Genomic DNA, 387,873 nt, shown 5'->3' on the forward strand with positions numbered 1-387,873 from the left:
CCGCTGCGCACACCACCCTTAATAACGATGAAACCCACGACGGTCAGTCGTATCGGGTGCAGTACTCAAAAGATTTTCAGGCCACCGATACCAGCTTCACCCTGGCGGCGTACCGCTATTCCACGGAAGGGTTCTATACCTTCCAGGAAGCAAACGACTTACGCTCGGACAGCGATGATGGCTGGCGGCTGACATACAACAAGCGGCAGAAACTCCAGCTCGATCTCACCCAGAGTATCGGCAGCTACGGTTCGTTCTTTGTTTCCGGCTATCAGCAGGATTACTGGCATGAGGATGGTTACGAGCGCACCCTCAGCACCGGCTGGAACGGCAATATCAACGGTATCAGCTACAGCGTTTCCTACAGCTACAGCGATTACCCGGACAGCACCCAACCTGCCGACCAGCAGCTGGCGTTCAGCATCCAGGTTCCTCTCAGCCGCTTTATGCCGAACGCGTGGGCCAGCTACAGCGTCAACACCGCGAAGCACGGCGACACCCGCCAGCAGGTGGGCCTCAATGGGACGGCGCTTGCCGATAACAACCTCAGCTACAGCCTCCAGCAGAGCTACACCAACCATGGTGTGGGCGGCTCCGGCAATATCAACGCCGACTACAAAGGCGGGCAGGGGGAAATCATCGGCGGCTACAACTATGACGACGACACGCAGCAGGTGAACTATGGCCTGAAAGGGGGGATTGTCGTCCATCCGCATGGCGTCACCCTTTCCCAGCCGCTTGGTGACTCACTTGCCATCGTGAAAGCGCCCGGCGCGGATGACGCGAAGGTGCAGAATAATACCGGGGTCTATACCGACTGGCGCGGCTATGCGGTCGTGCCGTACGTCAACGCTTACCGGAAAAACCGCATCGCACTGGACACCAGCACGCTCGGCGATGGAGTCGATATCGACACCGCCGTGCAGACGGTGACGCCAACGCAGGGTGCAGTGGTAATGGCAGACTTCAACACCCGCGTCGGACGGCGCGTACTGATGACGCTGCTTTACCGTGGGTTGCCGGTGCCGTTCGGCGCTCAGGCGAAAATGAAGGAAGGCGGCAGCGGCATCGTTGGCGATGATGGACAGGTATACCTGACGGGCGTCCCGGATGAAGGTGATATCACGGTGAACTGGAACGGAAAACAGCAGTGCGTGGTGCATTATCGGCTACCGGAGAGTGCCGCAAACGCGCCGGTAACGGAAACTGAGCAGGAGTGTCGGGAATGAAACTTATTCGCTACATTGTGGCCCTTACGAGTGTCATCATGTTTTCTCTGCCAGTGATGGTCTGGGCGTCATGCGCCTTTACGGGCGGTGTAACCTCAGAAATTAGCGGCTATGTCACATTTGGCAATGTGTCTGTTCAACGCGATGCGCCGATAGGCAGCGTGCTAGCTACGGCGACAACCGGGACTTATAACGGTGGGCAGGCGATTGCCGGATGTTCTGAATCCTGGACTTATCGCTGGGAACTGAGCAAATGGAGCTCGTTGAGTTCCCAGGGCAACAAAGTCTATAACACCAATATTGCAGGAGTGGGGCTTCGGCTAACAAACACTGCATCCGGAAAGTTGCTCCCTTATGACCAGAGTATGGGAACGGGCAGCGTCATTATTAATGCTGATGGTATTAAAGCTGAATTAATCAAAACGGGCGATATTACGGGCGGAACCCTGGATACCGGTATGCTGGCGCGGGCCTCGGTGGCAAACCAGTTTTATTTTGCCAATGTCACTTTGAATGGCACAAATACCATTACCTCTGAATCCTGCTCCGTTACCACTAATCCGGTTAATGTCCCGCTGGGCGACCATGACAAAAGTGAGTTCAGCGGTCCGGGTACTGCAACAGCCTGGCAGACATTCAATATCAATCTGAGTTGTGTTCAGGGCGCGCGAATTAATGTGCGTATTGACGCCACAGCAGATAGCGACGCAGGCGTACCCGGCGTCATTAAACTCGACAGCGATCCCGTTAATGCCAGCGGTGTCGGCGTTCAGCTCTGGTATCGCTATGAAGACAGCCCGGTACAGTTCGGTCAGGAGCGGTATTACTATACCTCGCCATCAGGGGGTAACGAATATGTTCAGCTTCAGGCGCGCTATTACCAGACAACGCAGAGCATCACGGCCGGGAAAGCGAACGCCACAGCGACATTCACGCTGAGCTACAAGTAAATCACCGGAGCAATGACATGAGAAAAGTTATATGTTTCATGCTGTTGATGCTGGTGGTTTCACCGATCGCCCGAGCCAGTTGTTCATTTTACAGCGGCGTGTCCGGAGAAGTGCCGGGTTATCTGAACTTCGGCAATGTGGTTGTTCAGCGTGATGCGCCGATAGACAGTGTACTCGCCACAGCGGTAACAGGCGCTTATAACAATGGCAATGCCATTGCAGGATGCACCAGGGAGGCCTGGACCGCTCGTTGGGAGTTGACACAATGGGGAACGCTGAGTGGCTATGGCAACGGCGTCTACAATACCAACCTCGTTGGTGTCGGTTTACGTCTGAGTGCAGCACAAACGGGCAAAGTACTGCCCTATGAAGGCAGTTACCCCTACAACGCCGGAGGCTCATGGGCATCTATTCCTGGCGATGGCATCAAAGGGGAGCTTATCAAAACGGGAGATATCACCAGCGGCACGTTAACCGACGGTATGCTGGCGCGCGCCTCGGTAGTGAACCAGTTTTATTTTGCTAACGTCACGCTTAACGGCACCAACACTGTCACTGCAGCCTCCTGCTCGGTGACCTCGGTGGATGAGCCGGTCCAGCTTGGCGATCACAACAGGCAGGAGTTCAGCGGAGTCGGCTACACCACGGAGTGGAAGGCGTTTAATATCGTGCTGGACTGCAATAAAAGCGCGCATATTTATGTGCAAATTGATGCCACAAAAGATGCGTCGAATGCGCCAGGCGTGATGGCCATTGATTCCGAAAGCGGCAGTACCGCGGCGACGGGCGTTGGGGTTCAGCTTTACTTCGCACCGGACAACAGCGCGGCGCAGTTCGGGCAGGTAAAGGATTATTATACTTCGCCAAATGGCGGGATGGAGACCGTGCAGCTCAAGGCGCGTTATTACCAGACGGCCTCAGCGGTGACGGCAGGGCCCGCCAATGCCACGGCGACATTTACGCTGACGTATAAATAGCTACCTGAACAATTTTAAAGGTTTTAGACTAACCCTCTGTTTATCAGGGAAGATGATAATGTCCCAATATTGGTGGAAAGATCTTTTTGATCGCAATAATAACTGGCAGGGTCTGGAGTTGACACTCAAGAGCAGCCAGAGGACCGACGTGGCAATGGAAATGCTAAGTGGTCGTTATGGGCGGATGGCGCTACAGGTCTCCGGGAAGACATTATTCTGGGCATCGATGTTGAAAGATCATTCTGGTGTCTGGTTGGTGTTTAATGCCGATCATTCCGCTTGCCAGACATTATTACCGGCTGTCACATCTGAAGATATTGAGGGTATTAATAACAAAGGCGAACGTGCCTGGACAGGTGAATGGTGTCGCTATTTTTCCCGGCAATTAATGAATGCGTCAGTGCCTCTTCTGTCTCCTCGCCGATGGCTGATAAGGCCGATGGAAGCCAAATATTCATTACCAAAATTATCCGGACAGCGTGTTCCTGTAAATAGCTGGCGTTTTGATGCCCCAGAAAGCAGCGGGGATATCGGCTGTAGCTGGACGCTCTACGGCGAAGATTTTCCTTATTTGGTTAATCCTGACAAAGTCCGATTAGTGGATTGGTGGTGGGGAGGTAGCTTACTACTCGGACGTTATCCGATACAACCTGATGCCGGAAGGTTGAAATGGTGGCGTAAAAAATGCCGTGAGGGTGCGCTGCCTCCAGTACTTGTCTGGTATATAGCAGGACTGGGATCATTTGTTATTCTTGATGGTCATTATCGTTTACAGGCAGCGATTGCAGAAGAAATTCCACCTTCATTTCTGGTGCTCAGCGAATTGCAGGAACGGGATTTTGCTACCGATCAAGACCATCGTGCCCGCATTGTCCGGGCTTTAGAACAGCAGCTAAAAAATCCTAAGTGCAAAATCGATGGTGTAAATCAGACGCTGATTAATCTTTATGATACACGCTATCTTTATGGCTCAACCCATAGCCGCGCGACGCTCGGCGAAGGAACGCGCTGGGCACAGGAGTTAGAAAGCTATCTACAACGGCATCAGTTGGAAGACTATCGGGACAGAGTACTTAATGGCGTTAACGATGAATGCTGAATTAAGGATAACAAATGGCGGCATTCTTTAGGGAATACAGAATAAACGGGCTTGCGGATACCAGCATCCCTGCTGCCCGACTATTTTAATGACACTGGTTTTTGACTTTCGAGACTCTGGTGTACCGCCTCACAAATACGGCTGACCGCCAGTCCGTCCACAGCGGTGACCGGGTAAGGCGCTTTATGTATGATCGCCCGCACAAAGTCATTGATCGGGTCGATACCGAAACCACTGGCGACGCCGTTGCGGTAGTTGATGAAATAGCTGTTAGGCGTGAGCGTCATGCCCGGCGTGGTGATTTCCAGCCCGCGATGCTGTGAAGTGCTGCGGATATAGGTTGCCTCGCAGAGAATATCGATACGCCCGTCGTTGTCCTTCGGAAAGCCCTCCGGCAGCACCCACGAGTTTTCCACCACCCACGAACTGCCGTCGGCCATCGTCAGCAGGCTCTGTACGCTGTCGAAGGTGTCGAGGCCGCATTCAGCCATCAGCCGCTTCTGCCCGACGGCGTACACCGACACCACCTCCTGTCCGGAAAGATGGCGCACCAGGTCAAAGCAGTGTGAGCCGAGAAACCACACCGGGGAGCTTGCGCCCGCCCAGTCCAGCCACTCCGTCGGCACACTTATCACGTCGTCCATGCTGATATGCCCGCGCAGGATCCGCCCGGCTTCCGGTTTCTCCAGTTCGGCCTTAATGCGCATCACCGCCGGGTCCCAGCGCTTGTGGAAATCGACGCCGACCAGCAGGTCCCGCTGCTGCGCCATCTCCACGATAAGCTCGCATTCGCGTACCGAGGTGGCGAGCGGTTTCTCCGCCAGCACATGTTTGCCGTAGCGCAGGGCGGTGAGGATGGATTCGGTGTGGTACGGATCAGGTGTTGCCACCGAGACCACGTCGATGGCTTCCTCCTGCAGCAGGACATCCAGCCGGGTATAGCCCATCACGCCGTATGCCATGGCAAGGTCATCGCAGCGCGCTGTATCGGTGTCGCAGATGGCGACCAGCACCGTGTCCGGGTTGTGGCGGTACGCGTTCATATGGTGTCTGCCGTAGATACCCGCGCCCACCACGGCGGCTTTGATTTTGTTCATCGTTGAGTCCTCAGAATAAGCCCAGGGAAAACAGCCAGCCGACTATTACCGCAAGCGGTCCGGTCAGTTGTCTCGACAGCAGAAAGGCAGGGACGCCCTTCGCAATGGTCTCCGGTTTCGCCTCCTGCATGGAGAGTCCCACCGGCACGAAGTCGCAGCCGACCTGCACATTGATGGCAAACAGGGCGGGCAGGGCGAAAGCCGGAGATATCGCCCCTGCGCCAATCTGTGTACCTATCATCACGCCAATCACCTGCGAGATGGCCGCGCCCGGCCCGAGCACCGGGGAGAGGAACGGAATGCCACAGATGAGCGACAGCAGCACCAGTCCCCACAGCGAGTTCGCCAGCGGCGTCAGGGCGTGGGCAATCAGGCTGCCGAGTGCGGTCTCCTGCACCAGGGCTATCAGCAGCGAGACAAAAGCCATAAACGGGATGACGTTGCGCAGCGACACATCCACCGCCTCACGGCTGGCGGCGAACAGCAGGGCGATAACGTGGCCGGTGGCGGTACCGGTCTGCTCGACCATGCGCACCAGCTTCTCCGCGCCGCGCGGTGGTGGTGGAGTGGTGGTAACCCGAGGTGCAGGCTCCGGTTTTGTCTCAGGCTCGCTGTCTGGTGCTTCGGCGGTATCGACCAGAACCAGTTGCTCCGGGGTGACGCCGGAAACGTAGTTCTCTTCGGTAATAAACTGCGCCAACGGCCCGGCGCGCCAGGTTGGGAGTACGTTGATGGTCGGGATGCCTTTCTGTGGGTACAGGCCGCATCTCAGGGACCCGGCGCAGTTAATCACCACGCACAGCAGTTCCTCATCCGAGGGAATACTGGCAAAGCCATTGATGATTTCCGACTCGGTGAGTGCGCCGATTTCTATCGCCACCGGATGAATCTCGCGTCCGGTGAGCGACAGCACCTTCTTGCCACTGGCGACGGGCAGCCACAGCCCCTTGCCATAGCCGCCGGGGCCGGGAGGAATAAGCACCGTGTTCATGGGCGTCCCTCCGCAATCACCAGTTCCCCGTGCAGGGACGCAAGCGCAGGCAACGGACCGGAGAGGTGGACCACGCCGGGATGGAAGGCATTCAGCCCGCCGTCAAACTTCATGGTCAGGTGACCGAGTTCAAACAGCGCCTGCTGCGCCCCTTTGCCCACGGCGGTAATGAGATAGCTGTATCCGGCCAGTAATAGCGTGTCGCCGGGCAGAATGAACAGGCTCTCTTCCCGCAATAAGGTCTCCAGCGACAGCGAGTAATCGAGGCAGTCCTTCGGCCCGTTGCTGTCGAAGGTGATGAGCATTTTGTCGGTCAGACCGTCGGCAACAAATACCCCGACGGCGACGATATGTGCACGGTAGGTCATCGTGGCACGCTCCCCCGTTTGCTTAAACGCAGGAACAGATACTCGGTGATAATCCCGCGTATCAGTCCAGTCACCATGGCGGCCGCGATATAGCGCAGCGCCAGTGAGGTGACCGGGAGACCGAGCGCCTGGATCCCGGCAGCGACGCCGAGCCAGACGAACAGCTCCGACGGCACGACATGGGGAAACAGGCTGGTGAGCGGATGGGCGGTGGTGCCGAGCGCATCTTCATAACCGGGCTTGCTCTTCTCAGGTAAGAGCTTGCCGAGAGTCAGCGCACCGGGGCTGCTCATAAAGAACCAGCCGAGTACCGGCAGCACGCCGTAGGTGAGAATGCGCGAGCGGCCGAGCAGGGTGGCAACTTTCTCCATTCGCACGGTGCCGACCAGCTTCATCAGGAAATTGATGGCCAGCAGCAGGCAGATGAGCATCGGGATAAGCCCGGTCATCATGTCGAGGAAGATTTTGCCTGCGGCCTGGAACAGGTGGATAAAGCCTTCAGCCAGGGAGACCAGAAACATGGCGGCCTCCTGTACTCAGTGCGATGGTGCATGGTTGTGGTTCGGTGTGCATAAACAACTCTCCTGTCAGGTGTCGTTGGTTAATGCGTCCTGCCACTCACAGCGCGGGTCGTTATGTCCCGGAGTTGTCGGTTGTTGTCATGGGGTGAAGCGGTTTTTTGGGTTGGCGTTTATTTCCAGCATTGAGGTAACGGCCCGGCCAGATCTCGGACGGATGAAGCTCCAGCGAGATGGCAATCAGCCACTCGCCTTTCGGCCACGGACGCGTCAGGGTATTCGACAGCGTTGACGAGGCCAGTCCCGCTTCCCGCGAGAGTTTCGCCAGACTGGTACCACGCTTGTGTAAGGCGGCAACGATGTCGGCGGGGTGCCAGTCTTTTTTAGCCATTTCGTTTACCTTCTTGTGTTACAAATTTGATGAAATATCCCATTTTGGGATATTTTTGTAAATGGCTGATATTCGATTTTGGGATATTAATCGGGTTTTATGAATGTCATCTATTTATTCTGACGAATATCAGTTAGTTATAAAGTTACTGCGCTCTGCAAGGATTGATCGTAGGATTACTCAATCTCAACTGGCGGAATCGCTCGGCAAACCCCAGTCATTTGTTGCTAAGGTGGAAAATGGTGAGCGCCGTCTGGACGTGATTGAATTTGCTACTATTGCCCGCCTGCTTTCGCTTGATCCCGCAGAAATACTGAACGCAGTTATGAAGTAATTTGCTTGGGTCATTATCCTGTTTTGGGATAATGACAAGGCCACCGGATAGTCAGTCTTAATATAGAGTTGAGGCTGCCGGGATGACTTCTATCTACTCAAATGACTACCAGATGGTGATTAAAGCTCTCCGGGAAGCTCGGATTGCTTGTGGCATTACTCAGCAGGAGGTTGCCAGTGTTTTCGGAAGGCCGCAGTCATTTATAGCAAAGGTAGAGAGTGGAGAAAGGCGTCTTGATGTTGTCGAGTTTGTTCGTTTCTGTCGTGCGGTGAGTGTTGATCCAGTTAGTATTTTAGAAAAGTTATTGTGTGATAGCTGATTTCTTTCATCCTCAATAACGGAGGTTTTGTAGTAATGTCCAAATAAAAATATTTTTAAGTGCTCAGTTTTATTTTTTAATAATAGAGGTTTGTGACCTAATTAACGTAAAAGTGTAGTGTTAGTTTTTATTTTATGACCCGGCATCCTAACGATATTTAAAAAAATCATATCATCCTTGATTGTTCTTATTTTAACGGAGTGCCTTTATTTTATATTAAGGCACTCTATTTGCATTTCAAAAAGCACTAGCGTGAATTGAGTATAGGGCCAAGCAACTGCATAAGAGGAGCTATTCCACTCGAATAATGGTGATCTATGTATTTACGATACAAAAACCGACGAACTGTATTTTCGTCAGTACCACAATGTGTGCGAATATATCCTACAATTGAATCTAATTTTTGTTTAGCTACTTTACGAGGGGAGTCGCCAGTTATATTTTGATATTCTGGTAACATAATGTGGTTAGTAATATTTACGTTTGAACCATAGAGATTAATATTTAATTCAGTCGTGTTTGTGTTGTTGTAAAAATTTTGGAGCATATTTGTCACACCAATTTCAGGGGTGCAAGGTAGAAATGATACTTTATTCTGAATCCGATCATATAAATCTGTTATCGGACGTGATCTACGTCTTCTTGCCTCGGGAAGAGCCTCTGTTCTAACATCATCATCTAAAAAAATATGACGTTTCACGTGCTGAGGAATAATTAACGCTGATCTCTCTAGCATTTGCATAACTTGATAGTATCCACCAACTGGAACAACTTTAAACATAGGTTTATGAGCTGTTCTATTCTCTTCGAATTTTCCACAAAGTTGCTCTAATAGTAATTTTGCTTCTTCATCTTCTACGAAGAAAATAAAATCACTCTTAACTTCTTCATCAAAAGCTATTTCTCCGAGAACATGTGCAGGAAATACATCTCTTATAGTTGTACATACTCCATTTTCATCTTTTGAAATGAAAATTATTTTCTTTTTATCTGTATTTTTGATTAGAGTTGATGAGTGAGTTGAAAAAATTATTGTCAAATTTTTATCACTAGCTATCTCATTCAACTTATTGATCAGACGAACTTGTGCTTGTGGGTGTAAGGCCATCTCAACTTCATCTATTAGAATCAATGAGCCGTTTTCTACATCAACTATTTTTTGCGCAAGTTTCAGGATGCATAGTTCTCCGAGACTGAAGTTTTTTTCTGAATAGTAATGAGTTTCTCTTCCAGCCCTATAGGGAAGAAGGAATGCTTGGTTTCCAGTGCCTCGTCTGGTATTAACAAATTTTAAGGAATTCCAGTTATTATTATGAAGTACATAAGATAAGAAGCTACAGACTCCTGAGCTTACATCCTTTATTCTTCTAGTCGTTATTTCATCAGCATAAGGCTCCACTCTGTTACCGTTAGCTTGAATAAAATGGATGCTTGCGTAAGGAAAATTAGATAAAATATTAGCGTTTGCTCTTGGCGTTGGTGGCCATCTTTTCCCTCCATAGGAATACGTAACCTCACTTCCATTTATCTTATATGTAATTCTTGCATTTTTGAAAGTATCTAATTTTTCTTGTGTCGCTGTAGTCTTGTAATGATCTTGAAAAGCTCGACTATGTCTTATTCGATACAAAGCGGCTAATAGGCTAGTTTTGCCTGAGCCATTTAGACCAGTAAGGAGCCATAACCCTTGGCCAGGGATGTCGAAATTAAGCTCGGAAATACCTTTTAAGTTTTTTATTTCGATTCTCATTTCTTTTCCATATACATGAACGCATGTTAGTTTTTATAACTTAAATTATCTTGGTGACTTATCAATTTCGCACTGATATTTATCAAATAATCTCATGTTTAATGCAAATGTCAGATAATATTTTAAACGTCACAGCATTAACATTACGATATTTTCTATTGTTATTCAAGCGACAGTAATCAAAATGGCAGATTTTAAACACGATAAGAACTAGGGGGGTATATCATTGAGAGCACAAATTTTGTATGTAACGATATAGAGGGTCGTATAAATGTGATACGGAATAAGTTAATAATTATGGACATGTGCTTCCGCTAACATTATTGCCGCTTCCACCTCACTACATCCCGTCTCCCGTATAATTCGCATTCGCTCAGCCTTTTCATGTTTCTCGGTCATCGCCAGCGCCAGATAGAGCGCTGGGGGCACCACCCGAAACAGCGCCTCAACTCGTGGGGAGAGCACCACGCCCTCGGTATATTGCCCAGGTGATTTCACCGCCGAGCGCAGCAGTTGCCGCTGTTCTTCCGTCAGCGCCTTAAACCGGCACACCTGATCGATCTCCTCGGGAGGCATCACCAGCAACTCCCACCACTCGATCATATTGAGCAGCTTCTTCGCCTCGTCGGGAAAATCCGCCAGGTTCTGGGTCGCCAGCCACAGCCAGATGCCGAGCTTGCGCCACATCTTTGAGCCCTTTGTGAGGAACCGCGCCAGTAGCGGGTTAACGGTAATGATATGCGCCTCATCGGTGATGTTGACGATAGGGCGGGCCAGATGCTGGTCGCGCTCGCCGAGGTTGTTGATGTGGTTTATCAGCGAGATATAGCTGATGGCAAGCTGTGCTTCGTAGCCTTCGCGGGCAAAGGTGGCGAGATCCACCAGAGTGATATCCGCCTCCGGCCAAATCTGGCCCTCGCGGTTAAACAACTCACCTTCAAACCCCGCGCAGAACAGGTTGATGGATTCCGCCATTTCATATGCCCGCTGGCGGCGGGATTCCGGCAGGCTGCTGTCGCGGGAAAGGGTGAATAGTGCATCGCGGATATCTTGCGTCAGCGTCTGGCGTTTTTCCTCGTAGCAGGTATGCGCGGCAGCGATAATCGCCTGGCGGATCATCGCCCGATCCGGCCGGGTGAGTCGCGCATCCTCCTTTGCTTCGCCGCCGGTGATCATCAGCCGGGCGGTGATCTCCATTTCGCCGAGTACGTCTCGCTGGTCGTCGCCCTCGCTCTCTTCGTCCTCCGGCGGTTCGGCGTCGGTAACCGCCTGTTCCACCAGTCGCCAGGCATCGGCGAACAGGGGCAGGGTAACGCCGGAGCCGGGACGCAGGCTGATTTTGTTCACCGTCAGGCCGTGGGCGGCGGCGTAGTCGGCCATCAGGCCAAATGAGTTTCCGGCCTCAATGATAAACAGGCGCGGGCGATGGAGCGCCATCAGTTGCGCGATTTTGGCGTTGAGGGTGGCGGATTTGCCCGCTCCGGTTGGCCCAAGAAGTAAAAGGTGGCCGTTCTGGGCACGATCCAGCTTATTCAGCGGATCGAAGCATAGCGGCGCGCCGCCACGGTTGAAGTAGCAAATCCCCGGATGCCCGGTGCCGGTTTCCCGTCCGTACACCGGCAGCAGCCCGGCGATATGCTGCACAAAGTTGAGCCGGGTATACAGCCCGCGCGGATCGCGCAGGGGATCGAAACACATTGGCAGCCAGCGTAGCCAGTGGCTGAGTGGGGAGACTTCGTGCTGCTCCTGCACTGGCACCAGCCCGGCGTTGAGTAACAGGCTGTGCAACTGTCGCTGCTGGCGAAACAGGGTATCGGTGTCGGGCGCATGCAGGTAAAACGCCAGCGTACTGCGGTAAAGCTTATGCCCGTCCTTCAGGTAGCTGCGCACATCGCGGCACTCGCGGCGGGTGTATTCCGAATCGGTATTGTCGCCAATCGCCCGGTCGGAAAGGTGGCTGATGTGCTGCTCCAGTTTGTCCTGCGGATACACCACCACCGTCAGGTTCATGATAGTGCCTGCTGGTAACAGGTCGAACAGGGCGTTGATACCGTCGCCACGCGTGGTTTCTCCGGTCAGCATGCCGGGTGGCGGCGCTTTGCGCAGGCGGTCGACCACCACCACTTTATGTGGGCGGTTATCCAGCCACCAGACACCGTTCTCCGCATCTGAGCGCGGCTCGCTTGTCAGCAGTCGTTCGGCGAAATCGGTGATGACGGGCTGGGATTCTGCTTCCGGTAAATCCAGTTGTCGCCAGAAGGCTTTTTTATCTTCCACTGGAGGCGCAGGGTTAAACCAGCGCACCAGCCAGCGGTGAATGGCCTGCTCATTCTGACGGACTGCGCTGATGCCTGCCGCCTTCAGCCCGGCGGTGAGCCGTTCGCAGATATTATTCAGCGTCTCTTCCGGTGACGGTTCATCCGGCGAGAGGCCGGGCAGCAAGCGGTAGATCACCATCCGCGTGCGCCGCCACGTCGCCCGCCAGCGGGTACGGGTGACGGTGTTATCGAAAAACAGCCCCTCGTCGCGGGTGAGGTTCACCATATGGTTTGTCATCTGCGTGAGCCATTCGCGGGTAAAGGCGGAGTCGCGGATTTCCGGTGCGGCGTAAGAGGCAAGTGATGCCAGCCACGCTTCACTGTCGTCCTCGTCCTGACAGAAAAACTGTACTACCCATGGCGCACGTTCGTGCTCATCAAAGGCATCCTGCAATGCGTCAGTGACGGTATCGCGGACCTGCTCCAGAAACGCCATCGAGCGGCCTTCGGTGCCAACAGGCGTCAGTTCGAACACTGCACCCACCGAACGGCCATCCTCCAGCAGTAGCGTCTGTGAATCCGGCAAAAACTCCACCCACGGCAGCCAGTCGACAAATGACGGGCCTTTACAATAGCTGGCGTCCAGTGCCTGTTCGGTCAGGCCGCGCCGTTCACTCATGGCGGCGTCAGGCGCTCGCCCGGCAGCGCATACTGCGGGCGGGTGTAGAAGGGGAAGACGGTGCTGTAGCCGGGTACCGGTGTATTGCCGTTAAGGTGCGGGAAAACGTACAACACAAGATCCGGATTGGGTAGGCGCGGGAACTGGCTGCGGATGGTGTCCGCTTCGGGTTGTGTCACCGGACCATCTGGCGGGCGGCGCAACTGGGCGCGGGCATCCAGCAGGGCCGCGCTGCCACCGCTTTGCTGCTGCCACAGTGAGAGCATGCTGGCATCGGGGTCGACTGGCATCAGCTCTTCCTGAGAGGTGCTGCATCCAGCCAGTAAAAACAGCAATGTTAATATGACACGTATCATTCCAGTCCCCCCGGTGTGTTGGCCTGCTGGTATTTCACTTTGCGACCCTCCAGCTCGTAGTCGATGGCCAGCGGTTCGGTGAGATGCACCGCTACCTTGTGGCCCGGTGGCACATATACCGCATCAAACATCTGGCCGTAGTGCTGTTTCATCCAGTCGGCGGTATCTTTTAATCCGCCGCCGATGGCCTGGCCGAGCACGTACTGACCGTTGTTGCCCGTCACTGCGCTGGTGATGCTGCCGTCCTCCACCACGGTGGTGCTTTCACCATTGGCGAAGGCCTGCGCCGCCGCGCCGGAACCCGCCAGCAGGAACTGCGAGGTCAGGTACTCCTTCGCGTTGCTTTTGCGCTCGCCGGGAATACACGGCAGTCCCTGGTTATCCGAAAGCCAGCCGATCTCCTGCTGTTTGTTGCCGGATTTGCCGCCATGCGGGACGGTGCGGATGGTGCCGTCGTGGAACACAAAGGTCATGGAGGTAATTTGCCCGCGCACGCAGGAGAGTGTCCAGTCGCCGGAAGCGATGCCGGAGACCACCGCGCCCGCCACGTCCGGGAGTTCGATGCCGTTGGCGGTGAGGTTGTCCTCGCCAATCAGCAATTTGAACGGATAGGGATCGCTGACGGTGCCGTTAAGCGGCACGCGGCCAATCAGCGCCGTCATGGCGACCGAGCCGGTCAGCGTGGTGTTCTGCGGCAGGGTGTAAACCTTCACGTCAGGTTTTGGCAGTGGTTTGTCCGCCGCTTTCAGAGGGGCGTGCAGCAGCTTTTCATCCACAGGCGGGGGGGCATCCAGCGGCTCCAGCCAGCGGATATCTGGCTGTACGTCGGCAGGTAGTTCGCCGGGCGTCAGCCCCAGACCGGGCGGGATATCGTCCGGGCGCTTGGCCATCAGATGGTCGAGCTTATCCAGCAATCCCCGCTGGCTTTTTAGTAGTTCATCGCGCATCTGGTCCTGCTGCCTGCGCATATCCCCGCGTAACTCTGATACCAGCGTCGCCTGCTGTGCTTTCAGTCGCTTTTCGCGCGCCTGCTGGCTTTCATTATCGCTCTGGATAGCCTGAAGCTCGCGGCGGTACTGCTTCATCTGGCCGACCAGCGTGGCGACGGTATCGGCAGGCGTGTCGCCATCGATGCCCAGATCGCGCAGTTCCTGCGGCGTTAATGCTGCCACGCTGCGGGACGGGGATTTCTCAGTGGTGTTTTTGCTGGCGGGATGCAGCAGCAGCCATACCGTTACCAGCACAATCACGGGCAGCAGGATTTTCAGCAGGAGACTCTGGCGCGGCATCATGGTTTCGGCTCCGGCAGCAGGGCGCGGGAAACCGGGCCTTCCGTCACCAAGTACACCACGGTGGTATCTTCTGCCAGACCACACGGGCCGAGCCAGTCATGCTGGAACGCGGCGGCGGTGAACTGCCCCTGAAGCTCGCGCGGATCGAGCGTGATGCGCTGTCCGCTCTGGTTTTGCAGGCGGATGGCGGTGACGGTGGTGGCGTTGACCTGCCATGCTGCCAGTGGAGTCGCCGTAACAGGCTGCTGAGGCAGCAAGGTGGTGATGAGTTTTGCCAGCCGGACGGGCGCGGGCGTGACGCCGGGCAGAGCTTCAACGGTGCGCAGCGGGGCATACAGGTTCTGCGCGGCATAGCGTACCAGCAGAATGGGCAGGGGCTCGGTTGATGCTGTCACCGGGACGGACGTTTTTGCTGTGGCAGGCGTCTGCGGCGCATAGCTAATTTTCACGGGTTCAGGTGGCGAAGTGCCCTGGGTGGCCTGAATATCCAGCAGGATCAGCTCGCCGCTGCCGGTATCACGTAGCTGGATTCGGGTGGACGGGAACGCCGTATTCGCCAGCAGGAAGACCTTGCCGCCCGCGCTTTGCAGACGCACTTTGCCTTCCAGCGTGGCGGGATAACCGATGCGCACTGCTTTACCCACGTCGACAATACGCTCCTGCCCGACATGTAGCGCGATGGGTAGCGGGATGTTTTCCCACTGTACCACTTCCGTGGCGAAGGCCGGGAGACTGAATAACAAAGCAAAGAAGAGGTATTTCATTGTTTCTCCTCCGCTACCAGACGCTGCGGAGCGGCATCGGTACAGTCGATCGCCAGTCCCCACGGGTTTTTCTCCGCATCAATGGCGTAGCGCACCACCTGCAACGGGTAGCGCACCAGCGCTTTTTTCACCGGCTCGTTCTGGTAATACTCCTCAACCGCTACATCAAGTGTCACCCGCCAGGCATCCCGGCTTAAGGTCTCGACGCGGGTGAAGGGGCGTTTATCGCCGTCATGCACCAGGCTGCTGTAGCCGTGACCTGGAAGCTCATACACGCCGCGTGTGCGTTCGCGCAATTCACCGCCGTTGCGCCGCACCTGAAAATCGTGCTCCAGCCGGGTGTAACAGGCGGGCGTCAGGTAGGCGCGCAGTGAGCGGAGGTTGCGGGGATAGTCCTCCTCGCCGTTATCCGGCCAGCGGTTAAGCTGCTGGAAAATATAAAAAGTGAAGGCGTAAACGCTGGCGGGCGGCACTTCCCACCACGGACGAGTGCTGCCGCTGCGCAAGTCCGGTGGAAACCAGAGGGTGAGCTTTTGCGGTGCGCGGTACCAGCCGTAGCCGACGCCTGCCAGACACAGGCACAATAGAATAATCACCGCCCTCAGCGTCAGAATATGGTTATCGCGCTCGGCCAGCGCATGGCGAAAGCGGCTCATCGCGGACTCCTGCGCACCACCCAGACAGCGCTGTGCTGGATCAGTTGCGTACCCCGAAGATGATGGCGTTCCAGCCTGGCAAGGATTGCCTGTGGTAGCCAGGTGTCTGGCTTGCCGCGTTTGGTGCGGGCCAGGATGCGTCCGCCGCCCTGAATCAGTAATGCCGCACCTGCCAGCGCTGAACCGGGGATCAACGGCCAGTAGTGGGTTATCAGGGCCAGCAGAATGCCGAATACGCAGCCGACGCCAAGACCGAGAGCCAGCGCCAGAAACAGTTCACTGGTGGTCAGGCCGCGCCAGACCACGGGCTCGCGGTTGAGGCGGTCGGGGAGAAAGGGGATGGTCGCCATATTACAGGACGTCCGAAGCCTGGTTGAGCAGCCAGATGATGACCACCAGAAGAATGCTGCCAACGCCCGCCATCGAGCCCAAATCTTTCCACTGTTTGCGCCCGCTCTGGATCTCGGAGTAAGTGGCAATGCAGTTGTTCGCCACCACCAGAAAACCGACGGCGCAGATGGCCAGCGCCAGCAGCACCACGATGTCAAACCCGTAGTTTTGCAATGTCTCCATAATGCCCTGACCCTGGCCGCGCGAGGGATCTTCCATCGTCGGCAGGTCGGCGAGGGCGTTAAATGTGGCGAACAGCAGTAACAGAAGCCAGCGCATGATGCCTCCTCAGCTCAGTACCAGCCAGAAGCTGACCAGCACCAGTAATAATGAACGGGCCGCCACCGCGCCAAAACTCTGCCAGCTCAGACGTTGGCGGCAGACGCCCTGCCAGGCGACCAGCAGCGTCCAGGCGCACCACAGCAGCAGGACGCTGGTAAACAGGCCGACTATGAGCAGGCTGACGGTTTCCGGTTTGCTCAGGCTGGCGGCCTGGAAGGCGGCGAGTTGGGAGTCAGTCATCAGAGTTCTCCCGCTGGTAGCTGGTGCTCAGGGGCTGGACGGCGCGTGGCTGCGCTCTCGCCGGGCTAAGGTAGCGGCGGATGCCCTGTTCAACGGCATAGATGTCCTGCTGCGCCTGTAAGTAGTCGAAGAAATAGCGTGACTGCGAGTCTGTGCTGGCGCTGCTCCGGGCGCGTTCCAGCGAGGTTTTCACGCCGTCGAGTTGCTTGAGTGCGAGGGCGAGTTGGGTGGATTCCGGGGAGGCGTAGGCCTGCGATACTGTGAGTAAAGCCAGTAACAGAAATAATGAGCAACTGCGCATGATAACTTTCTCCGGAAGTCTGTTCAGGTCAGAGTAGATGAGAAATTAATGAAGGATCAGCTAATAACTGTTTGTATTTGATAAAAGATTCAGTTGGATTGGGGAATTTAGCACTGAAAGAAGTAAAAACGGTTGTGTAATATGACATATAGGTAACTATCCCCTCATTTTGAGAGTACGACGGTAAGAACTCAGCCATTCAATGTTTGAACACATCATGTGGACGAACTCAGCATAAGGCTGTGAATTGATATCACATTCTTACTGTTCTTTTTTATTTTAAGCAGTAATAGGTCTTTACACTGAGTTTACTGGTGATTAAGATATTACGGATAAAAATAAATGAATTACTCGTTACGTAATTATTTTTTTATGGGAAGTTTAGAGGTAAGATATGTATCTTTTTAAATATTATAGACCTGACTTTTTCTTTGATAAAGCCATTAGGTATAATGAGCTATATTTTTCAGCACCTGCACAACTAAATGATCCAAATGACTTGAACCTAGATTATCGCTTTGATAATAGATTGAATCTTTGGAGTTATCTGCTGCATTCGAAATGTGAGTACTCTTACGAGGATTTAAGTCATATATTAGATTTGAGTCAGTTAAAAATCGTGCAAGGATTGAATAAAATTTTCAAAGGTAAAAGAATTAAGGGTAATCTTGAATCACTCGACAACCTTTTTGATGAGCATCTTGATGATATACGGAAAGTTATACGTGAAGGGATGTTGCCAATAAATAGAATTAACCCCATTATTTATGATAATTCGCCTGAACCTGAGCAAAAGTTAGTAACTATATGTGAAAATGGTATTAAAGAGAGATTATATAGGAAAATAATTCCGGCAGTTTTTAGTGTGTCTTTTTCCAGCAACGCGTTAGATCGTATGATGTGGGCACATTATGCAGGTGGTTTTAGTGGATGTGTAGTGATATATGAAACTCAACAACGTGTTGATAATACTTTATCTTTTATGAAGTTAAGGGATAATGTATTTTCGTCAAACACTTTTACTTTTCCAATTAAACCTATCAAGTATAGCAATCAAGCTAAAGAAGTATCATTACTGGAGCCTGGTGTTGATATTACAGAATTATTTTGTGTTAAAAATAGGTTTTGGAAGTATGAATCTGAATACAGGATGTTTGTCCCTGAAGCAAACGTAGGGATTGGAAATGAACGTGATGTTAAAGATATTATTAATCGTAATGTAGGCCATATTTTTCATCATGATGTTAGTGCTATACAAGGAGTTATATTTGGACCCAGAATGAGTACGCTGAAGAAAGAAGAAATATGGCAAACCATAAAATCCAATATGGAAAATTCAACAAATCCAAAACCCTGTTATTTTTTTGACTCTGAATTATCCCCGACAGGGAAGATTGCTATCTCAATGGGGCAGCAAGCAATACCAATGCAGGGTTATGCGCTTATCAAAACAACCATGAACTCAACTCAATTATCGGAGATTCTTAAAGATATTGGTATCGCTAAATAATAATCTTTTTACCTCACTCTTTGTGAACTACATTTTATCATGTGATGATATTATGATAGTCGCAAATGAAGAATATTAATGTGGCGTTAAAGTGAGTAAAGTAATCCCAAGGTACAACCTGTGTGAGTTACAACCAACGTTTAAAGCTTCCTGCAGCTATCCATACCGTTATTCCAAACCATATGGTGGCTGGTAATAAAACTAACCTCGTAGGCAGAAACAGCGGCTGTGCCAGATAAAACACCCACAGCGTCGTGGCGACTGAACTGCAAGACCTGATAACATAACGGTGGAGAAAAACGGATTCCAGCCCGGAGCCAAACCGCCTTAAATCCCGCCGCACCAGACCTTCTGTCAGCCCGATTAATACACACAGACAGACCAGGGGGAGCATGGAGGCGAGCCATACCAGGCGCAGCATAAAACTCACCAGCGTATAGGCCAGGGCGATGAACGGTTTCTGCAGGAACATGTTGGCCATATGCACGTGCGTTGCCCCTTTTTCCAGCAGCACCAGAATTTCATTCCCCAGCGGATGCGGTTGTAACGCAGTAACCAATTCCGCCTGCTCATGCTTCATCACCATAAAAACATGCCTGCTCCCCTCCTGCGGCCACCAGAAATAGAGCCCCGCCAGTTCCAGTACTACCCGCAGCACCAGCGCACCAATAATCAACCCGATGAGCTGCCCGGTCAGCGACAGCAGCCAGCCAATCGGTCCCTGTGGTGGGCGTGACGGAGGCGTTCGCTGCTCACTCATTCCACCTGCCCCTGCTGGCGCGCCTGCATCCACGCCGCCAGTTGTGCGACGGACTCCGGCAGAGGGCAGTGCTTATCCGCTACGGGCAGCGGCAGACGGATCTTCCATAGCTGGCCGCCTTCAAGCAGGGCAAAGGCCTGGCCTTTGGGGAGTTGGATCAGGGCGGCGGTATCAAGTAGCGGCACATTACTGGTGATCACCTGTTCGCGGGTGTTGCTGGTAAAGCTGTTGATGCCGCCCGGCGTGTCGGTGACGCCGGAGCTAACCTGACGGCTGCGCACTTCGACCTGTGGCAGTTGCTTCGTCAGCAGTTCGGCGGTGACGGTTTCGCGTACCCGCAGCATGATCAGGTTGTTAAAGTTGCCGACCACCTGACCTGCCTTGGGGGCGCTGCCGATACGGGCCTGAATATCACTCAGCGTCTGGGTGTAGGCGGTGACCTGAATGCCCGCGCCGCCGCCCTTGTTGACCAGCGGAATAAACTCCTCGCCCATCAGTTCATTAAACTCATCGCAGTGCAGGTTGATGGGCGACGGTTTTTCGCTATTGCCGGGCAGTCCATCATTGAGGCCAAATTTATACAGATGCCCGGCGACGCTCACCAGGTCGGCAAACATAGAGTTACCCACGGCGGCAGCAACCACTGCATCGGAGAGTGCGTCCAGCCCGACATACACCACCGCCTTCTGGCGGAACGCCTGCTGCCAGTCGAGGATCGGGCGCGCATCATCCAGATCGTGATAGTCCGGGGCGAGCAGGGCGGCGAGCGTGCCGGTGGTCAGCTTTTCCAGCAGCGGCAAAAGTGAGGCGACAATCTTGTCGAAGTAGGTTTTGTCATAGCGCACCGCTGAGAGCAGGCCGTCGAGGATCGGATCGTATAATTTCTCCACGTTGAGGTACTGCTCCAGCGCCACCACGTGAGGATCGCGGCCCAGCATATGGCGCGGCGTGTTTTTGTCGTTAACGCGCTCCGCCAGTTGCGCCACCACTTCCCACGCCCGCGCGTTGTGACGTGGCAGCACGATGCGGGCATAGTCGATAAACAGGGCGTCGATATTGACGACATGGCGGGAAATTAACTGATAGTCGGGACGCTGGCCGAGCGCCACCAGGGCGCGGGCGATGATATTGACAAAGCGCCAGGCGAACTCGCGAAAGGCCGCCGAGTTGCCTTCGCCGGAAAGCTGTCCGGTGAGGCGCGATGCTACTTCCGAGATGCGGCCAAAGCGCCCGATGGCGTTATAGCGGGCGGAGATCTCCGGATACGCCAGGTGGAACAGGATAAAGCGGTCGCCGCGTCCGGCGTGCTGCGCCTCTGTCCACAGACGCTTCAGCAGATCCGCGTCGCCTTTCGGATCGAAAACGATCACCACCTCGCCACGGCGGATGTCCTGAGTGGCAAGCAGTTCCGCCAGCCGGGTTTTGCCGACGCGGGTGGTGCCGAGCACCAGTGTGTGGCCGGGGCGTTCACTGAGCGGCAGGGTGACGTCGCACTCTTTCAGCTCCACGCCGTGCAGCCACGGATTGCCGCCGACGGAGGGCAGCGGGCGCACCGGGTTCAGCCAGCGATCGGCGCTGAGCAGACGGGTAAGACGGGGAAGGGTATGTTCGCTGCGTTTTTCGATGTGTCTTGCCAGGCGGTAACACCATCCCGGACGCAGCCAGCGTGCGGCTTCCGGTTGCAGGCAGTCGTACAGACGCTGGGTGTGGATGGGCAGCCAGCGAAAGCCTTTACCGAGAAACAGCCTCTGGCGGCTGACCGGGATTTTCCGGCTGGTGAGCGCGTAGCGCGGCAGGCGCAGGAGGTTACGCTGGTAGCGCACGATTTGCCAGCCCTGCCAGCCGCGTCGCAGGGCCAGCAGTATCAGGGCGCAGGCCATCAGGCGGGCTTGCCACGGCGTCAGCATCAGCAGTGGGGCCTGCGTCAGGCAGATTAATGCGCCACAGCCAGCTGTGACGGTGCTGTAAAACTCCACGGGTGGGCGCAGCAGCGCCTCCAGCGCGTAGCGGCTCATGGTGATGTGGCCTGTTGCAGATGGCGACTGACAAGCTTGCGGTAGCGTGTGGCAGGCGCGCCGCCAGCAGGACGGTGATAGCGGGCGGCGGCATTGAGCCAGCTTCCGGGATGTTCATCGTAGCGCTGACGCAGCAGTTGCGCGGTGAGTGACAGGTTTTGCAGGGGATGCAGGGCGTCGCAGGGAGAAGCAAAATACGCCCGGTGCCAGCCGATATTGATTTGCCCGAGCCCCACATCAATGCGCTTCGGGCTGGTGCGGCGGATGGCGGCCAGCAGCGCCTGGCAGGCCTGCTCCCGGCTGGCGTAGCGGTAGCCGATACCTTTGATATTGAGCGTCCACGGCCAAGGGAGATGCCTGCCGCTCAGGTTCGCCCCGCTTTCGGTTTGTGTGACGGCCCACAGTAGTTCCGGCGGCACGCGGTAATTTTTTGCGGCGCGCATATAAGCCTCTGGAAGAGGCTGCGCCAGCGCCAGACAGGGCAGCAGCAGAATCAGGGCAGGACCTCGCGCCATTGCTCCCCCTTACGTTCCAGCGCCACCGGGATTTTGCTTTGGCCCAGCAGCAGCCAGCGGCCCGCGTCGTGGTTAAGCGTGATGCTGTGTTCACCCACCAGCTTTGTGTCAATACCGTGCGCCATCGCCCAGCGGCGCACCCGGTTATCATCGCCTTCGCTGTTGACCAGCCAGATATCCAGTGGGCGCTGTTGCGCCAGCAGGGTACGCAGCAGGCTGTCGCAGGTCGGGCAGTCTTCCTGGACAAACAGAGAAACGCGGGAAGTGCTGGCAGAGGTGGTTTTCAGCGGCGTCAGGCCCGGATAAAGGCGCTGCCAGGCGGCATCATAGGCACGCTGGAAGGCGAGTTCTTTCTCCAGCCTCTGGTACTCCTGCCTGACCAGCAGTTCTGCGAAGCGCTGACGTTCGTGGTCTGTGTCGGCTTCGACGCCCAGCGTGGTCAGCGGATCGAGCCCCGGCGACCAGACGCCGCGCGCCTGCTGTTTCAGCGTGAGATAGCGCTGCCACTCCTCTGGCGTGATGCCCCAGACGGTGGCCTGTTGCTGAGTGGTCAGCGGTCTGAGAGCAGATTCCGCGTTCTGGCTGGTCTGAACCTGAAGCGGTTGCGCCCACGCGCTGGCGGTGAATAGTAACAGAAGAACCAGGCGTTTCATCGCTTACTCCGGCATCTTCAGCGTCAGCTGGCGTTTGCCGTGACGGAACACGGCCCGGCGCTCATCAAACCGCTCCAGCCGCCAGCCATACCACTGTTCTCCCTTGCGTAGCCACACCACCTGATGGAGGTAAACGGCCTTGGGCGGCACAATTACGGCCAGTCGGATATCGCCACGCTGTATGGTCCCGGCGAGAAAAAATGGGGCCGTTAACGGCCCCAAAGGGCGGAGGGACACGGGATGACGGTAAGCCACCGTCGGGGGAAGGGAACTGTCACTGGCAAAACAAATCTCGCGACGATTTTCGTCAGCGCTCATCCGCCACACCGGGCCCGCCAGCAGTTGCAGGACGGCCTTCAGGCGCAGGGGGCCAATGTTGTACTGACTCAGCGGTAACGGGAGCCCATAAAGCTGCGCCCGGCGCGCATTGGCAAGACACAGAGACCAGCCGCTATCGCGCAGCAGGTACTGCAGCGCTTCCCCTACCGTCGGGTGAAAACCGGGCGGAACGGACAGGGCGGTAAGCTGTTCGAGTGGCGGCTGTTGCGGTGACGTGCTGACCAGCAGATAGCGGTCGTAGCGCACTACGAAAGGCGTAGCTCTGGATGCAGTAGAAGTGTTGTTGACTGCTATCAATATAAACGCCAACATTGTGAATAGCAGCAGTTTCATAGTGTACTCCAGTGTGGTCTTGTCTGGAGAATGCTGGTGATGTTGAATGGTTTCCATCAACAATTATTTTTTTGCAGTGAAAAGTTATTGCATGAGAATTAGCTAATTTACAGTGGCTGGAGTGCCGCTATCATTTTAAATACCGTCAGGAGAATGTAATGGATGTGGCATTGGTTTCCAGTATGATTAGTGGTTTGGTTGCTATCGTAGCGGTTGTCATTCCCGCCTTTAATCAGAATCGAATAAACAAAATAAATCAGATGCAAGAGTCAAGTAAAAAACATAAGTTTTATCTTGAGCCATTAATAAAATCTTCAGCAGATCTACAAAGTAGAATATATAATATAACCGAAGGTGGATTTCTTGATGGTTATTATCATGGTGGTAACCAGAGACAACGGGACTATGTCATACTGCACACAACGTATTTATTTTCACAGTTTTTTGCTTGGTCAGAGGCAACCCGTCAGGATGTTCAGTTTCTCAATCTTGAAAATGATGAAAGAACACGAAGGTTGTCAGAATTACAAGATGTAATATATTCACTTATTCAGACCGACCGCTTGGGTAAGTATTTTGTTATTTTTTCTGGAGAGCAGCGTGCAATTGGTGAACGTATGCTTGTTAAATCAGTCAATGGTTATGGTTGTATTGGTTATGGTGAGTTTATAAAAATGGACTTGGTTAATCATGAACCTTTTTTAAATCAGTTGAAACAAGAAGTGGTTCATATGGCTGATGATTTTATTCATTATCAATCCAAATTTATAAAATTACAGCATGCGCTTATAGATCTGATTGATTACCTTGATCCGAAATATATCAGAGTTACTGAGAATAAGCGTAGAAAAATACTACTATAAAGAATTTAGTGCTCACCTACCTTTAAATGAAAAATAGCGCCCGGTCCCGGGCGCAAAATCAGATCAGTAAGGGAATCTTTCCCCCATCAGCCCCAGAGTGGCGGCGATGGGGATGCCTTGCTCAGAAAAATGAACGCGTAATGTCAGCCTGACGGTTTGCTGCTGCGTGCTGCCGTTGGTTTTCTGCGCCAACACCGAGCGGTAATCGATACGGATCGTGCGTTGTGGCGGCATTCGGGCGATAAACGCCACTATCACCGCCATTTCAACGCCTTTCAGTAACTCCTTTCTGGCGTTTTCATCCCGGCCTTCCAGACAGTGCTTGTGGGCCGGAAGGGTAATGGCCAGATCCGTCGGCAAGCCGGCGTCCAGCGCTTCGTCATCAAGGTTAATCAGTTTGCCCCGGTTAAGGGCTTCTTCACGTGAATTCAATGCGGTATTCATCATGCGTTTCTCCGGTAAAAGACCAGGGAAACGCCCCGACGGGGAATTTCCCCGGCAGGGTGAATGCTGTGCGTCAGAACTGCGGTACAGGCTCTGCTGGCGGTGCGGCTGGCGCTGGCTGGGATTCTGCTTCGCGCTCTGCCCGGTAAACCTCTTCACCGTCAATTTTGATAAGCCCGATGTGCAGCAGATGGGCTTTCAGGCTGACGCCGGTTTCGCCTTTACGGCCGCCTTTGCTGTAGACAAAGGTGTCGGCATACAGATCGCCGAGGCGGAACTGGATCAGCACCTTGCGTCTCTGCTCGCAGGCGTCAATACAGCGGTGCACCAGTTTCTGCGCTTCCTTACCGCTGACGCGGCAGTCGAACCAGGTGTGCTCCGCGTTGCTGGCTTCGCCCCGTAGTGCGGCAATGTCGCAGCACAGGAACGGTTCGCCTTTTTTCGGGGTCACTTCCCGGATCCGGTTGAGGTAGCCCAGACCGCTGGTGTACAGGTTGAAGTAGTGGGTATCGTTCATGGTGGTGTCTCCGTTTGGAAGGTGTGGAGCGCTCCATGCGCGGGAACACCCCGCTTCGGGTTTGGCTCATTGGCTGGAAGGTCTCAGAGTTACTGGCAGTACGGGCATTCCGCGCTGTGCGCCTCCGCGTTTCAGGAATGCATGGCGGATTTTGGGTTGACCCGTTTAGTTGAATCTTTGGTTGGGGGAAGCGAAAGGGGGAATTGTTTCTAAGGCGTGAAAGTTGGTAGTACAGAATGCAAAAAGGCCTTAATAACTAAGGCCCTGAAAGGTAGCTAAATATTATTTCCGGCGGTCATCGACTTCTTTGGCGACACCTTTAAAGGGAGTGCCGTCCTGCTTCTGGTCGATAAAGCGACCTGTCGTTGTATCGCGTTTGGTGTAGTTGCCATTCTGCGGATTCTGAACCTGTGTGCGGTCTGTAACAGAGCCCTTGCGATAACCGTCTCCGGTATTCTTGGCCATCTTAACACTCCGAAAAATGAGGAGTATTCCTCAGAGAGGATCATCAGACTGCCAATTTGAACGAGCAATCAGGGAAAAGTAAAAGTGTGATGTAGGAAACAGGTTATTTACTCATTCCGTAACGACTTAATCAGCTCAGTGACGTTCTGCTGCTGCTGCGTCAGAAACGCCTCCAGCCCCATTTTCCCCGTCGCGATGTCATCCAGCATCTGCTCCCACAGCGCAGTGGTGCCCGGATCTTTCAGCGCTTCCGGCAGGGCGTCAATCAGCGCGCTAGCGGTATCCGTTACCAGCAGAAAGCGACGTTGCTTAATCAGATAACCGCGCTTAAGGAGCGTCTGGATAATCCCGGCGCGGGTGGCTTCGGTGCCAATACCGGCGTTCTCTTTCAGCCGCTGCTTCAGGCGCTCATCGCTGACAAAACGGGCGGCGTTTTTCATGGCGGCAACCAGCGTCCCTTCGGTGTAGTGCTCTGGTGGTTGAGTCTGGCGGGCGCGAACGTCCACCTGTTCCACCTGGCAGGTTTGTCCCTGTTGCAGGGCGGGAAGTGCCTGCGTTTCTTCCGGTGATTGCGTTGCCATCTCGCGCAAAAACAGTTGTCGCCAGCCGCTGACAATCACCACTGAGCCACGGGCAGTCAGCGTTTCCCCGGCGCAGTTCAGGCGCAGGTCCGTTTTATCCACTTCGTGGTCTGGCAGAAACTGCGCCAGAAAATGGCTGCGCACCAGACCGTAGACCTTGCGCTCGCTGTCGTTCAGCTGCGTCAGATCTACCGTTTTACGGGTCGGGATGATGCCGTGGTGGGCGGTGATTTTGCTGTCGTCCCACAGCCGGGAGCGCTGCTGTAAATTTAGCTGCGTGGCGAGGGGTTGGAGAGAGGCGTCGCTGGCAACCAGCGCGGCCAGCACCTGCGGCGCTTCAGCGTGCATGGAAAGCGGCAGCCAGCCACAATCGGTACGCGGATAGGTGGTGGCCTTATGGGTTTCATACAGGCGCTGAGCGATATCCAGCACCTCCTGCACGCCCATGCCCCACTGTTTCGAGCAGACCTGCTGCAGGGCGCTGAGGGTGAAGGCCAGCGGTGGCGGCGTTTTCTCCCGCCGGGTTGTCACGACCATTACCAGCGCGGTTCCGGCCTGTTGCAGGTGCGCGGTGGCCTCGCGGGCGGCGGACTCGCGGATACAGCGCCCTTCGTCGTCGCAGTACGCACTATCCGGCTGCCACTGCGCCAGAAACGAAGCTCCCTCTGCATGCAGTCGGGCGTCCACCCGCCACCAGGGGCGGGGCGTGAAACGGGTGATCTCCCGGTCGCGTTCCACCACCAGACGCAGGGTCGGTGTCTGCACCCGACCCACGGAGAGCACGCCTTTGTGCCGCCGGTTCATCAGCGTGCAGGCGCGGGTCATGTTGATGCCGACCAGCCAGTCGGCGCGGGCGCGCGCCAGTCCAGCCTGGTACAGCGGAAACGTACTGTCACCGGGTCGCATCGCAGCAAGCGCCTTGTGGATACTGGCGTCATCCAGCGCCGACAGCCACAGCCGCTGGACCGGACCGCGCCAGCGGCATTGTTCCAGAATTTCGCGGGCGATGGTTTCGCCTTCGCGGTCGGCGTCGGTGGCAATCACCACTACATCCGCCTGTTTCAGTAGCTTTTCGATGATACGGAACTGCTTACGCACCTCCGGGCGGATCACCAGCCGCCATGCCGGGGGAATAAACGGCAGATGCTCTGCCCGCCAGTGTTTCAGCGCCGGATCGTAATCCTCCGGCGCGGCCATGCTCAGCAGATGGCCGAAGCACCAGGTGATGGTCACGGTGGCGTTATGCAGGTAGCCGTCGCTGTGGTTACGGGCGTCAAGAACGCGGGCGATATCACGCGCCTGAGAGGGTTTTTCGCACAGATAAAGTTGCATGGGCTGTCTCCGGTGAAAGGGAGTTCAGCATGGTGTGCCGGAGGGATGAGGCGACAGGGGAAACTGGAGGGCGAAGGTAAAAATTGCACCTTAAAACGTGCATTAAGCGGATAGTGCCTGTTTTTAGGTGCATGAGGTGAGTTTAAAATAATCGCTAACGTGACACTCAGGGTTTAACTTTGCGCAAAATTTTAAACCCGCATGGTTAAGGGCTGTATCCGCCGCAGCATAAACATCACCACTGAAAGCTGTGTATTCAGTACCTGCCGCCGCCATTCGAGCGCCATCAGCGCGTCGCGCAGTTCATCGCTCGTGTCCGGCTGTTGAATGGCCTCCTGCAACGCCACGCCTCCCGAACGGTTGTTGTCCAGATTACGCCAGCGCAGATAGCTGACGCCGGAGCGCGCCGGGTTGCTGCACAGGATCAATGGTACGTTGCGTCCCGGCAGTTCATACACCGCCTGTTTCAGCATCGGCTGGCGTTGTTGCAGTTGCGCGCGCAGCGCCTGTAATTCCCGCACCAGCGCTCGCAGCTCTCCCTTACCCTTAAAGGCCTTTAAAAGGCCCTTTAGCGAGCTTTTGCGGGCGGCGCTTTCTTCGTCGTCTTCACCGATCATCACGCAGGATCTCCGCAAGCATCTTTTTGGGTAAATTCCCGAGCTTATGCGCCATCGACTGCGCCAGCGGACTGTTCGCCCTCACGTCGGCGCGGGTCACGCCAGTGGTGCGAAAGCGGTTCACGAAGCTGAACACCTGGAGCATCAGGCGTGGGATGGTGGCAATGAAATCGCGCTTCTCCGCCTGGGTGATGAGGCCGAGGTGCCAGGCAAGCAGGGTTCGGCGGACCAGTAGATCGTAATCAATTAACTGTTGCAGCAGGCGTAAACCGGGCGGTGAGAACTGCGCCAGTGGCAGGATGAATTCGGTCGGGGACGGGTTACTGACCTGCGTGGTGTGGATAGCGCCCGGCAGGCTGGCGAAGGCATGGTCCAGCCGCCGGTTTTTTTGCTTCAGCAGATGCGCGATCAGGTTCAGGCGGATGCGCAGTTGCTTCAGCCAGTGGGCGGCCCACGGATCGTCGGCCTCTTCGGCGCGCAGCAGACGCCTGAGTAGCGCCAGACAGAGCAGCATGCCGGTAGGATGCGCCACCCAAAGCCGGGCGGCGACGCGGGTGTGCAGGGTGATGCGGATATCGCTGAACAGGGTTGTGCCAGGCATCGGAAATTCTCCATGGATTCAGATGCCCGCAGTGTCGGTCCGCGCAATCAGTCAGGCGACGGGAAACCCATCTGGTTCGCAGAAAGTTAATTTCGCCGATGAATGAGGTTTGATTGATAGCTGGTACACAGGCTTTATGCGGTGCGCATAAAATCCGGGCTATCTGCGCCTGCGCCGAAGCTGATTGAACTCGCCCCGCCTGGCTTTCTCCAGCGTTGCCAGCAGATAGGCGAGGGGGCGGTGGATATCGTGGGCGGCGATCCGCCACAGACAGTCGTCCAGCACCTGTTGGCAGAGAGCGGGATCCAGATTGCGCATCGCGCGTTCGACGGTGCGGCGCTCGCTGGCGCTGAAGGGATTATCCACAGGCCAGTGCAGCAGTTGCGTACGCTTTTGATGTTTATTGTTTAAATCTGTACCAGTATGTACGCAATGCGGTTCCGGCTGCCCGTCAGCCCCCGCCACATCACTGAGTCTTAATTGAAGACTCGGGCATTTTTTACTGAGTCTTCGATTAAGACCAGGGGCGGTCTTCAATGGAGACTCAGTGCAGGTTCGTCCACTGTCCACAGGTTGTTGCAGGGTGAGCAGTAACCCGATGGCAATGGTGCGGATACGCCGGTTGCGGTGGCGGGAACAGGCCGTAAGCAGCGCCAGATATTCGCTGTCCATCCGGCAGGCATCAGCATGAGTCAGTGGCGCATCATGCAAGGCGTAGAGGTTGCCGGTGATCCTGCCGCTTTGCTCGTCGCGCAGTCGCTGGCACAGGCTCAGCCAGCGGGTGATCCGCAACATCATCAGCGCGTTGCTGACGGTACTGCGCGAGGCCTTCTCGCCCTCAGGCTGGTCAGAGAGCCAGCCCTGCAGGTCGTTGTAGGAGGGAAAGACGCCGCTGCCGTCGTCGCGGGCGTGCAGGCGCAGCAGTTGCCACGTGAACTTGTCGCGCGGGGAGAGGTTGCGCGCCAGCAGCAGGCGCTTTGGCACGCTCTGCTGCGGATTGCCGAGAAACAGCAGCCGATCGTCACTCTTCATGCAGCAGCTTCTCCTGAGTCCACTGGCGCAGCAGGTTCCAGATAACCGTCAGCGACAGATCGTGTTCGCGGGCCATTGCCATCATGGCGGTCAGCGCTTCGGGTGAGTCGAGCTTGTTCACGCCCGTCTTCTGCCACTCATTCCATACCAGCGTTTCCACCTGCTCATCCGGAGCATTGTTGCGCCCTTGCCGGACAAACAGGCCAATCAGCCGCCGCCTGGCGCAGACTTCCGGCGTGGAAAGACCAAAGTAGTGGTTGATGAACTCGATGGACGCGCCCAGCGACAGGGCTTCCTCCAGACGCTGCTGGAACAGCCGCTCCTGCTCCATCCTCGCCAGCATCCGGCCCAGCATCTCGTGGTCAATGTGGGTGGTGATGAACTGCACCGCGCTGTTGCTGAGAAACAGGATGTCGTCGGCGGTAAGACGCGTCAGTTCGCACAGCTCCTGCGGGCTGAAGCCGAGCGATTCGCAGTAGCGGATCTGCCCCTCCTTCAGCGCCTGGACGATGTGGGTGAGCACCGCCTGGTTAACTGAAGGCGTCATGGTGAACCTCCCGCAGCCGCCGCTGGCGGCACAGGCTGATAAGCTGCATCAGTTGCTGGATCTGAGCGTTGTCGTAGTCCGGCGACAGCAACAATTCAAGGGCGGGCATCGGCGTACTGGTGTCGCCATTCAGGGCTGCCAGCACCTGATAGCAGCGCTGTGCCGCCGGATGGGGAAATTCGTCGCAGGGCGCGAGGGTGAAACCGGCCGGAGTGCTGTCGTCCGGCTGGATACAGGCATCCAGCCCCCAACTGGCACACAGCGACCGTGCCGTCTGCACCAGCGGCGAGGGCTTTGGCTCGACGGGCGCAGCGGGTTCAGTCGGTGGCTCAGGCTCTGGTAGTGGTGTTTTTTCCATTTCCGGCGGTGGCGGCCAGAGGACCTTTTCGGCCGGAGGCCCCAGCAGCGCCTGCCGCTTACACTGGCCGTCAGTCAGTTCCGCCAGCAGCGTATTCCAGCTCATGCCGCTGCGACAGCTCATTTCGCCGAGCAGTTCGTCCTGCACCAGTTGCGGTACCACGGCTTCCGGCTCGCCGTTGGAGGTGGCGAGGGCGGTGCTGAACAGGTCGGCAAATTCGGGCTGGTGTTCCAGCGGCATCAGCTTTGCCCACACCTGTTCCGCCGCGCTGCGTAGTGCCAGCAGGCGATCGATAATCTTTCGGGTCAGGCCGCCGTATAGCGCATTGGGGATGCAGGGCAGCAGCCAGTCTACGGTCTGTAACATCCGGCTGATTTGCGACTGGCTGACGGGATAGCCGTCGCGGGTCAGTTGTTCCGCCAGCGCCAGCTGCGTCGGGCATTCAATGCCTGCCTCGTGGTAAAGATCGCGCAGGTGCAGGATCCCTTCCGCCCGTTCGATAAACATCAATCCGTTATGCAGATCGCTTTCGGCAAGATGACCTATCAGGCACTGGACTTCGCCTTGCTGCGATGACAGCGTTTCCGGCCACGGTCTGAACGGCCAGCAGACGCGGTGGTAACGCTCATCCTGCGTCTCCTGCCACAGTTCATTGAGAATGGCGAGGCGCGTATTCCCCCCGCTGGCGAGCATATATTTTTCATCACCGGGGCGACGGGTCAACACCGGCGGGTTATCCAGCCCGCGGGCAAGAATTGACGCTTTCAGTACGTCATAGCCGGGGTTGCGGGTGACGCGGGGATTGAGGGAGAACGGCTGGATTTGCTCCAGACTGACCTGGACCATCTCCTGTTCTCCGGTAGTGCTGGCACCGTGAAGCCAGCGGTTGAGCAGGTGTGAAGCGCACATAATCTTCCTCCGGCATTCAGACATCGCGGGTGAGGCGGATGCGCTGGTGGATCCACGCGTCCACCTCGCTTTCCAGCCAGGCGACGTGGCGGCTGTTGAGTCGGATGGACGACGGAAACTGTTGCAGCTGGATTTGCCGATAAATCCACGATTTACCGAAGCCGATTTTGTCTTCCACCTGGCGTAAGCGTAAAAATCTGTTGCTATTCATAACCATTCCTCCTGTGTCCAGAGTCGTTCACATCAGCACGATGGGCGTGGTTATCAAAGCAGCAGCGTCCCTGCCAGGCAGTAAAAATCCTTATCTGGGTTAGTGAGAGTTGTTAGTTGAAAGGGGTAGTTGATCGCGTTACGGCGGTGCGCCGCGCTGGAGGGCGGTTTTCAACGTCTCGGGGCTCAGCGGCAGGTGCATACCTTCCTCACGCGCCCAGCATTCGAAAATGTTCAGCAGTTTGTAGGGATGCTCCAGCATTTCATCGTCCAGTTGCGGGTTGTGCTTGCAGGCCAGCCACAGCAAACGCGAAAGCGCGGAGGTGATCCGCTCCTTTGATTCCGGCTGATGACGGGTCAGGAAGACCTCGAGATGAGTGCGACGGATGACGAACAGTGCGTCAGGAGGCAGCGTGTCCTGCAGGTAGCAGACGGACAGATTGAGCCGGGATTTCAGGTCGTTGCGGCCATTGCCATACAACTGGCCAATCAGCAGATGCAGCTCCTCCTGGAGGTTGTTTTGCGTGGCGAGCAGTTCCAGTAAAAGCTCCCGCAAAGATTTGCGGCAACAGAGTTGGTAGTAGCTGTCGTTCTCATCGCAGACCACAATGCCAATCTGGTTGCAGCAGTGGGTATCTTTGGGGCAAGGGCGATTCAACGTTTTCGCCAGTTGCTGGTGGAGCAGCAGGCGCTCAAGGCCGATTAACGGCAAATTCCATAAATGACTGGTTGTTAGTTGTAGAGTTGGGTCGCGTCTGCACGGCGGCGAGTTCGCCATCACTTTGCGGTTGCCGGGTTTGTTGCACTGTGAAGGCGGGAAGGGTGTGTTGCTGGAACGGCAGGCAAAGCGGCAAGGGGGATTGAGTGGTCTCAGAAGGACGGGCGAAGGGAAGTAGACCGAGAGTGGCAGATCGCCGTGCAGGGCATGACGGATCAGGTCTGCAGGCAGCAACGTGATGTTGTGCTGCCGGATGACTTCTGCGGCCTCATCCAGCGTCAGCCACTCCTGGCGGATTTTGTGTGGGGGCATGGCGTGTTCCTTTTTGTGTTGTTGGTTGCGTGTAGTGCTTGTTGATGGTGAAAACCGGTGTGAGATGTTTTTGCTAAAACAACTAACCTGATCAGTTTAGTTAACGATCTTTTCAGACATTATTTGGTGATGAATTACGCTGGAAAAACAGTGCATATCACGAAGATACGGTATATCAGAGGGAGGAAAGGCTTAATTGGTTTTGTCATGATGGTGGATTTCAGGGCATGCGTTTCTAAAACGTGGACTGAACCCACGCCCGTAGACATATTCTGTCTGCATGACGAGGTCTGTCGAAAGGGCACCAGGATAAGGTCGTACCGCAGCGTAACAGGCTGGTTGGAAATTCACTGACGAGATGATGGGAGCTAGACAGAATTTTTGACAGGTTTTGTTTAACTACTTAGCAATACTGCTAAAATAAATATCTACCTAGCTCTGCAAACAGAAACTATTACTAGAAGATGAACTCTCAATCATTTAAGCAACTAATCAAACAGATTCAAATAGGAAAACAACTCCCTGATGCGGTTTATTTGCATAGAGACGCCATGCATGAGCTTCCATCTGAATTGCAAAAATTTATACCAGCTGTGGCCCGGGCGGTGAACTTACCGGATGAACAATGGAACCTAATCAAGTTGTTTAAGAACGAATTTCGCTTATCATTACTCAACTACCCCAACTTTTATAGCGACTCGTACCCAGTCTTGGAACAAAGTCTCAACGTAGATTTGAGCAAACTCAGTCATAAAGTAACTTGCTACCGTTCTTCTGATAACCCACCTATTTTACACCGAAAGGAAACCATGATTTTGCCGGGGAGTGACTACTATGAACACTTCACTACATTGACAGAAGAAGGGGAGAAGGCCGGGTTGTACGAAAACACCCGTACTATAGGATTCAAACGTTCTTGGCTAAATTTGATTCACAAAAAAGGTTACCAGCTAGTTGAAGGGCGGTTACTCAGAGCAGATAGCGTACCTCCGAGTATTGGCGCTTCGGAACCTGGCATCGATCGCTACAAGACTGCTATTGTCCGCTATGAGTTATCCGGGCCGATGAAAACGTTAGCTAAGCAAGGCTATCTAGATGGCCGTTTTTCTATTTTTGACTATGGGTGCGGTCGAGGAGATGACCTAAGGGAGCTTGAGGCAAATGGTCTTGATGCTTTAGGTTGGGACCCTGTATTTTCTCCTGATAACGACAAAGTAAAGTCTGATATTGTGAACTTAGGTTTTGTTCTAAATGTTATCGAAGATCAAGATGAACGCCTCGAAGCTCTCTTGAGTGCTTGGGATCTAGCGGACAAAATACTTGTCGTATCAGTAATGTTAGCTAACGAGGCGTATATCGAGCAGTTTCAGCCTTATAAAGATGGCGTAATTACTTCTCGAAATACCTTCCAAAAGTATTATGCGCAATCGGAGTTCAAAGAGTACTTAGAACGTTCCTTGCAAGATGATGCTATTGCAGTCGCGCCTGGTATTTTTTACTTGTTCAAAGATAAGTTAGAAGAACAACGTTATCTTCAGAGTAAGTATCAAAGACGTTATAATTGGCAACAACTCACTTCTCCTCAACCCATTGAGAGTAAAGATCGAGCAAAACTTGTTATTACCCAAAATAGGGAGATCTTTGATAATTTTTGGAATGTTTGTCTAGAGCTTGGTCGTATACCGGCAAACGATGAGTTCAAGAGTTCTGAAGAGGTGAGAAACTTGATTGGATCTCACAAAAAAGTCTTTGGCCTGCTTCAGGAAATGTTTGGTGCTCATGAATTTGCTAATGCACAAAAATCCCATAAGGAAGATCTACTAGTATATTTTGCTATGGGGTTATTTGAGAAAAGGAAACCATATACTCATCACCCTGAAAATCTAAAACGTGACATCAAAGCTTTATTTGGTGATTACCGAACGGCGAATAATCTTGCGAAAGAATTACTTTTTGCGATTGCAGATACGCATTTAATTGAAGAAGAATGCATAAAAGCACACAAGCAATTGCCTGCAAGCATTCTTAATAATGGACACTCTTTGATTCTCCATAAAGACTATATTGAGGCACTGCCACTCTTATTGCGTGTTTATGTCGGTGCTGCATTGCAACTTTACGGAGAACTAGACGACACCGTTGAATTAGTTAAAATACATATTAACTCTGGTAAACTCACGTTGACACGCTACGATGATTTCAGCAAATCTGTTCCTTATTTGATAGAGAGAACCAAAATAAAAATGGTTAATCAAAATATAGATTTCTTTGACTATCTAGATGAAAGTCGCCGCCCACCACTGCTCAATAAGCATTTGCTACTAAGTAATAAACACGAACAATATGAAAAACAAAAGAACTTTGATGAACGATTGTCAAAGCTCTTGGGAACAACAGCCACGGGCGAGGTTATCTTGAACAGGCAGATATTTGAGGAACGGTTAGCGCTTACCGGAAAGCACGTGGCTGGCTTTAGGCTAATTTGTCACTAATCTTATACGGCGGAAGACTAATGCGGTAAGTGCGACGCGCTACTTGTTCCGACATCCCCATTGCGGTTAAAACATGGGAAGCTACATTTGAAAGAGCATTGCACGCTGAACCTTGAGATATGAACCATGGACAATCATTCGTAAAACGTTTTACCTCCTCGTCGGAGGGAAAGGTTACACTCCAGATTGTCGGTACCACTGCCTCGCTACCGTTTCTTATGAAATCATATTGCACCATAAGATCTAGAAACTGCTTTTCGATTGGGCTTGCTTGAGTAGGGTAGCACTCTACTGCAGCTGCAAGCCCTACTATCAAGGGAGTAGGCGATGTGCCGCCACGTAACCCAGCCTCTTGTCCCCCGCCATGAATAAGGGGAACTAATTCTGCATTTCTAGCATTACGCACATAAAGTGCACCAATCCCTTTAGGTCCATAAATTTTATGGCCAGACAGTGAAAGCATATCGATATCCATATCATCGACATTAATATCGCATTTGCAGAAGCTCTGTGCTGCATCAGTGTGAAAAGGAATGTTGTGCTCAAAAGCTATTGCACCAAAGTCTTTAATGGGCTGAATTGTCCCTAGTTCATTATTTACATGATGGATTGAAATGAGGATAGTATTTTCTCTTATCTCCGCAGCGAGTGAGGATGGCGATATGCAGCCTCTCCTGTCAGGGGGGAGATAAGTCACTTCGAAGCCAATCGACTCCAGAAATGCACAAGTATTGAGAATACATTTGTGCTCTATAGCTGAGGTAATAATGTGGCCTTTGGTATTAAGATGTTTGAAAGCTACTCCTTTTAAAGCCAAGTTGTTAGCTTCACTAGCGCCACTGGTAAAAATAATCTCACTAGGAAGTGAACCTATTTTATCTGCAATTAGCTCTCTTGCTTGTTGGATTGCTTGAGAGCTCAGCCTTCCTGCTTGATGCGCAGAAGAAGCATTCGCAAAATTTTCGGTCCCCCAAGGACTCATCGCCTCTAGAACTCGCGGAGAAACTGGTGTAGATGCAGCATAGTCGTAGTAATTATTCATTTTCAACTAAGTACTCTAATGTTTGATTAAATATAATATTAGTCACTAGTGGCTCACCAATATTATTCATTATCCAACTATCAATGATTTTGAGACCACTATTGCAATATCCCTCAAAAATATCAATTGCTTGTCTTAAATTTTCATCTTTGAGAATGTCTAGAGATGACGCTTTTGTTAACGCAAGAAGATAGATATAAGCATCATGTCCTGTTGTTGCATAAGTATCCAACAGGATCGGCGTGGTTTTAATCTTAGGTTCAAGTGGTTGATATTCATCTAGTTGATATCCCACTAACGCAGCAAAAACCATTAGTTCTTTGACTGTACTAAACATCCGGGAGTCATTGTTAGCTCCTTTTGTCGAGCAAAATCGTTCTTCTAAAGATTCGAAACGAGAATCCCGGTGAACCTGTAACTTACGCCAGTCTAAAATTTCAGCCATAGGTAGGAATCTCCTCGATAGTTACTTTGTCAAAATCACTACCAAAACGAACAACTTCGTAATTAACGCCATTCACCGTAAGTTGCGTCGGATACTGGCCTTTAAATTCTTCCTTGGTAAGCACTGTATGTTGAACAAGATTATACTCCTTACCTATTTTATGCCGTATTCCTTTGTCGGTATGTGTTTCAGTCCACTGAGCTTGAGAAAACAAAAAGATTGACTGCTCAACTTTCTCCGCGATGTAACGAACAAGCTCTCGACCGTTATCTGGACCGATAAAGGCAAGAATAGAGTCTGCAATAAATGGGGCAATAGTACCAGGGGTAAGAAGATGCTGCTTGTTATATGCGCGAACCTTCGAGAACTCAATTAATGCGACGATAAAAGATATAGCAAGCATAGCTTGATATCCGTTACCAGCGGCTGCACGTTTGCCTTTATTATCAACAATTGCCCATGTAAAGCTCCCTGATTTTCCGTTGGTGTCCTTTTGAACCGTGTAGCCATTAAAAGCAACTTGACTAAACAATGATTGCATCTTTTTCAATAATAATTGCTCAACTCCATTTTGCGAGGAATTCATAGCTTCCTCATATAACTCGATTATCTTGTCTGTCGCTAGAATCAGGTTGCGGACTTTCTGGGCCTTGGGCTGAGTCGATGACAAACTGCTCACTCGGCGATCAATTTCTTTAATATCGATATCTTTTTTACGGATATTCTGCTCTAACTGAGGAATCTGTCCTTTAAGTTGGTCACACTGAGATTTAGCCAAATCTTTGGCACGTTCGATAATCTTAATATCATCAATGTCAGACTCGACAATCGTAAAACTTAACTCTTTTATACTGTGTTCAAGTTCCTGCATACCAACTTCGTAGTCATCAATATCAGCTAATAATTTTTCCATACTAGCTTTTGGTAGTTGCTGGCTGCTAATTCTTTGTTGTAGCTTGGTCGCTCTCACCCAACGGTGCTTAAGATCAGGGTCAACGGCATGTTTACCGAGTTCATCTAAAAGCCGTGCCGCTGAGCTGTCTTTTTCAATATGAGTGCCGCAAATACATTCGTTATTGTGTACAATCTCACGTAACAATTGCCTGTCTACAGTATAACGTAATGACTTATTGAGCTCTTCAGTATTAATTGCTGAAACATCGAACGAAGCAAGCTTTTGGCTAAATGTCGTCAATGCCCAGTCAGGTGTTTTTGAGATTTTTTCAGACAGGAACTGCTTATGCTGCCGTGCGTAGTCACTAAGTAACTCTGTTTTCTGTTTGCGAAGCTTAAGTTGTTCATCAATTGTTGTCTTATCAAAACGAGCAAGTTTACCTACTTGAGTTTCATATTCTTTTTCCGCAATCTCTAGCTCACGTTGCTTTTTTTCCAGTAGCATCTTGTCACGTTCTAAACTTGAAACTAAAGTATCTTTGTTTGTCAATAAAATATCAATTTCATTGTTTGTATCATATTGCTTGAGATCTTTTTGATAATTTATCTTAACGGCAGACAAGTGTCTTAGTGTTGTTTTAGCAACCGTTAGGCCTAAAACTTTTTCGATAGCATCTTTGATGTGAGAGAAATCATTTTGACTACTTAAAGTACCGGTTCCTTCACCTTGATAGAAAAAGTACTGAGACATTTCTTTTGGTAAAAAAGTATTGATTAACGTATTCGGGTTTTCTTCAGCTTTTTCTGCATAGCAACCATCAATAATTTCATAAACATGTAAGTTACTGCTACCACTATTCTTATCTTGAATCCTTCGAACGTCAAGTAGGCGATTCTCATGTTCTAGTTGAACAGAAACACTGAAAGTATTCTTACCTTGAGATTCTGCATGCTTATTGAGAAGATTTTTAGGGTCGAGTAAGTTTTCAGTGGTTTCCTCATAAAGGCACCAACGAAGCGCATTAAGCAACGCTGTTTTGCCACCATTATTCTCACCATGAATTAGTGTAACTCCGTGATCAGGATCTACAGCGAAATCTATAGACTGCTTTCCATAAAATTGACGGAAATTATTTATCTCAAGTCTTATTAGTTTCATTTATGATATCTTCCACATTAGCCTCAATAATATCTTTGATCTTCTGAAGATGACGACTTTGCACTAAATCTCCATAGTAAAGCTCTTTCTCAAATTGCATAACCTGCAGTGCTGCTTTATGCACAGCAGATTTCTTTGAGTAATCCAGATGAGCGATCTGGGTATCTTTATCGACTTGCTTTAACAAAGCTTTAAAGGCATCAAGGTCCATTAATAGAGTCCTAATTCGATGGTTTTTTTATCAATCTCTTCGGGGTTTATAGCGGTTAACTTGAAGTCATCTATTCTTTTCAACTCCGCACGTCGTAAATTTTGACTAATATTATTCACTACTCCCGGTAATGGAAGAACAACAAAATCCACAATTAAGGCTTCATTTTTATCCAAAGATTTTCGAAGAACACGACCTCTTCTCTGGATATATTGTCTGGGATTACGGGTGCTTGCCAAAATAAAAGCACTTCGACATACCGGCACATCAATCCCTTCATCCAATACCTTCATAGCCACTAAAGAATCAATGCGTTGTTCTTTGAAACTTTCCATAATCATACGTCGCTCCGACGATGTCTCTTGGGAAGTAAATTTTGAAACTTTATAGCCATGTTCATGTAGGCAATTAGTGACCTTAGTTATATATGGTATACTTTCCCCCGGTGCAAAACCTTCTCCGACATAGATTAACGAGTGTGTTAACGACAAAGTCGGATGATCTTTTAAATAATAGAGTAATGCCGGTAATTTTCCTGAACTAGTGGCCAGTAGCCTTGATCTTGCACCACACAAATTGGTCAACATTGACTGCTCATCAGTTGATAATTTCGTTGATTGAGCTCTTAAAATTAGCTTCTGAATCTTTGCAGAATAGTCTTCATAGGCCTCTTGCTCTTGCATATCAAGATAAACTGGAACAAGATCATACCGATAAGGAGAAAGTATTCCATCTTTAATAGCATCACTCAGTGAGTATTCACTTATAATGCCTTTAAAGTATGAAAGCAAATTCTGTCTGATTTTATCAGGGAATGGTGCGCCCTCAACCTCATCATCATCGGTGCGAAAAGGCGTAGCGGATAATCCTATTCGATAACGAGCTGGGGGCAGCGTATCGAAATAACCTTGGCTACCAAGGTGGTGACATTCATCGCCGATTAACAACATATCCTCAAATGGTATTTTGGCTATCTTTGATTGAAATAACTCTGATGACAGGGTCTTGTTAACAGCAATGACACAGATAAAATCTAAAGTGCCGCTTCGAAAGCGTAATATTTTCTTATCTAATGCAGCAGCCCAATTATTAGAGCTATCGTAACATTGAATAGGGATGACATTAAAAGGGGCTAGCTCTTTTACCCATTGATTAGCCAATTCGATATAAGGGACACTAATAATAACAAAGGTTGCGTTACCATTCTTATGACGTTCTTCATACAATTCAACCATCGCAGAGATGGACGTGAATGTCTTACCTGAACCTGTAGCTAATTTAAATAGACCGTTATAATCTGCCTTTCGCCAGCTTTCTATCGCTTTGACTTGATGTGGAAACAACTCAAACGCTCTATCTTTCACTATCAATGGCTTACGAGGTATTTTCACTTCAATATTTAGTTTTGTTAACTCTTGTTCTGATTTAGGGAAGCTATACGAGAAGAAAGGTTTGGTCTTATTGGGATGAGGGGATGCCGGAAATAATTCTTTACTTAACACGTCCAGATCAACACCAGCTCGGATTTTTTGGTAAGCATCTGAATCAATTGCAACAACTTTCACTCGCTTCTTGTTATTATTCCAAAGAGCATTGAAATTGTCTACTTCGACTTGGCCATAATCAGCAAAAGATTCACGCCAGCTGAAAAATAGAGAAATTTCCTCAGAATTATACTTCGATAACCCAGCTATAGTTTCATTCGCGGAGCCGCTGAAAACAACGGTTTCATTTTGTTGATAAAAGATCCCAATTTTTTTGTGGAACATACCTTGGTGCGTGAAAGCGAACTTAATCTCAAGTAGCCCTTTAGCCACTAAATACGTTAGCAGCTTTAGGTTTCGTTCTGTGCTTTCAAGCAACAAATCTGCTAGTTGAAGTGATAGAGCTCTAACAGGATTTGATACCCCTTCCATCACCGCCTCAAACTCATCGTCAGATAGTGGATCTCCAATGATAAGGCGCATTTTGCCTTCTGAATGGATAAACTTATCCAGACCTTGCGCTGCAGAAACCAATACATCTGACGAAAAGTATCCCACGGCCCTATCATAGCGATCTGCGCGAGCAAGCAAGGGGATATGTACACATTCAAGTATACTTTCTTCATCTGAGTCATACTTAGCTTTGAGTTCAAGGTCTGAGAACCGCATTTTTACTCCCAATCAAGCCATTTAGTAAGATTGCGCCATGCGTTACTCAGGAGTAATGAACTGCGTTCATCAATCTGCTGCTTTCCCCATTTATCGGCGAACGTTATATCACCAAATTTTTTCTCTAGCATCAAGACTGAAGCATGACTTTTAGCATGCTCAGAAATATGGCACTCTGATGATAAGATATCTTCAATATCGTTAATTGAATCGTTAGCTAAGGCCTGAAGTAAATGTTGCTTTAGATTATACCAAGACGGTGAATTGGAGCTGGAAACTCCGTCTCTGACATCAATTAATACGTTACCAATCTTGTTATAAATTTCTGGGTTTGCAATCTCCTCATCCCCCCAGCCTTCTGTAGAACCACCATTGAAGACCTTCTTAATAGCGTTCTTTCGAGAAATTAATTCCCACATCGTGGTTGTTAGGAAGTCAGTACTCAATTTATTTGAGATCTGGTGATCAACGCCTTCAAGTTCAACACCATGCAAACCAGCTAAGAGCAACATCTTGATACTCTTCGGTTTGGTTAGAATTTGCTGTTTCGAACAGATATCAAGCCATTTTTCATCTACTGTATCTTTTGGAGAACCTTTTGTAATAATTTTATTTACAAGTTCTTCTCTGAAAAACTGATTAATAATATCTGGATTAAACCGATCCGACGTCAGAGAGCCGTGACCTAATGTGAACCCTTTTTGATCTGCATTCACACCGCGTTCATGTAATTTTTTGTAAACCGCATCAATACCATCAGCTCCGCCACTCATTGCTCGCCAAAGTACACTAAACGCTGTTACAGACTTAAGCACTTTTGCGAAGTCAGAATGTTCTGTCCCTGTTGCTTCAAATTTCTCATCAATTAATACAAATTGTATCAATAGACTTTGAACAATATCATGCTTCATATCCACAAGGTATCGAAGACATAAATTAGAAATATCTAAAACGCTAGAGTCAACTAATTTCCCAACATTTGGTACTACTACTTGCCAATGATCGAACAAAAAGTTGGCAGATGTTGCCAGCTGGCTTAAGTAAACGCCTTTGAGATCATAGTCGCAATTTTCATAACTCTTAAGCATTGCATCTCGCTGATCTCTTAAACTCGTAACTTTTACTTTTCCTTCAAAAGCTCGTACAAATGCCAGTATTAACGCTTTAGTTTTAAGGTTTTTTTCTTTACTATCGATGATATTTTCAAAACGCTCAGTTATGGAATTGAGAACATCCATTGCTGCTTCCAGTTCTTCTTCTGGAGCCCCCTCTTTACGCTTTTTACCTATGAATTCAATAGCTTTTGGTACAAATGTTTCAATCGCTGTGAGTGGTTCGCCCGTAGTATTCAAAGCTTCAAACATATCGAATGCATACGATTCATTGTTAACTTCAACGTATGTAAGGCAAACGCGATGAAGCAAAAATTTCGCAAATACGGCGATGTAAATAACTTCTGCAACTTTAGGATACGATTCAGCAACCAATGCTAAATTTTTATCAACAGGGAAATCTAAACACACATCCAATGTTTCAACATCGACTAAGTCACTAATATTAATTTTTTCTTCAGTTTCGCTATCAGGAAATTGAAATTGAAAGCCTTTTTGTACGCAGTCAAGCTGTTTTCTAATTTCTTTAACGTTATTAACGACACGTTTTGCAGAAGTACTCATCAATGATAAGTCTAAAGGCTTAAACACTGAATTATCACGTTGCTCCATAATGTGACGCTGATACACATACAACAATTCAGCTATTGGACTGTCATATAGAGCGTTTTTCTCACTTCTACCCCAACAATCGACCTGTGAACGAATAATTTTAGGGAGATATTTGTATACTTCATGTTCTGCAGTTGTCTCTACAACCGTATTCGAAGTGTCGATCTCTAGCTGGGAAACTACTTGGCGTAATTCATCAAGGACGTCTTTTATTTCTTCATCTTGTTCTGAGTTAATTGCTTTTTTCAAACTCGGTAAAAGTATTCTTAATCTTTCGTTAATACAGAGTATTATCAACATCAAAGTCGAAAGGCGCTGTTGTCCATCGATGATAAGTTTGATTTCTTCCGGTTTATCCCTTTTTACTAAAGGGTAAATGGTTAGGGCAATACTATCGTCCACACTGAGTATGGAACCGAGGAAAATAATCGCATCATGAGAATCAAGAAGATTTCTAAATACGTTTTCACAATCAGAAAACAAATCTCTAATATGACTTTCTTCCCATGAATATGGTCTCTGATAAGCAGGCATATAAAAGCCTGTTGTTTTACGTTTGCAGATGACATCAAATACTGATTGAGGTTCTGCTTTAAATATATCCAGAGACTTTTGCATCGATGTTTTCCTAGGTTACTGATATGCTTCGAAAATACCCTATTTATATCATTAAATCTAAGGATATTCTATGATCTTGACCGGGCATTTAAGTATAGTGAGCCTGGCGTTTCACTGGCCGCTGAGATTCCAGTCACAAAAGGCAGCTAGTTGAGTGGTTCGATGAGCTGAACATTATCCTGAAAGCCACAATATGCTAGGCAAAGCACATGAAATCAAGGACATTTTTAGAGACAAGCATCACGCTGGATTGAACATCAAGCTTTGCACCGGGCATAGTTTTCATTTCCCATGAAACAAGCACGGCACAACAACTTTACGATTAATGTTGTCAGTAGCTGGGCAGGGCAATGATGCACTATCATTGATGCCTTTAGTTTATGCCATTTATATGATGTGTTTTGATTTTATGTTTTTTTAGTGATATATTCTTATGTTATTGATTTTCATGGTGTAATGAACTTCTGAATACAATGAACTTCTAGATGCAATGGCCTTCTGATACAATGTTGTTTCCGTTTGGATAAAATCTCCAATTCAGCAGTAAGGTAACTACATTGAGCATCGAATCTACGATACTAAAATTCTCCGGACATCAAACTTTTCCTATCCGTTACGGCTGGATTTATAAAATAATTCAAGAAATTGTAAAAGGTGAGTCCATCTCGAGTAAGTTGAATATAGAGAAGCAGATGCAGTCAATGGGGATGGGAAAGAACATGGTACTTTCTGTCCGGCACTGGATTCGTGCACTGAATTTGGTGATATGCGTTGATAACAAAGAACAAATTTATCAACTGACACCGCTTGCTGAACAGTTATTTACTCATAAAAACGGTAGAGCAGCGTATGATGAATACCTTGATAAGATCGGGACGATCTGGTTACTACATTGGCTATTGCAATCCATTGATACAAGAAATGCTGAATTAAATGCGTCTCGTTTTTTATTCAATTATTTCAATGGGATAAAAGTAAAGAAAGAGTTTTTAGCAAATGAAATCAAAGATGCACTAACTAATCACGAGAAAGAGCTTACTGAAGAAACTCTAAACAAAGATATCGACTGTCTGTTGCAGATGTATGCACATAAGTCATTGCAATCCAAAAAAATTAATGAGGACAGCTTTGCTTCACCTTTCACAGAGCTAGGTTTGTTGAAGCAAGAAGATGCCAGGAGCTACCTGGCAGAACTTTCACGGCGTCCTTCACTGCCCGTAGAGGTCTTTACCTATGCCCTCATTGACTATATGCAGAGAAAACACCAAGAGAGTAAGGTAAACACGTTGTCTTTTGAAGCATTACTGAATGACGTAGGCTCTCCTGGTCGAGTATTTCGTTTATCTGCTGCCGGGCTTAGTGACAAACTTGATCAAGTTGAAACATTAACCGAAGGCAAAATAGCCTGGACAGATACCCAAGGTTTAAGGCAAGTACAGCACTGTTTCGAAGATATCAATAATATTAAAGCTGATCAGTACCTCAAGCATTACTATCAACCAGAAGGAAAATAAGAGTGACTCTTAGTAAACTTTACTCTATCGCTACACGCCATCAACGTTCTACCCGTATCGATAGTGATTTGAGCGCCGATTTCTTTCCTGGTTTGGTTTACCATGGAACTGCACAATCTTCCTTAGAAACGCTCTTCCGGCAGTACAAACAAACCGGACAGAGCGCCTATACACTTACTGGTGCTTATGGTTCGGGTAAGTCGACGGTTGCGTTGCTTGTAGCTGGTTTACTGCATGCTGATATTAATATTCGTAGTGAAGCACTCATTACTATAAATGATGAGTCTAAAATTCTATTAGAAGAAAGTGTCCCTTACCAGGAAGGGTGGTTACAAATACGCTCCGTAGGTGGAGTGAGAGGTCCTATAGAATCATTTTGGAATGCAACTCTTAGAGCACTCGAAGAACATCCAAAGACATGCAAATCCAGCATACTCAATAAGTATAGTAAAGTGAGCGTAGAGAGTGACAGTGAGCTCCTTAACTCATGGAAAACCCTGTTTGAAGACATTGCTCCATACGTTGATGGTGTACTTATCATCGCAGATGAAATGGGCAAAAGCCTAGAGTACATTAACCGAAATGGTGGTGATTTACATTTATTTCAGGATATCGCGGAAGAGCTATCTAGGATTAACACTCCAGTTATTTTTTTAGGATTGTTACATCAGGCATTTAGTGAATATGCTAAAGAACGTGGCACCAAGTTACAGGATGAATGGGGTAAGATTCAAGGACGCTATAGCGATATTCTTTATAACGTATCAACTGATGAAACGGTTGCATTAATTAGTAGCTCGATAAAAACAATATTACCGAAAAACGATGGTGATCAGCTCGTTAAACGTGTACTTGCAGCCCTTGAAGATAAGCGACAGCGTAAAGAGCTGCTACTTACACGATTGGAGCAATGTATTCCACTTCATCCATTAACCGCATTGCTATTAGGGCCTATTGCCAAGCGAAGATTTAGTCAAAACGAACGCAGTACGTTTAGTTTTTTGAATTCTCATGAACAGTTCAGTTTTCAACTTTTCTTACAGCAAACAAGTGACCAAAACGCTCGATATGATCTTAGTCATCTTTGGGATTATTTAGAAGCCAATATGGAACATGCTATTTTGGGATCCCCTGATGGCCATGGTTGGGCGACAGCAGCTGATGCAATAAGAAAAGCCTTGAAACAAGACTTTTCACCGCAATGCATCAAGCTGCTTAAAAGCATAGCTTTGATTACCCTGTTTGGTAAATCTGCCAACCTCACCGGCACTGAGAAGATACTGCTTACCGCAACCGAGATTACACAGCAAGAACAGCTTAATGCGTGTCTACAACAACTAAAAGACGCTTCCTGTATTGTATTTAGAAAATATTTATCCTCTTGGGTGGTGTTTGAGGGGTCTGATCTCGATATTGCTGGTTTAGTTGAAGAAAAACTTGACCAACTTCATAATAGTCATGAAGCGATTGAACGTATTAATTTTAGCTCCCAAGTTATTGCGAAAGGCCATTATCATGAATTTGGTACATTACGATGGGCTGCTCAATCGGTAGCAATGCAACTTAGTAGTATCGAAATTGGTTCGTTACTTACATCTCGAAATGGTGAATTCGCGAATTTCTTACTATTACTAAAAGAAGAATCGAAAGCGCGATTGAAGGAGTTGACACGAAACAACAAGTCACTAATGCTTGCTTGTGCACCAAATGCTAATGAAATTATTAACCTTGCGAATGAAAAATACGCGTTAGATCTTATCCAGAGTGATAAAATAACTGGAGCTGCGCTTACTCATGACAAAGTAGCTCGCGAAGAACACAATGCTCGTACTTTTAATGCACAATCAGCCCTTGAAACCGCTTTAACCTATGCATTCAACAACGCGGTTTGGTTTCACAACGGAGTTGCTTATGACAAAGAGACCATTAGTGAAATAGCAACCTTCGCTGCCGACAACATATTTTTCCAAACACCTAAAATCCTCAACGAGCTTGTTAATCGTAATAAGTTGTCTGGTACCGCAGTTTCTGCTTTAAAAAAGCTTCTTGAAGCCATGCTTGATAAAGAAGACTGTGAAGATTTAGGTATTGAGGGGTTTCCTCCAGAGAAATCCATGTATATAAGCTGCTTAAAAAATACATCTATTCACTCGGCCGAAGGTGAAAAAGGGCAGCATTGGTTCAGAGATTATTTGGATACAAATCTCAGTGCCGTGTTTGCCGCAGCTGAACAACTATTGAAAGATCGCAAAGGTAGTGAAGTTGGTTTGTCTGAAATCGCCGAATTATGGGGTAGTGCACCCTTTGGTTTAACGAGAGGCGTTATTCCGATTTTCATACTCGCTTTTTTGAAATCAATGGGTGAACAAATCGCATATTATGAAAAAGATATGTCTGGCGAATTTGCCTTTATCGCAGAGCCAGACAGTGACTATGTTCATAAACTGATCAAGAACCCAGGCGATCTTGCCGCGAAATATATCGTATTAGCAACTGACGAAAAAGAGTGGTTGCAAAACCTTGCGATTTTCGCTGCAGCGGAAACCAACCGTAATATTTCAAATAATATATTATCAGTTGCGACACCATTAGTTACCACAATACATAATCTACCGCAGTGGGTAAAAAATGCACACCATATTGTGCCAGATAATGATGCACGTAATAAAACCTATTTGAGAGTGCGAGATCTTTTTTTGCAAGCAAATGATCCACATACTCTACTTATTAAGAAGTTACGGAAAGAGCTGGTAGATTTTGGTGCTAATGATTTTACGAGTCAAATTGATCTCTTGGAAGACTGTTTTAAAACTCTCAGGCAAAAGCACGAGCAAATGTTAGTTTCGATCAAGACCAGAGTAAAAAATATTTTTCCAGAAAATGGTGAAGAATTAGCTCAAATGTGCCGGTACGTTGAGACAAATTCAGGTGACTTGCGCTTAAAAGCTTTTGCTAGAGAGCTCGCCAAAAGTGATACTGGATTATTACAGTGGCTAGAGAGCATAATTCAAATTGTCACTGGGCGCGGAAAACAAAACTGGAACGAAGGAATTCTTCAAACAGCATCAAACAAAATCAGTGACTACGCACAAGATTTTTTGAGTGTGGTAAAGTCGCAGCATAATGACGAAGCTAACTCTAGCTCTGGTAAAACAAAATTGGTCTCCTTAGTATTAGAAGGCGATGATGGTAAGCTAACCTCATTTAAGCGAGAAATTAGAGTTGTTGAAATGGATGAATTGCAAAACACAATGAATACTATTGAAGGTCATCTTTCTGAGCTTGATGAATTCCATAAAATCAATGTGTTGCAGCAATTGCTGAGAAAGTCCCTTGAAGCAAAAAGTTAAATAAACAGGTATTACTCATGAGTGATGAACGCAAGGTGAAACATGTTCTTGGCCTATCAGGAGGTAAGGACAGTGCTGCTCTCTCGGTGTATATGGCTAGGAACTATCCTGAGCTCGACATCGAGTATTTCTTTACTGATACGGGCAAAGAATTACCTGAAGTTTATGAATACTTGGAGCAACTAGAAATTGTTCTAGGTAAACCTATTCTGCACATAAACGACAAAAAAGGATTTGATTATTGGTTAGAGCAACACAATAATTTTCTCCCTGCAGGACAACAACGGTGGTGTACCATCCGTATGAAACTCGAGCCATTTGAGAAATGGATTCGCCCTTTCCTCAACGATGGCTATGAAGTTATTTCTTATGTGGGTATTCGCGCTGATGAACCTTGGCGCGATGGTTATCGTCCCAATGAGAACCAAAAATATCTCACAATCAAAATGCCGTTTGCTGAGGACGGCATTAAAAAGCAGGGTGTACTCGATATATTAGATAGTGCAGGGCTTGGTTTACCGAAATACTACGAATGGCGTTCTCGTTCTGGTTGTACCTTCTGCTTCTTCCAGAGAAAAATTGAATGGGTACGGCTACGTGAAGAGCATCCTGAGGCTTTTGAAGAAGCTAAGTCTTATGAAAAAAGAGCTGAGACTAGTGAGAATGGCGAAACTTTTTTCTGGATGGGGCCAAATGAACCATTAGAAACACTGGAGGACCCAGAGCGTGTCAAGCAGATTAAGGAAAACCACGAGAAGGTAAAAGCTCGTTTCGAGAAGAAAAAACAGCGCGAGAGAAAACGTCGATTAGGTATGCATGCAATGGTGGATGAAAGCATGATTATTGACACGTTAGATATGGACGCGATGTATGATCTTGAAGAGGGTGGCGGCGCTTGTATTACATGTTATAAGTAGCACTGTTGTGTATGATGCATAAACATCAGTTTACTATAAATGGTAGAAGCACTCCGAAGAGAGTGCTAACTGGAGCTGATTATTTTGCGGGCTTGCCTGTCAGTATTTCTGTGTATATGCCCACTTTTTAAGGCAATCGCTTAGATGGCTATGGCTACCGGACCTGACAATAAAATAACTAATTGTCAATTGTAACTCCCAAAAGGTAATTTTTCAGGCTTGATCCGAACAATGCTATGTGATCGTCGGTTGCTGCTCTAGAGGCCTGTGCAATTGTAAGTGCCTGCGTAAAATCGCCTAGAGGCCTTCCATCCATAATGTTTATGTCATCTGAGGAGATCTCTAAGCGTAACATCCAATTCATCGAGCACCAGATTGACGCCGTTATGAACCCTGTCGAAGCTGGATATAGTGATAGATCATGAGTTCGTCAGCTATCTGACGACGCAGTTTACGATAAGAATACGGCAATCATACAAGATATTATCGCTGAGTAGGGCAGTATTTTGTTATCAACCGGATACGCAACGTGATGAACGAGTTAATCAGATGGCCACAAGCTGGAGCTGCATGTGGGAGATTTATCATCTCGATTGGCGCAATGCCGTGAGAAGCCTTACTCTGGAATGCGTTTCGGAGCTGGAAAATAATCACGCAACTTTGTGATCTTCCACGCAGTATTCAATTTTATGTCCCATTTTGGGGGCAAATCCCCAAAATAAATTCTCACAACCCATTAATTTTCAATAAATTAAACGAAAAGGCGAGTCCGGCCTTCGCACTCACCCTCTAAACACCTCCTTCCTGCGCCACTCCACAAACCCTTCTTTTGGATAATTCTCGCGTATCATCGGTAGAGCAATCTCCTTCCCGGAAAAATCCCAGAATAGTCTGCCTACTATGCCGCTGCCATTTACTGCGGGTGACACCTGAACCCGCATACTCTCATCCAGCCCAATCGAACCTTTATCAAAGGCTTTATGGTGGATTGCGCACAGCGCAAGGCCGTTTGAAATCTCGCACGGGCCGCCGTGCTGTTTCCATTTGATATGGGCGGCTTCAAGCGCAACCGAAGTGCTGTCGTGGCGCATATTGAAGCCACAAATGGCGCATTCATAGTTATAGGCACGCAGAACCTGCTGGCGGAACAATGGGTCCCGCTGTTTGCGCTTTTGCAGGATATCAAACCCCAGTTCATTCGCGATCTCTTCCTGAATGCTTTCGGTGAAGTGCGCCTCGAGGATGTGCTGGGCCAGTGCGTTGATGAGGTTGTTACTCTTTTTCAGCAGGGCAAAATGTTGTTCATCAAATCCTCCGGCAACGTTATACGTCACCAGTTCTCCGGCTGGGGGCTGTTTGCTGCTGCCGGATGTTGAACAATGCTCGGCGTTTTGTAGCTCCCAGAACCCATCTCCCTGTAAGCGCCAGAAGGGCATATCGGGGCGGTACTGCGCGCGCTGTGGCCCAAATCGCTCCAGCAGGCTATGCAACGGGTCGCGAACTTCCGTACCGTAGTTAAACAGGCGACCGTGACCCTGCTGATAACCCGCCAGCACATGAAGCAGCAGCAGGGGCTTGTGCGGCGCGCGCTGCTCGCCTTTACGCCAGATGGTGATGTCGGCAATTACCTGTTGCAGGGTTTTACTGGAAGTCATTGATTTCATTATCAGGTAAATAATTGCGATGATGCTCGCAAAATATCACCTGATCAAGAGGAGTGAGGCCGATACACTATCGATGTCACTTTATCGCTTGCCGTTATTTCAGAAAGCCTTTAGTTAAAGGAACCTGCCCAATGAATGAATTACCTGACACGCTGCCGCGCGAGTACATCATCAAGGCCATTCACGCCTATGACTCGGGCTTCTCGCATCGTTTCAAAGAGGCACGACTTTATGAGCTGGAATTTCAGGGGCGACGCTATCCATCAAAAGCTATTGCCGGAATTGCGGCGACGCTTTTGACGGGCAAAGCGTTTACCCCTCAGGATTTCTCCGGCGGTATCAGTTCGAAATGCGTTAGATTATTGACTGAGCAAGGTTTTCATATTGTTCAGGATAAAAATCGTGCTGCGGTGGTGAGCGACACGATCTTCCCTGAAGAACTCGAGGCGCAAACTGAATATATCGAGGGGGCAGCGACTCAGGTGACCGTGAATCGCTATGAGCGCGACCGCAACGCCCGACAGGCAGCGCTTCACCACCACGGCTATCAGTGCAAAGTGTGTGGCATGGATATGTCAAAGGTCTACGGTAAGATTGCTGAAGGGTTTATCCATGTACATCACCTGGTACCCTTATCGGTAATAAAAGAAGACTACCGCCTTGATCCCATCAATGACCTGATCCCTGTGTGTCCAAATTGTCATGCTATGCTGCACCGGCGCATGCCGCCGTATACCCCAGAAGAACTGAAAAATATGCTGTGCTAAACGCTCAAAAAGGCGCCCGCAGGCGCCTCAATGACAATTACACTCTCACCCCTTCAACCCTTTCCCCGCAATCACCCCGATAAACTCCAGCACCTGCTTTTGCTTGCGCGCGGAGAGCTTTTCCACGGCGCGCAGGGATTGCATCAGTTCTGACTCTTCGGGTTCAGCGGCGCGGGCGGTGAGTACGATGCAGCCTTGCATTACGCGTACATCAACGCGGGTGCCGGTGTCGAATCCGGCGGCTTTCAGCCACTGGCCCTTCATCACGATGGACGGAAACTGGATGTACTTCACCGGCAGACGGCTGTAATCAGGATAGCGGCTCGCATAACCCACCTTCAGGCGACGGTTATCTACGGTGTGCACTTCTGGATCAAATGAAACTGCAATACAATGCGTATCAGTCATGGCGACTATTCTCACTTAATAGTTACTGTGATTAGCGATGCGCAGGTGTTGGCGCACCTTCGCATCGCGCTAATAAAACCCCTGTAAATTACCCCAGTATCTTGGGCTAAGTCCAGATGTAAATAAGATGAAATAAGCGCGAATAGCACGCTTTCGGAATAAATAGAAAACTCCCTCATCCCAATAAATCCGGTATTATTCACTGTATAAATTCATTGCCTTTTGCACGCCTGAATATCCCCTCGTTCCAGAAAACAGTGCCTGTCGGCATCTGGATAAAAATGTGATCTAACTCACTGAAGCAAATAGTAAACTCTGAAACAAGACTGTTTTGTACACTTTGCTTTACACTTTTAGTGATGTGAATCACAAATATAAACCCGCGAAGTGATCTGACTCTCACAAAATGGGGTGTACTCATTGAGCAATACATTATGAGCACAGCCTGGAAAGTTAAGTTTTCAGTATTTCCCCCCTCTGTGGGCGCACTACCGCAAACGGCAAATCAACCCGCAAAAAAAAACTCGTTGAATATGAACGGGTAAAAAAATGACGTGTGATTTGCATCACTCACATTTACAGCTTTTTAAATTATTGCCAGTGATTAATGTTGACCGGGCTATTTCCATAATCAATTAAATCTTGCATAGTGCCTCCACATTATTTCTCCCCCTGAATCAGGAGGCGAATAGTTATATTTCATCAGACTTTATTGATGAACTCGATATGCTTTACTTCACATTAATACGTACATGACCACTGTTACTGGAGAAACAAAATGAATTATCCGGCAGAACCCTTCCGTATTAAAAGCGTTGAAACTGTATCTATGATCCCGCGTGACGAACGCCTTAAGAAAATGCAGGAAGCGGGTTACAATACTTTCCTGTTAAATTCGAAAGATATTTATATTGACCTGCTGACCGACAGTGGCACTAACGCAATGAGCGATAAGCAGTGGGCCGGAATGATGATGGGTGATGAAGCGTACGCGGGCAGCGAAAACTTCTATCATCTGGAAAGAACCGTGCAGGAACTGTTCGGTTTTAAACATATTGTTCCGACTCACCAGGGACGCGGCGCAGAAAACCTGTTATCGCAGCTAGCAATTAAACCGGGGCAATATGTTGCCGGGAATATGTATTTCACCACTACCCGTTATCACCAGGAAAAAAATGGTGCGGTATTTGTCGATATCGTTCGTGACGAAGCGCACGATGCCGGTCTGAATATTGCGTTTAAAGGTGATATTGATCTTAACAAATTACAAAAGCTGATTGACGAAAAAGGTGCCGAGAATATTGCCTATATCTGCCTGGCGGTGACGGTTAACCTCGCGGGCGGACAGCCGGTCTCGATGGCAAACATGCGTGCGGTACGTGAACTGACAGCAGCACACGGCATTAAAGTGTTCTACGACGCCACCCGCTGCGTAGAAAACGCCTACTTTATCAAAGAGCAAGAGCAGGGCTTTGAGAACAAGAGCATCGCCGAGATCGTGCATGAGATGTTCAGCTACGCCGACGGTTGTACCATGAGTGGTAAAAAAGACTGTCTGGTGAACATCGGCGGCTTCCTGTGCATGAATGATGACGAAATGTTCTCTTCTGCCAAAGAGTTAGTCGTGGTCTACGAAGGGATGCCATCCTACGGCGGCCTGGCCGGACGCGACATGGAAGCTATGGCGATTGGCCTGCGCGAAGCCATGCAGTATGAGTACATTGAGCACCGCGTGAAGCAGGTTCGCTACCTGGGTGACAAGCTGAAAGCCGCTGGCGTACCGATTGTTGAACCGGTGGGTGGTCACGCGGTATTCCTCGATGCGCGTCGCTTCTGCGAGCATCTGACGCAGGACGAGTTCCCGGCGCAAAGCCTGGCTGCCAGCATCTATGTGGAAACGGGCGTACGTAGTATGGAACGCGGAATAATCTCTGCGGGCCGTAATAACGTGACCGGTGAACACCACAGACCGAAACTGGAAACCGTGCGTCTGACTATTCCGCGCCGCGTTTATACCTACGCGCATATGGATGTCGTGGCTGACGGTATTATTAAACTTTACCAGCACAAAGAAGATATTCGCGGGCTGAAGTTTATTTATGAGCCGAAGCAGTTGCGTTTCTTTACTGCACGCTTTGACTATATCTAAATAATAATTATGGCCCCATCTCATGATGGGGCTTTTTTGTCTTTCTTTTCCATGAACAGGAAGCCTTTGCGGTGCCCGTTACCGTGACATAACTAAAAAAAGTAAACCCTGACTCCGACATTTTTATTATCCGCATGATGTACAAATGACAGCTGTAATTATAACGAATAGTCTACAGGAACATTTATCATGGATATTAATGCCATTGAGCGACAGAGTAGTACCCCCGGACTGATTAGCGGAACCATGTTGGTTATCGCGACCGTAGTGGGTGGCGGGATGTTTTCCCTGCCGATAGCGATGGCCGGCGTATGGTTTCCCGGTGCGTCAGTTATTCTTCTCTTTATCGCCATCATGATGTTATTAACCGGTCTGATGCTGGTTGAAGTAAACCTGCATTATGGCGCTGGTGCCAGTTTTAATACCTTTACTCAGGATTTATTAGGCCGTAAGTGGAATATCGTTGTCGGTATCGCTTTCGGCTTTGTGCTGTATATTCTGACCTATGCCTATATCTCCGGTTCGTCGGCGGTGATGGCGCAAACCGTGTTCAAATACAGCGGCGTGCGCTTTCCGGCGAATATCTCGGTGGTGATTGTCAGTATGCTGGTCGGGGCGATTGCCTGGTACAGCTCCCTGCTGGTTGGACGTATTACTACCGTGTTGATTATCGGTAAGTTTATCGCGTTCTTTGCCACCTTCTCCGGGCTGGTTGGCCATATTGAAGTGGCAAAGTTGGTCGATAGCGTGGCGGTGGCGCTGCCCGATTCGCAGTACCTGCCGTATATCCTGATGACGTTGCCGTTCTGCATTATTTCGTTTGGTTTTCACGGTAACGTGCCGAGCCTGGTTAAGCTGTATGGTACGAGCGGGGTCCCGAATATTACGCGTTCGATTATCATCGGCACACTGTTTGCCCTGCTGCTGTATATCTTCTGGTTGGGCGTGACGATGGGCAACATTAGTCGTTCCTCGTTCCCGCCAATTATTGCCAAAGGCGGCAATATCGACGTGTTTGTCGAGGCCATTAGCGGGCTGTTCACCAGCCGTTATATGGATCTGATCCTGACCTTCTTCGGCAACTTCGCGGTAGCCAGTTCACTGCTGGCGGCGACGCTTGGCCTGTTCGATTATATCGCCGATCTGTTTCACTTTCCGGATGACGGCATGGGCCGCCTGAAAACCGCGCTGGTGACCTACTTCCCGCCAGCCGCCGTGTGCTTCTTCTTCCCGAACGGTTTTGTTCACGCGATTGGTTACGCCGGTCTGGCCTTTACCATCTGGAGCGTGATCCTGCCGCCGTTCCTGGTGAAAGCGGCACGGAAACGTTTTCCGACCGCCAGCTATACCGCGCCGTGTAATAACACCGTGCTCAACCTGGTGATTGTCTGTGGGGCGGTTGTTTATCTGACGGTTGTTCTGGACGTATTTGGTCTGCTGCCAACGTTTCGTTAGACGGAGTTAAAATGAAAAACGTGTTGTCTGTTCAGTCGTCAGTCGTTTATGGCTATGCCGGAAATAAAGCCGCCGTGTTGCCGATGCAGCTTTCGGGGATCGATGTCTGGCCGTTTTACACCGTACAGTTTTCTAACCACACCCAGTACGGGATGTGGCAGGGCATGGCGATGCCGCACGGTGAGTTGAGCGCCATCATCAGCGGGCTGGATGACCTGCAAAAGCTGACGCAATGCGATGCCGTATTGTCCGGGTATCTTGGAGATAAACGCCATTGTGAAGAGGTGAAACACGCGGTCACCACCATTCGTCAGCGTAATCCGCAGGCACTCTATTTTTGCGATCCGGTAATGGGCGACCCGCAAAAAGGCTGTATTGTCGCGCAGGGCGTGGAGTCCTTTTTTGTCGATGACGCCATTCAACTGGCCGACATAATGGGACCGAATCTCTATGAGCTGGGCGTGCTGACGGGCAGACAACTGCGTAGTTTTGACGAGGTAGTGGAAGCGGCGCGGCAACTGGTGTCGTGGGGCGTAAAGAAGGTGCTGGTGAAGCATCTCGGCGACTGCTCGCGTGACAAACAGGCGTTTGAAATGCTGCTGGTGACGGCGGAACAGACGTTACACATCGCCCGGCCGCTGTATAGCTTTGCCAAAATGCCGGTGGGCGTAGGGGATTTGATTTGCAGCGTGATGCTGGCCTCACTGCTCAATGGTTATGAGGACAAGCTGGCGCTGGAGCGGACCACCAGTGTTGTTGACGCGGTGATGCGACTAACGAAAGAGCGCGACTCGTATGAACTGCGGCTGATAGACGCGCGTCACCAGATAATGGAGCCGCAGATTCGCTATCAGGCAACGGTACTGTAGCGCCGCAAGGAGGCTGTATGTTTCTGACATTGCTGCGGCTTCAACATCCGCTGTTCTACCGTTTTGCGTGGCTGCGTATTTGGGTCAGGGTGTTAAGAGCGTGTGGACTGCGTAAGAGAAAGGGGTGAGCATTTGCTGCTGTCGCTGCCGGATGCGGCTCGCGCCTTATCCGGCCTACAAATGAGCGTGAAACGCAGGCCTACAAATGAGTGTGAAACGTAGGCCTGATAAGCGAAGCGCCATCAGGCATAAGTGCCTGGTATTACACGCGGAAGTAGCGTGGTGGGATCAACGCGGAAAAGGCGTCGAACTTCTTCACCATCTTTTTCCAGAACAACATAACAGCAATCCTCGATTTGAAACATCGGCGCTATTTTAGTCAGCGCCGACAAATCGTAAAGTCTGTCACCCCGTTCCGTTCCCGGGGCGGTGTAAACCTTTTTGGTCACCGCGTCGTCAAATACGGTTGCCGCGAATTTGACGGGGTTGACAAGGGTTTACGCCATAAACCAGTAATAAAACAGACCGACTTTCAGGCCGAGGATCACAATGTAGGCGCAGCAGTATTTCATGGTGCCAGACATTATCTGGTTGGCCTGGCCGTCCATTTTTGTGGCCGAAACCGCAATAGCGATGCTCTGCGGCGAAATCATTTTTCCGCCCGTTGCGCCAGAGGTGTTGGCCGCCGCCAGCCAGTTGGGATCGATATGCAGTTTACTGGCGGCAATGGTTTGCAGCTTGCCGAACAGAATGTTCGAGTTGGTATCGCTGCCGGTAACGAACGTGCCCAGCGCGCCAATCACCGGGGCGAGGAAGACGTATGAGCTGCCGGTCAAATCAACAATCGACTGGGCCAGCGTGGAGATAATCCCGCTGAGATCCATCACCGTGGCCAGCGCGACGATCGCCATAATCGCAACAATGGAATTTTTAAGCTGGAAAATGGTTTTGATAAACACTTCCAGCATTCCGCGCGCGGACGCTCCCTGAATGAAACCGCCGATAATGGTCGCAAAGATTATCAGCATCCCCGGCGTGGTCACCCATTCAACTTTCAGCGCCATCGTTTTGCCGTCAGCCAACGTGAAATGCAGCACCGAGGCCAGTTGAGACGCTGCGCCTTTTATTGTCGGGAAAAGTGGCGAACACAGCAGGATAAACACAAAAATAAACAGATAGATAGAGCCAACGCGGAACAACACTTTTGCCGAGCGCGGCGTGGTTTCGCGGGTATGGCTGACCTCAATGCGCCATTCAGGATCGGTTTTCCCTTTGCGCAGGCGGCTGACCATCGCCACGGCAAGCAGGCTGACCAGGCTCCCGGCAAAGGCGGGCAATTCCGCGCCAAGATGGATAGCGACAAAATATTGCGGAACCAGCGTGGTGATGCCACACATCAGCGTGATCAGAAATACGCCGCGAATGGCTTTCAGGCCACCGCCAATTATGCAGACAATGACAAACGGCAGCAGGATATTAAACAGCGCCAGCTGCAAAATAATGGTTCCGCCTAAGGTATAAACCGGCAGGTTAACCTGTTCCGCCAGAATAGAAACCGGGATCCCGACCGCGCCGAATGCAGTGGGAACGGTATTTGCCACCAGAGAGGCAATCGCCGCCTTCAGCGGGTTGAATCCCAGCGCAATAAGAATGCCGATCGGAATGGCGACCGCCGTACCATAACCCGCCGCGGCTTCAAGAAATCCACCAAAGCACCATGAAATCAGCAGCACCTGAATACGCTTATCTTCGCTAATGCTGGCGAGAATATCGCGCAGAATATCCAGCGCTTTGGTCGCCTGCATGACGTTATAACTGAAGATAGCGCCGAGGATCACAATCACAATCGGCCATAACCCCTTCAGTGCGCCATAGCCTATCGCGACTTTCAGATTCTGTACGGGCATCTCCCAGAATATGGCCGACAGCGCGGCGGTGAATACTAAAGAGATCAGCACGGAATAATGGATGGGCATTTTCAATTTCAATATTAAAAATACCATCAGTAGTAACGGAGAGAGTGCCAGGGCAAACATAAAATATTCGTTCATTGCTATTCCCGATTGGTTCATTAAACCTGATTTATATTTATGGCGGGGAGGCTACATTGCTGTTGTAATAAAGTATGTAAACTGAATCGCTTCAGTGAATAAAGTAATTATGATTTGTAGTTTTGTAACTATTGTAATCTTTTAATTAAAATTTAATGCCGGATAAATATACTTAAATGTCGGTTAAATACCTATAAGTAGTTATTTCATAACCTTTTTAATAATGGTAGTGACAACAGTGGTAATCACCTGAAACTGTTTTCTAAGGTGTTAATAACGCTGTGGTTTACTATATAAAAATGTGAGCGAGGCCGAAATAAATAAACCAGGGTATTGCATGTGTGAGTCGATTAGGGGATTATTTGGTTTTGTCATACAAATGAAAATACAGACATTTGCGACTGTCCTGATATAAGAAGAGGAGAGTCGTCATCAAAGGAAAACGATCAGAGCATCACCATGAACCCAGGCGTTGGTAGAACCAAAAAACAGAAAACTGGGCGTGAATTACGGCTGAACCTTTGCTTGATATAGCGATATCAAGCGCAACAAACAGAAATGAAGCAATGGAGTAGTTATTGTGAATGTAAATTTCTTTGTTACCTGCATTGGTGACGCACTGAAATCACGGATGGCACGAGACTCCGTTTTGCTGCTGGAAAAACTGGGTTGTCGCGTGAATTTCCCTGAGAAGCAAGGGTGTTGCGGTCAGCCAGCTATCAACAGCGGTTACATCAAAGAGGCGATCCCCGGGATGAAAAACCTGATCGCCGCGCTGGAAGACAACGACTACCCAATTATCTCTCCGGCGGGCTCCTGTACCTACGCAGTAAAAAGCTACCCGACGTATCTTGCCGATGAACCGGAATGGGCGCTGCGTGCTGAGAACGTTGCCGCCCGTATGCAGGATCTCACCTCCTTTATCGTCAACAAACTTGGCGTGGTGGACGTGGGCGCCAGCCTGCAGGGCCGCGCCGTGTATCACCCCTCCTGTAGCCTGACCCGCAAGCTGGGGGTGAAGGAAGAGCCGCTCACGCTGCTGAAAAATGTGCGCGGGCTGGAGCTGCTGACATTTGCCGATCAGGACACCTGTTGCGGCTTTGGCGGGACGTTCTCGGTCAAGATGGCCGAGATATCCGGCGAGATGGTGAAAGAGAAAGTCTTACATCTGATGGATGCGAAGCCGGAATATTTGATTGGCGCGGACGTTAGCTGCCTGCTGAATATTGGCGGTCGACTGCAACGAGAAGGCCAGCCGGTCAAAGTGATGCATATTGCTGAAGTGCTGATGAGCCGCTGAGGAGAAAGAGATGTCGATAAAAACCAGCGATGTAGAATTTAAACTGCGCATCCGTCAGCAGATAGAAGATCCGATCATGCGTAAAGCCGTGGCCAATGCGCAGGAGCGTATCGGCGCGAATCGACAAAAAATGGTCGATGAGTTAGGCCACTGGGAAGACTGGCGCGATCGTGCCTGCCAGATCCGCGATCACGTTCTGAGCAACCTCGACGCTTACCTGTATCAACTCTCCGAGAAAGTGACGGAAAACGGCGGGCACGTCTATTTCGCCAAAACCAAAGAAGACGCCACCCGCTATATTCTGCAGGTTGCGCAGAGTAAAAATGCGAAGAAGGTGGTGAAGTCCAAGTCGATGGTGACCGAAGAGATCGGCGTCAACCATGTGCTGCAGGATGCCGGAATTCAGGTGATCGAAACCGATCTCGGCGAGTACATCCTGCAACTGGATCAGGATCCGCCTTCGCACGTCGTGGTCCCGGCTATTCATAAAGATCGCTACCAGATCCGCCGGGTGCTGAACGAACGTCTGGGCTACGACGGCCCGGAAACGCCGGAAGCCATGACCTTATTCATTCGCCAGAAAATCCGTGAGGATTTCCTCAGTGCCGAAATCGGCATTACCGGCTGTAACTTTGCCGTGGCGGAAACCGGCTCGGTGTGCCTGGTGACCAACGAAGGCAACGCGCGCATGTGCACCACGCTGCCGAAAACGCACATTGCGGTGATGGGCATGGAGCGTATCGCACCGACTTTTGCCGAGGTGGATGTGCTGATCACCATGCTGGCGCGCAGCGCCGTGGGCGCACGTTTGACGGGCTACAACACCTGGCTGACCGGCCCGCGTGAGGCGGATAACGTTGACGGACCGGAAGAGTTCCATCTGGTGATTGTCGATAACGGCCGCTCGCAGGTGCTGGACTCAGAGTTTCGCGATGTGCTGCGCTGCATTCGCTGCGGAGCCTGTATGAACACCTGTCCGGCATACCGCCACATCGGCGGACACGGCTATGGCTCTATCTATCCCGGCCCTATCGGCGCGGTGATTTCTCCGCTACTCGGCGGCTATAAAGATTTTAAAGACCTGCCGTACGCCTGTTCTTTATGCACGGCCTGTGACAGCGTCTGCCCGGTGCGTATTCCGCTATCAAAACTGATCCTGCGTCATCGCCGGGTGATGGCCGAGGAGGGCATTACGCCGAAAGCCGAGCGGCGGGCGATCAAAATGTTCGCCTATGCCAATAGCCATCCGGGGCTGTGGAAAGTCGGGATGATGGCGGGCGCGCATGCGGCGAGCTGGTTTATCAATGGCGGCAAAACGCCGCTCAAGGTTGGCGCGATTGGTGACTGGATGGAGGCGCGCGATCTGCCTGATGCTGACGGCGAGAGCTTCCGCAGCTGGTTTAAGAAACATCAGGCGCAGGAGAAAAAGAATGGATAACCGTACCGCGTTTTTAAACACCATCGCCCAGGCGCTGGGTCGCCCGCTGCGTTTCGAGCCGCAAGCGGATGCCGCACCGGTTAACAACTTTGCCAACGAGCGCCTGACCGAGCTTAGCCCCGAGCAGCGCTGCTCTGCGTTTATCCAGTTTGCCAGCGAAGTGATGCTGGCCCGCTGCGAACTGACCCGCGAGGACCAGGCCGCAGATGCGGCGCTGCGCCTGTGCGAAGAATTGGGTCAGCAGCCGGTGGTGCTGAGCGGCGACAGCCGGCTGGTGGAGCTGGGCATCACCGAACGCTTGCAGCAGGAATGCAACGCCGTGGTCTGGGATCCGGCGCGTGGTAGCGAAAATATTACCCAGGCCGAGCAGGCGAAAGTCGGCGTAGTGTTTGCCGAATATGGCCTGACCGAGTCCGGCGGCGTGGTGCTGTTTTCCGCACCGGAGCGCGGGCGCTCCCTCAGCCTGTTGCCGGAGTCCTCGATTTTCGTGCTGCGTAAAAGCACCATCCTGCCGCGCGTGGCGCAGCTGGCAGAAAAACTGCATCAGAAGGCGCAGGCCGGTGAGCGTATGCCATCGTGTATTAACATCATCAGTGGACCCAGCTCGACGGCAGATATTGAGCTTATCAAGGTGGTTGGGGTGCATGGCCCGGTGAAGGCGGTGTATCTGATTATTGAGGATTGTTGAGGCAGGATGGAAAACCGCTCTGGCGCTATAAGCCAGAGCGGTATCGATGTTATGCAATCATGCTGATGATCAACACGATTATCAACCCAACCACGGAGTTCACCAGCTCCAGCAGACCCCAGGTTTTCAACGTATCCTTCACCGACAGGTCAAAGTAGCCTTTGAACAGCCAGAACGAGGCATCGTTGATATGGGTCAGGGTGTTGGAGCCTGCCGCTGTCGCCAGCACCAGTAACGCCGGGTCGACGCCGACCAGTTGACCGGTAGCCGGGTCGAGTATGGCGGCGCTGATAATCCCCGCCGCCGTCATGGCGGAGACCACGCCCTGACCGGTTGCCAGACGAATAAGCACGGTTATCAACCACGCCATGATGTACGGAGAGATATTGCCGTGCGACATCAGCATGCCGATGGTATCGCCAATACCGGTATCGATAATGGTCTGCTTCAGAACGCCGCCCGCGCCGATGATCAGGATCACCATGGCGATGCTTTTCACCGCGTTTTCAAAGGCGTTCATCACCCACTGCATGTCGTGACCACGCGCGGTACCAAACAGCACGAAGGCGACAACCATGGCAATGAACATTGCGATTGGGGAAGAGCCTAAGAAGTTGACCACTTCCCACGCCTGCGTCCCTTTCACCAGCCAGATGTTGGCGATGGTGGTGGAGATCATGATGATCGCTGGGATCAGCGGCACCAGAATAGACACACCGAATGACGGCAGATTGTTCTGGTCAACCGGTACGTCGGCCTTCATGAATGACGGCGTTGGACGATCGAGGTTGCCGAGGAATTTCGGCAGGATAAGCCCGGCGCAGATCACGCTCGGAATGGTCACCAGAATACCATAGATGTAGACCATGCCCATGTCAGCGCCGTAGGCGTTAACCAGCGCGACCGGACCCGGCTGTGGCGGGAACAGCGAGTGGGCGGTGGTAGCGGCGGCAACGGCCGGAATGGCCAGCTTGAGGAACGGGATCTTCGCTTCCGCGGCAATGACGATCACCAGCGGCGCCAGCATAATAAATGCCACTTCATAGAACATCGCCAGGCCAAAGATCAGACCAATAATGATCACTGACAGCTGCACATAGCGCAGGCCGAGTCGCGCCAGTAGCGTATGAGCAATCTGATGCGCCGCGCCGGAATCAACCATCAGCTTACCGATGACCGCCCCGAATACTACGATAATCGCCAGTTCACCCAGCGTGCTGCCAAAGCCGGATTTCATGGTGTGCAGCAGTTCCATTAAATCCATCCCCGCCAGCATGCCGACCGAGAGCGCCGCCAGCAGCAGGGCGACCATTGAGTTTATTTTGAATCTTAGATTGAGCACCAGCATCAGACCGATGCCGAATACGACCCACAGAATATTGAGAACGTGCATATAACGTCTACCTTAATTTGGTTGAACTATTATGATTTTGGTTGAGATGTTACATATATTGGTTAACCATTGATGCGATGAATGTCACATTGCGTTACATGTTTACATTGAAACGGGTCTGGCTGACCGTAATCTGGCGATCTAATCAGCAGATATCGTGATTTGGTTAACCAATTTCTCGCTTCAGGTTGACATGTAATACCAAAAGGAGGAATTTATGTGCCATATCGTCAAGTCCATAACGTAAACGAGGAATAAAACATGGAACAGACATGGCGCTGGTATGGTCCTAACGATCCGGTCACCTTAGCGGATGTACGTCAGGCGGGTGCAACTGGCGTTGTCACCGCCTTGCACCATATCCCGAACGGGGAAGTGTGGACGGTTGATGAGATCCTCAAACGCAAAGCGATTATTGAGCAGGCGGGCCTGGTCTGGTCGGTCGTTGAAAGCGTGCCGATCCACGAAGACATTAAAACCCGTTCCGGCAACTATCAGCAGTGGATCGCCAACTACCAGCAAAGCCTGCGTAACCTGGCCCAGTGCGGCATTCGTACCGTGTGCTACAACTTTATGCCGGTTCTCGACTGGACCCGCACCGACCTGGAATACGTCCTGCCGGACGGCTCCAAAGCGCTGCGTTTCGATCAAATTGAATTTGCCGCCTTTGAGCTACATATCCTCAAACGCCCTGGCGCGGAAGCGGACTACACCGCCGAAGAGATCGCGCAGGCGAATGAACGTTTCGCCACCATGAGCGATGAAGACAAAACGCGTCTGACCCGTAATATCATCGCCGGGCTGCCTGGCGCGGAAGAGGGCTACACGCTCGACCAGTTCCGCCAGCATCTGGCTCGTTATAAAGATATCGATAAAGCCGCGCTGCGCGAGAATTTTGCCGTCTTCCTGAAGGCGATTATTCCGGTGGCGGAAGAAGCAGGCGTACGTATGGCGGTACACCCGGACGATCCGCCGCGCCCGATCCTCGGCCTGCCGCGCATTGTTTCCACCGTGGAAGATATGCAGTGGATGGTTGATACGGTCAACAGCATGGCGAACGGTTTCACCATGTGTACCGGTTCCTATGGCGTGCGGGCGGACAACGACCTGGTCGACATGATCAAACAGTTTGGCCCACGCATTTACTTCACCCATCTGCGCTCCACGCTGCGTGAAGATAACCCGAAAACTTTCCATGAAGCGGCGCATCTTAACGGCGACGTCGACATGTACGAAGTGGTGAAAGCGATCGTTGAGGAAGAGCAGCGCCGTAAAGCCGAGGGCAAAGAGGACCTGATCCCTATGCGTCCGGACCACGGTCACCAGATGCTTGACGATCTGAAAAAGAAAACCAACCCAGGCTACTCCGCGATTGGTCGCCTGAAAGGGCTGGCGGAAGTGCGCGGCGTTGAGATGGCTATCCAGCGCGCTTTCTTTAGCCGCTAAAGCGAGTTGCCGGTCACCTGTCTGACCGGCGTTTTTCTTTTCTCTTCCGTTGGTCTTTCAACGGGTTCTGGAGTTCACGATGACAACGACAATTGCCAATAGCAACCTGCCGGTTGCGCAACCAGCATGGGACAGCTCGCGCCTGCAATCCCGCATTGTTCACCTCGGATGCGGCGCTTTTCACCGCGCGCATCAGGCGCTGTACACCCACCATCTGCTGGAAACCACCGACAGCGACTGGGGTATCTGTGAAGTTAACCTGATGCCGGGTAATGACTGCGTACTGATTGAAAACCTGCGCAAGCAACAACTGCTGTATACCGTGGCGGAAAAAGGCGCGGACAACACCGTGCTGAAAGTGATCGGCTCGATGAAAGAAGCGCTGCACCCGGATCTTGACGGCTGTGACGGTATTTTACAGGCTATGGCACGCCCGCAGACGGCAATTGTCTCGCTGACGGTCACGGAAAAAGGCTACTGCACCGATGCCGCCAGCGGTCAGTTAGATCTCAATAACCCACTGATTAAACACGATCTGGCAAATCCGACCGCGCCGAAGTCGGCGATTGGTTACATCGTACAGGCGCTGCATCTGCGCCGTGAGCAAGGGCTGGCGGCCTTTACCGTGATGTCCTGCGATAACGTACGTGAAAATGGTCATGTGGCGAAAGTCGCGGTGCTGGGCCTGGCGCAGGCGCGCGACCCGCAGCTGGCGCAGTGGATTGAAGCAAATGCCACTTTCCCGTGCACTATGGTCGACCGCATTGTTCCGGCGGCGACGCCAGAAACGTTGCAAGAGATTGCCGACCAGTTGGGCGTTTACGACCCGTGCGCTATCGCCTGCGAGCCGTTCCGCCAGTGGGTGATTGAAGACAACTTTGTTAACGGTCGTCCTGACTGGGACAAAGTTGGCGCACAGTTCGTTGCCGACGTGGTGCCGTTTGAAATGATGAAACTGCGCATGCTAAACGGCAGCCACTCATTCCTCGCGTATCTGGGCTATCTCGGCGGCTATGAAACTATCGCTGATACCATGACCAACCCGGCGTACCGCAAAGCGGCGTTCGCGCTGATGATGCAGGAGCAAGCGCCGACGCTGTCGATGCCGGAAGGCACCGATCTCAATGCCTATGCGACGCTGCTGATCGAACGTTTCAGCAACCCCTCTCTACGCCACCGCACATGGCAGATTGCGATGGACGGCAGCCAGAAATTGCCGCAGCGTCTGCTGGATCCTGTGCGTCTGCACCTGCAAAACGCCAGCGGCTGGCGTCACCTGGCGCTGGGCGTGGCGGGTTGGATGCGCTACACCCATGGCGTGGATGAACAGGGACAGGTTATTGATGTTGTTGACCCCATGCTGGCTGAATTCCAGCGTATAAACCAACAGTATCAGGGGGCCGAACGCGTGACGGCGCTACTGGGGCTGAGCGGCATCTTTGGTCACGATCTGGCGGAAAACGCCGACTTTGTTGAGACGATTATCGCCATGTATCAACAACTGTGCGAGCTGGGCGCGCGTGAGTGTGTTGTCGCGTTAAGCGCTGACGCTTAATTCCCCGAACTATGACGGGTCAATCAAAATACTGATTTGGTTGACCCGTTTTCTGTTTTTGACTTGCCGCAAATGCTATAGTTCGATACCTATTCACCGTATCTGATTACACGCTTCTGACGGACATAACACGATGAAATCGAACACTTCTCAACAAAGACCCTACCAGGAAGTGGGTGCCATGATCCGCGATCTGATTGTCCAGACACCGTACCAGCCCGGTGAGCGTTTGCCACCGGAACGTGAGATTGCCGAGATGCTCAACGTCACTCGCACGGTGGTTCGCGAAGCGTTAATCATGCTGGAAATTAAGGGGCTGGTGGATGTACGCCGCGGCGCCGGGATTTACGTACTCGACAATGCGGATGCGCAGGCTATCGACAGTACGGATGTCAATCATTGCAATGATGCGGGCCCGTTTGAGCTTCTGCAGGCGCGACAGTTGCTGGAAAGCAATATCGCCGAATTTGCCGCGCTGCAGGCTACCCGTGAAGATATCGTCAAAATGCGCCAGGCGTTACAGCTGGAAGAGCGTGAGCTGGCGTCCAGCGAGCCTAACGGCTCTGAAAGCGGTGACATGCAGTTCCATCTCGCCATCGCTGAAGCTACGCATAACAGCATGCTGGTGGAGCTGTTTCGCCAGTCATGGCAGTGGCGCGAGAACAACCCGATGTGGATCCAGCTTCATAGTCACCTCGACGATACTCACTATCGTAAAGAGTGGATGGGCGACCACAAGCAGATCCTGGCGGCATTAATCAAAAAAGATGCACGGGCGGCCAAGCTGGCAATGTGGCAGCATCTGGAAAACGTCAAACAACGCCTGCTGGAGTTTTCCAATGTTGATGACATTGATTTTGATGGCTATCTGTTCGAGTCCTGGCCGCTGGATAAAGTTAACGCCTGATTTTCCTTCCTCTTCCACGCGGGCTGTAGCGGCCCGCGCGACGCTTTTCCGCACAAGAATGTAGCGCGTAACAAACATTCTTTTCACGTCATGAACGTCACGTAAAAAATTGTTTCCATTGCCTCAGATGATGATTTTTCCTGCGCCTCTGTACGATACAAATTGATTTACATCAATTAAAAATAACTTATTTTTGCATGCGAAAAAATGCGTTATTTACCTTATTTTTACCTTTACGTGCTTATTTTTAGACAAAATGCGCCAGTGTTAAGTGAGAATCAAACTAATTTCCGCAGCTTTCAGGACGAGACAGTCGGGCATTACAGTGCGTAAAAACAAACGCTTCACGCAAATGTAGACATTAATAACGGTGCGTAACTTATTGGCTGCAATGATGTTTTGATTTGTAATCATGGTTTTTGTCAATGGCTCAAGCTTTTTTAATCAAATGAATAAAAACGAATATTTGTAAAGTAATAATTACACATTATTCTATAAACAAGTTATCTTTCATTTGAAATAGCGTTCCATTTACCTGCGTTTTATTAACAGTTTCATTACTATTGTGACTGTATTTTGCCGTTGACTTGTTTTTACACTGACTGCATATTTCATCGCCATAAGCGTGTTTGCGTTCAGGAGATGACAATGCCCTCTCGAGATTACCCTGATATTAGAAAAGCCAGGGGAACCCGATCAAAAGATATGGTTCTTTTAAGTGCCCGTGTCGATACCTCTCTGTGGGAATATGTTCGAACGCTGGCATTTGAAACCCGTAAAAGTAAACAAGATATTATTGCCGAAGCATTAATGTTGTATCGCTCTGTTAATGAGAGCGTAAACGAAGAATCCAAGTAATTACTCTCTGTTCGGGTTTTATTTAAAACCCTAAATGATATGTGTCTTGCCACTTTATTATTGCCTTCATTGGTGTGTTAGAGGCTTTCCCCTTTTCCATAGGGGACTTTTTTATGCGGGTATTCTGCCTTCATAACAAAGTTGATAGCAAAATTCACAATTAAAAGTGAGTAATAACATGAAAAAGTCAGTAGTGGCATTAGCTGTAATGGCATTAGGGGTAACCTCCGTTCATGCAGCGGAAATTTATAATAAAGATGGCAACAAACTGGATCTGTACGGCAAAGTAAAAGCGGTCCATTCCTGGACTGACGGCACCGATGCCGATGGTACCTACGCGCGTCTGGGTTTTCGCGGTGAGACACAAATCAACGATCAACTGACCGGTTATGGCCAATTTGAAAGTCAGTTTGATGCCTCTAAAGCAGAAGGTTCTCAGAATGGCGTCAATACACGTCTGGCGTTTGCTGGCCTGGATTATGGCCATGACGTTAGCTTTGACTACGGTCGTAACTACGGTATCGCTTACGACGTGGGAGCTTACACTGACACTCTTTCAGAGTTCGGCGGTGACTCCTATGAAGATACTGACCGCTTCCTTACTACACGCACTTCTGGCGTTGCAACACTCCGCACCAAAAATCTGTTTGGTGCCGTTGATGGTCTGAGCGTCGGCGCGCAATATCAGGGTCAGGATGACTCTAACGCTAACCCAGCAAAACAGCACGGTAATGGCTACGGCTTCTCGCTGGGCTATGACAACATCGCGGATTCCGGCGTATCTGCCATTGCGGCTTACACCACCAACGCGGTGACGGCTCAGCAGAAACGAAGCGGCTGGGAAGGTGAAAACGCAGAGTTCTGGGGCGCGGGTCTGAAATATGATGCTAACGCTATCTACGTCGCGACCATGTACGGCGAGTCCCACAACCTGATTCAGGATGCGGACAAAGCTGAGCACTTTGAAGCGATGGCTGCGTATGTGTTTGATTTTGGTCTGCGTCCGAACGTGGCTTACGTCCACGCGCGTGATAACAACAATAATGACCTGACCGAATACGTAGCGCTGGGTACAGACTACTACTTCAACAAAAACATCGTGGCTGATGTGGGTTACAAAATTAACCTGCTCGATGGCGCTGATGGCGACAACCAGGTTGTTGCGGGTCTGACCTATCAGTTCTAAGTTTTTGTTCTGATCTGCAAAAAGGCGTCTTAGTTAAGACGCCTTTTTTACCTCTGTCGGCGTTTAAACCGGCTGACTCTCTTCCTGCTGTACACCGCTAAACAGCCATTGCCAGATGCCCACTTTTACCCATGCGACCACGCAGAGGATCAGATAAAAAAGCGGATTATGCGTAATAGTTACGCGCATGACTTCCATTAAATCCACATGCAAATTTCCGGCAATGGCCATATTGATAACAAAAATAGAGGCTACCGCGCTGGCCAGTAAAATAAATACGGCCTGTAATCTGGTTATCTCCGGTAGCCTGCCAGAAGCCCATTGCCATAAGAAAGTCGTTGTTAACAGGAAGATAATAAACAATCCTAGTGCGCCAAACAGGCCAAAGTCTTTATAATCCTTTAGCGTGCCAATTAAACCAGCCAAAATAATTAACCCCAGCAGTATTTTTTTAAACCACGACATGTACTTTTCCCGACGATGGTGTTGATGTTGAATTAATATGTCCATTTTTACGCATTTTAAATTGAGTTTATAAATGAACAGCCGGGAATTATAAATTGTCTGGCGGGTAATTACCGATTATTTGCGGTTTATTAAATGTTGACATTTAATTGCGGATTAATCCGAATATATTTGTTTATAGGCTATTGATTATACCCTTTTGGGGGAAGCGAAACGCTGTTTATATAATTGCGTCAGGCTGATAAGCGCCGCAATGAACAACGCGACGGCGCCGCACAGCGTGGCGTTAACGATCGCCTGTGCACCGCTTCCCAGCAGGCTGGTTAATAGCGGCCCGAGTATTTGTCCAATGCCGTAAGTCAGAGTGACCAGGCCCAGCAGATTAATATTACGCGGGACGCTAAGTTGACGGGCGAGCGGCATCACCAGTGAAGTGGTCCCCATAAACGTTGCGCCAAACCCCACGCTGCTTATCACCAGCAGCAGCAAGGAGTCGCTGGCGAGCGTCATCACCACGCAGGCGCTTTGAATCAGCAAATTCGCCGTCAGGCATTGCAAAACTCCCCAGCGTCGGGCGGCCCACAGCCAGGCGAAACAACCTGGAATTATCGATATGCCGACCAGCGACCAGAGATGGGCAGTCAGCAGCGGCGAACCGGCGCTTTTCGCCATTAGCGGTAGATAGGTGGCGACAATGATGTAGCCAAATCCGGCCAACCCGTACAGCAGCGCCAGCAGCCACCAGGACATCGGCTGATGTTCCGTTTTTACCGGCGCCGCGGCGGGGAGGGCATGATCGCGAGATGGCAGGAGTATAACCAGTAGGACAAAGAACAGAGCTGACGCTGCCGCTGCGCCCAGCCAGAGGGTGTGCGATGACAGCGCAAAATGCAGACCGCTAATGACATATTCATTGCCCAGCAAAATGCCTGCGCCAACGCCGGAGAACAACGCCGCGATCACGAAGGGATGCCGGGTATGATGCAGAACGATCATTGAGCCAAAGATCATCATACCTGCACTGGCGACGCCCGCCAGAAAACGGATCAACATCACCAGCGCGGGCTGCGTAAAGCTTGCCATCGCCAGAATCAACCCCGCGGTAGCGAGCGCGGACGTTAGCAACATCGGGCGTAAGCGTGAGGGAAGATGAAAGAGCCCGAAGGAGAAGAGCAGGCTTCCTGCCAGATACCCAGCGTAGTTGGCGCTGGCAATCCAGGAAAGCTGGTCAAATGTGAACTGACCTTCCGACAGCAGCACCGGGAGCATTGGCGTATACAGAAAGCGCCCAATTCCCATACCCAGCGTTAAGACCAGCATGCCAAACAGCGCGACGCTGATAGCATGACGATTTGAATCTGGGCTTTCCTGGGACATACGGGCTCTCATTTCACGCTGCTATCTGATAATTGTTATATTACATGCGTAAATGATAATGAAAAGTAAAATAAAACGCAGTGCCCTCGCGCGTTCAGGAAGGAGGGAAAGTGGCAATGCAGCGCCAGTCTCCGTTTTCAAGGCGGTAGATAGATTCGGTATGACCCGCAATTACCCACTCATTCTCCTCGCCAGCAATGCAGTCGATGTAAATACACAGCCCGCAGCCACCGCGTAGCTCGCGGGGAATATCGGCCACCCGAAAGCAAATACCTGCAGCCTGTAGCGCTTTACGCGTTTTGATGACGCCGAGAGTAGTGTGAAACAAGAACAGGGCTTCCTTCACTCACGTTTCCCCTGACGTTGACCAATTAACGCGGCCCCAATTGCCCCGGCAAACTGCGCGTCGGGATGCGTGTGCACGGGAATACCCACGTGGCCTTCGAGCATACGAGCAAAGGCGCGGCTGTGGCTTACCCCGCCGGTAAATAACAGTGGAGCCTGTGCAGAAAGCCGCCCGATGAAGTTTGCGCTGCGTCTGGCCATCGCGTTGATTACGCCAGCTAAAATTGCCTCCGGCGCGACACCCGCAGAGCGCAGGCTGATGACCTCAGATTCGGCAAAAACCGTACACATGCTGGTGATGGCATGCGGTTCGACGCCAGCGGTGATCGCATCCAACTGATCTACGCTGGCGCCGAGCGTACGTGAGATGACTTCCAGAAATCGCCCGGTCCCTGCCGCACATTTGTCGTTCATCAAAAAATCGCTGAGGTTGCCATCATCATCTAACTGGATGACTTTACTGTCCTGACCGCCGATATCAATCACTGTGCGGGTACCGGGAGCCAGCAAGCGTGCCCCCAGCCCGTGGCAGGAAATTTCAGTGACCTGTTTGTCGGCATAATCCACGAGCTGCCGTCCGTAGCCTGTGAGGGTTAAAAATGGTTTATCGTCCAGCCCGGCCTGCAGCGTTTCCCATGCCTGCGCGATCGCTTCGGCAGGGCGAAAAGGCGTTGGGCAGAGGAAGCGACGTTTGATGACGTTCCTTTCCAGCAAAATACCTTTCGTCGCCGTGGAGCCGGAATCGATCCCTATTGAGAATCTCATTCCTGTTCCTCACAACATTTCAATGAACGCGGCGACACGGGTGCTAAGCTGGCCGATATCCGCGCTGGAGTAATCGGTTTCAATAGCGATGTAGGGAATGTTGTGCTGCTGGCGGACGTGGCGTTTAATGGCCAGTGATTCAACGGCGTAAGTGTGGCAAGCCTGTAAAATGACATCGACGACGCCGTCAGCCTGGTACTCTTCAACCATTTGGCTAAGCATTTTCAGGCGTTGATCGTTAGGGGAAATACAGGAGCAACCGATGGCGAGGTATTTATCGGTCAGTGCGTCGTAGACGTCGCCAGTTTCCGCCACGCACTGCTCAGTGGCTTTCGCGCCGGTGCAGTTTTCATAACCCACTACCCAACCGCCGTTTTCTTCAATGGCACGCACCACTTTTTCTGCCGCGCCGCCAATGGGGCAACCGGTTATCAGTATGCGTGGACGTGATGCCAGGCGTTTCCCGGCCTGCCATTCCTGATGTACCCGTTCGGCCATGCTATTAAGCTCGTCGATCAACGCTTCTTTATCAAAGCGGAAGGTTGCGCCGTAAACAACTTTCAGAATGTCACTGCCGCTGAGTGCGGGTGGATTGAGTTGGCCAACGCGGTAAAAATTCGCCAGTGCGCGACGCTCCTGATTTTTTAGAATGATGGCTTCACGTAGCGCAGCTTCGGTAATCGGGGTGCCAAAACGGGCTTCGACAGCCTGCTGCAGACGTAGGATCTCGGCTTTCCATAGCGCACGCGAAGCCGCATCGTTGGCGCTGTTGGGCAGTTGCATCACATGTACCGCTTTAAATTCAGCCATGTACTCGTACATCTTCTTTTTACCATCGCAGGTCGTTTCGCCCACCACGAGGTCAGAGAAGTAGAAGTACGGGCATTTATCAGTTTTACCAAACCCGTAGCTGCTTTTGATCAGCGGACACAGATTACGTGGTAGATCTTTTTCGGCTTCTTCTATGGTTTCATCAGAGGTTGAGCATAGTGAAACGACTACCGCGCCCGCCGCCATCGCTATCTCCTGCGGCATAAAGGTGCAATAGGTTCCAACGAGCGGGATACCCTGCTCTTTAAGATCCATTACGGTGAGAAAACCTTTCTGACGGGCGTCGGAGAACTGGTTGAAAATGGCGGGTAAATCGGTGATTAGCGACATGATTTTCCTTCCCCGTAACACGGGAGAGAGTAAAAGACGTCGCATTATAACCCTGTAATTTATCTGGCTTTATTGATGTACAACAATTGTACGCTTACAGGTTACGACTGTAGACCCGCGAGACTTCCCCCCACGGGTGATAGCCTGGCCCGTCAAAGTAAAATCCCGCTTTCTCGTATAACCCTTCCAGGTCGGTACATAAATGGAGCTGCATAAAGCCCAGTTGTCTGGCCTGACTGGCAATATGTTCAATCAGGCGAAATGCCAGACCGCGTCCACGGTAGTGAGGATCGATATAGAGCGCACATAGCCACGGCCACAGTTCGCCGCGACTGATAAAATCATTGGTGATCAATCCGGCGCAGCCAATAATGCTGTCGCCGTCCTGCAGCCAGTACCACTGCGGTAGCGGGTTCTTTGCGCCAATACAACGGTGCAGCGCATCCTCGTAAACCTTCATGGAGTCTTCTGAGGCCCATTGTTGTTGAAAGTAAGCGGTGACCTCGTGCAGCTTTTCCGGCGTCTCGCGCAGGGAAAAAATGCGGATGTTGATTGTCATTGAATTTTTCTCCTTAAAAATTCACCAGCGTCAGCAGGGAAGGTATTTGCGACAACAGATATAAAACCAGCCCAATAGAACCGCCGACCAGCGTGCCGTTGACGCGGATAAACTGCAAATCTTTACCGATGTTCAGCTCAATTTGCTGCGACATATCGCGCGCATCCCAACTTTTCACCGTGTCGCTGATATGGCGCGTCAGGAAAGTGGCGAACTCCGGCGCCACTTTATGCGCGGCCTGCTCCAGATGCCCATTCAGTGAGGCGCGCAGAGCGCTGTCGGCAACCAGCGTTTCGCCGAACCACTGCCCGGCGCTGGCAATGCGCTGCTTCACGCGGGAATCATCGGCGTTTATGTCGGTTTTCACCCACTGGCGCAGGTCTGCCCACAGTTCGCCAAGATAACGGTTGAAGGCTTCGTCTTCCTTCAGATAGCTTTTCATGCTTTCGGCCCGCACGGCCATCTCCGGATCGTGTTTGAGCTTATCGATGAGCTTAAACGTAGCGCGATCGAAGGCGTGGCGGATCTGATGCGCACGATCGTGGCTGATGTCATCCAGCAAGGAGTTAACGGCATCAGACACCAGTTCGGCGCTGTGCTCGCCCAGCCATTCGGTCGGCAGGATCTTCGCTTTCAGCGGATGTTCGGTTTCCAGCCAGTGCACGACCTGTCTGGCGATAAACGCCCGCGAGCTGTCGCGCTGGAGCAGGGCGATCAGTTGGGCGATCAGCGTGTCGAGCAGCACCTGATGGCGATTGTTTTTAGTCATGCTTTCCAGCATCAGCGCGCTGGTACCGGAGAGATCGACCTTGTCGATGGCCTTGTGTACCGCCCGCTTGATCAGCCTCTGAATGCGCGAGTCGTCGGTCAGTTCGAGAAAACCGCTCATAATTTGCAGCAGATGCTGGCCGATGCGCTGGGCGTTTTCCGGCTGGCTGAACCAGTTGCCGATCAACAGCGCCGGTTCATGGCGGCGGATCAACGCGACCAGCGACTGGGTGTCGAGAAATTTTTCCTGCACAAATTGCCCGAGATTTTCGCCGATCCTGTCCTTATTACGCGGGATAATAGCCGTATGTTGCGAGATAAATGGGATCGGCACCCGACGAAAAAGCGCCACCACGGCAAACCAGTCCGCCAGCGCGCCGACCATCGCCGCTTCGGCGATCGCTTTGATCCCCAGCACCCAGAAGTTAGGCGGCAGAAACAGCGTGATGACGAAGGTCGCGGCGGCAATCAGCAGCAATGAAAGCGCCAGCCGCTTGGCGCGTTTGAGTTCAGCAATTTTATTCATAGGCTTAAGGATAGAGCCAGACGGGGGGATCGCGCAAAAAATGTGGAGCGCCTCCCATTTTCAGATGGGTAAAGCTTACTCCGGGATCCAGTTGTCCCAGGCGGGCAAGGGGCCGAGTTCCGCCACCAGAAAATCGATAAACGATCGCACCTTCGGATTGCTGTACTTGCTGGGAAAGTACAGCGCATACAGGGCGTGAGTTTCACAGGTGATGGTGCCGTCGAGCATCAGCGGCGTTATCTCTTCTTTTTGAATATGATCGCCAATCAGATAGGTGGGCAAATACGCCACTCCCTGATCTTCTAACACCGACTTCAGTAATACCAGGCTGCTGTTGGCCTGGATTGGCATATGCAGTTTTAACTGGTGCAGGCGATCCTGTTCATCCGCCACCTTCAGCACCGGCGTGAGGCCTGGGTAAACCAGACAATCATGGTTGACCAGGTCGCTTCGGCGCTGGGGCATGCCTTTTTTGGCAAGGTAGCCGGGTGAAGCGCAGTACGCCCAACGGACTGGCACCAGCTTGCGCATCGCATAGTTCTGCGGCGGTGCGGTGGAGATGCGCAGGGCGATGTCGAAATCCGTTTCGTTCAGATTCACGAAGTTATCGTTGAGATCGATATACAGATTCACATCCGGAAACTGGGAGCGATATTTATCCACCAGGTTCACCAGTCGGGAATAACCAAACGCAATTGAGCAGGTTATGCGTAATTCACCCTGCGGGCTGTGGTAATAACCGGAAGTGGTATTCAGCGTTTCATCGAATTCTTTCAAAAGCTTATTAGCGCGGTTGAAGAGATATTGCCCGGCGTCGGTCAGGGTAATACTGCGGGTCGTGCGTTTAATTAATGTCGTGCCCAGCGTGTCTTCCATCGCGGCCAGGCTTTTGCTGACCGCAGACGGCGATACATTGAGCTGCGCCGCGGCTTCTGACAATCCTCCGCAGTCGACGATTTTAGTAAAAAATTCCAGATGCTTGAGTGAAATCGGCGTACTCATAGTTTCCTTTAATTCACAAGTGATTTGCAAAAACGGTACGAATAGGCCGTTACATTCGCCTTTTAAACATGCAACTATTGAATCACAGGAAACAACTTGCTGGCAAAATGAAAAAATAACAACTTAGGTGAGTTACGTCACAAAATAAAAGGAGGCGAAACGGAAACTCATCACATTGTGAATTTAATCTCATTAATTATTATTCTAAAGGTACCGATTATGTGGTCACGACTCGAACCCTACAGATCGTCGATTATTTTATTAGTTGCTCTGGTGATTGGCGGCTTATTAGGTATTTATGCCCCATCGTTTGCAAGTAAACTCCAGCCAATAGGTCAGATATTCTTAAACCTGTTATTTATGATTATTGTGCCGCTGGTGGGGATCAGCGTCATGTCTTCGATCGCCAGTATGACCGACCTGAAAAGGTTAGGGCGCATTATGGCGATAATCTTTATTGTTTCGATCGCCATGGCCTTTATTCCGGCCGCCGGGATCGTCGCGCTGGCGCTATGGTATAACCCGGCGCAGGGCGTCACTATCGATCTCTCGCAGTCTGTGCAGGCGGGCAGCGGCAAGATGGATTTTGTCAGTATGATCACCACCAGCGACTTTATCGGACTGTTTTCTAAGTCCAATATTCTGGCGCTGATCGTGATGGCAATCATCGCCGGTGTGGCGATTGGCCAGTCGGATCAGGCCGGTAAACGCATTGCGTCGCTGCTGGAAGATGCCAATACCGTGATCATGAAGATCGTGTCGATCATCATGAAGGTTGCGCCAATTGGTCTGGGCTGCTACTTCGCCGCCACCATGGCCAGTCAGGACTCGGCGCTGCTGTTAACCTTTGCCCGTGCTATCGGCCTGTTTATGGTCGCCACGCTGGTCTATTTTGTTTTTGGCTCAATTCTTTATTCGTATATTGGCGGCGGTATTCCGGCGGTCAGAGCCTTCTGGCGTAATGCGATTGAGCCGTCTGCCACTGCGCTGGGGACCTGCTCTTCGCTGGGGACGCTGCCGGTAACGCTGCGTGCCGGTAAGGCGATGGGGATTAACCCGGAAATCGTTGATGTCTCCATTCCGCTGCTGGTGAACCTGAATAAAGGCGGCGTGGCGATGATTGCCGCGCTAAAAATTGTCTTTATCTATTCCGTGCTGGGCATGGAGTTCACCACCGAGACCTTCTTCCTGACGATGCTGATCGCGGTGCTCTCCGCCATTATTGTCGGCGGCGTACCGGGCGGGGCATTCCTCGGTGAAATCTTTATCGTCACCACGCTCGGCCTGCCGATGGAAGCGATCCCGATGCTGGTGGTGCTGGGCACGATTACCGATGCGCCGGCCACACTGATCAACGTTATCCATGATTTGAATGCGGCGCAGATTGTCGAACGGTTCGCTGGAAAAAAGCAGACCAACACTGAAATAAACTCTACTGCTGCGGTGGTATAGGTTTCACACGGATTAAGAACAGGAGATGTTATGAAAGACGCAATGAAGCTTGAAACGCACCTGGTTGTTGCTGGTCGTGACAAACGCTACACCCAGGGAGCGGTGAATCCGGTTATCCAACGCGCCTCTTCACTGGTATTTGATACCGTGAAGGACAAGAAATTTGCCACCGCCAATCGCGCGAACGGCGAGCTGTTTTACGGTCGTCGCGGAACCTACACCCACTTTGCCTTTCAGAAGGCAATGAGCGAGCTGGAAGGCGGCGTTGGCTGCGCGCTGTACCCGTGCGGCGCTGCGGCGGTGACCAACGCGATTCTGGCGTTTGTTCAGGGTGGCGATCATATTCTGATGACGGGCGCGGCCTACGAGCCAACTCAGGATTTTTGCAATAAGATCTTGAGTAAATTCAACGTGGAAACCACGTATTACGATCCGCTGATTGGCGCTGGGATCGTCGATCTTCTGCGTCCGGAAACGAAGGTTGTATTCCTCGAGTCGCCGAGTTCGGTCACTATGGAAGTTCAGGATGTGCCGGGGATGGTGAAGGCTATCCGCGCGGTGAATCCAGAGATTGTCATTATGATCGATAACACCTGGGCGGCAGGCGTGCTGTTTAAAGCACTGGATTATGGCGTGGATATTTCCATTCAGGCGGGAACGAAGTACACCATCGGTCATTCGGACGGCATGCTGGGCACGGCGGTGTCGAACGCCCGGTGTTGGGATCGCCTGCGCGAAAACTCCTATTTGATGGGGCAAACGCTGGACGCCGATACGGCCTACAACGGCAGCCGCGGATTGCGCACCCTGGCGGTACGTCTTAAGCAGCATCAGGAGAGCAGCATCCATATTGCCCGCTGGCTGTCGGCAAGGCCGGAAGTGGCGCGGGTGAATCATCCGGCATTACCGGAATGTCCGGGCCATGAGTATTTTCAGCGTGACTTTACCGGAAGCTCAGGCCTGTTCTCGTTTGTGCTGAAAAAGAGACTGACCGACGAACAGATGGCGAATTTCCTCGATAACTTCTCGCTGTTCCATATGGCCTATTCGTGGGGCGGATTTGAGTCGCTCATTCTGGCTAATCAGCCGGAAGAGCTAAACAGCATTCGCCCGGCAGGAGAGGTGGATTTCAGCGGTACGCTGGTCAGGGTGCATATTGGCCTCGAGGATATCGACGACCTGATTGCCGATCTGGACGCGGGATTTGCCCGCATTGCGTAAGGTGACGTGATCGTAGCCGGATGCGGCGCAAGCGCCTTATCCGGCCTACTACAACTCTGCAGGCCGGATAAGCGGGCAGGTTAGTTTTCAGTGGCTAACGTGGTTACCTCATGCTGGCGAACCCGTTTGAGCAAACCTGCCAGCGTGAACACGACAGCAATCCCCGCCACAACCGCCAGCAGATGAAATGAAATCCTGCCGCCGTTAAACCACAGCCAGCGTCCGATTTCGACAGAAACCGCCATTACCGTCAGGATCACCATATTCAACGACGCCGAAACCGTACCCTTCGGTAAGTTGTTGGAAAACAGCGTAAAGCGGAACAGCGTGGGGAAAATCATTCCAATGCCAAAGGCATACAGGCTGGTTCCCAGCACCGACCACAGCCAGACGTGCGGCCACAATAAATTGCCGGCAATCAGCACCGCCAGCCCGCTCAGTTGAATGGGGACCGCTCGCCAGATAAAGTGTGGCCGGGTCGGATCCTTCACAAAACGAACAACCACCATATTGGCGACGATCACCGCGCCAAATACCGGCGCCTGGGCCCAGGCAAACTCCGTTGTGCTCATACCGCCTGCGTCGATCAGAATAACCGGCGAGACCGCCACCCAGCTCATCATCGGGATATAGCTTAACGACAGCGTGGCTGCGCCAGACAGGAACACCCGATTACGGAAAACGTCACGGAAATCACGCAGTACGCCGCGCGCACTGAACGGCACTGCGCCGCGCTGGACGGTTTCCGGCATGGCTAACGCTAATCCAATCAAGGCGATAAGCCCCATGGCGGCAATGATGGCAAACAGGATCTTCCAGTGTACAAAGTGCATCAGCGCAGCCCCGGAGAGCGGGCCAATGACCGGCGCCACCAGCACTATGGAAGTGATTATCGCCATCAACTTAATGGCCTTCGTTTGCCCAAACGCCTCCTGTACCGTGACGTAGCCAACGGTCGCGATAAAGCAGATGCTGGTGCCCTGCACAAATCGGGCGACCAGAAATTGCGTCATTGAGGTGGTGAACAGTGTGGCAGCGCAGGCGAGCGTAAAGATTAACGCCCCCGCAATCAGCACCGGTCGACGGCCAATCCGGTCGGAAAGCGGCCCCAGCAGCCATTGCAGCGCCATGCCGCCCGCCAGATAAAGGCTCACTGCAGCGGGCGCCAGGCTGACGTCGGCGTTGAAATCACGCACCACATTGATGATGCCGGGCTGGATCAGGTCCGTGGACAGATAGGCGGCGAAGTCATATAAAATCAACGCGACAGGAAAAAATAGCGTTGTGGCGCGTTGGGAGAAAAACGCGAGAATCCGTTGCATAAAACAGCTCCTTGTCGGGAGAAAACCCTCAACGGGAATAGCGAAATTCAATACCGTCTTTGAGACATCAGACCGATGACAGAATAAAGCAGACTGCAAATGTACTGAATTTCATGTAATCAAAAACGCTGCCTGCGCGAAGCGCAAACAGAAGATACGTTCACTGACGCGGGGTCAGAAAACGTAACGATTACAGGTAACAATCAGCACATCGCACCTCAGGAAGAGTAAGTTGAACGGGTAATAACCATCCGCAGTGTAATGCGGATTGGATATTAATTAAACGAGTTTATCCGGTTTATTTGCAGAAAATCGCCGCGCAAATCAGACTACGATGCTCTGCAAAAACCGCAGCGCGATGGCACAACCGAAGATAATCAATACCCCCCCAGCGATACGCTCTACCCACAATATCCCTCTGGTTAACCGTCGCTGGATCTGCGGCAAACCGATGAACATCACGATCAGCAGATCCCAAAACAGGACCACGCTGGTCATCCAGATCCCGCTCATGGTTTGTTGCAGCAGCGTCACCGACGGGCCGAGCAGGGCGGTCATCAGCGCCAGATAAAACAGTGCATTTTTTGGATTGAGCAGTGATGAACCCAATCCCAGCAGCAGTTGTTTGCCAAATCCCGGACAGGTAGACCGGGCGTCCGCTCCGGTCAGCGTTTGCGGGCGGCTGCGTATCAGCAGGCTGCCAATCCACAACAAATAGAGCGCGCCCAGCAGTTCAATAACCGTAAACAACAGGGGAAGCTGGCGCAGGATCCCCCAACCGATAATCGCCAGCAGGATATACAGCCCGTTGCCGAAAGCGATCCCCACGCACAGCCCGGCGCTGCCGCGCATCCGGTAACGTACGGCATAACCGACCAGTAAAAAGAAGTCCGGTCCGGGGCTGAGCAATGCGACAAAATGCCCCAGCGCCAGCGCGGGGAAAGCAGAAGGAAAAAGTTCAGTAAGCAACGACATAGCGACCTCAGAGAATGAATCTGAGATCACCGTACGTCTGGCGCAGCGCTAATTATTGTCTGATATTGATCGTCCCAACGCGTACTGGCGCGGTGTGGCGGCGGTGTAGCGAACAAAAGTGCGATGGAAATGGCTCTGGTCGGCAAACCCGCTCTGGTAGCCGACATCGGCAATCTCGTCTCCAGCCCGCAGACGCTGGCGGGCATAGTCAATTCGCAGGATGTTCAGATAACTTCCCGGCGTCAGCCCAGTGTCCTGCTTAAAAGTACGGATCAGCGTCTCTTTACGCATGTGACACTCATGTGCCAGCTCATCGAGTGAGGGCGGAGTGAGCAGGCTGGACTGCAAGCGCTCGCGCAGATACTGGCTGGTGGCGCTTAGGTTATCTGGTGTTACCGACTGCAACGGCAGCGAGTGCAGCAATCTTCGCGCGGCATCTGTTATTAGCGTCGTTTGCCGTTGCGGCACGAGTGCTACAAGGTGCATATAACGCTGGAATATTTGCGCATCGCGGATAACGGGAGCACGCGTGCAAAGCAGTTGACTGTTGTTCTGCACAGCCAGATTAGCCAGACACCACCGGGCATCAAGGTAAAGCATGTGGTAGCTGCGAAACTGCCCGTTGACGGGATTACAGCTGTGAGGCACCAGCGGCGGGATCACAATCAGATCGCCCACCTGCAGATGGTATTCTTCGCCATCGCACAGACAGCACGTTTCCCCCTCGAGAATTGCCCCAATCGAGAGCTGAGAGTGGTGATGACGCTTATAGGCCTGCTGGCTTTGCCAGGTGCTGCGCAGCTCCAGCCACGGCAACTGCTCATCACGCCAGAACGATTGTGGAATATCCCGGGTATGCATCACACCGTGTCCTCCATGAAAGTGATGATTTGTTATAGCACAGGCCGAGTGGTGAAAAAGTGGGAATGTGCATTGGCGTTGCGATTCTGCGGGACGCGTTCCAGACAAATGCAGATTTTACATAAGGACGTATTTATCCCGGAAATCGCCTCGCAAAGAGATAAAGTTGCAGATGAGGATGTGGTTTTCTTATGGGATTGGTTGAACAAATTGTTTCCCTGCTACTTACTGGACTGACTAATGACAGCCAGATAAAGACGCTGTTTAATTATATTTTACGAACTGGCGATGCACCTCGATTCAGTGAGTTTATTCGTGGGGTTGCCGAACGTTCACCGCAACATAAGGAGCATTTGATGACGATTGCGGACAGATTGCATGAGGCCGGATTTCAAAAAGGATGGCTTGAAGGCAAGCAGGAAGGTAAACAGGAAGGCAAACAAGAAGGGCTGATAAAGGGGCGACATGATGAGGCGCTGCGTATTGCCCGCACCATGCTGGCAGATGGCATTGATATCAGCACGGTACAAAAAATTACCCGGCTATCCGCTGAAGATATTCAGGGCTTAAGCCATTAGATATGACTTAAACCGCCTAATCGCCTGCCCGGAAGCACCGGGCGCTTCGGTTTACTCTATCGCCGTTTTTACCGCCTCGCCGAGCTTTTGCATCACTTCCCGATGCTTCTCGTTTGGCGGCAATGCACAATTGATGCGCACGCAGTTGCGATACTTTCCGGATGCGGAGAACAGCGAACCCGGCGCGACCTGGATTTTCAGGCGACAGAGCTGCTTAGCGACGCAGACCATATCGACCTGGAGCGGCAGTTCGACCCACAGCATAAAGCCGCCTTTCGGGCGGGTGACGCAGATCCCGCAGGGGAAGTATTCCCGTACCCAGCAGGTATAGATTTCCATATTGCGCTGATAAATCTGGCGCATACGCCGGATATGCCGATGATAATGACCTTCGCGCACAAAGGAAGCCGCTGCCAGTTGCGTGGCAGGAACGTTAGTGCCAATGACGGCGTACTTCATGTGCAGCAGCTTGTTGTAATAGCGACCGGGCACCACCCAACCCACGCGCAGTCCGGGGGCGACGGATTTGGTAAACGAACTGCAGAGTATTACCCGACCGTCGCTGTCCCAGGAGTGGATCGTGCGCGGGCGTGGGTACTCCGTTGCCAGCTCGCCATACACATCGTCTTCAAAAATAACGATGTCGTGGCGCTGGGCGAGGGCGAGCACTGCCCGCTTACGCGCATCCGGCATAATGAATCCGAGAGGGTTGTTGCAGTTGGGAACCAGCAGCACACCTTTGATCGGCCACTGATCCAGCGCCAGCTCCAGCGCTTCAATGCTGATCCCGGTATCCGGATCGGTTGGGATCTCAATCACCTTGATCCCAAGGCCACGCAGCAGCTGCATCGTGCCGTAATAGGCAGGCGATTCAACGGCGACAATGTCTCCGGGCTGGCAGACCGTCAGCAGCGCCAGCGACATTCCGCTCTGACTGCCGCTGGTGATCACAATATCATCTGCATTGACCACCGAACCGCCATCCAGCATCAGTCGCGCAATCTGCTGACGTAGTTCACGGCATCCGGAGATTTCATCGTAGCCCAGTATCGCGCGCAGGTTGTGCTGCGCCACGCGGCTGAGTTCACGCCACAGCGGCTTCAGGCTGGGTTGATCAATGTCGGGCACGCCGCTGCTAAACGGGATTATCGATTTGTCCGCGTTGCCCTTTAGCATATCCAGCACCTGATCCCATTGCGTTATTTCGACCGGACGCTGCACCGGGCGCGACATCGGCGGCACGGGCGGCTGCGCTTTTTGTGGCGCGACAAAATAACCGGAACGCGGCTGCGGTGTGATCAGCTGGCGCTGTTCCAGCGTCTGATACGCCTGCTGGACGGTGCTGATGCTCACCCCGTGCTCCTGGCTCAGGCTGCGAACCGAGGGCAGTTTTTCGCCATGGCGATACAGCCCGTGCTCAATGCGTTCGGCCAGCAAATTGGCCAGATGTTGGTAACGCGTCATGCTGTATCCCTCATGGGTACCATACAGATTAAAAAACCAGTACAGATTAGCGTGTAAAAAGCGATGCAGAACTCTTTTTAACCAATCTGTATGTTAAATAAAAGTACTTTGTGAGTCTGTATTGTTTTGGGCTAAATCCGTGAAGATAAAGCCTCTGGCAAGGCGGGGAGGCAAGGTATGGAATTTCACGAGAATAAAGCAAAACAGCCGTTTATTGGGTTGGTATTGATCTGGCGGGCATACAAGGCGTGGCGGCTGCGGGCGCAAACGCGGCGCGTATTGCAACAGATGAGTGATGAGCGGCTGCGGGATGTCGGGCTACGACGCGATCAGGTGGAGTGATTTTCTTTTATCGACAGAGGCTGGGGGTTATCTCCCGGCCTTTTCATATTCACCGTATTTATCAATTCATGCTTCTGGATAGCCTGTTCCTTGATACTTATCCTGATAAGTATTATTTTCTTTTCAGCGATGAGGGGAAAGTAAGATGACTGAAGATGAACTGTTTGCCCGCCGACCAATGGGAATGCGCATGGCAATGGTGGTGCGCCAGTGGCGGGCCATTATTGATGCTGCCATCACCGATACTGGCCTGACGCAGTCCAGCTGGACGGTACTGATGCAGCTGTATCAACTGGGAGACAACGTCTCGGTCAGCGAACTGGCACAAATGCAGGGCATTGAATTGCCTCCGCTGATGCGCACCCTCTCACAGCTGGAAAAGCAGGGGTATCTGCTGCGTTCCACATCGCCTTATGACAAACGCATCCGCCTGCTAACGCTAACCGCGCAAGGCCGCTTAAGGCTTGAAGAACTTAACCGGGTGATTGAGACATACCAACATCGCGTCACCTGCACCATTCCTGAAGCGGAGCTTGCCTCCTTCAGCGCAACCTTAAATCAACTCGCCTGCAATTTGCGGACAATCCGCGAAGAAGACAATCAACACTAAAAAACTATGATGACCCCAGAACAAAAATTTGCCCGTTGGGTAAGGGTGAGTATTGCCGCTTTCCTGGTAATATTCGCCTGGTTTATCGTTGCCGATATCTGGATCCCGCTGACGCCGGACTCCACGGTGATGCGCGTGGTAACGCCTGTTTCCTCACGCGTTTCCGGCTACGTCTCGCAGGTGCATGTACACAATAATAGCCAGGTGAAGAAGGGCGATTTGCTGTACGAACTGGATCCGACGCCGTTTATCAATAAGGTCGAGGCTGCGCAAATCGCCCTTGAGCAGGCGAAGCTGAGCAACCAACAGCTGGATGCGCAGATAGCTTCCGCGCGCGCCAACCTGCGCACCGCGCAATTCAACGCCCATAACGATAAGACCACCCTTGATCGCTATCAGCGCCTGGGTGCCATGCAGAACGTGTCGCAATCCGATCTCGACAAGGTGCGTACCGCCTGGCAGACCAGCGAGCAGTCGGTGGCGGCGCTCAATGCCAGTATTCAGAACCTGCTGATCCAGCGCGGCGAGCGCGATGACAAGCGTAACGTGACGCTGCAAAAATACCGTAACGCGCTGGAAGAGGCGCAGTTGAACCTCGGCTGGAGCAAAGTGTATGCCCAGACAGACGGTACGGTGAGCAATCTCCAGCTTAGCCCCGGACTTTACGCCACCGCCGCCACGCCGCTACTGGCGCTGGTCAGCCACCAGACCGATATCGTGGCCGACTTTCGCGAGAAAAGCCTGCGCCACACTCGGGTAAATACCGATGCCGCCGTGGTGTTCGACGCCATGCCGGGCAAGGTTTTCTCTGCCCGCGTTACCAGCAGCGATGCCGGTATTCTGGCGGGCCAGGAGCAGGTGAACGGCCAGTTGTCGCAACCGGAACAGTCTACCCGCTGGGTGCGCGATGCCCAGCGTATGCGCATTCACGTCGCGCTGAACGAACCGCTCGACACGCCGTTACCGACCGGGGCGCGCGCCACGGTACAGCTGTATAACAGCGAGGGGATGTTCGCCCGCACCTTTGCCGGGGCGCAGATCCACCTCGTCAGTTGGCTGCATTATGTCTATTAACACGCTGGCCCACGTCTTTACGCCGCACGGGAATATTGTCTATACCGCCAATGATTTTCGCCAGACCCTGCGTATCTCCGTGGCCGGGACAATCGCGCTGAGTATCTCGACCTTCTACAACGTGCAGTACGGCGTATTTTTTGTGGTTTATCCGCTGATGCTGCTGTCGCTGGTGCCGGTATTCAACCGCCATGTGGCAACACAGTTTGTGTTCAGCGCGGCGGTAAACTGCGTTGAAATGGTGCTAATCGTTGGTTATCTCTCACAGTGGCCGCTGATGATGACGCTGGTGGTGTTCGGTCTGTACGTGATGCGCTTTCGTTTTATGAGCAAAGGCCCGCTGTTTCTGCTCGGTTCGATGGGCGTGGTATGCCAGAGCACGATGCTCAACTTTATGAGCTATCCCACCACCAATTGGCATACGCTGATGTTCTCTAATATGGAAGCCTGCGTCATGGCAGTGGCGCTGAGCGCGCTGCTGCATTATCTGATCCCGGATGTGGAACCCCGCCAGCCGCCTCCGCGCATTGAAAAAGATGCCGCCCGGGTTCGCCACGAGTCGCTGCTTTCCGGTACGGTGGCGACGATGATTTTTGTGGTCTTCCAGATCTGCGATTTGAGTGATTCGCTGTCGGCGCTGATGGCGGGCATTTTGATCCTGTTTCCGATGCACTACCGCGGCGCGGTGATCAGCTCGATCTGGCGCGTGGTCGGCGTGGTGCTGGCCTGTCTGTATATTCTGCTGGTGCAGTTGCTTATCTATGATTTCAGCAACCATATGTTGCTGATGATGCCGCTGATTGGCCTCGGGCTGGCATTCAGCGCCCGCCTGCACGTAATGGAAAAAGTCGGCGCAGGCGTGGGGTTTGCCAGTATCACCACCATCGGCATTATGTTTGGCCAGAACCTGCACCCGGATCAGGACCTGGTGTTCAGCGATCTGTACCGCATCACCTCCGTCACCGTCGCACTGGTGGCAACGCTGACCATGGTATTTCTGGTGCATCGGGTGTTGAACTGCTTTGCCGCGACGCGGTTTGTGATTATCGAGTGAGTGGGGAGTCAGTGCCGAATGGCGGCTAAGCCTTATCCGGCCTTCAAAATTCAATTCCTGGTCGTCAAATTGTGAGGCTATTTCCAACAATCCAGGTATAATCGTAAGATAATTGTATATACGTTTTTGTATATACAATTAGGGATAAAATACATGCCAATGGAGTTTGAATGGGATGCAAACAAGGCGCAAAGTAACTACCGTAAACATGGTGTTCGCTTTGAGGACGCAGTATTGGTTTTCGACGATCCCCGGCATTTGTCCAGACAGGATCGTTATGAGAACGGTGAGTATCGGTGGCAGACCATAGGGATGATGTATGGTGTGGTGGTCATTCTGGTTGCCCATAGCGTTAGGTTTGAAAGTGGCGTTGAAGTCATTCGTATCATCAGTGCCAGAAAGGCAGACAGTAAAGAGAGGAATCGTTATGAGCATGGTTAAACATAAACGCGGCAGCGTATCCGCGCTGAGTGCTCAGCATGAGGCTGAACTGAAGGCGCTGGCGAATAAACCGGATGATGATATTGATTACAGCGACATTCCCGTGACCGAAGATAAGCAGTGGTCAGAGGCTAATCGCGGTAAGTTTTTCCGTCCGTTGAAAACGCAGGCATCGGTGCGCATTGATGCTGACGTGATGGAGTGGCTAAAGCGCCCCGGGAAGGGTTACCAGACGCGGCTGAATGCTATTTTGCGCGCGGCTATGTTGAGAGAGCAAAACAAGAAATAGTCTTATCCCGGGGCAGTAAGTACCGGATGGCGGCTGCGCCTTATCCGGCCTATGGGAAGGTGGAATTTCCAGGCCCGGTAAGCGTAGCGCCACCGGGCAATTCAGCAGGAGATTACTTCTTCAATCCCGCAAACGCTGCTCTAATCTCATCTTCCGGCAGGTTAATACCGATAAACACCAGCAGGCTGTGTGGTTGTTCGTCGCCCCACGGGCGGTCCCAGTCGGCGCTGTACAGGCGCTGGACGCCCTGGAACAGCAGTCGGTTCGGCTCGCCTTCAATCCACAGCATGCCTTTGTAGCGCAGTAGCTTCTCGGCGGATTCCAGCAGCAGGTTTTCCATCACTCGCGACACGTCGCTGATGTTGACCGGGTAATCCAGCTCGACGACGATCGAGGAGATATCGTTTTGCTTGTCGGCAATAAAGTGGAAGCGCGGTTTGGCGCTGACCACGTTCTCTTCCAGCATAAAACCGTTGGTGTCGAACAGCAGGGAGAGGTCGATGTCGCCATGCGTGACGGTATACACCGGGGCGCGGGCATTGATGCGCGCCAGGCGCTCACGCAGTTTCTCGCTAACACCTGCGACGTCGGTTTTGGTCAGCAGGATGCGGTCAGCATAGCCGACCTGCGACTGGGCGATGGTGAACTGGTTCATCTGTTCATCAGCATGTACCGCGTCAACCAGCGCAATTACGCCGTCCAGCAGGTAGCGTTCGCAAATCACTTCATGGGAGAAAAAGGTCTGAATAATCGGGCCGGGGTCGGCCATGCCGGTGCACTCGATCACCAGACGGTCGAAATTGATGGTGCCTTTGTCGAGGTTGTCGAGCAGATCTAACAGTGCGTCTTCCAGCTCACTGGAACGGGTACAGCAAATGCAGCCGTTGGTCAGGGTTTTGATCTGCGTGGCGCGATCGCCAATCAGTTGATCGTCCACCGAGACTTCGCCGAATTCGTTTTCGATAACGGCAATCTTGTAACCGTGCTGCTCGTTGAGAATATGGCGCAGCAGGGTGGTTTTACCCGCGCCAAGAAAACCGGTGAGTAGGGTAACTGCAATCGGGGTCATTCACTTCTCCTTCTAACAGCAACTGCTTCCGCCGCTACCGTAGCGGGCTTCCTGGCGCTCGCGGAAGAATTCTTCGTAGGTCATGTACGGCTTATCGGGATGGTTGGTCTTCATGTGCTCGACGTAGTTGTCGTAGTCCGGAATACCAATCAGCATCTTCGCCGCCTGACCGAGATACTTTTTTGCCTGACCTAAAGTACCAAACATTCTATCGTCCTGTTAATGAATAAAGCCGGATGGCGGCTTGCGCCTGATCCGGCCTACGTTAACTGCGGCACTAAGTGATCCTGGCCGGGTAAGCGCTCGCCACCCGGCTTCAGGTTAGTGGTGTGAAGAGGTCTTCACGCCGCCTTCCGGCACCGGTACATACGGTGTCTCTTTATCAGAGCGACCGTTGATGGCGCGGGCTTTCTGCCAGGTACGGAACCCGTAGAAAATGATGCTGTACACCACCACCAGGAACAGAATACTCAGACCTGCGTTGGTGTAGTTGTTGATGACGATGTGGTTCATGTTGGCAATCTGCTGCGCGGTCAGTTCGCCGCCGTTAGCAATCTTCTCTTTGTACTGACTCGCCATGAAGAAGAAGCCTTCCATCTGCGGGTTGGTGCTGAACAGTTTCAGACCCAGCGCCCAGGTGGTGCAGATAAGCAGCCATACTGCCGGAACCACGGTAACCCAGATGTATTTGGTGCGCTGCATTTTAACCAGCACCACGGTGCCGAGAACCAGCGCCACGGCAGCCAGCATCTGGTTAGAGATGCCGAACAGCGGCCACAGGCTCTTAACGCCGCCCAGCGGGTCAACAACGCCTTGATACAGCAGATAACCCCACAGGCCGACGCAGCCCGCAGTACCGATGATGCCCGCAACCAGAGAATCGGTTTTCTTCAGGAACGGCACGAAGTTACCCAGTAAATCCTGCAGCATAAAGCGGCCAGAACGGGTACCGGCATCCAGTGCGGTCAGGATGAACAGCGCTTCAAACAGAATACCGAAGTGATACCAGAAGCCCATATCAGCCATCGGCAGCACTTTGTGGAACACGTGAGCGATACCCACGGCCAGCGTCGGTGCGCCACCTGCGCGGTTCAGAACGGACGGTTCACCGATGTCTTTCGCGGTCTGCAGGATCTGCTCAGGCGAAATCACGAAGCCCCAGGAGCTGACGGTCGCTGCCGCATGTGCGGTAACATCTTTCAGCTGCGCCATAATCAGCGGGGCGTTTTCGCCGCTCATTTCATGCAGGTTCGGCATGGTGATGCCAAGGCCCGCAGGCGGGGTGTTCATCGCGAAGTACAGACCCGGTTCGATGATAGACGCAGCAACCAGCGCCATAATCGCCACGAAGGATTCCATCAGCATCGCACCATAACCGATAAAGCGCGCATCGGTTTCACAGGCCAGCAGCTTCGGCGTGGTACCGGAAGCAATCAGCGCGTGGAAGCCAGATACCGCACCACAGGCGATGGTGATGAACAGGAACGGGAACAGAGCGCCTTTCCACAGTGGGCCAGTACCATCAACGTACTGCGTCATTGCCGGCATTTTCAGTTCCGGGTTGAGGATAACAATCCCCACCGCCAGACCGACGATAACGCCGATTTTCAGGAAAGTAGCCAGATAGTCGCGCGGGGCGAGGATCAGCCATACCGGCAGCAGCGCAGAGATAAACGCGTAACCGATCAGGGTAAAGGTGATGGTGGTGTCTTTAAAGGTCAGCGCCGGGCCCCAGTACGGGTCGTGCGCAATCACGCCGCCGAAGTAGATTGAGGCTACCAACAGCACAATACCAATCACCGACACTTCACCCACACGCCCCGGACGCAGGAATCGCATGTAGATCCCCATGAACAGTGCGATAGGTACGGTTGAGCAGACGGTGAACACACCCCACGGGCTTTCCGCCAGCGCTTTTACCACGATCAGCGCCAGTACCGCGAGGATGATGATCATGATTAAGAAGCAGCCGAACAGCGCAATGGTTCCTGGGATCGGGCCCATCTCTTCTTTGATCATCTCACCCAGAGATGCGCCGTTACGGCGGGAAGAGATAAACAGCACCATGAAGTCCTGTACCGCACCGGCCAGCACGACGCCTGCCAGCAGCCACAGCGTACCGGGCAGGTAGCCCATCTGCGCAGCCAGTACCGGCCCAACCAGCGGACCCGCACCTGCGATAGCGGCAAAGTGGTGACCAAACAATACGTTACGGTTGGTTGGAACGTAGTTCAGACCGTCATTGTTGATGACCGCCGGCGTGGCACGCGTCGGGTCAAGTTTCATCACCTTTTGGGCGATATAAAGGCTGTAGTAACGATAGGCCACCAAATAAACAGAAACTGAGGCGACCACGATCCACAGGGCGCTGATGTGTTCACCCCGACGTAATGCCACTACCGAGAGGCAGAATGCACCGATGATTCCGAGAATCACCCAGGGTATGTGCTTGAATAACTTTTTCGTATCCATAGTAAAACCTGGTTTTTTACCCGTCATACTTCAAGTTGTATGTGCGTTGACTTCATTCGCTCACCTCAGTCACTTACTTTTGTAAGCTCCTGAGGATTCCCTCATTTGCCGCCTTCTTACAACTCGAATTATCTAGGGTACCTATTAATAATTGGCCGAAGCCGCGTGGGTTTGATCTTGTGTTTGAGGAGGTTATTTGACTGCTATGTTGGGGGGATCTTGCCAGAGAATTACGCGCGTAAAGTAAGGTAAATAAGTGAACGGTTGTATGTCAGCTTAAGCGGTCCCAAATGTCAGTGAGCGGTAAGTAGTGGGGATGAGCGGGGAAATTTATGTGATTGAGATCACTAATAAACCTATTTAGATCTTTGGCTGGCGGTGGGGATCGACGAATCGTCGATGCTGAGATCGATTCAACTAGCACGAATTTCATAAAGTTTTCCCTTTCCAGGCCGAAAATTCTGACATCTGTCTAGCGGAAAGAGAAAACATGTTAAAACGAATGAAGATTGTTACCAGCTTACTGCTGGTATTGGCGCTGTTTGGCCTTTTACAGCTCGCCTCGGGCGGCTTGTTTTTTAACTCACTTAAGAATGACAAAGAGAACTTTACCGTTCTGCAAACCATTCGCCAGCAACAGTCTGCGCTGAACGCCACCTGGGTTGAGCTGCTGCAAACGCGTAATACCCTGAACCGGGCGGGCATTCGCTACATGATGGATCAGAGCAATATCGGCAGCGGCGCGACCGTTGCCGAACTGATGCAGGTAGCCAGCACGGCGCTGAAGCTGACGGAAAAAAACTGGGCGATTTACGAGTCGCTCCCGCGCGATCCGCGCCAAAGCGAAGCCGCGTTCCAGGAGATTAATCGCACCTATGACATCTACCACGGCGCGCTGGCGGAGCTGATCCAGTTATTGGGTGACGGGAAGATCAACGCGTTCTTTGATCAACCGACGCAGAGCTATCAGGATGGCTTTGAGAAGCAGTACATGAGTTACATGCAGCAGAACGATCGCCTGTATGACATCGCGGTGGAAGATAACAACAGCTCTTACAGCCAGGCGATGTGGGTGCTGATCTGCGTGCTGATTACCGTACTGGCGGCGATTATTGCGGTGTGGTTTGGTATCAAACTGACCCTTATCTCCCCAATGAACCGTCTGATCGACAGCATTCGTCATATCGCCAGCGGCGATTTGGTGAAGCGTATTGAGGTGGAAGGTTCCAACGAGATTGGACAACTGGCGGAAAGCCTGCGTCACATGCAGGGTGAGCTGATGAATACCGTGGGTGACGTACGTAACGGTGCCAACGCGATTTACAGCGGGGCCAGCGAGATTGCGATGGGGAATAACGATCTCTCCTCGCGTACCGAACAGCAGGCCGCATCTCTGGAAGAAACTGCGGCCAGCATGGAACAACTGACGGCGACCGTGAAGCAGAACGCCGAAAACGCGCGTCAGGCCAGCCATCTGGCGCTGAGCGCTTCTGAAACCGCGCAGAAAGGCGGCAAAGTGGTGGATAATGTTGTGCAAACCATGCGCGACATCGCTTCCAGTTCGCAGAAAATCGCCGACATTATCAGCGTTATCGACGGCATTGCCTTCCAGACTAATATTCTGGCACTCAACGCCGCGGTAGAAGCTGCACGTGCGGGCGAGCAGGGCCGTGGATTTGCGGTGGTTGCGGGTGAAGTTCGTAACCTGGCCCAGCGTAGTGCGCAGGCCGCGCGCGAGATTAAGAGCCTGATTGAAGACTCGGTCAGCCGTGTGGATGTGGGTTCAACGCTGGTTGAAAGCGCCGGTGAAACCATGGATGAGATCGTCAATGCGGTAACCCGCGTGACCGATATCATGGGTGAAATCGCCTCTGCTTCTGATGAACAGAGCCGCGGTATCGACCAGGTCGGTCTGGCTGTCGCTGAGATGGATCGCGTGACGCAGCAGAACGCCTCGTTGGTGGAAGAATCCGCCGCCGCCGCTGCGGCGCTGGAAGAGCAGGCCAGCCGTCTGACCCAGGCCGTTGCCGTGTTCCGTATTCAGCATGACCAACAGCGCGCGCGTGACGTTGCCGCCGCTAAACCGGTTTCAACGGCCCAGCCGCGTAAAGCTGCGGTAACGGATGCCGGGGATAACTGGGAAACGTTCTAGACCTGTGATGCCGGATAAGGCGTAGCCGCCACCGGGCAATCAACGCAACATCAGGCGCATGGCGCAGCGTAGTTCGTACGTCTGCCCGTGCGCCGCTTCTTCAGCTCTTTTTTCGCGCAATTCCGGCGAAAGCGTCTCGTCAGCCAGCATTTCAAATCCCAGTCGCGCGTACAATGGCGCATTCCACGGCACACCGCGGAAGGTGGTTAGCGTGAGCGACGTATATCCTTTCTCACGCGCCTGTTTGGCAACATAGTCAAGCAATCTGCGGCCAATTCCTTTTCCCTGCCACTCCAGATGCAGTGAAAGTTCAGCAATAAACAGCGATGACCCCAGCGCTTCGGCAACCAAAAAACCGACCGGACGCGCATCGACCAGCGCCAGCCAGCTCATGCCTGCGGCGGCAAATGCCCGATGCTGAGCAGCCGATATAATCTGGTCGTCAGCAATCCACGCCAGTTCGGGGATAAGTAAAAAACGTTGCCCCGCAGATCGTTCGATGGCGGGAAGAGCGGCAGTGTCTGCCAGAATAGTCGCGCGCAAGGTGATGTTCATACGAGGAGCATAACATGCCCGATAAGCGCGGTGTTATCGGGCATCTGAAGGATTAATCTTTACGCGGATCGCTGATGGGTTGGCGAACCAGGAAGATGTAGGCGAGGGCGCCCACCATGGTGACGCAGCCGCAGATGATCAGCGCCAGACGGAAAGAGTTGGTGGTATCAACAATAAATCCGGTGACGATCGGCGCAAACGACGCGCAGATAAAACTGGCAAAGTTCTGGATACTGCCCACGGAAGCGGTCATGCGTGAGGCGACGGCGACGTGGATCAGGCCCCAGCACGAGGTGCCGGCGAAGTGGATACAGAACAGCGCCATACCGATCAGTAACACGGCGGCCATCGACGTTGTGGCCTGCGGCACGACGAAGGTGAAGGCTGCAGAGCAGAACATCCCGGCGATAATACAAATCTTGCGGCTCTTAATCGGCGCCATACCGCCTTTTACCAGCCAGTCGGTGACAAAACCGTTAATCAGCATGCCGGCTGCGCCAAACAAGAACGGGATCGCCGCCATTAAGCCGGTGCTTTTTAAATCCAGGTTATAGGAGGTCTGCAGGTAGCCCGGCAGCCAGGCCAGGTATAGCCATGCGGTATAGTTGATGCCGCTAAAGCCCAGCATCATGCCCCACATAGTACGGTTGCGAAACAGGCTGCGCCATTCGGCAAAGCTCAGCGGATCGCGGCGGGCATTGACGCTGCCGGCGTTCAGGTACGCTTGTTCCGTGGCGCTCAACTCAATTTGCTCGCGGTTGCGATACAGCATGTACCAGCCGATGGCGAGAAAAATACCCAGTACGCCGATAGTAATAAACATCCAGCGCCAGCCCATTACCAGCATCATGGCGGCCAGAATCGGCGGGCTAATGGCAACCCCGATGGTCGAGGCGGCGTTAAACAACCCCATCGGGCGACCACGCTCTTTGATGTTAAACCAGTCGTTGATCACCTTTACGCCGCACGGGTTCATCGGCGCTTCGCCAATCCCCATCCCGATACGCACCAGCACAAACTGTGTGAAGCTGTGCACCATGCCGGACATCGCCTGAAACAGCGACCAGAAGAACATCCCCAGTCCCAGCATAATGCGCGGCCCCTTGCGATCCAGCAGCGGGCCGCAGGGCAGTTGCGCAATACCGTAAGCGAGAGAGAATACCGACAGCAGCACGCCGATTTGCGTGGCGCTCAGCCCCAGTTCTTCCCGAATTGTTAAGTTGGCGACCGATAATGAACTGCGGTCTAGGTAATTAATCACCGCAGCAAAAAATAATAAAATCATTGCTGTGGTCTGAATACGTTTTATTCGGCTACTGCGTTGCACCATGCCCTCAGGCGGAACATTAATATCCGCAGATGACGACGTGCCAAACGAAGAACTCGGGTCGAGGGTAATATTATTTTTTTCCACGCCGGACTCCTGAACCTCAATAATTTATTTTTCACACAGCCGGGGCTGTGCAGTATTGAAAAAAATACCAGTGATGAATCAATTCGCTCATCACCGCTCACAAAAGTTTTTAATGCAGTCGACTTAGCGTGAGCATAGGCAAGAGGTATTTTTCAGGCGTTTTTATTTTTATAAAATCGTGCTCCCGGTAATGGTTTGCTGTTTTTTATCGGTACTTAATGGGCGGCGCTATGACTCTGGTTGATGGAGCGAATCATCGATTGTTTGGCTGAATTCAAATGGTTACAGAGCGCCAGGGTGGCATCCAGGTCGCTGCGACAGATCAGCGCGCTGAGGATGGTCATATGTTCATCGATGGCAATGATGTTGCGTTGTTTGAGGTCGCTCTCATCCCACTGATAGTGGAAGTGGAAAATCACGGAGATGATTTCAAGTGATTGATTGAAAAATATATTATCGGCAGCAGAGAGCAGCAATGCATGAAACTCACGGTCTAGCTGCGAGAACATACGAAAGCTGCTGCCGATGCTGTCGCGCAGGATCCGGTGGCGTTCCAGCAGCGTTTTAGCCTGCAGCCAGCGCGGGTCATCATCGGGCAGATTGAGGAAATGCTGCAGGGAATGGGTTTCCAGCATTTCTCTGAGTTCAAACAGCTGCTCCGCATAGGCCTGATCGAACTGCTTCATGCTCCACTGACCGCGTTTTTCGTTTTTGATCAGGTTGTAACGTTCGAATTTTAAAAGATATTCTCGTACGACTACCGGACTGACGCCCGCGGCTCTGGCAAGCTGCAGTTCGGAGAAGCTCTCGCCTGCACGCAGCTGGCGCTGGTTGATCATGGTGAAAAACGCCTGCTCAAAAATCCGGTTTTGCTCGGTCATGGAGGCGGTGGTGCAGGCAAAACCGTCGTCATGGTCGGGTTTACGCACGATGACATAGTGGCTGCCGACCTGGGTCAGCACGCCGCACTCGCCTAAGTGGCTCAGCATATGGCGCACTGTGGTGCGGCTGATGTTGTACATCTCCGCCAATGCGCTTTGCGACGGGAGAGGGGAAGGGATATGACCACGCGCCATATCATCGATAATCTGGTTAATCACATTGTGACGTAAGTTCTGCGAACGGCTCATGGTTTCTCCTTTTTGCCTATTAAAACCCGATTTAAAACATTTTTATGCGTTGGAATTCACAGATTGTGTTTCTGCTTTCTCCGGCCTTTTTATTTTCGTTGATATCTGAGGCAACAAAAAAACAGGAGAGCAGAATCATGTCTACGATGAATACGTTGATTTGCCAGGAACCTAAAAAATTAGTCTGGAAAGAACGCGAAATACCTATTCCGGGTGAGGGCGAAGCATTAATAAAAATTAAATCGGTAGGGATTTGTGGTACCGATATTCATGCCTGGGGCGGCAATCAGCCTTTTTTCAGCTACCCACGTGTATTAGGTCATGAAATATGTGGGGAAATTGTCGGGCTGGGAAAAAATATACAGAATCTGAAAAATGGTCAGCAGGTGGCGGTTATTCCTTACGTGGCCTGCCAGCAGTGTCCGGCATGCCTGAGCGGACGTACCAACTGCTGCGAGAAGATTTCGGTGATTGGCGTACATCAGGATGGTGGTTTCAGTGAATATCTGTCCGTTCCGGTGACCAACTTACTGGACGCGCAGGGGATTGACCCGCAGGCGGCGGCGCTGATTGAGCCTTACGCCATCAGCGCGCATGCGGTACGTCGGGCGGCGGTGGCGCCAGGTGAGCAGGTGCTGGTGGTCGGTGCTGGTCCGATTGGTCTGGGCGCAGCGGCGATTGCCAAAGCCGATGGCGCACAGGTGGTGGTCGCCGATACCAGTCCCGCGCGTCGGGAGCACGTGTCTTCCCGGTTGGGACTCCCGGTTATCGACCCATCCGCTGAAGATTTTGATGCGCAGCTGCGCGCTCAGTTTGGCGGTTCGCTGGCGCAAAAGGTCATTGATGCCACGGGAAACCAGCATGCGATGAACAACACGGTGAATTTGATTCGCCATGGCGGCAGCATCGTTTTTGTTGGGCTGTTCAAAGGTGATTTGCAGTTCTCTGACCCTGAGTTCCACAAGAAAGAGACCACCATGATGGGCAGTCGCAACGCCACGCCGGAAGATTTCGCCAAAGTGGGCCGTCTGATGTCGGAAGGCAAACTGACCGCCGACATGATGCTCACGCACCGTTACGCGTTTGCCACACTGGCAGAAATCTACGAGCGGGATGTTATTAACAACCGTGAGCTGATTAAAGGCGTGATCACGTTCTGAGAGGGTAATTGCGATGAACACATTGAATCGACGTGATTTTCCGGGGGCCAGCTACCCAACGCGCGTGATCCAGTTTGGTGAAGGAAACTTCCTGCGGGCGTTTATCGACTGGCAACTGGATATCCTCAACGAGCACACCACTCTGAATGCTGGCGTGACCATCGTTCGCCCGATCAATACTGATTTTCCGCCGTCGCTGAATACCCAGGACGGGCTGTATACCACGCTGATACGCGGGCTTAACGAGCAGGGCGAAGCGGTGAGCGAAGCGCGGCTTATCCGTTCGGTGAATAACGAAATCAATCCGTACCAGGATTTCGCGGCGTATCTGGCGCTGGCGCACAATGCGGACATCCGATTTGTGTTTTCGAATACCACTGAAGCCGGAATTAGCTATCACGCGGCAGACTGCGTGGATGATGCCCCGCCGGTGAGTTTTCCGGCCAAACTGACGCGACTGCTGCTGGAGCGCTTTAACCATTTTGCGGGGGCGGTGGATAAGGGCTGGGTGATTATCCCCTGCGAACTGATCGACTATAACGGTGAGGCGCTCAAAACGCTGGTGCTGCGATATGCGCAGGAGTGGCAGCTTCCTCCGTCGTTTGCTGATTGGGTGGAAACGGCGAACACCTTCTGTTCGACGCTGGTCGACCGCATTGTTACTGGCTACCCGCGTGAAGAAGCTGCCGCGCTGGAAGCGACGCTTGGCTATCACGATGCGTTTCTCGATACCGCGGAGCATTTTTACCTGTTTGTGATCCAGGGGCCGCAGTGGCTGGCAGAGGAGCTGAAGCTGGTGCAGTGTCCGCTGAACATCCGGGTGGTGAGCGATATCAAACCGTACAAAGAGCGCAAGGTCGCCATTCTCAATGGCGCGCATACGGCGCTGGTGCCGGTGGCGTGGCTGTGCGGACTGGAGACCGTCGGTGAGGCGATGCAGGATGCCGATGTGCACCGCTTTGTCGAGCGGGCGATTGGCGAGGAAATTATACCGGTATTGGATCTTCCGGCGGATGAACTGCGAGAATTTGCCGACGCGGTAAGCGGGCGTTTTCAGAACCCTTACATTCGTCACCAGTTGCTTTCCATTGCGCTAAACGGCATGACTAAATTCCGTACCCGAATTTTGCCGCAGCTGCTGGCGGGTCAGCGAAATGGGCGCTGGCCCGTGCGGTTAACGTTTGCCCTCGCTGCGCTGCTGGCGTTTTATCGTGCAGAGCGCGACGGGGAACGCTATCCGATACAGGATGATGAACAGTGGGTAAGCCTGTATGCCAGCCTGTGGCCGCGAGTAGGCAATGATTTAACGCTGGGTGAACTGGTGGATGCCGTGCTCGGCGATACGGCGCACTGGGGTGAAGATTTAACGTTGCTGCCAGGGCTTGCCGGACAGGTGACGGCTAACCTCGAGATGATTCTGGTGCAGGGTATGCGCCAGGCGGTGAACGGTCTGGAATAAGGTTGCCATGCAGCGCCCGGTGTGGTGTTGGGCGCTGTTTTTTTTCAGGCAATAAATGGGGTTAACGATAGGCCTGATAAGCGAAGCGCTATCAGGCCTATCATGTTAAGAGCCCTGAGCTACTACTTTGATTTCAACCATCCCGATCCCCAGCTTACGCGGCGAGTGGCCGAGAATATTGCCCTCGTTGGTGGCGACCGGATCGGGTGGGACAATTACCAGCGTATTGGCATCCGCCGGGTTATCAAAATGCAAGGTGGTGGTGCTGACGTCATGGCCTAACACCAGCGTCTGTTCCTCGTTGCCAACGCGCACGGGGATCGGACGATTGGCGTTGTCACCGAAGGCTTTCGCGGTGATGACCAGATCGAATTTCTTCGGCAGTGGGGCCTTGTATTCGATGGTCACTTCTTCACTGAGCTGCGCATTGGACCAGCGTCCCCAGGATTCGGGGCGTGATATGCCGCTAAACTGTTTGACCTCTTCAGGTGCGCCCGCCACGTTGAAGACGAAGCTATCGGCTTTGTAGCGAATGTCGTTATCGACAATTTTCAGCGTATCGACGTTACCTTTGTAGCGCTCCATGTCGATCACCGTGTCTTTAAAGACGGTTTTGCTTTTCCATTTGGCTTTGTCAACGTGCTGCACGATTTGTTGCCCGCCTAACTGACCCTGCGATACGCACCAGTCGGTAGAGAGCGCCAGCTCCGGCGCCCATAGCTGCGCCATTTTGTAGCAGCGATCGACCCAGACGAAGTTATCGCGTGGGGCGAAATCCGCCAACTGGAAGCGCAGCGGGGCCGAGTATTCGCTTTCCGGCAGCGGTTCGACGCGTTTGTCCGACACGCGCAGCAGCAGCGGCAGGCGGAAATGGCTACCAGAGAAAGAGATCATGTTTTTGTCCTGGTCGACGGTGAACTCTTTCATCTCTTTCGGGAAATTCCACAGACGGATAATATCGGGCTTCCACGCCAGCATTTTTTCTTTGATGTTCAGGAACACTTCCGACACGGATTCGCTCGACAAGCTGCTGCGACCAAGTCCGATAAAGTTATCGCCGCCGAGAATATCCAGTACCGTTGCGCCGTTATCCATCGTGTTACGCTTCACCGCCAGCGTGTCCTGCTGCGGCTGGTCGCCGCGCAGCACGAAGAACAGGTTGTTGCGATCCTGCTTGTTCAGATACTTCCATGCGGTGTTGTTCATCGCCAGATGATCGGAAGAAACTACGATTACGGTATCTTTAAACCATGGCGATGCTTTGATTTTATTGATAAATTCGGCAATATTTTCCTGACTGCAGCTGACCGCGCTGAACGACTGGTTGGCCTTCCCGTCGATGTCATAACGTTTACGGTTGCAGCTACGTGAGATAAATCCATCCGGATGATGGGTATCCACAGTCAGCGTAAACAGTGAAAAACGCTGGCCCGAGCGCGAAAGCTCTTCGAATTTTTTCCACGCTTCGTCCAGTACGGTATCGTCGTAGAAGCCCCAGTCGTTGCGATAGGCCGGGTCTGCCACCACGCTTTTTAACTCTTCTGCGCCGTACAGATGGTCAAAGCCGTGAGATTTCAGGAACACGTCTTTGCCGGCAAAGCGCAGATTGGCCCCCTGCACAAAGTAGTTCTGATAGCCGGAGTTTTTCAGGATATCGCCCAGACAGATATTGTTGGGGAAAAAGCTTGAGACCGACGCCGAGGCGTTGCCTTCAAATGGCGCAAACAGCGGAATACCGCACTGGGAGGCGACCATGCCAGCGATGGTGTAATCGGTGCCCGGAAGCTGCATGGTGTTGCTGAAATCCAGACCTTCATTTTTCAACGCGCCGAGTTCTGGGGTCAGTTCCGGGAACGCGTCATTGTTAAAATAGGTGCGTTCGAGGCTTTCGCCGTAGATATAAACCAGGTTCAGCTTGGGGTTGGGAATGGTTTTCGATGGCTCTTTATAATACGTTGGGAAATCCGGATCGCCATCGCGCGACTGCGACTTCACCAGTTCGGTTATCTGGTGAAACGCCGGGCTGGCGTCAACGGAGGCCAGCGCCAGCAGCAGGGCCAGCAGACTGTAACCCACATGATGCGGATGATGGCGACGGCGGCGTAGGATCCAGCCGAGAGCGACAAAAACCGTCGTCAGCGCCAGCGCGATGCCGACCCCCGGCAAAATATATTTTCCAATCCCCGCGCCGGTCAGGCTGTTGGTCAGCGTGTAGAGTACCGCGTCATTGATCCCATCGCCGGTGAAATAGTCACTGGCGTACAGCGTGATATTCAAGACAATAAAAATCCCCAGCACCGTTAACGTGGCGGCAAACCACCAGGTGTTGCGACCCGCTTTCCAGGCGTAAATCAGCACTGAAGCGAGAAACAGAGTGATGGAGATTAATTCTGACAACGGTCGATCCTCAATAAACCGGGCACATGCCTGGCAGGCTAATCATTAGGGGAAAGCACAATGTAATAGCGATGTTATATTGCTGCAATTGTAGTGACATTAAATTACGTTGTTATTCAGAATTGGTTTAGATATGCGTGTTTTTTGCAGGGGATTTACTGGTTATTTGACGTGTGAATGTAATGGGGTAAAAAACTGATGCCGCGCAGGTAATACGCGGCATGTCGTGCATCAGGAAATGAAGTTCATACCCTGTTTTAACACCAGATCGCAGGCCTTGGTTTTTACCTGCTTCGCCAGCGAGCTATTGCCAATCGTGTTCAGGTCCAGTTGTTGACCATCTTTGGCGTTGAGCAGGCCCTGAATACCGTCCATATAGTTGGTATCTTGCTTCTGCTCAGGAGCACTGAGCCCCAGTTTATCCAGCACCTGGTTTTTGACGTTTTGCGTGTCGGTGACCGAGGCCAGCTTCTGTTTCGCGCAATATTCCAGGATCCCAGCGGCGTTATTCATACTGCTGGAAGTCAGCGACTGATTGCTGCCATTCAGCAGGCTGGTCAGGGAAGAGAGCGACGAACTGCCCTGCGAGCCGGAGCTTTGTTTGCTCAGTTCGCTGGCCGCGCTGGAGAGTGAATCCTGCCAGGAGGCAGCAAAAACGCTGGTGGAGATGAGCGTGCTGGCGGCAAGCGCACAGCACAGCAGACGTTGGGGTGTTTTCATCATTATATGCAACTCGTGTTATGCCTTTTCAGCGCAGTATAGCGCTGGCAGTCTTAGGAGTGGTCCTAATACGTTAATACTCTTTACCGGTTACCCGACTACGGTAGCTTTCCCAGTTAAAGATTACCCACAGGCTGTTGCCAAGCCGCATGCGGTCCATTACCCGCTCGCCCAGCAGTTTGTTCATTTCATCCATATTACTGTTGGTTAACATGCCTGTTGGTCGTTTTGAAGACGAGCGGCGATCGACGATCTGATTGATGATCACTTTTTCGTAGCGCGATTCGGTTTGCATGCCGATCTCGTCGATCACCAGCAGATCCACGTTACTCAGATCGTTGAGTAGCTGTTCTTCGCTGGTTTCACGATTACTGAAGGTTTCTTTCATCGCCGACATAATATCAGCCACGGTAATGATCAGCACCGACTTGCCGCGCAGCAGCAGTTCGTTGCAGATGGCGGCGGCCAGATGGTTTTTACCGGTGCCGGGCTTGCCGGAGAAGATAAAGCTGGCGATATTGCCGTCAAACTCTTCAACGTACTGACGGGCTTTGCTCAGGGCGTTCATCTGGCCCTCGCATTCCACCCGATAGTTATCGAACGAACAGTTCTGATGCAGCGGACGGATCCCGGAACGGTTGAAAGTGCGCTGCATTTTCATGGCCCGGTTTTCGCGGGCCAGGGCTGCGGCACGAATTTCACCTTGCTCTTTTTGCCATGCCAGCAGCTCCTCGCCCGTTTTAAAGGCAGGCTCGACATTAGCCGGCATCATTTTTTGCAGACGTTTCATCAGGTCGCCAACGTTTTTCATCGTTATCCTCTAAAACCCGGTGGTATATGGTTGTCAGGCTCGCTGACGCTGTTCACATCGCGCTTCGGCATTCCGCCATTGCTGGCCCGGCCAATCTGGATACTGCGCGCCAGTTTTTGCTGCCACTGAATATGGTGAAAAACTTTGCCTTCGGCCTGCCAGTAGGCGACAAATGAGGCCAGTTCTTCAGCGGTGACCGGTTCTCTTAACGCCACGCCCCACAGGGCGGCCTGGCGCTGAAAGTCGGCATCGGGCTGCCAGTCAGCGTACATCGCAAATTTCCCCATTGGTATGGCAACGGGGGCGGCTTGCGGCTCTTCATAAAATTGTGCATCCAGCGTCACATCGCTTCCCGGGCGTGACAGCTTCTCTTCAAGCGCCAACAACTCGGCCAGTCGCGCAGGCGTCACCGCGTAAAACGCTGGCGCGTTATTGGCGAAAACGGCTACGGCACCGCCTGCAGACCTGGCCAGCACCGCGTGGTGATCGTGTAGTAAGGCGTCAATGCTAGTGACGTCCGGCGTCAAAATTTTGCTGGGCATAATGTTTCTCAATACTGAACAACAACCGAGAAGGGGACTGCTTTTATAGTAACACAGAGAAGAAGGAGAGCAGCAGATGAGGGGGTGATTCCCCTCTCTGCGAGGTGCTAAAAAAGCGTGCCGCTACACGCGCGGGCGTTTGCGATACAGCCATAATCCCGGAACGGACAGCCCGATGGAGAGCGCGCCGACAATTGATGAGGCTTTGAGAAAATTGGTCAACAGGGTGATCATCAGCGCTTCGCTGTAGCCAAAATGGCCGATCTTTACCGCCGAGATCATGGCTGTGTAGGCGGAGATCCCAGGGAACATAGGGATCACCGCCGCAACCGTGAAGACTTTCGGATGTGCCAGATACCAGCGTGACCACTGGATCCCAATGCAGCCGACCAGCAATGACGCCATAAAGGTCGACCATTCGATATTAAACCCTGTGCTCATCATCACCGTTCGCGAACCGTGCCCAAGCGCGCCGAGTAACGCGCACCAGGGGAGCGCCCGATGCGGTACGTTAAATACCATGGCAAAGCCGAGCGCCGGGATCGCAGACAGGATCATGTCCTGCATCAGCACCAAAATGAAATCGATCACGCCCATCCGCGCAGCCCCCATAAGGTCATCGACATGACGACGCCAATGCAGGTCGCCAGCGTCAGCAGGCTGGCAATCGCCCAGCGGGCGAGTCCGGTATTAATGTGTCCCTTAAACATATCCGCGACGGAGTTGATCAGCGGAAAGCCCGGAACCAGCAGCAGTACGCTGGCGGCCATGGCGATGGTTGGAGTGTGGTTAAACGTCGGCAACGTCAGGAGCAGGCCTGAAATCGTGGTCGCCACAAACGCGGTGATGCAAAAGTTGATTTGCGGGTGCAAATGCCGGGACGCCAGAATCTGGCGGATATACATCGCCACCATGCTGGCGAAAAAGGTGATCACCGCGCCATCCCATCCGCCGTTATTGAGTTTACAAAAGCAGGCGCAGGACAAGCCGACCATCAAGGCGACCAGCCATCTTGGATAGCGCAGCGGTTTAATCTGGCTAAAGCGTTTCTCAACGCCTTTAATATCCAGCAGTTTGTGTTCCGCGAGAATAACGATGTGCTGCACCTCCGTCACGACGTGCATGTTAATCCCGCGATCCTGATTTTTTCGCGTTGAGGTCAGGCACTGCCCATCTTTAATGGTGGTCAGGACGATAGCGTTAGAGGAGATAGCGCTTTCTACGCTGTCCATGCCAAGCGCCAGCCCGAGGCGGGTGGATAGCTCGTCAACCAGCGCGCTTTCTGCCCCATGCTGAAGTAAAAAAAGACCGCATTGAATACATAACCGTGTAACCGTTCGCTGTGACGACTGCTCTGTTTGCATGGCTCGCTCTGACTGATAAGGATCTCTTTGCATGAAGAATGCCTTCTTTTTATCATGAAGCATGATCCTGTTGGCTCTGGCTAAGATCAATCTTTGCGTCGAAAAAAGACGCAGGTCTTACGCGCCTGGACGCCTTACCTGCTTATCAATAAAGACAACGCTTATGAAAATGTAGTGTTATTTATCAGGATGGCAAATACGTAAGCAACGCTAATGTTCTATTGTAGTTCTTTTAATTGTACATAGAATGTATTTATGCGTAATTTTGTAATAATGGTTCAATAGTTTGACGCTATTGGGATTGTAGCGCCATTACTTTATATTTGAATAAAAGCCAAGGATAAACAATTCACCTCGTCTATTGTTTAGAGGTTTTCTGTTAATTAATATTTTTAATTTATCAGGAAATTTTTAATAAGTGCGAATACGGACTGGTGAGTGTGGAGGAGATATGTTGCCAGGACGCCGCAAAAACGCAATTATTATTAGTAAATTACCAATCGTACAAACCGGACTTAAAGGTGTAATGCAGGGGCAGTTCGCTGATTACGAACTTACCTACTGTCGTTCCGTTGAAGAACTGACATTGTTGCAGCTGCGGTGCGCTGATTTGGTGGTTGCTGATTTATCCGGAGACTGTAATCATCCACGTTCAGTCTGCGAACAATATTACTCTTTATTATCTCAATACCGTGATATTCACTGGGTATTTCTCGTTTCCCGTATTTTTTATCCTCTGGCCATTGAGCTGCTGATGTGTCCTGTCAGTTCGCTGTTATCTGATGCCGAGCCGATTGAAAGTTTAGTGAATGTTATTCACGCAGGAAATACTCGTGCTGAGAGAATTAGCAAGTCGCTGCTCTCTCCGCCCGTGATGCCAGAGTTAGCAGACCATAGCGCCCGCTCAATTGTACTTACGCTCTCGGAGAGAAAAGTGCTGAGACTGCTGGGAAAAGGTTGGGGAATTAATCAGATTGCGACATTGCTGAAGAAAAGCAATAAAACAATCAGTGCCCAAAAGAACAGCGCTATGCGTCGCTTATCAATACACAGCAATGCAGAAATGTACGCATGGATAAACAGTTCTCAAGGATCGCGAGAACTGAATTTACCTTCAGTTTATGGAGAGACCACGGAATGGAAAACAGAAGCATCAAAAGAAACGTCGCACTGGTAGAAAAGTGCGCGATGAGTAGTGTGGGTATTAAGAGTTTATTTAATACCATGCCGGATGACCGATATAAACTTCATCTTTTTTCTAATCAGCCTGCCTTTAGTCAGGCGATGTTAAAAACGCCATTTTCGGCAGTTATTTTCTCTCTCTCTGCAATCAGAACCGATCGCAGAGCTGGACTTGCCTATCTGACTGAGCTGGCGATTAATTTTCCGCGCATCAAGCGTGTGGTCATTGCCGATGATGATGCGGAGGCGCGCTTAATTGGCTCTCTGTCACCCTTGCCGCTAGATGGTGTTGTGAGTAAATCTTCCTCGTTAACGGTACTTCAGGACGCGCTATTTACGGCACTGAATTGCTCCAGCCGAGGAACCGAAGGTTCGAAAAACCATTGGTATATCAATCAAAGCCGGATGCTCAGCCCGACAGAACGCGAAATACTGCGCTTTATGTCGAATGGCTATTCAATGCCGCAGATTGCTGTGCAGCTTGAGCGGAATATTAAAACTATTCGGGCACATAAATTTAATGTGATGTCGAAACTTGGCGTGAGCTCAGATGCCGGACTGCTGGATGCGGCAGATATTCTGTTGTATCTGCGTGCAGGTGAACCGGTGCCTTTCCTGCAGGCTGCTTCTTAAGGGGTCATGTCAGATCGCCCCGTGCCGGGTTTTGCTACTGGCACGGGGCATGAAGCCTCACTGACACACATCCACCCAGGTGGCGGAAGTCAGCTCAGCCATCCTTTCCGGCGTGATTCGAACAGCGCTGTGGATGGCGCCTGCGGCGGGAAGCACTTCAGCGTAATGCTTTAACGAGACGTCGCAGTACACCGCAATCGGCGTTTCCAGTCCGAAAGGGCAAACGCCGCCAACGGGATGACCCGTCGCGTTCACCACCTCATCGCTACTCAACATACGGGCCTTGGCGCCGAACGTACTCTTTAGCTTTTTGTTATCCAGTCGGGCATCACCTTTGGCGACGACCAGAATAATGTCGTTCCTGACCTTCAACGAAAGCGTTTTCGCGATCTGACCGGGTTCGACGTTATGGGCTTTTGCTGCCAGATCGACGGTAGCGGTACTCTGATCTAATTCGATGATCTCAATATCTGGTGCATGTTGCGCTAAAAATTGGCGCACTGATTGCAAACTCATTCTTCTCTCCAAATCGCCTACAGGCAGCTGCGTACAGCAGAAAACCGCATGGCGTAATTTGTCATAGGGGCAAGCTCGCTGTAAATATTTTAATGTAACAACATGGCAACATTGGCAGTTTTTCGATCCTCTTCACAATCAAAGAAACCGGTTACAGTAACCGGTTGCAGAATGCTGAAATGACGATTAATACTGAAGTTGTCACTTCCTCTGTATCACATAATAAGAGCCAACTATGAAACTTAACTCAAAATGCAGTAGCGCTGGCGTTCCTCCCGGCACGGTTGCGAAAAGTAGTAATGGGCTTTACGTGGTGGTGTTAATGCCAGCACGGTTGCAGGGTTTTGCACAACGGGAGAACGGCTATGTCTACTAATCATGCTGTGTTTAATGTAATTTTCCGCTTTGTTGAAAACTATGTCAGTCCTGTTGCCGGACGCATTTCTTCACAACGTCATGTGATGGCCATCCGCGATGGGTTTATTTCGGCGATGCCCTTTATGATCGTAGGCTCGTTTTTGCTGGTTTTTGCCTACCCGCCTTTTTCTCCTGATACGACCTGGGGGTTTGCCCGCGCGTGGCTGGATATGGCGAAACAGTTTGAAGGCCAAATCCTTACACCGTTTGATATGACGATGGGGATTATGTCGGTCTACATCTGTGCGGCTATTGCGTATAACCTGGGCAAGCACTATGTGAAGTCACATCAGTTAGATCCATTCATGTGCGCGATGCTATCGATCATGGCTTTTTTACTGATTGCTGCACCGAAAACCAAAGGCACGATGCCGGTTGATAGCCTGGGCGGTACGGGGATTTTCACCGCTATCCTGGTGGCCATTTACTGTGTTGAAATGATGCGCTTCCTGAAGGCGCACAACATCGGCATTCGTTTACCCGATCAAGTGCCGCCGATGATCAAAAACTCCTTCGATCTGCTGATCCCGGTGCTGGTGGTGGTGCTGACGCTGTACCCGTTGAGCCTGGTGATTCAGTCGCAGTTTGACATGCTGATCCCGCAGGCCATCATGGCCATCTTTAAACCACTGGTGTCGGCGGCAGATTCTCTCCCGGCGATACTTTTGGCAGTACTGATCGGCCATCTGCTGTGGTTTGCCGGCATTCATGGCGCGGCAATTGTGTCGGGAATGCTGCAAATGTTCTGGCTCACCAATCTCGGGATGAACCAGTCGGCGCTGGCGCAGGGGGCGCCTTTACCGCATATCTTTATGGAAGCATTCTGGACGTTCTTCATTGTGGTTGGTGGTTCCGGCGCGACGATGGGGTTGGTGATTTGCTATCTGCGGAGTCGCTCGGCCCATCTACGCTCGATCGGACGTTTGAGCGTGGTCCCCAGCATTTTTAACATTAACGAACCGGTGATTTTCGGTACGCCGATAGTCATGAACCCTGTGTTCTTTATCCCTTTCTTGCTGGCCCCGATGGTGAATGCGGTACTGGCGTGGGCGGCGATGAAACTGGATTTAATTGGGCGAGTGATTTCAGTCGTTCCCTGGACGGCCCCGGCACCGGTTGGCGCGGCATGGGCGTTAGGCTGGGATTATCGTGCGGCCATTCTGGTTGTTCTACTGGCGCTGGTGTCTGCTGTTATCTACTTTCCATTCTTTAAGGTTTACGAAAAGCAGCTATTAGCGCAGGAAAAAGAAGAAGCGCAGCGTATAGAAGAGGAAAGTCAGCAGGTTGCATAAAGTGTTGGCGGGGGGCTACGGCTCCTCGCTTACTTCAGCGTGCAGTCACCGCACTGTTGAACATCGGGCAGGCGATAGCGCTGGCAGCAGGTTCTGCGCACCAGTAGTCCCTCGCGTGGAACAACGGTACGCCACAGGGGGTTATCCTGGCCGCAGGAGAGTTGTTTCTCAAAAAAGCAGGTCTGGCGCAACGTGTTCAACAGTTCTTCACCTAACAACGGCTTCATTTCCGTTAAGTACCAGTGAATTAAGTATCCCGTATTACTCCAGATAAGCTTCGCGTTGATCTCGCCTGTCGCTTCCAGCGCCTGCACAACCGGCGTCAGCGCTGTGAGAATCAGCGTTTCCATACGTTGTTGAGGAGACAGGACCGTGGCCTGGTGATCCTGATGCACATCGATCCAGAAACAGGCTGCACGGCCCGTTTCGTGGAATTCTACGTGCATGTGTTCAGGAGAGACATCGATAGCCTCTTTTTGCGTCAGCAGAGCTACCATGAGCGGAGGCATCATCAGGCCGATATACCACTGGGCCCAGAGAGAAATCAGCGGCTTATTTTCGCGTGTCAGCGTGGGCTGATTGCGATAAATATGGTCTGAATAAACCGCCAGCAATGAACTTAACGTCGTGGGTTGCGTCCATTCATGCAGCGTCATCGCACCTGGTACAGGTGTTTCGTCCAGACGAATGAAGTCCAGCAGGTGCTCACGGGTTTTGGCTATCGTTGCGCGTACGGCAGCAGCCAGCGAGGGGATCTTTGCCGGGAGATGGCTACGCCAGATGACATCTTCAACGATCGGTGCGGAACGATAAGCCATGTCGATATAAGGATGTTAATCTTAATGATAATGATTGCTAATCCTATAATTGGCGTTGAGCGATGGCAAGATCTTTGTCGCCATCTCGGGCGACACCGCACAGATAGCTCAGGCAGAAGGGCAGTTTACCCGCAGTTCATCGCTGACCAGCGTGCTGTTGCGCCCAAGGTTCTTGGCCTCATAAAGGGCTTTATCCGCTCGGGCAATAGCGGCCTCAATATCCTGCTCAACAAGAGGCGCAATGCCGATACTAACGGTTACGTTAGTTGCCACGCTCTCATTAAACATGTGGGGAATTTTAAGGTCGTACACTTTCTGGCGAATGCGCTCGGCGGCTGCCTGGGCCTGTTGGGGATCGACTGCGGTCAGCAGAACCATAAACTCTTCGCCGCCAAAGCGCGCCACCACGTCCCGGGAACGCACGGAGTCACGAATCGCGGCAGAAACCCGGATCAGTGCCTGGTCGCCCATCATATGCCCGTAGTGATCGTTATAGGCTTTGAAATGGTCGATATCCAGCAGCAGGACGTAGTGCTTCGAATTACTCAGGGCCAGCAGCGTATCAAGTCTGTGTTGCAGCCCCCGGCGATTGTACAAACCGGTCAGCGGGTCGAGCATGCTGAGTCCGTTCAGGGTTTCCCGTTCTTCCAGCAGTTTATACATCAGCTGTTGGGCGAAGCCATCGTAGCGCTTTTGTATTGCATGCTGGATGGCAATCCCGGCCATGGGCAGCGCCATAAAATAGAAAATTCGCAAACCATGCTCGCTGCCGTTCAGCCATAAACAGACGGCGACGGATGGCAATGAGTGAAGCGTAAACGCGATGATATTATTGGCAAAAGCGATAGATCCAATAAACAGCACGCTGAGAAGGGCGATCAATAGAAAATAATAATCATTATGACCTAGCGCGTTATATTTCAGGAAAATATGTAACGCCCATAGCAAGCCAAAAACGATTGAAATAAAAGGGAGATTAATTCTTTTGTCCGCATATTTCCCATGCCATGCCAGCAACAATGTACTCATTACGAGCATCAGCAGTGCCGGTACAGACAGAGCTTTCACCGCAAACAGTGGGAAAAAAAGCGTAAACAGTGCAGAGATTGCATTGAGCAGCAGAAACAGTCGTAAAGAGAGTTGGTATTTTTTGGTACGCAGAGTTCGCCAGGATTGTACTGTCATAGGTAAATATTGTTAGTTATCTGCAATGTACGAAGGTGTGTTGGTAAATAAAACAAATAACGAACGGGGTAACATTCGCTGAGGTTTTTATTGTTTTTAGTTGAAAAGCTAACCGGCGAGCAATTTATCACCTTAAATTATTTATGTCATCAATCGTTAAGTAAAACTCATATAATTGATAGTGCCCCATAGCTGACAAATGAGAAAATTTATCATATGATATTGGTTATCATTATCAATTTCATAGGTGATACCATGTTGCAACGTACGCTGGGCAGTGGATGGGGGGTTCTGCTGCCGGGAATACTTATTGCCGGGATGGCATTTAGTGACCTGTCGGTCTACGTATGGAAGGCGATGATTGTATTAGGATTACTTCTGACTTCGCTCATGTTGTACCACAAGCGTTTACGGCACTTTGTGTTGTTGCCTTCTTGCGCGGCGCTGATCGGCGGCATTGTTCTGATAATGATGAACTGGAATCAGGGATGAACAAAACAGGGAAGAAAACCGAGAGGGGAATAAGATAATTGGTGCGAGGGGGGGGACTCGAACCCCCACATCCTAAGGACACTAACACCTGAAGCTAGCGCGTCTACCAATTCCGCCACCTTCGCACAGTCATCTTATTTTTTTGATATCGCCTCGTTGGTGCGAGGGGGGGGACTCGAACCCCCACATCCTAAGGACACTAACACCTGAAGCTAGCGCGTCTACCAATTCCGCCACCTTCGCCCAGTGCGAGCAATATCAACGTGGATTATGGTGCGAGGGGGGGGACTTGAACCCCCACGTCCGAAAGGACACTAACACCTGAAGCTAGCGCGTCTACCAATTCCGCCACCTTCGCATACCATCGACACTCAAAAAGTATCGTTACCACGGGGGCGAATTCTAGAGATTTTATGCAGGGCGTCAACAGTTAATTATCGAACTTAACGTGATTGCCGAAAAAAAAGGCGTTTCTTCGGGGTTTGGCGTTTTATCCAGGCCGGATAAGCGCTAGCGCTATCCGGCGTTGATCGGTGTCACGTCGGATGGCGGTGTAAACGCCTTATCCGGCCTGGATCGGTCAGGCTTTTTTCGCCTGGCGCGTCATAACGGTGCGATAGACCTTAAAGCGCCCGGTCTGCGCGATAACTTCGTGGAAGCCAAACACTTCATCCAGTACCTTCGGATAAGGCAGGAAGGCGTTCGCCACGATACGCAGCTCACCGCCGCTGTTGAGGTGGCGCACTGCGCCGCGAATCAGCGTCTGCGCGGCATCGAGGCTGGTCTGCATCCCATCGTGGAACGGTGGGTTGGAGATGATCATATCAAAGCGACCCGTCACGTCAGAAAAGACGTTACTGGCGATGACGTCACCTTCAATCCCGTTGGCGGCAAGCGTTGCGCGGCTGGCTTCAACCGCGACGGCGCTAACATCGCACAGGGTTAAGCGCACTTTTGGCGAGTGGCTGGCTAACGCGACGGAGAGTACGCCCGCGCCACAGCCGACATCCAGAACTTTGCCTTTGGTGTGTGGCGTCAGCGTGGAGAGCAGCAGTTGGCTGCCAACATCCAGGCCGTCGCGGCTGAATACGCCCGGCAGCGTTTTGATGGTCAGATTTTCGGTCTGGTATTCATCCCAGTATTTTTCGGCATCAAAGACCGGCTGTTTTTCCAGACGACCATGGTACAGGCCACAGCGACGCGCGCTGTCGACTTTGTTCAGCGGCGCGTATTCGGCCAGCATTTGCTCTGCGCTACGTACGCCGCTGCGGTTCTCACCCACCATAAAAATATCAGTACCTACCGGTAACAGCGAAAGAAGGTTCATCAACTGGAACTGGGCTTCCGGCTTATTCTTCGGCCAGTAGTAGATTAACGTATCGCTATCGCCGACGTCATCGGCCTGCGCGACGAGGCTGAAGCGAACGTTGTCGCCCATCTGGCGGTTAAGCACCTGCCAGTGGTGAAGCTGCTGAGTGTGCGCACGGCTGGCGGCGCTTTCAAAATGGGCAGGCAGGTCATCCTGCAAATCACCGGCAAACAGAATACGGCTTTGTTCGAAATCATCACTGTGGCGCAGCAAGACTTCACTTGCCGGGGTAAAAGCAGACATGGAGTGCTCCTTAAATTGTACAGCGGGGGATTATAGTTGTTTGATGGCGCGGATTCGACAAATTTGCTATATTTGCGCCCCTGATTACAGGAGTGTTTCGCTATGACATCCCGACGAGACTGGCAGTTACAGCAACTGGGCATTACGCAGTGGTCGTTGCGTCGTCCTGGCGCACTGCAGGGCGAGATCGCGATTTCAATTCCTGCGCATGTCCGTTTGGTGATGGTTGCTGCACAGTTACCCGCGCTAACCGAACCGTTGATGAGCGATATTTTACGCGCATTAACCGTCAGCCCGGATCAGGTTTTACAACTGACGCCTGACCGTGTCGCCATGCTGCCGCAGGGCAGCCGCTGTAATAGCTGGCGGCTGGGAACCGATGAGCCGCTGCTGCTGGAGGGCGCTCAGGTCGCGAGTCCTGCGTTTAATGAATTACGGGAAAACCCAGCGGCCCGCGCCGCGTTATGGCAACAAATCTGCGCATATGAACACGATTTCTTCCCTCGAGCCGACTGATTTACCTGCAGCATTTCAGATTGAAAAACGCGCCCACGCTTTTCCGTGGAGTGAAAAAACATTTGCCAGCAACCAGGGCGATCGCTACCTCAATTTTCAGTTGAGGGTTGGCGACGTGATGGCCGCCTTTGCGATTACGCAGGTCGTGCTGGATGAAGCTACGCTGTTCAATATCGCCGTTGATCCTGACTTTCAGCGCCGGGGCCTGGGGCGTGAGCTGCTGGAGCACCTGATCGATGAGCTGGAAAAGCGTGGCATTTTGACCCTGTGGCTTGAGGTGCGCGCCTCAAATGCTGCCGCTATCGCGCTATATGAAAGCCTGGGCTTTAATGAGGCAACGATCCGGCGCAATTACTATCCGACGGCCGATGGTCATGAAGATGCCATTATCATGGCATTACCAATCAGCATGTAAGACAAGGTGTAATGATGAAGAAGTGGGACTGGATTTTCTTTGATGCCGACGAAACGCTGTTTACGTTTGACTCGTTTACCGGCTTACAGCGGATGTTTCTCGACTATAGCATTACTTTTACCGCTGAAGATTTTCAGGACTACCAGGCTGTAAATAAACCGCTGTGGGTGGATTATCAAAACGGCGCGATTACCTCATTACAACTGCAGCATGCCCGTTTCCAGAGCTGGGCTGAACGCCTGAAGGTCGAGCCAGGCCAGCTTAACGACGCATTCATCAATGCGATGGCGGAAATCTGCTCGCCGTTGCCAGGGGCGGTTTCTCTGCTCAATGCGATTCGTGGTAAAGCGAAAATCGGCATCATTACTAACGGCTTTACGGCGTTGCAACAAATCCGCCTTGAGCGGACGGGGCTGCGCGACTATTTCGACCTGCTGGTGATTTCTGAGCAGGTTGGCGTGGCAAAACCCGATCCCCGTATTTTTGACCATGCGCTGGAGCAGGCGGGCAATCCTGACCGTTCCCGTGTGCTGATGGTGGGTGACACCGCAGAGTCCGATATTCTTGGCGGCATTAACGCTGGGCTATCCACCTGCTGGCTAAATACGCACCACCGCGAGCAGCCAGCGGGCATTCAGCCCACCTGGACCGTAGCGTCATTAAGCGAACTGGAGCAACTCCTGTGTAAACACTGATTGCCTCCCCCCCGTTGATGGGTAAAATAGCCGCAATTTTTCGTATTCAACTTGCACGGCCCGTTGCCGTGCTTACCTAAGAAGATTTGACTATGACGTTGTCTCCTTATTTGCAAGAGGTGGCCAAACGCCGCACTTTTGCCATTATTTCTCACCCGGATGCCGGTAAAACGACAATTACTGAAAAGGTACTGTTATTCGGACAGGCGATTCAGACCGCCGGTACGGTAAAAGGCCGTGGCTCCAGCCAGCATGCCAAATCTGACTGGATGGAAATGGAAAAGCAGCGTGGTATCTCGATTACCACCTCCGTAATGCAGTTCCCGTACCATGACTGCCTGGTCAACCTGCTGGATACCCCGGGGCACGAAGACTTCTCCGAAGATACTTACCGTACCCTGACGGCGGTGGACTGCTGCCTGATGGTTATTGACGCCGCAAAAGGCGTTGAGGACAGGACCCGTAAGCTGATGGAAGTTACCCGTCTGCGCGATACGCCAATCCTGACCTTTATGAACAAACTCGACCGTGACATCCGCGATCCGATGGAGCTGCTGGATGAAGTCGAGAACGAACTGAAAATCGGCTGTGCGCCGATCACCTGGCCGATTGGCTGCGGTAAGTTGTTCAAAGGCGTCTATCACTTATATAAAGACGAAACTTACCTGTACCAGACGGGTAAAGGCCATACCATTCAGGAAGTCCGCATTGTTAAAGGTCTGAACAACCCGGAACTTGATGCTGCCGTGGGCGAAGACCTGGCGCAGCAGTTGCGTGACGAACTGGAGCTGGTGCAGGGCGCGTCTAACGAATTCGACCATGAGCTGTTCCTCGCAGGCGAAATCACCCCGGTCTTCTTCGGTACCGCGCTGGGTAACTTCGGCGTTGACCATATGCTGGACGGTTTAGTGGAGTGGGCACCTGCGCCGATGCCGCGTAAAACCGACACCCGCGTCGTTGAGGCTTCCGAAGAGAAGTTCACCGGCTTCGTGTTTAAAATTCAGGCCAACATGGACCCGAAACACCGTGACCGCGTGGCGTTCATGCGCGTGGTGTCCGGTAAGTACGAAAAAGGCATGAAAATGCGCCAGGTGCGCATTGGTAAAGACGTGGTTATCTCCGATGCGCTGACCTTTATGGCTGGTGACCGTTCTCACGTGGAAGAAGCGTATCCGGGCGATATTCTTGGTCTGCACAACCACGGCACTATCCAGATTGGTGATACCTTCACCCAGGGCGAAATGATGAAGTTCACCGGTATTCCGAACTTCGCGCCGGAGCTGTTCCGTCGTATTCGCCTGAAGGATCCGCTGAAGCAGAAACAGCTGCTGAAAGGGCTGGTTCAGCTGTCAGAAGAGGGTGCAGTGCAGGTCTTCCGTCCGATCGCCAATAACGATTTGATCGTGGGCGCTGTCGGTGTGCTGCAGTTCGACGTGGTGGTTTCACGCCTGAAGAGCGAATACAACGTTGAAGCGATTTATGAGTCGGTCAACGTGGCGACTGCCCGCTGGGTAGAGTGTTCTGACGTGAAGAAATTCGAAGAATTCAAGCGTAAAAACGAAATTCAGTTGGCGCTGGATGGCGGTGATAACCTGACCTATATTGCGCCGACCATGGTTAACCTGAATCTCACCCAGGAACGTTACCCAGACGTTCAGTTCCGTAAAACGCGCGAACACTAATCGACCTTCCAGGGCACGGTATCCGCCGTGCCCTGCAACTTTCCCTGTCTTTTAAATCCCTTGCGGAATGTTCTTAAAACCTCTCATTTTTCTTTTGTTTGCCTGTTTTTTAGTCAATCTGGACTGCGATCACGAAATCCTGAACTATATTTAACAATGTGATGACATAAATGTCGGCGTTAAATGCTTTTTAGGCTGCCTGTTGCAGCTTCTATTGCTGATATTTATTCCACTTACAAGATTAGTTGCTGGCTCAAGCCCTATAACGGCAGAGCATAGCTTTTAGCAAACATACAGGAATACATCGATGACAATGACAGGACTTAAGATTTCTAAAACGCTGCTGGCCGTGATGCTGACTTCCGCTGTTGCAACGGGTTCTGCTTTTGCAGAAAACTCCACGACGGATAAAGCGCAATCCGGCGTCGAAAGTGCGGGGCAGAAAGTCGATAGCTCTATGAACAAAGTCGGTAATTTCATGGATGACAGCACCATCACCGCGAAAGTGAAAGCCGCGCTGGTGGACCACGATAGCATTAAGAGCACCGATATTTCCGTCAAAACCGATCAGAAGGTGGTGACGCTAAGCGGGTTTGTTGAAAGCCAGGCACAAGCCGAAGAGGCGGTGAAAGTGGCGAAAGGCGTAGAGGGTGTGACCTCCGTCAGCGACAAATTACACGTGCGTGATAGCAAAGATACTTCTGTAAAAGGCTATGCGGGCGATACGGCAATCACCAGTGAGGTAAAAGCCAAACTGCTGGCCGATGATATTGTCCCTTCCCGCAAAGTGAAGGTTGAAACCACCGATGGCGTGGTACAGCTTTCAGGAACCGTTGAATCACAGGCTCAAAGCGATCGCGCTGAAAGCATCGCCAAAGCAATTGATGGCGTGAAAAGCGTCAAAAACGATCTTAAAACTCACTAATTAGACTTAATTCGTCCTCCTGACGTTTGTCGGGAGGCGTGTTGTGCACCACACTGAAAATATCGCCGATGGGCAGCCTGAGTGCTCATATCAAGCGGTGACATTAACTATGGTAAAGGAGAAGCACATGTTTCGATGGGGCATCATATTTCTGGTTATCGCGTTAATTGCCGCTGCACTGGGTTTTGGTGGACTGGCGGGTACCGCTGCAGGCGCAGCGAAAATTGTTTTTGTGGTGGGGATCATTCTGTTTCTGGTCAGCCTGTTTACCGGGCGTAAACGACCCTAGTAAGTAAACCGTAAAGATATCTTGCTACTCAGCCAGTCCAGCGGACTGGCTTTTACGGTTTTAGCGGCAGGCATTTTGCGTTACTTTGTTCTCCTATTACAAAAACAACAGGAAGGCAGAGGTGGGGCAGAGAATACCCGTCACGCTCGGTAATATCGCGCCGTTATCGTTACGTCCGTTTCAACCAGGCAGTATGGCGCTGGTGTGCGAAGGCGGGGGACAAAGAGGCATTTTCACCGCTGGCGTACTGGATGAATTCATGCGGGCGCAGTTCAATCCCTTTGATCTCTTCTACGGGACGTCCGCTGGCGCGCAAAACCTTTCAGCTTATCTCTGTAACCAGCCTGGTTACGGTCGTAAAGTCATCATGCGTTACACTACCCGACGTGAGTTTTTTGATCCGGTGCGCTTTGTGCGCGGGGGAAACTTAATCGATCTCGACTGGCTGGTGGATTCGACCGCCTCCCAGATGCCGCTGGCAATGGATAACGCCGAGCGCCTGTTTGCCGCAGGGAAAGCGTTTTATATGTGCGCCTGTCGGGGCGATGACTACACGCCGGGCTATTTTTCGCCGAATCGGCAAAATTGGCTCGATCTTATCCGTGCTTCCAGCGCGATTCCCGGATTCTACCGCACAGGAGTTGCGCTCGATGGCGTGAACTATCTTGATGGTGGCGTCAGCGACGCCATACCGGTGCAAGAGGCGGCGAAGCACGGAGCAAAAACGCTGGTGGTTATCCGCACAGTACCCTCGCAAATGTACTATACGCCACAGTGGTTCAAACGTATGGAACGCTGGCTGGGCGAAAGCAGTCTGCAACCGTTATTGAATCTGGTCCAGCACCATGAAGACAGCTATCGCGCGATCCAAAGTTTTATTGAGAAACCGCCGGGTAAACTGCGCATCTTTGAGATCTATCCACCCAAGCCGCTCCATAGTATGGCGTTGGGAAGCCGTATTCCGGCGCTGCGGGAAGATTACAAGACAGGACGCCTGTGTGGTCGTTACTTCCTGGCGACAGTCGGTAAACTGCTGGCGAAAAATGCGCCGCTGCCTCGTCAGACGCCGAAGATTGTGGTGCCGGGGCCGGTGGTGGTTCCTCCCGCGCCGGTGGCCAACGACGCCCACGCGCCTGTGGTAGCCAATGCGCCTCAGGCGAACGACACGACGTTTGATAATGAGGATTTGGCGTGAGTTATCGTTTTATCGATACGCATTGTCATTTTGATTTCCCACCGTTTACCGGCGATGAATCTGCCAGCATTCAGCGCGCGGCTGACGTCGGCGTGCAAAGCATTATCGTTCCGGCCACCCAGGCGGCGAATTTTCCCCGCGTACTGGCGTTAGCGGAACATTATCCTTCATTGTTTGCTGCCCTGGGGCTGCACCCGATTGTCATTGAACAGCATGGTGATGATTGCCTGGAACAGTTGCAGCAGGCGCTGGATAAGCGTCCCAAAAAGCTGGTGGCAGTAGGCGAAATTGGGCTGGATCTGTATCGGGACGATCCGCAATTCGACAAGCAAGAGCGACTGCTGGAAGCGCAGCTTAAGCTGGCGAAGCGTTACGAATTGCCGGTGATCCTGCATTCGCGGCGCACTCATGACAAGCTGGCGATGCACCTTAAACGCCATGCTTTGCCACGAACTGGCGTGGTGCATGGGTTTTCCGGAAGCGTGCAGCAGGCCGAACGCTTTGTGCAACTGGGGTACAAAATTGGCGTGGGCGGCACCATTACTTATCCGCGCGCCAGTAAAACCCGCGAGGTAATGGCGCAACTGCCGCTGGACTCGCTGCTGCTGGAAACCGACGCGCCGGATATGCCGCTCAACGGCTTTCAGGGACTGCCCAACCGCCCTGAGCAGGTAGTCAGAGTGTTTGACGTCTTATGCGAGCTGCGCCCGGAACCTGCAGATGTGATCGCTGACGCGCTGTATCGCAATACGACCGCGTTGTTTACTGTGTGATTGTTGCGTGCCGGATGCGACGCAAAAGCGTCTTATCCGGCCTACGGACTGACCTCATGTGTAGGCCGGATAAGGCATAGCCGCCATCCGGCATTTCACAGGTACAGCGCTGGGAAGATCATATTATTCACACCGCGTTCGCGTAGCCCTTGCGCCAGTTGCTCGACATCCTCCGGCGTTGCACTCGGCCAGTCTTTCGCTTCGCCATACACCCCGTGCGCATGAAAGGCATTCAGCCGTACCGGTACATCACCTGAACGCTTGATAAACGCCGCCAGCGCATCGATATGCTGCAGATAATCCACCTGACCAGGAATCACCAGCAGGCGCAGCTCCGCCAGTTTTCCCTGCCCGGACAAAAAGGTAATGCTCTGTTTAATCAGCGTGTTATCGCGGCCAGTTAGCTGTCGATGACACACGCTGTCCCAGGCTTTTAAATCAAGCATCACGCCGTCACACACCGGCAACAATTTTTGCCAGCCGGTTTCGCTTAGCATGCCGTTGCTGTCTACCATGCAGGTCAGGTGTTGCAACTGTGGATCGGTTTTGATCGCGCTAAACAGCGCCACGATAAACGGTAGCTGGGTGGTTGCTTCGCCGCCGCTGACCGTAATTCCTTCAATAAACAGCACTGCCTTGCGAATATGCTCCAGCACCTCATCAACGCTCATGTTCTGCGCCATCGGCGTGGCCTGCTGGGGGCACAGGTGCAGGCAGGTATCGCACTGCTGACACACGTCGGACTGCCACCATACTTTCCCCGCGCTCAGGCTCAGCGCTTCATGCGGGCAATGCAGTACACACTCCCCGCAGTCGTTGCAGCGCCCCATCGTCCACGGGTTGTGGCAATTTTTACAGCGCAGATTACATCCTTGCAGAAACAGAGCCAGGCGACTGCCCGGCCCGTCGACGCAGGAGAAAGGAATCAGCCTACTTACTGAAGCGCATCTGCTGTTCATGGCTAATCACGCGAGGTTGTCGTTCCAGAATGCGCGTATTGCGCGCGGCTTCTTCACCAAGCCAGGTGGTGTTGGTGCGTGAACCTGCGGCACGATATTTTTCCAGATCCGACAGGCGGACCATATAGCCGGTGACGCGGACCAGATCGTTGCCGCTCACGTTGGCGGTAAACTCGCGCATTCCGGCTTTAAACGCCCCGAGGCACAGTTGCACCAGCGCCTGAGGATTACGTTTGATGGTTTCATCCAGCGTGAGAATGTCGCTGATCCCGGCGTGATAAAACGCGTGATGCGGCGCGACGGTTTGCAGATGGGTGATCGGGTCCGGCTCATCGCCGTAGGGCAGACGCGCGCCCGGCGTGGTGCCGATGTCAGAACTGATCCCTGACTGCGCATGCAGCATCGCACGCTGATTCCAGCCATATTTCACCGGGGTGCTTTCGACAAACTCCGCCAGTTGGGCGCTGATACGATAGCCGAGCTGATTGGCGAACGCATCTTTGCCGTAGCGCGCGTTCTCCCCCGCCTTATCGCACAGCAGGTTCACCGCCTCCGCCAGGCCATACATGCCGAACATAGGCACAAAACGTTCGGGATCAATCAACCCTTCCTGCACGAGGAAGCTATTCTCAAAGAAATGTGATTTTTCATAAAGGAATTCACATCGTGAATCAATGATGGCGATTTGCTGTTGGCAATAGTGCGGTAGGGTGCGCGTAAAGAAGTCATCGACAGAGGTACTGCGCTCTGCAATGGCTTTCAGATTAAGCCTGACCAGCGTGCTTCCGCCTCCGGCGAGCGGCAACGAGTTGTAACAGCTGACGACGCCATACTGACCTTTTGTGAAAATTTTATCATTTTCAGGGCCGTTGGAAATGTGCGGCTTACTGCACTCGCAGATATTTTGCGCCACGTTGAGCAGCAGATCGTCAGGGGTAATTTGCGGATCATAAATAAATGTCAGATTAGGTGAAACCTGCTTTAGCTCTGCATCTGCACGTAAAATCGCTCGGGTGACTGGCGTATCGGCGGGGCCGATGTTGGCATGCATAAACGCGTCTGGCAGGGTTCTGTCGAGATAACGCCAGAAACGTTTTATTCGAATATCGATCTCTTCTTGTGTTAGAATTCTAACATATGGTTGCAACAGGGCGTCGAGCTGACCGAGATAGACCGGCATTGAGGTCACTGACGGAACGTGGTGGTACAGGATGGTGAGCAAGGACAACGCATCATCAAGATCGCTGGCACCTTCCAGCTCCAGCCACGATGAACCGTTGGCCAGAAAACGCGCATAGTCGGGTAAGACATAGCGCGGTTTGAACGGGGCGTGACCTTCGTACATATCGCAGATCACCCCGTCATCCAGCGCCTGGCGTGCCTCAGCAGGCAGTTGCGGATAAGGCAGCGCGTTTTCAGCCTCCAGCGCCAGAAAATGGCGTTTCTGCTCAGGGCTGAGCACCGGACTGGTCACGATTTGTTGGCAACGCTGTTGCAGCGCGAGTTCGCTTGAAGTGGGCATCGTTGATTCCTTTTTATCCCGAAGGTGTAACGCCATTGTAGAAAGCAACGCCACCACAACCTTTGATCCGGATGCGCCTGATGCCACCGCATCCCCTCAGGAAAGGTTATTTATTTGAAGTAGATCTCATTAGAGTAATGCAAATCTGTATGTGGTTTTCATTAACTGTGATGTATATCGAAGTGTAATAGCGAGCGGATGTTAGAATACTAACAAACTCGCAAGGTGAAATTTTATACGGCGATGCCGTTGGAGAATGTTATGACCGATTTAACAGCAAGCAGCCTGCGTGCACTGAAACTGATGGACCTGACCACCCTGAATGATGACGACACCAATGAAAAAGTGATCGCGCTGTGTCATCAGGCGAAGACCCCGGTTGGCAACACGGCAGCAATTTGCATCTATCCACGTTTCATTCCTGTTGCGCGTAAGACTCTGAAAGAGCAGGGCACGCCGGACATCCGTATTGCCACCGTCACCAACTTCCCGCACGGCAACGACGACATCGAGATTGCGCTGGCTGAAACCCGCGCGGCGATAGCCTACGGTGCAGATGAAGTTGACGTGGTGTTCCCGTATCGTGCGCTGATCGCGGGTAACGAGCAGGTTGGTTTTGATCTGGTTAAAGCCTGTAAAGACGCGTGCGCGGCGGCAAACGTGCTGCTGAAAGTGATCATCGAAACCGGTGAACTGAAAGAAGAAGCCCTGATTCGCAAAGCGTCTGAAATCTCCATCAAAGCCGGTGCTGATTTCATCAAAACCTCTACCGGTAAAGTGCCGGTCAATGCGACCCCTGAAAGCGCTCGCATCATGATGGAAGTGATCCGCGACATGGGTGTTTCTAAAACCGTAGGTTTCAAACCGGCTGGCGGCGTGCGTACTGCAGAAGATGCACAGCAGTTCCTGGCGATTGCCGACGAACTGTTTGGCGCTGACTGGGCTGATTCTCGTCACTATCGTTTTGGCGCATCCAGCCTGCTGGCGAGCCTGCTGAAAGCGCTGGGTCATGGCGACGGTAAGAGCGCAAGCAGCTACTAAGTTTGAATTGCCCATCGTAGGCCGGATAAGGCGCAGCCGCCATCCGGCATCAGTACGACTGCCGGGTGCGCGTTGCTTACCCGGCCTACAACGGCTTGGATTATTAAGAGTAATCATTCATTGCAGTGGGTTTTCCGCAGCATTTAACCTGATTAATCGGGGGTTACCGTGTTTCTCGCACAAGAAATTATTCGTAAAAAACGTGATGGTCACGCGCTGAGCGATGAAGAAATTCGTTTCTTTATCAATGGTATTCGCGACAACACCATCTCTGAAGGACAAATCGCCGCCCTGGCGATGACCATTTTCTTCCACGATATGACAATGCCTGAGCGAGTTTCGCTGACCATGGCAATGCGTGATTCAGGAACCGTGCTGGACTGGAAAAGCCTGCAGCTTAACGGCCCGATTGTGGATAAACACTCTACCGGCGGCGTAGGTGACGTAACGTCACTGATGTTAGGCCCGATGGTTGCTGCCTGTGGCGGCTATATTCCGATGATCTCCGGGCGTGGCCTGGGGCACACCGGCGGTACGCTCGATAAACTGGAAGCGATTCCTGGGTTTGATATCTTCCCGGACGACGCGCGTTTCCGTGAAATTATTAAAGACGTGGGTGTGGCGATTATTGGGCAAACCAGCTCGCTCGCACCGGCGGATAAACGTTTTTATGCCACCCGCGATATTACCGCGACCGTGGATTCCATCCCGCTGATTACCGGCTCCATCCTGGCGAAAAAGCTGGCGGAAGGGCTGGATGCGTTGGTGATGGATGTGAAAGTAGGCAGCGGCGCCTTTATGCCGACCTACGAGCTTTCTGAAGCCCTTGCCGAAGCGATTGTCGGCGTGGCGAACGGGGCGGGTGTACGTACCACCGCGCTGTTAACCGATATGAACCAGGTACTGGCCTCGAGCGCTGGTAACGCGGTAGAAGTCCGCGAAGCGGTGCAGTTCCTGACCGGTGAATACCGCAATCCACGTCTGTTAGACGTCACCATGGCGCTGTGCGTGGAAATGCTGATCTCCGGCAAACTGGCGAAAGATGACGCCGAAGCCCGTGCGAAATTGCAGGCGGTGTTGGATAACGGTAAAGCGGCAGAGATTTTTGGTCGCATGGTTGCGGCGCAGAAAGGACCGACCGATTTCGTCGAAAATTATGCGAAGTACCTGCCGACGGCAATGCTCAGCAAAGCGGTATATGCTGATACCGAAGGCTTTGTTAGCGCCATGGATACTCGTGCGCTGGGAATGGCGGTCGTTTCCATGGGCGGCGGTCGTCGTCAGGCTTCGGACACCATTGATTACAGCGTTGGCTTTAGCGACATGGCGCGTTTGGGCGACAGCGTAGATGGACAGCGTCCGCTGGCGGTGATCCACGCGAAAGATGAAGCCAGCTGGCAGGAAGCGGCGAAAGCGGTCAAAGCGGCAATCAGCCTTGACGATAAAGCGCCAGAAATTACACCGACAGTCTATCGTCGTATAACCGAATAATTGTATACTGATCTGATCGCTTTTTTGCGGCGCAAAAGGTACGGAGATTAATATGAAACGTGCATTTATTATGGTGCTGGACTCCTTTGGTATTGGTGCGACTGAAGATGCGGATCGCTTTGGCGACGTAGGCTCAGACACTATGGGACACATTGCAGAAGCCTGTGCGAAAGGTGAAGCTGACAATGGTCGCAAAGGCCCACTGACTCTGCCTAACCTGACCCGTCTGGGCCTGGTGAAAGCTCACGAAGGTTCTACCGGTAAAATTGCTGCTGGCATGGACGGTAACGCGGAAGTCATTGGCGCCTATGCATGGGCGCATGAACTCTCTTCCGGGAAAGATACACCGTCTGGTCACTGGGAAATCGCCGGTGTTCCGGTTCTGTTTGACTGGGGTTATTTCTCCGATCATGAAAACAGCTTCCCGCAGGAACTGCTGGATAAGCTGGTAAAACGTGCCAACCTGCCGGGCTACCTCGGCAACTGCCACTCTTCCGGTACCGTGATCCTGGATCAACTGGGTGAAGAGCATATGAAAACCGGCAAGCCGATTTTCTATACCTCCGCTGACTCCGTGTTCCAGATTGCCTGCCACGAAGAGACTTTTGGCCTGGATAAACTCTACGAGCTGTGCGAAATCGCTCGTGAGGAACTGACCGAAGGTGGTTACAACATCGGTCGTGTTATCGCACGTCCGTTTATCGGTGATAAAGCCGGTAACTTCCAGCGTACCGGTAACCGTCACGATCTGGCCGTTGAGCCGCCAGCACCGACCGTGCTGCAGAAACTGGTCGATGAGAAAGACGGTCACGTGGTTTCCGTCGGTAAAATCGCGGATATCTACGCTAACTGCGGCATCACTAAAAAAGTGAAAGCCACCGGTCTGGACGCGCTGTTCGACGCCACCATCAAAGAGATGAAAGAAGCCGGTGATAAGACCATCGTCTTCACCAACTTCGTTGATTTCGACTCTTCCTGGGGACATCGTCGCGATATCGCCGGTTACGCCGCGGGTCTGGAACTGTTTGACCGCCGTCTGCCAGAGCTGATGGAGCTGGTAGGTGAAGATGACATTCTGATCCTGACCGCCGACCACGGCTGCGACCCGAGCTGGACCGGCACTGACCACACCCGTGAGCACATTCCGGTACTGGTCTACGGCCCGAAAGTTAAACCTGGCTCTTTAGGTCACCGTGAAACCTTCGCGGATATCGGTCAGACGCTGGCGAGCTACTTTGGTACGTCGCCGATGGACTACGGTAAAAACATGCTGTAATACCCGTTGTCTTTCGCGCTGTAGATGCGTTGACTTCATTCGCTCACCCCGGTCACATAGTGAATCTATGCTCCTGGGGATACACGAATTCGTCGCCTTCCTACAACGCGAAATCCTTAGGGTATTTGGATACGTTTTGTAGGCCTGATAAGGCGTAGTCGCCATCAGGCAATAACAACGAAATAAGGATAAAAAATGGCAACTCCACATATTAATGCAGAAATGGGTGATTTCGCTGACGTCGTATTGATGCCGGGCGACCCGCTGCGTGCAAAGCATATTGCTGAAACTTTCCTCGAAGATGTTCGTGAAGTGAACAACGTGCGCGGCATGTTAGGTTTCACCGGTACTTATAAAGGCCGTAAGATCTCCGTAATGGGTCACGGTATGGGTATCCCGTCCTGCTCCATTTACACCAAAGAGTTGATCACCGATTTCGGCGTGAAGAAAATCATTCGCGTAGGTTCCTGTGGCGCTGTGCGTATGGACGTTAAACTGCGTGACGTGGTTATCGGTATGGGCGCTTGCACCGACTCCAAAGTTAACCGTATCCGTTTTAAAGATCATGACTTCGCCGCTATCGCTGATTTCGACATGGTGCGTAACGCGGTTGATGCGGCAAAAGCGCTGGGCGTAGACGCGCGCGTGGGCAACCTGTTCTCCGCTGACCTGTTCTACTCTCCGGACGGCGAAATGTTCGACGTGATGGAAAAATACGGCGTGCTGGGCGTGGAAATGGAAGCAGCGGGCATCTATGGCGTCGCGGCTGAGTTTGGTGCGAAAGCGCTGACTATCTGCACCGTATCCGACCATATCCGTACTCACGAGCAAACCACTGCGGCTGAACGTCAGACGACCTTCAACGACATGATCAAAATCGCACTGGAATCCGTTCTGCTGGGCGATAAAGAGTAAGCGTTGTTTGCCCGGTGGCTCTGAGCTGACCGGGCTTACCATTCTTCTCGTAGGCCGGATAAGGCGTCGCCGCCATCCGGCATTTTCAGGCCAGTGCTTAACGCACCGCTCCGGCAATCCATGCCGACAGCTCGCGTAACTCTTTTTCTTGCTCCGGGAAATCAACCAGCAGCGCCTCACACTCCTGTTGCAGCATATCCGCACGGTACAAGCATCCTTGCAGACGACCCGCCAGCGCTTCTAACGGCGCGGGATTGAGGCTGTCGGTAAACACCTGCGTACGTGTGATATGACCTTTCTCCACGTCGAAATGCAGCTCAACGCCGCCCCAGGTGAAACGCTCGTCAAGCAGGTGCGAGAATGCAGGTGCCTGACCAAAATTCCACTCCCAACTGCTCTGGCGGGCAAAGGTGTCGGCAAAGTTCGGCAGATCCGGCGTTTTATCCGGCGAGATAATTTCCGCTTCGACACGTTCGCCGTAGTGAGTAAAAAAGGCTTCCGTAATGGCCTGACAGACCTGTTGATGGGTAATGCCCGGCAACAGCTCCGTTAAATTCGCCACCCGCGAGCGAACCGAGGTGATGCCTTTGGCGGCAAGTTTCTTTTTATCGGGATTGAGATAGTTTGCCAGGCGGCTTAAATCCGCGTTCAACAGCAGCGTGCCGTGGTGGAATCCGCGATCTTTCGTTTCCCGATAAGCAGAGCCGGAAACCTTGCGATCGCCGTCCGGCGTTTTGACCACCAGATCGTTACGCCCGGAGGCGTCGGCCTCTACGCCCAATGCGTTCAGAGCATTGAGGACAATCGCGGTGGAGATGGTTTTGTCGTACTCTGGCTTACCGGCCATAAAGGTAAAGCAGGTATTGCCTAAGTCATGGAATACCGCGCCGCCGCCGCTACTGCGACGGGCGAGCCGCACGTTGTCTTCCTCCATACGCCGGGTATTACACTCTTTCCACGGGTTTTGCGCCCGGCCAATCACCACCGTATCGGCGTTACGCCATAAGAACAAGACGCGCTGCGTGGCGGGCATCTGGCGAAAAATGCACTCTTCGACCGCGAGGTTAAACCACGGATCGTAAGAGTCTGAGATAAGCAGGCGTAGTGTGGTCATGGTTGATTTCCCTTTATTTTACTGTTTTTACTCTTTTTTCTCGTTATCTTCTTCCTGCACCGGTTTGTTGGCGGTCAGCAGGAAAGGGGATTGCTGCCAGCGGGTACGCTTACCTTGCAATAAGGTACGGGTCAGCACCACGCCGATTGCCAGCGACAGAAGCAGCATCAGGCGTAAGATGTTGGTGGTGTTATCCACCTGCTTGGCTTCGGTCGCGAGCGTGTGGGTATCCAGCGTCAGGCGTAGATAGCCCAGCGGACCATTTTTCCCCTGGATGGGTTCGACAATCTGCTGGTTAAAATATCCCCCGGCTTTTTTGCCGTCGAGCGCCAGCCGGTCACGAACATTGACGCTCTCACCGGTGCGCGTAATCAGGTCTCCCTGTTCGTCGTACACGCCAGCGTCCAGAATACGGCTACTCTCCGTCAGTTGCGTGAGCACCGCCTTAATGCGCTTTTCATCCGGCGTTTCGGTACGCATCAATGGGGCGACGTTTAACGCGACCTGGCGAGCCAGCGTGCGCGCCAGCTCTTCGAGCTGAGGATTACGCTGCTGCTGGTGGCTTTGACTAAACCAGGAAGCCCCCTGCATCAGAGCGACGAGCAGCGCAAGGCAGGACAATACTATCACTGCACGATGAAGTCGGAATTTCAGTTTTGTGCGAGCCATATTCCACCTGCTGAAAATTTGAGACTTAATGTTGCCAGAAGCGCTGGTTACAGGGTAGCCTCATGCGTTATTTTCCCCTGATGATTCCGACCCGAACGATTTTACAGGAGCTTTAATGCCTAACATTACCTGGTGCGATCTACCTGAAGATGTCTCTCTGTGGCCAGGTCTGCCCCTCTCTTTAAGCGGTGATGAAGTGATGCCGCTGGATTACCACGCGGGCCGCAGTGGCTGGCTGCTGTACGGTCGTGGGCTGGATAAGCAACGGTTAACGCAATACCAGAGTAAACTGGGCGCAGCGATGGTGATCGTGGCGGCGTGGTGCGTTGAAGATTATCAGGTGATTCGTCTGGCGGGCTCATTAACGCCACGCGCGGCAAAACTGGCGCATGACGCCAGACTGGATGTTGCACCGCTGGGTAAAATTCCACATCTGCGCACGCCGGGTTTACTGGTGATGGACATGGACTCGACGGCGATCCAGATCGAGTGTATTGATGAAATTGCTAAACTGGCCGGAACCGGCGAAATGGTTGCCGAAGTCACCGAACGCGCGATGCGTGGCGAACTGGACTTTACCGCCAGCCTGCGCAGCCGCGTGGCGACGCTGAAGGGCGCTGATGCCAATATTTTGCACCAAGTGCGCGAAACACTTCCGCTGATGCCTGGCCTGACTCAACTGGTGTTAAAACTGGAAACGCTCGGTTGGAAAGTGGCAATCGCCTCCGGCGGCTTTACCTTCTTTGCCGATTATCTGCGTAACAAACTGCGTCTGACGGCGGCTGTGGCAAACGAGCTGGAGATCATGGACGGTAAATTCACCGGCAATGTGATCGGTGATATCGTCGATGCGCAGTACAAAGCCAATACATTGACCCGACTGGCGCAGGAGTATGAGATCCCGATCGCGCAGACGGTAGCGATCGGCGACGGCGCCAACGACCTGCCGATGATCAAAACGGCCGGATTGGGTATTGCGTATCATGCCAAACCGAAAGTGAATGAAAAGACGGAAATTACTATCCGTCATGCTGACCTGATGGGCGTGTTCTGCATTCTCTCCGGCAGCATGAACCAGAAATAACGAGGTAAAACGTGGCAAAAGCTCCAAAACGCGCCTTTGTTTGTAATGAATGCGGGGCCGATTACCCGCGCTGGCAGGGGCAATGCAGCGCCTGCCAGGCCTGGAACACCATTACCGAGGTACGCCTTGCCGCGTCGCCGACGGTGGCGCGTAACGAGCGGCTCAGTGGCTATGCCGGGAATGCGGGCGTCGCAAAAGTGCAGAAGCTGTCTGACATCAGCCTTGAGGAACTGCCGCGTTTTTCCACCGGATTTAAAGAGTTTGACCGCGTGCTGGGCGGCGGGGTGGTACCCGGCAGCGCCATTCTGATTGGCGGTAACCCCGGCGCGGGGAAATCAACGCTGCTGCTGCAAACGCTGTGCAAGCTTGCTGAGCAGATGAAAACCCTGTACGTCACCGGCGAAGAGTCGCTGCAACAGGTAGCGATGCGCGCGCACCGGCTTGGCCTGCCGACGGCGAATCTGAACATGCTGTCAGAAACCAGTATCGAACAAATTTGCCTGATTGCCGAAGAAGAACAACCGAAACTGATGGTGATCGACTCCATTCAGGTGATGCACATGGCGGATATTCAGTCTTCGCCGGGCAGCGTGGCGCAGGTGCGCGAAACGGCGGCCTACCTGACGCGTTTTGCCAAAACGCGCGGCGTGGCGATTGTGATGGTTGGTCATGTCACCAAAGACGGATCGCTGGCCGGGCCGAAGGTGCTGGAGCACTGTATCGACTGCTCGGTGCTGCTCGACGGTGATGCCGATTCCCGCTTCCGTACACTGCGTAGCCATAAAAACCGCTTTGGCGCGGTGAATGAGCTGGGCGTCTTCGCCATGACGGAACAGGGGCTGCGTGAAGTCAGTAACCCTTCCGCTATCTTCTTAAGCCGTGGCGATGAAGTCACCTCCGGCAGTTCAGTGATGGTGGTCTGGGAAGGCACGCGTCCGCTGCTGGTAGAGATTCAGGCATTGGTCGATCACTCAATGATGGCGAACCCACGTCGCGTGGCGGTCGGTCTGGAACAGAACCGCCTGGCGATTCTGCTGGCGGTGCTGCATCGTCACGGCGGCTTGCAGATGGCGGATCAGGACGTGTTCGTCAACGTGGTCGGCGGCGTAAAAGTCACCGAAACCAGCGCCGACCTGGCGCTGTTGCTGGCAATGGTTTCCAGCCTGCGCGACAGGCCGTTGCCGCAGGACTTAGTGGTCTTTGGCGAAGTAGGACTGGCAGGCGAAATCCGTCCGGTACCCAGCGGCCAGGAGCGTATTTCGGAAGCGGCGAAGCACGGCTTTCGTCGGGCGATAGTTCCCGCCGCCAACGTGCCGAAAAAAGTACCGGAAGGGATGCAGGTCTTTGGCGTTAAAAAGCTTGCGGATGCGTTAGGCGTGTTTGACGACCTATAATCCTCTGTATGCAGTGATGTTGTATAATTTGCCGGATGGCGACGCAATGCGTCTTATCCGGCCTACGGATTGATGTTGTAGGCCTGATAAGCGAAGCGCCATCAGGCAGTGTTACGCGATTTTTCCAGCAGGAGGCTCTTGTGTCATCGTTCGATTATCTCAAAACCGCCATAAAGCAAAAAGGCTGTACCCTGCAACAGGTGGCGGATGCCAGTGGCATGACCAAGGGATACCTAAGCCAACTGCTGAATGCCAAAATCAAAAGCCCCAGTGCGCAAAAGCTGGAGGCATTGCACCGCTTTCTTGGGCTGGAGTTTCCACGCCAGCAGAAAAATATTGGTGTGGTATTCGGTAAGTTTTATCCGCTGCACACCGGTCATATCTATCTTATCCAGCGTGCATGTAGTCAGGTTGATGAACTGCATATCATCATGGGCTATGACGACACGCGCGATCGCAGCCTGTTTGAAGACAGCGCCATGTCGCAACAGCCTACGGTACCCGATCGTCTACGTTGGCTGCTGCAAACCTTTAAGTATCAGAAAAATATCCGTATTCATGCCTTCAACGAAGAGGGCATGGAGCCGTATCCGCACGGTTGGGACGTGTGGAGCAACGGGATCAAAACGTTTATGCAGGAGAAAGGGATCCAGCCAAACTGGATCTACACTTCTGAAGAATCAGATGCCCCGCAGTATCTGGAACATCTGGGGATCGAAACGGTGCTGGTGGATCCGAAACGAACGTTTATGAACATCAGTGGCGGGCAAATTCGCGAAAACCCGTTTCGCTATTGGGAGTATATTCCCACCGAAGTGAAGCCGTTTTTCGTGCGCACCGTGGCGATCCTCGGCGGGGAGTCGAGCGGAAAATCCACGCTGGTGAACAAGCTCGCCAATATCTTTAACACCACCAGTGCGTGGGAATACGGGCGTGATTACGTCTTCTCCCATTTGGGCGGCGATGAGATGGCGTTGCAGTATTCCGACTACGATAAGATCGCCCTGGGACAAGCGCAATACATTGATTTTGCAGTTAAGTATGCCAATAAAGTGGCGTTCATCGACACCGATTTCGTGACCACTCAGGCTTTCTGTAAAAAGTACGAAGGGCGTGAACACCCGTTTGTGCAGGCGCTGATTGACGAGTATCGCTTTGATCTGGTGATCCTACTGGAAAACAACACCCCGTGGGTGGCGGATGGTTTGCGCAGCCTTGGTAGTTCGGTTGACAGAAAAGCGTTTCAGACGCTGCTGGTTGAGATGCTGCAGGAAAACAATATCAATTTTGTGCACGTTCAGGAGCCTGACTACGACGGTCGCTTCCTGCGCTGCGTGGAGTTGGTGAAAGAGCTCATGGGCGAGCAGAGATAGTTTAAATGCCGGATGGCGGTGCTTATTCGGCCTACAAGTCGCACTAACCTCGTAGGGCGGATAAGGCGTAACGCCGCCATCCGGCGCTTAACGGTAATTACTTAGAAATACGCTTGTACTTAATACGCTTCGGCTCCAGCGCATCTGCGCCAAGCGTGCGTTTCTTGTACTCTTCGTATTCGGTAAAGTTACCTTCGAAGAACTCAACCTTACCTTCATCCTGGTAATCCAGAATGTGAGTCGCGATACGGTCAAGGAACCAACGGTCGTGCGAGATAACCATCGCGCAGCCCGGGAATTCCAGCAGGGCGTTTTCCAGCGCACGCAGGGTTTCAATATCCAGGTCGTTGGTTGGTTCATCGAGCAGCAGCATGTTGCCGCCAACCTGCAGCAGCTTCGCCAGATGCAGACGACCACGCTCACCGCCGGACAGCTCGCCGACGCGTTTGCCCTGATCCACACCTTTGAAGTTGAAGCGGCCCACGTAGGCGCGGCTTGGCATTTCGGTATTGCCGATACGCATGATATCCAGCCCGCCGGAAACTTCTTCCCATACGGTTTTGCTGTTGTCCATCGCATCACGGAACTGGTCAACGGAGGCCAGTTTGACGGTTTCACCCAGCGTGATGGTGCCGCTGTCAGGCTGTTCCTGACCGGACATCATACGGAACAGGGTTGATTTACCCGCGCCGTTCGGACCGATGATGCCGACAATGGCGCCTTTCGGTACCGAGAAGCTCAGGTCGTCAATCAGCACACGATCGCCGTAGGATTTACGCAGATTGGTGACTTCAACGACTTTATCGCCCAGACGAGCTCCAGGTGGGATAAACAGTTCGTTGGTTTCGTTACGCTTCTGATATTCGGTGTTGTTCAGCTCTTCAAAGCGCGCCAGACGGGCTTTGCCCTTAGACTGACGGCCTTTAGCGCCCTGACGTACCCACTCCAGCTCTTTCTCAATGGATTTACGGCGAGCCGCTTCCTGAGAGGCTTCCTGGGCCAGACGCTGATCTTTCTGCTCCAGCCAGGAGGAGTAGTTGCCTTCCCACGGAATACCTTCACCACGGTCAAGCTCCAGAATCCAACCCGCTACGTTGTCGAGGAAGTAACGGTCGTGGGTGATCGCCACTACGGTGCCTTCGAAATCGTGCAGGAAGCGTTCCAGCCATGCCACGGATTCCGCATCCAGGTGGTTGGTCGGTTCGTCGAGCAGCAGCATGTCTGGTTTTTCCAGCAGCAGGCGGCACAGCGCGACGCGGCGGCGTTCACCACCGGAGAGATTCTCAATTTTAGCGTCCCAGTCCGGCAGACGCAGGGCGTCGGCGGCACGCTCAAGCTGCACGTTCAGGTTATGACCGTCATGGGCCTGAATAATCTCTTCAAACTTGCCCTGTTGCGCGGCCAGTTTGTCGAAGTCAGCGTCCGGCTCGGCGTACTTCGCGTACACTTCATCCAGGCCTTTCAGCGCGTTAACCACTTCTGCAACCGCTTCTTCAACGGATTCGCGAACGGTATGTTCCGGGTTCAGTTTCGGCTCCTGCGGCAGGTAACCGATTTTAATGCCAGGCTGTGGGCGAGCTTCACCTTCGATATCGGTATCAATGCCGGCCATGATGCGCAGCAGGGTAGATTTACCCGCACCGTTCAGACCGAGTACACCGATTTTGGCGCCAGGGAAGAAGCTCAGTGAGATGTTTTTAAGAATATGACGTTTCGGCGGAACGACTTTGCCGACACGATGCATGGTATAAACGAATTGAGCCACGTGGACTTCGCCTCTTTTATAGTGATGAATAGAGTTTTCAAAGGCGAAGTGTAGCCTTTTTCATTGCTCAATCCCAGCCAGCAGATCTCACTCGCAACAAAAGTAAAAAAGTGTCCGTGACGTGGCGCATTCTGCAATGTCTGGTTAGCATGAATGAATTAAGCGGCATGATGCTGCACAGACGTAACATGAGAAGAGGAAGAGCTTGTGGACAAAGCCAATCAATTTACCTGGCGCCTGCTGGCGGCCAGCGTATGTCTGCTGACGGTCAGTCAAGTGGCGCGAGCCGATTCCCTGGATGAGCAGCGCAATCGCTATGCGCAAATTAAGCAGGCCTGGGATAACCGACAGATGGATGTCGTCGAGCAGATGATGCCCGGCCTGAAGAACTATCCTCTGTATCCTTATCTGGAATATCGTCAGATTACGGACGATCTGATGAATCAGCCGACCATTACCGTCACCAATTTTGTGCGCGCCAATCCGACGCTGCCCCCAGCGCGTACTCTGCAATCACGTTTCGTGAATGAACTGGCGCGACGGGAAGACTGGCGTGGACTGCTGGCATTCAGTCCGGAAAAACCGGGTACCACGGAAGCGCAATGTAACTATTACTTTGCGAAATGGAGCACCGGGCAAACCGAAGAAGCCTGGCAGGGCGCGAAAGAACTGTGGTTGACCGGGAAAAGCCAGCCGAACGCTTGTGACAAATTATTCGGCGTATGGCGCGCCTCAGGCACCCAGGATCCGCTGGCGTATCTGGAACGTATTCGTCTGGCGATGAAAGCCGGGAATACCGGACTGGTCACCGCGTTGGCCGGACAGATGCCCGCGCAATATCAAACTATCGCTTCGGCGATCATTGCGCTGGCCAACGATCCAAATTCGGTGATGACCTTTGCTCGCACTACTGGCGCCACGGATTTCACCCGACAGATGGCAGCGGTGGCCTTTGCCAGCGTGGCGCGTCAGGATGTGGAGAATGCCCGCCTGATGATCCCGTCTCTGACACAAGCGCAGCAGTTGAATGACGAGCAAACTCAGGAGCTGCGCGACATTGTTGCCTGGCGTTTGATGGGCAACGACGTCACCGACGAGCAGGCCAAATGGCGCGATGACGCCATTATGCGTTCGAATTCCACCTCACTTGTGGAGCGCCGCGTGCGCATGGCGCTGGGAACTGGCGATCGTCGTGGCCTGAATACCTGGCTGGCGCGTCTGCCAATGGAAGCAAAAGAAAAAGATGAGTGGCGCTACTGGCAGGCGGATCTGCTGCTGGAGCGCGGACGCGAAGCGGAAGCCAAAGAGATCCTGCATCAGCTCATGCAGCAGCGCGGATTCTATCCGATGGTGGCGGCACAGCGTCTGGGCGAAGAGTATGAGTTGAAAGTGGATAAAGCCCCAGCCAACGTTGACTCTGCGTTAACTCAGGGCCCGGAAATGGCGCGCGTACGCGAGCTGATGTACTGGAACATGGACAATACCGCACGCAGTGAATGGGCGAATCTGGTCACCAGCCGCACCAAGTCTGAGCAGGCTCAACTGGCGCGTTACGCGTTCAATAATCACTGGTGGGATCTGAGCGTGCAGGCGACGATCGCCGGTAAGCTGTGGGATCATCTGGAAGAGCGCTTCCCGCTGGCCTACAAGGATCTGTTTACCCGCTACACCAGCGGCAAGGATATTCCGCCGAGCTATGCGATGGCGATAGCGCGTCAGGAAAGCGCCTGGAACCCGAAAGTGAAATCGCCGGTCGGCGCCAGCGGGCTGATGCAGATTATGCCGGGCACGGCGACGCATACGGTGAAAATGTTCTCGATTCCGGGTTACAGCAGCCCGAGCCAGCTACTGGATCCTGATACCAACATCAACATTGGTACCAGCTATTTGCAGTATGTTTACCAGCAATTCGGTAATAACCGCATTTTTGCGTCGGCGGCCTATAACGCCGGACCGGGGCGCGTTCGCACCTGGCTTGGCAATAGCGCGGGCCGGATTGATGCCGTCGCGTTTGTCGAGAGCATTCCATTCTCAGAGACGCGTGGTTACGTGAAGAACGTGTTGGCTTACGATGCGTACTACCGCTATTTCCTCGGTGATAAACCGGAGTTGATGAGCGACGCAGAATGGCAACGTCGTTACTGATCGCGTCGGTTGTGTTATGCTATCGTACTCGTTAAAGAGTACAAAAGGGGGAAGCAAGCACGCTTCCCCCGCAACGATGGCGATATCTTATGACTCAGCAATCACCCTATTCAGCAGAGATGGCAGAACAGCGTCACCAGGAGTGGTTACGTTTTGTCGATCTGCTTAAACACGCCTATGAACAAGATTTACACCTGCCCCTGCTCAATTTGATGTTAACGCCGGATGAGCGCGAAGCGTTGGGCACGCGTGTGCGTATCATTGAAGAGCTGCTGCGTGGCGAGATGAGCCAGCGCGAGCTTAAAAACGAGCTTGGAGCGGGGATCGCCACCATTACGCGGGGGTCGAACAGCCTCAAATCCGCACCGGTGGATCTGCGTCACTGGCTGGAGCAGGTACTGCTCGGGAAAAATTGATCCGCCGGATGCGGCTTTGCCTTATCCGGCCTACGATTGAACATCCGGCACAATGCTATAAATACACCGCGTTATGAAATGGGCTGAGCGCCAGAATCACTGCCTGGTGGTAGACGCTCGAGCGCGTCAGCTTACCCGCGGTAAAGACGCCGATTGCGCCCTCTTTACGGCCAATCTCATCAATACCCGTATAGTCCGACATCACCGGGCCGAGCGCTTCACCCTGGCGGACTCTGTCGAGAATGACAGCTGGCAATGGCAGTGTGGCTGAACGGGCTTCTCCACGCTGGATGCCGTTATCAATCACCACCCAACTGAAGGTGGCGTCATCGTCAATACCCGCTTCAATAGCGACCCAGAAATCAGCCTGCGGGTGCAGGCGGCGCGCGTTATCAACGCGATTTCGTGCGCCAGTGCGCGTTTCCTGGCTTCCGAAAGGTTGTTCCGGCACGCCACTCTCGACGGCGACGGGTTCAATATGGCAGGATCCTTCCCCGAAAATCTCTTCAAATGCCCGCAGAATTGCCTGAATTTTGGCAGGATTGGTGGTTGCAGAGATAACCTTGTGCATAATTAAGCTCAGTTTGAAAATTCATCGCAGAGTCTACTCAAAGTATGACGAGTATATAACGGAAAAAAAGCATGTTACAGGTATACCTTGTTCGCCATGGCGAAACGCAGTGGAACGCCGAGCGACGTATTCAAGGCCAGTCAGACAGCCCACTGACCGCTAAAGGTGAACAGCAAGCCATGCAGGTGGGAGAACGCGCCCGCTCGTTTGGAATTACGCATGTCATCAGTAGCGATTTAGGTCGTACACGACGCACCGCAGAAATCATCGCCCAGGCCTGTGGCTGTGATATCACCTATGACTCCCGTCTGCGTGAGCTGAATATGGGCGTGCTGGAGCAACGTCATATTGATACGCTGACGCCGGAGGAAGAGGGCTGGCGTCGCCAGTTGGTGAACGGTACGGTGGATGGTCGTATTCCGGAAGGGGAATCGATGCAGGAGTTGAGCGATCGCGTCAACGCGGCGCTGGCATCCTGTCTGGAGCTGCCGCCGGGAAGTCGTCCACTGCTGGTCAGCCACGGTATCGCGCTGGGTTGCCTGGTGAGTACGATTTTGGGGTTACCGGCCTGGGCTGAACGTCGCCTGCGTCTGCGCAACTGTTCTATTTCTCGCGTCGATTACCAGGAAAGCTTATGGCTGGCGCCGGGATGGGTGGTTGAAACGGCAGGGGACATTTCTCATCTGGATGCCCCTGCGTTGGATGAACTGCAGCGCTAGCGGCGAATCGGAATCAGGAATTCGCAGCGCAGGTTGATCGGGCGATCTCCTGCTTTGGCATCTTCTGCCGGGTAGTATCGCTCGATATCTTGCCCTTTACGGCGCGTCAGGTTCAGCATCGGCATGCATGTGCCGTAGACTGTCAGGATAAACTCCTGCACGCCGGTACCCAGCCCTTCATAGGTAAACATCACGTACTCGCCGCCCTGTAACAGGATAGGCTGCGCCGACGGCACATAGCCATTGGCTTGTTCCGGCGTCAGTGCCGTGGTGTAAAACACTTCCTGCTCGTCATCTTTTTCAATGCTCGGACGCGTTTCGTTCAGCCCGTACAGCACCGGCGGGATTGAAGGAGCATGAGCAAGGAAGTCGCGCCAGAACTGAATACGCATTTCATGCCGGAAATCTGAAATCTGTTCCAGCGAGCAGGAATAGCTTTGCGTGGTGCCAAGCAGTTGCGTATCTTCCAGCGTAACGAACTCGTGCGCAGGCATCGTAAATTCACCCAGTCGCATTGGCGGGCGAATACCGAACGCGCTCCATTCCGGGGAGCGGCGATACAGCGCAGGCGTCTGGGAAAACTGTTTCTTGAACGCGCGGGTAAAGGTTTGTTGAGAGTCAAAGCGATATTGCAGCGCAATATCCAAAATTGGGCGCGCAGTCAGGCGCAGCGCCACTGCAGATTTCGATAAACGACGGGCGCGGATGTAGGCGCCAATAGCATGGCCCGTCACGTCCTTAAACATTCTCTGCAGGTGCCACTTGGAATAGCCTGCTTTTGCCGCCACATTGTCAAGCGACAAAGGCTGATCCAGATGACCTTCCAGCCAGATTAATAGGTCGCGAATAATGCCAGCCTGATCCATAAAATATCCTCATCCTTTCAACAACGAGTACCTGACGTCAGGTATGTGGATAATAGCATTTTTTGCTGTTTTAGCATTCAGTGTTTTTTTTGCTCATAAATGCTTTTTTCGGACATACGAAAGCGTGATTATTGTAATCCTGTGATCTGTATACGTTTTATCTTAAAATGTCGAATAATTACACAGAGTAACTTTTAAGAATGGTAACAATATGAAATATAAGAGCTTAATCATTTCCTCAATTCTGCTGATGTTGGCGCAGGTCGCCCACGCGGAGCAGATTGGATCTGTCGATACGGTTTTCAAAATGTTTGGGCCGGATCATAAAATTGTGGTCGAAGCGTTTGACGATCCGGATGTGACCAACGTGACGTGCTACGTGAGCCGGGCGAAGACCGGCGGCATCAAAGGTGGACTGGGGCTGGCGGAAGATACCTCCGATGCCGCCATCTCCTGCCAGCAGGTAGGGCCGGTAGAACTGAGCGACAGAATCAAGAACGGCAAAGCGCAGGGCGAAGTGGTGTTTAAAAAACGTACCTCGCTGGTGTTTAAATCCTTACAGGTCGTGCGTTTTTACGACGCGAAACGTAATGCGCTGGCCTATCTGGCCTATTCAGATAAAGTGGTCGATGGATCGCCCAAAAATGCCATCAGCGCGGTGCCCATCATGCCGTGGCGGCAATAACAAGGAAGCAAAATGCAACAGCCGTTGATCTGGTTAGTTGAGGATGAGCAGGGCATCGCCGATACGCTTATCTACATGCTGTCGCAGGAAGGTTTTAGCGTGGAAGCGTTTGAGCGCGGGTTACCGGTGCTGGAAAAATCTCGCCAGCGCTGTCCTGATGCGATCGTTCTGGATGTCGGTCTACCCGATATCAGCGGCTTTGAACTATGCCGACGTCTGCTGGAGCGTCATCCGGCGTTGCCGATCCTGTTTTTGACCGCGCGCAGCGATGAGGTGGATCGCCTGCTGGGGCTGGAAATCGGCGCGGATGACTATGTTGCCAAGCCTTTCTCTCCACGCGAGGTGTGCGCCCGCGTGCGTACGCTCCTGCGGCGGGTGCAGAAATTCTCCGCTCCTTCATCAATGACGCGCTGTGGGGAGTTTGAGCTTAATGAACTGGCCGCGCAGATAACCTGGTTTGGCAGACCGTTAAACCTGACGCGCTATGAGTTTCTGTTGCTGAAAACGCTGCTGATGTCGCCGGGGCGTATTTACTCTCGCCAGCAGTTGATGGATTTAGTCTGGGCCGATGCGCAGGATACCTTCGACAGAACGGTCGATACCCACATCAAAACGCTGCGCGCCAAGCTGCGGGCTATCAACCCCGAGTTTTCCCCTATCAATACGCATCGCGGTATGGGATACAGCCTGAGGAGCGTCTGATGCGCATTGGCATGCGTTTGCTGCTCGGCTATTTTCTGATTGTTGCCGTCGCCGCCTGGTTCGTTTTGTCGATCTTTGTGCAGGAAATTAAGCCAGGTGTTCGCCGGGCTACCGAAGGCACCTTGATTGATACCGCCACGCTGCTGGCCGCGCTGGCGCGCGATGACTTGCTCTCTGACTCTCCCGCCAACGGCAAGCTGGCGCAGGCATTTTCGCAACTGCATAACCGTCCATTCAGTGCCAATATCAGCGGCATTAACAAAGTTCGTAACGAATACCATGTCTACATGACCGACGCGCAGGGCAAGGTATTGTTTGATTCCGCCAACCAGGCCGTCGGTCAGGACTATTCCCGCTGGAACGACGTGTGGTTAACCCTGCGTGGGCAATATGGCGCCCGCAGTACGCCGCAAAACCCGAACGATCCGGAAAGTTCGGTGATGTACGTTGCCGCGCCGATCGTTGACGGCGGGCGTATTATCGGCGTGCTTAGCGTCGGTAAACCGAATGCGGCGATGGCGCCGGTGATTAAACGCAGTGAACGGCGGATGCTGTGGGCCAGCGCCGTATTACTGGGCATTGCCTTAGTGATCGGCGTCGGGATGGTATGGTGGATAAACCGCTCTATTGCCCGGCTGGCGCGCTATGCCGACTCCGTTACTGAGAATCGCCCCGTCCCACTGCCTGATTTAGGCAGCAGCGAGCTACGTAAACTGGCGCAGGCGCTGGAAAGTATGCGTCTGAAGCTTGAGGGCAAAAACTACATTGAGCAATATGTCTACGCGTTAACGCACGAGCTGAAAAGTCCGCTGGCGGCCATCCGTGGCGCAGCTGAAATTTTGCGCGAAGGCCCGCCGCCGAACGTGGTTGCGCGCTTTACCGATAATATTCTGACGCAAAATGCGCGCATGCAGGCGTTGGTCGAAACTCTGCTACGTCAGGCGCGACTGGAGAATCGACAGGACATAACGTTGATGTCGGTGGCAGTAGACGCGCTGTTTGCTCAGCTTAAAGAGGCTCGCAGCGTGCAACTGGCGGCAAAAAACATCACGCTGACCATTATACCTTCATCGCTTAGCGTCGCCGCCGACCCTGCGTTACTGGAGCAGGCATTGGGGAATTTGCTCGACAACGCGATCGACTTCACGCCGCAGGACGGGACGATTACGCTGAGTTCGCATCAGCAGGAGGAGCGGGTCACGTTGCAGGTCATCGACAGTGGCAGCGGGATCCCCGACTTTGCGTTACCGCGTATTTTTGAGCGCTTTTACTCGCTGCCCCGTGAGAATGGGCATAAGAGCAGCGGTTTGGGGCTGGCGTTTGTCAGCGAAGTTGCGCGACTTCACGCAGGTACGGTGACATTGTCTAACCGACCGGAAGGGGGCGTACAGGCTCTGTTTACGCTTCACCGTCACTTCACATAACTTCAAATTCTCCGCACATAGCTGTTCTACCTTGCTGATATTGCAAAGGAGAACGCTATGTTTAAATCCCCCCTGTTTTGGAAAATCGTCACCTTAGGTGGCGCAATACTGCTGCTGTTAATTCCGCTGACGATGGTCAGGCAGATAATCGTTGAGCGATCGGATTATCGTGATGACGTCGAAGATGCTATCCGTCAGAGCACCAGCGGGCCGCAAAAGATGGTAGGGCCGCTGATTGCCGTTCCGGTGACAGAACTTTATACCTCGCTGGAGGAGGGCAAAGAGGTCCAGCGTAAACGCAGCTATATCCATTTCTGGCTGCCGGAGTCGTTGGTCGTTGAGGGGAATCAGAACGTAGAAGCGCGTAAAATCGGTATTTATGAAGGCCAGGTCTGGCACAACGATGTTTCGGTGAAGGCCGAGTTTAACGCCGAGCGCTTGAGCGATTTAAACCATCCCAACGTCAGCGTCGGCAAACCGTTTATTGTAGTTGGTGTGGGTGATGCGCGCGGGATTGGCGTGGTAAAAGCGCCACAGGTCAATGGCACGTCGCTGGTCGTTGAGCCGGGGACGGGGTTGGATGGACGTGCGCAGGGAATTCACATTCCGCTACCTGACGCGGGCTGGGCGGAGCAAAATCTGAGCCTGGTGTTGTCGCTCAATTTGAGCGGTACCGGCGATTTCTCCGTCGTACCGGTTGGGCGTAACAGTGAAATGACCTTAACCAGCAACTGGCCGCATCCCAACTTTCTTGGGGACTTTCTTCCGGCTAAGCGCGAAATCAGTGAATCAGGATTCAAGGCCCAGTGGCAAAGCAGCTGGTTTGCCAATAACCTCGGCGAGCGCTTTGATGGCGAAAAAATTGGCTGGGAGGGCATGCCTGCGTTTAGCGTCGCCGTCGCCACGCCAGCAGATCAGTATCAGTTAACGGACAGGGCAACAAAATATGCCATCCTGCTGATTGTGCTGACCTTTATGTCTTTCTTCGTGCTTGAATGCATGACCAGTCTGCGTCTGCACCCGATGCAGTATCTGCTGGTGGGGTTATCGCTGGTGATGTTTTATCTGCTTCTGCTGGCGCTGTCAGAACACATTGGTTTTACGGCGGCGTGGATAACGGCAAGCCTGGTTGGCGCGTTAATGAACGGGGTGTATCTGCAGGCGATATTGCAGGGCTGGCGGAACAGTATTTTGTTCACCGTGGCGCTGCTGGCGCTGCTGGCGCTGGATGGCGTGATGTGGGTGCTGCTGCGTTCACAGGACAGCTCTTTACTGCTGGGTACCGGCGTGCTGTTGTTTGCGCTGTGTGGGGTGATGTTCCTGACGCGTCATCTTGACTGGCACTCGCTGGCGCAGCCAAAACCAAAACCGTCAGAACTTCCGGCATCTCAGCCTGAGCAGAGTGACGCGTTTCGCTTATGGAAATAGACCCGTAGAGAAATGAAAAACGGCGCATAAAGCGCCGTTTTTTTTACCCATCAGAATTGAATTAATCCTGCAGGTCGCCGCAGAAACGGTAGCCTTCACCGTGAATGGTGGCGATGATTTCTGGCGTATCCGGCGTTGATTCGAAATGTTTACGAATGCGGCGGATCGTCACGTCAACGGTACGGTCATGCGGCTTCAGTTCGCGACCGGTCATTTTTTTCAGCAGTTCTGCGCGAGACTGGATTTTGCCCGGATTCTCACAGAAGTGAAGCATGGCACGGAATTCGCTGCGCGGCAGTTTATACTGCTCGCCGTCAGGACCAATCAGAGAGCGGCTGTTGATGTCCAGCTCCCAGCCATTGAACTTGTAGCTTTCGACGCTACGACGCTCTTCGCTGACAGTACCAAGGTTCATGGTACGGGACAGCAGGTTACGAGCACGGATAGTCAGTTCGCGTGGGTTAAACGGCTTGGTGATGTAATCGTCTGCGCCGATTTCGAGGCCGAGAATTTTATCGACTTCGTTATCACGGCCCGTCAGGAACATCAGCGCAACGTTAGCTTGTTCGCGGAGTTCGCGCGCTAACAGCAGGCCATTTTTCCCAGGCAGATTGATATCCATAATCACAAGGTTGATGTCATATTCAGAGAGAATCTGATGCATTTCCGCGCCATCTGTCGCTTCGAATACATCATAGCCTTCTGCTTCGAAAATGCTTTTCAACGTGTTGCGTGTTACTAACTCGTCTTCAACGATAAGAATGTGCGGGGTCTGCATGTTTGCTACCTAAATTGCCAACTAAATCGAAACAGGAAGTACAAAAGTCCCTGACCTGCCTGATGCATGCCGTAAATTAACATGATCGGCGTAACATGACTAAAGTACGTAATTGCGTTCTTGATGCACTTTCCATCAACGTCAACAACATCATTAGCTTGGTCGTGGGTAGTTTCCCTCTGGACCCGACAGTGTCAAAAACGGCTGTCATCCTAACCATTTTAACAGCAACATAACAGGCTAAGACATGCCGGACACCCAATAAAACTACGCTTCGTTGACATATATCAAGTTCAATTGTAGCACGTTAACAGTTTGATGAAATCAACGTATCCAAATGTTTGCTTTCATCACAAAATTGCAATATTACAACTAGTTGCACGAGCAAATTAATAAATGTAATGAATCCAACCAGTGCGATCCATTTTAAATTAAATTATCATGGATAAACAGAGGGATATGCAACTTTTGTTAACATAAAAAGCAATAGTACAGCCTGGAAATAGTTTAGCATTTTTTAACGTATGCGAAATGCTTTTTCAGTGATTTCTGTTAAAAATATGTAAATTCGCGCAGCGTAATATGTTGACCTACGTCACATAATCCCTTGCAGACTGGCCAAAAAGAGTATCGAAATGCGTTTAACAATTATTCTGGTTGCCCCCGCCAGAGCGGAAAATATCGGCGCGGCTGCCCGCGCTATGAAGACTATGGGGTTCACCCAATTACGGATCGTTGACAGCGAAGCCCACCTGGAACCCGCTACGCGATGGGTTGCGCATGGTTCGGGCGATGTTATTGATAATATTAACGTTTTTCCAACGTTAGCGGAGGCGCTCCACGACGTGGATTTTACCGTCGCGACCACCGCGCGCAGCCGGGCGAAGTTTCATTATTACGCCACGCCGGTCGAACTGGTTCCCCTGTTGCAGGAAAAATCAACGTGGATGGAACACGCCGCACTGGTTTTTGGTCGCGAGGATTCGGGGCTGACCAACGAAGAATTGGCTCTGGCGGATGTGCTCACCGGTGTACCTATGGTGGCTGACTATCCCTCACTCAATTTGGGACAGGCGGTGATGGTGTATTGCTATCAATTAGCAGGTTTAATACAACAACCGGCTAAAAATAGTGAGGTGACGGATGAGCTTCAGCTACAGGCATTGCGTGCGCGCGTTTTACGTTTATTAGCCACGCTGAACGTTTCTGACGACATCAAGCTGACGGACTGGCTGCAACAGCGAATGGGTCTATTAGGGCAGCGAGACACGGCAATGTTGCACCGTTTTTTACATGATATAGAAAAAAACATCGCAAAATAAAATTTCGAGCAGTTTTTGTTACGTGGTTTTTTATTCTGGCTTCAAGTGGGGAAAACATGCTGTTTTGGTTGAAAGTAAAAGGGCAAGCAGTCGCTCGTGAACAAGTTTCGGAATGTGATCAATTTAAAAATTTATTGACTTAGGTCAGCAGATACTTTAACCCTAAAAGAATACAGCACAGACAGATAATAATTACAGAGCACACAACATCATGAAACGCATCAGCATCACTATTACCACAACCATCACCATTACCACAGGTAACGGTGCGGGCTGACGCGTACAGGAAACACAAGAAAAAGCCCGCACCTAAACAGTGCGGGCTTTTTTTTCGACCAAAGGCAATGAGGTAAACCATGCGAGTGTTGAAGTTCGGCGGTACATCAGTGGCAAATGCAGAGCGCTTTCTGCGGGTTGCCGATATTTTGGAAAGCAATGCCAGACAGGGGCAGGTCGCGACCGTACTCTCTGCCCCCGCAAAAATTACCAACCATCTGGTGGCGATGATTGAAAAGACCATCGGTGGTCAGGATGCTTTAGCCAACATCAGCGACGCCGAACGCATTTTCTCTGAACTGCTGGTGGGTCTGGCCGCCGCACAGCCGGGTTTCCCCCTGGCTCCGCTCAAAGCCTTTGTTGAACAAGAATTTGCCCAGATTAAGCACGTCCTGCACGGTATCAGCCTGCTGGGACAGTGCCCGGACAGTATCAATGCCGCGCTTATCTGCCGTGGTGAAAAAATGTCGATCGCCATCATGGCAGGCCTGCTGGAAGCGCGCGGGCACAACGTGACGGTCATTGACCCGGTGGAGAAATTGCTGGCAGTAGGCCATTACCTCGAATCTACCGTTGATATCGCCGAATCCACGCGCCGTATTGCCGCCAGCCGTATTCCTGCTGACCATATGATTCTGATGGCCGGATTTACTGCGGGGAATGAGAAAGGTGAATTAGTGGTGCTGGGGCGTAATGGCTCTGACTACTCTGCCGCCGTACTGGCCGCCTGTTTGCGCGCTGATTGTTGTGAGATCTGGACCGATGTTGACGGCGTATATACCTGTGATCCGCGTCAGGTACCCGACGCCCGGCTGCTGAAGTCGATGTCTTATCAGGAAGCGATGGAGCTTTCTTACTTCGGCGCCAAAGTTCTGCACCCGCGCACCATTACCCCTATTGCTCAGTTCCAGATCCCGTGCCTGATTAAAAATACCGGTAATCCGCAAGCGCCCGGTACGTTGATCGGTGCCAGCAGTGATGACGACGATTTGCCGGTAAAAGGCATTTCTAACCTCAATAATATGGCGATGTTTAGCGTCTCCGGCCCTGGGATGAAAGGCATGGTGGGTATGGCGGCGCGCGTTTTCGCCGCGATGTCGCGTGCGGGCATCTCGGTAGTGCTGATCACCCAATCCTCTTCTGAATACAGCATCAGTTTCTGCGTCCCACAGGGCGACTGCGCGCGTGCGCAGCGCGCCATGCAGGATGAATTCTATCTCGAACTGAAAGAAGGCCTGCTGGAGCCGCTGGCGGTGACTGAGCGACTGGCTATCATCTCCGTCGTTGGCGATGGTATGCGCACGCTGCGCGGCATCTCGGCGAAATTCTTTGCCGCGCTGGCTCGTGCGAACATCAACATCGTGGCGATCGCCCAGGGGTCGTCCGAGCGTTCTATTTCGGTAGTAGTGAACAACGATGACGCGACCACCGGCGTACGCGTTACCCATCAGATGCTGTTCAACACCGACCAGGTGATTGAAGTGTTTGTGATTGGCGTAGGCGGAGTGGGCGGTGCGCTGCTGGAACAGCTTAAACGTCAGCAGACCTGGCTCAAAAAGAAGCATATCGATCTGCGTGTGTGCGGGGTGGCGAACTCGAAGGCTCTGCTGACCAACGTCCACGGTTTGAATCTGGAAAACTGGCAGACGGAGCTGGAAAGCGCGAAAGAGCCATTCAACCTTGGGCGCCTCATTCGTCTGGTGAAAGAATATCATCTGCTCAACCCGGTGATTGTCGACTGTACCTCAAGCCAGGCGGTGGCGGATCAGTATGCTGACTTCCTGCGCGAAGGCTTCCATGTGGTCACGCCGAACAAAAAGGCCAACACGTCGTCGATGGATTACTACCATCAGTTGCGTTTTGCCGCGGCGAAGTCGCGTCGTAAATTCCTGTACGACACCAACGTGGGCGCGGGCTTGCCGGTTATTGAAAACTTGCAAAATCTGCTCAGCGCGGGCGATGAACTGCAACGATTCTCAGGCATTCTTTCCGGTTCGCTGTCGTTTATTTTCGGCAAGCTGGATGAAGGCATGAGCTTCTCCCAGGCCACCACAATGGCGCGTGAACTGGGCTATACCGAACCCGATCCGCGTGACGATCTTTCCGGTACGGACGTGGCGCGTAAGCTGCTGATCCTGGCCCGTGAAACCGGTCGTGAGCTGGAGCTTTCTGACATTGTTATTGAGCCGGTCCTGCCAAAAGAGTTTGATGATTCCGGTGATGTTTCCGCGTTTATGGCGAAATTGTCGCAACTGGACGACGCCTTTGCCGCGCGCGTGGCGAAAGCCCGTGATGAGGGAAAAGTATTGCGCTATGTTGGCAATATTGAAGAGGACGGCGTTTGTCGCGTGAAAATTGATGCAGTGGACGGCAACGATCCGCTGTTCAAAGTGAAAAACGGTGAAAACGCGCTGGCATTCTATAGCCACTACTATCAGCCGTTACCGTTGGTTCTGCGCGGATACGGCGCGGGTAACGATGTGACGGCGGCGGGCGTCTTTGCCGACCTGCTACGCACCCTTTCATGGAAGTTAGGAGTCTGACATGGTGAGAGTTTATGCCCCGGCTTCCAGTGCCAATATGAGCGTCGGGTTTGATGTGCTCGGCGCGGCGGTAACCCCGGTGGACGGTTCGCTGTTGGGAGATGTGGTGTCCGTTGAAGCGGCCGACCATTTCAGCCTGAACAACCTCGGGCGCTTTGCCAACAAACTGCCGCCTGAGCCGCGAGAAAATATTGTCTACCAGTGCTGGGAGCGATTCTGTCAGGAGCTGGGTAAAAGCGTTCCGGTGGCGATGACGCTGGAAAAAAATATGCCGATTGGCTCCGGGTTAGGCTCCAGCGCCTGTTCAGTCGTGGCGGCGTTAGTCGCTATGAACGAACACTGCGGTAAGCCGCTCAACGATACGCGCTTGTTAGCGATAATGGGCGAGCTGGAAGGGCGTATCTCCGGCAGTATTCATTACGATAACGTCGCCCCGTGCTTTTTGGGCGGCATGCAGTTAATGATCGAAGAAAACGGCATTATCAGCCAGCAGGTGCCAGGCTTTGATGAGTGGCTGTGGGTACTGGCGTATCCGGGGATTAAAGTGTCAACGGCAGAAGCACGGGCGATTTTACCTGCGCAGTATCGCCGTCAGGACTGTATCGCCCACGGGCGACATCTGGCTGGATTTATTCATGCCTGCTATTCCCGTCAGCCTGGGCTTGCTGCGAAGCTGATGAAAGATGTCATTGCTGAGCCGTACCGTACCCGCTTGCTGCCAGGCTTTAGCCAGGCGCGTCAGGCGGTAGCGGAAATCGGCGCGCTGGCCAGCGGTATCTCCGGGTCGGGGCCGACGCTGTTTGCCTTGTGCGATAAGCCGGATACAGCGCAGCGCGTAGCAGATTGGCTGGGGAAAAATTATCTGCAAAATCAGGAAGGCTTTGTTCATATTTGCCGGTTGGACACGGCGGGCGCACGGGTACTGGGATAATCAATGAAACTGTATAATCTGAAAGATCACAACGAACAGGTCAGCTTTGCGCAGGCCGTCACGCAAGGACTTGGCAAGAATCAGGGATTGTTTTTTCCGCACGATTTGCCGGAATTCAATCTGACAGAAGTTGATGAGATGCTGGACCTGGATTTCGTTAGCCGCAGCGCGAAGATCCTTTCCGCATTTATCGGTGATGAAATCCCACAGGAGATCCTGGAACAGCGCGTGCGCGCGGCATTTGCCTTCCCGGCGCCGGTGGCCCAGGTTGCTGCGGATGTCGGCTGTCTGGAACTGTTCCACGGCCCAACGCTTGCATTTAAAGACTTTGGCGGTCGCTTTATGGCGCAGATGCTGACGCATATCAGCGGCGACAAACCGGTCACCATTCTGACGGCGACCTCCGGAGACACCGGGGCGGCGGTCGCACATGCCTTTTATGGCCTGAAAAATGTGCGCGTGGTAATCCTCTACCCCAACGGCAAGATCAGCCCATTACAGGAAAAACTGTTCTGTACGCTGGGCGGCAATATTGAAACCGTAGCAATTGATGGCGATTTTGATGCCTGCCAGGCGCTGGTGAAGCAGGCGTTTGATGACGAAGAACTGAAGACGGCTCTGGGGCTGAACTCGGCTAACTCGATCAACATCAGCCGTCTGCTGGCGCAAATCTGTTATTACTTTGAGGCCGTGGCCCAACTGCCGCAAGAGGCGCGTAATCAACTGGTAATCTCCGTTCCCAGCGGTAACTTTGGCGATTTAACCGCCGGGCTGTTGGCGAAATCGCTGGGCTTGCCGGTGAAACGTTTTATTGCGGCGACCAACGTCAACGATACGGTTCCGCGTTTCCTTGCACAAGGTGAGTGGGCGCCGAAAGCGACTCAGGCGACGTTGTCGAATGCGATGGATGTCAGCCAGCCGAACAACTGGCCGCGCGTGGAAGAACTGTTCCGCCGTAAAATCTGGCGCCTGAATGAGCTGGGTTATGCCGCCGTTGACGATGCTACGACGCAGGATACGATGCGTGAGCTGCATGAGATGGGGTACACCTCAGAACCGCATGCGGCGGTGGCGTACCGTGCGCTGCGCGACCAGTTGAACCCTGGCGAGTACGGCCTGTTCCTCGGTACTGCGCATCCGGCGAAGTTTAAAGAAAGCGTTGAAGAGATTCTTGACCTGAAGCTGGCTCTGCCAAAAGAGCTGGCGGAACGCGCGGACCTGCCGCTGCTTTCTCATCACCTGCCTGCTGATTTTGCTGCGCTGCGTAAGCTGATGATGACTCGCGGTTAACGGTGGTGCCCGCTGGCGCTTTGCTTAGCGGGCCTACAAAACCTGCCGCCATCCGGCATGTACGCTACTGCTCGTGGCGTTTAAACACCAGTTCGCCATTCCCTGACGCTTCTTCATCAAAGAAATAGCCTTCGCTGTTAAAAGCGGTCAGTTGTTCTGGCTGCGTTAAGCGATTCTCAATAATGTAGCGACTCATCAGGCCGCGCGCTTTTTTGGCATAGAAGCTGATGACTTTGAACTTGCCGTTCTTCTCATCAAGGAAGACCGGTTTGATAAGCTCTGCGTTGAGCTTTTTCGGCTTCACGGATTTAAAATACTCATCCGAGGCGAGGTTAATCACCACGCTGTCGCCTTGCGCTTCAAGTGCTTCATTAAGTTTATCGGTGATGATATCTCCCCAGAACTGGTAGAGATCTTTACCCTTCGCATTGGCCAGACGAATGCCCATTTCCAGACGGTAAGGCTGCATCAAATCCAGCGGACGCAAAACGCCGTAAAGCCCGGACAACATCCGTAAATGCTGCTGAGCGAAGTCGAAATCCGCCTCGCTGAAGGTTTCAGCCTGCAGCCCGGTATACACGTCGCCTTTAAACGCCAGAATGGCCTGGCGCGCGTTTTCCGGTGTGAAGTCAGGCTGCCAGTCATGGAAACGCGTGGCATTCAGATCCGCCAGCTTGTCGCTAATCCCCATCAGCTTGCCAATCTGCGGGGCAGAGAGCTGGCGCGCCACGTGAATAAGCTGCTGGGAGTGATCCAGCAGTTCGGGCAACGTATGACGTGTCGTTGCCAGCGGACTTTGGTAGTCGAGCGTTTTTGCAGGTGAAATCAGAATCAGCATATCCAGTCCTTGCAGGAAATTTACTGCGACTTTAGCAAAAAAAACGACTGAATTGATCGATGGTTGCGATTGCCGCGCTATTCGCGCGGCGTTTCATCCCAGCTTTCGGGCGCAAGCTGTTGTCTGATATCAGGATAACGGCGCGGATCGAATTGCGGGCGCACCCCGAGTTTACGCTGGCGCAGATAGTCGCTGGCGATGGTATGTACAACTGGAGAAAGCAGCAAAATCGCCGTCAGGTTAGTGATGGCCATACAGGCCATAATGATGTCGGCCAATTGCCAGACCAGCGGGACACTGATTAACGTTCCGCCGACCACGGTGCTAACGGTGGCGATCCGTAATAGCCAGATGACGCGCATGTTGTCCATCTTCAGAAAAACCAGGTTATTTTCCGCGTAGATGTAGTTGGCGACGATAGAGCTAAAGGCAAACAGAATCACAATGAAAGCCACAAATCCGGCTCCCCATTCCCCCGTGAGCGTTACCATCGCTTTCTGAAGCAGTTGGATGCCTTCCATTGGCACATAGCTGGTGCCATTGCCTGCCAACAGAACGATCATCGCGCTGGCGGTACAGAGAATCAGCGTATCAACTAATACTCCGATCATTTGCACAATGCCTTGTGCCGCCGGATGCGGGGGCCAGGACGCTGCCGAGGCGGCGGCATTCGGGGTTGATCCCATTCCGGCCTCATTAGAAAACATACCGCGTTGAAAGCCGCTGGCAATGGCCTGGCTTAGCGTATACCCGGCGGCACCGGCCGCGGCCTCCTGCCAGCCGAAAGCGCTTTTTACAATGGTCATGATAATGCCGGGAAGCTGCCCGAAATGCCAAAGGCAGATGATGATACTGCAACCGACCCACAGCAGAGCCATCATCGGAACGAACCATTGCATCAGGCGGGCAACGCCTTTAATGCCGCCGACGATTGCCAGCAATGACACGATTGCCAGGGTGATTCCGGAGAAGAGGGGAGGGATATCAAACGCAAAGGTTAGCGCACGAGAAACTGAATTTGCCTGAACGCTATTAAAAATCAGCCCGTAGGCAATGAGTAAAAAGATGGCAAAAAGCACGCCCATCCAGCGCATGCCCAGCCCACGCGCCATATACCACGCAGGACCGCCGCGAAACTGTCCCTTGTTGTCGCGTTCTTTGTACAGTTGGGCAAGCGAGCACTCGGCAAATGACGTTGCCATGCCAATAACCGCCGAAACCCACATCCAGAAAACGGCTCCCGCGCCGCCGGCGGCAATCGCCAACGCCACGCCTGCCAGATTGCCGCTACCGATTCGTGCGGCAAGACTGGTGCATAAAGCCTGAAAGGAAGTTAAACCGCCCGGCTGCGGGCTGATGCTATTTTTAAGACTTTTGCCAAACTGGCGAATGTAGCGAAACTGAACGAACCCTGTACGCCAGGTGAACCAACATCCTGCGCCAAGCAGGAGGTAGATCATCACCGATCCCCAGAGTATTTCATTAATAAATGAGAAAAAATCAGGCATTAACATCCCTCTTGTTGATGCCGGTTAGCGCGAGGATTTCCGTGTAAGCGCTACCAATAATCGACCAGTATATACCTTGAAAGGTGATTGATTGCGGGAGTTTATCATAACAATCGTTATATCCTTAATTGCGCATCTCGGGCTTTGAGATGCGTAATCAGGGCTGAGCGGCTGGTCGGACAATCCAGGCGGTTGCGCTGAGAGTGCGTCGTGCTATCATCAGGGAAGATCGGTTACATCCCCCTAACAAGCTGTTTAAAGAGAATCGCTATCATGACGGACAAATTGACCTCCCTTCGTCAGTTCACCACAGTAGTGGCCGACACCGGAGACATCGCGGCAATGAAGCTGTATCAGCCTCAGGATGCCACAACTAACCCTTCTCTCATTCTTAACGCAGCGCAGATCCCGGAATACCGCAAGCTGATTGATGACGCTGTAGCCTGGGCTAAGCAGCAGAGCAACGACCGTGCGCAGCAGGTCGTCGACGCGACCGACAAACTGGCAGTAAATATCGGTCTGGAGATCCTGAAACTGGTCCCAGGTCGTATCTCCACTGAAGTTGACGCTCGTCTGTCCTACGACACCGACGCGTCTATCGCAAAAGCAAAACGCCTGATCAAAATGTACAACGATGCTGGCATCAGCAACGATCGCATTCTGATCAAACTGGCTTCAACCTGGCAGGGCATCCGTGCCGCTGAGCAGTTGGAAAAAGAAGGCATCAACTGTAACCTGACTCTGCTGTTCTCTTTCGCGCAGGCGCGTGCATGTGCAGAAGCTGGCGTATACCTGATTTCTCCGTTCGTTGGCCGTATTCTTGACTGGTACAAAGCCAACACCGACAAAAAAGAGTATGCACCGGCAGAAGATCCGGGTGTGGTTTCCGTAACGGAAATCTACGAGTACTACAAACAACACGGTTACGAAACTGTGGTGATGGGTGCGAGCTTCCGTAACATTGGCGAAATCATTGAGCTGGCAGGCTGCGATCGTCTGACGATTGCACCGGCACTGCTGAAAGAGCTGGCGGAAAGCGAAGGCGCTATCGAACGTAAACTGTCCTTCTCCGGCGAAGTGAAAGCGCGCCCTGCACGCATCACTGAAGCTGAGTTCCTGTGGCAGCACAACCAGGATCCGATGGCTGTAGACAAACTGGCGGACGGTATCCGTAAGTTTGCTGTAGACCAGGGTAAACTGGAAAAAATGATCGGCGATCTGCTGTAATCATTAGCGCGTGGCCCTGATATGGGTCACGCTACCTCTTCTGAAACCTGTCTGTCCTTCCCTTCGCAGTGTATCATTCTGTTTAACGAGACTGTTTAAACGGAATAATCATGAATACTTTACGCATTGGCCTGGTTTCCATTTCTGACCGTGCTTCCAGCGGCGTTTACCAGGATAAAGGTATCCCGGCCCTTGAAGAGTGGCTGGCGTCTGCCCTTACCACCCCTTTTGAGCTGCAAACGCGGTTGATCCCGGATGAACAGGCGATCATCGAACAGACCTTATGCGAGCTGGTGGATGAAATGAGCTGTCATCTGGTGCTGACTACCGGCGGAACGGGTCCGGCCCGTCGCGACGTGACGCCTGATGCCACGCTGGCCGTAGCCGACCGCCAGATGCCGGGCTTTGGCGAGCAGATGCGCCAGATAAGCCTGCATTTTGTGCCAACGGCTATTCTCTCCCGCCAGGTTGGCGTGATTCGCAAGCAGGCGCTGATCCTGAATCTGCCTGGACAGCCGAAGTCGATCAAAGAAACGCTGGAAGGTGTGAAAGATGCCGACGGTAAAGTTATCGTACCGGGTATTTTTGCAAGTGTACCGTATTGTATACAGTTGTTGGATGGGCCGTATGTGGAAACCGCACCGGCTGTTGTAGCATCTTTTCGCCCTAAAAGCGCAATTCGCGATACAAACCCCTGAAAGTAGCGCGATCGTGACATAAGTGCCAATGACAGTGGAGTATTGAATTGTTTACGATATAGTAATTTTTGCTTTACATATATCGACAGACAGATTCAATTACTCCACTGACTCATGGTTTGCTATGTCACAACACACTCGACCGCTGAATCGCCAGGATTATAAAACCCTTACGCTTGCTGCCCTCGGCGGTGCGCTTGAGTTTTATGATTTCATTATCTTCGTCTTCTTTGCCGCTGTTGTTGGCGAACTCTTCTTTCCGGCAGACATTCCTGAATGGCTACGTCAGGTGCAAACCTTCGGCATTTTTGCCGCCGGATATCTGGCGCGTCCGCTGGGTGGCATTATTATGGCGCACTTTGGCGATCTGGTCGGGCGCAAGAAAATGTTTACCCTGAGCATTTTGCTGATGGCGATACCAACGCTGGCGATTGGGCTATTGCCTACTTACGCCTCAATGGGGATCCTCGCGCCGCTGCTGTTACTGCTGATGCGCATTTTGCAAGGCGCTGCCATCGGCGGAGAAGTGCCGGGCGCGTGGGTGTTCGTGGCGGAGCACGTACCGGAGCGCCGCATCGGCATTGCCTGTGGCACGCTAACCGCCGGGCTGACGGTGGGAATTCTGCTGGGGTCGGTAGTTGCGACGCTGGTGAACACCAGCCTGACGCAGCAGGCGGTGCATGACTACGGCTGGCGTATTCCATTCCTGCTGGGGGGCGTATTTGGGTTGGTGGCAATGTACCTGCGCCGCTGGCTGCAGGAGACGCCTATATTCCTCGAAATGCAGCAACGTAAAGCGCTGGCGCAAGAGCTACCGGTGAAGTCGGTGGTGAGCAAACATAAAAAAGCGGTGGTCATTTCCATGCTGCTGACCTGGTTGTTGTCGGCCGGGATTGTGGTGGTGATCCTGATGTCGCCAGTGTGGTTGCAGAAACAGTATGGCTTTGCGCCAGCGTTGACGTTACAAGCCAACAGTGTCGCGACTATTATGCTGTGCGTGGGTTGTCTGCTGGCTGGGTTTATTGTCGACCGGGTCGGCGCCAGCAAAACCTTTATTGTCGGCAGCCTGCTGTTGGCCTGTTCAAGCTGGTTTTTCTATCACCTGACCGGCAGCCATCCTCAGCACTTGTTCCTGTTGTACGGGCTGGTGGGGTTGTGCGTTGGCGTGGTGGGGGCTGTGCCTTATGTCATGGTTCGAGCGTTTCCGGCGGAAGTCCGCTTTACCGGAATATCCTTCTCTTACAACGTGTCGTACGCCATTTTTGGTGGTCTGACGCCAATCGCCGTGACGATGTTAATGAGCGTGTCGCCAATGGCTCCGGCCTGGTATGTGCTGGCGCTATCGCTGGTGGGGTTAGGTCTGGGAATTTGGCTGCGACAGGATATTTATCATCGCGATTCGAACGTGCAGGCAGAGTTACAGCGCTTGTAAGGAATATCCCCCCGTCAGGGGGGATAACGTCAGATTAGTGCGCTTCACCAATCGGCAGGATGGTACGGCCAAACTGTTCGTTCAGCACTTCACCCATCGCCAGGTAAATGGCGCTTGCGCCACACACTAAGCCAACCCAGCCAGCAACGTGAATGATCGCTTCGTTACCTGCAATGTTGCCAACGGCCAGCAGCGCGAACAGCACCGTCAGGCTCAGGAAGACAAACTGCAACGCACGAGCCGCTTTCAGCGTGCCGAAGAACATGAACAGAGTGAAGACGCCCCACAGACCCAGATACACGCCCAGGAACTGACCATTGGTTGCATCCGCCAGGCCCATTTTCGGCATGATCAGGATCGCAACCAGCGTCAGCCAGAACGAACCGTAGGAGGTAAAGGCGGTTAAACCGAAGGTGTTGCCTTTTTTATATTCCAGCAGACCGGCAAAAATTTGCGCGATACCGCCGTAGAAAATGCCCATCGCCAGAATAATAACGTCAAAGGCGAAGAAACCCGCGTTGTGCAGGTTAAGCAGAATGGTGGTCATGCCAAAGCCCATCAGGCCCAGCGGTGCCGGATTAGCCAACTTAGTGTTGCCCATAATTCCTCAAAATCATCATTGATTGAATGGTGAAATAGTTTCCCCGAATAACGATCGCAGTCCTCGGGGCGCGGCATGATAATCAGGGGAGAGGGCACTGTCTATGATCTAACGAAGGGAAAATGAATTATTTTCCCTGTGATGGGCATCACGCTTGCGCGTGGGCGATCATTCTGCGCAGGCAGGCGATTTGAAGTACCGCCGGAATCGTCACGCGATAGGCGCTGCCGCTCACCGCTTTAACTCCGTTTAATGCGGCGCCGACCGGGCCGCCAAGTCCGGCTCCACGCAGTAATCCGTGTCCGATGACGCTGACGGCGGCGTGTGTTCTTAGGATCTTGCTAAGCTGGCTGGAGAGCAGGTGAGATACACCTGTCGCCAGATGGCGGTCCTTCATTAATAGTGGCAAAAGTTCTTCCAGTTCAGAGACTTTTGCATCAACGGCCTGTAAAAAGGTCCGCTTGTGTTCCGCATCCATTTTTTGCCAGGCATTACGTAAAAAGTGTTCCAGCAGATATTGTTCAATTTCGAATGTGGACATCTCTTTGTCGGTTTTCAGCTTCAGACGCTTCGAAACATCCAGCAAAATCGCCCGATACAGTTTTCCATGGCCGCGGAGTTTATTGGCAATGCTGTCGCCGCCATAATGCTGAAGCTCGCCGGCAATCAGCTGCCAGTTGCGGCGATGTTGTTCCGGGTGTCCTTCCATCGATTTAAATAAATCGTTGTGGTTTAGTACGCTCGACAGACGGGCTTTCCCTTTTTCATTATGCGTGAGCAGGCGGGTAATATTGGCGAGTTGCTCCTCACTACAATGCTGAAGAAAGTCGAGGTCGTCGTCATTCAAATACGTGACATTCATGTTTTCTATGGCTTCTGAATAAAAGTGTGCGGAATTAGTCGTCGCCGATGATTTTCAGCGTTGCCATATCAGAGGAGTTCACCGTATGGCCGGAGAAGGTGATTTTTTTGACGCAGCGCTTATTGTCGTTGTCACTATTAATGTTGATCCAGTTGGTCGTTTGCCCTTCTTTGATGGAGGAAGGCACATTCAGACTTTGGCTGGACATGCGGGCAGCCTTGAAATAAACAGATGCGCCACTGAGCTGTAAATCACCATGATCGGCCGTGAGTTGAATGCGTTTCACCACGCGACAAACGGGAAGTTTTAGGGTCAGATCGTTGGTTTCGTTACGGGGCATGGCAATCATACCCAAAACTTTATGATCGTTAGCGTGCGCGGCGCTGCTCAGCAGCAGGCCCATAAACAGGCTGGCGGAAAGGGTTAACGAGGATTTCATGGGATTTCTCTTTGACGGCTGCAAAAGTGTGTGACTTCAGAGCATCTTACCGCCGTCGGAAAAATGATTCATTCTCGTAATCTTTTCTTTTTATTACAATTTTTATGTGAATGGCTTTATTTATTTAATTGCTGGTGTGAATTAATTCTGGTTGGCAACTATTCATTTTTTATCTTTTAGCCTTTTTTCTGTGATTTTATTGCCACAAGGCTAAAAAAAATTTTCATTCCCCCCTTGATGAAGTGGGTTACGACCCCATCTTGTAGACAACCGCAGTGGTGAGTCTGAAAAAAAACGATTCAGGGTAGTTGAAACCGCACGTTTCGCCCTTATTACAGATTCACAACCACATGATGACCGAATTTTTAGTGGAGACGTTTAGATGGGTAAAATTATTGGTATCGACCTGGGTACTACCAACTCTTGTGTAGCGATTATGGATGGCACTACTGCACGTGTGCTGGAGAACGCCGAGGGCGATCGCACCACGCCTTCTATCATTGCTTATACCCAGGATGGTGAAACTCTGGTTGGTCAGCCGGCTAAACGTCAGGCAGTGACAAACCCGCAAAACACCCTGTTTGCGATTAAACGCCTGATTGGCCGCCGCTTCCAGGACGAAGAAGTACAGCGTGATGAAGCCATCATGCCGTACAAAATCATCGGTGCTGACAACGGTGATGCATGGATTGACGTAAAAGGTCAGAAAATGGCACCGCCGCAGATTTCTGCTGAAGTGCTGAAAAAAATGAAGAAAACGGCTGAAGATTACCTGGGTGAACCGGTAACTGAAGCGGTTATCACCGTACCTGCATACTTTAACGATGCTCAGCGTCAGGCAACCAAAGACGCCGGTCGTATCGCAGGTCTGGAAGTCAAACGTATCATCAACGAACCGACCGCAGCCGCGCTGGCTTACGGTCTGGATAAAGAAGTCGGCAACCGTACTATCGCGGTTTATGACCTCGGTGGTGGTACTTTCGATATCTCTATTATCGAAATCGACGAAGTTGACGGCGAAAAAACCTTCGAAGTTCTGGCAACCAACGGTGATACCCACCTGGGCGGTGAAGACTTCGACAGCCGTATGATCAACTACCTGGTTGACGAATTTAAGAAAGATCAGGGTATCGACCTGCGTAACGACCCGCTGGCGATGCAGCGTCTGAAAGAAGCCGCTGAGAAAGCGAAGATCGAACTGTCTTCCGCTCAGCAGACCGACGTGAACCTGCCGTACATCACTGCAGACGCGACCGGTCCGAAACACATGAACATCAAAGTGACCCGTGCGAAACTGGAAAGCCTGGTTGAAGACCTGGTTAACCGTTCTATCGAGCCGCTGAAAGTCGCTCTGCAGGACGCTGGTCTGTCTGTTTCCGACGTTCAGGACGTTATCCTGGTCGGTGGTCAGACTCGTATGCCGATGGTACAGAAGAAAGTTGCTGAATTCTTCGGTAAAGAGCCGCGTAAAGACGTTAACCCGGACGAAGCAGTGGCAATCGGTGCTGCCGTTCAGGGTGGTGTATTGACCGGTGATGTGAAAGACGTGCTGCTGCTGGACGTTACCCCGCTGTCTCTGGGTATCGAAACCATGGGTGGCGTAATGACTCCACTGATCGCGAAAAACACCACTATCCCGACCAAGCACAGCCAGGTGTTCTCTACCGCTGAAGACAACCAGTCTGCGGTAACCATCCACGTGCTGCAGGGTGAACGTAAACGTGCCGCTGATAACAAAGATCTGGGTCAATTTAACCTGGATGGTATCAGCCCGGCTCCGCGCGGTATGCCGCAGATCGAAGTGACTTTTGACATCGATGCCGACGGTATCCTGCACGTTTCCGCGAAAGACAAAAACAGCGGTAAAGAGCAGAAGATCACCATCAAGGCTTCTTCTGGTCTGAACGAAGAAGAAATTCAGAAAATGGTTCGCGAAGCAGAAGCGAACGCAGAATCTGACCGTAAGTTTGAAGAGCTGGTTCAGACCCGTAACCAGGGTGACCATCTGCTGCACAGCACTCGCAAGCAGGTTGAAGAAGCAGGCGACAAACTGCCGGCTGATGACAAAACTGCCATCGAGTCTGCACTGACCGCGCTGGAAACTTCTCTGAAAGGCGAAGACAAAGCAGATATCGAAGCGAAAATGCAGGCGCTGGCACAGGTTTCCCAGAAACTGATGGAAATCGCTCAGCAGCAGCACGCACAGCAGCAGGCTGGCGCAGCAGGCGCTGATGCTTCTGCAAACAACGCGAAAGATGACGACGTTGTCGACGCCGAGTTTGAAGAAGTGAAAGATAAAAAATAATCGCCCTTTGAACGGGTAATTACTGGCACGGGCGAAGAGGTTTCCTCTCCGCCCGTGCACGCATGTTAGGGGCAGATAAAAAGAGATGGCTAAGCAAGACTATTACGAGATTTTAGGCGTTTCCAAATCAGCGGAAGAGCGTGAAATCAAAAAGGCCTACAAGCGCCTGGCCATGAAATATCACCCGGACCGCAACCAGGGTGATAAAGAGGCCGAAGCCAAGTTTAAAGAGATCAAAGAAGCGTACGAGATCCTGACCGATGCGCAAAAACGTGCGGCTTACGATCAGTACGGCCATGCAGCGTTTGAGCAAGGCGGCATGGGCGGCGGCGGCGGTTTTGGCGGCGGGGCTGACTTCAGCGATATCTTTGGTGACGTGTTTGGCGATATCTTTGGCGGCGGTCGTGGTCGTCAGCGCGCCTCACGTGGTGCTGATTTACGTTACAACATGGATCTCACTCTGGAAGAAGCCGTGCGTGGCGTCACCAAAGAGATCCGTATTCCGACGCTGGAAGAGTGTGATGTCTGCCACGGCAGCGGTGCGAAGGCAGGGACTCAGCCGCAGACCTGTCCAACCTGTCACGGTTCCGGTCAGGTACAGATGCGTCAGGGCTTTTTTGCCGTACAGCAGACCTGTCCACACTGTCAGGGTCGCGGTACGTTGATTAAAGATCCGTGCAACAAATGCCACGGTCATGGTCGCGTTGAGAAAAGCAAAACGCTGTCCGTTAAGATCCCGGCAGGGGTTGATACCGGCGACCGTATTCGTTTAGCGGGTGAAGGTGAAGCCGGTGAACATGGCGCGCCAGCGGGTGATTTGTACGTTCAGGTGCAGGTAAAACAGCACCCAATTTTCGAACGTGAAGGCAATAACCTGTACTGCGAAGTACCGATTAACTTTGCGATGGCAGCGCTGGGCGGCGAAATTGAAGTCCCGACGCTGGACGGTCGCGTGAAGTTAAAAATTCCGGGCGAAACGCAAACTGGCAAACTTTTCCGCATGCGTGGAAAGGGCGTCAAGTCTGTACGCGGTGGCGCTCAGGGCGATCTGCTGTGCCGCGTGGTGGTTGAAACCCCAGTGGGCCTGAACGACAAGCAGAAGCAACTGCTCAAAGATCTGCAGGACAGCTTTGGCGGCCCGACCGGCGAGCAAAACAGTCCGCGCTCTAAAAGCTTCTTCGATGGTGTGAAGAAGTTCTTCGACGATCTGACGCGCTAAGCTTCAGCGTTGAACTCCTCTGAACCTGGGCAAATAGCCCAGGTTTTTTTATCCTCAACGTAATGCCTAATACGCTATCGATTTTCATGCCTTAATGCCGTGCATGAGAAATATCATTTCTCTTCTTTGATACGCAGTGCTGACAGATGATGCACTGTGATTTTTCTCATCTTATTAATGCGCATAAACTCCAGCTGTAAACACTATTTCGCTAAAAACTGGAGTGTTAATCATGGCTATTTCAAATCATTTAGCTACGTCTGAAGTTGTGCTGTTGGAACTGGAAGTGTTAATGACGGTAATTGCAATTGGCGCCTGGGGAGGTGTAGTCAGCTTTCTGCTGAGAAAAGAAAATAGAGAAAAACGAAGTATTTTCGATAAAATCAGGTATTGCTTAACACAGATGGTTATTTCGTGTTTTACCAGCTTCCTGTTGAGTGCTCTGGCGATTGAAAAAGAGCTCAGCTTTAATATGGTGTTATTGGCCGCTGGCCTTGGTGGTGTCTTTGCTGGACCCATTCTGAAGGTTCTTGGAGATAAGATAAAACGTATGCTTGATAATGCGAAAGCTTAAATATTCTTTTATTCTTTAAGCAGGCTCCTCCATGAGCCGGGGGATAACATAATTCAGTATGTTATGAGACTCGATTTTTCATCCAGCCATAAATAAATTCTTCATTTTGTTGGTTTTTCTCGGCGAGACTCAGATACCAGGCCCCCTGGCTACAATTTAGCGCTTTCACCAATACCTCCTCACCTTCTTTGCCACGTACGGTCAGGTAATATTGCAGCGTTGCCATGGTGTATGTGCCGATTTTTCCGTCCACGACAATATCCTGATAGCTTCTCTCTTCTCGGTTGAGAACATTTAACCAGCGCTGTAACCATAAAACAGGATGATGTTGTCCAATGTTGACTGCCGCATCACATAGCTCAAATGCAATAGATTCGGATAGGTTTGCAACATCTTTAAACCCTGGTTTAATCCAGTAATCCTCTTCGAGGATAGCGTAGGCTTCGCTGCGAGTTAAATCTCGCATATCATTCAAGAACCCATGTTTACGGGCGGTTGCCTCAGTAATTCCCCAGTTGGTTGCACCACCTTTGTCTTTCGGGTTATCAACATAACCCCCTTCCAGTATCAAAATGTTCTCCAGAGTCTTATTCATGATGCGTTTTCCCCAATTGGCCTACATATATCTGACAAGTGCGAATGAAATTGTGAGCAATAAAGTGATTAGAAATATTGCCTGTAATGTTTTATTTTTTATTGCTGGTGAGGTATAGCTGGTTGGGGTATCATTGAAAGTGATATTAATATCATCATTAATTTTTAATCCTTGGCGTGGCAATGTTGTGAACAATTCGTCCAAACCAATTTGTTTTAAATCACGACGTAACAGATAAAGCAGTTGGGTCAGGCTGGCGTCACTGATAAATTTCCCTTTTTGCCCCCAGACGGCTTCTGTGACCATCTCGCGCGTAATCAGATCTCGCTTTGCATTGCGAAGCAAAAAGCTCAAGCATTGTGCCCGCATATGCGTCATTTTTATTATCGTTTTATCTTGTAATGATGTGATTTCTCGTAATGACTCATTATAAATAATCGTATCGTTGATTTTATACTGTTTCATTAATTTATTGCGCCTCACTAACATAATAAGAAAATACAGGTTATCAGTATTTAATATGCCGCCTGTAAATCCACTCGTTGGTTAATATCAGACTGTAGGCTAGATTAAGTCCTGAGTGTTGAGAAATCATTTATTGTTAATTTAGATAAACAACAATTGTGATAATGTTTTTATCTTTTTTTATTACGGTTGATGTGCGTTTTTTGTACATGCATTTACGCTATGAATCTTGATGGCGAATCTGATACTTATAAAGTAGGTAATTACAATAGTATTGTTTATTTATAACTTGTTATCTGGTAATTTTATTGTAATAAATTATCCCCGAAGGTAATCTGTTGCCGCGATAAAATTTTCATATTGATACAGGGATACGTGAATGGTTGTTGGAAAGAAACATTACCAAAATCTTGATTTCAACCTGATTAAAGTATTTGATGCTGTTATCACGGAGGGAAATGCAACCCGGGCAGCCCAAAAATTGGAGGTGACGCCAGCTGCGGTTTCTCATGCTCTTGTCAGGCTGCACACCATCTATGAAGAAGATCTCTTTATCAGAACCCGAGATGGTCTGGTGCCAACTGTAGCAGGAAAAGATTTGCACCAGGTGTTTCGGCAAGTTATTTCTGCTATCGATGCAACCCTCAATAGCCAACATCACGCCAAAGAAGATAATGAGATCATTATTTTAGGGGGTGATATTATTGAGAGTTACTACTTTTCTGTATTTAATGATTGCGATTTATTCAGTAATTATATTATTAACCACTACTCAGCCAGGAAAAATGAAAAAAACGCGTTAAGTACGATGCTGATAAAGGGACGGATCGATATTTCTTTTGGTCTCACAGCCATTGAACATCATTTGGTAGATGTTCATCTTATTGATTATATTGAAGACTATGTGTGCATATGTGGTAGTCATAATTTACTGTATGAGTTAGATGCACTGTCGCTGCATAATTTCTATGCCAGTAAGCATGCAATGTATCATACGGGTATCTTTACCCCTGCAGCGGCGGACGTGGTTGATTTATATGAGAACACAGTTTTTTGCAAAGGACGCAGGAATGCGGGTTATCATAGTGATTCATTAGTTGGGGTTTTTAATGTTGTGGAACGAAGCGATATGATTGCGCTGGTACCTTTAAATTATGCTTTGTATTTTCGTGATGTCAGAAATTACAAAGTGAAAATTATGCGACCACCCAGTGAGTTTTCATTTAAAAAATTGCCTGTCTATGCCTGCATATCTGTTAAAAGTGAGCGTTATCAAGTAGCAAAAGATTTTATTCTATTACTGCAATCTATTCTTGATAAAAATAAAATGTCATGACATATCCCTATGTCCATTATGAGATGCCTGTTATAGGTTCTAATGATTAACCCAGTGATTAATGAGTGAATATGAATGCCAGAACGGAGGAAATAATTAACACAGTAATAAATAGTATGTTTTTACCCAACCGCTGATGAAGCCATAATTTTTTCACCGGTTTATTGATAATGATGTCAGCATTAACTTTTACACCTTGCCTCGGGATGGTAGAGAAAAAATCATGCAGGCCACATTCTCTGAGATCTCTACGCAATAAATATAGTAGCTGAGTCAGGTTTGCGTCGTTCACAAACTGGCAGCGTTCTCCCCATAGAGCCTGCGCAAGCTGTTTCTTGTGAATAACTTCCTCGTGTGAATTTTGGATCATATATCTTAGACATCTTACCCTCATACTTGTCATTATTAATCTATCTGAGCTTTTCAGATTTTTGATTTCATGAGTTTTATCATCATAAGTACATTGATTGTTGATTGTATATATGGTCATGATTCTATTTACCATTGGTTTCCTGTGGGTTCTGCATCGTAGGCGGAGATTTTGTATTCTTCAATAGATGAGAATTGTCTGCACTATGAATTATTTTAATATAGAGCGTTTAATCACGGTTTATGGCGGGAGTTGAGCGTAGCTAATATTCTGTTTTTAGTGGAAGTTGTAATAAAAAGCAATTGCTGTGCTTTTAGTTGTCGTTATTGATTGTGCCAACTTGCCTATACTCTCTATGGCAAATGACCGATATTAAATATTTTTAATAAATAGTCGATATCAAGAATAGGTTGATGTTCTGTTGAAACGACGCAGAGCTTCACAAACTCATGGCCAAGGCCAGGTGAGATTTGAAGCATGATCTCGCGCATTGTCCTGCCAGGCACGTTGCCTGAGCAATGAAGATATCATCGTAAAAACCGATCTATTCATCATGAATAATCTAATTTTAACGAGCTTTTTGAGGGTGTAAGATAGTATTTACGAAGTATTCACCCAATAGAGAGAATAAAAGTGAAACATCTGCATCGTTTTTTTAGTAGTGACGCCTCGGGGGGCATCATTCTGATCATCGCTGCCGTGGTCGCTATGCTGATGGCAAATATCGGGGTGACCAGCGGATGGTACCACGCCTTTCTGGAAACGCCCGTTCAACTAAGGGTTGGCGCGCTTGAGATCAACAAAAATATGCTGCTGTGGATCAACGACGCGTTGATGGCAGTGTTTTTCCTGTTGATTGGTCTGGAAGTGAAGCGCGAGTTGATGCAAGGTTCACTGGCCAGCCTGCGTCAGGCGGCGTTTCCGATCATTGCCGCGATCGGGGGCATGATTGTCCCGGCGCTGCTGTATCTGGCATTCAACTATGCCGACCCTATCACCCGTGAGGGGTGGGCTATCCCGGCGGCAACGGATATCGCTTTTGCATTAGGCGTGCTGGCGCTGTTGGGCAGTCGTGTTCCAGTGGCGTTGAAAATTTTCCTGATGGCGCTGGCGATTATCGATGACCTCGGCGCTATCGTCATCATCGCGCTGTTCTATACCAGCGATCTCTCGCTGCTGTCGCTGGGCGTTGCCGCGTGCGCGATCCTCGTTCTGGCGGCATTGAATCTGTGCGGTGTAAGACGCACTGGTATTTATATTCTGGTTGGCGTAGTGCTGTGGACGGCCGTACTGAAGTCAGGCGTGCATGCGACGCTGGCGGGCGTGATCGTCGGCTTCTTCATTCCGTTGAAGGAAAAACACGGGCGTTCACCGGCGAAGCGACTGGAGCATGTTCTGCACCCGTGGGTGGCATACCTGATCCTGCCGCTGTTTGCCTTCGCTAACGCGGGCGTTTCACTGCAGGGCGTTACTGTTGATGGACTGACCTCGGTGTTACCGCTGGGGATCATTGCCGGCCTGTTGATCGGCAAACCGCTGGGTATCAGCCTGTTTTGCTGGCTGGCGTTACGCCTTAAGGTGGCGCAATTGCCGGAGGGAACGAACTTCCAGCAAATTATGGCGGTCGGCATTCTGTGCGGCATTGGCTTTACGATGTCAATTTTCATCGCCAGCCTGGCGTTTGGGAACGTCGATCCTGAGCTGATTAACTGGGCGAAACTGGGGATCCTGATCGGTTCCTTGCTGTCGGCGGTAATAGGTTTCTGCTGGTTACGCACCCGGTTGAACGCGTCAGCCTGACGGGATAACCCTTTTGTGACAATTTTCAGGGAGTGAGTATGTCTCATATAAACTACAACCACCTGTACTACTTTTGGCATGTCTATAAAGAAGGTTCGGTGGTTGGCGCTGCAGAAGCACTTTATCTGACGCCGCAAACCATTACCGGACAGATTAAAGCGCTTGAGGAACGTTTGCAGGGAAAGCTGTTCAAGCGCAAGGGGCGTGGGCTGGAGCCAAGCGAGTTAGGCGAATTAGTTTTTCGGTATGCGGATAAGATGTTCACGTTAAGCCAGGAAATGCTGGATATCGTGAACTACCGCAAAGAGTCGAATTTACTGTTCGATGTCGGTGTGGCAGATGCGTTGTCCAAACAGCTGGTCAGCAGCGTGCTGGATGCCGCAGTTGTTGAAGATGAACAAATCCATTTGCGCTGTTTTGAATCAACGCACGAGATGCTGCTTGATCAGCTCAGCCAACATAAGCTGGATATGATCATCTCCGACTGCCCGATCGATTCAACGCAGCAGGAAGGGTTATTCTCTGTGCGGATTGGCGAATGCAGCGTGAGTTTTTGGTGCACCCAGCCGCTGCCTGAGAAACCATTCCCGGCTTGTCTGGAAGAGCGTCGATTGTTAATCCCCGGGCGTCGTTCGATGCTCGGGCGTAAGCTGCTGAACTGGATTAACTCACAAGGACTGAACGTTGAAATCCTCGGCGAGTTTGACGACGCCGCGCTGATGAAAGCGTTTGGCGCAACGCACAACGCTATATTTGTTGCGCCTACGCTCTATTCGCACAATTTCTATGCCGATGATTCTATTGTTGAAATTGGACGCGTAGAGAATGTGATGGAGGAGTATCACGCCATATTTGCGGAAAGAATGATCCAGCATCCGGCGGTGCAGCGTATTTGCAATGCGGACTACTCGGCATTATTTAAGCTGCAGTAAGCCAGAACGTCATAATGATTCCGGCTGCGGTGGTTGCCCGCAGCCGGAATCATTCTACAGCCTTAACAAACCCCGGTACTGACCATCTTCGCGGACAAATACCGGTATTCTGTTCAGTGGTGCGGCATAGCGCAGCGTTTGCCCTCCAGAATAACTCTCGCCGGTCGCAAGATCCGTCCATGTTTCCCCTTCTGGTAGCCAAACGTCACGCTCGCGCATACCTTCATGCATGACCGGCGCAATCAGCAGGTCGGGGCCAAAACAGTATTGATCGGTAATCTCCCAACTTGTTGTCTGTTCTGGGAATTCAAAAAACAGGGTGCGCATTACCGGCGCATTGCGTTCGTGCGTTTCCGCCATTACCGCTTTGATGTACGGCTTTAACTTTTCACGCAACGTCAGACAGCCGGTCAACACTTCGCACACCTCTTCACCATAGCTCCACACTTCGTTCGCCGCACCGGTCGGACACTGGGCAATACCATCACGGTAAGGATGTTCTGGTAAAATCTGCGGATCGCGGTTGCCGTGCAGGCGCATCACCGGGCTAAAGACGCCCCACTGGAACCAGCGAATCAGCAACTCATGGAATTTGGGGTCGTGAATATTACCGCCATGAAAACCACCGATATCCGTTGTCCACCACGGTATTCCCGCGATCCCCATATTGAGTCCGGCGGCAAACTGATTGCGTAGCGATTGAAACGAAGAGTGAATATCACCGGACCAGACCAGCGCGCCATATTTCTGGCTGCCGGCCCAGGCGCAGCGCAGCAGGTTGATAACCTGGTCTTCGCCATCGGCTTTCATACCATCAAAAAAAGTTTTGGCGTACATTCGTGGGTAGATATTACCCACTTCCAGTACCGGCCCGGCGTGATAGCGATAGTTGTCGTAATCGTAAACGCTGAATTCAGGTTCGGCTTCATCTAGCCAGAAGAGCGTTACGCCTTTATCGTAATAGTTGCGCTTAGCTTTACCCCAGACGTAATCGCGCGCACCAGGATGGGTGGCGTCAAAAAACGTCGTGTTGCCGAGGAAATCCATATTGATCGGCAATCCGCGTTCCGTTTGCACCAGCCAGCCGTTTTCGCGCATCTCCCGATAGCTCTCGGTGCGATTATCCACCGTCGGCCAGACGGAGACCATCAGCTCAATACCCAGTGATTTTAGTTCGGCGATCATGGCGTCGGGATCGGGCCAGTCGCGCGGGTCAAACATCCAGTCACCCTGGTTAGGCCAGTGGAAGAAATCAATAACGATAACCGAGATGGGCAGGTTGCGTTGTTTATATTCGCGGGCGACCGCCAGCAGCTCTTCCTGGGTTCGATAGCGGAGTTTACACTGCCAGAAACCCATGGCGTAATCCGGCATCATCGGCGGTGTGCCGGTAGCAAGCGCGTAAGCCTGGCTGATTTCCGCGGGGGTATCGCCAGCGGTGATCCAGTAGTCCAGTTGTTCGCTGACCTGAGCTTCCCATTCGGTTACGTTGTGAGCGAACGTTACGCGACCCACTGCCGGGTTGTTCCATAAAAATCCGTAGCCCAGGCTTGAGAGCATAAACGGTACAGAGGCCTGGGAGTTACGCTGTGCCAGTTCCAGAACGCATCCTTTGAGATCCAGATTGGCCTGCTGATACTGGCCCATGCCATAGATTTTTTCCCCTTCGGCGGCTTCGAAGCGGGCTTTAATCGAATATTTTCCTCCCGGAATAGGGCGGAACTCGCGCCCCTCCAGGTTTAGCGCGCTGACGTACTGCCCGTGTGAAGACTCGTCCTCGCCGATTTCACCCCGCAGACGCCAGAACTCCTGTAACAGAGGCTTATGCGGATGGCGGTAAAAGGAGACCTGCCCTTTTTGATTGACGATAGCGGTGATTTTACCGTTGGTCAGCGTAGCCTGGTGGTGCTCATAAACTATGTGGCAGAGGCTTTCTGCGACGGGCTCATTCAATGCCCAGTCTTCATTTCTCATTACCGCGAGATGCCGACCGCTGCGTACGCGCAGGCTGTTCTCGCCCCAGGGTTCAATCCACAAATAGCGATCGTTTTGCTGCCAGACCAGACGACGCGGATCATGTTGCACAAATGGCATGGTGGTGCCTCCCGTATTTCGAGGGTGAAGGTAAGTTACTGGTTGATAGTTTCCAGATCGTGGCGAATCTTCTCTTCCATCGCTTCGTATTTACGGAAGAAAAGCAGCGGGATCGCCGCGAGAGCGAAGAGCAGGGCGGGCGCCCAGATAAAGGCCCAGGTAATTCCCTCCAGACCTGCAGCATTCTGGGCGTGGTTCGGAACATAGCCAAAACTGTTCATGATCCAGGCGGCGAATGCAGTACCCAAACCACTGCCCATCTTGATGCAAAAAGTACTGCCGAAGGCGATAAGAATGCCGGTAGCCTTGATACCCGTCTTCCATGCGCCGAAGTCGACGGCGAAGCCCAGCATGGCAAACGGCATTGAACAGGCGATACCGCTGCCTATATTGCCAAGAACCCAGGCGGCGATGAGGAAAGGAATGTTGTCCGCAGCCAGCCACATCATGACGCCGCCAAGCGTGGCGACCAGCAGACCACCTACCCATATCCAGGTTTTAGCGAGGTATTTGCTAATGAAAGGAATGGCGATGATAAACAGGATCTGAATTGTCGCCAGGCTGTTAATCAGTGGAACCAGATCTTTGCGGTCGAGGTTGTAGGTCAGATAGTAGACAATGGTCGTGGAGCGCTGTTGTAGGGCAATCCAGAAGATCAAATTTGCCAGCACCATTAAGATCCATGGCCAGTTACCTTTCATCGCCGCGAAGCTTTTTTTCATCGGCAATCTGGGTTCTTGCTGAATTTTATCCGCATCCATTTCGCGGATATTTTTAAAGGCGAAAAGCGTTAACGAACAGGATATGACGGCAAACAAAATTGCCGTATAAATAAAACCTGCATGGTTGTTTCCATTACCTAAAAATGCAACCAGGGGCAACGCAGTGGCATTCATTAATAACACCCCAATTTGCCCGCCGGCCATTCTCCAGGAATTTAATACCAGACGCTCCTTAGGGGACAGGGTCATCAAGGGTAATATTGCGCTGAGAGGTGTATTAAGTCCGGTAAATAGAATACTGGCGATCATGTAGGATATTGCTGCATAGATGGCTTTTCCTGTCATACTGATATCAGGAGACCAAAATGACAGCGCGCTAAATACACAAAAAGGCAGCGGTAACCATAAAAACCAGGGGCGGCATTTACCGTAACGCGAACGCGTTTTATCGATGATGATCCCCCAGATGGGGGCGTCTATGCCGTCTACAATACGCGCCAGCAGTAGGATAACCCCGGCTACGGCGAGGCTGATACCCGCAACATCGGTGTAGAAATATAAGATGTAGGTTGAACCGAAACAGTACAGCAGATTACCCGCCACATCCAAAGAGCCGTAGCTAATACGCTGCAGTAAAGATAATGATGCTGACCCGCAAGACTGGGTATCCTCAATAACAGAACTCATAATGATAACTCCGATATTGGTGCGATACGCCCAGAAAAACAGCTTTTACTTTCTAAGCAGTAGGGTGTTTTTTATTTTTTTGTTGCCAGAAAACGTTCACCTTTGGATTGAAATAGTGGTTAATTGGTTTTGTGAAAAATAGTTAACCCAGGTGTCACGATCAATTATCAAATCTTACTTCAGGATTGCGTTTATTCGTTTTTGGCTAAGTTATTATGTCATTTGTTATGGTGGTCACAATTTCCCCTACAATGAAATTAAAAAAGTTAAACAGTGAAAGAAAATAACTTTCATGTCTCTGGTGGGACGGCTGGCTGACAGGAGAAACGGGCAGGAGTGGGATGAACAAGTTCAGCAAATGAGGGGGGCTGTCGAAGCGGGCTGCAAACGACAGACATAAAAAAACCCGCTTGCGCGGGTTTTTTCACAAAGCGACAACAAGCAGGCGATTAAGCCAGTTTGTTGATCTGTGCAGTCAGGTTTGCTTTATGACGTGCAGCTTTGTTTTTGTGGATCAGACCTTTAGCAGCCTGACGGTCCACGATTGGTTGCATTTCGTTAAATGCTTTCAGTGCAGTAGCTTTGTCGCCAGCTTCGATAGCTGCGTATACTTTCTTGATGAAAGTACGCATCATAGAGCGACGGCTAGCGTTGTGCTTGCGGGCCTTTTCAGACTGAACGGCGCGCTTCTTAGCTGATTTGATATTAGCCAAGGTCCAACTCCCAAATGTGTTCTATATGGACAATTCAAAGGCCGAGGAATATGCCCTTTTAGCCTTCTTTTGTCAATGGATTTGTGCAAATAAGCGCCGTTTAAATTGCAGCACTCGTTGCGTAGTGATGGCGCAGGATTCTACCAGCTTGCGTGGCGTGAATACAGCTTTTCCACGAGAAAAATTGCATTAGCGTGCCGCAGAAGGTCTGCAATTTGTTTCATAACAATGAAAACAATCCTCTTTCTGTTTCGTAGAAACAATCGCCGGTTAACGTTGACCGCGGTACAGGGTATACTTTCACGATTTTCACTGTTTTGAGCCAGACATGAAGCTGATACGAGGCATACATAATCTCAGTCAGGCCCCGCATGGGTGTGTGCTGACTATTGGTAATTTCGACGGCGTGCACCGTGGCCACCGCGCGTTGCTGCAGGGCTTACGGGAAGAAGGACGCAAACGCAATTTACCGGTGATGGTGATGATTTTCGAGCCGCAGCCGCTTGAGCTGTTTGCGACGGACAAGTCACCTGCGCGCCTCACCCGCCTGCGGGAAAAACTGCGTTATCTGGCAGAGTGCGGCGTTGATTACGTGCTGTGCGTGCGTTTTGACAGGCGTTTCGCGGCATTAACGGCGCAGACCTTCATCAGCGATCTGCTGGTTAAGCGCCTTGGTGTACAATTTCTTGCCGTTGGCGATGATTTCCGCTTTGGCGCTAGCCGTGAGGGCGATTTCTTGTTATTACAGGAAGCGGGCGCTGAGTATGGTTTTGATATCACCAGCACCCAAACCTTCTGTGAAGGCGGTGTGCGCATTAGCAGCACCGCGGTACGTCAGGCGCTGGCAGAAGATAACCTGCAACTGGCCGAAAGCCTGCTTGGGCATCCTTTTACTATCTCAGGACGCGTCGTTCACGGTGATGAGTTAGGGCGCACCATCGGTTTTCCGACAGCAAATTTACCGCTTCGTCGCCAGGTTTCTCCGGTGAAAGGGGTTTATGCGGTTGAAGTGATGGGACTGGGTGACAAACCGTTGCCCGGCGTCGCCAATATTGGCACCCGCCCGACGGTAGCAGGGGTACGCCAACAGTTGGAAGTGCATCTATTGGACGTTGTAATGGACCTGTATGGTCGCCATATAGATGTAGTGCTGCGTAAAAAAATACGCAGCGAACAGCGATTTGCCTCGCTGGATGAACTAAAAGCGCAGATTGCGCGTGATGAGTTGACTGCCCGCGAATTTTTTGGGCTTACAAAACCGGCTTAATGCCTATACGAGTTTTAAATACGGAACCGAGAATCTGATGAGTGACTATAAATCAACCCTGAATTTGCCGGAAACAGGGTTCCCGATGCGCGGCGATCTCGCCAAGCGTGAACCGGGAATGCTGGCGCGTTGGACTGATGATGACCTGTACGGCATCATTCGTGCGGCCAAAAAAGGCAAAAAAACCTTCATTCTGCATGATGGCCCTCCTTATGCGAATGGCAGCATTCATATTGGTCACTCGGTTAACAAGATTCTGAAAGACATTATCGTGAAGTCCAAAGGACTCACGGGCTATGACTCGCCCTACGTTCCGGGCTGGGACTGCCACGGTCTGCCAATCGAGCTGAAAGTAGAGCAGGAATACGGCAAGCCGGGCGAGAAGTTCACCGCCGCGGAGTTCCGCGCCAAATGCCGTGAATACGCTGCTACGCAGGTTGACGGTCAGCGTAAAGACTTTATCCGTCTTGGCGTGCTGGGCGACTGGTCACATCCGTACCTGACCATGGACTTCAAAACTGAAGCCAACATCATTCGCGCGCTGGGTAAAATCATCGGCAACGGTCACCTGCACAAAGGTGCGAAGCCGGTGCACTGGTGCGTTGACTGCCGTTCCGCGCTGGCGGAAGCGGAAGTTGAGTATTATGACAAAACCTCCCCGTCCATCGACGTGGCGTTCCACGCTGCCGATCAGGACGCGGTGAAAGCGAAATTTGGTGTTTCTGACGTCAACGGCCCGATCTCACTGGTTATCTGGACCACCACCCCGTGGACGTTACCCGCGAACCGCGCAATTTCTCTGGCACCTGATTTTGACTATGCGCTGGTGCAGATTGACGGGCAGGCCGTGATTCTGGCGAAGGATCTGGTTGAAAGCGTCATGCAGCGTATTGGCGCGGCTGAATACACTGTTCTTGGCACGGTGAAAGGCGCTGAGCTGGAACTGCTGCGCTTTACCCATCCGTTTATGGGCTTTGACGTGCCGGCAATTCTTGGCGATCACGTTACGCTGGATGCAGGTACCGGTGCGGTCCATACCGCTGGCGGTCACGGTCCGGATGACTACGTCATCAGCCAGAAATACGGTCTGGAAATCGCTAACCCGGTTGGCCCGGACGGCGCATACCTGGCGGGTACCTATCCGGAACTGGACGGTGTGAACGTCTTTAAAGCTAACGACAAAATTGTTGCGCTGCTGAGTGAAAAAGGCGCGCTACTGCACGTTGAGAAGATGCAGCATAGCTATCCGTGCTGCTGGCGCCACAAGTCGCCGATCATCTTCCGCGCGACGCCGCAGTGGTTCGTCAGCATGGATCAGAAAGGTCTGCGTGCGCAGTCGCTGAAAGAGATCAAAGGCGTGCAGTGGATCCCTGACTGGGGTCAGGCGCGTATTGAATCGATGGTTGCCAACCGTCCTGACTGGTGTATCTCCCGTCAGCGTACGTGGGGTGTGCCGATGTCTCTGTTTGTTCACAAAGACACTGAAGAGCTGCATCCGCGCGCTGTCGAACTGATGGAAGAAGTCGCCAAACGCGTTGAAGTTGACGGCATTCAAGCGTGGTGGGATCTCGATCCGAAAGATATCCTCGGCGACGAAGCTGACCAGTATGTCAAAGTCCCGGATACGCTGGACGTGTGGTTCGACTCTGGTTCAACCCACTCATCCGTCGTGGATGTGCGCCCTGAGTTTGCAGGCCATGCGGCCGATATGTATCTGGAAGGCTCTGACCAGCACCGCGGCTGGTTCATGTCCTCTCTGATGATCTCCACCGCCATGAAAGGCAAAGCACCTTATCGCCAGGTACTGACCCACGGTTTCACCGTTGATGGTCAGGGCCGTAAGATGTCCAAGTCTATCGGTAACACCGTTTCTCCGCAGGATGTGATGAACAAACTGGGCGCGGATATTTTGCGTCTGTGGGTCGCTTCAACCGACTATACCGGTGAAATGGCCGTTTCTGACGAAATCCTGAAACGTGCTGCCGACAGCTATCGTCGTATCCGTAACACCGCGCGCTTCCTGCTGGCGAACCTGAACGGGTTCGATCCGGTAAAAGATATGGTGAAACCGGAAGAGATGGTGGTACTGGACAGGTGGGCGGTAGGCTGTGCGCAAGCGGCGCAGGAAGAGATCCTGAAAGCTTACGAAGCCTATGACTTCCACGAAGTGGTACAGCGTCTGATGCGCTTCTGCTCTGTAGAAATGGGTTCGTTCTACCTCGACATCATCAAAGACCGTCAGTACACCGCGAAAGCGGACAGTGTGGCGCGTCGTAGCTGCCAGACTGCGCTGTTCCATATTGCAGAAGCGCTGGTTCGCTGGATGGCGCCGATCATGTCCTTCACCGCCGATGAAATCTGGGGCTACCTGCCGGGCGATCGTGAGAAGTACGTCTTTACCGGGGAATGGTACGAAGGTCTGTTTGGTTTAGGCGAAACCGAAGCGATGAATGACGCCTACTGGGACGAGCTGCTGAAAGTGCGCGGCGAAGTGAACAAGGTCATCGAGCAGGCGCGTGCGGATAAGAAAGTCGGTGGTTCTCTGGAGGCGGCAGTGACCCTGTACGCTGAACCAGAACTGGCGGCGAAACTGACCGCGCTGGGCGAAGAGTTGCGTTTTGTTCTGCTGACCTCCGGTGCGACGGTTGCGGATTATGCAGCGGCTCCTGCTGATGCTCAGCAGAGCGAACTGCTCAAAGGTCTGAAAATCGTTCTCGGCAAAGCCGAAGGTGAGAAATGCCCGCGCTGCTGGCATTACACTACCGACGTCGGCCAGGTGGCGGAACACGCAGAAATCTGCGGACGCTGTGTCAGCAACATCGCCGGTGATGGCGAACAACGTAAGTTTGCCTGATGAGTAAGCCTCTTTGTTCAACAGGACTACGCTGGCTGTGGCTGGTGGTAGTCGTGCTGATTATCGATTTAGGCAGCAAATACCTGATCCTCCAGAACTTTGCTCTGGGGGATACGGTGTCGCTGTTTCCGTCGCTTAATCTGCACTACGCGCGTAACTATGGTGCGGCGTTTAGCTTCTTAGCTGACAGCGGCGGCTGGCAACGTTGGTTCTTTGCCGGTATCGCTATTGGTATCTGCGTTATCCTGATGGTGATGATGTATCGCTCGAAGGCAACGCAGAAGCTAAACAACATCGCGTATGCATTAATCATTGGCGGTGCGCTGGGCAACCTGTTCGACCGCCTGTGGCACGGCTTCGTGGTTGATATGATTGACTTTTACGTCGGCGACTGGCATTTCGCGACATTCAATCTGGCCGATACAGCTATCTGTATCGGGGCGGCATTGATTGTTCTCGAAGGCTTCCTGCCGTCGAAAGAGAAAAAAGCCGCATAAAAAAATGCCGGATGGCGCTATGCTAATCCGGCTTACAATATACTGCGATCCTTGTAGGCCCGGTAAGCGTAGCGCCACCGGGCAAACAGGCGGCAGCAATTTTAAAGAGCAACCTGCATGTCTAAATCAGTACAGAGTAACAGTGCGGTGCTGGTGCACTTCACCCTTAAGCTCGACGATGGCTCCACCGCAGAGTCAACCCGCAATAACGGCAAGCCTGCGCTGTTTCGCCTGGGCGACGGTTCTCTGTCTGAAGGACTGGAACAACACCTGCTGGGGTTAAAAGAAGGTGATAAAACCACTTTTGCTCTGGAACCGGATGCCGCCTTTGGCGTGTCAAGCCCGGACTTAATTCAGTATTTCTCGCGTCGGGAATTTATGGACGCGGGTGAGCCAGAAATTGGCGCTATCATGCTCTTTACCGCAATGGACGGCAGTGAGATGCCTGGCGTGATCCGCGAAATTAACGGTGACTCGATCACGGTTGATTTCAACCATCCGCTGGCCGGGCATACCGTTCATTTTGATATTGAAGTGCTGGAAGTCGAACCGGCACTGGAGGCGTAAAATGCAGATCCTGTTGGCCAACCCGCGCGGTTTTTGCGCTGGTGTAGACCGCGCTATCAGCATTGTGGAAAACGCGCTAGCTATTTACGGCGCGCCGATTTATGTCCGTCACGAAGTGGTGCATAACCGCTATGTGGTGGATAGCCTGCGCGAGCGCGGCGCTATTTTTATCGAGCAAATCAGCGAAGTGCCGGATGGCGCGATCCTGATTTTCTCAGCTCATGGCGTATCTCAGGCGGTACGTAACGAGGCCAAAGGCCGTGACCTCACGGTTTTTGATGCGACCTGCCCGCTGGTAACGAAAGTGCATATGGAAGTTGCCCGCGCCAGCCGTCGCGGTGAAGAGTCGATTCTTATCGGCCACGCTGGTCACCCGGAAGTCGAAGGCACAATGGGCCAGTACAGCAACCCGCAAGGGGGAATGTATCTGGTTGAATCACCGGAAGATGTGCTGAAACTGGACGTCAAAAATGAAGGCAAATTATCCTTCATGACGCAGACCACGCTCTCCGTCGACGACACCTCTGACGTCATTGACGCGCTGCGCCAACGCTTCCCGAAAATTGTCGGGCCGCGCAAAGACGATATCTGTTATGCCACCACCAACCGTCAGGAAGCGGTTCGCGCGCTGGCGGAACAGGCTGATGTTGTGCTGGTGGTCGGCTCGAAAAACTCCTCTAACTCCAACCGTCTGGCTGAACTGGCCCAGCGAATGGGGAAAGCAGCGTATTTGATTGACGATGCGACCGACATCCAGGAAGCGTGGGTGAAAGAAGCTACGTGCGTAGGCGTGACGGCCGGAGCCTCGGCGCCGGATATCCTGGTGCAAAACGTGATTGCTCGTCTGCAAGAGCTTGGCGGTGGAGAAGCTATTCCGCTGGAAGGCCGTGAAGAAAACATTGTTTTCGAAGTACCGAAAGAGCTGCGTGTGGATGTTCGTGAAGTAGAGTAAGTCTTTCCGGTTACGATTATGAGAAGATGCCAGACTTAACGTCTGGCATTTTTTTATGGAGAAACCATGCGCTTACCGATCATTCTTGATACCGATCCCGGCATTGATGATGCCGCCGCTATTGCCGCCGCGCTGTTTGCCCCTGAGCTGGATCTGCAACTAATGACCACGGTAGCAGGCAATGTGTCGGTGGAAAAAACCACCCGTAATGCGTTGCAACTGCTGCACTTCTGGAATGCGGATGTTCCGCTGGCGCAGGGAGCATCGATGCCGCTGGTGCGACCGCTGCGTGATGCCGCTTCCGTACACGGCGAGTCCGGTATGGAAGGGTATGAGTTTGTCGAGCACGATCGCCAGGTGATGGCAAAACCCGCCTTCCAGGCGATTCGCGATGCACTGATGCATGCCCCGCAGCCCGTGACGCTGGTGGCGATTGGCCCGCTGACCAACATTGCGCTGCTGCTGACCCATTATCCTGAATGCGTATTCAACATTCAGCGTCTGGTGATTATGGGGGGGTCAGCCGGGCGCGGGAACTTCACGCCAAACGCCGAGTTTAATATTGCTATCGATCCCGAGGCTGCCGCGAAAGTTTTCCAGAGCGGGCTGGAGATTGTGATGTGTGGGTTGGATGTCACTAATCAGGCCATGCTCGCCCCAGACTATCTGGCGACGTTGCCTCAGCTTAACCAGACGGGAAAAATGCTGCACGCGCTGTTTAGCCATTACCGTAGCGGCAGCATGAATACGGGGCTGCGAATGCACGACCTGTGCGCTATTGCCTGGCTGGTGCGCCCAGAACTGTTTACCCTGCAGCCGTGCTTCGTGGCGGTTGAAACCCAGGGCGAATATACCTCGGGTACGACGGTGGTGGATATTGAAGGGCGTTTGGGTCATTCGGCAAATGCCCAGGTCGCGCTGGGCCTTGACGTTGAGGGGTTCCAGCAGTGGGTGGCAGAGGTGCTGGCGCTGGCGCCATGAGGCTGTGATCCGGCCCGCAATATGCAAACAGAATTAGCAGGTTAATCGATTAATCTGCTAATCTTACCCTGTTGTTCTCCTCGGGCCGGAGACACATATGAACCTTTCTTTTATCCAGCCACCGCAGGTGGCGTGGGCAAGCGGCGCTTTGGCCGATGGCCCGTTATTGCGCAAATCCACCCGTATTCAGGATCTTACTCACGTTTTTGCCGATGAAAGCGCCCGTCAGCAACTGGCTGGCGAGCAGGTCGTGTATGACGTTGAGATGCTGGATACATCTCCCGCAGATGGTGAACTCTACACCGGCGTTACTCATCTTTATCCTGGCCGGGTCGGCTGCGAATATTTTATGACCCGCGGGCATTTCCATGCGCGCCGCGAACAGGGGGAAGTCTATTTTGGCTTGCGTGGCACCGGTTTGCTGCTGTTGCAAACCGAACAGGGCGACGCGAGGCTGGAAAAGGTATTCGCCGGATCCGTCCATATTATCCCTGGCTTTACCGCACATCGGTTAATCAACACCGGGGAGGAGGTGCTGTCGGCGCTCGCCGTATGGCCGGGGATTGCGGGACATGATTATGCGGCGCTTGCCAGGGGCTTCAGAATAAGAGTCTTTGAAGAAAATAAGAGGGTTCAGGCGAAGGAGGTACAGAATGGCTGACTTAGCGCATTCTTACGGCCTCGATATGACGGTTCATCATTGCCCGCTTGGTTTTAGCTATGGGGATGAGGTTACCGGGCCGATGCCGGAAATTCGTCAACTCGATGACATCCGCGCCTCGCTGCGCGATCCATACTGTGAAGGGCCGCAAGAGGTGTATGCCATTGCGATGGATGTGGCGCGAATGCAGGATCGCGAAGAGTTGAAAAAGCGGATGCTGTTGTTTGGCGTGGTGACCTATGCGGCGGGACGGCTGGGGGAGGAGCCGGTGCGTAGTCAGGGACATATTCATCGTATCAGTCAGCACAGCGGCTGGTCCCCGCCGGAGCTTTACGAAATCTGGCAGGGAAAAGCGATAATCTATATGCAGGAGTATGTTGAGGACGACCCGGGCCGCTGTTTCGCTGTGATCGCTGAACCCGGTGAGAAAGTGCTGGTACCACCCGGTTGGGGACATGCGACCATATCCGCAGACCCGAATGTACCGTTAACTTTTGGCGCGTGGTGCGATCGTGAATATGGTTTTGAGTACGAGGCCGTTCGTGCGCATAAAGGGTTGGCGTGGTATCCGTTACTGCAGGGAAACAACGTTATCTGGCAGCATAATCCGCGTTACACTCCTGGACGACTGCAGGCCGTAACGCCCCGACAATATACCGAGCTTTCGATTACTTCCGCACCTGTTTACCAGCAATTCATCGAGGACCCGGCGCGTTTTCAATTTATCTCGCGCCCGGATAAGCACCCTGAGTTGTGGCAAAACTTTCATCCATAAAGAGCCGGGGCATAGCCCCGGTACTGATATTGCCGGATAAGCGGATGCGCCATCCGGCAAATGACAGGCACATGTGAGAGGCTACCCTGCAAACAGGCCCGTAGCGACGCCGATGGCGGCCAGTATCAACAGTAAAATCATCGCCTTCACTGGCGACACACCACGTTTGGCCATCAGATACCAGGTGCCAAGCACCACAATCAGCGGCAGTAACTGTGGGAAGATACCGTCCAGCATTTGTTGAACGTGGATATTCACTCCATCTTTGGTAATAAATTCCAGCCCGGTACCCAGCTTAACGTAGCTTGCCGCCACGCCTCCCATAACAAACACGCCCAGCAGCGATAACGCTTCACGCAGACGGGCAGACTTGCTGCTCACCAGCATTTCCACCGAGCCGGAACCCATCTTGTAGCCTTTCAGGAACAGGAACCACGAACCGGGAATGATGATAGCCAGCCAGGCAACGGTATAAAACAGCGGCCCCAGAATGTTACCGCCGGCCGCCAGGGCCATACCGATGCTGAGCAAGATAGGGATCAACATGCCAGGGATCATTGAATCGCCGATCCCGGCAATAGGGCCCATCAGACCAACCTTCAGGGTATTGATGGTCTCCCCATCGATCGGCTCACCGTTCGCTTTTTTCTCTTCCAGCCCCAGCACCATGCCATTTACGATCGCGCCTATCTGGGGTTCCGTATTATAGAACGAGGCGTGGCGGCGCAGCATCTCAGTACGCTGGGCTGCGTCGGGATAGAGCTTTTTCGCCACCGGGAGCATACTCAGGCAAAAGCCAAAAGATTCCAGACGTTCAAAGCTCATCGATGACAAGTTGTGCATCATCCATGCGCGCCAGCAGCGGCGAAGATCTTTACGTGTAAGTGTGCGTTCTTCCATCAGAATTCATCCTCATCATCATCGGCTACCGACTTTGCATTCGCGGCCTGCGGCGGTTCCGGTTTGTAGTTGTAATGGATCAACGCCAGCAGCGAACCGATGATCACCAGCGCGACCATGTTGAGTTTTAAAAAGACGATGCAGACAAAACCGACGAGGAAGTAGATCAGCATGGTGTAGTTTTTGATGATCTGCTTGAGCAAAATCGCGATCCCGACGGCGGGTAAAATGCCGCCCAGTACGTTCATCGTCGACAGAACAATTTTCGGTAAACTGTCCATAAAACCGCTGATGTATTGTGCCCCGAAGTAGACTGCAATAAAGGTCGGTACAAAGCGCAGGACAAAGTTTGTCACCTGTGGCCAGATGGCGCTGTTCAGGTAAATGCCGCGTTCGTCGCCCCGTTCCAGCGCCACATCTGCCCGGTGATTCCAGAAGGAGTTCAGTACCATCATCGCGTTAAACAAAATGGTTCCGGCGATACCGATGGTGGCTGCCAGCGCAACCACGACCTCGGGGCCTTTTCCGGAAAGGATCCCTAAAGCAATTGCCGGATAAGCCACAAAGTTGAGGTCGGCGGGCATCGAACCGCCGGGTGTAACCATCGCGATATACACCGCCTGAACCGCAACGCCAATCATGATCCCGGTTTTAATGTCGCCGAGGATAATCCCGACCAGCATTCCGGAAATCAGCGGGCGGGTGATCAGGTACCAGCCGCCGGTCAGTCCCAGCAGCCAGGGGCTGCTGAGGGCGCCGAGATAGCAAAGTATGCCAATCAACGTAGCTTCGATAATCATCGTGCGCTCCTTATTTCAGCTTCTGACGTGCGTCCTGCCAGCTGTAGCAACTGGCATCAGGAACCAGGCGAAACTCAACCAGGTGCCCATGCTGCGTCAGCCAGTCAAAGGCGGCAATTTCATCCCCGTTGACCGACTGATTCGGGCCGATGGTGGTGGTATCAGCACGGGCACTCATTGGACCCACATTAATCTTGCCGTTGGCATTTTTCAGGCTGATACCGGCTTCTTCAATGCGTTTGAGCGTCACGGGGGATTTGCCAATGACGAAATAACGCTTCTCGCTGGCAATGACTTTCGGCAGTTTTTCAATCGCGGTGGCCGTATCAAACAACCAGACTTTAGTGTCCTGCACGGCGCCTTTCATCACCGAAGAGAGCAGAGGGTCGGCCGCGACGGCGTCGTCTATCGCGACAATTCCGTCACAGGGCAGCTCTTTGGCCCAACGTGTCACGAGCTGCCCATGGATTACGCGGTCATCGATACGTACAAAAGAAATACTCATAGTGGTTTCCTTTAAAAATCGTCGGACTGAACGGATAAAACCGGGGCGGCTTTAATCAGCGTGGGTACCGTCAACGCCAACAGCTCGACGGCTGCGGCGTGAACGTCCGTTAAATGGCGGATCTCCTCGCTTTGTAACAGCATCGGGAAATTAACTCCCGCTACCACGGCAACGGGAGGAACCGTTTGTGCAGAAAACGCATGATGGCAGGCGACATTCCACGGCGTACCGCTTTGCATGTCACACAGCACCAGAACGCCGTCAGCGTCTTTCCCGGCACTTGCGAGAACCTGAGAGAACGTCTGTTTAAACCCTTCGATACCTGCCTGTTCACTCAGCGTGACGGGATAAACATGCGGTAATTCTCCGTAAACCATACGACCGCTGGCGAGAAGCGCGTCCGCCAGGGGACCATGGGTGGCAACAATAACGTTAATCATGCGCTTATCCTCTGACCCAGGCCTTAATCGTGGCGAGCTGTTGTCCTATGCCTTTGCCAAACGGCGAAATGCGATACTCTCCAACGGCGGCTGGGATGATAAAGGTCTCTGCATAGTTGACGACAAACGGGGCAAACGCGCCGCTCGGGCTTTCGACAACGGCCTGCGCGCCTTCGACCAGGTTCAGGACGTTTACGCCGCCATGGGTATGGTGAGTGACCGGTGCCGTAAACCAGTGGCGGCGCGTTTCGATAAATTCGCGTTCGTGCATTCCGGTTCTTTCTTCTCGCCAACCTTCTCCTTCAGCGAGGGGTTCAATACGGTTGACCAGGTTGTCGTGTACCCATTGCGTGTCACGCTGCCAGTCAATAACCTGCTGACCGTGATCCAGATGTACCGGGCGCGGTAAGCCGTCTAACCCTAAGCGACCCCAGTCCCACAGTTTGAAAGTGAAAATATACGGCGTTGCGCTGATCTCCAGCACCATGGTGCCTGCTCCCGAACAGTGAACGGTTCCGGCGGGGATCAGGAAGTGATCGTGTTTATGCGCAGGGATCTGATTCACGAATCGTTCATCATCAAACGTTTTTTCACCACGACCCGCGGCACGCAGATCGTCGAGCATATCCTGCGGCGCGATCCCGGTTTTGGTGCCGAGATACACCACGGCGTCCGGCTCGGCTTCGAGAATGTAATAGCTCTCATCCTGGGTATAGTGCATGCCAAACTGCTGCTGAATGTATTCGGTGAGCGGATGAACCTGAAAGCTCAAATTCTGACCGCCAATGGTGTCAAGAAAGTCAAAACGGATCGGGAATTCCGCGCCAAAGCGCGCATGGACTTTTTCGCCTAACAGGGGGCGGGGACAGGTCAGCACCAGATCCTGAGAGGGGATCTCGATCCGCACGTTGCCAAAACGCAGTAACAGGCTGTTTTCCTCGGGCACACAATCAAAACACCACGCGTAATTGGGGGCTGAGGGATCGAGATCGAAGCGTTGTTTCATCCATTGCCCGCCCCAGACGCCGGGGTCAAAGAAAGGGGCAACGCGAAACGGTTGTTGGGTGGTTTGTTGCAGACCGGCGCGTAGCGCGTCGCCGCTGACCATCGCAGGACTATTTTCTACCGTGGTATCGAGCAAATAATCGGCGCGTTTGAGTAACGGCGTTTTGTGTTTGTCGAAGACCCGCCATTCAATGAAAAAAGCACGTTTGTAACGACGAAGAATATCTTCATCCTGGTTTTCTGCCCCCCAGTTACCCAGCCCGTTATGGCGCATGCGTTGCTGAATTTCCCAGCGCGGAAGGTCAGCATAAACCAGCACGTCACCCGGGTGCGCCAATGCAGCGCCAGAGCCGTATACCACGACCAGTCCTTCACTAACGGCATCAATCTGTTGGCGGAGCTGGCTGAGTTTGTCGCTATCAAAAAATTCATCCAGGTGATGACAGGAAAGCACGCCGAATACGCGATCGTCGGTCAGGTTACGTGCCAGTAAATCATGCAGGGCCTGCTCATCGCGACGAGCGGATTCAATATTCAGTACCAGAGCGGTATCAAACGTCCTGATAAGCTGTTGCTCCAGCTCGTCAAGCCGCACGCCCGGATAGCAATCCACGATCAATACGGTTTTGGCTGCGCCAGAAACCCTGGTGTTAAGCACAGAATGGATTGACGACCAACCCTGCCAGGCGTGGTTGTCATAGCCCTGAACGTTAACCTCAGGGTATTTATTATAGGTTGTACGCATTTTCTTTCTCCGTGTTGGCTTATTTAAGATTAATCGATTAACCTTGTTTTCATAGTGTGGTTAACGCGATTAACCCGCCATAATCAGAATCCAGTGCGGTGAAATACGCGTTAGCGTGATGTGAATCACAGGTAAAAAGACAAGATTTCGGTTATTCGATTAACCTTCGTAATAAATCAGGAGAAGTCATGACAACAGTCACGTTGGCGCAGGTAGCTGAACGCGCGGGAGTCTCCACGGCAACCGTTTCAATGGTGTTGCGTAACCGGGGGCGCATTTCTCAGGCCACGCGTGACCGGGTGCTCAAAGCGCTGGATGATGCTGGGTACGTTTATAACCAAACTGCCGCCAACCTGCGTAACCGGAGCAGTAATCAGGTCGGATTGTTGTTACACGATATCACTAACCCTTTTTACGGTGAGATGACGGCAGGGCTAAGCCACGAGATGGAACGGCATGACCTGCTGTTGTTTCTGGCAAACAGCGAAGAGTCAGGAGAGCGGCAGCAAAAATTTGTTGATTCGTTGATGCGCAATAATGCCTGCGGCATGGTGCTCTGCGCGGCGCGCGAAACGCCGACATCCTTCTTTGAAGCGCTGAAAAGGCGCAATATTCCCGCCATCATGGTGGTCCGTCCCCTTAGCGATCCTGATTTTGATTTTGTGGGCACCGATAACTTTCTCGGTACGCAAATGGCGACCACCCATTTAGTCAAAATGGGGCACAAGAATATTGCGTTTATTGGCGGGAGCCCAAGTTCCGGCAGCCGGGCGCAGCGTATCGGCGGATTCACCAGCACATTGCTGGAGCATGGAATATCGCCGAATCCGCAATGGATAGTGGCGACGCAGGCCAGCCAAATTGACGGCGCAAAAGTGGCGGAGTCTCTTCTTCTGCGTTTCCCTCAAATTACCGCCGCCGTTTGCTATCAGGATATCGTGGCGCTTGGGGTCATGCAGGCATTGCGTAAGATGGGGCGTGAACCAGGACGCGATTTTGCGCTGGTGGGGTTCGATGACATCACCGAAGCGGCGCTGGTACAACCTGCGCTCACCACCGTGTCGGTGGCGGCAAAAGAGATAGGTCGCAAGGCTGGAGAGCTACTTTACAGTCGCATTCAGGGAAATGACGAACCACCGAAACGTATTATTCTGCCGCCTGCGCTGGTGGTCAGAGAATCATGTGGTTTTAGCTGATCGTCATGCCTTTTACTGATATCTCTGCCTGTTTATCATTAAATTCTAATTATCGACGTTTTCGGCTGGCGGCGCAGCGTTGCGCTGGTTAATCTGAAAACGATTTACGTAAAATTAACAAAAGAGAATAGCTATGCATGATGCACAAATCCGCGTTGCCATCGCGGGAGCCGGAGGACGCATGGGGCGTCAGTTGATTCAGGCCACTCTCGGCATGGATGGCGTACAGCTCGGCGCGGCGCTGGAGCGCGAAGGATCTTCCTTACTGGGAAGCGATGCTGGAGAGTTAGCGGGAGCCGGGAAAACGGGCGTTACCGTACAAAGTAGCCTTGAAGCAGTGAAAGATAATTTCGATGTTTTCATCGATTTTACCCGCCCGGAAGGCACGCTGGCGCATCTGGCGTTTTGCCGCCAGCACGGTAAAGGGATGGTGATTGGCACCACCGGCTTTGATGACGCAGGTAAACAAGCTATTCACGATGCCGCGCAGGAGATTGCTATCGTTTTCGCCGCGAACTTTAGCGTTGGCGTCAATGTCATGCTTAAGCTGCTGGAGAAGGCGGCGAAAGTGATGGGTGATTACACCGATATTGAGATTATTGAAGCCCACCACCGCCATAAAGTGGATGCGCCGTCAGGCACTGCGCTGGCGATGGGCGAGGCGATTGCCGGGGCGCTGGATAAAGATTTAAAAGAGTGCGCGGTCTATTCGCGTGAAGGTTACACCGGTGAGCGCGTACCGGGCACGATCGGTTTTGCCACGGTGCGGGCGGGGGATATCGTCGGTGAGCATACCGCGATGTTTGCCGATATTGGCGAGCGTATAGAGATCACGCATAAAGCGTCCAGCCGTATGACCTTTGCCAATGGCGCAGTGCGATCGGCGATTTGGCTGAAATCAAAGTCAAATGGTCTTTTTGATATGAAAGATGTGCTTGATTTACGCAATTTATAGCTTTTATTACCCTTCGTGATGTGGTTATTGTAATCATAATTACTTGATTACATAGGGCAATATTTTATTGCCCTTTTATTTTTTGCTTTTGAGTGTGTTTTTTCTTTTAATCTAGCATTTGTCTGTATTTTGTTGGGTGATTCTGTTATCTCAATGTAAATTTTGACCAAATGGTCCACTTTTTTCTATCATACTTCATGTTTTTACACTCTTTGCCTGCCGCAAGCGTTTTCCACCCCGAGTTAGCTGATCTTTTTGCCTGTTAAATCGTGTGATTTATCCCAGTGGCGTAAAATAATAATAAAAAATGCCCTTTTGGGTAGACTTTTACGTGGGCTATCTCTAGAATGCCGCCGTTTGCCAGAAATCCATAGGTAAGCAAATTTGCATTGATTCATGAGGTGTTAATGAATTAATATGCAAATAAAGTGAGTGAATATTCTCTGGAGGGTGTTTTGATTAAGTCAGCGCTATTGGTTCTGGAAGACGGAACCCAGTTTCACGGTCGGGCCATAGGGGCAACAGGTTCGGCGGTTGGGGAAGTCGTTTTCAATACTTCAATGACCGGTTATCAAGAAATCCTCACTGATCCTTCCTATTCCCGCCAAATCGTCACTCTTACTTATCCTCATATCGGTAATGTCGGCACCAACGAAGCCGATGCAGAATCTTCTCAGGTACATGCGCAAGGCCTGGTCATCCGCGACCTGCCGCTGATTGCCAGCAACTTTCGCGATACTGAAGACCTCTCTTCTTACCTCAAACGCCATAACATTGTGGCGATTGCCGATATCGATACCCGTAAGCTGACGCGTTTGCTGCGTGAAAAGGGCGCACAAAACGGCTGCATCATCGCGGGCGATAACCCGGATGCGGCGCTGGCACTGGAAAAAGCGAAAGCCTTCCCGGGTCTGAACGGTATGGATCTGGCGAAAGAAGTGACCACCGCGGAGCCTTATAGCTGGACGCAGGGGAGCTGGACGCTGGCCGGTGACCTGCCGGAAGCTAAATCCGCCGATGAACTGCCGTTCCACGTTGTGGCTTACGATTTCGGCGCCAAACGTAACATTCTGCGTATGTTAGCGGACCGCGGCTGCCGCCTGACGGTGGTTCCGGCGAAGACCTCCGCAGAAGACGTGCTGGCGATGAATCCAGACGGCATTTTCCTGTCCAACGGCCCTGGCGACCCGGCGCCGTGCGACTACGCGATTACCGCGATTCAGAAATTCCTCGAAACCGATATTCCGGTATTTGGCATCTGCCTCGGCCATCAGCTGCTGGCGCTGGCGAGCGGTGCGAAGACCATTAAGATGAAGTTTGGCCACCACGGCGGCAACCATCCGGTAAAAGATATTGATAACAACACCGTGATGATCACCGCGCAGAACCACGGTTTTGCGGTCGATGAGGCTTCCATGCCTGCCAACCTGCGCGTGACCCACAAGTCACTGTTCGACGGCACCCTGCAGGGGATTCATCGTACCGACAAACCGGCGTTCAGCTTCCAGGGTCACCCTGAAGCGAGCCCTGGCCCGCACGATGCCGCACCGCTGTTCGATCACTTCATCGAACTTGTAGAGCAATACCGTAAGACCGCTAAATAATCAGGAGCTGAGAAGACAATGCCAAAACGTACAGACATAAAAAGCATCCTGATCCTCGGCGCGGGTCCGATTGTTATCGGTCAGGCGTGTGAGTTTGACTACTCCGGCGCGCAGGCGTGTAAAGCGCTGCGTGAAGAGGGTTACCGCGTTATTCTGGTGAACTCCAACCCGGCAACCATCATGACCGACCCGGAAATGGCCGATGCCACCTACATCGAGCCGATTCACTGGGAAGTGGTGCGTAAAATCATCGAAAAAGAGCGCCCGGACGCGGTGCTGCCAACTATGGGCGGTCAGACGGCGCTTAACTGCGCGCTGGAACTGGAACGTCAGGGCGTACTGGCTGAGTTCGGCGTGACCATGATTGGCGCGACGGCGGATGCCATTGATAAAGCGGAAGACCGTCGTCGCTTCGACATCGCGATGAAAAAAATTGGTCTTGATACCGCGCGTTCAGGCATCGCCCACACCATGGAAGAAGCGCTGGCGGTTGCCGCTGACGTTGGCTTCCCGTGCATTATCCGCCCTAGCTTCACCATGGGCGGCACCGGCGGCGGTATCGCCTACAACCGCGAAGAGTTCGAAGAAATCTGCGAACGTGGTCTGGATCTTTCCCCAACCAACGAGCTGCTGATTGATGAATCGCTGATTGGCTGGAAAGAGTACGAGATGGAAGTGGTGCGTGATAAAAACGACAACTGCATCATCGTCTGCTCCATCGAAAACTTTGACGCAATGGGTATCCATACCGGTGACTCCATCACCGTAGCACCTGCCCAGACGCTGACCGACAAAGAATATCAAATCATGCGTAACGCCTCGATGGCGGTACTGCGTGAAATCGGCGTGGAAACCGGCGGTTCTAACGTCCAGTTTGCGGTAAACCCGAAAAACGGTCGCCTGATTGTCATCGAGATGAACCCGCGTGTATCCCGTTCTTCTGCGCTGGCATCTAAAGCCACCGGTTTCCCGATTGCGAAAGTCGCCGCCAAGCTGGCGGTGGGCTATACCCTCGACGAACTGATGAACGACATCACCGGCGGCCGTACTCCGGCTTCATTTGAGCCGTCCATCGACTACGTTGTGACCAAAATTCCACGCTTCAACTTCGAGAAATTCGTTGGCGCTAACGACCGTCTGACCACGCAGATGAAATCTGTCGGTGAAGTGATGGCGATTGGCCGCACCCAGCAGGAATCGCTGCAGAAAGCGCTGCGCGGTCTGGAAGTGGGCGCGACCGGCTTCGACCCGAAAGTAAGCCTCGACGATCCGGAAGCATTGACCAAAATCCGCCGCGAGCTGAAAGACGCGGGCGCTGAGCGTATCTGGTACATCGCCGATGCCTTCCGTGCGGGCCTGTCCATCGATGGCGTGTTCAACCTGACCAACATCGACCGCTGGTTCCTGGTGCAGATTGAAGAGCTGGTGCGTCTGGAAGAAAAAGTCACCGACCTTGGCATTAACGGCCTCGACGCTGACTTCCTGCGCGTACTGAAGCGTAAAGGCTTCGCTGATGCGCGTCTGGCGAAACTGGCCGGCGTACGCGAAGCGGAAATCCGCAAGCTGCGTGACCAATTTAATCTGCACCCGGTCTACAAGCGTGTGGATACCTGTGCGGCAGAATTTGCCACCGATACCGCCTACATGTACTCCACTTATGAAGATGAGTGTGAAGCGAATCCGTCCGTCGACCGCGACAAGATTATGGTGCTGGGCGGCGGTCCAAACCGTATCGGCCAGGGTATTGAGTTTGACTACTGCTGCGTACACGCCTCGCTGGCGCTGCGTGAAGACGGTTACGAGACCATTATGGTCAACTGTAACCCGGAAACGGTTTCTACCGACTACGACACTTCTGACCGCCTGTACTTCGAGCCGGTCACACTTGAAGACGTACTGGAAATCGTGCGCATCGAGAAGCCAAAAGGCGTCATCGTGCAATACGGCGGCCAGACCCCGCTGAAGCTGGCGCGCGCGCTGGAAGCGGCAGGCGTACCGGTTATCGGCACCAGTCCGGATGCTATCGACCGTGCGGAAGACCGCGAGCGTTTCCAGCAGGCGGTTGACCGTCTGAAGCTGAAACAACCGGCTAACGCTACCGTAACCGCCATTGAGATGGCCGTTGAGAAGGCGAAAGAGATTGGTTACCCGCTGGTGGTGCGCCCGTCCTACGTACTTGGCGGCCGCGCGATGGAAATCGTCTATGACGAAGCCGACCTGCGTCGCTACTTCCAGACTGCGGTCAGCGTTTCTAACGATGCGCCAGTGCTGCTGGACCGTTTCCTTGATGATGCAGTTGAAGTGGACGTGGATGCTATCTGCGACGGCGAAATGGTGCTGATTGGCGGCATCATGGAGCACATCGAACAGGCGGGCGTGCACTCTGGCGACTCCGCATGTTCTCTGCCAGCGTACACCCTGAGCCAGGAAATTCAGGATGTGATGCGCCAGCAGGTGCAGAAACTGGCCTTCGAGCTGCAGGTTCGCGGTCTGATGAACGTCCAGTTTGCCGTGAAGAATAACGAAGTTTATCTGATTGAAGTGAACCCGCGTGCGGCGCGTACCGTTCCGTTCGTCTCCAAGGCAACTGGCGTACCGCTGGCAAAAGTCGCGGCGCGCGTGATGGCCGGGAAAACGCTGGCACAGCAGGGCGTAACTAAAGAAGTTATCCCGCCTTACTACTCGGTGAAAGAAGTGGTGCTGCCGTTCAACAAATTCCCAGGCGTTGACCCGCTGTTAGGGCCAGAAATGCGCTCTACCGGGGAAGTGATGGGCGTGGGCCGCACCTTCGCGGAAGCGTTCGCCAAGGCACAACTGGGCAGTAGCTCCACCATGAAAAAGCAGGGTCGTGCGCTGCTCTCGGTTCGCGAAGGCGATAAAGAGCGCGTGGTTGACCTGGCGGCGAAGCTGCTGAAGTTTGGCTTCGAGCTTGATGCGACGCACGGGACCGCGATTGTGTTGGGCGAAGCGGGTATCAATCCACGTCTGGTGAACAAGGTGCATGAAGGCCGTCCGCACATTCAGGACCGTATCAAGAATGGCGAATATACTTACATCATCAACACCACCGAAGGTCGTCAGGCGATTGAAGACTCCAAGCTGATTCGCCGTAGCGCACTGCAGTATAAGGTGCATTATGACACTACCCTGAACGGTGGTTTCGCGACGGCGATGGCGCTAAATGCTGACGCTACCGAGAAGGTGACCTCGGTTCAGGAAATGCACGCGCAGATCAAAAAGGCATAAAAAAAGGGTCCGGTGATAATTGCGTTAACCGGACCAGCAATATAATTTTGAAAGGGTTTCTGTAAAGAAACCCTTTTTTATCTCGTGTAAGGTCATTCCTGGCCAAATGCGCTTTCATAACCACATTTTCAATGTAATAAGCACGATGTTGCTCACACTAATCAACATTCAAGTCGCATACTATCTTTTATATCCACAATTTTAATATGGCTTAGTTTTTATTAATTTGGACAGGCCGTAGCCAGATTTTTAATTTGTGAAATGGTGTGCTTATGTGTGAAAAATATGTTGAAAGACCGCTTTATTTGTTAATCGCTGACTGGATGATGGCTGAGGATCGTTGGATCACCGCAAAGGAAATTTCCCGCCATTTTGATATTGAACACTGCAAAGCAATTAATACGCTCTCTTATATTCTGTCGGAAGTGGGAGAAATTGTTTGTGAAGTTAAGATGATCCCTAATCAGATTGCGGGCCGTGGTTGCCAGTGCCAGCGTCTGGTGAAAGTCATCAGTATTGATTCTCACCTCTACAGACGATTGAATCACAATTTGCAGGAAAAAAAGGTGAGCATGGCGAAAACGCCGCGCCTGTCAGCGGTTCCTCCAACAGAGCTCAACCGTGAGCAGAAATGGCAGATGATGCTCTCCAAGAGTATGCGTCGCTAATTGTCAGTTTGCCTGATGGCGGCATAAACGGTGATTGACTCACAGGCCGGATAAGCGTGAGCGCATCCGGCATCAATTACTGTGCTGATTTTGGTTTCACGTCTGTCGTGCCTTTCAGGCGCGGCCGGTTTTCTTCGACCCGCGTTAAAGGCTGCGTTTCGTGTAGGCCTGTCTGGCAGCGGATAGCAAGGTCCTGATACTCTTTCGTGTTCAGCCGTTTCCAGTGAAGTTCCTGGTCCGTTACTTCGCGTAGAACGCGAACCGGTGAGCCAACCAGCATCTGCCTTGCCTCCCCCTGAAATCCGGCTTTGACAAAGCTCATGGCGGCGACAATGCTCTCTTCGCCAATCACCGCGCCGTCCATAATGACGCTGTTCATACCGATCAGCGCATCTCTGCCCACCACGCAACCGTGCAGGATCGCGCCATGGCCGATGTGTCCATTTTCATGCACGACGGTATCTGTGTCGCAGTAGCCATGCATGATGCAGCCATCCTGCAGATTAGCGCCTGCCTCCAGGATCAAGCGTCCATAGTCTCCGCGCAATGACGCGTGCGGACCAATATAAACTCCAGCCCCCACAATGACATCGCCAATCAGCACGGCGCTGGGATGGACAAAAGCATCCGGATGTACCACCGGAATCAAACCCTCAAAGGCGTAGTAGCTCATCGTTTTATCTCGGTTTTATGGCCGGATAAGCGAAGCGCTATCCGGCATTGGCACATTAACGACCTTTCCATACCGGATCGCGTTTTTCGGCAAACGCCTGCGGTCCTTCGAGCGCATCTTCCGAGTGCAGCACCGACGGATAGTGCTTTAGCACGCCGCTGCGGATGTAACGGTAGCCTTCTTCCACCGGCATTTCGCTGGTCGCACGGTAAATCTCTTTCAGTGCGGCAATAGCGAGCGGGGCGCTATTTACCAGCTGCTGCGCCAGTTCGCGTGCGCTATCCATCAGTTCGCTCTGGCTGACAACGCGGTTGACGATACCCCAGCGCAGCGCTTCTTCGGCGCTCATTCGCCTGCCGGTCATCACCATTTCGTTGACAATAGCCGGTGGCAACAGTTTAGGCAGACGCAGTACGCCGCCGCTGTCAGGCACGATCCCGAGCTTGGCTTCCGGCAGCGCGAAGCTGGCATTTTCCGCGCAGACGATAAAATCCGCCGCCAGCGCCAGCTCAAAACCACCGCCAAACGCATAACCGTTTACCGCGGCGATGACTGGTTTATCGAGGTCGAAAATTTCGGTTAAACCGGCGAAGCCGCCTGGGCCAAAATCGGCATCCGGCGCTTCACCTTCAGCCGCCGCTTTTAAATCCCAGCCCGCAGAAAAGAATTTCTCACCACCGCCGGTGATAATCGCTACGCGTAATTCCGGGTCGTCACGAAAATTAAGAAAAGCTTCCCCCATGGCAAAGCTGGTTTTCGCGTCGATGGCATTGGCTTTAGGCCGGTCGAGGGTAATTTCCAGGATCGAGCCGTTACGGGTCAGATGTAATGATTCACTCATAGTTCATCTCCAGATAAATAGGTTTCCCGGCAGGAGGAATTCCGGCCGGAAGGCTTATTTCAGATTTTTTTTGATTATTTTTCCTGAACAATTACGCGGCAGGTCGGCTCTTATCTCCATAAAAGAGGGAACCTTGAATTTCGCCATATTGTTTTCACAGAAGCTGAAGAACTCGGCTTCGCTTAATGTTTCACCTTCATTAAGGACGATAAACGCTTTGATGGCTTCATCACGGATCGAGTCTTTAATACCAACCACCACAATGTCCTGAATTTTCGGATGCGCAGAAATAATATTTTCCAGTTCGACGCAGGAGACATTTTCCCCGCCGCGTTTAATCATGTTGCAGCGCCTGTCGACGAAATAAAAAAAGCCGTCTGCATCCTGGTAACCTGAATCTCCGGTATGTAACCAGCCCTCAGGTTCCAGCGCTTTGGCGGTAGCCTCCGGCTGGGCGTAGTACTCTTTGAAGATTGTTTTGCCCGGCACGCCTTTAATGCAGATTTCGCCAATTTCTCCGGCGGGCAGGGGACGGTTGTGATCGTCACGGATTTCGGCTTCATAGCTAAAACCTACGCGACCAATAGAGGGCCAGCGCCGCTTGTCTCCGGGACGGTCGCCAATAATACCGACGATGGTTTCAGTCATGCCGTAGGAGGTCAGCAGCCTGACGCCAAAGCGTTCGGTAAAGGCGTCTTTTTCCTGCGCAGATAAATTGAGATAGAACATGACTTCGCGCAGGTGATGCTGTCTGTCGGTTGGTGCGGCAGGTTGTACCATCAGCGTTCTGATCATCATCGGAATGCATTCGGTGACCGTCGCCTGATATCTACGCACCTGATCCCAGAACGCTCTGGCGCTGTACTTCTCCAACAGCACAAAGGTGCTGCCTGCGGAGAATGCCGCCATAGCCGCCGTACACTGGCAGTCGATATGAAAAGCGGGCATCACCGTCATATAGACGTCATCATCGCGCAGAGCGATTTGCCAGGAAGTGTAGTAGCCTGCAAAACGCAGGTTGTAGTGGGTAATCACCACCCCTTTAGGCCGCGAGGTGGTGCCTGAGGTAAACAGAATTTCCGCCGTATCGTCAGTGGATAACGCGGGCGTATAGCACAGCGTGGTCGACTGGCTGGCCTGCAGTTGGGTAAAGTGGCTCACGCCGTCGTCAACCGGAAGCTGCTCGCCAATCAGACAGATATGATTCAGCGGAGTGGTATTTTCCAGCCGTATCTGGCGGTACATAGGATAAAACTGGGCGCTGGTGACCAGCATGCTCACCTGGCTGTTTTGCAGGATCCAGGCGCTTTCTTCGCCCAGTAAGCGGGCATTAATCGGCACCATAATGGCGCCAATTTTTGCCAGCCCAAACCAGCAAAAGATGAATTCCGGACAGTTATCCAGATGCAATGCGACCTTATCGCCCTTGCGGATCCCTAAGGAATGGAAAAGGTTTGCCGTGCGGTTAATCTCTTCATTGAGCGAGGCATAGCTAAACTGCCGAACGATTCCTTCGCAGGATTCGAAAATTAACGCCGTTTTATTTCCGTACACCCCGGCCAGGTCGTCCCACATCTGACGTAAGTTTTGTCCGCCAACGATATCCATATTGCTTTATCCACTGAAATCAGGCGTGAGCGCCAACCAACGAGCGGGTCAGCGCGTCGCGTTTATTCCTCAACTCTGGCCAGGCCTTTGCCGACCAGCTCATTTATGTCTGCTTCGCTATAACCGATGTTTTTCAGAATGGCGGCGGTATCCATGCCGTGTGATGGCATGCCACGCCAAATTTTCCCCGGGTTGTTTTTAAATTTCGGCATGATGTTCGGCCCTTTGCAGGTGCGACCGTCCATCGTCTGCCACTGAGTAATGGATTCACGGGCAACGTACTGCGGGTTGCCTTCCAGTTCCGGAATGGTCAGCACTTTCGCGCAGGCGATGTTCAGCTCAGCAAAGCGCGCCTGGACTTCGGCGATGGTGTGCGCTGCCAGCCAGACGTCCAGTTTCTCTTCCACGAGCGGGCCGTATGGGCATTCCACACGATGAATAAGCTGGGTGCCTTCCGGGACTTCCGGTGTGCCAAGAATGTGGGCGAGGCCAATATCCTTGAAGCACTCGTTGATTTGCGTGATGCCGACCAGTTCCATGACGATATAGCCATCGGCGCATTTATACAGGCCGCAGCCAGCGTAATACGGGTCTTTGCCTTTGGTCATGCGTGGGCAAATTTCGCCGCCGTTGAAGTAGTCCATCATGAAGTATTGCCCCATGCGCAGCATTACTTCGTACATGGCGATATCAATGCTTTCGCCTTTACCCGTTTCGCGTACTTTGTGCAGGGCCGCCAGCGCAGCCGTCGTTGCGGTCATCCCGGAGAAGTAATCGGCGGTGTACGGGAAGGCGGGCATTGGCTGATCAACGTCGCCGTTTTGAATCAGATAGCCGCTAAACGCCTGCGCGATGGTGTTATACGCCGGAAGATTGGTGTACTCCTCGGTACCGTACTGGCCAAAGCCGGAAAGGTGGGCGATAACCAGCTTCGGGTTATGTTCCCACAGCACTTCATCGGTAATACCGCGGCGGGCAAAGGCTGGGCCTTTACTGGCTTCAATGAAAATATCGGTGGTTTCCATGAGCTTAAGAAACGCTTCCCGGCCTTCATCTTTGAAAATATTCAGCGACAGGGCGTGCAGGTTACGGCGTGAGAGCTGCGGATAGTTAGGCTGTACGCGGATAGTGTCCGCCCATGCGACGTTTTCAATCCAGATAACCTCCGCGCCCCATTCGGCGAACATTTGTCCGGCGAACGGACCGGCAATTTCGATCCCTGAAAAAACGACGCGTACCCCGGCAAGTGGGCCAAAGGCTGGCATGGGTAAATGATGCATAATTTTTCTCCTGGCATTTATGGGTGTCCATGTAGGCCGGATAAGGCGCTCGCGCCGCCATCCGGCATTGATTGCCTGATGGCGACGCTAAAGCGTCTTATCAGGCCTACAGGTTGCGTCGTTCTAGCGGTATTGCTTGAGTACCGCACGACCCAACGTCAGGATCTGCATTTCGTCAGAACCACCAGAAACACGGTCAACGCGCAGGTCGCGCCAGAAGCGCGTGATGCGATGGTTGCCCGCGATACCTACTCCGCCCAACACCTGCATGGCGGTATCGACCACTTCAAACGCGGCATTGGCGCAGAAGTATTTGCACATTGCCGCGTCGCCTGAAGTAATGGTGCCGTTATCCGCTTTCCATGCGGCTTCCAGCAGCATGTTTTTCATGGAATTCAGTTTGATCGCCATGTGCGCGAACTTCTCCTGAATCAGCTGGAAACGGCCGATAGTTTCGCCAAACTGTACGCGCTGATTGGCGTAGCGTGCCGCATCTTCAAAAGCGCACATTGCCGTACCGTAGTTGGTCAGCGCGACGAGGAAGCGTTCATGGTCAAACTCTTCTTTCACGCGGTTGAAGCCATTACCTTCCCGACCGAACATGTCTTTCTCGTCCAGTTCAACGTCGTCAAAGGTGATTTCACAGCAGCTGTCCATGCGCAGACCGAGTTTCTCCAGCTTGTTGACCTTGATACCCGCTTTGCTCATGTCAACGAACCACTCGGTGTAAACAGGTTTATCCGGCGATGCGCCATCCCTCGCCATCACCACGATGTACGGGGTATAGGCGCTGCTGGTGATAAAGCACTTACTGCCATTAAGATAAACCTTACCATTTTTGCGTGTATAAGTGGTTTTCAGGCTACCAACATCCGATCCCGCTCCCGGTTCGGTGATGGCAGAGTTCCACATCTGCTTACCCGTTCCCTGGAACGCCATGATTTTATCGATTTGCTCCTGAGTCCCTTCACGCAGGAACGTGTTAAAACCGCCCGGCAACTGGTACAGCACATAGGTTGGCGCGCCCAGGCGTCCGAGCTCCATCCAGACGGCGGCGACGGTGACAAAACCCGCTTCCAGTCCACCGTGTTCTTCCGGAATCAACAGGCTATCAATGCCCATATCCGCCAGCGCTTTTACAAAACGCTCAGGGTAGACGCTGTCGCGATCGCACTCGGCAAAATAAGCTTCCCAGTTCTCACTGGCCATCAGTTCACGAATACCAGCGACAAACAGTTCCTGCTCGTCATTTAAGTTGAAATCCATCTTTCAGCCTCTTGATCAATTGGGTTAATAAGAATTACTTGTCTTTCCAGTGCACTTTGGCGTCTTTAATAAAGGACAGCGTCACCATGATGTTGACGAAGAACAGCGGACATCCTCCGGCGATAATCGCGGTCTGTATCGGCTTCAGCCCGCCCAGCGCCAACAGAACGATACCGATGATGCCGACCAGAATGGACCAGCCGATACGCACTAACAGCGGCGGTTCTTCGCCGTCGCGAACTTCGCGACAGGTGGACATCGCCAGGGTGTAAGAGCAGGCGTTAATCAGCGTTACGGTGGCAATGAAGCAGAGGATGAAGAAGCCCCACATGGTGGCGGTGCTAAGCGGTAAAGCTGCCCAGGTTTCGATAATGGCGCGCGCCACGCCGTGTTGTTCAATCAGCTGCGGGATGTTGAGAATGTTTTTATCCATCAGCAGCAGCGTGTTGCTGCCAAGGACAGTCCACAGGATCCAGGTCGAAGCAGTCAGGCCCAGTACCATCCCGAAGCACAGTTCACGTACGGTACGACCGCGAGAAATACGCGCCAGGAAGATACTCATCTGGATGGCGTAGATGACCCACCACGCCCAGTAGAAGACGGTCCAGCCCTGCGGGAAGCCGCCTTTGCCGATGGCATCGGTGTAGAACAGCATGCGCGGCAGATACATCAGCAGCATGCCGACCGAGTCGGTGAAGTAGTTCATGATGAAGCTGGCGCCGCTGACGATAAACACCCAGCCCAGCATCAGGAAGCTCAGGTAGCTACGCACGTCGCTGGCGATTTTGACTCCCTTTTGCAGCCCACAGGCCACGCAAATAGCGTTCAATATGATCCAGCAGGTAATGATGATGGCGTCGAGTTGCAGCGTATGCGGAATACCGAACAGCCATTGCATACACTCGGTGACCAGCGGCGTCGCCAGACCGAGGCTGGTACCCATCGCAAAGATCAGCGCCACCAGGTAGAAGTTATCGACGATCGTACCGAACAGCCCTTTCGCATGCTTTTCGCCCACCAGCGGCACCAGCGTGGAGCTGGGGCGGATGACGTCCATCTTGCGCACAAAGAAGAAGTAGGCGAAGGCTACGGAGAGGAAGCTATAGGTTGCCCACGGCAGAGGTCCCCAGTGGAACAGGCTGTACGCCAGGCCCAGTTCCTTTGCGCCCGTGGAGTTAGGGGCGAGGGCAAACGGCGGGGTGGAGATGTAGTAGTAGATCTCGATGGAACCCCAGAACAGCACCGCGGCGGATGTACAGGAAGCGAACATCATAAAAATCCAGCTGGCGGTACTAAACTCGGGTTTTTCGTCGCCTAATTTCTTTTTCGAATACGGGCCAAAGACCAACCAGAACCAGCCGAAGAGCATGACGACCATATACCATTCAAATGCCCAACCCCAGACGTTGGTGACATAACTGAATACCGCATTAATAACGACGTTAGCCGCGTCCAGATCTCTTACTGTTAGCCAACAAAGTATTCCGACTATTATTAATGGCGGAAAAAAAACCTTCGGTTCAATTCCCGATTTTCTCTTTTCATTTTTCATAAGTGAATTCCAGTGTGAAAACGAAATTTATTTAGCGTACCCGTGCATGATCGTTTGTTTATTTATTATTAATGATTTGTTGATAACTTTTTAACCTCTGGGAGCGCCTCAGTGAGTAACTCATAATGGGTATTCATTTCCGGCTATTCCGTTATCGCGGTCACACTTTTTTATGCTGGCTATTTTGTTGGTGTTTTCTTGTTTTTTCTTTATTAATTATATAGTTAGTGTTGATTTTTTGACTTTTTTAAGTGACTGGCGTTCAATATTGTTGAACCAGTAAACAATATTGAAAATTTTCGTGTTTGACATGATTCTTTCAATATTGGTGAGGCATGTAACACTATTGAAAGTTACGAATTTCAATGTGTGACATTTTCAATATTGGTGATTAATGTTTTATTTCCGAATTAAAGAGCGTGATATCTGTATTTAACACCGCCGATATAAATACGTTTCCTTCATGATTTCTGGAGATGCAATGAAGATAATTACTTGCTACAAATGCGTACCTGATGAACAGGATATTGCGATTAATAATGCTGATGGTTCTCTCGATTTCAGCAAAGCAGATGGCAAAATCAGCCAATACGATCTGAATGCGATCGAAACGGCCTGTCAGTTGAAACAACAGGCAGGAGAGGCCCAGGTTGTCGCCATGAGCGTTGGCGGCAAAGCGCTGACTAATGCAAAAGGGCGCAAAGATGTGCTCTCCCGTGGCCCGGATGAACTGATTGTTGTTATCGACGATCAATTCGAGCAGGCGCTGCCGCAACAAACGGCCAGCGCGCTGGCTGCCGCGGCGCAAAAGTCAGGTTTCGATCTGCTTATTTGCGGTGACGGTTCTTCCGATCTTTATGCTCAGCAGGTTGGTCTGCTGGTGGGCGAAGCGCTGAACGTTCCGGCGATTAACGGCGTGAGTAAAATCCTCTCGCTTACCGACAGCACGTTGACGGTAGAGCGTGAACTGGAAGATGAAGTTGAAACGCTAAGCATCCCGCTCCCGGCGGTGATCGCAGTTTCTACGGATATCAACACCCCACAAATCCCTTCTATGAAAGCCATCCTTGGCGCAGCGAAAAAACCGGTTCAGGTCTGGTCGCCTGCAGACATTGGGTTGAACAGCGCGCAGGCGTATTCCGAACAACAGGTTGCTGCGCCGAAGCAGCGCGAGCGTCAGCGCGTTGTCATTGAAGGCGACGGTGAAGAACAGATTGCCGCGTTTGTCGAGAATCTTCGCAAAATCATTTAATTATCAGGGGATGTTATGAACAAATTTTCCAGTATCTGGGTATTCAGCGATACCCCTTCTCGTCTGCCGGAACTGATGAATGGTGCGCAGGCTTTAGGTGAAAAAGTTAACACGTTTGTGCTCAGCGATGAGGACGGCGCGACGGCATGCCATTTAGGCGCGGAACATGTCTGGCTGCTCAGCGGCAAACCCGAAGACCGTATGGTTGAAGACTACGCCGATGTGATGGCCGAGACCATTCGTCAGCACAGCGAGGACGGCGCGGTGCTGCTGCCGAATACGCGTCGGGGCAAGCTGCTAGCGGCAAAGCTGGGCTTTCGCTTGTCGGCTGCGGTCTCAAATGACGCCAGCGCAGTTGCAGTGCAGGACGGAAAAGCGGCGGTCAAACATATGGTCTACGGCGGCCTGGCGATGGGAGCAGAAACAATCGCCTCACCGTTTGCCGTGATCACGCTCAGCAGCGGAACATTTGATGCGCAGCAACCGGATACCGCCCGCAGCGGCGAGGTGCACACCGTGCAGTGGCAGGCTCCGGCCATTGCCGTGACGCGTACAGCCACTCAGGCGCGTCAGAGCAACAGCGTCGATCTCGACAAAGCCCGTCTGGTGGTCAGCGTGGGGCGCGGTATCGGCAGTAAAGAAAATATCTCGCTGGCAGAAGCGCTGTGCCAGACGATTGGCGCTGAGCTGGCCTGTTCCCGTCCGGTGGCGGAAAACGAGAAGTGGATGGAGCATGAACGCTACGTCGGCATCTCCAACCTGATGCTTAAGCCTGAACTGTATCTGGCCGTGGGGATCTCCGGGCAGATCCAACATATGGTCGGCGCCAACGGCGCACAGACGATTTTCGCCATCAACAAAGACAAAAATGCGCCGATTTTCCAGTATGCAGATTATGGCATCGTTGGCGATGCGCTGAAGATCCTGCCTGCGCTGACGGCTGCCTTAGCGCGTTAAACCATTCGGGCAGGATGCGAAGGTATCCTGCCGCTGACAGGAGTACGTATGTCCGAAGATATCTTTGATGCCATCATCGTGGGTGCAGGTCTGGCGGGTTCGGTCGCGGCGCTGGTGCTGGCTCGGGAAGGTGCACAGGTGCTGGTTATCGAGCGCGGCAATTCTGCTGGCGCGAAGAATGTCACCGGTGGGCGCATGTATGCGCATAGCCTGGAGCGCATCATTCCCGGTTTTGCTGAGCAGGCTCCCATTGAACGCATCATCACCCACGAAAAACTCGCCTTTATGACCGACAAAGGGGCGATGACCATCGATTACTGCAATGGTGAAGAGGTCGCATCGTCGCAGGTTTCTTATTCCGTCTTACGCAGTAAATTTGACGCCTGGCTGATGGAGCAGGCCGAAGAGGCGGGCGCTCAGCTCATCACCGGTATTCGCGTGGATAACGTTGTGCAGCGCGAGGGTAAAGTCGTGGGCGTGGAAGCCGACGGCGATATTCTGGAAGCTAAAGTGGTGATCCTCGCCGACGGGGTGAATTCTCTGCTGGCTGAAAAGCTGGGTATGGCAAAGCGCGTGGAGGCATCGCATGTTGCCGTCGGCGTAAAAGAGCTGATCGAACTGCCAAAATCGGTAATTGAAGATCGTTTCCAGTTACAGGGGAACGAAGGCGCAGCCTGCCTGTTTGCCGGTTCGCCAACCGATGGATTGATGGGCGGTGGCTTTCTTTATACGAATGAAACGACCCTTTCTCTGGGACTGGTCTGCGGCCTTCATCATCTGAAAGACGCGAAAAAATCGGTCCCGCAAATGCTGGAAGATTTCAAACAGCATCCGGCAGTAGCCCCGCTGATCGCCGGTGGCAAGCTGGTGGAATATGCCGCGCATGTTGTTCCGGAAGCCGGTATCAATATGCAGCCAGAACTGGTGGGTGACGGCGTCCTGATTGCCGGTGATGCTGCCGGAATGTGTATGAACCTCGGCTTTACCATCCGCGGTATGGATCTCGCCATATCCGCAGGCGAAGCGGCGGCGAAAACGGTGCTCTCCGCAATGAAGCGCGATGATTTTAGCAAGCAGTCGTTGGGCGAATATCGTCAGCATCTCGACGAGGGTCCGATGCGCGATATGCGCATGTATCAGAAGCTTCCCGCTTTCCTTGATAACCCACGCATGTTTACCGCCTATCCTGAAATGGCGGTCAGTATCGCGCGCGACCTGTTCACCGTGGATGGTTCCGCTCCGGTGCCAATGCGCAAAAAAATCCTGCGCCATGCGAAGAAAGTGGGCTTCATCAACCTGATGAAAGATGGCCTGAAAGGAGTGACCGTATTATGACATCTCCCGTCAATGTGGACGTCAAACTGGGCGTCAATAAGTTCAATGTGGATGAAGACAGCCCGCATATCATTCTCAAAACCGAACCTGATAAACAGGCGCTGGAAGTGCTGATTAAGGCCTGTCCGGCTGGACTGTATAAAAAGCAGGACGACGGCAGTGTGCGTTTTGATTACGCCGGGTGCCTGGAGTGCGGAACGTGCCGCATTCTCGGACTTGATACCGCGCTGGAAAAGTGGGAATACCCGCGCGGAACCTTTGGCGTGGAATTTCGCTACGGCTAATAAGTACGAGGTTGTGCCCCCGTAGGCCGGATAAGATGCGGTAGCATCGTCATCCGGCAATCATGTGGCGCCAATGCCGGATGGCGGCGTAAACGCCTTATCCGGCCTACAGATGACGCTTTGCCCGTGTTGAAACAGGAAGTCGCTATGCAGCAGCCCAGGAACTTTGATGACATCAAATTTACCACTATTCACCGCCGGATAATGCTGTGGGGAAGCGGTGGGCCGTTTCTGGATGGTTATGTGCTGGTGATGATTGGCGTGGCGCTGGAACAGCTCACGCCAGCATTGAAACTGGACGCACAGTGGATTGGTCTGCTGGGCGCTGGCACGCTCGCTGGTCTGTTTGTGGGGACGTCGCTGTTTGGCTACATTTCCGATAAGGTCGGGCGGCGCAAAATGTTCATCATCGATATTATCGCCATTGGCGTGATATCGGCGGCAACCATGTTTGTCTCCTCGCCCGTTGAGCTGTTGGTGATGCGCGTGCTAATCGGCATTGTGATTGGTGCTGATTACCCGATCGCTACCTCGATGATTACCGAGTTCTCCAATACCCGCCAGCGCGCTTTTTCCATCGGTTTTATCGCTGCGATGTGGTATGTCGGCGCCACCTGTGCCGACCTGGTCGGTTACTGTTTGTATGATGTTGAGGGTGGATGGCGCTGGATGTTGGGCAGCGCGGTGATCCCTTGCATTTTGATCCTGATTGGACGTTTCGATCTTCCTGAATCCCCGCGCTGGCTGCTGCGTAAAGGGCGGGTGAAAGAGTGCGAGGAGATGATGATCAAACTGTTCGGCGAACCGGTGGTGTTCGACGAAGAAGCGCCGCAGGAGACGCGCTTCTTACAGCTGTTTAATCGCCGTCATTTCCCGTTTGTCCTGTTTGTCGCCGTTATCTGGACCTGTCAGGTGATCCCGATGTTCGCCATCTATACCTTCGGTCCGCAGATTGTTGGGCTGCTGGGGCTTGGTGCCGGGAAAAGCGCCGCGTTGGGCAATGTGGTGATAAGCCTGTGCTTTATGTTGGGGTGCATTCCTCCCATGTTCTGGCTCAATAGCGCGGGCCGCCGACCGCTGTTGATTGGCAGCTTTATTATGATGACGCTGGCGCTGGCCGTGCTGGGGTTAATCCCTGATATGGGGGCGTGGCTGGTAGTGCTGGCGTTTGCCGTATACGCGTTTTTCTCGGGGGGACCAGGAAACCTGCAGTGGCTATACCCGAACGAACTGTTTCCTACCGATATTCGCGCGTCTGCCGTCGGGGTGATAATGTCGTTAAGCCGCATTGGTACTATTGTTTCAACCTGGGCCCTGCCGGTATTCATTAGCAAATACGGCATCAGTAATGTCATGCTGATGGGGGCGGGAATTTCGCTGATTGGCCTGCTGGTGTCGATTGCTTTCGCGCCGGAAACGCGGGGGCTGACGCTGGCGCAAACCAGTCAAATGACGATTCGCAGTAAGCCCGTGACCAGGACAGGCTATTAGGAGTGTTCTGTATTTTTCCTGCAACTCAGTCAGTTAGCCTACAGTTAATTGGGTATTTTACTGAAAACAACTGAAAAGCAGGGAGAACACCATGCAAAAACATATCCTGATCACGTCTATTTTTACCGCAGCAGCACTGTTTACCGTAGCCGGTTGTTCCTCAAACCAGGCGGTTAAAACCACCGATGGCAAAACAATCGTCACTGACGGCAAACCGCAAGTCGATGATGATACCGGCCTGGTATCGTACAAAAATGCGCAAACGGGTAAGACGGAACAGATTAACCGCGATCAGGTTAAAGATATGAGCGAGCTGGACAACTAACTCAGATTTTTCCATTTATCTACTCAATAATATTGACTGTTAGCCTGTGGATTAACTGACTAAACTCACTGTTATTACAATAATGCAGTGAAACAGGCTAATCATGATCCTCATCATTTATGCGCATCCCTATCCGCAGCACTCGCATGCGAATAAGCGGATGCTTGAACAGGCAAGGACGCTGGAGGGCGTGGAGATCCGCTCGCTCTACCAGCTCTACCCCGACTTCAATATCGATATTGCCGCTGAACAGGATGCGCTGTCGCGCGCTGATTTGATCATCTGGCAGCATCCGATGCAATGGTATAGCACACCTCCGTTACTCAAGCTGTGGATGGATAAGGTCCTTTCGCACGGTTGGGCGTACGGTCACGGTGGAACTGCGCTCCACGGCAAGCATTTGCTATGGGCAGTGACCACCGGCGGCGGTGAAAACCACTTTGATATTGGCTCCCATCCTGGATTTGATGTGCTCTCCCAGCCCTTACAGGCAACGGCGCTTTATTGTGGCCTCAAATGGCTGCCGCCGTTTGCGATGCACTGTACGTTTATCTGCGATGATGAAACCCTGCAGGCGCAGGCGCGTCATTACAAACAACGTCTGCTGGAGTGGCAGGAGGTTCATCATGGATAGCCATACGCTGATACAGGCGCTGATTTATCTCGGCTCGGCGGCACTGATTGTCCCCATCGCCGTGCGGCTGGGGCTGGGGTCGGTGCTGGGGTATCTTATCGCCGGATGTATTATCGGACCCTGGGGTCTGAGGCTGGTGACGGACGCCGAATCAATCCTGCATTTTGCGGAAATTGGCGTGGTGCTGATGCTGTTTGTTATCGGCCTGGAGCTGGATCCGCAACGTTTGTGGAAACTGAGAGCCTCGGTGTTCGGCGGCGGCGCGCTACAGATGGTGGTTTGCGGCGGTCTGATTGGTTTGTTCTGTATGTTCCTTGGCCTGCGCTGGCAGGTAGCGGAACTGATCGGCATGACGCTGGCGCTTTCCTCCACGGCCATCGCTATGCAGGCGATGAATGAACGTAACCTGATGGTGTCGCAACTAGGGCGTAGCGCATTTGCCGTGCTGCTGTTCCAGGATATCGCCGCTATTCCACTGGTCGCGATGATCCCATTACTGGCGGCGAGCGGCGCATCAACAACGCTTGGGGCGTTTGCATTGTCTGCCCTTAAGGTGGCGGGCGCGCTGGTATTGGTGGTGGTGTTGGGGCGTTATGTGACACGTCCGGCCTTACGTTTTGTCGCCCGCTCGGGCCTGCGGGAAGTGTTCAGTGCCGTTGCGCTGTTCCTCGTGTTTGGCTTCGGTCTGCTGTTGGAAGAGGTTGGACTGTCGATGGCGATGGGGGCATTCCTGGCCGGTGTGCTGCTGGCGAGCTCTGAGTATCGCCACGCGCTGGAAAGCGATATTGAGCCGTTTAAAGGGTTGTTGCTGGGACTGTTCTTTATCGGCGTGGGGATGTCTATCGACTTTGGTACGCTGATTGATAATCCCTTGCGTATTATCATCCTGCTGGTCGGTTTCCTGGTTATCAAAACCGTCATGCTGTGGCTGATAGCGAAACCCTTACAGGTACCGAACAAGCAGCGCAGATGGTTTGCCGTTTTATTAGGGCAGGGCAGTGAGTTTGCTTTCGTGGTGTTTGGCGCGGCGCAAATGGCAAACGTGCTTGACCCTGACTGGGCGAAATCTCTCACGCTGGCGGTGGCGCTGTCGATGGCGGCCACGCCGATTTTACTGGTGATTTTGACGCGTCTGGAAAAATCGGCGACCGGTGAAGAGCGGGAGGCCGATGAAATTGACGAGGAACAGCCGCGGGTGATCATCGCCGGGTTCGGGCGTTTTGGCCAGATAACCGGTCGTCTGTTGCTGTCGAGTGGGGTCAAAATGGTGGTTCTTGATCATGACCCGGACCATATCGAAACGCTGCGTAAATTCGGCATGAAGGTATTCTATGGCGATGCGACCCGGATGGATCTGCTCGAGTCTGCCGGGGCGGTTAAAGCCGAAGTCATTATTAACGCTATTGACGATCCGCAAACCAGCCTGCAACTGACCGAAATGGTGAAGGAGCATTTCCCGCATCTGCAAATTATTGCCCGTGCGCGCGACGTGGATCATTACATCCGGCTGCGCCAGGCGGGCGTGGATATGCCGGAACGTGAAACCTTTGAAGGTGCACTGAAGACCGGACGTCTGGCGCTGGAAGGTCTCGGGCTAGGGCGCTATGAGGCACGTGAGCGGGCTGACGTATTCCGCCGATTCAATACCATGATGGTAGAGGAGATGGTGAAAGGGGAAAATGACGCGACTTCCCGCGCGGCCGTTTATAAACGCACCAGCGCAATGCTGAGTGAAATTATTGCGGAAGATCGTCAGCACTTATCGTTGATTCAACGCCATGGCTGGCAAGGCACGGATGAAGGTAAGCATACGGGCGACGTCGCCGATGAGCCGGAAGTGAAACCGTCAGCATAGGGTAAAAAATGTGATGTTCTGCAAACTTTACTGCTAATTGGCTGTTTTTGAACTACTGTAATGCTGGCGTACCACCTTAAATAGGTCGGTTCGCCAGCAGAACGGAAAATTTTCATGCTCATCCTCTTTCCGCCAGTCGACGAAAGATTGCGCTTTCCGTATAGTGGCGACAATTTTTTTGTATCCGGGAAACATTCAATGATCAGTCTGATTGCGGCGTTAGCGGTAGATCGCGTCATCGGTATGGAAAACGCCATGCCGTGGAACCTACCTGCCGATCTCGCCTGGTTTAAACGTAATACCTTAAATAAGCCGGTTGTCATGGGACGCCACACCTGGGAATCCATCGGGCGACCGTTGCCTGGGCGTAAAAATATCGTCATCAGCAGCAAGCCAGGCACCGACGATCGCGTGCAGTGGGTGAAGTCTGTTGATGAAGCGATTGCGGCCTGCGGCGATGAACCTGAAATTATGGTGATTGGCGGTGGACGTGTGTATGAGCAGTTCCTGCCGAAAGCGCAGAAACTGTATCTGACGCACATCGATGCGGAAGTTGAAGGGGATACGCATTTCCCGGACTACGAACCGGATGACTGGGAATCGGTGTTCAGTGAATTCCACGATGCCGACGCGCAAAACTCCCACAGCTATTGCTTCGAGATTCTGGAGCGTCGTTAATTTGGGTGCCTGATGGCAGATTCGTAGGCCGGATAAGGTGCGAGCACCGCATCCGGCAGACGACTATCAGGCGTTGACCGCCTCGCCGGGATCCAGATTCAAATGGCGATTTGATGGCTGCACGAAGTACTGTTTGTCTTCCCAACGCAGACAGGTGAGATCGCCTCCCCAGCAACACCCCGTATCCAGCGCGTAAATACCTTCTGGCGTGCCTTTGCCCTCCAGCGATGCCCAGTGCCCGAAAGCAATGCTATAGGCTTCACTGACAGGGCCTGGAATGGCAAACCACGGCTTCAGCGGGGCTGGCGCATCTTCTGGCGACTCTTTGCTGTACATATCCAACTGACCATTGGGAAAGCAGTAACGCATGCGGGTAAACGCATTGGTAATAAAACGCAGGCGGGCCAGACCGGTCAGTTCCGGGGTCCAGTTGTTTGGCATGTCGCCATACATCGCATCCAGGAAGAAGGGATACGAATCGCTCGACAATACGGCTTCAACATCGCGAGCACAGTCCTTCGCCGTCTGCAGGTCCCACTGTGGGGTAATCCCTGCGTGCGCCATCACCAGTTTCTTCTCTTCATCTACCTGCAACAGCGGCTGGCGGCGGAGCCAGTTAAGCAATGCATCAGCATCCGGTGCTTCAAGCAGCGGCGTAAGCCGATCTTTTGGTTTATTCCGACTGATGCCGGCAAACACGGCCAGCAGGTGTAAATCGTGATTGCCGAGGACTAACCGTACGCTGTCGCCCAGCGATTTAACGTAGCGTAAAACGTCTAACGACCCTGGCCCACGGGCGACCAGATCGCCGGTGAGCCATAAGGTGTCTTGTTCTGGATTAAAGTCTACCTGGTGCAGCAAGGCTACCAGTTCATCGTAACAACCGTGAACGTCGCCAATGAGGTATGTTGCCATAGCTATTGTTTTAATGAATGAGTGTAGGAACGGCGAGTCGGAACACGGGAATGTCGATGGTAAAGGCGATTCCTTGCTCATCAATCATTTCGTAATGACCCTGCATGGTGCCCAGCGGCGTTTCAATCACTGCACCGCTGGTGTACTGGTACTCTTCGCCAGGTTCGATGTGGGGCTGAACGCCAACCACACCTTCGCCCTGAACTTCGGTTTCGCGACCATGACCATTGGTGATCAGCCAATAACGCCCCAACAGCTGCACAGGCGCTCGCCCCAAATTGCGGATAGTCACGGTATAAGCAAAAACGTAACGTTCATCATCAGGTGAGGATTGCGCCTCAATGTAGACGCTTTGTACCTGAATGCACACTCGGGGCGAATTGATCATGTTTAACTCTCCTTCGATGGCGCGTTTTCTGACAGATAGTTAGCCATCCGGCAGTATTGCGCGACAGAGATATTTTCCGCTCGCATCGCCGGATCAATGCCCAGCTCTGTCAGTACTTCAACGCTAAACAGGTTACCGAGGCTGTTACGCACCGTTTTACGGCGCTGATTAAACGCTTCGGTGGTAATACGGCTCAGCACACGGACATCTTTAACCGGGTACGGCATTGTCGCGTGAGGGACCAGACGCACTACGGCGGAATCGACTTTAGGCGCAGGCGTAAATGCAGATGGCGGCACTTCAAGTACCGGGATCACATTGCAGTAATACTGCGCCATGACGCTTAATCGACCATACGCTTTACTGTTTGGCCCTGCAACCAGACGATTGACCACCTCTTTTTGCAACATGAAATGCATGTCGGCAATGGCATCAGTATAGGTAAAAAGATGGAACATCAGCGGCGTGGAGATGTTGTACGGCAGGTTGCCGAATACGCGCAGCGGCTGACCCATCGTTTGTGCCAGTTCGCCAAAGTTCATAGTCATGGCATCTTGCTGATAAATCGTCAGCTTTGGCCCTAAAAACGGGTGTGTTTGCAGGCGCGCGGCGAGATCGCGGTCCAGCTCAATGACCGTGAGCTTGTCCAGGCGTTCGCCAACGGGTTCGGTCAATGCTGCCAGGCCCGGGCCGATTTCGACCATAGCCTGACCTTTCTGCGGGTTGATAGCAGAGACAATACTTTCGATCACAAATTGATCGTTGAGGAAGTTTTGCCCGAAACGTTTACGGGCTAAGTGGCCCTGATGGACTCGATTATTCATTAGTATTAACAATCATTTTGATGGCGAGATTAAGCGCCGTAATAAAACTGCCGACATCTGCTTGCCCACGACCCGCAAGTTCAAGTGCGGTGCCGTGATCGACGGATGTGCGAATAAAGGGCAGGCCCAGCGTGATATTCACACCGCGACCAAATCCCTGGTATTTTAGCACGGGGAGACCCTGATCGTGGTACATTGCCAGCACGGCATCCGCGTGGTCGAGATATTTGGGCTGAAACAGCGTATCTGCGGGCAGCGGACCGTTTAATTTCATCCCTTGCGCACGCAGTTCATCGAGTACCGGAATGAGGGTGTCTATCTCTTCCGTTCCCATATGACCGCCTTCACCAGCATGCGGGTTTAAACCGCACACCAGGATATGCGGATCGGCAATGCCGAACTTGGTGCGCAAATCATGATGCAAAATGCCGATCACTTCCTGAAGCAGGCCGGGCGTAATAGCATCGGCAACGGCTCTGAGCGGCAAATGCGTGGTTGCCAGGGCAACGCGCAGCTCTTCCGTCGCCAGCATCATGACGACTTTCTTTGCCTGTGAGCGCTCTTCAAAAAACTCGGTATGCCCGGTAAACGGGACGCCTGCGTCATTGATTACACCCTTGTGAACCGGACCGGTGATCAGCGCCGCAAACTCACCTTGCAGACAACCATCGCAGGCGCGAGCCAGCGTATCCACTACATATTGCCCGTTCTCTACCGCCAACTGACCCGCGACAACAGGTGCCCGCAGCGCAATCGGTAACAGCGTCAATGTGCCTGCTGATTGCGGTTTGGCTGGGATATCTGGAGAGTATGGGAGGAGTGAAAGCGGTAAACCGAGCATCGCTGCCCGGTCACTGAGGAGTGCTGCATCCGCACAGACAACGAGTTCTACAGGCCACTTGCGCTGGGCGAGCTGAACCACCAGGTCCGGGCCAATCCCGGCGGGTTCGCCGGGAGTGATAACAACGCGTTGAGTACGAGTCATTAGTTGCTCAGAACTTTAACGTAGGCGCTGGCGCGCTGTTCCTGCATCCAGGTTGCTGCTTCTTCCGAGAATTTACGGTTCATCAGCATACGGTAAGCTCTGTCTTTCTGCGCCGCGTCAGTTTTATCAACGTTACGCGTGTCCAGCAGTTCGATCAAATGCCAACCGAAAGAGGAGTGCACCGGGGCGCTCATCTGGCCTTTATTAAGTTTGGTCAGCGCATCGCGGAAAGCAGGGTCAAAAATATCCGCTGCAGCCCAGCCCAGATCGCCGCCCTGGTTAGCAGAACCGGGATCCTGAGAAAACTCTTTAGCCGCTGCCGCGAAGGTAGTTTTACCGCTCTTAATATCTGCCGCGATTTGTTCCAGCTTCAGACGCGCCTGTTGATCGGTCATGATCGGCGACGGCTTAAGCAGAATGTGGCGGGCGTGAACTTCAGTCACGGAGATGCTCTGGCTTTGGCCACGCATGTCGTTCACTTTCAGGATGTGGAAGCCGACACCTGAACGAATTGGGCCGATGATATCGCCTTTTTTCGCGGTACTTAACGCCTGGGCGAAGATACCCGGCAGCTCCTGAATACGTCCCCAACCCATCTGGCCGCCTTTCAGCGCCTGTTGGTCGGCTGAATAAGTGATGGCCAGTTTGCCGAAATCGCTACCGTTACGCGCTTCATCAACAACCGAGCGCGCCTGGCTTTCAGCCGCGTTGACCTGGTCGGAAGTTGGGTTTTCCGGTAATGGGATCAGAATGTGGCTCAGGTTCAGCTCGGTGCTGGCATCGTTCTGGTTGCCGACCTGCTGTGCCAGGGCATCCACTTCCTGAGGCAGGATAGTGACGCGACGGCGAACTTCGTTGTTACGCACTTCAGAGATGGTCATCTCTTTGCGGATCTGGCTACGATAGGTCGAATAACTTAAGCCATCCTGTGCCAGACGGCTGCGCATCTGATCCAGCGTCATGTTGTTCTGCTTGGCGATATTGGCGATAGCCTGATCCAACTGCTCGTCAGAGATTTTCACACCCATCTTCTGACCCATCTGCAGGAGGATTTGATCCATGATCAAACGTTCCAGGATCTGATGACGCAGCGTGGCATCGTCCGGTAACTGCTGACCAGCCTGACCTGCATTAAGTTTTACTGACTGCATTAAGCCATCGACGTCGCTTTCCAGAACGACGCCGTTATTGACGACGGCTGCGACTTTATCGACTACCTGTGGGGCAGCGAAACTGGTATTCGCGATCATGGCGATACCGAGAAGCAGCGTTTTCCAGTTCTTCATACTTTTTCCATTTCAATTAACCGCAATGCGGATTACGTTGTAAATCAATCAGATCATAAAGAGCTTTGATACGGCAAAATGTTCGAACGCAACATTTGGTTGGTGCCGAGACCGTAGTTGGAGCTCAGGCCGCGCAGTTCGATATTAAAGCCGATCGTGTTGTCATAAACTGCATGTTTCTGAGTGTCATCCCAACCGTTCAGCTTACGTTCGTAGCCGAAGCGAATGGCGTAACAGCAGGAGTTGTACTGTAGGCCCAGCATGGAGTCCGCTTCTTTGTTCACGTTGGTGTCGAAGTAGTAAGCTCCGACAATCGACCAGCGATCGGCGATCGGGAAGCTTGCCACTGCGCCCACCTGCGAAATCCCGTTTTTATACTGCTCTGCCGTGGAGTAGTAAGACGGCAGAGTGGCCTGGATATACTCCGAACTGGCGTAACGGTAGTTCAGCTGCAGCATACGGTTTTCGTCGCGACGGTATTCGATACTGCTGCTGCTGGTTGCGACGCTGTCCAGACGCGTGTCGTACTGGATCCCACTGCGTAAACCCCAACGATCGGAGATGCGCCAGTAGGTGTCGCCCGCCCATACCAGTGAACCTGTTTTGTCGTCATTCTCCCATTTAATGTTGTCATCGCCGGTGCGAGACTCGGTGAAATAGTAGATTTGACCCACAGAAATATTAAAACGTTCAACGGCTGCGTCATCATAAACGCGAGATGTGACCCCGGTCGTCACCTGGTTGGCGGAAGCGATACGGTCCAGGCCGCCATAGGTACGGTCACGGAACAGGCCGCTATAGTCAGCTTGCAGCAGGGACGAGTCATAGTTATAGATATGACTTTGGTCGCGATACGGGACGTACAGGTACTGAGCGCGTGGCTCCAGCGTCTGGGTATAACCCGGCGCCAGCATTTGCATGTCACGCTCGAACACCATCTTGCCATCAACTTTAAACTGCGGCATGACGCGGTTGGCTGAATCATCGAGCTTGTTAACGTTACTCGGGTTATTGTTGTACCAATCCAGGTTGGTCTGCTGATAGTGCGTTGCCAGCAGTTTCGCTTCGGTATTGATACTTCCCCAGTTATTCGATAACGGCAGGTTGATAGTCGGTTCCAGGTGAACACGTGTGGCTTCCGGCATGTCGTCATTGGTGTTAACGAAATGCACCGCCTGGCCATAAATGCGGGTATCAAACGGACCAACGTCATTTTGGTAGAAGTTGACATCTAACTGCGGCTCAGCGGAATAACTACTTGTATTCTGATCGTCAAAGACCTGGAACTGCTTGGTCGAAACCGTGGCGTCAAAGTTCTGTACCGCGTAGCCAACGCTGAATTTTTGCGTGGCGTAGCCGTCGGTACTGGAACCGTATTTGTTATCGAAATCATTAAAGTAGCTGGAGTCGCTGACTTTGGTGTAGTCGACGTTGAAACGCCACACCTGGTCCATTACACCGGCGTGTTGCCAGTAAAACAGCCAGCGACGTGAATTGTCATCTTTCGGATGTTCATCCTCGTACACTTTATCGGAGTTCAGATAATCGAACTCCATCAGGCCCGCACCAGCCTGAGTGAGGTAGCGGAATTCGTTCTCCCACATGATCCCGCCACGACGGTGCATATAATGCGGCGTGATAGTGGCGTCCATATTGGGCGCAATGTTCCAGTAGTACGGCAGGTAGAACTCAAAATAGTTCTTGGTAGAATATTTTGCGTTCGGGATCAGGAAACCGGAACGGCGCTTATCACCAACGGGCAACTGTAAATAAGGACTGTAAAAGATCGGAACCGGACCCAGTTTAAAGCGGGCGTTCCAGATCTCCGCGACCTGTTCTTCACGGTCATGAATGACTTCGCTACCGACAACGCTCCAGGTATCGGAACCTGGCAGACAGGAGGTGAAGCTACCGTTTTCCAGAATGGTATAGCGGTTTTCCCCACGCTGCTTCATCAGGTCGGCTTTTCCGCGCCCCTGACGGCCTACCATCTGGTAATCACCTTCCCAGATGTTGGTATCTTTGGTATTCAGGTTAGACCAACCCTTCGGCCCCTTCAGAATAACCTGATTATCATCATAATGGACATTGCCCAGCGCATCGACGGTACGTACTGGCTCCGGCTGGCCATCGGCTTGCTTCTGGTGAAGCTGCACTTCGTCTGCCTGCAGGCGGCTATTACCCTGTGCGATGTCCACGTTGCCGGTAAACACCGCGTCATCCGGGTAATTCCCTTTGGCGTTGTCGGCATTGATGGTGACGGGTAATTCATTGGTCTCGCCCTGTACCAGAGGACGGTCATAGCTTGGCACGCCCAGCATACACTGTGAGGCGAGATCGGCTGCCAGGCCCTGATGGCTATAGAGGGCGCTGGCAATCATGGTGGCCAGAAGAGTGGGAATACGTTTTTTCATACGTTGTATTTATTGTTCCATCATCAGTAGCGTCGCGCGTGACAAACGGTCACAGCCTAACTTATCTCATCTTCACTTCGCTAGTATTAATCCTGCCCATTTTATACCCGCCACCTTTCAAGCTGCATCGTCGTTGTCTTCCTCGTTCACCCCAGTCACTTACATGAGTAAGCTACAGGGGACTCACTACGTTGCCGCCTTGCTGCAACTCGAAATCCAACGGGTATAGCGTTTGTGGTGTTAGGCACGGCATTGAATGACAGGTATGATAATGCAAATTATAGGCGATGTCCCACAATTGACCGCAGCCGCAAATCGGTAAAAGCACCTTATATTGTGGGACATAGCCTGGCTGAGAGCATAAAGGTTTGGGGAGTCTATGCAGTATTGGGGAAAGATAATTGGTGTAGCCGTGGCCTTAATGATGGGCGGCGGCTTCTGGGGTGTGGTTCTGGGCCTGTTAGTTGGCCACATGTTCGACAAAGCCCGCATGCGCAAAATGGCGTGGTTTGCCAACCAACGTGAACGCCAGGCGCTGTTTTTTGCCACCACCTTTGAGGTGATGGGGCATCTGACCAAATCCAAAGGTCGCGTCACGGAAGCCGATATTCATATCGCCAGCCAATTGATGGATCGGATGAATTTGCACGGAGATTCGCGCACCGCCGCGCAACACGCCTTCCGGGTGGGAAAATCAGACAATTACCCATTACGTGAAAAGATGCGTCAGTTTCGCAGCGTCTGTTTTGGTCGATTCGATCTGATCCGCATGTTTCTGGAGATTCAGATCCAGGCGGCATTTGCCGATGGGTCGTTGCATCCTAACGAGCGTGAAGTGCTGTATGTGATTGCTGAAGAGTTGGGGATCTCACGTACCCAATTTGATCAGTTCCTGCGCATGATGCAGGGCGGCGCGCAGTTTGGCGGCGGGTATCAACAGCAGTCCGGTGGCGGCGGTTGGCAGCAAGCGCAACGCGGCCCGACGCTGGAAGATGCCTGTAATGTACTGGGAGTGAAAGCGACCGATGATGTGACCACCATTAAGCGCGCATACCGTAAGCTGATGAGCGAGCACCATCCGGACAAACTGGTTGCGAAAGGCCTGCCGCCAGAAATGATGGAAATGGCGAAGCAAAAAGCGCAGGAAATTCAGAAGGCGTACGAGCTGATTAAGGATCAAAAAGGATTCAAGTGATTGAATTGCCGGATGCGGCTAGCGCCTTATCCGACCTACGTTAATGAATGTAGGCCGGGCAAGCGAAGCGCCCCCGGCATAAATTGGCTCAGAATTTAAAAATCCGCCGGGACTTTAAACGTCATACTGTTGCCGTATTCGGGATGCGTGATGGTTAACATCTCTGCGTGCAGCAGCAGGCGCGGTGCTAACGCCAGGGCTTGTGGCGGGGCGTAGAAGCGGTCGCCCAGGATCGGATGCCCTAATGCCAGCATATGCACACGCAGCTGGTGGGAGCGTCCGGTAATGGGTTTGAGCACAACCCGGGCGGTATTATCCGCCGCGAACTCCACCACCTCATACTCGGTCTGCGCCGATTTTCCGGTCTCATAACACACTTTCTGCTTTGGCCGGTTCGGCCAGTCGCAAATCAGCGGTAAATCAACCAGTCCCTCGGCAGGAGCGGGATGCCCCCACACGCGCGCAACATACTGTTTCTTCGGCTCACGTTCGCGAAACTGGCGCTTTAGTTCGCGCTCTGCCGCTTTCGTTAGCGCCACTACAATCACGCCGCTGGTGGCCATATCCAGACGATGTACGGATTCAGCCTGCGGATAATCGCGCTGAATGCGCGTCATCACGCTGTCTTTGTGCTCATCCAGACGGCCCGGCACGGACAACAAGCCGCTCGGCTTGTTGACCACCATAATGTGCTCATCCTGATACAGGATAACCAGCCAGGGTTCCTGCGGCGGATTATAGTTTTCCATCCCCATGTATGGCTCCGTTACTGATGCGTCACGACGATCAGGCGCAGGGCATCCAGACGCCAGCCTGCCTGATCCAGGCTTTCCATCACCTGTTGACGGTTGCTTTCAATTGCGCTGAGTTCGTCATCACGGATATTCGGGTTAACGGCGCGCAGCGCTTCCAGACGGGAGAGTTCTGCCGTCAGCTTCTCGTCCGCTTCTTTACGCGCCGCGTCGATCAACGCGCGGGCCGATTTTTCCACCTGCGCTTCGCCGAGCTGCAGAATGGCATGAACATCCTGCTGGACGGCGTTGACCAGTTTGCTACCGGTATGGCGGTTAACGGCGCTGAGCTGACGGTTAAAGGTTTCGAATTCAACCTGCGCGGCAAGGTTATTGCCGTTTTTGTCCAGCAGCATACGTACCGGCGTTGGCGGCAGGAAACGGTTTAACTGCAGCTGTTTCGGCGCTTGCGCTTCCACAACGTAGACCAGTTCAACCAGCAGAGTACCGACCGGTAACGCTTTGTTTTTCAACAACGAAATTGTGCTGCTTCCGGTGTCGCCGGAGAGGATCAGATCCAGACCATTGCGGATCAGCGGATGCTCCCAGGTAATAAACTGCGCGTCTTCACGCGACAGAGCGACATCGCGCTCAAACGTAATGGTGCAGCCATCTTCCGGCAGTCCAGGGAAATCTGGCACCAGCATATGATCGGACGGTGTCAGCACGATCAAATTGTCGCCACGGTCATCCTGATTAATACCAACGATATCAAACAGGTTCATCGCGAAGGCGATCAGACTGGTATCGTCGTCCTGCTCTTCAATACTTTCAGCAAGCCGCTGAGCTTTTTCGCCGCCGTTCGAATGGATCTCCAGCAGGCGATCGCGCCCTTGCTCCAGCTGTGCTTTCAGCGCGTCATGCTGTTCGCGGCAGGTCTTGATCAGATCGTCAAAGCCATCGGTGTTTTCTGGCTCAGCCAGGTAGCCGATCAGATTGTTATAGACTGTGTCATAGATGGTGCGTCCGGTCGGACAGGTGTGTTCGAACGCATCCAGACCTTCGTGGTACCAGCGCACCAGCACGGATTGCGCGGTTTTTTCCAGGTATGGAACGTGGATCTGGATATCATGCGCCTGACCAATACGGTCCAGACGACCAATACGCTGTTCCAGCAGGTCCGGGTTGAACGGCAGATCAAACATCACCAGATTGCTGGCGAACTGGAAGTTACGCCCCTCGGAGCCGATTTCAGAGCACAGCATCACCTGGGCGCCACTATCTTCTTCGCTAAACCAGGCCGCCGCGCGGTCACGTTCAATGATCGACATCCCTTCATGGAACACGGCGGCGCGGATACCTTCACGCTCGCGCAGTACCTGCTCCAGTTGAAGCGCGGTGGTGGCTTTCGCGCAGATGACCAGTACTTTTTGCGAGCGGTGGCTGGTCAGGTAGCCCATCAGCCATTCCACGCGTGGGTCAAAGTTCCACCAGGTGCCGGTGTCGCCTTCGAACTCCTGATAAATCTGTTCCGGGTAGAGCATGTCGCGCGCCCGGTCTTCCGCACTCTTACGCGCGCCCATAATGCCGGAGACTTTAATCGCCGTCTGGTATTGGGTTGGCAACGGTAATTTGATGGTATGCAGTTCGCGTTTCGGAAAGCCTTTCACACCGTTACGGGTATTACGGAACAGCACGCGGCTGGTGCCGTGGCGGTCCATCAGCATCGAAACCAGCTCCTGACGTGCGCTCTGGGCGTCTTCGCTGTCGCTGTTTGCCGCCTGCAATAACGGCTCAATATCCTGTTCGCCAATCATGTCGCCTAACATGTTCAGCTCATTGTTGCTCAGCTTGTTGCCAGCCAGCAGCATGGCGACGGCGTCGGCGACCGGACGGTAGTTTTTCTGTTCTTCAACAAACTGGGCGAAATCGTGGAAACGGTTTGGATCCAGCAGGCGCAGGCGCGCAAAGTGGCTTTCCAGGCCCAGCTGTTCAGGCGTTGCGGTCAGCAACAGGATACCCGGCACGCGCTCTGCCAGTTGTTCAACGGCCATATATTCACGGCTGGGCGCGTCTTCGCTCCACACCAGGTGGTGGGCTTCATCGACGATCAGCAGATCCCATTCGGCGTCACACAGGTGCTCCAGACGCTGTTTACTGCGACGGGCAAAGTCCAGCGAACAGATAACCAACTGTTCGGTTTCAAACGGGTTGTAGGCGTCGTGCTGCGCCTCTGCATAACGCTCATCATCGAACAGCGCAAAGCGCAGGTTGAAACGGCGCAGCATTTCGACCAGCCACTGGTGCTGTAGCGTCTCCGGGACGATGATTAGCACGCGTTCTGCAGCGCCGGAAAGTAGCTGTTGATGCAATATCATCCCGGCTTCAATGGTTTTACCTAAACCAACTTCATCAGCCAGCAGAACGCGAGGAGCATGGCGGCGGCCAACATCATGGGCAATGTTGAGCTGGTGGGGGATAAGGCTGGTACGTTGACCACGCAAACCACTCCATGGCATACGGTACTGCTCGCTCTGAAATTTACGCGCGCGATAGCGCAGCGCAAAGCGGTCCATACGGTCAATCTGACCGGCAAACAGGCGATCCTGCGGTTTGCTGAATACCAGTTTGCTGTCGAGCAGCACTTCACGCAGCGTTACACCGGTTTCTTCTGTATCAAGGCGGGTTCCGATATAGGCAAGCAGGCCGTTTTCTTCTTTTACTTCATCGACATGCAGTTGCCAGCCTTCATGGCTCGTTATCGTATCACCAGGATTGAACATCACGCGGGTCACGGGGGAATCACTGCGCGCATACAGACGGTTTTCGCCCGTCGATGAGAAAAGTAAAGTGACGGTTCGCGCATCCATGGCGACAACAGTACCAAGTCCCAATTCGCTTTCTGTATCGCTGATCCAGCGTTGACCAAGTGTAAAAGGCATATATGTTCGGCTCTATATCTTTAATTGCAGGCAATACTCGTCATTTTCCGGGCTAATCCCCGTTATTGAGAGCATACGACCCCGCTACCAGGCTAATAAATCAGTGGTAGTGGTGTTAAATGGGTCCAGGAATGGAAAGGGCGCTATGGTACTGGATGGCGGCGGTTTCGTCACGCGTCAAAATAACCCCAGTTGTCCTGTGAGTAGTGTAGCAAAATTATCGTCAATAAAGGGAAGAATTCCCTCGGCGACCGGCTGGATCTGACGGGTCAGATAATGCTCATAATCGAGAGCAGACTGCTGATAATCAACAGGTTCTGGACCATTAATCGTCCAGACATATTTAATCGTACCGCGATTCTGATACTGCGGTGGACGCCCCAGTTTGACATTCTGCTCATCGGCTAGCCGCGCAGCGCGCACGTGTGGCGGAACATTGCGCTGGTATTCGCTCAACGGGCGGCGCAGACGCTTACGGTACACCAGTTGTTCATCCAGTTCACCCGCCATCAGACGGTCGATAGTCTCGCGAACGAACTCCTGATAGGGCTGGTTACGAAAAATTCGCAGGTACAACTCCTGCTGAAACTGCTGGGCCAGCGGTGTCCAGTCGGTTCGTACCGTTTCCAGCCCCTTAAACACCATGCGCTGCTCAGCGCCCGCCTGAATCATCCCGGCGTAGCGTTTTTTGCTGCCGGTATCTGCACCGCGAATGGTTGGCATCAGAAAGCGACAAAAGTGGGTTTCAAATTCCAGTTCCAGCGCGCTGGTCAGGTTTTGTTGCTTTAGCGACTGCGCCCACCAGTCGTTGACATAGCTCACCAGCTCACGGCCAATCCGGGCGGCATCCTCTTCTGAGTGCGCCTTTTTAAGCCAGACAAAGGTCGAGTCGGTATCGCCATAGATAACGTCGTAACCCTGAGCTTCAATCAGCGCTTTGGTCTGACGCATGATCGCGTGACCGCGCATGGTGATAGACGAAGCCAGCCTCGGGTCGAAAAAACGGCAGGCGGTGGTGCCAAGCACGCCGTAAAATGCGTTCATGATGATTTTCAGCGCCTGCGAGAGCGGTTTATTGCCATGGCGTTTGGCTTCATCGCGCCCATGCCAGATCTGGGTAACGATTTCCGGCAGGCAATGTTTTTCGCGTGAGAACCAGGCGTCAAGGAATCCTTCGGTGCTGTGCTCCGGATCCGGATGCGCCATCCCTTCAATAAGTCCCACCGGATCGATCAAAAATGTACGGATAATTGACGGATACAGACTTTTGTAATCCAGCACCAGTACGGAGTCGTACAAACCCGGGCGTGAGTCCATTACGTAGCCGCCGGGGCTGGCGTGCGCGGGAACCTCCCCCAGATTTGGTGCCACGTAACCCGCCCGATGCATTCGCGGCAGGTAGAGATGGCCGAAGGCGGCAACGGAGCCGCCGTGCCGGTCGACCGGCAGGCCATTGACCGTCGATCGTTCCAGTAGGAATGGCATGATCTCGGTTTTATGAAAAATACGCGTGACCAGTTCACAGTCTTTGAGATTATAGGTGGCGAGCGCGGGCTTATCCTGGGCAAACCGGCGATCGATTTCGTCCATCCTGTCCCAGGGATTATCAATTGACTTCCCTTCGCCCAGCAGCTCCTGCGATACCGTCTCCAGCGAAAATGACGAGAAATTCCAGAATGCGGATTTGAGCGCCTCGATGCCGTCGATAATCAGGCGGCCTTTAGCCTGTGCGAAAAACACGCCGTTTTTGAAGCCATGCTCGCGCCACTCCAGCTCGCTATGATCACGACCAAAACGCAGAGGAATACGGTAACGTTCGGCATGCTTTTGCAGGACGCGTAAATCGAATTGCACGACGTTCCAGCCGATTATCACATCGGGATCGTGACGGGCAATCCAGTCGTTAAGTTTTTCCAGCAACAGCGGGCGGCTTGCGACGTACTCGAGTTCAAAATCCAGCGCTGAGGCGTCGCCGTTTTCCGGGCCGAGCATGTAGACAATACGCTGCCCACAGCCTTCAAGACCGATACAGTAGAGTTCGCCGTGGCGCGTGGTTTCGATATCCAGCGATACCCATTTCAGCGGCGGTCGATAATCCGGGTTCGGCTTCAGCCGGGCATTAACCAGCGTGCCATTATGTCTGTCGCCTTCAACCCAAACAGGGGACGTGATAAAGCGCTCCATCAGATACCGCTCCGGCGGGCGCACGTCAGCCTCATAGACAGTAACCGCGTTTTCGCGCAGCAGTTTTTCCAGGCGCATAAGCTGGCGATGTGAGCGGCAATACAGGCCGGAAACGGACTGGCGGTGGAAGTCTTGCAACTGAAGCGGCGTCAGGCGATAGCCGTTTTCAGTGCGTAATAATGATGTTACGCGAGGAACCTGACTGCCAGGAATAAACGCCACCGACTCCTGAGGCGCGAGCGTGACTTGCAGTGGCCCGTCGTCTGTAGCCAGCCAGAATGAGACCTCAGTTCCCTGCGGGGTGTCCCGCCAGTGCCGGGTTAAAATAAAGCCTGCCTGCTCCACGCTGCGTATCCATTAAAAAACCAGGCATTATTATAGCCTGGTTTACATGATTGCACTGTTATTTTGTACAGTTAAAAATGAACGTTGCAGGAAGTTGCCGCAACAGTAAAGGCAAAACTCCCTCTGCAGTAAAGTGTTACAGGGTCGGGTTTGGTATTGAATAAATGAATGCCGCTCTTGAATATTTTCCTTTGAATTATTTTATTGGCCTGTCATGGCTATTTGTATTTACTATTTCTTTGTGGTTATGTATTTTTCATAAGTTGGAAGTCCGTATCAGGATTTTTGTGTCATTTTCGGAATTGTGCTCATCCGGTTTTGTTACTTATCCCTCGGTTCAGAGAAAATTGTCCCTATTTTTATTTGTTTTTATTCATGGTTAGTGTAACTATTTTAATCGAAACATTCGGGTTGTCAGGTTGAGTATAATATATTTATATGGCTTGCTATTGTCTGGATAAAAACGGATTTTCAGTTCGATTTCGTCGGGAATATCTCTCTGTATAATTTGATTTTTATCGCTTAATATAATTTTATTCATCTGATAGCTCGAGTGTTTTATATCAATAGCTTGGGTGTGTTGTATGATGGAGAGGTATTATGAATGTTTATACTCAGGCGTTACAGGTAGGATATGATCACTATCTCTTCGTGAATACTCAGTTATCTAATCCTACAATTAAGTCGGTAAGTCGATACATTGAGTATAGAACGTGGTCAGGGCAAATCTGGCGTACTGAGGTTATTGAACGAGGGAATGCTTTTTTTCACTGGCAAGGACATGACAGAATAAATGGGCATCGTGATACGGTTATTAATTACTTATTGAACGGACAACGCTGGCAATCAACAATTGCAGATTATATTTTCTTTCATTCACTGGATGGGGAGGATACTCTGGGACATTATGATAACGTGATTAAATACGTTTGTGCTAATAATTGTATGTATCGCAGTTCGTTTGCAGAATATATAACGGAATAAAAAGAAAGCGCGCCACTCTTTCCGGGCGCGCTTGTATTAATTTCACTGCCCATAGTAGGCTTTTGCGCCGTGTTTGCGCAGGTAGTGTTTATCCAGCAGGGTTTGTTGCATATCCGGCAACTGTGGCGCGAGTTGACGGCAGAAGATCCCCATATAGGCGACTTCTTCCAGCACAATGGCGTTATGCACCGCATCCTCGGCATTTTTTCCCCAGGCAAACGGACCGTGAGAATGCACCAGCACGCCAGGCATCTGCGAAGCGTCAATGCCTTGTTTCTCAAAGGTTTCAACGATCACGTTACCGGTTTCCCACTCATATTCGCCGTTGATTTCGTCCTCGGTCATTTTCCGCGTGCAGGGAATAGAACCGTAGAAATAATCTGCATGGGTGGTACCCGTGGCCGGAATCGACTGACCGGCCTGCGCCCAGATGGTTGCATGGCGTGAATGAGTATGAACAATACCGCCAATGGTTGGGAATGCCTGATACAGCAGACGGTGCGTCGGGGTATCGGAAGAGGGTTTCTTCGTACCTTCTACAACTTCACCGGTAGCGATACTGACGACGACCATATCTTCTGCGGTCATTACGCTGTAATCGACCCCGGAAGGTTTGATCACAAACACGCCGCGATCGCGATCGACAGCGCTGACGTTCCCCCAGGTCAGGGTGACCAGATTGTGCTTAGGTAACGCCAGATTGGCTTCCAGTACCTGACGTTTGAGATCTTCTAACATGATGCTCTCCGATGAATCTTGCCGGATGGCGCTACGCTTATCCGGCCTACAAATCGCACATCCTGTAGGCCGGATAAGGTGTCTACGCCGCCAACCGGCAGTTGTTAACGTTTGAAGCCGTAATACACTTCGTTCCAGCGCAGTGCGTCCTTAAAGGCCGGCAGACGGGTATCGTTGTCGATCACTGCGATCTCGATATCGTGCATTTCAGCGAACTGGCGCATATCGTTCAGATCCAGCGCGTGGCTGAACACGGTGTGGTGCGCGCCACCGGCGAGGATCCAGGCTTCAGATGCGGTTGGCAGATCCGGCTGTGCCTTCCACAGCGCGTTAGCCACCGGCAGTTTCGGCAGGGAGTGCGGCGTTTGCACCGTGTCGATGCAGTTAACCAGCAGGCGATAACGATCGCCGAGATCGATCAGGCTGGCAACCACTGCCGGACCGGTTTTAGTGTTGAAGATCAGACGGGCAGGATCGTCTTTACCACCAATGCCGAGATGCTGTACGTCGAGGATCGGTTTCTCTTCCACCGCGATGGTCGGGCACACTTCCAGCATGTGCGAGCCGAGCACCAGATCGTTGCCTTTCTCGAAGTGGTAGGTGTAATCCTCCATAAATGAGGTGCCGCCCTGCAGACCGGTTGACATCACCTTCATGATGCGAAGCAGAGCGGCGGTTTTCCAGTCGCCTTCGCCCGCAAAGCCGTAGCCTTGTTGCATCAGACGCTGTACGGCCAGACCCGGGAGTTGTTTCAGGCCGTGCAAATCTTCAAATGTGGTGGTGAAGGCGTGGAATCCGCCCTGTTCCAGGAAGCGCTTCATCCCCAGCTCAATACGGGCCGCTTCCAGTACGTTTTGACGCTTTTCACCATGGACTTGCGTCGCCGCCGTCATGGTGTAGGTGCTTTCGTACTCGTCGATCAGCGCGTTGATTTCACCGTCACTAATTGCGTTCACTACCTGCACCAGATCGCCCACGGCCCAGGTGTTTACCGAGAAGCCGAATTTGATCTGTGCGGCAACTTTATCGCCATCAGTGACCGCTACTTCGCGCATGTTGTCGCCAAAACGGCAGACTTTCAGATGGCGGGTATCCTGTTTGGACACGGCCTGGCGCATCCAGGAGCCAATACGCTCGTGCGCTTGCTTATCCTGCCAATGACCGGTGACCACGGCGTGCTGCTGACGCATACGCGCACCGATGAAGCCGAACTCGCGACCGCCGTGTGCGGTCTGGTTCAGGTTCATAAAGTCCATATCAATGCTGTCCCACGGCAGGGCGGCGTTGAACTGGGTGTGGAACTGCATCAGCGGTTTGTTGAGGATAGTCAGACCGTTAATCCACATTTTGGCCGGGGAGAAGGTATGCAGCCAGACCACCAGGCCTGCGCAGCGATCGTCATAGTTGGCATCACGACAGATAGCGGTAATTTCGTCAGGTGAAGTACCCAGCGGTTTTAATACCAGTTTGCAGGGCAGTTTAGCTTCAGTATTCAGTGCGTTAACAACGTGCTCGGCATGTTGGGTTACCTGACGCAGTGTTTCCGGGCCATACAGATGCTGGCTACCAATCACAAACCACACTTCATAGTTATCAAAAATTGTCATTGTCGTGTCCTTAATGAGTCAGGGTTGCCAGGTCTACCGGGGCTTGCTGCGCCGGTGCGGCAGTCGGAAGGTACTGTTGTTCAGCGCTTACCGCCCACAGCTGGTAGCGGCGGTAAAGCTGTTCAAAGCGTTGAGCCTGTTCTGGACGAGGTTGCATCGTCTTTTCTACTGCACTTGCCATGTGCTGCTGGGCGGCTGGAATATCTGCATGGACCTGCGCGGCAACAGCGGCGAAGATAGCCGCACCGAGCGCACAGCACTGGTCTGAAGCGACAATCTGCAGCGGACGGTTTAGCACGTCACAGCAGGCCTGCATGATGACCGGGTTTTTACGCGCGATACCGCCAAGCGCCATGACGTTGTTAACCGCAATGCCTTGTTCGGTGAAGCATTCCATGATGGCGCGTGCGCCAAAGGCTGTGGCGGCAATCAGACCACCGAACAGCGCCGGCGCGTCGGTTGCCAGATTCAGATCGGTAATTACGCCTTTCAGACGCTGATTGGCATTGGGCGTACGGCGACCGTTGAACCAGTCGAGCACTACCGGCAGATGATCAAGCGATGGATTTTTCGCCCAGGCCTCGGTTAGCGCTGGCAGCAGCTGTTTTTGGCTGGCTTTAATCTGTGTTTTCAGCTCCGGGTGCTGCGCGGCAAGCTGTTCCAGCGGCCAGCTCAGCACGCGGCTAAACCAGGCATAAATATCGCCGAATGCAGACTGACCCGCCTCGAGGCCAATAAAATGTGGCACCACGCTGCCATCAACCTGGCCGCAAATGCCTTTCACCGCGCGTTCGCCAACGCTGTGTTTGTCGGCAATCAGAATGTCGCAGGTCGACGTGCCGATGACTTTCACCAGCGTATTGGGCTGTGCGCCCGCGCCGACCGCCCCCATATGGCAGTCAAAAGCGCCGCCGGCAATCACCACGCTTTCCGCTAACCCCAGACGCTGTGCCCACTCGGCGCACAGGGTGCCAACCGGCAGGTCGGCCGTGAAGGTATCGGTAAACATTGGGTATTGCAGATGGCGGTTGAGGATGGGGTCAAGTTCGTCAAAGAAGCTGGCTGGCGGCAGACCGCCCCAGCTTTCATGCCACAGGGATTTATGCCCGGCGCTGCAGCGACCGCGGCGAATATCCTGCGGGCGTACGGTGTTGGAGAGCAGGGCCGGAACCCAGTCGCATAGCTCAATCCACGAGACCGCAGCTTCGGCAACCGCGTGGTCCTGGCGAGTCACATGCAGGATTTTGGCCCAGAACCATTCGCTGGAATAAATACCGCCGATATAGCGGGAGTAATCGCTCTTGCCAGGCGTGTGGCAGAGGCGGGTGATTTCTTCAGCTTCTTCTACTGAGGTGTGATCTTTCCACAGAACAAACATTGCATTTGGGTTTTCCGCGAACTCCGGACGCAGCGCCAGTACGTTGCCGTCGGCATCGATGGGGGCCGGGGTTGAACCGGTACTGTCAACGCCAATGCCGACCACTTCCGCGCGTTGTTCCGCGCTCAGTTCGGCCAGTACGGTTTTCAGCGCCGCTTCCATAGATTCAATGTAGTCGCGCGGATGATGGCGAAACTGGTTGTTCGGGCCGTCGCAATACTGCCCTTGCTGCCAACGTGGGTACCACTCTACGCTGGTGGCGATTTCTTCACCGGTGGCACATTCCACTGCCAATGCGCGTACTGAATCACTGCCAAAATCGAGGCCAATTGCAATCGCCATCGTCTTACTCCATCCAAAAATACGGGTATGGATAAACAGTAGTGAGTGGGGATAAAAACCGTCAGGCAGGATCCGCTAATCTTATGGACTAAAATGCTGTGGGATCACAAAGTGTGACGCTGTGCAAATAATCAATGTGGACATTTCTGCCGTAGTTATAGACACTTTTGTTAGCTGATTTTGACGTTGGCCCAGTACATGTTTTTTACAAATTGCTTTTCACAAGCGGGGTTGATGGTCCATTACCGCAAACACTGCGGCACGCAGGGGCGACGCCGATGATGTCTGGCGTTATATGGACAAATTGTTTCTTAGCAGAATATAGGGAGTATTGAAATTATGGCTGAAACGCAAAACGATCCCTTGCTGCCAGGCTATTCGTTTAACGCGCATTTGGTGGCCGGATTAACCCCCATTGAGGCAAACGGGTACCTGGATTTTTTTATCGACAGACCGCTGGGGATGAAGGGTTATATCCTCAATCTCACCATCCGTGGCGAAGGGGTTATTAATAATCAGGGCAAGCAGTTTGTCTGCCGGCCTGGTGATATTTTGCTGTTTCCACCTGGAGAAATTCACCATTATGGACGTCATCCTGACGCCAGCGAATGGTATCACCAGTGGGTTTACTTTCGCCCGCGCGCTTACTGGCAGGAGTGGCTGGCCTGGCCGGCCATTTTTGCCCAGACCGGTTTCTTTCGTCCGGATGAAGCGCATCAGCCGCATTTTAATGAACTGTTTGGGCAGATAATCAACGCCGGACAGGGAGAAGGCCGCTATTCCGAACTGTTAGCGATTAATTTACTGGAGCAGTTATTGCTGCGACGGATGGAAGCTATTAACGAATCGCTGCACCCGCCCATGGACAACCGCGTACGCGATGCCTGCCAGTACATCAGCGATCACCTGGCGGACAGTAATTTTGACATCGCCAGCGTCGCGCAGCATGTCTGCCTGTCGCCTTCCCGCTTGTCGCATCTCTTCCGCCAACAGCTTGGAATTAGCGTATTAAGCTGGCGTGAGGATCAGCGCATCAGCCAGGCGAAGCTATTGCTGAGTACCACACGTATGCCGATCGCCACCGTCGGGCGCAATGTTGGCTTTGACGATCAGCTCTATTTTTCTCGTGTTTTCAAAAAATGTACCGGCGCCAGCCCGAGCGAGTTTCGCGCTGGATGTGAATAAAAAGTGAATGATGTGTCCTGAAAGTTGTCATAACTCGCAATCTATTCAGACAATTGATGGCTTGACGAAGTTGAGAAGGGTTATCAAAATCCCTGATTCGTAAATCTGACGGACACATTATGCAAGCATTGCTTGAACACTTTATTCTCCAGTCCGCCCTGTACTCTCTGATCGCCGTACTTCTGGTGGCCTTTTTGGAGTCGCTGGCGCTGGTTGGCCTGATTCTGCCCGGGACCGTGATGATGGCGGGGCTGGGGGCGCTGATTGGCAGCGGCGAACTGAACTTCTGGCATGCCTGGCTTGCGGGCATCATTGGTTGCCTGTTGGGGGACTGGATCTCCTTCTGGTTGGGTTGGCGCTTTAAAAAGCCGCTGCACCGTTGGTCGTTTATGAAAAAGAACAAGGCGTTGCTGGATAAAACCGAGCACGCGCTGCATCAGCACAGCATGTTTACTATTTTGGTGGGCCGTTTTGTCGGGCCGACGCGTCCGCTGGTGCCAATGGTGGCGGGCATGCTGGATCTGCCTGTCGCTAAATTTATCGTCCCGAACATTATTGGCTGCATCCTGTGGCCGCCGTTCTACTTCTTGCCGGGGATCCTGGCGGGGGCGGCAATCGATATTCCTTCTGATATGCAGAGCGGAGATTTCAAATGGTTGCTGCTGGGGACGGCGCTGCTGCTATGGGTGGGCGGTTGGCTGTGCTGGCGGCTGTGGCGCAGTGGCAAAGCGGCTGTCGATCGCCTAACCGCGTATTTCCCCCGCAGCCGTTTGCTGTATCTGGCGCCGTTGACGCTCGGGATCGGCGTGGTCGCGCTGGTGGCGTTACTGCGTCATCCGCTGATGCCGGTGTATATCGATATTCTGCGCAAAGTTGTGGGTTACTAGCGATTCCTTTGCCGGATGGCGGCTTCGCCTTATCCGGCAACGCACTATGCTTTAATGCCCAGCAGCGCCGAGGCGCTGACCTGACCGCGTAATAACTCATCCGTTTCGCCCTGCCAGGCGATGCGCCCGTCGGCGACGACGATTGACCGGGGCGCAATTCGCGCCGCATCTTCTACGCTGTGAGAAACCATCAGCAATGTAAGCTGTTTCTCGCGACAGACCTCGGCGACCAGCGTTAACATCTCCTGGCGCAGCGCAGGATCGAGCGCAGAGAACGGTTCATCAAGCAGCAAAATGGGTTGTTCTCGCACCAGGCAACGCGCCAACGCCACGCGTTGTCGCTGTCCGCCGGAAAGCTCACCGGGGAGGCGCACCAGCAAAGAGTCGATCCCCATTTGCTGGGCGATGTGGCGCATTTTCTCCCGCTGAAGCGCGTTCAGCTTCAATCCCGGATTAAGGCCCAGGCCAATGTTTTGCTGCACGCTCAGATGGCTGAACAGGTTATTTTCCTGAAACAGCATGGAAACGGGGCGGCGTGAGGGCGGCGTGGCGGTGTGATCTTCACCTTCAATCATCATCGTGCCGCTGGCTGGCGTGAGAAAGCCGGCAATCAGATTCAGCAACGTACTTTTCCCGGCGCCGCTGGGCCCGAGCACCGCTACCTGCTCGCCGCGCGTGACCGACAGCGTAAAGCGCATGGGCAAATGGTGATAAAGCCATGTGATATCAATCAGTTTTAACATTTCGACCCGGCAATTTTTCAATAACGGTAAACAGCGTGAAGCACAGGATCAGCAGTAATAACGCCGTAACCGCGCCATCCTGACTGCGATAAGAGCCAATCTGCTGATATAAATAAAACGGCAGGGTGCGGAAATCCTCATTACCAAATAACGCCACCACGCCAAAATCGCCAATCGACAGCACGCAGGCAAAAGCCATCGCCTGCGCCAGCGGGCGCTTCAGGGCGCGCAGTTCAACCACTTTCAGGCGCGACCATCCCTCTATTCCCAACGACTGGCACAACATACTGTAGCGCGCAGTGACGTCACGCATTGGGTTTTCCAGCACTTTCAGCGCGTAAGGGATCGCCATCAGCGCATTGGTAAAAATGACAATGCCGTCGGCAGATTCGGGGAGCCCAATAGTATTATTGAGCAGCAGAAAGAAGCCGGTAGCTAGCACGATACCCGGCATGGCGAGGATCATCATGCCGCTCAGCTCCAGCATTTGACCTGCCAGCACCTGCTGTCGGGCACGTAGTTCACGGCTGCTCCATAACAGCATCATGGTGAGTACAATGCACAACGCTCCTGCCGCCAGCGCAATGCGCAGCGAGGTTCCCAGCGCCTGCCACAGTACAGGTTGCCTAAGAACATCCAGCATATGGCGGTTAAAGCCATCGACAATCACCGCCAGCAGCGGCGGCAGCAACAGCAGCAGGGCCAGAATAATCAGCAGAGCGTCTGTCAGGCGGCTGTGCAAACGATCGTCGGGATCGCGCCAGCCCTGAACCAGCGTAGTGCCGGGAGCAATAGCGCGGCTCAGACGTTGGCTGAGCAGTACCAGCGCTAAACAACAAACCATCTGGATCAACGCCAGCATGGCTGCACGACCGGGATCGTAATCAAAGTTAAGCGCCTGATAAATCGCCAGCTCGATGGTGGTGGCCTGCGGCCCGCCGCCCAGCGACAAAACGGTGGCGAAGCTGGCGAAACAGAGCATAAAGATGAGCGCCGCAACGGGAAGGATCTGACGGCGTAGCCATGGCCATTCAACAAAGCGGAAGAAATGCCAGCCGCGCATACCCAACTGAGCGGCTAACTGTCGTTGTTCGCCGGGAATATTTTCCAGTGATTGCAACAGCAGACGACTGGCCATCGGCAGATTGAAAAAGACGTGCGCCAGCAGAATGCCCTGTAAACCGTATGGCGAAAAGGTCCATTCCAGCCCCAATGTATGCCAGAGCGAGGCCAGCCAGCCCTGACGACCATAGACGCTAAGAATACCGAAGACCGCCACCAGCACTGGCAGGATTAACGTCATCGCGCACAGGCGCAGCAGCGCCAGACGTCCAGGAAAACGACGACGATAGAGCGCTCTGGCCAGGAAAATCGCCGGGATGACCGACAGCACTGCGGATAAAAAAGCCTGCCAGAAAGAAAAGCGCACCACGTGCCACAGGTAGTCGTCCTGCCACAGCGAGAGCCATTCTCCCTGCGGGGCGTTAAACCACAGTGCCAGAAACGCGGCCAGGGCAACGGCCACCATCAGCGTGGCGGCGGTAAGCCCTGGAACCAGCCAGCCGGGAATTAACGGCTGACGGCGCGTTGCCATTCGCTAATCCATACCTGGCGTTGAGCTGCAACCTGCTGCGGCGTAAATTCCAGCGCGGTGGCTGGTTTATTCAGTTGCTCGAATCCTGGCGGCAGGGCGACCTGCGTTACCGGATACATCCAGTTGCCGGTCGGAATCGCATTCTGAAATGCCGGAGACACCATAAACTTCAGGAATTTCTCGGCCAGTTCCGGCTGCTTGCTGGCCGCGGTACGAGCGGCGACTTCCACCTGCAAATAATGGCCCTCGCTAAAGTCGGCTGCGGCGTAGTTGTCTTTTTTCTCGGCGATGATGTGATAGGCCGGAGAGGTGGTATAACTGAGCACCAGATCGCTTTCACCTTTCAGGAACAGGCCGTAGGCTTCGCTCCAGCCCTTGGTGACGGTGACGGTTTTGGCTGCCAGTTTCTGCCACGCCTCTGGCGCTTTATCGCCATAGACTTTCTGCATCCATAGCAGCAGACCCAGACCAGGCGTGCTGGTGCGCGGATCCTGATAAATGACGCGCCATTTCTGGTCGCTTTCTACCAGTTCTTTCAGACTTTTGGGCGGATTCTTCAGCTTGTTCTTATCGTAAACGAAGGCGAAATAGCCGTAGTCAAACGGAACGAAGGTATCGTTTTTCCAGCCGCCGGGCACGTTAACGGCGTCACTTGGTACTCCGCTTTTGGCGAACAATTTGGTTTGCGTTGCGGCTTCCAGAAGGTTGTTATCCAGACCCAGCACGACGTCGGCTTTGCTGTTTTTTCCTTCCATGCGCAGGCGGTTAAGCAGTGAGACGCCATCTTCCAGCGCGACCAGTTTCAGCTCGCAGTTGCAGTCAGCTTCAAAGGCTTTTTTAATTGTCGGGCCTGGGCCCCAGTCAGCTGCGAACGAGTCGTAGGTGTAGACGGTCAGTACAGGTTTAGCGAAGGCAGGCGCTGCGCACAGCAGTAAAAGCGGAAGACATTTTTTAAACACTTTGCACCTCAAGAGTTGGGTGGCAAAGGACTTGAGGAACTGACTCAAATCCCTTCGCCGGCATTATCCGGATCAGGTTCGACGGGTATCTCTCAGCCCATACGCAGATCGAATGATTTTGTGTATGTTTTTTATTTAGCACCCCGTTGAGAACGGCGTTAGTGTAATGATTTTGTTGCTCAGCAGCAATTAAGGATCCGGCGGTGCAAACCACGCCGATTTAAAATCAAACCAGCCTAGAGTATTCATGCGTAGCCCGCGCATACTGCGCTGGCCCTGAATGATCAGCCAGTGGTGGATCAACGGCACAATGGCCTTTGTCGCGAGCATCTGTTGGCACCATGCCGCCAGGCTCATTTCGCCCGTTCGCCAGCGGGCGGCATCGTTTTCCCAGTCCCGCGAGATACAGTTTTGCAGTAATGGGACTTCGCAGAGATGCGCGAACAACGAGAAGTCCAGCGGTAGGGTAAAGTTGGCGCTGTTGAGCCAGATATCGCTAACTATTTCACCCGCATGCCATTGATCGTAGTCGATCTCCTGAATATTCAACTGTACCTGATGTTCCGCCAGCAGCGTTTTCATGATCTGCGCGATAATCCGGTGTTCGATGTGATCGCGATAGTAAGTGAGAGTCAGCGTTTCCAGTCCGGCTGGTTTTTCACCATGGCCGGGTCTGGCATGGTGCCAGCGGGGAAGCAAACCGTAGGCGGGGAACCACAGTCGCTGGTACTGTTCGTCGGCGTGGCAGATTAAATGGGTTGGCGAGAGAACGCGGCTAGCCCACTCGCGGACCTCCTGATTAGCGCCACGGTGGGTGCGCGTATCAAACAGCAGGTAGTAGCAGCCTTCTTCGAGCCGGCTCTCGATCGCCTTTTCATCCTCCGTGGGGCCTTTTAGCGTCAACCCGCCGCCAGGCTCTTCGCCGATGTCGGGTAGCACCCAAACGTTAACTTCGTCGATCAGCGCCCGGTAGCCAAAGTAATCATCAAATGCGTGAATCTTCAGTTGGTTATTGGTATTGCGAATCACCGCATATGGGCCAGTGCCAATCGGGTGACTGGAGAAGTTATTTAACGTTTCCCATTCTCGCGGCAGGATCATGGCGGGGACTTGCCCCAATAACCAGGGAAGCCAGCGGTCAGGCTGGGACAGATGGATATCCAACGTCCAGGCCGTGGGCGAGACGATTTGCGTGATGTGTGAGTACAGCGGCAGAGCGTTAATGCGCGTCAGCGAGGCGATGACATCTTCCATTTCCAGTTCGCGGCCATGATGGAAATGGATCCCCGGGCGCAGGAAAAATCGCCAGTGTAAAGGTGAAATCTGCTGCCAGTGATGGGCGATGTCCGCTTCCAGTTCCCCATTTTCCTCATTTACCCGTATTAGGGCGCTGAAGATTTGCCGGGCGATATGGGTTTCGGAGCGGCGCAATGCCGTACCCGGAAGCAGGTTGTGCATGGGACGATAATAGAGAACGCGCATGATGTGTCGACCCTGGCGAAAACTGCGGCCGAGGTGGGAAACCAGCATCTGCCGTACGGCCGTTTTGTCACCGACCAGTTGCACCAGTTGATCGATGCGATCCTGTTCCAGCAGGTCTTCTGCCCGCTGTTGCTGGAGCGCCAACCCGGTATAGAGGAATGTCAGGCGCGAGCGTTTACCTCGTCCAACTTCGGCTTCCCACGTTAACCAGCCGCGTTCCTGCATGGTATTAAGCAGCGTACGCATATGGCGGCGCGAGCAGCTCAGAAGCTCCGCCAGCTCGTTAAGCGTCGTGTCTTGCGTTTTGCCGTCGCAGCATTGCCACAGACGGATGAACTGTTGTTGCAAACGACCAGAAGACATAAAAGGGGAACTCCTGCGGAAAACTCAGCAATTTTATAATCCCTATATTAAGCCAATAATAGATTCCGATGAAGCGATGAGACAACGAAGGGGTCATCTATGCGTCAGTTCTGGTTGGAGTACTTTACCGCGACGGAAAAATCGTCCTGGTTGGCTTGCCTGAGCGCACCGCAGCGCTTAAAGATGCTCGAAGAGCTGATGCAGTGGGAGGTGACAGCCTGACTCCTGAATTGGGAATTGCAGACATCATGTGTGACTGAGTATTGGTGTAAAATCACCCGCCAGCAGATTTTTTCTGCTGGCTTTTTTCGTTTCAGCTGCGCTTAAAAGGAAAGATATGCTCTGGATTATGACCATGGGACGGCGCCTCAACGGCGTTTACGCGGCATTTATGCTGGTCGCTTTTATGATGGGCGTGGCGGGGGCATTACAGGCCCCCACGCTGAGCCTGTTCCTGAGCCGTGAAGTCGGGGCGCAGCCATTTTGGGTCGGGCTGTTTTACACCGTCAATGCGATTGTCGGGATCGTTGTCAGCCTGGGTCTCGCGAAACGATCCGACAGCCAGGGCGATCGGCGCAAGCTGATCATGTTCTGTTGCCTGATGGCAATTGGCAACGCGCTGCTGTTTGCGTTTAATCGCCACTATCTTACGCTGATCACCTGCGGTGTGCTGCTGGCCTCGCTGGCGAATACCGCGATGCCGCAGCTGTTTGCGCTGGCGCGAGAATATGCTGATAACTCCGCGCGTGAAGTGGTGATGTTTAGCTCGGTGATGCGTGCGCAGCTTTCACTGGCATGGGTGATTGGACCGCCGCTGGCCTTCATGCTGGCGCTGAATTACGGCTTTACGGCGATGTTTTCCATTGCCGCAGGGATTTTTGCCATTAGCCTGGTGCTGATTGCGCTGATACTGCCGTCCGTCGCGCGGGTGGAGCAGCCTGTAGATGTGCCGCTCGAACACACTGGCGGTTGGCAGGACAAAAATGTGCGCATGCTGTTTATTGCCTCCACGCTGATGTGGACCTGCAATACCATGTACATCATCGATATGCCGCTGTGGATAAGCCTTGAGCTGGGCTTGCCGGACAAGCTGGCCGGGATCCTGATGGGAACGGCGGCTGGGCTGGAAATTCCGGCGATGATTCTGGCGGGCTATTACGTGAAGCGCTTTGGTAAACGGCGAATGATGATCGCGGCAGTTGCGGCGGGCGTGCTGTTTTATCTGGGTTTAATCTTCTTTCACAGCCGTACGGCGCTGCTGGTGCTGCAACTGTTTAACGCGGTATTTATCGGTATTATCGCCGGGATAGGCATGCTGTGGTTTCAGGATTTGATGCCCGGACGAGCGGGGTCAGCGACCACACTATTTACCAACAGTATTTCAACGGGAGTCATCCTGGCGGGAGTGATTCAGGGAGCTGTTGCGCAAAGCTACGGCCACTTTGCCGTCTATTGGGTGATTGCGGCAATTTCTGTCGTTACGCTGGTGATGACCGGGCGGGTGAAGGACGTCTAATCATGTTGCCGGATGCGCTGCGCTTATCCGGCCTACAGTTGGAGTGCGTTTGTAGGCCGGATAAGCGCAGCGCATCCGGCAGTCGCAATGACTAGCGCATAAACGCTGGCTGCTTGTCTTCATACTCGGTGATGGCCGCTTCATGCTGCAGCGTCAGCCCGATGCTGTCCAGACCATTCAGCATGCAGTGGCGGCGGAAGTCGTCGATTTTAAAGCTGTAGGACTTATCGCCTGCTTTCACCACCTGCGCCTGGAGATCCACTTCAAATTTAATCCCCGGGTTGGCTAATACCAGCGCGAACAATTCATCTACCTGCGCGTCGCTCAGGGTCACCGGCAACAGTTGGTTATTGAAACTGTTGCCGTAGAAGATGTCGGCGAAGCTTGGCGCGATCACCACTTTAAAGCCGTAATCGGTCAGCGCCCATGGCGCATGTTCGCGTGAAGAACCGCAGCCAAAGTTTTCCCGTGCCAGCAGAATTGAGGCGCCTTTATATTCCGGGAAGTTCAGCACAAACTCTGGATTAGGCTGTTGCCCCTTTTCGTCCAGGAAACGCCAGTCGTTAAACAGATGAGCGCCAAAGCCGGTGCGCGTAACCTTCTGCAAAAACTGTTTAGGAATAATTGCGTCGGTATCAACGTTGGCGGCATCCAGTGGGACAACCAGGCCGGTATGCTGGGTAAATTTCTCTGCCATGGTAGTTTCCTTATTTGATGCTGCGAATGTCGGCAAAATGACCGGTGACGGCGGCAGCGGCAGCCATGGCCGGACTGACTAAGTGCGTACGACCACCGCGGCCCTGACGACCTTCAAAGTTACGGTTGCTGGTGGATGCGCAACGCTCGCCAGGGTTCAGGCGGTCATTGTTCATGGCCAGGCACATGGAACAGCCAGGCAAACGCCATTCAAATCCTGCTTCGATGAAGATCTTGTCCAGACCTTCCGCTTCCGCCTGCGCTTTCACCGGACCAGAGCCCGGCACTACCAGCGCCTGAACGCCAGGCGCGACTTTACGTCCTTTGGCGATTTCCGCCGCGGCACGTAAATCTTCAATACGCGAGTTGGTGCAGGAACCGATGAACACTTTATCGATAGCCACTTCAGTTAACGGAATGCCCGGTTTCAGCCCCATATACGCCAGCGCTTTTTCAGCCGATGCGCGCTCAACGGGATCGGCAAATGAAGCCGGATCGGGAATATTATCGTTCACCGAGATAACCTGACCCGGGTTCGTACCCCAGGTGACCTGCGGCGCGATCTCTTCTGCCTGCAGAGTAACGACGGTATCAAACGTTGCGTTGTCGTCGGTTTTCAGCGTTTTCCAGTACTCTACCGCGTGGGCGAAATCCTCGCCTTTCGGTGCGTGTAAACGACCCTGCACATAGTTAAAGGTCGTTTCATCCGGTGCGACCAGACCCGCTTTGGCGCCCATTTCAATGGCCATGTTGCACAGGGTCATGCGGCCTTCCATGCTCAGCGCGCGGATGGCTTCGCCGCAAAACTCAACTACGTGTCCGGTACCGCCTGCGCTACCGGTTTTACCGATAATCGCCAGTACGATATCTTTAGCGGTAATGCCAGGTGCTGCTTGACCGTTGACTTCAATCTTCATGGTTTTGGCGCGCCCCTGTTTCAGGGTCTGCGTTGCCAGAACGTGTTCAACCTCAGAGGTGCCAATACCAAAGGCCAGTGCGCCAAATGCGCCGTGTGTGGCGGTGTGGGAATCGCCGCAGACGATGGTCATACCCGGCAACGTTACGCCTTGCTCAGGTCCCATCACGTGGACGATACCCTGATACGGGTGGTTCAGGTCATACAGTTCGACGCCAAATTCATTGCAGTTTTTGATCAATTCCTGCATCTGAATACGCGCCATTTCGCCGGAGGCGTTAATGTCTTTGGTCTGCGTGGAGACGTTGTGGTCCATGGTGGCGAAGGTTTTACCGGGCTGGCGCACCTGACGTCCATGCGCACGCAGGCCATCAAACGCCTGCGGAGAGGTCACTTCATGCACCAGATGCCTGTCGATATACAACAGTGGTGTTTCGTTTTGCGCTTCAAAGACAACGTGCGCATCAAACAATTTTTCGTATAACGTTTTAGCCATGATTACACCCCTTCTGCGACGTAACGGGCAATGATGTCACCCATTTCATCAGTACCGACTGCGGCAGCGCCACGGGCTAAGTCACCGGTGCGAATGCCTTCTTCTAATGCGCGATTGATGGCGCTCTCAATAGCGGTGGCCGCATCATTGGCATCCAGGCTGTAGCGCAACAGCAGCGCCAGCGACAGGATTTGGGCGATAGGGTTGGCAATGTTTTTCCCGGCGATATCCGGGGCGGAACCGCCTGCGGGTTCGTACAGACCAAAGCCCTGCTCATTCAGGCTGGCGGACGGTAACATACCCATTGATCCGGTGATCATGGCGCATTCGTCAGACAGGATGTCGCCAAAGAGGTTGGAGCACAACAGCACGTCGAACTGGGACGGATCTTTAATCAACTGCATTGTCGCGTTGTCGATGTACATATGTGCCAGTTCAACGTCTGGATATTCATTCGCAATTTCATTGACGATTTGGCGCCAAAGAATCGATGTTTGCAGTACGTTGGCTTTATCAATCGACGTGACTTTGCGGCGGCGCTGGCGAGCGGATTCAAACGCGATACGCGCAATACGCTCGATCTCAAAACGGTGATAAACCTCGGTATCAAATGCTTTTTCATGTTGACCGCTGCCTTCGCGGCCTTTTGGCTGACCGAAGTAGATCCCGCCGGTCAGTTCGCGCACGCACAGGATGTCGAAACCGTTCGCGGCGATATCTGCCCGCAGAGGGCAAAATGCTTCCAGACCCTGGTACAGCTTAGCCGGGCGCAGGTTGCTGAATAATTTGAAATGCTTACGTAATGGCAGCAGCGCGCCGCGTTCAGGCTGCTGGTTTGGCGGCAGATTTTCCCATTTCGGGCCGCCAACGGAGCCAAACAGAATGGCGTCAGCTTGCTCACAGCCTTCAACCGTTGCAGGCGGGAGCGGCTGACCGTGGTTATCAATAGCGGCACCACCCACGTCGTAGTGGCTGGTGGTAATACGCATGTTAAAACGGTTGCGGATTGCGTCCAGTACCTTCAGGGCTTGCGCCATCACTTCCGGGCCAATACCGTCACCCGGCAAAACAGCAATATGATAATTCTTCGACATCACACGGTTTCCTTGTTGTTCTCGTTGTTCTGAGCTTTGCGTTGCAATTCTTTTTCGACTTCTTCGGCGCGCCAGATGTTATTCAGCACATGAACCATCGCTTTAGCAGAAGATTCGACGATATCCGTAGCCAGACCGACGCCGTGGAAACGACGACCGTTATAGTTGGCCACGATATCTACCTGACCCAGCGCATCTTTACCGTGCCCTTTGGCGGTCAGGCTGTATTTCACCAGTTCGATGTTGTATTCAGTCACACGGTTGATGGCCTGATAAATGGCATCGACCGGACCGTTACCGTTCGCCGCTTCGGCTTTGACTTCTTCACCGCAGGCCAGCTTGACGGAGGCGGTGGCAATGTCATTTGAGCCGGACTGTACGCTGAAGTAATCCAGACGGAAATGCTCCGGCTCTTCCTGCTGTTTATTAATAAAGGCCAGTGCTTCCAGGTCGTAATCAAATACCTGACCTTTTTTATCCGCCAGCTTCAGGAACGCGTCGTACAGGTTGTCCAGGCTGTATTCATTCTCTTTATATCCCATCTCGTCCATACGGTGTTTCACCGCGGCGCGTCCGGAACGGGAAGTCAGGTTCAGCTGCACCTGGTTCAGGCCGATGGATTCAGGCGTCATGATTTCGTAGTTTTCACGATTTTTCAGCACGCCGTCCTGATGGATGCCGGAGGAGTGGGCAAACGCCCCACTACCGACAATGGCTTTGTTGGCCGGAATAGGCATGTTGCAGATTTGGCTGACTAACTGGCTGGTGCGCCAGATTTCCTGGTGATTAATACGAGTCTGTACGTTCAGGATATCTTTGCGCACTTTGATCGCCATGATCACTTCTTCCAGTGAGCAGTTACCGGCGCGTTCGCCGATGCCGTTCATCGCACCTTCCACCTGGCGAGCACCGGCGTGGACGGCTGCCAGCGCGTTGCCGACGCCCAGGCCTAAGTCATCATGGGTATGTACGGAGATGATGGCTTTATCGATATTCGGTACGCGTTCATACAGACCAGAAATGATTGCCCCAAATTCGAAAGGCATAGTGTAGCCAACGGTATCGGGGATATTAATGGTTTTGGCACCCGCATTAATCGCCGCTTCAACCACGCGGGCCAGGTCGGCGATAGGGGTTCGACCAGCATCTTCGCATGAGAACTCCACGTCATCCGTATAATTACGCGCACGCTTAACCATGTAGACAGCGCGCTCGATTACTTCATCCAACGTGCTGCGTAATTTCGTCGCGATATGCATCGGCGAAGTGGCGATAAACGTATGAATGCGAAAAGCCTCGGCGACTTTCAGAGATTCTGCGGCAACGTCGATATCTTTTTCTACGCAGCGTGCTAAGGCACAAACGCGGCTGTTCTTAACCTGACGAGCGATGGTTTGTACGGACTCAAAGTCACCCGGTGAAGAGACCGGGAAACCGACTTCCATCACGTCAACGCCCATTCGTTCGAGGGCCAGCGCAATCTGCAGTTTTTCTTTCACACTCAGGCTCGCCTGTAACGCCTGTTCACCGTCGCGTAAGGTGGTATCGAAAATAATGACTTGCTGGCTCATGGTTTAGGTCCTTGGTCTTTAGGGCGCCTTGCTTCGAGCATAAAAAAACCCGCGCAACGGCGCGGGTTTTTTGTCTTAACTGGAGCTGACTTAATGCTGAATGTCGTCCACCAGTCTACCGCGCAACGAAGGTGCGTTTAGTAGTAGTAGACCGTTGAAACGAGCAATGTAAGTCATCAATCAAGCTCCAGGCGAATGCGATATGCTTTTAGTGGTACTGGATATGAAGACTGATGTCAACCCCATCCCTCGGGAAGGCTCTGATTAAGGGATGAAATTTCTGCAAAACTTAAGCGAATTGTGCTGAATTTTTCGGGGTATATAAAATTAATCCGCTGATGGCTGAACATACTTTTCATGGTTTGACATATTTGAGCATATTTATTTGCATTTATTGTAACGATGAATCGAAGAAAACTACTCTATTGAGATTTTATATCTTTATGATTTGCCTGTTCTTATAGCAACTCTGAATGTGTTAAGCCAGCCTGACGCCACATAATTGATAAATTAATGTTAACTTTTAATGTATTAATAATATAAACATTTAATTAAAACTTAAATACATATTCACGGTACGTATGATTGTGTATTCGTCGTGCTTATGGTTATATTGTTTTTGAAATTTAAACATATGAATCATCGTGCAGTGACCTCTGCCACACTGCGCTCGCATTGGTCTTTTGTTCATTTAGGTTTGTGCCTTTATGTTTTCCTAATTTTAATGTTTTTTCTTTTTCTCATTTTATATGCATGGTAAATCATATTAACGGAGATTATTTCTTCACTCCGTCTGGGAAAAGGGAGTTTAGAGTGACAGTGGAGTTAAATATGCCAGAAGTAAAAATAATAGATAAAACGAATCTTATAGAGATGGGTAAGCCACAGCTTCGTATGGTTGATCTCAATCTATTAACCGTTTTCGATGCGGTGATGCAGGAACAAAATATTACCCGTGCCGCGCATACGTTGGGGATGTCGCAACCCGCTGTCAGTAATGCGGTCGCGCGCCTGAAGGTCATGTTTAACGATGAGCTTTTTGTTCGATATGGACGCGGGATACAGCCTACAGCAAGAGCTTTTCAGTTGTTTGGCTCTGTTCGCCAGGCATTGCAATTAGTGCAGAATGAACTGCCTGGTTCCGGCTTTGAACCTGCCAGCAGTGAGCGTGTTTTCAATCTCTGTGTATGTAGCCCGTTGGATAATATTCTTACTTCATTGATTTATAATCGAGTTGAGCAAGTCGCACCGAATATTAATGTCGTTTTTAAATCTTCACTCAATCAAAATACTGAGCATCAATTACGTTATCAGGAAACTGAGTTTGTTATTAGCTATGAAGAGTTCCGTCGTCCAGAATTCTCCAGTATTCCATTATTCAATGACGAAATGGTGTTAGTGGCGAGTAAAAAGCATCCGCGTATTAGTGGCCCATTGCTGGAAAGCGATCTCTATAATGAACAGCATGCCGTGGTTTCCCTCGATCGCTTCGCATCATTCAGCCAGCCGTGGTATGACACACCGGATAAACAATCCTGCGTGGCTTATCAGGGAATGGCATTAATTAGCGTGCTTAATATTGTGTCGCAAACGCATCTGGTTTCTATTGCGCCGCGTTGGTTGGCAGAAGAGTTCGCCGATTCTTTAGAACTGCAAATATTGCCTTTACCTTTAAAATTGAATAGCCGCACATGTTATCTTTCATGGCATGAGGCTGCGGGTCGCGATAAAGGACATCAATGGATGGAAGAGCTGTTGGTCTCCGTCTGCAAGCAGTAGCAGTTGGCAGAATAAATCGGGGGATACATCTGGTTTATTCTGCTTTTTTCTTTATGTCTGAAATTTTATGCTGAACTCTACTTTTTATATATACCCTGACCTGTAAAAAAATAGAGTAATTGCTGTAAGTCTCCCTTTTTAAGCGATTATTTATCATATCAATTGCTTATGATGGTTTAATTCTCCATTTATTCGATTCTTTCCTCCGTTTTATTCTAATTTACTCCAGTGCCACCCCTTCGGAGTCAATTGCCATGCGTCATCGTCAGCGGTTAATGTGTTGTTAAACCGTAATTCATTATAAGAGTGAGGCAAGCCATGGAGATGTTGTCTGGAGCCGAGATGGTCGTCCGATCGCTCATCGATCAGGGTGTGAAGCAGGTATTCGGTTATCCCGGGGGGGCCGTCCTCGATATTTATGATGCGCTACATACGGTCGGCGGTGTTGATCATGTGCTGGTCCGTCATGAACAGGCCGCGGTACATATGGCTGATGGCCTGGCGCGCGCCACGGGGGAAGTCGGCGTTGTTTTGGTCACTTCCGGACCGGGGGCAACCAATGCAATCACCGGGATTGCAACGGCATATATGGATTCCATTCCACTGGTGATCCTCTCCGGACAGGTTGCCACCTCCCTGATTGGCTACGATGCCTTTCAGGAGTGCGACATGGTGGGCATATCCCGCCCGGTGGTAAAACACAGCTTCCTGGTTAAACAAACGGAAGACATCCCGCAGGTGCTGAAAAAAGCCTTCTGGCTGGCGGCAAGCGGTCGTCCGGGACCGGTGGTAGTGGATTTGCCGAAAGATATTCTGAATCCGGCGAAAAAACTGCCTTACAGCTGGCCGGAGTCTGTAAGTATGCGTTCATATAATCCGACAACGACCGGACATAAAGGTCAGATAAAACGTGCTCTGCAAACGCTGGTAGCGGCGAAGAAACCGGTGGTCTATGTGGGCGGTGGCGCGGTGAATGCCGCCTGCCACCAACAGCTGGGGCAGATTGCCGAAGCACTGAATCTGCCGGTTGTTTCCTCGCTGATGGGGTTAGGCGCGTTTCCGGCCACGCATCGCCAGGCGCTGGGTATGTTGGGCATGCACGGTACTTACGAAGCCAATATGACCATGCATCATTCCGATGTGATCTTTGCCGTCGGCGTTCGCTTCGACGATCGAACGACCAATAACCTGGCCAAATATTGCCCGAATGCGACCGTACTGCATATCGACATCGATCCGACCTCCATTTCAAAAACCGTCACGGCGGATATTCCGATTGTGGGCGATGCTCGCCTGGTGCTGGATCAGATGCTTGAGTTGCTGGAGCAGGAAAAATCACAGCAGCCGCTGGATGATAACCGTGACTGGTGGCAACAGATTGAACAATGGCGCGCCCGTCAGTGCCTGAAATACGACACGCAAAGCGAAAGTATTAAACCACAGGCGGTAATAGAAACCATCTGGCGTCTGACGAAAGGGGAGGCATATGTGACCTCTGATGTTGGTCAGCATCAGATGTTTGCCGCACTTTACTATCCGTTCGATAAACCACGCCGCTGGATTAACTCAGGCGGCCTCGGCACCATGGGATTCGGTTTACCCGCGGCGTTGGGGGTGAAAATGGCGCTGCCCGATGAAACGGTGGTGTGCGTGACCGGAGATGGCAGCATTCAGATGAATATCCAGGAGCTGTCGACGGCGCTGCAATATGAACTGCCGGTGCTGGTGCTCAACCTTAACAACCGCTATCTCGGCATGGTCAAACAATGGCAGGACATGATCTACTCCGGGCGCCACTCCCAGTCTTACATGCAGTCGCTGCCCGATTTTGTACGCCTTGCCGAGGCTTATGGGCATATTGGTATCCAGATTAATCATCCAGATGAACTGGAGAACAAGCTAGGCGAAGCGCTGGAACATGTGCGTAACCATCGTCTGGTGTTTGTCGATGTCACCGTCGATGGCAGTGAGCATGTCTACCCGATGCAGATTCGTGGGGGCGGGATGGATGAAATGTGGTTAAGCAAAACGGAGAGGACCTGATTATGCGCCGGATATTATCAGTATTGCTGGAAAACGAGTCGGGTGCATTGTCGCGTGTGATTGGCCTCTTCGCCCAGCGTGGATACAACATTGAAAGCCTGACCGTCGCGCCGACTGACGATCCGACCTTATCGCGGATGACGATTCAGACGGTTGGGGATGAGAAAGTCCTGGAGCAGATCGAAAAGCAGCTTCACAAGCTGGTGGATGTTCTGCGCGTCAGCGAACTGGGGCAGGGCGCGCACGTTGAACGAGAAATCATGCTGGTGAAAATCCAGGCCAGCGGTTATGGCCGGGAAGAGGTGAAACGTAACACGGAGATTTTCCGCGGGCAAATCATCGACGTTACGCCGTCGATCTACACCGTACAACTGGCGGGCACCAGCGATAAGCTGGATGCGTTTCTGGCAACCCTGCGTGAAGTCGCCAAAATTGTGGAGGTTGCCCGTTCCGGCGTGGTGGGACTTTCTCGCGGCGATAAAATTATGCGCTAACGTGCAGGGATAACGTAGGCCTGATGAGGCGCGCTAGCGTCGGCATCAGGCAATAATACCTTGCCGGATGGTGCTAATGCTTATCCGGCCTGGGCGAGAAGCATTGGCTATCGGTTGCTTTTTTTTGCGAAATCAGCAGTAACCAGAGACAAAAGCGGTTGCCGCAGTCATTATTCTGCGCTTAGATGTTAAGAAGTTTAACCCATGCCATCTAAAAGGTTATGGTTTGTACATTTTACGCAAGGGGCAATTGTGAAACTGGATGAAATCGCTCGGTTGGCCGGCGTTTCGCGAACGACTGCAAGCTACGTTATTAACGGCAAAGCAAAGCAATATCGCGTAAGCGACAAAACGGTCGAAAAAGTCATGGCGGTGGTGCGTGAGCATAATTACCACCCGAACGCCGTGGCGGCCGGGCTACGTGCTGGACGCACACGTTCTATTGGGCTTGTGATCCCGGATCTCGAGAACACGAGCTATACTCGGATCGCAAACTATCTGGAGCGCCAGGCGCGTCAGCGCGGGTATCAACTGTTGATTGCCTGCTCTGAAGATCAGCCGGATAACGAAATGCGTTGTATTGAGCATCTTTTACAACGCCAGGTTGATGCCATTATTGTGTCGACCTCCTTGCCGCCTGAACACCCGTTCTATCAGCGCTGGGCGAACAGTTCATTCCCGATTGTGGCGCTGGACCGCGCGCTGGATCGCGAACATTTCACCAGCGTGGTGGGCGCAGACCAGGATGATGCCCAAATGCTGGCGGAGGAGTTACGTAAATTCCCTGCTGAAACCGTGCTCTATCTGGGGGCGCTCCCTGAATTATCCGTCAGTTTCTTGCGCGAACAGGGTTTCCGTACCGCATGGAAAGACGATCCGCGTGAAGTGCATTTCCTCTATGCCAACAGCTATGAACGTGAAGCGGCCGCGCAGTTGTTTGATAAATGGCTGGAAACGCATCCAATGCCTCAGGCGCTGTTTACCACGTCGTTTGCTCTGCTGCAGGGAGTGATGGATGTGACCCTGCGTCGCGACGGGCAGTTACCGTCTGATTTGGCGATTGCGACGTTTGGCGACCACGAACTGCTCGACTTCCTGCAGTGCCCGGTACTGGCGGTAGCGCAGCGTCATCGCGATGTTGCTGAGCGCGTGCTGGAGATTGTGCTGGCAAGCCTGGATGAGCCGCGAAAACCAAAACCAGGATTAACGCGTATACGGCGTAATCTGTACCGTCGCGGTATACTTAGCCGTAACTAAGAGCCTCAATTGATGATGTCGGCGGGATAAGCCTCTGACGTCATCAATTATTCCATTCTCAGAAATAACCGCATTATAATTAAGAATATTCTTTAGAATTATCTGAAATTGATTCTTAAATTATGCCGAATTAAAAATGCAACTCTCCATTTTGGGGTTATTGAGAAGTAACGACGCGTTACGGTTGTATTATTTTGTTACATGCTTGTAGGGATTTGCCGAATTAACAAACACTTTGCTGCTGCGTTGTGGCAATCTCACCTTCACCTCGCTCCTGTGCGGCGTACAGACTGATTAACTGGTACTGTTATCTCGCTGCATATTGTCCTAAAATGCCGCTCGCGTCGCAAACTGACACTTTATATTTTCTTTTGATGATATTCAGTTGTTTTAAACAATCATGAGTTGTTGGATTTTTTTCTTACAAATATTCATGACGTTAATTTGCTTCGTTTGCTGTACGGAATTTGTTCAACGCTGATATTAGCCGTAAACAATGTGTTTTTTGCTCCGCTAAGCGCCGTGACTTGCTTGACAAGGTTTTCCTCCGCTCCGTAAACTCCTTTAAGTGGGAATTTGTGGGATAAAGTGGTAATCGGGGGTGAGGCTGGCATGTTCCGGGGAGCAACGTTAGTTAATCTCGACAGTAAAGGGCGCTTATCCGTGCCTACCCGTTATCGGGATCAACTGCTCGAGAGCGCTACCGGTCAAATGGTTTGCACCATTGACATCCATCACCCGTGCCTGCTGCTGTATCCCCTGCCTGAATGGGAAATCATCGAACAGAAGTTATCGCGTCTGTCTAGCATGAATCCAGTTGAGCGTCGCGTACAGCGCCTGTTGTTGGGTCATGCCAGCGAATGTCAGATGGATAGCGCTGGTCGCTTATTGATAGCGCCCATTCTGCGGCAACACGCAGGGTTAACGAAAGAAGTGATGCTGGTTGGGCAGTTCAATAAGTTTGAGCTGTGGGATGAAACGACCTGGTATCAACAGGTCAAGGAAGATATCGACGCTGAGCAGTCTGTTACCGGCGCGCTGTCGGAACGATTGCAGGATTTGTCTCTATAAAATGATGGAAAATTATAAACATACAACGGTGTTGCTGGATGAAGCCGTAAACGGCCTGAATATTCGTCCAGACGGCATCTACATTGACGGGACATTTGGTCGCGGTGGTCACTCACGTCTGATCCTCTCCCAGCTTGGCGAAGAGGGACGTTTACTGGCCATCGATCGCGATCCGCAGGCTATTGCCGTTGCACAGACGATTACCGATCCCCGTTTTTCCATCGTCCATGGACCTTTTTCTGCGCTGGCTGACTACGTCGCCGAGCGCGGACTGACCGGTAAGATCGACGGGATTCTTCTCGATCTTGGGGTTTCTTCTCCGCAGCTTGACGATGCTGAGCGCGGATTCTCATTTATGCGTGACGGTCCGTTAGATATGCGAATGGACCCGACACGCGGTCAGTCAGCGGCCGAATGGCTGCAAACCGCCGATGAAGCAGACATTGCCTGGGTGATCAAAACCTTTGGCGAAGAGCGCTTCGGCAAACGCATTGCTCGCGCCATCGTGGAGCGCAACCGCATCGAACCAATGACCCGCACTAAAGAGCTGGCAGAGGTGATTGCGGCGGCAATGCCGGTGAAAGACAAATTCAAACATCCCGCGACCCGTACCTTCCAGGCGGTGCGCATTTGGGTGAACAGTGAACTGGAGGAGATAGAGCAGGCGCTAAAAAGCTCGCTCAGCGTGCTGGCACCAGGTGGTCGCCTTTCGATAATCAGTTTCCATTCGCTTGAAGATCGCATTGTGAAACGCTTTATGCGCGAACAAAGTCGTGGTCCTCAGGTTCCGGCTGGAATACCGATGACCGAAGCGCAGATCAAAAAACTGGGCGGCCGTGAGTTAAGAGCACTAGGCAAGATGATGCCGGGTGAAGAAGAGGTAGCTGAAAATCCTCGTGCCCGTAGTTCAGTTCTGCGTATTGCAGAGAGGACGAACGCATGATCAGCAGAGTGACAGAAGCCCTCAGCAAAGTTAAAGGATCGATAGGAAGCAACGAGCGCCATGCCTTGCCTGGCGTGATCGGTGACGATCTTTTGCGGTATGGGAAGCTGCCACTCTGCCTGTTCATTTGCATTATTTTGACGGCGGTTACCGTCGTGACAACAGCACACCATACGCGGTTACTGACCGCGCAGCGTGAGCAGCTGGTTCTGGAGCGAGATGCGCTGGATATCGAATGGCGTAACTTGATCCTTGAGGAGAACGCGCTCGGCGACCATAGCCGTGTTGAACGGATCGCAACGGAAAAGCTGCAAATGCAGCATGTTGATCCCTCACAAGAAAATATCGTAGTACAAAAATAAGGATAAACGCGACGCATGAAAGCAGCGGCAAAAACGCACAAACCAAAACGCCAGGAAGAACAAGCCAACTTTATCAGTTGGCGTTTTGCGTTACTGTGCGGCTGTATTTTGCTGGCACTGGGTTTTCTGCTCGGGCGCGTTGCCTGGCTGCAAATCATCGCGCCGGACATGTTGGTGCGTCAGGGCGACATGCGTTCTCTGCGCGTCCAGGAAGTGTCTACGTCACGCGGGATGATTACCGACCGCTCGGGTCGTCCGCTGGCGGTGAGCGTTCCGGTTAAGGCGATTTGGGCCGACCCGAAAGAGGTGCATGATGCAGGCGGCGTGAGCGTTGGTGAACGCTGGCGGGCGTTGTCGACTGCCCTGAACCTCCCGCTCGATCAACTGGCTTCCCGCATTAACGCCAACCCGAAAGGGCGCTTTATCTATCTGGCGCGTCAGGTAAACCCTGATATGGCTGACTACATCAAGAAACTGAAGCTGCCAGGTATTCATCTGCGCGAAGAATCCCGCCGTTACTATCCTTCCGGAGAAGTGACCGCTCACCTCATCGGCTTTACTAACGTCGACAGTCAGGGGATTGAAGGCGTTGAGAAGAGCTTCGACAAGTGGCTCACCGGGCAACCGGGCGAACGTATTGTACGTAAAGACCGTTATGGCCGCGTCATTGAGGATATTTCCTCTACCGACAGTCAGGCGGCGCATAACCTTGCGCTAAGCATTGATGAGCGTTTACAGGCGCTGGTTTACCGTGAACTGAATAACGCGGTGGCGTTTAACAAGGCGGAGTCAGGCAGTGCGGTACTGGTGGATGTGAACACCGGTGAAGTGCTGGCAATGGCCAACAGTCCGTCTTACAACCCGAATAATCTCACCGGTACGCCGAAAGATGCGATGCGTAACCGTACCATTACCGACGTGTTTGAGCCGGGTTCTACCGTCAAACCGATGGTGGTGATGACGGCGCTGCAGCGTGGCGTGGTACGTGAAAATACCGTACTTAACACCATCCCTTACCGAATTAATGGTCACGAAATCAAAGACGTGGCGCGTTATAGCGAATTGACCCTCACCGGGGTTTTGCAGAAGTCGAGTAACGTCGGTGTTTCCAAGCTGGCGTTAGCGATGCCGTCCTCAGCGTTAGTAGACACTTACTCACGTTTTGGGCTGGGAAAAGCGACCAATTTGGGGTTGGTCGGAGAACGCAGTGGCTTATATCCTCAAAAACAACGGTGGTCTGACATAGAGAGGGCCACCTTCTCTTTCGGCTATGGGCTAATGGTAACGCCGTTACAGTTAGCGCGAGTCTATGCAACGATCGGCAGCTATGGCGTATATCGTCCGCTGTCGATCACCAAAGTTGACCCTCCGGTTCCTGGCGAGCGTATCTTCCCGGAATCAACCGTGCGTACCGTGGTGCACATGATGGAAAGCGTGGCGCTGCCCGGCGGCGGCGGCGTGAAGGCGGCGATTAAAGGCTATCGTATCGCCATTAAAACCGGTACGGCGAAAAAAGTAGGCCCGGATGGCCGCTACATCAACAAATACATTGCTTATACCGCAGGCGTTGCGCCTGCGAGTCAGCCGCGCTTCGCGCTGGTTGTTGTTATCAACGATCCGCAGGCGGGTAAATACTACGGTGGCGCCGTTTCCGCGCCGGTCTTTGGTGCCATCATGGGCGGCGTACTGCGCACCATGAACATCGAGCCGGATGCGCTGACAACGGGCGATAAAAATGAATTTGTGAATAATCAAGGCGAGGCAACAGGTGGCAGATCGTAATTTGCGCGACCTTCTTGCTCCATGGGTGCCGGGTGCACCGGAGCGAGCACTGCGGGAGATGACGCTTGACAGCCGTGTGGCTGCATCGGGCGATCTCTTTGTCGCAGTATTGGGTCATCAGGCGGACGGGCGTCGGTATATCCCGCAGGCGATAGCGCAAGGTGTGGCTGCCATTATTGCAGAAGCAAAAGATGAAGCTACTGACGGTGAAATCCGTGAAATGCACGGCGTGCCGGTTATCTATCTCAGCCAGCTTAACGAACGTTTATCTGCACTGGCAGGCCGTTTTTACCACGAGCCTTCTGAAAAAATGCGTCTGGTCGGCGTGACCGGGACCAACGGTAAAACCACCACTACCCAATTGCTGGCGCAGTGGAGCCAACTGCTTGGCGAAACCAGCGCGGTAATGGGAACAGTAGGCAATGGCCTGCTGGGCAAAGTGATCCCGACGGAAAATACTACCGGCTCAGCCGTTGATGTCCAGCATGTGCTGGCGGGGCTGGTTGCGCAGGGCGCAACGGTTGGCGCGATGGAAGTGTCTTCACACGGTCTGGTTCAGCATCGCGTGGCGGCGCTGAAGTTTGCCGCATCAGTATTTACTAACTTAAGCCGTGATCATCTTGACTACCACGGCGATATGGAACATTACGAAGCCGCGAAATGGCTGCTGTATTCCACGCACCAATGCGGTCAGGCCATCGTCAACGCGGATGATGAAGTCGGTCGTCGCTGGCTGGCCAAACTCCCGGATGCGGTTGCCGTTTCGATGGAAGACCACATCAATCCGAACTGTCACGGTCGTTGGTTAAAAGCGGTTGACGTGAATTATCACGACAGCGGGGCAACGATTCGTTTTACCTCCTCATGGGGTGACGGCGAAATTGAAAGCCACCTGATGGGCGCGTTTAACGTCAGCAATCTGCTGTTGGCGCTGGCGACGCTGCTGGCGCTGGGATATCCGTTAGCTGATTTACTGAAAACGGCGACACAATTGCAGCCGGTTTGCGGGCGTATGGAAGTGTTCAGCGCGCCGGGTAAAACCACCGTTGTGGTTGATTATGCCCATACGCCAGATGCGCTGGAAAAAGCGCTGCAGGCGGCACGTCTGCACTGTGCTGGCAAACTGTGGTGCGTCTTTGGTTGCGGCGGCGATCGCGACAAAGGTAAACGCCCGTTGATGGGCGCGATTGCTGAAGAGTTTGCTGATGTTGTCGTGGTGACCGATGACAACCCGCGTACTGAAGAGCCGCGCGCCATTATTAACGACATTCTGGCGGGGATGCTGGATGCCGGACAGGCGAAGGTAATGGAAGGTCGCGCAGAAGCGGTGACAAACGCCATTATGCAGGCGAAAGAAAATGACGTGGTGCTGGTGGCCGGTAAAGGTCATGAAGACTACCAGATCGTTGGTTCACAGCGCCTCGACTATTCTGACCGCGTCACGGCAGCGCGTCTGCTGGGGGTAATCGCATGATTAGCGTAACGCTCAGCCAACTGGCGGAGATCCTCCGTGGCGAATTAAAAGGGGCCGATCTGACCCTTGATGCGGTGACAACCGATACGCGTAAAGTGACGCCGGGCTGCCTGTTTGTGGCGCTGAAAGGCGAACGCTTTGACGCCCACGATTTTGCCGACAAAGCGCAAGAGAGCGGGGCGGGTGCGCTGCTGGTCAGCCGTCCGTTGGACACCGATCTGCCGCAGCTGATTGTTAAAGATACGCGTCTGGCGTTTGGTGAACTGGCCGCGTGGGTTCGCGCCCAGGTTCCGGCGCGCGTTGTTGCGCTGACCGGCTCTTCCGGGAAAACATCCGTCAAAGAGATGACGGCGTCCATTCTGAGTCAATGCGGCAACACCCTATATACCGCGGGCAACCTGAACAACGACATCGGCGTACCGATGACGCTGCTGCGCTTAAACAACGATTACGACTATGCCGTAATTGAACTCGGCGCCAATCATCAGGGTGAAATCGCCTGGACCGTTGGTCTGACACGTCCGGAAGCGGCGCTGGTGAACAACCTGGCCGCCGCGCATCTGGAAGGCTTCGGCTCTCTGGCCGGTGTTGCAAAGGCAAAAGGTGAGATTTTTACCGGCCTGTCAGCGAACGGTATCGCCATTATGAATGCCGACAACAACGACTGGCTGAACTGGCAAAGCATCATCGGCGATCGCAAAGTCTGGCGCTTCTCGCCGAATGCGGCTAACAGCGACTTTTCGGCGGATAACGTTCATGTGACCTCACACGGCACAGAGTTTTCGCTGCAAACGCCAACCGGAAGCATTGATGTTCTGCTGCCGCTGCCGGGTCGTCACAACATTGCTAACGCCCTTGCGGCGGCTGCGCTCTCTATGGCGGTAGGCGCGACGCCAGAGGCGATCAAAGCGGGCCTGAAGGATCTGCAAGCGGTGCCGGGGCGTCTGTTCCCGGTTCAACTGGCAGAAAATCAGCTGCTGCTGGACGACTCCTACAACGCTAACGTCGGCTCAATGACCGCAGCGGTACAGGTGCTGTCCGAAATGCCCGGCTACCGCGTGCTGGTGGTTGGCGATATGGCAGAGCTTGGCGCGGAAAGCGAAGCCTGCCACGTACAGGTAGGTGAGGCTGCAAAGGCTGCAGGTATCGACCGTGTGCTGAGTACAGGGAAACTGAGTCAGGCAATTAGCCATGCCAGCGGCGTTGGTGAGCATTTTGCGGATAAAACCGCGCTGACCGCGCATCTTAAGGCGCTGATTGCAGAACATCAGATCATGACGATTTTAGTGAAGGGTTCACGTAGTGCCGCCATGGAAGAGGTAGTACGCGCATTACAGGAGAATGGAACATGTTAGTTTGGCTGGCCGAACATTTGGTCAAATATTATTCCGGCTTTAACGTCTTTTCCTATCTGACGTTTCGCGCCATCGTCAGCCTGCTGACCGCGCTGTTCATCTCTTTGTGGATGGGCCCGCGCATGATCGCCCGCTTGCAAAAAATGTCCTTTGGACAGGTCGTACGTAACGACGGTCCGGAATCACACTTCAGTAAACGCGGTACGCCGACCATGGGCGGGATTATGATCCTCACCGCGATTGTTATCTCCGTACTGCTGTGGGCATACCCGTCGAATCCATATGTATGGTGTGTGCTGGTGGTATTGGTCGGTTACGGCATTATCGGTTTTGTCGATGACTACCGTAAAGTGGTACGCAAAGACACCAAAGGCCTGATCGCGCGCTGGAAATACTTCTGGATGTCGGTGATTGCGCTGGGCGTGGCTTTTGCGCTGTATCTGGCCGGTAAAGATACCCCCGCCACCGAGCTGGTGGTGCCATTCTTTAAAGACGTGATGCCGCAACTGGGACTGTTCTACGTCCTGCTGGCGTACTTTGTGATTGTGGGGACTGGTAACGCGGTTAACCTCACCGACGGCCTTGATGGTCTGGCGATTATGCCGACCGTGTTTGTGGCCGCGGGTTTTGCGCTGGTGGCCTGGGCGACCGGTAACATGAACTTCGCCAACTATCTGCACATTCCATATTTACGTCATGCCGGCGAACTGGTGATCGTCTGTACGGCGATTGTCGGCGCGGGCTTAGGCTTCCTGTGGTTTAACACCTATCCGGCGCAGGTCTTTATGGGCGACGTCGGATCGCTGGCGCTGGGCGGCGCGCTGGGCATTATTGCCGTGCTGCTGCGTCAGGAATTCCTGCTGGTGATCATGGGCGGCGTATTTGTCGTAGAAACCCTGTCAGTCATTCTGCAGGTTGGTTCCTTTAAGCTGCGCGGACAGCGCATCTTCCGTATGGCGCCGATTCACCATCACTATGAACTGAAAGGCTGGCCGGAACCGCGCGTAATTGTGCGCTTCTGGATTATTTCGCTGATGCTGGTGCTGATTGGCCTGGCAACGCTGAAGGTACGTTAATCATGGCTGATTACCAGGGTAAAAAAGTCGTCATTATCGGTCTGGGTTTGACCGGGCTGTCCTGCGTGGATTTCTTCCTGGCGCGTGGCGTGACGCCGCGCGTAATGGATACCCGCGCGACGCCACCTGGTCTGGACAAATTACCGGAAGCGGTTGAGCGTCATGTTGGCAGCCTGAATGATGACTGGCTGCTGGCCGCCGATCTCATCGTCGCCAGCCCTGGTATCGCCCTGGCGCATCCTTCACTGAGCGCCGCCGCCGATGCGGGAATTGAAATTGTTGGCGACATTGAGCTGTTCTGTCGCGAAGCGCAGGCGCCGATCGTTGCGATCACCGGTTCCAACGGGAAAAGTACTGTTACTACGTTGGTAGGCGAGATGGCGAAAGCGGCCGGTGTGAACGTGGGTGTTGGCGGTAATATCGGCCTGCCCGCGCTGATGCTGCTGGACGACGAACGTGAGCTGTATGTTCTGGAACTGTCGAGCTTCCAGCTGGAAACAACCTCCAGCTTACACGCCGTAGCCGCCACCATTTTGAACGTCACCGAAGATCATATGGACAGATATCCGTTTGGCTTGCAGCAGTACCGTGCGGCCAAACTGCGCGTCTATGAAAACGCGAAAGTCTGCGTGGTCAACGCTGATGATGCGCTGACCATGCCGATTCGCGGGGCGGATCAGCGTTGCGTGAGCTTTGGCGTCAACATGGGTGACTACCACCTGAACCGTCAGCAGGGCGAAACCTGGCTGCGGGTGAAGGGGGAAAAAGTCCTCAACGTGAAAGAGATGACGCTTTCCGGCCAGCATAACTATACCAATGCCCTGGCCGCGTTGGCGCTGGCGGATGCTGCGGGTCTGCCGCGGGCGTCAAGTCTGAAAGCGCTGACCACGTTTACCGGTCTGGCGCACCGTTTTCAGACCGTGCTTGAGCACAACGGCGTGCGCTGGATTAACGATTCTAAAGCCACCAACGTGGGCAGCACTGAGGCCGCGCTGAATGGCCTGCATGTTGATGGTACTTTGCACCTGCTGCTGGGCGGCGACGGGAAATCCGCTGACTTTATGCCGCTGCAACGTTACCTGACCGGCGACAACATTCGTCTGTACTGCTTTGGTCGTGATGGCGCGCAGCTTGCCGCTCTGCGACCTGACGTTACGGAACAAACTGAAACCATGGAGCAGGCAATGCGCCTGCTCGCACCGCGCGTGAAACCGGGTGATATGGTGTTGCTGTCGCCCGCCTGCGCCAGCCTCGACCAGTTCAAGAACTTTGAGCAACGCGGTGACGTCTTTACCCGCCTGGCGAAGGAGTTGGGTTGATGCGCTTATCTCTCCCTCGTCTGAGAATGCCGCGCTTACCGGGACTGGGTGTCCTGGCGTGGATCTTCGCGGCACTTAAAGGCTGGGTGATGGCTTCGCGTGATAAAGACGCGGACAGCCTGATCATGTATGACCGCATGCTGCTGTGGCTGACCTTTGGTCTGGCAGCGATCGGCTTTGTGATGGTGACATCGGCATCGATGCCCGTAGGGCAACGTCTGGCGGGCGATCCTTTCCTGTTTGCCAAGCGTGACGCGCTGTACATCTTCCTCGCGTTCTGTCTGGCGATGGTGACGCTGCGTCTGCCAATGGAGTTCTGGCAAAAATACAGTACGACGATGCTGATAGCCTCGATCATCATGCTGTTGATCGTGCTGGTGGTGGGGAGTTCCGTTAACGGTGCGTCGCGCTGGATTGCGCTGGGGCCGCTGCGTATTCAGCCTGCGGAATTTACCAAGTTGTCGCTGTTCTGTTATCTCGCCAACTACCTGGTGCGTAAAGTTGATGAAGTGCGTAACAACCTGCGCGGCTTCTTAAAACCAATGGGCGTGATCCTGGTGCTGGCTATTTTGCTGCTGGCACAGCCTGACCTGGGTACGGTGGTGGTGCTGTTTGTCACTACCCTGGCGATGCTGTTTCTCGCCGGTGCGAAACTGTGGCAGTTCATTGCCATCATCGGCATGGGGATTTCCGCGGTTGTGCTGCTGATCCTTGCTGAGCCGTATCGTATTCGCCGCGTAACCTCCTTCTGGAACCCATGGGAAGATCCGTTCGGCAGTGGCTACCAGCTGACGCAATCGCTGATGGCTTTTGGTCGCGGTGAGGTTTGGGGGCAAGGCTTAGGTAATTCCGTCCAAAAGCTCGAGTATTTACCGGAAGCGCACACCGACTTCATCTTCGCCATTATTGGGGAAGAGCTGGGTTATATCGGTGTGGTATTGGCACTTTTAATGGTATTCTTCGTCGCTTTTCGCGCGATGTCGATTGGCCGTAAGGCGCTGGAAATTGATCACCGTTTTTCAGGCTTTTTAGCCTGCTCCATTGGGATCTGGTTTAGCTTCCAGGCACTGGTAAACGTCGGCGCTGCAGCGGGTATGCTGCCAACCAAAGGTCTGACGTTGCCGCTGATCAGTTATGGTGGTTCCAGTTTGTTGATTATGTCGACGGCCATCATGTTTTTGTTACGTATTGATTATGAAACGCGTCTGGAAAAAGCCCAGGCGTTTACACGAGGTGCACGATGAGTGGTCAACCGAAGCGGTTAATGGTGATGGCAGGCGGTACCGGCGGGCATGTGTTCCCGGGGCTGGCGGTCGCGCACCATTTAATGGCCCAGGGCTGGCAGGTTCGTTGGCTGGGCACCGCCGATCGTATGGAAGCGGACTTGGTGCCGAAACACGGCATTGAAATTGACTTTATTCGCATCTCCGGATTGCGTGGCAAAGGCGTCAACGCGCTGCTAGCCGCGCCCGTGCGTATTTTTAACGCCTGGCGTCAGGCGCGCGCCATCATGAAGCAGTTTAAGCCTGATGTGGTGCTGGGAATGGGTGGATATGTGTCCGGCCCTGGCGGACTGGCTGCCTGGTCATTAGGCATTCCGGTTGTACTGCATGAACAGAACGGCATTGCGGGGTTAACCAATAAATGGCTGGCGAAGATTGCAACGAAGGTGATGCAGGCCTTTCCCGGTGCTTTCCCAAATGCGGAAGTGGTGGGCAACCCTGTACGCACCGACGTGCTGGCGCTGCCGTTGCCCGAAGCGCGTCTGGCCGGTCGTGAAGGTCCGGTTCGCGTGCTGGTGGTCGGTGGATCGCAGGGCGCACGTGTTTTGAACCAGACGATGCCGCAGGTTGCCGCAAAGCTTGGCGATGCGGTAACTATCTGGCATCAGAGCGGCAAAGGCGCGCAGCAGACCGTCGAGCAGGCGTATGCCGACGCGGGACAACCGCAGCACAAGGTTACTGAGTTTATTGATGATATGGCAGCGGCCTACGCGTGGGCGGATGTCGTGGTTTGTCGCTCAGGGGCGCTGACGGTGAGCGAGATTGCCGCCGCAGGTTTACCCGCGCTGTTTGTGCCGTTCCAGCATAAAGACAGACAGCAGTACTGGAATGCGCTGCCGCTGGAAAAAGCGGGCGCCGCCAAAATTCTCGAGCAGCCGCAGTTTACTGTGGATGCCGTCGCCAGCACCCTTGCCGGGTGGTCGCGAGAAACCTTATTAACCATGGCAGAACGTGCGCGCGCCGCATCCATACCGGATGCCACTGAGCGCGTGGCAAATGAAGTGAGCCGGGCTGCCCGGGCGTAATTGTGGTGATGCCTTTTGCATCGCATGAACTAAGAAGTTAATGGCTAAAGAATGAATACACAACAACTGGCAAAACTGCGTTCCATCGTGCCCGAAATGCGTCGCGTTCGGCACATCCACTTTGTCGGCATCGGTGGTGCTGGTATGGGCGGTATTGCCGAAGTTTTGGCCAATGAAGGTTATCAGATCAGCGGTTCTGACTTAGCGCCGAATCCGGTGACGCAGCAGTTGACGAATCTGGGCGCCACGATTTTCTTCAACCATCGCCCTGAAAATGTGCGCGATGCGAGCGTAGTGGTGGTCTCCAGCGCCATTTCTGCGGATAACCCGGAAATTGTTGCGGCGCATGAAGCGCGCATTCCGGTGATCCGTCGTGCGGAAATGCTGGCGGAGTTAATGCGTTTTCGTCACGGCATCGCTATTGCCGGTACGCATGGTAAAACCACGACCACGGCAATGGTCTCCAGCATTTATGCGGAAGCGGGCCTGGATCCCACTTTTGTCAACGGCGGTCTGGTGAAGGCCGCGGGCGTTCACGCGCGCCTGGGACATAGCCGTTATTTGATTGCGGAAGCGGATGAAAGCGATGCATCGTTCCTGCATTTGCAGCCGATGGTGGCGATTGTCACCAATATCGAAGCCGACCATATGGATACCTACCATGGCGACTTCGAAAATTTAAAGCAGACGTTTATTAATTTCCTGCATAACTTGCCGTTTTATGGTCGTGCGGTGATGTGCGTTGACGATCCGGTGATCCGCGAGCTGTTACCGCGAGTTGGTCGTCAAACCACAACCTATGGTTTTAGTGATGATGCCGATGTGCGCGTTGAAGATTACCAGCAGATTGGCCCACAAGGGCACTTCACGCTGGTGCGTCAGGGGATGGCCGATTTACGTGTGACGTTAAACGCGCCGGGCCGCCACAATGCGCTGAACGCCGCGGCTGCGGTGGCGGTTGCGACGGAAGAAGGTATTGAAGACGACGCTATTCTGCGTGCGCTGGAGAGCTTCCAGGGTACCGGACGTCGTTTCGACTTCCTCGGCGAATTCCCGCTTGAGCCAGTGAACGGTAAAACCGGGACCGCGATGCTGGTCGATGATTATGGTCACCACCCAACGGAAGTGGACGCCACGATTAAAGCCGCGCGTGCGGGCTGGCCCGACAAAAATCTGGTCATGCTGTTCCAACCGCACCGGTTTACGCGTACACGCGATCTGTATGACGACTTTGCCAACGTGCTGACCCAGGTCGATGCGCTGTTGATGCTGGACGTGTACGCCGCGGGCGAAGCCGCGATTCCGGGGGCCGACAGCCGCTCGCTGTGCCGTACGATTCGTGGTCGCGGTAAGATCGATCCGATTCTGGTATCCGATCCGGCCCTGGTGGCAGAAATGCTGGCACCAGTATTAACCGGCAACGATCTGATTTTGGTGCAGGGCGCTGGAAATATCGGCAAAATCGCGCGTTCCTTAGCTGAAATCAAACTGAAGCCGCAAAACCCGGAGGAAGAACAACATGGCTGATAAAATCGCGGTCCTGTTAGGGGGAACCTCCGCAGAACGTGAAGTTTCGCTGAATTCCGGCGCGGCCGTACTGGCAGGGTTACGCGAAGGTGGTGTTGATGCCCATCCGGTTGATCCTAAAGAGGTCGATGTCACTCTTCTGAAATCTATGGGTTTTCAGAAGGTGTTTATTGCGTTGCATGGTCGTGGCGGGGAAGATGGCACGTTGCAGGGCATGCTGGAGCAAATTGGCCTGCCATATACCGGCAGCGGCGTCATGGCTTCCGCAATTTCGATGGACAAACTGCGCAGCAAGCTGCTGTGGCAGGGCGCAGGTTTACCCGTCGCGCCATGGGTTGCATTGACCCGCGCTGAGTTCGAAAAAGGTCTTAGCGATGAAGCAGTTACAAAAATTTCTGCGTTAGGTTTGCCGCTGATTGTGAAGCCAAGCCGTGAAGGCTCCAGCGTAGGGATGTCAAAAGTTGAAGAAGAAAATGCTTTGCAGGGTGCATTAGCATTGGCTTTTCAGCATGATGAAGAAGTACTGATTGAAAAATGGCTCAGTGGCCCGGAATTTACAGTTGCGATACTCGGCGAAGAAATTTTACCGTCAATACGTATCCAACCCGCGGGAACCTTCTATGATTATGAGGCGAAGTATCTCTCTGATGAGACACAATATTTCTGCCCTGCAGGTCTGGAAGCCGAACAAGAGGCCCGTTTGCAGGAATTAGTCCTGAAAGCATGGACCGCATTGGGCTGTAAAGGTTGGGGTCGCATTGACGTCATGCTGGACAGCGATGGCCAGTTTTATCTGCTGGAAGCCAATACCTCTCCGGGTATGACCAGCCACAGCCTGGTGCCGATGGCGGCACGTCAGGCAGGCCTGAGCTTCTCGCAGTTGGTGGTAAGAATTCTGGAGTTGGCGGACTGATATGTCGCAGGCTGCGCTGAACACGCGAAACGGTGATGAAGAAGAAGTAAACTCCTCACGCCGCAATAATGGAACGCGTCTTGCAGGAATACTGTTCCTGCTGACAGTGCTGTGCACCGTGTTTGTCAGCGGCTGGGTAGTGTTGGGGTGGATGGAAGATGCGCAGCGTTTGCCATTGTCAAAACTGGTGTTAACCGGCGAACGGCATTACACGCGCAATGACGATATCCGTCAGTCCATCCTGGCGCTGGGTGCTCCGGGTACCTTTATGACTCAGGATGTGAACATCATCCAGAGCCAGATTGAACGTCTCCCCTGGATTAAACAGGCGAGCGTCAGAAAGCAATGGCCTGATGAATTGAAGATTCATCTGGTTGAATATGTGCCAATAGCGCGTTGGAATGACCAACACATGGTGGATGCAGAAGGAAATACGTTCAGCGTCCCAACCGGTCGGGCCAATAAGCAGGTATTACCTATGTTGTACGGACCGGAAGGCAGCGCAAGTGAAGTGTTGCAAGGGTTCCGTGATATGGGGCAGGTGCTGGCTAAGGATAGATTCACCCTGAAGGAAGCGGCGATGACCGCGCGTCGTTCCTGGCAGTTGACGCTGAATAACGATATTAAGCTCAATCTGGGCAGGGGCGATACGATAAAACGTTTGGCTCGCTTTGTGGAACTCTACCCGGTTTTACAGCAGCAGGCGCAAACCGATGGCAAACGGATTAGCTACGTTGATTTGCGTTATGACTCAGGAGCGGCAGTAGGCTGGGTTCCCTTGCCTCCTGAGGAATCTAATCAGCAACAGAATCAGGCACAGGCAGAACAACAATGATCAAGGCGACGGACAGAAAACTGGTAGTTGGACTGGAGATTGGCACCGCGAAGGTAGCCGCTTTAGTAGGGGAAGTTCTGCCCGACGGTATGGTCAATATCATTGGCGTGGGCAGTTGCCCATCGCGAGGTATGGATAAAGGCGGGGTGAATGACCTTGAGTCAGTGGTGAAGTGCGTACAACGCGCCATTGACCAGGCTGAACTGATGGCAGATTGCCAGATCTCCTCTGTGTATCTGGCGCTTTCCGGTAAGCATATTAGCTGTCAGAATGAAATTGGTATGGTGCCCATTTCCGAAGAGGAAGTGACGCAGGAAGATGTGGAGAACGTGGTACATACGGCAAAATCCGTACGCGTTCGCGATGAACATCGTGTTCTGCACGTTATTCCGCAGGAATACGCCATCGATTACCAGGAAGGTATCAAAAATCCGGTCGGTCTTTCCGGCGTGCGTATGCAGGCAAAAGTCCATCTTATTACCTGCCACAACGACATGGCGAAGAATATTGTCAAAGCCGTTGAACGTTGTGGCCTGAAAGTTGACCAACTGATTTTTGCCGGGTTGGCAGCCAGTTATTCCGTGTTGACGGAAGATGAACGTGAACTGGGTGTCTGCGTGGTGGATATTGGTGGTGGTACAATGGACATCGCCGTTTATACTGGCGGGGCGTTGCGCCACACTAAAGTGATCCCTTATGCAGGGAATGTCGTGACCAGCGATATCGCGTATGCCTTCGGTACGCCGCCGAGCGATGCAGAAGCTATCAAAGTGCGCCATGGTTGCGCGCTGGGTTCCATCGTCGGTAAAGACGAGAGCGTTGAAGTGCCAAGCGTGGGGGGGCGTCCACCGCGTAGCCTGCAACGTCAGACCCTGGCAGAGGTCATTGAGCCGCGTTATACCGAGCTGCTCAACCTGGTCAACGAAGAAATTTTGCAATTACAGGAACAGCTTCGCCAGCAGGGTGTGAAACATCATCTGGCGGCGGGGATTGTGTTAACCGGCGGTGCTGCGCAAATTGAAGGTCTTGCGGCCTGCGCACAGCGCGTGTTCCATACGCAAGTACGTATTGGCGCACCGCTGAATATTACCGGTCTGACGGATTATGCTCAGGAGCCGTATTATTCCACGGCGGTGGGGCTGCTTCACTACGGGAAAGAATCCCATTTGAGTGGTGAAGCTGAAGTTGAAAAACGCGTAACGGCATCAGTTGGCTCGTGGATCAAACGACTCAATAGCTGGCTGCGAAAAGAGTTTTAATTTTTAAAGAGACCAACGCACATTCACGGTCTCAGGCGACAGGCACAACGGAGAGAGAAACTATGTTTGAACCTATGGAACTTACCAATGACGCGGTGATTAAAGTCATCGGCGTCGGCGGCGGCGGCGGTAATGCCGTTGAACACATGGTGCGTGAGCGCATCGAAGGTGTTGAATTCTTCGCTGTGAATACCGACGCTCAGGCGTTGCGTAAAACGGCGGTTGGACAGACCATTCAGATTGGTAGCGGCATCACCAAAGGTCTGGGCGCGGGTGCAAACCCGGAAGTCGGTCGTAATGCGGCAGACGAAGATCGTGAAGCTCTGCGTGCAGCGCTTGACGGCGCAGACATGGTGTTCATCGCAGCTGGCATGGGTGGCGGTACCGGTACCGGTGCAGCGCCAGTGGTGGCTGAAGTAGCAAAAGATTTAGGTATCCTGACCGTTGCCGTCGTGACTAAGCCTTTCAACTTTGAAGGCAAGAAGCGTATGGCATTCGCAGAGCAGGGTATCACCGAGCTGTCCAAACATGTGGACTCTCTGATCACTATCCCGAACGACAAGCTGCTGAAAGTGCTGGGTCGCGGTATCTCCCTGCTGGATGCGTTTGGCGCAGCGAACGACGTGCTGAAAGGCGCGGTTCAGGGTATCGCTGAACTGATTACTCGTCCGGGTCTGATGAACGTCGACTTTGCAGACGTGCGCACCGTGATGTCCGAAATGGGCTACGCGATGATGGGCTCCGGCGTGGCAAGCGGTGAAGACCGTGCAGAAGAAGCGGCTGAAATGGCTATCTCTTCTCCGCTGCTGGAAGACATCGATCTGTCCGGCGCGCGTGGTGTGCTGGTCAACATTACTGCGGGCTTCGACCTGCGTCTGGATGAGTTTGAAACCGTGGGTAACACGATCCGTGCATTTGCATCGGATAACGCGACTGTGGTTATCGGTACCTCTCTGGATCCGGATATGAACGACGAACTGCGCGTGACCGTTGTGGCGACTGGAATTGGTATGGACAAGCGTCCTGAAATCACTCTGGTGACCAACAAGCAGGTACAGCAGCCGGTAATGGATCGTTACCAGCAGCACGGTATGGCGCCGTTGACGCAAGAGCAGAAACCGGTAGCGAAAGTGGTTAACGACAATACGCCGCAAACCACGAAAGAGCCGGATTATCTGGATATCCCAGCATTCCTGCGTAAGCAAGCTGATTAAGAATTAGCTGGAATTTGGGAATTGTGGCTCTTTGTGCTAAACTGGCCCACCGAATGTATAGTACACTTCGGTTGGATAGGTAATTTGGCGAGATTATACGATGATCAAACAAAGGACTCTTAAACGTATCGTTCAGGCGACTGGCGTCGGTTTACATACCGGCAAAAAAGTCACCCTGACATTACGCCCTGCGCCGGCCAACACCGGGGTCATCTATCGTCGCACCGACTTGAATCCTCCGGTAGATTTCCCGGCCGATGCCAAATCTGTGCGTGATACCATGCTCTGTACGTGTCTGGTCAATGAGCATGATGTGCGGATTTCAACCGTAGAGCACCTTAATGCTGCTCTGGCGGGCTTAGGTATCGATAACATCGTTATTGAAGTTAACGCCCCGGAAATCCCGATTATGGATGGCAGTGCCGCTCCGTTCGTTTATCTGCTGCTTGATGCAGGTATTGAAGAACTGAGCAGCGCCAAAAAATTTGTTCGCATCAAAGAGACCGTTCGTGTCGAAGATGGCGATAAGTGGGCTGAGTTTAAGCCATACAATGGTTTTACGTTGGATTTCACCATCGACTTTAACCATCCGGCAATCGACTCCAGCACGCAGCGCTACGCGATGAACTTCTCTGCGGATGCGTTCATGCGCCAGATCAGCCGCGCGCGTACTTTCGGCTTCATGCGTGATATCGAATATCTGCAGTCCCGCGGCCTGTGCCTGGGCGGCAGCTTCGATTGTGCCATCGTTGTTGACGATTATCGCGTATTGAACGAAGACGGCCTGCGTTTTGAAGACGAATTCGTTCGTCACAAAATGCTCGACGCGATTGGTGACTTGTTCATGTGTGGTCATAACATTATTGGTGCATTTACCGCGTATAAATCCGGTCATGCATTGAATAACAAACTGTTGCAGGCGGTCCTGGCAAAACAGGAAGCCTGGGAATATGTGACCTTCCAGGACGATGCAGAACTGCCACTGGCGTTCAAAGCACCTTCGACCGTACTGGCATAATAACTATACACAAAATCATTCAAGTTGCATCAAGGCGGCAACTGAACGAATCCGCAGGAGCGTACACTAGTACGTGACTGGGGTGAGAGAAAGCAGCCAACAAAGAGGCAGCTTGAAAGATGAAGTGTATACCTGTCGCATAAATTCGACTGGTTAATCTGGCACTCTCTCCGGCCAGGTGAGCCAGTCGTTTTTTTTATCTTCCGATTGCAAACCACCTTCTCTGAAGCGACTTTTCCCACAGGTAGATTAAAATACCGTTCGATCGCTGCTTTCTTAAGCATATTTACCCGCGACTTGCGTCATTACTGCTGTGGTGCGAACGCATTAATGGTAATATTTGTGCGCAAAAATGGTTTTGCATTTGTAACCCCAAACGCAGGGTATATCAGGTGGCAATAACGTGAGTGGAATACTGACGCGCTGGCGACAGTTAGGCAGACGGTACTTCTGGCCGCATCTCCTGTTGGGGATGGTCGCGGCTAGTTTTGGCCTGCCCGCGCTCGGTAATGCTGCTGAACCTAATACCCCTGCGAAGGCGACCGCCAGCAATCACGATCAAGGCGCTAAAGTTAACTTTAACCAGCTTGCTTTGCTGGAAGCGACCAATCGCCGCCCGAATTTTACCGTCGACTACTGGCATCAGCATGCTATTCGTACGGTTATTCGCCATCTTTCTTTTGCTATGGCCCCTCAGGCGCTACCCGTTGCCGAAGAGCCGTTGCCAATCCAGGCGCACCATCTTGCGTTACTGAATACGCTCAGCGCGATGCTGACGCAAGAAGGCAGACCGCCCGCGACCGTGAGTCGCGTGACATACGCCCATTTTACCTCTCAGGCCGCGTTTAGCGTTCCGGTCTGGATCAGTCAGCTGCAGGGAATCCGCGCTGGCCCTCAACGTCTCAGCTAAAAAAGAACCTTCCAACTTATAATTTTTGACTCCGCAATGCGGGGCGTTTGAGATTTTATTATGCTAATCAAATTATTAACAAAAGTATTCGGTAGCCGTAACGAGCGTACGCTGCGTCGTATGCGCAAAGTGGTCAATGTCATCAACGCAATGGAACCGGAGATGGAAAAACTCTCCGATGATGAGCTGAAAGCGAAGACCGCTGAATTCCGCGCCCGTCTGGAAAAAGGCGCCAGCGTTGAGAGCCTGATCCCGGAAGCATTTGCGGTGGTCCGCGAAGCGAGTAAGCGTGTGTTCGGCATGCGCCACTTCGACGTTCAGCTGCTGGGCGGTATGGTCCTGAACGATCGCTGCATCGCGGAAATGCGTACAGGTGAAGGTAAAACCCTGACCGCCACGCTGCCTGCCTACCTGAACGCATTAAGCGGGAAGGGCGTACACGTGGTTACCGTGAACGACTACCTGGCTCAGCGTGACGCCGAAAATAACCGCCCGCTGTTTGAATTCCTCGGCATGACCGTGGGTATCAACATGTCTGGCCTGCCTGCGCCAGCCAAGCGTGAAGCCTACAATGCCGATATTACTTACGGTACCAACAACGAATACGGCTTTGACTACCTGCGCGACAACATGGCGTTTAGCCCGGAAGAGCGCGTTCAGCGAAAACTGCACTATGCGCTGGTCGATGAAGTCGACTCCATCCTGATCGATGAAGCGCGTACACCGCTGATCATTTCCGGTCCGGCTGAAGACAGCTCGGAAATGTATAAAAAAGTGAACAAAATCATCCCGCACCTGATTCGTCAGGAGAAGGAAGATTCCGACACGTTCCAGGGTGAGGGCCACTTCTCCGTTGATGAGAAAGCGCGCCAGGTTAACCTGACTGAACGTGGTTTGGTGCTGATTGAAGAACTGTTGGTTAACGAAGGCATTATGGATGAAGGCGAGTCGCTGTACTCTCCGGGCAACATTATGCTGATGCACCACGTGACTGCCGCGCTGCGCGCACACGTACTGTTTACCCGCGACGTTGACTACATCGTGAAAGACGGTGAAGTGATCATCGTCGACGAACACACCGGTCGTACCATGCAGGGCCGTCGCTGGTCCGATGGTCTGCACCAGGCCGTTGAAGCCAAAGAAGGCGTAGATATCCAGAACGAGAACCAGACGCTGGCATCTATTACCTTCCAGAACTACTTCCGTTTGTACGAAAAACTGGCCGGTATGACTGGTACAGCAGACACTGAAGCCTTTGAATTCAGTTCCATCTACAAACTGGATACCGTGGTTGTGCCGACCAACCGTCCGATGATCCGTAAGGATTTACCGGATCTGGTGTACATGACCGAAGCGGAAAAAATTCAGGCGATCATTGAAGATATTAAAGAACGTACCGCAAATGGCCAGCCGGTGCTGGTGGGTACTATCTCCATTGAAAAATCGGAAGTGGTCTCTAACGAATTAACTAAAGCCGGTATCAAGCACAACGTCCTGAACGCTAAGTTCCACGCCAGCGAAGCGGATATCGTTGCTCAGGCGGGTTATCCGTCAGCCGTGACTATCGCGACGAACATGGCGGGTCGTGGTACCGATATCGTGCTGGGCGGTAGCTGGCAGGCGGAAGTTGCCGAGCTGGAAAACCCGACTCCGGAACAAATTGCGCAGATCAAAGCAGAGTGGCAGGTTCGCCATGATGCGGTGTTAGCCGCCGGTGGTTTACATATTATCGGTACTGAGCGCCACGAATCTCGTCGTATCGATAACCAGCTGCGTGGTCGTTCGGGTCGTCAGGGTGATGCGGGTTCTTCGCGTTTCTATCTGTCGATGGAAGATGCGCTGATGCGTATTTTTGCCTCTGACCGCGTGTCCGGCATGATGCGTAAACTGGGCATGAAGCCAGGTGAAGCGATTGAACACCCGTGGGTAACTAAAGCGATTGCTAACGCGCAACGTAAAGTGGAAAGCCGTAACTTCGACATTCGTAAGCAACTTCTGGAATATGATGACGTTGCCAACGACCAACGTCGCGCAATCTACACCCAGCGTAACGAACTGCTGGACGTAACTGACGTTAGCGAGACCATCAACAGCATCCGTGAAGATGTCTTCAAAGCGACGATTGATGCCTATATTCCGCCGCAGTCTCTGGAAGAAATGTGGGATATCCCGGGTCTGCAGGAACGTCTGAAAAACGACTTCGATCTGGACATGCCGATTTCAGAATGGCTGGATAAAGAACCTGAGCTGCATGAAGAAACGCTGCGTGAACGTATTCTGGCAAACGCTATCGAAGTTTATCAGCGTAAAGAAGAAGTTGTGGGCGCGGAGATGATGCGTCACTTCGAAAAAGGCGTGATGCTGCAAACTCTCGACTCTCTGTGGAAAGAGCACCTTGCGGCGATGGACTACCTGCGTCAGGGTATTCACCTGCGTGGTTATGCGCAAAAAGATCCGAAGCAGGAATACAAGCGTGAATCCTTCTCTATGTTTGCATCAATGCTGGAATCACTGAAGTACGAAGTGATCAGCACCCTGAGCAAAGTTCAGGTACGTATGCCTGAAGAAGTAGAAGCGATGGAGCAGCAGCGTCGTGAAGAAGCTGAACGTTTAGCGCAGATGCAGCAGTTGAGCCATAAAGGTGACGATTCTGCCGCGGCAGAAGAGCTGGCAGCACAAACCGGCGATCGTAAAGTGGGTCGTAACGATCCGTGTCCTTGCGGTTCTGGCAAAAAGTACAAACAGTGCCATGGCCGTCTGAGCTAATAAAATAACTTACTGAAAAGGCGCAGAATTCTGCGCCTTTTTTATGGACGATGAAGATGAAAATATTGCAGATCGCCGTCGGGATTATTCGTAATCAGCACCATGAAATTTTCATAACTCAGCGTGCGGCTGATGCCCACTTGGCAAATAAGCTGGAGTTTCCCGGCGGAAAAATTGAAGCGGGTGAAACGCCAGAGCAGGCGCTGATTCGCGAGTTACAGGAAGAAGTGGGCATTACGCCGACCCATAGCTCGCTGTTCGAAAAGCTGGATTATCAGTTTCCGGACCGGCATATCACTCTGTGGTTCTGGCTGGTTGAAAGCTGGGAAGGCGAACCATGGGGAAAAGAGGGGCAACCAGCGCAGTGGATTGCGCAAGCTGCTCTAAATGCGGAAGATTTTCCGCCGGCGAATGCGCCGGTCATTGAAAAGCTGATTGCTGGCTAATGGTGTTCGTAGGCCGGATAAGGCAACGCCGCATCCGGTAAATTATTAACGGGGCGCAATGCTTGCCCGGCCTACCGTTTTAGCGCAATTACTTCTGCTCTTCACTCCAGTCATCGCTTTCCGACAGATCGCCAGAGCTTGGGATGCGTTTCTCTTCCGCGGCCCACTCACCCAGATCGATTAACTGGCAGCGTTTGCTGCAGAATGGGCGATACGGACTGACTTCAGCCCATATCACGGGTTTGCCACAGGTTGGGCAGTTGACGATAGTTTGTTCAGACATGTTGACTCCTTAACAGCACGCCAGATCAAAATCGAGACGCTCAGGCACCTGGCCATTTTCGCTATCCAGCGGCATAAAGCGAATGGCAAAACGGCTCTTATGACCAGAAATTTGCGGATAAAGCTGCGAATCAAGCGGCAGCTGCAAGCGCAGCAGATCGGCATCTTCGCCGTTGTCCTGGTAAAAACCATTCAGGCTGGTTTGCTTACGGAACGGCGCAGAGTTGCGAATCAAATCCAGCACCAGTGCTAGCGCCTGATTGAGCGGATTCAGGCTGGCAAGCCAGGCTTCAACCTGCGCGTCGCGTTGCGGCTGTGGTAAATGCAACCAAATATGCAGGGTTGGCAAATCGAAACTACAGCACCCGCCAGGAATGCTTAAACGCTGACGCACGAGGCCAATCAGACGATCTTCGCGTAGTGTCTGTCCAATACGCGGGGCCGAAATCAGAACGCTGCCCGCGCTTTTTAACTGCTGGCGCAATGCGTCGATCCTGCTTTGATCGACGCCGGGAACTTCAACCCAGGCCTGGAGTTTTCGCTGTTGTCGCTCTAACTCTTTGAGGAGTTCGGTGCGGACTTCACCGCGTTCAAATACATCCAGTAAATCGCCGATATTACGGAAAAAATGCAGTGCGCCTGCATGGTCTGTAATAGGTAAATTAACGGAGAGCTGTTGGATTAAAAACTCAATGCGCAGCCATGTACGCATCTTCTCATTGAGAGGGTGTTCAAAAAGGACCTGGGTGTGCATTACGGTTTTTCCTGTGAGACAAACTGCAACGCGCATTGCAAATAGAGCGCGTGCAGGCGGGCGACATCCGAGGCGATGGCTTCCGGTGCGCCATTATTATCAATAACATCGTCTGCCACGGCCAGACGCGCTTCACGCGTTGCCTGGGCAGCAAGAATTTGTTCAACATGCTCACGCGTGACGTCATCGCGCTGCATCGTGCGTCTGAGCTGTGTCTCGGGGGTAACATCCACCACGAGTACACGGTTGGCTTTTTTATACAGCGAATTTTCTACCAGCAACGGTACAACCCACAACAGATAAGGGGAGGTCGCTTGCTGAAACTGGCGCTGCGTTTCCTGCTGAATAAGCGGATGAAGCAGGGCATTTAGCCAGCTTTTCTCCTCAGGATTGGAAAAAATACGTTCGCGTAAAATGCGCCGCTGCAACGATCCGTCCGCGGCTATAACCTCGGAACCAAAATGTTCTTCGATCGCCTTAAGGGCAGGTGTACCGGGTTCAACCACCTGGCGCGCAATAATATCTGCATCAATGACGTTTATTCCGAGGTCAGCGAACGCATTTGCAACGGTACTTTTACCACTGCCAATGCCGCCGGTTAAGGCTACCGTATACCTCATAGATGCAGATCCTGGAGTTTGAGTTTGATTATCAAACAGTTAAAAGTTAAGCGTGCGAAGGCGAGGCTGTTGCAGGATTAACCTACTATTCGCCAGGTAAATTTATGGGATTGTAGCGTAAAAAAAGAGAATTTCGCAGTCTTGCGCGGCATTGATTAGTGCGTATGATAGCGTCACTGGAGTTGTGAGTTTCGATTTTTCGCCATTAACCCCAGGAATCCGCACATGCGTATCGAAGAAGATCTGAAGTTAGGTTTCAAAGACGTTCTTATCCGCCCTAAGCGTTCTACTCTCAAAAGCCGTTCCGATGTTGAGTTGGAGCGTCAATTTACCTTTAAGCATTCAGGTCAGACCTGGTCCGGCGTCCCCATTATTGCGGCGAACATGGACACTGTCGGGACGTTTGCCATGGCAACGGCACTGGCATCCTTCGACATCCTGACCGCTGTGCACAAACACTATTCTGTTGAAGACTGGGCTGCCTTTATCGCGCAGAGTTCTGCCGATGTGCTCAAACACGTGATGGTTTCAACCGGTACCTCTGACGCAGATTTCGAAAAAACCAAACAGATTCTGGCGCTTAACCCAGCGCTGAACTTTATCTGCATTGACGTGGCAAATGGCTACTCAGAGCATTTTGTTCAGTTTGTGTCGAAAGCGCGTGAAGCATGGCCGACAAAAACAATTTGTGCGGGCAATGTGGTCACCGGTGAAATGTGTGAAGAGCTGGTACTTTCCGGCGCGGACATTGTTAAAGTCGGCATCGGCCCGGGTTCTGTATGTACCACGCGTGTAAAAACCGGCGTTGGCTATCCACAGCTTTCGGCGGTTATTGAATGTGCCGATGCAGCCCACGGTCTGGGCGGCATGATTGTCAGCGACGGCGGCTGCACAATGCCGGGTGACGTGGCAAAAGCGTTTGGCGGCGGCGCGGACTTCGTGATGCTCGGCGGCATGCTGGCCGGTCATGAAGAAAGCGGCGGCAAAATTGTCGAAGAGAACGGTGAGAAATTCATGCTGTTCTACGGAATGAGCTCTGAATCAGCCATGACGCGTCACGTTGGTGGTGTTGCGCAATACCGTGCAGCGGAAGGTAAAACCGTTAAGCTGCCTCTGCGTGGCCCGGTTGATAATACCGCGCGTGATATCCTCGGCGGCCTGCGTTCTGCCTGTACCTATGTTGGTGCTTCTCGTCTGAAAGAACTGACCAAACGTACAACGTTTATTCGCGTACAGGAACAAGAAAACCGCGTTTTCAATAGCCTGTAAAAACAGGTCGTTCTGTGAAATGCCTGATGGCGTTACGCCGCCATCAGGCATTTGAATCTATCCCACCCCGCTCATCGCATCTCCCAAATGGAAAATCGGTAAATACATCGCGACGACCAGCGTACCGATGATAAGCCCCGTAATGACCAGCAACGCAGGCTCAAGCAGCGCGGCCAGATTCTCCGCCTGAGACAACGTTTTCTCGCCGTGGTGATGTGCGAGATTGCGCAGCATGGCATCCAGTGAGCCGGAAGCTTCACCTGTTCTGACCAGTTGTATACACAATGGGCTGAATTCACCGCAATTTTTAAGCGCTAACCAGACCGGTTTTCCGGCGCTGATGTCGTGGTGTGCCCGCGCTAAGCGCTGTGACCAGAAAGGGTTGTCCAGCGTTTCAGTCACGCTCTCAAGACCCTGCAAAAAGGGAATTCCTGCATTTTGCGTTAACGCCAGCACGGTGAAGATCTGCGTGAGTTTTTGGCCTCTCACCATCGGCCCTATAACCGGCAGACCGAGCAGTAATGTCTGGCGCAGAATAAGCCAGTACGGTTTCTGCTTTATCAAATAATATACAGCAACCGCGACCAGGCTGAATGCTCCGATCAGCCCTCCCCATTGGCCGCTAAAGTGCGCGATGGCAATAATCCACTGAGTGAGTGCTGGTAGCGGAGTGTTAAACGTCCGGTAAATGGCGGCAAACTCAGGGAGTACAAATTGCAGCATCGCAAACACGACCATTACCGCCATCGTGATAATGATAATCGGATAGCGCAGGGCTTTTTTTACTTTATCGGCAAGTTGCTGTTGATTCTTCTGCTGACGGGCGAGTTCAAAACAGCAGTCGTCCAGCTTCCCCGTAAGCTCTCCGGTGCGGATCATTGCCTGATAAAGAGGCGGAAAAACGTGGCGCCATTGCGACAGAGAGGTGGAGAGAGAAATGCCCTGCTCCATATCGTGAGCCAGCGTGCGCAGTAGCGCCTGCCACTGACGGCTGGGATGCTGTTCAGCCAGCAGGGTTAGGCCTGTCGAGAGCGTTAACCCGGCTTTTAGTAATGTTGCCAGTTGGTGTATGGTTTCGGCGCTTCGTTCACGGCTCCAGTGTGAGGTTTTGACGCGCATACGGTTTATACGTAGCGGTGTAATACGCTGTTGCTCGAGAGCAAGCATTAATGAGGGGCGGGTATCGGCCCACAATACACCTTCCAGCGGTTGACCTTCGTTGTTAATGCCTTGCCAGCGCCAAAGCTGTTTAGCTGACATGAGGCATGCCCAGTACGCGTATCAGCTCTTCAAATGTCGTTAGCCCTTGTTCGACTGCCTGGCAACCAGTTTCGAAAAGCGTACTCATCCCCAATTGCTTTGCATCTGACTCCACTTCTTCTGCGGACGTACCGTTGGCGATGCTCTGGCGCAATGCCGGCGTAACGGGGAGTACTTCAAACAATGCCGTACGACCATAAAATCCTTGATAGCAATGTTCACAGCCAGTGGCCTGCCAATGTGGCAGTGGCGCAGGCCATATCGCTTCCGGGAGCGCGATCGGCGTTTCCAGTCGTTGTCGGCAATGGGGACACAATTTTCTCACCAACCGCTGCGCAATGACGAGCGTCAGCGCGGAGGCGATCATCCAGCGTGCGACCCCCATTTGCTGCAGGCGTATCAGCGTTTCAGTGGTGGAGTTAGTGTGCAGTGTTGATAGAACCAAATGACCGGTTTGTGCGGCTTTTAGGGCTATTTCAGCCGTTTCGCCATCGCGGATTTCACCCACCATGATAATGTCGGGATCCTGGCGCAGCAGCGCGCGTAATACGCCCTGAAAAGTGAGACCGGCGCGAGGATGAATTTGCGTCTGGTTAAGACCTGCGATCGGGATTTCTACCGGATCTTCTACGCTACAAAGATTCATATCCGGGGTGTTTCGGGTTTGCAGCGCACTGTACAGCGTGACTGTTTTACCGCTCCCGGTCGGTCCGGTGACCAGAATCAACCCCTGAGGCTGCTGTAACGCGTGCGAAAATGCGCCCAGTTGCGCGTCCTGCATTCCTAGCGCGGCGATCTCCAGCGTTTGATCGACCTGATGCAGTAGCCGCAGCACTACTTTTTCGCCATAGCGACAGGGCAGGGTGGCGATGCGAAACGAGACCGGCTCTCCAGAAATCTCAACGGTAAATTGTCCGTCTTGCGCAAGTCTGTGCTCGGCAATATCCAGACTGCCTAAAACTTTTAGTCTTGCAGTGATAGCGATGCCCATCTCAGTTGTGACTTCCGGTAAAGCATGCAGTACGCCATCTACACGTAATCTGATTCGGTAGTGATTTTCCGCTGGCTCAATATGAATATCAGAAGCCCGTTGCACCAGAGCAGAATGAAACGTCTGATTCAGCAGGTCTGCTGCGCTGGCGCTGCTTTTGGTGACTACAGCCGGGAGCATGTTCCGCGGCGTATGCGTGTGGCCTTCCATTTGCTGACGCGTCCAGCAGACAATGTCTATACGTCGGGTGGTGGCAAAATGCAGCGCGTCCAGAAGTTCGTGGGACGGGGCATCCACGACGGCGATGTGCACCACTTCATTGTCTGCATCCAGTAATATTCCCTGATAACGTTGGCACAGTGCCGTAAGTTGGGTGGTATTCATCTCTTTTCCTTAATTGGTGTCGAAACGGAAAACGTCTTCACAGGCTTGTTGCAGTGCGCTGTCATTCTGGATGACGCAGTTACGACTCCAGCCAGTAATGCCGTTGGCATTGTCCCAACCTGGCGTCATGGTGATGGTTAGTCCGTTCAGACTTTCTTGTCCGCTGAGGCTGACCACCCCTTTTTCAACGCTCATGGCGGAGACATAACGGGTAGTGGCTGGAGAAGGGATGCCATTCGTTCCGGCATCGCAGGTTGCTGTTCCGCCATGCTCAAGCGCACAAAGCTCAACCGCCGTGCGATAGGGAACAAAGGTTTGCAGCATGTCTGTCAGCGCAGCTTTGCGCAGATAGTTTTGATAGGCCGGAATGCCGATGGCGCTAAGGATGGCAATAATGCCAATGACCACCATGAGTTCGATAAGCGTGAAGCCGTGTTGCTTGTCCATCGTTCGCTCCTTGAGTTAGCTGGCGCTACTTTGGCAAACGGTCGGGGTCACGGCGAGAGGCAAAAAACAGAATGGGAAGGCGGGTTCCGAGGATCTTTACGAGATTACAGAATCAAACAACGTATTTGCGAAGAGGCTCGAAGAAACTGCCGAATAGCGGCGAAAACGCCTTCTCCGGCATGCAGAATGGCCCGATAAGCGAAATCACTACCGGGCTAAACCATCAGTATTTAGCGAAAACGCATCGAGAGATCGAGTGCGCGAACATGCTTGGTCAGTGCGCCAACAGAGATGAAATCCACGCCGGTTTCGGCAAATTCGCGCAGCGTTTCATAGGTGACGTTACCCGACACTTCCAGACGCGCCTGGCCGTTGGTGCGTTTGACCGCTTCACGCATTTGGTCAGTTTCGAAATTATCGAGCATGATGATGTCGGCCCCGGCTTTCAGCGCGTCATCAAGTTCATCCAGGCTTTCCACTTCGACTTCAACCGGCACATCCGGGTGCAGCCAGAAGGCTTTTTCAACGGCCTGACGTACTGAGCCAGAAGCAATAATATGGTTTTCTTTAATCAGGAAAGCGTCAGAAAGCCCCAGGCGATGATTCGCGCCGCCGCCGCACAATACGGCGTATTTCAGGGCGGTGCGCAGCCCAGGCAGGGTTTTACGCGTGTCCAGCAACTGGGTTTTTGTTCCCGCCAGCAGGTCGACGTATTTACGCACTTCGCTCGCCACACCTGAAAGGGTCTGCACAAAATTAAGCGCGGTACGTTCGCCGGTCAGCAGCACGCGGGAAGGGCCGTCTAGTTCAAACAGCGGCTGATTGGCCTTGATGCTGTCGCCATCTTCAACATGCCAGGTGATGTTGACATCATCGCCAGCCAGTTGAATAAAGACTTCCTCCACCCAGCGTTTCCCACAAAAAACGCCATCTTCGCGGGTGATCACGGTGGCGTGGGAGCGCATATCTTCGGGCAAAAGCTGTGCGGTGATATCGTTATTGGCATCAACTTCTCCGCCTAAATCTTCACGCAGCGCCTGAGCTACAGCGGCAGGGATATCCAGATTTATGCGTTCCAACAGCGCGTCACGTCGGTAGTCAGGGTTATAGCGGCGAGGCGGCATGATAAAACTCCAAATTGCTAACGAATCATAAGGTGGAAACATGCTACCCTGAACCTGATATGAGCACCACCAATAAGGAGATTCTGCATGTTGTTAGACGAGGGCTGGCTGGCAGAGGCGCGACGCGTACCCTCTCCTCATTACGATTGCCGCCCGGATAACGAAAACCCTTCTCTGCTGGTGGTGCATAATATCAGCCTGCCGCCCGGCGAGTTCGGCGGACCGTGGATTGATGCGCTGTTTACCGGCACGATTGATCCTAATGCCCATCCTTATTTTGCCGGGATCGCCCATCTGCGCGTTTCGGCCCATTGTTTAATTCGCCGTGATGGTGAAATCGTGCAGTATGTCCCCTTTGATAAACGCGCCTGGCATGCTGGCGTGTCGAACTATCAAGGGCGCGAACGCTGTAATGATTTTTCAATTGGTATTGAGCTGGAAGGGACGGATACGCTGGCCTATACCGACGTGCAGTACCAGCAACTGGCAACCGTGACCAATGCCCTGATTACGCGTTATCCGGCTATTGCTAACAATATGACAGGACATTGCAATATTGCGCCCGAGCGTAAGACCGATCCCGGACCCTCTTTTGACTGGGCAAGGTTTCGCGCCCTGGTCACCCCCTCGTCGCAAAAGGAGATGACATGACGCTGTTTACAACATTACTGGTGTTGATTGTTGAACGCCTGTTTAAGCTGGGTGAACACTGGCAGCTTGATCACCGGGTTGAAGCATTTTTCCGCCGGGTGAAGCATTTCTCAATGATGCGTACCGTAGGCATGGCCCTGATTGCGATGGGGGTGACGTTTCTGCTGCTGCGCGCACTTCATGGGCTGCTGTTTAACGTGCCCTTGCTGGTGGTGTGGATCTTAATTGGCTTGCTGTGTATTGGGGCTGGCAAAACGCGTCTTCATTATCATGCCTATCTGAACGCGGCGGCTCGCGATGACGCTCACGCCCGTGAGGCGATGGCCAGCGAGCTGACGCTTATCCATGGTGTTCCGCCGGACTGTGATGAGCGTGAGTTCCTGCGCGAACTGCAGAACGCGCTGTTATGGAACAACTTTCGCTTTTATCTGGCGCCGTTATTCTGGCTGATTGTCGGTGGCCCGTGGGGACCGGTAACGCTGGTGGGTTACGCCTTTTTACGTGCCTGGCAGTCCTGGCTGGCGCGCTATCAGACCCCGCACCAGCGTTTGCAATCGGGTATTGATGCGATCCTGCATGTGCTGGACTGGATCCCGGTGCGTCTGGCGGGCGTGGTCTATGCGCTGTTAGGACACGGCGAGAAGGCGTTGCCAGCCTGGTTTGCATCGCTTGCCGATCTACATACTTCGCAGTACCAGGTACTTACGCGCCTGGCGCAGTTTTCTTTGGCGCGCGAACCCCATACCGATAAAGTCGAAACGCCAAAAGCGGCTGTTTCAATGGCGAAGAAGACTTCGTTTGTGGTGGTGGTGGTCATTGCGCTGCTGACAATTTATGGAACACTGATCTAGCGATTGTTGCCGGATAGCGGCATAACCGCCTTATCCGGCCTGGCGCATATGTAGGCCGGATAACGGCGCAATGACTCAATACGTATCCGCTGGCGGCACGCCAAAATCAGGCATCCCGTTTTCGTCCCAGCGCACGAGCTTCAGGCGAGTGTGGCGGTTTGGATCGTACAACGGATCGCCTTCAATTTCGGTGTAATTTCTCGCGTGGTACACCAGCACATCCTCACCTTCCGGCGTTTGCGTAAAGCTGTTGTGTCCCGGTCCGTACTGGCGGTTTTCGTAGCTGGTGGAAAAGACCGGGCGTGGTGATTTGTGCCAGTTCTGCGGGTTGAGCGGATCGGCGTTGAGGTCAATCCACAATAATCCCATACAGTAGTTCTCATCGGTGGCGCTGGCCGAATAGCTGATAAACAGCTTGTCGCCGTGAACCATGACAGCCGGACCTTCGTTGACCCAAAAACCCCGGCATTCCCAGTCATACTCTGGATGGCTGAGCATGACCGGATCGCCTTTAATCGTCCATGGATTTTCCAGCTCAGCGAGATAGATATTGGAGTTGCCGGCGATATCGGGAGATTTTTGCGCCCACAGATACCACTGTTTTCCCTGGTGATGAAAGGTGGTGGCATCAAGCGCAAAGGTATCAAACTGTGTCTTAATCTGGCCTTTCTCTGTCCACTTGCCTGCCAGCGGATCGGTGTCCGCACATTCGAGCGCAAACATACGGTGCTGGAACATCCCCAGCTTGTCGAGCACCTGTGTGTGGGTGGCGGCAAAATAGATGTACCATTTACCAGCCAGATGATGGATCTCAGGCGCCCAGATGAGTTGGCTCATGGGGCCGCTTTCTGGTTTGCGCCAGACGACAACCGGGACGGCGGTGCGCAGCCCTTCCAGCGTGTCAGCGCGACGGAGCTCCAGTCGATCGTATTCGGGCACTGAAGCAATGAAATAGTAGTGGCTACCGTCACGTAAAATAAACGGGTCGGCACGTTGTTCAATAAAGGGATTAGGCCACTGATTCATTAGGCTTTCCTTACGGTTTCAGTCGTTTTTATATCGTGGTATTCATTCAGTTCACGGTAGTTGGCGCGACGCTTTTCTAAATCTGCCTGGATTTGCTGCATAAACTCGCGATCAACTTTCAGCAGACGAACCACGCCTGCGGTAATCAGGTAGCCTACGCCAGGTATGATGGTAAACAGCAGCATAATACCGTTAATGGCGGAGTCGCTTTGCGCTTTCGCCCCTGCGTCGTAGCCGTACCAGGAGAGCAGGAAGCCAACCATCGCTCCGGCAATCGCCAGGCCCAGTTTCAGGAAGAACAGGTTGCCGGAAAAGCTGATTCCGGTGATGCGTTTACCGGTTTTCCACTCGCCGTAGTCATCGACATCCGCCATCAGCGACCAGTGCAGTGGGGAAGGGATCTGATGCAGAATGTTGAGCAGGAAGTAGAGCACCATAATCATCATGGTGGCTTTTGGATCGAAGAAGTAAAACGCGCCGGAGAAAATCGCCAGGATGATATTGGTCCAGAAGAAGACTTTCAGTTTGCACCAGCGATCGGTTAACACCTTTGCCAGCATGCTGCCGATCATCATGCCGACAACGCCAAGGCTGATAAACAACGTGGCAAACTGCGTGCTTTGCTGCATAACCCAGGTCACGTAGTACATAGTGGCGGCCATGCGAATAAAGCCCGGACAGACGTTGCACAGGGTTAACAGCAGAATTTTTACCCACTGATCGTTCTTCCACACGTCCTTCAGGTCTGCTTTTAAGTCGTCGTTAGTCGGGACCGCAGGACGGACGCGCTCACGCACAGTTGCAAAGCAAAACAGGAACATACACATACCGATGAAGGCAAGGACCGCCATCGCCATCTGATAGCCTTTGGCTTTGTCTTCCCCACCAAACCAGTCCGCCATGGGCAACAGGGTGAGCGAGAGTAACAAGGTTGCTATCCCGACCAATACAAAGCGATATGACTGGCAAGCGACGCGTTCCTTTGGATCGTTGGTGATGACGCTGCCGAGCGAGCAGTAAGGAATGTTGATTGCCGTATAGGTGATAGAGAGCAGGAAGTAAGTGACGAACGCATAGATAACTTTGCTGTTATATGTCCACTCAGGGGTGGTAAACATAAGTACGCTGAATAATGCGTAAGGGAAAGCCATCCACAAAAGCCATGGACGAAATCGACCATATTTGCTGCGGGTGCGGTCGGCCATCGCGCCCATTATAGGGTCAGTAACGGCATCGATAACGCGTACTGAGAGCAGTAATACGCCGACCAGGGCAGGCGCCAGACCAAAAATATCTGTATAAAAATAGTTAACAAACAACATGATGGCGCCAAATATGATGTTGCATCCGGCGTCGCCCATTCCATAGCCGATCTTTTCTTTCACCGTGAGCTTACTGGTTTCCATCAACTGCACTCCATTAATGAGATATGGAGAGAATTATTGTCTGGTACCGTTGTTTTTGCGTTGCAGGATAACGCCGCTGATATGGACTAAACAGTCGTGAGTGGGAAAGTGTGAGGCAGGTAACAACCCCCACCCGATGCAGGTGGGGGAGGGAGAATTAATGCGCTTTAACCGCGCCAGCGGTTTTCTGCTTGCACAGGTAGCCGATGCCAAGAATGGCAATCCATACCGGAATTAAGTATACCGAAATCGCCATACCCGGCGTCATCAGCATAATCACCAACACCGCAGCCATGAAAATCAGGCACACCCAGTTACCCAGCGGATAAAGCAGCGCCGGGAAGCGTGTGGTAACGCCTTGCTGCTGTTTGGCTTTGCGGAACTTCATGTGCGCCAGGCTGATCATTGCCCAGTTGATCACCAGTGCGGAAACCACCAGCGCCATCAGCAGGCCAAAGGCGGATTCCGGCGCCAGATAGTTGATCAGTACGCACAGCGCCGTAACCAGTGCGGAGACCAGAATGGTGTTTACTGGTACGCCGCGTTTGTCGACGTTCATCAGCGCTTTTGGCGCATTGCCTTGCTGTGCCAGACCGAACAGCATACGGCTGTTGCAGTATACGCAGCTGTTATAGACAGAAAGGGCGGCGGTCAACACTACGATGTTCAGGGCATTAGCAACAAAGGTGTCGCCCAGCTCGTGGAAAATAAGGACAAACGGGCTGGTATCAGCCGTGACGCGCGTCCACGGCATCAGAGAAAGCAGAACCGCCAGCGAACCTACATAGAAAATCAGGATACGGTAGATAACCTGGTTGGTTGCTTTGGGAATGCTTTGCTCCGGGTTATCGGCTTCTGCCGCGGTGATCCCGACCAGCTCCAGCCCACCGAAAGAGAACATAATAATAGCCATCATCATCACCAGACCGGTGAATCCATGCGGTAGGAAGCCCCCCTGGTCCCACAGGTTACTGACGCTGGCCTGCGGACCGCCGTTGCCGCTAAACAGCAACCAGCCGCCAAACAGGATCATCGCAACCACGGCAATGACTTTAATAATGGCAAACCAGAACTCCATTTCGCCAAACACTTTCACGTTGGTCAGGTTGATGGCGTTGATCAGCACGAAGAAGGCCGCCGCAGAAACCCAGGTTGGGATCTCTGGATACCAGAATTGGATATATTTACCCACGGCTGTCAGTTCAGCCATGGCAACCAGCACGTACAGTACCCAATAGTTCCAGCCAGAAGAGAAGCCTGCGAAACCGCCCCAGTATTTATAAGCAAAGTGGCTAAAGGAGCCTGCAACCGGCTCTTCAACCACCATTTCACCTAACTGACGCATAATCAAAAAGGCGATAAAGCCGGCAATAGCGTAACCCAGAATAATACCCGGTCCTGCAGACTGGATAACGGATGCGCTACCGAGGAATAACCCGGTACCAATCGCGCCACCCAGTGCGATTAGCTGTATATGGCGGTTCTTAAGACCGCGCTTGAGCTGATCGCCATGCTGTTGACTTTCCATCATTAAACCTCGTGTGTGGTTTTACTCTTCATATTTCGAGTACTTATTTTTTGAACTACGCAGTAATGCGTGTGTAAGTTTGCAATTCCGTTTGTTGTATTAATTAGTTTACAGATGCTTTAGATAAAATGTTGCCTTAAGACTTTTGTCTTGATCAGAATAATGATATGCGAGCGCGAATGCACCTGCTTTGTGCGGGGAAGATGACGAGTTGAATAAAAAGAAACCATTTGTAAATACGAGTTTATCTACCACAAAATTTCCGTTTTGAATTTCTATTCATTAATTGTGGTTGATACGTCGATAAATAAGCAGGTGAATCGGTTCAGATGAGATAATATTTCGTTTCAATTCCGTTAAAACTACCCCGTGGTGGGTAAATTTAACATTTGTGCATAGTTACATGTTTGAAACGTTATTTCTGTAATGTTGTTAAAATATGCCCCCTTTACTGATTTCAATCAAAACCTGTATGGACAGAAGGTGAATACTTTGTTACTTTAGCGTCAAGAACATGAAATTGGTAAGACCAATTGACTCCGGGCAAATGGCTTAAGACAGGAAATCATGGCCTACAGCAAAATCCGCCAACCAAAACTCTCCGATGTGATTGAGCAGCAGCTGGAGTTTTTAATTCTTGAGGGGACACTTCGCCCCGGAGAAAAACTCCCACCGGAACGCGAGCTGGCAAAACAGTTCGACGTCTCCCGCCCCTCCTTACGCGAGGCGATCCAACGCCTTGAAGCGAAGGGGTTACTGCTTCGTCGTCAGGGCGGTGGCACTTTTGTTCAGAGCAGCCTGTGGCAGAGCTTTAGCGACCCACTGGTAGAGCTGCTCTCCGACCATCCTGAATCCCAGTTTGACCTGCTTGAAACGCGCCATGCGTTGGAAGGTATTGCAGCTTATTACGCTGCACTGCGCAGCACGGATGAAGACAAAACGCGTATCCGTGAACTCCACCATGCAATCGAGCTTGCGCAACAGTCCGGCGATCTTGACGGCGAATCTGATGCGGTACTTCAGTATCAAATTGCTGTCACCGAAGCGGCACACAATGTAGTGCTGCTCCATTTGCTAAGGTGTATGGAGCCGATGTTGGCCCAGAACGTTCGGCAAAACTTCGAATTGCTGTATGCGCGTCGCGAGATGCTGCCGCTGGTAAGCAGTCATCGTACCCGTATCTTTGAAGCAATCATCGCCGGGAAGCCTGAAGAAGCGCGTGAAGCGTCTCATCGTCACCTGGCCTTTATCGAAGAGATTCTGCTGGACAGAAGCCGTGAGGAAAGTCGTCGTGAACGCGCCTTACGCCGCCTGGAGCAACGAAAGAATTAGTGATTTTTCTGGCAGAACGTTAACCAGAAGATGTTGTAAATCAAGCGCTAATAAAATGCGCGGCAACTAAACGCAGAACCTGTCTTATTGCGCTTTTGGTTGTTCAAAATAATTCGGGTTGTATCGCGGCGGCAAGCGCGCGAGTTGCCAGGAGCATAGTGAACTATGTGACTGGTGCGAGGAAGCGCAGCCAACAAAGAGACAACCTGAAGTATGAAGAACAAAGAGCGTAATGGGACAGGTTCCAGATAACTCAACGTATTAGATAGATAAGGAATACCCCCATGTCAGAACGTTTCCCAAATGACGTGGATCCGATCGAAACTCGCGACTGGCTACAGGCGATCGAATCGGTCATCCGTGAAGAAGGTGTTGAGCGTGCTCAGTATCTGATCGACCAACTGCTTTCAGAAGCCCGCAAAGGCGGCGTGAAAGTAGCGGCAGGTGCAGGGGCCAGCAATTATGTAAACACTATTGCCGTTGAAGATGAACCGGAATACCCGGGCAATCTGGAGCTGGAACGTCGTATTCGTTCTGCTATCCGTTGGAACGCCATCATGACCGTACTGCGCGCGTCTAAAAAGGACCTCGAGCTGGGTGGCCACATGGCATCCTTCCAGTCCTCCGCAACGGTATATGATGTTTGCTTCAACCACTTCTTCCGTGCACGCAACGAGCAAGATGGCGGCGATCTGGTGTACTTCCAGGGCCACATCTCTCCGGGCATCTACGCACGCGCATTCCTGGAAGGTCGTCTGACTGAAGAGCAGATGAACAACTTCCGTCAGGAAGTACATGGCAAAGGCCTGTCTTCCTACCCGCACCCGAAACTGATGCCGGAATTCTGGCAGTTCCCGACCGTATCTATGGGTCTGGGCCCAATCGGTGCCATCTACCAGGCTAAGTTCCTGAAATATCTGGAACACCGTGGCCTGAAAGATACCTCTAAACAAACCGTTTACGCCTTCCTGGGCGACGGCGAGATGGATGAGCCAGAATCTAAGGGCGCTATCACCATCGCGACCCGTGAAAAACTGGACAACCTGGTCTTTGTTATCAACTGTAACCTGCAGCGTCTTGACGGCCCGGTAACCGGTAACGGCAAGATTGTTAACGAACTGGAAGGCATCTTCGCGGGTGCTGGCTGGAACGTTATCAAAGTCATGTGGGGCGGTCGTTGGGATGAGCTGCTGTGTAAAGACACCAGCGGTAAACTGATCCAGCTGATGAACGAAACTGTTGACGGCGACTACCAGACCTTCAAATCCAAAGATGGTGCATACGTACGTGAGCACTTCTTCGGTAAATACCCGGAAACTGCAGCCCTGGTTGCTGACTGGACTGATGAGCAGATTTGGTCTCTGAACCGCGGTGGTCACGATCCGAAGAAAGTTTACGCTGCACTGAAAAAAGCGCAGGAAACCAAAGGCAAAGCAACTGTAATCCTCGCCCATACCATTAAAGGTTACGGCATGGGTGACACCGCTGAAGGTAAAAACATCGCTCACCAGGTTAAGAAAATGAACATGGACGGCGTGCGTTATATCCGCGACCGTTTCAACGTTCCTGTGACCGACGAGCAGGTTGAAAACCTGTCTTACATCACCTTCCCGGAAGGTTCTGAAGAGCACACTTATCTGCACGCTCAGCGTCAGAAACTGCACGGCTACCTGCCTGCTCGTCAGCCGAACTTCACCGAGAAGCTGGAACTGCCAGCTCTGGAAGACTTCGGTGCGCTGCTGGAAGAGCAGAACAAAGAAATCTCCACCACTATCGCTTTCGTTCGTGCCCTGAACGTGATGCTGAAGAACAAGTCGATCAAAGATCGTCTGGTTCCGATCATCGCTGACGAAGCGCGTACTTTCGGTATGGAAGGTCTGTTCCGTCAGATCGGTATCTACAGCCCGAACGGTCAGCAGTACACCCCGCAGGACCGTGAGCAGGTTGCTTACTATAAAGAAGACGAGAAAGGTCAGATCCTGCAGGAAGGTATCAACGAACTGGGTGCTGGCGCATCCTGGCTGGCTGCTGCGACCTCTTACAGCACCAACGATCTGCCGATGATTCCGTTCTACATCTACTACTCCATGTTCGGGTTCCAGCGTATCGGCGACCTGTGCTGGCAGGCTGGCGACCAACAGGCTCGCGGCTTCCTGGTAGGGGGTACTTCTGGTCGTACTACGCTGAACGGCGAAGGTCTGCAGCACGAAGATGGTCACAGCCATATTCAGTCTCTGACTATCCCGAACTGTATCTCTTACGATCCGTCTTACGCGTACGAAGTTGCAGTCATCATGCACGATGGCCTGGAGCGTATGTACGGTGAGAAACAAGAGAACGTTTACTACTACATCACCACGCTGAACGAAAACTACCACATGCCGGCAATGCCAGCAGGTGCCGAGGAAGGTATCCGTAAAGGTATCTACAAACTCGAAACCCTCGAAGGTAAGAAAGGTAAAGTTCAGCTGCTGGGCTCCGGTTCTATCCTGCGTCACGTGCGTGAAGCAGCACAGATTCTGGCGAACGACTACGGTGTAGGCTCTGACGTTTACAGCGTAACTTCCTTCACTGAACTGGCGCGTGATGGCCAGGATTGTGAGCGCTGGAACATGCTGCACCCGATGGAAACTCCGCGCGTTCCGTACATCGCTCAGGTGATGAACGACGCTCCGGCAGTAGCATCTACTGACTATATGAAACTGTTTGCCGAACAGGTTCGTACTTATGTACCGGCTGATGATTATCGCGTACTGGGTACTGACGGTTTCGGTCGCTCTGACAGCCGTGAAAACCTGCGTCACCACTTCGAAGTTGATGCTTCCTACGTGGTTGTAGCGGCCCTGGGCGAACTGGCTAAACGTGGCGAAATCGATAAGAAAGTGGTTGCAGACGCAATCATCAAATTCAACATCGATGCAGATAAAGTTAACCCGCGTCTGGCGTAAGAGGTAAAAGAATAATGGCTATCGAAATCAATGTACCGGACATCGGGGCTGATGAAGTTGAAATCACCGAGATCCTGGTCAAAGTGGGCGACAAAGTTGAAGCTGAACAGTCGCTGATCACCGTAGAAGGCGACAAAGCCTCTATGGAAGTTCCGTCTCCTCAGGCTGGTATCGTTAAAGAGATCAAAGTCTCTGTTGGCGACAAAACTGAGACCGGCAAACTGATCATGATTTTCGATTCCGCCGATGGTGCAGCAGCCGCTGCACCTGCTCCGGCAGAAGAGAAGAAAGAAGCAGCTCCGGCAGCAGCACCTGCCGCCTCAGCAGCGAAAGAAGTACACGTACCGGACATCGGTGGTGACGAAGTTGAAGTTACCGAGGTCATGGTTAAAGTCGGCGACACCGTTGCGGCTGAACAGTCTCTGATCACCGTAGAAGGCGACAAAGCCTCTATGGAAGTTCCGGCGCCGTTCGCAGGTACTGTTAAAGAGATCAAAATCAACACCGGCGACAAAGTGTCTACCGGCTCGCTGATTATGGTCTTCGAAGTTGCGGGCGCAGCGCCTGCTGCAGCACCGGCTCAAGCGGCAGCTCCAGCAGCAGCGGCGGCTCCGGCAGCTTCTGGCTCGAAAGAAGTTAACGTACCGGATATCGGCGGTGACGAAGTTGAAGTCACTGAAGTGATGGTTAAAGTGGGCGATAAAATTGCCGCTGAGCAGTCACTGATCACCGTAGAAGGTGACAAAGCCTCTATGGAAGTTCCGGCACCGTTCGCGGGCACCGTGAAAGAAATCAAAATCAGCACCGGCGACAAAGTCAAAACCGGTTCTCTGATTATGGTCTTCGAAGTTGAAGGCGCAGCGCCTGCTGCCGCTCCTGCGCAAGCCGCAGCTCCGGCTCCGGCCGCTGCACCGGCTCAGGCTGCTAAACCAGCCGCGGCGCCAGCAGCGAAAGCGGAAGGCAAATCTGAGTTTGCTGAGAACGACGCTTACGTTCATGCAACGCCGCTGATTCGTCGCCTGGCGCGCGAATTCGGTGTGAACCTGGCGAAAGTGAAAGGTTCTGGCCGTAAAGGTCGTATCCTGCGTGAAGACGTTCAGGCTTACGTGAAAGACGCTATCAAACGCGCCGAGTCTGCACCGGCTGCGGCTGGTGGCGGTATCCCGGGCATGCTGCCCTGGCCGAAAGTGGACTTCAGCAAGTTTGGTGAAATCGAAGAAGTGGAACTGGGCCGTATCCAGAAAATCTCTGGTGCTAACCTGAGCCGTAACTGGGTGATGATCCCGCACGTTACGCACTTCGACAAAACTGATATCACCGATCTGGAAGCGTTCCGTAAACAGCAGAACGCGGAAGCTGAAAAACGTAAACTGGACGTGAAATTCACCCCAGTGGTCTTCATCATGAAAGCCGTTGCCGCCGCTCTGGAACAGATGCCACGCTTCAACAGCTCCCTGTCTGAAGACGGTCAGCGCCTGACCCTGAAAAAATACATCAACATCGGTGTTGCGGTGGATACGCCGAATGGTCTGGTTGTTCCGGTCTTCAAAGACGTGAACAAGAAGAGCATTACCGAGCTGTCTCGTGAACTGACCACCATCTCCAAGAAAGCACGTGATGGCAAGCTGACCGCTGGCGAAATGCAGGGCGGTTGCTTCACCATCTCCAGCATCGGTGGCCTGGGTACTACCCACTTCGCGCCGATTGTGAACGCGCCGGAAGTGGCTATCCTCGGTGTCTCCAAGTCCTCTATGGAGCCAGTGTGGAACGGTAAAGAGTTTATGCCGCGTCTGATGATGCCGATTTCGCTCTCCTTCGACCACCGCGTAATCGACGGTGCGGATGGTGCGCGCTTTATCACCATCATCAACAACATGCTGTCTGACATTCGCCGCCTGGTGATGTAAGCGAAAAAGCCGGCCCGACGGCCGGCTTTTTTCTGGTAATCTCATGAAGTCAGTGAGGTTATTGTGCGAAAGACAAATCGGTTGCCGTTTGTTGTTTCAAAATTGTTAACAATTTTGTAAAATACGGGCGGATAGAACGACCCGGTGGACGACGGGTATAAATTAAGAGGTCATGATGAGCACTGAAATCAAAACTCAGGTCGTGGTACTTGGGGCAGGCCCTGCAGGTTACTCTGCTGCCTTCCGTTGCGCAGATTTAGGTCTGGAGACCGTCATCGTAGAACGTTACAGCACCCTCGGTGGTGTTTGTCTGAACGTCGGCTGTATCCCTTCTAAAGCGCTGCTGCACGTAGCAAAAGTTATCGAAGAAGCCAAAGCGCTGGCTGAACACGGTATCGTTTTTGGCGAGCCGAAAACCGATATCGACAAGATTCGTACCTGGAAAGAAAAAGTTATCACTCAACTGACCGGCGGTCTGGCTGGTATGGCCAAAGGCCGTAAAGTGAAAGTGGTTAACGGTCTGGGTAAATTTACCGGGGCTAACACCCTGGAAGTTGAAGGCGAAAACGGCAAAACCGTGATCAACTTCGACAACGCGATCATCGCGGCGGGTTCCCGTCCGATCGAACTGCCATTCATTCCGCATGAAGACCCACGCGTGTGGGATTCCACCGATGCTCTGGAACTGAAAACTGTTCCTAAGCGCCTGCTGGTAATGGGCGGCGGTATCATCGGTCTGGAAATGGGTACCGTGTACCATGCGCTGGGTTCAGAGATCGACGTGGTTGAAATGTTTGACCAGGTTATCCCGGCTGCCGATAAAGACGTGGTTAAAGTCTTCACCAAACGCATCAGCAAGAAATTCAACCTGATGCTGGAAACCAAAGTGACCGCCGTTGAAGCGAAAGAAGACGGTATCTACGTTTCCATGGAAGGCAAAAAAGCGCCTGCTGAAGCTCAGCGTTACGATGCGGTGCTGGTGGCTATCGGTCGTGTACCGAACGGCAAAAACCTCGATGCGGGCAAAGCTGGCGTGGAAGTTGATGACCGTGGCTTCATCCGCGTTGACAAACAACTGCGCACCAACGTCCCGCACATCTTTGCTATCGGCGATATCGTCGGTCAGCCGATGCTGGCGCACAAAGGTGTTCACGAAGGTCACGTTGCGGCTGAAGTTATCGCCGGTAAGAAACACTACTTCGATCCGAAAGTTATCCCATCCATCGCCTACACTGAACCAGAAGTTGCATGGGTTGGCCTGACTGAGAAAGAAGCGAAAGAAAAAGGCATCAGCTACGAAACCGCGACCTTCCCGTGGGCTGCTTCGGGCCGTGCTATCGCTTCTGACTGCGCAGACGGTATGACCAAACTGATCTTCGACAAAGAATCTCACCGTGTTATCGGTGGTGCGATTGTCGGCACCAACGGCGGCGAGCTGCTGGGCGAAATCGGTCTGGCGATCGAAATGGGTTGTGACGCTGAAGACATCGCGCTGACCATCCACGCTCACCCGACTCTGCACGAGTCCGTGGGCCTGGCGGCAGAAATCTTCGAAGGTAGCATCACCGACCTGCCAAATCCGAAAGCGAAGAAAAAGTAATCTCCCGCTTTTGTGAATACGCCTCTTCGGAGGCGTTTTTTTTGCCTGAAAGCTACCAGTTTTGGTAGTCATGTTATTGATATTTCCACTAAAAAAAACTGCGCAACTGCCGATACTTTTTTCGCCATTGTGTGGCTACTGGCTGCACGGAGAAGAGGCTCTGGACTCTCTATTACACGAAAAAAGGAAAATACATGTCTTTAAAAAAAATCGCGGTTGTTGGCATGGTTGTCGCGACAATGACGCTGACCGGTTGTGGTGCGATGACCACTGCCGTTAAAAAACGTAACCTCGAAGTGAAAACGCAGATGAGCGAAACCATCTGGCTGGAGCCTTCCAGCGAGAAGACCGTCTACATTCAGGTAAAAAACACTTCTGATAAAGACATGAGCAACCTGCAAACCCTGCTGGCAAACGATTTGTCCGCGAAGGGCTATAAAGTGACCAGTTCACCGGACAGCGCCTACTACTGGGTGCAGGCGAACGTACTGAAAGCAGACAAAATGGATCTGCGCGAAGCTCAGGGCTTCCTGAAGACCGGCTACGAAGGGGCGGCGGTGGGCGCTGCGTTGGGTGCGGGGATTACCGCCTATAACAGCAACTCCTCCGGTGCGGCGCTGGGTGTTGGCCTGGCGGCGGGACTGATCGGTATGGCTGCTGATGCTATGGTGGAGGATGTGAACTACACCATGGTTACCGACCTGCAAATCTCCGAACGCAGCAAAGCGAAAGTGACAACGGATAACGTTGCTGCTCTGCGTCAGGGCACGTCTGGCATTAAGCTGCAAACCAGCAGCGCGCAGGGCGATCGCGCAAAATACCAGACCCGCGTGGTGTCGAATGCTAACAAGGTGAATCTGAAGTTCGAAGAAGCGAAACCGGTTCTCGAAGCGCAGCTGGCGAAATCCGTCGCTAACATCCTGTAATCTGTTGTAAGTTGCCGGGTGGCGGTTTCGCCTTACCCGGCCTCCTAACTTTTCGCCTCTGGGGATCAGGGTGCTACGGGCTGCCAGTTTTTATCCGGATGGTATGCGGTTAACGCCTGAGCTTTCTGCTGCGACTCCTCGCCAAGATCCGCCTGGTAGACCTTGTCTTCACCGTTAATGATAAAACTCATGACACCGGTGTGATCGTAGCTGACGGGCCAGGCAACCATCGCAAAGCCGCTGGCTTTATCGGGAAGGATACGGAAATGATAGCCGTGATAGCCCGTACCTGGCTCCGGTGGGCTAAAGGCCGGGCCTAGCGGGCTGGGGGCTTCGCCGGGCGAAACAGGCCAGTACAGACCGTCTTTTTTCCCTTCAGAACTGACAATCTTTTGCGCGTATTTTTGGTTCATCGCAAAGTAGCTTTGCTGAGCATCTACATAGGCGTGTAATGCTTCAATCGCGGAAAGTTCGTTGCGCCCAATCTCACGAGTCAGGATCTCTTCCGCCGCTTCCTTGATATCAAATTGCCAGCCAGAAGTGGTTTTAACAACGGGGATCGGCAGTTGCCAGTCGCTGTCTCCGACCACCAGATGCGCGGTATTGCCGTCGACGATGGTGTTATGGCGAACCTTCCAGTCGCGCAGGAAGCGATCAACCGCATCAGGATCAACGCCTTCCGGCGGCAGAAACTCGCGCCAGTTTTCCCCAAGCAGGTTGTTCATCGCGCTTTCATTTTGTTCGCTGATAGCGCTTGCCAGGGCATCGGTCGCCTGGTCTGGCGTACTGAAGGATTGCTGTGCCATCGCGGTGGCCGAAACCATGAACAACACCATTCCACTGAGTAGTTTATTTTTCATGTCGGCTCCCTTAACGATGACGGAATTCACGGTGTTCAGCACGACCGCCGGAAAGCTGGCGAGATGGCTGGTTGCGGGCGACCTGTCTGCTTTGAGCACCTCGCTGCTGCTGCGCCTGCCAGCTGGCGGAGCGACTGTCGTTGCCGCTCAGTGCATTAGCGCGTGGCTGGCTGGTCCGCTGTTGAAGATTACGCTGCTGCACATTGCGTTGCTGCGCTGGTTGCGTGATCCGTTTCTCCTGGCGTTGGGTCGCGGCCTGGCGATTTTCGCGCTGCTGAGTGTTCGCCCGTTTCGCCGTTTGCGGTTTGGTATCGTAACCCCGGTAGTTATTACGCTGGGAAATTTGCTTCAGCTGTTGGCTGGATGCCTGACGCTGGGCGTCTCTCGTGCCCGTACGCGCCGTTTGCGGGAATGTTTTCCCCGTTGATTTTTCCATCTGGCTCAGGGCTGCCTGACGCTGGCTATCACGGTTGACCGGTCTTTGCTGGGTTGAGCTTAAACCCGTTGCCGTGTTAGTGGGGTGAAAGCGGTTATTAAGCTGGTTGTTAGGGTACGGCACGCCCTCGCGATAGGCCGGGTTATGCTGCCAGGTACGGTTAGCGTCCGTCAGCCGTTGTCCACTGATTTTATTGAAGTTATCAACGTTGATATTAATGTTGTTATCACCATTGCGGTTATAACCGCCATGGTTATCCCAGTCATCGTTATGATGGTGATCGTCGTCATCCCAGTCGATATTGCTGAAGATGGCATAGGTTGTGGCAACACCGAGGCTGAAGCCTAAACCGTTCACGAAGCTGTTGCCAAACTGCTCACCGGGCGTTGGCGGCAGATAGGTTGGCGGATAGGCGGTGTTCGGCCAGGTACCGTAAACCGTATTCGGGTTATAGGTGGGAACGTACACTACCTGTGGATCGGCGGATTCAATTTTGATTACCGTTGGAGCCGGTGGGGCCGTCGATTGAACTGTTACTCCTTCTTGAGTTTGGGTACGAGGAGGAGGCACATTTTTCACACTCGTGGTGACTGTCTGCTGCGGTGTCGATTGCAACGCACCGGTCTGTTGCGCCAGCGCACGCAGGCGTTGCACGGAATCCATAACATCTTTCGGCTGCGCAAGGAAAGCATCGCCCAGGCTTTGTACCCACGGCGGATTTTCACCCATCAGCGACATCAGTTGCGGAAATGCGACCAGTGATTTCACGCTGGGATCCCAGGGTTGGCTGGCAACGGCCTGAATGGCGGCATCACCCTGCATTTTGGGGTTGTCTTTTGACCACTGCGCGGCCTGGATGACGTTGGCCGGGTAGGTTGAGGCCATCAAAATCTGCGACAGCAGTGAATCCGGATAGAGCGCGATAGGCGCAACCCACTGATCGATTTGTGCCGCCGTGTACGTAGGTGTTGCAGCAGGTGCTGGGGCGGCTGGGGCAGGGGCCTCTACGGGAGCCGGAGCCGGCGCTGACGGTTGTTGTGCGACGGGGGCTGGAGCTGCGGGCTCCGTTGCGCGACTTTTAACGAACATCACGCCAGAGGCGGCAAACAGCCCGGCACTGCACAGAAGGACAAGCAGGTGTGGCTTAAAGGGCAACTTCATAAAATGACTCCAACGAGACAAGTGCTGTGCCGTGAGGCGTTCCTGTTGCCGCGAGTATTATTCACCCGTGTTAGACAGTTTTGACTTTTATTGGGGATTCACCCGGCAGGTCCGGAAAAAGAGTGTGAAGATTTATTACACAATTATATCTGATGGCTGAAAAGTCGCTGGAATATTCAGCAGGTCACGCTTGAAAATCAACCGTTTCAGGGCGGTTTCAGGTAGCCTTAATTCCCTCCCGCCTTGTCGCTATACCATTCTTAACGATTCAGCCAATTTTTTATGTTGCTTTTTTGTAAACGGATTAACACTTAATGAAAATCCTGTTATTGTGCCTTATGCGGTACCGGGCATTTACCCTACTAACTACTGTCTCACAGGAGCGTGAAGAGAATCGCCCATCTACAAAAGCGCCGCATTATGACAATGAGAGCGAGGAGATATCGTCGTGCTAGAAGAATACCGTAAGCACGTAGCTGAGCGTGCTGCCCAGGGGATTGTGCCAAAACCTTTAGACGCAACCCAAATGGCCGCACTTGTCGAGCTGCTGAAGACCCCGCCTGTGGGCGAAGAAGAATTCCTGTTAGACCTGTTGATCAACCGCGTTCCTCCTGGCGTAGATGAAGCCGCGTATGTTAAAGCTGGTTTTCTCGCTGCCGTCGCGAAAGGCGACACTACCTCCCCGCTGGTTACGCCAGAAAAAGCCATTGAACTGCTGGGCACCATGCAGGGTGGTTACAACATTCATCCGCTGATTGACGCGCTGGACGATGCAAAACTGGCGCCGATTGCCGCCAAAGCGCTCTCTTCAACGCTGCTGATGTTCGATAACTTCTACGATGTAGAAGAAAAAGCCAAAGCGGGCAACGAATATGCGAAGCAGGTAATGCAGTCCTGGGCCGATGCCGAATGGTTCCTGAACCGTCCAGCTCTGGCTGAAAAAATCACCGTTACCGTCTTCAAAGTGACCGGTGAAACCAACACCGATGACCTCTCTCCGGCTCCTGACGCATGGTCTCGCCCGGATATCCCTCTGCACGCGCTGGCGATGCTGAAAAACGCCCGTGAAGGTATCGAACCGGATCAGCCGGGCGCGGTAGGTCCGATCAAACAGATCGAAGAACTGCAGAAAAAAGGCTACCCGCTGGCTTATGTGGGTGACGTTGTCGGTACCGGTTCTTCGCGTAAATCCGCTACCAACTCCGTACTGTGGTTCATGGGCGATGATATCCCGCATGTGCCGAACAAGCGCGGCGGCGGTCTGTGCCTCGGCGGTAAAATTGCACCTATCTTCTTCAACACCATGGAAGATGCGGGCGCGCTGCCAATCGAAGTGGATGTGTCGAACATGAACATGGGTGACGTGATTGACGTTTACCCGTTCAAGGGCGAAGTACGCAACCACGAAACCGGCGAACTGCTGGCAAGCTTTGAGCTGAAAACCGACGTGCTGATCGACGAAGTGCGCGCTGGTGGCCGTATTCCGCTGATCATCGGTCGTGGCCTGACCACCAAAGCGCGCGAAGCGCTGGGCCTGCCGCACTCAGACGTCTTCCGTCAGGCGAAAGACGTGGCGGAAAGCAGCCGCGGCTTCTCTCTGGCACAGAAAATGGTGGGTCGCGCCTGCGGCGTGAAAGGTATCCGTCCGGGCGCGTACTGCGAACCAAAGATGACTTCCGTGGGCTCTCAGGATACTACCGGCCCGATGACCCGTGACGAACTGAAAGACCTGGCATGCCTGGGCTTCTCTGCTGATCTGGTGATGCAGTCTTTCTGTCACACCGCCGCGTATCCGAAGCCGGTTGATGTGACCACACACCATACGCTGCCGGACTTCATTATGAACCGTGGCGGCGTGTCGCTGCGTCCGGGTGATGGTGTTATCCACTCCTGGCTGAACCGCATGCTGTTGCCGGATACCGTCGGCACCGGCGGTGACTCCCATACCCGTTTCCCGATTGGTATCTCCTTCCCGGCGGGCTCTGGTCTGGTAGCGTTTGCCGCGGCGACCGGCGTGATGCCGCTGGATATGCCGGAATCCGTTCTGGTGCGTTTCAAAGGCAAAATGCAGCCGGGTATTACCCTGCGCGATCTGGTACACGCCATTCCGCTGTACGCGATCAAACAGGGTCTGCTGACCGTTGAGAAGAAAGGTAAGAAAAACATCTTCTCTGGCCGCATCCTTGAAATCGAAGGTCTGCCGGATCTGAAAGTCGAGCAGGCGTTCGAACTGACCGATGCCTCCGCTGAACGTTCCGCTGCCGGCTGTACCATCAAACTGAATAAAGAGCCGATCGTTGAGTATCTGAACTCTAACATCGTGCTGTTGAAGTGGATGATCGCTGAAGGCTATGGCGATCGCCGTACGCTGGAACGTCGTGTGCAGGGGATGGAAAAATGGCTGGCGGATCCGCAGCTGCTGGAAGCCGACGCTGACGCAGAATATGCGGCGGTGATCGACATCGATCTGGCGGATATCAAAGAGCCAATCCTGTGTGCGCCGAACGATCCGGACGATGCGCGCCTGCTGTCTGACGTGCAGGGCGAGAAGATCGACGAAGTGTTCATCGGCTCCTGTATGACCAACATCGGCCACTTCCGTGCCGCCGGTAAGCTGCTGGATGCGCACAAAGGCCAACTGCCGACGCGTCTGTGGGTGGCTCCGCCAACCCGTATGGATGCGGCACAACTGACCGAAGAAGGCTATTACAGCGTGTTCGGTAAGAGCGGCGCGCGTATTGAGATCCCGGGCTGTTCCCTGTGCATGGGCAACCAGGCGCGTGTGGCTGACGGCGCAACGGTAGTGTCCACCTCTACCCGTAACTTCCCGAACCGTTTAGGTACCGGAGCGAACGTCTACCTGGCTTCTGCTGAGCTGGCGGCGGTTGCGGCGCTGATTGGTAAACTGCCGACGGCGGAAGAGTATCAGACCTATGTGGCGCAGGTGGATAAAACTGCCGTAGATACCTACCGTTATCTGAACTTCGACCAGCTGTCTCAATACACCGAGAAAGCCGATGGTGTGATTTTCCAGACCGCGGTGTAATGCGCTAACGCGTTTTGTTTAAAAACGCATCAATGCCCGGAGAAGTCTGCTTCTCCGGGCATTTTTATTTCTATTCCTTATACCCGCTACGCTTTTTTTCTGCCGCGCTGCTGCGATAATTACAGCAAGGCGCAATGCGGTATTGGCGCATTGCCGGGAGCAGAGGAAGACATTATGGATTACGAATTTCTGCGCGATATTACCGGGGTGGTAAAAGTGCGTATGTCCATGGGCCACGAGGTGGTGGGGCACTGGTTTAATGAAGAAGTGAAAGAGAACCTGGCCTTACTGGATGAAGTGGAACAGGCGGCGCGTGCGGTGAAGGGCAGTGAGCGCTCCTGGCAGCGAGCAGGGCATGAATACACGCTCTGGCTGGATGGTGAAGAGGTGATGGTTCGTGCTAATCAGCTGGAGTTCACCGGAGATGAAATGGAAGAAGGGATGAACTACTACGACGAAGAGAGCTTTTCACTTTGCGGCGTAGAGGATTTTCTTCAGGTCGTGGCCGCATATCGTGAATTTGTGCAACAGCGTTAATTCATGCGGAGCCAGCGGGCTCCGCTATGCCTGTTACTTCACGTACGCCAGCAGGCTTAACGAGTCACGCGCCAGCGCTTTGCATTTTTTTGCCGTTGGGATGCCGATACCGCTGAGATCGCGATAGCTGTCCTCACCCAGAGCCTTCATATTGAAGGTGTCGTAATTACTCAGGTCCCACTGGTTTTGCTGGGCAAAAAAGACCAGTGCGCGACGAATCTGCCCGTTAGGCAAATTCTGGTATCCACAGTCATTTTTCAGAAAAACAAAAACTGCCGTTAAATCGGCCATATCTTCGGCTTCGGACTCACTCAGCGCGTAGCTATTTGCGCATACGGCCATCAGGCTGCCGAACAAAACTGTTCTGAAAAACGTCTTCATTGCTTCTACCACTGCATCACGGAATTTAAACGTTAGCACACTGCGAGCGAAGCGACGACCTTTATTATTAGCCGTTCACTTGACCTTCCCGTAAGGGGAAGGCTTATGCTTAAAAGATAGCCTGCTTAAGCTGCTGAATATAAGGAAGTGATTATGCAACGTCGTGATTTTTTAAAGTACTCCGTGGCGCTGGGCGTCGCGTCAGCGTTACCTTTGTGGAGCCGGAGCGTATTCGCCGCAGACCGTCCCGCATTACCCATTCCAGACCTGTTAACCGCCGATGCTTCTAATCGCATTCAGTTGATTGCACAAGCCGGGCAGTCGAGCTTTGCAGGTAAAACTGCTACCACATGGGGATATAACGGCAACTTGCTCGGGCCAGCGGTCAAGCTGAGCAAAGGGCAGGCGGTCACGGTGGATATCCACAACCAGCTTGCCGAAGAAACGACGTTGCACTGGCACGGGCTGGAAATCCCCGGAGAGGTCGACGGTGGGCCGCAGGGCATTATCCCGGCGGGCGGGAAACGTTCAGTGACCTTCACGCCGGATCAGCGCGCAGCAACCTGCTGGTTCCACCCGCATCAGCATGGGAAGACTGGTCGCCAGGTGGCGATGGGCCTGGCCGGACTCGTGTTGATTGAAGATGAAGAGATTCGCAAGCTGCTGCTGCCTAAGCAGTGGGGCATTGATGATGTGCCGGTGATTATTCAGGACAAACAGTTCTCTGCTGATGGTCAGGTTAACTATCAACTCGACATCATGACCGCTGCCGTCGGCTGGTTTGGCGATACGCTGCTGACCAACGGGGCGATTTATCCTCAGCATGCGGCACCGCGCGGCTGGCTGCGCTTGCGTCTGTTGAATGGTTGTAACGCGCGCTCATTGAATATTGCAGCCAGCGACAATCGTCCTTTGTACGTTATTGCCAGCGATGGCGGACTGTTGGCGGAGCCGGTAAAAGTGACCGAACTACCTATGCTGATGGGCGAACGCTTCGAAGTGCTGGTGGATGTGAGCGACGGTAAAGCATTTGATCTGGTCACTCTGCCTGTCAGCCAGATGGGCATGGCGATTGCGCCATTTGATAAGCCGCACCCAGTGATGCGCGTTCAGCCGCTGCTGATTACCGCTTCCGGCACGCTGCCGGATACGCTGACATCTATGCCCGCGCTGCCATCGCTTGAGGGGCTGACGGTGCGCAAACTGCAATTGTCTATGGATCCGATGCTCGACATGATGGGTATGCAAATGCTGATGAAGAAGTACGGCGCTCAGGCTATGGCGGGTATGGATCATGGGAAAATGATGGGCCATATGGACAATGACAATATGGGTCACGGGAATATGAATCATGGCAATATGGACCACGGTGAGATGGGGAATATGCAGCATGGCGACATGGGCAACATGAAGCATGGAACATTCGATTTCCATAATGCCAATCGGATTAATGGCCAGGCGTTTGATATGAATAAACCGATGTTTGCCGCGGCGAAGGGTCAGCATGAGCGCTGGGTGATTTCCGGTCAGGGCGACATGATGCTGCATCCGTTCCACATTCACGGCACGCAGTTCCGCATTTTGTCTGAAAATGGCAAAGCGCCTGCCGCACACCGCGCGGGATGGAAAGATACGGTGCGGGTAGAAGGCGGCGTGAGTGAGGTTTTGGTGAAGTTTGACCACGACGCGCCAAAAGAGCATGCCTATATGGCGCATTGTCATCTGTTAGAGCATGAAGACACCGGGATGATGCTCGGTTTTACCGTATAAACAGCGGCGGATAGCGGTGGCGCTATCCGCTAAATGTTTATTCCAAAAACGGATTATTACCCTATCGTCCAGTAGAAGCATGCATATACTGATGAGGTTAATCACTCATCACGAGGTATTCATGACCCTTTTGCGTAAAATACTGACGGCATCTTTTATTATGCTTCTGGCTGTTTCGGCACAGGCTGCGATGAAGATGGAACGCCAACAGATTTCAAAACTGAATTTAAGCTTTGAAATTCCGCAGGCGCTCACGCCGATGCCGGACGAAATGGCAAAAATCAAATACCCTTCTGAAAACCGTCCACAGGTGATTTACGGTGACGAACGCGGTAAGGCGTCTTTAGGTATTACCGCCGGGCGCAACGTGTTGCCTGCCGCTCAGTTGGATGTGGCAAAGGATGCGACGCTGAAGATGCTGACCAACTTCAACCCGCAGGCCGAACCTGTCACGGTTGACGGACATAAAGCGTGGCTGATTACCTTCCGTTCTCAAGCGCCGGATACTGAAATTCTCAATATGCTGCTGATTACCTCGCAAAACGAGAAAGCGGTGCAGGTCTCCTTCAATATGACCAAAGATCTGGTGGCTCAGTATCAGGAAGCCGCAAAAGCGTCGTTACTGTCACTGAAGTTTGAATAAAAAAACGCCCGCTGAATAGCGGGCGTTTTCCATTTTACTTCGCGTCGTCCGGCAACGCGTACGCCACGATATAATCGCCCATCTTCGTACCAAATGAGCCGTGGCCCCCAGCGGAAATAACCACATACTGCTTACCGTTCACTTCATAGGTCATCGGCGTTGCCTGGCCACCGGCCGGCAGACGGCCCTGCCACAGTTTTTCACCGTTACTCATGTTGTACGCACGCAAATAGTTATCCGCCGTCGCGGCGATAAACAGCACGTTCCCCGCGGTGGAGATAGGTCCGCCCAGCATCGGCATCCCCATATTGAACGGCACCGGAGCCGGCATTGGGAACGGCATGCTGTCCTGTGGCGTACCTATACGTTTTTTCCACACCACGTGATTGGTTTTCAGGTCCACCGCGGAGATATAACCCCATGCTGGCTGCTTACACGGCAGGCCAAATGGTGAAAGGAACGGATTGAGCGTTACGCCGAACGGTACGCCGTATTGCGGCTGAATACCGGACTCCGTGCCTGTACCTTTGGCGTCTTTTGGCGGTTCCATTGGGTTGCCGGGACCGCGTGGGATCAGCTTCGAAACAAACGGCAGCGCCATTGGGTTGGCAATGGCGACCTGACGGTTAGGATCAACAGAGATGCCGCCCCATTCGAACATGCCGAGATTACCCGGGAACACCAGTGTGCCCTGCTCTGAAGGTGGGGTAAAAATGCCCTCATAGCGCAACTGATGGAACATTACACGGCACACCAGCTGGTCAAACATGGTTGCGCCCCACATATCCGCGCCACTGAGATCTTTATGCGGACGGAAGCTGAGGTCGGAGAACGGCTGGGTTTTGCTGACATAATCACCTTTGGCTGCCCCTTGCGGCACCGGTTTTTCCGGGGCTGGCACCACCAGTTCACCATTACGGCGATCGAGCACAAAGATATTCCCGGTTTTTGCCGGGGCATAAATGACCGGAACTTTCTCTCCGTTGACGTTGATATCCGCCAGAGTTGGCTGCGCCGGTAAGTCCATATCCCACAGATCGTGGTGAACGGTCTGATAGCTCCAGGCCAATTTCCCGGTAGTGGCATTTAACGCCAGGATGGAGCTGGCATAACGTTCCTGCTCCGGTGTGCGGTTACCGCCCCAGATATCCGGCGTGGTGACGCCCATGGGCAGATATACCAGATCCAGCTTCGCGTCGTAGGCCGCAGGCGCCCAGGAGTTCGGCGAGTTAAAGGTGAAGGTATGTTCATCCGAAGGGATGAAATTAGGATCTTTGGCGCCTGGGTCGAACGCCCACAGCAGCTTACCGGTATTCACATCGAAGCCACGGATAACGCCGGAAGTTTCGCGGGTGGAGAAGTTATCAGTCACCGACCCGGCAATCACAATGGTTTTATCAGTGATGATGGGCGGTGATGTTGGCTCATACAGACCCGGCGTGGTATCCGGCATATTGGTCTGCAGATTCAAAATGCCTTTATTGGCGAAGGTTTCACACAGCTTGCCGGTCTCGGCATTCAATGCAAACAGTCGCCCATCATTGACCGGTAAAAGGATACGGCGCGGACAGTCGGCCATCACCTCTGCTGAAGCCGTATCCGGTCTGGCTTCATGATAGGAAACGCCGCGACAAGTTACGTGCTGGAAGCTGGTATTGGTATTAAGTTGAGGATCGAAATGCCACTTCTCTTTACCGCTGGCCGCGTCCAGGGCAAACAGTCGCTGGTGGGCGGTACACAGAAAAAGGGTATCGCCTACTTTTATGGGCGTAACTTCATTGGTGATTTCACCGGGATCGTTGGGTTGTTTTAAATCCCCGGTACGAAATACCCAGGCTTCTTTCAACTGATGAACGTTGTCTGCGTTGATTTGTTTCAACGGAGAGTAGCGTTGACCTTCCTGATTGCGACCGTAAGCCGGCCAGTCTTCATCGGCAACCGGAGAGATAGCCTCAGCCTCGGTGGCATCAGCACTCAGCATACCGTGAACCTCTTGTGGGTCGTTGAAGCCAGCCCAGGTCAGGATAACGCCGCTAATCAGCAGGGCCACCACCAGCCCCGCTACTGCGCCACTGGAAGGGATAATCAGGCGACGCCAGACGAAAGGCAGGATAAGCCAGATACCAAAGAAGACCAGGATGTCGCTACGCGGCGTCAGCGCCCAGAAATCAAAGCCGACCTCCCATACGCCCCAAATCATGGTGGCGAGAAGCAGGGCGGCATACAGCCAAAGGGCAGAGCGTTTACTGCGCCATATCAGAAGCGCCACACCGAGCATGGCGAGGCCCGCGATCGGGTAATACCAGGAGCCGCCAATGGCGACGAGCCAGCCTCCGCCAATCAGGAGATACAGTCCACAAAGTGCCGCGAACACGGCGCTCAGGGTCACGATAAGCCGTTGAGAACGTACGTTGTTATTTGCCATAAAAAATACCATCACATGTGTTATTTCTTTAATAGCAGTTAATTATAGGAGCTAAAACGCGTGACCATTGTCACATTATGAACTTTATCAACAGATGCCGCGTATGAATGCTTTTGCTGGTATACTGCGTGCCTTGCGCTTAGATGCTGGCTTATTAAAAGTAAGCATTAAGTGATTTGTTTTTAAATCATATGGTTAGAGATATGAAACATACTGTTGAAGTCATGATCCCGGAAGCGGAGATCAAAGCGCGTATTGCTGAACTGGGACGTCAAATTAATGAACGTTACAAGGACAGCGGCAGCGATATGGTGCTGGTTGGTCTGTTACGCGGCTCATTTATGTTTATGGCGGACCTGTGCCGTGAAGTGCATGTCTCCCACGAAGTCGATTTCATGACTGCATCCAGCTATGGCAGCGGCATGTCTACCACGCGCGATGTTAAAATCCTGAAAGACCTGGATGAAGACATTCGTGGCAAAGACGTGCTGATTGTTGAAGACATCATCGACTCCGGCAACACGCTGTCCAAAGTGCGTGAGATTCTGAGCCTGCGCGAGCCGAAATCCCTGGCTATCTGTACGCTGCTGGACAAACCTTCCCGTCGCGAAGTGGATGTTCCGGTTGAGTTTATCGGATTCTCTATTCCAGATGAGTTTGTTGTCGGCTACGGCATTGACTATGCCCAGCGTTATCGCCATCTGCCGTACGTTGGCAAAGTGGTGCTGCTGGACGAGTAATGTCGGGAGCGCCTGGTGGCGCAGGTTTGTAGGCCGGGTAAGGCGTAGCCGCCTCCCGGCAATGTCACATTATTTATGGTTGATGTGTTTCTGACTAAGGTTAGACAACCCCTGGCGATAACGCTGCTCCAGCGTTTCGCGACTGGTGGCGGTGACGTCCAGATCGCGCAGCAGGCCATCATGAATACCGTAAGCCCAGCCGTGAATGGTAACTTTCTGACCGCGCTTCCAGGCTGAACGCATAATGGTTGAGTGGCCCAGGTTATACACCTGCTCCATGACATTAAGTTCGCACAGGGTGTCCATGCGACGTTCTTGCGGCATTTCGCCCAGCAGTGAGCTGTGTTTAAACCAGATATCGCGAATATGCAGTAACCAGTTATCAATCAGCCCCTGTTCTTTATTTTCAATAGCCGCCTGGACGCCGCCGCATCCATAGTGGCCGCATATAATAATATGTTCCACTTCCAGCACATCCACCGCATACTGAACCACTGAGAGACAGTTCAGGTCGGTGTGAATAACCAGGTTGGCCACGTTACGGTGAACAAACAGTTCACCCGGTTCAAGACCGGTTAAACGCTCAGCGGGAACGCGGCTATCGGAACATCCAATCCATAGAAAACGCGGATTCTGCGCATGTGTCAGGGTTTCAAAAAATCCGGGATCTTCTTCTACCAGCATCTTTGACCATAGTGCATTGTTGCTGATGAGTGTATCTATGTCTTTCATGGAGTTGTACGACCCGAAGCCAGATAAATTCGATGGGCTAATATAGGGTAACTCCAGCATTAATTAAACTATATATAAAATGTCAGAACGTAAGGTAAGTAAAAAACCATGACCATTGCTCTGGAACTTCAACAACTTAAAAAAACCTATCCCGGTGGCGTTCAGGCGCTACGCGGCATAGATTTGCAAGTCGAAGCGGGTGATTTTTATGCGCTTTTAGGCCCTAACGGCGCAGGGAAGTCCACCACCATCGGGATAATCAGCTCGCTGGTGAATAAATCCTCCGGGCGGGTGAGCGTCTTCGGCTACGATCTTGAGAAAGATACGGTTAACGCTAAACGCCAGCTTGGGTTAGTACCGCAGGAGTTTAACTTTAACCCGTTTGAAACCGTGCAGCAGATCGTGGTCAACCAGGCGGGTTACTACGGCGTTGAGCATAAAGAGGCGGTCAAACGCAGCGAATTATATTTAAAGCAGCTCGATTTATGGGAAAAACGTAACGAGCGCGCGCGCATGCTTTCCGGTGGGATGAAGCGCCGTCTGATGATTGCCCGGGCGCTGATGCACGAGCCAAAATTACTTATCCTGGATGAACCGACGGCGGGCGTCGACATTGAGCTGCGCCGTTCAATGTGGGGCTTTTTAAAGGATTTAAACGATAAAGGCACCACCATTATTCTGACCACCCACTATCTCGAAGAAGCGGAAATGCTGTGTCGCAATATCGGCATTATTCAGCACGGCGAGCTGGTGGAAAATACCTCGATGAAGAGCCTGCTCTCCAAGCTGAAATCCGAAACCTTTATTCTCGATCTGGCGCCGAAAAGCCCGCTGCCAAAACTGGAAGGTTATCAGTACCGGCTGGTGGATACCTCCACGCTGGAAGTGGAAGTTCTGCGTGAACAGGGGGTCAACAGCGTGTTCTCACAGCTGAGCGCCCAGGGGGTTCAGGTATTGAGTATGCGCAACAAGGCGAACCGACTGGAGGAACTGTTTGTTTCCCTGGTGCATGAAAAACAAGGAGATCGCGCATGATGCAGCTTTACTGGGTAGCGCTGAAAAGCATCTGGGCGAAAGAGATCCACCGCTTTATGCGGATCTGGATCCAAACGCTGGTTCCTCCGGTCATTACCATGACGCTCTATTTTATTATCTTCGGTAATTTGATCGGCTCGCGTATCGGTGAAATGCACGGTTTTAGCTACATGCAGTTTATCGTGCCGGGGCTGATTATGATGGCGGTGATCACCAACTCGTACGCTAACGTGGCATCGTCATTCTTTAGCGCCAAGTTTCAGCGCAACATTGAAGAACTGCTGGTCGCCCCGGTGCCGACGCACGTGATCATCGCCGGTTTTGTCGGCGGCGGCGTGGCACGCGGCCTGTGCGTAGGCATTCTGGTCACCGCTATCTCACTGTTCTTCGTGCCGTTCCAGGTGCACTCGTGGGTCTTTGTGGCGCTCACGCTGGTGCTGACGGCGGTGCTGTTTTCGCTGGCCGGATTGTTGAACGCGGTTTTCGCTAAAACCTTTGACGATATCAGCCTGATCCCGACCTTCGTGCTGACGCCGCTGACTTATCTGGGTGGCGTGTTCTATTCGTTAACGCTGCTGCCGCCTTTCTGGCAGGGACTGTCGCATCTGAACCCAATTGTCTACATGATTAGCGGTTTCCGCTACGGCTTCCTGGGTATTCATGATGTTCCGCTGGTCACCACGTTTGGCGTGCTGGTGGTGTTCATTGCAGCGTTCTACCTGCTGTGCTGGTACCTGATTCAGCGCGGACGCGGCCTGCGTAGCTAATTCTTTCTTCCTCTCCCTGGCCGGGAGAGGAAGACTTTTGATGCTTATCACCATTACCGATTTATCACCCTGATAAACTACTTGCCTGCTAAGGAGGTAGGCAATGTTAGGTTGGGTAATTACCTGTCATGACGATAAGGCACAGGACATGCTGCATCGTCTGGAGAAAAAGTACGGCCCGTTGGTCCAATGCCAGGCGGTAAGCTTTTGGCGTGGACTCAGTTCAAATATGCTAAGCCGCATGATGTGTCATGCCCTGCATGCCACCGACTCAGGCGAGGGCGTGATCTTCCTGACGGATATGGCCGGGGCCGCGCCTTACCGCGTCGCTTCGTTAATGAGCCACAAACATTCCCAGTGTGAAGTGATTTCAGGTATCAGCTATCCATTGCTTGAGCGAATGATTTCGTCGCGGGAATCGATGAGCAGTTCTGCGTTTCGCGATTGCATCGTCGCGCTTGGCGGGCCTGAAGTCTCTAGCCTGTGGCACCAACAACAGAAAAATCCCCCGTTCGTGTTGAAGCATGATTTGTATGAGTATTAATCATTGGTATTGATGGCACTTTTGCTACAATAGCCGGGGTTTCTCGCCTCGGTTATCTCATATGGTTATGCGCGTTCTGCTTGTTGTAGTGCTCCTGTTCTCTGGCAGCGTCGCCGCGGCTTTGCCTGCTCGCTATATGCAAACCACCGAAGCGGCCGCCGTATGGGCGCAGATTGGCAATAAGATGGTGACGGTCGGGAATATTCGCGCCGGGCAGATCCTTGCCGTTGAGCCCATCGCGGCAGACTATTACGAATTTACCTTTGGCTTTGGCACCGGATTTATTGATAAGGGACATCTGGAGCCGGTTCAGGGGCGGCAGAAAGTTGACGATGGTCTGGGCGATCTCAATAAACCCCTCAGCAATCAAAGCCTGGTGACCTGGAAAGATACGCCGGTGTATAACGCTCCGGATGTCGGTAGCGCTCCGTTTGGCGTGCTGGCGGATAATCTGCGATATCCGGTTATCAGCAAGCTTAAAGACCGTCTCAACCAGACCTGGTACCAGATCCGCATCGGCGGCAGACTGGCCTACATTAGCGCGCTGGATGCGCAGGAAGACAACGGTATCCCGGTGTTAACCTATCACCATATTCTGCGCGATGAAGAGAACACCCGCTTTCGTCACACCTCCACGACAACCTCCGTACGCGCCTTCAGCAACCAGATGGCCTGGCTCCAGGACCGCGGCTATACCACGTTGACGATGTACCAACTGGAAGGCTATATCCGCAACAACATGAACCTCCCGGCGCGGGCGGTGGTGCTGACTTTTGATGATGGGCTGAAGTCGGTGAGCCGTTATGCTTACCCGATTCTGAAGCAGCACGGCATGAAGGCAACGGCGTTTATCATCTCCTCACGCATCAAGCGCCACCCGCAGAAGTGGGATCCGAAATCGCTGCAGTTTATGAGCCTTTCTGAACTGAACGAGATCCGCGACGTGTTCGACTTCCAGTCGCATACTCATTTTTTACATCGGGTGGATGCCAATCACCGGCCAATCCTTTTGAGTCGCAGCTATCACAACATTCTGTTTGATTTTGCCCGTTCGCGCCGGGCGCTGTCCCAGTTCAATCCTCACGTCCTGTATCTTTCATATCCGTTTGGCGGTTATAACGCTACGGCGGTAAAAGCGGCAGGCGACGCGGGATTCCACATGGCGGTCACCACGGTGAGAGGGAAGGTTAAACCGGGGGATAATCCGTTCTTATTGAAAAGACTTTATATTTTAAGAACGGATTCGCTGGAGACGATGTCGCGGCTGATAGTCAATCAGCCGCAGGGGTAAGGGCTGTCAGGCAACCTGTACCGGAATGGCTTTCGCGGTACGCTTCATCTCGTTGTCGCCTTCAAAGTAGGCGACTTTCGGACGCCAGGTACGAGCTTCTTCATCAGACATGGTGACGAAGCTGGCGATAATCACAATGTCGCCGACTTCAGCACAGTGCGCTGCCGCGCCGTTCACCGAGATGATTCTGGAGCCGCGTTCAGCCGCAATCGCATAGGTTGAGAAACGTTTACCGTTGGTCACGTTCCAGATATCAATAGCTTCGTTTTCCAGAATACCAGAGGCATCGAGGAAATCCTGGTCGATGGCGCAGGAGCCTTCGTAGTGCAGGTCCGCCTGCGTAACTTTTACGCGGTGGAGCTTGCCTTGCAGCATGGTGCGAATCATAACTTCTATACCCTGTCGTTTACCTTGGCTAAGCAGGCGCGAGTGGCCTGCTTTGAGAAATTCTCAGGCAGTATTGCCTGATTTTTAACCCGTGTCTACTGGGCTAATGTAACGCTTTGATTATCGATCAGGCGCGCCTGACCCAGCCAGGCGGCGGCGAGAATCACCGCGCGTTTACTGGTTTCCGTCAGCTCCAGCAGGGTGTCGGCATCGCGAATCTGAATATCGTCGGCGCGAAAGCCTTTTTCATTCAGTTCCTGCTCGGCAATGGCAATAATCTCTTGCAGCTCACGATGACCCGCAATCAGTTTTTCAGCGATGCCGTTCATCACTTTGTGCAGACCTGGCGCAATTTTTCGCTGCTCTGCGGTCAGATAACCGTTACGTGAGCTAAGCGCCAGACCGTCTTTGGCGCGAATAATTGGCACGCCCACGATCTCAATGTCATAACCCATATCCGCCACCATTTTGCGGATCAGCGCCAGCTGCTGGAAATCTTTCTCACCAAAGCAGGCGATATCTGGCTGGATCAGGTTAAACAGCTTGCTGACGATCGTGGCAACGCCACGGAAGTGGCCTGGACGGCTGGCGCCTTCCAGCATGGTGGAGAGGCCGGGAACATCAACGAAAGTCTGGCCTTCCAGACCCTGCGGATAGATTTCTTCCACGGCTGGGGCAAATACATAATCGACTTTGCGCTTGTTCAGCTTTTCGCAGTCTTCCTGCAGCGTGCGCGGATAACGCACCAGATCGTCCGGCCGGTCAAATTGCATCGGGTTGACGAAAATGCTGACAATGACCACATCGGCCCGGGCTTTTGCTTCATCGACCAGCTTCATATGGCCATCGTGCAGGTTGCCCATGGTGGGAACCAGGGCGACGCGTTTGCCTTCCTGACGCAGACGACGAATATGCTGGCGCAGCAGCGGCAGGGTTTCGATAATTAACACACCTTGACTCCTTAATGGAAACTGTGTTCTTCGCCCGGATAAACGCCGGACTCCACTTCAGCCATATACTGCCGCACTGCGGCGCGCATGTCGCCTGCTTCATGGAGGAAATTCTTCGCAAATTTCGGGATGTGTCCACCGGTAATGCCAAACGCATCGTGCATCACCAGGATTTGCCCGTCGGTGACGTTACCTGCGCCAATACCGATAACCGGAATCGACAGCGCCTCTGTGACGCGTTTCGCCAGCTCAACCGGCACGCACTCCAGCACCAGCAGTTGAGCGCCGGCGGCTTCTAAGGCCAGCGCGTCGTCCAGCAGTACCTGTCCGGCGTCGCCGCGACCCTGAATTTTATAGCCGCCGAAGATATTCACCGACTGGGGGGTTAATCCCAGATGACCGCAAACCGGCACCGCGCGTTCGGTGAGCATTTTTACGGTATCCGTAAGCCAGGCGCCGCCTTCGATTTTGACCATATTCGCGCCCGCGCGCATCACGATGGCGGCGTTTTCAAATGCCTGCTCCGGAGTGGCGTAAGCCATAAACGGCAGGTCGGAGAGCAGCAGACAGTTGGGCGCGCCACGGCGCACGGCGCGGGTGTGGTAGGCAATGTCTTCCACGGTGACCGGCAGGGTGGAGTCGTGCCCCTGTACCGTCATGCCCAGCGAATCGCCAACCAGCATCACGTTGAGACCAACGTCGGCGAACAGTTTGGCAAAGCTATAGTCGTAGGCGGTGATTGTTGCGAAGCGCTTTTTCTCTTGTTTGCATTTCTGCAGCACAGCGATAGTAGTGGGTTTGCTCATAACCTCTCCGGCCATAATATTGATGAATAGAATGGGCGCATTGTAGGGGAATGAAGCAGAAAAGCGTTAGCCCTTTGTGGGAATTCCCGACGGTGTTCCGTCGGGAATATGTTCAGGGAGAAGGCTGTTGTGAACGGACCGTGGCGTTATTCGTATTTTACATTCACTAACACACGGCTGCTTAACTCACCTGGCGTCACCGTGCCGCTATCAAGGATTTTTTGCATTCTGGAGTAAAAGGTCCAGCTAGTATCGCTGTAGGCCGTTGCGTTAAAGGTTGCTCGCGATGTGCCATCCGTATTCAACACATTCTTACGCGGGGCGTCCGTGGTAAAGATCACCACGCCTACGTTGTCTGCTCCGCCTGCGCTCTGAATAAGCTCGTTGGCAAACACCTGCTGATTGCCCGCGGCAAACTGCCCGCTTTGCGGCGTGAATTCAAACGTCACATTGGTCATGGCTCCGTCGCTGACCGGGCAACTCAGGAGCTTAATGGAGAACTCTTCTCCCCCCTTATAGTCGCTTTCGGCGGAAATACCGTCAGCGAAATAGGCGGGACCTACGGTTGCGAAATTTACCGTTCCACTGCCATTAATTTCTATCTGGCAGGTATCCTTCTGCACGGTGGCGGTGAAATCCACGTTGGTGTCGGCATACAGCGGCGCGACAACCAGGGCTGTTGCCAGCCCTGAAATTAACGCGGAGAGTGTGAATCTACGCAAACGCATCATGGCGATTACCGTTACTGGTAAGTAATGGTGAACGTGGTTGGTGAATAGAAATCACCGGCGGTAAGCGTATTGAGTGCCGAGCCAGTTACCGGGGCCATACGAGCACTTAACGGGAAATCCACTGGGGTGGTAGACGTCGCTGCACTCAGATCCACTGTTTGGGCATTTTTGTTATAACAATGTAATTGCACACTGTTTGTACCTGCTGGTGTCTCGGTGGTCCACACTTCTACTGCGACCTTGGCTGCTTTGCTTTCGGATGATGACATATTCGCAAATTCAGCATTTTGACCATTTCCGCCAGCGCAACCACCACCGCTTGCGGCATGATCTAATACGACAGTCGCTGTCTTATCTTTTAATCCTGCGCATTCGCTAAAACGCAGCTTAAACGGTTTCACTTTTGTTTTTGCAAAAACTTCAGAGATATAGACATTACCAAAGCCAATGGTGTTGGTGGCGGTCTCGCCGTCAACCACCGATGCCGCACAGGTGCCGGCGGTGATATTGGCCTCTACGGTTAAATCCAGGCTTGCCGTACCGTCGGCCTGCGCCAGGGTGGAAACGCCCGTACCCATCGTTGCCAGTGCGCCAAAAATTAACCCGCGCAAAAATTGTTTTTTCATTATCATCGTCCCTGTTATTGATAAGTGAAGGTAAAGGTCGCTTTGGAGCTGAATGCGCCGGTGGTGCCCGCGCCATCCGTCAGTTCGCGCAGCGCCACGGTCATTTCAAGGGCGTTGTTGGTGCGCTCCTCAGGAGACCAGGTGAGGGTGCCGGACCCCGGCGTTAAATAGGTTTCGCCGCTGGTGCTTTTACGCTTAAAGCCCATACCGATATTGGTGGCGGCACCGGTATCGGAAGATTCATTTTTAATAAAATTGCCGCTGGCGGATGCGGATGTCGCCAGTGTGGTGGTGATACTGGTCATTGAACCGGCACATTCGCTGGAGACAAACTTAAAGTTTTTCTGCGACTCCGCTGATTTCTTGACGATCTTATCCAGACCGACATCGCCCACCGTTAACTTATAGCCGTTGGTGGCGTCGCCGGAAACGGATGAACCATCCAGCGCGGCAATGGTCATGTTACAGGTGGTGCCCAGTACGGTGGCGGTGAAGTCGACGTTCACTGTTTCCGCCTGGCTGGTCAGCGGAAAAAGTACCGCGAGTACGGAGGCAGCTAAAAAGCGCTTATTCCTTTTCATTGGGGATTCCATTTACATTGTGGTTGATGACACGACACGTAATGTTGTCTAACAGTAGGGTCTGGCTGGCGCCGACCGTTTGTTGTGTTGCCGGCAACAGGAAGGTTGCCTGACAACGGGTTGGCTGGTTGTTTTCGAACCAGTTCACCGAAAGTTCGCCGCTGTCGCTAATGCCGCGAACAAATGCCTGGCCGCCCTGGCCCATATTGCCGATCTGCACGTCGTTCTCGTAAACTTCGGCACCGAATGGAATGGTTTTACCATCGTCGCGCGTCATGTTGAGAATGGCTGAACGCCCTTCATCGGTTTCAAAACTGGCGAAAACGACCGCGCCATCGCGTGGAACCAGGGTGGCGCTGGTGCTCTTGAGCTCGACGTCGTTATCCATTGTGTCAATGTCGAGGTTGACCTGGTTTTCTCGGTAGGCCGTCAGCGAGTTCGTTGCGCCGTAACCCCAGCGGTCAATGGTGCTGCTGCCGCCGTTAATTTTGGCGCCTTTAGCGCCAGGGGCTTTCACCAGCACGATGGCATCGTTGTTGCCGAAGCTATCGTTAGTAAAGGTCAGCCCGCCGCTGTGCAGTACAAAGCCGCCATTGGTGGAAAGCGAGTACTGACGGTTGCTGTCGTTATTGGCGGAGGCAGAGGCCGAAATATCACCCCACGGCGACTGGTAGCTGGTGTAGCCGCCGACATCAGAGATGTTCTTACCCTCTTTTTGCATGGTGTAGCCGGTGTTGACGCTGTAGTTGAACTTGTTGTCTTCACTGCTGCCGCTACTGTTCATGCTGAGCTGGTGCCCACCGTTAAAATCGGTACGCATCTGGGTGCTCAGGTTATTGAAACCTGAGCGGCGATGTTCACCGCCCAGCAGGTTTGCCAGCGGTATGTTGAAGTTGATATAGAGCGAATCATCCTTCTGACCCTCTTCATCCCAGGTGCGCTGCAGGTTGATGCTCATGCTGCCCCAGGAGAAGCCTTTGCCGTAGCCCATGCTGTAATCGCTGCGGCTCTCGTTGCTCGCCCAATAGTCGGTCCAGGTGGCTGACAGATAAAATGAACCGTAATCAACCTCAGCCGACTGCAAAGGCTGGTTCATGCTGACGGTGACCTGATTCTTCATGCGCGAGAAGTTATTCATGGTGTCCTGCTCGGCATCTTCACCTTTGAATTTGGCGTCGTCGATAAGCTCGATAGCATCATTCAGGCCGAGATAGTTTTGCGTCGAATAGCGGTAAGCCGCGACGTTGAACGACGTATCGGTCGCTTCAATCAGTTTGTTCCACGTTACGCGATAGCTTTGTCCCTGATAGGTTTTGTCGTCCGGGATTTCCGCGCGCGAGTGGGTTACGTCGACCGCCAGCGCGCCAAAGGACGTGTTCAGGCCGAGGCCGAAGAGCCCTGCAAGGTAGTTATTATCCGTGGCCTGAACGCCGGTGTAGGCCGTCAGCACGTTGTTCAGACCGTAGTAGTACGAACCCTGCGCCATATTGGGCTTGTCGTGAAGTTCGTCGTTATTGACTTCCCCGACGCTCAGATCCCAGCGCCCGACGCCCGGACGCTGCATCTGCATAACTGAAGAGAACGGCTGAGAGAAGGTGCGTTTGCTGCCGTCGGCTTCTTCGATGGTGACGACCAGATCGCTACCGTAGCCGGACGGGCTGATATCGTTGATTTCGAAAGGTCCCGGCGGGACGGTCGCTTCATAAATCTTGTAGCTGCCCTGAGTGATGGTCACTTTGGCGTTGGTGTTGGCGACGCCACGGATGATCGGCGCGTAGTTAGCCAACTGCGAAGGCAGCATGCGGGTGTCGCTATACAGACGCGCGCCGCGAATACTCACCGAGTCGAAGGTTTCGCCGGTGGTATAAGCTTCGCCGACGATCAGTTGTGAGCGTAGCGCCGGCAGGTCGCGCTGCAGATAACGGTTCTGATAGTCGAAATTACTGTCGCCATCTTTCGTCCAGTTATAGTTGCCGCTGGCGCGCAGGCGCCATGCGCCGAGGTTGATACCGGTGTTAAATGCGGCGTACAGGCTGTCGTTGTCAGTACCACTGCTGGTGCTGTGGTAGCCGTTAAGGTTATAGGAAAATAACGCCGCCGGAATACCGCTTTCCCACAGGGACGGTTCAACATAGCCAGAATAACCTTTGATCAGCCACGCCTGTGGAATGGAGACATCCAGACGTTGTTCGCCCATATCAAAGCTCACGTTTGACTGATCGATAAGCGCCGGAAGATTTAAACAGTCTTCCTCTTCTTCATTGCCTTTCTTCAGAATGGCCTGCTCACCGGAGAGTTCAGGCTGTTTGATATGCAACTGCGCCAGGTTTTTTGACGTCAGGCAGGCTTGCGCACTCTTTTTACCGGTATCAATAAACGGTATCGACAGGGTGGCGACCGCTTTTTCGTTAACGTAAACCTTTACATTGTAGATCCCCGCTGGCGTTGGGTTGCCATCGGCATATTTACTGATATCAATCGTTGAGGCACTGCTCCCCATCAGGAAGGTGCTGTCATATTCAACGCTTTCGGCGGTTAAACCCGACTGGCTATAAAACAGTGCGCAGCAAACCGCCAGCAGCGTTTTTTTCGGCATCTTATTTTTATGAGGAACGTTTTGCACCGTCTTTTCATCCTGCGTTTTGATTAATTGATTACAGAGAAACGGAACCTTCGATCATGCCGCCGTAATCATTAATGGCGTGGTAGTCCAGCTTGCCTGAGGTGGCGTTTTGCAGACCTTTAACGCTGAAGGATTCTTTACTCAGAGGTGCAACCATGGTGGCGTCGACGGTGTAGCGTTTTCCGCCAACCGTAACGACGGCATCATTAAACGAAACGTAGTAAGGGGTTGGGTTATTCACCTGCACGGCTGCTTTGCCTTGTTCATTCCCCATCTGCCACTTCAACTGTTTGGTGGCTTCGGCAGGTGAACCCTGAAGACCTGCAGGGCGGTAAAACAATTTGATGCGAGTGCGGAAGGCTAACTGCAGTAAATTTTTGTTTTCTTCTTTGCTGGTGTCGGCTTTAGGCGGCACTTCCAGCACGTTGAACCAGAACACGCTTTCGCGGTCTTTTGGCAATGCGGTGGCCTGGGTATACATGATTTTTACGGATTGACCGCGTTTGGGTTCAATTCGTGAAACCGGAGGCGTAGAGACGAAAGGCGCCTTAATACTGCCCGGATCGCTGTTTTCATTCCCCATATCAATCCAGTTTTGCACCAGTAATGGGCGAGTCCCTTTGTTTTCCAGGCGAACACTGACATCTTTTTTATTTTCATCATAAATGATGCGCGTGCCGGAAATAATGATATCGGCATGGCTGATATTACTAAATAAGCTTCCTGCAAGTACCAATGTGGTAAGCGTTTTCTTAAAATTCAACATGAGCATTCCTTGCTTGTAGTGAGTTGGATGTTTATAAATCAATGACGGGGGAGTGATTGCTGTAGTCATCACTACCCCGTTATTACACGACGTGTTAATAGAAAATGAATCCTGATTACTACATGGTGCTATTAACGATCGTCTTATTACCTGTTTATTTCATCGTTTAAAAAAACGATTACTGATAGGTAAAGGTATACATTGCGTTGGTGGTAACGTGACCTGGGGTTACTGTATCAGTACCGTTCGCTTTAACGTAAGAAGCTACGAAGTTATAGGTCGCGATTTTGCCTTCACTGAAGGTGGCTTCGTGAACGTCTGCACCATCAACTTTCATCAGCGTTTTGGTGACGTCGTCATGGATAGCGATGTTTACGTTCTTCGCAGCAGCCATGCCAGCAGCAGTCAGGTTGGTGTCGTTATCCAGAGTCCCTTTGGTGTTACCAAAAGCAGAGACCATTGACAGACTAGCCTTAGTACCGGTGGTCACTTCGGCAGCATCTTTACAGTTCAGAATGATGGAGAAAGGTTCTGCTTTTGCGCCGTAAGTAGAATCAGCGACTTCAGTGGTGATATCAGCAGGTGTTGCGGTCTCCAGATAGACGTTGCCATCGGTGGACTCGTCACCACGGCTGGTGGAAACCACTTTAGAACAGGTTGTTGCGCTCACTAAACCGTGAAAATTAATCTGGCCGCCTTCTGCATCCGCTGCCATTGCTGAAGTTGAACCCATTGCCATAACCATGGCTGCTGCCAAAATTGCTTTTTTCATTACTGTATCCTTACAGGATTTGAAATATTAGATAATTGCTATTTTGCTATATTAAATAGCAGGGGCATATTTTAGCTGTTGGTAATGTTTTGTAAAATAATTTGGATTTATGGATTTGGTAAAATCATTTAATTTTGGCATTATTTTGGGGAAATTCTCATTTGGTTCTTTTTGTCATATTTTTACAGAATATGGTTTTTTGTAAGGGGGCGCAGAAACTAATCAATAATTATTCTTTAATAATAATTATTTTACATGGGTTGTAGTGGAAGAACGTGTATAAATTAGTTTTGCTGAAAACGAAATGTAGTTTAATTAATATGGAAAGTGTTTTTCCCGTAATTAACTTTGTTATATAACGCTACTACCAGCGTGCAGGGCAGGGGGAGGTTTGCTGGACGAGCAACGCAAGTGATTGTTGATCATCCGGGAAGATAAGCTCTGGCGCAATTTCGTATAACGGCCACAGCATAAAACCACGGTTTTTCATGTCGTAGTGCGGCACAGTCAGACGGTCGGTGTTAATCACTTCGTCGCCAAACAGCATAATGTCGAGGTCCAGCGTGCGTGGCCCCCAGCGTTCAGCTTTGCGCACGCGGCCCTGTTGCAGTTCAATACGCTGAGTATGGTCCAGCAATGCTTCGGGGGCGAGGGCGGTTTCCAGCGCCACGGCGGCGTTCAGGTAGTCTGGTTGATCCTGCGGACCTAACGGCGGTGTGCGGTAAAACGAGGAGATTGCCACGATACGGCTGTCGGGAATGTCGCCAATCGCTTTGACGGCAGCATTAACCTGCTCCAGCGGGGAAGCGAGGTTACTGCCGATGGCGATATATACCCGTCGTGTTTCAGGCTGCATCTGCGTCACCGCCTTGATGCAACCCGAAATCCATTGGGTATACGTGATGGGTCATGCGGAACCTTCGCGACGCGGCGCGCGTTTACGCGGGCGACGATGACGACGGCGTACGTCTGGCTCTTCATCCAGTTCGTTCAGCATGCCTTTTTGTTCCGGCGGCGCTGAAACCTGGAATTCACCCCACCATTTCGCCAGTCGTTGCAGTTCGGCATTGTTTTCTACTTCGGCGCGCAGGGCCAGCAGATCGTAAGCGGCGCGGAACTTCGGATGCTCCATCAGCTTCCAGGCGCGTTTACCCTGACGACGAGACATGCGTAGCTGCAGCTGCCAGATATCGCGGGTCAGCGAGGTCAGACGTTTTGGTATAGCCAGCGAGCGGCAGGCTTCGTCCAGCACGTCGTTCATTGCCAGCGCGAATGCGTCGTAGTAGGCCAGACCGCTTTCCTGCGCAATTTTCTGTGCGGCTTCCAGTAACGGATACCAGAACATGGCGGCGAACAAGAACGCCGGGTTAACGCGCATATCATTGTGAATGCGGTTATCGGTATTCTTCAGTACCTGGGCGATGATGCGTTCCATCGGGCTGTCACCGTCTTCGGTGAAATAGCGCGTAATGGTTGGGAACAGCGGCTGGAACAGGCTGTACTCACGCAGTTTTTTATAGGTTTCATACCCATAGCCAGCCTGTAACAGCTTAAGCGCTTCTTCGAACAGGCGTGCGGGGGGAATATCGTTAAGCAGCGTTGCCAGACGCGGGATCGGCTCTGCGGTTTCCGGGCTGATACGCATGTCGAGCTTGGCGGCAAAGCGCACGGCGCGCAGCATACGCACAGGGTCTTCGCGATAGCGCGTTTCCGGATTACCGATCAGGCGAATGATGCCTTCTTCGAGATCCTGCATGCCGCCGACGTAATCGCGTACGGTGAAATCGGCCACGCTGTAATACAGGCTGTTAATCGTGAAGTCGCGACGCTGGGCATCTTCTTCAATGGAGCCGAAGATGTTGTCGCGCAGCAGCATGCCGTTTTGTCCGCGCTGGGAAGTTGTGCGATCGGACTCGCTGCCTTCATGATGACCGCGGAAAGTCGCCACTTCGATAATTTCCGGGCCAAACATGACATGGGCCAGACGGAAACGGCGACCGACCAGGCGACAGTTACGAAACAGTTTTCGCACCTGATCTGGCGTAGCGTTAGTGGTGACATCAAAATCTTTCGGCTTTTTGCCCAACAAAAGATCGCGTACGCCTCCGCCAACCAGCCATGCCTCGTATCCGGCCTTATTGAGCCTGTACATTACCTTCAGGGCATTTTCACTGATATCTTTGCGGGAGATAGAGTGCTGCTCACGCGGGATTACCGTCATATGTGGACGGGCGACGGCAAGCTCGGCCTCGCGCTCCTCGCGGCTTAGCACCTTGCGGCAAAAATTAGCGACTCGGGTAAAAATAGTGCACCTCGGTAGTGTCAAACTTCAATCAGAACAAGTGTTGCTGTGTAAAAATAGCGGCTAATCATAGCTCAGCATGGCGCATTTGAGAATGGCGGATTTAATATCGCCGATTCTGGCACTGCTGTCAGGCTCCAGTTTTCCACTGCAAACGCCAGAATCTGCTCCACGCGCATCTCCTGCCACGGAAGATCGGCGCGCTGGCCGAGAAAGCGCAGCGCGGCGACAATCACCGGACGTGGATCGCCTTTCGGCAATGCAGGCGCATGATTTTGCTTGGAAAGTTTAGCGCCTTGCTCGTTAAGCGCCAGCGGCAGATGAATATAGTCCGGCGCCTGCCAGCCAAACTGTTGATACAATGAAATCTGCCGTACGGTTGGCTCGATAAGATCGGCGCCGCGCACAATCTCGGTTACGCCCTGGAAGTGGTCATCGACGACCACCGCGAGGTTATAGGCAAACAGTCCGTCGCGCCGGTGGATAATAAAATCTTCGCCTGCAAGCTGTGGGTCGGCCTGAATCACGCCGCGCAACTGGTCCGTAAACTGCATTACCGGATGGCGTTGCTTAATGCGAACTGCGGCCTGTTCAGGCCCGTGGCGTAGATCACGGCAGTGACCATCGTAAATGCCGCCGACGCTTTGAATACGCGCGCGCGTACAGGTGCAGTAATAGCTCAGATCCTGTTGATGCAGCCAGGCGAGTGTTTCTCTGTAGGCGTCATGGCGCTGGGATTGCCACAAAATGTCGCCATCCCAGTGCAGTCCGTAATGTTCCAGCTGACGCAGAATCGTATCTGCAGCACCGGGAACTTCACGAGGGGGGTCAATATCTTCAATGCGTACTCGCCAGATTCCGCGCCGGGCACGAGCCTGCAGGTAACTGCCGAGGGCGGCAATCAGTGAACCGAAATGCAGTTCGCCGGAGGGGGAAGGGGCGAAGCGGCCAATATAGTGTGAATCGCTCATTTTGCGGACTAACAAATAATAAGGCGGGAGATGCTCCCGCCTGTAGTAAACGTGGTAAAAATGACCGGAATTAACCTGCCATTTGTTTTTCGCGGATTTCTGCCAGCGTTTTACAGTCGATGCACAGATCGGCTGTCGGACGCGCTTCCAGACGGCGAATACCAATTTCTACGCCGCATGATTCGCAGTAGCCGAAATCTTCGTCTTCCACTTTCTTCAGCGTCTTCTCGATCTTTTTGATCAGTTTGCGCTCACGGTCACGGTTACGCAGCTCAAGGCTGAATTCTTCTTCCTGTGCGGCGCGGTCCACCGGATCAGGGAAGTTAGCCGCTTCGTCTTGCATATGAGATACGGTGCGATCAACTTCATCCCTAAGTTGATTACGCCATGCCTCAAGAATACGCCTGAAGTGCGACAGCTGGGCTTCGTTCATATACTCTTCGCCCGGTTTCTCCTGGTACGGCTCCACCCCAGCGATGGCGAGAATACTCAGGGACGATGTTTTACGGTTTTGCCCTTCTTGCATGTTGCTTCTCCTTAACACGCACTATCGATCCCCATGTTCGGGGGAAAAATCAGGTCGCTATAAATAGCAGATGCTTTTCCGGATAGCAATTATCTAAACGTAACACTTGACAACCCTGTGAGGAAAAGCGTATTTGCCCACGCGCCCAGAATACTAATTAACCAAATGTTTACACCATTACAAGGTAATGGGCAACGGCTCTTTAAGAGTCATACCATGGGCAGAAAGTTCCGCTTTATAAACCAGAATTTCTACCCCCTTAAGCTGTGCTTCAACTAATAATTGCGCATATTTTGCATCGATATGGCGCGCGGGTGAAAACCGTGTAATGGCTGAATGCAGCACCGCGAAAAATATCACCGCCCGCTTGCCTTCGGCCGCTACGCTCATCAATTCCCGAAGATGTTTCTGACCTCGTTCAGTGATGGCATCGGGAAAATAACCCTGATCTTTTTCCGCCAACGTGACTGATTTCACTTCAATATAGCAGTCTGGTCGGGAATCCGCCTGCAACAAAAAGTCGATGCGGCTCCCTTCGGCGCCGTATTTTACTTCGCTTTTCAAGACGCTGTAGCCTGAAACTTCCGAAATTAACGCCTGCTGAATCGACTCTTTCGTTAATCTATTGGCCCACAGTGTGTTAACACAAATAAATGCCCCTGATTGGGTTTGCGTTAATTCCCAGGTATGTGGATATTTCCGTTTAGTATTTTCTGATGTCGAATACCAGACGGTGTCACCCGGGGTTGCGCATCCAGTCATCGCGCCGGTATTTGGGCAGTGTAGCGTTAACTCAGTGCCATCCGGTGTGATCACATCCGCTAAAAAGCGCTTGTAGCGCTGAATGAGCGTAGCCGGTTGTAAAGGTGGAGAAAATTGCATCAGCAGTCCCTTTAATTATTCAGTCAGCGTCCAGCGTTGCAGCTGTGTGTAACGCGTGCGTCCTCGTGCAAATGAGGAGGAGTAAAGCGCAAATTCCGTGACCGGAAACGACCAGCCAAAGCCCGGTGGGGGGATGGGAACCGCGTGGCCGGCATCGCGCAGCAGCGTGATATGCGGGTGAAACGGCTGCGGGCTTTGGTAGCACCCACTGCGTGCGGCCTGCGCCCGCAGCATATTCGCCAACTGCAGCAACCCGCGCGGTGGCTGACGCATTCCCAGCCACACGACCCTGGATCGCAGCCATTGCCCGGCATCATCGAACTTGAGCGTAAAACCCGGCTGGCGAATACGCCCCGCGAGCTGAGACAGCGCCTGCTGTTTCTCCGCGCTGACATCGCCTAAAAAGGCCAGCGTCAAATGCAGATTATCGGCGGCGACGGGACGACCCGCTTCTGGGGGGAACTGCGCGGCCCGCCAATGGATTAACTGCTCCCGAACCTCGCCTGGCAATTCAATCGCAAAGAACAGCCTTTTTGGCTCAGACATGATGGATACTCGGTTATGAATTAACGCGATGCTACAATGCAGCGCGAAGAATGTTAACCCTCTGGAGCCATTTGTGACGTCGTTGCCCGTTGCCGCCGTAGTGCCTGAACTGCTTACCGCCCTTGATGCCTCGTCGCAGGTTCTGCTGACGGCGCCGACCGGGGCCGGGAAATCGACCTGGCTGCCGTTGCGGCTTCTTGAGCATCGCGGGATCAAGGGGCGGATTATTTTGCTGGAGCCGCGCCGTCTGGCGGCGCGCAACGTGGCGCAGCGGTTAGCGGAATTGCTGAATGAAAAGCCGGGCGAGACCGTGGGGTATCGCATGCGCGCGCAAAGCTGCATAGGGCCGCAGACCCGACTGGAGGTGGTAACGGAAGGTGTGCTGACGCGCATGATCCAGCGCGATCCTGAACTGGCGGGCGTTGGGTTAGTGATCCTCGACGAATTTCACGAGCGGAGCCTGCAGGCCGACCTGGCGCTGGCTTTGTTGCTGGACGTACAGCAAGGGCTGCGTGACGATTTAAAACTGTTGATTATGTCCGCCACTCTGGACAACGGGCGTTTGCAGCAGATGTTGCCCGATGCGCCGACGATCGTCTCTGAAGGCCGCGCATTCCCCGTTGAGCGGCGGTTTCAACCGTTAGCGGCGTATCTGCGTTTTGATGAAGCGGTGGCGATAGCAACAGCAGATCTACTGCGCCATGAAAGCGGGTCGCTGCTGCTGTTTTTACCGGGAGTGGGAGAAATCCTGCGTGTGCAGGAGCAGCTGGCAACGCGAGTAGGCAGCGATGTGGTGCTGTGCCCGCTGTATGGCGCATTGACGCTTGCCGAACAGCGTCAGGCGATTTTGCCCGCGCCGCAAGGTAAGCGCAAAGTGGTGCTGGCGACCAATATTGCCGAAACCAGCTTAACGATTGAAGGTATCCGGCTGGTGGTGGACTGCGCGCAGGAGCGCATGGCGCGCTATGACGCACGTACCGGTTTGACGCGGCTGATTACCCAGCGCATCAGTCAGGCTTCAATGACCCAGCGAGCGGGTCGCGCAGGGCGTCTGGAGCCCGGTATCTGTTTGCATCTGCTTGCTAAAGAGCAGGCGGAAAGAGCGGCGGCGCAGGGAGACGCGGAGATATTACAGAGCGACCTGTCCGGGCTGTTGATGGAGTTGCTGCAATGGGGATGCACTGACCCTGAGCAACTGAACTGGCTGGATGCGCCGCCCACTATCAACCTGCAGGCGGCAAAACGGCTGCTGGAGATGCTGGGCGCGCTTGCAGGCGACAGGCTCAGCGCCACGGGGCAGAAAATGGCGGCGTTGGGTAACGACCCCCGTTTAGCGGCTATGCTGGTTAGCGCCAACAATGACGATGAAGCGGCAACGGCGGCGAAACTGGCTGCGATTCTGGAAGAGCCGCCGCGCGGCGGCAGTACCGATCTGGCTGTGGCGTTTTCACGAAATCAGCCTGCCTGGCAGCAGCGCAGTCAACAATTGCTGAAACGGCTTAACGTTCGCAACGGACAGCCCGACAGCGCGCTGCTCCCCTCATTGCTGGCGCAGGCGTTTGCCGATCGGATCGCGCGTAGACGCGGGCAGGAAGGGCGCTATCAACTGGCCAACGGTATGGGGGCAATGCTGGATGCTGATGACGCCTCAGGACGCCATGAATGGCTGATAGCACCGTTGTTACTGCAGGGCAGCGCTTCGCCGGATGCGCGTATTCTGCTGGCCTTGCCGCTGGATATCGAGGCGTTGATGCAGGCATGTCCTGAACTGCTGCAACAGTCCGACACCATCGAATGGGATGAGACTCAGGGAACGTTAAAGGCATTGCGTCGGTTACGCATTGGTCAGCTAACGGTAAAAGTACAGCCGCTGGCCAAACCCTCGGAAGAGGAGTTGCACCAGGCGATGTTGAACGGCATTCGCGATAAAGGACTCAGTGTGCTCAACTGGACGCCGGAAGCCGAGCAGTTTCGCCTGCGTCTGCAATGCGCGGCAAACTGGTTGCCAGAGTATGACTGGCCCGCGGTAGATGAGGACTCTCTGCTGGCGTCGCTGGAGAGCTGGCTGCTGCCGCACATGAGCGGTGTGCACTCGTTACGCGCGTTAAAAGCGCTAAATGTGGCTCAGGCGTTGCGCGGTTTGCTGGATTGGTCAATGCTGCAACGTCTGGATAGTGAACTGCCGGCGCATTACACTGTGCCGACGGGAAGCCGGATCGCCATTCGCTATCATGAGGATAATCCTCCGGTACTGGCGGTGCGGATGCAGGAAATGTTTGGTGAAGCGAAGACCCCAACCATTGCCCAGGGACGCATACCGTTGGTGCTGGAACTGCTGTCTCCTGCCCAGCGACCGCTACAGGTGACCAGTGATTTGAGCGCGTTCTGGCAGGGATCGTACCGCGAGGTGCAAAAAGAGATGAAAGGGCGCTATCCCAAACATGTCTGGCCGGACGATCCGGCGAATACCGCGCCAACGCGGCGCACCAAAAAGTATTCGTAATGAAACGGTAGGTCGGATAAGGCGTTTATGCCGCATCCGGCGAAAGAGCGGTAATAATTGAGAGATTTCTTCTTCTGTCGCAGGACGGAAGAACAGAGAATCGGGCCCTTGCGCCTGAATGTTGCGGAGAAAAAGCATGGCGGGGAATGACCGCGAGCCAATTGGACGTAAAGGGAAACCATCGCGTCCGGTGAAACAAAAGGTGAGCCGTCGTCAACTCAGAGATGAAGAGTATGACGACGATTATGATGATGATGACTATGAGGATGAAGAACCGATGCCGCGTAAGGGTAAGGGCAAAGGGCGTAAGCCTCGTGGTAAGCGCGGCTGGTTCTGGCTGCTGGTAAAACTGTCGATTGTCTTTTTGGTGCTGATCGCCATTTACGGCGTGTATCTGGACCAAAAAATCCGTAGCCGTATTGATGGCAAAGTCTGGCAGCTTCCTGCGGCGGTATATGGCCGTATGGTTAACCTTGAGCCAGAAATGCCTATAGGTAAGAACGAGATGGTGAAGCTGCTGGAGGCTACGCAGTATCGTCAGGTGACGAAGATGACGCGTCCGGGCGAATTTACCGTGCAGGCGAAGAGCATCGAGATGATCCGTCGTCCGTTTGACTTCCCGGACAGCAAAGAAGGGCAGGTGCGCGCGCGTCTGACCTTTGACGGCGATCATCTGGACACCATCGAGAATATGGATAACAACCGCCAGTTCGGTTTCTTCCGTCTCGATCCGCGTTTGATCACCATGCTCTCTTCGCCTAACGGCGAGCAGCGCCTGTTTGTTCCGCGTAGCGGCTTCCCGGATCTGCTGGTGGATACGCTGCTGGCGACCGAAGACCGTCACTTCTATGAACATGACGGTATCAGCCTCTATTCCATTGGTCGTGCGGTGCTGGCGAACCTGACGGCGGGTCGTACGGTACAGGGTGCCAGTACGCTGACTCAGCAGTTGGTGAAAAACCTGTTCCTATCCAGCGAACGCTCTTACTGGCGTAAAGCCAACGAAGCCTACATGGCGCTGATCATGGACGCGCGTTACAGCAAAGATCGCATTCTTGAGCTGTACATGAACGAAGTCTATCTCGGTCAAAGCGGTGACAATGAGATCCGCGGCTTCCCGCTGGCGAGCCTCTATTATTTCGGTCGTCCGGTGGAAGAACTGAGCCTCGACCAGCAGGCGCTGCTTGTAGGGATGGTTAAAGGGGCGTCGATCTACAACCCATGGCGTAACCCGAAGCTGGCGCTGGAGCGTCGTAACCTGGTTCTGCGTTTGCTGCAACAGCAGCAGATTATCGACCAGGATCTGTATGACATGCTGAGCGCGCGTCCATTAGGCGTACAGCCGCGTGGTGGGGTGATCTCCCCGCAGCCTGCGTTTATGCAGATGGTGCGTCAGGAGCTACAGGCGAAGCTGGGCGATAAAGTTAAAGATCTCTCCGGCGTGAAAATCTTCACCACCTTTGATTCCGTGGCGCAGGACGCCGCAGAAAAAGCGGCGGTGGAAGGCATTCCGGTGCTGAAGAAACAGCGTAAGCTGAGCGATCTGGAAACGGCGATTGTGGTGGTTGACCGCTTTAGCGGTGAAGTTCGCGCCATGGTCGGCGGAGCAGAACCGCAGTTTGCGGGCTATAACCGTGCGATGCAGGCGCGTCGTTCGATTGGCTCTCTGGCCAAGCCTGCGACCTATCTGACCGCGCTCAGTCAGCCGAAGCTGTACCGTCTCAATACCTGGATTGCCGATGCGCCGATTGCGCTGCGTCAGCCGAACGGCCAGGTGTGGTCGCCGCAGAACGATGACCGTCGCTATAGCGAAAGCGGAAAAGTGATGCTGGTGGATGCGTTAACGCGCTCGATGAACGTGCCAACGGTAAATCTGGGGATGGCGCTGGGCCTGCCTGCTGTGACCGACACCTGGCTGAAGCTGGGCGCGCCGAAAGATCAGCTTAACCCGGTTCCGGCCATGCTGCTTGGAGCGTTGAACCTGACGCCAATCGAAGTAGCACAGGCGTTCCAGACTATCGCCAGTGGCGGGAACCGCGCGCCGCTGTCAGCGCTGCGTTCGGTGATTGCTGAAGATGGTACGGTGTTGTACCAGAGCTTCCCGCAGGCCGAGCGCGCCGTTCCGGCGCAGGCGGCGTATATGACGCTGTGGACCATGCAGCAGGTGGTTCAGCGTGGTACGGGTCGCCAGCTTGGCGCGAAGTATCCAGGGCTGCATCTGGCAGGGAAAACCGGGACCACCAACAACAACGTGGATACCTGGTTTGCCGGGATTGACGGCAGCCAGGTGACCATTACCTGGGTTGGCCGTGATAACAACCAGCCAACCAAGCTGTACGGCGCCAGCGGCGCGATGTCGATTTATCAGCGTTATCTGGCGAACCAGACGCCGACACCGCTGGTGCTGACGCCGCCGGAAGATGTGGTAGATATGGGCGTGGACTACGACGGTAACTTCGTATGTAGCGGCGGGATGCGTACGCTCCCGGTGTGGACCACCGATCCGGATTCACTGTGTCAGCAGGGTGAAATGCAGCAGCAGTCGGGGAATCCGTTCGATCAGTCAACGCCGCAGCAGCAGCCACAACAGCAGCAACAGCAACAACCGCCGCAGCAGGAGAAGAAAGATAGCGACGGTGTCGCTGGCTGGATTAAGGACATGTTCGGCAGTAACTGATTTTGGTTTTAACTGTTCTTCCCCCGCATCGGCACAGGCCGGTGTGGGGGACTTCCCCCACGCGTTGCTGGCACCTTTCCCTCTCTTTTCATTTTCTCTCTGCGTGCTGAATGTCTGCGCTTGCCTTCGCGTATGCGACTAATTTGCTGTAGATCACATTTCTTTGTTAATTGCCGCAGTAAGTAAAATTGATCTGCTGTGGTATTTGTAGCCCGCACTTGGGCTGTTAATTATAGACTCAATATATTACTTTTTTGTATATATTCGGTATTGACTAATTTTACTCGCATTTTTGTGCTGGTTTTTTCGCTATTCTTATTTTTTGGGATCATAAGGTGGTATTTAATATTCCCTTGTTGAATTGATTAAAGTCTTCTTAATTCAAATTTAAGAAAATATTGTGTCTATTCTTATCGTTATGAATTTAAAGGAATAGTCAGCGTTCGGCATCATCTTTGGTGAATATGTTAGTTCGCTTTTATAGGTTATGAACCGTAGAATAGATCACGCAAAGGAATGTTTTGGATTGAATGAGTCGATAAAGATATATTATATATCAAGTGATGTTGTTGCATCCGTATCTACAGCCAGTCTTAAGTTCCTTTCGTTAAAATTGCTTTTTTCTTTGTTACTTTTTGTGAGCATATGTAAGGAATACGTTATGTGCAAAAAAATTCTCACCTCGTTGTTTGTAAGCAGTGTGCTGGCGGGTGCCGCAATGCCTGTATTAGCCGTTGATACGGGAACCGTAACCTTTAACGGAAAAATTATTCCTGATAGCTGCGTAGTGGATGTTAACGGTACAACGACAAACGGTACGGTGACGTTTAATAATCTTTCACAAACCGCATTTGGCGCAGATAAGAAAGTGGGGGATTCACAATCTTTTGCTATCACGCTGACGGAATGTGATGCCGCGATTGCCAACCTCAATATCAAATTTGATGGTACGCGTATCGCCGGATATAACGAGGAAGTATTGCAACCGACGGGAACCGCGACGAACCTCGGCGTGCGTATGTTGCCGGAAGGCAGCAGTAATTACGTAAAATTTGATGGCTCAGATCCTGATGCGTCTTTGAATAAAGCCAATGGCGACAGCGTAGTGTTCAATTATAAAGCTGAAGTTATTCAGGTTGGCAGCACGGTACCGACCACCGGTGATTATACCGCGCAAGCGACTTATACCCTGATTTATCGTTAATTGTCATACAACCTGGCCCAGGCTGGGCCAGTATTTCAATGGAATGGAAAAATGAAACGACTCATTACCACATTAGCCCTGGTGTTAGCTACTGGCATTAATATTGCTCATGCTGGCGTAGTGGTTGGCGGAACGCGAATTATTTATCCTGCCAACCAGTCTGAAGTACAGGTAACATTAAAAAATAAAGATAATGATAAACGTTATCTGGTGCATAGTTGGGTCAGTAATATTGATGACAGTAAAGCGCCATTTATTATTACCCCACCGATTTATAAACTGGATGAAAATCGCCAGACGCTGCTGCACGTAGTTTATACCGGTAATAAAACGGCCTTGCCGCAGGACCGTGAGTCGCTGTTTATGGCGAATATAAAATCTGTTTCTGCGATCCCGGAAGAATTACGCGATAACAACACGCTGCAATTTGCTATTAAGACCAAATTAAAGCTGTTCTATCGCCCGGCTTCGCTGAAAGAAAGTGAGGCGAAAACGGCCTGGCAGTCATTGCAGTTTAGCCGCAGCCAAAACCAGTTAGTGGTGAAAAACCCTACGCCATTCTATGTCACCTTTGGACAGCTAAAAGTCGCGGGAACAGAGATTAAAGCAGCATCAGAGCAAAACTCTCCCTCGGCATTAACCATGATGGTCGCGCCGTTTGCTGAGCAGCGTTTTCCGTTGCCATCGGCAGTAAAAGGTAACGTTGTCTGGACCGCAATTAATGATTACGGATCAGAAACCGGACAGCGGAAACAGTCGCTGTAAATGAGCTATCGATTTCTTACGGGTGGCGTTTATGTCTTCTCATCGTACTGTCCGGCTTTTTGCACTCAATACGCTGACATTCGCGATATTAACGGCGAGTGGTTCCGTTTGCGCTGACGATTATTTCAATCTCAACGCGCTGGAAACGGGGACGCCGCTGGAGAATACCGGCGCGCTTGAAGCCTATTTACGCCATAACGGATTATCTCCCGGGCGGTATTTAACGTCCATTGTCTGGGATCAGGATCGCATCGATAAACGAAATTTAAATTACCTCCTTTCAAAAGATAACAGCAAACTGATTCCGCAATTCACCAAAGCGGAACTGCGCGAATTAGGCGTCAAAGTCGATACCGTCCCGGCATTAAATAATATTAATGAAGATACGCTGCTGGGCGATATTAGTGAATATATTGCTGATGCGCGCTATGACTTCAGCCCGGAAACTCAGGTGCTGCAATTACGTATTCCGCAAATCTACCGCGACAAACAAATTTCGGGCGAAAGCAATCCTGCTTCCTGGGACGATGGCATTCCGGCGCTGTGGACCAGCTACTATGTTTCGGGTTCGCATCAGCAGTCGAATGGGGACAACAATACCTCTAACTGGGCCAGTCTCAATTCGGGTATGAACATCGGCCCATGGCGGGTGCGCAATTCCAGCAACTGGGGGAATGACAGCGGCTGGCAATCTATAAGCACAACGCTGGAGCGTGATATCAAACGCCTGCGCAGCCAGCTTCAGCTTGGGCAAACCTACACCAACGGCGAACTGTTCGACAGCGTACAAATGACCGGGGTGAAGCTGGAGACCGATACCAGCATGCTGCCCAGCGGATTACAGGGGTTCGCCCCGGTGGTGCGCGGCATCGCCAACAGCGATGCCAAAGTGACCATCAAACAAAACGGTTACACCATCTACCAGACCAACGTCTCGCCCGGGCCGTTTGAAATCCGTGATTTAACTCAGGTCACGGCAGGGGCGGATCTGGAAGTCACCGTCACGGAGGCCGACGGTACGGAGCGCAGCTTTATCCAGGCCAGCTCCTCGGTGCCGATTATGCAGCGCGAAGGCGCGCTGAAGTACAGCCTGGCGGCAGGGAAATATCGCGATGTGGATAACGGCGAGGAGCCGGAATTCGGCCAGGCGACGGCCATTTACGGCTTACCTTACGGGATTACCGCCTACGGCGGTCTGCAGGGCGCGTCGATGTATCATGCCGGGCTGGTCGGCATCGGGGCCGATTTACGCGATTTTGGTTCCGTGTCGATGGATTTGACGGCCGCCAGAACCGCGTTTGACGACGGTCGCGCAGATGCGAACGGCCAGTCGTGGCGCGCGCAGTACGCAAAAGATTTTCCGCTGACCAATACCACGGTCACGCTGGCCAGCTATCGTTATTCCACCTCCGGGTTTTATACCTTTCAGGAGGCGCTCGATCAGCGCAATAACACCTATGATGACGACAGCATTTACAGCTATCGCAATGCTTTTAACCGCCGGAGCCGCTTACAGCTAAACCTTTCACAGTCGTTACATAGCTGGGGGTCGGTATATGCCAACGCCTATCAGCAGGACTACTGGGGAATGGAAGGCCATGAGCGCAGCGTCAGTTTGGGTTACAGCAGTAGCTGGCAGGGCGTTAACTGGTCGCTGAACTACAGCCTGACGAAAACGCCTTCAACCGATAACGACCAGCAGGTTTCGATTTCGATTAACGTTCCGCTCTCGCGCTGGCTGGCGAACTCCTGGGGCACCTACAACCTGACCAGTTCGAAAAAAGGTAACACCTCGCACCAGGCGGGCGTCAGCGGCACGCTGCTGGAAAATAACAACTTAAATTACAACCTTCAGCAGACCTACACCGATAACAACGTGGGCTACGGCGCCTATCTCTCCTCGCGCTATCGGGCCTCGGTGGGGGAATTCAGCGCGAATTACAGCTATCAGCAAGACAGCAAGCAGTGGGGCTATAGCGCGCAGGGATCCGTGGTCGCGCACTCGCAGGGAATTACGCTGGGACAATCAATCCAGGACGCTTTTGCGGTGGTGCATATTGCCGATGGCGATAACGTTAAAATCCAGAATTCACAAGGGGTGTATACCGACCGTTGGGGCAATGCCATTGTGCCGACCTTAACCAACTATCGGCGCAATACGATCACCGTGAATACCCAGGGGCGCGATGATTTAGATATTCAGGATGCGTCTCTGGACGTGATTCCGACTAAAGGTGCGGTGGTGGCGGCTGACTTTACCGCGCGCGCGGGTAAACGCGCCTTGCTGACGTTGCGATTTGGCCAGGGCGTGGTGCCTTTTGGGGCCGTGCTGAGTATGGACGGCGCGACGTCAATCGTAGGCGATGCCGGTGAAGTGTATGTCACCGGGTTAAAAGGGACGCAGCGTGTGACCGCACAATGGGGCGATACGGCGCAGCAGCGCTGCTCGGCGGAGGTGACGGTTCCGGCACAACCGGAACCGGGTATTTTTACCGCAACGCTTAACTGCCATTGATAAAAGGAGGCAATATGCAAAGGATGATTAAAGAAGGGGGGAGGCTTCTGCTGTGCGCTGGGTTACTGATGTGTTATCAGAGCGCAAGCGCGAGTTGTTCTATTGCGGGAGGCGATGAGCCCTCGACGTCTACCATTACGGTTCCCGCGCTGACGGTGAATGCGGATGAAGCTCCAGGAACGGTTCTCTATTCACAAGAGGTTTCGGGGGATGTTATTTCCGTTCCGTGTACGAGCGATGGCGAGATTCGGACCGGCTATACTATGTTAACGGACAGCGACGAGCGTACCGATAACCCGTTAACCAGAGTGTATCAGACTAATGTTACTGGTATTGGCGTGCGCATGGGATGGGTAAAAGACGGCCAGACAATAACGTCAGGTGCTTTGGTTACCCCTATGCATTTAGGGTCATCCCGAACCGAGCCAAAGAGTACGTATAGTATTCATTCGCGTGCCCAGGTACAGTTTGTCGTGACCGGAGAAGTGAGCTCAGGGGACATTGATACTTCACAGTTAAGTGCTGACTGGATCTACGACGGCGTTACTGTGGCGAGGATCAGAGTTTCACCGACTACCGTAATCGTTCAGTCAAACAGCTGTAACCTGGTTGAAAAGAATGTTCTGGCGCCGCTCTCTACGATTGTCGCCAGCGAACTGGCTAATGGCGTGTCCAGAACGGTGTCCGATGACAGCTTTAAAATTCAGCTTAATAATTGCAGCGCGGGCATCCAGGTTGACTATCAGTTCACCACTGCGGGTTCGACCGGCGTCACGGATGGCAATATCCTGAATATTGCTACGGGCGATCACGCTGCTGACGGGGTCGGCATTCAAATTATGGACAGTAACGACAATGTGCTGCAGTTTGATCGCAACTATACGGCGGTCGCGCAAACGACACAGGATCAGTCGGTGACCATTCCACTTAAGGCGCGCTATATCAAAACGGGTAACGTGAAGGCGGGTCAGGTTGATGCGGTGGCGACGTTTGCCGTTTATTACCGGTAATCCACTGGGGAACGCACCCAGGGATGTTGTTTAGCAAACAGGGAAGTTAACCAATGAGTAAAGGGAAAAAGGGATTTTCCAGGCTCTTCATGATGTTGGTTTTAGCCTTGATGAGCGTCTGTTTTCAGCAGGCCAGAGCGGACTGCTCGTTTACCAATCCGAATGCGAATCCAACGATTACGTTTACCATGCCCGCGCAGATTGTGATTGACTCCGATGCCGCCGTTGGAACCATTGTTTATTCCGGAGAAACGGTCGGAGAATCACACGGATTGACCTGTAATACAGATGTACAGGTTCGCGAAGGTTACACGGTATTAACCGATGCCGATTACTCGGGAGTGTTAAGCGGCGTTTATAAAACCACGGTGCCGGGCATCGGGTTTCGCGCCGCCCGTGCGGAAAATAAAACCGCCACGTTTACCGACGATAATATAATTACTCCCTGGCATTATCTGGGTATGACGGGTAACTGGGTCTCGTATGATTCAACTTATCATGTTGGCGTTCAGTTAGTGGTTATCGGGACGGTCCAGTCTGGCACGCTGGATACCAGTAAATTTAACGCCGATTATCAAATGGGAAGTTTAACCGTAGCGAAATTACGCTTTGCGCCTGCCACGGTTGATGTGATTGCTAATACCTGCAATCTGAAAAGCAAAAATATCAATGTTTTGCTGGATACGGTGACAGCCGGTGGGTTATCTCAGGGATATTCATCCGTGCTCACCGATGACAGCTTTAAAATTGAAGTCGCCAATTGTACTGCCGGAACGCACATTGATTATAAGTTTACCAGCGCCGGTTCAACCGGTGTTACCGACGGCAATATTCTGAATATTGCCCGCGGAGAAGGGGCCGCCAGCGGCGTCGGGATCCAGATCCTCGACAAAGACAATCATGTGCTGAATTTTGATCAGGAATATACGGGGATCGAAAGCGCGACCGGGCAGGGAACAGAGGCGATCCCGCTGAAAGCGCGATACGCTAAAACCGGAACGGTGAAGGGGGGCCAGGTCGATGCGGTAGCCACCTTTGAGGTGTATTACCGCTAATGTGGATCTATGCAGACGCGATACCCCTACGGGGTTCTTTTTGAGCCCTAACATTTCAGCCTAATTTATTAACCCTTTCTTTTCATCTGGTTATTTCTTAACCCCTCAGTTTTAGTAGGGACGCGTATTGCTTGCTATCTCGCCAGAGTTTCGAATATTATGCTGCCGTTATAATAATAATTCTCGTTTACGTTATCATTCACTTTCATCAGAGAAATACCAATGGCGCGTCTTAAAACTGCTCAGCCAAGTTCATCGCTGCGTAAAATCGCAGTAGTGGTAGCCACAGCGGTTAGCGGCATGTCTGTCTATGCACAGGCGGCGGTTGACCCGAAAGAAGAAACCATCACCGTAACTGCTGCACCTGCTCCGCAGGAAAGCGCATGGGGGCCAGCGGCAACCATCGCTGCACGACAGTCTGCTACGGCGACCAAAACCGATACTCCGATTCAAAAAGTTCCTCAGTCTATTTCCGTGGTCACCGCCGAAGAGATGGCGTTGCATCAGCCGAAATCGGTTAAAGAGGCGCTCAGCTACACCCCTGGCGTTGCCGTGGGTACGCGTGGTGCGTCCAATACCTATGACTATCTGATTATTCGCGGATTTGCCGCCGACGGCCAAAGTCAGAATAACTATCTGAATGGCCTGAAGATGCAGGGTAACTTCTATAACGATGCGGTAATCGACCCCTATATGCTGGAACGCGCTGAAGTGATGCGCGGTCCGGTTTCCGTTCTTTACGGAAAGAGCAACCCTGGCGGGTTGTTGAACATGGTCAGCAAGCGTCCGACGACGGAGCCGCTGAAAGAAGTTCAGTTCAAAATGGGCACCGACAGCCTGTTCCAGACCGGTTTCGACTTCAGCGACGCGCTGGATGACGATGGCGTGTACTCATACCGCCTGACCGGCCTGGCGCGTTCCGCGAATGCGCAGCAGCAGGGTGCGGAAGAACAACGCTACGCCATCGCGCCATCGTTCTCATGGCGTCCGAATGATAAGACAAACTTCACCTTCCTCTCCTACTTCCAGAACGAGCCGGAAACCGGCTATTACGGCTGGTTGCCGAAAGAGGGGACCGTATCTAAGCTGCCAAACGGTTCGCGTCTGCCTACCGATTTCAACGAAGGTGCGAACAACAATACCTATTCTCGTAACGAGAAGATGGTGGGCTACAGCTTCGATCACGAATTTAACGACACCTTTACCGTGCGTCAGAACCTGCGTTATGCGCAAAACAAGGTTTCGCAGAATAGCGTGTATGGTTACGGCATGTGCTCCGATCCGCTCTATACAAAGGATCCGGCCAACAGTCCTTGCGCCAGCGTTCCTCAGGCCGATTGGGATCACACGCTAACTCGTCAGTACGTTGACGATAATGAAAAATTGCAGAATTTCTCTGTTGATACCCAGTTACAGAGCAAATTCGCTACCGGTTCCCTGGATCACACGCTGCTGACCGGCGTTGACTATATGCGTATGCGTAACGATATCAACTCCTGGTTCGGTTGGGCTGGTTCGGTTGCGCCGTCTGATATCTATAACCTTGACCGTAGCGACTTTGATTTTGGAGCGCATAATGGGCCAGGCGCACCTTATCGCGTTCTGAATAAACAGGAACAAACGGGCCTGTACGCTCAGGATCAGATGCAGTGGGATAAGGTGCTGGTCACTCTGGGCGGCCGTTACGACTGGGCAAAGCAGGACTCCCTGAACCGCGTTTCTGGCGTGCTGGATTCCCGTGATGACAGACAGTTCACCTGGCGTGGCGGTGTTAACTACCTGTTCGACAACGGCGTGACCCCGTATTTCAGCTACAGCGAATCGTTTGAACCTAGTTCTCAGGTCGGGGAAAGCGGTAATATCTTTGCGCCATCTAAAGGTAAGCAGTACGAAGCGGGCGTGAAGTACGTGCCGAGCGATCGTCCGATCGTGATCACCGGTGCCGTTTACCAGTTGACCAAAACCAACAACCTGATGGCCGACCCGAATGGATCGTTCTGGTCAGTTGAAGGCGGTGAAATTCGCTCACGCGGTGTGGAAATCGAAGCGAAAGCGGCGCTGTCTGCCAGCGTCAACGTAGTGGGTTCTTATACCTACACCGACGCGGAATACACCACCGACACCACCTACAAAGGCAACACGCCTGCTCAGGTGCCAAAACATATGGCATCACTGTGGGGGGACTACACCCTTTATGACGGCGCGCTTTCCGGGCTGACGTTGGGTACGGGTGTTCGTTATACTGGCTCCAGCTATGGCGATCCGGCAAACTCCTTTAAAGTGGGGAGCTATACGCTGGTGGATGCGTTAGTGCGTTACGATCTGGCGCGCGTCGGCATGGCGGGCTCCAACGTGGCGCTGCATGTGAACAACCTGTTTGACCGTGAATACGTCGCCAGCTGCTTCAATACCTATGGCTGCTTCTGGGGCGCAGAACGTCAGGTCGTTGCAACCGCAACCTTCCGTTTCTAATTTCTTTTTGGGCACGCTTTGCGTGCCCGTTTTACAAGTTGGCTGCTATGCAGGAAAACAGATCCCATCCCGACACTACTTTTGCGTTGCGTAATGTCTCCTTTCGTGTGCCTGGCCGCACGCTTTTGCATCCTCTCTCATTAACTTTTCCTGTGGGGAAAGTGACCGGCCTTATCGGCCACAACGGTTCCGGAAAATCGACGTTATTGAAAATGCTGGGACGTCATCAGCCGCCGTCAGAAGGTGAAATCCTGCTCGACGAACAGCCGCTGGAGAGCTGGAGCAGTAAAGCGTTTGCCCGCAAGGTCGCCTATCTGCCGCAGCAGCTGCCGCAGGCCGAAGGGATGACGGTGCGCGAACTGGTGGCGATTGGTCGTTATCCGTGGCACGGGGCGCTGGGACGTTTTGGCGTTGCCGACAGAGAGAAAGTAGAAGAAGCGATTTCGCTGGTTGGCTTAAAACCGCTGGCGCACCGTTTGGTTGATAGTCTGTCCGGCGGAGAACGCCAGCGCGCGTGGATAGCCATGCTGGTTGCGCAGGACAGCCGCTGTCTGCTGCTTGATGAACCGACTTCCGCGCTGGATATCGCCCATCAGGTTGACGTACTGGCGCTGGTGCATCGCTTAAGCCAGCAGCGCGGGCTGACGGTGATTGCGGTGCTGCATGATATCAACATGGCGGCCCGCTACTGTGATTACTTAGTTGCGCTGCGCGGCGGTGAAATGATTGCGCAAGGGACGCCTGCTGAACTGATGCGCAGTGAAACTCTGGAACAGATTTACGGTATCCCGATGGGCATTTTGCCGCATCCGGCCGGTGCCGCACCCGTGAGTTTTGTCTATTAATGATTGAATTACATCATATTACCCGTCGGCGCTTGCTTACGGCGATGGCGCTGTCGCCGCTGCTGTGGCAGATGAAAACGGCGCGCGCCGCGGCGGTTGATCCACAGCGCATTGTGGCGCTGGAATGGCTGCCGGTAGAGCTATTGCTGGCGCTGGGTATTACGCCGTATGGCATTGCCGATATCCCTAACTACAAGCTGTGGGTCAATGAGCCCCCGCTGCCGGACTCGGTGATTGATGTCGGGCTACGCACGGAACCCAATCTCGAACTGCTGACCGAAATGAAACCCTCGTTTTTGCTCTGGTCAGCAGGCTATGGTCCTTCTCCCGAAAAGCTGGCGCGGATTGCGCCTGGCCGGGGATTTAACTTCAGCGACGGCAAAAAACCGCTGGCGGTTGCGCGACAATCGCTGCAGGAAATGGCGCAATTGTTCAATCTGCAGGCCTCTGCTGAACGCCATCTGGCCGAGTACGATCGTTTTATCGCCAGTCTGAAGCCGCGCTTCATTCAACGCGGCGCGCGCCCTGTACTTCTCACTTCCCTGCTTGATTCGCGACATATGCTGGTGTTTGGCCCAAATAGCCTGTTCCAGGACGTGCTGGACGATTATGGGATCCCCAACGCCTGGCAGGGAGAGACAAACTTTTGGGGCAGCACTGCCGTGAGTATTGACCGTCTGGCTGCCTTTCAGGATGTTGATGTATTGTGCTTTGACCACGGCAACGATAAAGAGATGGCTGCATTGATGTCTACGCCGTTGTGGCAAGCGATGCCGTTTGTCCGTAGCGGACGTTTTCAGCGCGTGCCGGCCGTCTGGTTCTATGGCGCAACGCTCTCGGCAATGCATTTTGCCCGTATTCTGGATAATGCGCTGGGAGGCAAAGCGTGAGCAGGAAATTTGAAATGCCGGATGGCGACGCTAAAAGCGCCTTATCCGGCCTACGGTTTGCGCGCGTTGTAGGCCGGATAAGGCGAAGCCGCCATCCGGCGTTATTGTTGCTGGTACTGGTTATTGTTGCTCTCTGGCTGACCTGGGTTAACTTCTCCGTTGCGCTACCGCGCAGCCAGTGGCAACAGGCTATCTGGTCACCGGATATCGACGCCATTAAACAGATGGTTTTCCACTATAGCCTGCTGCCGAGGCTGGCGATTTCGCTGCTGGTCGGTGCCGGGCTGGGGCTGGTCGGCGTATTGTTTCAGCAGGTGCTGCGTAACCCGCTGGCGGAGCCAACCACGTTGGGCGTGGCGACCGGTGCGCAGTTGGGCATTACGGTTACCACGCTGTGGGCTATTCCCGGTGCGCTGACCACGCAATTTGCGGCGCTGGCGGGGGCATGTGTCGTTGGGGCGTTGGTGTTTGGCGTAGCCTGGGGCAAGCGTCTTTCCCCGGTGACGTTAATCCTTGCCGGGCTGGTGGTCAGCCTGTACTGCGGGGCAATTAACCAGTTGATGGTTATCTTCCATCACGATCAGCTGCAAAGCATGTTTTTATGGAGCAGCGGTACGCTAACGCAAACCGACTGGAGCGGCGTACAGCGCCTGTGGCCGCAACTGCTGGGCGGCGTGATGCTGACTCTGTTGCTATTGCGGCCTATGACGCTGATGGGACTGGATGACGGCGTGGCGCGTAACCTTGGTCTGGCGCTGTCGCTGGCGCGTCTGGCGGCTTTATCGCTGGCGATTGTTCTCAGCGCCTTGCTGGTGAACGCCGTGGGGATTATCGGCTTTATTGGCCTGTTTGCGCCGCTGCTGGCGAAAATGCTCGGTGCGCGTCGTCTGCTGGCGCGTCTGATGCTGGCCCCGCTGATTGGTGCGTTGATCCTCTGGCTCTCCGACCAAATCATTCTGTGGCTGACCCGCGTATGGATGGAAGTCTCCACCGGATCGGTGACGGCGCTGATTGGCGCGCCATTACTGCTGTGGCTGTTACCGCGCCTTAGGAGTATGAGCGCGCCGGATATGAATGCCAGCAACCGCATCGCCGCTGAGCGTCAGAATGTGCTGATGTTTACGCTGGCGGGTGGGGCGCTCTTGCTGTTGACCCTGGTGGTGGCGCTGTCGTTTGGCCGCGATGCGCACGGCTGGACATGGGCCAGCGGCGCGATGCTGGATGAGCTGATGCCCTGGCGCTGGCCACGTATTATGGCGGCGCTGATTGCCGGGGTAATGTTGGCGGTAGCGGGCTGTATTATTCAACGTCTGACGGGCAACCCAATGGCCAGCCCGGAAGTGCTGGGCATTAGCTCCGGTGCAGCATTTGGCGTAGTGCTGATGCTGTTTCTGGTCCCAGGAAATGCCTTTGGCTGGCTGATGCCTGCCGGGAGTCTCGGGGCTGCGGCCACCTTGCTTATCATTATGATTGCCGCCGGGCGCGGTGGTTTTTCGCCGCACCGTATGCTGCTGGCAGGGATGGCGCTCAGCACGGCGTTTACAATGTTGCTGATGATGCTGCAGGCCAGCGGCGATCCGCGTATGGCGGGCGTACTTACCTGGATCTCCGGCTCAACCTATAACGCGACGGGTGAACAGGTACTGCGCACCGGGATTGTGATGGTTATCCTGCTGGCGATGACGCCGCTGTGCCGTCGTTGGCTGACGATTTTACCGCTTGGCGGTGATACGGCGCGGGCGGTGGGGATGGCAATCACGCCGTCGCGCGTAGGGTTACTGCTCCTGGCTGCAGGGTTGACGGCGACAGCAACCATGACCATTGGACCGTTGAGCTTTGTCGGGTTGATGGCTCCGCATATTGCCCGAATGATGGGTTTTCGTCGGGCGATGCCGCATATGCTGATTTCGGCGCTGGCGGGAGGCGTACTTCTGGTCTTTGCTGACTGGTGCGGCAGAATGGTGCTGTTTCCGTATCAGATCCCGGCGGGGTTATTGTCGACGTTTATTGGCGCGCCGTACTTTATCTATCTGCTAAGAAAGCAAAGCCGCTAAAAAAGCCGGGTGGCGCTTGCGCCACCCGACACGTGTCCCTGATTTACAGTTTCGCAAACACCCGGCGCGCGGCGTCGATGGTGTTATTGATATCGTCTTCGCTGTGCGCCACGGACATAAAGCCCGCTTCGAAAGCAGAAGGCGCCAGGTAAATCCCTTCATCCAGCATCATGTGGAAGAAACGCTTGAAGCGTTCAACGTCGCATGCCATCACATCCTGATAGCAGGTTACGGTTTCTGCATCGGTGAAGAAAATCCCGAACATTCCGCCCACATGGTTAACTACCAGCGGAATATTCGCTTCTTCGGCAGCTTCCAGCAGACCTTCCGCCAGACGCGTCGTCAGTTCGTTCAGCGTTTCATGAATACCCGGTTGGGCCACTTCGGTCAGACAGGCAAAGCCTGCTGCCATCGCAATTGGGTTACCGGAAAGCGTACCCGCCTGGTAAACCGGACCGGTCGGCGCCAGCGCGTCCATCACATCGCGGCGGCCGCCGAATGCGCCAACGGGCATTCCGCCGCCGATGATTTTACCCAGGCAGGTCAGATCCGGAACGACGCCGTAATAATCCTGTGCACCGGCCAGCGCTACGCGGAAACCGGTCATGACTTCATCGATGATCAATAGCGCGCCAAATTCATCGCACAGCGCACGCAGGCCCGGCAGGAATTCCGGCAGCGGCGGGATGCAGTTCATGTTGCCCGCGACCGGCTCAACGATGATGCAGGCGATCTCTTGTGGATACTGTTCAAATGCCGCACGTACTGAAGAGAGATCGTTGTAGGTGCAGGTGAGGGTGTGTTTCGCAAAATCGGCCGGAACGCCCGGGGAGTTAGGCTGGCCCAGCGTTAATGCGCCAGAACCGGCTTTGACCAGCAGGCAGTCGGCATGACCGTGATAGCAGCCTTCAAATTTGATGATCTTATCGCGTCCGGTGAAACCGCGCGCCAGACGGATTGCGCTCATCGTCGCTTCCGTACCGGAGTTCACCATACGTACCATGTCCATGGTTGGCACGAGTTCAGTGACCAGCTCCGCCATTTTTACTTCCATCTCGGTCGGCGCGCCGAAGCTTAAACCGCGCTCCGCAGCTTCAATCACCGCATTACGGATTGCCGGGTGGTTATGGCCCAGCACCATCGGTCCCCAGGAACCGACGTAATCGACATAGGCTTTACCATCAACATCGTACAGATATGCGCCGTCCGCTTTTTCGATAAACAGCGGAGTTCCACCCACGCCAGTAAAGGCGCGAACGGGGGAGTTAACGCCGCCAGGGATAAGTTCGCGTGCTGCGCTGTAGAGATTTTCAGACTTACTCATGGATGGGGTCCTGGTTCGTAGAAAAAGTAAATGCCCGCTATTCTAGTTATTCAGAGAAGGTTATGAAAGTTTTACGCAATTGAAACAATGCGATTTGCAGGGGATTTTCGTGAAATGTGCGAGTAGAATGCCGATTCCGTATTTGTATTACCAATTAATGATCATCTGATGAAGACTGACTCTCCCTCTTTTGAAGCACAACAAATTGTGCGTTTACGCCGCAGGGATCAAATCCGTCGACTCCTGGAACGAGACAAAACGCCGTTGGCGATCCTGTTGATGGCCGCAGTTGTCGGTACCGTGACGGGACTGGTTGGCGTGGCATTTGAAAAAGCGGTGACCTGGGTACAGAACCACCGTATTGGCGCGCTGGCTCAGGTTGCGGACCATGCCATTCTGCTGTGGCCGCTGGCGTTTATTCTCTCCGCGCTGCTGGCGATGGTCGGCTATTTTCTGGTGCGTAAATTTGCGCCGGAAGCGGGAGGTTCCGGGATCCCTGAGATTGAAGGCGCGCTGGAAGAGCTACGGCCTGTGCGCTGGTGGCGCGTTCTGCCGGTGAAATTTATCGGCGGTATGGGGACGCTGGGGGCCGGGATGGTGCTTGGGCGAGAAGGGCCGACCGTGCAGATTGGCGGCAATATTGGGCGCATGGTGCTGGATATTTTCCGCATGCGCAGCGCCGAAGCGCGGCATACCCTGCTGGCCACCGGTGCGGCTGCGGGGCTGTCGGCGGCGTTTAATGCGCCTCTGGCCGGGATCCTGTTCATTATTGAAGAGATGCGCCCGCAGTTTCGCTATAACCTTGTCTCGATCAAAGCCGTGTTTACCGGCGTTATTATGTCGAGCATTGTGTTTCGCGTGTTCAACGGCGAAGCGCCGATTATTGAAGTTGGGAAGCTCTCCAATGCGCCGGTAAATACGCTGTGGCTGTATCTGGTGCTCGGGCTTATTTTTGGCTGTGTCGGGCCATTGTTTAACACCATGGTGTTGCGTACCCAGGATATGTTCCAGCGCTTCCACGGTGGTGAAATTAAAAAATGGGTGCTGATGGGCGGCGCGATCGGCGGCCTGTGCGGGATCCTCGGGTTAATTCAACCGGAAGCGGCAGGCGGCGGGTTTAACCTGATTCCTATCGCCGCGGCAGGCAATTTTAGCGTTGGTCTGCTGCTGTTTATATTTATTACCAGGGTCGTCACCACGCTGCTGTGCTTCTCGTCCGGCGCGCCCGGTGGGATTTTTGCCCCGATGCTGGCGTTGGGCACGTTGCTTGGCACCGCGTTCGGTATGGCTGCGGCAGCTTCTTTTCCGCAGTATCATCTGGAGGCCGGAACCTTTGCCATTGCCGGAATGGGGGCTTTGTTAGCGGCTTCGGTGCGTGCGCCGTTAACCGGTATTGTGCTGGTGCTGGAGATGACCGATAACTATCAGCTCATTTTGCCAATGATTATTACCTGTCTTGGCGCAACACTATTAGCCCAATTTATGGGCGGAAAGCCGCTATACTCGACTATCCTTGCCCGCACGCTGGCAAAACAGGAAGCGGAGCAGGCGGCAAAAAGCCAGGGTACTGCCGCTGGCGAGAATACTTGAACGAAATACCAGGGTATTAGATAATGGCCTTAACCATTGGGTTATAATTTGCCCAATTGCCAATGTCGTTTGGAGCAAAATATGAGTGATGACGTAGCGCTGCCACTGCAATTTACAGAAGCAGCAGCCAATAAAGTAAAAAGCCTGATCGCTGACGAAGATAACCCGAATCTGAAATTACGCGTGTATATCACCGGCGGTGGTTGCAGCGGTTTCCAGTATGGTTTCACCTTTGATGATCAGGTGAACGATGGTGATATGACCATTGAGAAACAAGGTGTTGGTCTGGTAGTTGATCCGATGAGCCTGCAATATCTGGTGGGCGGCGCGGTTGACTATACCGAAGGTCTGGAAGGTTCCCGCTTCGTTGTGACTAACCCGAATGCGAAAAGCACCTGCGGGTGTGGCTCTTCTTTCAGCATCTGATTGCTGTCTGTAATACCGATGGTCTGATGGTGTAGGCCCGGTAAGCGTAGCGCCACCGGGCAATGTGCCGGATGGCGGCGTAAACGCCTTATCCGGCCTACATGTTCTGTATCGTCACATCAACGCCCGTTATCATCCAGCGCAAATGTCGGCAACTTCAAATGCCAGCGAATGGCGGCAAGCCGAATCAGCAGGGTGACGATCATCCCCATCATACTGGCGTTTTCCAGCGATACATTAAAGGTATAAAACGCTGTCGCATGCACGATACCGCCGATAATACACGCCGTGGCGTAGATTTCGGTGCGCAGAATCATTGGGACTTCACGCGCTAACACGTCGCGAATGATCCCGCCGCCAACGCCGGTAATCACCCCCATACAAATCGCCACAAGCGGTCCCGTGCCTGCAAGAAATGCTTTATTGACGCCAATCCCTACGAACACCGCCAGGCCCACGGCATCCAGCACCGGCAGGATCCACTTCGGCAACCGTCGGGGCTGACGCACCAGCAGGATCGTCAGCATGCTGGTGATCATCGCCACCACCAGATCGGTAGGATCCTTAACCCAAAAAACCGGTCCGTGATCCAATGCCATATCGCGGATCGTACCGCCGCCAACGGCGGTAACCACGCCGAGGACCAGGACGCCAAACGGATCCATACGCAATTTTCCGGCCAGTAACACGCCAGAGATAGCAAATACCGCGGTGCCGACAATATCCAGCCAATAGACGAGCATTTTTAAATCCTCACAACAGACCTGGTGGGGGCAGGCGCTAATTTATCTGTGAAAGCGCATTACAGAGTTGTTTTGCGGCGAGGATAATACGCGGGCTCGCGCGTTCGAACCAGTCACTATTAAGTGTAATAATGGGTATTTTTAGCTGGTTTCCCCAGTATTGCTCAATTTTCAGAGTTTCGCCCGGGCCTCCGGTTGCAACAATCGCCTGGGGCGCGCGTGCCAGGACCTGCTCACGGCTAACCTGCGGCCAGGGAACCCGACTGCCGGCAAAGATGTTTTCTCCGCCGCATACCTCAAGAACCTCGTGCTGAATGGAGCCTTTTCCACTGGTAAACAGAGGATTAGCGCCAAACTGGAGAAACACGCGTTTTTTCGGTTTGTTGGCATATCGAGATTTAAGTAAAGCATAGTCATCAAGCAGGGTTTGCGCCGCCTGTTTGGCTTGCTCAGGCTTAGGGCTCCATGCCGCCAACTGGCGGAGCGCATCGGCAACCTGCTCGATGGTAACGGCGTCTACCCAGATGACCTTAATTCCCAGGGCGGTCAGTTGATTCACTTGCCGCTCTGCATTTCCCCCGCGCCAGGCGATGACTAAATCCGGTTTGAGCGCCACAATGCGTTCCAGATTCATGCCTTGCCAGGTGGAGACCTCCTCGATATTTTTGGCCTCTGGCGGGTAATTTGAATAGCTACTGACGCCTACGGGGGTAATGCCAGCGGCAAAAGCGAGTTCAGTATTGGCAGGAGAAAGCGTCACAACGCGCGGTGCGGCGTAAAGGAACGCCGGGAGAGTGAAAAGCAGGGCGACCAGCGCCCTGGAGAGTAATTTAGCCATGCGCCAGTTTCTGTACCAGCGTTTCAACCATCAGGCTTGACTGTTTCGCGGCAACGACCAGGAACTCGTCAAAGCTGAGATGGGACTGCTGATCGGCGACGTCAGAGATGGCGCGAACCACGACGAACGGCACATTAAAGTTGTGGCAAACGTGCGCAATTGCGGTCGCTTCCATCTCAACGGCGATCGCCTGCGGGAAGTTATGCTTGATTTTAGCCAGGCCCACAGAGCCATTAATAAAGGCATCGCCGCTGACGATAAGACCGCGAACGGCGTTCAGATTAAGTTCTGCAATGCAGGATTCTGCTGCAGCAATCAGCGCCGGGTCGGCTTTAAAACCAGCCGGGCAGCCCGGGAGTTGGCCAAATTCATAGCCAAAGGCGGTAACGTCAGCATCGTGATAGCGCGTTTCGTCAGAAACCACGATATCGCCGACTTTCAGCGTTGAGGCCAGGCCGCCCGCTGAACCGGTGTTAATAATGGCGTCCGGCTTGCAGCGTTCAAGCAGCAGCGTAGCGCCCAGCGCTGCAGCCACTTTACCGATACCTGATTTCAGTAGCGCAACCTCTGTACCGTTCAGTTGGCCGGTGTAAATTTCACAACCGCCGAGAGTGATGGTCTGACGGTTTTCGATTTTGTCACGCAGCAGCGTAACTTCTTCTTCCATTGCACCAATGATGCCGATTTTCATAGATTTACTCGCGATAAGCCAGATTTGAGGGCATAGTCTATCATGCGCTTAAGGGGTAGCGCATTTCTCAGGCGGGAGAGGATATGGTACAGATCGATTTCCGAAAAAAAATAAACTGGCATCGCCGTTACCGTTCGCCGCAGGGCGTGAAGACGGAGCATGAGATCCTGCGAATTTTTGAAAGCGATCGTGGACGTATTATCAATTCTCCGGCAATTCGCCGACTGCAACAAAAAACCCAGGTCTTTCCGCTGGAGCGTAACGCGGCGGTGCGTACGCGCCTGACGCACTCGATGGAAGTGCAGCAGGTTGGGCGCTATATCGCGAAAGAGATCCTCAGCCGGCTGAAAGAGCTAAAGCTGCTGGAGCTGTATGGTCTGGATGAACTGACGGGACCGTTTGAGAGTATTGTCGAAATGTCGTGTCTGATGCATGACATCGGTAATCCGCCGTTTGGTCATTTTGGCGAAGCGGCGATTAATGACTGGTTCCGCCAGCGACTGTATCCGGCCGACGCGGAAAGTCAGCCGCTTAGCGATGACCGCTGCCTGGTAGCGGCGTTGCGTTTGCGCGAAGGTGAAGAGTCGCTGAATGATATTCGCCGTAAGGTGCGCCAGGACCTGTGCCATTTTGAAGGCAATGCGCAGGGTATTCGTCTGGTGCATACTTTGATGCGTATGAATCTTACCTGGGCGCAGGTCGGCGGTATTTTAAAATATACCCGTCCGGCGTGGTGGCGAGGCGATACGCCCGCGACGCATAACTATTTAATGAAGAAGCCGGGCTATTACCTTTCCGAGGAACCGTATATTGAGCGGTTACGTAAAGAATTATCATTAGCACCTTACAGTCGTTTTCCATTAACCTGGATTATGGAAGCTGCCGATGATATCTCATATTGCGTGGCCGACCTGGAAGATGCCGTTGAGAAAAGAATCTTTAGCGTCGAGCAACTTTATCACCATCTGCATGAGGCGTGGGGGCATCACGAAAAAGGCTCTCTGTTTAGTCAGGTTGTTGAGAACGCCTGGGAGAAGTCACGTTCAAATACATTAAGCCGGAGTACCGAAGATCAGTTCTTTATGTATTTACGCGTTAATACGCTGAATAAACTGGTACCGTATGCGGCCCAGCGTTTTATTGATAACTTACCGCAGATTTTTGCCGGCAGCTTTAATCACGCGCTGTTGGAAGATGCCAGTAGCTTTAGCCAGTTGCTGGGTGTCTATAAAAATGTGGCGGTAAAACATGTCTTTAGTCATCCTGACGTAGAGCAGCTGGAATTGCAGGGCTATCGGGTGATCACCGGATTGTTGGAAATCTATCAGCCTTTATTAAAAATGTCCCAGTCAGATTTTACTGAACTGGTCGAAAATGAAAGAGTAAAACGTTTTCCTATCGAATCCCGATTATTTCAGAAGTTGTCAACTCGCCATCGTCTTGCTTATGTTGAGGTGGTTAGTAAAATATCAACGGGTTGCGCCGAGTTTCCGGTTCTGGAATATTATTATCGCTGTCGGCTGATTCAGGATTATATCAGCGGGATGACAGATTTGTATGCATGGGATGAATATCGTCGCTTGATGGCCGTAGAACAATAAATACTCATTTGTAAAGACGGCCAATAAAATTTTACTTTTTCCTTAAACTCAATTCTGGAACTTAGCGCTATAAAACGACTCTGACGTATACAGCAATTTTGCGTTATCTGTTAATCGAGAACGAAACACATGAAAAAAACCACATTAGCAATGAGTGCACTGGCTCTGAGTTTAGGTTTGGCGTTGTCCCCCCTGTCTGCCACAGCGGCTGAGACGTCGTCTTCAGCAATGACCGCCCAACAGATGCCAAGCCTGGCCCCGATGCTCGAAAAAGTGATGCCATCGGTGGTAAGTATTAACGTCGAGGGGAGCACGACGGTAAATACGCCGCGTATGCCGCGTAATTTCCAGCAGTTCTTTGGTGATAACTCACCGTTCTGCCAGGACGGTTCTCCGTTCCAGAGTTCACCGTTCTGTCAGGGCGGCGCGCCGGGCGCTGGTAACGGCGGCGGCCAGCAGCAGAAATTTATGGCGCTGGGTTCTGGTGTAATTATTGATGCCGCGAAAGGATATGTCGTAACCAACAACCACGTGGTGGATAACGCTACGGTGATTAAGGTTCAACTGAGCGATGGCCGTAAATTTGACGCGAAGATCGTGGGTAAAGATCCGCGCTCCGATATCGCGCTGATCCAAATTCAGGATCCGAAAAATCTGACGGCGATTAAGCTGGCAGATTCCGACGCGCTGCGCGTGGGTGATTACACCGTAGCAATCGGTAACCCGTTTGGCCTCGGTGAGACCGTGACCTCCGGCATCGTTTCTGCGCTGGGTCGTAGCGGCCTGAACGCGGAGAACTATGAAAACTTTATTCAGACGGATGCTGCGATCAACCGTGGTAACTCCGGTGGCGCGCTGGTCAACCTGAACGGTGAGCTGATCGGCATTAACACTGCGATCCTCGCGCCGGACGGCGGTAACATCGGTATCGGTTTTGCAATCCCAAGCAACATGGTGAAAAACCTGACTTCGCAGATGGTTGAGTTTGGTCAGGTTAAACGTGGTGAGCTGGGTATTATGGGGACCGAACTGAGCTCTGAGCTGGCGAAAGCGATGAAAGTTGACGCTCAGCGCGGCGCATTCGTCAGCCAGGTAATGCCGAACTCTTCCGCAGCGAAAGCCGGTATTAAAGCCGGGGATGTGATTACCTCCCTGAATGGCAAACCTATCAGCAGCTTCGCCGCCCTGCGTGCGCAGGTGGGTACGATGCCGGTAGGCAGCAAAATTAACCTTGGCCTGCTGCGCGACGGTAAGCCGGTCACCGTGAATCTGGAACTGCAGCAGAGCAGCCAGACTCAGGTTGATTCCAGCTCTATCTTCAAAGGCATTGAAGGTGCGGATATGAGCAACAAAGGCCAGGATAAAGGGGTCGTGGTCAGCGACGTGAAACCGAATACTCCGGCTGCACAGATTGGCCTGAAGAAAGGTGACGTGATTATCGGTGCTAACCAGCAGCCGGTGAAAAACATCGCCGAACTGCGCAAAATCCTCGACAGCAAACCGGCGGTGCTGGCGCTGAACATTCAGCGTGGTGACAGCTCCATCTATCTGTTGATGCAGTAATCTCCCTCAACCCCTTCCTGCACTGGAAGGGGTTTCTTTTTGTGATATTTGCCACAACTCCATACTTCTCCCTTCTGCTTTGTGCATTTGCACAATGTCGGCGCTTATTATCTTCCCTATGCTTGAGCTCTGCTCACAGGAGGGATTTATGGCTGGCTGGCATCTTGATACCAAAATGGCGCAGGATATCGTTGCGCGCACCATGCGCATCATCGATACCAATATCAACGTAATGGATGCCCGTGGGCGGATAATCGGCAGCGGCGATCGCGAGCGTATTGGTGAATTGCACGAAGGGGCGCTGCTGGTGCTGTCGCAAGGTCGGGTGGTCGATATTGACGATGCGGTAGCCCGGCATCTGCACGGTGTGCGTCAGGGGATAAACCTGCCGCTGCGTCTGGAAGGCGAAATTGTTGGCGTTATCGGCCTTACCGGCGAACCGGAACATCTGCGCAAGTATGGCGAACTGGTGTGCATGACCGCCGAAATGATGCTGGAACAGTCGCGTCTGATGCATCTGTTAGCGCAGGATAGCCGTCTGCGTGAAGAGCTGGTGATGAACCTGATTCAGGCGGAGGAGAATACTCCGGCGCTGATGGAATGGGCCCAGCGACTGGGCATTGATTTGAACCAGCCGCGCGTGGTGGCGGTGGTGGAGGTCGACAGCGGCCAGCTTGGCGTTGACAGCGCGATGGCAGAGCTACAGCAATTGCAGAACGCGTTGACCACGCCTGAACGTAATAATCTGATTGCGATTGTTTCCCTGACCGAGATGGTAGTGTTGAAACCGGCGCTCAATCAGTTTGGTCGCTGGGACGCTGAAGATCATCGCAAGCGCGTTGAGCAGCTTATTACCCGTATGAAAGAGAATGGACAGCTGCGTTTTCGCGTGTCGCTGGGCAACTATTTTACCGGGCCTGGCAGCATTGCCCGTTCGTATCGTACGGCGCGCACCACCATGATGGTCGGCAAGCAGCGGATGCCGGAAAGCCGTAGCTATTTCTATCAGGATTTGATGCTGCCGGTACTGCTGGACAGTCTGCGTGGCGGCTGGCAGGCCAATGAGCTGGCGCGCCCGCTGGCAAGGCTGAAAGCGATGGATAACAACGGTTTGCTGCGTCGGACATTAGCGGCATGGTTTCGGCATAACGTTCAGCCGCTGGCAACCTCAAAAGCATTGTTTATTCACCGCAATACGCTGGAGTATCGTCTGAACCGTATTTCAGAACTGACCGGGCTGGATCTGGGGAATTTTGACGATCGACTGCTGCTGTATGTGGCGTTGCAGTTAGATGAGCAGCATTGATTAATTGCCTGATGGCGCCACGCTTATCAGGCAAAATGCCGGGTGGCGGCATCGCCTCACCCGGCCTACAAAAACATCCACTCACGGTTATTTACGCGTTAGTTTTTCCAGATCGGCTTCAATTTCGCTGATCTTGTTGGTCACAACGCTTTCCAGATGACGTAAATCATCGAGGATCTTGCGTTTAAGATCGACTTCGCTGCGATCGCGCTGGCAGATCTGATCCAGTTCGTCGATCACGTAGCGCAGGTTGGGACTGATCTCCTGCACCTCTTTGTAACCCTGGCCGACGCCATCGGCGACAACCGTTTTACGCTGACGGGGATATTTGAACTTCACGCTCTTGGCAAAAAACTCGCCTTTATCCTTCTGGAAATAGATTTTCAGGATATCGTTGTTGGCTTCTTGCCGCAGGCTGTAACGATCGATTTCTTCAGGATTAGTAATGCCCAGACTTTTCAGATTGTCATACATAGCGGTACCCTTAAGCTCACTATAACCATTGAATAATTAACGAAAAGCCTTGTTTATGCCACTCGCAGATGTAAAAAAAGCGGGCTAAGCCCGCTTTTTCAAATCGCTGTTAGTCGATGGTGCGTAACAGTTCGTTGATTCCCACTTTGCCGCGCGTTTTGGCATCGACTTTCTTCACGATGACCGCGCAGTACAGGCTGTACTTGCCATCTTTCGACGGCAGGTTGCCGGAGACAACCACGGAGCCCGCCGGAACGCGGCCGTAGAAAACTTCGCCGGTTTCGCGGTCATAGATTTTGGTGCTCTGGCCCAGGTATACGCCCATAGAAATAACAGAGCCTTCTTCGACGATTACGCCTTCAACCACTTCAGAACGTGCGCCGATGAAGCAGTTGTCTTCGATGATGGTCGGGTTAGCCTGTAACGGCTCCAGTACGCCGCCGATGCCAACGCCGCCGGACAGGTGAACGTTTTTACCGATTTGTGCGCAGGAACCCACGGTCGCCCAGGTATCAACCATCGTGCCTTCATCCACATAAGCGCCGATGTTCACGTAAGACGGCATCAGCACGGTGTTACGGGCGATAAACGCGCCCTGACGCACGGCAGCTGGCGGAACCACGCGGAAACCTTCTTTCTGGAAGCGCGCTTCGTCGTAGTTGGCGAATTTCATCGGCACTTTATCGAAGTAACGGCTTTCCGCACCCTCGATAACCTGATTATCGTTAATACGGAAAGAGAGCAGGACCGCCTTTTTCAGCCACTGATGCGTGACCCACTGACCCTCAATCTTTTCTGCGACGCGCAGTGCACCGGAATCCAGTAAGGAAATAACCTGATTCACCGCTTCGCGGGTTACGGTATCTACATTTGCCGGAGTAATGTCGGCACGGCGCTCGAAAGCGGACTCAATAACGTTCTGTAACTGCTGCATTGTTAAACTCTTTCCATAATAAATAAAAACATTACCCTTTATCGTTTGGATTGAGGGCCTCTGTCAACCGTTGATGCACTTCCTGCTGCAGCTCATTATTAAGAGCGCGCCGGTCGGCGGTGGCGATTATGAATAAATCTTCTACTCGCTCGCCAATAGTTGTAATTCGGGCGCCATGCAGCGAAATTCCCAGATCGGCAAAAATCTGCCCGACCCGCGCTAGCAGCCCAGGCTGGTCGAGAGCGATAAGCTCAAGGAATGATTTTCGGTCGGTATGGGTCGGCAGAAAGGTGACCTCGGTATCGACGGTAAAGTGACGTAATTTTGCCGGCTGACGACGCGGTTGCGGCGGCTGCCAGCTACGCTGGGTGATCGCCTGTTCCAGTCCAAAACGGATCGCTTCGTGTCGGTCTGACGACAGCGGACTGCCGTCCGGTTCCAGTACGATGAACGTATCCATCGCCATCCCATCGCGTGTGGTGAAGATCTGCGCGTCGTGGACGCTAAGATTACGCCGGTCCAGTTCGGCGCAAACGGCGGCAAACAGGTAAGGGCGGTCAGGGCTCCAGATGAAAATCTCCGTCCCGCCGCGGGTGGCCTGCGGGCTTAGCAGGATCAGCGGCTTGCTGAGATCGTGTTGCAGCAGATGACGCGCATGCCAGGCCAGCTGATTTGGGCTGTGACGCACGAAGTAGTTGGCGCGACAGCGTGACCAGATGTGGTGCAGCGCTTCTTCATCGATGTTGTCCATGCGCAGTAGCGCCAGCGCCTGAAGCTGATGATGGCGCACGCGCTCACGCATATCTGGCGTGTTTTGCATCCCACGACGTAACTGTTTTTCCGTGGCGAAATACAGCTCACGCAGCAGGCTTTGCTTCCAGCTATTCCACAGCGTTTCGTTGGTGGCGCAAATATCCGCGACGGTCAGGCACACCAGAAAGCGCAGACGATGTTCCGTTTGCACTTCTTCGGCGAATTGCTTGATCACTTCGGGATCCTGAATATCGCGACGCTGAGCGGTAACCGACATCAGTAAATGCTGGCGCACCAGCCATGCGATCAGCTGCGTTTCGCGGGAGTTCAGACCGTGCAGTTCGGCGAATTTGAGCACGTCCTGAGCGCCGAGAACCGAATGATCGCCGCCGCGGCCTTTGGCGATATCGTGGAACAGCGCGGCAATCAGAATCAGCTCCGGCTGTCGCAGACGCGGCCACAGATCCACACACAGCGGATGGCGCTGACGGGTTTCTTCATTGGCAAAACTTTCCAGCTTGAGCATTACGCGGATGGTGTGCTCATCCACCGTATAGGCATGAAACAGGTCAAACTGCATTTGGCCGACAATATGCGACCATTGCGGCATATAGGCCCACAACACGCTGTGGCGATGCATTGGCAGCAGGCCGCGGCTCACCGCGCCTGGATGGCGCAACATACTGAGAAACAGCGAACGCGCTTCCGGGATGTAGCATAGCGGCTGGGTTAAATGACGGCGGGCATGGCGCAGATGGCGCAGCGTGGTGGAGTAAATCCCGCTGATCGCGCTGTTGCGCACCATGATGTAAAACATCCGCAGTATCGCTTCGGGTTTGCGGATAAACAGGTCGTCGTTGCGCAGATCGATCAATGTGCCGCGCAGTTGAAAGTCGTCATCAATCGGACGCGGCTTTTCGTCGGCGGGCATGGCGAGGATCGCCTCGTCGAATAGCTGCAACAGCATGTGGTTCAGCTCGCTGACCCGTCGGGTGACGCGGAAATAGTCTTTCATCATCCGCTCGATAGGCTCGTTGCCTTCGCCGCCGTAGTTCAGGCGTTGCGCCACGCTGAGCTGACGGTCAAACAGCAGACGATTGTCGTAACGACTAACGACCAGATGCAGGGCAAAACGTATGCGCCACAGGATATGCAAACATTCATTGAGCTCGGCACGTTCTGCCAGCGTCAAAAAGCCGAAACCGACCATTTCGTCCAGCGAGGTGGCGCCAAAATGGCGGCGGGCCACCCACTGCAGGGTATGGATATCGCGCAGGCCGCCGGGACTGCTTTTGATATCCGGCTCCAGGTTGTAGCTGGTGCCGTGATAGCGCTGGTGGCGCTGATTTTGTTCTTCCACTTTGGCGGCGTAAAACTTATCGGAAGGCCAGAAACCTTCGCTAAAAATATGTTTTTGTAGCTCAAGAAACAGCGCCACGTCGCCAATCAGCAGGCGTGTTTCTATCAGGTTGGTGGCGACGGTTAAATCTGACAATCCTTCCAGCAGACACTCTTCCAGCGTACGCACGCTGTGCCCCACTTCCAGCCTTACGTCCCAGAGCAGCGTCAACAGTTCGCCGACTTTTTCGGCCTGCGCGTCAGGTAGCTTTTTACGACTGAGGATCAGCAGGTCGATGTCGGAAAGCGGATGTAGTTCGCCGCGCCCGTAACCGCCAACGGCAACCAGCGCCAGGTCGGCAATTTGGCCGAAACCGGCTTCAATCCACAGGCGCTGAAGCAACTGATCAATAAATTCGGTGCGGGCTTCTATCAGCTGCTCTGCGGAAATTCCACTGTCAAACGCGTCACCTAACCAGAGCTGGAACGTGTCGATATGTGCTTTAATTCCGGGGCAGTTGAGATCGTGCTGCGGCCATGTGCCGGGGTTTTGCGGTTGGCCTGGCAGGGTGGGGAGGGCCGTATTTGCGTGCTGTTCAGGAAGAGTATTCATTGTTACCACCCATTAAAAAGCCGGATGACGCTTGCGCTTATCCGGCCTACGGGAGAGTGCCATTTGTAGGCCTGATAAGCGACAGCGCCATCAGGCAATAAGTTATTCGTCGTGCGTAATAATCGCCGGGATGGTGTCATCCTTGCGCAGCGTCAGAATTTCACAACCATTTTCCGTCACCACAATAGTATGCTCGTACTGAGCAGACAAGCTCCGGTCTTTGGTTTTCACCGTCCAGCCGTCTTTCATGGTGCGAATACGGTAATCACCAGCATTCAGCATGGGTTCTACGGTGAAGGTCATACCCGGTTGCAGAACCACACCGCCGTCGTCTGCATCGTAGTGCAGAACCTGCGGCTCCTCATGGAAGCCGCGACCAATGCCGTGACCGCAGTATTCGCGGACTACAGAGAAACCTTCGCCTTCCGCATATTTCTGAATCGCAGCGCCCAGCGAGCGCAGGCGAATACCCGGTTTTACCATCCGCAGCGCCAGGTACAGGCTTTCCTGCGTGACGCGGCACAGACGCTCGCCCAGAATGGTTGGTTTGCCGACGATGAACATTTTCGAGGTGTCGCCGTGGAACTCGTCTTTAATTACGGTGACGTCGATGTTAACGATATCGCCGTCTTTCAGGAGCTTGGCGTCGTCCGGGATCCCGTGGCACACCACCTCATTAATAGAGATGCACACGGATTTCGGATAACCGTGATAGCCAAGGCAGGCGGAAATGGCCTGCTGCTCGTTCACGATGTAGTCATTACAGATGCGATCCAGTTCGCCGGTGCTGACGCCCGGTTTAATGAACGGTTCGATCATCTCCAGAACATCGGCGGCCAGGCGGCCAGCGACGCGCATTTTTTCGATTTCTTCAGGGGTCTTGATTGAGATAGCCATGAATTCTGTCCATCAGTGTCGATTATTTCGACAATAATTGTGTAAGTGCGGTCAATGGTATCAGTCTGGGGTGTACCCTGCCAAATTGAGAATCATTCTGAACTTCGCCTTTCGTGCCACAGATGCGTTGGCTACATTTTTTCACCCCGGTCACTTACTGGTCGTAAGCTCCCGGGGATTCAAAAATTTGCCGCCTGCCTGTAACACGAAATTCATTGTTCAATCCAGCACGGACCGCCAACAATTATTGGTGTCGGTGGCGTATTTGTGGTATAAAGCGCGCCGGACTTCCGATCCATTCGAAGACTACACACGATGGACGGGAGCGACAAATCTCACTTTGTGTAACAACACACACGTATCGGCACATATTCCGGGGTGCCCTTTGGGGTCGGTAATATGGGATGCGTGGAGGCTTAACCCCAACTTTTATATATAGAGGTTTTAATCATGGCAACTGTTTCCATGCGCGACATGCTCAAGGCTGGTGTTCACTTTGGTCACCAGACCCGTTACTGGAACCCGAAAATGAAGCCGTTCATCTTCGGTGCGCGTAACAAAGTTCACATCATCAACCTTGAGAAAACTGTACCGATGTTCAACGAAGCTCTGGCTGAACTGAACAAGATCTCTGCTCGTAAAGGTAAAATCCTTTTCGTTGGTACTAAACGCGCTGCAAGCGAAGCGGTGAAAGAAGCTGCTAACAACTGCGACCAGTTCTTCGTGAACCATCGCTGGTTGGGCGGCATGCTGACTAACTGGAAAACCGTTCGTCAGTCCATCAAACGTCTGAAAGATCTGGAAACTCAGTCTCAGGACGGTACTTTCGAAAAGCTGACCAAGAAAGAAGCGCTGATGCGTACTCGTGAGCTTGAGAAACTGGAAAACAGCCTGGGCGGTATCAAAGACATGGGCGGTCTGCCGGACGCTCTGTTCGTAATCGATGCTGACCACGAGCACATTGCTATTAAAGAAGCAAACAACCTGGGTATCCCAGTATTTGCTATCGTTGATACCAACTCTGATCCGGACGGTGTTGATTTCGTTATCCCGGGTAACGACGACGCAATCCGTGCTGTGACCCTGTACCTGGGCGCTGTAGCTACTACCGTTCGTGAAGGCCGTTCTCAGGATCTGGCTTCCCAGGCGGAAGAAAGCTTCGTAGAAGCTGAATAATAAGGCTTGATAACTTCCCTGAGATAGTTCGAGTTGCAGGAAGGCGGCAAGCTCGAGAATTCCCGGGAGCTTACATAAGTAAGTGACTGGGATGAGCGAGCGAAGGCAACGCACCTGCGGCTCGGAATATGAAGGGGAAGAGCCCTTATAAACCAGGTAGTATCATGTTTGGTTAGGGGCCCTTTAGGCCCCTTTTTCACTTTTAAATCTGTGCGGTTTCATGCCGGGCAGATCAAATCTTCCGAGGATTTTAGAATGGCTGAAATTACCGCATCCCTGGTAAAAGAGCTGCGTGAGCGTACTGGCGCAGGCATGATGGATTGCAAAAAAGCACTGACTGAAGCTAATGGCGACATCGAGCTGGCAATCGAAAACATGCGTAAGTCTGGCGCAATCAAAGCGGCGAAAAAAGCAGGCAACGTTGCTGCTGACGGCGTAATCAAAACCAAAATCGACGGCAACATCGCTTTCATTCTGGAAGTTAACTGCCAGACTGACTTCGTTGCTAAAGATGCTGGTTTCCAGGCATTTGCTGACAAAGTACTGGACGCTGCCGTTGCTGGCAAAATCACTGACGTTGAAGTTCTGAAAGCACAGTTCGAAGAAGAACGTGTTGCTCTGGTTGCTAAAATCGGTGAGAACATCAACATCCGTCGCGTTGCTTCCCTGGAAGGCGAAGTTCTGGGTAACTACCAGCACGGTGCTCGTATCGGTGTTCTGGTTGCTGCAACTGGCGCTGACGAAGAGCTGGTTAAACAGCTGGCAATGCACGTTGCTGCAAGCAAACCAGAATTCGTTAAGCCGGAAGACGTTTCTGCTGAAGTGGTAGAGAAAGAATACCAGGTTCAGCTGGACATCGCGATGCAGTCTGGTAAGCCGAAAGAAATCGCAGAGAAAATGGTTGAAGGCCGCATGAAGAAATTCACCGGCGAAGTTTCTCTGACTGGCCAGCCTTTCGTTATGGATCCGAGCAAATCTGTTGGTCAGCTGCTGAAAGAGCACAACGCTGACGTAACAGGCTTCATCCGCTTTGAAGTGGGTGAAGGTATCGAGAAAGTTGAGACTGACTTTGCAGCAGAAGTTGCTGCGATGTCCAAGCAGTCTTAATTTTTAAAGGAGCCGCCTGAGGGCGGCTTCTTTTTGTGTCTGGCTTGTAAATTCAGCGAACCGCTATAGTGGTCATGCTGAAAAGCGACATACAATGTCGCCGGAATTAACTCATCTCATTCGTTGACAGTCTCAGGAAAGAAACATGGCTACCAATGCAAAACCCGTCTACAAACGTATTCTGCTTAAGTTAAGTGGCGAAGCCCTGCAAGGTTCAGAAGGCTTCGGTATTGATGCAAGCATCCTTGACCGTATGGCTCAGGAAATCAAAGAGCTGGTTGAGCTGGGTATCCAGGTTGGCGTAGTGATTGGTGGTGGTAACCTGTTCCGTGGCGCTGGTCTGGCGAAAGCAGGGATGAACCGTGTTGTGGGCGACCACATGGGCATGTTAGCCACCGTCATGAACGGTCTGGCGATGCGCGATGCGCTTCACCGCGCCTATGTGAACGCTCGCTTGATGTCCGCAATTCCTCTGAACGGCGTGTGTGATAACTACAGCTGGGCGGAAGCGATCAGCCTGCTGCGTAACAACCGCGTTGTTATTTTGTCTGCGGGTACTGGCAATCCGTTCTTTACTACCGACTCTGCGGCCTGCCTGCGCGGTATTGAAATTGAAGCGGATGTTGTACTGAAAGCCACCAAAGTCGATGGCGTATTTACTGCTGACCCGGCTAAAGATCCAACCGCGACCATGTACGAACAGTTGACCTATGCTGAAGTACTGGATAAAGAGCTGAAAGTGATGGATCTGGCGGCGTTCACGCTGGCTCGTGACCACAAATTACCGATTCGTGTCTTTAACATGAACAAACCGGGTGCACTGCGCCGCGTTGTTATGGGTGAAAAAGAAGGCACGTTAATCACGGAATAATTCCCGTTGCGGCTAAATGCAGGTAATATTCCGCTTTAATGTCGCGGGATACGTCCCTCAAAATTAATCAAGACTATACTTGTCACATCTTACGTGGTGGGTATGGTCTGACTGAAACAAGCTTTCAAGGATTCGTAACGTGATCAACGATATCAGAAAAGATGCTGAAGTACGCATGGAAAAATGCGTCGAAGCGTTCAAAAACCAAATCAGCAAAATTCGCACGGGCCGTGCTTCTCCTAGCCTGCTGGATGGTATTGTCGTGGAATATTACGGCACGCCGACCCCGCTGCGCCAACTGGCAAGCGTAACGGTTGAAGATTCCCGTACCCTGAAAATCAACGTGTTCGACCGTTCTATGGGTCCAGCCGTTGAGAAAGCAATTATGGCTTCCGACCTCGGTCTGAATCCAAGCTCTGCCGGTTCCGACATCCGCGTTCCGCTGCCGCCGCTGACTGAAGAACGTCGTAAAGATCTGACCAAGATCGTGCGTGGCGAAGCAGAAGGCGCGCGCGTTGCCGTACGTAACGTTCGTCGCGATGCCAACGACAAAGTGAAAGCGCTGTTGAAAGAAAAAGAGATCAGCGAAGATGACGATCGCCGTTCTCAGGACGACGTGCAGAAACTGACTGACGCAGCTATCAAGAAAGTTGATGCGGCGCTGGCAGAGAAAGAAACGGAACTGATGCAGTTCTGATTCGCCTGTACGCTAAAAACGCCGCTTAGAAGGCCTGAGAAGGCTGGATGGCGGCGTTTTGCTTTTTTCTGTCTATATACCTTAAAGGGTAAAATTCTTCTGGATGTCTCATGAAGCAATTAACCATCCTGGGATCAACCGGTTCCATTGGTTGCAGTACGCTGGATGTAGTACGCCATAACCCGGAAAAATTTCGTGTTGCTGCGTTGGTGGCGGGTAAAAATGTCGTCCGCATGGTAGAGCAATGCCTGGAGTTTTCTCCTCGCTATGCGGTAATGGACGATGAAAAAAGCGCTGCGTTGGTAAAAGCAGCTCTGCTGGAGCAGGGTAGTCGCACTGAGGTCATGAGCGGTCAGCAGGCTGCCTGTGATATGGCTGCGCTGGATGAAGTTGATCAGGTGATGGCGGCGATTGTTGGCGCGGCGGGCCTGCTGCCGACGCTGGCGGCAATTCGTGCGAGCAAAAGCATTTTACTGGCGAATAAAGAGTCTCTGGTGACCTGTGGGCGTTTGTTTATGGACGACGTGAAACGCCACAAAGCGCAGCTTTTGCCGGTAGATAGCGAACATAACGCGATTTTTCAGAGTTTACCGCAACCTATCCAACACAATCTGGGATACGCTGACCTTGAGCAAAACGGCGTTATGTCAGTTCTGCTTACCGGGTCTGGTGGCCCTTTCCGTGAAACGCCATTGTCCGATCTGGTTTCTATGACCCCCGATCAGGCATGTCGTCATCCGAATTGGTCGATGGGACGAAAAATCTCTGTCGATTCCGCCACTATGATGAATAAAGGTCTGGAATACATTGAAGCGCGTTGGCTATTTAATGCCAGCGCAAGCCAGATGGAAGTGCTGATTCACCCGCAGTCGGTTATTCATTCGATGGTTCGTTATCAGGATGGTAGCGTTCTGGCGCAGTTGGGGGAGCCTGATATGCGTACACCAATTGCTCATACGATGGCATGGCCAGAACGTGTGACGTCCGGCGTTAAGCCTGTCGACTTTTGCCAACTCAGTGCGTTGACGTTTTCCGCACCTGATTACCAGCGTTATCCGTGCCTGAAACTGGCGATGGACGCGTTTGAGCAAGGGCAGGCGGCGACGACCGCGTTGAATGCTGCGAATGAAATTACCGTTGCCGCGTTCCTGGCGCAGCAGATCCGATTTACCGATATTGCTGACCTGAATTTATCCGTGCTGGATAAGATGGATTTGCAGGAGCCGCAGAGCGTTGATGACGTGCTGAAGGTTGATGCCATCGCACGGGACGTCGCCAGAAAAGAAGTGATGCGACTCTCAAGCTGATGATAATCCCTCTACGGAGAATCGCGCTATTTGTTAGCGTTGGGCTTCAGTGATATAGTCTGCGCCACTCGATCGCGGGTATTTGCTTTTTTCCGGTCGGGTAAGCCGTGGTTTGACACGGCTTTTTTGTGGATGGGCTTCAGTATTCCTGAGTACCGTAAATCCTTTCAGGGACTAAAAACGCGTTATGTTGTCTGCAACTAAACCATTAAGCGAAAATTTGCCAGCACATGGTTGTCGCCATGTAGCAATTATCATGGATGGCAATGGCCGCTGGGCGAAAAAGCAAGGGAAGATTCGCGCCTTTGGGCATAAGGCCGGAGCAAAATCCGTCCGCCGGGCTGTCTCTTTTGCTGCCAATAACGGTATTGATGCGTTAACGCTGTATGCCTTTAGCAGTGAGAACTGGAACCGACCTGCGCAGGAAGTGAGCGCGTTAATGGAACTGTTTGTGTGGGCGCTTGATAGCGAAGTGAAAAACCTGCACCGCCATAACGTACGCCTGCGTATTATCGGGGATATCAGTCGATTTAACTCACGTTTGCAAGAACGGATTCGCAAATCAGAAGCGATTACCGCCCAGAATACCGGGTTGACGCTGAATATTGCAGCGAATTACGGTGGACGGTGGGATATAGTCCAGGGAGTCAGGCAACTGGCACAACAGGTGCAGGATGGTCTGCTGCGTCCAGAGCAAATCGATGAAGAGATGCTTGGGCAGCAAATTTGTATGCATGAACTGGCTCCTGTGGATTTAGTGATAAGGACTGGGGGGGAGCATCGAATTAGTAATTTTCTGTTGTGGCAAATCGCCTATGCCGAACTTTACTTTACGGATGTTCTCTGGCCCGATTTCGATGAACAAGACTTTGAAGGTGCGCTGCATGCCTTTGCTAATCGTGAGCGTCGTTTCGGCGGCACCGAGCCCGGTGATGAAAAAGCCTGATGGGGGTCGCTTTTGCTGAAGTATCGCCTGATTTCTGCTTTTGTTTTAATACCCGTTGTCATCGCGGCGCTGTTTTTGCTGCCGCCGGTGGGGTTCGCCATTGTTACGTTGGTCGTCTGTATGTTGGCCGCCTGGGAATGGGGACAGTTAAGCGGTTTTACCACGCGTACGCAGCGAGTCTGGCTGGCGGTTTTGTGCGGGCTATTGCTGGCACTGATGCTATTTTTGCTGCCAGAATATCATCGCAATATTCATCAACCGCTGGTTGAAATATCGCTGTGGGCATCGCTGGGCTGGTGGGTTGTGGCGCTGTTACTGGTGCTGTTTTATCCCGGCTCTGCGTCGGTCTGGCGTAATTCCAAAACATTACGCATAATTTTCGGCGTGTTAACCATTGTCCCATTCTTTTGGGGAATGCTTGCGCTACGCGCATGGCACTATGATGAGAATCATTATAGTGGCGCGCTATGGCTTCTGTATGTCATGATCCTCGTTTGGGGAGCGGACTCTGGTGCCTATATGTTTGGTAAGATGTTTGGCAAACATAAGCTGGCGCCGAAGGTTTCTCCCGGTAAAACCTGGCAGGGTTTTATTGGCGGACTCGCCACTGCGGCCGTGATCTCATGGGGTTATGGCATGTGGGCGAATCTTGAGGTTGCGCCTGTCACCTTGCTCATTTGCTCCATCGTTGCAGCCCTGGCCTCCGTGCTGGGTGACCTGACAGAGAGTATGTTTAAGCGTGAAGCAGGTATTAAGGACAGTGGTCACTTAATTCCAGGACACGGCGGTATTCTGGATCGTATTGATAGCCTGACGGCTGCGGTACCGGTCTTTGCCTGCCTGTTGTTACTGGTATTCAGGACGCTCTAACGGATGGTCTTATGCTGAGTATTCTCTGGAATCTGGCTGCATTCATTGTCGCACTTGGTGTGCTTATCACCGTGCATGAATTTGGTCATTTCTGGGTTGCACGGCGCTGCGGAGTCCGCGTCGAACGCTTTTCCATTGGCTTTGGAAAAGCGCTTTGGCGGCGTACCGATAAATCAGGTACGGAATACGTCATCGCTCTGATTCCCCTCGGCGGTTACGTCAAAATGCTGGATGAGCGCGCTGAACCGGTCGCACCGGAGCTGCGCCATTACGCTTTCAACAATAAAACGGTTGGACAACGCGCAGCCATCATCGCCGCAGGTCCGATTGCAAACTTCCTTTTTGCTATTTTCGCTTACTGGCTGGTGTTTATCATCGGTGTCCCTGGCGTTCGTCCGGTTGTTGGTGAAATAACGCCCAACTCGATTGCCGCACAGGCGCAAATTCAGCCGGGTACGGAACTAAAAGCGGTTGATGGTATCGAAACCCCTGATTGGGATGCTGTGCGATTGCAACTGGTATCCAAAATCGGCGATGAGCGTACGACTCTCAGCGTGGCGCAGTTTGGCAGCGACCAGCGGCAGAACAAAACGCTGGATTTACGCCATTGGGCATTTGAGCCAGACAAAGAGGATCCCGTCTCCAGTTTAGGGATTCGTCCGCGCGGTCCGCAGATCGAATCGGTGCTGTCAGAAGTGCAGGTTAACTCCGCTGCAAGTAAGGCGGGTTTGCAAGCTGGCGACAGGATCGTTAAAGTCAATGGTCAGCCGCTTACGCAATGGATGACGTTCGTGACGCTGGTGCGCGATAATCCGGATAAGCCGTTAGCGCTAGATATTGAAAGACAAGGAAGTTCCTTGTCTTTAACGTTAACCCCAGATTCAAAACAGGTTAACGGAAAGGCAGAAGGTTTTGCGGGCGTGGTGCCTAAAGTTATTCCTCTGCCTGATGAGTATAAGACTGTACGCCAGTATGGGCCATTCAGCGCTATCCTCGAAGCCTCGGATAAAACGTGGCAGTTGATGAAGCTGACGGTCAGTATGCTGGGAAAATTGATTACCGGTGATGTAAAACTGAACAACCTCAGTGGGCCGATTTCTATCGCCCAGGGGGCTGGGATGTCAGCGGAGTTCGGAGTTATTTATTACCTGATGTTCCTTGCGCTTATCAGCGTGAACTTAGGGATAATCAACCTGTTTCCGTTGCCCGTTCTTGACGGGGGGCATCTGCTGTTCCTGGCGATTGAAAAGCTGAAGGGCGGTCCGGTATCCGAGCGGGTTCAAGACTTTAGTTATCGCATTGGCTCTATCTTGCTGGTGTTGTTAATGGGGCTTGCACTTTTCAATGATTTCTCTCGGTTGTAAGAGAGTGTTAGGAAGAACGCATAATAACGATGGCGATGAAAAAGTTGCTCATAGCGTCGCTGCTGTTTAGCAGCGCCACCGTATACGGTGCTGAAGGGTTCGTAGTGAAGGACATTCATTTCGAAGGCCTACAGCGAGTCGCCGTTGGTGCGGCTCTCCTCAGTATGCCGGTGCGCACAGGCGACACGGTTAATGATGAAGACATCAGTAATACCATTCGTGCTCTGTTCGCCACCGGTAACTTTGAGGATGTCCGCGTCCTGCGCGATGGTGATACCCTTCTGGTTCAGGTAAAAGAACGTCCGACGATTGCCAGCATCACTTTCTCCGGTAACAAATCGGTGAAAGATGACATGCTCAAGCAAAACCTCGAGGCGTCTGGCGTACGTGTTGGCGAGTCTCTGGATCGCACCACGCTTGCCGATATCGAAAAAGGGCTGGAAGATTTCTACTATAGCGTCGGTAAGTACAGCGCCAGTGTGAAAGCGGTGGTAACGCCGTTGCCGCGTAACCGCGTTGACCTCAAGCTGGTCTTCCAGGAAGGCGTTTCGGCGAAGATCCAACAGATCAACATCGTCGGCAACCATGCCTTCTCGACCGACGAACTGATCTCTCACTTCCAACTGCGTGATGAAGTGCCGTGGTGGAACGTAGTGGGCGATCGTAAATACCAGAAACAGAAACTGGCGGGCGACCTTGAAACCCTGCGCAGCTACTATCTGGATCGCGGTTATGCTCGCTTCAATATCGATTCTACCCAGGTCAGCCTGACGCCGGATAAAAAAGGTATCTATATCACCGTTAACATCACTGAAGGCGAGCAGTACAAGCTTTCTGGGGTACAGGTGAGCGGTAACCTGGCCGGGCATTCCGCCGAAATTGAGACCCTGACTAAAATCGAGCCAGGCGAACTCTATAACGGCACCAAAGTGACCAAAATGGAAGATGATATCAAGAAGCTTCTGGGTCGCTATGGTTATGCCTATCCGCGCGTACAATCGCAGCCTGAAATTAACGATGCCGATAAAACCGTTAAATTACGTGTAAACGTAGATGCGGGTAACCGTTTCTATGTGCGTAAGATTCGTTTTGAAGGTAACGACACCTCTAAAGATTCCGTTCTGCGTCGCGAAATGCGCCAGATGGAAGGTGCCTGGTTGGGTAGCGATCTGGTCGATCAGGGTAAAGAGCGTCTGAACCGTCTGGGTTACTTTGAAACCGTTGATACCGATACTCAGCGTATACCGGGCAGCCCGGATCAGGTTGATGTGGTCTACAAGGTCAAAGAGCGTAACACCGGTAGCTTTAACTTCGGCGTCGGTTACGGTACTGAGAGCGGTGTGAGCTTCCAGGCCGGTGTCCAGCAAGATAACTGGTTAGGTACCGGTTATTCTGTCGGAATTAACGGCACCAAAAACGACTACCAGACCTATACTGAGTTGTCTGTAACTAACCCGTACTTCACCGTTGATGGTGTGAGTCTCGGTGGCCGCGTCTTCTATAACGATTTTGAGGCGGATGACGCAGACCTGTCTGACTATACCAACAAAAGTTATGGTACTGACGTAACGCTTGGCTTCCCGATTAACGAATACAACACGTTGCGTGCGGGTGTCGGTTATGTACATAACTCCTTGTCTAACATGGATCCACAGGTTGCGATGCAACGTTATCTGGAATCCATGGGTGAAAATCCTGACGCTGATAGCTTCAAATCAGACGACTTCACCTTCAACTATGGTTGGACATATAACAAGCTGGACCGTGGCTACTTCCCAACGGAAGGTACGCGTGTCAACCTGAACGGTAAAGTGACCATTCCGGGTTCTGACAACGAATACTACAAAGCGACGCTGGATACCGCGACCTATGTACCGATCGATGACGATCACAAGTGGGTTGTTCTGGGTCGTACCAAGTGGGGTTACGGTGATGGAATAGGCGGCAAAGAGATGCCGTTCTACGAGAACTTCTATGCCGGTGGTTCCAGCACCGTGCGTGGCTTCCAGTCCAATACCATCGGTCCGAAGGCTGTCTATTTACCGGCTAATCGTTATCACGACGATGACAATTATGATAACGAGTGTGACGCCAGCAATACTTCACCGTGTGAATCGGATGATGCGGTGGGCGGTAACGCCATGGCTGTCGCCAGCCTGGAATTCATCACCCCGACGCCGTTTATCAGCGACAAGTATGCCAACTCGGTCCGTACCTCGTTCTTCTGGGATATGGGTACCGTTTGGGATACGAACTGGGATTCAGCTAAGTACTCTGGTTATCCGGACTACAGCGATCCAAGCAATATCCGTATGTCCGCGGGTATCGCTTTACAATGGATGTCCCCATTGGGGCCGTTGGTTTTCTCCTACGCCCAGCCGTTCAAGAAGTACGATGGAGACAAAGCGGAACAGTTCCAGTTTAACATTGGTAAAACCTGGTAATTGTTCTTCGCAAAGGAATGTAGTGGTAGTGTAGCGCTGACTTTAGGCGATCTTGCATGGGATCGCCTGGCCACGCAAAGAACTGTACCTTCGGGTGCAAATGGGATGGTAAGGAGTTAATTGTGAAAAAGTGGTTATTAGCTGCAGGTCTCGGTTTAGCGATGGCAACGTCCGCACAGGCTGCTGACAAAATTGCAATCGTCAACATGGGTAGCCTGTTCCAACAGGTTGCACAGAAGACGGGCGTTTCTGCTACGCTGGAAAACGAGTTCAAAGGCCGTGCCAGCGAACTGCAGCGTATGGAATCCGATCTGCAATCTAAAATGCAGCGTCTGCAATCCATGAAAGCGGGTAGCGATCGTACCAAGCTGGAAAAAGACGTTATGGCTCAGCGTCAGACTTTCTCTCAGAAAGCTCAGGCTTTTGAGCAGGATCGTGCGCGTCGTTCCAACGAAGAACGTGGCAAACTGGTTACTCGTATCCAGACAGCTGTGAAATCTGTTGCTAACAGCCAGAGCATCGATCTGGTTGTTGACGCTAACACCGTTGCATACAACAGCAGCGATGTAAAAGACATCACCGCTGACGTACTGAAACAGGTTAAATAAGTAATGCCTTCAATTCGACTGGCTGATTTAGCAGAGCAGTTGGATGCAGAATTACACGGTGATGGCGATATCGTCATCACCGGCGTAGCGTCCATGCAATCTGCGCAAACTGGCAATATCACGTTCATGGTGAATCCTAAGTACCGTGAACACTTAGGCGTATGCCAGGCCTCTGCCGTTGTGATGACGCAGGACGATCTTCCTTTTGCTAAGTGTGCAGCGCTGGTAGTGAAGAATCCCTACCTGACCTATGCACGCATGGCGCAAATCTTAGATACCACGCCGCAGCCCGCACAAAACATTGCACCGAGTGCAGCGATCGATGCGACGGCGAAGCTGGGTAATAATGTCTCTGTGGGCGCAAATGCGGTCATTGAGTCTGGCGTAGAACTGGGCGATAACGTCGTTATCGGCGCAGGCTGCTTCGTCGGAAAAAATACAAAAATCGGCGCAGGTTCTCGCTTGTGGGCGAATGTGACGATTTACCACGATATTCAGATCGGTGAGAATTGCCTGATCCAGTCCAGTACTGTCGTCGGATCTGATGGATTCGGTTACGCGAACGATCGCGGTAACTGGGTGAAGATCCCGCAACTTGGTCGGGTGATTATCGGCGATCGCGTCGAGATCGGCGCTTGTACCACTATTGACCGTGGTGCTCTGGACGATACTGTGATCGGCAATGGTGTTATCATTGATAACCAGTGCCAGATTGCGCATAACGTTGTGATTGGCGACAATACGGCGGTAGCCGGTGGCGTCATTATGGCGGGTAGCCTGAAGATTGGCCGTTACTGCATGATTGGCGGCGCCAGCGTGATCAATGGGCATATGGAAATATGCGATAAAGTCACGGTTACTGGCATGGGTATGGTGATGCGTCCTATCACTGAACCTGGCGTCTATTCCTCAGGCATTCCGCTACAGCCCAACAAGGTATGGCGTAAAACAGCTGCACTGGTGATGAATATTGATGATATGAGCAAGCGTCTCAAAGCGATTGAGCGCAAGGTTAATCAACAAGACTAAAACACCTTTTTTGCATGTCTGACTTTTCGGCCTGTCCCATTCATACGATTGCGACAGGCCGTGTTATTATTGCCTTTTAGTATATTTTGACAGGAAGAGTATTTTGACTACTAACACTCATACTCTGCATATTGAAGAGATTTTAGAACTTCTGCCGCACCGTTTTCCGTTTCTGCTGGTTGACCGCGTGCTGGATTTTGAAGAAGGTCGTTTTCTGCGCGCAGTGAAAAATGTATCCGTTAACGAGCCTTTCTTCCAGGGCCACTTTCCGGGTAAACCTATTTTCCCAGGCGTACTGATTCTGGAAGCGATGGCGCAGGCCACCGGTATCCTCGCGTTTAAAAGCGTAGGAAAGCTGGAACCAGGCGAACTGTACTATTTCGCGGGTATTGACGAAGCGCGCTTTAAGCGTCCTGTCGTGCCAGGCGATCAGATGATCATGGAAGTGACTTTCGAGAAAACGCGCCGTGGCCTGACCCGTTTTAAAGGGGTTGCGCTGGTCGACGGTAAAGTTGTGTGCGAAGCAACGATGATGTGTGCCCGTAGCCGGGAGGCCTGATACGTGATTGATAAATCCGCCTTTATTCACCCAACCGCCATTGTGGAAGACGGCGCCAGCATTGGCGCTAACGCTCACATTGGCCCATTTTGTATTGTTGGACCCCATGTTGAAATTGGTGAGGGTACCGTACTGAAGTCTCACGTTGTCGTGAATGGCCATACAAAAATTGGTCGCGATAACGAGATCTATCAGTTTGCCTCCATCGGCGAAGTTAACCAGGATCTGAAATATGCTGGCGAACCGACCCGCGTGGAAATTGGCGATCGCAACCGCATCCGCGAAAGCGTCACCATTCATCGTGGCACAGTGCAGGGCGGTGGAGTGACGAAGGTGGGCAGCGATAACTTACTGATGATTAATGCGCACGTCGCGCATGATTGTACGGTAGGCAACCGCTGTATTCTGGCGAATAACGCCACGCTTGCCGGACATGTTTCGCTTGATGATTTTGTTATCATCGGCGGCATGACTGCGGTGCATCAGTTCTGCATCATCGGCGCGCATGTGATGGTTGGCGGCTGTTCTGGCGTAGCCCAGGACGTGCCTCCATATGTTATCGCTCAGGGCAACCACGCGACGCCGTTTGGCGTCAATATCGAAGGTCTGAAGCGTCGTGGATTCACCCGCGAAGCGATTACCGCGATTCGTAACGCCTACAAAGCGTTGTACCGTAGTGGTAAAACGCTGGAAGAAGTGAAACCAGAAATCGCGGAACTGGCGAAACAGTATCCCGAAGTTCAGGCTTTCAGCGACTTCTTTGAGCGCTCAACGCGTGGCCTGATTCGTTAATGACTGAGCAGCGTCCTTTAACGATTGCCCTCGTCGCCGGAGAAACCTCCGGCGATATTCTTGGTGCAGGGTTAATCCGTGCGCTCAAGGCCCGCGTTCCGAATGCGCGTTTTGTTGGTGTGGCGGGTCCGCTGATGCAGGCCGAAGGCTGTGAAGCCTGGTACGAAATGGAAGAGCTGGCGGTAATGGGCATTGTTGAAGTGCTCGGACGCCTGCGCCGTTTACTGCATATTCGCGCCGATCTTACTCGCCGGTTCGCCGACTTAAAGCCGGATGTTTTTGTTGGTATTGATGCGCCTGACTTCAACATTACCCTTGAAGGGAACCTGAAAAAGCAGGGCATTAAAACTATTCATTACGTCAGCCCCTCTGTGTGGGCCTGGCGACAGAAACGCGTTTTCAAAATAGGCAGATCCACCAATATGGTGCTGGCCTTTCTGCCTTTCGAAAAAGCGTTTTATGACAAATTTAACGTCCCGTGCCGCTTTATCGGTCATACCATGGCGGATGCCATGCCGTTGGATCCGGATAAAAACGCGGCACGCGATGTTCTGGGCATTCCCCATGATGCTCACTGCCTGGCGCTATTGCCTGGAAGCCGTGGCGCAGAAGTGGAGATGCTCAGTGCCGATTTTCTGAAAACGGCGCAGTTGTTACGTCAGCATTATCCGGATCTCGAAGTGGTGGTGCCGTTGGTGAATGCCAAACGTCGCGAGCAGTTTGAGCGAATTAAAGCTGAAGTAGCACCGGAGCTTTCTGTTCATCTGCTCAACGGGATGGGACGTGAAGCAATGGTGGCCAGCGATGCTGCACTGCTGGCTTCAGGTACCGCCGCGCTGGAATGTATGCTGGCAAAATGCCCGATGGTGGTTGGCTACCGAATGAAACCTTTCACCTTCTGGCTGGCGAAGCGTCTGGTGAAGACCGACTACGTTTCGCTACCTAACCTGCTGGCGGGAAGAGAACTGGTTAAAGAGCTGTTGCAGGAAGAGTGTGAACCGCAGGCGCTGTCGCAAGCGCTGTTGCCGTTGCTGGCGAATGGTAAAACCAGCCATGCAATGCACGACACATTCCGTGAACTGCACCAGCAGATCCGTTGCAATGCTGATGAGCAGGCGGCGGATGCGGTCCTGGAGTTAGCGCAATGATTGAGTTTGTGTATCCACATACGCATTTAGTGGCGGGTGTGGATGAAGTTGGACGTGGTCCTTTGGTCGGCGCCGTTGTCACCGCCGCCGTCATTCTGGATCCGGCTCGCCCTATTATCGGTCTTAACGACTCAAAAAAACTGTCAGAAAAACGTCGCCTGGCGCTGTTTGATGAAATTAAAGAAAAAGCGTTAAGCTGGAGTCTGGGGCGTGCAGAACCGCATGAAATCGACGAGCTGAATATTTTGCATGCCACCATGCTGGCCATGCAGCGTGCGGTTGCGGGTCTGCATATTGCGCCGGAATACGTACTGATTGACGGCAATCGTTGCCCGGCATTACCGGTGCCATCGATGGCGGTAGTCAAAGGCGACAGCCGCGTGGCGGAGATTAGCGCGGCGTCGATACTAGCAAAAGTCACCCGTGACGCTGAAATGGCGGCCCTGGATACGGTGTTCCCGCAGTATGGCTTTGCACAGCACAAAGGCTATCCAACCGCTTTTCATCTGGAAAAGTTGGCAATGCATGGTGCAACCGAGCACCATCGCCGTAGTTTTGGCCCCGTCAAACGCGCACTGGGACTCACGTCCTGATTCTTGTGTCGAAGGAATCTGAAGATGTCTGAACCTCGTTTCGTCCACCTGCGGGTGCACAGCGACTACTCCATGATCGATGGGCTGGCGAAAACCGGGCCGCTGGTGAAAAAGGCGGCCGCGTTAGGCATGCCTGCGCTGGCGATCACCGATTTTACCAACCTGTGTGGTCTGGTGAAGTTTTACGGAGCGGGTCACGGTGCGGGTATCAAGCCGATAGTTGGCGCAGATTTTCATGTCCGCAGCGAGCTGTTGGGCGATGAACTCACACAGCTCACCGTGCTGGCCGCAAACAATACCGGCTATCAGAACCTGACGTTGTTGATATCGAAAGCCTATCAGCGTGGTTATGGCGCAGAAGGGCCGGTCATCGACAGGGACTGGCTGGTCGAGCTTAAAGAAGGTTTGATTTTGCTCTCCGGCGGTCGCATGGGCGACGTCGGGCGTAGCCTGCTGCGCGGTAATAGCGCACTGGTTGATGAGTGCGTGGGGTTTTACGAAGAACATTTTCCCAATTGCTACTTCCTCGAACTTATCCGCACCGGCAGGCAAGATGAAGAGAATTATCTGCATGCCGCGGTAGAACTGGCTGAAACGCGTGGTCTTCCGGTGGTGGCGACCAACGATGTTCGCTTCCTTGAAACCGGTGATTTTGACGCGCATGAAATCCGCGTGGCAATCCACGACGGGTTCACCCTTGATGACCCGAAACGCCCGCGTAACTATTCACCGCAGCAGTATATGCGCAGTGAAGACGAGATGTGTGAGCTGTTCTCGGATATTCCGGAAGCGCTGCAAAACACCGTCGAGATAGCCAAACGTTGTAATGTGACGGTGCGTCTGGGCGAGTATTTCCTGCCGCAGTTCCCGACTGGTGATATGACCACTGAGGATTTCCTCGTGGCAAAATCACGCGAAGGTCTGGAAGAACGTCTGGAATTTTTGTTCCCTGACCCAGAAGTTCGCGCGCAGAAGCGCCCGCCTTATGACGAACGTCTGGAGATTGAACTTAAAGTTATCAACCAGATGGGATTCCCAGGCTACTTCCTGATCGTTATGGAGTTTATCCAGTGGTCGAAAGATAACGGCGTACCGGTAGGCCCGGGACGTGGCTCCGGCGCCGGCTCGCTTGTCGCCTATGCACTGAAAATTACCGACCTGGATCCGCTGGAATTTGACCTGCTGTTCGAACGTTTCCTGAACCCGGAACGTGTCTCAATGCCCGACTTCGACGTTGACTTCTGTATGGAGAAACGCGACCAGGTCATCGAGCACGTGGCAGAAATGTACGGTCGTGATGCGGTTTCGCAGATTATTACCTTCGGTACCATGGCGGCTAAGGCGGTTATCCGTGACGTGGGCCGTGTGCTCGGTCACCCGTACGGCTTCGTTGACCGTATTTCGAAACTGGTGCCGCCCGATCCGGGCATGACGCTGGCCAAAGCCTTTGAAGCCGAACCTCAACTGCCGGAAATCTATGAGGCAGATGAAGAGGTTAAAGCGCTGATTGATATGGCGCGTAAGCTGGAAGGCGTCACGCGTAACGCCGGTAAGCACGCCGGTGGCGTGGTTATCGCGCCGACCAAAATTACCGATTTTGCGCCGCTGTACTGCGATGAACAGGGGCTGCACCCGGTTACTCAGTTTGATAAGAATGACGTGGAATATGCCGGCCTTGTGAAGTTCGACTTTCTTGGTCTGCGTACGCTCACCATCATCAACTGGGCGTTGGAAATGATCAACGCGCGCCGTGAAAAGAACGGCGAGCCGCCGCTGGATATCGCCGCGATTCCGCTGGATGACAAGAAAAGCTTCGACATGCTGCAACGCTCGGAGACCACGGCGGTCTTCCAGCTTGAATCCCGCGGCATGAAAGATCTTATCAAACGTCTGCAGCCTGACTGCTTCGAAGATATGATCGCACTGGTGGCCCTGTTCCGTCCTGGTCCGCTGCAGTCGGGGATGGTAGATAACTTTATCGACCGTAAGCATGGTCGCGAAGAGATTTCCTACCCGGATGTACAATGGCAGCATGAGTGTCTGAAACCGGTACTGGAGCCGACCTACGGCATTATCCTGTATCAGGAACAGGTTATGCAGATTGCCCAGGAGCTGTCCGGATATACCCTTGGCGGCGCGGACATGCTGCGTCGTGCGATGGGTAAGAAAAAGCCGGAAGAGATGGCTAAGCAGCGCGGCACCTTTGAAGAAGGAGCGAAAAAGCGCGGCGTCGACGGCGAACTGGCGATGAAAATCTTTGACCTGGTGGAGAAATTCGCCGGTTACGGATTTAACAAATCGCACTCCGCTGCCTATGCGTTGGTCTCTTACCAGACGCTGTGGCTGAAGGCGCATTACCCAGCCGAGTTTATGGCGGCAGTAATGACGGCCGATATGGATAACACCGAGAAAGTGGTCGGGCTGGTGGATGAGTGCTGGCGTATGGGGCTCAAAATCCTGCCGCCGGATATCAACTCCGGGCTTTATCATTTTCACGTGAATGATGATGGTGAGATTGTCTACGGCATCGGCGCGATAAAAGGCGTGGGTGAAGGGCCAATTGAAGCTATTATTGAGGCGCGCAACGAAGGCGGTTATTTCCGCGAGCTGTTTGATCTCTGTGCCCGCACGGATATCAAAAAACTCAACCGTCGGGTGCTGGAAAAGTTAATCATGTCCGGGGCGTTCGACCGCCTTGGACCACATCGCGCGGCGTTGATGAATTCGCTCAACGATGCGCTCAAAGCCGCCGATCAGCATGCGAAAGCCGAGGCTATTGGTCAGGCTGATATGTTTGGCGTGCTGGCGGAAGAGCCGGAACAAATTGAACAGTCTTATGCCAACTGTACTCCATGGCCGGAGCAGGTGGTATTAGAAGGGGAACGTGAAACGTTAGGGCTTTACCTGACGGGACATCCCATCAATCAGTATCTAAAAGAAATTGAGCGCTATGTTGGAGGCCACAGGCTGAAAGACATGCATCCGACAGAACGTGGTAAAGTCACCACGGCTGCGGGGCTCGTCATTGCTGCGCGGGTAATGGTCACCAAGCGCGGCAATCGTATCGGCATCTGTACCCTGGATGACCGTTCCGGGCGTCTGGAAGTTATGTTGTTTACCGATGCCCTGGATAAATACCAGCAATTGCTGGAAAAAGACCGCATACTTATCGTCAGCGGACAGGTCAGCTTTGATGACTTCAGCGGCGGGCTTAAAATGATGGCCCGTGAAGTCATGGATATTGACGAAGCCCGGGAAAAATATGCTCGCGGGCTTGCTATCTCGCTGACGGACAGGCAAATTGATGACCAGCTTTTAAACCGACTCCGTCAGTCTCTGGAACCCCACCGCTCGGGGACAATTCCAGTACATCTCTACTATCAGAGGGCGGATGCACGTGCGCGATTGCGTTTTGGCGCAACGTGGCGTGTCTCTCCGAGCGATCGTTTGCTAAACGATCTCCGTGGCCTTATTGGTTCGGAGCAGGTGGAACTGGAGTTTGACTAATACAGGAATACTATGAGTCTGAATTTCCTTGATTTTGAACAGCCGATTGCAGAGCTGGAAGCAAAAATCGATTCTCTGACTGCGGTTAGCCGTCAGGATGAGAAACTGGATATTAACATCGATGAAGAAGTGCATCGTCTGCGTGAAAAAAGCGTAGAACTGACGCGTAAAATCTTCGCCGATCTCGGCGCATGGCAGGTAGCCCAGCTGGCGCGCCATCCACAGCGTCCGTACACCCTGGATTATGTCCGCCTGGCATTTGATGAATTTGATGAGCTGGCGGGCGATCGTGCCTATGCGGATGATAAAGCTATTGTCGGCGGCATCGCGCGTCTGGATGGCCGTCCGGTGATGATTATTGGTCATCAGAAAGGCCGTGAGACCAAAGAAAAAATCCGTCGCAATTTCGGCATGCCAGCGCCGGAAGGCTATCGCAAAGCGCTGCGTCTGATGGAAATGGCCGAGCGTTTTAATATGCCGATCATTACCTTCATCGATACCCCAGGGGCTTACCCGGGCGTGGGCGCGGAAGAGCGTGGTCAGTCTGAAGCGATCGCACGCAACCTGCGTGAAATGTCGCGTCTGAGCGTACCGGTAATCTGCACCGTCATCGGTGAAGGTGGTTCCGGCGGCGCGCTGGCGATCGGCGTAGGCGATAAAGTGAACATGCTGCAATACAGCACCTATTCCGTTATCTCCCCGGAAGGTTGCGCCTCCATTCTGTGGAAAAGCGCCGACAAAGCGCCGCTGGCCGCAGAAGCGATGGGGATTATCGCGCCGCGTCTGAAAGAGCTGAAGCTTATCGACTCTATCATCCCGGAACCGCTGGGCGGCGCGCACCGCAACCCGGAAGTCATGGCTGCGTCCCTGAAGGCACAACTGCTGGCCGATCTCGCCGACCTCGACGTGTTAGGCAAAGAAGATTTGAAAAACCGTCGTTACCAGCGTCTGATGAGCTACGGTTACGCGTAAACTGCATTAATTCTGAAAAGGGCCACTATGCTGTGGCCCTTTTTTTTACCTGTGGTTTGGCCAGGCTATGATTAACTAAGGTTTTTCCAGGAGGAACGCATGAATATCATTGCCATCATGGGACCGCATGGCGTCTTTTATAAAGATGAGCCCATCAAGGAACTTGAGCGTGCGCTGCAACAGCAGGGGTTTCAGATTATCTGGCCGCAGAACAGCGTCGACCTGCTGAAGTTTATCGAACACAACCCGCGAATTTGCGGCGTCATTTTTGACTGGGATGAATACAGCCTGGAGCTGTGCAGTGATATCAACCAGCTCAACGAGTATCTCCCGCTCTACGCCTTTATTAATACCCATTCGACGATGGATGTCAGCGCGCACGACCTGCGCATGGCGCTGTGGTTTTTTGAGTATGCGCTGGGCCAGTCTGAGGACATTGCCACCCGCATTCGCCAGTACACCAGCGAATACCTCGATAACATCACGCCTCCTTTCACCAAAGCGCTGTTTACCTATGTGAAGGAAGGAAAGTATACCTTCTGCACGCCCGGACACATGGCGGGAACGGCGTATCAGAAAAGCCCGGTCGGCTGCCTGTTCTATGATTTCTTTGGCGGCAATACGCTGAAAGCCGACGTGTCAATTTCTGTGACCGAGCTGGGCTCGTTGCTGGATCATACCGGGCCGCATCTGGAAGCGGAGGAGTATATTGCGCGCACTTTTGGCGCCGAGCAGAGCTATATGGTGACCAACGGCACCTCGACGTCGAACAAGATTGTTGGCATGTACGCCGCGCCTGCAGGCAGTACGCTGCTGATCGACCGCAACTGCCATAAGTCGCTGGCGCATTTGCTGATGATGAACGATGTCGTGCCCATCTGGCTGAAGCCTACGCGTAACGCGCTGGGGATCCTGGGCGGTATACCCCGCCGGGAATTTACCCGCGTAAGTATTGAACGCAAGGTAGAAGAGACCCCTCAGGCGCAATGGCCGGTACATGCGGTTATCACCAACTCCACCTATGACGGCCTGCTGTATAATACCAACTGGATCAAGCAAACCCTGGATGTGCCCTCTATCCATTTTGATTCAGCCTGGGTGCCGTATACCCACTTTCATCCGATCTATCAGGGGAAAAGCGGGATGAGCGGTGAACGGGTTCCGGGAAAGGTGATTTTTGAAACCCAGTCCACCCACAAGATGTTGGCGGCGTTGTCACAAGCTTCTCTGATCCACATTAAGGGCGATTACGACGAAGACACGTTCAACGAAGCCTTTATGATGCACACCTCCACGTCTCCGAGCTACCCGATAGTGGCGTCGATAGAAACGGCGGCGGCAATGCTGCGTGGCAATTCAGGCAAGCGGTTAATCAATCGTTCGGTGGAGCGAGCACTGCACTTCCGCAAAGAAGTGCAGCGGCTACGTGAAGAATCAGATGGCTGGTTCTTTGATATCTGGCAGCCGGAAAAGGTAGATGAAGCGGAGTGCTGGCCAGTAGCGCCTGGTGAAGACTGGCACGGATTTGTCGATGCTGATGCCGACCACATGTTCCTCGACCCGGTGAAGGTCACGATTCTGACACCGGGGATGGATGAACAGGGAAATATGAGTGAAGAGGGGATTCCTGCCGCGCTGGTGGCGAAATTCCTTGATGAACGCGGCGTCGTTGTCGAGAAAACAGGACCGTATAATCTGTTATTCCTGTTCAGTATCGGCATTGATAAAACCCGGGCGATGGGGCTGTTGCGCGGCCTGACGGAATTTAAGCGCTCGTACGATCTGAATTTACGCGTGAAAAATATGCTGCCGGATCTGTATGCCGAGGATCCCGATTTCTATCGCAATATGCGTATTCAGGATCTGGCGCAGGGGATCCATAAGCTCATCCGTCAACACGATCTCTCCGGGCTGATGCTGCGGGCATTTGATACCTTACCGGAGATGAAAATGACGCCGCACCAGGCTTGGCAGCGGCAGATCAAAGGTGAGGTTGAAACCGTCGCGCTTGATCAACTGGTGGGGCGCATTTCCGCTAATATGATCCTGCCTTATCCTCCCGGCGTGCCGCTCCTGATGCCTGGGGAAATGATCACTGCCAATAGCCGCGCTGTACTCGATTTCCTGCTGATGCTGTGTTCAGTGGGCCAGCATTATCCTGGATTTGAAACCGATATTCATGGCGCTAAACTGGGTGAGGATGGCGTGTATCGTGTGAGAGTCTTAAAAATGGCATAACGACTTGCCTGAACCCATTACGTACGAGTAACGTGCTGACAGAAAAACGAAAGAGGCGATGACCCTATGCTGGGATTAAAACAGGTTCACCATATTGCCATTATTGCGACGGACTACGCGGCGAGTAAGGCATTTTACTGCGATGTGCTGGGCTTTACGCTAATCAGCGAAGCCTACCGGGAAGAACGTGACTCGTGGAAAGGCGATCTGGCATTGAACGGTCATTATGTGATTGAGCTTTTTTCTTTTCCGTTTCCACCTTGCCGCCCGAGTCGACCGGAAGCCTGCGGTTTACGCCATCTGGCGTTCAGCGTGGACGACGTGGAAAAAGCGATTGCGCATCTGGAAGCTCACCACGTGAAGTGCGAATCCGTGCGTATCGATCCGTTTACCGGCAAACGCTTTACGTTTTTTAACGATCCTGACGGATTACCGCTCGAACTGTACGAGCTGTAAGGCTTGTCATTGTGGCGTTAGCCCGGTAACGTGCCGGGCAATGCCCTTGTAAGTAACCATCATGACGACACTCACGCTGAACACTTCACTGCTGAATTCTCAATCGATTCTGGTCGCCTTTAGCGGCGGGCTGGACTCTACCGTACTGCTGCATCAACTGGTGCTGTGGCGAGCGCAAAATCCTGAGCTCGCTTTACGCGCAATCCATATTCATCACGGATTAAGCCCGCAGGCAGACAGTTGGGTGCAGCACTGTGAGTCGGTATGTGCGCAGTGGCAGGTGCCGCTGGTGGTTGAACGAGTCCATCTTGAGGATGAGGGTCTGGGCATCGAAGCTCAGGCGCGACGCGCGCGCTATCAGGCATTTGCGCAGACCTTACTACCGGGCGAGGTGCTGATGACCGCCCAGCATCTCGATGACCAGTGTGAAACCTTTCTGCTGGCGCTTAAGCGCGGCAGCGGTCCTGCCGGACTTTCTGCCATGGGCGAAAACTCACCGTTCGCCGGAACCCAACTGATTCGACCGTTGCTGGCGCAAACGCGAGAGGCGCTTGAAACATGGGCGCGGCAGCATGAATTATGCTGGATCGAAGATGAAAGTAATCAGGATGATGCCTACGATCGCAATTTCCTGCGTCTGCACGTTATCCCGCAACTGCAACAGCGCTGGCCGCACTTCGCGCAAGCCGTTGCCCGCAGCGCCGCGCTGTGCGCCGAGCAGGAGAGTTTGCTGGATGAACTTCTGGCCAACGATTTAGCGCAATGTGTGACTGTCCAGGGCACACTGTTACTGACGCCGTTAATGACAATGAGCGGCGTACGGCGTGCCGCTCTGCTTCGTCGCTGGCTGGCGGGGTTAAATGCACCGATGCCTTCCCGTGATGGACTGGAACGTATCTGGCAGGAAGTGGCGCTGGCGCGGGAAGATGCTTCTCCCTGTTTTCGACTTGGAGAATACGAGGTCCGTCGCTATCAGTCACAGCTATGGTGGGTCAAACCGGTCGATGGGCAAAGTGAAACCGTCATTCCGTGGCCATGCTGGGAAACGCCGTTGACGCTGCCAGTTGGGTTAGGCTCTGTGCAGCTCATCTCTGCTGGTGAATTGCGTATGCCACAAGCGGATGAAGCCGTCAGCATTCGTTTTAAAGCGCCAGGCGTATTGCATATTGTCGGGCGTAACGGTGGACGTAAATTAAAGAAAATCTGGCAGGAGCAGGGGATCCCACCCTGGCGTCGAGATACCACGCCGCTGTTGTTTTATGGCGAAACGCTGATAGCGGCTGCGGGTGTTTTTGTGACGCTTGAGGGTATAGCGGAAGATGGGGCTGGTGTGAGTCTGGTTTGGCATGCCTGATGGCGCTGCGCTTATCAGGCCTGGTCATTTAGGCCTGATAAGGTACAAGAAAGTTAAGATTCGCTGACCACCACGGTACCGATTTGCGGGTGGCTGAAGCTGGCAATTTTGTCGAGACGAAGCTCCCGGGTTTCACCCGCGACATCGGCGACCAGATATTCCACGTTTTTACGCGAAACCAGGTCATTCGCTTTCGCCTGCAAAACTTCGCCATCTTTTAGCGCCAGCGTCAGTAACAAATGGTGCTGGCAGGCGAGTTCAAGATTGTCGTAATCATCGCAGTTGATGGGTTGATACGTTTCATTCATTGACATAATCGCTCACCAGTAAGTTCGCGGCAGCATACGCCGCTTTTTCCCTGACCGACTCTGGAAGGGCGCTGTCTGCCGCCACTTCATTAAGCACCTTCAATACGCAACCCAGCGCATCCGGGATATACCCTAAGTCTCCGCTGGCGATTTCCGCGTACCGCTTGCGTATTAACTCACAATATTTTTCCACATGCCCTCCTGTCAGCATTCTGACTTAACCGTGGATGCAAGTCTAAGCCTACGAAGATAAACTCTGTTTAGCAAGGTGACTATACCATACTCATTCAAGCAATATCAGCGCCTTGATAGAGGAGCAGTTAGCAGCCTTTTGCCGCAGTTTTCGCTACAATGTGCGCCTGATTCGAAAGGAGTTCTCTCATGGCGCTTAAAGCGACAATTTATAAAGCCGTTGTCAACGTAGCGGATCTCGACCGCAACCAGTTCCTTGACGCGGCCTTGACGCTGGCGCGTCACCCCTCTGAAACCCAGGAGCGCATGATGCTGCGCCTGCTAGCATGGATTAAATATGCCGATGAACGGCTGCAGTTCACGCGTGGCCTGAGCGCGGAAGACGAGCCTGAAGCATGGCTGCGTAACGACCATCTGGGCATTGATCTCTGGATTGAGCTGGGTTTGCCGGATGAGCGCCGTATTAAAAAAGCCTGTACCCAGTCTGGTGAGGTTGCCCTGTTTGCTTACAACAGCCGTGCGGCCCAGATCTGGTGGCAGCAAAACCAGAACAAGTGCGCGCAGTTTAAAAATCTGACCGTGTGGTATCTGGATGATGAACAACTGGCGCAACTGAGTGATTTTGCTGGTCGTACAATGGCGCTGCAGGCGACTATCCAGGACGGCGCTATCTGGTTGTCTGACTCTCAGAACAATCTGGAAATTCATCTGACCGCGTGGCAGCCGCGTTCATGATTGTTATCTCCCGAAACGTCTCTATCCCTGACAATGAGCTGGAAATCACGGCGATTCGGGCGCAGGGCGCGGGCGGTCAGCACGTTAACAAGACCTCGACGGCTATCCATTTGCGCTTTGACATTCGGGCCTCTGGCCTGCCAGAGTATTATAAGGAACGACTGCTTGCCGCCAGCCATCATCTGATTAGCGGTGATGGCGTGATTATCATTAAGGCGCAGGAATACCGTAGCCAGGAGCTTAATCGGGAAGCGGCAATCGCCCGACTGGTCGCGGTAATAAAAGAATTAACCGCAGTGCAAAAAAGCCGACAGGCAACTCGCCCTACGCGCGCCTCGAAAGAGCGCAGGTTGTCATCGAAGGCGCAAAAGTCCACAGTGAAAGCACTGCGCGGGAGAGTTCGTCGAACACAAGACTGACGAGCAGGAATAAAAATTTATAAGGAATTCATAGTGAAAACAGCAATATTGTCCGTAGTCGCTGCATGTACGCTTTTTTCCTTGATCGGCTGTAACAACCGTACTGAAGTCGAAGTACTACAGCCGACGCGGGCGGCAGAATTAAAACCGATGCAGCAAAGCTGGCGTGGCATTTTGCCTTGCGCGGACTGCGAAGGAATTGAAACTTCTCTGTTCCTGGAAAAAGACGGCACATGGGTGATGAACGAACGCTATCAGGGCGTGCGGGATGAACCGTCCTCTTTTGCCTCTTATGGTACATGGGCGCGCACTGCCGACAAACTGGTGCTGACTGACAGCAAAGGTGAAAAGTCGTACTACCGGGCAAAAGGTGAAGCGCTGGAGATGCTCGATCGTGAAGGTAACCCGATTGAGTCACAGTTCAACTACACGCTCCAGCCGGTTTCCGCCAGCTTACCGGTGACGCCAATGCCGATGCGGGGGATGTATTTCTATATGGCGGATGCCGCAATCTTTACCGACTGCACAACGGGTAAGCGTGTTTCTGTCGCGAACAATGCACAACTGGAGCGAGATTATCTGGTTGCGCGTGGCGCAACGGATAAGGCGGTGCTGCTCACGGTGGAAGGGCACTTCACGATGGAAGCAAATCCGGATACGGGCGCGCCCGTGAAAACGTTAATAGCGGATAAAGAAATTAAGTTTATCCCTGGGCAGAGTTGCGAAAATTAATCTGTCGCTTTTAAAAACTGTCCGGTGATTTCCCGGACAGTTTTCCTGTTTTCGGCTGATAAGGTTTTATCGGATCAATCCAACAAAACGACTCGTTTTGATATAAATACCTAACTTCAGGTGGCCGACATACTGCAGCTTCGTTTCAGACTTAAACGCGGAAATGTCGCCTTCGCGCATATGCATCAGGTCGGAAGGGCTAATCCAACCCGACTGCGCCATCGTTAGCGGGTGCCCGGCTTTGGCAAACGCATCAGTCACGAATTCGGAGCAAAACCACGCCTTCTTTTCTCCCTCGCTGGCATTGCTCAGTTGTGCTTTCGCCAGTCCGCTGACGCACTGCTGGCGAAAATCCTCTGAGAAAGGATTTAACGAACATATTTGCCTGGTCATCATAAACGGAATAAATTCTGCGATGCCGCGATAGTTATAGCCGCTGTCCTTGATTTTATAGGCAAATATTTTGATTTCTTCGGCCTGCAGTGGAGTGAGGTCGGGGACCCTCAGGGCAAAAAGCTTATCGCTGTGCTTTTCCACCTGCTCAAGAGAAACGATTTGCACGCCCGCCCCGGTTGCTTCTGCAACTTCATTATTACCCAGGTAAACGGCAACATGGCTGACAGAAGAAGTACTGAACGCGCGGATACTGAATGAGGTAACCCCAAGGCTAGAAGAAAATAACAGATCGCCAGGCTTGAGTTCGGTATCTGTAATCTCATGCAATGCCTTAGCAGTAAAGGAGCTTTGTCGCTGGAATTTTATCGCCCATTTTTTTGCCTGGGCATCGACGGCGGTTGCAGATGAATTCTGTTGACTGACGTCAAGCGTGCAGGCTGAAAGCAGAAAAAAGAAGGGGAAGAGCAGGCGATAATACGCCGCTGGTTTAGCCATTTTATACAATCCATGTAAAAAAAGGCCCTGATAATCAGGGCCTTTTGTCGGTATTAGCCTTTAATGGCTTTGACCAGGAAGTCGACGATGTCGCCGGTTTTAATCAGCTCTTTCTCGCCGTTACGACGGTATTTGTATTCGATATCGTCGTTGTCGAGGTTACGGTCGCCCAGCACGATAGTGTGCGGAATACCGATCAGTTCCATATCGGCAAACATCACGCCCGGACGCTCTTTACGATCGTCCATCAGTACTTCAATACCCTGCGCGCGCAGCTCAGCGTACAGCTTCTCAGCCAGCTCCTGCACACGGTAGGACTTGTGCATGTTCATTGGCAGAATCGCCACCTGGAACGGGGCGATAGCGTCTGGCCATACAATGCCGCGATCGTCAAAGTTTTGTTCAATAGCGGCAGCCACCACGCGAGTAACCCCGATACCGTAGCAGCCCATGGTCAGCGTTTGGTTACGACCATCTTCGCCCTGAACGGCGGCTTTCATCGCTTCAGAGTACTTGGTCCCCAGCTGGAAGATGTGGCCCACTTCGATACCGCGTTTGATCATCAGCGTACCTTTGCCATCCGGGCTTGGGTCGCCGGCGACGACGTTACGAATATCAGCAACTTCTGGCGTAGCCACGTCGCGATCCCAGTTGATACCGAAATAGTGTTTACCGTCGATGTTGGCACCGGCGGCAAAATCACTCATTACCGCAACGGTACGGTCGATAACCACAGGAATCGGCATGTTCACTGGCCCCAGCGATCCTGGACCTGCTTTTACCAGCGCACGAATTTCTTCTTCGGTGGCGAAGGTCAGCGGGCTGGCAACCTGCGGCAGTTTTTCCGCTTTGACTTCGTTCAGCTCGTGATCGCCACGAACCAGCAACGCAACCAGCGGGTAGCTGCTGCCTTCAACCGCTTTCACCAGCAGGGTTTTCACGGTTTTTTCGATAGGCAGGTTGAACTGCTCAACCAACTCGGCGATGGTTTTAGCGTTCGGCGTATCGACCAGCGTCATTTCCTGGGTTGCTGCCGCACGCGGCTCTTTCGGCGCCACGGCTTCGGCGAATTCGATGTTTGCTGCATAGTCGGAGGAGTCGGAGAAGATCACATCGTCTTCACCGCTCTGCGCCAGCACCTGGAATTCGTGAGAGGCGCTGCCGCCGATAGAACCGGTATCCGCTTGTACCGCACGGAAATCAAGACCCATACGGCTGAAGATTTTGCTGTACGCGGCGTACATCGCGTCGTAGGTTTCCTGCAGGGATTCCTGAGAGGTGTGGAAAGAGTAGGCATCTTTCATCAGGAATTCGCGGGAACGCATCACGCCGAAGCGCGGACGGACTTCGTCACGGAATTTGGTCTGGATCTGATAGAAGTTCAGCGGCAGCTGTTTGTAGGAGCTCAGCTCGTTACGGATCAGATCTGTGATCACTTCTTCATGCGTTGGGCCGAGTACGAACGGACGAGCGCCACGGTCAGCAATACGCAGCAGTTCCGGACCATATTGTTCCCAACGGCCGCTCTCTTCCCACAGTTCAGAAGGCTGAACGACCGGCATCAACACCTCGATCGCACCGGCGTTATTCATCTCTTCACGCACGATGTTTTCGACTTTTTTCAGGACGCGCACGCCGGTCGGCAGCCAGGTATATAACCCGGAGGCCAGCTTGCGGATCATCCCGGCGCGCAGCATCAGCTGGTGGCTGATGACCTCGGCGTCGGCAGGTGTCTCCTTCAGAGTGGAGAGCAAATATTGGCTAGTACGCATGTTGTTACGGTTCCAGTTGAACGATCGAACAGGCTCAAAATGAGCCTGGCACAAAACAAAAGTGGTTTAGTTTACCAGCGAGAAAGGGATGTCAAAAGAGTAGGCGACGCAAATTAGCGGGCTTCCAGCGCAAAGACCTCAAATCCTGACGGCGTGACGCGCCAGCGAACGTTAAAGTCCAGCAGCCAGACGGCGTAGGTTTTGCCTTCTTCCTCGTTTTTGCGGTATGCAGGGCGTGGATCCTGCGCCAGCACTTCGGCAATAAACTGACGAAGATGCGGGTAACGTTGTTCGAGCTTTAATAGCTGCTCAGTGAGCTCTTTACTGAACGTCACATCTACACTGGCCTGCGGCGCGTCCTGAGCATAGCTGGCGCGAGCATCAGGCAGCGATTCGGCAAACGGCAGATACGGTTTTATATCCACTACTGGCGTGCCATCAACAAGATCCAGCCCGCCAAGCTCGAGGATGACGTGCTCTTTATGGCAGCGAATGCCCCGCAGCTCAACCAATGACATGCCAACAGGGTTAGGACGAAACGTTGAACGCGTGGCGAAAACACCCATTCTGGCGTTGCCGCCAAGACGGGGAGGGCGCACGGTTGGACGCCATCCACCTTCCATCGTCTGGTGAAAAACAAAAATCACCCACAAATGGCTGAAGGCTTCCAGGCCGCGAACGGCATCGGCCTGGTTATAAGGTGCGAGCAAATGCAGTTCACCGCTGGCGCTTTTCACCAGACCTGGCTGGCGTGGCACGGCGAACTTTTCTTTATAGGGTGAGCGGATAACGCCTATTTGCTCGAACTGAAAATGGCTCATTTCGCCGAAATGTTCAGTGCAGAACCGATGCAAACCGCCTGGCGATAGCAACCCGGCGTTCCGCTGGTCACTTCGCAACTGTGCAGCAATACCGCATTCGCTTTCATTTTAGAGGCGTTAATCTGCATGCGTTTGCGTGCGGTTGGAATGCTCGGAGGGGAATCCTGGTTGGATGCCTGGCAGGATTCGCCGCTAACTTCGCCGAGATCGCGGAACGGTTTACCCACTAAATCTTCAGCGTTAGTAATGATTCTTACCGGCGTCGCGCGCGGTGCTTTTGGTTTTTCCGGCTCCGCTTTAGGCGGGGTAGCGGTGCTTTGAACGGGTTCAACAGGGGATCTGCTTAACATAGAACAGCCGCTCAGCATGAGTGCTACTAAACAGATCGGTAAAGCACGCATAATATTTCCTCAATGAATGATCTAAACGTCAGATATTGAATCAGGTGCTTGCATAAATGACAAGACGGGCAAGCGCCCGTCCTGATGATATTACAGATTCTGTAAACAGCCTAAAATTACCAGCCCTTAACAGCACCGCCGTTGAAGACTTTGTTTGCTGCTTCGTACACTTCATCAGACTGGTATGCCTGAACGAATTTCTTCACGTTCTCAGCATCTTTATTGTCTTCACGAGTCACGATCAGGTTTACGTACGGAGAATCTTTATCTTCAACAAAGATACCGTCTTTTGCCGGGGTCAGGCCGATCTGGCTGGCGTAGGTGGTGTTGATGACCGCCAGGGCGATTTGCGCATCGTCCAGAGAACGCGGCAACTGCGGCGCTTCCAGTTCAACCAGCTTCAGGTTTTTCGGGTTTTCAATCACGTCCAGCGCGGTCGGCAGCAGGCCAACACCGTCTTTCAGTTTGATTAAGCCCACTTTTTGCAGCAGCAGTAAGGAACGGCCAAGGTTAGTCGGATCGTTTGGAATCGCGACCTGAGAACCTTCCTGCAGCTCATCCAATGATTTGATTTTTTTGGAGTAACCCGCAATCGGGTAAACAAAAGTATTACCTGCGGCAACCAGTTTGTAACCGCGATCTTTGATCTGCTGATCCAGGTACGGTTTGTGCTGGAAGGCGTTAGCATCGATATCGCCTTTGCTCAGCGCTTCGTTAGGCAGAACGTAATCGTTAAACGTGACCAGCTCAACGTCCAGACCGTATTTTTCTTTAGCCACTTTCTGCGCGACTTCTGCAACCTGCTGCTCTGCGCCAACAATAACGCCCACTTTGATGTGGTTAGGATCTTTTTCATCCTGACCGCAACCCACAAGTGCCAGAGAACCGATCAGGGCTCCAACTGCCGCAAAGGTTTTGAATTTGAACGCCATGCTTATTTCCTTTTCTTAATGAGTTTTTAGTGTTGTGTGCAACGTTATTTGTGCGTGACAGCCCGAACGATGCGATCGCCGGATAACTGAATTAAATAAACCAGAACGACGAGCAATACCAGTACTGTATTCATTACGGTAGCGTTGTAACCAATATAGCCGTACTGATAACCAATCTGTCCAAGACCACCTGCACCGACGGCACCGCCCATCGCCGAGTAACCAACCAGCGTGATGAGGGTGATGGTGGCCGCATTGACCAGTCCTGGCAGTGCTTCTGGCAGTAATACCTTACGCACAATCTGCAGCGGAGTAGCGCCCATTGCACGCGAGGCTTCAATCAGCCCGGTCGGGATTTCGAGCAGCGCGTTTTCCACCATACGGGCGATAAAAGGCGCGGCGCCAACGGTCAGCGGGACGATAGCGGCCTGCAGCCCGATAGAGGTACCCACGATCATGCGGGTGAACGGAATCATCCACACCAGCAAGATGATAAATGGGATGGAACGGAAAATGTTCACTAGCGCAGAGAGCGTACGATAGAGCTTCGCGTTCTCAATGATTTGCCCAGGGCGGGTTACGTACAGCAACACGCCAACTGGCAGGCCAATCACAAAACCAAAAAAACCGGACACAAAGGTCATTGCCAGCGTTTCCCATACGCCGCGAACCAGCAGCCACATCATCGGCTCAGACATAACCTAGTACCTCTACTTTTACATGGTGTTCCTGCAACCAGTTAATGGCCGCTTGTGTATCTTCTTGTGTGCCGTGCATTTCAGTCAGCATGATGCCGAACTTCACGCCGCCGGCATAATCCATCTGCGCACTAATAATGTTGTTATTCACATTAAAGCGACGGGCCGTCTCAGAGAGTAATGGTGCATCGACCGAATGACCGGTGAATTCCATACGCAGCATCGGCACGCTGTCGGCTTCCGGCTCCGCTTTTAAACGTTCCAGATAATCTTCCGGAATATCCAGGTGCAGCGTGGACTGGATAAATTTCTGTGCCAGCGGCGTTTTCGGGTGTGAGAACACTTCGCTGACGGTGTCCTGCTCAATCAGTTCACCATTACTGATGACCGCCACGCAGTCACAAATACGTTTTACAACGTCCATCTCGTGGGTAATCAGCAGAATGGTGAGTCCCAGGCGACGGTTAATGTCTTTCAATAATTCCAGAATCGAACGGGTTGTTGCCGGATCGAGTGCGCTGGTAGCTTCATCGCACAGCAGCACCTTGGGATTACTTGCCAACGCACGGGCGATCGCCACACGTTGTTTTTGTCCACCGGAAAGGTTGGCCGGATAGCTATCGTGCTTGTCGCCAAGACCGACTAAATCAAGCAACTCTGTTACACGGCGTTTGATCTCTTCCTTTGGCGTGTTATCCAGTTCCAGCGGCAGCGCGACGTTGCCAAACACGGTACGGGAAGATAGCAGGTTAAAGTGCTGGAAAATCATGCCGATTTGACGGCGAGCTTTAGTCAGTTCTGACTCAGAAAGCGTCGTCAGCTCCTGACCGCCAACCTGAACGCTGCCTTCGGTAGGGCGTTCAAGTAAGTTAACGCAGCGGATGAGCGTACTTTTACCGGCACCCGAGGCGCCAATGACGCCATAAATCTGCCCGGCAGGAACGTGCAGGCTGACGTTATTAAGCGCCTGAATGGTGCGAGTCCCCTGCAGGAACACTTTGGTGATATTCGAAAGTTTAATCATTGGTTATTTATTATCGTAATTAAGTTAGCCGTGGCATTTTCATCTGTCTGGTACGGTCGAAGCCGTCAACAAGATGGATGTTAAGGCATCCAGACGTCTAAATCAATCTAGCTTTGCACGATGAGCACTTTCTTGCCCGCCGAAACATGCGATACTAGAGCCACATGCCTTATTCAGGAGCTATAAAAGGTGGCAAAATCTGTACCCGCAATTTTTCTCGACCGTGACGGCACCATTAATGTGGACCATGGTTACGTACATGAGATTGACGAGTTCGAGTTTATCGACGGCGTTATTGATGCCATGCGTGAACTTAAAAGCATGGGTTACGCACTGATCGTCGTGACCAACCAGTCTGGTATCGCTCGCGGTAAATTTACTGAGGCACAGTTTGAAACGTTGACCGAATGGATGGACTGGTCGCTGGCGGATCGCGACGTTGATCTGGATGGTATCTACTATTGCCCACATCATCCGCAAGGAACTGTAGAAGAATATCGTCAGGTCTGCGACTGCCGTAAACCGCATCCTGGAATGTTGATCTCCGCCCGAGACTTCCTGCACATCGATATGGCCGCTTCTTATATGGTAGGCGACAAAATAGAAGATATGCAGGCGGCGGCGGCTGCGAATGTTGGCACCAGGGTACTGGTGCGCACGGGTAAACCTGTTACCCCGGAAGCAGAAAATGCGGCAGATTTGGTCATAAACAGTCTGGCAGACTTGCCAATGGCAATAAAAAAGCAGCAAAAGTAAGCGTAATGGATAAAAGGTGAGCGGTTGAAGCAAAAATGCATTTTTCCGCTTGTCTTCCTGAGTCGACTCCCTATAATGCGCCTCCATCGACACGGCGGATGTGAATCACTTCACACAAACAGCCGGTTGATTGAAGAGAAAAATTCTGAGATTCAGGGTTGACTCTGAAAGAGGAAAGCGTAATATACGCCACCTC

Annotated in this window: 353 protein-coding genes, 3 tRNA genes, 3 pseudogenes, 1 riboswitch and 1 other annotated feature (1 of these 361 only partly in view); of the genes and pseudogenes, 189 read left to right on the forward strand and 170 right to left on the reverse strand. The window is 52.7% G+C overall.

Features of this window, described 5'->3' with window-relative positions:
- The 4 genes in view from OGV94_RS19675 to OGV94_RS19690 are tightly spaced (at most 58 nt apart) and all read left to right on the forward strand, a layout consistent with a single transcriptional unit that may run on beyond the window.
- Positions 1–1,229, forward strand: partial view of a fimbria/pilus outer membrane usher protein gene (locus tag OGV94_RS19675; RefSeq protein ID WP_286524076.1) — the 3' end only. 1,279 nt of this gene lie to the left of the window's left edge; the window shows 1,229 of its 2,508 coding nt (coding positions 1,280–2,508); its start codon lies beyond the left edge, outside the window; the stop codon is at positions 1,227–1,229.
- Positions 1,226–2,179 (forward strand): fimbrial protein, encoded by a 954-nt coding sequence (locus OGV94_RS19680; protein ID WP_286524077.1) that lies wholly within the window; start codon positions 1,226–1,228, stop codon positions 2,177–2,179. Before OGV94_RS19675 ends, OGV94_RS19680 begins: the two co-directional genes overlap by 4 nt.
- 17 nt (positions 2,180–2,196) lie before the next feature.
- On the forward strand, positions 2,197–3,156 hold the full coding sequence (locus OGV94_RS19685) for a fimbrial protein (RefSeq protein WP_286524079.1): 960 nt from the start codon (positions 2,197–2,199) through the stop codon (positions 3,154–3,156).
- A 58-nt stretch (positions 3,157–3,214) separates the two neighbouring features.
- Complete coding sequence (locus OGV94_RS19690) at positions 3,215–4,255, forward strand: ParB/Srx family N-terminal domain-containing protein (protein ID WP_286524082.1); 1,041 nt, start codon at positions 3,215–3,217, stop codon at positions 4,253–4,255.
- 80 nt (positions 4,256–4,335) lie between these two features.
- Here the strand turns inward: OGV94_RS19690 and OGV94_RS19695 are convergent, their stop codons facing one another.
- From OGV94_RS19695 to OGV94_RS19715, 5 genes are all read right to left on the reverse strand, one after another.
- A complete protein-coding gene (locus OGV94_RS19695; RefSeq protein ID WP_286524085.1) occupies positions 4,336–5,352 on the reverse strand; it encodes a Gfo/Idh/MocA family protein in 1,017 nt (338 codons plus the stop codon).
- A 10-nt stretch (positions 5,353–5,362) separates the two neighbouring features.
- Positions 5,363–6,343: a PTS glucitol/sorbitol transporter subunit IIB gene (gene srlE, locus OGV94_RS19700; RefSeq protein WP_286524092.1), complete on the reverse strand. Its 981-nt coding sequence runs from the start codon at positions 6,341–6,343 to the stop codon at positions 5,363–5,365.
- Positions 6,340–6,711, reverse strand: a complete 372-nt coding sequence (locus OGV94_RS19705; RefSeq protein WP_286524095.1) for a PTS glucitol/sorbitol transporter subunit IIA — start codon at positions 6,709–6,711, stop codon at positions 6,340–6,342. The genes srlE and OGV94_RS19705 overlap by 4 nt, the downstream gene beginning before the upstream one ends.
- The gene (gene srlA, locus OGV94_RS19710) at positions 6,708–7,232 is read right to left on the reverse strand and encodes a PTS glucitol/sorbitol transporter subunit IIC (protein ID WP_286524098.1); all 525 of its coding nucleotides are present in this window, start codon (positions 7,230–7,232) and stop codon (positions 6,708–6,710) included. The genes OGV94_RS19705 and srlA overlap by 4 nt, the downstream gene beginning before the upstream one ends.
- 112 nt (positions 7,233–7,344) lie before the next feature.
- On the reverse strand, positions 7,345–7,620 hold the full coding sequence (locus OGV94_RS19715; protein WP_286524102.1) for a helix-turn-helix domain-containing protein: 276 nt from the start codon (positions 7,618–7,620) through the stop codon (positions 7,345–7,347).
- 103 nt (positions 7,621–7,723) lie between these two features.
- Here OGV94_RS19715 and OGV94_RS19720 point away from each other — a divergent pair, with 103 nt between their 5' ends.
- Together OGV94_RS19720 and OGV94_RS19725 are read left to right on the forward strand one after the other, a co-directional pair.
- Positions 7,724–7,954, forward strand: coding sequence for a helix-turn-helix domain-containing protein (locus OGV94_RS19720; protein ID WP_105889579.1), 231 nt, complete (start codon positions 7,724–7,726; stop codon positions 7,952–7,954).
- An 82-nt stretch (positions 7,955–8,036) separates the two neighbouring features.
- Positions 8,037–8,273, forward strand: a complete 237-nt coding sequence (locus tag OGV94_RS19725) for a helix-turn-helix domain-containing protein (protein ID WP_162680360.1) — start codon at positions 8,037–8,039, stop codon at positions 8,271–8,273.
- A 247-nt stretch (positions 8,274–8,520) separates the two neighbouring features.
- On the opposite strand, the gene OGV94_RS19730 is transcribed toward OGV94_RS19725, so the two are convergent.
- The 10 genes from OGV94_RS19730 to OGV94_RS19775 all read right to left on the reverse strand — a co-directional run bounded on the left by OGV94_RS19730 (position 8,521) and on the right by OGV94_RS19775 (position 17,241).
- Positions 8,521–10,023: an ATP-dependent nuclease gene (locus tag OGV94_RS19730; protein ID WP_137365081.1), complete on the reverse strand. Its 1,503-nt coding sequence runs from the start codon at positions 10,021–10,023 to the stop codon at positions 8,521–8,523.
- A 288-nt stretch (positions 10,024–10,311) separates the two neighbouring features.
- On the reverse strand, positions 10,312–12,960 hold the full coding sequence (locus tag OGV94_RS19735; RefSeq protein ID WP_286524122.1) for a conjugative transfer ATPase: 2,649 nt from the start codon (positions 12,958–12,960) through the stop codon (positions 10,312–10,314).
- Positions 12,957–13,316 carry a TIGR03751 family conjugal transfer lipoprotein gene (locus tag OGV94_RS19740; protein WP_286524125.1) on the reverse strand — a complete coding sequence of 120 codons (360 nt, stop codon included), beginning with the start codon at positions 13,314–13,316 and terminating at the stop codon, positions 12,957–12,959. The genes OGV94_RS19735 and OGV94_RS19740 overlap by 4 nt, the downstream gene beginning before the upstream one ends.
- Positions 13,313–14,608 carry a TIGR03752 family integrating conjugative element protein gene (locus OGV94_RS19745; protein WP_286524129.1) on the reverse strand — a complete coding sequence of 432 codons (1,296 nt, stop codon included), beginning with the start codon at positions 14,606–14,608 and terminating at the stop codon, positions 13,313–13,315. Before OGV94_RS19745 ends, OGV94_RS19740 begins: the two co-directional genes overlap by 4 nt.
- A complete protein-coding gene (locus OGV94_RS19750; protein WP_286524131.1) occupies positions 14,605–15,372 on the reverse strand; it encodes a TIGR03749 family integrating conjugative element protein in 768 nt (255 codons plus the stop codon). The genes OGV94_RS19745 and OGV94_RS19750 overlap by 4 nt, the downstream gene beginning before the upstream one ends.
- Positions 15,369–16,028 (reverse strand): PFL_4703 family integrating conjugative element protein, encoded by a 660-nt coding sequence (locus tag OGV94_RS19755; protein ID WP_045292317.1) that lies wholly within the window; start codon positions 16,026–16,028, stop codon positions 15,369–15,371. The genes OGV94_RS19750 and OGV94_RS19755 overlap by 4 nt, the downstream gene beginning before the upstream one ends.
- Positions 16,025–16,378 (reverse strand): TIGR03750 family conjugal transfer protein, encoded by a 354-nt coding sequence (locus OGV94_RS19760; protein ID WP_045292315.1) that lies wholly within the window; start codon positions 16,376–16,378, stop codon positions 16,025–16,027. The genes OGV94_RS19755 and OGV94_RS19760 overlap by 4 nt, the downstream gene beginning before the upstream one ends.
- A 1-nt stretch (position 16,379) precedes the next feature.
- The gene (locus OGV94_RS19765) at positions 16,380–16,697 is read right to left on the reverse strand and encodes a TIGR03745 family integrating conjugative element membrane protein (RefSeq protein WP_001267431.1); all 318 of its coding nucleotides are present in this window, start codon (positions 16,695–16,697) and stop codon (positions 16,380–16,382) included.
- Between the two features lie 9 nt (positions 16,698–16,706).
- A complete protein-coding gene (locus OGV94_RS19770; protein ID WP_286524135.1) occupies positions 16,707–16,940 on the reverse strand; it encodes a TIGR03758 family integrating conjugative element protein in 234 nt (77 codons plus the stop codon).
- On the reverse strand, positions 16,933–17,241 hold the full coding sequence (locus OGV94_RS19775) for an integrative conjugative element protein, RAQPRD family (RefSeq protein WP_045292308.1): 309 nt from the start codon (positions 17,239–17,241) through the stop codon (positions 16,933–16,935). Before OGV94_RS19775 ends, OGV94_RS19770 begins: the two co-directional genes overlap by 8 nt.
- A 394-nt stretch (positions 17,242–17,635) precedes the next feature.
- On the opposite strand from OGV94_RS19775, the gene OGV94_RS19780 reads away from it, so the two are divergent.
- Positions 17,636–18,751, forward strand: a complete 1,116-nt coding sequence (locus OGV94_RS19780; RefSeq protein WP_286524138.1) for a DUF2971 domain-containing protein — start codon at positions 17,636–17,638, stop codon at positions 18,749–18,751.
- 127 nt (positions 18,752–18,878) lie between these two features.
- Here OGV94_RS19780 and OGV94_RS19785 read toward each other — a convergent pair whose 3' ends face one another.
- The 5 genes from OGV94_RS19785 to pilL2 are packed head-to-tail and all read right to left on the reverse strand — an operon-like array spanning position 18,879 to position 23,366.
- Positions 18,879–19,511: an IncC plasmid conjugative DNA transfer DtrJ family protein gene (locus OGV94_RS19785; protein ID WP_286524141.1), complete on the reverse strand. Its 633-nt coding sequence runs from the start codon at positions 19,509–19,511 to the stop codon at positions 18,879–18,881.
- Positions 19,508–21,526 (reverse strand): type IV conjugative transfer system coupling protein TraD, encoded by a 2,019-nt coding sequence (traD, locus tag OGV94_RS19790; protein WP_286524144.1) that lies wholly within the window; start codon positions 21,524–21,526, stop codon positions 19,508–19,510. The genes OGV94_RS19785 and traD overlap by 4 nt, the downstream gene beginning before the upstream one ends.
- Positions 21,523–22,041, reverse strand: a complete 519-nt coding sequence (locus OGV94_RS19795; protein ID WP_217061555.1) for a transglycosylase SLT domain-containing protein — start codon at positions 22,039–22,041, stop codon at positions 21,523–21,525. The genes traD and OGV94_RS19795 overlap by 4 nt, the downstream gene beginning before the upstream one ends.
- On the reverse strand, positions 22,020–22,694 hold the full coding sequence (locus OGV94_RS19800) for a TIGR03759 family integrating conjugative element protein (RefSeq protein WP_286524148.1): 675 nt from the start codon (positions 22,692–22,694) through the stop codon (positions 22,020–22,022). The genes OGV94_RS19795 and OGV94_RS19800 overlap by 22 nt, the downstream gene beginning before the upstream one ends.
- 3 nt (positions 22,695–22,697) lie before the next feature.
- Complete coding sequence (pilL2, locus tag OGV94_RS19805) at positions 22,698–23,366, reverse strand: PFGI-1 class ICE element type IV pilus protein PilL2 (RefSeq protein WP_286524151.1); 669 nt, start codon at positions 23,364–23,366, stop codon at positions 22,698–22,700.
- A gap of 158 nt (positions 23,367–23,524) precedes the next feature.
- Here pilL2 and OGV94_RS19810 point away from each other — a divergent pair, with 158 nt between their 5' ends.
- A complete protein-coding gene (locus tag OGV94_RS19810) occupies positions 23,525–24,229 on the forward strand; it encodes a lysogenic protein (RefSeq protein ID WP_286524153.1) in 705 nt (234 codons plus the stop codon).
- A 63-nt stretch (positions 24,230–24,292) separates the two neighbouring features.
- Here OGV94_RS19810 and OGV94_RS19815 read toward each other — a convergent pair whose 3' ends face one another.
- From OGV94_RS19815 to OGV94_RS19865, 11 genes are all read right to left on the reverse strand, one after another.
- Entirely contained in the window at positions 24,293–24,676 is a 384-nt protein-coding gene (locus tag OGV94_RS19815) for a hypothetical protein (protein WP_286524156.1), read from the reverse strand.
- Between the two features lie 70 nt (positions 24,677–24,746).
- The gene (locus tag OGV94_RS19820; RefSeq protein ID WP_286524159.1) at positions 24,747–25,190 is read right to left on the reverse strand and encodes an STY4534 family ICE replication protein; all 444 of its coding nucleotides are present in this window, start codon (positions 25,188–25,190) and stop codon (positions 24,747–24,749) included.
- A gap of 282 nt (positions 25,191–25,472) precedes the next feature.
- A complete protein-coding gene (locus tag OGV94_RS19825; protein WP_001561310.1) occupies positions 25,473–25,655 on the reverse strand; it encodes a hypothetical protein in 183 nt (60 codons plus the stop codon).
- Between the two features lie 107 nt (positions 25,656–25,762).
- Positions 25,763–27,568: a DNA topoisomerase III gene (locus OGV94_RS19830; RefSeq protein WP_286524161.1), complete on the reverse strand. Its 1,806-nt coding sequence runs from the start codon at positions 27,566–27,568 to the stop codon at positions 25,763–25,765.
- 191 nt (positions 27,569–27,759) lie between these two features.
- Positions 27,760–28,185 (reverse strand): DUF3158 family protein, encoded by a 426-nt coding sequence (locus tag OGV94_RS19835; protein WP_286524539.1) that lies wholly within the window; start codon positions 28,183–28,185, stop codon positions 27,760–27,762.
- A complete protein-coding gene (locus tag OGV94_RS19840; protein WP_286524165.1) occupies positions 28,175–28,786 on the reverse strand; it encodes a PFL_4669 family integrating conjugative element protein in 612 nt (203 codons plus the stop codon). The genes OGV94_RS19835 and OGV94_RS19840 overlap by 11 nt, the downstream gene beginning before the upstream one ends.
- A 159-nt stretch (positions 28,787–28,945) precedes the next feature.
- Entirely contained in the window at positions 28,946–29,818 is an 873-nt protein-coding gene (locus OGV94_RS19845; protein ID WP_286524168.1) for an STY4528 family pathogenicity island replication protein, read from the reverse strand.
- A complete protein-coding gene (locus tag OGV94_RS19850) occupies positions 29,808–30,365 on the reverse strand; it encodes a DUF2857 domain-containing protein (protein WP_032670637.1) in 558 nt (185 codons plus the stop codon). Before OGV94_RS19850 ends, OGV94_RS19845 begins: the two co-directional genes overlap by 11 nt.
- Positions 30,349–31,632, reverse strand: a complete 1,284-nt coding sequence (locus OGV94_RS19855) for a ParB family protein (RefSeq protein ID WP_286524171.1) — start codon at positions 31,630–31,632, stop codon at positions 30,349–30,351. The genes OGV94_RS19850 and OGV94_RS19855 overlap by 17 nt, the downstream gene beginning before the upstream one ends.
- Before the next feature lie 16 nt (positions 31,633–31,648).
- The gene (locus OGV94_RS19860) at positions 31,649–31,843 is read right to left on the reverse strand and encodes a helix-turn-helix transcriptional regulator (RefSeq protein ID WP_286524173.1); all 195 of its coding nucleotides are present in this window, start codon (positions 31,841–31,843) and stop codon (positions 31,649–31,651) included.
- Positions 31,844–31,981: 138 nt separating this feature from the next.
- Positions 31,982–32,872 carry a hypothetical protein gene (locus OGV94_RS19865; RefSeq protein ID WP_286524176.1) on the reverse strand — a complete coding sequence of 297 codons (891 nt, stop codon included), beginning with the start codon at positions 32,870–32,872 and terminating at the stop codon, positions 31,982–31,984.
- Between the two features lie 464 nt (positions 32,873–33,336).
- On the opposite strand from OGV94_RS19865, the gene OGV94_RS19870 reads away from it, so the two are divergent.
- Complete coding sequence (locus tag OGV94_RS19870) at positions 33,337–35,364, forward strand: DNA phosphorothioation-associated putative methyltransferase (RefSeq protein ID WP_286524178.1); 2,028 nt, start codon at positions 33,337–33,339, stop codon at positions 35,362–35,364.
- On the opposite strand, the gene OGV94_RS19875 is transcribed toward OGV94_RS19870, so the two are convergent.
- From OGV94_RS19875 to OGV94_RS19900, 6 genes are read right to left on the reverse strand one after another with little or no spacing between them, the layout of a single operon-like run.
- Entirely contained in the window at positions 35,345–36,406 is a 1,062-nt protein-coding gene (locus tag OGV94_RS19875; RefSeq protein ID WP_267458795.1) for a cysteine desulfurase family protein, read from the reverse strand. The genes OGV94_RS19870 and OGV94_RS19875 overlap by 20 nt on opposite strands.
- On the reverse strand, positions 36,399–36,851 hold the full coding sequence (locus OGV94_RS19880) for a DNA phosphorothioation-associated 4-like protein (protein ID WP_121572220.1): 453 nt from the start codon (positions 36,849–36,851) through the stop codon (positions 36,399–36,401). Before OGV94_RS19880 ends, OGV94_RS19875 begins: the two co-directional genes overlap by 8 nt.
- Positions 36,844–38,904 (reverse strand): AAA family ATPase, encoded by a 2,061-nt coding sequence (locus tag OGV94_RS19885; protein WP_286524188.1) that lies wholly within the window; start codon positions 38,902–38,904, stop codon positions 36,844–36,846. The genes OGV94_RS19880 and OGV94_RS19885 overlap by 8 nt, the downstream gene beginning before the upstream one ends.
- Complete coding sequence (locus OGV94_RS19890; RefSeq protein ID WP_040230269.1) at positions 38,885–39,115, reverse strand: CxC ATPase DNA modification system associated small protein; 231 nt, start codon at positions 39,113–39,115, stop codon at positions 38,885–38,887. The genes OGV94_RS19885 and OGV94_RS19890 overlap by 20 nt, the downstream gene beginning before the upstream one ends.
- Complete coding sequence (locus OGV94_RS19895) at positions 39,115–41,268, reverse strand: DEAD/DEAH box helicase family protein (RefSeq protein WP_286524193.1); 2,154 nt, start codon at positions 41,266–41,268, stop codon at positions 39,115–39,117. The genes OGV94_RS19890 and OGV94_RS19895 overlap by 1 nt, the downstream gene beginning before the upstream one ends.
- A gap of 2 nt (positions 41,269–41,270) precedes the next feature.
- Complete coding sequence (locus tag OGV94_RS19900) at positions 41,271–43,610, reverse strand: DUF262 domain-containing protein (protein WP_040230266.1); 2,340 nt, start codon at positions 43,608–43,610, stop codon at positions 41,271–41,273.
- Between the two features lie 557 nt (positions 43,611–44,167).
- On the opposite strand from OGV94_RS19900, the gene OGV94_RS19905 reads away from it, so the two are divergent.
- The 4 genes and pseudogenes from OGV94_RS19905 to OGV94_RS19925 form a co-directional block, all read left to right on the forward strand.
- Positions 44,168–45,124 carry a DUF4007 family protein gene (locus OGV94_RS19905; protein ID WP_072041410.1) on the forward strand — a complete coding sequence of 319 codons (957 nt, stop codon included), beginning with the start codon at positions 44,168–44,170 and terminating at the stop codon, positions 45,122–45,124.
- A 2-nt stretch (positions 45,125–45,126) separates the two neighbouring features.
- Complete coding sequence (locus OGV94_RS19910; RefSeq protein ID WP_286524197.1) at positions 45,127–48,474, forward strand: hypothetical protein; 3,348 nt, start codon at positions 45,127–45,129, stop codon at positions 48,472–48,474.
- Positions 48,475–48,491: 17 nt separating this feature from the next.
- Positions 48,492–49,391: a phosphoadenosine phosphosulfate reductase domain-containing protein gene (locus OGV94_RS19915; protein ID WP_040230264.1), complete on the forward strand. Its 900-nt coding sequence runs from the start codon at positions 48,492–48,494 to the stop codon at positions 49,389–49,391.
- Between the two features lie 548 nt (positions 49,392–49,939).
- Positions 49,940–50,041: pseudogene (locus OGV94_RS19925) on the forward strand (FosA family fosfomycin resistance glutathione transferase); the annotation flags it as partial.
- A gap of 132 nt (positions 50,042–50,173) precedes the next feature.
- Here OGV94_RS19925 and OGV94_RS19930 read toward each other — a convergent pair.
- Positions 50,174–51,046: a phosphorothioated DNA-binding restriction endonuclease gene (locus OGV94_RS19930; protein WP_286524200.1), complete on the reverse strand. Its 873-nt coding sequence runs from the start codon at positions 51,044–51,046 to the stop codon at positions 50,174–50,176.
- A gap of 140 nt (positions 51,047–51,186) precedes the next feature.
- On the opposite strand from OGV94_RS19930, the gene OGV94_RS19935 reads away from it, so the two are divergent.
- The gene (locus tag OGV94_RS19935) at positions 51,187–51,822 is read left to right on the forward strand and encodes an HNH endonuclease (protein WP_043018279.1); all 636 of its coding nucleotides are present in this window, start codon (positions 51,187–51,189) and stop codon (positions 51,820–51,822) included.
- A gap of 45 nt (positions 51,823–51,867) precedes the next feature.
- Here the strand turns inward: OGV94_RS19935 and symE are convergent, their stop codons facing one another.
- On the reverse strand, positions 51,868–52,230 hold the full coding sequence (symE, locus tag OGV94_RS19940; RefSeq protein ID WP_286524204.1) for an endoribonuclease SymE: 363 nt from the start codon (positions 52,228–52,230) through the stop codon (positions 51,868–51,870).
- A 778-nt stretch (positions 52,231–53,008) separates the two neighbouring features.
- Between symE and OGV94_RS19945 the strand changes: the two genes are divergently transcribed.
- The 3 genes from OGV94_RS19945 (at position 53,009) to pdxY (ending at position 56,703) form a co-directional block, all read left to right on the forward strand.
- On the forward strand, positions 53,009–54,379 hold the full coding sequence (locus tag OGV94_RS19945) for a tyrosine phenol-lyase (RefSeq protein ID WP_286524207.1): 1,371 nt from the start codon (positions 53,009–53,011) through the stop codon (positions 54,377–54,379).
- Between the two features lie 189 nt (positions 54,380–54,568).
- On the forward strand, positions 54,569–55,834 hold the full coding sequence (locus OGV94_RS19950) for an aromatic amino acid transporter (protein ID WP_043018282.1): 1,266 nt from the start codon (positions 54,569–54,571) through the stop codon (positions 55,832–55,834).
- 11 nt (positions 55,835–55,845) lie between these two features.
- Complete coding sequence (gene pdxY, locus OGV94_RS19955; protein WP_043018283.1) at positions 55,846–56,703, forward strand: pyridoxal kinase PdxY; 858 nt, start codon at positions 55,846–55,848, stop codon at positions 56,701–56,703.
- A 497-nt stretch (positions 56,704–57,200) separates the two neighbouring features.
- Here the strand turns inward: pdxY and OGV94_RS19960 are convergent, their stop codons facing one another.
- Positions 57,201–58,754 carry an L-lactate permease gene (locus tag OGV94_RS19960; RefSeq protein WP_286524210.1) on the reverse strand — a complete coding sequence of 518 codons (1,554 nt, stop codon included), beginning with the start codon at positions 58,752–58,754 and terminating at the stop codon, positions 57,201–57,203.
- A 580-nt stretch (positions 58,755–59,334) separates the two neighbouring features.
- Here OGV94_RS19960 and OGV94_RS19965 point away from each other — a divergent pair.
- Genes OGV94_RS19965 through OGV94_RS19975 form a run of 3 tightly spaced genes read left to right on the forward strand, consistent with a single transcriptional unit; the run spans position 59,335 to position 62,180 of the window.
- Complete coding sequence (locus OGV94_RS19965) at positions 59,335–60,054, forward strand: (Fe-S)-binding protein (protein ID WP_043018285.1); 720 nt, start codon at positions 59,335–59,337, stop codon at positions 60,052–60,054.
- Between the two features lie 10 nt (positions 60,055–60,064).
- Positions 60,065–61,492, forward strand: coding sequence for a LutB/LldF family L-lactate oxidation iron-sulfur protein (locus OGV94_RS19970; protein WP_199994952.1), 1,428 nt, complete (start codon positions 60,065–60,067; stop codon positions 61,490–61,492).
- A complete protein-coding gene (locus OGV94_RS19975; RefSeq protein WP_080625776.1) occupies positions 61,485–62,180 on the forward strand; it encodes a LutC/YkgG family protein in 696 nt (231 codons plus the stop codon). Before OGV94_RS19970 ends, OGV94_RS19975 begins: the two co-directional genes overlap by 8 nt.
- 49 nt (positions 62,181–62,229) lie before the next feature.
- On the opposite strand, the gene gntP is transcribed toward OGV94_RS19975, so the two are convergent.
- Positions 62,230–63,573, reverse strand: coding sequence for a gluconate permease GntP (gene gntP, locus OGV94_RS19980; RefSeq protein WP_003033260.1), 1,344 nt, complete (start codon positions 63,571–63,573; stop codon positions 62,230–62,232).
- 261 nt (positions 63,574–63,834) lie between these two features.
- Here gntP and uxuA point away from each other — a divergent pair, with 261 nt between their 5' ends.
- The 5 genes from uxuA (at position 63,835) to OGV94_RS20005 (ending at position 69,525) form a co-directional block, all read left to right on the forward strand.
- Positions 63,835–65,019 (forward strand): mannonate dehydratase, encoded by a 1,185-nt coding sequence (gene uxuA, locus OGV94_RS19985; protein WP_043018288.1) that lies wholly within the window; start codon positions 63,835–63,837, stop codon positions 65,017–65,019.
- 79 nt (positions 65,020–65,098) lie between these two features.
- On the forward strand, positions 65,099–66,574 hold the full coding sequence (locus tag OGV94_RS19990; protein ID WP_286524216.1) for a fructuronate reductase: 1,476 nt from the start codon (positions 65,099–65,101) through the stop codon (positions 66,572–66,574).
- Between the two features lie 133 nt (positions 66,575–66,707).
- Positions 66,708–67,481, forward strand: a complete 774-nt coding sequence (gene uxuR / locus OGV94_RS19995) for a Uxu operon transcriptional regulator (protein ID WP_043018290.1) — start codon at positions 66,708–66,710, stop codon at positions 67,479–67,481.
- A 648-nt stretch (positions 67,482–68,129) separates the two neighbouring features.
- Entirely contained in the window at positions 68,130–68,339 is a 210-nt protein-coding gene (locus tag OGV94_RS20000) for a hypothetical protein (protein WP_043018291.1), read from the forward strand.
- 178 nt (positions 68,340–68,517) lie between these two features.
- The gene (locus OGV94_RS20005; protein WP_043018292.1) at positions 68,518–69,525 is read left to right on the forward strand and encodes a porin; all 1,008 of its coding nucleotides are present in this window, start codon (positions 68,518–68,520) and stop codon (positions 69,523–69,525) included.
- Positions 69,526–69,588: 63 nt separating this feature from the next.
- Here the strand turns inward: OGV94_RS20005 and OGV94_RS20010 are convergent, their stop codons facing one another.
- From OGV94_RS20010 to OGV94_RS20045, 8 genes are all read right to left on the reverse strand, one after another.
- Positions 69,589–69,990 carry a hypothetical protein gene (locus OGV94_RS20010; protein ID WP_043018293.1) on the reverse strand — a complete coding sequence of 134 codons (402 nt, stop codon included), beginning with the start codon at positions 69,988–69,990 and terminating at the stop codon, positions 69,589–69,591.
- A gap of 189 nt (positions 69,991–70,179) precedes the next feature.
- The gene (locus tag OGV94_RS20015) at positions 70,180–71,367 is read right to left on the reverse strand and encodes an MFS transporter (RefSeq protein ID WP_087052226.1); all 1,188 of its coding nucleotides are present in this window, start codon (positions 71,365–71,367) and stop codon (positions 70,180–70,182) included.
- Positions 71,368–71,461: 94 nt separating this feature from the next.
- Positions 71,462–71,713 carry a putative Se/S carrier protein gene (locus OGV94_RS20020; protein ID WP_087050967.1) on the reverse strand — a complete coding sequence of 84 codons (252 nt, stop codon included), beginning with the start codon at positions 71,711–71,713 and terminating at the stop codon, positions 71,462–71,464.
- A complete protein-coding gene (yjiL, locus tag OGV94_RS20025; protein WP_043018296.1) occupies positions 71,710–72,477 on the reverse strand; it encodes a putative 2-hydroxyacyl-CoA dehydratase activator YjiL in 768 nt (255 codons plus the stop codon). The genes OGV94_RS20020 and yjiL overlap by 4 nt, the downstream gene beginning before the upstream one ends.
- A 9-nt stretch (positions 72,478–72,486) precedes the next feature.
- Complete coding sequence (locus OGV94_RS20030; RefSeq protein WP_047406427.1) at positions 72,487–73,638, reverse strand: double-cubane-cluster-containing anaerobic reductase; 1,152 nt, start codon at positions 73,636–73,638, stop codon at positions 72,487–72,489.
- Positions 73,639–73,732: 94 nt separating this feature from the next.
- Entirely contained in the window at positions 73,733–74,197 is a 465-nt protein-coding gene (locus OGV94_RS20035; protein ID WP_043018298.1) for a GNAT family N-acetyltransferase, read from the reverse strand.
- A 13-nt stretch (positions 74,198–74,210) separates the two neighbouring features.
- Positions 74,211–75,491 carry a DUF445 domain-containing protein gene (locus OGV94_RS20040; RefSeq protein ID WP_043018299.1) on the reverse strand — a complete coding sequence of 427 codons (1,281 nt, stop codon included), beginning with the start codon at positions 75,489–75,491 and terminating at the stop codon, positions 74,211–74,213.
- A gap of 75 nt (positions 75,492–75,566) precedes the next feature.
- Positions 75,567–76,493, reverse strand: coding sequence for a LysR family transcriptional regulator (locus OGV94_RS20045; RefSeq protein ID WP_003830068.1), 927 nt, complete (start codon positions 76,491–76,493; stop codon positions 75,567–75,569).
- Between the two features lie 219 nt (positions 76,494–76,712).
- On the opposite strand from OGV94_RS20045, the gene OGV94_RS20050 reads away from it, so the two are divergent.
- Together OGV94_RS20050 and metC are read left to right on the forward strand one after the other, a co-directional pair.
- Complete coding sequence (locus OGV94_RS20050) at positions 76,713–77,945, forward strand: dicarboxylate/amino acid:cation symporter (RefSeq protein ID WP_043018300.1); 1,233 nt, start codon at positions 76,713–76,715, stop codon at positions 77,943–77,945.
- A 30-nt stretch (positions 77,946–77,975) separates the two neighbouring features.
- On the forward strand, positions 77,976–79,166 hold the full coding sequence (gene metC, locus OGV94_RS20055) for a cystathionine beta-lyase (RefSeq protein WP_043018301.1): 1,191 nt from the start codon (positions 77,976–77,978) through the stop codon (positions 79,164–79,166).
- An 80-nt stretch (positions 79,167–79,246) separates the two neighbouring features.
- Here the strand turns inward: metC and mdtM are convergent, their stop codons facing one another.
- The 3 genes from mdtM to OGV94_RS20070 all read right to left on the reverse strand — a co-directional run bounded on the left by mdtM (position 79,247) and on the right by OGV94_RS20070 (position 82,327).
- Complete coding sequence (gene mdtM, locus OGV94_RS20060; protein ID WP_123915673.1) at positions 79,247–80,488, reverse strand: multidrug efflux MFS transporter MdtM; 1,242 nt, start codon at positions 80,486–80,488, stop codon at positions 79,247–79,249.
- Positions 80,489–80,812: 324 nt separating this feature from the next.
- On the reverse strand, positions 80,813–81,463 hold the full coding sequence (locus OGV94_RS20065; protein ID WP_286518133.1) for a LysE family translocator: 651 nt from the start codon (positions 81,461–81,463) through the stop codon (positions 80,813–80,815).
- Between the two features lie 48 nt (positions 81,464–81,511).
- Positions 81,512–82,327, reverse strand: coding sequence for an AraC family transcriptional regulator (locus OGV94_RS20070; RefSeq protein WP_286524218.1), 816 nt, complete (start codon positions 82,325–82,327; stop codon positions 81,512–81,514).
- Between the two features lie 185 nt (positions 82,328–82,512).
- On the opposite strand from OGV94_RS20070, the pseudogene OGV94_RS20075 reads away from it, so the two are divergent.
- Positions 82,513–82,902: pseudogene (locus tag OGV94_RS20075) on the forward strand (Rpn/YhgA-type helix-turn-helix domain-containing protein); the annotation flags it as partial.
- Positions 82,903–82,953: 51 nt separating this feature from the next.
- Here the strand turns inward: OGV94_RS20075 and OGV94_RS20080 are convergent.
- Positions 82,954–84,366 carry an aminotransferase-like domain-containing protein gene (locus OGV94_RS20080; RefSeq protein WP_043018306.1) on the reverse strand — a complete coding sequence of 471 codons (1,413 nt, stop codon included), beginning with the start codon at positions 84,364–84,366 and terminating at the stop codon, positions 82,954–82,956.
- 177 nt (positions 84,367–84,543) lie between these two features.
- Between OGV94_RS20080 and OGV94_RS20085 the strand changes: the two genes are divergently transcribed.
- The 6 genes from OGV94_RS20085 to OGV94_RS20110 all read left to right on the forward strand — a co-directional run bounded on the left by OGV94_RS20085 (position 84,544) and on the right by OGV94_RS20110 (position 88,176).
- On the forward strand, positions 84,544–84,708 hold the full coding sequence (locus OGV94_RS20085) for a DUF1127 domain-containing protein (RefSeq protein WP_080625765.1): 165 nt from the start codon (positions 84,544–84,546) through the stop codon (positions 84,706–84,708).
- Positions 84,709–84,853: 145 nt separating this feature from the next.
- Positions 84,854–85,318, forward strand: a complete 465-nt coding sequence (locus OGV94_RS20090) for a MarR family winged helix-turn-helix transcriptional regulator (protein WP_043018307.1) — start codon at positions 84,854–84,856, stop codon at positions 85,316–85,318.
- Positions 85,319–85,324: 6 nt separating this feature from the next.
- Entirely contained in the window at positions 85,325–86,392 is a 1,068-nt protein-coding gene (locus tag OGV94_RS20095; RefSeq protein WP_087052221.1) for an HlyD family secretion protein, read from the forward strand.
- A complete protein-coding gene (locus OGV94_RS20100; RefSeq protein WP_286524227.1) occupies positions 86,382–87,446 on the forward strand; it encodes a DUF2955 domain-containing protein in 1,065 nt (354 codons plus the stop codon). The genes OGV94_RS20095 and OGV94_RS20100 overlap by 11 nt, the downstream gene beginning before the upstream one ends.
- A gap of 153 nt (positions 87,447–87,599) precedes the next feature.
- Positions 87,600–87,887 (forward strand): BrnT family toxin, encoded by a 288-nt coding sequence (locus tag OGV94_RS20105; RefSeq protein ID WP_043018310.1) that lies wholly within the window; start codon positions 87,600–87,602, stop codon positions 87,885–87,887.
- On the forward strand, positions 87,874–88,176 hold the full coding sequence (locus OGV94_RS20110) for a BrnA antitoxin family protein (RefSeq protein ID WP_199994962.1): 303 nt from the start codon (positions 87,874–87,876) through the stop codon (positions 88,174–88,176). The genes OGV94_RS20105 and OGV94_RS20110 overlap by 14 nt, the downstream gene beginning before the upstream one ends.
- A 112-nt stretch (positions 88,177–88,288) precedes the next feature.
- Here the strand turns inward: OGV94_RS20110 and yjiA are convergent, their stop codons facing one another.
- From yjiA to btsT, 3 genes are all read right to left on the reverse strand, one after another.
- Complete coding sequence (gene yjiA / locus OGV94_RS20115) at positions 88,289–89,245, reverse strand: GTPase (protein WP_043018312.1); 957 nt, start codon at positions 89,243–89,245, stop codon at positions 88,289–88,291.
- A 12-nt stretch (positions 89,246–89,257) separates the two neighbouring features.
- On the reverse strand, positions 89,258–89,452 hold the full coding sequence (locus OGV94_RS20120; RefSeq protein ID WP_003830038.1) for a YbdD/YjiX family protein: 195 nt from the start codon (positions 89,450–89,452) through the stop codon (positions 89,258–89,260).
- Between the two features lie 114 nt (positions 89,453–89,566).
- Positions 89,567–91,717 carry a pyruvate/proton symporter BtsT gene (gene btsT, locus OGV94_RS20125; protein ID WP_075145247.1) on the reverse strand — a complete coding sequence of 717 codons (2,151 nt, stop codon included), beginning with the start codon at positions 91,715–91,717 and terminating at the stop codon, positions 89,567–89,569.
- A 490-nt stretch (positions 91,718–92,207) separates the two neighbouring features.
- On the opposite strand from btsT, the gene tsr reads away from it, so the two are divergent.
- A complete protein-coding gene (gene tsr, locus OGV94_RS20130) occupies positions 92,208–93,869 on the forward strand; it encodes a methyl-accepting chemotaxis protein (protein WP_043018314.1) in 1,662 nt (553 codons plus the stop codon).
- Between the two features lie 39 nt (positions 93,870–93,908).
- Here tsr and OGV94_RS20135 read toward each other — a convergent pair whose 3' ends face one another.
- From OGV94_RS20135 to OGV94_RS20145, 3 genes are all read right to left on the reverse strand, one after another.
- A complete protein-coding gene (locus OGV94_RS20135; protein WP_172862665.1) occupies positions 93,909–94,424 on the reverse strand; it encodes a GNAT family N-acetyltransferase in 516 nt (171 codons plus the stop codon).
- 52 nt (positions 94,425–94,476) lie between these two features.
- Complete coding sequence (locus OGV94_RS20140; protein WP_003845612.1) at positions 94,477–95,838, reverse strand: MFS transporter; 1,362 nt, start codon at positions 95,836–95,838, stop codon at positions 94,477–94,479.
- A gap of 215 nt (positions 95,839–96,053) precedes the next feature.
- The gene (locus tag OGV94_RS20145; protein WP_003019148.1) at positions 96,054–96,968 is read right to left on the reverse strand and encodes a GntR family transcriptional regulator; all 915 of its coding nucleotides are present in this window, start codon (positions 96,966–96,968) and stop codon (positions 96,054–96,056) included.
- A gap of 137 nt (positions 96,969–97,105) precedes the next feature.
- Here OGV94_RS20145 and OGV94_RS20150 point away from each other — a divergent pair, with 137 nt between their 5' ends.
- Together OGV94_RS20150 and OGV94_RS20155 are read left to right on the forward strand one after the other, a co-directional pair.
- The gene (locus tag OGV94_RS20150; RefSeq protein ID WP_032942306.1) at positions 97,106–98,128 is read left to right on the forward strand and encodes a zinc-binding alcohol dehydrogenase family protein; all 1,023 of its coding nucleotides are present in this window, start codon (positions 97,106–97,108) and stop codon (positions 98,126–98,128) included.
- A gap of 13 nt (positions 98,129–98,141) precedes the next feature.
- Entirely contained in the window at positions 98,142–99,587 is a 1,446-nt protein-coding gene (locus OGV94_RS20155) for a tagaturonate reductase (RefSeq protein WP_080625761.1), read from the forward strand.
- Between the two features lie 105 nt (positions 99,588–99,692).
- Here OGV94_RS20155 and opgB read toward each other — a convergent pair whose 3' ends face one another.
- The 6 genes from opgB to OGV94_RS20185 all read right to left on the reverse strand — a co-directional run bounded on the left by opgB (position 99,693) and on the right by OGV94_RS20185 (position 105,421).
- Positions 99,693–101,984: a phosphatidylglycerol--membrane-oligosaccharide glycerophosphotransferase gene (opgB, locus tag OGV94_RS20160; RefSeq protein WP_181230803.1), complete on the reverse strand. Its 2,292-nt coding sequence runs from the start codon at positions 101,982–101,984 to the stop codon at positions 99,693–99,695.
- Between the two features lie 231 nt (positions 101,985–102,215).
- Positions 102,216–102,707, reverse strand: coding sequence for a YjjA family protein (locus OGV94_RS20165; RefSeq protein ID WP_043018318.1), 492 nt, complete (start codon positions 102,705–102,707; stop codon positions 102,216–102,218).
- 70 nt (positions 102,708–102,777) lie between these two features.
- On the reverse strand, positions 102,778–103,515 hold the full coding sequence (gene dnaC, locus OGV94_RS20170; protein ID WP_043018319.1) for a replicative helicase loader DnaC: 738 nt from the start codon (positions 103,513–103,515) through the stop codon (positions 102,778–102,780).
- Positions 103,516–103,517: 2 nt separating this feature from the next.
- Complete coding sequence (dnaT, locus tag OGV94_RS20175; RefSeq protein WP_043018320.1) at positions 103,518–104,057, reverse strand: primosomal protein DnaT; 540 nt, start codon at positions 104,055–104,057, stop codon at positions 103,518–103,520.
- Positions 104,058–104,180: 123 nt separating this feature from the next.
- The gene (locus OGV94_RS20180) at positions 104,181–104,654 is read right to left on the reverse strand and encodes a threonine/serine exporter (RefSeq protein ID WP_047406380.1); all 474 of its coding nucleotides are present in this window, start codon (positions 104,652–104,654) and stop codon (positions 104,181–104,183) included.
- Positions 104,645–105,421 (reverse strand): threonine/serine exporter family protein, encoded by a 777-nt coding sequence (locus OGV94_RS20185; protein WP_043018522.1) that lies wholly within the window; start codon positions 105,419–105,421, stop codon positions 104,645–104,647. The genes OGV94_RS20180 and OGV94_RS20185 overlap by 10 nt, the downstream gene beginning before the upstream one ends.
- A gap of 451 nt (positions 105,422–105,872) precedes the next feature.
- Here OGV94_RS20185 and OGV94_RS20190 point away from each other — a divergent pair, with 451 nt between their 5' ends.
- Both OGV94_RS20190 and bglJ read left to right on the forward strand, forming a co-directional pair.
- On the forward strand, positions 105,873–106,598 hold the full coding sequence (locus OGV94_RS20190; RefSeq protein ID WP_080625757.1) for a helix-turn-helix transcriptional regulator: 726 nt from the start codon (positions 105,873–105,875) through the stop codon (positions 106,596–106,598).
- The gene (gene bglJ, locus OGV94_RS20195) at positions 106,559–107,236 is read left to right on the forward strand and encodes a DNA-binding transcriptional activator BglJ (RefSeq protein WP_199995012.1); all 678 of its coding nucleotides are present in this window, start codon (positions 106,559–106,561) and stop codon (positions 107,234–107,236) included. Before OGV94_RS20190 ends, bglJ begins: the two co-directional genes overlap by 40 nt.
- A gap of 57 nt (positions 107,237–107,293) precedes the next feature.
- Here bglJ and OGV94_RS20200 read toward each other — a convergent pair whose 3' ends face one another.
- Complete coding sequence (locus tag OGV94_RS20200; protein ID WP_199994964.1) at positions 107,294–107,752, reverse strand: YbaK/EbsC family protein; 459 nt, start codon at positions 107,750–107,752, stop codon at positions 107,294–107,296.
- A gap of 235 nt (positions 107,753–107,987) precedes the next feature.
- Here OGV94_RS20200 and OGV94_RS20205 point away from each other — a divergent pair, with 235 nt between their 5' ends.
- Together OGV94_RS20205 and OGV94_RS20210 are read left to right on the forward strand one after the other, a co-directional pair.
- The gene (locus tag OGV94_RS20205) at positions 107,988–108,128 is read left to right on the forward strand and encodes a hypothetical protein (protein ID WP_181230801.1); all 141 of its coding nucleotides are present in this window, start codon (positions 107,988–107,990) and stop codon (positions 108,126–108,128) included.
- Positions 108,118–109,461, forward strand: a complete 1,344-nt coding sequence (locus tag OGV94_RS20210; protein ID WP_043018325.1) for a PTS sugar transporter subunit IIC — start codon at positions 108,118–108,120, stop codon at positions 109,459–109,461. Before OGV94_RS20205 ends, OGV94_RS20210 begins: the two co-directional genes overlap by 11 nt.
- 29 nt (positions 109,462–109,490) lie before the next feature.
- Here OGV94_RS20210 and fhuF read toward each other — a convergent pair whose 3' ends face one another.
- Positions 109,491–110,279 (reverse strand): siderophore-iron reductase FhuF, encoded by a 789-nt coding sequence (fhuF, locus tag OGV94_RS20215; protein WP_047406377.1) that lies wholly within the window; start codon positions 110,277–110,279, stop codon positions 109,491–109,493.
- A 108-nt stretch (positions 110,280–110,387) separates the two neighbouring features.
- A complete protein-coding gene (locus tag OGV94_RS20220; protein WP_286524237.1) occupies positions 110,388–111,464 on the reverse strand; it encodes a GGDEF domain-containing protein in 1,077 nt (358 codons plus the stop codon).
- A 216-nt stretch (positions 111,465–111,680) separates the two neighbouring features.
- Here OGV94_RS20220 and OGV94_RS20225 point away from each other — a divergent pair, with 216 nt between their 5' ends.
- Positions 111,681–111,956, forward strand: coding sequence for a DUF1435 domain-containing protein (locus tag OGV94_RS20225; protein WP_043018328.1), 276 nt, complete (start codon positions 111,681–111,683; stop codon positions 111,954–111,956).
- Between the two features lie 39 nt (positions 111,957–111,995).
- Here OGV94_RS20225 and OGV94_RS20230 read toward each other — a convergent pair.
- The 4 genes from OGV94_RS20230 to rsmC form a co-directional block, all read right to left on the reverse strand.
- Positions 111,996–112,081: transfer RNA gene (locus OGV94_RS20230), tRNA-Leu, on the reverse strand.
- A 32-nt stretch (positions 112,082–112,113) separates the two neighbouring features.
- A tRNA-Leu gene (locus OGV94_RS20235) sits at positions 112,114–112,199 on the reverse strand.
- Between the two features lie 28 nt (positions 112,200–112,227).
- Positions 112,228–112,314 (reverse strand) — tRNA-Leu (locus OGV94_RS20240).
- A 222-nt stretch (positions 112,315–112,536) separates the two neighbouring features.
- Positions 112,537–113,568 (reverse strand): 16S rRNA (guanine(1207)-N(2))-methyltransferase RsmC, encoded by a 1,032-nt coding sequence (gene rsmC / locus OGV94_RS20245; RefSeq protein ID WP_286518169.1) that lies wholly within the window; start codon positions 113,566–113,568, stop codon positions 112,537–112,539.
- A gap of 102 nt (positions 113,569–113,670) precedes the next feature.
- Here rsmC and holD point away from each other — a divergent pair, with 102 nt between their 5' ends.
- The 8 genes from holD (at position 113,671) to OGV94_RS20285 (ending at position 120,058) form a co-directional block, all read left to right on the forward strand.
- Entirely contained in the window at positions 113,671–114,084 is a 414-nt protein-coding gene (gene holD, locus OGV94_RS20250) for a DNA polymerase III subunit psi (RefSeq protein WP_047406371.1), read from the forward strand.
- A complete protein-coding gene (gene rimI / locus OGV94_RS20255; protein WP_043018331.1) occupies positions 114,053–114,499 on the forward strand; it encodes a ribosomal protein S18-alanine N-acetyltransferase in 447 nt (148 codons plus the stop codon). Before holD ends, rimI begins: the two co-directional genes overlap by 32 nt.
- Before the next feature lie 14 nt (positions 114,500–114,513).
- Complete coding sequence (gene yjjG, locus OGV94_RS20260) at positions 114,514–115,194, forward strand: pyrimidine 5'-nucleotidase (RefSeq protein WP_043018332.1); 681 nt, start codon at positions 114,514–114,516, stop codon at positions 115,192–115,194.
- 92 nt (positions 115,195–115,286) lie between these two features.
- The gene (prfC, locus tag OGV94_RS20265) at positions 115,287–116,876 is read left to right on the forward strand and encodes a peptide chain release factor 3 (RefSeq protein WP_016151601.1); all 1,590 of its coding nucleotides are present in this window, start codon (positions 115,287–115,289) and stop codon (positions 116,874–116,876) included.
- A gap of 307 nt (positions 116,877–117,183) precedes the next feature.
- Complete coding sequence (gene osmY / locus OGV94_RS20270; RefSeq protein WP_043018333.1) at positions 117,184–117,801, forward strand: molecular chaperone OsmY; 618 nt, start codon at positions 117,184–117,186, stop codon at positions 117,799–117,801.
- A gap of 127 nt (positions 117,802–117,928) precedes the next feature.
- Complete coding sequence (locus tag OGV94_RS20275; protein WP_003019081.1) at positions 117,929–118,090, forward strand: DUF1328 domain-containing protein; 162 nt, start codon at positions 117,929–117,931, stop codon at positions 118,088–118,090.
- 121 nt (positions 118,091–118,211) lie between these two features.
- Entirely contained in the window at positions 118,212–119,285 is a 1,074-nt protein-coding gene (locus tag OGV94_RS20280; protein ID WP_043018334.1) for a patatin-like phospholipase family protein, read from the forward strand.
- Positions 119,282–120,058: a metal-dependent hydrolase gene (locus tag OGV94_RS20285; protein ID WP_286524240.1), complete on the forward strand. Its 777-nt coding sequence runs from the start codon at positions 119,282–119,284 to the stop codon at positions 120,056–120,058. The genes OGV94_RS20280 and OGV94_RS20285 overlap by 4 nt, the downstream gene beginning before the upstream one ends.
- Positions 120,059–120,153: 95 nt before the next feature.
- On the opposite strand, the gene OGV94_RS20290 is transcribed toward OGV94_RS20285, so the two are convergent.
- Together OGV94_RS20290 and OGV94_RS20295 are read right to left on the reverse strand one after the other, a co-directional pair.
- Positions 120,154–121,017 (reverse strand): YjjW family glycine radical enzyme activase, encoded by an 864-nt coding sequence (locus OGV94_RS20290; protein WP_087050988.1) that lies wholly within the window; start codon positions 121,015–121,017, stop codon positions 120,154–120,156.
- Positions 120,989–122,539 (reverse strand): YjjI family glycine radical enzyme, encoded by a 1,551-nt coding sequence (locus OGV94_RS20295; protein WP_047406362.1) that lies wholly within the window; start codon positions 122,537–122,539, stop codon positions 120,989–120,991. The genes OGV94_RS20290 and OGV94_RS20295 overlap by 29 nt, the downstream gene beginning before the upstream one ends.
- Before the next feature lie 261 nt (positions 122,540–122,800).
- Between OGV94_RS20295 and deoC the strand changes: the two genes are divergently transcribed.
- The 4 genes from deoC (at position 122,801) to deoD (ending at position 127,262) form a co-directional block, all read left to right on the forward strand.
- Positions 122,801–123,580: a deoxyribose-phosphate aldolase gene (gene deoC, locus OGV94_RS20300; RefSeq protein WP_042312514.1), complete on the forward strand. Its 780-nt coding sequence runs from the start codon at positions 122,801–122,803 to the stop codon at positions 123,578–123,580.
- A 168-nt stretch (positions 123,581–123,748) separates the two neighbouring features.
- Positions 123,749–125,071, forward strand: a complete 1,323-nt coding sequence (gene deoA / locus OGV94_RS20305; RefSeq protein WP_043018339.1) for a thymidine phosphorylase — start codon at positions 123,749–123,751, stop codon at positions 125,069–125,071.
- Positions 125,072–125,123: 52 nt separating this feature from the next.
- Positions 125,124–126,347: a phosphopentomutase gene (gene deoB, locus OGV94_RS20310; protein ID WP_043018340.1), complete on the forward strand. Its 1,224-nt coding sequence runs from the start codon at positions 125,124–125,126 to the stop codon at positions 126,345–126,347.
- A 195-nt stretch (positions 126,348–126,542) separates the two neighbouring features.
- Entirely contained in the window at positions 126,543–127,262 is a 720-nt protein-coding gene (deoD, locus tag OGV94_RS20315; protein WP_000224864.1) for a purine-nucleoside phosphorylase, read from the forward strand.
- 97 nt (positions 127,263–127,359) lie between these two features.
- On the opposite strand, the gene lplA is transcribed toward deoD, so the two are convergent.
- Together lplA and OGV94_RS20325 are read right to left on the reverse strand one after the other, a co-directional pair.
- Positions 127,360–128,376, reverse strand: coding sequence for a lipoate--protein ligase (lplA, locus tag OGV94_RS20320; RefSeq protein ID WP_043018341.1), 1,017 nt, complete (start codon positions 128,374–128,376; stop codon positions 127,360–127,362).
- 27 nt (positions 128,377–128,403) lie between these two features.
- On the reverse strand, positions 128,404–129,045 hold the full coding sequence (locus tag OGV94_RS20325) for a YtjB family periplasmic protein (protein WP_043018342.1): 642 nt from the start codon (positions 129,043–129,045) through the stop codon (positions 128,404–128,406).
- 115 nt (positions 129,046–129,160) lie between these two features.
- Here OGV94_RS20325 and serB point away from each other — a divergent pair, with 115 nt between their 5' ends.
- The 3 genes from serB (at position 129,161) to nadR (ending at position 132,896) form a co-directional block, all read left to right on the forward strand.
- Positions 129,161–130,129, forward strand: coding sequence for a phosphoserine phosphatase (gene serB, locus OGV94_RS20330; RefSeq protein ID WP_043018343.1), 969 nt, complete (start codon positions 129,161–129,163; stop codon positions 130,127–130,129).
- 11 nt (positions 130,130–130,140) lie between these two features.
- The gene (gene radA, locus OGV94_RS20335) at positions 130,141–131,523 is read left to right on the forward strand and encodes a DNA repair protein RadA (RefSeq protein ID WP_043018344.1); all 1,383 of its coding nucleotides are present in this window, start codon (positions 130,141–130,143) and stop codon (positions 131,521–131,523) included.
- Positions 131,524–131,663: 140 nt separating this feature from the next.
- Positions 131,664–132,896: a multifunctional transcriptional regulator/nicotinamide-nucleotide adenylyltransferase/ribosylnicotinamide kinase NadR gene (nadR, locus tag OGV94_RS20340; protein WP_199994966.1), complete on the forward strand. Its 1,233-nt coding sequence runs from the start codon at positions 131,664–131,666 to the stop codon at positions 132,894–132,896.
- A 97-nt stretch (positions 132,897–132,993) separates the two neighbouring features.
- Here the strand turns inward: nadR and ettA are convergent, their stop codons facing one another.
- Complete coding sequence (gene ettA, locus OGV94_RS20345) at positions 132,994–134,661, reverse strand: energy-dependent translational throttle protein EttA (protein WP_043018346.1); 1,668 nt, start codon at positions 134,659–134,661, stop codon at positions 132,994–132,996.
- A gap of 207 nt (positions 134,662–134,868) precedes the next feature.
- On the opposite strand from ettA, the gene sltY reads away from it, so the two are divergent.
- Together sltY and trpR are read left to right on the forward strand one after the other, a co-directional pair.
- On the forward strand, positions 134,869–136,806 hold the full coding sequence (gene sltY / locus OGV94_RS20350) for a murein transglycosylase (protein ID WP_181230796.1): 1,938 nt from the start codon (positions 134,869–134,871) through the stop codon (positions 136,804–136,806).
- 89 nt (positions 136,807–136,895) lie between these two features.
- Complete coding sequence (gene trpR / locus OGV94_RS20355) at positions 136,896–137,222, forward strand: trp operon repressor (protein ID WP_005123945.1); 327 nt, start codon at positions 136,896–136,898, stop codon at positions 137,220–137,222.
- A gap of 55 nt (positions 137,223–137,277) precedes the next feature.
- Here trpR and yjjX read toward each other — a convergent pair whose 3' ends face one another.
- On the reverse strand, positions 137,278–137,793 hold the full coding sequence (gene yjjX, locus OGV94_RS20360; RefSeq protein WP_043018348.1) for an inosine/xanthosine triphosphatase: 516 nt from the start codon (positions 137,791–137,793) through the stop codon (positions 137,278–137,280).
- A 71-nt stretch (positions 137,794–137,864) separates the two neighbouring features.
- Between yjjX and gpmB the strand changes: the two genes are divergently transcribed.
- Positions 137,865–138,512 carry a 2,3-diphosphoglycerate-dependent phosphoglycerate mutase GpmB gene (gpmB, locus tag OGV94_RS20365; protein WP_005123948.1) on the forward strand — a complete coding sequence of 216 codons (648 nt, stop codon included), beginning with the start codon at positions 137,865–137,867 and terminating at the stop codon, positions 138,510–138,512.
- Here gpmB and robA read toward each other — a convergent pair.
- Positions 138,509–139,378 carry an MDR efflux pump AcrAB transcriptional activator RobA gene (gene robA / locus OGV94_RS20370; RefSeq protein ID WP_043018349.1) on the reverse strand — a complete coding sequence of 290 codons (870 nt, stop codon included), beginning with the start codon at positions 139,376–139,378 and terminating at the stop codon, positions 138,509–138,511. The two genes, gpmB and robA, sit on opposite strands and share 4 nt — an antisense overlap.
- Positions 139,379–139,589: 211 nt before the next feature.
- On the opposite strand from robA, the gene creA reads away from it, so the two are divergent.
- Genes creA through creD form a run of 4 tightly spaced genes read left to right on the forward strand, consistent with a single transcriptional unit; the run spans position 139,590 to position 143,617 of the window.
- On the forward strand, positions 139,590–140,063 hold the full coding sequence (creA, locus tag OGV94_RS20375; protein ID WP_043018350.1) for a protein CreA: 474 nt from the start codon (positions 139,590–139,592) through the stop codon (positions 140,061–140,063).
- A 12-nt stretch (positions 140,064–140,075) separates the two neighbouring features.
- A complete protein-coding gene (creB, locus tag OGV94_RS20380; protein WP_043018351.1) occupies positions 140,076–140,765 on the forward strand; it encodes a two-component system response regulator CreB in 690 nt (229 codons plus the stop codon).
- Positions 140,765–142,189 (forward strand): two-component system sensor histidine kinase CreC, encoded by a 1,425-nt coding sequence (gene creC, locus OGV94_RS20385; RefSeq protein WP_286524249.1) that lies wholly within the window; start codon positions 140,765–140,767, stop codon positions 142,187–142,189. The genes creB and creC overlap by 1 nt, the downstream gene beginning before the upstream one ends.
- A gap of 57 nt (positions 142,190–142,246) precedes the next feature.
- A complete protein-coding gene (gene creD, locus OGV94_RS20390) occupies positions 142,247–143,617 on the forward strand; it encodes a cell envelope integrity protein CreD (RefSeq protein WP_286524252.1) in 1,371 nt (456 codons plus the stop codon).
- A 61-nt stretch (positions 143,618–143,678) separates the two neighbouring features.
- Here creD and arcA read toward each other — a convergent pair whose 3' ends face one another.
- Positions 143,679–144,395: a two-component system response regulator ArcA gene (arcA, locus tag OGV94_RS20395; protein ID WP_001194359.1), complete on the reverse strand. Its 717-nt coding sequence runs from the start codon at positions 144,393–144,395 to the stop codon at positions 143,679–143,681.
- 95 nt (positions 144,396–144,490) lie between these two features.
- Between arcA and yjjY the strand changes: the two genes are divergently transcribed.
- The 6 genes from yjjY (at position 144,491) to thrC (ending at position 150,757) form a co-directional block, all read left to right on the forward strand.
- Complete coding sequence (yjjY, locus tag OGV94_RS20400; protein WP_042998021.1) at positions 144,491–144,631, forward strand: YjjY family protein; 141 nt, start codon at positions 144,491–144,493, stop codon at positions 144,629–144,631.
- Positions 144,632–145,030: 399 nt separating this feature from the next.
- Complete coding sequence (locus OGV94_RS20405; protein ID WP_080625747.1) at positions 145,031–145,717, forward strand: tRNA/rRNA methyltransferase; 687 nt, start codon at positions 145,031–145,033, stop codon at positions 145,715–145,717.
- A gap of 206 nt (positions 145,718–145,923) precedes the next feature.
- Positions 145,924–146,050 (forward strand) — a sequence feature (Thr leader region).
- Complete coding sequence (gene thrL / locus OGV94_RS20410; RefSeq protein WP_032337689.1) at positions 145,929–145,994, forward strand: thr operon leader peptide; 66 nt, start codon at positions 145,929–145,931, stop codon at positions 145,992–145,994. Its footprint overlaps the feature before it by 66 nt.
- A 23-nt stretch (positions 146,051–146,073) precedes the next feature.
- Positions 146,074–148,536 carry a bifunctional aspartate kinase/homoserine dehydrogenase I gene (gene thrA, locus OGV94_RS20415; protein ID WP_043018355.1) on the forward strand — a complete coding sequence of 821 codons (2,463 nt, stop codon included), beginning with the start codon at positions 146,074–146,076 and terminating at the stop codon, positions 148,534–148,536.
- Position 148,537: 1 nt separating this feature from the next.
- Positions 148,538–149,467, forward strand: coding sequence for a homoserine kinase (thrB, locus tag OGV94_RS20420; RefSeq protein WP_016155645.1), 930 nt, complete (start codon positions 148,538–148,540; stop codon positions 149,465–149,467).
- A 3-nt stretch (positions 149,468–149,470) separates the two neighbouring features.
- Complete coding sequence (thrC, locus tag OGV94_RS20425; RefSeq protein WP_043018356.1) at positions 149,471–150,757, forward strand: threonine synthase; 1,287 nt, start codon at positions 149,471–149,473, stop codon at positions 150,755–150,757.
- 64 nt (positions 150,758–150,821) lie between these two features.
- On the opposite strand, the gene yaaA is transcribed toward thrC, so the two are convergent.
- A complete protein-coding gene (gene yaaA / locus OGV94_RS20430) occupies positions 150,822–151,595 on the reverse strand; it encodes a peroxide stress protein YaaA (RefSeq protein WP_043018357.1) in 774 nt (257 codons plus the stop codon).
- A 77-nt stretch (positions 151,596–151,672) separates the two neighbouring features.
- A complete protein-coding gene (locus OGV94_RS20435; protein WP_080625746.1) occupies positions 151,673–153,103 on the reverse strand; it encodes an alanine/glycine:cation symporter family protein in 1,431 nt (476 codons plus the stop codon).
- A gap of 273 nt (positions 153,104–153,376) precedes the next feature.
- Here OGV94_RS20435 and tal point away from each other — a divergent pair, with 273 nt between their 5' ends.
- From tal to OGV94_RS20450, 3 genes are all read left to right on the forward strand, one after another.
- Complete coding sequence (tal, locus tag OGV94_RS20440) at positions 153,377–154,330, forward strand: transaldolase (protein WP_016151631.1); 954 nt, start codon at positions 153,377–153,379, stop codon at positions 154,328–154,330.
- 110 nt (positions 154,331–154,440) lie between these two features.
- The gene (gene mog / locus OGV94_RS20445; protein WP_043018359.1) at positions 154,441–155,028 is read left to right on the forward strand and encodes a molybdopterin adenylyltransferase; all 588 of its coding nucleotides are present in this window, start codon (positions 154,441–154,443) and stop codon (positions 155,026–155,028) included.
- A gap of 124 nt (positions 155,029–155,152) precedes the next feature.
- Positions 155,153–156,460, forward strand: coding sequence for an MFS transporter (locus OGV94_RS20450; protein ID WP_043018360.1), 1,308 nt, complete (start codon positions 155,153–155,155; stop codon positions 156,458–156,460).
- 34 nt (positions 156,461–156,494) lie between these two features.
- Here OGV94_RS20450 and satP read toward each other — a convergent pair whose 3' ends face one another.
- The 3 genes from satP to OGV94_RS20465 form a co-directional block, all read right to left on the reverse strand.
- Positions 156,495–157,061, reverse strand: a complete 567-nt coding sequence (gene satP, locus OGV94_RS20455; RefSeq protein WP_006686623.1) for an acetate uptake transporter — start codon at positions 157,059–157,061, stop codon at positions 156,495–156,497.
- 148 nt (positions 157,062–157,209) lie between these two features.
- Positions 157,210–157,923, reverse strand: a complete 714-nt coding sequence (msyB, locus tag OGV94_RS20460) for an acidic protein MsyB (RefSeq protein WP_043018361.1) — start codon at positions 157,921–157,923, stop codon at positions 157,210–157,212.
- Between the two features lie 34 nt (positions 157,924–157,957).
- Positions 157,958–158,362, reverse strand: a complete 405-nt coding sequence (locus OGV94_RS20465; RefSeq protein WP_043018362.1) for a DUF2541 family protein — start codon at positions 158,360–158,362, stop codon at positions 157,958–157,960.
- 382 nt (positions 158,363–158,744) lie between these two features.
- Here OGV94_RS20465 and dnaK point away from each other — a divergent pair, with 382 nt between their 5' ends.
- The 3 genes from dnaK (at position 158,745) to OGV94_RS20480 (ending at position 162,460) form a co-directional block, all read left to right on the forward strand.
- Entirely contained in the window at positions 158,745–160,667 is a 1,923-nt protein-coding gene (gene dnaK, locus OGV94_RS20470; protein ID WP_003829739.1) for a molecular chaperone DnaK, read from the forward strand.
- Positions 160,668–160,752: 85 nt separating this feature from the next.
- Positions 160,753–161,886 carry a molecular chaperone DnaJ gene (dnaJ, locus tag OGV94_RS20475; RefSeq protein ID WP_008786151.1) on the forward strand — a complete coding sequence of 378 codons (1,134 nt, stop codon included), beginning with the start codon at positions 160,753–160,755 and terminating at the stop codon, positions 161,884–161,886.
- A gap of 232 nt (positions 161,887–162,118) precedes the next feature.
- Positions 162,119–162,460: a phage holin family protein gene (locus tag OGV94_RS20480; RefSeq protein ID WP_080625745.1), complete on the forward strand. Its 342-nt coding sequence runs from the start codon at positions 162,119–162,121 to the stop codon at positions 162,458–162,460.
- Between the two features lie 61 nt (positions 162,461–162,521).
- On the opposite strand, the gene OGV94_RS20485 is transcribed toward OGV94_RS20480, so the two are convergent.
- Both OGV94_RS20485 and OGV94_RS20490 read right to left on the reverse strand, forming a co-directional pair.
- Positions 162,522–163,055 (reverse strand): glycoside hydrolase family 108 protein, encoded by a 534-nt coding sequence (locus OGV94_RS20485; RefSeq protein WP_286524259.1) that lies wholly within the window; start codon positions 163,053–163,055, stop codon positions 162,522–162,524.
- Positions 163,056–163,076: 21 nt separating this feature from the next.
- The gene (locus OGV94_RS20490) at positions 163,077–163,520 is read right to left on the reverse strand and encodes a winged helix-turn-helix domain-containing protein (protein ID WP_043018365.1); all 444 of its coding nucleotides are present in this window, start codon (positions 163,518–163,520) and stop codon (positions 163,077–163,079) included.
- Positions 163,521–163,899: 379 nt separating this feature from the next.
- Between OGV94_RS20490 and OGV94_RS20495 the strand changes: the two genes are divergently transcribed.
- The gene (locus OGV94_RS20495) at positions 163,900–164,856 is read left to right on the forward strand and encodes a LysR family transcriptional regulator (RefSeq protein WP_286524261.1); all 957 of its coding nucleotides are present in this window, start codon (positions 163,900–163,902) and stop codon (positions 164,854–164,856) included.
- Between the two features lie 58 nt (positions 164,857–164,914).
- Here OGV94_RS20495 and OGV94_RS20500 read toward each other — a convergent pair whose 3' ends face one another.
- Positions 164,915–165,361 carry a winged helix-turn-helix domain-containing protein gene (locus tag OGV94_RS20500; protein ID WP_353622574.1) on the reverse strand — a complete coding sequence of 149 codons (447 nt, stop codon included), beginning with the start codon at positions 165,359–165,361 and terminating at the stop codon, positions 164,915–164,917.
- A gap of 498 nt (positions 165,362–165,859) precedes the next feature.
- Between OGV94_RS20500 and nhaA the strand changes: the two genes are divergently transcribed.
- Both nhaA and nhaR read left to right on the forward strand, forming a co-directional pair.
- The gene (gene nhaA, locus OGV94_RS20505; protein WP_286524265.1) at positions 165,860–167,026 is read left to right on the forward strand and encodes a Na+/H+ antiporter NhaA; all 1,167 of its coding nucleotides are present in this window, start codon (positions 165,860–165,862) and stop codon (positions 167,024–167,026) included.
- Between the two features lie 38 nt (positions 167,027–167,064).
- Positions 167,065–167,958 carry a transcriptional activator NhaR gene (nhaR, locus tag OGV94_RS20510; RefSeq protein WP_043018367.1) on the forward strand — a complete coding sequence of 298 codons (894 nt, stop codon included), beginning with the start codon at positions 167,065–167,067 and terminating at the stop codon, positions 167,956–167,958.
- Positions 167,959–168,012: 54 nt separating this feature from the next.
- Here the strand turns inward: nhaR and OGV94_RS20515 are convergent, their stop codons facing one another.
- From OGV94_RS20515 to rpsT, 3 genes are all read right to left on the reverse strand, one after another.
- Positions 168,013–170,052, reverse strand: coding sequence for a glycoside hydrolase family 31 protein (locus tag OGV94_RS20515; protein WP_286524268.1), 2,040 nt, complete (start codon positions 170,050–170,052; stop codon positions 168,013–168,015).
- A gap of 35 nt (positions 170,053–170,087) precedes the next feature.
- Positions 170,088–171,461 carry an MFS transporter gene (locus tag OGV94_RS20520; RefSeq protein WP_286524271.1) on the reverse strand — a complete coding sequence of 458 codons (1,374 nt, stop codon included), beginning with the start codon at positions 171,459–171,461 and terminating at the stop codon, positions 170,088–170,090.
- A gap of 449 nt (positions 171,462–171,910) precedes the next feature.
- Positions 171,911–172,174 (reverse strand): 30S ribosomal protein S20, encoded by a 264-nt coding sequence (gene rpsT / locus OGV94_RS20525; RefSeq protein ID WP_003018940.1) that lies wholly within the window; start codon positions 172,172–172,174, stop codon positions 171,911–171,913.
- A gap of 105 nt (positions 172,175–172,279) precedes the next feature.
- Here rpsT and OGV94_RS20530 point away from each other — a divergent pair, with 105 nt between their 5' ends.
- The 9 genes from OGV94_RS20530 (at position 172,280) to OGV94_RS20570 (ending at position 180,728) form a co-directional block, all read left to right on the forward strand.
- Positions 172,280–172,495: a DUF2575 family protein gene (locus tag OGV94_RS20530; protein ID WP_072033398.1), complete on the forward strand. Its 216-nt coding sequence runs from the start codon at positions 172,280–172,282 to the stop codon at positions 172,493–172,495.
- 7 nt (positions 172,496–172,502) lie between these two features.
- Positions 172,503–173,441 (forward strand): bifunctional riboflavin kinase/FAD synthetase, encoded by a 939-nt coding sequence (gene ribF, locus OGV94_RS20535; protein ID WP_286524275.1) that lies wholly within the window; start codon positions 172,503–172,505, stop codon positions 173,439–173,441.
- Between the two features lie 37 nt (positions 173,442–173,478).
- Positions 173,479–176,295 carry an isoleucine--tRNA ligase gene (gene ileS / locus OGV94_RS20540; RefSeq protein WP_043018371.1) on the forward strand — a complete coding sequence of 939 codons (2,817 nt, stop codon included), beginning with the start codon at positions 173,479–173,481 and terminating at the stop codon, positions 176,293–176,295.
- Complete coding sequence (gene lspA / locus OGV94_RS20545; RefSeq protein WP_003018932.1) at positions 176,295–176,792, forward strand: signal peptidase II; 498 nt, start codon at positions 176,295–176,297, stop codon at positions 176,790–176,792. The genes ileS and lspA overlap by 1 nt, the downstream gene beginning before the upstream one ends.
- 117 nt (positions 176,793–176,909) lie before the next feature.
- Complete coding sequence (gene fkpB, locus OGV94_RS20550; protein WP_003018929.1) at positions 176,910–177,359, forward strand: FKBP-type peptidyl-prolyl cis-trans isomerase; 450 nt, start codon at positions 176,910–176,912, stop codon at positions 177,357–177,359.
- Between the two features lies 1 nt (position 177,360).
- Positions 177,361–178,311 (forward strand): 4-hydroxy-3-methylbut-2-enyl diphosphate reductase, encoded by a 951-nt coding sequence (ispH, locus tag OGV94_RS20555; protein ID WP_043018372.1) that lies wholly within the window; start codon positions 177,361–177,363, stop codon positions 178,309–178,311.
- Positions 178,312–178,377: 66 nt separating this feature from the next.
- On the forward strand, positions 178,378–179,292 hold the full coding sequence (rihC, locus tag OGV94_RS20560; protein WP_047406313.1) for a ribonucleoside hydrolase RihC: 915 nt from the start codon (positions 178,378–178,380) through the stop codon (positions 179,290–179,292).
- A 97-nt stretch (positions 179,293–179,389) separates the two neighbouring features.
- Entirely contained in the window at positions 179,390–179,953 is a 564-nt protein-coding gene (locus OGV94_RS20565; protein WP_047406310.1) for a glucose-6-phosphate isomerase family protein, read from the forward strand.
- Positions 179,946–180,728 carry a glucose-6-phosphate isomerase family protein gene (locus OGV94_RS20570; protein WP_213731778.1) on the forward strand — a complete coding sequence of 261 codons (783 nt, stop codon included), beginning with the start codon at positions 179,946–179,948 and terminating at the stop codon, positions 180,726–180,728. Before OGV94_RS20565 ends, OGV94_RS20570 begins: the two co-directional genes overlap by 8 nt.
- Positions 180,729–180,809: 81 nt before the next feature.
- On the opposite strand, the gene OGV94_RS20575 is transcribed toward OGV94_RS20570, so the two are convergent.
- The 5 genes from OGV94_RS20575 to OGV94_RS20595 are packed head-to-tail and all read right to left on the reverse strand — an operon-like array spanning position 180,810 to position 185,123.
- Entirely contained in the window at positions 180,810–181,628 is an 819-nt protein-coding gene (locus OGV94_RS20575; protein ID WP_043018376.1) for a PTS system mannose/fructose/sorbose family transporter subunit IID, read from the reverse strand.
- A complete protein-coding gene (locus OGV94_RS20580) occupies positions 181,628–182,428 on the reverse strand; it encodes a PTS mannose/fructose/sorbose/N-acetylgalactosamine transporter subunit IIC (protein ID WP_286524279.1) in 801 nt (266 codons plus the stop codon). Before OGV94_RS20580 ends, OGV94_RS20575 begins: the two co-directional genes overlap by 1 nt.
- Positions 182,429–182,438: 10 nt before the next feature.
- The gene (locus tag OGV94_RS20585) at positions 182,439–182,933 is read right to left on the reverse strand and encodes a PTS sugar transporter subunit IIB (protein ID WP_003837349.1); all 495 of its coding nucleotides are present in this window, start codon (positions 182,931–182,933) and stop codon (positions 182,439–182,441) included.
- 11 nt (positions 182,934–182,944) lie between these two features.
- Positions 182,945–183,373 (reverse strand): PTS sugar transporter subunit IIA, encoded by a 429-nt coding sequence (locus OGV94_RS20590; RefSeq protein ID WP_286524282.1) that lies wholly within the window; start codon positions 183,371–183,373, stop codon positions 182,945–182,947.
- Positions 183,374–183,377: 4 nt separating this feature from the next.
- Positions 183,378–185,123 (reverse strand): class I mannose-6-phosphate isomerase, encoded by a 1,746-nt coding sequence (locus OGV94_RS20595; RefSeq protein ID WP_043018380.1) that lies wholly within the window; start codon positions 185,121–185,123, stop codon positions 183,378–183,380.
- Between the two features lie 188 nt (positions 185,124–185,311).
- On the opposite strand from OGV94_RS20595, the gene OGV94_RS20600 reads away from it, so the two are divergent.
- The 5 genes from OGV94_RS20600 to caiF all read left to right on the forward strand — a co-directional run bounded on the left by OGV94_RS20600 (position 185,312) and on the right by caiF (position 192,792).
- Positions 185,312–186,319, forward strand: coding sequence for a LacI family DNA-binding transcriptional regulator (locus tag OGV94_RS20600; RefSeq protein ID WP_043018381.1), 1,008 nt, complete (start codon positions 185,312–185,314; stop codon positions 186,317–186,319).
- 133 nt (positions 186,320–186,452) lie between these two features.
- A complete protein-coding gene (gene dapB, locus OGV94_RS20605; protein ID WP_286524284.1) occupies positions 186,453–187,274 on the forward strand; it encodes a 4-hydroxy-tetrahydrodipicolinate reductase in 822 nt (273 codons plus the stop codon).
- A 455-nt stretch (positions 187,275–187,729) separates the two neighbouring features.
- Entirely contained in the window at positions 187,730–188,878 is a 1,149-nt protein-coding gene (gene carA / locus OGV94_RS20610; protein WP_043018383.1) for a glutamine-hydrolyzing carbamoyl-phosphate synthase small subunit, read from the forward strand.
- Positions 188,879–188,896: 18 nt separating this feature from the next.
- Entirely contained in the window at positions 188,897–192,124 is a 3,228-nt protein-coding gene (gene carB, locus OGV94_RS20615; protein ID WP_047406289.1) for a carbamoyl-phosphate synthase large subunit, read from the forward strand.
- A 272-nt stretch (positions 192,125–192,396) separates the two neighbouring features.
- Positions 192,397–192,792 carry a carnitine metabolism transcriptional regulator CaiF gene (caiF, locus tag OGV94_RS20620; protein ID WP_043018385.1) on the forward strand — a complete coding sequence of 132 codons (396 nt, stop codon included), beginning with the start codon at positions 192,397–192,399 and terminating at the stop codon, positions 192,790–192,792.
- A 76-nt stretch (positions 192,793–192,868) separates the two neighbouring features.
- On the opposite strand, the gene caiE is transcribed toward caiF, so the two are convergent.
- The 6 genes from caiE to caiT form a co-directional block, all read right to left on the reverse strand.
- Entirely contained in the window at positions 192,869–193,465 is a 597-nt protein-coding gene (caiE, locus tag OGV94_RS20625; protein WP_047406286.1) for a carnitine operon protein CaiE, read from the reverse strand.
- A gap of 55 nt (positions 193,466–193,520) precedes the next feature.
- Positions 193,521–194,306, reverse strand: coding sequence for a crotonobetainyl-CoA hydratase (gene caiD, locus OGV94_RS20630; RefSeq protein WP_043018387.1), 786 nt, complete (start codon positions 194,304–194,306; stop codon positions 193,521–193,523).
- Positions 194,307–194,360: 54 nt separating this feature from the next.
- A complete protein-coding gene (gene caiC / locus OGV94_RS20635) occupies positions 194,361–195,914 on the reverse strand; it encodes a crotonobetaine/carnitine-CoA ligase (protein ID WP_075145221.1) in 1,554 nt (517 codons plus the stop codon).
- Positions 195,915–195,976: 62 nt separating this feature from the next.
- Positions 195,977–197,194: an L-carnitine CoA-transferase gene (caiB, locus tag OGV94_RS20640; RefSeq protein WP_199994977.1), complete on the reverse strand. Its 1,218-nt coding sequence runs from the start codon at positions 197,192–197,194 to the stop codon at positions 195,977–195,979.
- A gap of 123 nt (positions 197,195–197,317) precedes the next feature.
- The gene (gene caiA, locus OGV94_RS20645) at positions 197,318–198,460 is read right to left on the reverse strand and encodes a crotonobetainyl-CoA dehydrogenase (RefSeq protein ID WP_003018898.1); all 1,143 of its coding nucleotides are present in this window, start codon (positions 198,458–198,460) and stop codon (positions 197,318–197,320) included.
- 34 nt (positions 198,461–198,494) lie between these two features.
- Positions 198,495–200,012 carry an L-carnitine/gamma-butyrobetaine antiporter gene (gene caiT, locus OGV94_RS20650; RefSeq protein ID WP_043018390.1) on the reverse strand — a complete coding sequence of 506 codons (1,518 nt, stop codon included), beginning with the start codon at positions 200,010–200,012 and terminating at the stop codon, positions 198,495–198,497.
- Positions 200,013–200,493: 481 nt separating this feature from the next.
- Between caiT and OGV94_RS20655 the strand changes: the two genes are divergently transcribed.
- The 9 genes from OGV94_RS20655 (at position 200,494) to folA (ending at position 208,823) form a co-directional block, all read left to right on the forward strand.
- On the forward strand, positions 200,494–201,264 hold the full coding sequence (locus tag OGV94_RS20655) for an electron transfer flavoprotein FixA (RefSeq protein WP_286524286.1): 771 nt from the start codon (positions 200,494–200,496) through the stop codon (positions 201,262–201,264).
- Between the two features lie 15 nt (positions 201,265–201,279).
- Positions 201,280–202,221: an electron transfer flavoprotein subunit alpha/FixB family protein gene (locus OGV94_RS20660; RefSeq protein ID WP_043018392.1), complete on the forward strand. Its 942-nt coding sequence runs from the start codon at positions 201,280–201,282 to the stop codon at positions 202,219–202,221.
- Positions 202,222–202,269: 48 nt separating this feature from the next.
- The gene (locus OGV94_RS20665) at positions 202,270–203,556 is read left to right on the forward strand and encodes an FAD-dependent oxidoreductase (protein WP_286524288.1); all 1,287 of its coding nucleotides are present in this window, start codon (positions 202,270–202,272) and stop codon (positions 203,554–203,556) included.
- Complete coding sequence (gene fixX / locus OGV94_RS20670; RefSeq protein WP_047406270.1) at positions 203,553–203,840, forward strand: ferredoxin-like protein FixX; 288 nt, start codon at positions 203,553–203,555, stop codon at positions 203,838–203,840. The genes OGV94_RS20665 and fixX overlap by 4 nt, the downstream gene beginning before the upstream one ends.
- A gap of 147 nt (positions 203,841–203,987) precedes the next feature.
- On the forward strand, positions 203,988–205,331 hold the full coding sequence (locus OGV94_RS20675; protein ID WP_286524291.1) for an MFS transporter: 1,344 nt from the start codon (positions 203,988–203,990) through the stop codon (positions 205,329–205,331).
- A gap of 91 nt (positions 205,332–205,422) precedes the next feature.
- Positions 205,423–205,656, forward strand: coding sequence for a YgdI/YgdR family lipoprotein (locus OGV94_RS20680; RefSeq protein ID WP_003018880.1), 234 nt, complete (start codon positions 205,423–205,425; stop codon positions 205,654–205,656).
- 103 nt (positions 205,657–205,759) lie between these two features.
- Complete coding sequence (kefF, locus tag OGV94_RS20685; protein WP_043018395.1) at positions 205,760–206,290, forward strand: glutathione-regulated potassium-efflux system oxidoreductase KefF; 531 nt, start codon at positions 205,760–205,762, stop codon at positions 206,288–206,290.
- Positions 206,283–208,145 carry a glutathione-regulated potassium-efflux system protein KefC gene (gene kefC / locus OGV94_RS20690; protein WP_286524293.1) on the forward strand — a complete coding sequence of 621 codons (1,863 nt, stop codon included), beginning with the start codon at positions 206,283–206,285 and terminating at the stop codon, positions 208,143–208,145. Before kefF ends, kefC begins: the two co-directional genes overlap by 8 nt.
- Before the next feature lie 198 nt (positions 208,146–208,343).
- Positions 208,344–208,823: a type 3 dihydrofolate reductase gene (gene folA, locus OGV94_RS20695; RefSeq protein ID WP_003018873.1), complete on the forward strand. Its 480-nt coding sequence runs from the start codon at positions 208,344–208,346 to the stop codon at positions 208,821–208,823.
- Positions 208,824–208,889: 66 nt separating this feature from the next.
- On the opposite strand, the gene apaH is transcribed toward folA, so the two are convergent.
- From apaH to lptD, 6 genes are read right to left on the reverse strand one after another with little or no spacing between them, the layout of a single operon-like run.
- Positions 208,890–209,738, reverse strand: coding sequence for a bis(5'-nucleosyl)-tetraphosphatase (symmetrical) ApaH (gene apaH / locus OGV94_RS20700; RefSeq protein ID WP_043018397.1), 849 nt, complete (start codon positions 209,736–209,738; stop codon positions 208,890–208,892).
- Positions 209,739–209,748: 10 nt separating this feature from the next.
- Positions 209,749–210,126 carry a Co2+/Mg2+ efflux facilitator ApaG/CorD gene (gene apaG / locus OGV94_RS20705; protein WP_003018867.1) on the reverse strand — a complete coding sequence of 126 codons (378 nt, stop codon included), beginning with the start codon at positions 210,124–210,126 and terminating at the stop codon, positions 209,749–209,751.
- Positions 210,127–210,128: 2 nt separating this feature from the next.
- Positions 210,129–210,950 (reverse strand): 16S rRNA (adenine(1518)-N(6)/adenine(1519)-N(6))-dimethyltransferase RsmA, encoded by an 822-nt coding sequence (gene rsmA, locus OGV94_RS20710; protein ID WP_005124503.1) that lies wholly within the window; start codon positions 210,948–210,950, stop codon positions 210,129–210,131.
- Positions 210,943–211,935 (reverse strand): 4-hydroxythreonine-4-phosphate dehydrogenase PdxA, encoded by a 993-nt coding sequence (gene pdxA, locus OGV94_RS20715; protein ID WP_080625734.1) that lies wholly within the window; start codon positions 211,933–211,935, stop codon positions 210,943–210,945. Before pdxA ends, rsmA begins: the two co-directional genes overlap by 8 nt.
- A complete protein-coding gene (gene surA, locus OGV94_RS20720) occupies positions 211,935–213,221 on the reverse strand; it encodes a peptidylprolyl isomerase SurA (protein ID WP_003829603.1) in 1,287 nt (428 codons plus the stop codon). The genes pdxA and surA overlap by 1 nt, the downstream gene beginning before the upstream one ends.
- Positions 213,222–213,274: 53 nt before the next feature.
- Positions 213,275–215,635: an LPS assembly protein LptD gene (gene lptD, locus OGV94_RS20725; RefSeq protein WP_043018399.1), complete on the reverse strand. Its 2,361-nt coding sequence runs from the start codon at positions 215,633–215,635 to the stop codon at positions 213,275–213,277.
- Positions 215,636–216,014: 379 nt separating this feature from the next.
- On the opposite strand from lptD, the gene djlA reads away from it, so the two are divergent.
- Positions 216,015–216,830 (forward strand): co-chaperone DjlA, encoded by an 816-nt coding sequence (gene djlA / locus OGV94_RS20730; RefSeq protein WP_286524295.1) that lies wholly within the window; start codon positions 216,015–216,017, stop codon positions 216,828–216,830.
- A 95-nt stretch (positions 216,831–216,925) separates the two neighbouring features.
- Here djlA and rluA read toward each other — a convergent pair whose 3' ends face one another.
- From rluA to polB, 3 genes are all read right to left on the reverse strand, one after another.
- Positions 216,926–217,585: a bifunctional tRNA pseudouridine(32) synthase/23S rRNA pseudouridine(746) synthase RluA gene (rluA, locus tag OGV94_RS20735; RefSeq protein ID WP_042312382.1), complete on the reverse strand. Its 660-nt coding sequence runs from the start codon at positions 217,583–217,585 to the stop codon at positions 216,926–216,928.
- A gap of 11 nt (positions 217,586–217,596) precedes the next feature.
- A complete protein-coding gene (gene rapA, locus OGV94_RS20740) occupies positions 217,597–220,503 on the reverse strand; it encodes an RNA polymerase-associated protein RapA (RefSeq protein ID WP_043018402.1) in 2,907 nt (968 codons plus the stop codon).
- 177 nt (positions 220,504–220,680) lie between these two features.
- Positions 220,681–223,032: a DNA polymerase II gene (gene polB / locus OGV94_RS20745; RefSeq protein ID WP_286524298.1), complete on the reverse strand. Its 2,352-nt coding sequence runs from the start codon at positions 223,030–223,032 to the stop codon at positions 220,681–220,683.
- 600 nt (positions 223,033–223,632) lie between these two features.
- On the opposite strand from polB, the gene OGV94_RS20750 reads away from it, so the two are divergent.
- On the forward strand, positions 223,633–224,016 hold the full coding sequence (locus OGV94_RS20750) for a DUF4751 family protein (RefSeq protein ID WP_043018405.1): 384 nt from the start codon (positions 223,633–223,635) through the stop codon (positions 224,014–224,016).
- A 42-nt stretch (positions 224,017–224,058) separates the two neighbouring features.
- On the opposite strand, the gene araD is transcribed toward OGV94_RS20750, so the two are convergent.
- The 3 genes from araD to araB all read right to left on the reverse strand — a co-directional run bounded on the left by araD (position 224,059) and on the right by araB (position 228,081).
- Positions 224,059–224,754 carry an L-ribulose-5-phosphate 4-epimerase gene (gene araD / locus OGV94_RS20755; RefSeq protein WP_043018406.1) on the reverse strand — a complete coding sequence of 232 codons (696 nt, stop codon included), beginning with the start codon at positions 224,752–224,754 and terminating at the stop codon, positions 224,059–224,061.
- Positions 224,755–224,858: 104 nt separating this feature from the next.
- Positions 224,859–226,361 (reverse strand): L-arabinose isomerase, encoded by a 1,503-nt coding sequence (gene araA / locus OGV94_RS20760; protein ID WP_181634080.1) that lies wholly within the window; start codon positions 226,359–226,361, stop codon positions 224,859–224,861.
- A gap of 10 nt (positions 226,362–226,371) precedes the next feature.
- A complete protein-coding gene (gene araB / locus OGV94_RS20765) occupies positions 226,372–228,081 on the reverse strand; it encodes a ribulokinase (protein ID WP_286524300.1) in 1,710 nt (569 codons plus the stop codon).
- Positions 228,082–228,420: 339 nt separating this feature from the next.
- Between araB and araC the strand changes: the two genes are divergently transcribed.
- Both araC and OGV94_RS20775 read left to right on the forward strand, forming a co-directional pair.
- Complete coding sequence (gene araC, locus OGV94_RS20770; protein WP_006686679.1) at positions 228,421–229,266, forward strand: arabinose operon transcriptional regulator AraC; 846 nt, start codon at positions 228,421–228,423, stop codon at positions 229,264–229,266.
- A gap of 119 nt (positions 229,267–229,385) precedes the next feature.
- A complete protein-coding gene (locus OGV94_RS20775; RefSeq protein ID WP_043018409.1) occupies positions 229,386–230,153 on the forward strand; it encodes a DedA family protein in 768 nt (255 codons plus the stop codon).
- Between the two features lie 44 nt (positions 230,154–230,197).
- Here OGV94_RS20775 and thiQ read toward each other — a convergent pair whose 3' ends face one another.
- The 4 genes from thiQ to sgrR all read right to left on the reverse strand — a co-directional run bounded on the left by thiQ (position 230,198) and on the right by sgrR (position 235,294).
- A complete protein-coding gene (gene thiQ / locus OGV94_RS20780) occupies positions 230,198–230,896 on the reverse strand; it encodes a thiamine ABC transporter ATP-binding protein ThiQ (protein WP_286524301.1) in 699 nt (232 codons plus the stop codon).
- Entirely contained in the window at positions 230,880–232,490 is a 1,611-nt protein-coding gene (gene thiP, locus OGV94_RS20785) for a thiamine/thiamine pyrophosphate ABC transporter permease ThiP (protein ID WP_075145211.1), read from the reverse strand. Before thiP ends, thiQ begins: the two co-directional genes overlap by 17 nt.
- Entirely contained in the window at positions 232,466–233,449 is a 984-nt protein-coding gene (thiB, locus tag OGV94_RS20790) for a thiamine ABC transporter substrate binding subunit (protein WP_221922673.1), read from the reverse strand. The genes thiP and thiB overlap by 25 nt, the downstream gene beginning before the upstream one ends.
- A gap of 31 nt (positions 233,450–233,480) precedes the next feature.
- Positions 233,481–233,605, reverse strand: a riboswitch (TPP riboswitch).
- 33 nt (positions 233,606–233,638) lie between these two features.
- Positions 233,639–235,294 (reverse strand): HTH-type transcriptional regulator SgrR, encoded by a 1,656-nt coding sequence (sgrR, locus tag OGV94_RS20795; protein WP_075145209.1) that lies wholly within the window; start codon positions 235,292–235,294, stop codon positions 233,639–233,641.
- Between the two features lie 99 nt (positions 235,295–235,393).
- Between sgrR and sgrT the strand changes: the two genes are divergently transcribed.
- Both sgrT and OGV94_RS20805 read left to right on the forward strand, forming a co-directional pair.
- Positions 235,394–235,516: a glucose uptake inhibitor SgrT gene (gene sgrT, locus OGV94_RS20800; RefSeq protein ID WP_043018414.1), complete on the forward strand. Its 123-nt coding sequence runs from the start codon at positions 235,394–235,396 to the stop codon at positions 235,514–235,516.
- A 115-nt stretch (positions 235,517–235,631) separates the two neighbouring features.
- Positions 235,632–236,810: a sugar efflux transporter gene (locus OGV94_RS20805; protein ID WP_043018415.1), complete on the forward strand. Its 1,179-nt coding sequence runs from the start codon at positions 235,632–235,634 to the stop codon at positions 236,808–236,810.
- A 91-nt stretch (positions 236,811–236,901) separates the two neighbouring features.
- On the opposite strand, the gene leuD is transcribed toward OGV94_RS20805, so the two are convergent.
- The 5 genes from leuD to leuL all read right to left on the reverse strand — a co-directional run bounded on the left by leuD (position 236,902) and on the right by leuL (position 241,760).
- Positions 236,902–237,507 carry a 3-isopropylmalate dehydratase small subunit gene (leuD, locus tag OGV94_RS20810; protein ID WP_043018416.1) on the reverse strand — a complete coding sequence of 202 codons (606 nt, stop codon included), beginning with the start codon at positions 237,505–237,507 and terminating at the stop codon, positions 236,902–236,904.
- Positions 237,508–237,517: 10 nt separating this feature from the next.
- The gene (gene leuC / locus OGV94_RS20815) at positions 237,518–238,918 is read right to left on the reverse strand and encodes a 3-isopropylmalate dehydratase large subunit (protein ID WP_043018417.1); all 1,401 of its coding nucleotides are present in this window, start codon (positions 238,916–238,918) and stop codon (positions 237,518–237,520) included.
- 2 nt (positions 238,919–238,920) lie between these two features.
- The gene (leuB, locus tag OGV94_RS20820; protein WP_016155686.1) at positions 238,921–240,012 is read right to left on the reverse strand and encodes a 3-isopropylmalate dehydrogenase; all 1,092 of its coding nucleotides are present in this window, start codon (positions 240,010–240,012) and stop codon (positions 238,921–238,923) included.
- On the reverse strand, positions 240,012–241,583 hold the full coding sequence (gene leuA, locus OGV94_RS20825) for a 2-isopropylmalate synthase (protein ID WP_003829569.1): 1,572 nt from the start codon (positions 241,581–241,583) through the stop codon (positions 240,012–240,014). Before leuA ends, leuB begins: the two co-directional genes overlap by 1 nt.
- A gap of 90 nt (positions 241,584–241,673) precedes the next feature.
- Entirely contained in the window at positions 241,674–241,760 is an 87-nt protein-coding gene (leuL, locus tag OGV94_RS25140) for a leu operon leader peptide (protein ID WP_100193950.1), read from the reverse strand.
- A 654-nt stretch (positions 241,761–242,414) separates the two neighbouring features.
- Between leuL and leuO the strand changes: the two genes are divergently transcribed.
- The 23 genes from leuO (at position 242,415) to mutT (ending at position 269,734) form a co-directional block, all read left to right on the forward strand.
- A complete protein-coding gene (gene leuO / locus OGV94_RS20830) occupies positions 242,415–243,362 on the forward strand; it encodes a transcriptional regulator LeuO (protein WP_043018419.1) in 948 nt (315 codons plus the stop codon).
- A 318-nt stretch (positions 243,363–243,680) separates the two neighbouring features.
- Entirely contained in the window at positions 243,681–245,405 is a 1,725-nt protein-coding gene (gene ilvI / locus OGV94_RS20835) for an acetolactate synthase 3 large subunit (RefSeq protein WP_087051009.1), read from the forward strand.
- Between the two features lie 2 nt (positions 245,406–245,407).
- Positions 245,408–245,899 carry an acetolactate synthase small subunit gene (ilvN, locus tag OGV94_RS20840; protein WP_003829566.1) on the forward strand — a complete coding sequence of 164 codons (492 nt, stop codon included), beginning with the start codon at positions 245,408–245,410 and terminating at the stop codon, positions 245,897–245,899.
- Positions 245,900–246,151: 252 nt separating this feature from the next.
- Positions 246,152–247,156, forward strand: a complete 1,005-nt coding sequence (gene cra / locus OGV94_RS20845) for a catabolite repressor/activator (RefSeq protein ID WP_016151689.1) — start codon at positions 246,152–246,154, stop codon at positions 247,154–247,156.
- A gap of 612 nt (positions 247,157–247,768) precedes the next feature.
- Positions 247,769–248,227: a division/cell wall cluster transcriptional repressor MraZ gene (gene mraZ, locus OGV94_RS20850; RefSeq protein ID WP_005124560.1), complete on the forward strand. Its 459-nt coding sequence runs from the start codon at positions 247,769–247,771 to the stop codon at positions 248,225–248,227.
- Position 248,228: 1 nt separating this feature from the next.
- Complete coding sequence (rsmH, locus tag OGV94_RS20855; RefSeq protein ID WP_042312345.1) at positions 248,229–249,170, forward strand: 16S rRNA (cytosine(1402)-N(4))-methyltransferase RsmH; 942 nt, start codon at positions 248,229–248,231, stop codon at positions 249,168–249,170.
- Entirely contained in the window at positions 249,167–249,532 is a 366-nt protein-coding gene (gene ftsL, locus OGV94_RS20860) for a cell division protein FtsL (RefSeq protein WP_006686695.1), read from the forward strand. The genes rsmH and ftsL overlap by 4 nt, the downstream gene beginning before the upstream one ends.
- A gap of 15 nt (positions 249,533–249,547) precedes the next feature.
- Positions 249,548–251,314, forward strand: coding sequence for a peptidoglycan glycosyltransferase FtsI (gene ftsI, locus OGV94_RS20865; RefSeq protein WP_016151691.1), 1,767 nt, complete (start codon positions 249,548–249,550; stop codon positions 251,312–251,314).
- A complete protein-coding gene (gene murE, locus OGV94_RS20870) occupies positions 251,301–252,788 on the forward strand; it encodes a UDP-N-acetylmuramoyl-L-alanyl-D-glutamate--2,6-diaminopimelate ligase (protein ID WP_043018421.1) in 1,488 nt (495 codons plus the stop codon). The genes ftsI and murE overlap by 14 nt, the downstream gene beginning before the upstream one ends.
- Positions 252,785–254,143, forward strand: coding sequence for a UDP-N-acetylmuramoyl-tripeptide--D-alanyl-D-alanine ligase (gene murF, locus OGV94_RS20875; RefSeq protein ID WP_047406203.1), 1,359 nt, complete (start codon positions 252,785–252,787; stop codon positions 254,141–254,143). The genes murE and murF overlap by 4 nt, the downstream gene beginning before the upstream one ends.
- A complete protein-coding gene (gene mraY / locus OGV94_RS20880; RefSeq protein WP_016151694.1) occupies positions 254,137–255,219 on the forward strand; it encodes a phospho-N-acetylmuramoyl-pentapeptide-transferase in 1,083 nt (360 codons plus the stop codon). Before murF ends, mraY begins: the two co-directional genes overlap by 7 nt.
- Positions 255,220–255,221: 2 nt before the next feature.
- Positions 255,222–256,538, forward strand: coding sequence for a UDP-N-acetylmuramoyl-L-alanine--D-glutamate ligase (gene murD / locus OGV94_RS20885; protein ID WP_087051010.1), 1,317 nt, complete (start codon positions 255,222–255,224; stop codon positions 256,536–256,538).
- Positions 256,538–257,782, forward strand: a complete 1,245-nt coding sequence (ftsW, locus tag OGV94_RS20890; protein ID WP_019078372.1) for a cell division protein FtsW — start codon at positions 256,538–256,540, stop codon at positions 257,780–257,782. Before murD ends, ftsW begins: the two co-directional genes overlap by 1 nt.
- Positions 257,779–258,846 carry an undecaprenyldiphospho-muramoylpentapeptide beta-N-acetylglucosaminyltransferase gene (gene murG / locus OGV94_RS20895; protein WP_181634071.1) on the forward strand — a complete coding sequence of 356 codons (1,068 nt, stop codon included), beginning with the start codon at positions 257,779–257,781 and terminating at the stop codon, positions 258,844–258,846. The genes ftsW and murG overlap by 4 nt, the downstream gene beginning before the upstream one ends.
- 51 nt (positions 258,847–258,897) lie before the next feature.
- Positions 258,898–260,373, forward strand: coding sequence for a UDP-N-acetylmuramate--L-alanine ligase (murC, locus tag OGV94_RS20900; protein ID WP_043018425.1), 1,476 nt, complete (start codon positions 258,898–258,900; stop codon positions 260,371–260,373).
- Positions 260,366–261,286: a D-alanine--D-alanine ligase gene (locus OGV94_RS20905; RefSeq protein WP_043018426.1), complete on the forward strand. Its 921-nt coding sequence runs from the start codon at positions 260,366–260,368 to the stop codon at positions 261,284–261,286. The genes murC and OGV94_RS20905 overlap by 8 nt, the downstream gene beginning before the upstream one ends.
- A 1-nt stretch (position 261,287) precedes the next feature.
- Positions 261,288–262,121, forward strand: coding sequence for a cell division protein FtsQ (gene ftsQ / locus OGV94_RS20910; RefSeq protein ID WP_003018758.1), 834 nt, complete (start codon positions 261,288–261,290; stop codon positions 262,119–262,121).
- Positions 262,118–263,380: a cell division protein FtsA gene (gene ftsA / locus OGV94_RS20915; RefSeq protein ID WP_003018755.1), complete on the forward strand. Its 1,263-nt coding sequence runs from the start codon at positions 262,118–262,120 to the stop codon at positions 263,378–263,380. The genes ftsQ and ftsA overlap by 4 nt, the downstream gene beginning before the upstream one ends.
- A 62-nt stretch (positions 263,381–263,442) precedes the next feature.
- A complete protein-coding gene (ftsZ, locus tag OGV94_RS20920; RefSeq protein WP_003018753.1) occupies positions 263,443–264,594 on the forward strand; it encodes a cell division protein FtsZ in 1,152 nt (383 codons plus the stop codon).
- A gap of 100 nt (positions 264,595–264,694) precedes the next feature.
- A complete protein-coding gene (gene lpxC, locus OGV94_RS20925; protein WP_006686706.1) occupies positions 264,695–265,612 on the forward strand; it encodes a UDP-3-O-acyl-N-acetylglucosamine deacetylase in 918 nt (305 codons plus the stop codon).
- A 403-nt stretch (positions 265,613–266,015) separates the two neighbouring features.
- Positions 266,016–266,522 carry a secA translation cis-regulator SecM gene (secM, locus tag OGV94_RS20930; protein ID WP_047406191.1) on the forward strand — a complete coding sequence of 169 codons (507 nt, stop codon included), beginning with the start codon at positions 266,016–266,018 and terminating at the stop codon, positions 266,520–266,522.
- A 60-nt stretch (positions 266,523–266,582) separates the two neighbouring features.
- A complete protein-coding gene (gene secA, locus OGV94_RS20935; protein WP_043018428.1) occupies positions 266,583–269,288 on the forward strand; it encodes a preprotein translocase subunit SecA in 2,706 nt (901 codons plus the stop codon).
- A gap of 56 nt (positions 269,289–269,344) precedes the next feature.
- Complete coding sequence (gene mutT, locus OGV94_RS20940) at positions 269,345–269,734, forward strand: 8-oxo-dGTP diphosphatase MutT (protein WP_286524304.1); 390 nt, start codon at positions 269,345–269,347, stop codon at positions 269,732–269,734.
- Between the two features lie 88 nt (positions 269,735–269,822).
- Here the strand turns inward: mutT and yacG are convergent, their stop codons facing one another.
- From yacG to coaE, 3 genes are read right to left on the reverse strand one after another with little or no spacing between them, the layout of a single operon-like run.
- Entirely contained in the window at positions 269,823–270,017 is a 195-nt protein-coding gene (yacG, locus tag OGV94_RS20945) for a DNA gyrase inhibitor YacG (RefSeq protein ID WP_043018430.1), read from the reverse strand.
- A 9-nt stretch (positions 270,018–270,026) separates the two neighbouring features.
- Positions 270,027–270,770, reverse strand: a complete 744-nt coding sequence (gene zapD, locus OGV94_RS20950; protein ID WP_043018431.1) for a cell division protein ZapD — start codon at positions 270,768–270,770, stop codon at positions 270,027–270,029.
- Positions 270,770–271,390, reverse strand: a complete 621-nt coding sequence (coaE, locus tag OGV94_RS20955; RefSeq protein WP_043018432.1) for a dephospho-CoA kinase — start codon at positions 271,388–271,390, stop codon at positions 270,770–270,772. The genes zapD and coaE overlap by 1 nt, the downstream gene beginning before the upstream one ends.
- Positions 271,391–271,615: 225 nt before the next feature.
- Here coaE and OGV94_RS20960 point away from each other — a divergent pair, with 225 nt between their 5' ends.
- Positions 271,616–272,659, forward strand: coding sequence for a GMP reductase (locus tag OGV94_RS20960; RefSeq protein ID WP_047406183.1), 1,044 nt, complete (start codon positions 271,616–271,618; stop codon positions 272,657–272,659).
- Between the two features lie 57 nt (positions 272,660–272,716).
- Here the strand turns inward: OGV94_RS20960 and hofC are convergent, their stop codons facing one another.
- From hofC to nadC, 4 genes are all read right to left on the reverse strand, one after another.
- A complete protein-coding gene (gene hofC, locus OGV94_RS20965; protein ID WP_286524309.1) occupies positions 272,717–273,919 on the reverse strand; it encodes a protein transport protein HofC in 1,203 nt (400 codons plus the stop codon).
- Complete coding sequence (gspE, locus tag OGV94_RS20970) at positions 273,909–275,294, reverse strand: type II secretion system protein GspE (protein ID WP_087052180.1); 1,386 nt, start codon at positions 275,292–275,294, stop codon at positions 273,909–273,911. Before gspE ends, hofC begins: the two co-directional genes overlap by 11 nt.
- 9 nt (positions 275,295–275,303) lie before the next feature.
- Entirely contained in the window at positions 275,304–275,741 is a 438-nt protein-coding gene (gene ppdD / locus OGV94_RS20975) for a prepilin peptidase-dependent pilin (RefSeq protein ID WP_286524311.1), read from the reverse strand.
- Between the two features lie 230 nt (positions 275,742–275,971).
- Positions 275,972–276,865, reverse strand: coding sequence for a carboxylating nicotinate-nucleotide diphosphorylase (nadC, locus tag OGV94_RS20980; protein ID WP_075146341.1), 894 nt, complete (start codon positions 276,863–276,865; stop codon positions 275,972–275,974).
- An 87-nt stretch (positions 276,866–276,952) separates the two neighbouring features.
- Between nadC and ampD the strand changes: the two genes are divergently transcribed.
- Together ampD and ampE are read left to right on the forward strand one after the other, a co-directional pair.
- Positions 276,953–277,516, forward strand: a complete 564-nt coding sequence (ampD, locus tag OGV94_RS20985) for a 1,6-anhydro-N-acetylmuramyl-L-alanine amidase AmpD (protein WP_286524313.1) — start codon at positions 276,953–276,955, stop codon at positions 277,514–277,516.
- Positions 277,513–278,367 (forward strand): beta-lactamase regulator AmpE, encoded by an 855-nt coding sequence (gene ampE / locus OGV94_RS20990; RefSeq protein ID WP_043018439.1) that lies wholly within the window; start codon positions 277,513–277,515, stop codon positions 278,365–278,367. The genes ampD and ampE overlap by 4 nt, the downstream gene beginning before the upstream one ends.
- A 75-nt stretch (positions 278,368–278,442) precedes the next feature.
- Here the strand turns inward: ampE and OGV94_RS20995 are convergent, their stop codons facing one another.
- The 3 genes from OGV94_RS20995 to aroP all read right to left on the reverse strand — a co-directional run bounded on the left by OGV94_RS20995 (position 278,443) and on the right by aroP (position 282,330).
- A complete protein-coding gene (locus OGV94_RS20995; protein WP_047406165.1) occupies positions 278,443–279,393 on the reverse strand; it encodes a glycoside hydrolase family 43 protein in 951 nt (316 codons plus the stop codon).
- The gene (locus OGV94_RS21000; protein ID WP_080625722.1) at positions 279,393–280,799 is read right to left on the reverse strand and encodes a glycoside-pentoside-hexuronide (GPH):cation symporter; all 1,407 of its coding nucleotides are present in this window, start codon (positions 280,797–280,799) and stop codon (positions 279,393–279,395) included. The genes OGV94_RS20995 and OGV94_RS21000 overlap by 1 nt, the downstream gene beginning before the upstream one ends.
- A gap of 157 nt (positions 280,800–280,956) precedes the next feature.
- The gene (gene aroP, locus OGV94_RS21005) at positions 280,957–282,330 is read right to left on the reverse strand and encodes an aromatic amino acid transporter AroP (protein WP_008786209.1); all 1,374 of its coding nucleotides are present in this window, start codon (positions 282,328–282,330) and stop codon (positions 280,957–280,959) included.
- Between the two features lie 564 nt (positions 282,331–282,894).
- Here aroP and pdhR point away from each other — a divergent pair.
- The 5 genes from pdhR (at position 282,895) to traT (ending at position 291,040) form a co-directional block, all read left to right on the forward strand.
- The gene (gene pdhR / locus OGV94_RS21010) at positions 282,895–283,659 is read left to right on the forward strand and encodes a pyruvate dehydrogenase complex transcriptional repressor PdhR (RefSeq protein WP_003018699.1); all 765 of its coding nucleotides are present in this window, start codon (positions 282,895–282,897) and stop codon (positions 283,657–283,659) included.
- A 284-nt stretch (positions 283,660–283,943) separates the two neighbouring features.
- A complete protein-coding gene (gene aceE, locus OGV94_RS21015; protein WP_286524315.1) occupies positions 283,944–286,607 on the forward strand; it encodes a pyruvate dehydrogenase (acetyl-transferring), homodimeric type in 2,664 nt (887 codons plus the stop codon).
- Positions 286,608–286,621: 14 nt separating this feature from the next.
- A complete protein-coding gene (gene aceF, locus OGV94_RS21020) occupies positions 286,622–288,514 on the forward strand; it encodes a pyruvate dehydrogenase complex dihydrolipoyllysine-residue acetyltransferase (protein ID WP_043018443.1) in 1,893 nt (630 codons plus the stop codon).
- A 175-nt stretch (positions 288,515–288,689) separates the two neighbouring features.
- On the forward strand, positions 288,690–290,114 hold the full coding sequence (gene lpdA, locus OGV94_RS21025; RefSeq protein WP_003829486.1) for a dihydrolipoyl dehydrogenase: 1,425 nt from the start codon (positions 288,690–288,692) through the stop codon (positions 290,112–290,114).
- Positions 290,115–290,308: 194 nt separating this feature from the next.
- Positions 290,309–291,040 carry a conjugal transfer complement resistance protein TraT gene (traT, locus tag OGV94_RS21030; RefSeq protein WP_043018444.1) on the forward strand — a complete coding sequence of 244 codons (732 nt, stop codon included), beginning with the start codon at positions 290,309–290,311 and terminating at the stop codon, positions 291,038–291,040.
- Between the two features lie 65 nt (positions 291,041–291,105).
- On the opposite strand, the gene OGV94_RS21035 is transcribed toward traT, so the two are convergent.
- Together OGV94_RS21035 and OGV94_RS21040 are read right to left on the reverse strand one after the other, a co-directional pair.
- Complete coding sequence (locus OGV94_RS21035; protein WP_075145199.1) at positions 291,106–291,900, reverse strand: DUF2950 family protein; 795 nt, start codon at positions 291,898–291,900, stop codon at positions 291,106–291,108.
- 10 nt (positions 291,901–291,910) lie between these two features.
- Positions 291,911–293,497, reverse strand: coding sequence for a DUF3300 domain-containing protein (locus OGV94_RS21040; protein ID WP_043018446.1), 1,587 nt, complete (start codon positions 293,495–293,497; stop codon positions 291,911–291,913).
- Positions 293,498–293,945: 448 nt separating this feature from the next.
- Here OGV94_RS21040 and acnB point away from each other — a divergent pair, with 448 nt between their 5' ends.
- A complete protein-coding gene (gene acnB, locus OGV94_RS21045) occupies positions 293,946–296,543 on the forward strand; it encodes a bifunctional aconitate hydratase 2/2-methylisocitrate dehydratase (protein WP_016151723.1) in 2,598 nt (865 codons plus the stop codon).
- A 174-nt stretch (positions 296,544–296,717) separates the two neighbouring features.
- Positions 296,718–297,080, forward strand: coding sequence for a protein YacL (gene yacL / locus OGV94_RS21050; protein WP_043018447.1), 363 nt, complete (start codon positions 296,718–296,720; stop codon positions 297,078–297,080).
- A 33-nt stretch (positions 297,081–297,113) separates the two neighbouring features.
- Here yacL and OGV94_RS21055 read toward each other — a convergent pair whose 3' ends face one another.
- On the reverse strand, positions 297,114–297,461 hold the full coding sequence (locus tag OGV94_RS21055; protein ID WP_003018667.1) for a YacC family pilotin-like protein: 348 nt from the start codon (positions 297,459–297,461) through the stop codon (positions 297,114–297,116).
- 153 nt (positions 297,462–297,614) lie between these two features.
- Between OGV94_RS21055 and cueO the strand changes: the two genes are divergently transcribed.
- Positions 297,615–299,231 (forward strand): multicopper oxidase CueO, encoded by a 1,617-nt coding sequence (gene cueO, locus OGV94_RS21060; RefSeq protein WP_043018448.1) that lies wholly within the window; start codon positions 297,615–297,617, stop codon positions 299,229–299,231.
- 121 nt (positions 299,232–299,352) lie between these two features.
- Positions 299,353–299,874 carry a hypothetical protein gene (locus OGV94_RS21065; RefSeq protein WP_286524318.1) on the forward strand — a complete coding sequence of 174 codons (522 nt, stop codon included), beginning with the start codon at positions 299,353–299,355 and terminating at the stop codon, positions 299,872–299,874.
- A 34-nt stretch (positions 299,875–299,908) separates the two neighbouring features.
- Here the strand turns inward: OGV94_RS21065 and OGV94_RS21070 are convergent, their stop codons facing one another.
- Positions 299,909–302,299 carry a glucose/quinate/shikimate family membrane-bound PQQ-dependent dehydrogenase gene (locus tag OGV94_RS21070; RefSeq protein ID WP_286524320.1) on the reverse strand — a complete coding sequence of 797 codons (2,391 nt, stop codon included), beginning with the start codon at positions 302,297–302,299 and terminating at the stop codon, positions 299,909–299,911.
- Positions 302,300–302,502: 203 nt separating this feature from the next.
- On the opposite strand from OGV94_RS21070, the gene hpt reads away from it, so the two are divergent.
- Entirely contained in the window at positions 302,503–303,039 is a 537-nt protein-coding gene (gene hpt / locus OGV94_RS21075; RefSeq protein ID WP_042312274.1) for a hypoxanthine phosphoribosyltransferase, read from the forward strand.
- Between the two features lie 69 nt (positions 303,040–303,108).
- Here the strand turns inward: hpt and can are convergent, their stop codons facing one another.
- Positions 303,109–303,771: a carbonate dehydratase gene (can, locus tag OGV94_RS21080; protein ID WP_043018450.1), complete on the reverse strand. Its 663-nt coding sequence runs from the start codon at positions 303,769–303,771 to the stop codon at positions 303,109–303,111.
- Positions 303,772–303,879: 108 nt separating this feature from the next.
- Between can and OGV94_RS21085 the strand changes: the two genes are divergently transcribed.
- The 4 genes from OGV94_RS21085 to OGV94_RS21100 all read left to right on the forward strand — a co-directional run bounded on the left by OGV94_RS21085 (position 303,880) and on the right by OGV94_RS21100 (position 307,408).
- On the forward strand, positions 303,880–304,806 hold the full coding sequence (locus OGV94_RS21085; RefSeq protein ID WP_047406150.1) for an ABC transporter ATP-binding protein: 927 nt from the start codon (positions 303,880–303,882) through the stop codon (positions 304,804–304,806).
- Positions 304,803–305,573 (forward strand): ABC transporter permease, encoded by a 771-nt coding sequence (locus OGV94_RS21090; RefSeq protein ID WP_008786229.1) that lies wholly within the window; start codon positions 304,803–304,805, stop codon positions 305,571–305,573. Before OGV94_RS21085 ends, OGV94_RS21090 begins: the two co-directional genes overlap by 4 nt.
- 103 nt (positions 305,574–305,676) lie before the next feature.
- Positions 305,677–306,117 (forward strand): PTS sugar transporter subunit IIA, encoded by a 441-nt coding sequence (locus OGV94_RS21095; RefSeq protein WP_043018452.1) that lies wholly within the window; start codon positions 305,677–305,679, stop codon positions 306,115–306,117.
- Positions 306,118–306,178: 61 nt separating this feature from the next.
- A complete protein-coding gene (locus OGV94_RS21100) occupies positions 306,179–307,408 on the forward strand; it encodes a polysaccharide deacetylase family protein (RefSeq protein WP_043018453.1) in 1,230 nt (409 codons plus the stop codon).
- A gap of 6 nt (positions 307,409–307,414) precedes the next feature.
- Here OGV94_RS21100 and panD read toward each other — a convergent pair whose 3' ends face one another.
- From panD to thpR, 15 genes are all read right to left on the reverse strand, one after another.
- Positions 307,415–307,795, reverse strand: coding sequence for an aspartate 1-decarboxylase (panD, locus tag OGV94_RS21105; protein ID WP_000621526.1), 381 nt, complete (start codon positions 307,793–307,795; stop codon positions 307,415–307,417).
- A gap of 95 nt (positions 307,796–307,890) precedes the next feature.
- On the reverse strand, positions 307,891–308,745 hold the full coding sequence (gene panC / locus OGV94_RS21110) for a pantoate--beta-alanine ligase (RefSeq protein WP_043018454.1): 855 nt from the start codon (positions 308,743–308,745) through the stop codon (positions 307,891–307,893).
- Between the two features lie 11 nt (positions 308,746–308,756).
- Entirely contained in the window at positions 308,757–309,551 is a 795-nt protein-coding gene (gene panB, locus OGV94_RS21115; RefSeq protein ID WP_181230766.1) for a 3-methyl-2-oxobutanoate hydroxymethyltransferase, read from the reverse strand.
- Positions 309,552–309,697: 146 nt separating this feature from the next.
- Entirely contained in the window at positions 309,698–310,282 is a 585-nt protein-coding gene (locus tag OGV94_RS21120) for a fimbrial-like protein (RefSeq protein WP_043018456.1), read from the reverse strand.
- An 11-nt stretch (positions 310,283–310,293) separates the two neighbouring features.
- Positions 310,294–310,908: a fimbrial protein gene (locus OGV94_RS21125; protein WP_047406141.1), complete on the reverse strand. Its 615-nt coding sequence runs from the start codon at positions 310,906–310,908 to the stop codon at positions 310,294–310,296.
- A gap of 14 nt (positions 310,909–310,922) precedes the next feature.
- The gene (locus tag OGV94_RS21130) at positions 310,923–311,489 is read right to left on the reverse strand and encodes a fimbrial protein (protein WP_047406138.1); all 567 of its coding nucleotides are present in this window, start codon (positions 311,487–311,489) and stop codon (positions 310,923–310,925) included.
- Positions 311,476–314,112, reverse strand: coding sequence for an outer membrane usher protein (locus tag OGV94_RS21135; RefSeq protein ID WP_101706112.1), 2,637 nt, complete (start codon positions 314,110–314,112; stop codon positions 311,476–311,478). The genes OGV94_RS21130 and OGV94_RS21135 overlap by 14 nt, the downstream gene beginning before the upstream one ends.
- Positions 314,113–314,143: 31 nt before the next feature.
- Complete coding sequence (locus OGV94_RS21140; RefSeq protein WP_286524329.1) at positions 314,144–314,878, reverse strand: fimbrial chaperone; 735 nt, start codon at positions 314,876–314,878, stop codon at positions 314,144–314,146.
- 178 nt (positions 314,879–315,056) lie between these two features.
- Positions 315,057–315,650 (reverse strand): fimbrial protein, encoded by a 594-nt coding sequence (locus tag OGV94_RS21145; protein ID WP_043018460.1) that lies wholly within the window; start codon positions 315,648–315,650, stop codon positions 315,057–315,059.
- Between the two features lie 364 nt (positions 315,651–316,014).
- Positions 316,015–316,506, reverse strand: coding sequence for a 2-amino-4-hydroxy-6-hydroxymethyldihydropteridine diphosphokinase (gene folK, locus OGV94_RS21150; protein WP_080625715.1), 492 nt, complete (start codon positions 316,504–316,506; stop codon positions 316,015–316,017).
- A gap of 51 nt (positions 316,507–316,557) precedes the next feature.
- Complete coding sequence (gene pcnB, locus OGV94_RS21155) at positions 316,558–317,955, reverse strand: polynucleotide adenylyltransferase PcnB (protein ID WP_204363990.1); 1,398 nt, start codon at positions 317,953–317,955, stop codon at positions 316,558–316,560.
- Positions 317,956–318,026: 71 nt separating this feature from the next.
- Positions 318,027–318,923 (reverse strand): tRNA glutamyl-Q(34) synthetase GluQRS, encoded by an 897-nt coding sequence (gene gluQRS, locus OGV94_RS21160; RefSeq protein WP_043018463.1) that lies wholly within the window; start codon positions 318,921–318,923, stop codon positions 318,027–318,029.
- A gap of 70 nt (positions 318,924–318,993) precedes the next feature.
- Positions 318,994–319,449 (reverse strand): RNA polymerase-binding protein DksA, encoded by a 456-nt coding sequence (gene dksA, locus OGV94_RS21165; protein ID WP_003018625.1) that lies wholly within the window; start codon positions 319,447–319,449, stop codon positions 318,994–318,996.
- A gap of 177 nt (positions 319,450–319,626) precedes the next feature.
- Positions 319,627–320,331, reverse strand: coding sequence for a DNA/RNA nuclease SfsA (sfsA, locus tag OGV94_RS21170; RefSeq protein WP_043018464.1), 705 nt, complete (start codon positions 320,329–320,331; stop codon positions 319,627–319,629).
- 15 nt (positions 320,332–320,346) lie between these two features.
- Positions 320,347–320,877 (reverse strand): RNA 2',3'-cyclic phosphodiesterase, encoded by a 531-nt coding sequence (thpR, locus tag OGV94_RS21175; protein ID WP_043018465.1) that lies wholly within the window; start codon positions 320,875–320,877, stop codon positions 320,347–320,349.
- A 73-nt stretch (positions 320,878–320,950) separates the two neighbouring features.
- On the opposite strand from thpR, the gene hrpB reads away from it, so the two are divergent.
- From hrpB to fhuB, 11 genes are all read left to right on the forward strand, one after another.
- Positions 320,951–323,380, forward strand: a complete 2,430-nt coding sequence (gene hrpB / locus OGV94_RS21180; protein ID WP_286524333.1) for an ATP-dependent helicase HrpB — start codon at positions 320,951–320,953, stop codon at positions 323,378–323,380.
- A gap of 136 nt (positions 323,381–323,516) precedes the next feature.
- Complete coding sequence (gene mrcB, locus OGV94_RS21185; protein ID WP_075145190.1) at positions 323,517–326,057, forward strand: bifunctional glycosyl transferase/transpeptidase; 2,541 nt, start codon at positions 323,517–323,519, stop codon at positions 326,055–326,057.
- A 661-nt stretch (positions 326,058–326,718) separates the two neighbouring features.
- Positions 326,719–327,261: a fimbrial protein gene (locus OGV94_RS21190; protein ID WP_075145189.1), complete on the forward strand. Its 543-nt coding sequence runs from the start codon at positions 326,719–326,721 to the stop codon at positions 327,259–327,261.
- A 51-nt stretch (positions 327,262–327,312) separates the two neighbouring features.
- Positions 327,313–328,026 carry a fimbrial biogenesis chaperone gene (locus OGV94_RS21195; protein ID WP_080625713.1) on the forward strand — a complete coding sequence of 238 codons (714 nt, stop codon included), beginning with the start codon at positions 327,313–327,315 and terminating at the stop codon, positions 328,024–328,026.
- 31 nt (positions 328,027–328,057) lie between these two features.
- Positions 328,058–330,541, forward strand: coding sequence for a fimbria/pilus outer membrane usher protein (locus tag OGV94_RS21200; protein WP_286524335.1), 2,484 nt, complete (start codon positions 328,058–328,060; stop codon positions 330,539–330,541).
- Between the two features lie 14 nt (positions 330,542–330,555).
- Positions 330,556–331,551, forward strand: coding sequence for a fimbrial protein (locus tag OGV94_RS21205; protein ID WP_286524337.1), 996 nt, complete (start codon positions 330,556–330,558; stop codon positions 331,549–331,551).
- Positions 331,552–331,640: 89 nt separating this feature from the next.
- Positions 331,641–332,606 carry a fimbrial protein gene (locus OGV94_RS21210; protein ID WP_286524338.1) on the forward strand — a complete coding sequence of 322 codons (966 nt, stop codon included), beginning with the start codon at positions 331,641–331,643 and terminating at the stop codon, positions 332,604–332,606.
- A 222-nt stretch (positions 332,607–332,828) separates the two neighbouring features.
- Complete coding sequence (gene fhuA, locus OGV94_RS21215; RefSeq protein ID WP_200001341.1) at positions 332,829–335,078, forward strand: ferrichrome porin FhuA; 2,250 nt, start codon at positions 332,829–332,831, stop codon at positions 335,076–335,078.
- A gap of 47 nt (positions 335,079–335,125) precedes the next feature.
- Positions 335,126–335,923, forward strand: coding sequence for a Fe3+-hydroxamate ABC transporter ATP-binding protein FhuC (fhuC, locus tag OGV94_RS21220; protein WP_043018472.1), 798 nt, complete (start codon positions 335,126–335,128; stop codon positions 335,921–335,923).
- Positions 335,923–336,813, forward strand: a complete 891-nt coding sequence (gene fhuD, locus OGV94_RS21225; protein ID WP_181230759.1) for a Fe(3+)-hydroxamate ABC transporter substrate-binding protein FhuD — start codon at positions 335,923–335,925, stop codon at positions 336,811–336,813. The genes fhuC and fhuD overlap by 1 nt, the downstream gene beginning before the upstream one ends.
- A gap of 14 nt (positions 336,814–336,827) precedes the next feature.
- Positions 336,828–338,867, forward strand: coding sequence for a Fe(3+)-hydroxamate ABC transporter permease FhuB (gene fhuB, locus OGV94_RS21230; RefSeq protein ID WP_101706111.1), 2,040 nt, complete (start codon positions 336,828–336,830; stop codon positions 338,865–338,867).
- 43 nt (positions 338,868–338,910) lie between these two features.
- On the opposite strand, the gene hemL is transcribed toward fhuB, so the two are convergent.
- Positions 338,911–340,191: a glutamate-1-semialdehyde 2,1-aminomutase gene (gene hemL / locus OGV94_RS21235; protein WP_048227067.1), complete on the reverse strand. Its 1,281-nt coding sequence runs from the start codon at positions 340,189–340,191 to the stop codon at positions 338,911–338,913.
- Between the two features lie 168 nt (positions 340,192–340,359).
- Between hemL and clcA the strand changes: the two genes are divergently transcribed.
- From clcA to erpA, 3 genes and pseudogenes are all read left to right on the forward strand, one after another.
- Positions 340,360–341,781 (forward strand): H(+)/Cl(-) exchange transporter ClcA, encoded by a 1,422-nt coding sequence (gene clcA / locus OGV94_RS21240; RefSeq protein ID WP_043018476.1) that lies wholly within the window; start codon positions 340,360–340,362, stop codon positions 341,779–341,781.
- A 23-nt stretch (positions 341,782–341,804) separates the two neighbouring features.
- A pseudogene (gene yadW, locus OGV94_RS21245) lies at positions 341,805–341,870 on the forward strand (small protein YadW).
- Positions 341,863–342,207 (forward strand): iron-sulfur cluster insertion protein ErpA, encoded by a 345-nt coding sequence (gene erpA / locus OGV94_RS21250; protein WP_003018581.1) that lies wholly within the window; start codon positions 341,863–341,865, stop codon positions 342,205–342,207. Before yadW ends, erpA begins: the two are co-directional and overlap by 8 nt.
- Before the next feature lie 119 nt (positions 342,208–342,326).
- Here the strand turns inward: erpA and OGV94_RS21255 are convergent, their stop codons facing one another.
- Genes OGV94_RS21255 through mtnN form a run of 3 tightly spaced genes read right to left on the reverse strand, consistent with a single transcriptional unit; the run spans position 342,327 to position 344,479 of the window.
- A complete protein-coding gene (locus OGV94_RS21255) occupies positions 342,327–342,950 on the reverse strand; it encodes a TRIC cation channel family protein (protein WP_006686772.1) in 624 nt (207 codons plus the stop codon).
- Between the two features lie 37 nt (positions 342,951–342,987).
- The gene (gene btuF, locus OGV94_RS21260; protein WP_043018478.1) at positions 342,988–343,788 is read right to left on the reverse strand and encodes a vitamin B12 ABC transporter substrate-binding protein BtuF; all 801 of its coding nucleotides are present in this window, start codon (positions 343,786–343,788) and stop codon (positions 342,988–342,990) included.
- The gene (gene mtnN / locus OGV94_RS21265; RefSeq protein WP_080625706.1) at positions 343,781–344,479 is read right to left on the reverse strand and encodes a 5'-methylthioadenosine/S-adenosylhomocysteine nucleosidase; all 699 of its coding nucleotides are present in this window, start codon (positions 344,477–344,479) and stop codon (positions 343,781–343,783) included. The genes btuF and mtnN overlap by 8 nt, the downstream gene beginning before the upstream one ends.
- Before the next feature lie 83 nt (positions 344,480–344,562).
- On the opposite strand from mtnN, the gene dgt reads away from it, so the two are divergent.
- From dgt to cdaR, 3 genes are all read left to right on the forward strand, one after another.
- The gene (gene dgt / locus OGV94_RS21270; RefSeq protein ID WP_181230757.1) at positions 344,563–346,080 is read left to right on the forward strand and encodes a dGTPase; all 1,518 of its coding nucleotides are present in this window, start codon (positions 344,563–344,565) and stop codon (positions 346,078–346,080) included.
- A gap of 129 nt (positions 346,081–346,209) precedes the next feature.
- Entirely contained in the window at positions 346,210–347,643 is a 1,434-nt protein-coding gene (gene degP / locus OGV94_RS21275; RefSeq protein WP_043018481.1) for a serine endoprotease DegP, read from the forward strand.
- Between the two features lie 148 nt (positions 347,644–347,791).
- Positions 347,792–348,949, forward strand: coding sequence for a DNA-binding transcriptional regulator CdaR (gene cdaR, locus OGV94_RS21280; RefSeq protein ID WP_043018482.1), 1,158 nt, complete (start codon positions 347,792–347,794; stop codon positions 348,947–348,949).
- A gap of 87 nt (positions 348,950–349,036) precedes the next feature.
- Here cdaR and OGV94_RS21285 read toward each other — a convergent pair whose 3' ends face one another.
- From OGV94_RS21285 to map, 4 genes are all read right to left on the reverse strand, one after another.
- Positions 349,037–349,423, reverse strand: coding sequence for a DUF3461 family protein (locus tag OGV94_RS21285; RefSeq protein WP_003018562.1), 387 nt, complete (start codon positions 349,421–349,423; stop codon positions 349,037–349,039).
- A 109-nt stretch (positions 349,424–349,532) separates the two neighbouring features.
- Positions 349,533–350,357, reverse strand: a complete 825-nt coding sequence (dapD, locus tag OGV94_RS21290; protein ID WP_043018483.1) for a 2,3,4,5-tetrahydropyridine-2,6-dicarboxylate N-succinyltransferase — start codon at positions 350,355–350,357, stop codon at positions 349,533–349,535.
- A 31-nt stretch (positions 350,358–350,388) separates the two neighbouring features.
- On the reverse strand, positions 350,389–353,061 hold the full coding sequence (glnD, locus tag OGV94_RS21295; RefSeq protein ID WP_047406089.1) for a bifunctional uridylyltransferase/uridylyl-removing protein GlnD: 2,673 nt from the start codon (positions 353,059–353,061) through the stop codon (positions 350,389–350,391).
- A gap of 102 nt (positions 353,062–353,163) precedes the next feature.
- Positions 353,164–353,958, reverse strand: a complete 795-nt coding sequence (gene map / locus OGV94_RS21300) for a type I methionyl aminopeptidase (RefSeq protein ID WP_286524343.1) — start codon at positions 353,956–353,958, stop codon at positions 353,164–353,166.
- 450 nt (positions 353,959–354,408) lie between these two features.
- Between map and rpsB the strand changes: the two genes are divergently transcribed.
- The 20 genes from rpsB (at position 354,409) to tilS (ending at position 377,996) form a co-directional block, all read left to right on the forward strand.
- Complete coding sequence (gene rpsB / locus OGV94_RS21305; RefSeq protein WP_016151758.1) at positions 354,409–355,134, forward strand: 30S ribosomal protein S2; 726 nt, start codon at positions 354,409–354,411, stop codon at positions 355,132–355,134.
- A 255-nt stretch (positions 355,135–355,389) separates the two neighbouring features.
- Positions 355,390–356,241 (forward strand): translation elongation factor Ts, encoded by an 852-nt coding sequence (tsf, locus tag OGV94_RS21310; RefSeq protein ID WP_016151759.1) that lies wholly within the window; start codon positions 355,390–355,392, stop codon positions 356,239–356,241.
- A 145-nt stretch (positions 356,242–356,386) separates the two neighbouring features.
- Complete coding sequence (gene pyrH / locus OGV94_RS21315; protein ID WP_005132114.1) at positions 356,387–357,112, forward strand: UMP kinase; 726 nt, start codon at positions 356,387–356,389, stop codon at positions 357,110–357,112.
- Positions 357,113–357,251: 139 nt separating this feature from the next.
- Positions 357,252–357,809 (forward strand): ribosome recycling factor, encoded by a 558-nt coding sequence (gene frr, locus OGV94_RS21320; RefSeq protein WP_043018486.1) that lies wholly within the window; start codon positions 357,252–357,254, stop codon positions 357,807–357,809.
- A gap of 110 nt (positions 357,810–357,919) precedes the next feature.
- The gene (ispC, locus tag OGV94_RS21325) at positions 357,920–359,116 is read left to right on the forward strand and encodes a 1-deoxy-D-xylulose-5-phosphate reductoisomerase (protein WP_286524346.1); all 1,197 of its coding nucleotides are present in this window, start codon (positions 357,920–357,922) and stop codon (positions 359,114–359,116) included.
- A 187-nt stretch (positions 359,117–359,303) separates the two neighbouring features.
- Positions 359,304–360,062, forward strand: a complete 759-nt coding sequence (gene ispU / locus OGV94_RS21330) for a (2E,6E)-farnesyl-diphosphate-specific ditrans,polycis-undecaprenyl-diphosphate synthase (protein WP_003018543.1) — start codon at positions 359,304–359,306, stop codon at positions 360,060–360,062.
- 12 nt (positions 360,063–360,074) lie between these two features.
- Positions 360,075–360,932, forward strand: a complete 858-nt coding sequence (gene cdsA, locus OGV94_RS21335; protein ID WP_043018488.1) for a phosphatidate cytidylyltransferase — start codon at positions 360,075–360,077, stop codon at positions 360,930–360,932.
- A gap of 11 nt (positions 360,933–360,943) precedes the next feature.
- Complete coding sequence (rseP, locus tag OGV94_RS21340) at positions 360,944–362,296, forward strand: sigma E protease regulator RseP (protein WP_043018489.1); 1,353 nt, start codon at positions 360,944–360,946, stop codon at positions 362,294–362,296.
- Positions 362,297–362,325: 29 nt separating this feature from the next.
- Entirely contained in the window at positions 362,326–364,740 is a 2,415-nt protein-coding gene (gene bamA, locus OGV94_RS21345; protein WP_043018490.1) for an outer membrane protein assembly factor BamA, read from the forward strand.
- 122 nt (positions 364,741–364,862) lie between these two features.
- Entirely contained in the window at positions 364,863–365,348 is a 486-nt protein-coding gene (gene skp, locus OGV94_RS21350; protein WP_016151765.1) for a molecular chaperone Skp, read from the forward strand.
- A gap of 3 nt (positions 365,349–365,351) precedes the next feature.
- Positions 365,352–366,377, forward strand: coding sequence for a UDP-3-O-(3-hydroxymyristoyl)glucosamine N-acyltransferase (lpxD, locus tag OGV94_RS21355; RefSeq protein ID WP_043018491.1), 1,026 nt, complete (start codon positions 365,352–365,354; stop codon positions 366,375–366,377).
- A gap of 103 nt (positions 366,378–366,480) precedes the next feature.
- The gene (gene fabZ, locus OGV94_RS21360; RefSeq protein ID WP_003018528.1) at positions 366,481–366,936 is read left to right on the forward strand and encodes a 3-hydroxyacyl-ACP dehydratase FabZ; all 456 of its coding nucleotides are present in this window, start codon (positions 366,481–366,483) and stop codon (positions 366,934–366,936) included.
- Positions 366,937–366,939: 3 nt separating this feature from the next.
- A complete protein-coding gene (gene lpxA / locus OGV94_RS21365; RefSeq protein WP_047406073.1) occupies positions 366,940–367,728 on the forward strand; it encodes an acyl-ACP--UDP-N-acetylglucosamine O-acyltransferase in 789 nt (262 codons plus the stop codon).
- Positions 367,728–368,876, forward strand: coding sequence for a lipid-A-disaccharide synthase (gene lpxB / locus OGV94_RS21370; RefSeq protein WP_286513985.1), 1,149 nt, complete (start codon positions 367,728–367,730; stop codon positions 368,874–368,876). The genes lpxA and lpxB overlap by 1 nt, the downstream gene beginning before the upstream one ends.
- Positions 368,873–369,469, forward strand: coding sequence for a ribonuclease HII (gene rnhB / locus OGV94_RS21375; protein ID WP_047406069.1), 597 nt, complete (start codon positions 368,873–368,875; stop codon positions 369,467–369,469). Before lpxB ends, rnhB begins: the two co-directional genes overlap by 4 nt.
- Before the next feature lie 24 nt (positions 369,470–369,493).
- Positions 369,494–372,976 carry a DNA polymerase III subunit alpha gene (gene dnaE, locus OGV94_RS21380; protein WP_043018494.1) on the forward strand — a complete coding sequence of 1,161 codons (3,483 nt, stop codon included), beginning with the start codon at positions 369,494–369,496 and terminating at the stop codon, positions 372,974–372,976.
- A gap of 12 nt (positions 372,977–372,988) precedes the next feature.
- Positions 372,989–373,948, forward strand: coding sequence for an acetyl-CoA carboxylase carboxyl transferase subunit alpha (gene accA / locus OGV94_RS21385; RefSeq protein ID WP_043018495.1), 960 nt, complete (start codon positions 372,989–372,991; stop codon positions 373,946–373,948).
- A gap of 99 nt (positions 373,949–374,047) precedes the next feature.
- Positions 374,048–376,186 (forward strand): lysine decarboxylase LdcC, encoded by a 2,139-nt coding sequence (gene ldcC / locus OGV94_RS21390; RefSeq protein ID WP_043018496.1) that lies wholly within the window; start codon positions 374,048–374,050, stop codon positions 376,184–376,186.
- A gap of 66 nt (positions 376,187–376,252) precedes the next feature.
- Positions 376,253–376,642: a VOC family protein gene (locus OGV94_RS21395; RefSeq protein WP_043018497.1), complete on the forward strand. Its 390-nt coding sequence runs from the start codon at positions 376,253–376,255 to the stop codon at positions 376,640–376,642.
- 61 nt (positions 376,643–376,703) lie between these two features.
- On the forward strand, positions 376,704–377,996 hold the full coding sequence (gene tilS / locus OGV94_RS21400; protein WP_080625702.1) for a tRNA lysidine(34) synthetase TilS: 1,293 nt from the start codon (positions 376,704–376,706) through the stop codon (positions 377,994–377,996).
- Between the two features lie 53 nt (positions 377,997–378,049).
- On the opposite strand, the gene rof is transcribed toward tilS, so the two are convergent.
- Together rof and OGV94_RS21410 are read right to left on the reverse strand one after the other, a co-directional pair.
- The gene (gene rof, locus OGV94_RS21405; RefSeq protein ID WP_003018503.1) at positions 378,050–378,310 is read right to left on the reverse strand and encodes a Rho-binding antiterminator; all 261 of its coding nucleotides are present in this window, start codon (positions 378,308–378,310) and stop codon (positions 378,050–378,052) included.
- Complete coding sequence (locus OGV94_RS21410; protein WP_003018499.1) at positions 378,297–378,497, reverse strand: YaeP family protein; 201 nt, start codon at positions 378,495–378,497, stop codon at positions 378,297–378,299. Before OGV94_RS21410 ends, rof begins: the two co-directional genes overlap by 14 nt.
- A 188-nt stretch (positions 378,498–378,685) precedes the next feature.
- Here OGV94_RS21410 and OGV94_RS21415 point away from each other — a divergent pair, with 188 nt between their 5' ends.
- Genes OGV94_RS21415 through nlpE form a run of 3 tightly spaced genes read left to right on the forward strand, consistent with a single transcriptional unit; the run spans position 378,686 to position 380,382 of the window.
- Positions 378,686–379,231, forward strand: a complete 546-nt coding sequence (locus tag OGV94_RS21415) for a YaeQ family protein (RefSeq protein WP_003018497.1) — start codon at positions 378,686–378,688, stop codon at positions 379,229–379,231.
- Positions 379,228–379,650, forward strand: a complete 423-nt coding sequence (arfB, locus tag OGV94_RS21420) for an alternative ribosome rescue aminoacyl-tRNA hydrolase ArfB (RefSeq protein WP_047406060.1) — start codon at positions 379,228–379,230, stop codon at positions 379,648–379,650. Before OGV94_RS21415 ends, arfB begins: the two co-directional genes overlap by 4 nt.
- A 30-nt stretch (positions 379,651–379,680) precedes the next feature.
- A complete protein-coding gene (nlpE, locus tag OGV94_RS21425) occupies positions 379,681–380,382 on the forward strand; it encodes an envelope stress response activation lipoprotein NlpE (RefSeq protein ID WP_087051038.1) in 702 nt (233 codons plus the stop codon).
- A gap of 66 nt (positions 380,383–380,448) precedes the next feature.
- Here nlpE and OGV94_RS21430 read toward each other — a convergent pair whose 3' ends face one another.
- The 7 genes from OGV94_RS21430 to metN form a co-directional block, all read right to left on the reverse strand.
- Positions 380,449–381,273, reverse strand: coding sequence for a YaeF family permuted papain-like enzyme (locus OGV94_RS21430; RefSeq protein ID WP_043018501.1), 825 nt, complete (start codon positions 381,271–381,273; stop codon positions 380,449–380,451).
- Between the two features lie 53 nt (positions 381,274–381,326).
- Positions 381,327–383,045 carry a proline--tRNA ligase gene (gene proS, locus OGV94_RS21435; protein WP_286524352.1) on the reverse strand — a complete coding sequence of 573 codons (1,719 nt, stop codon included), beginning with the start codon at positions 383,043–383,045 and terminating at the stop codon, positions 381,327–381,329.
- 113 nt (positions 383,046–383,158) lie between these two features.
- Positions 383,159–383,866, reverse strand: coding sequence for a tRNA (N6-threonylcarbamoyladenosine(37)-N6)-methyltransferase TrmO (tsaA, locus tag OGV94_RS21440; protein ID WP_043018503.1), 708 nt, complete (start codon positions 383,864–383,866; stop codon positions 383,159–383,161).
- Positions 383,863–384,267, reverse strand: a complete 405-nt coding sequence (gene rcsF / locus OGV94_RS21445; protein ID WP_043018504.1) for an envelope stress sensor lipoprotein RcsF — start codon at positions 384,265–384,267, stop codon at positions 383,863–383,865. Before rcsF ends, tsaA begins: the two co-directional genes overlap by 4 nt.
- A 116-nt stretch (positions 384,268–384,383) precedes the next feature.
- Positions 384,384–385,199 (reverse strand): methionine ABC transporter substrate-binding lipoprotein MetQ, encoded by an 816-nt coding sequence (gene metQ / locus OGV94_RS21450; protein WP_006686809.1) that lies wholly within the window; start codon positions 385,197–385,199, stop codon positions 384,384–384,386.
- A gap of 44 nt (positions 385,200–385,243) precedes the next feature.
- Entirely contained in the window at positions 385,244–385,897 is a 654-nt protein-coding gene (locus tag OGV94_RS21455) for a methionine ABC transporter permease MetI (RefSeq protein WP_003018471.1), read from the reverse strand.
- Complete coding sequence (gene metN, locus OGV94_RS21460) at positions 385,890–386,921, reverse strand: methionine ABC transporter ATP-binding protein MetN (protein WP_043018505.1); 1,032 nt, start codon at positions 386,919–386,921, stop codon at positions 385,890–385,892. The genes OGV94_RS21455 and metN overlap by 8 nt, the downstream gene beginning before the upstream one ends.
- A gap of 189 nt (positions 386,922–387,110) precedes the next feature.
- On the opposite strand from metN, the gene gmhB reads away from it, so the two are divergent.
- Positions 387,111–387,677 carry a D-glycero-beta-D-manno-heptose 1,7-bisphosphate 7-phosphatase gene (gmhB, locus tag OGV94_RS21465; protein ID WP_043018506.1) on the forward strand — a complete coding sequence of 189 codons (567 nt, stop codon included), beginning with the start codon at positions 387,111–387,113 and terminating at the stop codon, positions 387,675–387,677.
- Positions 387,678–387,873 lie beyond the last annotated feature (196 nt).

It is taken from the genome of Citrobacter sp. Ce006 (assembly GCF_030336535.1).
Taxonomy (GTDB): domain Bacteria; phylum Pseudomonadota; class Gammaproteobacteria; order Enterobacterales; family Enterobacteriaceae; genus Citrobacter; species Citrobacter europaeus.

Coding starts and splice junctions, on each gene's coding strand:
- nhaR (WP_043018367.1), top strand. CDS start 167,065: ATGTCTCATATAAACTACAACCACCTGTACTACTTTTGGCATGTCTAT.
- erpA (WP_003018581.1), top strand. CDS start 341,863: ATGAGTGATGACGTAGCGCTGCCACTGCAATTTACAGAAGCAGCAGCC.
- OGV94_RS19770 (WP_286524135.1), bottom strand. CDS start 16,940: ATGACTGACTCCCAACTCGCCGCCTTCCAGGCCGCCAGCCTGAGCAAA.
- deoD (WP_000224864.1), top strand. CDS start 126,543: ATGGCAACTCCACATATTAATGCAGAAATGGGTGATTTCGCTGACGTC.
- dgt (WP_181230757.1), top strand. CDS start 344,563: ATGGTACAGATCGATTTCCGAAAAAAAATAAACTGGCATCGCCGTTAC.
- traD (WP_286524144.1), bottom strand. CDS start 21,526: ATGAGCCGCTACGCGCTGGAGGCGCTGCTGCGCCCACCCGTGGAGTTT.
- deoC (WP_042312514.1), top strand. CDS start 122,801: ATGACCGATTTAACAGCAAGCAGCCTGCGTGCACTGAAACTGATGGAC.
- OGV94_RS21120 (WP_043018456.1), bottom strand. CDS start 310,282: ATGATGCGTTTGCGTAGATTCACACTCTCCGCGTTAATTTCAGGGCTG.
- fkpB (WP_003018929.1), top strand. CDS start 176,910: ATGTCTAAATCAGTACAGAGTAACAGTGCGGTGCTGGTGCACTTCACC.
- creB (WP_043018351.1), top strand. CDS start 140,076: ATGCAACAGCCGTTGATCTGGTTAGTTGAGGATGAGCAGGGCATCGCC.
- dnaK (WP_003829739.1), top strand. CDS start 158,745: ATGGGTAAAATTATTGGTATCGACCTGGGTACTACCAACTCTTGTGTA.
- OGV94_RS19740 (WP_286524125.1), bottom strand. CDS start 13,316: ATGATACGTGTCATATTAACATTGCTGTTTTTACTGGCTGGATGCAGC.
- mraZ (WP_005124560.1), top strand. CDS start 247,769: ATGTTCCGGGGAGCAACGTTAGTTAATCTCGACAGTAAAGGGCGCTTA.
- tal (WP_016151631.1), top strand. CDS start 153,377: ATGACGGACAAATTGACCTCCCTTCGTCAGTTCACCACAGTAGTGGCC.
- lpdA (WP_003829486.1), top strand. CDS start 288,690: ATGAGCACTGAAATCAAAACTCAGGTCGTGGTACTTGGGGCAGGCCCT.
- OGV94_RS19865 (WP_286524176.1), bottom strand. CDS start 32,872: ATGCCCCCACACAAAATCCGCCAGGAGTGGCTGACGCTGGATGAGGCC.
- prfC (WP_016151601.1), top strand. CDS start 115,287: ATGACGTTGTCTCCTTATTTGCAAGAGGTGGCCAAACGCCGCACTTTT.
- gluQRS (WP_043018463.1), bottom strand. CDS start 318,923: ATGAGCGATTCACACTATATTGGCCGCTTCGCCCCTTCCCCCTCCGGC.
- leuA (WP_003829569.1), bottom strand. CDS start 241,583: ATGAGCCAGCAAGTCATTATTTTCGATACCACCTTACGCGACGGTGAA.
- OGV94_RS20325 (WP_043018342.1), bottom strand. CDS start 129,045: ATGGCTCGCACAAAACTGAAATTCCGACTTCATCGTGCAGTGATAGTA.
- OGV94_RS21430 (WP_043018501.1), bottom strand. CDS start 381,273: ATGGCTAAACCAGCGGCGTATTATCGCCTGCTCTTCCCCTTCTTTTTT.
- glnD (WP_047406089.1), bottom strand. CDS start 353,061: ATGAATACTCTTCCTGAACAGCACGCAAATACGGCCCTCCCCACCCTG.
- aceE (WP_286524315.1), top strand. CDS start 283,944: ATGTCAGAACGTTTCCCAAATGACGTGGATCCGATCGAAACTCGCGAC.
- OGV94_RS20680 (WP_003018880.1), top strand. CDS start 205,423: ATGCAAAAACATATCCTGATCACGTCTATTTTTACCGCAGCAGCACTG.
- ppdD (WP_286524311.1), bottom strand. CDS start 275,741: ATGGACAAGCAACACGGCTTCACGCTTATCGAACTCATGGTGGTCATT.
- OGV94_RS20085 (WP_080625765.1), top strand. CDS start 84,544: ATGGAATTTCACGAGAATAAAGCAAAACAGCCGTTTATTGGGTTGGTA.
- OGV94_RS20030 (WP_047406427.1), bottom strand. CDS start 73,638: ATGTCGCTAATCACCGATTTACCCGCCATTTTCAACCAGTTCTCCGAC.
- gntP (WP_003033260.1), bottom strand. CDS start 63,573: ATGCACGTTCTCAATATTCTGTGGGTCGTATTCGGCATCGGTCTGATG.
- OGV94_RS20435 (WP_080625746.1), bottom strand. CDS start 153,103: ATGCCTGATTTTTTCTCATTTATTAATGAAATACTCTGGGGATCGGTG.
- ileS (WP_043018371.1), top strand. CDS start 173,479: ATGAGTGACTATAAATCAACCCTGAATTTGCCGGAAACAGGGTTCCCG.
- yjiL (WP_043018296.1), bottom strand. CDS start 72,477: ATGAGATTCTCAATAGGGATCGATTCCGGCTCCACGGCGACGAAAGGT.
- osmY (WP_043018333.1), top strand. CDS start 117,184: ATGACAATGACAGGACTTAAGATTTCTAAAACGCTGCTGGCCGTGATG.
- rihC (WP_047406313.1), top strand. CDS start 178,378: ATGCGCTTACCGATCATTCTTGATACCGATCCCGGCATTGATGATGCC.
- accA (WP_043018495.1), top strand. CDS start 372,989: ATGAGTCTGAATTTCCTTGATTTTGAACAGCCGATTGCAGAGCTGGAA.
- OGV94_RS19685 (WP_286524079.1), top strand. CDS start 2,197: ATGAGAAAAGTTATATGTTTCATGCTGTTGATGCTGGTGGTTTCACCG.
- coaE (WP_043018432.1), bottom strand. CDS start 271,390: ATGAGGTATACGGTAGCCTTAACCGGCGGCATTGGCAGTGGTAAAAGT.
- creC (WP_286524249.1), top strand. CDS start 140,765: ATGCGCATTGGCATGCGTTTGCTGCTCGGCTATTTTCTGATTGTTGCC.
- OGV94_RS20585 (WP_003837349.1), bottom strand. CDS start 182,933: ATGAGTATTTCTTTTGTACGTATCGATGACCGCGTAATCCATGGGCAG.
- caiA (WP_003018898.1), bottom strand. CDS start 198,460: ATGGATTTCAACTTAAATGACGAGCAGGAACTGTTTGTCGCTGGTATT.
- OGV94_RS20135 (WP_172862665.1), bottom strand. CDS start 94,424: ATGAACATCACCTTGCGCGCGACTATTCTGGCAGACACTGCCGCTCTT.
- creA (WP_043018350.1), top strand. CDS start 139,590: ATGAAATATAAGAGCTTAATCATTTCCTCAATTCTGCTGATGTTGGCG.
- OGV94_RS19815 (WP_286524156.1), bottom strand. CDS start 24,676: ATGATGAATACCGCATTGAATTCACGTGAAGAAGCCCTTAACCGGGGC.
- OGV94_RS21070 (WP_286524320.1), bottom strand. CDS start 302,299: ATGGCAAATAACAACGTACGTTCTCAACGGCTTATCGTGACCCTGAGC.
- panB (WP_181230766.1), bottom strand. CDS start 309,551: ATGAGCAAACCCACTACTATCGCTGTGCTGCAGAAATGCAAACAAGAG.
- lptD (WP_043018399.1), bottom strand. CDS start 215,635: ATGAAAAAACGTATTCCCACTCTTCTGGCCACCATGATTGCCAGCGCC.
- mtnN (WP_080625706.1), bottom strand. CDS start 344,479: ATGAAAATCGGCATCATTGGTGCAATGGAAGAAGAAGTTACGCTGCTG.
- sgrT (WP_043018414.1), top strand. CDS start 235,394: ATGCGTCAGTTCTGGTTGGAGTACTTTACCGCGACGGAAAAATCGTCC.
- OGV94_RS20275 (WP_003019081.1), top strand. CDS start 117,929: ATGTTTCGATGGGGCATCATATTTCTGGTTATCGCGTTAATTGCCGCT.
- OGV94_RS21190 (WP_075145189.1), top strand. CDS start 326,719: ATGTGCAAAAAAATTCTCACCTCGTTGTTTGTAAGCAGTGTGCTGGCG.
- caiC (WP_075145221.1), bottom strand. CDS start 195,914: ATGGATATCGTTGGCGGACAAAACTTACGTCAGATGTGGGACGACCTG.
- ftsW (WP_019078372.1), top strand. CDS start 256,538: ATGCGCTTATCTCTCCCTCGTCTGAGAATGCCGCGCTTACCGGGACTG.
- OGV94_RS20095 (WP_087052221.1), top strand. CDS start 85,325: ATGATGACCCCAGAACAAAAATTTGCCCGTTGGGTAAGGGTGAGTATT.
- OGV94_RS21210 (WP_286524338.1), top strand. CDS start 331,641: ATGATGTTGGTTTTAGCCTTGATGAGCGTCTGTTTTCAGCAGGCCAGA.
- OGV94_RS20035 (WP_043018298.1), bottom strand. CDS start 74,197: ATGACAATCAACATCCGCATTTTTTCCCTGCGCGAGACGCCGGAAAAG.
- OGV94_RS21055 (WP_003018667.1), bottom strand. CDS start 297,461: ATGAAGACGTTTTTCAGAACAGTTTTGTTCGGCAGCCTGATGGCCGTA.
- OGV94_RS20590 (WP_286524282.1), bottom strand. CDS start 183,373: ATGATTAACGTTATTGTTGCCACCCATGGTCCCCTGGCGGACGCGCTT.
- srlE (WP_286524092.1), bottom strand. CDS start 6,343: ATGAACACGGTGCTTATTCCTCCCGGCCCCGGCGGCTATGGCAAGGGG.
- mrcB (WP_075145190.1), top strand. CDS start 323,517: ATGGCGGGGAATGACCGCGAGCCAATTGGACGTAAAGGGAAACCATCG.
- OGV94_RS20065 (WP_286518133.1), bottom strand. CDS start 81,463: ATGTCGTTGCTTACTGAACTTTTTCCTTCTGCTTTCCCCGCGCTGGCG.
- ampD (WP_286524313.1), top strand. CDS start 276,953: ATGTTGTTAGACGAGGGCTGGCTGGCAGAGGCGCGACGCGTACCCTCT.
- caiF (WP_043018385.1), top strand. CDS start 192,397: ATGTGTGAAAAATATGTTGAAAGACCGCTTTATTTGTTAATCGCTGAC.
- dnaE (WP_043018494.1), top strand. CDS start 369,494: ATGTCTGAACCTCGTTTCGTCCACCTGCGGGTGCACAGCGACTACTCC.
- panD (WP_000621526.1), bottom strand. CDS start 307,795: ATGATTCGCACCATGCTGCAAGGCAAGCTCCACCGCGTAAAAGTTACG.
- OGV94_RS20480 (WP_080625745.1), top strand. CDS start 162,119: ATGGCTATTTCAAATCATTTAGCTACGTCTGAAGTTGTGCTGTTGGAA.
- ispC (WP_286524346.1), top strand. CDS start 357,920: ATGAAGCAATTAACCATCCTGGGATCAACCGGTTCCATTGGTTGCAGT.
- rimI (WP_043018331.1), top strand. CDS start 114,053: ATGAACACGATTTCTTCCCTCGAGCCGACTGATTTACCTGCAGCATTT.
- cdaR (WP_043018482.1), top strand. CDS start 347,792: ATGGCTGGCTGGCATCTTGATACCAAAATGGCGCAGGATATCGTTGCG.
- OGV94_RS20580 (WP_286524279.1), bottom strand. CDS start 182,428: ATGATTATCGAAGCTACGTTGATTGGCATACTTTGCTATCTCGGCGCC.
- arcA (WP_001194359.1), bottom strand. CDS start 144,395: ATGCAGACCCCGCACATTCTTATCGTTGAAGACGAGTTAGTAACACGC.
- OGV94_RS20105 (WP_043018310.1), top strand. CDS start 87,600: ATGCCAATGGAGTTTGAATGGGATGCAAACAAGGCGCAAAGTAACTAC.
- thrA (WP_043018355.1), top strand. CDS start 146,074: ATGCGAGTGTTGAAGTTCGGCGGTACATCAGTGGCAAATGCAGAGCGC.
- nadC (WP_075146341.1), bottom strand. CDS start 276,865: ATGCCGCCTCGCCGCTATAACCCTGACTACCGACGTGACGCGCTGTTG.
- OGV94_RS19835 (WP_286524539.1), bottom strand. CDS start 28,185: ATGATCGGTGAAGACGACGAAGAAAGCGCCGCCCGCAAAAGCTCGCTA.
- aroP (WP_008786209.1), bottom strand. CDS start 282,330: ATGATGGAAAGTCAACAGCATGGCGATCAGCTCAAGCGCGGTCTTAAG.
- kefC (WP_286524293.1), top strand. CDS start 206,283: ATGGATAGCCATACGCTGATACAGGCGCTGATTTATCTCGGCTCGGCG.
- proS (WP_286524352.1), bottom strand. CDS start 383,045: ATGCGTACTAGCCAATATTTGCTCTCCACTCTGAAGGAGACACCTGCC.
- OGV94_RS19960 (WP_286524210.1), bottom strand. CDS start 58,754: ATGAACGAATATTTTATGTTTGCCCTGGCACTCTCTCCGTTACTACTG.
- OGV94_RS19890 (WP_040230269.1), bottom strand. CDS start 39,115: ATGGACCTTGATGCCTTTAAAGCTTTGTTAAAGCAAGTCGATAAAGAT.
- tsaA (WP_043018503.1), bottom strand. CDS start 383,866: ATGAGCCATTTTCAGTTCGAGCAAATAGGCGTTATCCGCTCACCCTAT.
- ampE (WP_043018439.1), top strand. CDS start 277,513: ATGACGCTGTTTACAACATTACTGGTGTTGATTGTTGAACGCCTGTTT.
- OGV94_RS20165 (WP_043018318.1), bottom strand. CDS start 102,707: ATGATGAAAACACCCCAACGTCTGCTGTGCTGTGCGCTTGCCGCCAGC.
- OGV94_RS20000 (WP_043018291.1), top strand. CDS start 68,130: ATGCCCTCTCGAGATTACCCTGATATTAGAAAAGCCAGGGGAACCCGA.
- secA (WP_043018428.1), top strand. CDS start 266,583: ATGCTAATCAAATTATTAACAAAAGTATTCGGTAGCCGTAACGAGCGT.
- dksA (WP_003018625.1), bottom strand. CDS start 319,449: ATGCAAGAAGGGCAAAACCGTAAAACATCGTCCCTGAGTATTCTCGCC.
- aceF (WP_043018443.1), top strand. CDS start 286,622: ATGGCTATCGAAATCAATGTACCGGACATCGGGGCTGATGAAGTTGAA.
- OGV94_RS20155 (WP_080625761.1), top strand. CDS start 98,142: ATGAACACATTGAATCGACGTGATTTTCCGGGGGCCAGCTACCCAACG.
- murG (WP_181634071.1), top strand. CDS start 257,779: ATGAGTGGTCAACCGAAGCGGTTAATGGTGATGGCAGGCGGTACCGGC.
- OGV94_RS21285 (WP_003018562.1), bottom strand. CDS start 349,423: ATGTATGACAATCTGAAAAGTCTGGGCATTACTAATCCTGAAGAAATC.
- OGV94_RS20565 (WP_047406310.1), top strand. CDS start 179,390: ATGAACCTTTCTTTTATCCAGCCACCGCAGGTGGCGTGGGCAAGCGGC.
- ilvI (WP_087051009.1), top strand. CDS start 243,681: ATGGAGATGTTGTCTGGAGCCGAGATGGTCGTCCGATCGCTCATCGAT.
- OGV94_RS21200 (WP_286524335.1), top strand. CDS start 328,058: ATGTCTTCTCATCGTACTGTCCGGCTTTTTGCACTCAATACGCTGACA.
- OGV94_RS20775 (WP_043018409.1), top strand. CDS start 229,386: ATGCAAGCATTGCTTGAACACTTTATTCTCCAGTCCGCCCTGTACTCT.
- yjiA (WP_043018312.1), bottom strand. CDS start 89,245: ATGACCCCGATTGCAGTTACCCTACTCACCGGTTTTCTTGGCGCGGGT.
- rluA (WP_042312382.1), bottom strand. CDS start 217,585: ATGGGGATGGAAAACTATAATCCGCCGCAGGAACCCTGGCTGGTTATC.
- ispU (WP_003018543.1), top strand. CDS start 359,304: ATGTTGTCTGCAACTAAACCATTAAGCGAAAATTTGCCAGCACATGGT.
- mraY (WP_016151694.1), top strand. CDS start 254,137: ATGTTAGTTTGGCTGGCCGAACATTTGGTCAAATATTATTCCGGCTTT.
- btsT (WP_075145247.1), bottom strand. CDS start 91,717: ATGGATACGAAAAAGTTATTCAAGCACATACCCTGGGTGATTCTCGGA.
- OGV94_RS20045 (WP_003830068.1), bottom strand. CDS start 76,493: ATGAGTACGCCGATTTCACTCAAGCATCTGGAATTTTTTACTAAAATC.
- hemL (WP_048227067.1), bottom strand. CDS start 340,191: ATGAGTAAGTCTGAAAATCTCTACAGCGCAGCACGCGAACTTATCCCT.
- OGV94_RS19750 (WP_286524131.1), bottom strand. CDS start 15,372: ATGAAATACCTCTTCTTTGCTTTGTTATTCAGTCTCCCGGCCTTCGCC.
- OGV94_RS20570 (WP_213731778.1), top strand. CDS start 179,946: ATGGCTGACTTAGCGCATTCTTACGGCCTCGATATGACGGTTCATCAT.
- yjjG (WP_043018332.1), top strand. CDS start 114,514: ATGAAGAAGTGGGACTGGATTTTCTTTGATGCCGACGAAACGCTGTTT.
- symE (WP_286524204.1), bottom strand. CDS start 52,230: ATGACTGATACGCATTGTATTGCAGTTTCATTTGATCCAGAAGTGCAC.
- OGV94_RS20080 (WP_043018306.1), bottom strand. CDS start 84,366: ATGACGCGTTACCAACATCTGGCCAATTTGCTGGCCGAACGCATTGAG.
- surA (WP_003829603.1), bottom strand. CDS start 213,221: ATGAAGAACTGGAAAACGCTGCTTCTCGGTATCGCCATGATCGCGAAT.
- OGV94_RS19720 (WP_105889579.1), top strand. CDS start 7,724: ATGTCATCTATTTATTCTGACGAATATCAGTTAGTTATAAAGTTACTG.
- OGV94_RS20750 (WP_043018405.1), top strand. CDS start 223,633: ATGAATGTTTATACTCAGGCGTTACAGGTAGGATATGATCACTATCTC.
- OGV94_RS19830 (WP_286524161.1), bottom strand. CDS start 27,568: ATGCAACTTTATCTGTGCGAAAAACCCTCTCAGGCGCGTGATATCGCC.
- OGV94_RS21095 (WP_043018452.1), top strand. CDS start 305,677: ATGTTAGGTTGGGTAATTACCTGTCATGACGATAAGGCACAGGACATG.
- leuL (WP_100193950.1), bottom strand. CDS start 241,760: ATGACTTACATTGCTCGTTTCAACGGTCTACTACTACTAAACGCACCT.
- robA (WP_043018349.1), bottom strand. CDS start 139,378: ATGGATCAGGCTGGCATTATTCGCGACCTATTAATCTGGCTGGAAGGT.
- rcsF (WP_043018504.1), bottom strand. CDS start 384,267: ATGCGTGCTTTACCGATCTGTTTAGTAGCACTCATGCTGAGCGGCTGT.
- rseP (WP_043018489.1), top strand. CDS start 360,944: ATGCTGAGTATTCTCTGGAATCTGGCTGCATTCATTGTCGCACTTGGT.
- OGV94_RS20040 (WP_043018299.1), bottom strand. CDS start 75,491: ATGAATAAAATTGCTGAACTCAAACGCGCCAAGCGGCTGGCGCTTTCA.
- OGV94_RS21255 (WP_006686772.1), bottom strand. CDS start 342,950: ATGCTCGTCTATTGGCTGGATATTGTCGGCACCGCGGTATTTGCTATC.
- OGV94_RS19915 (WP_040230264.1), top strand. CDS start 48,492: ATGAGTGATGAACGCAAGGTGAAACATGTTCTTGGCCTATCAGGAGGT.
- OGV94_RS20205 (WP_181230801.1), top strand. CDS start 107,988: ATGAAACTTAACTCAAAATGCAGTAGCGCTGGCGTTCCTCCCGGCACG.
- serB (WP_043018343.1), top strand. CDS start 129,161: ATGCCTAACATTACCTGGTGCGATCTACCTGAAGATGTCTCTCTGTGG.
- OGV94_RS20295 (WP_047406362.1), bottom strand. CDS start 122,539: ATGCCCACTTCAAGCGAACTCGCGCTGCAACAGCGTTGCCAACAAATC.
- rapA (WP_043018402.1), bottom strand. CDS start 220,503: ATGCCTTTTACACTTGGTCAACGCTGGATCAGCGATACAGAAAGCGAA.
- OGV94_RS19745 (WP_286524129.1), bottom strand. CDS start 14,608: ATGATGCCGCGCCAGAGTCTCCTGCTGAAAATCCTGCTGCCCGTGATT.
- OGV94_RS20805 (WP_043018415.1), top strand. CDS start 235,632: ATGCTCTGGATTATGACCATGGGACGGCGCCTCAACGGCGTTTACGCG.
- lpxC (WP_006686706.1), top strand. CDS start 264,695: ATGATCAAACAAAGGACTCTTAAACGTATCGTTCAGGCGACTGGCGTC.
- leuB (WP_016155686.1), bottom strand. CDS start 240,012: ATGTCGAAGAATTATCATATTGCTGTTTTGCCGGGTGACGGTATTGGC.
- rsmA (WP_005124503.1), bottom strand. CDS start 210,950: ATGAATAATCGAGTCCATCAGGGCCACTTAGCCCGTAAACGTTTCGGG.
- ftsL (WP_006686695.1), top strand. CDS start 249,167: ATGATCAGCAGAGTGACAGAAGCCCTCAGCAAAGTTAAAGGATCGATA.
- sfsA (WP_043018464.1), bottom strand. CDS start 320,331: ATGCAATTTTCTCCACCTTTACAACCGGCTACGCTCATTCAGCGCTAC.
- uxuR (WP_043018290.1), top strand. CDS start 66,708: ATGAAATCGAACACTTCTCAACAAAGACCCTACCAGGAAGTGGGTGCC.
- fhuF (WP_047406377.1), bottom strand. CDS start 110,279: ATGGCTTATCGTTCCGCACCGATCGTTGAAGATGTCATCTGGCGTAGC.
- OGV94_RS19765 (WP_001267431.1), bottom strand. CDS start 16,697: ATGCGCTGGCTTCTGTTACTGCTGTTCGCCACATTTAACGCCCTCGCC.
- OGV94_RS20595 (WP_043018380.1), bottom strand. CDS start 185,123: ATGCGTACAACCTATAATAAATACCCTGAGGTTAACGTTCAGGGCTAT.
- OGV94_RS20100 (WP_286524227.1), top strand. CDS start 86,382: ATGTCTATTAACACGCTGGCCCACGTCTTTACGCCGCACGGGAATATT.
- rpsB (WP_016151758.1), top strand. CDS start 354,409: ATGGCAACTGTTTCCATGCGCGACATGCTCAAGGCTGGTGTTCACTTT.
- OGV94_RS19860 (WP_286524173.1), bottom strand. CDS start 31,843: ATGAATAGCAACAGATTTTTACGCTTACGCCAGGTGGAAGACAAAATC.
- OGV94_RS21415 (WP_003018497.1), top strand. CDS start 378,686: ATGGCGCTTAAAGCGACAATTTATAAAGCCGTTGTCAACGTAGCGGAT.
- OGV94_RS20290 (WP_087050988.1), bottom strand. CDS start 121,017: ATGAACAGCAGATGCGCTTCAGTAAGTAGGCTGATTCCTTTCTCCTGC.
- OGV94_RS19885 (WP_286524188.1), bottom strand. CDS start 38,904: ATGAAACTAATAAGACTTGAGATAAATAATTTCCGTCAATTTTATGGA.
- lpxB (WP_286513985.1), top strand. CDS start 367,728: ATGACTGAGCAGCGTCCTTTAACGATTGCCCTCGTCGCCGGAGAAACC.
- OGV94_RS20145 (WP_003019148.1), bottom strand. CDS start 96,968: ATGAGCCGTTCGCAGAACTTACGTCACAATGTGATTAACCAGATTATC.
- caiD (WP_043018387.1), bottom strand. CDS start 194,306: ATGAGTGAATCATTACATCTGACCCGTAACGGCTCGATCCTGGAAATT.
- djlA (WP_286524295.1), top strand. CDS start 216,015: ATGCAGTATTGGGGAAAGATAATTGGTGTAGCCGTGGCCTTAATGATG.
- dnaT (WP_043018320.1), bottom strand. CDS start 104,057: ATGCCCAGCAAAATTTTGACGCCGGACGTCACTAGCATTGACGCCTTA.
- bglJ (WP_199995012.1), top strand. CDS start 106,559: ATGGAAAACAGAAGCATCAAAAGAAACGTCGCACTGGTAGAAAAGTGC.
- OGV94_RS19840 (WP_286524165.1), bottom strand. CDS start 28,786: ATGCCTGGCACAACCCTGTTCAGCGATATCCGCATCACCCTGCACACC.
- ftsZ (WP_003018753.1), top strand. CDS start 263,443: ATGTTTGAACCTATGGAACTTACCAATGACGCGGTGATTAAAGTCATC.
- lplA (WP_043018341.1), bottom strand. CDS start 128,376: ATGACCACACTACGCCTGCTTATCTCAGACTCTTACGATCCGTGGTTT.
- OGV94_RS21035 (WP_075145199.1), bottom strand. CDS start 291,900: ATGAAAAATAAACTACTCAGTGGAATGGTGTTGTTCATGGTTTCGGCC.
- tilS (WP_080625702.1), top strand. CDS start 376,704: ATGACGACACTCACGCTGAACACTTCACTGCTGAATTCTCAATCGATT.
- OGV94_RS19855 (WP_286524171.1), bottom strand. CDS start 31,632: ATGTGCGCTTCACACCTGCTCAACCGCTGGCTTCACGGTGCCAGCACT.
- OGV94_RS19850 (WP_032670637.1), bottom strand. CDS start 30,365: ATGACGCCTTCAGTTAACCAGGCGGTGCTCACCCACATCGTCCAGGCG.
- apaG (WP_003018867.1), bottom strand. CDS start 210,126: ATGATCAATTCGCCCCGAGTGTGCATTCAGGTACAAAGCGTCTACATT.
- OGV94_RS20660 (WP_043018392.1), top strand. CDS start 201,280: ATGAACAAATTTTCCAGTATCTGGGTATTCAGCGATACCCCTTCTCGT.
- pdhR (WP_003018699.1), top strand. CDS start 282,895: ATGGCCTACAGCAAAATCCGCCAACCAAAACTCTCCGATGTGATTGAG.
- OGV94_RS19945 (WP_286524207.1), top strand. CDS start 53,009: ATGAATTATCCGGCAGAACCCTTCCGTATTAAAAGCGTTGAAACTGTA.
- OGV94_RS19975 (WP_080625776.1), top strand. CDS start 61,485: ATGGATAACCGTACCGCGTTTTTAAACACCATCGCCCAGGCGCTGGGT.
- OGV94_RS19780 (WP_286524138.1), top strand. CDS start 17,636: ATGTATCTTTTTAAATATTATAGACCTGACTTTTTCTTTGATAAAGCC.
- metQ (WP_006686809.1), bottom strand. CDS start 385,199: ATGGCGTTCAAATTCAAAACCTTTGCGGCAGTTGGAGCCCTGATCGGT.
- araA (WP_181634080.1), bottom strand. CDS start 226,361: ATGACAATTTTTGATAACTATGAAGTGTGGTTTGTGATTGGTAGCCAG.
- pdxA (WP_080625734.1), bottom strand. CDS start 211,935: ATGACTCGTACTCAACGCGTTGTTATCACTCCCGGCGAACCCGCCGGG.
- ribF (WP_286524275.1), top strand. CDS start 172,503: ATGAAGCTGATACGAGGCATACATAATCTCAGTCAGGCCCCGCATGGG.
- tsf (WP_016151759.1), top strand. CDS start 355,390: ATGGCTGAAATTACCGCATCCCTGGTAAAAGAGCTGCGTGAGCGTACT.
- OGV94_RS19990 (WP_286524216.1), top strand. CDS start 65,099: ATGACAACGACAATTGCCAATAGCAACCTGCCGGTTGCGCAACCAGCA.
- OGV94_RS19755 (WP_045292317.1), bottom strand. CDS start 16,028: ATGAGCCGCTTTCGCCATGCGCTGGCCGAGCGCGATAACCATATTCTG.
- mdtM (WP_123915673.1), bottom strand. CDS start 80,488: ATGCAACGGATTCTCGCGTTTTTCTCCCAACGCGCCACAACGCTATTT.
- OGV94_RS20485 (WP_286524259.1), bottom strand. CDS start 163,055: ATGAATAAGACTCTGGAGAACATTTTGATACTGGAAGGGGGTTATGTT.
- apaH (WP_043018397.1), bottom strand. CDS start 209,738: ATGGCAACATACCTCATTGGCGACGTTCACGGTTGTTACGATGAACTG.
- OGV94_RS20005 (WP_043018292.1), top strand. CDS start 68,518: ATGAAAAAGTCAGTAGTGGCATTAGCTGTAATGGCATTAGGGGTAACC.
- dnaJ (WP_008786151.1), top strand. CDS start 160,753: ATGGCTAAGCAAGACTATTACGAGATTTTAGGCGTTTCCAAATCAGCG.
- mutT (WP_286524304.1), top strand. CDS start 269,345: ATGAAAATATTGCAGATCGCCGTCGGGATTATTCGTAATCAGCACCAT.
- trpR (WP_005123945.1), top strand. CDS start 136,896: ATGACTCAGCAATCACCCTATTCAGCAGAGATGGCAGAACAGCGTCAC.
- mog (WP_043018359.1), top strand. CDS start 154,441: ATGAATACTTTACGCATTGGCCTGGTTTCCATTTCTGACCGTGCTTCC.
- OGV94_RS21205 (WP_286524337.1), top strand. CDS start 330,556: ATGCAAAGGATGATTAAAGAAGGGGGGAGGCTTCTGCTGTGCGCTGGG.
- OGV94_RS20495 (WP_286524261.1), top strand. CDS start 163,900: ATGGTTGTTGGAAAGAAACATTACCAAAATCTTGATTTCAACCTGATT.
- OGV94_RS19715 (WP_286524102.1), bottom strand. CDS start 7,620: ATGGCTAAAAAAGACTGGCACCCCGCCGACATCGTTGCCGCCTTACAC.
- murF (WP_047406203.1), top strand. CDS start 252,785: ATGATTAGCGTAACGCTCAGCCAACTGGCGGAGATCCTCCGTGGCGAA.
- OGV94_RS20110 (WP_199994962.1), top strand. CDS start 87,874: ATGAGCATGGTTAAACATAAACGCGGCAGCGTATCCGCGCTGAGTGCT.
- OGV94_RS20120 (WP_003830038.1), bottom strand. CDS start 89,452: ATGTTTGGTACTTTAGGTCAGGCAAAAAAGTATCTCGGTCAGGCGGCG.
- leuO (WP_043018419.1), top strand. CDS start 242,415: ATGCCAGAAGTAAAAATAATAGATAAAACGAATCTTATAGAGATGGGT.
- clcA (WP_043018476.1), top strand. CDS start 340,360: ATGAAGACTGACTCTCCCTCTTTTGAAGCACAACAAATTGTGCGTTTA.
- OGV94_RS20405 (WP_080625747.1), top strand. CDS start 145,031: ATGCGTTTAACAATTATTCTGGTTGCCCCCGCCAGAGCGGAAAATATC.
- OGV94_RS21195 (WP_080625713.1), top strand. CDS start 327,313: ATGAAACGACTCATTACCACATTAGCCCTGGTGTTAGCTACTGGCATT.
- traT (WP_043018444.1), top strand. CDS start 290,309: ATGTCTTTAAAAAAAATCGCGGTTGTTGGCATGGTTGTCGCGACAATG.
- msyB (WP_043018361.1), bottom strand. CDS start 157,923: ATGAATGTCACGTATTTGAATGACGACGACCTCGACTTTCTTCAGCAT.
- OGV94_RS21100 (WP_043018453.1), top strand. CDS start 306,179: ATGGTTATGCGCGTTCTGCTTGTTGTAGTGCTCCTGTTCTCTGGCAGC.
- carB (WP_047406289.1), top strand. CDS start 188,897: ATGCCAAAACGTACAGACATAAAAAGCATCCTGATCCTCGGCGCGGGT.
- OGV94_RS20185 (WP_043018522.1), bottom strand. CDS start 105,421: ATGCAAACAGAGCAGTCGTCACAGCGAACGGTTACACGGTTATGTATT.
- OGV94_RS20015 (WP_087052226.1), bottom strand. CDS start 71,367: ATGTCCCAGGAAAGCCCAGATTCAAATCGTCATGCTATCAGCGTCGCG.
- thiQ (WP_286524301.1), bottom strand. CDS start 230,896: ATGTTAAAACTGATTGATATCACATGGCTTTATCACCATTTGCCCATG.
- murD (WP_087051010.1), top strand. CDS start 255,222: ATGGCTGATTACCAGGGTAAAAAAGTCGTCATTATCGGTCTGGGTTTG.
- hpt (WP_042312274.1), top strand. CDS start 302,503: ATGAAACATACTGTTGAAGTCATGATCCCGGAAGCGGAGATCAAAGCG.
- OGV94_RS19930 (WP_286524200.1), bottom strand. CDS start 51,046: ATGACTTCCAGTAAAACCCTGCAACAGGTAATTGCCGACATCACCATC.
- OGV94_RS20500 (WP_353622574.1), bottom strand. CDS start 165,361: ATGGTAAATAGAATCATGACCATATATACAATCAACAATCAATGTACT.
- leuC (WP_043018417.1), bottom strand. CDS start 238,918: ATGGCTAAAACGTTATACGAAAAATTGTTTGATGCGCACGTTGTCTTT.
- OGV94_RS19730 (WP_137365081.1), bottom strand. CDS start 10,023: ATGAGAATCGAAATAAAAAACTTAAAAGGTATTTCCGAGCTTAATTTC.
- OGV94_RS19705 (WP_286524095.1), bottom strand. CDS start 6,711: ATGACCTACCGTGCACATATCGTCGCCGTCGGGGTATTTGTTGCCGAC.
- OGV94_RS20200 (WP_199994964.1), bottom strand. CDS start 107,752: ATGAGTTTGCAATCAGTGCGCCAATTTTTAGCGCAACATGCACCAGAT.
- OGV94_RS20665 (WP_286524288.1), top strand. CDS start 202,270: ATGTCCGAAGATATCTTTGATGCCATCATCGTGGGTGCAGGTCTGGCG.
- map (WP_286524343.1), bottom strand. CDS start 353,958: ATGGCTATCTCAATCAAGACCCCTGAAGAAATCGAAAAAATGCGCGTC.
- uxuA (WP_043018288.1), top strand. CDS start 63,835: ATGGAACAGACATGGCGCTGGTATGGTCCTAACGATCCGGTCACCTTA.
- dapD (WP_043018483.1), bottom strand. CDS start 350,357: ATGCAGCAGTTACAGAACGTTATTGAGTCCGCTTTCGAGCGCCGTGCC.
- OGV94_RS20655 (WP_286524286.1), top strand. CDS start 200,494: ATGAAGATAATTACTTGCTACAAATGCGTACCTGATGAACAGGATATT.
- thiP (WP_075145211.1), bottom strand. CDS start 232,490: ATGGCAACGCGCCGTCAGCCGTTAATTCCCGGCTGGCTGGTTCCAGGG.
- caiB (WP_199994977.1), bottom strand. CDS start 197,194: ATGCATCATTTACCCATGCCAGCCTTTGGCCCACTTGCCGGGGTACGC.
- OGV94_RS21395 (WP_043018497.1), top strand. CDS start 376,253: ATGCTGGGATTAAAACAGGTTCACCATATTGCCATTATTGCGACGGAC.
- OGV94_RS20090 (WP_043018307.1), top strand. CDS start 84,854: ATGACTGAAGATGAACTGTTTGCCCGCCGACCAATGGGAATGCGCATG.
- rsmH (WP_042312345.1), top strand. CDS start 248,229: ATGATGGAAAATTATAAACATACAACGGTGTTGCTGGATGAAGCCGTA.
- OGV94_RS20150 (WP_032942306.1), top strand. CDS start 97,106: ATGTCTACGATGAATACGTTGATTTGCCAGGAACCTAAAAAATTAGTC.
- fhuA (WP_200001341.1), top strand. CDS start 332,829: ATGGCGCGTCTTAAAACTGCTCAGCCAAGTTCATCGCTGCGTAAAATC.
- OGV94_RS19695 (WP_286524085.1), bottom strand. CDS start 5,352: ATGAACAAAATCAAAGCCGCCGTGGTGGGCGCGGGTATCTACGGCAGA.
- OGV94_RS19820 (WP_286524159.1), bottom strand. CDS start 25,190: ATGAACGATACCCACTACTTCAACCTGTACACCAGCGGTCTGGGCTAC.
- srlA (WP_286524098.1), bottom strand. CDS start 7,232: ATGTTTCTGGTCTCCCTGGCTGAAGGCTTTATCCACCTGTTCCAGGCC.
- leuD (WP_043018416.1), bottom strand. CDS start 237,507: ATGGCAGAGAAATTTACCCAGCATACCGGCCTGGTTGTCCCACTGGAT.
- arfB (WP_047406060.1), top strand. CDS start 379,228: ATGATTGTTATCTCCCGAAACGTCTCTATCCCTGACAATGAGCTGGAA.
- OGV94_RS19875 (WP_267458795.1), bottom strand. CDS start 36,406: ATGAATAATTACTACGACTATGCTGCATCTACACCAGTTTCTCCGCGA.
- OGV94_RS19690 (WP_286524082.1), top strand. CDS start 3,215: ATGTCCCAATATTGGTGGAAAGATCTTTTTGATCGCAATAATAACTGG.
- OGV94_RS21065 (WP_286524318.1), top strand. CDS start 299,353: ATGACCCTTTTGCGTAAAATACTGACGGCATCTTTTATTATGCTTCTG.
- rof (WP_003018503.1), bottom strand. CDS start 378,310: ATGTCAATGAATGAAACGTATCAACCCATCAACTGCGATGATTACGAC.
- OGV94_RS20515 (WP_286524268.1), bottom strand. CDS start 170,052: ATGCCATTTGTGCAACATGATCCGCGTCGTCTGGTCTGGCAGCAAAAC.
- gpmB (WP_005123948.1), top strand. CDS start 137,865: ATGTTACAGGTATACCTTGTTCGCCATGGCGAAACGCAGTGGAACGCC.
- caiE (WP_047406286.1), bottom strand. CDS start 193,465: ATGAGCTACTACGCCTTTGAGGGTTTGATTCCGGTGGTACATCCGGAT.
- OGV94_RS20465 (WP_043018362.1), bottom strand. CDS start 158,362: ATGAAATCCTCGTTAACCCTTTCCGCCAGCCTGTTTATGGGCCTGCTG.
- fhuC (WP_043018472.1), top strand. CDS start 335,126: ATGCAGGAAAACAGATCCCATCCCGACACTACTTTTGCGTTGCGTAAT.
- OGV94_RS20520 (WP_286524271.1), bottom strand. CDS start 171,461: ATGAGTTCTGTTATTGAGGATACCCAGTCTTGCGGGTCAGCATCATTA.
- araB (WP_286524300.1), bottom strand. CDS start 228,081: ATGGCGATTGCAATTGGCCTCGATTTTGGCAGTGATTCAGTACGCGCA.
- OGV94_RS20600 (WP_043018381.1), top strand. CDS start 185,312: ATGACAACAGTCACGTTGGCGCAGGTAGCTGAACGCGCGGGAGTCTCC.
- dnaC (WP_043018319.1), bottom strand. CDS start 103,515: ATGAAAAACGTTGGCGACCTGATGAAACGTCTGCAAAAAATGATGCCG.
- deoB (WP_043018340.1), top strand. CDS start 125,124: ATGAAACGTGCATTTATTATGGTGCTGGACTCCTTTGGTATTGGTGCG.
- OGV94_RS19900 (WP_040230266.1), bottom strand. CDS start 43,610: ATGCAAAAGTCTCTGGATATATTTAAAGCAGAACCTCAATCAGTATTT.
- ftsA (WP_003018755.1), top strand. CDS start 262,118: ATGATCAAGGCGACGGACAGAAAACTGGTAGTTGGACTGGAGATTGGC.
- murC (WP_043018425.1), top strand. CDS start 258,898: ATGAATACACAACAACTGGCAAAACTGCGTTCCATCGTGCCCGAAATG.
- can (WP_043018450.1), bottom strand. CDS start 303,771: ATGAAAGACATAGATACACTCATCAGCAACAATGCACTATGGTCAAAG.
- OGV94_RS20225 (WP_043018328.1), top strand. CDS start 111,681: ATGATATTGGTTATCATTATCAATTTCATAGGTGATACCATGTTGCAA.
- OGV94_RS20675 (WP_286524291.1), top strand. CDS start 203,988: ATGCAGCAGCCCAGGAACTTTGATGACATCAAATTTACCACTATTCAC.
- fhuB (WP_101706111.1), top strand. CDS start 336,828: ATGCCGGATGGCGACGCTAAAAGCGCCTTATCCGGCCTACGGTTTGCG.
- bamA (WP_043018490.1), top strand. CDS start 362,326: ATGGCGATGAAAAAGTTGCTCATAGCGTCGCTGCTGTTTAGCAGCGCC.
- yacG (WP_043018430.1), bottom strand. CDS start 270,017: ATGTCTGAACAAACTATCGTCAACTGCCCAACCTGTGGCAAACCCGTG.
- OGV94_RS21140 (WP_286524329.1), bottom strand. CDS start 314,878: ATGTTGAATTTTAAGAAAACGCTTACCACATTGGTACTTGCAGGAAGC.
- OGV94_RS20960 (WP_047406183.1), top strand. CDS start 271,616: ATGCGTATCGAAGAAGATCTGAAGTTAGGTTTCAAAGACGTTCTTATC.
- OGV94_RS20905 (WP_043018426.1), top strand. CDS start 260,366: ATGGCTGATAAAATCGCGGTCCTGTTAGGGGGAACCTCCGCAGAACGT.
- ftsQ (WP_003018758.1), top strand. CDS start 261,288: ATGTCGCAGGCTGCGCTGAACACGCGAAACGGTGATGAAGAAGAAGTA.
- zapD (WP_043018431.1), bottom strand. CDS start 270,770: ATGCACACCCAGGTCCTTTTTGAACACCCTCTCAATGAGAAGATGCGT.
- OGV94_RS19870 (WP_286524178.1), top strand. CDS start 33,337: ATGAACTCTCAATCATTTAAGCAACTAATCAAACAGATTCAAATAGGA.
- thrC (WP_043018356.1), top strand. CDS start 149,471: ATGAAACTGTATAATCTGAAAGATCACAACGAACAGGTCAGCTTTGCG.
- OGV94_RS21130 (WP_047406138.1), bottom strand. CDS start 311,489: ATGAAAAGGAATAAGCGCTTTTTAGCTGCCTCCGTACTCGCGGTACTT.
- OGV94_RS19970 (WP_199994952.1), top strand. CDS start 60,065: ATGTCGATAAAAACCAGCGATGTAGAATTTAAACTGCGCATCCGTCAG.
- pdxY (WP_043018283.1), top strand. CDS start 55,846: ATGAAAAACGTGTTGTCTGTTCAGTCGTCAGTCGTTTATGGCTATGCC.
- OGV94_RS21040 (WP_043018446.1), bottom strand. CDS start 293,497: ATGAAGTTGCCCTTTAAGCCACACCTGCTTGTCCTTCTGTGCAGTGCC.
- btuF (WP_043018478.1), bottom strand. CDS start 343,788: ATGGCTAAATTACTCTCCAGGGCGCTGGTCGCCCTGCTTTTCACTCTC.
- yaaA (WP_043018357.1), bottom strand. CDS start 151,595: ATGCTGATTCTGATTTCACCTGCAAAAACGCTCGACTACCAAAGTCCG.
- OGV94_RS19810 (WP_286524153.1), top strand. CDS start 23,525: ATGGATGTGGCATTGGTTTCCAGTATGATTAGTGGTTTGGTTGCTATC.
- holD (WP_047406371.1), top strand. CDS start 113,671: ATGACATCCCGACGAGACTGGCAGTTACAGCAACTGGGCATTACGCAG.
- OGV94_RS20050 (WP_043018300.1), top strand. CDS start 76,713: ATGTGGTCACGACTCGAACCCTACAGATCGTCGATTATTTTATTAGTT.
- araD (WP_043018406.1), bottom strand. CDS start 224,754: ATGTTAGAAGATCTCAAACGTCAGGTACTGGAAGCCAATCTGGCGTTA.
- OGV94_RS20180 (WP_047406380.1), bottom strand. CDS start 104,654: ATGGGCGTGATCGATTTCATTTTGGTGCTGATGCAGGACATGATCCTG.
- OGV94_RS19735 (WP_286524122.1), bottom strand. CDS start 12,960: ATGAGTGAACGGCGCGGCCTGACCGAACAGGCACTGGACGCCAGCTAT.
- pyrH (WP_005132114.1), top strand. CDS start 356,387: ATGGCTACCAATGCAAAACCCGTCTACAAACGTATTCTGCTTAAGTTA.
- cueO (WP_043018448.1), top strand. CDS start 297,615: ATGCAACGTCGTGATTTTTTAAAGTACTCCGTGGCGCTGGGCGTCGCG.
- caiT (WP_043018390.1), bottom strand. CDS start 200,012: ATGAAAAATGAAAAGAGAAAATCGGGAATTGAACCGAAGGTTTTTTTT.
- sgrR (WP_075145209.1), bottom strand. CDS start 235,294: ATGTCTTCTGGTCGTTTGCAACAACAGTTCATCCGTCTGTGGCAATGC.
- thrB (WP_016155645.1), top strand. CDS start 148,538: ATGGTGAGAGTTTATGCCCCGGCTTCCAGTGCCAATATGAGCGTCGGG.
- kefF (WP_043018395.1), top strand. CDS start 205,760: ATGATCCTCATCATTTATGCGCATCCCTATCCGCAGCACTCGCATGCG.
- folK (WP_080625715.1), bottom strand. CDS start 316,506: ATGCAGCCTGAAACACGACGGGTATATATCGCCATCGGCAGTAACCTC.
- hofC (WP_286524309.1), bottom strand. CDS start 273,919: ATGTCAGCTAAACAGCTTTGGCGCTGGCAAGGCATTAACAACGAAGGT.
- ilvN (WP_003829566.1), top strand. CDS start 245,408: ATGCGCCGGATATTATCAGTATTGCTGGAAAACGAGTCGGGTGCATTG.
- yjjX (WP_043018348.1), bottom strand. CDS start 137,793: ATGCACAAGGTTATCTCTGCAACCACCAATCCTGCCAAAATTCAGGCA.
- yjjY (WP_042998021.1), top strand. CDS start 144,491: ATGACTAAAGTACGTAATTGCGTTCTTGATGCACTTTCCATCAACGTC.
- creD (WP_286524252.1), top strand. CDS start 142,247: ATGTTTAAATCCCCCCTGTTTTGGAAAATCGTCACCTTAGGTGGCGCA.
- metN (WP_043018505.1), bottom strand. CDS start 386,921: ATGATTAAACTTTCGAATATCACCAAAGTGTTCCTGCAGGGGACTCGC.
- dapB (WP_286524284.1), top strand. CDS start 186,453: ATGCATGATGCACAAATCCGCGTTGCCATCGCGGGAGCCGGAGGACGC.
- OGV94_RS19680 (WP_286524077.1), top strand. CDS start 1,226: ATGAAACTTATTCGCTACATTGTGGCCCTTACGAGTGTCATCATGTTT.
- OGV94_RS20450 (WP_043018360.1), top strand. CDS start 155,153: ATGTCACAACACACTCGACCGCTGAATCGCCAGGATTATAAAACCCTT.
- OGV94_RS19825 (WP_001561310.1), bottom strand. CDS start 25,655: ATGGCCAAGAATACCGGAGACGGTTATCGCAAGGGCTCTGTTACAGAC.
- metC (WP_043018301.1), top strand. CDS start 77,976: ATGAAAGACGCAATGAAGCTTGAAACGCACCTGGTTGTTGCTGGTCGT.
- degP (WP_043018481.1), top strand. CDS start 346,210: ATGAAAAAAACCACATTAGCAATGAGTGCACTGGCTCTGAGTTTAGGT.
- fhuD (WP_181230759.1), top strand. CDS start 335,923: ATGATTGAATTACATCATATTACCCGTCGGCGCTTGCTTACGGCGATG.
- rnhB (WP_047406069.1), top strand. CDS start 368,873: ATGATTGAGTTTGTGTATCCACATACGCATTTAGTGGCGGGTGTGGAT.
- OGV94_RS19895 (WP_286524193.1), bottom strand. CDS start 41,268: ATGCGGTTCTCAGACCTTGAACTCAAAGCTAAGTATGACTCAGATGAA.
- OGV94_RS19950 (WP_043018282.1), top strand. CDS start 54,569: ATGGATATTAATGCCATTGAGCGACAGAGTAGTACCCCCGGACTGATT.
- ftsI (WP_016151691.1), top strand. CDS start 249,548: ATGAAAGCAGCGGCAAAAACGCACAAACCAAAACGCCAGGAAGAACAA.
- OGV94_RS20490 (WP_043018365.1), bottom strand. CDS start 163,520: ATGAAACAGTATAAAATCAACGATACGATTATTTATAATGAGTCATTA.
- OGV94_RS20995 (WP_047406165.1), bottom strand. CDS start 279,393: ATGAATCAGTGGCCTAATCCCTTTATTGAACAACGTGCCGACCCGTTT.
- lspA (WP_003018932.1), top strand. CDS start 176,295: ATGAGTAAGCCTCTTTGTTCAACAGGACTACGCTGGCTGTGGCTGGTG.
- OGV94_RS19725 (WP_162680360.1), top strand. CDS start 8,037: ATGACTTCTATCTACTCAAATGACTACCAGATGGTGATTAAAGCTCTC.
- ldcC (WP_043018496.1), top strand. CDS start 374,048: ATGAATATCATTGCCATCATGGGACCGCATGGCGTCTTTTATAAAGAT.
- OGV94_RS19785 (WP_286524141.1), bottom strand. CDS start 19,511: ATGAGTGAGCAGCGAACGCCTCCGTCACGCCCACCACAGGGACCGATT.
- OGV94_RS20190 (WP_080625757.1), top strand. CDS start 105,873: ATGTTGCCAGGACGCCGCAAAAACGCAATTATTATTAGTAAATTACCA.
- OGV94_RS20010 (WP_043018293.1), bottom strand. CDS start 69,990: ATGTCGTGGTTTAAAAAAATACTGCTGGGGTTAATTATTTTGGCTGGT.
- OGV94_RS19880 (WP_121572220.1), bottom strand. CDS start 36,851: ATGGCTGAAATTTTAGACTGGCGTAAGTTACAGGTTCACCGGGATTCT.
- araC (WP_006686679.1), top strand. CDS start 228,421: ATGGCTGAAACGCAAAACGATCCCTTGCTGCCAGGCTATTCGTTTAAC.
- OGV94_RS19845 (WP_286524168.1), bottom strand. CDS start 29,818: ATGAAGAGTGACGATCGGCTGCTGTTTCTCGGCAATCCGCAGCAGAGC.
- OGV94_RS21125 (WP_047406141.1), bottom strand. CDS start 310,908: ATGAAAAAACAATTTTTGCGCGGGTTAATTTTTGGCGCACTGGCAACG.
- OGV94_RS21145 (WP_043018460.1), bottom strand. CDS start 315,650: ATGAAAAAAGCAATTTTGGCAGCAGCCATGGTTATGGCAATGGGTTCA.
- ispH (WP_043018372.1), top strand. CDS start 177,361: ATGCAGATCCTGTTGGCCAACCCGCGCGGTTTTTGCGCTGGTGTAGAC.
- OGV94_RS19800 (WP_286524148.1), bottom strand. CDS start 22,694: ATGAAACGCCTGGTTCTTCTGTTACTATTCACCGCCAGCGCGTGGGCG.
- pilL2 (WP_286524151.1), bottom strand. CDS start 23,366: ATGAAACTGCTGCTATTCACAATGTTGGCGTTTATATTGATAGCAGTC.
- OGV94_RS19775 (WP_045292308.1), bottom strand. CDS start 17,241: ATGCGCAGTTGCTCATTATTTCTGTTACTGGCTTTACTCACAGTATCG.
- OGV94_RS21085 (WP_047406150.1), top strand. CDS start 303,880: ATGACCATTGCTCTGGAACTTCAACAACTTAAAAAAACCTATCCCGGT.
- OGV94_RS20575 (WP_043018376.1), bottom strand. CDS start 181,628: ATGGAAGAACGCACACTTACACGTAAAGATCTTCGCCGCTGCTGGCGC.
- fixX (WP_047406270.1), top strand. CDS start 203,553: ATGACATCTCCCGTCAATGTGGACGTCAAACTGGGCGTCAATAAGTTC.
- tsr (WP_043018314.1), top strand. CDS start 92,208: ATGTTAAAACGAATGAAGATTGTTACCAGCTTACTGCTGGTATTGGCG.
- OGV94_RS19935 (WP_043018279.1), top strand. CDS start 51,187: ATGAATGAATTACCTGACACGCTGCCGCGCGAGTACATCATCAAGGCC.
- rsmC (WP_286518169.1), bottom strand. CDS start 113,568: ATGTCTGCTTTTACCCCGGCAAGTGAAGTCTTGCTGCGCCACAGTGAT.
- OGV94_RS21455 (WP_003018471.1), bottom strand. CDS start 385,897: ATGTCTGAGCCGATGATGTGGCTGCTGGTTCGCGGCGTATGGGAAACG.
- OGV94_RS19795 (WP_217061555.1), bottom strand. CDS start 22,041: ATGGCGCGAGGTCCTGCCCTGATTCTGCTGCTGCCCTGTCTGGCGCTG.
- yacL (WP_043018447.1), top strand. CDS start 296,718: ATGGATTACGAATTTCTGCGCGATATTACCGGGGTGGTAAAAGTGCGT.
- OGV94_RS21090 (WP_008786229.1), top strand. CDS start 304,803: ATGATGCAGCTTTACTGGGTAGCGCTGAAAAGCATCTGGGCGAAAGAG.
- OGV94_RS20220 (WP_286524237.1), bottom strand. CDS start 111,464: ATGACAGTACAATCCTGGCGAACTCTGCGTACCAAAAAATACCAACTC.
- satP (WP_006686623.1), bottom strand. CDS start 157,061: ATGGGCAACACTAAGTTGGCTAATCCGGCACCGCTGGGCCTGATGGGC.
- gspE (WP_087052180.1), bottom strand. CDS start 275,294: ATGAATACCACCCAACTTACGGCACTGTGCCAACGTTATCAGGGAATA.
- lpxD (WP_043018491.1), top strand. CDS start 365,352: ATGCCTTCAATTCGACTGGCTGATTTAGCAGAGCAGTTGGATGCAGAA.
- OGV94_RS21000 (WP_080625722.1), bottom strand. CDS start 280,799: ATGGAAACCAGTAAGCTCACGGTGAAAGAAAAGATCGGCTATGGAATG.
- OGV94_RS19760 (WP_045292315.1), bottom strand. CDS start 16,378: ATGGCGACCATCCCCTTTCTCCCCGACCGCCTCAACCGCGAGCCCGTG.
- folA (WP_003018873.1), top strand. CDS start 208,344: ATGATCAGTCTGATTGCGGCGTTAGCGGTAGATCGCGTCATCGGTATG.
- OGV94_RS20210 (WP_043018325.1), top strand. CDS start 108,118: ATGTCTACTAATCATGCTGTGTTTAATGTAATTTTCCGCTTTGTTGAA.
- thpR (WP_043018465.1), bottom strand. CDS start 320,877: ATGTCTGAGCCAAAAAGGCTGTTCTTTGCGATTGAATTGCCAGGCGAG.